Raw genomic sequence first — 461,373 nt, 5'->3', positions numbered from 1 at the left:
ATTTCCTATTAAATAAAGTTAATGTCATGACATATATTAATTTTAACGGTTATATTGATAAAATGAAACTGGCGATATCATAGAAACTGAATTATATTATGAGATAGTATATATGAGACTTATGTTTTCATCTGTTATCTTAAATTTGCTAAAAAAATTATCTGTAATAATGATAAAATAGTTGAAATTCAAAAAATAATATCAGATATTGAACTAGATGAATTTTCATTAATCTTTCTAGTTTACTATAATAAGTTTATAGTCAGTTAAATAACTGCTATAGAATTAACTGATTATGCGGCTAAAAAGAAAATACCTTATCATAAAGTTATTAGAAAGAAAAATGTTGACCTAAAGATAGAATTGTGGAGAGATAAAAATAACCTGCAGAGATTCTGAAGGTTATTTCTATAATGTACACTTTATAATATTATTACAAAAGCGCATTTACAATTTAGAGTAAATATAAAAATTGTAAGACGTGTATGTTTATGTTAAAATATGTTCGTATTAAAATACAACAAGTTAATCCAATAAGGAGAATAAAATTGAAAAAGATAAAAATTATTTTATCAGTAGCAGCTATATTAGTAACATTAAGTGGTTGTGGAAATCAAAAACCACAAAATAATGCTAACCAAACCAATAATGATACAACTACTGAGGCTACTACAGATACTAGTGATAATACTACTAGTAACAGTGATTCAAAAAATACAGATAATAATACTGAAACAAATAATACTGCTAGCTCATCTACTGATAGCAAAGATACAAATATTGCAGTGGAGAAAAACAATAATAGCACGAATAATAATTCTAGTTCACAAAACAATGATAAAGAAACTAGTAATGATGAAAAATCATTTTATGGTAATTGGGAAATCAAAAAAGTAGCAGGATATGCAAAGGTATCTGTTGGTGAAAAAACATCACTAATAGGTTTAAAGATTAGTTTGTCAAATAACTTAGCGACCTTTGGTAATGAATCTTATAATAATCCACAATATAAGATGACAAACAAAACTCAAAATAATATGGCGAGTGAGTATAAGACCAATCTTTCAAAAATAGGTGTTAGTACTGATTCTATTATGCAATTAAATGTATCAGATAAAATAACTTTATTCATCAAGGACAATAATACTTTACTTTATTTTGATGAAGGTGTATTTTATGAGGTTAAAAGAGAATAGTAAAATATAAAGATAAAAGAGGTAATCTGCAAAAATGTAAATTACCTCTTTTATCTTTGTATATATTTTTCAATGATAAATCTACATTTAAAATTCTAGTTAGCCAAGTGATGAGTTAAGGCCAAAATCCCTATCTATTTGAGTTTGTAAACTTTGTTTATATATGTTTTTTCAATGTATAATTCTATTTCTAATTGCTTTTTGTTATAATTAACTAACAATAAGTTGTAAATAAAAATTTATATGTTTTTAAGGAGATACTGTTTATGAAGAAATATGATACAGTTATATTTGATTTGGATGGAACGCTTCTTGACACTCTTGAAGATCTTGCTGATAGTGTGAATTTTGCATTAGTAAAATATAATTTTCCATCTAGAAAAAAGGAAGAAGTTAGAAGTTTTGTAGGAAACGGAGTTGGGCGTTTAATGGAGCTTTCTGTACCTGACGGCTTAAATAATCCTTATTATAAAGAATGTCTTGCAGATTTTCGAAGTCATTATTCAAAAAATATGCAAAATAAAACTAAAGTATATGAAGGAATCATGGGGCTTTTAGAGGTTTTATCAAAGGAAAACTATAAGCTTGCAATTGTTTCTAATAAATTTGATGCAGCAGTAAAAGAGCTTAATAAGATTTATTTTGAACAATATATAAAAGTTGCAATTGGAGAAAGTTCAAATATTGCTAAAAAGCCAGCCCCTGATACAGTAATTAAAGCTTTAAAGGAATTAGATTCTACTACTGATAAGGCAATATATGTAGGGGATTCAGAAGTAGATGTAAAGACAGCTAGAAATTCTGGAGTTAAATGTGTAGGCGTAACCTGGGGATTTAGAGATAGAGATCTTCTAAAGGAAAAAGGTGCTGATTACATTATAGACAAGCCATGTGAGTTGCTAGAGATAATTGGTGATTCTGAGAACTAAGAATCTAATTTTAAGAGTAACTTTTTACGTATAGTTCAATTTCTAAAATAATATTTTGATATTGTTGAAATGGAAACAAAAGAGTAATATAATATTGTTAATGCGTTAAAAAGTGGGAGGATAGGCCATGAACAAACAAGAACAGGTCTTAATGGATTTTAGGAAAGTATTTAATAAGATGGCTTGGCTTAATAAACTTAAGATGGAAGATAGTCTTAAGGGATATAACCCATCAGAAGTACATTACATTGAATGTATTGGAAGAAACGTAGAGTCCAACGTGACAAAACTTGCAGAGTCTCTTTATATGACTAGGGGAGCTATAAGTAAAATGACAAAGAAGCTTATACAAAGAGGCATTATAGAAAGCTATCAGAAGCCAGATAATAAGAAAGAAATCTATTTTAGGCTCACTGAACAAGGTCAAAAAGTTTATGAGATCCATGAAAAGCTGCATAAAGAGTTTCAAGATCGAGATAAAGTCGTATTTGAGCAAGTGACTGATGAACAATTTGATGCTATGCTTGGCTTCATAGAAAAATATAGCAGACATTTGGACGCAGAAATAAATAAACTTGGAATAGATACTAAGTCTGATAAATCTGAATAATTAAAATAAAACTATAAGCAGCCTAATTCCATTTGGAATGGGCTGTATTTTTATTTCTTTCAAATTATAGATAAGCAGATTTATGGGATACTCCAACGAAAGCAGAAACATTGTTATTTCGCAGGGCTATGAAAATATCGCTGAAAGTGCTAAATTTCAGGTTGCATCACTAATGCTTGCTCCCAATTTCATTGTGACAAGCATTAGTGGAACAACCTACAATTAAGAACTTTTAACAGCTTATTTTCAAATGCCTGCTGCATAAAAATGTTTCTGCTTTCTATTTGGTATATATTTCATAGTGTAAATCTAGCTTACAATGAGGCAATAAAAGACAAAAAAGTATTACTGATTTGGGAATATTATACACTTTTATAGGCTAGCAATTCTGAAAAGTTGTTATAAGGCTGTTAGAAGAGCTTCTGGTGCTTTACTCATTTTGATAAAGAATTTGTACAAAAATATGAGGACTTTTTCAGTAGTCTCATTATAATTGATTTATCTATATAAATATAAAAACTATAAATTAGATTTATATGTGAAATGATTATCTGTCATTGTTAAAATTTTGTGTGGGTTTATACCAGAGATTTCATAATTCTTTTGTAATAAAATTGTATGTAACGTAGTCTTACTAACGTAATACCAGTAAAAATATGTAATTTTAGGTAAATTATAATATTTAAAGTGAAATTAACTATAAGTTAACTGGTATTTAAAATAAAAGGAGTAACTTTATATAAGAACAAAATATTTAGAAGGTGGTAAGATTATATGAAAATTAGTAAAAAAGTTAAATTCATTCTTCCAATTGCTGTAGCTACAGTCATGGCTACGTCTGTCAGTATACCTTTTATAAGGAACGTTAATGCTGAAATTACAGGTACATCAGGTATTGAGAATTTTTCATTACCTAAGGTTACAGGACCTTATAATATTAATGCAAATGTTGGTTCTGATCCAAAAGAGCTTGATTTTGCTTGGTTCACACAATCTTCTGGAAAGACACAAATAAAAATTTCACGTACATCTAATATGAATGGTACAGAATTTCCAACTTCTGCAGATATTCAGGATGCGGAACAAACTGTTGTAAAAGCTACACAATCTATTAATCAGAGTGAGACAGCCCTTACAGATATTGATGGAAAGGCTACTCCTGCTAATAATGGGGATGATGTTTATAATGGGAAGAAAACAGCAGGTGCTCCAACTGGTGAATATTCAAATAAAGCGAAAGTAAAAGGGTTAGATCCAGATACACAGTACTCTTATTCTGTAAGTGATGGACAAGGCAATTGGAGTCCAATTTATACAATTACCACACTACCTACAGATAAAGTAACGTTTGCTGCTTTTGGTGATCCACAAATTGGTGCATTTGATAATTCTAAAGGTACTGCTAAATCTAATGCTACAGGTGGTCACAAGAACTTAAATGATGATAAAACAGGCTGGAATAATATGCTGAAACTAGTGACTCAAAATAAGGACTTAAACTTCCTTTTTTCAATGGGAGATCAAATTAACGACTATAATTACTTAGTTCAACCTTCAAATTCATCTGATGGACAATGGTATCAATATAGGGACTTCTTTAATCCTGATTCTACAGTGAATTACATGCAAAACATGCCTTTAGCTGCTTTTTGTGGTAATCATGATCATCAAATGGGTGAATATTATGGCTATCACTACAATCAGCCTAATATAAGTAAGTTAGGTGCTACGCAATATGGAAATGATGGTGACTATTGGTTTACTGCTGGTCCAGTATTATTTTTAGTATTGAATGCAAATAACTATGGTACTGCTGATCATGACCAATTTATAGCAGAGGCTATTAAAGCTAATCCAAATGTAAAGTGGAAGGTTGCTACATGGCACCAATCTGCATACAGCGAAGCTAATCACAATACTAAAAATGAACTTGATGATCCAGTTTTAACAATACGTAATACTTGGACAAAAATGATGGATAAATACAATATAGATGTTGTACTACAAGGGCATGATCACTACTATACTCGTACTGCACAAATGTTAAATGGAAGTGCTGTTGATCCTAATACTGGTGCTCCTGAAACTTTGAAAAATAGTAGCAACGCTTCTGTACCAGGCACTGCAAATCCAAACGCTACTTATGCAAAAAAAGAATATCCAGACAGTGTAACTAATCCTAAGGGAACAGTTTACTTTACTCTTGATTCAGGTACAGGAAGTAAATATTATGACTTCAACAATGGTAATAATGATACAGTTGGCGGAAGTGCTGACCATTCATTTAGTGTTGTTGGATGGCAGGGGTATGTTCCATCGTACTCATATGTAAGTTTCACTGATGATACATTTACAATCAATACTTATGCAGCAAATGATTATACAATTGGTAATCAATCATTAATTGATAGCTACACTATTACAAAGAAATAATAAATAAGCATAACTTAGTAAAAGACAAAAGTTCAGTTAATATTGACTGGACTGTTTGTCATATAAAATTAAACTGCTTTTTATAAGGCAGTATAGAAGTAGGAGAATAGCATGAATATTATGAATATAAAATTAGGTTGGATTTCATCTATTAAAATAGGGGGCAAAATTATTGGATCTATTGCCATTTTGTCTGTTTACATTATACTGGCTATACTTTTTAGCTCACATACGCCTATTTATAATCCATTTAGTTCAGGAGCTGGTGGAGAAGTACATTATGAAAAGGGTAAGGTTATCTCAATTGATGAGCAGGTAATAAATTCATCAGGGTTTTCTGGGCTTTACATTGGAAGACAAATTGTAGATGTACTTATAGAAAGTGGGCAATATAAAGGACAGACTTTTAAGGTTAATAATGCCCTTAATTATGATACTAATTTTATTCTTCATAATGGACAGGATATTGTGGTGTCTGTTAATACATCTACTGATGATAAATCATACGTAAATGTTTATATGTTTGCACCATATCGTGTTGTTCCTTTACTTGTACTTATAGGCCTTTTTATTGGAGCAATCTGCTTAGTAGGTGGATGGCGTGGTTTTCATTCTGTGCTAGGGATCATATTTACTTTGACTACAGTATTATTTATTTTTGTTCCATTACTTTTCATGGGTGTGTCTGATGTCTTGGCAACTATATTACTTGTCATTGTAACTTCTTGCGTAACCCTCTTTTTAGTAGGTGGCTTTGATAGAAAAACTTTGTCTGCCGTATTAGGAACAGTGGTAGGTGTTGTTGTGTCAGTTGTAATTATGCTTATTTTTAGTAGGATTCTAGGTATATCTGGTTATACATCTTCAGACACAGATGCATTGCTTAACATTGCTGGACAAAGCAAGCTGCAGGTGAAAGATCTTTTATTTACAGGTATTATTATTGCTTCACTTGGAGCTGTAATGGATATTGCTATTTCTATTGCTACCTCAATCAATGAACTAAAGAAGCAAAATCAGGATGCTTCCTTTAGTGAATTATTCAGTTCAGGTATGAATATTGGACGAGATATGATGGGGACTATGAGTAATACTCTTATTCTAGCATTCCTAGGTGAATCCATTTTCTCTTTTATTTTAATGTACTCTTACCAAGTACAGTTTAAGCAATTGATTAACTCAAATGGTGTTGCAATTGATATTCTTAATGCTGTTTGTGGTAGCTTAGCAGTTATACTTACAGTTCCAATTGTATCGGCTATTGCAGCAAAACTGCTTCAAGGAAAGCAAAGTTCCGTTAAAGAACAAGAAACTAGTTCTAATACACTTTAGATACCTGAACTTATGCATATAATTCACCGAAATGAATAATATACTTTTGTTCCAATTTCTGGGTGATTCTGATGGGTGATTCTAAGGTTATAAAGTTGCACCCAAAGTGCTAGCCTCAAAGAACAAGCTTTGAACTAGCACATTTGGAACAACTTATAGCCAAAGAATAACATCCATCAAAATTACCAATGAAACATTCCACAAAAGTATATTACTCATTTCTTGTTGTGTTATCTATATAGACAAACAACTTGAAAATTAGACTTATTAGATGAGCATATTTACAAAGTTGCTAAGAATTTAAGTTTGTATCTTCATTAGAAATCATAAATATATTTGTGGAGAAAACATTTGAAAATGAGCTGTTAAAGGTTCTTAGCTGTAGGTTGTTCCATTTTAGCTTGTCAAACTGAAAGTTGGAGCATGCTAAGGTGGATACAACCTGCTGCTTAGAACCTCCAGCGATATTTTCATAGCTTTTCGGAATCAAAATATTTATGATTTCGGTAAGTTATCACATAAATATAATTTTAAATTTGGATATCTATAATGAAACAACAGGCAGCCTAAAACTATTTGTAATAGGCTGCATTTTTATTGTTGATATTTTGTTGACAGGTAAACAAAATGATGTTAAGATGGTTTTGTTGAGAGGTAAACAAAAAAAGTATCTGCTACGAAAGGAGAATTTAAAATAAATTTAGAAAGTACAAAACAAATTATAGATATAAAAGATATGCAAGGAGGAAAAAGTATGAATATAATCGGAATTAGTGCTAGTTCACGAAAAGAAGGGAATACTGCCTGGATAGTAAATAAAATACTCGAAGGTGCGAAAGAACAAGGTGCTGAAACTCAATACTTTGATTTCAATAATCTTGATATCAAACCATGTCAAGGATGTTGGGCCTGCCATAAAGGTGATCAGGGGTGTGTTATCAAAGATGATATGCAAAAACTTAATGATGCAATTGACCGTGCAAATGTCATTGTTTTCGGTTCGCCGATTTATATGATGCAGATGAGTGCTCAAGGAAAGATCATCATTGACAGGATGTTTGCACGATTTTCTCCACGATACTCTCCATATTTCAAGGAAGAAAGCGCAGCTGAAAAAAGACTAGTTCTTACATTTAATCAGGGAAATCCAGATCCAGAACTGTTCAAGTCGTACATTGATTATACTAAGCATATGTTTGAGCTGCTTGAATTTGATGTTACAGAGGTACCGGTTGTTACTGGTTTGAGAAATGGACCAGCAAATGAAAGAGAAGATCTTAACATTATGTTAAAAGATGTAGGAAAAACAATTGTTTCGGAAGGGATCTCGAAGTAATAAGGATACTAGGTATCTTTGCTCATTCCTCCATTTTGGAGGGATGGTCAAAAATACCAAATTTGTTACACGGTAATAATAGTTCTTAATGAAACAAAATAACAACTATTAGCAGTAGGATTCACTCAGTTTATATCAACATCACTCATAAATCTTTACAAAATAACAAATATTGATAGGAGGGTTTAAATGTCCAAATTTAAATCAAATAATGAACAAAACTCAGAACAAATTATAGATAAACACGCTTTAATATTCGGTCTTATATCTGTATTTCTTTGTGGAATAGGCTTTACGATCATAGCACCAGTCGTTCCATTTTTAGTTCAGCCTTATACAAGCAATCCAGGAGAACAAGCTATAGTTGTTACACTCCTTACATCTGTTTATGCAGTTTGCGTGTTTTTGGCAGCTCCAGGTCTTGGTGCTTTGAGCGACAGATATGGACGTCGTCCAGTACTCTTAGTATGTCTATTGGGTTCAGCAATCGGGTACGTAGTTTTTGGTATAGGAGGAGCCTTATGGATACTATTTGCCGGGCGTATAATAGATGGTATAACAGGTGGGACTATAAGTACTATTTTTGCATATTTTGCAGACATAATTCCTAGTAATCAGAGAACTAAATACTTTGGATGGGTGAGCGCTATTGTAGGTATAGGTACTGTAATTGGTCCAACTTTAGGTGGATTACTTGCTAAGTTTGGTTATTCTGTACCTATGTATTTTGCGGCAATAATAACGTTACTAAATGTTGTTTATGGAATCTTTTTTATGCCTGAAAGTCTTCACAATGAAGATAGACTAGAGAAGATCACTTTTGTGAGACTAAATCCATTTACACAGCTTGCCAGCATACTTTCTATGAAAAGTATAAAGATGTTACTTATATCAGGATTCTTACTTTGGATACCAAATGGATCTTTGCAAGCAGTATTTTCACAATTTACAATAGATACTTTTAGCTGGAAGCCTACAGTAATCGGACTCATGTTTTCAATTATGGGCTTTCAAGATATCATTTCACAGAGCCTTATAATGCCAAAGCTTTTGCTAAAACTTAATGATAAACAAATAGCGATTCTCGGCATGGGTTCGGAGATTATGGGATATGCTTTTATTGCTCTATCGGCTTTGTTATCATTTTATCCCCTCTTTATCATTGGAATGTTTATATTCGGTTTTGGTGATTCAATCTTTGGACCTTCATTCAATGGGATGATTTCCAAGTCTGTGGATTCCAGTGAACAAGGAAGGATTCAAGGAGGCAGTCAATCTATTCAGGCTTTAGCAAGAATGATTGGACCTATCATTGGTGGACAAATCTATGTATCACTTGGTCATTCAGCACCTGCTTTTATGGGGGTACTCCTTATAGCATTGGCAATACCAGTTTTATATAAAAGAACTCATGTAAATATATAAAATACATACTTTATTTTTAGGGGAGTATCCATTTTCATTTTGGATTGTAAGGAATATAAAAATGATAAAAAGTCCATGTCGCCTGAGATTTTGGTATAAGGCAAGGAGATGAATTGTACTCATATTATATAGAATCTGACAGCTTACATTAAATATGTAGGCTGTTTTTTGGCTTGCTTAAAAAGTATAAAACTTTTGAATTTTGAAAGACAATGATATAAATGGTTAAGTGGAAGAGGTTTATAAAAATAAAGATTATTAAAGAATTAATGAGGGCTAGAGAATATCTAACCCTTATTAATTTTACATATTTATCATATATACTGATAAATTAATTAGGAAGATTAAGGGAAAAAGAGAAAATATAAGCATGACTGATATAATTGATAAAAATATCATTATTGACGATAGAAACGGATTTTAATTTTATCGGAAAAACTGATAAAATATAAGTATAGTAAGACAGACAAGCAGCTAAGAAAGTCGATTGAATGGGGGAGAATATATGAAATTAACACCAATAAGATTAAGAAGATTAAACTCTGGTCTTGATAGTGAGGAGGTTATAGAAGCATTAAAAATAAGTAAAAGTACATTTTATAAGTTAGAGCAAGGGTGGACAAGACCATCGCCAGCACTGATAAAAAGACTTGCAGATATTTATAAATGCTCAACAGATGACATATTTAGAGATTTAAAGATAACAGGGTAGACAATAAAAGATTCATCAAAATTTATGAGTGCATTAGAAGAGGTGAAAAACAAAAGTTATCGAGATAGATATTTTATGTCAGGGGGAATTCAAATTGTTAATTAAGTGTAACTGGAGAACCTGTAAAAATTATAAAGATGGAGTATGCAAAGCAGATTCTATTGAATTAAAGAGCTTTGATTACGAAGAAGATAACGAAGAGTTAGAAGGTTTAAAATGTGCCACATATGAATATGATTCCTTTTGGATGTGCGATAAGGGAAGAGAAGTAGATGTAAGATGATATATAAAGAATACGAAAGCTATAAGATGGTATAGGAGTTGATAAGATGAGCGAGGGCTGGTTTAAGATTCATAGAGTTTTATTTGAAAAGGCTATTTGGTTAAATTCAACTTTAGAGCAGAAGGTTATATTGATTACGATTCTAAGTATGGCAAATCATGAAAAAAGAGAGTGGGAATGGAAAGGAACAAAGTTTAAAGCAGAAGCAGGTCAATTTGTAACTTCCCTGGAGGGAATAGTTAAGAAAAGTGGTGATGGTATATCACTTCAAAATGTAAGAACTGCCCTTAAGAAATTTGAAAGATATGATTTTTTAACACAAGAGGTAACAAATACTGGAAGACTTATAAAGATAGTAAACTGGGAACTTTACCAAGGAAAGCAAGAGAAAAATAGCAGTCATTCTAGCAGTGAATTAACAAGCATATCACAAACAGCTGACAAAGAGCTAACAACTAACAAGAATAATAAAAACTATAATAATCATAAGAATAATGTATTTATAGAAGAATTTACTAAAAATAAGCTGCTAATTGAAAGTATATTAGAATTTATAAAAATGAGAGAAAGAATTAAAAAAACAATAACGGATAAAGAATTAAAAATGTTATTAAATAAACTAAAAGATTTATCTCAAGACGAAGAAACACAAATTAAGATTTTAGAAAACAGCATAGAGCATTGTTGGCAGGGATTATATCCATTGAAGGAGGAAAAGTATATTTATGGAGGCTCTTCAAAGAATATTAAATCAGGTGAGAGAAAATTCAATATTAAAATCCCAGAACGGAAACCAAAAGCAGGTGAAGGCTGCACAAGAGACAGGCCATTTTAAATGTGAAAAATGCAAAGATACAGGTTATATTATAAAAGCTCAATTTCATGCACAGCCACTGATGACACCATGTTCGTGCTTAGAGATTGAAAATGTCAAAAGGCTATGGAAAAATAGTGGGATAAACCCAGAAAATTTAGAAAAGACCTTTAGCAATTTTGAAGAATGGTCAAGAACTTCTAAAAAAATGAAATTTATTGCAACAGAGTATTATATGAGTTTTGATGAGATAAGATCAAATAGGAAAAATTCAATTTTACTTTGTGGTAATCCAGGAAGTGGAAAGACTCATATTGCCTTAGCTCTTGCAAATAATTTTTTGAAAAATAACATAAAAGTTGTTTACATGCCTTATAGAGATGTGATTACAAGCCTTAAACAAAATATCCTAGACAAAGAATATTATAAAAAGACCTTAAGTAAATATAAAACCTGCGAAATTCTATTAATTGATGATTTATATAAAGGAAAAGTTAATGAAACAGACATAAATATAATGTTTGAATTGATAAATTATAGGTATTTTAATCACTTGCCATTTATTGTTTCAAGTGAGTTCACAGTTGAAAGACTGCTAAATTTTGATGAAGCAATAGGAAGCAGAATATATGAAATGACCAAGGATTTTATAGTTGAAATTCAAGGCACGGAAAATAATTATAGACTGAGGTGAGAATATGTCCAATATACATTGGTGCATATGCTTAAAAAGTAGCAATATGCCAGGAAAAATAATTTTTAAAAAACACGCCGAATTTGGGGATAAGATAAATAAAATCTTAGAGAAGAAAAGTGCTGAATCGATGGGGAGAGAGGTTTTGAAAGATGAATATAGCTATGCAGATGAAAAGAAATGTTTAGAGTGCGAAAATGATTTTGCTTTAATAAAAGAAATTAATGCATTAGATTATGAAAATAATGAAACAAGTAAAAATGATGAAAATATCAAGAATAAAGTTTTAATTAATAAAGTTGAGGGGAGAAATAATATGGATTCAAAAGGAATTATACAAAGATTAAATACATGTATCATAGCATTAAACAGGAGCAATACACAGTTAAAAACTTTGGGGCTTAAAAAGGCTCAGGCAGAGAAAGAATATAAAGTAAAACAAGCTGAAGAAATATTAAAACTTAGGGAAGATAAATATCCAGCTACGTTAATAATGGAATTAGTTAAGGGAAATAAAGAGGTTGCAGAATTAAGGCTTCAAAGAGATGTAGCAGAAAATGCTTATTTTACATGCTTAGATGGAATAGATAATTTAAGAATAGAAATAGAATTGATAAAGAATAAATTAAAATGGCTTAGAGCTGAACTTAATAGTCTATAAAAGAGACTTACATGGTGATTTTATTTATAGATATCCAAATTTAAAACTACATTTATGTGATAACTTACCGAAATCATAAATATTTTGATTCCGAAAAGCTATGAAAATATCGCTGAAGGTTCTAAGCAGCAGGTTGTATCCATTTTAGCATGCTCCAACTTTCAGTTTGACAAGCTAAAATGGAACAACCTGCAGCTAAGAACCTTTAACAGCTCATTTTCAAATGTTTTCTTCATATTATGACCCTTGTGGTTACAAATATATTTATGATTTCTAGTGAAGATATGAACTTAAAGTTTTAGCAAATTTGTAAATACATTCATCTAATAAGTTGAATTCTTAAAAATGATGAAACATTCCATATTATGACCCTTGTGGTTACAAAAGTATATGGCTCATTTCTGGTTGGAGATATTTCATAGTCTAATTATGGTTTATGATTGTGTTATCTATAAATCATAGTGTGAATATAAAACTTGATTAAATTGAGATCTATTTTGTGGAGATGTATAAGGAAACTTTGAAAGATTAGTAAGTAAGAGGGCTAATGAGTAAGGAGGAGTGATATATATGAATATCACTCTGCAAACAAGGAATTGGGAATGATTACAATTAAATCATAACATATAAATGCATCATTGTAATGGTTTTTAATAACCAAAATTGTGGCATCATTCCCCATTTCTCTTGAGCTAAATTAATCTAGCCATATATGTTGAAATAATATAGTGTTCAAAATCAAATTTACATAAATCTCAACCGAAATTGAATACATACTTGTTCTATAAAGCTATGAAAATTTCGCTGAAATGTTTTAAATTGAAGGTCACACTTATTACTGCATGTTCCCACTTTCAATGTGACAAGCAGTAAATGGAATAATTTATAATTAAGAAGCTAAGCAGCTTATTTTAAAATGCCTATTTCATATTATGAACTTTGAGGTTACAAACATGTATCAAATTTTCAATGTGGAGACTTATTATATACAAAATGGATTTTAATTATTTTTAGAAATTTAGAAACTAGGGGTGGTTAATATGAACAGTACAATAGATAAAGTAAGAAGATATAGAGAGATTTTAGCAGACATACAAGATATAGAAATAAGAGTTCAGGAGCTTGAGGAAGAAATCATAGGAATAAGTGGAATAGAGATGGGAGAAAGAACAGGAAAAACTTATAAGATTACTTCAAGTGTGGAGCAGCAAGCAGAAAAGTTAATGGAAAGAAAAGAAGATTTATATAAGGAGCAAGCAAATAAGAAAAGAGAATTAAAAAGGATAGAAAATGCGCTTACTATATTGACAGAAGAAGAAAGCGACATTATAAAAATTGTTCATATAGAACATAGAAAATATTATGTCGTTCAGGAAAAATTAAAGCTATCTTATCAAAGGATAAAACAGCTAGAAAAGCAGGCAGCTACTAAGATGGAAAAGTATATATCATAATGATTTTGGGAAAAGGTATTTCCTCGGAAATATTTGTTGTAAAATTGAAAACTTCAAGGGGAATGTGGCTTGTAAATCGCAACATATATAATAATATTATAATCAATAGTCATATTCATGTATATAAAATACCCCAAATAGAGTCTACAGCATTTTACTGTAGACTCTTTGATTTTTCGAAGATCTTATTTCCTAAACTAACTATTAATGATAAGCTTATTACTTCTTTTCAATTATTGCAGTATATTTTAGTTCTTTTTTCTCATCATTAAATTCAAAATTTAATTTTAAGTTAGGGGGATAAGTGTAGCCAGACAAATATATTTCATATTTATTAGCTTCAATTTCATTCATTGTTGAATTTTTTTCAATTAATTGTTTATAGTATTCATAAGATTTTTCTGGAAGCGACCAAGACGCTGAAATTTTACTTGTTGTTTCAAATAACCCGTTATATTTTCTGTAGGAATATTCAATATTTTCAGCATCATCTGGTACTTTTTCAGGGAAGAAATTCTTATAAATGGCTTCATATTTACGCATATCATTACCAACATGTAAGTAATTCTTAGGTGAATTTGTATACGACTCTAATGGTGGAGTTACAAAAACTAACATAAATCCACTAGCCAAACTTAACATGATAGAAATTAATAGCGCTAAAACATTTAATATAATTTTCCATCCGTATGATTTAATATAATTCGTCTTACTTAAAATAATTTTTCCTAAGATACTGCAAAGTAAAGGAAGCATAAACATAATAAATAAGATACTATATGTTTTAAGCCCTAAACTTCCAAAATATAATCTTGGATATTCTAAATCATAACCTATTTTAATAGAAAGATATCCAACAATTATCCCTAATATATTAAGACCAATAATAACAGTATATATAACTTTAAATATTTTTTTTATGGTCTCAAATCGTATATTCTTTTTAGCGTTCAGTAATAAATCTTTCTCTTGGAGATTAGCATAAGTGTCACTATCATCATAACTTTTGGCCTCAACATTTTCTGTAGACTCTTTGAAAAGTTTGCTACACTGTGCACAATCATGTAAATGCTCTTCTACAAGAAGTTTGCTTTCAGGGCTGCATGTATTATCGATGTATGCAGGTAACAAGTCCATAATTACTTCACATTTCATATTTTCATCTCCTTTAGGCTTTTTTGTAACATTAGTTTTGCACGATGAAATGTAACTCTTGCCCAGGTTTCATTTTTACCATATTTTTTACCTATCTCTTTATAACTTAATTCTAAATATGTTCTACTAAAGAATACGGTTTTGTAAGGATCACACATTTGCATAACTATTTTTAAAATATAACTTAATTCATCTTTTTTAACAAAATCATCTTCTAAAAGATTTTCTGTATTAAACTCCATTTCTTGTATGTTTTCAATATCAACTATTTTAGATGTCTTTTTTAAATAATCAAAATATAAGTTTTTTCCTATTTGACACAGCCAAACAATCAATTTACTTTTTCCTTTAAAACTTTCAATTTTATTAAATGCCTTTACAAAAGTCTCTTGCGTTAAATCTTCTGCTAAATCATAGTCTTTAGTTAATTTTAGTAAGAACTTAAATACATTCTTAACATATAATTCATATATTATTTCAAAATCTGTTTTTTCCATCTGCCTCCCCTTTTACAATATAAATCTTAAAATAATTATTCAAAGATTTAGGTGAATTTTTAGTATTTATATATATGACTATCAAAAATAGATTTTGTTACAAAAAAATCAAAATTATTATTCTTTTAAATATATCATTAGAATTTTACCAGTAAAACAATCTAAAAAATTTTGGAGTAAAATTGTTTTCAATACAGATGAAGGATCTGATATTGTAATTAAGTTTTTTTTAATCTCATATAGAACTATAAAATGTAAACTATTTTTGTTAATCTCAATTTGAGCAATGCATGGTAGCTTAATATATTTAAAAGCTTCCACTGATTCTAAGATCACACCTTTAGACTCAAATCCTAAATTTATTGCAGTATCATATAGCTGAAATAAATTTACTCGCATAGTCCTATCGTATTTCATTATACCCTTCAATTTTTTAACTGAATAGTTCTTATTATAGTACATTAGTATTGTTGCTAATGCAGCTATTCCACAATCTTTTTTATCTTCTTGTTCAACAAAACAATATTTATTCATAATATTTACCATCCTTACGCAGTTAATTGATTTATACACTAAAAAGTTATTTATAAAATGATTATTAATTAAAACTTCAAAAAAAGATTTTGCCATATATAGCAAAATCTTTTTAACTAATAATTTTTTTTATTGTTTAATCTAAATGTTGAAATTTAAAATTCGTCGCCCATAAAAGTCCAAATAGCACTATATGCCATTCTTCTTAGTGTAGTATCTCCACCATTAGCAATATCTACTACTTCAGCATGGTCAACTAGGTAATCTTTTATGCTTTCACCGATTCCAGGAATTTCTTCAAGAGTAGGAGCTGAATAATATGCCACAGCATGAGCAAAGATTTCTTGTGCAACTTGTTTTTGAGTCATACCAGTAACTCTTCCAGTGGAAACTAATCTACGTGCTGTTAGCATACAATTGCTTTTATTTCTGTAATAATCGCTCATATCTAAATGTGCGTCTCCACCGTATATTAATTTCATTTCGTCCTTTGCTAAAAATTGAATACCTTCTAAATTCTTCATCATTTTTCCTCCTAAAATATAATGTTGTACTATTTTTGAAGACTACTTTAACCGGTTGTTTTGTCTTACACTTACTAAAAGAAAATCTAACTTGATTTTGTAAACATAAAATTTAATAAAATTTATATAATTAATAATTGAACTTAATGTGCTTGACTCTTATTATTATTTACTGATAGTTTTTCGCTGAGATAATTTAACAATTAAGGTGAAGAATAATTGCACAGGCACCTTATGAATTTTATTTATATATTAACAACATAATCTGATTTAGTTGTATAGGACAAAATTTGAGAATAATTAAGAAAATACCTGATAGTGTAAAATGTCATATAAATATATTTTTTAAATTAATTTTTCTGAATATATTATTCACTTGGAGCAAAATAAAATTAATAGAAAAATTTTAGAAATCCTAAATAATATCTATAAAAAATTAATATTGAAATCATCTATAATAGTAGATGAACTAAAAACATTTACGGAAATGATATTATCCCTTCATACTGTCAAGTTTATTATTTTAACTGACTATTATAAAGGGAGCATATCAAAAAGTAGGTGTTTTTATTATATAAAAATAACTAATAAAAGAGGTGTAGTAGAAAGGATGGTATATATGAAAGGCATAGACGTAAGTAATCATAATGGAAGCATAAATTTTGGACAGGTGAAAGATTCAGGAATAGAAGCTGTTTACATTAAAGCTACAGAAGGTACAACATTCAAAGATCGATGTTTAGAGGTTAATTATTCCAATGCACATTGCGAAGGATTAAAAACAGGATTTTATCATTTCTTGGTTGGGACTAGCGAGCCAGAAACTCAGGCTAATAGTTTCTATAATGCTATAAAGGATAAAGCAAATGATCTAATTCCAATGTTAGATGTAGAAAGTAATTTTGATGGATTAATGGACTTTGTATTAAGATTTATTGCTAAATTTAAAGAGATATCAAATATGCAAATTGGTATTTATACTTATACTAGTTTTACAGATAACTTGGATGATAGAATTGCTGGTTATCCACTATGGGAGGCGAATTATAATAATAATCCATGGAAATTAAATTCTAATTTCTTTGCTAATAGAGTGGGCCACCAATATTCTGAAACAGGATGTGTAAATGGTATAGATACTGATTGCGATATGAATGAGTTTAATGATGGAATAATTAATAAAACTAATGGATATGTAAGAACTAATTATCTTCCAATTGGATATAGAGGGGATGGAAGTTTTGCTGGAGTTGACATGGAATATGTGCAAGAATATTTTGAAGATATTCGTATCTATGCTAATTCAAATGAAAAGGGAATTTGGGTTGAAACTCAAAATTTGCCTATGAGCAAATGTTTGGAATTAAAAGATACGTTAGGATGTTGGTTTTATGAAATAAAATAGTTTAAAGGGCATGAGAGTAATCTTGTGCCCTCTATTTTTTTGCACTTTTCTGATATGTCCTTAGTAAAAGGATCGTAGAGAGCTATGATATAAGCAGTTTATGTGGTGGTTTGAAATATATGTTATAATAATTATTATATGGAATAGAAATTTGGTTCAGATAGTAATTAATATTACTAATTATAGATTTTTATACTGGAGGGAAGTAGTTGAATGAGAGTAAAATATGGAAAGTGATTTTTTATTCAATGGGTATTATAAGTGTAATTGTTTTGGGGTTATACATATATGCTATGTCTACATTTTCTGAATCATTTTCATAGATATAAAAATGAAATTAATAGGGGTGGGAGTATAATATGAAAAGAGTTTTGCTTTTAATCTTTACTACCATAATTATGTTTCAATTTTTGATTGCATGCTCGACAAATAAAAATGTAGCATTTAAAGAATTTTATTCTAATGTAATTGGGTTTAGTAAAACTGATGAAGAACAAGCTATTCAGCAAGATACGATTCTAATGTTGACTAATGAAGAGTTTCAAAGGTTTAAAGATAAATATTTTACACCAAGAGAAATTCCAATGAAATCACCTGATAAAGAAATGGCAATTTTATACTTACAAATACCTTCCGTAAATAGTTCAGTACAAGGATATAGTGTTGAAAGTATAAATGTAGGTAATAATACTTTAACAGTAAACTTAAAACCATCATCAGTTGCACAAGTTGATGGCATAGAAGGATTTGATGGCACATGGAAGTGGGTTATGTTAGTTGAAGTAGACAAAACTAATTTAAAAGATAATATGAAGATTGTTTTAAATAAATAAATTTAATCTAATACTTTTAAGATTAGATTAAGCCACAAAATAGGAGGTATTATGGAGATAGAGTTTAAAATTTCAAAGGATGAATTAATAGCTTTTAATATGAAGTATATTGTTAACACAAAAACTTACAAACAGCAAATTCGTGCATATGCTGTACTTGCTTTTTTTATACTGCTTGGATTGATGATTTTACTTAGAAGTACTTTATACACTGTAACTATTATTATTATGTACATTATATTCTTCTTTTCTAGAAAAAAAATATTTAACAGATCACTAAGAAGAAGATTTCTAAGAATATATGGAACAAATAAATTAACAGATACATTTGAGACAACGCATTTAAAATTTATAGAAAAAGGAATAAAAACTAATACTAGATTTTCAGAGAAAATTCATAATTGGAACTCCATAAAAGGTTTGTATTTATTAGAACAATATATTTTTATACCTACAATGAATGGTGAAAGTTTAGTAATACCTATATTGTCGTTTTCTTCAATGGACGATAAGAAGTTGTTTTTAGATACTATTATTAAGAATACAAATTTAGAATTAAAATATAGTTATCCTGATTCGGTTTAGTTTTAAATTCTATAAAACCTCCTCAATTTTGAGGAGGTTTTTGATATTTTATAAAGTAAAGTTATGCAATTGCAATGACTGCCGAAATTGCTTCAATTGCTTCTGAAAAAGCAGATATAATTGCAGCACCTAAAGCTGTTTCAGGAAGTGCAAGTAATATAGCAGCAACAACTGCAATGCATATTATGACACCTATAGCTGGATTTTCTTTAACAAAATCAACTACGCTGCTTGTAGCAAGTTTAAGATCTTCAAGCAATTTATCTTTATCTACTCTAAATTCAATTGATAAAGTTTCTGAAAGAGAAAATGTATCATGTTCAGGCACGTTAAATGAATTTTCAAGCTCAATCTTTAAACTAGTACCATTAGTTGATGTTTTAATTGATAGTTCCATATCTTTTGCTTTTGCAAGAATTGTTGACAATTCAATATTATCTTTATTTAAAGATGCTTTAAGATTATCAAGAGGCGTTTGTATATCGGCACCATCAAATTCACCACCTTTAAATTTTATAACTTTTGAGTCATCTCCTAAGGCAGCTTTTACTGCTGCTCCTATAGCGATTTTAACAAATGCATTATTAAATATTTCTATTTCTGCATCAGGGGTTGAGAATTCAACGCCAAATAGTTTGGCAAAACTGTTATCATTAAGTGCTCCTAAGATATCGACTGGAACTACGCTATTAACACCTGGATTCTTTCCAGAAGAAATATTATTATCAATTTCAATATCTGCATTGCCATGTAAAGTAACGGTTGAAATTTGGTCAAATGCCCAATCTTTTGGAAGTGGATATCCAAGATTTCCACTAAAGCCAGTAGACATATCACATACGAAACTACTGCAAGAATAACCGGCATTTTGCACTCTGCTGCATACATTTCTAGGTGCATATATACCTATTTTATAGATGGAATTTGCGTTAGTGAATTTTTCGCTTATTGCTTTAAAATAAGGTAATACATTAGATGTTACATCAGAATCTAGTGCATCAAAATCAACAGCAAAATATATTATTGTATCTTTAGTAAAACCTAATTGGGCTGCAGCAAATATAGCTGAGTCTGCATCGAAGACACCTTGCTCATATGAAAAATAACTTAATTTGTATCCTCCAACTTCAAAGATTGGAATAACTCTTAATCCATTATCAAATATAATTTTTAATTCAGATGAGGTCATTCTAAATTTTCCAGTAAGATATCTGCCAACTACTTCATATTTATTAGATTTAAGAGTAGCCGCAATTGCGTCTGTAATAGTAGTTGAACAATCGCAGGCAGTACCTTTTCTAGTGTTATCTCCAGTACTTACAAGCAGTGATGCAAAGGTTTGGCTTCCAGCAATTCCATCAGCATTTAAGCCGCAAAAACTTTGGAACTTTGTAACTGCATTTTTAACTCCATTTCCATAACCACCATCAAATCCATTAGGATCAAATTCTTTACCGTTACAATATAAAGCAAACTGTAGTAAATATATAAATTTAGTTTTAGTACTTCCTAATGATAAAACAGGACATTTACTTTTAGTTGAAGGTCCAAATACTCCATTTGGTGTAGAAATGCCTTCCTCAATCTGCAGAGCATAAATTAAGGCTTTATTAGTAGAACGGTCATAAATTCCATTGCATGGTACTAAGCCTATATCTATACTAAAAGAAGTATTTGAAATATAATTTTTGTTTAAGTATTGTTGAATAGTACGTATTTTTTGATCACATTTGTCCTTATATTCACCATAAGTAAGCATTTGAAAAGCATCCATAGATAATAAAGCTTTCATTAAAATACTATCAACAACACCATTTGCATTAGATAATCCAGCATCAGTTTGAAGTTGTTTTATAGCAGCTTCTGTATTTGTACCAAATGTACCAGTAAATCCGCCGGGATTATATCCTTTGCAGAATAATGCTCCTTGGAGAATAAATATTTTATGCTGATAAGATATAATAGCGGATTCAGACCAGTCATTTTGTGGCTGAGAGTCAATTGATAAATTTTCAAATGCACTTCTTGTTGCGGGGCCAAAGCTTCCGTTAGGGGTAGATATACCAAGTTCAATCTGCAGAGCAGTTGTTAGTGCTGTTATTGTTGTCCAGCCAGTAGCCCCATCCTCAGGAATTATTTTGTAATTAGAATTATCCTTGTAAATTCCATTTAACCATTGTTGGGTTTTTAATACCATTTGATCCAAGTGAATCACTCCTTTATTTTTGTTTTCATAATATATAAGAGAATAATTTAATAATATGTAAACCTAAAATTAAAGAAATATTTTTATTATGCTAGCAGTACCAAAAATAAAATCTACATGGATATTAGAAATATAGATATAAAATAATCTCAATGGCGTGAAAATAATTTTATGCTCTCCATTTTTTTGTAAAGAATCAAAGATATGCTATAATAAAGTAAACGTTAAAATAAAGATACAATACAAGCTGTTATTAAATTTTATGAGAATATTGTAAACTTAAAGGAGATTGATAATTTATGGTAGAGAACATTACAGAATATTCATTAAATGATGGGCTTAAAGTGCCAAGCATTGGGTTTGGGACATACAGTCTAAATGGTATAGAAGGAGCTAATAGCATCAAAGAGGCAATTGATTTAGGATATAGATTAATTGATTCAGCATTTAATTATGAAAATGAAGGCGCAGTTGGAGAAGCAGTAAGGAAATGCTCTGTTTCAAGAGAAAGGCTTATAATTACTTCTAAATTACCTGGTCGTCATCACTCATATAAAGAAGCTATTAATACAGTTGAAGAGTCATTATTTAGGGCTGGATTAGATTATTATGATTTATATCTTATTCATTGGCCTAATCCAAGAATTAATTTATATGTTGAAGCTTGGCAGGCAATGATTGAATTAAAGAAAAGAGGCTTAATTAGATCAATAGGTGTTTGCAATTTCATGCCAGAACATTTACAGACTTTAATAAAAGAAACTGGTGTAGCTCCTAGTATTAATCAAATTGAGCTTCATCCTTATTTTAATCAAGAAGAGCAACGTGCTTGTAATAAAGAACATGGTATACTTACAGAATCTTGGAGCCCTCTTGGAAGAGGTAATAGTATGTTAAAAGACGAGAAAATTGCTGGAATTGCTGAAGCACATAAAAAATCTATTTCACAAGTAATTTTACGTTGGCATATACAATTAGGGGCAATTCCACTTCCAAAAGCATCATCAAAAGAGCATCAATTAGATAATCTTAATATTTTTGATTTTGAATTATCAGAAGATGAAATGAAAATCATTTCTGGACTTTCTCGTGAAGATGGTCGTACAACTAATCAAGATCCTAGAGTTTACGAGGAATTCTAATAAAATAAGCAGTAGAAATGGGTAACCTGACTACTGCTTATTTTTATGTATATATATCACTTCTCGTGATAAAAGTTAGTAAAGCAGTAGAGAGGGAGGTCCTAACTACTGCTTTTGTCTTTTAGGAAACACAATGTTCTATATCATACATTAGTATGAGATTAAGAATTAATAATGAAAATATATCCACTCCATTAGTATATTATCTGGCAATAAAAATGTGATAAAAATTAGTAAGATAATTGATATTTTCATTATTTCTTTTATAGCAAATCATAAATTAATACATAGTATGGAATTGTAGAGAGATTCTTATGTACCATAACTTAATGATAGTGTAACTATGCTATGAAGAAATAGATATAAAAATAAATTTACACTGTCAAATATAAATGTTTAATTTTATTATTCATTACGGAGGAGAAAAAGATGAGTAACAAAGAGTGCTGTGATTGTGATGATCTTGGAATAATGTATACTATTAATTGCGAAGGAACTCTTAGCGACGATGCCGAGTGCTGTCCAAGAATGGATTACCCTGGAAAAGATGCATTGGAAGATGCGTATAATCAAGGACGTAATAAAGGGTATTGTGATGGTGTGGAAGCTGGACGTGAAGATGGATACTGTAAAGGATACGAGCAGGGAGCAAGGGAAGCATGCGAAAACACAAAGCAAAAAGCTTTAGATTGTGTAAGAAATATTAATTGTCGTTAATTGTTAAAAGAATATTTATTGTTTAGTAAATTTACTAAATAACAAAAATAAGAGATAGCAGAAGATCATGTGAATGATAATAAGGCTATCTCTTTATTTATTGAAAATAGGAAACGTATTTTAATTATTAGCATAATTTTAAAATAATATACATAAATAATAAAAATATTATTAATCTTTTTCGCTTTTGTATTGAATTAATTTTTTATTTATAAGCTTTGCTTCCCTTTCGCCATTTATGCTCATCATAGTATAAACTAAAAATTTTACTATAACTAATGCAAAGATATATGCTAGAAGTAAATTAATATTCATAACCTTACCTGGGCTAAAAAACAACAGCCATAATAAAATCATTAATTCTGAGAGAGTTAAGAAAACATTAAAAGTAATTAGTCGAACTTTTTTATTAATATCGTTTTTATTTATAAAAGCCAATTTGAAAAATACGTACGCCAATGAGAATAACATAATTTGAAAAAGTTGTGAAGTTTCAATTGTTTCCTTTGAATAAATCGCTGAAATCGTTGTAATAAGGATCATTAGGAATCCGCTAGATATAAAGAAATCTTTTAAAGAATTTTTTAAATAACCAATAAATTTCATAGTATAACCTCCTTATTTATAATCCTAATTTTTTCTTAAATACAGGAACATATTGTCTTGAAATGAATATCTTTTCTCCATTTTGTAGTAATGCTTCAAATTTACCATAGAAAATTGGGCTAACAGATTCTATTTTAGAAATATTAATAATTGTTGACTTTGATGCTCTAAAAAAATCACTGTTCTCATATTCAGACTCAATTTCGTAGAGCTTAAGTCTTGATTGGAAAATTTTTTGCCTACAGTAGATGAAGACTTTATTATCTACAGATTCAAAATAAAATACATCTTTAGGATTGATAATATGCATTTGTAAATCTGTAAATCCAATAAGCTTTTTTGAAGATGATTTGAGAGAATAAATTAATTGTAGTAATGATTCGTCAGGCTCGTTACATTTTATTATTATTTCTGGTTCCGATCCAGCAGGGATATTTTCAATAATAATTTTCATTTCCACGTCCCTCCTTGCTTTATATTTATAGTATATGTCAGCGAATTTCACTATTCAATAGATTTGAAGTGAGATGCAAAGCTAGCTTTGTAAGTTGTATTTTTAGATTGATAGGTTGAAAAATATGCTAATCAAAAGAGAAATCAATTTGATGGATTAATCATTATAGAATATATTTCGCAAAAAATAATATATGTTATAATTTACTTAAGATGGGAAGCAATACTATATCATAAAATTTGAGAGATAATAAGATTTAGAGTCATTTGGATTTTAATAATGAAATTAGTACAATCTTAGAATTGTTAAGATTTATTATTCAAATATAATCAAGAGTGTTTCAATAAATGGAGGGGATTTTATTATGAATACTGAAAACTATACTTATGTGGCAAGCTGTGCTTTTACAAGAGAAGAACCAGAACTTAGCGCAAAAATTCAAGACTATTTAAAACAGAGATTTGATATGCCTATTATAAGGTGCTGTGTTCGAAATTATAAGGTCGAGGAATTTACGGCTGATATGCCGGAATGGATGCAACCACGTTGGAGAGCTACTCCACATTATAAGGAGTTTTCTGAGGATAGTACAATGGTATATGTTTGTCATAATTGTGCTGCTATTTTTCAGGAAACTATGAAGGAAGTGAAGAGGATTTCGATTTGGGAACTTATTTTGAATGATGAAGAATTTAAGTTCCCAGATTATTCACATGAAAAAATGACATTACAAGATTGTTGGCGTTCTTATGATAACCGTTCAGAGCAAGATGCTGTCCGTGGGTTATTGAAGAAAATGAATGTAGATATTGTGGAGCAAGATGAGAACTATGAAAAAACACAGTTCTGCGGAGTATCTTTGCATGCACCAGCACCAAAACGAAATTTGAAGTTAGCACCGAAACGATTTGTTGAAAATGCAGATGGAAAATTTATTCCTACAACAAGTGAAGAGCAAGAGAGGTTGATGCGTGAACATTGCCAAAATATTACTACTGATAAAGTGGTCGCTTACTGTCATTATTGTGTCAAGGGACTTAAGATTGGTGGGAAGCAAGCAAAGCATTTAGCTAGCTTGTTATTTGGTAATTAAGAATATTTAAAAAATCCTAAAGTATGGTTGGAGGGTATTATGAATTTAGAAGAACAGAGACAATTAATTTTATCTGGTAAAATGTATAATGATTTAACGACAGAATTAATTGAGGCAAGAGAGAAAACTGTATTTCTTACAAACGAATATAATAATAGTTTTGGTAAACCTCAGCATGAAAGAGAAGAAATATTAAAAAGGTTACTGAAAGGTATTGGAAGAGGAGTCCACTTTGAACCAACATTTCGATGTGAATTTGGTTTTAATATTACAATTGGAGATAATTTTTATGCCAATTTCGATTGCGTAATGTTAGATGGTGGAGGGATAAACATAGGGAATAATGTTTTATTCGGTCCAAGAGTTGGAATTTATACATCTAATCATGCAACATATGCAAAAGAACGAGTAGCAGGAGGTTGTTATGCAAAACCTGTAAACATAGGCAGTAATGTATGGATTGGAGCAGGCGTTAATATAAATCAAGGGGTAACAATTGGAGATAATACAATTATAGGATCTGGTAGCGTTGTTACAAAAAGCATTCCAGCCAATGTAATTGCTGCGGGTGTACCATGTAAAGTAATTAGAGAAATTACAGAAGAGGACAAGACAGGATTTGAAATATGAAAAAACAATTAGATATTTAGGGCATGCAAAAATACTTGCATGCTCTATAGATATCCAACTTTAAAACTAAATTTATGTGGTAATTTACCGAAATCATAAATATTTTGATTCCGAAAAACTATGAAAATATCGCTGAAGGTTCTAAGCGGCAGGTTTTATCCACTTTAGCATGCTCCAACTTTCAGTTTGACAAGCTAAAATGGAACAACCTACGGCCAAGAACTTTTAACAGCTCATTTTCAAATGTTTTCTTCACAAATATATTTATGATTTCTAGTGAAGATATGAACTTAAGTTTTTAGTAACCTTGTAAATATGTTCATCTAATAAGTTCAATTCTTGAATTGGATATCTATAATTTATATCATTACAGTAAAAATTTCATAAGTCGGATGGAGCAAATAGGACTATGAAATTTTTGAAGGAGAGTAGCATAAGTTCGGTTCTCATTGCTGGCCCTATAAACAATGTCACACTTATATTAATGATTTTGTTATATTGGCACTATAATAATTTTAGACAATCTTATTATTTTGGAGAGGATGACTTATTGTGTCTAATAAAAATTCTTTGAACAATAATATTATAAACATAGTCGTTTCAGTTTTATGGCTTGTATTTATATGTATAATGATTAGTTCGATCATCATATGGGAAAAAACAAGTGATTTGATATATATTTTATCAGGTGTTATTGGAGCGCTAGGGATTTTATTCAATATATATCTTTTATCGAAAGAAAAATCCAGAAAAAATGAGTGAGGATTATAAATAAGAAATAGTATAATTCATCATAGATCATGTGATATAAAGAATTAATTTTGAAGCAAAATATTTTAATTGATATTAAGTTTTTAGGAAGAGAATATTCTAATATTCTTTACCATATTTATTCTCGAGAATATATATTCTTTAGAATATTACCAGAGAAGAATATATATTCTTCAGAATATGCTTGAAAAATGCGGGTTTGAAGCTAGTGGTGGTAATGGAGTTGTATGTTCGAAGAATTATAACAACACATATATTTAAAATTAATATTGAATTATTAGAGGTGGAGTATGGAGAGTATTATACATATATGCTTTTCGCAATCAGCGGGAGGAAGTTTAAGACGGGCTGTTAAAAAGAAAAAAATATTTGAAGGGAAAAAAGTTATAGTGTTTCCTGATGATATTTCCATTGGAATAATCCAAAATAGCATAAACTTAAGTGAGAGATTAAAGTGGGTAGATAGTATTAATAAAGAGGATGAAAGAATTCGTTTGGAAGAAATTGATTATCTTAAAAGAGCTTACAAGCAATTTTATAAAGAAATTTCAAACATTAAGGATACAGATGTAATTTATCTATGGTATGGGGAATGCTGTAGTGATATATGTGGAATGATGTATGCTTTAGAATTATTGAAGAATAAAATAGAGAATATTTATTTTATAAATGTTTCGGAGAAGATTTATGAGGGCAACAGTATCATATATACATATAGAGCAGTAGCAGAAATTATTACTGAGAAGCTAAAAGAATTTATAAAAATAAGAAGAAAAATTGAATATAAAGAATATCATGATTTAATTAATCAGTGGGAATCATTAAAGGATAATAATTCAATACTTCGTATTTTTAAGGATGGCAAGGTAGAAGCTGTAAGTGAAGATTATTTTGATATAAATATATTGAAGTATACTGAAAATGAATTTAGAAAATGTGCAAGAATTGTTGGAAGTGTAATGGGATATAGTGAAGAGAAAATTTCTGATGACTATATATTTTGGAGGATAGGAGAACTCACTAAGTCTGGAATGTTAGAATACAAAGGGAAATTTGGGATAATGAGAGAAATGGAAGTTAAAATAACACAAAAGGGAATTGAATATATGAGCACTGATTCAGAAGCAATATCATTTTGGAGAAGTAAAGAGACTGAAAAACAATTTGAAAGAGATAAAATAAATGAAGCTAAAAATCAGGGGAGAATGGAAGAAAGAATAAACATAGCTAAAAAGCTTATGGATATTTTAGATGTAGAAGTCATAGCAGAAAAAACAGGTTTAACAGTAATGCAGGTTAAAAATTTAATAAATTGAAATAAAACTCAAAGAATATATTAATTATCAAGTAAAGAAACAATGTATATTATAATTTATTTATAGAGGTTATAGGGTTCATAAATGAGAGTCGAACTTATGTGGATATAAGCCGAAATTGAATACAACTGGATGATTAGAACCTTCAGCGATAGTTTCATAGCTTTTCGGAATCAAAATATTTATGATTTCGGTAAGTTATCACATAAGTCTAAGTTATATATTGTTTATCTATATATGAACAATGAACATATGAATTGATCATGTGTAAGGAGGAGGTATTTGTTTGGAAAAATTAAGTCATTCATTTAGTGGAGCATTAAGAACTTTTTCATTTTGGATTGTAAATGGAACTGTAGGTTATCCGTTGTTAGATGGGATTGATTATTCGTGTATATTTGAAGAACCAAGTGCTATGGAACAAGCATATGCAATCTTTGCTAACGTAATTGAAATGGATGATGAAGGTAATGTGCTAAATGCAAAATATGCCGAGAAGAGAGCTGCGCAATTTATAAGAAGTTATGTTGACGAAAATTATGTAGTAGATCCACCTTTAGAAGGATGGGAAGTACAACTCTATTGTTGTGACAGCAAATTAAATGATATGTAATGGGCGTTACTTAGATATAAATATAATATTGTAGTGAGTAGACGTAGCTTGCATCTGCTGATCTTGTATATATTTTACTTATAAATTCTGTTTTCTATTTACAAAAGCAGTAGTCAGGAGGTCACCAACTACTGCTTTTTTATATTAAAAAATAAACATGAAAGGTGATAATATTTTCTGTTTATTTCTTTTAAGAAATAATGTGCATTGAGAAAATGTCAATTATATTAATTAATATATTGTAGACCAAGAGAAATGTTACAAAATAGAAAAGATAATAAATTAATATAGGAAGCTTAATTTATTGTGGCAGTATATAGATAACCCAACTAAGACCTGAACTTATGTATATAACTCGCCGAAATGAATTACATCCATCAAAATTACAAATGAAACATTCCACAAAAATATATTACTCATTTCTAGTTGGGATATATTTCATGGTGTAAATCTAACTTATAATTGGATTATCTATATGTAATTAACAAATCTATGTTTGATAAGTTTTTTACGAGGAGGGATTATACATGATATATAATCCCTTAGGTATATATGATACAAAAGATATTCAGCTATTATAAGTATATTAAGCAGGCCTAAAAAAAGAACAAAAGACAGTAAACTATTAATTAATTTACTGTCTTTAGGCAACCTGCCAAGCTATAAAAGATTAGCATTTATAGCATTAGCAAATTTCCAGTATTTATACTATGGATTATTTTGGATTCATGTAATATAATATCTCATAATAACATCAAGGTGGTGATTTTATTTTATGAAAGATGTAACCATAGATACAATCAAAGATACAATAAGAGATCTTCCAGAAGAAGAACAAGAAATAATACTACACTTGACAGAGATATTTGAAGGAGAAGAATATACTATTAATGAATATGTTAAGAAAGAATTGATTGATAGATAATATAGAACTTTTTATAGTAGTATGATAAAATAATATAAATCCATTGCAAAAGAAAAAATTATATATAAGGAATGCAGTCATTGAGTTGGCTGCATTTTATTTTTAAATGGGCCATAAGAAATGGTAATTAATACGTATTATTTTGCATAATTGAACACGATGATTTTTATATTAAAAAATACTATTAAGAAATGCAAATGAAGATAAATTAGGAAGGAATATTTAGAATATCTCTATTATTTAGCCAAAAATAGAGATAGCGAACACCCAGGAATGCTATCTCTATTTTCAGTAAGAATTTAATAATAATATTATTTTCTTAGGTTAAAAAGAATCTGTAGTTAAAATATAGATTCTTTATTAGTGTAATTCGAAAGACTGACAATCAGTACATTCTACACTTTTAGGACTAGATTCATGAGTACCTACTTTAATTTTGTCTAAAGTGCAGTAATCGTCTTCTTTACAATGATATTTGCAATCTGCTACAGAACATCCAATGCTTTCGTTATGTTTCATATTAATCACTCCTTAAGTTTATTTCTATAATATTATTTGATAAAATTTTTATTTTATACTTTATATATAAGATGCATATTCAAGCATTTTCTGAATATTATGGCTTTTGAGGTTATAAAAATATATATATTTCTAGTATAAGTGTATACAGAAGTTTAACAATATAGATATCCAATTTGAGAATTATACTTATAGCTTAAAAAATCTGCTATATCAGAAAGGACAGGCACTCTTTTGTGCAGTGTTACATTAGAGAATATGTTGCAGGCATTTCTTCATCATAAGTTGTTCCATTTTTGCTTGTCACGAGCTTGTCTCGGGAGCATGCTGAAATGGTGCAACTTATGCTGTTAGAAAGCCTCAACTTATTCTCAGTAACCGAAACAACAGAGTACCTGTCCTTTCGGTAAGTTATTGGATAAGTCTAAGTTTTGTTTTGGATATATATACAGTAGAGAATTGAATTGATTTTTTTAACTAAAAATGTTATGGTTATGAATATAAATGTAAATTAGAAAAATTTTATAAATAAAATGTAGGTTTAATTAAAATCAATTTAATTGAATTTTTAAAATGATTTTTAATTAATTAAAAGGGAATTAGGTGAAATTCCTAAACTATCCCGTAGCTGTATTAGAGGAGTTTAAATACATTGGATGCCACTTAAAAATAGGGAAGGCGTATTTAAATGATGATTCTTAAGTCAGAAGACCTGCCTATGTTTTGCACCAAAGGGCACATTAAAGAAAATAGCAAGTCTAAGTGATGTATAATTTTTCGTCAGATGAGGAGATAGATGCATCTAATAGAGGAGTATTATGTGCATGTGACGATAAAGTATGATAGTAAATAAGCTATTATATTGAATTGTTATCTTTTTAATGTGACTAAACTCTACGAGTGATAGAGGGGGCGTTTTAATGAAAATTTATTTACATATTTTATATGAATAAATATGTTTTGTTATTATGTCTTTTTAACACTTCTGTTAGAAGGACTTTTTATTTTGCAGAAAAATATATGAAAATTACAGACAAGCTATAATAAATCACATATTATGCCGTAGTACGCATATATAACTAGCAAACTTTAATTGTTAATTTGTACATAAGCAAATATATATATTGCAAAAATAATTCTTCATCATAATTATAAAAGTATTGCAAGAATTTTAGCTGTAATTGTGAATTGCAACATATATAGATAGAAAATCGAAGGAGATGAGGTATGGAAAAAATAATTATTTTATGCGCTGTGTTTTTGGCGGCTATCTTCTTATTAGTATTTATATGGAAACATCAAAATATGAATGATAATAGGAAGCGAGTTCATAAACATAATCATAAAATTGGACATAAACATGGAGAGGGATATTCAATTGATTTTTATGCATATGCTTCAAAGATTAGACATTGGAATGCTGAATTTAAAGTGTATTTATCAGTTTTGACGCTTGTTCTTTGCATTGTATTTAACAATCCATATGTATCTGCTACCGTGATAATTGCAATGGCTTATCTTACAGTTATTAAAGGGAAAATTCCGGCAGCTGAATACCTGTCAATATTGGCAATTCCAATTACTTTTATTTTACTTAGCACTTTTACCATTGCTATTGATTTTTCAAAGCAGCCAATAGGGCAGTACAATTTATATCTTGGGTTTGGCTATGTTTTTACTTCAACTGTTCAGCTTAAGAAAATGGTGTTTTTAATTTTGAAGATTTTTGCAGCTATAAGTGCTCTGCAGATGATGACCTTATCGACTCCAACTTCTGAGATTATTTATGTACTTAGAAAGGCACATGTGCCAAAACTTATTGTAGAATTAATGAGTCTTATTTATCGCTATATATTTATCTTAATGGATGTATTTACAAAAATGAAAAACTCTGCAAAGTCACGTCAAGGTTATTGTGATTTTAAAACTTCATGCTATACATTTGGGAGCATTGCAAGTAATATGCTTATTATTTCACTTAGGAAAGCAAATGCTTATTATGATGCAATGGAATCACGATGTTATGATGGGGACCTTGTATTTTTAGAGGAAGATAAAAATGTAGAAGTTATGCAGATTGTCTTAGCAGTAGTATTCATAATGTTTTTGGTTTTAATTTGGTATTTTACAAGGTAAGGCACATTCAAAAAATAATAAATCCACTTGCATCCTTGCCTAGCTCAAAGAAAAATATACACCTTAAAAAAAGTAGCTATGCTACACATAAGATCATTTTTTTTAGAAAAGGTAGCTATGCTACACATAAGATCATTTATCTAGAAAGCGTAGATATGTTTTATATAAGAACATTTTGTTAGAAAGATAGGTTATGCTGCATACAAGAAGATTTTTAAATTTGCTATGTATCTTCATGTGCTTAGAAAGGAACGATTATGAGAAAATTAATATTAAAAATTGAAGATCTCCATTATGCTTACGGAAATGGAAAGTCTGCATTAAATGGGGTAAATGTAGATATTTATGAAGGTGAGAAAATAGCTGTCGTTGGTTCTAACGGCTCAGGAAAATCCACATTCTTCTTAAATGTAGATGGGGTACTTACCCCAGAACAAGGAAAAATCATCTATAGAGATACTGTTATAAATAAAAAGAATTTAACGGAACTTAGAAAAAATATAGGAATAGTGTTTCAAGATGCTGATAATCAAATTATTGCATCTACAGTTAGAGCAGAAGTTGGATTTGGACCTATGAATTTAAAACTACCAAAAGATGAAGTATTAAAACGGGTGGATGAAGCACTAGAATATATGAATATCTCTCATTTAAAGGATCGTCCACCTCATTATTTAAGTGGTGGTGAAAAGAAGCGTGTAAGTATTGCTGACATTATTGCAATGAAGTCAGAAATTATAATCTTTGATGAACCAACAGCAGCTCTAGATCCATTAAATGCAATGATGTTAGAAGACGTTTTATTGAAACTTGGGACAGAAGGAAAGACAATGTTAATATCTACACATGATGTGGATTTTACATATAGATGGGCTGAAAGAGTTCTTGTTTTTAATGAGGGGAAAATCATTGCAGATGGGTCACCTATAGAGATTTTTACAAACATGGAAATTTTAAAACAAGCAAATTTGAAACAACCAACCTTGCTTGAGGTTTATGAATCTCTTATAGAAAAAAATATTTTAAAGGATATAAAATCATATCCTAAAAGTATAAAAGAATTTAAAGAAATGCTTTAAAAATAGAAATTTCCACACATATATATAAAGCAGCTATGCTGCAAATAAGATCATTTCACATATATATAAAGCAGCTATTCTGCAATACGGAACTTTCCTGCAAATAAGATTATTTGGCATATAAAAAAAGCAGATATATTACAAATAAGAATTTATATTATTTTATTATTTAGACTTTAATATTAGAAATATTAAAGTTTTATTGAGGGGGAGAAAAATGAATAAGAAAGAAAAGAGAATTGTCGCTCTAGCGGCAGCATTTGCTTTGATTTTTGGAGTAGCTCCAGCAGCAAATGCAATGCACATTATGGAAGGTTATCTTCCGCCACAATTTTGCATTATATGGGGTGTTATTTGCATTCCATTCATAGCCATAGGCTATTTATCAATTAAGAAGACATTGGCTGAAAATCGTAGAGCAATTACCATTTTGGCTATGGCTGGAGCATTTGTTTTTGTACTTTCATCTTTAAAGATACCATCAGTAACAGGAAGCTGTTCACATATGACTGGTACTGGACTTGGTGCAATATTATTTGGGCCAAGCGCTGTTAGTATCTTAGGAATCATTGTACTTGTTTTCCAGGCAATACTGCTTGCTCATGGGGGAATCACTACTCTGGGTGCCAATACATTTTCTATGGCTATTGCAGGGCCATTTGTTTCCTATGGAATATATAGATTATGTAAGGCTTTAAAAGTTAATAAATATGTAGGCATTTTCTTGGCTGCATCAATTGGAGATTTATTCACTTATTGTGTAACAAGTATCCAGCTTGCACTTGCATATCCATCTGAAAACGGCGGATTTATTGTATCGGCAGCTAAATTCCTTGCAGTATTTGCACCAACTCAAGTTCCGCTTGCAGTTATAGAAGGTATTTTGACAGTTGTTATTATAATTGGCCTTGAAACATATGCAAAATCTGAATTAACAGGCCTTGGATTAGTGAAGGGAGGAGAAAATTAATGTCAAAGACTAAGAAAACAGTTATAATTCTGCTAATTATTGCGGCATTAATTGCTGTTATTCCATTATTCACATTAAGAGGAGCTGAATTTGGTGGTTCTGACGATGCTGGAAGTAAAGTAGTTTCTGAAATTACAGGTACTGAGTACAAGCCGTGGTTTAAGCCAGTTATGGAAACTTGGATTGGTGGAGAATTGCCAGGAGAGGTGGAGAGCCTGCTTTTCTGCGTGCAGACAGGTATTGGAGTTGGCGTAATTGCATTCCTAATGGGAAGGTTTGTAGAGAGACACAAAATAGAAAAAGATAAGAAAAAGTAATATTTCTTTTATCCATTAGAAGGCATTCTGAGGAATAGATTTGTGTCCTTTTTCTCCACTATAAGCTAGATCAAACCATTAGAATCATAGAATATAAAAAATACCTAAGTAAGAGCTGATAAATAATACATAGTCAGCTCTTTTATTAATTTATTTGATGCTCAGCTACTATGACATTAGAGATAGAAATTTTTATATGAAAGATTCAGCGTAGTAAATGAGAAATACTCTTTGAAAATCGAATAATGTGATATTTGCAAAATATGCTATAATACTAAAGTATGTTCGGGGGATTAAGATACAAGGATAAGAAGAAATACTTAACTTGTTACTAGTACAAACGGACAAGTTTTTTTATGCAATTATGCACTTATGGGGTTTGTTGGAATGTATGTCGTCAGCATGTGAATAAAAGTGAGTGTTTAGTTGTAATTTGCTTAAGATTAACAAGATTATAGTTAATCTAGAAATAAGTGTCGGGAGGAATTTATGAATATAAAACAGCTTTGGAATAAAGCTATATCAACTTTTAAAACAGAAATAGTTTTTACTATATCATTATTTTTGGCACTAGGTACGTCTATGATTACTCTGCCTAAGTTAGAGTATATAAATTTTGAGGTACTAATATTAATGTTTAATCTTATGATAGTAATAATTGCCTTTGAAAAGTTAAAATTATTAGATAAGATAGCAGTTGAAATATTAATAAAACATAAAAACCTTAGAATGGTTTCATTAATATTAACATCTCTATGTTTTTTTTCTTCAATGTTTATAACAAATGATGTGGCTTTAATAACTTTTGTACCGCTTACTATGATTATTGCTAAAAAAGCGAAGTTTAACCCAATGAAAATAATAATTTTAGAAACTTTAGCTGTGAATATTGGTAGTAGTCTTACACCAATGGGAAATCCACAGAACTTATATTTATTTTCTTTTTTTGATGTTGGAATGTTAGATTTTTTTAGGGCTACAATATTTTTTGTGATAATTGGTGCAATATGGTTATTTGTTCTCAATCGCAGGATATCAAATGTAGATTTGGAATATGATTTAGATAAGATAAAAATTAAAGATAAAAAAAGTGCAATTATTTATTGTAGTTTGTTTATTTTTATATTACTTTCAGTTTTCAATGTAGTTGATTATAGAGTTGCTTTTATAATAACTTTAATTATTAGCTTTGTTATAGAAAAAAAGCTCTTTAAGGAAGTAGACTATTTTTTATTACTTACTTTTGTGTGCTTTTTCATAGCGATAGGAAATTTATCTAATATGACAACTATAGATGAATTAATGAAGAAAGCATTAACAAATAGTACAAGTGTATACTTTTATTCAATATTTTTTAGTCAGTTAATTAGTAATCTTCCTTGTGCAATTTTGCTATCAAAATTCACAAATTCTTGGAAAGAAATATTAGTTGGCGTAAATATTGGAGGTATGGGAACAATTATTGCCTCGCTTGCAAGCTTAATATCGTATAAATTTTATGCTAAAGAATATGATGGGAAAAAATATATGTTTAAATTTACCACATATAATTTTGCCAGCCTTATAATATTCACATTAATATTTTATATATTTTTGGTAATTTGATAAATCATAAATAAGATATTTAAAGAAGTATATAATAGAAAAGTTTTGTATTACTTATAATTTCAGTAACCTTTAATATAGGTATCCAATTTAAAATCATATTTATGTATGGCAGAACCGAAATTAGATACAAATTTGTTCCAGCGGACTAGTGAAATTTTCGCTGGATAGTTCTAAGTGAAAGGTTGAACCCATTTCTGCATGCTCCAAAAACAAGTTTAGGACAAGCAGAAAATGGAACAACCTTCAACTAAGAACTATCACAACTCAATTTCAAATGCCGCTTTCACAAACATGTATCCAATTTCTAGTATAATTCACAAAGATTAAAGTTTAGGTATATCTTTTGTTTTTGATACCTATATTATAAGCAATTAAGATCCGATATAAAAATTACTTAATATATATGTTGCAATTGAATTTCTACATTTTGGTCTTAACTTATGACTTGCCTAATTGGAATTTTCAATGTAAATTTATTATTACAACATATAGAATTGATTTCGAGAATTAAATATAGATATCCAATTTAAGAATTCAACCTATTAGATGAATGTATTTACAAAGTTGCTAAAACTTTAAGTTAATATCTTCACTAGAAATCATAAATGTATTTTCAGAGCTTTTCGTAATCAAAATATTTATGGTTTCGGTAAGTTATCACATAAATATAGTTTTAAAGTTTGATATCTATAATGGGGTATTTTAGAAATATTAAATTTGTTTGATAAGCAAGTATAAATTTATGAAAAAGGGGTTATAAATTATGGTTCTTGAGTTTTTTCAAAATGCATGTATTTTAATAGCGTTTATGAGTATTGCTCAGCATCTTCTTAGAAATAAAAGAATTTTTGAAGATATGTCATTGAAAAGTAAGTTTTTATGGGGACTTTATAGCGGGATATTAGGTGTGATACTGATGATAAACAGTGTACATATTACACCAGATACTTTTATTGATTTTAGGTACATACCAATTTTATTTTCTGCTATTTATAGTGGATTTTTCTCTTCAATTATTTCTTCTATTTTGATAGCTATTTTTAGATCTTTAATTTTGGGAGTGTCTGATATATCACTAATTGGATCAGCAATTGCTTTAGCTATGGGGATCGGATTTGGAATTATTTCTTTATTAAAGATATCAAAAAAACGTAAATATATTTATTCTATGATCTTCTTTGTTATAGCATCAGTTATTTCATCATTTACAGTACCTCAAAATATTACATTTGATTTTAAAACAGTGAGTTTATACTTTTCTGGATATTTAATAGTATCGTATATTTCAATTAAATACGCGGACTACATATTTGAAACAGTTAGAATTTATCAAAAGTTAAGAAATGAGGCAACAAAAGATTATTTGACTGGCTTGAATAATGTAAGGCAATTTGACAACAGTTTCAACAATATTTCTCAGAGGGCTGTACGAAAAGAAGAAGATCTATCTATGTTGTTTATAGATATTGATTTTTTTAAGAAAATAAATGATACTTATGGCCATAATGCAGGGGATACTATTTTAAAGAGTTTAGCCTTAATTCTTCTTGATACATGCAGGACTTATGATGTTGTATCTAGAATGGGAGGGGAAGAGTTTTCTGTAATATTATTAGATTGTTCAGACTCTGAAGCTGTTAAGATTGCGGAAAGACTAAGGGAGAAGATTGAAGAAAATGATTTTTATATTTCAGACAATAATTTTATAAAAATTACAATTTCAATCGGAATAGCATCGTATCCTAATACGACAACTCAAATTGATAATTTGCTTGAAATGGCTGACACAGCATTATATCAAGCAAAAAATACTGGAAGAAACAAAGTGGTTTTATTTAACAATGACGAACATAAAATATAAAAAATACCTAAGGAAGAGCTGATTAAATAATACATAGTCAGCTCTTTTTATTTGATGTTCAGTGACTACAACGCTAACGCTAAAAACTTCTTTATGTAAAATTCATCATATCTCTCTTTATGAACTTCTATGTATTTGAAATTTAATAATAACAATAAATCCTTTAAACATATAATTCTGAATATAATGGCTGACTATGATTTAGCTTGATGTATTAACCTATAGAATAGTCTTTGTAAGTTGGTTAATGAGATATTTATAAGATATTTCATTAACCAATTTTAAACAGTAAAATTGACATACATATATTAAAATGATAAAATGTCTATTAAATTAATAGACAAGGAGAAGAAAATGAAAGAGCTTATTCGTGATGCAACTATTGACGATTTTAAAAGGGGTTACATATGGGATAGCAAAAAAGCAGAATTTATTTGTTTGATATGCGGGAAACATACAGGTAAAAATAGTAATGATATAAGTACTCATACAGCAGAGCATGGGAGCCCTATGGACAGAATACTGATGCTTGATAAGAAATATACTGGACTTACTGAAATTCAGAAAGAGCTTTTGGAAATGGTGTCAAACAAGTATAGTAATAAAGAAATTGGGATTAAGCTTGGATGTGCAGAATCAACAGTAAGAAATATGAGATTTGCACTAAGAGAAAGGGCTAGACAAGCAAGAGCTTTTTTAGCAGCTATAGAGTTAGTTGACGATGGGAATAGTAAAATAGCGAATCCAAAACTTAGAAGTTTTCCGGCTAAAGAGGAAAAAAGAAAAGCATTATTACCAAGGTTTGCTAATTTGTTTGAACCAAATAAAGAGTATACGGAAGCTGAAGTAAAGAGAATTATTAAGCCTATTTATGAGGATGACGCAATAATACGGCGATACTTAGTAGACTATGGATACTTGGGAAGAAATGATGATGGAAGTAAATATTATAAGAAATGTGAGGAAGTTATTATGGATAAAATGAATAAAAAAGAGATAATAAATAATTATAAACAACAAGAAATAGAAATGGGAATAATTCAAATCTATAATACAGTTAATGGATATTCTTTCGTGGATATATGTACAAATTTATATAAGCCCTTTGAATCAATCAAATTTCAGCTAAACTTAGGAAGAGCTAGATCTAAAAAATTAAAGGAAGATTGGGCAGCTTATGGAGAAAGTGCCTTCGAGTTTAAAGTTGTTGAAAAACTCGAATCTAATGAAGGTGCTACAGATAAGGAAAAGGTTGAGGATTTAAAAGAACTTTTAAACTTGTGGATTGAAAACCAAGGAGACAATTTAAAATTATATAAATAAGCTGATTTCTGACGTTATAAATTAAGATAATAGATGATAGAAAATGAAATTGCACTGTATGGGAAAAGTGAATTTGTGATTTTTAGATATTTAATATCACTAAATCATGTATGAGTTTAATAATTACTTGAAATGAAATAAAGAGTAACATGTCATAACGGGGATATGAATGTTACTCTTTGACTTATATTTATAGGGGAAAAAATTTATGAAAAAAAGTTTTTATTATCTTTATAATATTATTATAATAGCCAAATGTGTCAGGATGGTGGCAAATTTAAATTACAATATGTAGATTTAACTAAGTAATTATAAAAAGCTTATTTGAAAATACAATAATGTAATATTAGAAAATATATTATAATTTACAGTATAAGTTTCATATAGGACAAAATAAGAAAAAAATTAGGAGAATAGTATATGAGTGAAAGAATAGGTATGATTTGCAAACTTGCACCACAAGAACTAAAAGGAATTTATACATTTGATAAGATAGATTCCGATGATATAGATGGATTATCAGTTTCTATGTTAGACGCATTTAAAGATACAGTAGACTTCAATGGTGAAACAATAGAAGAGTTAAATAAGGAGATTTGTAGTATTGTTGAAAGTACTTTCGGAACATTTATTCCCGATGCTTCATTTCAAATTAAACAAAATGGAGAAATTGCGGCTGTAGTTCTTATTAGTTTATTTAAAGGGAAACCATTTGTTTCAGAATTATTTACAGTTAAGAAATATTTGAAACAGGGGATGGCAAGTAATCTTTTGAAAAATAGTATAAATGTATTAATGAATTTAGGATACGATGATTTAATTTTATATGTGCACCCTGAAAATGCAGCTGCTGTAAATCTTTATAAAAAAATTGGGTTTATAGAATTATAATTTTATAACCATATTGCATTGGTTTTAAAACATATTGTAATGAGTTTGGTTGAAAGCGGATAGATTGTTTCATTATAAGGTGTTCGTTAAGTATGGTGATAAAAGCCATACCACCAGAAACGTTCCGAATCTTATACGGAACACTTGAAGTAGCTTTAAATCCTCAATACTAATATTTAGCATAAAAATGCCCCCCAATAAAGGGGCGTATACATGTGTAAGTTAATATTTATTAGATATATATCTATACTATGTACAATATATTTTAAAAAATGCAAAATTAAAGTATCATATATTTCTATATTATATGTATCGAAAATTGAGTACTGGTTTAATTATAGATTTTCAATTTAAGAATTCAATTTATTAGATTAATATAGTTACAACGTTGCTAAAATTTTAAGTTCATATCTTCACTAGAAATCATAAATATATTTGTAACCACAAGGGTTATAATATGAAGAAAACATTTGAAAATGAGCTGTTAAAGGTTCTTAAGCAGAGAACCCAAATCTTTGATTTGGTGAGAATCGCTTACTCAGTGAACGAACGTGAGCCGAGTTTCCGCTAATGGTTGTTCCATTTTAGATTGTGAAGTGAGAGTCCAAAATTTTATTTTGGGTTCTCGAACTTCCTCAGCGAATGTAATGAGTCGAGCTTCCCTAGGAAAGTTGGAGCATGCTAAAGTGGCTACAACCTGCTGCTTAGAACCTTCAACGATATTTTCATAGCTTTTTGGAATCAAAATATTTATGATTTCGGTAAGTTATCACATAAATTTAGTTTTAAAGTTGGGTATCTATATATTCGCTCTAATTAGAAAATAAGCATTCAATTAATTCACTTTTTTTACAGATATACCTTATTGCCATTGCTTTAAAGAACTAATCATGAAATTTTTCACGTCTATATTGTATACATTTCTTAAGTTATCTTCTAGAAATACTTCTTTAGGTGTACCTTGGCTGACTATTTCGCCATCGCTTAGTAATATAATTTTTTCACCAAATAAATTAGATAAGTTCAAATCATGTAATACAGCTATTACAATTTTATTATTTTCTTTTGCCCAAAGGCTTAAATATTCTAGGATCTCAATTTGATATTTTAAATCAAGATGATTTGTTGGTTCATCTAATAAAATAATTTCTGGATCTTGGGCAAAGGCTTTTGCTATGAAGACCCGTTGAAGCTGTCCGCCAGATAATTCATTTATAAGTTTATCTTTTGAATCTATAAGGCCAACACTTTTTATAGCCTCCATTATGATTAAATCATCTTCCTTACTTAAAGAGGATAAAGCCCCTTTTAAATAAGCATATCTTGCTAAAGCAACAGTTTCATAAACTGTGTAAGGAAAGTAAACATTGTTACTTTGAGTCATAAGTGCAATGTGTTTTGCAAATTCCTTCACAGGTAAATTTTTTATATTCTTTGAATCAAATGTTAGTGTTCCTTTATATTCAATGAGTCTGCCTATAGCTTTTAAAAGCGTACTTTTTCCACATCCATTTGGACCAACTATGCAAAGAATTTCTCCTCTTTTAGCTTTAAAGTCAATATTCTTTATGATATCTATTTTGTCATATCCACAAGAAAAATTCTTAAGTTCTAACAAAATCATCACCTACTTTGATTTATTATTTTCTTTTATGTGCCTTATTAAAATATATGTATGCAAAAAATGGGGCTCCAATCAGAGCAGTAATAGCGCCAACTGGTAATTCGGATGGTATTATAATTATTCTTGCTACTAGATCAGTGATTACCATAAAGCAGCCTCCTAAAATTATGCATACAGGAATTACATATTTATGCTTTGCTCCAATGATTCTTCTTACTAAGTGAGGAATTATTAAATCCACAAAACCAATAATTCCACTTAAGGCTACAGCAGAACCCGTTAATATAGCAGAGAAAATAAGAAGTCTAGTCTTTATGGTATTAACATCTACTCCAACTGATTTTGCTTGATCTTCACCAAAAGATAATATATCCATTTCAGTGCAGTAGCGCATGACACCAATTATTCCAATTATAAAGAAGGGTATTCCCATTTGTACATATGACCATCCCTTCATAGAAAAAGAACCCATTTCCCAAAGAGCTATGCTTTTTATATCTTCACTATATAAGGCTGTTACAGTTGTAAGTATTGCACTGCAAAATAAAGAAAAAACCATGCCAGATAAAATTATAGTTGAAGTTGACATACTGTTATCAACTTTGTAGGCAAATTTTATGATAATAAATACAGTCAAAAGCCCACATAAAAAGCCTGTTAAAGGAAGAGTAAGCCTGCCGAGCATAGGTATTGAAAAACCAGATATTATAAGAAATCCAACTCCAAGAGAAGCACCAGAAGATACTCCTAAGGTATATGGTGAAGCAAGTGGATTTCTAAGTAATGATTGAACCACAGCACCACTAACTGATAAGGAACTACCTACAAGAAAGGCTAAAAAAACTCTAGGCAATCTTAAATTCCAAATTATCGCCACATCATTAGGGTTAATCTCTTTAAGTAGCGGAATTCCTAAAACTTTATATCCAATTATCGATGCAATATGGATTAAGCTGGTATCAGAACTTCCAATAGAAGTTCCGATACATAAAATTAAAAATGTTAAGGGTATTAATAATATGATAATTTTTTTATACATTTGCATATTCCTCAGGATAAATAGCTTTTGCTATTTGTTTAAGTGCTTTTAGTGTATTTTGTGATGGTCTGGAAGAGGAATTATTATCAATAGCAAAGACTTTATTGTTTTTAACTGCAGTAACCTCTTGGAAGCCTTCGCGAGTCTTGATATTATTGATAGAATTACTTGTAGGTTCATTTGTAAGTATTACATCAGGATTGGCTTTTACTACAGCTTCAGGACTTGGAGATATCCACGAATTTTCATTAGCAAAGATATTTTTGGCGCCTACAATTTCAATCATTTCATTTAAAAATGTATTATTGCCAAAACTATATAAACCTGAAGTTGACCCTATTTCAAAATATACATTTTTCTTATCAGTAATAGTATCTCCAATTTTCTTTATTGAACTGATTTCATCCTTTAAATTAGATGTCGTCTCATCACCTTTTTTCTCAGTGCCAGTGATTTTTGATATAAAGTCAATATCTTTATAAAGGTCTTCTATGCTTGAACTAGTAGGTATGTATACAACAGGAATTCCAGCTTCTTTAACAGCTGCAAAGGGGTCTTCACTCCCAGTTTTATTATGTCCTGAAGCTATTATTATGTCAGGCTTTAAACTCACAAGAGTTTCAGCATCTGGATTCTTAAAGTCAATTTTAGGTAAATCTTTATTGATACCATCCACATCTGACGAATATTTGTCTATAGCTACTAGCTTATCTGAAAGTCCCAGCCCAACTAATATTTCGGTATTTGATGGGGCTGTAGATATTATAGTCTTTACTTTTTCAGGAAGCTTAAAGCTGTTACCTTCTCTATCTGTCATTGTTGCAGTCTTATTACCACAGCCGAAAAGTGTACTCATAGCTAATATAACTATTAAAAAGAGTGATAAAAATTTATTTTTTAGTTTCATGATGCCCTCCTAAAATATAGTGTATTTAAGGGTAACAAAAAAACATACCCATCGAGAGTATGCATAGATTCATAATAAACATGCCTATAAAAATCAGAATAAAACTTAAAAGTCTTATTTTCATAAAATGCATGATTACTTAAGTCACATTCAAAAAATAACAAGTTCATTTACCAGCTTATTTTCAACTATCATTCAGAAATAGATTGACCTAATAGACCTGCGATGAGATTAATTTACTCTCTTGTCTGATGAAAAATATTCATGGTAGCGTTGTACTTGAAATTTATTTTCATGTGCCTAATATCCCACCCTCAGAGGATATTATCGTTGTATAAAAACAAGGTATCCCGACTTAACTTCATCCTAATTTCAAGCCTTCCCAATTTCTCAGTGGCATTTTAAACATAATCAAAAAGTAACATATTGGACTTGTTATTTTGGATTATGTTTTTGATTTCGTCAGTTTCACGGTTACTGGGGTAGTTGAAGAATTTCACTCCATTCCCTTATTACTTAAATGCAGACTACAGTTTGCATTCATATAATTAAAGTATTTGACATAAAAAGATTATACTATTCATAGTAAGTTTTAGCAATAAACCAACTATAATCTATACTTAGGCGTATAACTCACGAAATCATAAATATTTTGATTCCGAAAAGCTATGAAAATATCGCTGAAGGTTCTAAGCGGCAGGTTGTATCCACTTTAGCATGCTCCAACTTTCCTGGGGAAGCTCGACTCATTACATTCACTGAGGAAGTTCGAGAACCCAAAATAAAATTTTGGACTCTCACTTCACAAGCTAAAATGGAACAACCACTAGCGGAAACTCGACTCACGTTCGTTCGCTGAGTAAGCGATTCTCACCAAATCAAAGATTTGGGCTCTCTGCTTAAGAACCTTTAACAGCTCATTTTCAAATGTTTTCTTCACAAATATATTTATGATTTCTAGTAAAGATATGAACTTAAAGTTTTAGTAAATTTGTTAATATGTTCATCTATATAGATAAGCCAATTATAAGTTAGATTTATACTATGAAATATATCCCAACTAGAAATGGGTAATATATTTTTGTGGAATGTTTCATTGGTAATTTTGATGGATGTGATTCTTAATTGAAATTCCAAATCTATGATTTGGTCAATTGAAATTACTCAGTGAACGAAGTGAGTCGAGTTTCCTTTGAACTGTTCCAAATGTGCTAGTTCAGAGCTTGTTCTTTGAGGCTAGCACTTTGGGTGCAACTTTATAGCCTTAGAATCACCCATCAGAATTACCTAGAAACTGGAACAAAAGTATATTATTCATTTCGGTGAGGTATGCGCATAAATCTAAGTTATATATTGTTCATCTATAAAATGATAAATAAAAATATTACTTTATTGGAAAAAATTCTATAAAATGACTCTAAAATGATGTAAAATGTTTGGTAGGTTAATAAATTTATTAAAATGAATTATGAGGGCGATTAAAGTGATTAAAAAAATATCTATGTTAATGACATGCATACTATGTATTCTTATTTTTTCAGGGTGTTCAAAGAATCAGGAGATTATTACTAAAACAGCATTGAAAATGGATACAGTTTTTCAGCTTAAAGCATATGGTCCAAAAGCTAATGAAGCTATAGAAGCATCTCTTTCAAGATTAGATGAGATTGAGCAAATGGCAAGTGTGACTATAGATAACAGTGATATAAGTAAAATTAATCAAGCTGCAGGTAAAGAATATGTACAAGTACATCCGGAGATTATTAAAATGGTTGAAACCGCAGTTAAGTATTCTAAATTGAGTAATGGTGTATTTGACATAACTGTAGGCCCACTTGTAAATCTTTGGGGAATAGGAACTGATAACGAAAGAATACCTACAGATGAAGAGATTAAATCAAAACTACCGCTAGTTGGATATAATGATATCAGTATAAATGAGGAAAATAATAGTATTAAGTTACTAAAAGAAGGTATGGCAATAGATTTAGGTGGAATAGCTAAAGGATTTGCTGCAGATGAAGTGTTGAAAATTTATAAAAACTACGATATTAAAGGCGGGATTATAAGTCTTGGAGGTAGTTCTATATATACAGTTGGTAAAAAGCCAGATGGAACACCATGGAATGTTGGAGTTAAGCATCCTAGAAAAGATAGCGATCAAGATTATGTAGGCATAATTAATTTATCAGAACAAGCACTTTCTACTTCTGGAGATTATGAAAGATATTTTATAAAGGATGGTAAGAGGTATCATCACATATTAAACCCAAGCACAGGTTATCCAACAGATAATGGTGTAATGAGTGTAACTATAGTTGTAGACAGCAGTATTCCTGATAGCAATATGCTTGCTGATATTTTAACCAAAACTGTTTTTATAGCAGGTGTAGATAATGGTTTGAAATTTATAGACAGTTTGCAAGGTGTTTCGTGCATGGCAATAACTTCTGATTATAATATTTACAAATCTTCAAGTTGGAATATAAAATTAGATAAATTAGATCCAGAATTTAAATTTGCCAATTAATTTTTTTTTATTATGCCTCAGTCTAGTATAAATTTTACAATATGTTTACATACTGACAATATAGGAGGCTATAATATGAAAATGAAAACTAATCAAAGAGCCTTAATTTTATTAGTTATTATGTTTATAGGTTTTATAATTACTTTGTTTCCACAAAATACACCTATAATAACTATATTGCAAAGTGGATTTGAAGCTGGAGTGGTAGGTGGATTTTCAGATTGGTTTGCAGTAGTGGCACTTTTTCGGTATCCCTTAGGAATTCCAATTCCACATACTGCACTTCTGCCTAGGAATCGTAAAAGAATAACAGAAGGTTTAGTATCAATAGTTGAAAACAACTTGCTCAATAAATCAAGTATTATAAATAAAGTACATGAATTAGAAGTAGTGAAAAAAATATTAAATATATGCAAAAAAATTATATGTTCTAAGCAAGGAATAGAAGCAGGAATGTATGTTATTAAACGTGTCATAGAGCATATTCCTATAGAAAAAGTTTCTTCATCTTTACTTAAACTAATTCAAAAATATTTGAATACATTAGATTCTAAAAACTTTCTTGAAAAATTAATTGGCATATTCTTAAGAAATAATTATGAAGAGAAAATTTTAGATAATTTACTTATTAAGCTTGAAGAGATAGTAAAGCAAGATAAAGTAAAGAATGAACTTGGAAATATAGTATTCAATTCTATAAATAAACTAAAGATAAGTGGAATAATGCAATATTCATTAAATACAGTATTAAATGTTTTAGGAAAAGATAAAGTAGGAAAAATAGCTCGAGATTTAGTCGTTGTAATATTAAAGGATTTAAAAAAACATGATAATACCAGCAGAATTACACTGCTTGAATTAATGCAGAGCAATATAAGAAGCATAAGTAACAATGAAGAAGTTATGCAAAAAATAGATGAATATAAAATGAGATTAGGTAGTAATGTTGAACTAAATAACTTTACAATAAAAATATTAGATGAATTAAAAAATACAATATTAGGTTATGTTAAAGAAGATTACATAAGGGATAATATACTCCCAATGCTAAATAATTTAATAGACAGTATATCAGAAGATATTGATTTAATAAATAAATTAGAGCAGCAGATACAGGAACGCGTATCAGGTTACATAAATTCAAATCATGAAAATATAGGCAGATTAGTTAGAGATAATATTGAAAGATTAGATACAGAAACTCTTATAAAATTGATTGAAGAGCGTGTAGGCGATGACTTGCAGTGGATAAGGATAAATGGTGCTATTTGTGGTTTTTGCGTTGGTCTGGTATTAGGGATAATTAGAGTTTTGTAAATATTAAAAACACATGATCAGTATTTGTTAATAAATAAAGAGTATCTATAGGTTGAAAATTTCACTGCTAAAAAATAGAGTTTCACAATGTTTTTTTAGTAGATTTTAGAGCAGATATTATTGCTGTAGAAGAAGGTGCTGAACCTATAAAGAGAATTGCAAATAAAGAAAATCTATAAATGCAATTCTGTATTATTATTATTATTATTTACATTTCATGAACAAGATTTCCTTTACAGTCTCCTCAAAAGGTATTGAAACACTTTTAATATTTCCTGTGCTATCATAATTAAAGGTCACATCAACCAAGTAATATTCCATTATTGTCATGGTAAAAATGTCATAGCATTTATGATTAAGTGTATAGTCTATATTATTATAAATTAATTTTAAGCTATTATCTTTTACTTCGATTTTTAAAGAACCATATGCAGGATTTTCATATATGCCAGTATACTCTTCAAGGGAGTGAGATGGAGTTGAGTTATCTTTTTTTGAGTCTATTTTAGGCTTAGTAGCATCTTCCATTGCTTTCATCATCTTTTCAGCTTCATCCTCTAGTTTTTCACAAAAATCACTATGTTCATGGCCTAAAAGCTTGTCGTATATATGGTATGCTATAGGCAGTGCACAGACAGGATTATTTAAATTAGTAAGAATAACTACGCCAATATTCTCGTCTGGAAGAAAGCTTGTATAGGAGCAAAATCCATCTATATTTCCACCATGGTTAACATGTTTTCTTCCTCTATAGGATTCAACAAACCAGCCTAAGGCATAAGATGAAAATTGTAATTCATCAAACTTTAAAGGGATTAGCTCACAAGGGAGTTGAGGTGAATGTAACTCACTTATAGTTTTTTCTGATATAATATGTTTTCCGTTTACTGTACCTTTATTCAAATGAAGGTTAAGCCATTTTAACATATCAGTCAAACTTGAATTCATAGAACCAGCAGGAGCAACAGAATCTAGTTTTCTAAAGTCTATTTGATTAATTTCTTCTCCCTTTTGCGCATAGGGCTTACTGTAATCAGAAGACTCTTTTAAAGCATCTACTGAGAAATTTGTGCTGTTCATACCAAGAGGCTCAAGAATTCTTAATTTCACGAATTCTTCCCAGGTCATTCCTGTAACTAGTTCAACAAGGTAGCCAGCTGTGGCATACATCAAATTATTATACTGCCATGTTTCCCTGAAATCCTTACTAAATTCCAAGTATTTAATTCTATCTACCAGTTCTTTTCTGCTTAAAGAAGGATTTGTATACCATAAAATATCATGTCTAGGTAATCCAGAACGATGACAAAGCATGTCCCTTAATGTAAGATGTTCTTCAGCATATTTATTTTGCATTTCAAAACTAGGCATGTATTTTTTTATAGGAGTATCAAGATCTAGCTTACCTTCATCCACTAATATACCTATTGATAGTGAGGTAAAAGACTTACTTGCAGAACCTATAGCAAATAAAGTGTCTTTTGTTACATTTAAATTTTTGTTGACATCGCGCAGTCCTAACCCATTGCAATATATTATTTTATCATCTTTAATAATACCTACAGCTATTCCAGGAATTTTCCACTTATTCATATACTCAGATAAAAAGTCATTAAGATCTTGAGAGTTATTAGATAGAATATCATTCATAATATTGTACCGCCTTTATTTATTTTTTATTTTCCTTCATTTCTCGCTCTATCAAATTCATTTAATGCTCTCTTTTGTATTTCAAGTGTATCTTCACCCATGTCAAATTCAGCTTCTTCTTCAAAACCGTCTTGTTCTTCGCCATCAAATCTATATAATTTCTTTAATAACGTCCATAAGATTTCCATTTCTTCAATGGAAAAGCCTTTAGAAAGCATCCCAAAGAACTCCATCGATTTTTCGGCACCTATCATCATGGCATTTGTTCCAGCTTCAGTTATTTTCACATTAACTGCACGTTTATCATATTGGCTTGGCATAGTAAGGACATATCCTTTGTTCTCTAAATTAGTAATCAATTGTTTTACACTCTGTTTTGTTGTACCTAATTTTTTAGCAATATTATTTAGAGTTGTTTCATTTTCAGGTAAATGAATAATAGCAACCATCGCCATAAGCTGTCTGCTAGTTAAAGGTTCACAATATTCATCACCCTTAATTTGAATTTTATTAGTGAGAGAAAACAGAGTTGCGTATATTTGTTGTATTAAAAAAAGCGCTTTATAGTTATCCATAAAATATCTCCTCCTTAGTTGGACAATATACTGTCTAAAGTTACAATAGCATATTATTCCAGTGTAGTCAATATACTGTCTATTTGTTTTCAGTCATACTTCATTATAAACAGAAAGGACTTGAATAAGAAAAAAGGAATAGGGGATATTGCTTAATACTAGTACTTGGTACTATAATATTTCTGAATCTTTTTTGTAGAAAGAATTATTTAATGATATTACCTGAAATAATGTTTTGGATAGGCTGTGCAGTTACTATTGTTGGAATCATATTGAGGTTGTATTCAGAAAAGATATTAGAAAATAACTTCAATACACATTATAAAGAGTATAAGAAGAATAATAAAAGGATTATTCCATTTATTTGGTGAAAAATATAGTTTAATGATATAAAAGCAAGAATATATTAATTGGATATTAATTATAGGCGTGTTAATAAATTAATCTTAATCTACTAATACTAGATTAGAAATTTTCTATATTATTTTTTATATCAAGTACAATTTCTTCAATTATATCTTTAATTTGTAGATTTCTAGTTCCAGGAATATAAATGCCATGGTTTTGTAATGGAAGTATATATTTAGTACAATCCATATTAAATATTGCATTGGAAATCATAGTGGTAATTTCTCCGTTTATACCTCCACTACAGATTATTCCGATTGGTCCTATTATACTATCTATTTTAGTTGTCTTGCAAAATGAACTGATCGCCCTTTCACCGCTTATACCAACATTTGCACCAGCTTGTACCATCTTTGAGGTAGCAAATGAGTTGGTACCAAGTGCAATAATATAAACATCATTATCTATTTCTTTACGAATCCTCTTTATGATGTTTTGACCAAGGCCTGCCCCTTGTGCATCTATTACTGCAATTTTCATATTAATGATCATTCCTTTCGCTATGATTAAGAGATATAATTTAATAAAAGTAGTTAATGTATAAATAAATTAGTGCTAAACTATAAATAAGATTTTTATTTATAGTTTATGATATTATTCTATACCTTTGAGTTAACTACAAGTCAAGTGCTTTTTAATAATATTAAGTGATTGGTGGTCACATATTTCATAAAAATACTATATAATTTTAAATTGACTGAAATTAATCTGTGATTTTGTTCTTAACATATATTATTATAGAATAAAGAGAAGAGATTTTATATTATTATTGGAAGCACAAAATAACAAAGTTATTAAAAAATTGCAGATATGAGGTGAATAAATGAAAATTAAAGTTGTAAAACAGCTGCTAGAATTAAACGAAAATTTCAACAATGATATTAAAGAAATTTTAAGAAGTAAAAATGTATATTTAGTAAATGTGATGGGTTCACCAGGGACAGGGAAAACAAGTTTGATTATAGAGTTAATAAAACAATTAAAGGATAAATTTAATATTGCTGTAGTTGAAGGCGATATTGCTGGGCAAGTAGATGCTGAAAAAATTGATTCACTTGGAATTTCTGTCATTCAGCTTAATACAGAAGGAGAGTGCCATATAGAATCAAAAGCAATTTATAATATCTTAGGATACTTTGATTTAGATGAAATTGATTTGATTTTTATTGAGAATATTGGTAATCTTGTCTGTCCTGCTGAGTTTGAACTTGGTGAAGATTTTAAAATTGCTGTTTTAAGTATTCCAGAAGGGGATGATAAGGTTGAAAAATATCCATTACTATTTTCTAAAGCTGATGCAGTTGTATTAAGTAAGTATGATATGATGGAATACTTTGACTTTGATGACAATAAGGTAGAAGAAAATGTTAAAGAATTAAATCCATTGGCAGTCACCTTTAGAATATCATCAAGAACTGGACAAGGATTAAATTCATTTGTTACATATATTGAAGAAAAAATAAAAACAAGAATTCAAAGGTAATTTAATATTTACAATTTTGGAATTGTATAGTATCATAAAATTGTATACTACGAGGGTATACAGTTTTTACACAATATAAATTAATAGATTAATTTGGATTATTAATAACCACGAAGGTTGATTGCTTTATTTGTAATCAGTTTTTGTGGTTTTGTTTTTATTAAAAATTGGGCATATTGAGGAAATAACAAGTCTAATTATCTTCACATGCTTTAAAGGAGGAATTAAAATGCATATTCCAGACAATTATCTAAGCCCAGCTACCTGCGCAGTTATGGGGGCGGCAATGATTCCAGTTTGGACAAGAGCTGTAACAAAAGTAAAAAAAGAGGTAACTAAAAAGAAATTGCCGCTTATGGGAGTGGGGGCATCACTATCATTTTTAACAATGATGTTCAATGTTCCGTTACCAGGTGGAACTACTGGACATGCTGTAGGAGGAACATTAATTGCTATTCTTTTAGGCCCTGAGGCGGCATGTATTTCAGTGACGATAGCACTTTTGATTCAAGCATTACTATTTGGTGATGGAGGTATTTTAGCCTTTGGAGCCAACTGCTTTAATATGGCATTCGTCATACCATTTGTAGGCTATTATATTTATAAGTTTTTAAAAGAGAAATTTAAGACAGAGAAAGGAGAATATATTGGGACATTTATTGCAGCTTATATTGGAATAAATTTGGCCGCTTTATGTGCAGCAATAGAATTCGGAGTACAGCCATTACTTTTTAAAGATGCGGCAGGTATACCGCTATATTGTCCTTATCCTTTATCAATTACTATACCTTCAATGCTTATTCCACATCTTGTAGTTGCAGGAGTATTAGAAGGAATTATAACTGTTGGCGTATTAAGCTTTATAAAAAAAGTTTCACCAGGAATTATTTATGAGGGAGCTACTACAAAATCAAAGCCTGTATATGGATTAATAATAGCACTAATATGCCTCTCACCATTAGGGTTATTAGCTACAGGTACAGCTTGGGGAGAATGGGGAACTGATGAAATAAGTTCTGTAGTAACAGGTGGTAATGCGTTAGGATTTATACCTAAAGGCATGGAAAATGGATTTAGCTTTAATGCATTAATGCCAGATTATTCTGTTGCAGGTCTTCCAGATAATTTTGGATATATTTTATCTGCAGTTGCAGGTGTTGCAATACTATTGTTGGTATTTAGAATAATAGCAAGTATAAAAAAGACAACAAAAGTATAAAGTGAAACTTGATTCAGGTGAGGTGATTTAAATCTGAATCTTAGTTTAACTTATATGTGCTCCATCAATTCAGCAATATGTAGTGAAACAAAAGTGAGAGTCCAAATTTTATATTTGGGTTCTTTTTTAAATGTACATAATATACGTTATAAGAAAGGAAGTTATTAATGCCAGAATGGCTTTTAAAAAAAGACAATTATACACCACTAAAAGACAAGAATTCTTTTATAGATAAGAGCATTCTGTCAATATTTAATGTGCTTGCTATGTTTAGGCAGCAAACTAAAATAAGAAACTCTAAATTTGGAATTAACCCATTAACTAAATTAATATCAACGCTCATACTAATTATTTTTGTTTCCTTAAGTAGAAATTTTCACTTTGTTTTAATTACAACTGTATTTATGCTTGTGCTAATAAATCTTTTAAGTATAAAAGAAATAAAATATGTTGTCAAAGCAAGTATGGCGGCGGCAATTTTTACGGTTATTATTTTGTTACCAGCTATTTTTTTAGGGTATAGTAATAATACTTTAATGATCACATTAAAAGTATTAGTATCAGTTGCTTCTGTCAGTATATTAACTTGCACTACCCAGTGGAATGAATTAATAATTACTTTAAAAATATTTAGAATACCAGATATATTTATTTTGGTACTTGATATTACTATAAAATATATTATAATTTTAGGCGAATTTTCATTAAATATGGTTTATGCTCTTAAATTAAGATCAGTAGGTAAAAACAATGATAAAAGTACTGCACTTTCTGGAGTTGTAGGAACTATGTTTATAAAGTCTAAAGAGATGGCAGAAGAGATGTATGGAGCAATGGAATCTAGAGGATTTACAGGAACATATAAAGTATATACGAAATTTAAATTTAAGCTATTTGATTATACTTGTTTTATTCTTACCATAATTTTTGTGTTAACATATTTTTATTTTGATAGGTTGTGATTTAATGATTGATATAAAAGATGCGAATTATTCATATGATGCTGAAGTTACCGCGCTAAAAAATGTAAACTTACATATTGATGAAGGTGAAGCCATTGCTTTAATAGGTGTAAATGGAAGTGGGAAGTCTACATTAATGAAATTAATAAATGGATTAATAATTGCTGATAGTGGAAGTTATTTATTTGAAGGTGAAGAAATTAATAATAAAAAAATGCAAAATGAAGAGTTCTCAAAGGCTTTTCATAAAAAAATAGGTTTTGTTTTTCAAAATTCAGATGTACAGCTATTTTGTTCAAATGTATATGATGAAATAGCATTTGGGCCAAGACAGATGGGGATGGATGAAGAAGAGGTTAGAAAAAGGGTAGAAGACACTCTAAAATTATTGAAAATTGAAGAATTAAGAGATAGACAGCCATATCATTTGAGCGGTGGAGAAAAGAAAAAGGTTTCTATAGCTACCGTAGTAGTTTTAAATCCAGAAGTTTATATATTTGATGAACCAATGAACGGACTTGATCCTAAAACTAAGAGATTTTTAAAAGAATTCATGATAGCTATAAATAATGCAGGAAAAACTATTTTATGTTCTACCCATGACTTTGAATATGTAAAAGGGGTATTTAAAAGAGCAATTGTTTTTTCAAGTAATCATGCAATTATTAGAGATGGTGATTATGATGAGATAATGAACGATAGTGAGTTTTTATATGATAATAACATTATATAATGTTTAAACTATACTGAAAATAATATGAAGAAATAACAATACAAGTTAAGAAAAGCAATATATTATATGGAATAAAAATTGCAACTAATCTTATCAAATCAGAGGAAGAGTTAGCATTTCTTTAAAGTCATTTTTCAAATTAAGTATGTCATTAAATTAAATAACATTATTGAATATTAGCTCATGAAAGATTCATAAAAGTAAAAACGGTAGTTAGGAATGAGAAATCCAACTACCGTTTATTTTTGTATTTACAATTTATTTTATATTAACTCCTGTTACTTTATCATTTGTAGGTAAGGTAAATGATAAAACATGGTGGATGCATTCAAATACTTAAATTGAAGGAGAATTACATTTGTCTAGTGGCAATAGAAATATAGAATAAGAAAAAATAAATCTTAGCAACACTGTTATATATGTTAAAATAAAGATATGTAAAACATTAGATGCAGATACAATTTCAGGTAGTGGTAATCGTGCCTATGCTAGAGGGACTGTAAGAAGCATACACTGCCTCATCACAAAACGTGTGGAAGATGAGTTATATCTCAAAATTCATAGGTTTAGAAAAAAGCGCATTTACGTGAATGTAAGCTAGTTTAAAATCAAAATTTAGATAAGAATATTAGTAAAGATAAGTGTTTTACTAATATTCATGTGGAGTAATATATGAATAAATATACTAAGATAGAGCTATTTTTAATAATTGGTTTTTTAGTGTCAACTTTTGCATTTAGTTTAACAATAAGCATTGTATATTCCAATTATAATAAAGTTACAGAACAGAACCGATTTAATAAAGATTATAGGTATCTAAAAATAGATACAGTACATGAGACTAAATATGTTGATGGAGCTGAAGTTGTAAATAAAGATGAGGATAAAGAAAATCCAAGATTATCAGAAATAGTAGATGCTGTTCAAGAGGCAGGATATAAGAAGATTATTTTAAAACCATTTGAAGATCAAATACAAGTTGATAATAAGTTTTATATTAATGATATATGGCCTTGCTCTGATGGGGTTGACATAGAAAGTAAAAATTTAATTAAAGGAAGATACTTAACTGAAGAAGAGTTAATGAGCAATGAAAAAGTTGCTATTATAGGTTTTGGTCTAGAAAGATTAGTTGAAGAGAAAAATGGAGAACGTTATATAAAAATATTTAATGAAGATTATAAGGTTATTGGGGTTCTTGGAAACACTGAAGTATTTAAATACAGCAGTATAATTCCGATAAGATCTCTATATTTTATAAGCACTAAGGTTCCTAATGTTATTTTTTATGAGAATAATATAAGTAATATAGATATTAAAGAAATTAACCTAAAAAATACTAACGCTTCTGAAAAAGAGATTTCGAGGATTTCGGTTATAGATTATTTATTCAAAAATGTTTACGAACTTAAAAATAGTTTATACCAAATAATACTTGGTGCAGCAAATTTACTTTTATTTTCATATTTCTTTGCTAAAAATATACGTGAAAAAGTTGCTATTATGAAAGTATTGGGAGCTAAAAACTCTGATGTATTTAAAGAGGTTTTTGCAAAATTTATAAGAATATCTTCTATTGGAATTATTGCTGGACTAGCTTTATCAAAAATTACAATAGATCTTATGATGAAATCTTTCCCATCTCAATATTCAGCCGTTAACATTTCAAATATTATATTAAGTTCAATGCTAATATTTATAATATCCATAATTGTATCTATACTAGTGTTGTTTAATGTAATTAGATTTAAAATAATGAAAGAAATAAGGTAAGTAGTATGAAAAGTAAATTTATCTTTTTTGATATAAAAAGAAACTTTATAGTTAATGTATTAATTATATTGGAAGTAGCCTTATGGATATTTTATGCTGCTTCTTTGGTTTCTTTAATTAACTTTGATAGATCATATAGAAATAGGTACAACAGATCAATTTCTATAGATAATTCTAAGTTCATGACATTTTATAAAATGATACTCAAGGAAAATAAAGATATTGAAGATTATAAAAATGATATAAAGGAAAGCCTTAAGTTAATATCAAAAAATAATTATACTTACGGGTTTATTCAAAGGGATTTGTATACGGATATTCCAATTGATGTTTTAGGATTAAATTCTAAAGACCTAGAGTCTAGTTTTACAGAAAAAGATACAACTGATGAGTTGATACATCCAATTGGATTTAATTATGGAATGATAGAACATTATCAAAATAATATAACTCAGGAGATTTCAAAAGAGGAATGGATTAGAAGTGATGAATATGTGCCTGTGATTGTCGGAAATGATTTGGCTAAAAAAGTTAAGGTTGGTACTAGCTATGTAGTTAATAATATAACTTATAAAATTGTAGGGCAATTTAAGAAGGATGTATTAGCATTTGATTATACAAATAGTGTAGATAGCTCATTTTTATTAAACAAGTCCTTTATTATTCCATTAAGTGAAGAAACCTTCTTTCAAAATTTTGGATATGAACCTATAACAATATTTTTCAATGGTGACAAAGAAAATAATTCGACTAAATTAGAATCAAATATAAGAAAAATTTCTGATGACATAGTTATTTCAGATTTTGGTGACGATTTAGATAAATTTTTGGAAGAAATAAAATCAAAAAAGTATTATGAAATATTTAGAATAATTATAATTACCATTATTGCATCGGCATCAATAATTACTACAATTAATTATAAAATAACCGAAGATGTAGATAGGATTGGAATTCTTTATTCCTTTGGAATTAGTAAAAAAGATATATTTAAAATATTTTCTTCTGAATTTCTTATAAATATATTAATTGGAATTATAGGAGGAAGTTTATTTTATCTAAAGAACTGTGGGAGTGTTTATGCATTTTTTATTAATGAAAACTTATTATTAAATTTATATATTTCCATGGGGATATTATTATTAACAATTATTTTAATTATGCTAATAAGCTTTAATGAAATAAACAAGTTGACTCCGAAAGATATGATGGGAGGATTTACAGAATGAGTATATTAGATTTGAGAAATATATATAAAACCTATGGAAAAGGTGATAACGAAGTTATAGCTGTAGATGGAATAAGCATAAAGGTGGATAAAGGTGACATTATAGCTATTATGGGGCCTTCTGGTTGTGGTAAAAGCACATTGCTTAATATATTAGGATGTATAGATACCCCAAGCCAAGGTGAATATTATATTGACGATTTTCAAGTAGACTTTAAGAAGCTTAATCAGTTATCTAAAATCAGAAATGAAAAGATTTCGTTTATATTTCAAAATTTTGCATTGATAAAAGATCTTAGTGTACTAGAAAATGTAATGCTTCCTCTTAAATTCAGGGGGATTGCGCGAAAAGAAAGAGTAAATAAAGCAATAAAGTATTTAAATGAATTAGATATATTTAATTTAAAAAATAAAAGTATTAGGCAATTATCAGGAGGGCAGCAGCAAAGAGTTGCCATTGCTAGAGCACTTACTCAAGAAAGCGAAATTATACTAGCTGATGAGCCAACAGGTGCATTAGATCAAGAAAATAGCATTAAAATCATGAAAATATTGCAAGAATTAAACCAAAAACATAATAAGACAATATTAGTTGTTACACATGATAATCTTGTTGCAATGTTTTGCAATAAAACTTTAAAAATGAAAGATGGAAAATGGGATAGTATTAAATAAAGGAGTTATAATTTATGAAAAAAGTACTTTCAACTATATTACCGAGTGTATTAATATTTTTATTTATATTCATAGACTCTCATTTTCCATATAGTAAGTGGATTTTAATTGGAATTTATATTTTATTTCCGATAATGTTTATAATTCAGACTATTATTTCTTTCAAATCAATAAAAAATATGTTGGCTGGATTTTTGTTATTATCACTATCAATCATACTACCTATTGATCAATGGTATAAAATTGGCAGTATAATGCCAGCCATAATAGTTTATTTAGTATTGTCTTTAATAACATATTTACTGATAGAAGTTATAGATATTATTAAAAGAAATAAGAAAATTACTAAAAATAAATGAGGGTGTTTTCCTAGAAACAACTAAAAATAATAATTAGTGAGTTGGTACGAAGTTTGTTAAAAATATAGATTCTAGATAAGTTATTAAGAAATTTTGGAGTTTGGAGATGGACTTATTTGTGGGAAGTATTTTATTTGCGGGAAATGTTGGAGGAATGAAATGAAGGATACTTTAAGAAAAAATGTATCATAAGAGACACTATAAAAGTATCTCTTATGATATGATTAGTTCACCATCGCCAGTTATTATAATTTTATATCCAGCTTTGAGAGGAAATAAATTAAATTTTTGCGATTGGGGCCATATGCGAATAGCTTGAACAGGAGTTTCAGTAGAATCTAAAATAAATATGTAAATCCGCTCATTAAAAGAATTATTTTGAACTGTATGTGTAGCATCTAGAGATAAATTTAAATCTTCAACTTTGTAGAAACCACGCTTAAGAATTTTACTTTCAGCCATACAAGGTGAAATTATAATATTAGAAGAAATAAAGAAGAATATTAATGCATAAATAAATTTTTTCATAAACATAATCACCTCTAAATTTTTATAGATAACAAGAAAATGAATTGAGCATTTTATCTAGTTTATAATAATGCTACCTTTACTAGATACAATTATTTCAAATTCAGATTCTAAAGGTATTAAAATATACTTGTCTGACTGAGGATCTAATCGCATATATTGCCTAGTTACTTGATTTGAATCGAAAATGGCAATAAAGGCATAATCACTGGTTGAAGTATTTTGTACAGTATGAATGCCGTGGGATAAATTTAAATCTGGAGCTTTATAAAATCCTTCATGTAAGGTTTTGGGTTCAGCTCCAACAGGGATTGTAAAAATATGAAAGATTAATATTAAAAAAAATAAAAATGCCAGTGGGTACTTTTTCATTAGATCACTCACCTTTCTAAATTTAAATATTATGGAATTATAAACTTAATTTTATTATGTGAAAGTGAGGAGAATATATTCTGAAATATTAAAAATAAAAATTAAACTTGAAGAGAGGATAAGACAAGATTTGCAGTTTACTATTTAAAATGTAAAAAATGAATTTTACCAGAGAAAGAGGCATTTATAGAATCTTGGCAAAATTTGAATCAGCATGAGCGTAGAAATCTTAAGCATGGTTTTTCATGAGGTGTTAACTTAAATAATTGAATCATTAGATAATAAAGATAATGAAAAAGGAAGCTTATCCACTACAAGATAAGCTTCCTTTTTTAGGTTACTTAAAACTTAAGCTACATCAAATTTAGTAACTTGTCTTTGAGTAACTTGAGCACCAGATTTCTTAACTAAATCACCAGAATTAGTTTTGAAAACATTTTTAGCAATTATAGTATCCATAAGTGCATTAATCTCGTCTTTTGTAAGACTTGGTTTAGCACCAGAAACACTTAAAGTACTTTTTTCACCAGTCGCAGTTAAGAAAGTCATAGATAAAGAATATTCCATTTAATTCACCACCTTTCTGTTTAGATTAGAGCTAAGGAAGCTAACTCATATACATGATTTAACTAAGTTCGAGAAACCAAATCATAGATTTGGACTCTCACTTATCTGCTTAAGCATTTGCTAAACTGGAAGATTCATTTATAAAGTAGTCTCTAGTATTAGCTTCCATAACAGCTTTAATTGCATCAGCAACAGCATAGATATTTTCTGGTGCTGCATCTGTTTTGATGCCTGAGAAAGTTTTCTTAGTATAAATTGGATCGCCAGTTTTATCTACTCCTTTTTCAACTTCAATACTAAGAGAAACAGAGTCAATAGTTTTAGTTACAGCCATATATTTTTACCTCCTTCATTTTGTTTTCGTATATGATATACGCATTAATTCCATAAGTTATATAAATATCCTAAAATTTTTTTAAGCAGCAAATAATAAAAAAGTTGAAGTAAAGACACAAAGAAAACTTTATGTAGATCTATAGGCGTTCTAAAAAGTTTAATCCATCAGAGTTTTAGTGGACTGCCAGGAACTATAAAGTAAATAATTTTATAAAAAATTAATGATGTTATTTAGAATTTATATATTAAAGGAAAGTCAATTAGGTAAAAAAGTATTTCTTAGATTCAGAGAAGGCATCACCATTTTACTAGGAGTCCTTACTTTGATTTAACACGAAGAGTTTAATAAATTTAATGAATGTGAAAATCTTTATATAGTAATAAAATAGAAATATGTAAAACAAATAAAAATAAAATGAGAGAAAACATTTTTATTTACGTTATATAAAGTGTAAGAGCTTTTACGAAAATAATGGATTGGAGAAATTTCAATGAGGTGTACCGAAAAAAATTATATCAGTAGGCTGAAAAAGAGGAAAGAAGATGCCATAGAATTTATAGTAGATAAATATCTGGCATTAGTTAAATCCACAGTATATAAAGTACTTTCGCCACTTAACAAGGATGGAATTATTGAGGAGTGTATAAATGATGTATTTCTTTCAGTATGGAATAATTCAGATAAATTTACAGGTGAAGAAGTTGATTTTAAGAAATGGATATTTAAGATAGCAAGATTTAAAGCTATTGATTATTACAGGAAAGAAGTTAAGAATTTGCATGTAAGCATAGAGGACGAGGAAATAAGCACAAATGAATTAGTGGAAGAAGAAATTATTAAGCTAGAAGAAAGAAATGAATTGATAAACTTAATTAACACTCTTGAGCCTATGGATAGGGACATATTTATTATGAAGTTCTTTCTAGGGGAAAAGTCTGAGGATATTGCTAGAAAGTTTGGACTTACCAGAGCTGCGTTAGACAATAGAATTTATAGGGGTAAGAAAAAACTTAGACTAAATTTGGAGGTAGTATAATATGAAAGATATTTATGAAATTCTAAATGATATAGAAATAGATGAAGATGAAATGGAGATAATAGATGCAACTGATATTGAAAAAGCAAAGGTAAAAAAGTATTTAAAGAAGTCTATAAATAAAGATAAGTCATATAGAAATAAGGGAATAGCTATAGCAGTTTTGTGTTGTTTGTTAATTGGAGGTGCAGGAACTTTGGGAGTAGCCTATCCATCTTATGCAGCAGAAATTCCGATAGTTGGAGATATATTTAGGTTTATAGATAATGGTAGAACAGGTGCATATGATAAATATAAGGAATATGCAGATGTGGTAGGGGCGACACAAGAAAGTAATGGTATTAAAGTCACAATAAAAGAAGCAATATTTGATGGAAAAACCTTAACTTATACCTATGAAATAATAAGTGATAAAGATTTAGGAGATAATCCATTTTTTAATATGAATGGACCAAGGCTTACTATAAAAGATTATAATGGTGGATCAGGAGGAAGTTCTGGAGTAAAAAGGTTTGCTGAGAATACTTATGTAGGTGAAGAAACTATTACTATAGATGAAGAAAGAAAGGCCATAAGCTTTGAATTAAATTTTACAAATATAGGAGATATGAGCTCTGAAAATTCTAGAGAAATAAAAGGAAATTGGAAGTTTAAAATTAATTTAAAAGCATTAGATAATGTTAAGCAAATAATAAATAAGACAACTGAAAAAAATGGAGTTCAATTAAATATAGAGAGTATTTCTAAAACGTCAGCAACATTTACGTTAAATTATTCTCAAGAAATTTCAAAGGATTTACAAGAGAAATACTTTATTGTAGATATTCCTATAGAAGAAGTAAAAGATGATTTAGGAAATGTTTATAAAGCAACAAGTGTTTCAACAAATGAAGGTAGTGAAGGAAGATATGCCGGAAAATCCATGTCAAGTTTTGGGGAGTTAAATCCAAATGCAACTAAATTAATAATAACTCCTAAAGTACATTTATCAAATGATGTACATCAAGAATCAGGTGATGGAGAGGGAAAAGCTGTTGATACAAGTCCTACTATAGATGAAAATCATCCTAAAAATAATGAAATTACATTAGATGATATAGTAATTGAACTAAAAAAATAATACACTTTTTCTTATCAGAAATAGTTTGACTAAGATATAAGTAGATTTAAAGGTAGTAAAAATAAATTAATAGTAGAGTATAATAGATACTAAAAAAAGTTCATCATTGTTGTATGGTGAACTTTTTTATTCTTCATAAAATTATAGTACGGTCAAACCTATGGATATTGTGTCATTCGTAAGTGTAGCTTATATATTTTAAATGGTAGAATCAATACTATATTTCTCCAAATTTAATTGGACGCCTTAACTTTCCTAGAGAGATTAGATGAGTACTTTCTTTATAGTTATCCCAAAGGCTTGCTCTTGTAATATTAGGATTATCGTAAGTTTTAAAGAAGTATTCACAAGTATTTGTATTAACAAAGGCAGTATACTTTGTATAATCATAAGTATCTCTATTTGTTATTACTATCCCTTTTGGAATAGAAACACTTTCCATAATATGAAAGCATGTATTTATTGATTCTAAACTGTCACTAGGTGCTTTAATATGTGTTTTTTGATATGCTGTTCTTACAAATCGTTCTGGAGATGTGTAGCCTCCAGGTAACTGCATAGTTCCTCCAGCCTGACCAAATGGCCTTAAATGAATGTTACCCCAGCATGCATCGCTAGTCTGAGTTGGAGATACATTCATGTAATTTCGTAAATTAGTCATGTGCCACTGAAGATCAGGACTATTGGCCATTACTCCAATTGAATTTTTGTATAAAGTTAGACCTCTTTCTGTTTGTTCAATGACGACACATTCTCCACTTTTATCTGTAGCAATCCAATGCAAAGGAGCTACTGTTTGCGTTACTGGATCTTCAAGACCTACAATATCTATTTCCATTAATATTTCTTTAAGATCTTTTACTGATTCACATCTTCCTAAAATATAATGAAGAAAATCTAATGAGGAAACAGCTTCCCTGGTAATGGAATCTTTATGAGTCTTGTATTTAGCATAACCTGCAAAATATAATGCTGCAGCCGCAAATCCTTTTTCATTTACCCCATCAAAGAAACCAAGCATTTCACCTGCTTCTTGTCCAATTCCTATAAAGCTATAGTAATCGCAAATTTTACTCATGTTGAGAGTATTATTCCATACATAATTTTTAGGTACAACATAAAGTTCTGGCTCAATATCATAAGAAAAATCCATTGTTCTGCCAAAAAAATTCTCCATCTTTTTAGATTGTAGTGTTATTGCTGTGCACATTTTAGTTCTTATCCTCCTTATACTTTATTAACTTAGCACTTGAAATTTATCACTAATGTCAACTTATATTTAATCAATCTAAACCATAAACTGGATGCTGCTTAGAATCTTCAACGATATTTTCATAGCTTTTTTGAATCAAAATATTTATGGTTTCGGTAAGTTACCACATAAATCTAGTCTTAAATTTTGATATCTATATAAAAGGTCTATAATTTATAGATATACTTAAACATGGCATAAAGTTCCACTTATTAATGTTAAACTATGAATGGTTTAGATTTAATATCTTATGTTTTGAGGAAGGATAAAAGGTATATAAAATTACAATAAACTTTGTAATGTATTGATTCTAGATAAATACAAATAAAGTAAATACAATATTAAAATATAGATTAAGGTTCAAGAAGAAATATATGATATTTTGAATTTATATGATTTTAAATTACTATTTTGAATAAAAATTATGTTCCTATCGGATACTATCATTATAACTAATGATTATCTAAAAATAGGAGGAACAATATGAATAAAAATTTTAAAAGGATTACAATCTTAACGATGCTGATAGTCAGCATTTTCTCATTTGCAGTGAACAACAATGCAATAGCGCAGGTACCGTCGGATAAGGATAATGGAGTACATCTAATTTTAGACTCAGTTAATTATAATAGTGTTTTACCAAAGCACTTCCGAAAAACTACTGATTTAGCAGTTGTAAAGGACAATAAAGATTTGGATCTTAAGGGGTTAGATAAGCTGAATATTTCTGGCAGTCAACAATTTTCAGGGAATAATATAGATCTTTTAACAAAGGCAATTGATACTTCTCTGCCTATGACAGTAATAGATTTAAGACAGGAATGTCATGGATTCATAAATGGATTTGCAGTTAGCTGGGCAGATGCAAGAAATAATGCTAATGTAGGACTCACAAGAGATCAAGTTATAGCTAAAGAAAAAGAGGATTTAAAAAGTATCAAATTAAATGAACCTATAACTTTTTATAATAACTCTAAACAAACCATGGATGTTAAAACAGTTCAAAGCGAAGAAGAACTTACTAAATCAAAAAATTTAGGATATGAAAGAGTAACAGTTAGAGATGGTGGAATACCTACTGATGATATGGTTGATTATTTTATGGAATTCATAAAAAATAAACCAAAAGATTCTTGGCTTCACTTTCATTGCAAAGAAGGCATAGGAAGAACATCTACTTTCATGATAATGTATGACATGATTAATAATTATAAAGATGTCAATGCTGATGGTATAATTAAAAGACAATTGGCATTAGCAAATTTTGAGGATACTACATTGAAGTCATTTTATAATAATGAAAGAATGGGATTCTTAAATAAATTTTATGATTATTGCAAAGCTAATGGAGACTCATTTGATACTAAATGGAGTGAGTGGAATAGTAAAGCTTCTAGTATAGATGAAACAGATAAATCTAATGCTATCCAGGTATCAAATGTAAATTCTGTTTATATGAAAAATAATATAGTTCCTAAATCTTTATATGCGATTTCTTTAGATTCTATGACACCTGGTGAAAGAACAATGATAACTAGCCTTCAGGGGCTAGTTAATAATCATTGTTCTTTTCAAATATATACACTTAATTCTTCTCAGCCTGATTATAAAATATGGTTGGAAGATTTAAAAAGTAATCATAATGTACCTTATGAAATGATATCAGATCCTTGGGAGCTACTAAAAATATATAAAGACTATATAAAAGGGTACGTACTTTATAATGGTGAAACTAAAGATCCTTCAATAAACAATGCTTGTTCCTTAGCAGGCATTAAAAACGCTATAGTTATTGATGAAAAGCTGGAACCTAAAATAAAAGAACTTGGTATAGAAAGTAAAGGAGATTGCAGAAGTACAGATGAAAATTGGGCCTATGATAATTTGTGGAATAAAGGACTAAATCATTCCATGGTAATGGAGCTTTCTCCTGATAGAATTGATGCATTAAGGGACTATGCCATAATGACTAAATCTTTAATATTTTATGAAGGAAGTGTAGATAAAACAGCTCTTAGAGATAAAATATTTTCTTCTGTGGATGATAACGCTACATGTTTGGGCTGGGGTCCAGATGAGTTTATTAACGTGAGTACAGCTTCAAAATATGGTGTAAGCATGGTTGCAGCAGATTGGTCCTATAATTTAACTACATTGAGTGCTTTCAAAGAACCTCATATTAATAAAAACTCTTCATTAAAAGTTCTTAAAGAAGAAAATGTTCATTATGTTACTTTTATAATGTCAGATGGAGACAATCAGCAGTGGAACCTTGGAACTAATTATGGTTCGTCTAAGTGGTTTGGGTATGAAAATAGAGACAAACTTTCTTTAGGTTGGTCTATGACTCCAGCATTATATTATTTAAGTCCTACTGTATTTGATTTATATAACAAAAGCATAAGCAATGAGGATCCAAGGAATAATTTCATAGTAGCTCCTTCTGGAAATGGATACATATATCCAAGCAAATTTCCTCGTAATAAGTTAGGTTCATATGTTGACTTATTAAATAATTACATGGAAAGAGTAAATGAAAATTGCGTATCAATAATAGATGATTCTGCGTTTCATGATATTGAGCTTTGGAATGAGTTTACTAAAAAATCAAATATCAAAGGTTTATTTTATCTTGACTATCATAGACACGATAATTATAAAGGAGAAATTTTATGGTCTAATAATAAACCTTTAGTGTCTTGCAGAGATCTACTTTGGAATTCACTTGAAGACGAAGAAGAGTTAGTAAAAAGGATAAATGATAGAGTTAGTTTAGGACAAACAAATATCCATAGTCCAGAAGCATACTCCTTTGTCTATGTGCACGTATGGACAAAAGAGACAAGTAACGTGGAGAAAGTTACGAAGATGCTAAAAGAAAACAAAAGCGTAAGAGTAGTTCCCCCTGAAACGTTTATGGAGCTTATAAGTAAGAATATTAAACATTAATATACAGAGCTAAACGTATTATCCTATTTGGTGACTAATATTTTAATTATTCAATGAGGAGTTAAGAAAATAGAAATATTACAATAAAAAATAGAATAAATCAAAAAGAGGAATGCTAAAAAGGCAAGTGCTAGGCAGTAATTTTAATGACATAAAATCAAATATGGAAACTCTAAAGTTATATAGTAGGTTTGAAGTGCATTCCTCAATTTGAGCACTGGCTTAGAGATTTTCAATTAATTAATGTTATAAAAAAATAAATTATTACTAATTTATTTAGTAAAATTAGACATTATCTATTGACAAATAAAATAGAAAGATATAATATTGAATTAAGCTAAACGTTTCACTTAGGGAGGTGGTTATAATAAGTGCGACAATTAAAGATGTAGCTCGAAAAACAGGCTTATCAATAGCAACTATATCTAAATACATAAATGGTGGAAATGTTTTAGATAAAAATAGAGAAATAATTCAAGCTGCCATTGAAGAATTAAATTTTACGGTTAATGAAATGGCAAGAGGATTAAAGACTAATAAAACTAGAACAGTAGGGATCGCTCTACCAGATTTAAATAATCTGTTTTTTACATCAATTGTTTCAAAAATAGAAGATGTTCTTTTGAAAGACGGTTACGGAACTATAATATGTGACTACAAGCAAGATTATGACTTAGAAAAGAAGAAATTAGAATTCTTAGTAAATAAGTCGGTAGACGCAATAGTTTTAGTGCCATCAGGGAAAGAAGTAAACGAGTTACGTGAGATATTAGAAAGTGGAATACCAGTAATACTTATTGATAGACTTTTAAAAGATATAGAATGTGATGTGGTACTTGGGGATAATTTAAATTCATCATATAATGCAGTAGAAACCTTATTTACCAAGGGACATAAAAGAGTTGGTGTAATTGTAGGGCCCCAAGAAATGTATACTGCTGAGCAAAGATTAAAAGGTTATTATAGAGTGCATGAAGATTATTCATTTAAAATTGATTCGAATTTGATAAAATACGGAGATTACAGAATGGATAGTGGATATGCTCTTTTCAAAGAATTATTGAGCATGGATGATCCGCCAACTGCTGTTTATGTAACTAATTATGAAATGACATTAGGTGCAGTAATGGCCATAAATGAAATGGGGATTAATATACCTGATGATTTATCTATAATAGGTTTTGATAATATGGAATTAATAAGGGTATTGAATCCGCCATTGTCAGTAGTAGTTCAACCTATGGAAAAGATAGGTGAAACGACAGCGAAATTATTGCTTAAAAGAATGAGTGGGGATAATAGCAATTTCCCATCAATAAATAGATTGAAATCAGATTTAATTGTTACTAAATCTATTGGAAAAGCTAAGTGAAAATACGTGTGTAAGAAATTACACATGATTTTTAAATAAAAAACAAAACGTTTCGCTATAATACAAAGTTAATAGGCGAAACAATTAGGAGGAGCTAATATGTTAAAAGGAATTTCGAAAATATTATCACCAGAGCTTTTGAAAATTTTAATGGAAATGGGTCATACAGATGAAATTGTGATTTCTGACGGAAATTTTCCGGCTGGAACATATTCTCAAAGGTTAGTTAGATTAGATGGACACAATGTTCCAGAAGTTTTGGAGGCTATATTAAAATTATTCCCTCTTGATACTTATGTTGAAAAACCAGTGGCATTGATGGAAGTTGTAAAAGGTGATCCTATAGTTCCTACAATTTGGGAGGAATATAGAAAAATAGTTAAGAATGGTCATGATGATTTTACAGATTTTGAATATATGGATAAATGGGATTTTTATGAAAGATCTAAAAAAGCATATGCGGTTGTAGTTACCGGCGAATCAGCATTATATGCAAATATTTTGATTAAAAAAGGCGTTGTAACTGAGTAAAGTTAATAGAATTAGAAATATTAATCTATAAAGAGGTGAAACGATGGAAAAGTTGTTATTAGGAATAGATATTGGAACATCAGCTTGTAAAGTTGCAATATTTGATTTAGATGGACATGTAGTATCACAATCTAATAAGGCATACTCAGTGTATTATCCAGAAAAGGATTTTGTAGAACAAGATGCCGAAGAATGGTGGAATGCTGTGTGTGATGCAACAAAGGAATGCATTGAACAAAGTCATATTAATCCAGAACAAATAAAAGGTATTGGAATAGATGGACAAGGTTGGGCTGCACTCCCTGTGGATGTTGAAGGTAAACCTCTTCATAATGCAATGATCTGGATGGATAGAAGATCTACAAAACAATGTGAGGAAGTCATAAAAAAAATAGGAGAAGACAAAATATTTGAAGTTAGTGGTAATTCATTTGATGCCACATACACAACTCCTAAGATTTTATGGCTTAAAGAAAATAAACCTGATGTGTTCATTAAAACTTATAAATTCCTTCAAAGCAATAGTTACATAGCATTCAAATTAACAGGTGCTATGACACAAGATTTATCACAAGGATATGGACTTCATTGCTTTGATATGAAAACGGGAAAATATGATGCTAAACTATGCGAAGAATTAGGAATACCTATGGAAAAGTTACCAGACATAGTTCCTTGTGATCAAGTTGTCGGAACTGTAAACGATATTGCAGCAAAGCAGACTGGGTTAGCAATTGGAACACCGGTAGTAGCTGGTGGATTAGATGCAGCTTGCGGAACTTTAGGTGCTGGAGTTATTGAGTTTGGACAAACGCAGGAACAAGGTGGACAAGCTGGCGGCATGAGTATTTGTTTAGATAAGCCCATTGGCCATAAAAAATTAATATTAGGATTTCATGTGATACCAAATGCATGGCTGCTTCAAGGCGGAACAGTTGGTGGGGGAAGTCTTAAGTGGTTCAGAAATGAATTTGGAGAATACGAAAAGTATATGGAAGAACAAACTGGCGAAAATTCATTTGATGCATTAGTAAATAAAGCAAAGGGTGTAAATATTGGAGCAGATGGAGTGATATATTTACCGTACATGGCAGGTGAGAGATCACCTATATGGGATAAACATGCTAAAGGAGTGTTCTATGGTTTAGGATACGATAAGACAAAGGGGCACATAGTACGATCTATATTAGAAGGAACAGCATATTCATTAGAGCATAATTTACAAACTGCAAAAGAGGTAAATGTTGATGTTGAGGAACTGATTGCTATCGGTGGAGCTGCTAATAGTTTAACTTGGACTCAAATAAAAAGTGATGTAACAGGAAAACGAATTAAAGTTCCAACTTCAGATACAGCGACTACCTTAGGAGCAGCAATATTAGCTGGAGTTGGTACTGGTCTTTATAAGGATTATAGGGAAGCAGTTCAAAGAACTATAAAAATTACTAGAGTACATGAACCCGATATGAAGGCTCATGAAATATATAAGAGATATTATCCTATATATTTAGAAATATATGAAAATTTGAAAGACACATTCAAAAAAGGCGAGGTGTAGAAATGAAAGCATTAGTTATAACTGGTATTTCAAAGGTAGAATTGCAAGATTTAGAAATACCTAAATATAAGGATGACGAAGTATTGATAAAAGTTAAGTACTGTGGAATTTGTGGATCTGATCTTCCAAGAGCTTTAGATGGAGGTGTACATTCATTTCCTATAGTGGTAGGGCACGAATTCTCTGGACAGATAGTTGAAGTAGGAGAGAAAGTAAAGAACGTTAAGGTTGGCGATAGGGTTACAGCAGGAGCATTACTACCATGTGGAAAATGTGAAGCTTGTCAGCAAGGTAGACCTGCAATGTGTAGTGATTATGGATTTATAGGCTCTAGGCAAAATGGAGCTATGGCAGAGTATGTAGCAGTTAAATCTCAAAATGTAGTTAAATTACCAGATGAAGTTGATTATAAAGAAGGAGCTATGATTGAGCCATTAACAGTAGCACTACATGGTATTCAAAGAATTAATATTAAAGCAGGAGCAACAGCTTTAGTCTTCGGTGCAGGAACTATAGGTCTTTTAGCACTTCAGTGTTTGAAGGCAGTAGGTGCAGGCAAAGTTTATATGGTAGATGTTGTTGACAAAAAATTAGAATTGGCAAAAAAATTAGGTGCGGATGATGTAATAAATTCAATGAAGGTGGATTTAAATGAGTATTTATCTGAACATGGTAAGCCAGAAGTAGTAGTTGAAAATTCAGGATCACCTATAGCTCAAGCCCAATGTTTAGAGATAGTAAAAAAATGTGGTTCAGTTGTATATATAGGAACTGCAACTAGAGATTTAACTCTTAAACCAGAGACTTTTGAAAAGATATTAAGAGGAGAATTAAATATAACAGGTTCATGGATGTCTTATAGTGCACCTTATCCAGGATATGAATGGACTACAGCAGTTGAATATATAAAAGAAAAGAAGATAGATTTAAAATCAATGATTACAAATGTATATAAATTAGAAGATGGTTTAGCACCATTTGAAGTAATGAGAGACAGAGAAGCTTGCGCTACAAAAGTATTGTTTGAGATTTAAAAGTTAATTATATAAAAATAAACAAGCTTAATTAATAGCTGATTAATAGCTATTTTAAGATAAATTATATTAAAGGAATTTATAAAAAATAAACTATAAGAAATAAATTAAAGAGGAGAGATAAATATGAATTTTACACCTATAGACCCAAATAAAGTGCCACAAAGAACATTATATACAGGGGCTAAAATGCCTGGAATAGGAATGGGAACTTTCGGTTCAGATCGTTTTTCAGCTGAAGATATTGCAAATGCAGTAAAAGGAGCAGCTAAATTAGGATTTAGGCTTTTTGATGGAGCTAGTGTTTATGGAAATGAAGATTTGATTGGTGAAGTTTATAAGGAAATATTAGCAAGTGGAATCAAAAGAGAAGAATTATTTATAACATCAAAAGTTTGGAATGATCAACATGATAATGTTATAGAATCTTGCAAGCAAACATTAAAAGATCTTCAATTAGATTACTTAGATTGTTATTTTGTACATTGGCCATTCCCTAACTTCCATGCTAAAGGAGTATCAGTAGATTCTCGTGATCCAAATGCAAAACCATATATACATGAAGATTTCATGAAGACATGGAGACAAATGGAACAATTAGTTGAAATGGGACTAGTAAAACATATAGGAACATCTAGTGTAACAATTCCTAAATTAAAATTAATATTAAGAGATGCTAAGATTAAGCCAGCTGTTAATGAAATGGAATTGCACCCATGTTTCCAACAACCAGAATTATATAAATTCTGTAAAGATAATGGTATAGAAGTAATTGGATTCTGCCCAATTGGATCACCAACTCGCCCAGATAGAGATAAAACTGATAGTGATATTGCAGATATTGAAGAACCTACAGTAGTTAAGATTGCAAAAGCACATAAAGTTCATCCAGCAGTAATTTGTGTTAAATGGGGAGTTCAACATGGACATACACCAATTCCATTCTCAATTCACGAAAATGAATACTATAGTAATCTTTTAAGTGCAGTTGAAGATCCTTTAACTGATGAAGAAATGAAAGAGCTTGAAGAAGCAGATAAGAATTGTCGTCTAATTAAAGGACAAGTATTCTTATGGGAAGGTGCTAAAGATTGGGAAGACTTATGGGATCTTGATGGAACAATAACAACTCTTTAAGGATTTATAAGAATATATCAGGCACTCATGTTTTTAAGTAAATAGAATTTACCTATGAATATATACTATAAAGCTTTCATTAAATCTATAGAAGTTATATAAAGTAAAACTAGAATGCCCAACAAAACATAGTTGAAAAAAGTATATAGTAAACAGAGGTGAATACTTTGCGAATTTTAAAAACTATAAAAAGAGTGCCTGGTGGATTAATGATGGTTCCATTAATATTAGCTGCTGTAATAAACACTTTTACACCGGATATAATGAAAATAGGATCGTTTACAACCGCTTTATTTTCAGCACAAGGATCTGCTACGATAATAGGAATATGTTTATTTTGCTTAGGAACAAATTTTAAAATTAGAGATATCAAAGAATGTTTTAAAAGAGGATCCGTATTGTTAGCTGCCAAAGTTTTATCTGGAGCTATTATTGGAATTATATTAAATGCATATTTCGGATTTGATGGTATTCTAGGTATATCAACAATTGCAATTGTTGGAGCTGCTACTAATAGCAATAATAATTTGTATTTAACTCTAGTAAGTGAGTATGGTGATGAAAAAGATTTAGCCGCTCAGAATATACTAAATTTTAATACAGGTGCTTTTTTTACCCTTATAATTTTAGGTATAGGTGGCAAGGCTAATATATCGATAATTAGTTTTATTAGTGTAATGGGACCATTTTTAGTTGGAATGTTAATTGGAAATATAGATGAAGAGATAGGAGCGTTTTTTAAACCAGGAATAACTATGATAATTCCTTTAATGGGCTTTTGTATAGGCGCTTCTATAAACTTACAAAACGTTGTAAAAGCTGGACTAGGTGGACTTTTACTTGGACTAATTGTTCTTATAGGAACAGGAATACCTTTGGTGGTGATTGATAAGGTCATAAATAAAAGACCAGGATATGCAGGGGCTGCGCTATCTAGTGTTGCAGGTAATGCTATAGCAACGCCTTCGGCATTAGCATTACTAGATAATAGATTTCAGATTTATGTTGAATCTGCAACTACTCAAATCGCTGCTGCAGTAATAATTACTATAATATTAACTCCACTATTTACAATGTATGTAAATAAAAACTGGAGGTGAAAATTTCTATAATATTATGTAATTACATATTGTAAATGATACCATAATGTGATATCATTATATAAAATAACGGTTAGATGTTAATTGAATAAAAAAAGCTAAACGTTTAGCGAGAAAAATAATAGGAAGTGGTGAAGTATAAAATGGATGAATTATTAAGAATGGAAAATATAGAAAAATCATTTCCAGGAGTTAAAGCTTTATCAGGAGTTAATTTATTATTAAAAAAAGGAGAACTTAATGCTTTAGTTGGAGAAAATGGAGCAGGAAAGTCAACATTAATGAAAATATTAGCAGGGGTTCATCAAAAAGATGCTGGAAAGGTATTTATAGAGGGCCAAGAAATACAAGAACTAAATCCTGATATATCCTTAAAACTGGGTGTAAGTATAGTGTACCAAGAATTCAATCTATTTAAGGATCTAACTGTCGCGGAAAATTTATTTATTAAACGTGAGAAAATGAATAAAAGTTTTAAATTTATAATTGATGATAAAAGTCAAAGAGAAAGAGCTATAGAATTACTAGATAGTTTAAATCTTAAAATCAATCCAGATGAAAAGGTTTCAAATCTAAGTGTGGCTGAGCAGCAAATGGTTGAAATAGCAAAATCCCTACTAGTAAATTGTAAGATTCTAGTTATGGATGAGCCAACTGCTGCGTTGACAGAAAGCGAAACAGAAAATTTATTTAGAGTAATAGAAGAACTTAAAGAAAAAGGTGTAGGAATTATATATATATCACATAGATTAGAGGAACTTGAAAGAATATGTGATACTGTAACAATATTGAGAGATGGAAATTTTATAAAGACCTGTGCTTACAAAGACATAACGATGAAAGACATGATAGCATCAATGGTTGGACGTGATATGAGTAATAAATTTCCTACAGCTAAATATGAGGTTTCTGATAAAAAAGAAGTAATCTTAGAAATTAAAAAAGTCAAACAAGGAAAGAAGCTTGATATAGAAAATGTAAACTTATACAAAAATGAAATTTTAGGTTTCTATGGTTTAATGGGCTCTGGAAGAACAGAATTAGCGAGAATTTTATTTGGAGCAGATAAAGCCGAGATTGTAGAATTTAAGGTAGAAGGAAAAGATGTAAAGGTAAGATCAACACATGATGCTATGAGTCAAGGAATAGCATACTTAACAGAAGACAGAAAAAAAGATGGACTAGCTTTAGGCCAATCAGTAGAATATAATATCAATTTATCTAATCTAGAGAAAATTAGCAAATTTAAAGTTGTAAACGATAAAAAAGCTAAAGAAAATGCTGAATCTTATATAAAAGGTCTTAGAATAAAAACACCAAGTATGAATCAATTGGCTAAAAATTTAAGTGGAGGTAATCAACAAAAAATAATAATAGGAAAATGGCTAAGTAGAAACCCGAAGATATTAATATTCGATGAGCCAACTAGAGGAATAGACGTTGGTGCAAAATACGAAGTATATGAATTGATGCAAAGGCTTGTAGAAGGCGGAATAGGTGTAATAATGATATCATCAGAACTACCAGAAATTATTGGGGTTAGCGATAGAGTTATTATTTTCAGAGAAGGAAGTGTTGCAGGAGAGTTAGAGAAAAAAGATTATTCAGAAGAAAATATACTTTCTTATGCAATAAGTTAAAGTTTTGGAGGTATGGAGATGGAAAAAGTAGTTGTAAATTCAAAAGAAAAAACTGTAGATTTAAAATATTTAATAAAAAATTCAGGGATTCTTATCGGACTCTTATTAATGGGAATAGTATTCACAATATTAAGTGAAAATTTTTTAACTGTTAATAATTTACTTACAATAGCATTGCAGACATCGGTAATAGGTGTTCTAGCAATAGCAGAAACATATGCGATTATAACTTCGGGAATAGATTTATCTGTTGGATCGGTATTAGCGGTTTCAGGTGTTGTTTCTGGTAAACTTATGGTTTATGGAGTTCCAGTGCCAATTTCTATACTAGCAGGTCTTGCAGTGGGAACTCTATGTGGATTATTAACAGGATTAGCAATAACAAAGCTTGAAATTGCACCATTTATAGCAACTTTAGGAATGATGAGTATTGCAAGAGGTGCAGCGTATATTATCACAGGTGCTCTACCTGTATCAGGATTACCAGAAAGCTTTTATGTAATTGGTGGGGGTAAAGTGCTTGGAATACCAGTAGCAGTACTTATTATGTTTGCTCTTGCATTTATATTCGGATTTATTTTAAGAAAAACTACTTTTGGAAGATATGTATATTGTTTAGGAAGTAACGAAGATGCAGCGCAACTTTCAGGAATTAATGTTGATAGAACTAAAATCGGCGTTTATATGATTTCAGGATTATTAGCAGCTGCCGCAGGAATAATATTAGCATCTAGATTAGTATCAGCTCAAGCTACTGCTGGACTTAGCTATGAAATGGATGGAATATCAGCAGCAATAGTTGGTGGATGTAGTCCTTTAGGTGGTGTAGGTAAAATAAGAGAAACAATAATTGGAGCTTTTGTAATAGGAGTTTTAAGAAATGGTCTAAATCTATTAAGTGTTAGTGCATTCTGGCAACAAGTAGCAATCGGTCTTGTAATTATATTTGCAGTTGCATTAGATACTTATAGAAGAAAGAAAACAGCTAAAATAATGTAAGAGAAGTAAACGATATTATTAAAATTTTATTATATAACTGATGCAATGATGAAACAGAAAATGATACAAGTAAGTATTTACTACAGCATTATTATATCAAGATAAATAAAATTTTATAAATATAAAAATACTGAACACTATATTTAAGTAATTGAACAAATTAAGAAGGATGAAGGGAGAATTATTATGAAATTAAGAACTAAAAAATTAGCTTTAATTCTTGCATTAGCAATGGTTTCAAGTGTTGCTGTAATGGGGTGCGGAAGAGGTACATCATCAAATCAAGCAAGTAATGGTGGTAGTAGTAATGGGGGAAATAAGAAAATAACAGTTGTAGTTAAGACTGTGGAATCACCATATTGGCAAACGGTTAAAAAAGGAGCAGAAGAGGCAGCTAAAAAATATGGAGCTAGCATAGATTTTGTGGGAGCACCAGGTGGAGAATCTGATATTAATGGACAAGTTACTCTTGTTGAAAATGCAGTAAGTCAAAAGCCAGATGGTGTTGTATTAGCAGCTTCAGATTCAAAGGCAGTAGCGCCAGCAGCACAAAAATTAATAGATGCTAAAATTCCATTAGCTTTAATAGATTCAGCTTGTGATGTTAAAGATTATTTATCATATGCAACAACAGATAACGAACAAGCTTCTTATCAAGTTGGTAAAAAACTTGGAGAATTAACTGGCGGAAAAGGAAAAGTTGCAATAGTAAGTTTTAGTCCAGGAGCTGGATCAGCAATAGCAAGAGAAAAAGGATTTAAAAAAGCTATTAGTGAATTCTCAGGTATGGAAATTGTTCAAACAGTCTATTGCGATAGTGATAAGGCTAAAGCATTGACACTTACTCAAGATATAGTTACAGCACATCCAGATATAACAGCAATCTATGGAGCTAATGAACAATCATTAGTTGGTGTTGCAAGAGGAGTTAAAGAAACAAATTCAAAAGCTATTGTAGTTGGATTTGATTCATCAGATGATGTTATTCCTTTATTACAAGATAAGACTATAAAAGCTACAGCTGTTCAAAAACCATATACAATGGGATATGATGCAGTAGAAAATATTATGAAAAGCTTAAATGGAGAAAAAATTGAAAAAAATGTTGATACAGGTTGTGTAATTGTAACACCAGAAAACTTTAATGATGATGAATCACAAAAAGTTTTATATCCATTAAAGTAGTATAAAATCCATAAATAAAATATATTTTAAAGGTCATTGCAGCGAAATTAAGAAAAATATTTTGAAATCTAGTTTAGTGAAATACAAAAAAGATATTTAAAATAGTCTGTGAGTAACTCATGATAATAAAGATATAAACGCAAAGTTTTATCAAACTTCAAGTGCTCACAGACTATAAATTTACTATTCGCATCTAAATCAAATAAATATGAATTTTAAATTTATAAGAATAACCCTGCATGAAAACTGTTTTTTAGGAAATCACTGATAAATTATAATGTTATTACTGATAACAATTTTAACTTATTGTGAGGAGCGTTGATTCAAATGTATAAGATATTTAAATCAAAACTAGAGAATTACCCTATTAAAAGAAAAATAGGGATAGGATTCTCATTGATTATTGCACTAACAATTCTTTGCGTCATCACAACATTGATAAGTTTGAGAAGTGTAGCAAATAAAACTAACACTTTATATAATGGGCCTTATAATGTTACTAACATGATATGGGATATGAGAAATGACTTTATGATAATGGATAAAAATATGTATGAGGCTATGTTAGAAACAGATCCGCAAAAGATAAAAGATAATGTTGCAAATGCCAATTATGAAGCTGAAAAAATTGAAGAAAAAGTAGAGAGTCTCAGAAATTTGTTTTCTGAGCAAAAGAAATTAATAGATTCATTTGAAGTATATATGAGTGCCTCACAAGCATATAGGGATAAGATAAGTGAAGCTCTTCTAGAAAAAAACAATAATCAGGCAATAAGCATGATGAAAGGTACATACAAACAAAATATTGATGGTGCTTTAGATTGCTTAACTAATATTTCAAAGATTTCAGAAGAAACAGCAAGCGAATTTGTTAGTCAAACGAACCAATATAAAAATGTGGTTTTCATAATAGATATATTAATGATAATATTCATACTTGGAACAGCAATTTTAGTAGCTAAAATAATGCAAGAAATTATAATTAAAGGTATATATCATGTTATGAAGATATCCGCGGATATATCTCAAGGAAATCTGAAAGATGATGATACTTTTGTGTCAGAAGATGAACTTGGAATTATGGTTAAAAATTTAAATGAAACTGTGAAGACACTAAAATCATATATAATAGATTTATCTTCGATCTTAGAAAATATATCAGATGGAAAATTAGATATTGATATTGAAATGGAATATAAAGGTGATTTTATACCAATGCGAGATTCATTAGAAAAAATTATTTACAAGTTAAATGATATTTTTAATAATATCAATACTGCTGTCAATTTGGTTGCAAGTACTTCCATGAGCATTGCATTAACGACTCAAACTCTTTCAGAAGGATCTATAGAACAAGCCAATGTTATAGAGAAATTAGCTTTTAGCTTTAATGAAATATTAGATAAAGCAAGAAAAAATGAACAAAATGCAGAGCAAGCAAATAATTTTTCTAGTACGACTAAAGAGATAGTGGCTGAAGGTAGTAAGAGAATGAGTACACTAATGAGGTCAATGGAAGAAGTGAATAAATCATCTAGAGAAATAGCTAATATAATAAATACTATTGAGGATATTTCAAAACAAACAAATCTTCTTGCATTAAATGCCGCCATAGAAGCAGCAAGAGCGGGTGAAGCAGGTAAAGGTTTTGCGGTTGTTGCAAATGAAGTTAAGATATTAGCAGAAAAATCTTCAGAAGCAGTTAAAAATACAACGCAAATAATTGGAAAATCCATAAAGGCGGTAGATGAAGAAACTAGTTTAGCACAAGAAACCGTTGAATCATTACAAAATATAGTCACAAATATTGAACAAACAACTAATTTAGTTAAAGAAATTTCAATATCTTCTGAGAATCAAACCGTAGAAATAAGTGAAATTAATAGTGGGTTAGACAGAATATCTACTGTGGTTCAGATGAATTCAAATACATCTCAAAAAGTTGCAGCAGAAATTCAAGAGTTAGCATCTCAATCACAACTATTAAAAGAGCAATTGGAGAGATTTAGTTTAAAAAATTAGAAATAGAAAGATGCTTTAATAATCATAATTTTATTGCAAGAAAGATAAATCTGGATATAAAAAATACATTTTTAATATTTAGGAAAGATGTTAAATTAGACTTGAAGGCAATAAGTTTTTGATATATAATGAAAAAAACATATAATTTACCATTAAAGCTAAACGTTTCGCTTTTGTAAAGTTAAATAAGAAAAAACGCTTAGAAGTTTGAAGCTCATTATGTAATTCTTAAATGTAAATTAGAAATATTAATATAAAAAATTGTACATATTTAAATTAAGAGGAGGAGTAAAAATGATATTATCAACTAGAGAAATGTTAAAAAAAGCACAAAAGGATGGGTATGCAGTACCTGCTTTTAATATTCATAATTTAGAGACGCTACAAGTTGTAGTAGAAACAGCACACGAAATGAGATCTCCTGTAATTATAGCTGGAACACCTTCAACAATTACAGATTATGCAGGGCCAGATTATATAAAAGCTATGGCAGAAGTTGCAGCAGGGAAATATGACATTCCAATAGCTATTCATTTAGACCATTTTGAAGACGTTAATGAAATCAAAAAAGATATAGATATTGGTTTTAGATCATGTATGATTGATGCTTCAAAACATGAATTTGAAGAGAATATTGCAATTGTAAAAGAGGTAGTAGATTATGCTCATAAATTTGATACAACTGTTGAAGCTGAACTGGGAAAATTAGGTGGAAGAGAAGATGATTTAGTCGTAGATGAGAAAGATACGATGTATACAAATCCTGATGATGCAGCAGAGTTCGTAGAAAGAACTGGAGTAGATTCTTTGGCTGTTGCAATAGGAACAGCACATGGATTATACAAAGGAGAAGCAAAACTTGATTTCGAAAGATTAAAGGAAATTAGAAATAAAGTAAGTATTCCGCTAGTACTTCATGGAGCATCTGATGTACCGGACGAGCTTGTTAAAAAAGCCATTTCACTTGGAATATGCAAAGTAAATGTTGCTACAGACTTAAAGATTCCATTTTCAAGTGCTGTGAAAGAATTTTTTGAGGTACACCCAGAGGAAAGTGATCCAAGAAAATATATGACTCCAGGTAAAGAAGCTATGAAAAAGATAGTGAAGCATAAGATTGAAGTTTGTGGTAGCGCAAATAGATATTAATTTCTGTTTTATAAGAGATAGAAAATTAATACAAGATGGAGGAGAAAAAAGATGATATTAGTTATAAACCTTAATGCCTCTGTAGATAAGAGATATGAAATAGATGATATAAAAAAAGGACAAGTAATGAGGGCAAGGTATGTAGAAAATACACCAGGAGGAAAGGGCTTACATGTAGCTAATGTAGCAACTATCTTAAAAGAAGATTGTATAGCAACAGGTTTACTAGGAGGTAAATCTGGTGAGTTTATAGAAGAAAGTCTTAAGAAATATGGAATAAAACAAGATTTTGTAAAAATAAGTGGAGAAACTAGATCTTGTTTAGCATTTATTACTGATGATAATGTTCAGACAGAAATACTTGAACCAGGACCAGAAGTAAGTGAAATTGAACAACAAAATTTCTTAGATAAATATATAGACTTAATTGAGAAAGCTAGTGTTGTTGTAGCATCTGGAAGTGTTCCTAAAAATGTACCTAAGATTTTCTATAGGAAATTAGTGGAGATGGCTAATTCTCAAGGCAAGAAATTTTTATTAGATACAAGTGGTGATCTTTTACGAGAAGGTATTGAAGGCAAACCATACTTTATTAAACCTAATAAAGATGAAATAGAAGCACTAACAGGAAGAAGTATTAGGTCTGTAGAAGATGCTATAAGAGAAATAAAGGAATTTCAAGCTAAAGGAATATCACTTGTAGCTATATCCTTAGGAAAAGACGGTTCAATAGCTGGATTTGAAGGAAAATATTATAAAGTAAATGTGCCAAAAATTGAAGCAGTAAATCCTGTAGGTTCAGGCGACTCTTATGTTGCAGGAATAGCAGTAGCACTGCAAAGAAAATATGATATCAAAGATACTTTGAAATTTGCTTCAGCTTGTGGAACAGCAAATGCTATGGAAAAAGAAACAGGATTTGTAAGTGAATCTATAGTAAACGAACTTTTTAATAAGGTAACAGTTGAAGAAATTTAGATAAGTCCTACGTATGATATCCCCCTTAAGTTAATATATATATGTGAGAGTTAGGGAGACTTAAGAACCTAACTCTCATAATTTTTATTAAATATATATATATTGCAAAAATAATTCTTCATCATAATTCTAAAAATGTTGTAAGAATTTTAGCTGTAATTGTGAATTGTGAAATGTGCATTGTGAATTGCAATATATATATATATATATCATAAATTTAATATCTATGAAAGGATGATTTATATGATTTACTCGATAGAAAATTCAAAAATAAAAATCACAGCAAGTACCCATGGTGCAGAGCTACATTCGATAACAGGACAAAAAGAAGGTACAGAATATCTTTGGAACGGAGATGTGAAGTATTGGAAATATCACGCACCACATTTGTTTCCTATAGTTGGAAAGGTGGTGGATTCTAAACTTAAAGTTGATGGAATTCAATATGAAATGCCCGCACATGGACTTGCTAGAATATCTGAATTTACCTTATTAATAGAAAGTAATAATTCACTAACTTTTGGATTAAATTACTCAGAGGACACATTAAAGATTTATCCTTATAGGTTTTCTTTATTTGTAACATATACATTAGAAGAAAATTCTATTATAGTCACGTATAAAGTAATAAATTTAGATGATAGGGATATAGTATTCTCAATTGGCGCTCATCCAGCATTTATGTGTCCTATAGAGAAAGGTGAAGAATTAGAGGAGTGTTATCTACAATTTAATAAAAAAGAGACAAGTTCTATTATTGAGATAACTAAGGATACATATCTTTCTCGTAAAAGGACAGAATGCCTTAGAGATACTCATACATTACCACTTTCTAGAGAACTCTTTAAAGATGGAGTATTAGTATTTGATGATCTAAAATCTGATAAGATATCATTGAAATCAAAAAATCATGATAAGTCTTTAAGTATAGAATTTAAAGGCTTTCCACACTTAGGAATTTGGGCACCTGAAACTGGTGCACCATTTCTATGTATAGAACCATGGTTTGGGCATGCTGATTATGAAGATTTCACTGGTGAATTTAGGGATAAAGAGGGTACGATCTCACTATCAACTGATAAGGTATTTGAGTGTAGCTATAAGATATCTATTGAGGAATAGTATAAATTTAAGTCAATTCCTATAGAGATAATATTTAAGGCAATAAACATCGATAAAATGTTTATTGCCTTTCTTCACGTGGCACTATATTGATTATATATAACTCGGTCTGTATCTATGACAGTTACAAATATCATTAATTTATTAATTTTAATTGCTCTCTATAGTCAGATGGGCTCATGCCGGTAATTTGTTTAAAAGTTTTACTAAAGTGGAATTGATCTGGATAACCAACTTTTTCACCAACTGTGCTAATTGGTAAAGAAAAATTCCATAATAATTGTTTTGAAATATTAATACGATACTCTTTAATAAATTTTGAGGGAGTCATATTCATGTATTTAGTGAATATTTTTGTTAAGTAAGAAATTGAAAATCCAAAATGTGATGCAAGTCCAGCTAGATCAATTGTTTCATGGTAATTATTTTTTATATATTCAGTCACAAGCTCCACAATTTCATTAGGCTTTTTGTAAGAAAATTCATCAACTTTAAAATCGTTTTGACTTGCCAGAAGATTTTTTTCTATTTTATCTAAGGTTGTAGTTAATTCGCCAAGATTAATAGGTTTCAATAAATAGTCGGACACCCCATATCTTATGGCAGTTTTAGCATAGGAAAAATCACTATGTCCACTAATTATTACACAATGGATAAAAGGATATTTTTCGAAAATAAACTTGGAGAGCTCAAGGCCATCCATTACTGGCATGCAAATATCAGTGAGTACAATGTTTGGAAGAAAGGATTCTATTAGTTCTAATGCTTCTTTACCATTACTAGCAGTTCCTACGACTTCAAAGCTCTCATTAGCTCTATATATGTTTTTAATTATGTTTTTAGCAATTAATCTCTCATCCTCTACAACAATAGCAGAAAAAGTAATCTTATGTGTCATAATTTAATCCCTCCCATAATAACAGTCGCCCCATTTGGAGTGTTATTGATTAATCTAAAAATTTGTTTTCCATTGTATAAAATTTTAAAGCGAATATAAATATTCATAAGACCCATTCCGTTTAATTCTAAGTTTGGAAGAACTCCATTTGCGTTAATTGAATCTATCTTTTCTTGCAATTGTTTTAAATTATCTTCTGCAAATCCACTTCCGCTATCTTTAATTTGTATTTCCCAGTGAGTATCAGTTACATAACCTGTAATATCAATATGCCAAGGAAGCTCAGTTTTTGTAGTGAATTTTACTGCATTTTCTACAATAAGCTGCAAACAAAGTTTCGGGATTTTAATGTTTTGCATCTCAGCAGGAATGTTTAGGGTATACGTTAAATCGTTATCATAGCGAATCTGCATACACTGAAGATAATCAATGGTATGAGCTATTTCATCGGTTAAACTAACTAATTGTTGACTGTCTGATGAAATATATCTTAATATTCTTGAAATGCTTTGGCACATTATTATTATTTCTTCATTCATTTGTTCATCAGCCATAGCCTGAATGGTTGACAGGGCATTGTATAGAAAATGTGGATTCATCTGTGATTGAAGAGCCAACATTTTTGACTGCATTTCACGATTTTGAAGAATTAATTCATTTGTCATTGCTTTTTTTGCTTTTTGCTGCATTTTTAAAAAGGCTTTGAATAAAGTATTTAATTCAGTAATATGTGTATCTATTTCTTTAAAATTAGTAGATGCATCGTCAGTTATCTGAAAACCTTTAACTTGATTATATATTTTATTTAATGGAGTGGTAATAATTTTTGCAATGAAATAAGATAATGTTGCAGTAGCAAATGTAATTAATAACGATAGCACTATATTTGTTCTGATGTATTCATAAATAGGAGACATAAGCTTTGAGTTATCTATTGTAGCTACAATAGTGAAATCACTATATGAAGAGGTATCAAATAATACATATTCATTTTTATATTTAAATAAATTATTGCTTATATTTTTATCGACATTAGTAGAGATAAGATTATAATAATTAGTTGTAGATGAACTTTGATTTATAGGGTATATTGGTTGTCCATTTTTATAATAAATATAGACATTACTGCCATAAGCATCGTTAAAATCTTTAATAATAGTAAAAATATTTTTAAATGACTTTTTAACTTCAATAATTCCTTGTGGGACATTAAGTGTATTATAGTAAACGCGATATAATGAAAGGAAATACTGACCTTCCTCATAAGGTGAATATTTGCCTAGCCGATCATCTTTATTAAAGTAAATAACCTTATCGCCTTTAGAAGATAAAACATCATCATACCATGCTTTGTTATTCACTGAAATATAGGAAGAAGAATTATCTAAACCAACTCCTAATTCAAGATTATGCAAATCATAAAGATAAATCTGATCTATAGGATGGTTAGGTCCCATCATTGTAACCAATAAATCATATAAAATTTTTGTGTTCTGAATATTATCAATTTTTTGGTGTTCAGATAGATTGGACAAAGATTCAGAATTATAATTTATATATTTAATAAAATGATCCTTGATTAAATTAGAATAGATGATATTTTGAGATAGAGTATCTAAAGAATTAATCTCTACATCTAAATTATTATTAATATTTTTTATATTACTATTAAGAGTTGTAAGAGCATTTGTTTTAATTTTAGTAGATTCATTCATTACAAAATAAAACATAAGAAAATTAAAGATAATTATAAATAATATGGTATATGGGATAAAGAGAGTTTTTAATATGCTACGTTGTTTCAAAAGTTTCATGCGAAATCAATCCTTACAATAAATAATTTAGTCAAAAATATACATGGAATAGGAGAGATATGAACATTCAAAATCAGCTTAGTACAGATATATAATATAACCATAGCAACAAATAGTCAATAATATATAAATTGGGAGGAATTATTATGAAACATTTTAAAAAGTTATTGTCAGTTGTGACTTTAGCCGGATTAACTATGTCATTAGTAAGCTGTGGCAATAGTACTAGCACTACAGAATCAGGTTCAAAAAACAATGACGTTACTATTTCTTTTATGGCAAGTCAGGATTGGATTCAAGATGCTGAATTGAATTTAGCAAAAAAATTTACTGAAAAAACAGGAATCAAAATCGATTATCAAATTGTTCCATCAGATCAATATAATAACTTGTTAATGACAAAATTAAATTCTGGAGAAGCTACTGATATTTTTGCTGTGAATGCTGGAAGGTTTGATTTAGAAACACAAGTTAATGCAGAAAAAAATGCGTTGGATTTAACAAATGCCTCTTGGGCAAAAAATATAGATAAAGAAGTTGCTGATGAGCTAACTGTAAACGGTAAACTATATGGAGAACCTATTCAAGATGTATCATCTGTTTGGGCAATTGGTTATAATAAAAAGATTTTCAAACAGTTAAACTTACAAATTCCTAAGAATTATCAAGAATTTAAAAACATATGTGAGAAAATAAAGGCATCTGGTGTTACTCCTATTTATGAAAGCGTTTCAGATGGATGGCATCATACATTATGGTTCCCAGAAATAGCTTTAGCAGCGGATACAGCAGATTCGGGATTAGTAGATAAATTGAATAATAATACTGCAAAATTGGAAGGAAATAAAACATTTGAAACTATTTTAGGCCAAGTTAATGAAATGGTGAAACTAGGATATTGGGGAGACAATTATATGTCTAACAAATATGCTGATGCTCCAAAAAATATCGCTTCAGGCCAATTTGCAATGACAATCGCTAACCAAGGTTTTGGTACAGAAGTCAATAAGGCGGATTCTAGTTTTAGTGCAGATGATATTGGATATTTTGTGATTCCTTTAGCAGATAATCAAATATTAAATATAAATCCAGTAGGACCATCAAGACTTATATATTCGAAATCTAAACATGCAAAAGAAGCACAAGAATATTTAGATTTTCTTGCATCAGATGAAAGTCTTACTTATCTAACTGAAAACGTTTCTAAATTTAATAAGCTTCCATACAGTAATGCTCCAGTTAAATATACTGATACAGTCAAAGAATTTTATAAATCATATCCTAAGAATGCTGTTGTATTACAATCAGCAGTCAAGTATATAAATCCTCAATGGATGGAAATAGGCAAAGATATGTCTGCAATGTTAGTTGGAGAGATGGGGCCAGAAGAACTTCTAAAGAATATTGATAAAAATAGAGGAGATCAGGCAAAAGCTGCCGGAGATAAGGATTGGAAGTAAAATTCTAAATTATGTAACCAGATATACTTGTCTGGTTACAGTACTATAAAAATAAGGAGAAGTGTAAATGAATAAGAAAAAAATATATCCGAGTTACTTTATATGGGGAGCACTTATAATTTATGGAGTCTTATTTGTAATTCCGGGAATTATTGGCATTGCATATTCCTTTACAGACTGGTCAGCTTACAGTGATAAAATAAATTTTGTTGGATTTGATAATTTCAAAGTAATATTTTCAGGTAATGAGAATTATATGAAGATTTTAGGTAATACCTTGTGGTTTACAATAATTACAACAATATTAAAAAATGCTATAGGATTGTTATTGGCAGTGTTGCTAACAAAATCTATAAAATTCTTGAATTTTCACAGAGGGGTTATGTTTATGCCATCTGTGTTATCTACATTAATTATTGGTATGATTTTTACATCAATTCTTGATCCTAAGATAGGAATTCTAAACGTTTTTCTTAGAGGCATTGGTTTAGATACATTAGCAAAACAGTGGCTTACTTCACCCCAATTTGCTTTTGGATCCGTAGTTGCAGTTGATGTTTGGAGAGGGATTGGATACATTATGACTATCTTTATAGCGGGTATTCTATCTATCTCTAGTGAATATTATGAAGCGGCTAATATTGATGGAGCAACAGGACTACAAAAATTTAGATTTATTACATTTCCGTTAATACTCCCAACATTAGCTACTACTACAGTATTAAATGTAATTTATGGATTGAAAGTATTCGATATGATTTACGTATTAACAAATGGTGGTCCAGGAAAATCTACAACAGAAGTATTGTATACAATAGTATTTAAAAAATTTGGTATGGGTCAGTATGCTATTGGTACCGCATTATCATCTGTTATGTTTGTAATCATGGTATTTATTGGGGTCTTTATGATTAAAATAATGACTAAAAATGAGGTGATGGAATAATGAGAATAAAGAAAACATTACAAAATATATTTTCTAATGGAATTGCATGGGTTATAACGATTATATCTCTTATACCATTAGTGTTAATCCTATTTAATGCTCTTAAAACTAGCAAAGCAGCTTCTGATATGAATCTGAAACTTCCTACATTTCCAATACCAGTTGAAAATTTTTCTACAGTAATAGAAAGAGGAAAGCTTGCAACATCTTTTATTAATAGTTGTGTTTATTCTATAGGAAGTGTAATCTTATGTGCCATTTTAGCAGCAGCAGCTTCCTATGTATTATGTAGAAATAAAACAAAATTAAATCGCATCATTTACATGTTTATTATATTAGGAATTACAATGCCTATAAATTATGTAGCCTTAATGAAGGTAATGTCTGCGTTACACTTAATGAACTCAATGCTTGGAATAGTGCTACTATATACTGCAATGCAGCTTCCATTCTCGGTGTTTCTCCTTCATGGATTTGTGGCAAGAATTCCAGTGGAATTAGATGAAGCGGCTGTAATTGATGGATGTTCTCCAATTAGGATATTTATCTATATTATCTTTCCACTATTAAAACCAGCGTTAGCAACAGTTGTAGTTCTTACTTTTTTAAATACATGGAATGAATTTGTATCTCCATTATACTTTTTAAGTAGTTCTTCAAAATGGCCAATGACCCTTTCAGTATATAATTTCTTTGGAATGTATTTTAAAGATTGGAATTTAGTTTGTTCAGATATTATGCTAACTAGTTTGCCAGTTATTGTAGTTTATTTATTAGGTCAAAAATATATCGTTTCAGGAATGACAGCTGGAGCAGTTAAAGGTTAATGAGGGCGGTGATTAAATGGAGATTTTAGGATATCGTAAGGATAGCAGAATAGTAAATTTGAAATTAGAAGATGGAATAATTCAGTTATCTGCTGTGGGTAAAGAAATTATTCGTTGTACTTATACTAAAGAGAAAAATATAAAGAATTCATCAGTTATTGGGATTAATTATGAAATAGAGAAATTAAATGAATTTGTTGTGGAAGAGACACAAGATAGTATTATTTTAAGAACTGGATCAATTACTTTAACTATTAATAAGAAGACAGGAAAATTTGTATGGAAAAATGGTAAGAATGATGAAATATTGCTGCAAGAAAGAGATAAGGAACTTGTTTCAATCCCAGTTGAAAAATATTCTACAAATGGTGAAAAAGCTATTATTAAAAGAGTACAAACTGTTGATGGAGAAAGAAGCTTCGTTGAAAATTTAAAACCATATATTGATAGAATGGCATATAGAGCAAAATTATCATTTGAGTGGCAAGAAAAAGAAGCAATACATGGACTAGGACAAGGAGAAGAAGGAATCTATAACTATAGAGGGAACTCTCAATACTTATATCAGCACAATATGAGAACTCCGTTTCCATGTTTGGTATCAAATAAAAATTATGGTATTTTATTTGATTGTGGATCATTGATGACTTTTAATGATGATTCAAGAGGAGCATATGTTTATTTAGATGTAGTGGAGCAATTAGATTACTATTTTGTTTTTGGTGAAAAGCTCGATGATATTGTAGGCGGTTTTAGAAAAATAACAGGACGAGCTGCCATGCTGCCAAAATGGGCGTTTGGTTATATTCAGTCGAAAGAAACATATAGAAACCAAGAAGAATTAGTTGAAGTAGTTAAAGAGTATAGAAAAAGAAATGTACCGATAGATTGCATTGTACAAGATTGGCATACTTGGGAAGAAGGTTTATGGGGGAATAAGCGATTAGATAAAAATAGATATCCTGATATAGGTAAAGCAAATAAAGAAATTCATGATTTAAATGTTCATACTATGGTTTCTATTTGGCCAAATATGAATGTAGGTGGAGAGGATTATGAAGAATTTTTACAAGCTGAATATTTATTAGGAGACAATTCTACATATGATGCTTTTAATGAGGATGCAAGAAAAATGTACTGGGAACAAGCAGAAAAAGAGTTATACAAGGGAGGCTTTGATGCTTGGTGGTGTGATTCAACGGAACCATTTAGTGGACCAGATTGGAATGGAGAAAAAATTAGAGAACCTTGGGAACGATTTATGTTAGTGGGAAATGAGCATAAAAAGTTTTTAGACCCAGCTAAAGCTAATTTATTTGCATTAATGCATGAGAAAGGCATTTTTGAAAATCAAAGAAAGGTATCGCCTGATAAAAGAGTTCTTAATCTGGCGAGATCTGGTTATATTGGCTCTCAAAAATATGGTGTTGTTTTGTGGTCAGGTGATACTAATGCAACCTGGGGAACTTTTAGAAAACAAATTACAGAAGGTTTGAATTTATGTTTGAGCGGTTTACCTTATTGGACATTAGATATTGGAGCATTTTTTACAGTAGGAAGTGAATGGAGAAACAGAGGATGCGGTTGCAACAATAACCCGAACACACTTTGGTTTTGGCAGGGAGATTATAATGAGGGTGTAAATGATTCTGCTTATCGTGAATTATACGTAAGATGGTTTCAATATGGTGCATTTTTACCAATGTTCCGCTCTCATGGAACAGATACTCCAAGAGAAATATGGAACTTTGGAGAAAAGGGAGAAATGTTTTACGATTCCATTGAAAAGTTTATAAATTTACGATATAGCTTAATTCCATATTTCTACTCTTTGGCTGGGAAAGTAACGCAGAATCATTATACTATGCTTCGAAGTCTTTTGTTTGATTTTAGTAATGACGAAATAGCAAAAGAAATTAGTGACGAATTTATGTGTGGAGATTCTATATTGGTATGTCCAGTTACAAATCCGATGTATTATAAGCTGAATAGTATGTCAATTAATGAACCTAAAATAAGAAAATGTTATTTGCCCAAAGGAGCTGACTGGTATGATTTTTGGACGAAAGAACGATTAAGTGGGGGGAGCTATGTGGTTGCGGACGCTCCAATAGATAAGATTCCATTATTTATACGAGCAGGTTCTATTATTCCAATGGAAGAAGGGCTACAATATGCGGAGCAAGTGAGTGATAAACCATTTCAAATTCATATTTATCCTGGGGATGATTGTGAATTTGAATTTTATGAAGATAGTGGCGACGGTTATGAGTATGAGAAAGGAATTTATAATAAGATTTTAATGAAATGGGAAGATAAAGAAAGTAAATTTACTATTGGAAAAGCAGATTATGATTTCCCACAATCTATTAAAAATCGTTCTTGTACAATTTTTGTAAATGACAAGAGCATAGAGTTTATTTATCGAGGTGAACCACTAACTTTTGTTATAAAATAATAAAGAATATCATATAGAGAGTCAATTTCATATTTAAACCCTCTTATTTTTTAGATAATACTCCTATAAATTTACTATAAAAAATCTCAAACCTATTTAAAATGTACCCTTTGTCAAGGACAGTTTAATTTGGTTTGGGACTTTTTTTATTCTTAATGAATTTATAATAAAATCAAATTTATAAATAGATTATGGGATAATATTACTTACAAATATATATTTGGAAAGGAAATAAAAAAGGAATTTGATAATTAATGACGAAATCAAGGAGTATAGAGTTAATATGATTTAACACCTAGAGAAGGTTAAAATTTTTTAGAGGGCAGGAGGGAGATAAGTATGAAATTAAATTCAATAAAGTTCAAATTGATTCTATTTATTTTTGGACTAACAATTTTACTGTTTAGTGCTAATATAGCTATAAGTACAATCAGCTTTAATTCTTATTCAGATCATAACAATAAGACGGAAGTAATGAATGCTAATGAAACAATAAGCGAAAAAATTAAGGAATTGAAAAATGAGTCTTTAAGTATTGGAAGTCAATTGGCCTTAAATCCTAGAATAATAAAGGGAATTGAAAATAAAGATAGTCAGGAGATTTTTAATGATTTAAAAGATATATTAAAAGATCTAGATGTAGAATTTGTTACAATAACTGATGAAAAAGGTAATGTAATTATAAGATCTTATGAACCAGATAAAAAGGGCGATAGCATTTTAAATCAGGCAAATGTAAGAAATGCTCTTGCTGGTAAATTAAACTCTCAAGTTGAAAGTGGAACTCAGATTAAACTTGCAGCTAGAGCAGGTGCGCCAGTAAAGAACGAAAATGGAGATATTATTGGAGTTGTGTCTGTAGGATATAGATTAGATTCTAATAATCTAGTAGATTATGTTAAAAGTAAATTCGGGTGCGATGCCACTATTTTTATGGGAGATGTAAGAGTTGCAACAAGTATAATGAAAGATGGCGAAAGAGTTGTTGGAACTAAACTTGATGAAAAAATTGCAAAAGTTGTTTTAAGTAATAATGCATATTCTGGGGAGGCCAATGTTTTAGGAAGTAAATTTGATGCTTACTATTCGCCAATTACTGGAGATAACAATGAGGCAGTTGGAGTTATATTTACAGGTAAAAGTAAGGCTGAAAGTCAGCTATTTATAAAAAAATTTGTTATAAATAATATCATATCTTCTATTATCGTATTAATTTTGGTTGGGATAGCAATATATTTATACATAGATAAAAAGGTATCAAAACCATTAGCAAGTGCAGTTACACACTTTAAACACTTATCAGAAGGTAATTTTACTGAAAAGACATTAGAAAAAGATTTAAAACGAAAAGATGAAATTGGAGATATGTCTAGAGGAATTGAGCATATGAGGCAGGATTTAATAAATTTAATTAAGAAAATAATGAACAATTCACAAGATATGAGTGCAGCGAGTGAAGAGTTATTTGCCACAGTTGAAGAATTTTCAGCAATGTCTCAAAATATTAATTCTGGAATTGGTAATATTAATTTTGGTATTCAAGAAACTAGCTCAGCGGCAGAAGAAATAAACGCTTCAGTAGAAGAAGTTGAGGCAAGTATTAATGTATTAACTAATAAGGCAGTAGAAGGAAGTAATAATGCAAGTGCTGCAAAAACTAGAGTAGAAGATATGCAAAATAGATCTTTGGAATCCATTAAAGAAATAGAAATGGTGTTTAGTGAAAAAGAAGAAAAAATACTTCAAGCAATAAAAGAAGGACAAGTAGTAAAAAATATAAAAGTTATGGCGGATACTATTGCAGAGATATCAGAGCAGACAAATCTATTAGCACTAAATGCAGCGATAGAGGCGGCAAGGGCTGGTGAACATGGAAAAGGATTCTCAGTAGTTGCTGAAGAAGTAAGAAGGCTTGCAGAACAATCTTCAGATGCTGTAGAATCTATAAAAAGTACAATTTTAAAAGTTCAAGATGCATTTAGAAATCTTTCAAACAATAGTGATGAGGTACTAACTTTCATGAAGGAAAGAGTAAATCCTAAGTTTCAAGATATGATTGAAATTGGAAAAGAAAATTATAAGGATGCACAATTTGTAAGTAAAATGTCAAATGAAATAGCTGAAATGACTAAAGAAATTTCAATTACAATGGAACAGGTTACTAAAGCGGTGGAGAGTATGGCTGATACAGCACAAAAATCTTCACAAGAAACTGATGAAATAGTAAACAATATTGATGAAGTTAATAGAGCAACAGATGAGATAGCAAAAACAGCTCAAGAGCAGACACGTCTTGCTCAGGATTTAAATGAAATGATACAGAAGTTTCAGGTTTAGTATACGGCACAATGTAAATATAGATATTCAACTTTAAATCTAGATTTATGTGATAACTTACCGAAATCATAAATATTTTGATTCCGAAAAGCTATGAAAATATCGCTGAAGGTTCTAAGCAATAGGTTGTACCCACTTTAGCATGCTCCAACTTTCCTAGGGAAGCTCGACTCATTACATTCGCTGAGGAAGTTCGAGAACCCAAAATAAAATTTTGGACCCTCACTTCACAAGCTAAAACGGAACAACCTACAGCTAAGAACCTTTAACAGCTCATTTTCAAATGTTTTCTACACAAATATATTTATGATTTCTAGTTAAGATATAAGCTTAAAGTTCTAGCAATTTTGTAAATATGTTCATCTAATAAGTTGAATTATTAAATTAGCTATCTATATACAAATTACAACTTAAAAATTAAAATAATTAAAGAGAGTCAGACTTAAATTGAGGTGATTCTCTTTTTTCCATATTAAAGGAAACTAGTTTCATTCGCTTTATTATCAAACTAGTAGATTTAGGAAATATGCTGGTCTACCAGTTGGATAGTAATTGTTTATTGTGATCAAACATTTGATGATTTTATAGTTATCCATAAGATTTTCCCATGTAATATTAGTGTTATCTAAATAAAAGATAACAATTAAGCGTTTGGTAAATTGACTATTTTAAACCAATATGGATTTGAAACAATATTAAAAGAATGATACTATTGTATTTATAGTTAAATTCATTATACAGGTTTAGTTAAATAAGTAGTAATTTGGTTGGTGATGATATGCAACAAAGGATTTCAATTATAGAAGATGATTTAGAAATTTGTAATCTACTTAAGGAATTTTGATAGTGTAAAGTGAGCTATGAAAAGATAGAAACGAAAGTCGCTAACCAATATTAGTAAAAATTATATAATTTAGTGATTTTATAATTAATTTTAAGTACAACAAAAGACCTCCGTCGCCGAAGGCAAAAAATGTAAACTGTATTAAATTAACGATAGATCAAGAGCATTGATTTTCTTGCATATGAAGTATAGTTTGCTGACCAAGACTAATAAGTATTTGCCATTTAGCAGGCATGTTATCAGCTTGTTTTAATTGATCAATCTCATTTAGAGGCCGCCAATAATTATAAGGATGTGGGCGCAGAAAGTTGTAATATGCAACCCAAAGTGAGACTCCGTAAAGGGCACCGTCTTCACTCCCATAACCACAAGTAACACGGTATGATGATTTGAAAGTACGATTTAAGCGTTCTACTACTTGCTTAACCCAACGATATTCTTTAGAAACTTCATCATAATTTGTAAGTCCTATTACTTGAGTAAGGTCAAAGATCTTATCTTCTTCTAGTTCAAATTGTTGCCTAGCTAGAGGATAAGCACTATAGCCATCAGCAATAAACTTTAACATTTTATTAGGGAATATTTGAAACTTATCAAACGCCATTCGCATCGCAAGTATGCATGGACCAACAGCTCTTGTATCAGATACCTGATAGCCAAGAATAGACTTTTTACAAGCATCCATAACAATCCAAACATAATGCCTTATACCTTTTACTTTTATGTAGGTTTCATCAGCAGAAAGGATATTAGAAGGCTTGTAATCAAAGGTATCTACAAATGGCTTAATTACAGTAGCAGCAGTTAATGCATAGTTAGCAACCATAGTATGTGATATTTTTATACCATGTATCTCCGCTAAAGCGCGAGCGGTTTCTCTAGTTGAAAGTTTAAAATTAACATGATAAGTGAGGCTCAATCCCATAATATGAGGATTAAATTTTTTAAAATTAAAGTTTACGGCCCGCTTAGAAATAGTATGTAAGTTCATCTTGAAGAAATTCACGCAAAATTCTCTATAAATATAGTGTAGTTTGTATTTATATTTCTCAGAAGATTTTATATCACTAGGAAGTCTTTTAAGACCATCTAAGTAGTATGAACACTTAGGGTTTATACATTTATGAATGCGAAAATGCTTACGATCTTTCTTTTGAGAAAGAGTATGCCCACAATAAGGACATACAAGCACTATAGGTTTAGTAACGTGATTAATTTCGTTGAAATTTTGACCACAAACTTTGCATTGGAACTGACCTCGATTACCGTTATTATCGTAGATGTAATGATGAGGTGCACCACACTTTGGGCAGATAGTTTCACTAGGAATAGACTTGCCGTTACGTCGTTGGACGGGTTTTAGTATTTTGTTATATTTGTACTTGTAATAAGCTAAAAGAAATTTATAGTCAGCTTTTTCAAAACGAATAATTTTAGGAAGTTTGTCTACTTTAAATTTTTGATATTCTGGGCTGTTAGAATCGTCGAAAGCCCATTGATTTAAAGGTATATTCTTTGAAATAAACAAAATAAGTTTATAAATAATTTTAATTAAATGTTGATTGTATAAAAGTAAATAAGTTATAATTGATTCCATGACAATGACCTTTCTTTTGATGTTATTTTGGTGTTGCGGAACTCGATTATAACATAAAATTAGGGGGGCATTGTTTTTTTGTACAAAAAAACGTTCGAACCCTTGATATATAAAGAAAGAATTAAGAATAGTAGTGTAAATACTTTACACTAACGGAATTTTTAAAGGAAAGTGGATATGAAATAAAGATATCTAATACTGGAATAGATGGTATGAGAGAATTAAGAACTTTAACGTATGATTTAGTTATTTTAGATTTAATGCTGCCATATAAAAGTGGAGATGAGATTTTACGGGAACTGCGAAGCTTTTCTAATATACCTGTCATAGTATTATCTGCAAAGGACATGGTACATACAAAGGTGGAGTTATTACGTTTAGGTGCTGATGATTATGTGACCAAGCCTTTTGATTTAAATGAAATATTAGCAAGAGTAGAGAGTAATTTAAGGCGCTGTAGTTCAGATTCAAATATAAAAAAATCAATTTTAACTTATAAAGATATTACATTATATGAAGAGGAAAAGAAAGTAATAGTAAACGGAAATACACTTGTATTAACTTCAAAGGAATATGGTATTTTATTTTTATTATTAAGTCATCCACAAAAGGTCTTTTCAAAGGCAAATTTATTTGAAAGTATATGGAATGAAGAATATTTTAGTGAAGATAATACACTAAATGTCCATATAAGCAATATTAGAAATAAGCTTAAAAACGCAAATCCCAATGAAGAATATATAGAAACTATATGGGGAATGGGTTATAAGTTAAAATAATAAATAAAAAGAAATATATAAGCAGGAGTAAAGCCTGCTTTTTTGTTATGGAGAAAATATTTAAGGTTTTCTTTAGAATTGATTTAAGATTTTCTTTAAGTACGATTTTTACAATGTAAATATGGAAAAGCAAAGGAGATGTAATTATGACTTATGTTTTAGAAACTAAAAATTTGAAAAAGAAATACAAAAATACACAAGCATTAGATGGTGTAGATATAAAATTAGAAAAAGGTAATATTTATGGTTTTGTGGGACAAAACGGTGCGGGAAAAACAACTTTAATAAGACTTATTACTGGCTTATCATTTCCTACATCTGGTGAACTTTATTTATTTGGGCAAACTGGAGAAAAGAAATTACAAGAACAAAGAAAGCGATTAGGTTGCATGGTAGAAACTCCTGCATTATATCCTAATATGACAGCATATCAAAATTTAGAGATTCAACGCATTCAAAGAGGAATTCCAGATAAAAAGGTTATTGAAGATACTTTAGAATTAGTTGGATTAAAAGATACAGGAAAAAAGAAAGCAAAGGATTTTTCTTTAGGAATGAAGCAGCGATTAGGAATTGCTCTAGCACTGGTCAATGATCCAGAGTTTTTGATTTTAGATGAACCTGTAAATGGACTTGATCCAGTTGGAATCGTAGAAATAAGAGAACTTATTAAAAGATTAAATAAAGAAAAGGGAATGACTATTTTAATCTCAAGCCACATTTTAGAAGAACTTTATCATACTGCTGATAATTATATTATAATTTCCAATGGAAACATATTAGAAACGTTAACTCAAGAGGAACTTAATGAAAAGTGTAAAAAGCATATTGCAATCAATGTAGATGATGAATCTCTTGCAGCTACTATATTAGAAGAAGAGCTTCATACAAATAACTATCAAATAATGCCAGACAAAACAATTCGTTTATATGATTATTTAGATGATATTAAATCTGTTTCAATAGCATTATCGAGAAATAATTTAATAATAACCGGAATTTCTTTGACGGGAGATAGCCTTGAAGATTACTTTATTAGAAGAATTGGGGGAGGTAAATGTGATTAATCTTTTTAGGACTGAGGTTTATAAATTATTCTTAAGTAAAAGCTTTTGGTTAGTATTTATCATGAGTACACTTTTTGGAATTACTATGACTTCAGATAGTAATACATCTATAACTGGATATGAAAATATAGGGGTAAGCTTTTATTATGCATGTTTATTAATGGTGTTTCCAATATTACTTGGAGCAATTTCTTTTGGGAATGATTTTTTAGATAGGACTATAAATAACGGGGTGTGTGCAGGTCATAGCAGGTTTCAAATATTTATTTGCAAGGTGTCAGCATATTTCATTGGAGTCAATTTAGTTATTTTGTTTAGCCCAATTGTAAATGTGATTCTTAATATTATTTTACATAGATATACTACGGTATATTTTATGAACGAGGGAAATATTTTAGCTAAAACAATAATAACAACATCATTATTGGGGATGGCTATGTCAAGTGTAAGTATATTTATAGCTTTTATGTTTAGAGATATTGGTAAAACAGTAGGAATTTCAGTTGGAATATACTTTATAAATATCTCTTTATTAAATTCAACAAATGATATAAGAACAACTATATTTAGGTATCTACCATTAGCACAGGCACGCCTTATCTTGTATAGGCCTTTAATTCCAAATCAATTTAAAGACGCAGGACTAATTGGTATTTGCATAATATTATTTTTCTTGAGCATATCATATTTTTTATTTAAAAAAGCAGAGTTACGATAAAAGGGAGTGTAATAAATGAAAAAATTATTAAAGATGGAAATTTACGAGGCTACCCATAACAATATTTATTTGCTTATGATAGGAATTGCGATTGTTTATGGAGTATATTCAGGTTATGGAGATTTAGAAATGAATTATTATAATTTAACTTTGGGAGGATATGAAGCATTAATAGCAATGCTCCATGATGCTCCAGGAACCTGCATGTTAATTTCAGCTTTTCCAGCATTGCTAATAGGAAAAAGTTTTTCAAATAGGACTTTAATTACTAAAGTTGCATCTGGAAATAGTAGAGGTATTGTTTTTTTTACAAAAGCTGCCTCAATACTTATTATTACAACTGTAGCAATACTTATCTATTCTTTTTCTGGTGCATTCGCTGTTACTATAAAGTATGGCTTTAATGCACCAAGTGGAGTAAATGTAATTACACTAATGAAAATTTTAATTTGTACAACATTATTATATTTAGCTATTTTTTCTGTAATAATACTTTTGGGAGTAATATTTAGGGATAATTTAAAAACTATTATAGTATCAGTTATTACAATTCTTATGAATGCTATATATTTGTTTGTTGCCAGAAGTATGAATTTGCCATTATATAGGCATCCAATGAATTTGCTTAGAGTGATTTTAAACAATAACTCAACATTTGAATTTATATCATTTTCTTTAGAAGGTATAATTTTATTAGGGTTTATACTAATGTTAAGTTATAATATATTTCGTAAATGTGAACTAAAATAAACTTAATGTGTAGGGATGGATATAATGATAATCATATTAATATTAAGTATTGTAATTATTTTATTAATTTCTTATATATTTCATTTAAAGCTTCAAATAAAAAGTATAGGAAAACAATTAGAAAATATTTCAGAAGGCAAAACAGAAAAGAAGATAGATGTATCATTGCTTGACAAAGATATTGAATATCTTGCAGGTAATATTAATAAAAATATCAATCTTCAAAAGCAACTAAGAATAGAATCTTTGAGAAATGAGCAAAAGCTTAAGGATTCTATCGCAAATATATCTCATGATTTAAGAACCCCTCTTACTTCTATAATTGGTTATCTACAATTACTAGAAAAAAGTAAATTATCAGAAGACCAAAGAGAAAAAATAAATATTATAAAAAGGAAATCTGAGATTCTACATAATCTCATTACTAGTTTTTTTGAAATAACTATTATTGAAAATGATAGAATGCATATAAATTTAGAAAAGATTAATATGAATAATTTTCTTTCTGATGCCATGCTTCAAAATATAATGCCATTTAAAGAAGCTGGAATTGAGCCAATTTTTGATTTACCAAATACAACAATCTTTATTGAGGGAGATAAAATAATTCTACAGCGCATTGTTCAAAACTTAATATCAAATATATTGAAATACGGCTCAAGTTATGTCAAAATATCACTTGCGAAAAAGGAACATGTTGAGCTTTGCTTTGCCAATAAAATTGAAGATCCTAAAAAAATAGATGTAAATTTATTATTTGAAAAGTTTTATACAGCAGATAAATCAAGAAGCTCTGGCAGTACAGGTTTAGGACTTTCAATTGTGAAGCTATTAGCTGAAAGAATAAATGCTAAAGCATTAGCAGAAATTAAAGAAGATATTTTAACATTGAAAATTGTATTTTAATAAAACAATTTTATAGAATTAATATAAAGGAATCAATATAAAAATTTATTTAATAGTATAATTGTTCATTTAAATTAGGCACAATTACACAAAACATTATATTATGTAAGTAAAATTAAGTATCTTATATTCTGTTAAATTTGTATATTATAAAAAATGCTAATGCTATTCGAATAGTATTGGCATTTTTTTAGTCAAGAAAGGAATGATAGAGTATAAATATTGCTTATGTAAGAGTAATTACATTCTCATTATTTTTGATGCTTTAGAGAGGAATATTTATGTATCATTACGCTAAATCAGAAGTATTATGATGAATTAGATTTTGAAAAGGTTGGATATATATAACGGATATGAATCAAAATCTCTTGATCAAAATATAAAATTACACGAGGAAAATGTCGGTTAGCTAATAGATTAGTGTATCTAATACTAAATTTTAAAAACTTAAGATTTCGTAAGGTTTATTTATAATTCTTGTAAAGTCTATCTTCTACAATGAAATTATGACATTTGAAAGGAAGTAGAAGATATGAGAAAAGTATATAAAAAGATATCAGGATTTATAATAATGACGATGATAATAATTTGCGGATTTTGGTATATTGAAGGAAATACAAGTAATTATGGTTCAAATGATAAAGACAAGTTGTTTGAAGTAAACACGGCTAATGGAAGCGAAAAAATACTATTAGTAAATGAGAAGCATGGATTAAGTGGAAATTATGTACCAGAAGGATTAAGCATACCTAACATACCATTTTCAAATGGATCAGATGATGAAGAAAAACACGTAGCAGGAACTGTTGTAAAGCCATTAGAAGAGCTAGTAAATGCGGCTAAAAAAGACGGGATAATATTACTTGGTAATTCGGGTTATAGATCTTATAAGTCACAAGAAGATGTTTATGAAAATCGAGTGATATCTCAAGGGAAAAAGCTTGCAGATGCATATGTAGCTAAACCTGGATTCAGTGAACATCAAACAGGGCTGTGCATTGATATTACTAATAAAAATGGATATTTTGCAAAGGGAACTAAGGAGGCAGATTGGCTTGCAAAAAATTGCTATAGATTTGGTTTTATTATAAGATATCCTTATGGAAAGAAAAGTGTAACAGGAATTGAATATGAACCATGGCATATTAGATATGTAGGTAAGGAAGCTGCTAAGTATATTCATGATAATGGAATTACATTAGAGGAATACTTACAAAAATAATTATAAAAATGGAGGAATAAATGAATAATATTCTTGTAGTAGATGATGAAAAAGAAATAAGAAATTTGCTAGAAATAAATCTTAGAAATGAAGGATACAATGTATTTAAGGCAAGTTGTGGAGAGGAAGCCTTAGATATTTTGGAGAAGGAAGAAATTCATTTGATAGTTTTAGATATAATGATGCCCCACATGGATGGTCTGGAGGTTTGCAGAAGGGTAAGGGAAAAGTATAACATACCAATTCTTATGCTAAGTGCAAAATCAGAAGATATGGATAAGATTCAAGGGATTATGACTGGTGCAGATGACTATGTATGCAAACCTTTTAACCAATTGGAACTTATAGTTAGAGTGAAGGCATTAATGAGAAGATCATATTTTTTGAATTTAAAAATGCAAGTTTCAGAGGATCTAATAAGAATTGAATCAATGGTTATAGATAAGAGTAAGCATAAGGTGACTATAGATGATAAAGAAGTAGATCTAACAGCTAGAGAGTTTGAAATATTATATCTGTTAGCGACAAATAGAGGAAGAGTTTTTAGCGCGGAGGATATTTTTGAAAAGGTATGGAAGGAAAGATATTATCAATCTAATAATACTGTTATGGTACATATGAGTAGATTAAGGGATAAAATAGAACATCATATGGAAGGAAATAAGATAATTCATACTATATGGGGAGTTGGATATAAAATTGAGAAATAAAAGATTCTATAAATATTGGCTGTCACCATTAGGTGAGATTGTAACCACGTTATTATTAACTTATATAAGTTTAATGGTAGTTAGTAGAATATTAATATATTTATATTTAAATACTAAAATTCAACTCATTAATTATATTTTTAAATTTCGAAGACTCATTGACTCTGTAATGTTTGAAGGTGCAACCTATGTGATTACTGGAATTTCATTATTTGTAGGAGTATATTTACTCATTACTTATAGAAAAACTAAAAGTTTGGTAGCTATTATAGATCAAACTGAAATGATGGCGAGTGGTGATTTGGACAGATTAATAGAAGTTGATGGAGAAAATGATATTAGGAATTTAGCAGAAAATATTAATAATATCTCAAGGCAGCTTAAAGAGATAACAATAGTAGAAAGAAAAGCTCAACAAACTAAAAATGACTTGATAACTAATGTTTCTCATGATTTAAGGACTCCATTAACGTCTATAATAGGTTATTTGGAAATAATTGATACTGATAAGTATAAAGATGAAGTAAGACTAAGATATTATGCTAATATAGCATTTGAAAAAGCAAAAGCATTGAATTTACTTATTAATGACTTGTTTGAACTTACTAAAATGCAAAATAACACCATTAATTTAGATAAGGTTGATATTAATTTAGTAGAATTATTAGGTCAGGTAGTTGCGTATTTTGAATATCAATTTAAAAATGCAGAAATGCAATCAAGAATCAACTTTTCTGAGGATAAGCTAATAGTAAATGCAGACGCAGGAAAACTAGTTAGAGCATTTGAAAATTTGCTGTCCAATGCAATTAAGTATGGCAGAGATGGCTTTTATGTTGATGTAATAACAAAAATGGAAGAGAATATGGCAGTAGTTCAAGTTATAAACTATGGTAAATCGATATCAGCAATAGATTTGCCATACATATTTGATAGATTCTATAGGGTAGAAAAATCAAGAAATAGCGATATAGGTGGTTCTGGATTAGGGCTAGCTATCACAAAAAATATTATAGAGTTGCATCAAGGAACGATAAAGGCCTATAGTGATGATAATAGAACTATTTTTGAAGTAAGATTACCAGTTAAATGAAGAAATTGCATTAAAAGCTTATAAAGTTTTATGGGAAGTAAAATAATGCATTTTAAAAATGTATGTAGGGTTGACTCAAAGCGAAATTTTTATTTTAAGAAGTTATATGGTAAGTTACAATTTAAAATATCAATTCTATATGTATTTTTCTAAAAGAATTTGATATAATATAAATAAGAAAAGCTTAGTGCGTCAACACCAAGCTAATCATTAAAACATTTATTTTGTTTTAGGGCTATTGGACCTAAATTACAAATTTATGAAGAGACTAAAGCACTATTCTTGGTCGGATGGGTGCTTTTTCTCTTTGCTATTAATTTCTATGTGAATTCCAAGAAAATTAATCTTAATTATCAATTTAGAAATAAAAAGATTATGTTTTAAAACTAATCTAATAATATAAAGAGCAGCAAAACATTTTATAATCAATTCTAGCATATCCAATACCACCCCCTCAGCTACAGCGAAATAATTCACCAATAGCCCAAGGAGGAAAAAATGTTCAAAACCTCCACAGCCATCCATCTATGGTTGTTAAATTTTACTTGGATATTGTACCATAATTATCCGATTTTATATAGTAGAATATATTGGCAATAGTTGGAGCTATGAAATGTATAACCTAATATTATATATGAACTAGGATCATTGTAAATAAATTCTAAAGTGATATACTATATGCATATATAGAATTTCGTGAGGTAATTTTATGAGAGCAGAGTTAATGAATACTATGCATTTGTTTTTTGTTCTAGTGTTTCTTATAAGTATTATTACTTGCACAATTACATATTTAAGAAAATATAGAAAAAAGTTAAATTATAATGTTGTAAGTAGGATTTATATTAAATACTTGGATTATTCAAGATTTATGATAATAAATGATTATATATCATATGAAAAATATGATATTTGGCGGTATTGTGTACAGTTTTAAATGAAATGGTGTTTTTTATTTATTTTAAATTTTAGGAGGAAGAATATGAACATCATTTCAAATTTACTAAACGTATCACTTAATTATTTTTTTAATATTACAGGAGACTTAGGAATAGCAATTATACTATTAACTATATTGGTTAAGCTAATTCTTATGCCAATATCATTTAAGCAAAAGTTAAGCATGTATAGTCAGCAGGAGTTTTCTAAGGGGCTTGAAGAAATAAAAGAGAAATATAAAAGTAATAAGGAAAAGCTAGAAATTGAGACTCAAAAGTACTTTAAGCAAAATGCAAGGGGAATGATAGGTATTTTATCAAGTTTACTTCAGATACCTATAGTTTTTAATTTGTATAGAGTGATTTTAAATATGCCTATGCAGGTTGGAACTGCGCTTATACCTTGGGTAGTTAGCTTGAAGATGTCAGATAGTTTATTTATAGTGCCTGCAATATATGCAGTTTCAATGCTTAGTCCCAATATATTACCTTATATACCTTTTCTTAGATTAAAAGCTCAAGCTAAACTAAGCAAAACCAACATCATAATAACAACTATAATAAGTGGATTGGTTACTTTTAAAGCTCCTATTGCTTTAGGAATATATTTTATAACCACAAGTTTATTCTCATTTGTTGAAGAAGTAGCTTTTAGGCTATATGCCAAAAGAAGAGGTTTGGTAGTTTAAAAAATTATGTTTGATACTACTAAGTAAAATTTATTTTAAAATTATAGATAAATTAAAAAGGTAGCTGAATCTAAATTAGATTTAGTTACCTTTAATAATTTATAATATGTATTTTTCAATTGAATTCTCATATTCTAATCCTGCACATATTTAAACAGTAGGGGCGCAGGTTATAGACTTAAAGTTAAAGGTAAATAAATACGCAGAAGGAAAGTGGCTTTTGCGTATTTATTAAGGAAATGTGCGAAAATGATCCACACAGTAAATTGATAATGTAAAGTATCTTTTATGATTGGGCTGTCAATTATGATGTATTATTCATTTGATAGAATATATTTTTTGTTTAAGCTTTTCTAATGTAGAAGGTGAAGCAGTATAAATCATCAATTTAAAATCAGGACAGTTTGATACTTGCAAATTCACATGTTCAAATTCCAAATCTCCAATCTCAGGGTGATTCCATAATTTATGACAGTCAGTGACAGTTTTAACTTCATAACGAGGCCACCATTTGCTGAAGAATTCACTTTCTTGCTTAAATTTCTCAATCATTTCATTTAATCTTGCATCCTGAGGATACCTAGCACAATCTGCTCTAAATCTTGCAATCATGATTTTAGCACGTTCTTCCCAATCTGAGTTGATTTCCTTTTTGAATGGATCAAATAAAAATTGATGTAATATATTTGGTTTTGAATCTATGCTGGTAGAATATGAAGGAAATTTAAATAAAAATTCTGCTGCACGATTCCATAATAGTACATCCCAGTATTTATCCATTATATATGCAGGATTAGGCTCCAATGCGAAAACAGTTCTTTCTAATCCTGTACTAATTTCTTTATAAATTTTTGATTCTTCCATTTCATCAGATTTAGATAATAAAAACAGATATCGGCGTTCATCTTCGGACAAGCTTAAGGCATTAGCTAAACTTTCTAATATTTGATAAGAAGGATGTACGTCTTTACCTTGCTCTATAGATGTGTACCAAGAAATTCCTACATTGGCAAGCTGAGCGACTTCTTCACGACGAAGTCCAGGTGTACGGCGGCGTCCATGTGAGGGTAATCCAACCTGCTCTGGCGTAATGCGTTCTCTAATTGCACGCAAAAATTCACCTAACGACTGCTGTAATGTAATTTCTTTCATTTATTTTCCTCCTCTTATCCTACTACTCTCAATCGTAGGATAACCACAATGTGGTTGAATTATTTTAACTCTGATATATTAGCAATATAACATAAAAATAACTGATAAACAAAACTATTTAGATTGGAGTGAATTAATTTATGAAAATATTTGTAACAGGGGCAACAGGTAAGGTTGGAAGTCGATTTGTATCGTATTTACTTAAGAAAGGTCATGAGGTTCGTATTCTTGTAAGAAACTTAGAAGGTGCATCCACTTTAAAAGAACAGGGGGCAGAAGTAGTATTAGGAGATCTTTTAGATAATGAAAATCTAATTGAAGCCGTACGAGGTGTTGATGCTGTTGTACATATAGCAGCTCAATTTCGAGGTGATATTAGTGAAGAAATGGCTAAAGCTATCAATATAGATGCAACTATTACACTCGCTAAAGCAGCATTAGATGCAGGTGTCACAAGATTTGTTTTTACAAGCACAGGCAATGTATATAACAATTCTCTAGTAAATAGACCATGTATGGAAGATGATGTTCTTACAGCAACGGCATTATATCCTAAAACAAAAATGGCTGCAGAAAAAGCTCTACTTGAATTATATCATGAACAAGGACTAGATATTCGTATTATGAGACTAGGATTTGTTTATGGTGATAATGACCCACACATTCAAGAAATTTTACCGTTTCTAAGTAACTGGAACCCTTCAAAAGCGATGTCAGTAGTGCATCACCAAGATGTCAGTCAAGCATTACTGCTTGCTGTTAGTACACCTGGTATTGGGGGGCGTATATATAATGTTGCTGATGATAACCCTATTACTGTAGGTGAATTTTATAAGCTACAAGGTGAACCAGAGCAGGTACCTCCAAATGGTGGTTGGCCAAGTTTTAACCAATGGGATATGATATTAGATACAGCGCGTATTAAAAGCGAACTAAATTTCAATGCTAAATATCCTTCTCTTTATATTGCTAGAGATATGGGAGCATTATAGTTGTAAGTTGAAAAAGTGGTATATTAAAATGTATGTAAACAACGATTATAATATTAGTTCTTTATAAAAAACCATGGCAAAATTATCAATGTCATAATTCTAATTGAACTATTTTTGATTGTAAATTCTTCATATATGAAAATTAAGAAAAAATAGTCGTATCAAAGCCTTTAGTACATGACTTTGCAGAAGTTACTGCTAGCTAAAGACTCATTGATATGACTATTTTTTGTTTAGTGATTTAGAGCTTATCTTAAAACTACATCAATTATACATCTTAATAAGAAAAATTCTAGTTTATAAATAGTTTAACTGTTGTCTTCAAATTTTCTTATTCTATCAGCAACTAATTGAGGAGGTAAATGTAAGTACAATTAATCCTCCTATAAAGGCATAAGTTCCGGGTATTTCACCAGTGAATAAAAATACCCAAAAGGGATTGAGCAGTGGTTCTAATACAGGAATTAGGATTGCTTCAATAGGAGAAATCTGCTTAACAGCTAATGTATAAAATATATAAGAAATTCCTAATTGGAATATTCCTAAGATTAATAATCCCAAAATACTATTTAAGTTTGGAACTGATTGAAAGAAAAAAGGTATAGATATAATAAATGTAATTATATTTCCCAGGAAAGTCATTTCAACAGGAGACCCATCTTTTATAAGTTTTAGAAATATAACAGTTCCAGCCATTGAAATACCGCTGAGTATTGCAATAAAATTTCCTATAATATTGCCAAGTCCTAAATCCCCTATAAAGAATAAAATCATTCCAAGTATGACAAAAATAATTACGGCTAAATCAGATTTTTTAATTTTTTCCTTTAGGAAAACTTTTGAAAATAATAATACCCATATAGGCGCTGTAAACTGTAGAAGTATAGCGTTTGCCGATGTTGTGAGTTTATTAGCAGTAACAAAAAATATGAGAAGGGATGAATACGTGCATGCACCTAGCAGCTTTGTCTTTCCTAAGTGTATTGCTGGCTTTTTTTAGTATAATAACATAACTATTGCTGCTATACCGCTACGCGCTCCAGTAATAGCAATAGGATTCCAATTTACTAATTTAATAAATAGGCCTCCAATACTCCATAAAATTGATGCAATTACAAGATATAATATTGCTTTTTTTTGATACTTTTCCATACTTAACTCCTTTATGTTTGTTGTAATTTTATTAAAACATAGATTAAATAGTGTATATTGAAATTAAATGAGTAATTAATTTACAATTTATTATTCATTAACCATATAATGGAATTATAAGAATTTAGAGTATACAGTACAATCTTTAAAAAAGTATTTTGTACCGGTATAAAAGTGTTAAGATGCTTGAGAAATTAAGATAAATAGAAGGATGCGATTATGAAAAAGAAATATAAAATTATCATACAATATATTGAAGAACTTGCAGAAAGAAATGAGTTAAAGCAAGGGCAAAGGTTACCTCCAATAAGAACTTTGGTTGATAAGTTTGGATGTAATAAATCCACAATAATAAGAGGTTATAAAGAACTTGAAATGAATCATAGAATATACTCTATTCCTAAGAGTGGATATTACCTTGTGGAAAATAATTCTGAAGAGAATGCTGAAAATGACATTATTGATTTTTCTTTAGTAGTGCCTGATTCCAGATTACTTCCGTATAAGGAATTTAATCATTGTATAAATAGAGCGGTTGAGTTATATAAGAATGACTTGTTTATATATGGTGATACTGAAGGATTTAAATCTTTAAGAGCATCATTGGTTAACTTCTTTTCTGAATATCAAATATTCACCTCCATGGACAAAATATGTATTACATCAGGTTCACAACAGGCAATAAGTATTCTTTCAAAAATGTCTTTTCCAAATGGGAAAAAGAATATTTTAGTTGAGCAGCCAACATATAGTTTGATACACAAATTGGTAGAGATGAATGGAGAAAGATTAATAGGAATAAACAGAGATTTTAATGGCATAAATTTGGAAGAACTAGAGAATATATTTAAAAATCAAGATATAAAGTTTTTCTATACAATCCCAAGATTACATAACCCTTTAGGGACAAGTTATTCGGAAAAAGATAAGAGATGTATTGCAGAGTTAGCTGAAAAATATGATGTTTACATTGTTGAAGATGATTATTTAGCTGATTTAGATAAAAACAAAAAATCATTACCAATTTATTATTATGATATATGGGAACGGGTTATATATTTAAAAAGCTTTTCTAAAACATTTATGCCAGGGATAAGGCTAGGAGCAGTAGTACTTCAAGAAAAATTAAAAAGTGAATTTTTGAAACATAAGAGATATTATGATTTGAGTACATCAGCATTAGAACAAGGAGCTTTAGAAATTTATATTAATAGTGGAATGTATAAAAAGCATATTCAAAGAATCCAATTTGCATATATGAAAAAAATGAATTATTTAAAGGACTGCTTAAAAAACATAAATACAGAGGGCGTGGAACTATTTATTCCAGATACAGGATTTTTTATATGGATGCAGTTTACTAAGCATATTGATATGGAAACGCTAAATAAAAGATTAAATGAAAAAATGATTTATATAGCAGAGGGAAAGGCGTTTTTTATAGATAATAGTTCAAGAATAAGCTGTTTTAGATTGTGCATATCTAAACTTACAAAAGACAAGATAAAGTTAGGAATTCAGATATTATTTGAAGAGATACACAAATTGATTTAGTATATTATTAATTTAAGTATCAGAGGAGAACCAAATCCATATAGAGGAGGTTCTCTTAATTTTTGCAGATCATTAATGCATCTTATTTTATTTAAATTGCATCTTAAGCAAAATCTATGGTTTTAATTCATGTTTTCTAATAGAATGAAAATATAAAGAAGCGGAGGTATTGGTTATGAAAATAGTTGTTTTAAATGGGAGTCCGAAGTTTGAGAAAAGTGTTACAATGCAATCAATGAAGTATTTGGAACAAAATTATGAAAAACATGAATTTCAGTATATCCATATTGTTAAGGAAGTAAAAAGTTATGAAAAAGATACTGAAAAATTAAAAGCTTTATGCACAATGGTTCAGGAAGCAGATGCAGTTATATGGGCATTTCCGCTATATCATGCTTTAGTGCATTCTAATTATAAGAGATTTATTGAACTTATATTTGAAAAGAAATTAGAAAGCTATTTTAAGGATAAGTATACTGCTGCATTTTCTACGTCTATTCATTATGCAGATATTCATGCACATAATTATATCAGGGCAATTTCTGAAGATTTAGGCATGAACTATGTGGAATATTTATCTCACGAGATGCAGGATTTAACTAAGGAAAATAGAAGAAAAGAGCTTAAAGTGTTTTTTGAAAATTTACTTGATTTTGCAAATGAAGGTTTAACAACTAGTAAATTGTATAATTCAGTGAGTAAAAGTAACTTTGAATATAGTGCAGGAGCGACAGACAAAGTTATTAATACAAATAAAAAAATAATCATAATTACAGACGCTGCTAAAGAAGATAATAATCTTAATGAGATGATTGACAAATATAAAAGCTTTGTAAAAGGTTCTGTAGAGATCCTTAATCTTAATGAGGTTGATATAAAAGGGGCATGTCTTGGTTGCTGTAAATGTGGAGCTGAAAATAAATGTGTTTATGATGGTAAAGATGGTTATAGGGAGTTTTTAGACCATATCATTAATAATGCAGATATCATAATTTTTGCAGGAAGTATAAAGGATAGATATTTATCTTCACGTTTTAAGCTTATTTATGATAGAAGTTTTCGATATAACCATGTTCCTATATTCAGAGGTAAACACATAGGATATATAATTTCAGGGAAATTAAGTGAAGATCAAAATTTAAGACAGATATTAGAGTTTCATACACAAGGAGGCAATTTAATTGGATTTGTCACTGATGAAGCTGAAGATAACTCTCTTATAGACAATCAAATATATGCTTTTGCTAAAATGAGTATAAATTATTCTGAAAGAAACTATTTTAAGCCTGAAACATTTTTAAATATAGCTGGAAGTAAACTATTCGCAGATGCAATAGAAGGAGGGCTAGGAGCTATTTTCTTAGAAGATTATAAATACTATAAGAAAAATAGGCTAATTAAAAAAGTTCCTTTAAAAGAAAAAGCTCAAGGGAAAGTTATGAGATATCTTATGAAAAGAAAAAAATTCAAGGAGCATGTACAGAAAAATATGGTTGATTTCATGATCACAGGTCATAAAAAGGCACTTGAGAAAGATAGAGGGAAAAATAATGGGTAGTAGTTCAAAAGCGTTTCTCAATGTAACATTAAGTTTTCTGCCACTAATGCTCTTTTGGAGTATTTCGAGTAATTTATGCCTTGTTTTGGGATTTGCTTCTATACTGATGCTTTTTATAAGAGATATAATTAATAAAAATATAGGAATCATGTCGATAGTATTAGTAGCTTATTTTACTATTTCTAATATATTATATTTCTATTTAGGAATTAATTCCATTATGGAATATAAATATTTAACTTCATATACAGTATTAGCTTTAACGGGTTTCATTTCTATTATGATGGGAAGACCTTATACAATGTATGATGCTAGAAGAGGATATGAAAAGGAATTTGGAAAATCTTCTTTATTTATAGAAGTTAATATAGTAATAACAAAAATATGGGCTGTAATTTATTTAATTAATGCTATTATAGAATTATCAGGGCATAATATTATGACTGTTATAATTATGAATGGGCTGGTGATTTTAGGAATTATGCTATCAATTATAATTCCAGGGGTATTGCCTGAAGTTTAAAGTAGGGGATGTGAAGGAAAATAACAAGTAAAAGATGCAATGAGAAGTTCTTATATGCAGCATAACTGCTATTTTTAAGGTGTATATTTTGTGTTAGACAAGGATCTAAAGTTGCAGGCTATTAGTGAGATTTATAGGCGAATTATAGCACAAAATAGACTAGCATACTGATTTGTTATTTTTTTGAACATCCTCGAGAGGATAGAGTTTAAGTTTTTAATATATCCTTGTCAGAAAGGCATTGCTTAAAGTTTAAAGCAAAAGGGGAAATTACATGGAGTTAGATTTAATTTGCAGCGAAAATCTAAAAATAATGCTGGAAGAAATCCTTACAAATCGCAAAATAAAGATTAATGAAAATGCTGATGTATGTTTAATCGAAAAAGGATTTGATTTAAAGAGCGGCAAAATAGGGGTATACTTTGATATAGAAACCATAAATATTTTGATTGGTTATTTAGATTCTATTTCAGGCAGCAAAGAAGAAGCTAAAAATATAATCACAGGAAGATGTGATGAGGATGAGCTTAAAGTATTAAATTATAATGAGATATATTATTTCGAAGCTATGGGAAATGAGGTTTTTTGCATGACCAAGGATAAAAAGTATAAAGTAAAAGAAAAGCTTTATGAACTTGAAGAAAGATTGGAAGCAAAAGGTTTCATAAGAGTAAGTAAATGCTTTGTTGTAAATATAGTGAAAGTAGATAGAATAATTTCATGGTTTAACAGCAAGCTTATATTAAAGCTCATAGATATGGATGAAGAAGTATATGTCACAAGAAAATATCTAAATAACTTTAAGCAATATCTCGGATTGTGAGGTGCGTAAATTATGAAACAGAATTTAAAGGATTTTTTATTTAATCTTATTATATCCATGCTATGTGGTATAGTTGTTGGTATGACTCAGATGATTGTTAAAAATATAAATGTAGGAATTATAGAAGAATTAATTATGTTTTCTATTATTGGAGGAGTTATTGGTACTATTTCTAGATCTGTTTTTATTTATCTGGTTGGAATAAAACAAAAAAGTGCATTACTAGCTTTTGTTTGTGTATTTATAGTAATAGGGGGGATTTCCTGCTTACCATCTATTTACTACTATTTTGTATATAAAAAAATTGCTTCAATTATAGAGCTAATATCTATTTTAATAACTGCAGAGTTTTTGGGGATGAGTTTTTGCTATTATTCATATAAAAGAAATTTAGAATTTAATTCAAAACTTATGAGCAAAAAAAATCAGCTATTAAGAAAAAACTAAATATAAAATTGGGAGAGGTCGCAATATTCTGAGTGAAGTTGCGATCTCTCCAATTTTTTATTTGAAAAGTTGCATTTTATATGTAGATTTGACGTAGTAAATAAAATACATGCTCTTTGGAAGTTGAATAATATGTGATGGATACTACTCAATGGTAAAGTAAACTGATCATTGATCTCGCTTTAAAGGCTAACATAAAAGGTAAAGTATTATTTTTAAAAGTTTGAATTTTTTCAAATGTGGATAATTTAAATTTAAATTCCAAATAATAATTTAAAGATATGTTTATCGTTTTAAAGGAGATTTTTATTTATGAAAAAAATATTTACTTCAATTGTTATTATAAATATTATTGGAATAATAATTGGATTTATGATAGCGCCTAGGGAAACTATAATGGCAAATAGCTCAATAGAAAAAGATAGATTGGAAATGATAAAAGAAAAAGGAATAATAACTATTGCTGCACCATCAAAGGAAATTCCATTCTTTTGGATAAATGCCGAAACAAATAAGATGAGTGGAATTGATGCGGATGTCATAACTGAAATTACACGGCGGCTTGGAATTAATAAGGTTGAAATTAAGGAAGTAACATTTGCAGATTTGTTAAATAAATTTAATGCCGATGATAGCATAGATATAGCAGTTGGTGGAATATTTATAACTCCTGAAAGTGAAAAACTAGTAGCGTTTACTAAGCCATTGTATAAAGAATCAGAAACTGTTATTGTACCAAGATTTTCAAAAATTAATTTTATGAGTGATTTAAAAAATGCAGTAATTGGAGTAGAAAAAGGAACAATATTTGAAGATCTAGCGAAAAAGTGGAAGAAAAATAACTTAATAAAAGATGCATTAAGTTTGGATAGTACAACTGATTTATTTAATGCTATAAGTAGTGGGAAAATTGATGCGGGCTTAGCTGATTCTATTATTATAAACTACTATATAAAGGAAAAAGATCCTTTGCTAAGGCAGTTAAAAGGCTATATTCCTGAGTTACAAGGAGTAATGGGAATAGCAGTTAAAAAAGATGATGTTTTTTTATTAAACGCATTAAATAAAGCAATTAATGATATGAAAGCAGATGGTGCGTTATATTCTATTCTTGTAAAGAATGGATTAGATAAAAATAATATGATTAGTAACTAAGTACATAATTCTAAAATATTATTAAGAAGATATATTCTTAACAATATTTATTCTTCAGAATACTAGAATATATATTCTAATATTCTGAAGAATATGCTTGTATAATGCGGGTTTGAGGATTATTTGCTTGAGAAAGTCCTAGGTTTTTACATAATTTTAAGATGGAAAAACAGATCTTCAGATTAGGAAAGAAAAATCTTTGGGTGATAATAAAATTATAGCGTTTTTTTTATTGGCTAAAATGTAAATCATTAAGATCAAATTCTCATTACTTAGAACATGTAGATGGAAACTTAAAATATATTGATACTTAATTATTGATCATTTTAGTGTAGTTTCTTAACCTCATTTGTATATCTACTTACATATAAAGTATTTTTGTATCGTAGCCAATAATTCGTAAAATACCCTATGGTAACTAAAATGCATAGAAGCATATCAAAACCAATGAGTAGTTGATAGCTCTTACTGATATCAAAGGAAACACCTCCGATTAAGCTACCAATGATCCCGCCTGCTTGATGGAATAGAAGGAGACTTCCAATGAACTTTCCTTTTTCTTTTGTATTCTCGTTAGCAATTAACATTCCTCCTGGTACAGCACCTAGGTAAGTAAATCCGAAGAAGACTGCAAACACAATTGGCGACCATGGCGAATGTACAAACAAAATTATAAACGCTAAGATGCGTATCCCGTATAACAACGACATCGCTGTAAATTTATTGATACGATCCAAAAGATATCCGAAAATAAAGGAACCGATTATTTCCATAATTCCTAAGGTACTCATGGATACGGCAATCAAAGCAGGCTTTACGCTAGACAATTGATAAATAGCCACTAAATTCATTTCTACAGTACCCATATTAAACCCACATGTAAATAATGCAAAACCAATAAATAGAAATAATAACATATGAGGACCTTTGAAAAGCATTTTCACTTTTGGTTGTTTGGATTCTTTTGCTTTCTTCTGTGGATTTTCAGGATTCCGAATAAGAAACTGAATAACTGGCAATGCAACAAAAAGGCTGAGCAGGCAAGAAATAAGAAATGCGTCCTTCCATGTTAACCAAGTGTTCGAGATAAAAATTGGAGTGCAAACGGCGAGACCAATAGATGATGAGCTTGCCAGAAGTGCAGTAGCTTTTGCTCGATGATGCTTAAACCAGTCAAATATTAGAATATATGTGGCAGAGGCTCCTATACCGTAAAAACCTGATATGACTCCATATCCGATAAAAAACAAAGTAGAATTATGCCCCACAAAAACGATACTTGTCCCTAAGATACTAAATATTGTACTTAGTAGCATTAATTTCTTAGGTCCATAGCGGTCCGCAATCCATCCTCCTATTGGGGTGCATAATGCTGCAATTAGTAGGTTGGTTGACCATGCCATAGAAATCAAACTTCTACTTATATTCAAATCTTGAGAAATTTGAACTTGATAAGTAGCCATAATGAAACGCAATAATGCGCCAATAAAGCCGATAATCCACAAAGCAGCCAAGCCGATCCAAGCATACTTACGTTCTTTAAACCATGTGTCGTTCATTTTCTTCACCTCATTTTAATATAATAAAAAGATACTGAACGATATCTTTTTTACTATGTTAACACAACCATTAAGAAAGTGCAAATTTATATTCGTATTTCTGGTGCTTGGAATATTTTTTATTATTTATAATTATATAATTGGCATTTTGGATTAAAAGATCAGGTTCATCCAAGAAATAAACCCCGGCTTGCAATAACTATTTAAATTTTTGGAGATATGCTATAATAATTAAAAAAATAACATGTGCAATGAGGATGAAATTACGAAGAATTACATTCCTTGGAGGATAGATACTATGACTAAAGGAGAAAATACACGCAAGTATATAATTAAGAAATCGGCTGAACTTTTTAACCAGCGAGGTTACGCAGGATCTTCGCTCTCTGATATTACTGAAGTAACTGGAATCAAGAGAGGGGGGATTTATCGTCACTTTGCATGTAAGGATGAGATTGCGCTTGAGGCATATGATTACGCAGTAGGAATTGTTAATGAAAAATTTACCGAAGCTGTGGATAATCAACAGTCAGCGATTGATAAAATTCTAGCTATATTTAGGGTATATGAACAAGTTACGGAACATCCCCCATTTATCGGAGGATGTCCTTTATTGAACACGGCTATTGAAAGTGATGATACTCATCCTGAGTTACGAAAAAAAGCCCAAAAAAGCCTTGAAAGGATGTTGCAATATATTAAGGAAATTCTTTATCAAGGGATACAGAACTGTGAATTAAGGTCAAATCTTGACATCGATGCCCTTGCTACTTTCATTTTTTCAGCCTTAGAAGGTGGTATAATGCTAAGTAAACTTGAGGGTAATGATCGTCATATGCAATTTAATATTGAAAGTTTATCCAAGTATTTAGAACAATTTTCATTACAATCATCTTAGTTCTTTAATTCTAAATTGTAATGTTAGTGAATAAGAATCAGAACCACCGGTTAAGCCGGTGGTTTTTTAGTTCTTGCTTAAGACATGTTATTTTTAACTACAGTAGGTTGTTGAATAAACAGAATTTGTAAAAAATAAATAAGTCATCCCTTTGTGATATAATAATTTCGCGAAAAACCCAAATATATCACATAAGGAATGACTCAAATATGATTATATCATCAAATATTAAAAGTGAAAATGACCATTATAAAATTTTTGAAGCTGTTAAAATTGCATTTGCTAAATTAAATTCGAATATTAAAAGTACTAAAGGGCGACCACGTAAGTATTCAGATGAACAAATAGTTGCATGTATATTATATGGCGTTAAAAGTAGTATTTTCAGTTTAAGAGAGCTTGAATATCGTATAAAGCAAGACTATGTGTTTCAGTCTATAATTCAACTCAATCAAGTACCAGATTATTCTACATTCTCATTAAGAACTAAAATTTTAGAGAAACATATATATTATGGTATTTATGCTATGCTTGTTGAACTTATCAATCCTGAAACTAGACTGTGTGCAATAGATGGAACTGCTTTAAGAAGTTCAAAATACGATAGCGAAGCTAAATCCGGTAAGGGTACCCGCCTTGGATATTATAAAGGTTATAAATTACACTGTATTGCAGCAGTTAGTGATATTATAATTCCTCTAGTTTTTTATTTAACAACAGCTAATGTTTATGATAATCAAGTCTCAGATTTACTATATGAAGCTAAAATTTATAATCCATTTTTAATACTTGCAGATGCAGCATATGATTCATTAGAATGGTTTGAAATTGCTTCTAGCTTAGAATTTAATTTGTTAACTGATATAAATATGCGTAAGGCTAAAAGTATTGAGTCATTTACTGATAAACGATATGAAAATGCTTTGTTTATTCAATCTCCTATTGGATCAAAATTATATAAAAACAGATTGAAAATAGAGCAATTATTCTCTGTATTAAAGGGATTATATAACTTAGAAAACCCAAGGCTTTATGGGCAAGCCCGATACGAACGTCATATAAAATGGGTCTTATTAGCGTACTTAATAGATGAATTTAACAAAAAGCAGCAAGGAATAAAAACTAGAAAATATCCTTGGAATATATAATTTCTAAGAATATTTTCTTAAATAACCATTTGTAAAAATTAGTTATTCAACAACCTATACAGGTATTAGGGGAGGATTAATTAAATTCTCAACATTTAGTCTAGAATGATTATATTTTTTAACAGTGGGAGTTGTGTATTAGGTATTAAAAGTGCTTAATTGAATCTAGGAGTAAGTCTTTAAATTTAAAATTGTTGACATGGAAGAAATAATATTATAATATAATATTACTTCCGAGGAAGAAATGTCGAGGGGGAAATTAATATGGATATCATTAATGAGATTATATTTTCATTAAAGAAAATACAAGAAAATAATGAAATAGATGTTCCTAATATAAAGAATAAACTTACTTTTTCACAAATTCATTGCATTGCAGCTATTGAATATATCGAAGATGCAAATATAACTAAGCTATCACAAGAATTAGGAATGACAACAGGTGCTATAACTAAAATGTGTAAAAAGTTATTAAACGAAGGCTATGTATCGAAGTATCAAAAGGAAGGGAATAATAAAGAAGTATATTATGATTTGACGGAATTAGGATTAAATGTGTGTGAAATTCATAATAGAATTCATGAGAAATCATATAATAAGAAAAAAGATATTATCGCTCAATATAATGATGAGGAGAAAGCTACTATATTAAAATTTTTACATGACATGAATTCAGTGACAAAGGATACGTTTATAGAAATTGCAGAAAAATATATTAAAAGTGATGATTAAATCTAATAAAATGTGAGGAGGACTTTATGAGTAATATTACTGTAGTTAGTTATATTTGGGGTATATTTTGGATTTACTGGATATTAGCAGCGATGAAAACTAGGTCAAATGTAAAGAAAGAATCAAGTGGTCAAAAGAGTATGCCAAGAATATTGCATTTAATGTTTGTAATAATTTCTTATGCTATTACCTTTTTTCAGTTTAAAAATATATTCTTATGGAATAGGATAATACCTAATTATGAATATGTTGAATACATAGGTATCGTAATTTTAGTATTCTCTCTTTTATTTGCAATATGGGCTAGAATAGTATTAGGTAGAAATTGGAGTGGAGCCATTCAGAAAGTAGAGGAGCAAAGATTAGTTCGTAGTGGCCCATATAAATATATAAGAAATCCCATTTATACAGGGATAGTATGTGGCTTTTTTGGAACTTTTCTTACATTTGGAAGTTTAGCTTCTATCATAGGATTTTGTATTATTTTAACTACTTATATTATAAAAATAAATAGGGAACAAAGATTTTTAGTATTAGAATTTGGTAAAGAATATGAGAAATATATAAAAGAATCATGGGCGTTAATTCCATATGTATTCTAAATTTATAATATTTATTACAGCGAGCTTAACTAAGTGAAATTCTTAGGTTTAGTAAAGGTGTCATTATTAGAGACAGCTGTATCCAAGGTAGGTATAAAAATTAGGTTTACAATTACTGTTAATAATTAGACTTTAAAAGATAAGATATTGAGAGATTGTTATTATCTATAGTTCCAAAGTGTTTGTATTATTATATTAGAAAATTTTGAGGAATAGAAAATAAAGTTTAGAGGTGGAATTAGTGTCAATGGTTTATATTTTATTGATTTTTATAGTATTAAAGTTTTTAAGGATACTTAATGGAAAGAATAAAAGAATTAAGTTCCCTAATTTATGGTTGTTACCTATACTACTTATTCTAATGATTGTTGAAGATTATGCAAAAACATTAAGTTTTTCATTGAAAGAGATTATGATAATAATTATTTGTTCAATTATTGGTATAGGAGTGGGAATAATTCGTGGAAGAACATTAAAATATAGTAAGGATGAAGCTAAAGGTGAGGTTTATTATAATGAATCGTACTTAAGCCTTGGAGTCTATGTTTTCCTTATCGTTGTAAAATCGGCTTTTAGATATATTGGCGGAAATATAACTAGCTTTATAGGTATAGGAATTCTCGCATTTGGGTGTGCTTCAATGGTAGGAAGAAGTTTATGGCTATCATATAAGTACTTTAAAATATTAGGGGATGTTCAATAGTTATTTTATGAAATTAGGAGTATCCAGTTCTTGAAATAAACAAATGAGAAATTATGTTTAAGGAAATGTATCAACTAAAGTCAGCTCAGACTAGAAAGTGGGGAACTTTTTATGTAAATGCATTTCTATGATAATATTTTAGACATTGTATGGGAGGATGACTCCAATAATGCATTATTAATATATTCTTAAATTAGAGTTAAGTCAGTAGCGAATCTTTTTTATCCATTTCCCATACTTCGTATATATCTTGGATTTAATCAGAAATCTGTTAAGGTGATTCCAGCAATATGATTTGAAAGCCTATCATGAACAATTTCTGCCATCTTCTCGTCACTCTCTGTCATACCACTTTTGCACCAAATCATCAATACATTAAAAAATCCGCCTGCAATGAATCCAATATTATATTTTTCAAATTCAGGAGAGCAATCCATGGTGCATGTTATAGTTTTTGAGTATATATTAAGAAATTCAATAGATCGTTCAAGTATTAAGTGGGTTAATTTAGACCTTAGTAGGTTTTCAATAAATTTTTGATGTTGTCTAAAATAGTAAAAAAATAAACGTGTCATTTCATAATTACTTATTTCTTTATGATTTAAAAGGGTTGAATACTCTCTAAACATATCGTCTAGATGATCAATAAGGATATCTTCCATTATGCTGTAATTACGATAAAAAGCCATCCGTGATACACCAGCTTTTTGTGATACTTCTGTAATAGATATATTCTTGAAGTCCTTTTTCTCCATTAAAGACATAAGAGCACCTAAAATACTCTCTTTTGTAATCTTATTCTGTTCAGCATTGTATTTATTAGTCATAAACAATATTCCTCCTTTTGTAACAGCTAGCCTATATTCACTTGAATTATTTATGTTATCAAATTATACTATAGTCCATAAGAAGTTACAAGTGAAACATCTGAAAGGAGCGCATTATGAAAATATTTTATTTTACAGGAACTGGCAACAATTTATATGTGGCAAAGAGAATTGGAGGAGAAAGTTATTCTATTCCTAAGTTAATGAAACTAGGACAGTTTGAGTTTGAAGATGAAAAGATTGGTATTGTATTTCCGAGTTATTATGGAGGAGTTCCTGAAATTGTTGAGGAGTTTCTAAATAAAATTAAACTAAAAAGTAAATATATTTTTGCCGTAGTGTCTTTTGGATCTTTTTCAGGAGCAGTCATACCTGAGCTTTTAGAAATTGGAAAAAGAAATCAAATCCAGTTTTCATACATTAATGAAATACTTATGGTTGACAATTACCTTCCGGTGTTTGATATGGCTAAAGAGATAAAAAAAGAGCCAAAGAAAAAGATAGAAGAAAGCCTTGCACAAATAATCAATGATATCAAGGTTAAAAAAGTATATATCAAGAGACATTCGGCAGTTATAAAATGTATTGAAGCAATATTAAAAAATTTTCATTCTAAGACTAAGGCTAACGCTCAATATGATAAGAATTTCTATGTAGAAGATACCTGTAATAGCTGCAAAGTTTGTGAGAAAGTTTGCCCAGTAAATAATATTAATGTAGATACTAAACCTGTTTATAAAGGAAATTGTGAGCAGTGTTTAGCCTGTATTAATCATTGTCCACAGAATGCTATACGACTTAAACAGGAAAAAAGTAGAGCTAGATTTATTAATCAAAATGTTAAATTGAAGGAAATAATAGAGGCAAATAATTGATCCATTTTAATAGGCAAAGGGATGTTTAATTATAAGGGAAAAGTTACCTTGGTTACAGGAGCGTTATCTGGTGTTGGAAAAGCATATGCAGAAGAATTGGCTTCAAAGGGATGCCACGTTATATTAAGAGCAAGATCAAAAGAGAAATTAGATATAAACTCATTTAGTGAAGTGTTTTAGGCAGAAAATTGTAGGCTAGGGTAGGTGCTTTTGCGTTGTGCCAGGTAACTTTTCTTTCCAGCATGTAATGTGCGAAAATATAGGTACGATTAAGTATGTAAATAATTCTTGACCGATCGTTCTCAAAATGCTAATATTAATTCTATAAAGGAGGGAACTTGATGGGACGAAGCAGAGAATTTGATGAAAATGTAGTTCTTCAGAAAGCAATGGAACTATTTTGGAAACAAGGTTACGAAAAGACATCTTTAAATGATTTAGTTGAGCATATGGGAATCCATCGTAGAAGTTTATATGATACCTTCGGTGATAAACACACATTATTCTTAAGAACTGTAGATTTTTATGCAGAATTAATAAAAAATAAAATGCAGGCTGGAATTTCACATGCAAAAACAGCAAAACAAGCTATAAAATTTATCTTTGATTTTACTATAGAAGGATATGAAGATAAACAATGGGGTTGCTTAATTGTAAATTCAGCAACAGAGATGGCTCTTAGGGATAAAGAGATAGAAGAAAAAGTAGAAAAGATATTTATGCAAACAGAACAATTACTTGCTGATCTTGTTCGAAAAGGACAACAGATAGGTGAATTTTCTTGCAAATATGATCCAGAAGTTTTATCAGAAATACTTCAAAATACATTGCTTGGAATTCGTGTGCAGTTAAGAATGTCAGCGAGCAAAGAAAAATTGCATCGTATAGCAGATTTTTTTATGGATTTATTAAATAGCTAATTTCTTTATACTAATTAGAATTGGCGTTCTCAAAACTGTTATGTTCTGCTGAGCACTTTTACATATTAGAAAAGTATAACCACTATTCAAATCAGTAATACAAGAAATTTAGTGAATAAAGAAAATCGAATAATATTGTAGATTTTCTGATTTATTGAATACATAATTTTTTTAGATCAATTAGAATGATTGTTCTCAAAAAGATACTAAGCATGGCTAAAGGAGGTGATAATAGGATATGATACATTTATGGAAATGCACTAGGCATGATTTAAAATGAAAAATTAATGAGGAGAAGCAAGTCTTGGGGAAATTTTTAATGGATCCTAATTAATGAGAAGCAACTAGGTTAAGAAAAAAGTTTTGAAACTAATCCCAATTAAAGAGGGAGAAATAGAAAAACAAATATGTCCACTCAAAAAAACATGATGAGATGTGAAATAAGCAATGACACATGGAAAGTTACAATAATTGTTTTAACATGTATTATAAATCAAATAAAAATTGAGTGTATTCGTATTATTATGCGAGTGCAAAAATTAATAAGGAGTGAATAAAAATGAGTTTAATAACTGTAAGTAAAGAAAAATGTATAAAATGTGGAATGTGCGTGGTGGAATGTCCAACAGGAGTATTAAAACTAGAAGCGGATGGCCCAAAAGAAGTCAATCCTAATGCATGCATAGAATGTGGTCATTGTGTAGCTGTATGTCCAAAAGAGGCTATAGATAATAAGAAATCTCCATTAGCTATGCAAAGTGAGATAGGAGAAATCAAAAAGCTAAATTCAGAAGAAGCAAAGAATTTTATTAGATCACGAAGATCTATTCGTTCATATAAGAATATACCAGTTGAAAGAGAAAAGTTATTGGAACTTGTTGAGGTTGCACATTTGGCACCAACTGCAAGTAATTCACAAGGTATATCATATCTAATAGTAGACGATAAAAAAACAATTCAATTAGCAGTTGAGGAATGCATTAACTGGTTTGAAAATAATGAAACTTTGAGTAAGGTATTAGCAGGAATGATTAGTGGCTACAAGAATACTAAAGTTGACACTATCTTAAGAGATGCACCTAGTATAATTATAACTTTGGCTGATGAAGATTTTCGTAATGGTAGAGAAAATTCAATTCTTTCATTATCGTATCTTGAATTATATGCGCCATCTCTTGGGCTTGGATCATGTTGGGCAGGAGTATTTGAAATTTGTGCTCGTAGTGATAATTCGCCAATGTACAAGATTTTTAACATTCCAGAGAAAAAGAAAATAACAGGAGTTGTAATGGTAGGATATCCTAAACATAGCTTTAAAAGATTCACAGAAAGACAACCGCTATCAGCTTCTTTTTTTGAAAACTAAATTATTAAATAGACCAAATAAGTGAAATTAGTTTTATTTCCTTTGGTTATATTTGTAATTATTCAAAAAGGATAAAAGAGCAATAACAAACTTATTATTGCTCTTTTATATCAAGTTTGTTTGTTGAAATAATCTTTAATGCTCATAACTATAAATTAAATTATACAAGCTGAGAAATAAGTTCTTCTATAATAGAAGGATTGAAAGGTCTGTCAATAAGAGCTGTATCTTTATTTAAAACAACATTTCTTTCACTAAAGCTTTCCTTATCTTCTCTATATAGAATTCCAGTTGGAATCTTATTTCCAAACTCCATAGCTTTTTCTAGTGCAGCAAGTTTATTGCTAGGGTCGTAGTTTTCATCTAAAGAATAAACTCTATTTTTATAGAAGGAGAAAGTGTTAATATGATTAAAAGTTACGCAAGGTTGAAAAATATCCACCATAGCATATCCTTTATAAGAAATTGCTTCCTTCATAATTGAAACAAGCTGATCCATATCTCCACTAAAGGCTCTGGCAACAAAGCCTGCTCCAAGTGTTATAGCTAAAGCTACAGGATTTAATGGGGCATTGATATTTCCAGTAGTTTGAGCCCCAGTTACTAAACCTATTCCAGAAGTAGGAGAGGCTTGACCTTTTGTAAGACCATATATTTGGTTATCATGAACAAAATGAGTTATATTAGTGTTCCTTCTTATATTATGGATAAAATGATTTCCGCCTTCTCCATAGGTATCACCATCACCAGAATCTACTATAACTGTTAGCTTATCATTTGCCATTTTAGCAGCAACTGCAACAGGTATTGCTCTACCGTGTAAACCACAGAAACTATTAGCACTTATATATTGAGGCAACTTAGCGGCTTGCCCAATTCCTGCAACCATTAAAACCTCATAAGGGTCCTTTCCTAATTCAGTTAACGCTCTTTTTAAACTTTCTAATATATTAAAATTACCACAGCCTGGACACCAAGCTGTTTCGTAAGTACGAAATTGTTCACTCATATCTTAAACCTCCTTTATAATTCTATCTACAATTTCATTTGCAGATATTTGTCTACCATCATATTTCAAAATTTTATAATCGCAGTTTATTCCTGTTTGTTCTCTTATAAGATCCGCTAATTGACCAGTAGCATTTTGTTCTATATCAATAATTTTTTTAGCCACTTTAGCCTTTTCGTTAAGTTTCTTTTGGGGCAATGGATACACATCTCCAAATAAAAGGGCTCCAAAACTGCCAACATTTCTTCCATTTAGCAATTTTACTGCTTCCTTTATAACACCATAGGTAGATCCCCAGCTTAGAAGCAAATTATCACAATTTTCATCACCAAAAAATTCTGGTTCTTCTAAATCAAGTTTTAAATTACTAAGTTTTCTCATACGCTTATCCATCATTTCATTTCTTACTTCTGCAGATTCAGTAATCTTACCCATTTCATCATGTTCATCACTATCTGCTGTTACAAAGTTTTTTGTTTTTCCTGGAATAAGTCTTGGAGATACACCATCTTCAGTTATTTTATATCTTAAATATTCTCCATCTTTTATATTTACTTCAGCAGGTTTATAAACTTTAACTTTATCTAAATCGAAAGACTTGACAGAAGCTATACCATCACCTAAGTATTGGTCACTTAAGATTATTACTGGAATTTGGTATTTCTCTGCCATGTTGAAAGCTCTAATAGTCTGATAAAATGCATCTTCAATCGTACGTATGGCGATAACCATTCTTGGAAATTCACCTTGTGATGCAGAAATGACAAACTTAAGATCGCTTTGTTCTGTTCTGGTTGGAAGTCCAGTAGTAGGGCCTGGTCTTTGAACATCAACTACTACTAAAGGTATTTCGGCCATACCAGATAGTCCAAGGGCCTCAACCTTTAAGCAAAATCCTCCTCCAGAAGTTCCGGTCATAGCTCTTGCTCCTGCAAAAGAAGCTCCTATAGCCATATTTATTGCTGCGATTTCATCCTCTGCTTGCTCAACTAGCACATCTGCTTTTTGTGAAATCGATGCGAGATATTCTAGAATTGATGTAGAAGGAGACATAGGATAAGCGGAATAGAATTTTAATCCTGCAGCTATAGCTCCTAAAGCTAAAGAAGTATTACCGTTTAATATCAAATAATCTGAGAAGGTCCCAGGTTGAGAGCTAAATTTAGATTCTACACTATCGTAACCTCTCATAGCAGCTTTTATATTAACTTCTAAAAATCTTTCTTTTACTGATGATTTTAGAGCTTCTTCTATATTTGTATTTTCAATTCCAAAAAGCTTTATAGCTGCACCAACAGCAATGGTACCAGTAACATTGGTATTTCCAAGTTCTTTAGCTATTTTCTTCATAGGAACTTTTATTGCTCTATCATCATCAATATTAAAATCGGAGTCACTCAATATAAAACCATTTTCCTTTAGCTTATCTTTATGAAGTTCAGCAGTATCTTCGTTCAATGCAATAATTCCATCAACTTCATAAGTATGGGAAAGTACTTCTTCAGTTCCGAAACGTATAAGTGAAAAATTATGACCTCCTCTTACTCTAGACATCAAATCTTTTACAGTAAAAACGCTATATCCTGACTTTTTTAACAATTTTTCAAGTATGGAAGCAGTGGTATCAACGCCTTGACCTGCAGCGCCCCCAATAAGAATATTATAATTCATAATAAAAACCTCCTTGTATAATCTAGTTGTAACATTTGATAGAAAACTATTTATCTTTCTAACGAACATTACACCTCTTATTATTTTTAATATTCTAATTTATTACTTTGCCTACGCCCCGATAGGGAATATGCATTTCATATCTTAAATAGTTTTTTATTTAAATTCCTTAAAGGAATCTAACCAAGTTTTATATAGTCTAGTATAATACTCCTGAATAGAAGATAGATGTAAACCTCCTGGGAGGTCTTTTAGAACCTATACCCGTAAAAAAGCGTATCATTTCATCAGGTAGAATTCTATGTTTAGCTGGTTGGGTTTCCCTTCGGGAATTACCCGTGTCACAAACAAGGTTATAAGCTATCTGACAGAGTGGAAGTTCTATTCTATATCTAAAATTTAATTTAAGGAGATATATACAATGTCTAATTTTTTTTATAGTCCTGTAATAGGAATTGATGTTTCAGCTGATTTTTCATATACTGCAATACTCGCACCGAATGGTGATATTTATAAGAAGTCATTTAAAATAAAGCATGATCTCAATGGCTTCAACCACTTAGTTAATGAAATAAAAAAAGTGGAAGAAGAGTTTAACATGAAAACTGCAATTTTCATGGAGTCCACTGGCGTGTACCATTTATCTCTTTTCCACTATCTTAATAAATATTTCGATAACACATTTGTTATCAATCCACTCGTTACTAAGTCTAACAAAAATGGCGACATAAGAAAAGTGAAAAATGATAAAAAAGACGCTTTATCTATTGCAACAATAGGAAAATTTCAAAACATTAAGTTATCACAACAACTTAGCCTTGATATTTTTCTTCTGAAAAATCTTGTAAGAGAGTATTACAAACTTACAGATACTAGCTCTACTTTTAAGAAAAAATTATCCGCTGATTTAAGAGTTATTTTTCCTGGCTATAATACTATATTTTCAGATTCAACATCTAAAAGTTCAATTGAGCTTTTAAGTCAATATCCAACGCCACAATCAATTTTAGAGGCACCTAAGGAAAATATAATTAAGATTTTCCTTGATAGCTCTAAAAAGGGCATTATCTGGTCGGAAAATACATATTCCAAATTATTTAAGGTTGCTAATGAAGCTAAAATAATTGGCTTACCGTTAGACGGTTTAGCCGTCAAAATAGCCAGCTCTATAACATTAATAAAAACTATTCAATCAGAGATTGATACATTGTTACAGAAAATTAACAATTTTATACAGTCTGAAACTTTTCCTGAATCTATTAGAGCTAATATTGAACTAATTGATTCAATTCCTGGCATAGGGCAATTAACTGCTATTACTATAATAGCTGAAATAGGTGATATTGATGGTTTTCTTAAGCCCAAACATCTTGTAGCTTTCTTTGGTATTGATAGCTCAGTTAATCAATCAGGTAATTTTAAAGGCGATGATAATAAAATTTCAAAAAGAGGAACTCGAATCGGTCGAAGAGCATTATATTCTGTTGCACTAGCTTCAATCCGTAACAATCGTAATGGAGTTCCTATAAATAAAGTCCTATTAGATTATTATCAAATAAACCTTAAAGGCAAAAAGCCTAAAATCGCCTTAGTCGCTATAATGCATAAAATTATAAACTACATTTTTGCTGTTCTCCGAAATCAAACTCCGTTTGAGCAAAGAGATCCCAAAATACATAAGCAAATGTTCCTAGAAAATAACTCTTTAAACAAAGTCGCTTAATTTTATTCCAATTTCTGTAACCGTTCGTGTTTTGAAACGGTTTGTTTGCCATACTCTTTTTCCAAAAACTATTTTTTTGAAAATTAACTTGACTATTATTAGCTGGTCTTATTTATTAATTTATCTAAAATAATGTTATTATTTATATTCTTGAATTTATAATTATTATTAATTGATAATTATTATCGTTATATTAATATTAGCACTTATTTCTATTGTTGTAAAGAAAGTATTTTGTTAGTTAATGGATAAATATGTGGTATATTACCAGTGTAATATATTTGAGAATTTACTGAAAATGAGCAACTTTCATGAAATTAATAATGATTAATGGAAACAGGTTATTTGCTTTGAACTGGACTAATTTATGTTGAAGAAGAGTATGAGAAATTTGAAATAGCACATAATCTGGGTAAAAAAGCGTGGGCTTTGGCTACACAACAGAAGCAATGCAGGAATGGTGTCAAGTGCAATAGTTATGCATTTTATGTCAAATAGACTTGATGATGATAAGAATAATAATGGAAAGCTTTTGGTAGGTATAAATATATTTTATATATTATTTATGTTTATATTTGCTATTACAAAAAACTTTAGATTAATGTTAATGGCGTATTTAGCGACAAATACCTTTAGAACTATAAATGAACCTATATTTAGTGTATGGCTTAATGGACATATAGACGATAAGGCTAGAGCCACTGTACTTTCTATAAATGGACAAATAAATGCCTTGGGTCAAATTTTAGGCGGTCCAATTATAGGAATTGTTGCACACGTGGATGCTGGAAAACAACTTATGATCCATTGAACAAAAAAGAGTATCTCCTTCATAAATTAAACACAATTAGAGATTAAATTTAAATGATAACTTAAATTCTTATATAAGATTTAAATATAAGAGTATAGAAGTCTTAAATGATTATTACAAATAAATGAAATTAGTTATTAAGTAAATTGGATTATGTTAAAATATAACGAACTAAATTAGAATAAAAAATATATGTTGCAAAAATAATTCTTCATAATAATTATTAAAGAATTGTAAGGATTTTAGACGCAATTGTGTATTGTGAATTGCAATATATATATTAATAATCTTGTGAAAAATGAATACTTAGAGAGATAAAAGCTTTGAGTATTCATTTTCTACTTTAAGGGGGTAATTATGATTAAACGAGAACGGATCAAAACATTCTTTTTATATGGTGTTTTCATTTGCTACATACTTTTATTAATTAAAATATTGTTTTTATCAAGAATCTCTAATTTGGATCATAGGTCAATCAATCTCATTCCTTTTTATAGTATAAAGGAATATCTATTTAGTAGCTCTGCCTCTATAAAAAAATTCGCTTTTGGTAATGTGGGTGGAAATATAGCTATATTTATTCCTCTTGGTGCATATTTGCTATTATTCAAAAATAATAAAAGAGTAATAACCAATTTATTATTTGTATTTATAGTAAGTTTGTTTGTTGAAATCATTCAGGGGATCTTTGGAATTGGAGCATCAGACATTGATGACATAATTCTAAATTGTTTGGGTGGATTAATTGGCATTTTAGGATATAAGTTTTTCTTGTTTATATTACCAGATGAGAAAAAAGTACATACTGCGATTGCAATACTATCTGCTATTGCATTGCCACGTATATTATTTTATTTATTCATAATGAAAATGAGACTCTAGATATCGTTATTAGATATTCAATAATATGCTCTATAAAAAAGAAACCCAGGAATTAACACAATCTGTAACATATATATGTTGCAAAAATAATTATTCATCATAATTCTGAAAATATTGCAAGAATTTTAGTCGTAATTGTAAATTGTGAAATGTGCATTGTGAATTGCAACATACATGACATTCTTATATTGTTAAGAAGATATATTCTTAACAATATTTATTCTTCAGAATACTAGAATATATATTCTAATATTCTGAAGAATATGCTTGTATAATACGGGTTTGAAGGCGTGGAATTAAAAAAGTTATTAAGATATGATTAATATGGCAAAAAAGGTTATAGGCTAAAAAATAGGACTGTTCTCAAAAAATAATGAGAACAGTCCTATCATATTTATCAATTCAAATAACTATATCAATTTCACACTAAGTCCAAGAAACTCCCAATTAAAAAAGTCAATTATATATTGGAATTTAATAAACTTGTCCACTTATTTTGTTTGTTATTTCTTTCCACCATAGTTTTTATATGTTTTATATACTGCGTTTGCATATTGATCAGCTAGGATTGGTCGACCATATGAGTCGGTGCAACCTGGATACCAGTTTGGACCTCCATTATAATGCAATAAACCATTATATACACCACCAAATTGATCAACCATCTCCTTTATAATCAATCCACCTAATGCTACCTGATCTTGAAGATTTCCATGATTATAAGTTCGTCCATATGTTGATTTAAACTTTGCTGCATATGCATTTCTTGTACTTGGTTCCACTTGCATTAATCCATCACCAGATGAGGGACTGCCAGATAAGCCTGCACCAAAATTACTCTCTTTTTTTATAACTGCACATAATAATAATGCAAAATCTCCATTCTTACTAAATTTCTTATCTACATTATATGCATATTTCCATATGTTACTTGGAACTTCACTAGGCTTTGATACTGATGTTTCCGTTAGATTCGCAAGTTTTGCTGGATTTGTAGTTATTGTTGAATTTGTTGTTGCTGCCTTAGCAAGCATCGGCATTTCAGTTAATGTAAGTCCAATTACTAAAGTGAGAGCAACTAGTTTTTTTAATTTCTCGTGTTTCATAATACATCACTCCTTTAAATTTTAATGAAAATCCATAAGACACATTCACCCCATAGGGGAGAGTGCAACTCACAGGTATTTATTCATGACTCTTTAGAGCCAAAAAATCATGTTAATACACTTACTTGGAATATAAAGATTTAATTTTGAAATTATTTTGATTAATAACCTTAAATTAAAACCTATATTATATAAATTCGAAAAGAGTAATTTTTTTCAGTGGGATAAATTTAGTTATTTTGCAAAAAAAATGTTTTTAGAGTCTAAATTAGTTTCGCATAATGTCTAGAATGGGTAGTTGATGTAATGGGATAAAAAGAATTAATATTAGAAGATGATTTAGGATAATGAATGGTGAACCTCATCATAAGTAAAAGATAGCATGTAAAAAAAGAAATATTATAAATATAAAAATAATTATAAGAAATAAATATTGACACTTGAAGGTCTAATTGTTAAGCTATAAATAGTTAGAATTCTAAGTGAAGTTTAGGAGGGATTTGAATGACTAATTCTAAATACTCTATAGAAACACCATATTCACAATTAATTAGAAGTATTGCGATAAAAATGAAACTCAGTTCTGATGAAAAAGTTAAAAAGTTAGGATTGAATTCTCAACAAGGACGTATGATAGGTTATATTTATGAACATCAAGACAGTGGTATTATTCAAAAAGATTTGGCAAAAGTTTTTCAACGTACAGAAGCAAGTATTACAAGTATGCTGCAAGGATTAGAGAAAAAAGGATATATTGAAAGAAGAATTCCTAAAGAAAATGAGAGACAAAAATATATATATGTACTGCCTAAAGGTGCTGAACTCATAGAAGATTTTAATAAATTGGTAGCTGAGGCAGAGGAAAATATTATTGCAAACTTGACGGAACAAGAGAAGGAAACTTTGTTAGCTTTGTTATTGAAAGTAGATAGAAATCTATAAGTTATTAATATAATAACTTATAACTAAAAACTTAGAATTCTAAGAATACGAATTCTAATAATACTTATTATGGAGGATGAAATTATGAAACAAAAATTTTCAAACGAATATTATTTAGAAAGTGCACCGATTACTAAGGCAATTGCACATTTATCTATTCCTATGATGATCGGTATGTCAGTAGGTACAATATATAACGTTATTAATGCTTTTTTTATTGGACTATTAAACAATACAGATATGTTAACTTCTATCACTTTAGGACTACCAATCTTCACTATACTAATGGCTTTTGGAAATATGTTAGGGGCTGGAGGCGGAACATTTATAACTCGTCTTATTGCTAAACAAGATAAAGAGAAAGCTAAGAAGATAGCTGGATATTCTTTTTATAGCAGTATTATTATAGGAATTTTGCTTGGAATAATTGCTATAATAGCACTTAATCCTATTGTTAAGATTTTGGGGGCAGATACTTCTGCTATTATTAATTATACAAAAAGTTATTCTTTAACTATGTTTATTGGTGGTTTTGCAATTATAATGAACTTCGCATTGGAGCAAGTTGTGAGAGCAGAAGGAGCATCAAAAGAATCAATGTTCGGAATGGTTGTAAGTACAATTTTTGGTCTTATATTTGACCCATTATTTATACTAGTATTTAAATTTAATGTTATTGGAGTAGCAGTATCAATGATTTTAGCTAATATAGCTTCATCAATTTATTATATTTACTACTTGGAAACAAAAAGTGAGAATTTAAAAGGATTTATTAAGAATTTTAATATTTCCCTTAAAGATAAAATAGAGATATATAAAGTTGGAGTTTCTGAATTGTTCCTAGCTGGTTTTCTAATTATTACAACTCTTCTTTTGAATAATTATTCAATTAGATATGGAGAAAGTGTGGTAGCTAGTTTTGGTATTGCCTTGAGACTTGTACAAGTACCAGAATTCCTTGCAATGGGACTCGCATTAGGAATTATCCCTTTAATTGCATATAATTTTTCTAATGAAAACTTTAAGAGATTAAAAGACAGTATAAAGCAATCAGCTTTATGGATTTTAGGATTATCAGGTGGATTTGTTACTTTAGTTTTTATTTTTAGAAATGTAATTATTCGTCTGTTTTCTAATGATTCAGCAGTATTAAGTGTCGGAGTTTATATCATGGCAGCCATGCTTATTTCCGCACTTTTCAATGGATTTACTACATTATTTACAGGAATTTTTCAAGCATCAGGTCAAGGAATACCATCAACAATTATGGGAATTACACAAGGAATTCTTTTTATTCCTGTCATAATAGTATTGAATAATTTCTATGGATTGCATGGTGTTATATGGTCTATGACCATTACAGAAATAATTACCTTTTTAACTGGAGCAATACTATATATTATTTTTAATAATAAAATAAAAAATAATCAAGTAGTAGCAAACTAGGATTAATTAAATAAATGAGTTTTTTTGCCTATCAGTTGCTCTAAATATATATAAGATAAACAGCTCATTAGCATATGAGCTGTTTATTATGCTGTATAAGGAATTTTATGGTATAATATTTAATAATACGCTGAATTATTGAATTAGTTTATAGTGTTAATTTATTGATTAAACGCATATATAAACATGCGTGGAATAAATAAGATAAAACGGTGGAAGGCGAAATATATGAAATCTATTTTTGATTTTTTAATAAGAAAATTTGTTAAAGACCACAAAAATGTAAATTCCCAATCAGTAAGGCAATCTTACGGGACTCTTGGAGGAAATGTCGGGATAATAATAAATTCTTCTATTCTTATTCTAGAAATTGTTATTGGTTTATTTCTAAACAGTATAGCCATTACGGCAGATGCTTTTCATAATCTAACAGATGCATTATCTTCGTTAGTTACAATATTTAGTTTTAAACTTGCAAATCGTCCGGCAGATGATAAACATCCTTTTGGCTATGGAAGAATAGAGTATATAACTGCACTTTTATTTTCTGGTGCCATACTTGTAGTAGGATTTGAATTTCTAAGAAGCTCGTTTTTACGTGTTTTACATCCTGTAACTATACCTTTTGATAAAGTAAGTTTTATTTGCATGCTGTGTGCAATACCATTGCAAATTTTTCTTAATAGATTTACAAATTATATAGGTAATGTTATTGATTCCTCTGCACTCAAAGCATCAGCATTAGAATCATTTACTGATATCTTAGTTCTATCTATGGTTACATTTTCTTTACTTATTACAAAGTTTACAACTTTTCCTATTGATGGATATATAGGATTAATTGTATCTCTCTTTATTCTCCATTCAGGTATAGAACTTGGAAGAGAAATGCTTGGTACTATAATTGGAAAAGCACCAGAAAAGGAATTTGTAGAAGAGCTAAAAAGCAGCGTAATAAGTTATAAATATATATGCGGAGTACATGATCTTGTAATTCATAATTATGGACCAGGTAGATATATGGCTTCTTTGCATGCTGAGGTTCCAAGTAATATATCGATTATGGAACTGCATGATATTATAGATAAGGCCGAGAAGGAAATTGGTAAACGAATGAATGTATATCTTTCAATTCATATGGATCCAATTAATACAGACAGCCCTGAGATTACAGCCTTAAAAGAAGTAGTTTATGAAAAGATTAAAGTAATAAAAGGTATATTATCTATGCATGATTTTAGAGTTGTTGGAAAAAGTGAAGAAAAAACTATATTATTTGATGTGGTATTGGACAAGACTAGTTTTAAAGATAGTGAAAAAAAGGAGCTACAAGCTCAAATACAAGATATCATATATAGTATTAATCCTTCTTATAGGAGTATCATTACTTTCGATAGAGAGTTTTACTAAATGATATATAAAATAAATGCTATAGATAGCCTTAAACATTGATATAAAATGTTTAAGGCTATTTATAATTCTTTGGAGACGATGCTTCTACTCCTCAATGGAGATTATATCGACATACTCTTTATAAAAAACTACCTACTCCATTAAAAAGAGCACATAAATGAGTATTGCTTGAAATATGACTTCTGATGCTGACGTTAAGTGTATCAATTTATTGTTATACATATTAAAAGTATTTTGGCAAATAATAATTTTATTATAATTTATAGGTTGTTGAATAACTAATTTTTACAAATGGTTATTTAAGAAAATATTCTTAGAAATTATATATTCCAAGGATATTTTCTAGTTTTTATTCCTTGCTGCTTTTTGTTAAATTCATCTATTAAGTACGCTAATAAGACCCATTTTATATGACGTTCGTATCGGGCTTGCCCATAAAGCCTTGGGTTTTCTAAGTTATATAATCCCTTTAATACAGAGAATAATTGCTCTATTTTCAATCTGTTTTTATATAATTTTGATCCAATAGGAGATTGAATAAACAAAGCATTTTCATATCGTTTATCAGTAAATGACTCAATACTTTTAGCCTTACGCATATTTATATCAGTTAACAAATTAAATTCTAAGCTAGAAGCAATTTCAAACCATTCTAATGAATCATATGCTGCATCTGCAAGTATTAAAAATGGATTATAAATTTTAGCTTCATATAGTAAATCTGAGACTTGATTATCATAAACATTAGCTGTTGTTAAATAAAAAACTAGAGGAATTATAATATCACTAACTGCTGCAATACAGTGTAATTTATAACCTTTATAATATCCAAGGCGGGTACCCTTACCGGATTTAGCTTCGCTATCGTATTTTGAACTTCTTAAAGCAGTTCCATCTATTGCACACAGTCTAGTTTCAGGATTGATAAGTTCAACAAGCATAGCATAAATACCATAATATATATGTTTCTCTAAAATTTTAGTTCTTAATGAGAATGTAGAATAATCTGGTACTTGATTGAGTTGAATTATAGACTGAAACACATAGTCTTGCTTTATACGATATTCAAGCTCTCTTAAACTGAAAATACTACTTTTAACGCCATATAATATACATGCAACTATTTGTTCATCTGAATACTTACGTGGTCGCCCTTTAGTACTTTTAATATTCGAATTTAATTTAGCAAATGCAATTTTAACAGCTTCAAAAATTTTATAATGGTCATTTTCACTTTTAATATTTGATGATATAATCATATTTGAGTCATTCCTTATGTGATATATTTGGGTTTTTCGCGAAATTATTATATCACAAAGGGATGACTTATTTATTTTTTACAAATTCTGTTTATTCAACAACCTATAATTTAGTTAAAACTTAAGGGAGTAGATAGTTATTATGAATATACAGTATGTGCAGGGAGATTGTTTCTTTAGAAGAATTAATAAACTTAACATTGAATATTTCATCTATTATAATTTTTATGAAGAATTATAATAGATTTACATATGAATCATTTTATAACTTATTATATGTTTATAGGAGAATAGTTTCAAATATAAATATGTACTATTAAAACTGTTTTATAGTACATATGTAAATATTTAGAGGAAGCAAGAGGTTTAAGTGGAACAAGTTTGATTACTATAACAAGTTATTTTTACGTTTTTCATCATAAAATTTTTTCCTTTCTTCGTTAATAATTTGGACTGAGTCAGGAGATGAATACCTTTCTATTTTAAAATGAATAAGGTCTAAATTTTCATTGAGTTCATTTATTTGATTTAAAATTACTTCTTGATGTTCTAAAAGTAATTCTTTTCGTGAATCTATGGTGCTAGTACCTTCCATGCAGAAATCAATATACTTTTTTATATCCTTAAGTTGCATGCCAGTATTCTTTAGACAGCAAATTGTTCTAAACAGACTTACGTCTGATTCAGTAAAAACTCTGTTTCCAGACTTATTTCTCATGACAAATGGTAGAAGTCCTTCTTTGTCATAAAAACGAATTGTATATATAGAAATTCCAAACATTTTTGATATATCTTTTATTGTATAAGTCAATTTTAAAATCCCCTTTAAAATTTATTGAAAAAAGCTTGACCTAGAGATATCTCTAGGTATTAACATGAGTATAAATCATAGGAAATTAAATTTCAAGTAACTTATACCTTCTTGGATTAATATTAAAACTGATGACTAAGGAAATACTGTCTTTGAAATATAAGTAGCGGTATAAATAATGAGATATTAATTTCTAAATGGTTAATAAATATTTAAAGGAGAGGTTTTTATGAACCCAAATAATAAAATTGCATTAGTTACAGGTGGAAGTCGTGGAATTGGCAGAAATTCTGCAATATCATTATCTAAAAAAGGAATAGATGTAATTATCACTTACAATAATCAAAAAGAAAAAGCAGATGAAGTTGTAAAAGAAATTGAAGCAAATGGTGGTAAAGCTGCTGCTATTCAGCTTGATGTAAGTAATATATCTTCCTTTGATTCCTTTGCATATAAGTTATCAGATGTTTTAAAGGATAAATGGAATAGAGAGCAGTTTGATTTTTTAATTAATAATGCTGGGATCTCAAATCACACTCCTATTTTAGAAGTTACAGAAGAGGAATTTGACAAAATAGTTAATATACACTTTAAAGGAGTTTTCTTTTTGACACAAAAACTAATTCCGCTTATTGCTGACAAAGGTGGAATTGTGAACACTTCAACAGGATTAACTCGCTTTACATTCCCAGGTTCTGGACTTTATGCTTCTGCAAAAGGTGCAGTAGAAGTTTTTTCTAGATATTTAGCTGTAGAATTAGGAGCTAGAGGTATAAGAGTGAATACTATAGCGCCTGGAGCTGTTAACACTGAATTTAGTGGAGATACTTATATTAAAAATCCAGGTTTGAAAGATATTGTTGGTTCTCATGCTGCACTAGGAAGAATTGGAGAAGCTTCTGATATTGGAGGTGTTGTCGCTAGTCTATGCACGGATGAAATGGGATGGGTTACAGGTCAACGTATTGAAGCATCTGGCGGTACTTTACTATAATTAAAAGATACTATTCTTGATCAACAAGAGATTATAAGCTTGCGTTGATTAAGAGTGTATATATGGATTCTAGAAATCCATAGTTACTCCGTTGGCATCTGTTTCGCTAAATACCGATGTAAAAGCTACAGATAATAATACTCTGATTGGACTAAAATCTATATTATGAGATTTTAGATAAAAGGAGTAATATGCGTTGACTAATTTGAAAAGTAAAGTGGCGCTGGTAACCTTTCGACACTTGATATTACGGAAGAACAATTTGGCAAATAAACATGCGGAAATATGTTTTAAAACCATATAATATATAATTCTAGTTGCTTAGGCAACTGGTATCACTATAATTTTATAATAGTTAAAAAATTAGTAGCTATCCATGAGTAATCATTGGGCTACTATTTTTTTGTTTGGAGTGATGAAGTCCAATTTGGGCTAATAACTTGATTGATAGTCATTGTTATAGATGGTAAATTCGTGAATTAACAGTAGATTGGATATACTCTAATTTCATTACTACATTTGATAAATAGCATGGGGTTTAATTAAATTTATGGTATTATATAGTATATGAGAAAATATTGGAGGAAATAAAATTGAAAAATATTATTATCATCGCCAAAGTAATAGTAGGGGCTAGACCAAATCCCTTTGGAATGGATGGAGGATTAAATATTTTTAAAAAATCTCTTTCTGAAACTCTGAAAGAAAAGTTAAATCAAAAATTGAAAGAAAAAAATATGGATTATAAAGTTCATGTTGATTCTACATATGATGACCTAAAAAATTTAATTCAGGATGAAGATACATTACTCTTAATATCTCCATATATAAAAGACAAGGTTGATATAGATGGTATAAATAAAAACAATTATTATATATTAAGAGAGACAGAGTTTAATGATGGATATGTAGAAGATATTATCACCTACCTAGAAAATAAAAAACGTTGAATGGTAAATTAGGTAGACTATTAATAATGATAGGCTCAATTTAGGGGAGTTATCCCAAGGATCTAAATATATAGTAGAAGAAAAATACAAAATTTGTAAGAATAAAAAATTGACGTATAGCTTAAGCATAACGTAAGTGATAAAATGAACCTACCAGAAAAGTCATATATTCTGGTGGGTAAAATTTTATATAGAAATATAGATATCCAATTCAATAATCAGACTTATTAGATGAATATATTTACGAATTTTCTAAAACTTTGAGTTCATATCTTCACTAGAAATCATAAATATATTTGTGGAGAAAACATTTGAAAATGAGCTGTTAAAGGTTCTTAGCTGTAGGTTGTTCCATTTTAGCTTGTCAAACTGAAAGTTGGAGCATGCTAAAGTGGATACAACCTGCTGCTTAGAACTTTCAGCGATATTTTCATAGCTTTTCGGAATCAAAATATTTATGATTTCGGTAAGTTACCACATAAATTTAGTTTTAAAGCTGTATATCTATAGTTATTGAATATTAAAATCTTTTCTCACCAATTCAATAAATAAAGACATTGCAGGGCTGATCCACTTATTCTTGTGATGAGCATATATTGCTGTGATTTTAGCATTTAAGTCGCCTGCTTTGAGTTCTTTTAATTTACCATTTTCAAGCTCCTCCTCTATTGTAAAACGAGGTAAAAACGAAATTCCAAGATTACTTGCAACACATTTTTTTATCGCCTCAATGCTGCCAAGTTCGATTGTGTTATCTAGGAATATATTTTTATCAAAAAAATAACTTTCAAGTATTTTTCGATAAATGGATTCAACTTCATTGATGATAAGGCTTGTATTTATTTTTTGGTTAGGGGTACTGAAATCTAATTTTTCTTGTTCAAATTGAGGGGAGCATACTAAAGCTACATCAAAATCAGAAAGCTTCACAGCATTTAAACTTTCATTTTTACTTCCCACATTATACATCAAGCCAAGGTCTATTTCACCACTGGCTAACATATTTTTTATGTCATAGCAATTGAGCGCAACCATAGAAAGTCTTACATTAGGGGCTTTTTCCTTAAACATAGCTAATACATTTTGTAATTTATAAGACATTAAAGATTCTGCAACAGCAATTTTTAATTCGCCTGTGATGTTATCGCCATATTTACCAATGCTTTCAATCTTTTTCACTGTATTAAGTAATTCATCGGCGTATGGTATTAATTCTTTTCCTAAAGGAGTTAATACCATATTACGCCCAATTTTTTCGAATAATTTTATTGAGAGTTCATGCTCTAGTTGCTGAATTTGTGAGGTAACAGTAGATTGAGTATACCCTAATTTCATTGCTGCATTTGAAAAATTACCCTCTTCTATAATACTTTTAAAAGTTTTGAAATGTCTTATATCCATTAATTTCACTCCGATCTTTATGTTAATTCAATGATATATTGAAAAAATCGAATTGTCAATTCGAATATATCAATTTTACAAATATATAATCATCTGATAATATAAAGTCATAGAGCAGCTGCAAATTAAACTATTAAGTTTTATGAACATTATTAAATAATTAATGCGAATAAATTTTTTATATCAAAATTTGTTAAAAAAATAACAAATAAACTTTTCAATATGGGAGGAATAAGAAATGAAAGATGTAGTAATAGTAAGTGCAGTAAGAACTGCAATTGGAGCTTATGGGAAGACTTTAAAGGATGTACCAGCAGTTGAATTAGGTGCAATAGTAATAAAAGAAGCTGTTAAAAGAGCAAATATTAAACCAGAGGAAATTAATGAAGTTATCTTTGGAAATGTGCTTCAAGCAGGCCTTGGACAAAACCCAGCAAGGCAAGCAGCTGTGAAAGCTGGACTACCTGTAGAAATACCTGCATTTACAATTAATAAGGTTTGTGGCTCAGGATTAAGAGCTATAAGTTTAGCAGCACAAATTATAAAAGCTGGTGATGCTGATGCTATCGTAGTAGGTGGTATGGAAAACATGTCTAGTGCACCATTTTTACTTGATAATGCAAGATGGGGACAAAGAATGGGACATGGAGAATTCATTGATGAAATGATAAAAGATGGTTTATGGGATGCATTCAATGATTATCATATGGGAGTAACAGCAGAAAACGTAGCTGAGAAATGGAATGTAACAAGAGAAGAACAAGACGAGTTTTCACTTTTGTCACAACAAAAAGCTGAAAAAGCTATCAAGAGTGGAGAATTCAAAGATGAAATAGTTCCTGTAGTAATTAAAACTAAAAAAGGTGAAATAATATTTGATCAAGATGAATTCCCTAGGTTTGGCAATACTATAGAAGCATTAAAAAAACTTAAACCTATTTTTAAAGAAAATGGTACAGTTACAGCAGGTAATGCATCTGGATTAAATGATGGAGCAGCAGCATTAGTAATTATGAGTGCAGATAAAGCTAAAGCTCTAGGGATAAAGCCACTTGCTAAAATCACTTCTTATGGATCAGCAGGATTAGACCCAGCAATAATGGGATATGGTGCATTTTATGCAACAAAAGCTGCCTTAGATAAAATCAATTTAAAAGCTGAGGATTTAGATTTAATCGAAGCAAATGAAGCCTATGCATCACAAAGTATAGCAATAGCTAGAGATTTAAACTTAGATATGAATAAAGTAAATGTTAATGGGGGAGCCATAGCTCTTGGACATCCTATTGGTGCATCTGGAGCACGTATTTTAGTAACTTTGCTACATGCTATGGAAAAAAGAGATGCAAAAAAAGGACTTGCAACATTGTGCATTGGTGGAGGTCAAGGAACTGCCTTAATAGTTGAAAGAGAATAATTATAATCATTAATTAGGATATGTGAAATAAATAACAAACAAGCATACTATATATGTTGCAATAATAAATTTACATTTATTATTCTAGTAAACACAGAGTTCAATAAAGAGTTAAATATAGAAATTAAATTGCAACATATATAATTTATTATCTTTTTACCTAACTTAAGAAAGGGTGTAGAGAAAATGACTTTATTAGCAGATAAAATAAAAAGTGCAGCATTAAATTTAGGATATGAAAAGTGTGGAATCATTAAAATATCTGATATAGATGGCTATAAAGAAAGACTTGATGAACGGGTTGAACGTGTTCCAGAGTCCAAAGGTTTTTATCAAGGTCAATATCGTTTTACACAATTGCAAGATACTTATCCTTGGGCAAAATCAATTGTAATATGTGTAAGAAGATATGGCAAATATCATATTCCAGAACATTTAAAAGGCATGATTGCAAAATACTATTTGGTTGATGCAAGAAAAGATAAGAATTCTAAAGATTTTCAAGATAGCGTAAAATTTGAAGAATATATGCAAGAGTTAGGGCTTAGAGCAGAAACTGAAAGAGGTTTTGGCCTTGTACCACTACGCTTTGCAGCTATGAAAGCTGGACTTGGAATAGTTCGAAAGAATAATTTCTTTTATACTGAAAATGGCTCATCAGTGTATTTGGATGCATGGCTTATTGATAAGGAATTAGAAGCAGTAGAAATACCAAATGTAAGACCTTGTTCTGATAAATGCAATCTATGTATAAAGGCATGCCCTTCAGCTTCATTATCAAAACCATATACAATGAATCCTATAGCATGTGTATCTTGTATAACTACATTTATGGGAAGAGATATGACTAATGAAAAATATAGAGAAGAAATAGGAAATTGGGTTTATGGATGTGATGCTTGCCAAGATGCATGCCCTATGAATAAAAATCGTTGGCAGGAAACAGAAGAATTTCCTAATCTGCAGGAGTTAAGTGAACAAATATCTCTAGAAAAAATAATCAAAATGGATTATAAATTTTTAGAAGAAGTTATGCAGCCTAAGTTTTGGTATATAGATAAATCAAGTGTTTGGAAATGGAAAGTTAATGCTATTAATGTAATGGTAAATGACTATAAAGAGCAATATAAAGAACATATACTGTATGCTTGTAATGATAGTAATTCAAAGGTACGAGAAATGGCAGAGTGGGCAATTGAAAAATTGAACTTAAAATAATTTTTTAAAACCAAAGAAGTTATTTAATGATGGTCGCTTACACTGTTACTACTCAATAAATGTGCATAAGTTAAGTTTACTTTATAAATTGCAATTTAATAATATATTTAAGTAATGGAGGAGAACCAAGTCCGGATTGTGGATGTGGTTCTCCTTCTTATTATTTTGTTTATGCAAGAAAATTTATGATAAATGTTGTGAATATAAAGATTTATATATTGCAAAACTAATTCTTTATCATAATTCTAAGAATATTACAAGAATTTTAGCCGTAATTGTAAAATGTGCATCGTGAATTGCATTATATATAAATTTTACTAAATTGTAGTTGAGAAAAGGCAATAATGTAGTGAGATTTTTTATATTATGGTTCAGTAAAGTGCAACAAAGTATAACAAAATACAATAAAATACTTGACATAAGTAAAAAGAATTATTATAATTTTACCATAGATCAATTTTGAAAGGGTAGATTTTTTATGGAGAATCAATTTTATACAATAGATAAAGTAGCAGAAATATTAGGCATGCATCATAAAACTATTAGAAAGTTTATAACAGAAGGAAAACTTGCTGCAAGTAAAGTGGGAAAGCAATGGAGAATTTCTGGTCATGATTTAAGTCTTTTTATGGAAAAGAATAATGTTAATATAAATAATAAAAAAGCAAGTGATGAATCAAGTATTGATTTTCTTACTAATGGAGAAGTTAAAGAAACCGAAAAACAAAAAATAAATGTATCTACTGTTGTTGATATAAATGATGTGGATAAAGAACAATACTTTAGAATATCAAATACGCTTATAGCAGTAATGAATTGTAAAGACCCTAAAATGGGGAAATCAACAATTAATATGAAATATGATGAAAAAGAAAACAGGCTAAGGGTTTTATTATGGGGGAATGTAAGCTTCATTGAAGAAATGCTAAAATCTATTTCTATGCTTGTGGAACAAACTAATATATAGAGGAGAGTGAATGTTTTGAATTATAAAGTGGTAAATAAAAATAATGTTAAATATATAGAATTTGCTTCTGAAGTATGGAAACTTTCTTCAGAGCAAGATGTGGTGGATTGTATATCTATTTGTATGGAAAATGACGTTTATACAATTATGTTTCATTCAAATGTATTATCTGAAGATTTTTTCAATCTTAAGACTAGGATTGCGGGTATGGCGTTGCAAAAATTTATAAATTATCACGTGAAAGTCGCAGTTATTATAGAAAATGAAGAAAAACTTAATGATAGATTTAAAGAAATGATCATGGAATCTAACAAAGGAAACAATTTTAGAACTTTTAAGGACACTGCAGAAGCTGAAAGTTGGATTTCGAAATTATGATACTAAGGAGAAAATAGATGGAGATGGGCAAAGTATTTAAAACAAATGAAGGAAAAAATGATGTTATAAAATTTTATGATAAATTCCTTCAAAAATTGGCACTATCATATGAAAAGTTTTATGTAGATACGAAATATGGAAAGACGTTTATTATAGCTAGCGGTGAAAAAAGTAATCCACCTCTTATATTACTGCATGGCAGTGGCATGAATTCTGTAATGTGGTTAAGAGATATAAAGGAGTATTCTAAAACTTACAGAGTGTATGCTATAGATATGTTGGGTGAGCCTGGGAAAAGTGATGAAAACCGTCCTTCATTAAGTGGGTCTTCTTATGCAGAATGGCTTAAGGAGGTTTTTGAAAATTTATCAGTTGAAAGAGCAAATATTATTGGGATTTCATTAGGGGCATGGCTGGCAATAAAGTTTTCAGTAAGTTATCCAGAAATGGCATCTAAACTTGTATTGCTTTGCCCCTCTGGCGTAGGCCCACAAAAGAAATCTTTCATTTTTAAAGCTATTGCTTATGGGATTTTGGGAGAAAAAGGCATAGATAAATTATATTATAAAGTTAATGGAAATCAGCCGATACCAGAAGAAATGTTAAAATATCAAAAGCTTATAGGAAAGAGCTTCAATTATAGAAAAGAGACAATTCCTATATTTTCTGATAATGAATTAAAGCTATTAACCATGCCAACAGTGTTATTTGTGGGAGCAAAGGATATAATGTTACATTCAGATAAGACTGCAAGACGTTTAGGTAATTTACTTCCACATGCGCAAATAAATATTTCACCTAAGGCTGGACATTCAAATGTTAATGATGTAAATAAGATAATAGAATGGTTTAATTTTAGTGATCAATAAATATTTTATTACATTAAAAATGAAGCAGGTGTATTTATATATATAATAATAATGAATATAAGAATACAAGTATTATAAAAAAACTTAAATTAGATTGAAAAAGTAAATATAAGCAAAAAGGCTCAGGGATTTAAACCTAGAGTCTTTTTATTTTAACCCTATAGATAGGCAAACTGCAACTTAGAATTAAATGAAAACAGTAATGATGAATTTTATTAAAAAATAATAAGAAATCTTAGGTTTGCTACGGAATATTTAAAGAAATATGACTTGCGGGAGCAAATTTGACCATGTATAGAGATGTTTTTCCAATAATATAAAGAATGATTTTAAAATAACAAAATATTTCATGAAAACCAATGATGATAATAATACGAATTTTGATGAAAAGATGGTATAATAATATTATTAGGTAAAAAATTGTATAAAATATGAATTTAGGATCGATATTAAAGAGGATTAATCATCTTAAGTTCAAGTATTAATTATATTAAAGGGGGATATTATGAGAAGTATAAAAACAAAATTAACAGTATTCTTTGGGCTGATAATAGGAATTGCATGTATTGGATTAGGCATAGTTTCTGTTATAAGCTCATTAAATGGATTAAAGTCAAATTTAAATAAGACTTTACCTAAAATTGCAGAGCAAACTGCAAGTAATATTCAAGGAAGAATTGAGGGAGAATTAAATTCACTAGAGGCTATTGCTGCAAGACCTGATATAAATAATCCTAATAGCTTATTACAAGATAAATTATCGATTCTTTCAGGTGAAGTTAAAAGGACTGGTTGTAATAGACTAAGTTATATAGATAAAGATGGAAATCTTATAAATACATTAGGATTAACATCTAATGTAAAAGATAGGGAATATTTCAAGAAAGCTATGAGTGGTACAAAGAGCGTATCAGATCCGCTAATAAATAAAACTGATGGAACTCTTCTAGTTATATATGCGGTTCCCATTAAATACAATAATGAGATTGTAGGAGTATTAGCGGAATCACAAGATGGTAATGACTTAAGTGATTTAACAGATCAAGTTAAGTTTGGGCAAACAGGCGCTTCATTTATGATAAATAACAGTGGAGTAGTAATAGCCCATAAAAATAGGGACTTAGTTACTCAAATGTATAATGGAATTGAGGCAGCAGAAAAGGATGCTAATTTACAGGGGTTAGCAAATATTGAAAGGAAAATGATCTCTGGAGAAACAGGATTGGGCGAATATCAATATGAAGGTGTAGATAAGTTTGTAAGCTATGCTCCAGTAAAAGAAACTAATTGGTCTGTAGGGGTAACAATAACAAAAAATGAAATACTATCAGAATTAAGCACTTTGGAAATTTCAGTTGCGATATCATCCATAGTATTCATATTAATTGGACTTGGTATAATATACATAATTTCAAATAGTATATCTAAAGGAATAAAGTCTACATCAAAGCACTTGGAATTACTAGCAGAAGGTAATTTATGTGAAGAAGTTTCTACTAGGTATTTGAATTCAAAAGATGAAATCGGTGTTATGACTAATGCAATGAAATCAATGCAAGAATCTTTAGGAACAATGATTAAAAAAATGAAAGAAAATTCTTCAAATATTAATTCACAATCAGAAAATCTAGCATCGATATCAGAAGAGATAGCAAGCGTATCACATAATGTTGCAGAAGCAATATCTGAAGTTGCGAAAGGGACAAGCAATCAATCTGAAGAGTTAATAAATATAACAGATATTCTTGATGAATTTAGTAATAAGTTATCGAGAATGGTTAAAGAGATACAAGTTGTAGATTCGAATTCTAGAGAAATAAGTTTAATGGCAAATGATAGCAGTAGCGAAATGAAAGGATTAAATCAATCAGTAATAAATGTAAGTAATTCATTTAAAGAGTTTTATAGTAAAGTTATATCGCTTGGAAAAGACATAAACGAAATAAATGAGATTACAAGCCTTATAAATAGTATTGCAGAACAAACAGATTTATTGGCACTAAATGCGGCTATTGAAGCGGCTAGGGCAGGAGAAGCAGGAAGAGGATTTTCAGTAGTTGCTGATGAAATAAGAAAGCTTGCTGAACAATCAAAAGAATCATCTGAAAATATTAGTAAATTAATAAGTTTAATATCTAACAATGCTGATATTATAGTTCAGGAATCGACTACTATGGATGATGAAATGAGAAATCAAGGTAAAATTATAGATAATTCAATAGCATCTTTCAAGAAAATAATACAAGCAGTGGATGAAGTGATTCCTAAAATTGAAACAGTTAAAAGTTCTGCTGATAACATAGAAAATGATAAGAATGCCATTTTGAATAGAATAAATGGATTATCTTCAATTTCAGTAGAAGTCTCGGCATCAGCAGAAGAAATTTCAGCATCATCAGAGGAAGTGAATGCTTCAACAGAAGAAGTAGCATCTTCTGCACAAATGCTTAGTGATATGACTAATGAAATGATAGAAGAAGCAAATAAATTTAAAGTTTAGAATAAAGAATTCTAATAGTATATAATAGAATCTGAATTTGAGAAATCTATCTCTAAAGTTTTAAACACTTTGTTCATAGAATGAATCATTAAGATGTTCTTGAGTCTCTTAAATTAATAGACGCAAGAAATTATATATTTGATAATAATTTAATATTCTTAATAAAATGAAGCCTCACTATAATTTGGATACTATAGTGAGGCTTCATTTGTTTCAGTAATTATTATATGCTTAGATTTAGATTATAGATTTGATATATTTACTTGGATAATTGGATTTCATCTCCAACAGTAAATGCATTAATTAAACTTATGGTTGGGTCATAGTTTATTTGAGTATTTACATCTTTTTTTACATTACTAAATTCTACAATATAACCTAAAGAATCACTTGAGTCTCTGTAGAAAGTAGTGCGTTCGTTACCGTCGTAATAATCATGATCATAATAATCTTTTTTACTATTCTCATCTTTATAATCCATAAACAAACTACTTGCAAGTAATAAACTTTCTTTTTCATTTACTCCTTTTAGATAAACTTTTACGCTATTATCGTCTCTTTGAATATTATAGATTTCGCCTTTACTTCCATCAGAAAAATCAAAAGTCTTGGCATAACTTACATTATTGATAGTTTGCATGTCTTTATCATTATGTTCTTCTTTATATAAGTTTTTTTGATCCTTTGAGTTAATAGTAAAGCTTATAGGTATTAAGCTTATAGATGTTTGATCTTTTATTTTTTCATAAGTTGCTCCTTCTGCTTGATAAGTAGTTACTATTGACCTGTCATTTTCATCACTGCTAGATGAATAGCTGTTAGAATGTCTCAACGAATACATTTTATCTCCAGCTTTTAAGATAAAGGAATGTTCGGTTAATACATCATTATTTCGCATTAAAGAAGTTTCTTCCGGTTCAGTGAAAGAAAGATGAGTGCCCAAAATATCGGATTCTAACTTATTAAATGTAGAATCAAATTGAGGAATTTTAATTGAATAATCCTTTTCCATTGAATTTTTTAATGAGTCTGAAAAATCAACGTTTGCATCTAATCCAACATTAACCTTGTATTTTTGCATTACGACATCAATTCTTAAAGGACCTTTTTCAGGTAATGCAGATTTATTAAATCTATCTTCAATGGTTATAACTAATGTCTTGTCATCTGGATGCCTAAATGACGTACTTCCACCATTAAATTTATTTTCGCCATAGTTTAATAAAACATTTGCTGTTTCTCTGTCATCTTTATCAAAAGGCGTTGGGGTCTGTATTGTGATTGTAGCTTTGAGTTTATTTTTTGTCCCAACAACACTATTTAGAGTTATTTTGACTCCATTTTGCTCAACAGAATTGTTATTTCCAATTAATCCAGAGTTAACTGCATAGGACGATTGGGCTTGTACATTATCAACAGCAAAGGCAGGCATTTGAATAAGTCCGATCATTAAAGCAGCTCCAATCATGGAACTTAATAACTTATTTGTTTTTTTGTTTATCATAAAATCTCCTCACTTTAATAATTTTTTGTATTGATATAATTTTCCATAAATTCAATATAGAGTTCATTAATTTGATGTTTTTATTTCATCACTCATTTTGTACGTACTAATTTCTTTTAGCATATAACTAATATTTAAAGCAGCAGCTTTATCTTTTTCAACATTATCAAATTCTACAATGTAGCCAAGGGAATCTTTTGGATCTTTATAAAAGCTTGCAAACTTATTGTAATTATAAATAGTAGTATACTTTTGTCCCTTAACATGATTGTAGTTTAAAGAAATATTGCTTGCTATAATTAAACTTTCTAACTCAGACTGTCCTTTGCAATATACCTTTACACTATTATCATTTCTTTCAACATTATATATTGTACCTTTCAATCCGCTAGAAGAGCTGAACTCTTTTTCATAACTTAAGTTGTTTGCAGAATCATTGGTAATGTTTTTATTACTACTATCGGATATCATATCAGAGTCATCCATTGATACTTTATAAAGTATTGGAATTATACTTATATCCTTTCCGTTTTTTACAATATCATAAACTGGCAATTTAGATGTATAATGCCCAATAATTGTTCCGTCGTCTCTAATGCTATCGCCTTTAGAGCCTAATTTATAAAAATTATTATCAACTTTTAATAATATTTGTGAATCCCAAAAATCATTATTGTTATCAATATCAGCCTCATTTTGTTTAGGCTCAGTATAACTTATGGTTGTCCCCATGGAATCTGAATCTAATTGTTTCAAAGTATAATTAATTTCAGGTATTGTGCCTGAAATATTTTTAGTAAATACTTTATTAATAGAATTAGTGAAATCTACAGGTATATCCATGCCAATATTAACTTTGTAATTTGAAAGAACTACATCAACTCTTAAGTTTCCACTTTCAGGATATTCACCTTCATAATTAGTTTTTTCTAAGGTTAAAAACATAGTTTTATCATCTGCATATTGTCTAGAAGAGGTAGAGTTAAAGCCGTAATCTTTGTCACCATATGATACTTCAAAAAGCGAATTATTATGTTCAATTGCTTTAGGATCAGTGATTCCTTCAATTTTAAGAGTTACTTTTAAATTATGTTTTGTAGATAGTGCACTATTAACAGTCACCTTAATCCCATTTTCTTCTGAACTTTTATTTATAGTTATAGAATAATCTTTAATTGATGTAGCTGTATTATCTGTATAAGTAGCACTCGCGCTAGTGGTTGTAGCAGTAGCGGGTGCCGTTGTTGCTATAGTATCATCAGCAAAAGCTGACGTATAAGTTATACCGGAAGCTAACATAAATGTCATGATTCCAAATATATGACCAAGGGTTTTGATCAATTTTTTATTTATCATAAATATCTATCTCCTTTACTATAGTTTGTATGTAAAACTTTGTAAGAAATTTTGTCTTCAATGGTATTGTATACCATTTCTTCAAAATTTTCATCTTAAATTTACCATAATTCTCATAGTGAGCAACTAGAAAATAATAGATCAATATGCTACTCTATTTATTATTTATAGATAGATGTTAATTTAGATAAAATTACGGATATCACTGGTATAAATTGAAGGGATAAAAATTTTTTCTAAAAATGAACCAATTAATAACTTAATGTCTCTAATATATAGATGCATCGATAAGAATCGAAGGGAGAGAGCAAAGTGTCTGAAGAAGAACTTGTCATAAAAATCCAGTCTGGTGATATGAACGCATTAGGTGAATTGTTTGAAATATATAAAAATGAATCATTCAAATACTCATATCTTATTACAGGTAGCAAGTATACAAGTGAAGATATTGTACAAGAAGCATTTATAAGCTGTTATAAAAATATAAAAAGTCTTAAAAATCCTGAATTTTTTAAATCATGGTTTTTTAAAATGCTTACGAGAATTGCGTGGAGATATGCGAAAAAAGATAAAAAATCACTGCCAGTTGATAACATTTTTGAAAAATTAGATGAAAAAAATATTGATACTTCTATAGAGCAATATTTAAGAAAAGAGCAAAATAATAATCTTTATGCAGAAATTGAAAAGCTTGATTTAAAACAAAAAACAGTAATAGTTCTATATTATTTTAATGGTCTTACAGTTAGCGAAATTGCAAAAGTAATGGGCTGCTTTGAAGGAACGGTCAAATCCAGGCTTCATAGTGCAAGAAAAAAATTAAAAAGCAGTTTAATTAAATGTAACGATGAATATAATCATAGAAATTTAAAGAGGGTGGGACTTGATGGATAAAAATTTTGATGAAAATATAGATCAAAAAATTAGAGGAGCCTTAATTCATAAAGCAGATGATGCTTCAATATCTGAAAATATGTTTTTCAGAATTAGAAATGAAATATTAAAAGATAAAGATAATAAAGGAGTTTTTACTATGAAACATAAATTATTAAATCCAAAGACATTCATAATTGCAGGAATGGTCATTATTGCAACAACCGTAACATGTGTTGCAGCAACTAATCTTTCTGGAATATTTGGTTCATCATCTCATCTAACTGAAATTAGAACTTTTCCAAGTAAAGATAAAGTAAACGAGACTGTTGGATTTACCCCTAAATATGTTGAATCCTTTAATAATGGATTTAAATTTGATACATTTAATTATGTAAACAATGAAGTCCGTAATGAAAAAGGAGATGCTACTGAAAAATACAAAAGCGCAGATTTTGATTATAAAAAAGATGGTTCTAAAAAGGGCCAAATTTTATCCATGTCAGCTGAAAAAACAGATGACAAATCTTTTTATGGAAACATGCCAAAAAATGCTTCTGAAGTAGAATATAATGGAGTTAAAATCATATATACTAGTAGTCAATACAAATCAGTTCCAGAAGGATATAAACCAACAGACGAAGAAAAAGATTTACAAGATAAAGGGCTTCTTGAAATTGGATATGGAAGTGAAAAAGATGAAATAAAGGTTAGTCAAAATCAATCAGTTATGTGGTATGAAGATGGACTATCTTATTGCATTATTAATATGGATTATACTGAACTAAGCAAGGATGACATGATCAATATGGCAAAGGAAGTTATAGGATAAAAATAAGATCTGAGGAATTACACGACGGGCTTTGCTTAGTGAATGTGTAAAGATAGGCTACATTGTGGATATAAATTCCAAAATGTAGCCTGGTTTATTTCAATATATTATTTTGAAATTTCTTTATTCTTTATATAATCCTCCCACCAAATAGTTAATTCATAAAGTAATGGTAACAGATTTCTTCCTTTATCAGTTAAGGTGTATTCTACTCTTACAGGCATTTCATTATATTGATTTCTAATAATTAATTCATCATTCTCGAGTTCACGTAATGAATTTGCTAGCATTGTATTTGTTATTCCTGATACGTCTCTTTTTAATTGATTAAAGCGACATACGTCTTTTCTTAGTAACTGCCCTAATATATTCAGTTTCCATTTGCCTCCGATTACTTCCAATGCATCTTTTATAGGGCATTTTTCATTAAAATCTGATTCTCTCACTATATTTAAATATTTCTCTAATTCTTGTTTGCTTGCCATATCTAATCCTCCTAGGTAAGAAAAATAATACCTAATCATTAAATTCTGCGTTCTTGTTAATATAAATTTATTTAAGTACAATAATTATACCAAGTACTTTTATTTGAGTAAATATCAAATGAAGGAGAATAAATATGGTAAGTAGATAGTTAATCTAATTTAAGAAATATTTGTATTTAAAAGGAGAGATATTAAATGTCAAAAGTAGTTATTTTTAATGCTAGTCCAAGAAAGAATGGGTATAATTCAAAATTATTAGAACAAGTAGCAAAAGGTGCTGAGTCTAAAGGTGCTGAGATTATAGAATTTAATTTAAACGATGCTGGAATTCGTGGATGTCAAAGCTGCTTCTATTGTCGTACCCATGATGGTTGTGCTATTAATGATTATCTTAAACCAATGTATGAGGCTATTAATGAAGCAGATGCCATTGTATTTGGTTCTCCAATCTACTACTATCAAATTACAGGTCAAGCAAAAGTTTGGTTAGACCGTACATTTCCATTGATCGACCATGATGGAAACACCATTACACCTAGACATCCAGGTAAAAAGGTAGTAACAATATTTACTCAAGCTAATTCAAATCCTGAAGTAGGTGCAGAAGGTATTAAATATGTTACTAATATCTTCAACACATATGGCTGGAAATCAGAGGATAATATTCATGTTTGTGGAGCTGAACTTGTTCCTGATTTAACAGCGTTAGAGGAGTTATCTTTAAGAGCATTTAAGGCTGGGGAAAATCTAGTTGGATAAAATCCTATAAAAATATTATAGATAATATAGGAAATCAATATAAAATTTATAAAAAATAAAGCGTAATGAAGATAGAACATTTAGAGATAATTGTTCTATCTTTTTTTAATATTTAAACATAAATATTAAAAAGTCTTTTTTAATGTATCAAATTGCTTAAAGAATTCCATTATTTCTTGGAGCGGTTTTTGCTGTCCACTTAGAAACCATTTTCGCCAAACAGCATAAACGCCTGCTGACATGAAAGTTGTCCAGTATTCACCACTATCAGGAGCATAAAATTTGTTTATTTCTTCTATAAAAATCTGCTGAATAATTGGTTCATATCCACGGTCAACAGATGAAAGTAAATCATCACTAAAGGTACTGAAAAACTTTAATTGGATATCAAATTTATCAGAGAAGGATGGATTTTGATGAATCGTATAAAATACAGCTGCAATCTTTGGTTGATAATACTCATACAAAATCTGCTCGAGATCGTTAAAATTTCGGTAAAAAGCTATGCGGCTTACACCTGCCCGTTTACAAACTTGTGAAACTGTTAATTCTGATAATTTTTCTGTTGCAAGCAACTGCAGCATAGCTATTGTTATAAAATCCTTTGTATCTTTTTTGATTGCTTGTGAGTGATTTGTTGCTGCCATTACAATACCTCCCTTATTGTCACATATGATCGTTTATGTGTTGATTTCATCTTGATAATAGTATATTCTAATTGCACAGAGGTTACAAGTGAAACTTTAGTGAGGGGGATTTATTATGGAAAAAGAATTAGTTTTAGTAACAGGCGGAAGTGGCTTCATTGCCGTACACATAATATTAAAGCTTTTGAAACGGGGATATCGAGTTCGTACAACACTTCGTACATTGTCACGCCAAGATGAGGTTAAGTCAATGCTTGCAAAAGGCGGAGAAGTTGATTTTGAAAATCTTGAGTTTATACAGACAGATTTGACAAGTGATATAAACTGGATAGAGGCTGTAACTGATGCAAATTATGTTATTCATGTGGCATCACCAACACCAGCCACACGTCCTGATGATGGTGATGAAATGGTGAAAATGGCAGTTGATGGTACACTGCGAGTAATGAAGGCAGCGAAAGCGGCAGGTGTTAAACGTGTAGTCCTAACTTCTGCTTCAGGGGCAGTGCTTTCAGGCCATAAATCTCATCCGGAAATTTTCACAGAGGAAGATTGGACTGACTTGTCAGGCAATATTGATGCATACCAACGTTCAAAAACTATGGCAGAGCTTGCAGCTTGGGAATTTGCAAAGAAAGAGAATATTGAACTCTCAGCTGTTAATCCTGTGGCGGTCATGGGACCTGTACTTGGACAGGATTTTTCTCACTCTAATCAAATTATTCGTGCGATGCTAAAGGGGGATATGCCATTCCTCTTAAATATTGGATTTGATTACGTTGATGTGAGAGATGTTGCAGAATTACATTTGCTTGCGATGACATGTCCAGAAGCAGCTGGAGAGCGATTTATTGCTACTACGGGTGAAAATTTGACATATAAAAAGGAAGCGAAAATTCTGCAGAGATATTTAGGAAGTAAAGCAAAGAAAGTATCGATTAAGGCATTGCCGGATTTTATGATTAAATTTATGGCGATTTTTAAAAAGGATCTACGTATGCCAGCAACGTTTTTAGGACAAAGCACAGCTTGTAGCAACGCAAAAGCTAAAAAGTTACTTGGCTGGCAGCCAAGATCAGCAGAAGAAGCAATCGTGGCAACTGCAAAAAGTATGATTGAACTTGGATTAATTGATAAATAGACATTAAAATTATACTAAGTTTCTCTATATATCAGGCAATCATTAAGTGTCTTCCCTTAAGCAAAAATAGCACTTGACAGCGACACGGTGAATAGTATCGTAAATAAAGACGAAAAAACAGCCCAGAAGCAATATATTACAATGCTTCTGGGCTGCTTTATATTAAGGAATATTGGTGATAAGCAGAAAGGACCGATACTTGAGTTACAAAAAAGAGGCATCAAGCTTTTCAGGCAGGTTTTATTACAAGTATAATATTCATGGTGATAGGAATTATTCCAGCTTTGTTTCTAACCAACAAGGTGATGGAGGACAACAAAATATCAGCAATGACCGACAATGAATCAGAATAAAAAAGATGAGTTCTATTATTTGTTGATGTTATGGAGAACTGCATCATAAGCGAATAATAAAGCAGAGAATGTTTGATATTAAGATTACTTTTTTATTAAATGCAACTTTTGGTTGTCAACTGTGTTATATTTAGGTGGTAGAAATATGATAATATTGTAAGTATACTAATACCAGGAGGGATTAAACTATGAGTTTTCAGGAACAATTGCAAACACTTAGAAAAGCAAAAGGTCTATCGCAAGAAAAATTGGCTGAATTCTTGGGTATATCAAGACAATCAGTTGCAAAATGGGAAGTTGGGCAGTCCTATCCCGATATAGCTAGATTAATTGCATTAAGTGAGTTCTTTAAAGTAAGCATTGATAAATTAGTCAATGATTATGAAGAAAATTGTAGGTTATCAATAGAAGAAAATAAAGTTAATAATATAAATAGAAATATAATTGATTTTCTATGTAGGGCTAAAAAAGCTACGTATGCTGGAAATGGTGGAGAGTGTAAATCTTCAAGACCAAATTCGCATGATTTAGAATATGTAGAAGGAAACTTAAAATATATTGATACCTATTTAGGTGGAGAAAAATTTTCAGGGGAAGAAGGTTTGTGGCAAGATGATATTCCATTTTGGTCAATGAATTATACTGGAAGAGTTTTGGATGAAAGATTTTCAGGTAGTTTTTTAAAGGAAGCTTTGAGTTTAGTAACTGAAGAGAATCCATATAGAGGTCCTATTATTTATCAAAATGGACAGTATAAATATCATTGCATTATAAATGGTGAATTTAAGTGGTTTCAAGGGCATGAGGAAATATATTTTGGTAATGTTAAAGTTTATGAATGTTATTTTCATGGAGGATCAATTAAATAGTTAAAACAAGGAGTAATATTATGATATTAAACAGAAATGATTTATGTTGGTGTAAAAGTGGAGTTAAGTATAAAAATTGTCATTTAGAATTTGATAAGAAATTAAGTGACTTAAAAAGAAAAGGACATATAGTACCAACAAGAGATCTTATAAAAACAAAAGAGCAAATTGAAGGAATAAGAAAGAGTGCAGAGGTTAATAATGGTCTTTTAGATTTGATTAGTGAAAACATCAAAGAAGGCATGACAACAGAGCAGATAGATAAATTAGCATATGATTATACTATATCAAAGGGTGGAATTCCAGCAGACCTTAATTATGATGGATTTCCTAAAAGTATTTGTATATCAATAAATAATGAAGTATGTCATGGAATACCAAGTGACGATGTTGTCCTTAAAAATGGGGATATTGTAAATGTGGATGCTACTACTATATTAAATGGATATTATTCAGATGCATCAAGAATGTTTATGATTGGTGAAGTAAGTGAAGAAGCTAGGAAATTGGTTCAAGTAACTAAAGAATGCGTAAATAAAGGACTGGAAGCAGTTAAACCTTGGGCATTTTTAGGAGATATTGGAGCAGCAATTCAGGAACATGCAGAAAATAATGGCTATTCAGTAGTTAGAGAATTTGGAGGACATGGAGTTGGTTTAGATATTCATGAAGATCCATTTGTTTTCCATTTTGGAAAAAGAGGAACAGATATGGTTTTGGCGCCTGGAATGGTGTTCACAATTGAACCAATGATAAATGCTGGAAGTCATGAAATATTTATAGATGAGGATAATGGATGGACTGCATTGACAGCTGATGGTTCTCTTTCAGCACAATGGGAACACACAGTTCTTGTAACAGAAGATGGGGTAGAAGTTATTTCAAAATAATTATGTAATTTGATTTATTAGTGGGGTTGTCTACAGTTTCAAAGTAGTAACCAATCATGAAGGAAATTTGCTATTTAGATAAGCTAATAGATGAGTTAGCAAAAGAAAAAGCAGCAGATAAACCATTTAAAGTATATACTTTCCCAGTAAATATGAGCGGATTTTCAGGGCTCCCTTGCAGGGTGATTGCTGAAGTATAGTGGTGTGAGAGGATGGAAACAAAATAATTGTTTTCATCCTACTCGATTTATTATAAATTATTGTGCTATAACTTATTTTTAGGTTATAGTAATTAACTTGATTGATTATTTTCAGTAGCTTTCATTTCTTTATTAAGGATTTCAAAAATCTTTTTAATATCCAATACTGCACCTCCCTTATTAGAATACAGTTTACCCGTAAACACAATATTATAAACCAATTCCAAATCTCTTATTTCTCATACATTGAATAATTGTTACTTTAATCTCTCATCAAAACACAATTGAATTTTAATACCAAATGGGTCTTCAACAATACCATATGCTTTACTAAATATATTACTGGCTAATGGTACAATTATTCTAACTCTTTCATCTGCAATTAAGCTATTGTAGAATTGTTGGATTTCCTCCAAATCAGCACTTTGAATACATAGAGAAGTATTATTACCAGCTTGGTACTTTTCATTAGCATCCATTGGATTTTCATTAAGCATAATTTTAGTCTTACCTATTTTTAAAACAGAGTGAGAGATGTGATTTTTATTTTCGTCATTAATTTCTATTGATTTATCCCCCATCTTTACCAGGTCTGAATATGTTATAATCATTAACTGTTCTGCATTAAAGTGTTTCTTGTAAAAATTAATAGCATCTTGTGCTTTTCCATTCATTGAAAGGAAAATAGCAATTTCTAGCGTTGTACTCATAATATTAATCTCCTTTGTATAATAAATTAGATATCAATGACTATATTATTGATATAATTAGAGTATAATACTTAAAGGTGTCAAAATATGAAAACTTTATTCAGGAAAATTTTAAAACGGAGGATATATGAAAAAATCAGAAAGATTAAACCATATGATGATGTATTTGAATGACTTAGATTACTTTAATTTAAGTGATTTAATAAATAAATATAACATTTCAAGAAGTACAGCTTTGCGTGACATTGCCTCATTAGAAGAATTGGGAATGCCTATTTATGCAGAGCAAGGTAGGTACGGAAGATATGTTATATTGAAAAATAGATTATTGTCACCTATTATATTTACCATAGATGAAGTATACGCTTTATATTTTGCAATGCTCACACTGAAAGCCTATGAGTCTACGCCTTTTCATTTAAGTATAGAAAAATTAAATGAAAAATTTGAAAACTGCCTATCAGGAGAACAAATAAAAGAAATTAATAAGATGAAAAAGGTCTTAAAATTTATAAGGAAAACTATCCTTCTATGAAAATAGAATTAGGGACAAAGACAATTATAAAGGGATTTTTTAATGTGGGTGAAGAAGAATTCATATCTGATTATTTCCTTAGATATGGCACGTCTATTAAATCAGTGAAACCACAATCATTAAAATCTATTATTTATGAAAAAATTAAAAAGATTCTAAATCATTATGAAGAAATTTAAGACTTATATATACTAAAATATTAATTTTATTAAAGTCCTAATTTATAAGTTTTCTATTGAGGATATTAAAAAATTATGAGCGATAAATTCAGATTTCTCATTAAGGTAATTTACAATCTGTAGATTTGACGTAGTAAATTATAAAAATGTTCTTTGAAAATTGAGTGATATAGCTTTTACAAGATATGTTATAATCGATTTGTAATGGTAAATTATTGCAATAAAACAAAATTTATATTTCGAATTGATTTGGAGGTGATACATATGGATATTACTATTGAATTTGGGGAAGTAAATGATATTGATAAATTAGAAAATCTTTATAATGATTTAAATGATTATTTGGCAGATGGAGTAAATTATCCGGGATGGATAAAGGGTATATATCCTGTAAGGCAAAATGCAATTGATGGCATTAAAAACGGAAATCTTTATGTAGCAAAGCATAATGGAACAAGCATTGGTTCTATTATTTTAAGCCATGAGCCTGAACCGGCATATTATAATGTTAAATGGGGATTTGAGTATGACTATTCAGATGTTTTTGTTATACATACATTTGCTGTTCATCCAAGATTTATGAAATGTGGTGTAGGTAAAGCACTAATGGACTTTGCTGATAAGCATAGTGTTAAGTCAAAAGTTAAATCAATTAGATTGGATGTTTTTGAAGGTAATATGCCTGCCATTAGGCTTTATGAAAAATGTGGATTTGAATATATTGATACTGTTGATTTGGGCCTTGGAAACTACGGATTGGATTGGTTTAAACTGTATGAAAAATTAATATGAAATAATATGTATAGTCCTATATAGTATTTGTTGAATATTTTCCATATAGTTATGAATCAGTAAAATTAAATAGCAAATTTTAAAATCGTATTATTCAACATTGGATTTACGATTTTTTTTACACAATTCTAAAAAAAGAAGTAATAAAGGTTTTATTACTTTCTAATTATGGGAGGATCATATTATAAGTAGAAAGTGATTTTATTGAATATTTGAAAGTAATTGGTATATAATTAGATTAATGTGAATAAATGCAAATAAACTCGCTATGGATTTTGAGGGGATAATTATGTATTATAATACTAAATTCAAAATTATTAATATAACAATATCAATAATAACTATTTTAACAGCAATATTTTCTATTTTGAAACCTAATCTAAGAATGATTATTATGCCAATTGTGCTTATGTTATTAGGAATACAACAATTAATAATGGGTATTAATTATTTCAAGTTAAATAAGAAAAAAGAATATACCTTATTAATAGGAGTTAGTATATTTTTGTTCTTATGTTCAATAGTTTCAATTAAACTTATAAATTCCTAATATTATTAGGAGGGGTTTTTAGTGAAAATTTCAGAGAAATGCTTTAAATATTATAAATAAAGAAAATTACATAAGTGAGGATGTATTATGACAAAACATAAGATTTATACAATGAGTGTAGCAAGTGTCTACCCCCTTTATGTTATGAAGGCAGAGAAAAAGGGACGTACAAAAACAGAGGTTGATGAAATAATCCTATGGTTGACAGGATATAGCAAAGAAGAGCTAGAAGCTGAGCTGGAAAAACAGGCTGATTTTGAGACTTTCTTTGCAGAAGCTCCTAAAATGAATCCTTTACGAACTTTGATTAAAGGAGTTGTCTGTGGTGTTCGAGTGGAAGACATTGAAGAACCAACTATGAAGGAAATTCGCTATTTGGATAAGCTAATAGATGAGCTAGCAAAAGGAAAAGCGATGGATAAAATTTTAAGAAAATAATTATTAAAAGCGAAGAAACACTGATTTTATATGAGAAATATAAATAATTGGTGTTTTTTGTTGACCTGATTAATTTTGAAACATCATGTAATGTATTTTTAGTTAGTATAAAGGTTAGTGAGGTTATGTGAAATAAGTTATATAAAAATGTTAAGAAGAAGATTTTGCATATAAATTATTTCTTTTGTAGAAATAATGTGCCATCACTTTGAAGTTCTCCATATATTATATCCGCTAAATTAGATATATTTTGAATTTTAAGTTGAGAATATAACCAATCTTCGCTTAAATTTAATTCTTTCAAATTATGTTTAACTATTTTTCCGTCAGAAATTATTTCAGATGGTAAGTATTTTGGTGTAGGAATATTAATGTTCATATCAGATTTAGTAATTTGCTGATCTTGTGGCTTTTTCATTACACTTAAGTTTCCATTGGGCTCTAATATAGCATATTCTACTTCTTTAATAGAGAATATATTTTGTTTCCTAAGTAGCATTAATAAGTCATCTAAATTAACACGATTAGATGTTAAAGAAGCTTTTAAAATTACCCCTCTTTTTATAACTATTGTAGGTTGACCATCAATTATTTGTCTTAATTTACTGAATTTTAAGCCAATGTATTCAACTAAAAGAGTTAATACACACCAAAAAATTAACCCTATAAAATCATCCCAAAAAGGTTCTTCGGTTTCACGAATCATATTAGCTGCTATTGAGCCAATTGTGATTCCAGTAAAGTAATTAAAAAAAGTTAGATGACTCATTTGTTTTTTTCCTAATATTCTGGTTAAAACTAGTAATGTTATAAAAAGTATAAATGTTCTTAGTAAGACGTCAGGTGTGTTTGTTGGGATCATTGGTATTACCTCCTAAAGTTATAGTGAAAATAATATTTATGCAAACAAAATATTGCAGTATAAAAAGTAATAAATATAAATGGATTATTGACTATTAATAACGTTTATATTCAAATAAATAGTCAATTATAATGATTAATGCATAAATTGTCCACATATTAAAAAAATGTATATAGAAAATTGATATTATTAGATGTGTGTAATATTGAGCCATATGTAGATTTTGCATAGCAATTAATAAAAATAGATTTTTGAAAATTGAATAATAGGATATTCAAAAGATATGTTATAATTATCCATAAATAAATTAAAATCATAAGTGGGTTTAATTTTTTATAGACTAGAATACTATATTGCTTGGGCAAGATATTTATTATTGGAGGTACCTATGGAAAAGATTATTACAGATCGATTAGTACTTAGAAGTTTCTCATTGGCTGACGCTAAAGGTTTACTGGGATATTTATCGAATCCTAGAGTTAACTGTTTTCGAGGTGAGAAAATAACAACACATGAGGAGGCTATATCAGAGGCTAAAAAGAAAAGTGAAGATGACTCTCATATTGCTGTTTTATTGAATGATGACGAGAATTTAATTGGAGAATTATTTTATTTTTATGAAGAACCAGACACCTATTCCATAGGATGGAATTTTAATGAACAATATGAGGGAAGAGGATATGCTGGCGAGAGTGCGAAAGCTTTATTTCAATACCTTTTCAACGAAAAAAGAGCTAGAAGATTATATGCATATGTTGAAGATGATAACTATCGATCACAAAAACTGTGTGAAAAATTAGGGATGCGTAAAGAGGGATGTTTTTTAGAATTTATTTCGTTTATAAAAGATGAAAATGGAATTCCTAAATATGAAAATACGTTTCAGTACGCATTACTGAAAAAAGAATGGGAGAAACAACAAATTTAATTCTGTTACAATTAATGTAATTTGAAACATAAAACTAAAAATGATATAATTAAAAATAAAATAAGAAAGCGGTGATAAATTTGGATAAAATATCGCTAGATAAAGAAACGATCCTTAATGCAACAGAAGAAATAATTCGCCGTTTCGGACCAGATAAAGCGAATATAACTGACGTGGCAAAATTATTAAAAGTAAGTCATGCTGCAATTTATAGATATTATAATGGAAAAACAGATCTATGGAACGCTGTTACCGAGCGTTGGCTTACACGTTTGCATGCTCCGTCAAATAACATATTAAAAGAAGATAGTCCTGCAGATGTTAAACTTAGTAATTTACTCGAAAGTTTTGTTGAAGCTAAGCATAACAGTGCTATTAATGATCCGGAAATGTTTGCGAACTACATAAAACTAGCTCAGAGATCAATGGAAGTAATAAAAAATGGTATAGAAGAGGGAATTAATTCTATTGAGAAGGTTATAGTGCAAGGAATTACAGAAGGTATATTCTTTACAGAATCTCCTTATCAAGAGGCGAGATCTGTATATCTTGCAACCAGCGTTTTTATTCATCCAAACACATTTGAAGATCCTGACAGAAAACAAAACATAGAATCTGTTATAAATCTTTTAATAAAAGGACTTAAGAATTCCAATAAGTAAATATTTTATATAAGAAATGGCCGACTATTATCGGCCATTTCTTATATGGTTATCTAAATCACAGTCACATTAAAATGTAAATTAATGCAAATCATACAATTTATTTCTTATTATTTTCCCCAGGTAACCTGCAATGGATTTCTATCTACCAAACGTTTATACGTGTATTTTGGAAAGCCGACCATAAGTCCTGCTGTAACCTTCATATTTTCTGGCAAATTCAAAATATCAAGTAATGGCTTATAACCAGAAGCAGCACAAGCGTCAAAAAATCCAGTAATGCAACTTCCAAGTCCCATTGAAGTCGCATAAAGTTCAGCATATGCTAGAGAAAAAAGCGTACTGTCATGTCCCATTGATGAAGAATTTTTATGAACTATTGGTATTACTAGACAAGGAGCATTACGTAATACAACATCCTCACCAGTCTCACGATAGTGTCTTACATGATTGGTAAATGGTGCTTCTAATGGTGATCCAGCATAAGGTGGGTGTTTCAATGCCTCTTCTAACCAATCAATTGCAACCGATGTGATTTTGCGTAATGTATCAGGATTATAAATTACATGATAGGAAACTCCTTGTGAATTACCACTTGTTGGCGCAAATCTGGCAATATTTAAAAGCTGTTCTATCTTTTCTCTAGGAACTGGTTTATTTTGAAATTCCCTAATAGAACGTCTGCTGCGGAGAAAGCGAGACGCAGTATCTTCGTCAAGAACTGGTGTATTTTCTAGTTCTACTTGATTTGCTAAAGGCGTTTTTACATTGTCAAGTGCTGCACTGTGACAAACAGCCACGCAGTGCCCACAGGAGATACAAAATTGTCCTACTACCTTTGGCCCATTTTCATCCATACCTATAAAGCCAGTTGGACAGACTTTGGAGCAGCTTCCACACTTAGTACATTTAGATTGATCAATCTGTATCAAATTTCTATTATCCTTTTCCATATTATAATTCCTCCCCTTGAGATGATTATAGAATTTAATCGAAAGTTACAAATACTTAAGTATGTAACTTGTAATTGAATTTTATCATATAATAAAGCTAATTACAAGTTTATAAATATGTAACTTATAATTAGTTATGCCAGCTCTACATATAATTTGAATATATAAAACACCATCAGCCCTGTCTTTACTAATAAGGTGATTTTCATAATAGTAGATTTCTTATTTTTTGCGATAATCAAAAATTTAAAAATAATTTTTTAAAGTAGTTTTACTTTGAAAATTGAACAATGTGATGTTTACCAAATGTGTTATAATTGTTTTGCTGAAGTAAATTTATGTAAAACAATGATACAATAAAGCTTCATTGGAGTAGCATATAAATTTTATTTATTGGAGGAATAGAAAAAGATGAAAATAGGTTTTTTTGATTCAGGTATTGGCGGTATCACTGTATTATATGATACGTTAAAAGTGTTACCTAATGAAGATTATATATATTATGCAGATACATCAAATGTTCCATATGGACCAAAACCAAAAGATGAAGTTAAAAAGTATATTTTAAATGCTATAGATTTTATTGTTGAACAAGGAGTTAAGGCAGTAGTTATTGCTTGCAATACTGCTACAAGTGTAGCAATAGAGGCGTTGAGAAGTAAATATAGCATTCCGATTATTGGTATGGAGCCTGCAGTAAAGCCTGCCATTGAAAAAAACAAAGATATGAATAAACGAGTATTGGTAACTGCCACTGCTTTGACGTTAAAGGAAGAAAAATTACATAATCTTATTTATAAATTAGATAACGAACATGTTGTTGACTTACTTCCTCTTCCAGGATTAGTTCAATTCTCAGAAAGACTTGAGTTTGATGAACAAATAGTATTACCGTATCTTAAAGAGGAGTTATTTAAATTTGATTTAAATAATTATGAGGCTATTGTTTTAGGGTGTACCCATTTTTCTTACTATAAGGATATGGTTAGAAAATTAGTGCCTTCAAATGTTAGTATAATCGATGGAAACATTGGCACTGCAAAAAATCTTAAAAGAATTTTGAAAGAAATGAATTTATTAAATGAAGGGCATGGCAACATCACTTTCTATAATTCAGGAATTAGAGTTGAGGATAAAGCAGAATTGGATAGATATAGCAGACTATTTGAAAGAATGGATAATATCAACGAATATAATATTTCTGAAAAGATTTAAGAGCCATTCATCAGAAATGACTACAGGAAATAGTAAAAACTAAAATGGAATCCTAATTGCTGATCATTATGATCATGATATTGAAGGCAGATTAAATTCACATATTCAATTCATAGGAGAGATAGTAGAGGTTAAGATTAGTGAAGAAGTAGTTGATGAAAAAGGGAATAGCGATATTGCAAAACTAAAACCTATTTCATTTGTAGGCAATGACCGTGGTTATTATGGATTAGGTGATAAGCTTGAAAATGCATTTTCTATAGGCAAGGATTTTAAAAAATAATAACATCTAGTAAAATTATTTTTCCAATGAAGTTGCTGAGTAAAAGCAAGCAATAAATAATAAACACATTATTCTAAAATGAATGGTGTGTTTTTTTATGCTCAAAGTTTTTTGGAAATGGGGGGGATAATTTTAAAAGTCCAAGTTAAAACCGCCCCCCATATTATATAGTAAATAACTCATAAAATAAATTCTAAAATTTTATGTTAATGTTTTATTACTTAAATAAAAATAACATCTACAAATGAATTTATTAAATCAGTCGGATCATCTAATCCTTTTTCTGGTTCTAGATGCCCAGTAGAGTTAAGCTCAACAAGACCAAGAATAAATGAAGATACCATTGCGGTTAATTGTTTCGGCGATTTATTAACAGTACATTTTTGTTCATGAGCTTTTTCCAAACATTCATACAAGAGTGCAAATACTTCAATGGCTGAAATGTGCAGGGTAGGATATTGCTCCTTATTCCATTGCTTGCGGAACATTAATGGATAATGCTCTTGATTCTTTATACCAAAATCATAAAATGCATATAAGACTTCATAAACAAGTTTTTTTGGATCATTTATTTCTCCAATTAATTTTGAAATACGGTTTTTTAGCGTATCAAAATTTTCAATTACAATGGCTGCAAGTAAATCATCTTTATTTTTAAAATATACATAAACTGCACTTCTAGATAAATTCGTTTCTTTTCCAAGGTCACGCATACTAACCGAATCAACACCACTTGTATCAATCATTTGCCTTGTGACATCAATCAATTTTTGTTTTGTATCATTACTATTTTTCATATGAACCTCTTTTACCAATATATTTATAAATAATTTTACAACACTATATTGACACCGTCAATGTTAGGGATTATAATAAATTCAAGTTGACAGTGTCAATGATAAAATATGTTAACGTTACTTGCAAAGAAGGAGTGTTATTATGTTAAATGAAATTAATTTAAATAAAAAAACAATTATTATAACTGGGGGGAACTCAGGATTAGGTTATGAATGTGCTAAAAACATTGCTAAAGCTAATATTAATAATCATGTTATACTAGCTTGCCGTAATGCAGCTAAAGCAAATGATGCAGTTAATTCACTAATTAAAGAAACAAACAATAACAACATAACTTCTTTGGAACTTGACCTTGCATCCTTAGAATCAGTAAGAAATTTTGTGAGCAAATTTTCAAAATCAAATTATCCACCACTATATGCTTTAGTTTGCAATGCAGGATTAATTATGGTTGATAAAACTCATTATACTAAAGATGGCTTTGAAAGTACCTTTGGAATAAATCATCTTGGACATTTTCTACTATCCAATATGCTGCTAGAAAAGATGACTGATTCAGGTAGAATAGTCTTTGTTAGTAGTGGAACTCATGATCCATTACAAAAAACAGGGATAGCTGAGCCTGTATATGAAAATGCAAGATTATTAGCTTATCCTAAGGATGATCATGAAAGTAAAAATATGATGACAATTGGTCAACGTCGCTACACAACTTCAAAATTATGCAATATATACTGCGCATATGAGTTATCCGAAAGAATAAAAGAACAAACTAATAAAAATATTACAGTAAATGCTTTTGATCCTGGACAGATGCCAGGTACAGAGTTTTCACGCACTTTTCCTCCTTTAATGAAATTTGTTTGTGATTATATTCTCCCTATTTTTACTTTAGTTCGTCCAAGTGCTAATACTGCTAGCAAATCAGGTAAAGCATTAGCATTACTCATAATTAATCCTGAGCTTAATGAAATTACAGGTAAATATTTTAAAGGCACAAAGGAGATAAAAACTTCGAAGCTTTCCTATAATAAAGAAAATAGAAAAGATTTATGGAGGACAAGCATTGAATTATCAAAACTAAATAAAGATGAAACAATATTAAACTTAGACTAAGAATAATTCATAGATTTCAGCTTATATATGTAAGATGAGGAAAATATCATGGACAAAAAAGGACGTACAAAAAAAGAAGTTGATGAAATCATTCGCTGGTTGACAGGATATAGACAGGAAGAGCTAGAAGCACAAATGTAAAAACAGACAGATTTTGAGACTTTCTTTAGGGAAGCTCCCACAATGAACCCTTTAAGGATCTTGAGTAAAGGGGTTGTCTGCGGTGTCCGAGTGGAAGATATTGAAGAACCAATTATGAAGGAAATTCGCTATTTGGATAAGCTAATAGATGAGTTAGCAAAGGGAAAAGCGATGGATAAGATTTTAAGAAAATAATGATTAAAAACGAAGAAACACTGATTTTATATGTAAAATATAAAATCAGCGTTTTTTTGCCAGATTAATACTCAAATAAGAAATAATTATGTATATATTCAAAGATGTTGAATAACACATATATTTATGTTGACTTATTATTGGTATCTTTATAACGAAGTCCATCGATAACAATGGACATTAATTTATTGAATCGTTCGATATCCAAATCACCTTTACGCTGCTCTATAGCAAACAGAAGACTCATCATAAGGGTAATTAAATCCTTTATATCTATATCTTCACGTACAGCCTTGGTTTGCTGAGCACTGGTGAGGAGAGTAGCAAATGTTGACTGAAAATCCTGTAGCACATCAAAATCTGTCATTCCGGTATTTAAAGCATCTTTTAACGCCTTGTTAGTAAATCCATCTTCTATGATATGTATAAAGAAATTAAAAAAAGCTTCACCTGGATCAATATTATTAATTAGAGACTTAGCTCTTTTTGTAAGCTGCTGTTTATAATTAATATTTACTGCCTCAAATAGTGCTTCTTTGTTTGGAAAATGGCGGTATACTGTACCAATGCCTACACCAGCCTGACGAGCAATTTCACTTATAGGAATTGACGTCCCTTTTTCAGAAAAAATCTTATATGCCGCATCAAGTATCTGCTCTCTATTTTGTTTTGCATCCGCTCGCAAGGATTTTGAATTATTATCATCAGGCTGCGGAATATTCTCTGTCTTGTGTACATAGCACTCTTTATTTGTCATCCAGATAACCACCTTTCTTTTTTATTTTACTTCAAAGTTTGAATATTGACAACGGAATCACCATTCCGTATAATATTTAACATAAGCGGAATGTGAGTTCCGTTTAGTTAATATTAAAAGGCGGTGTGTATTATGAATGAAGAAAATAAAAATATCAGAAGTCCAAGGGAAATATTTGAACTTGCCCAAACTATGTTTCTAAATAAGGACTTGAGCAGTTTTTCTGACTTATTTGCAAGTGATGGTATATTGGAATTGCCGTTTCATATTCAAAAATCAATGAGGTTAATTCAGGGACGTGAGAATATTCGTAATTATCTTGCGATGATGCCAGCTGCACTTTTAAAACCAATAGGATATAAATCCATGACAATACATGAGACAAGCAATCCTGAAATTATTATAGCTGAGTATGATATGTACGGTGAAGTTACGGCTAATAACAAGCCTTTTCAGAGGAGGTATCTTCAAGTTGTTGAGGTTCGTAATGGCGAAATTATAACTTTACGCGACTATTGGAATCCAATTGATACATTCGAAATACTTGATCGTTTGCCTGAGCTTTGTACTATTCTTACACAAAAGTAAAAGTGATTATTATAAGGAGAGATGTAAAATGTCAAAGGTTGTTATTTTCAACGGTAGTCCAAGAAAAAATGGGTATACCACAAAATTGTTAGAACAAGTAGCAAAAGGAGCGAAATCTAAAGGGGCCGAAATAATTGAATTTGATTTAAATGATTCTGGAATTCGTGGTTGTCAAGGATGTTTTTACTGCCGTACACATGATGGTTGCGCGGTTAAGGATTATCTACAGCCAATGTATAAGGCTATTACTGAGGCAGATGCTATTGTATTTGGTTCTCCAATCTATTATTACCAAATTACAGGTCAAGCAAAAATTTGGTTAGATCGTACATTTCCAATGGTTGGAGATAATTTTGCACCGAGACATTCTGGTAAAAAGTTAATAACGATATTCACTCAAGGTAGCCAAAATCCTGAAATGGGTGCGGAAGGCATTAAATTTGTTAATAATATGCTTGCAGCATATGGTTGGAAATTAGAGGATAGTATTCTTTGCTGTGGAACTACTAATTTTCATTCAGAAAAGCTTGGGAGGTATGATTCTAATTTAGAGCAGTTTGAGGAACTATCTTTGAGAGCATTTAAGGATGGAGAAAATCTAGTTAGGTAAATTTCAAACACACAATATCATTATTAATCAATAAAAATAAATAATAGATTTTAAAGTCGCATTATTCAAATGAATTTGCGATTTTTTTATTCTTTAGTCGCTTGCGATTTTGTTCACTCTTTTTCAAATTCAAGTTTTATATTTTGAATAAAAGCAAATAATAAATCAAGACCAAGTATAAATGCTAAGAAAAAAGTTATAGTTGACAATTAGTCTAATTAGACTATAATATGTAGTGATGTTAGTCTAATTAGACTGATGATAAATAGAAATGTATTGTCAATATCCGTTAATATATTAAATAAGTAAGTATTTAACATTTATTGAGAACTGTAAGCATTTCATAATAAAGATTAAACAAAAGAAAGGATGAAAAAAATGATTAAATCGTTTTTAATGATAGGACAGTCAAATATGGCTGGGCGTGGATTTATTCATGAGGTACCCCCAATTTATAATGAAAGAATACAAATGTTGCGTAATGGTAGATGGCAGATGATGACGGAGCCAATTAATTATGACAGGCCTGTTTCAGGAATAAGTCTTGCCGGTTCATTTGCAGATGCATGGAGTCGTCAAAATCAAGAAGATACTATTGGTTTAATTCCTTGTGCTGAAGGTGGAAGCACACTGGATGAGTGGGCTGTAGACGGAGTACTTTTTAGACATGCTGTAACTGAAGCTAAATTTGCTATGGAAAGTAGTGAACTCACAGGAATTCTATGGCATCAAGGAGAAAGTGATAGTGTTAATGGTAACTATAAAGTATATTATAATAAATTACTTTTAATTATTGAGGCTTTTAGAAAAGAGTTGAATGCTCCAGATATTCCAATTATTATTGGTGGATTAGGAGAATTTTTAGGTAAAGAAGGATTTGGGAAAAGTTGCACTGAATATAAATTCATTAATGAAGAGTTACAAAAGTTTGCTTTTGAACAAGATAATTGTTTCTTTGTTACAGGATCAGGTTTAACTTCTAATCCTGATGGTATTCATATTGATGCAATTTCTCAAAGAAAATTTGGTTTACGTTATTTTGAGGCCTTTTCTAATAGACAACATGTATTGAAGCCATTAATTAATGAAAATGAGCTGCTGAATTTAAATAATGCTAGAACACATACTAAAAATGAAAAGATATATATAAAAAGTATGGAGTTTGCATTAGGAAAAATATCATATGAGGAATTTGTATCTCAATTCATGCAAACCAACAATGATTAAATCTTATAATTATGAAATAACAGTTAATATAATTTTGATGAAGAGCATAAAGGAGGTGTTTTTTTGATACCATTACTAATTTTAGGTTTATTAAAACAAAACCCTGGTTCTTATGGATACGAATTATTAGCCTTAATGGAAGAGAGACACTATAAATATATAGCAAATTTCACCAAAGGTTCATTCTACTACAATCTTCAACAATTAGAAGAAAAAAAATATATTAAAAAAGTTAACAAATTAGATAATACTAGAGAGACTAATAATTACATTATAACTGAACTAGGAGATAAGGAATTTGAAAAATTAATGTATAAGTATGGATCTAAGACAGATTATATAAACTTATCGTTTTATGCAGCAATGTTGTTTGCTGATGAATATAAAAGCGAGGATCTAACAAAACTAATAGAAATACAAATTGAACAAACTAAAAAGAAAATTTCCTTATTAGAACAATCTCTTGAGCATGATGAAACTATTCCTACATATTTTAGAAAAATGTTGGAAAATTCACGTTCTCATCATTTAGTAAATGTAAAGTGGTTTGAAGGACTATTAGAAGATATAAGAAATGAAAATTAATATAAAATCATAATTTATTTATTCTTTAGAATACTAGAATATATATTCTGATATTCTAAAGAATATGCTGGAATAATGCGGCTTTTAAAGTTACAGCCTTTATCCCATTCATAATAAAGCTAATCGTTTTTTCAATATTATATTCTTTATCATTCTTACTAAAATAGCAATATTGAGCACAACTATATACTGATGAGGAAATTAGTTTGACTAATATATTTGTGTCTTTAGAATCTAACTCATTTCTAGCTACCATACTATTTAATATTTTTTCGATAAGATTGTCTATTTTATATTTTAATAAATTATCTACAGTAGAAGCTATAGATGTAGAATCAATTTTACGCTTTTGATAAAATGAAATATTGTATTCATAAAGGAAGAAAATAAGTTCCTTTATAATCTCTTCATTTAAATCTGTAGCATTTAAAATTTCTATTGGTAACATTTCTTCAAAACAATCTATAACAAGTTCTTCCAATAAAATATACTTATCTAAATAGTGAGCGTAAAAAGTTGCTCTATTTATAGTTGCCTTTGTTGTAATATCTTTAATTGTTATGTATTTAAAGTCTTTTTCCTCAAGTAATTGAACAAACGACTCTTTAATCAAATTTTTAGTTCTTACTGCTCTTGGATCTTTTTCATTCATAATTTATCATTAATCTCCTTTGACAAAACAACAGATTTAATAAAATGTTGTTTATACAACATAGCTAAAAATCTATTGGTTGTAGCTTTATGAGTAATCAAATATTATATTAACATACACTTATATTTTAAACAACACATGTTTAATAGGAGGAAATATAATGAAAATTTTAATGATAGGTAGAGGCGTAATTTCAACACAATATGGATGGGCTTTAGAAAAAGCAGGTAATGATGTGACATTTTATGTGCGCCAAGGAAGAATCAATCAGTATGGTGATATAGTGAATTTAAAAATATTAGATGGCAGAAAGAACAAAAAAGGTGATTTAGTAAATACCGCTTGGAAAATTAAAATGATAGAAGAATTGTCATCTAACCATGATTTTGATTTGATTATGATAAGCGTAAATCATAATCAATTAAGTACTATAATAAATTGGTTAGAACCACTTGTTAAAAATTCAACTGTTCTAATATTTAATAATATTATTAATGAGCCTTTAAACTCAATTGGATCAATTCCTAAAGAACAAGTTGTTTGGGGATTCCCAGGAGCTGGCGGATCTTTTATAAATAAAAACACGTTAGATGGTGGGTTCATGAAAAACATATTTATGGGCTTCATTGACAATACTACTAATAAAGCTAGATATGATATGGTAACTCGACTATTTAAAAATGCAGGTTTTGGTATTTCTGAACAGAAAGATATGCGTAATTGGCTATGGTTTCATGTAATTACTAACGCAAGCATGATGGCAGCAGCCTCAAAAGTAGGTTCGCTTAATAATCTATTTGATTCTGCAAATGCCCTTAAAGATTTTGCTTTAATATTAAGGGAACTTACACCATTGATGGCAGCTAAGGGCTCTAAGGTTAGTACAATAATAAATATCGCAGTGAATTTACCTGCAGGTATTGTGGCTTTTGTAATGAAATTAGCATTAGCTGAAGGTAAGCTGCCAAGAGAAATAATGAGAAGTGCTAGTGGGAGTGAAAATCTAAAAGCTGAAAGTAATGTAATATTTGTGCGCGATACTCTTGCTGAAGCACGTAGACTTGGGATATCACTTCCTAGGCTTGAATCTTTAGAGTCACCTATTTATAAATAATTTTAGTGCTTTTTAAACAAAAATAACTAGACAGTTTTTTGGTTCATGTAAATTTTAAATTGAGGTATAAAATGTTTGAAGGATATGACGAAACTAAAATACCTGAATACTATAAATCTGGTAATCCTAATCAAGAATTAGATACGGCCGATTTTCCGTATTATATACTTGAATATAAATACGTATTAATAGAAAACACTGGAACTATTAAAGAAAAGAGCCTCTAATTGGTATGATTCATCTATATTACTTATTTATAAATTCAGAAATTGTCTTTGCCATATAGTCATCACTTTGCCTCATCCCACCTTTAGCCCATTCGATTAATACATTATATAATCCACCGGCCATATAATCAATCCAAAATTTATGCTGATCTGGAAGAAGTGAATCTTTGCAGAGAATCCTTTGGGATAGTTCATAAAAAGATTCAATACATTTTTCAAGAAGTATGTTAATTAAATTGGAATTAATTAAATTAGAAATTAACTTCTCATGTTTTCTAAAATAGGAAAAGTATAAGCGTAAATTCTCATAATTGTCTAGTTTTTCTTTCTGCATTACTTCCTTAGAATATTCTTTTAAGAGTTCATCAATGTATGTGGTAATAATATCTTCCTTTATATTATAATTTCTATAAAAAGCCATTCGAGAAACTCCAGCTTTTTTTGCTATTTCTGTAATAGAGATTTCTTTAAAATTCTTTTTTTCCATTAAAATCATAAGTGCAGTGAAAATACTTTCTTTTGTTATTATATTTTGTATATTAGCGGCTTTATTTACCATAACAATATCCTTTCTTTTGTAACGTTTGCTCTATCTTCTATTGAAATATTCTTTTGCCCCAATTATACTATACTCAAATAAGCGTTACAATTGTAACGGTGAAATTTGAGGAGGATATTATGAAAATTTTATATTTCACAGCAACAGGAAATAGTCTATATATAGCAAAAAGCCTTGGAAGCGATTATTATTCAATTCCTAAATTAATAAAAGAAGGTAAATATGATTTTGAAGATGAAAAAATTGGGATTGTATTTCCAATTTATAATAGCGGAGTTCCTAAAATAGTTGAAGAATTTTTAAATAAAGCAAAATTTAAGGGTAAATATATTTTTGGAATAGCAACTTATGGAATGTATGCTGGTGCAGCAACAAGACACCTTTTGGAAATTGGTAATAGAAATAGAATTGAATTTTCTTATATTAATGAGATAGTTATGATTGATAACTACCTTCCAGGATTTGATATAAATAAGGAGCTAGAAAAAGAACCTAAGAAAAAGATAGAAGAGAACTTAGAAAAAATAATTAAAGATATTAATGAAGAAAAGAAATATATTAAAAAGCATTCTTTTATTTCTAGTGGTCTTAGAATACTAAGTGAAAAAATATTTTATGATGATGAATTTGAAAAGAATTTTACTGTAGAAAATACTTGTACTGGCTGCAAAACTTGTGAAAAAGTGTGCCCTGTAAATAATATAAAAGTAGATAAGAAACCCGTATTTATGAACAATTGTCAGAGATGTTTGGCATGTACTAATAATTGTCCACATAATGCAATAAGAGTTAAAAAGGAAAAAAGTAAGACTAGATTTATTAATCAAAATATTACATTGAAGGAAATAATAAATGCAAACAATTAATTTGTATTCTTCCATTATTTCCTTTCTAATATATTATATGTCATGACAATTATTATGACTTATAATTAATTATATATCAAACAATAATAACAATAAAACAGGTGAAAATCAAAATGTCTTAGACAATTAGGGAGGCTTTAATGTGAAAAGAAAGATAATTTTAAATCTGGCAATAAGTCTTGATGGATATATAGCTTCAGAAGATGGTGGATATGATTGGATAGTTGGACATGGAGATAATACATTAAATACTGAAAATAAATTTGATTTTGATAAATTCCTAGAAGGTATAGATATAGTAGTTATGGGTAAAAATTGCTATGACCAAGATATGCATAATGATTATAGAAATAAAAAAGTATATGTAGCAACATCTCAAAAACTTCAAAATCAAGATAATCTTCATTTTATTAGCGGAGATATTGTTAAAATAATACAAGAAGAAAAAGAAAAGGACGGCAAAGATATCTACTTATTTGGTGGTGGAGGTCTTGTAGACAATTTTATCAAAGCCGATATTATTGATGAATTTATAGTGGGAATAATTCCAATTATACTGGGCAAAGGAAGACCTTTGTTTTTAGAAAATAATCCAACAATAAAGCTGCATTTAGATGAAGTTTTCGTAGAGGATGGTATCACCATTTTAAAATATATAAAAAGAAAAATATAAGGTTGTTAATTTAAGATAAAATACTATTAAGAGAGGTTTTACGTATTATATTTACAAAAACAGCTTTTTATTGTAAAATGTATTAAAAGCAATGAAAAGAAGAGTAAATAAAATAATTCATTTTCAGAGAGCTCTAGATGGTGGGATTGAGCAATGGATTTTTATTGAAGAAGGTCTTGGAGCTGCACACTGAGTCTATTTTATCCGATAGCTAGTAATCCGTAATACTCTCTCACATATAGGTGAAAGATAACGGCTACGTGCTCTTGGACAGGGTACCCATTGAGGGTATAAATTAAACTAGAATTCAGATGGGGATAAAAACCCAGCATGAATCAAGTTTTACTTAATAGAGGTAGGATGTGACGGAATACCCCGTTATAGGTATAGAGTATCTCATTTTTGATGTACTTGAAGAGGTGTATACGGCAACGCATACATAAACTGAGGTGGTACCACGAATTTATAACTTTCGTCCTCAAGATTAGAAATCTTGGAGGTGAAGGTTTTTTTTATTTGTATTAAGGCAATATCAGAAGAATAACAAGTAAATCCGCTTTCTTGCCTGATAAAAAACTTAAGGCAAAATTGAAAGTGATATTTTCTTTTATATGCCTAAATTAATCAATAAATAAGTAAAGGTGGTAACAAAAATGTATGAGCAATATGAAAATTTAAATGAATTAGAAAATATAATGACAAATGCAAATGAATTTATAGTGGAGAGAATAAAAAAGTTAAATAAACTTAGTGAGTTAGGAATAAATCCATATCCTTATAATTACGATTTTAACAAAAAAACTTATACAAAAGAGATATGTGATAATTTTGATACTATTGATGAAAGTAAAGTATTTTCTTTAGCAGGAAGAATAATGTTTCTTAGAAGAATGGGAAATGCAACTTTTGCTAACATAGTAGATGAAAGAGGAAATATACAAATATTTTTTAGTAAAAAGTTAATTGGAAATGAAAATTATAATGTTTTAAAATTAATAGATGTCGGCGATATTATTGGGGTAGAGGGAAGTGTATTTAAGACTCAGACGGGAGAAATAACTATTAGAGCAAACAAATTTGAATTGTTATCTAAATCAATAAGAACCCTTCCTGAAAAATATCATGGAATTCAAGATTCAGATTTAAGACAAAGACATAGATCTTTAGATATGATAATGAATTCAGACGTTAAGGAAAGATTCATAAAACGTTCTAAAGCAATTACTGCAATTAGAGAATATTTGAATAATATGAATTTTATTGAATGCGATACTCCTGTACTTGATACTAAATATGGTGGAGGAGAAGCAAAACCATTTAAAACTTTTGTTAATGATTTAGATTGTGAAGTATATATGAATGTCTCTCCAGAATTATATTTGAAAAGACTTATTGTTGGAGGAATAGAAAGGGTTTATACATTTGCAAGATCTTTTAGAAATGAAGGAATTGATAGAACACATTATCCAGAATTTACTCTAATGGAATGTTATATGTCTTATGCAGACTATGAAGATATGATGAGAATTATGGAAGGAATATATGAATATGTGTTTATGTCTGTTAATGGCTCTACTAAAATAAAATATGGTGAAGAAGAAATTGATTTTAAAGCTCCATGGAAGAGAGAAACTATGTGTAATCTTGTAAAACAAGATACAGGTATTGATGTAGAGAATTTAACTAAAGAAGAAATTATAAGTAAAATAAAAGAGAATTCTCTTTTGATTGAAGAGCAAAATGAAGGTTTAAATATAAATGAAGTTTCTAAAGGAGAATTAATAACAAATCTTTTTGAAGCATATAGCGAGAAGAAATTAATACAACCTACTTTTGTTATAGACTTTCCAAAAGAATCATCACCACTTTGTAAAGTTCATAGGGAAAATCCAGATCTAATTGAAAGATTTGAACCATATGCCTATGGAGTAGAGCTTGGAAATGCTTATTCAGAATTAAATGATCCATTAAGGCAGCGTATATTATTACATGACCAAGCTGAAAAATTAAGAGGAGGACTAGAAACAGCAAGTCCAATGGATGAAGAATTTGCTATAGCTATTGACACAGCAATGCCACCAACTGGAGGTTTAGGTATCGGTATTGATAGAATGATAATGTTTCTAACTGGATCAAATACAATAAAAGATGTTATTGCCTTTCCTTTAGTTAAAAGATAAAAATAAAAATACTACAGATATCCAAACTTATGAGCATAGCTCGCCGAAATAAGAATTATGCTGTTGTTCCAGTTTCTAAGGAATTATGATGGATGATTCTAAGATTACAAGTTGCACGCAAGATGCTAGCCTCAAAGGCGAGCGCTCACAGAGAAAGTTCGAAGAACGAAATGTAAAATTTCGATTCTCACTTTTTGAACTAGCATACTTGGAACAACTTTTACTCTAATAATCAGAACCATCAAATTCCTAATGAAACATTTCATATTATGACCCTTTTGGTTACAAAAGCATAATCCTTATTTCTAGTTGGAATATATTTCATAGTGTGGATTTGGCTTATAATTAGTTTGTTTTATAGAAAAACAAGAATAAAAACAAGTATATATTATAATAATGGACTTAAATAATTAACTGGAATACTTAGAGCAATAAGAGCTTTGGGTATTCCTTTTCTTTATTTTTATGAATGTACTAAGCAATAGGGCGCAAGAATTTTCATAAGGCTTTGTAAAATTTAGAGAGATATTTAAAACAAGCTCAAAAACATTTAGTAAATATTCTGATATTCTAATATTCTGAAGAATATGCTGGAATAATGCGGGTTTGAAGGTTGTTTGGTTAAAAAGTTCGATTTTTATGTGGTTTAAGATAGGAAAATACGTCTTAAATATTAGTAGAGAAAAATTTTAATATAGTAATAAAATTATGGAATGCATTTGTTAAATGATTAGGGGTGAAATAAAAATTGAATTAAAAAGAGAAAAGACTTTTGTAAAAAGCAGATGGCTCTGTAATTTTATTATAAAGTTTGGATTGATAGCAATGGTTATTTTTTCAATAAACGTAGGTGGCGCACTGTCTTTGCATTACATTTTATTGGTATAGGGATTATGATAGTGGAAACAGTTTGTGAATTTAATTAGCATTGATATTATGAAAAAAGTAAATTATTGTATCAACGCATTAAGATATTCGTAGTTATTTGGAGATACGGTCCGTAGTTAGTGGGCTCATCTATTTTTATTTTCAAAAATGACTTTGCATGAATTGAGAATACAAAAAAGAAACCGCCATTTCTGGCGGAAGAGTATCTATTGATTCTGGTTTCTACATTTAGCTGGGAGTTTACATTACCATAGGATACTATCAAGGAAACCAGATTAGAGTTTTATTTTACTATATTAAAAGTTCCTTCTTTTCTAGGTGCTGCTTTAGGTTCTTCTTTACTGTTATAACCCAAAACAGCAGTACCAAACACTGCATAATCTTCAGGAACACCTAGTTCTGTAAGTACGCTTTTAACATTAGGATCTTCTCCAGTAATAGCTAATATATGAATCCAGCAAGATCCAATATTAAGTGAATGAGCAGCTAAAAGCATGTTTTGAAGTGCAGCAGCACAATCAGATTCCTTTGTAGGTAAAGTTTTATCATAAGCCGTAATGACTATTGTAGGTGCATTATAAAATGGATTAAAATTAGGATTTTCACCCATTTTTCTATATTGTTCTATAGACGACTTTAACATAGCTTCTTTTATTGCAGAAATTAGCTTTTCAATCTTTTCTTTATTTTGAACTGCTGTGAAATGCCAGCCTTGTTTGCCCATAGCTGTTGGAGCAAATTGGGCAGCCTCTAAAACAGTATTTAAGTCCGCATCAGAAATTTGATCTTCTTTATAAGTTCTTATACTTCTTCTTGTGAAGATATTTTGAATTATTTCATTCATAGTTTTTCTCCTTTCAATTTAAAAGACATTTTAATTTAATCTTTATATTTACTAAATGGTAATAAATATATAAGATTTTTGCTTAATAAAAAAACATCATCACCTTTGACTAATACATAAATTAAATTTATAATTAATCTATCAAAATTTAAATGTAATTTATAAAGTAATATAATGATATCAATATGTATATCATATGTCTAATTAATATTTTTCATTGAATCAATAACTAAAAGTTATAGATTATTATTAATGCTTTATAACTTAAAATATTATAAATTAAGGAGTGCATTTATGAACTGGCAGCAATTAGAATATTTTAAAACTGTAGCGGAAACACAGAATTTCACATCAGCAGCTAATTTGCTTTCCGTAACACAGCCAGCTTTGAGTAAAGCTATTTCAAAATTAGAAGAAGAGCTAAATGTACCATTATTTGAAAAAAATGGCCGCAATATAAAATTAACTCGTTTTGGCAGTATGTTTTTAATACATGCTAACGCTGCAATAAATGAGATTAGTAAAGGAATTCAGGAATTACAGGATATAATTAATCCTATGGCAGGCACAGTTTCCATGTCTTCACTTTACACTATTGGAACACATTTTATTCCTTCGATTATAAGTGAATTTTTGAAGGAAAGTCCAAATACAAAATTTGAATTTGGGATTCAATCAACTTTTAATATTTTAAAAGGCCTTAAGGATGGTAAGTTTGATTTTGGTTTTTATGATGAATTTGAAGATATTAAAAGGTATGAAGAAATAGAGTCAGTTCCTATAAAAAATGAGGAGCTTGTTCTCATAGTCCCTAAAAATCATCATCTTGCTGATAAAACAGAAGTATTTCTAAAAGGCTTAAAAGAAGAATCGTTTGTGTTTTTTTCAGAAGGAATCAAAGGAAAAATGTGTTCTATTTTCGAAAGCATTGGTTTTGTTCCAAAAACATCTATAGAATATAATGAAAGCAGTATGGTGGTAACAGGTTTTGTTAGTGCAGGTCTTGGTATTTCTATAGTTCCTAACACCCCAAATTTAATAACAGAAGAAGTATCAGTATTAAAAATAAAAGAACCCAACTGCTATAGAACTGTGCATATGGGATGGTTGAAGAATGGATATATGACTCCTTCAGCTAAAATATTTAAAGATTTTGTTATCGAAGCCTCCTCAAAAATTAATATTTAATAAGATTTGCATTAAAGTATAGTTACTAGACTTAAGGTAACCATGTCATAAATAAAATACAATTTCTAATTATTCATATAATTGGATGTGCTGTAGTGGCTCCAAATTAGGCTAGTAATGATTAGATTGCAATGTTAAGGTGGAGGAGAATTACTTATGGAAATACACAATCATAATTTGAATATTCATTACTCATCACCAGATTATATATGGGATAAATTAGCTGAATTATATTCTGAAATGCCGGGATGGAGTGGTTTTATTGATGGAATTCCTCATTGGTATGCACAAGATAATGACAAAAGAAGGATTAATGCTTCAGTTGAACCTAGTGGTTTGCAATTTTATGCCGAAATGCAACAAGAAGAATGGGATAAATGGTTTGAATTATTTAAGAAAAAGGCTTCAGCAACATTAGGTTTTGAAATAGGGGAACCAGAAGATGGATTTGAGTTTCATAGCTATAGTTAATCAGTTTTGAAAAAGAGTGCAACGAAGGAAGTATTGGAGATATTAATGATAGTGATTGGACAGTAAATGCAGGTGCTTTTACGATGTTGAGTCCAATAGAAAAAGTATAAAATACGGGATAAATAGTATCAAAGAGATTATAGTACAAGATAAATGAATCTAAAACCCAAATATGATGAGTTAAAATTTTTAGTCCTTGACTTTCTGAGAAGAATTGTTGAGGACTTTATTTATTTGCAGTCTAATACTTTGACTATACTTTATAAAAGAATGGTTAAACTTTAAAGAAGAAAAACATTCCTAGTATAAAATTTATAACAAGTTACATATTTAGTACATTGTAATTTATGGTGGAGTGTGGTATATTGACATCATAAGTTACAGAAATATATTAATGTAACTTGTAATGCTTGATCAGAACTTTAACAGAGTTTGAGCAAGTAATTACGATTAGCCATAACTATATTGGACATAGTTTGGGTGATTGGACATGATTTTTTGTTTAAAATGAAGCAACCATTAAAAGGTTTATATCTAAGATAAATAAAAAATATGATATGACAATGGATAAATTAAGTGAGGAGAATATGAAAGCTCCTTCAAGGAATAGCTAATAATAGTGATTTTTGATAATAACTATACAAAATAATTATATGGATCATATTGATTATAACAAATAAGGAGGTAATTGAAATTGAAAAGTGTTATTTATTATTTTACAGGAACAGGAAACAACTTACAGGTAGCTAAAAAAATAGCTGAGGCATTACCGGATTGCAAGTTGGTATCCATGGGTAAAGGTGAACATGACAGCAATGAAGTGTATGATTATATCGGTTTTGTATATCCTACATATGCCTTGAATTTGCCACGAAGAGTAACACAATTTATAAAGGAAATGTCGCTTGAAAAAAGTAAAAACGCATATTTTTTTGCTGTGACTGGATGCGGCAATATAAGTGGTGTTGCGTTAACTGTCCCTGCCAAAATTTTAGCAAAAAAAGGTGTGACACTTAATTTTGCAGAGAAAATTATTATGGTTGAAAATTATGTCGCGATGTATAAAATGAACGAGAGAAATCCAGAGAAATATCAAATTGCTACTGATAATATACCTGCATTAGTACAAAAGATAGTAGCTAAAACACAGCAGCCAGTGGGTAAGGTGAACGAGCCTCTTAATATATCGACTGCTATTGGTCAAAAATTAATATATGCCAGAAAAGACAAAGGTTTTAATGTTTCCGATGCTTGCACAGGCTGTAGAACATGTGAGGCAGTTTGTCCTGTTTCCAACATAGTAATGAAAAACAAAAAGCCGAGTTTTAAGCACAATTGCGAACAATGTATGGCGTGCGTTCAATGGTGCCCAAAGCAGGCTATTAACTATAAGAATAAGACACAAAGCAGGGGACGTTATACTAATCCTAGTATTAGTTTGAAAGAATTAATAGATGCAATAAATAGAAAAGTAAGAATTAAAACTGAGATATATTTTGAAAAATTAAGATTAAAATATGATTTGATATTTGCTTATAAAAATCTAATAAGAAATATATTGATATTGATTTTTGATATATAATAATTCGCGGTAACTCAATGAGTTACCGCGAATTTTAAAATGCACTAATATTTCTATTCCAAACCAGTATAGTTTGGACTTAGACAGTAAAATCAGTGGAAAAAGCAAGCCTTTTTTGTGATTCAAGTTCTTTAAGACGATCAGATAGTGCTTGATGAATTGAATCATAGGCATCACTACCGATAGTAATTCTTTTTGGAGCATCTTGCTGGTCTACACTGTAAATCATAGCTTTGACCATTTTTGCTGGATCACCAATAGAAACAATGGATTCATCCTCAAGGATGCGCCTTTTTAATATAAATAATAAGAAACTTTATTTAGGAGCATTTGTAGGAAAAAGCAGATGAGGAACTTCTGGATTTATTTATAAGGCTTTGAAAATGGAAAGCCACCACTTAGAGAGATAAGAGATTTGAGAAAAGGCTTTGGAACTGACATATTAGAAAATGGTATATGAATGCAAGATAATTAGTAAAAATAGTGTTTTGTGAAAATTGAATAATATAATACTTGTAATATATGTTATAATTGGGAATATACTTGTTTGAATTGGGTTACGAGAATATTTTTTGAACTACTGGGGGGATCTGTATTCAAATTAATTCTATAGCAATTAATTTTATGTCAATACTTATTAAGTTTATTTGTATCACAGTGGTAGTAGTGATAGTAATAGGAATGATTAAAGGTGTAAAAGAGCTTTGGAAATCTATAAGTAGAAATAAACAAATGGATAAAGAGCTAGGTCATATTTTAAATGAAGTAGATTAAAGAAAAGAATGGGAATATAATTATTAAGATTATAACAATAATTATTAATATGATGTTTTGTTTGATATTTCCATTAAGTTTGCTTGGAGCAATGGTTTCAACTATGGCATTTGATTCACCAGGTTCGACGGAAAGCATATATACATGGATATTTTTCCTATCCACTTTTTCACTTCCAGCAGTCATATTAATATCAGTAATGATATCATTTTTTCTTTTATTCAAATCAAAATTATATAATAAAGCAATTATAGTTAGCTTAGCACCAATAATTTATTTTGCTGCTATGTTTCTTCTTTTTAACACATAAAATTTTTTGGTTAAATTCTTTTTATATTGTGAATTTGTACAAATTGACGCAATATAAGAAATTGTTACGGAGAAAATATATGAAAAAGAAAAATATTCAAAGAGTAAGCGCTTTAATTATATTAGCTCTTATTATATTTTTATTTAGACCTGCATATACACCAAGCATAAATGGAAGTGAAAGTATTAGTAAATTAGTTAGTATAAAAGTTGGTGGGCAAAATCAGACATTTTATATCATATTAGATTACATATTAACGTAATTGAGGTGAAATTTATGTTCAAATGCCCATATTGTAAATTTAAAACAATTACTTTATCGAAAAAAGTTGGTGGTGACTCTCGTTTCTCAACACGTGTCACATGTCCACATTGTTTTCACAAAAGTAAACTACCATGGTGGAGCTTTTTTGTACAAATGGCATTCTTTGTTTCTGGCATATATATTCTCAAAAATAACAAATTCTTTTCAATAAATGCTTTGGAGATTATGAGTTACTCAATAATTACTTCTATCATAATACCTGCATTGTTTCCATTAAAAAAATTAAAATGATTAATTAAGTTTCAGTACCTTAATCATGCTAATAACAAAAAGTTACTTAAAAAGTGTTGCAATTGTAAATTTTAAATTGCCAATCATAAGGGGAATGGGGTAAAAAAATGAGTCGAAAAAGTATAGAAAAATTAATTGTTAAGGGATTGATATTAGTTGGAGTTTTAGCAATGTTTCCAATAGGTGCAGATGCTGAATGGAAAAAAGATAATAACGGATGGTGGTATACAGAAGGAAGCTCATGGTCAAGTGGATGGAAGTTTATTAATAATAACTGGTACTATTTTGATAGCAACGGATATATGAAAACAGGATGGGTAAAAGATAAAAACAATTGGTATTATTTATATGATAATGGAGAAATGGCTAAAAATACTAGTGTTGGTGGTTATGAATTAAATGCTGATGGAGCATGGATTCAAATAAAAGAAAACAGTTTATCAAGCAATATTGTAAATTCAACAGATGTTGACAATAACAACACTACTGAAAATATTGACCAGGCTGTAAGCAAAGCCATAAAAAGTAGAGGGACAAATTATCTAAGGGGAGAAGCGGCTACAGAAGGGCACATAGTTTTAGATGTTGAAGAAAAAGATAATATCGCGAAAGTTTACACTATTTCAAGTTTTGGTTATTTTGGCTTTGAAAATGGAATTTTCACAGAAACCAGTGGAAGTGGAGCTATTCCTACGGTAATGACATTTTCTGAAAATTCAAATGGTGGTTATTCGTTAATCGAATATAAAGAACCTGAAGATGGAGAAGAATGTGAAAATTCTATAAAACAGATGTTTCCAGAGAAGTTATGGGACAAGGTTTTAAAAGGTCAGGAAAGCTATTCGCAGCTTGCAGAATCAAAAGAGAAAGAGGCTAAAGAATACCTAAAACAAATTGGTAGAACTGCTGATGTGAGCTCAAAATATGTTGAAAAGAAACGTCCTAATATTAATGTTACAGCAGAAAATAAACTATTTGTATATTTGGGGAAGAATGATTCATTTCTAAATCACTGTCCTTATTGGATAGGAACAAAAGAGCGTGTTGAAAATGGTGTAAGGCTAATTTATGAAACATCTCAAAGTAAAAGCACTGATGGATATGATGTAATAACTTTTAAAGAGACGAAATCGGATGGAACAGTTGTTGAAGAACGTAGCTATAAAATAGTAGGAGATGAACCAGAGCTTCAGTAGAAATTGTAGAATTCTCTAGCAAATAATAAGCTTGTAAAACTATATAATAATTTTTAAAGCAAAAATTAAAAGTGGATTTTACAGAAATGTTCTATAACTTATTCATTATAGTAAATTAAGGGTCTTAATATAGAGTATTGGGGTGTATTATATGAGTAAAACATTACTCTTTACCAAAGTTATTTATTCAATATTTTTTATATGTACAATAATTACATGTATCATTGTTTATGGCAACATAGATAATAGTATGGCCTCAAAATTTGTAATTGGCTATGCTGTACTTGCTCTATTTATGTTATTGTATGTGCCTATAATCACTTTATTTAATGCAAGAAAACTGAAATGGGATTATCTTAGAAAAGTATTAAATAAATTTGTTATTATGTTTGCAACATTTTTTGTACTTAATTGCACTTTTGATTACATCTTTAAAAGTCCTAATGTAGACATACTTAATGCTGCTTCTCATGCAGTGGGTTTATCTTTTGGGTTAGCTTTTGTAGATGTTACATTTTTAGAAAGAAGAAAAAATACAGTGAAATTTAAATGAACTTGAGTAAATAATATAGATTTTTTTGTTAACAGGACTTAGAATTCGAAGAGATATTTAATAAACGAATTCGATTTTAGCGACAATTGTATAATCACGATTAGCTCATCAATGCTTTTTCTAAAGTCTGTTATTCCATATGCAATATAAATTATATTAACTTTATTAAAAATGAGCTACAATTTAGACTTTAATTATTATTTGGATAAATAAACGGCATTGTTAAAATCTACATTAATTTTAACAATGGCCGTTTGTACTTGTCTATCCGTTAATTTTTTATTATTATGAAATATTCCTCAAATTAGTGCAAAATACAATTCTATAATTTAATTGTTATCTTATGTAATAGTAAAAAGTACTTTGGGTAAGTACAAAATCAATTTTTTGAAGATATATTAATAATATTATATATTTAGATCACTAATTTAGTATATTAATTAGAGTACCCAAATTTTCAATTGAGATAACAACTCTATCTCCTGATTTTAGCCAGTTTTGTTTATCTTTTGGACGCCCTGCAATTACACCGCTCGGTGTTCCAGTAAAAATTAGATCACCAGGCTTTAATGTCATGAATTGAGAGATATAGCTTACTATTGTTGCACAATCAAAAATCATATTTTTAGTATTTCCTAATTGACATACCTTTTCATTTACTTCGCATCGAATTTCTAAATTGTTAGCATCAATTTCATCGGCTGTTACTAAATATGGTCCAATAGGCGCAAAATTATTACAAGTTTTGCCTAACAACCATTGACTTGTACGAAGTTGAAGATCACGTGCGCTTAAATCATTACCGATAGTATACCCAAAAACATAAGAAAGAGCCTCATCTTTCGCAACATTAAACGCTTCTTTACCAATAATAATAACTAATTCAGCCTCATAATCAAATTTTTCAGCATTTTTCGGAAGTTGGATTATTTGTTTATTGGCGGCGAGAGAATTATTAAATTTGCTAAATATGAGAGGGTATATTGGAAGTTCTAATTTACATTCCTTACCATGTTCTTTATAGTTTCCGCCTACACAGAGTATTTTTTCAGGGCTTAGTACGCATGGTGCATATTCAATATTTTCTTCTTCTATAGTCGGAGTTGATATTTCTAATAAATTTGATAATAACTTTAATTTGTTTTCTCCACTTTTAATAAGTTCTTCAATTGTAGTAGGTATATTTGTGTTATTATTTGCTAGTTTTTTTACATCGACAATGCCTCGACTAGTTTTTATTCCTAAAAGAATTTCATTATTAATCTTATAATTTATAAATTTCATTTATCTCATCCCCATTTCAAAATTATATATAATTATAATATAAAAATACAAAATTTGAAATAAAAGTTAAAATAATATAAAATCGATAATAATTAATTTTTAAGTTAATGGTTTTGCAGTTGAATAAAAAAACAGATTATTAGGATGTTTTCAATCTTAAAAAATGGTTCAATTGCCAAGTAGATGGGCATATTTATATAAACTATAGTAAAATATAACTTTTTCTTATTATAAAGTTAGATATGAGCAGCCATAGGAAAAGTATTAAGATTTTTGTATTTTTTTAGTACCGCCATAATACTCATAATCTTCATGTTTTAATAAAGTTTTTATCATATGAGCCCATTCTGTTGGTTCTTTGAATAATAATTCTTCATGATTGAGTCCTACAATTCCAATAATCTGAGAGTTTGGGAAGTGTTGTTGATATCGCTTTACTAGTTTCCTCTCATTTTCTTCAGTTCCATAGATACAATAAATTTGAGTTTTTCTGGGTATGATATCCAAAGCAATTGGCGTGATTAAATCAGTATAAAACTCTGTATAAAGAGTTTCATATGTTATTTTATTATAAATTTTATCGTGTAATTCATTTAAGTATCTATCAATTTTTTTGAATTTCACAAACGGTGCAAAAGGTTTGCTTATTTTACCTGTTTTAGCAAACTTGTAGGCCATTGGTATTATAAGTTTACAAAAAATCATTGCTGGAAATTTTGCCATTTGATCAAAATCTGTACTTCCTGTTATAGCATAATCTATGCAGATATTTTCTCTTTCAAGCAATTTTCCTACAATAGATCCTCCAATAGAGGAGCCATAGATACCATATATTTTACCGTTATATTCCTTTTGAATATAGCCTTCTAGTTTGTGGGTTTCATCACTAATGGAAATCATTTCTGTAGGATCACTTTCGTCATGTCCATCCATAGCCACACAAATAATGTGATATTCATCGGTTAATTCTTTAATCACGTTCCCAAAGCTAAGTTGCCAATGGCTACCTGTTCCATGTATTAAAAACACAGTTGGATTTTTTGTGCTACCAAATTTATAATATTTCATGCTAGATTTCCTCTCATTTTTTTATACTATAATATTGGCTTAACACCAAATATGTTCATATATGTAATTTCGAATTTGATTTCTGTATATAAAAAACTACAATTCATTACTGATGATGAATTGATTAAGTTAAAATTAAATGAAGGTGCAGAAACTTAGAATGTATAAATATGTGTCTTCAATAAATTACTTTGGATTGATGTAAAAAGTATACTTAATAATAATCTAAAATTCTTTTTTATTACTATCAACTATTAAGGATTAAGATAAATTATGTCTTTTTAATAATTCATCTAATTTTAAATAGTCTACTATATTTGGGTATGTAATCCTTAAAGAAGTAATACGATGGCGTGCGTCCATTTTTTTTTTGAAGATCATACTAAGTGTTAAGCAATAATCTAATGATCTTGAAGCCTCTTTAAATTGTTTTAGATAATAATGACATTGAAATTTTGTGAAGTAAAAAGAGTCTAATATTCCTAATCCACTTCCTTTTTCAGTTGAGTATTTGATTGCTTTTTCAATAAAATCAAGAGCGATAGAGTATTCTTTTTTTTTGATATTTAAGTCTGATAAATTATTTAATATAGTGGAATATAATCTGAAAATAAATTTAGAATTTAGGCATTCAATATATGAGTCACTAAAAAAGTGATTAGTAATATTGTTATATAGTGTTAACATGATAGTTTCATATTTCTTAGTTTCTCCTAAAAAATAAAAACTGTAACCTATACAAGAAATTAAATTATATGTAGTATGAGAATAAATTTTTTCTAAAGATATATTGATAAAAATCTCGTCTATATTATTATAATCTAAGCCCTGAATACAATATTTCAGAGACTTTTCATATTTTTTATTAATTAAACAACAAAGAGCCTTGGCGTAATATATTAACTTTAAATTTTCTCCAGTTGAAAATGATGGTAGTTGCTCATATTCTCGATATAATATTTCAACTAATGAATAATCAGCTTTTTCAATCGCATTTCTTAATTTAGAAAATTGCATATAACTATCTAGGCAAATATCATTAATGAGTATTTTATAATATTGAAGTAAATTTATTTTATAAAATTCAGACAATTGTATAACTAGATCCATAGATGGAATACATTCATTTTTTTCTATTCGATGTAACTGTTTAGGAGTATATCCTATAAAAGTTGCTAAATCCTTTTTTGTTAGGTGATTTTTTGTTCTTAAATTTATTAATAAATCACCGAAACTTCTAACTGTAATAATAATCACTCCTCCAAGTAGGACATCAATGTCCGTTGACTATACTATAATTATAGTTGTAAAATAATGTGCATACAAGCTGGTTTATGTAAAAAATAATTATATGTGGAAAGGTAGTGTTATTATGGAAATTATGAAAAGAACTATGTTTGGAATTTTAGCTATTACACTTTTATTTTTAAGTGCAGTGGCATCAAATAAGGCTTCAGTTAGGCAAGTGAATCCATTGGAAATTGTGATGAATGCCTAAGAGCTGTACTGAAAATAAGTTATAAATTGATGAACATTATTTATGATTGTGGGAAAATTGTATTCTTAGAGAAAGGTAAATCTCAGAACCAAAAGATATGATTAATATTATTTTTCGATGAGGCATTCAAATATAAAAAAGCGATAATTTATGCTGGGAAGTTAAAAATATACGTTAATAGTATTTTGTAAAGAAACATTAGGATATAAGTTATTAAAAAGGAGTAATTATAATGATCACATTAAAAAATAAATGGTTAGCTTCTTACTATGTTCCAAAGGCAAAGGCAAGGGCTAGGTTATTTTGCTTACCATATGCTGGATCAGGAGCAACTCTTTATAGAAAATGGCAGTCAATATTTAAAGAGGATATTGATGTTTGCCCAATTCAACTTCCTGGTCGTGAAAATCGATTGTCTGAAAAGCAGTATACAGATGTGAAAAATTTGGCATTTGAAATTTATAAGCAGATATCAGATCTATTTGACAAACCGTATTTTATTTTTGGACATAGTATGGGGGGGGTTATAACATATGAATTAGCCAGAATTATAGAGGAGCATGGAGAGATAATGCCAAAGTGGATTTATATGTCTGCTTCGTCTGTATTTTCAGCAAATCGTGGTTCTAAACCCGTACATACGTTAGATGATAAGGAACTTAGATATTACTTAAAGAAATATATAACGGATATTCCTGAAGCAGACAATGAAATTTATCAAAAGATTTTTTTCCCACTAATAAGAAATGATTATCAGTTGATTGAAAATTACTATCATTGTCATGAAAAACAGTTATCATGCGGAATTCATACATTTGCAAGCATATCAGATAAGGTTTTTAACACTCAATTAATTGAAAAAATGAGTTTCTTTACTAAAGATTTTCAAATTAAATATATTGAAGGAGATCATTTATTTATTACTTCGAAATATGACCAAGTTTGTAACTTAATAGAAGAAGAAATTTTAAAAGCATGTAAAGTGAATGATTATAGACTTAATATTGATAGTATCGATTGACAATAAACATAAAGCAATTTAATGAAAGGAAATGAGCTAATTATGAGAGAAACACTATGGAATTCAATGTCCGCAGAGCAGGAACGTATGTGGTATATGTATAATTTGAATCCAGATACAAGTTATAATTTACAATTTTATATCGCATTAAGGGGAGAAGTAGATTTAGGAATAATTTATAAAACAATTAGAACTATAATTAATTGCCATGATACATTGAGAATGAAAGTTAATTATAAAAATGATAATTTGGGTTGTTCAGTCTTTGAGGATATGGAACCTGATATAAAAATGATAAATTTGTCAGGAACTTACCTAGAGAAAGAAATAGAAGTTACAAGTATTGCACAACAGGACATGAAAAAGGTGTTTGATTTAATAAATGAATTTCCATTAAGAATGTCCATTCTTAGATATGATGAAGAAAATTACAAAGTGATTTTTACTACACATCATATTTATTTCGATGGTTGGTCAGTCGGAGTATTTATTAATGAATTTAAGAAATACTATCTTCAATTTGAAAAGAATGAAAACACAAAAACTGAACGACTTAATTGTCAATTTGGTGATTTTGTATCTTATCAAAATAAGCATGATTACTCAAAGGATAAGGAATATTGGGAAAAATATTTAAATAAATCTGAAAAAGTTTTAAATTTACCATATTCTTATTTTGCAAAGACAGAAGATACTCATGATGGTAATTCAATTTCTATCTATTGTAGTGAAAATTTAAAGGTATTAGATTTATGCCGAGAAAATCAAATTACAAGTTCCTCATTTTTCTTGTCTATTTATTTTGTAACGTTGATGATTTGTTGCAAACAAGATGATATAACAATTGGTATTCCTTATATTAATAGGAATACAACTGAATTTCAAAAGATTATTGGATATTTTGCCAATACAATTCCAATTCAAGAATCTATTAATGATAATTTAACTTTTGTTGATTTAACTAAAAAAATTTGTGAAGATACAATCAATGGTATCATTCATGGAGAAATTCCATTTAATCAAGTAGTTGACTTATTTAGAGATTCTCATGTCACTAATAAAAATCCAATTTATCAAACTATGTTTTCTATGCGTAATGATACATTAACAAGTTCATCTAGTACAAAATTTAGTCAAATTAGTGAAAATGTACAAATTTGCTCTGGTATAATTAATGATTCAGATAAAGTTGAATTTGATTTAATTTGTACAGTAAATGAGAGAGTTGATGATTACAAAATTACTTTCGGTTACAATACCTCATTATTCTCTAATGATAGAATAGTTAAACTTAGCAATATATATAAAACACTTATGAATTCATTTCTATGTAATACTAATGTAAAAATTTTTGATCTAGCAAAGCAACATACAGTTGAATTTCAAGAGGAATATCTAGATGAAGCTATTGGATTACAGAATAAATTATTGGAACAAGAACCAAATATTTTAGATGTAAATATTAAATTACTAAATGGATGTGCTGTTGTTTTTTATGTTGCAGAACAGGACATAAAAAATAATATAATTTCAATATTATCCGATGAAATCTTAGATACAATTATTCCGATTCATCAATATAAACTTGCTAAGGATGATATTTTGCACGAAATGGCTGAAGATGTTGCAAATAGATCATATGATATAAAGAAAATATTGAGTCAAAAAGTTAATGTGAGAAATATGAAGTTTTACGCACGTAATCCAGAAGTTTCTAGCAGAACTTATAGTTCAAGTGAATTAGTATCAAATGTCTTAAAAAAATCAGCACTAGAAGATAAAAAGAAATTTGAGTGTAACGATTTATCTTTATTAGATGGCGGTGATTTACAACATACAGAGTTTAAAATACTATCTGATATTCTATATTCTCTTTCAGAAGAGGAAAAGCAACGTGAGATCTTAACAATTCAATTTGGTGATGTTAGAAAATATTTTACTTATGGTGAATTATTTAATTCTGCGAAAATAGTTGCGGGAAACTTGCAGGCATTGGGAATTAAAGTTGGTGATATCATAATTCTTCAAATTAATAACTTAGAAGATTGTCTGAAATTTTATTGGGGTGCAACATTTATGGGAGCAATTGTTTCTATTGTAGCAGTTCCACAAAATCAAGATTATACTGCAAATAATGCAGCAAGTGTTAAGGTAAAGAATATTTTGCAAATTACAGAACAAACATATGTAATTGCAGGAGAAAATGAAGCAGAGTCTATGCTAAAGAGCGGCATCCATGAACATCCAGAGCGTATTTTTACAACGTCATCACTTTTAAAATCTAATGAGAATATTTTTGAAAAACCCCAGCTTTCAGAAAATGATGTTAGCCTTATGCTTTTTACTTCTGGTAGTACTGGTTTACCTAAAGGGGTTACACTTAGTCATAGGAATATTATCTTAAGGACAGTTGGAGCAGTCCAACGCTTTGGACTTAATGAGTTAGATACTGCACTAAATTGGATGCCATTAGAGCATGTTGGCGGAATTATTATGTTTCATATGTCTGATATGTTTACAAGAAATAAACCAATTTATGTTGAGACAAGTGAAATTTTACGTAAACCTGCAAGTTGGCTGTATTTAATGTCTGAATATAAAGTAACCCAAACATGGGCACCAAATTTTTCGTTTAGTCTTCTTATGAAATATAAGCAAGAGATTCTTGATTCTGATATTGATCTTTCTAATATAAAGTACATTTTTAACGGTGGGGAGGCTATTAACTTCGAGTCTTGTGACAAATGGCTAAATATTATGTCGCATAAAGGACTGAAGTATAGTTCAATGGTTCCGGCATGGGGAATGACTGAAACTACTTCAGGAGTATTATTTTCTCAGAAATTTGGAGAAATTTTATATAAAAATACCGTTGGAACTGGTTCACCAGATCCAGGTGTAAAAGCGAGAATTGTTTCACCCGATTTGGAAATTCTACCATGTGGAACAGAAGGCTTACTTCAAATGGCAGGTGAGACTATTAATCAAGGATATTATAACAATCCAACTGAGAATAAAAAAGCATTTACTAGAGATAATTGGTTTGATACTGGAGACTTGGGAATTATCACACAGGGAGAAGTTGTAATTACAGGACGTGCAAAAGAAATATTAATCATTAATGGTGTAAATATTAGTTGCCAGGAAATTGAGAAAAATCTAGAAAAAATTGATGGACTTACTAGTGGGTCAGTAGCATGCTCAAGTGTAAGAATGGATAATTCGGATACAGATGAATTTATAGTATTCTATGGAGAAGCTGATTTGACTATAAGAGATGAGATGAAAAGTAAAATTAGTGAATGTTTAATTCAAAGTCTTGGATTTAATTGCCAGTACCTGGTTCCTGTGGATGAAAACAGTATACCAAGAAGTGCAATTGGTAAAATTGATAAGAAGCGTTTAGTTAAACAGTTCTTAAATGGAGAATTGAGATCTATAATTGAAAGAAACCAAATTCCAAATTGGTTCTACAAAGAGGAAATAGTAGAGAGTCACTTAACTAATAAAGTAAAGACGTTAAACAATCAGATTATAGTTTCACTTTTAGATGATGCAATTTCTGAAGATGCTACAATAAATGCTTCTAATATGTGTAGCAAAATTATTAATATTTTAGAAACAAAATTAAGTGGAAGAAAAGAAAATAGTCTTATTGTTTTGAATCAAAAGAGCAATATTGGTACAAGCAGTTTGTTAGAAGGATTTTTAGCTGCTGTTCCTTATGAGTATACAAATTTAAAAATTCGATTAATAGAGCTACAAGATGAAGTTTACCCATCTGATGAGTTATTACAAGATGAGTTCGCTTCAATTGAAAAATCAGTTGAAAATTTTTCAATAGTATATTATGAAAAAGATTATAAAAACAGAAAACAATCTGTGATTACTTTAGAAGATATGAGAAATGTTCCAATAATTAAGAGCCCTATTGTAAGTGGAGGCACATATATTCTTTTTGGGGGACTTGGTGGCATTGGTAAGATTTTAACAAAATATTTATTAAAACAATATAACTGTAATGTAATTGCAATAGGAAAAACAGATATTGAAAACTCCCCTGAGCGTAGATTACAAGTAGAACACTTTAAACGTATTGGAAATTTTAGCTTCAAACAAATTAATTTAGAAAATTCAAGTGTAGTTCAAGACGTACTAGAGGAATGTGGAGAATCAATAGATGGAATTTTCTATATGATAGGAGAAACGCCTTCCGAGTTAAGAAGAAAAAATATGAAAGACTTTCAAATTAAAAATTATTCAAAAGATTCTTTGCAAAAAGTGTTCGAGTTCCGTTGTAACATGATTGATGAGATTTATAAATTCGCAAGTAATAAAAAGAATCTAGATGTGATTGTTTTCTCAAGCATAACTTCATTATTTGGTGGTTCTTTGTATTCTGCATATAGTGCAACAAGTCGTTATTTGTGTGAAATTGGTAAGACTTATCCAAGTGTTTCATATCATTCAATTGCATGGAGCAAGTGGAAGGATACTGGTATGAGTGCAGGGGAAAGTGCAAATGAAGGTTTTGCGGCTGAAAATGCTGGATATCACATGATTGAAGAATCTAATGGTATTACAAGCTTAGAAGCAATACTTTCGAGAGATTGTAAGCAAGTTTTAGTAGGTATTAATCCAGACAAAAATTTATTGCATAGCCATAGATATTTTAAAGATGAAAATCCTCTTATGATTTTTGCACAGATATCTGAATCTGATTCTGAAAAGTTAAAAGAATGTAATAAACTTATGGATAAAGTACAACCGGCTCATGTAGAGACTTATTTGACGGATATTTATGATGTTGTGCATGGATATAACGATAAGGAAATTGAATCTAAAGTGGTGTCAGTTTTATCTAAAATTTTAGATATTAGTGATTTATCCATAAAAGACAATTTTTTTGATATTGGTGGAAATTCTTTAAATAGTATTCGCGTAGCAGAAGAATTGAGTAAGGCGTGTGAGTGTGAATTTAGCGTGGTAGATATATATAGTGTATCTACAATTAATGAAATTATTTTGTGTATTCAAAGCAGGTGTAATATAGAGGAGCGTGTTTATGATACATCTATTGAGGAAAAACTGATTACTTTACTTTCTAAAATTCTAGAAGTTAATAGTATCTCTGGAAAGGATAATTTCTTCGATATTGGCGGAAATTCTTTAAATAGCATAAGAGTTAGTGAAGAAATTAGTAGGGAGTTCCAATGTGATTTTTCTGTAGTGGATATTTATAATTGTTCTACAATTCATGAATTAGCACTAAATATAATGCAAAAAGTTCAGACTGTTTCATCCAAATCAAGTTTAAGTAGAGATGTTGATGAAGATATTATTATTGATATTTAATTTAAAGGAGGTTAAAAGATGAAGAATGCTAATAATCTTAGCATCTTGGATGGTGGAATCATAAGTGATTCCCACTATTCCAATATGCTTGAAATGTTTTTTGATTTTTTAGATGAAGAGAAGATGCGGGAACTAGTTTTTATTCATTCTGGAATTACAGAAATTATTACATATGGAGAACTTCAGAAGCAAGCAATTAAAGTAGCCACTAATTTGCAACAAAATCATGTGGCAGCTGGTGAAAATATAGTGTTCATTTCAGAAAATAAAAAGGAATTTCTTGTTTTATTTTGGGGTATTATTTTAGCTGGTTGTGTAGCTGCTCCAGTTAGTGCAATTCAAAAAGGTATGTCTTATTCTGATGATAATATCATAGTATCAAATTTGAAATACAGTTATTCTGTCACAAAATCAAAAATACTCCTTGCTGGTAATAATGATTTTAATAAAATACGCAAAGCTAAAATTTTCAATAGCGAAGAGTTGTTTTCTTACTCTGATTTACTAAAAGATACAGATGTAGAGTATGACAAACCAATTATCAATAAAGAGGATTTAGCATTGATTATGTATACCTCTGGCAGTACTGCAAAGCCCAAAGGAGTAGTAATTAGTCATTCCAATGTAATAGGTTCCTGTATTGCATTAAAAAAAGTTTACAATTGTAATTCAAAAAGCTGTTTTGTAAACTGGATGGAGCTCACACATATAGCAGGATTAACAACTATGCACATTGCTATGTTGTGTAATCATACTAATCAAGTCCATATTGATGCAATTGATGTGACAAGAGATGTTTCATTTTGGATTGAAACTCTATACAAATATAAAGCAACCCATACATTCTCACCTAACTTTGGATATGCGCTAATTGTAGAGAATGAAGAAAAAATTAAATCTTTAAACACAAATCTATCTTCGCTAGAAATGTGCTTAACAGGTGGTGAAGGTGTTAGTTTAGAGATATCTAAAAAATTAATAGAGATTTTGCGATTACAAAAAGCGGATAAAGCTAATGTAGTTCCAGTGTACGGAATGACAGAATCAACAATACCTGTTGTTTTTAATTGCAAACTAGATTATATGCAAGACGAAGTTTTTGCATCTGTTGGAACACCAATAGCTGGGACTAAAGTTCGTATTACAGATGAAAATGGTAATATTTTAGAGAATGGAAAACAAGGATTTATAGAATTAAAGGGTCCAAGTGTAATGAGAGAGTATTATCAAGATATAGAAAATACAAATGTAGTATTTACAAATGATGGTTGGTATCAATCGGGAGATATCGGATATATAAAGGGTGGAGAATTAATTATATGTGGTAGAGAAAAAGATATGGCAATTATTAATGGTGTAAATTATGCTTGTTTGGAAATTGAAAATCTTTTAAAAAGAGTTAAAGGGGTAACAGGATATCTAACATGCATTCCATATCGTGAGTCTTCAATGCAAACAGATCAGATTGTTATTTTTTATAGTACTAATACACCAAATGATATTGATAATCACCAAAGGATTTCAGATTCAATGGCAGAACTTATGCTTAATTATTACGGTGTTTCATTTAGTTATGCTATACCTTTGAAAATATCAGACTTCCCTAAACTATCTTTTGGGAAAATGAATAAACGAAAATTAAAAGAACTATTTTTAAGCGGATTAATAAAACCATTAGAGGCAATTGAAGACAATTCTATTGAAGATTGTAACGAATCAGAAATGTTGGGAGTTTGGAAATCTATTTTACATACTTCTAATTTAAGTATAAATGATAAATTTTATAGTATTGGTGGAAATTCTTTAAATAGTGTTGCATTAGTAGAAGCTATTAATGGCAAATTTGGTTGCAAAATAGGATTAAGTGATTTATTTGCGAATCCAAGTGTTCGAGAAATTTTACAATATATCCAATAAGGGGTAAGGAGCTGTCATAATTATGGAAGAATTTGTTGTGAGCAAAAATGATGAATTAGAATATTCTCTACAAGGAATGTCCAATTTGATGTGGCAATTGGATTTAGCATCAGTAAAAGATGGGGAAAGAAATGGAATTGTTAATGTCGGTATAGGACTAAAATTAAGAGGCGATTTAGATGTATCTAAAATGGAGCGAAGCATTCAGAGATTAATTGATAATACTGATTCTATGAGAGGAATTATTGTAAATAGAGGAGAAGAATATTTTATAAAGATTAGAAAATACTATAAGGATTTTAAGTTAGAAGTACTAGAGGTTGAAGGAAATAGTGATTTAGAACGAGAACAAAATGCAATGCAAGTTATTCAGGGAAGTATGGATAGAGCAATTGATGTATTTAATAATATTCCAATAGATATAAAACTATATAGAATAAATGAGCAATATCATTATATGCTATTTAAAGTTCATCATTGTTTTACGGACGCAGTATCAGTATTACTGTCAGTAGAGACTATGTTAAAACTCTATGATAATGAAAGTTATGAATTTTCTACACTTAGGGAACCCTTTCAAAACTTATTACAAGAAGATTATGAATATATGATGTCTGAAAATGCTAAAAAGTCTATTCAATATTGGCAAGAAGAGTTTGAGGGATATTCTCCAAAACCACCACAAATTGATTATAATCGACAATGTATAAAGTCTGGAGATTTACCTCCAATTCAATTAAATTTGGAGAATATTACAAGTATTGCGACTTTAAATCGCACGAGCGATTTTAATGTTATTATGTTAATTTTGCATTTAGCACTTGCTAAAACAAATAATTCTAATGACATAGGAACGACTTATTTAATTTCAAATAGAATGAATGGATCTAAATATCAAGATACTATAGGAAGTATTGCAAGAATTATTGATACTAGATATATATTTGAAGAAAATGAGAAAATTTCATCAATGCATAAAAAAATAAGAAGTAAGATTTCAAAAGGATTAAATAATTGCAGAGTTGCTGGGGGAAGAACTCCTTACTTAATTACGTATCTTAATATTGTAAATGAAGTTAATCTTCCTAAATTTAATGGATTGCCTGTTGAAACATTTTTGGTTAAATCAAAACGTGAAGATTGCGGAATTTTATGCTTTGCAATTATAAAATCCAATGATTTTATTGAAATTGGATTTGAAACAGATACTAGACTTTTCAGTCTTGAATATTTAAATGATATAAAAAAGAATTGTATCTTAGCAGAACAATTTTTAAACAACCAAGCTGAAAGTACTTTTAAAGAATATATGGGTAAATAAAGGGAGGCAGAGAATGGTTTATAATGATATTGCTATTATTGGAGTAAGTGGTCGATTTACAGAATCAGATAATTTAGGGGAGTTTCACGAATTACTGGTAAAGGAAAAAGATTGTATAATTGATGTCCCACAGAATAGAGTGGATTTAATGAAATTAAATCCAGATAAGAAATATATCCAAGCTGGATATTTAGAACATATTGAATATTTCGATCATGACTTTTTTAATATTTCAAATCGAGAAGCGGATTTAATGAGTCCAGAGCAGCGCTTAAGTTTGGAACTGGTAGCGGAGACTATTTTAGATGCGGGATATTCTATTGAAGGTTTTCGCGGAACTAATTGCAGTGTGATTTGTGCAACTTCTGAAAATGAATACGGAAATTTAGTTAAAAATACTACCGCACCATCTGTTTTAGGAAGCTTAAAATGCATGTTAAGTGGTAAGATAGGATTCTATTTTGATTTAAGAGGCACAAATCTCACTTTGGATGCTGGGTGTTCATCTTCTTTAGTTGCAATACATGAGGCATGCATAAAATTAATGACTGGAGAAAGTGATTATAGCCTTGTAGGTGGAGTAGAGATATTTACAGAAATTTATGAATCTAAAAAGAATATTTATGATATCTTAGGAGTATTTTCTTCACAGTATAAGAGTAAATCATTTGGTGAAGGTGCTGATGGAGCAAGTGCTGGTGAAGGTGGTGGATTTGTTCTATTAAAGCGTCTTGAAGATGCCAAGCGTGATGGAAATAATATTTATGGTGTTATTAAAGGTGGGGCAATAAATGGTGATGGTGGTCGTTGTGGGATGGTTACATTACCAAGTTCTGAAGGACAAAAAGAAGTTATAGAAAAAGCTTGGAATGGGATTGATATTTCTAATCTGACTGAAATTGAGTCTCATGGAATTGGAAATCCAATAGGAGATTGTGTTGAGGCTATAAGCATTATTGAAAACCTTAGAAAGAGGAATGTTATTAATAAAGAAATACTTCTGAGCTGTGTAAAGCCTAATATCGGTCATCTGGCAATTGCAGCAGGAATATCAAGTCTTATTAAAGTGTTAGTTGGATTTAAGTATAATGAATCATATCCAATTGTAAACTTTGAAAAAACTAATCATATGATTGACTTTTCTAAATCAGCGTTAATTCCAGCAACTAAAATTAAGAAGTGGAATTCAAATGATAAAAGAATGGTGGGTATTGAAGCTTTTGGGTTAAGTGGGACAAATGCACATATAATTGTTGAGAATTACCCTCAAATTACCAAACCAAAAGAAGATCATAGAAATTTAATTACAATTTCTGCAAAATCGGAAACTTCATTTAATGCGTATAAGAAAGAATTGTTTAACTATTTATCTGAGCATAATTCCATTTCCTTTAACAGTATTGCATATACTTTGAACCATTGTAGAGATGATTATGATTTTCGTAGAATGGTTATTGCTGAAGATCTGGATGATTTTCTTGAAAAGTTAGACATGATGATGCCTATTTCAGAGCAAAAAAAATATAAAATTGTGTTTGCAATGAAGTTTAGTAATTGTTCTGAGTTAAATTTAGAACAATATAAAAATATAGCGCCAGGGTTAAATTTTAATTCCAATATTTTTAATCAAGATGCTTCATTCAAGTATGGTATGTACAAATACTTGAAATCTTTAGGGGTAAAGCCAGATTTTACGCTTGCTGATTATCAAAGTCGTGCTATTTTAGATTATATTTCAGGTAAAATTGATTTAGCATCTCTTGAAGAATCAATTGAAACTTCAGTTGATAATAACTATGAAAAATTAATTGCACAAATTAAAAAGATATCTGAAAATGATGATGTTATTATATTAGATTTTAATTATAGCAATGCTTTAAAAAATGAAAGTTTTGATAGAAAAGTAAAAGTGTTTAATTTGTTTTCTGTTCGTGATATAGAAAAGTTTATGATTGCTTATTATAACAGTGGAAATTCAGTTAATTGGAATTCTTACTATGGTGATGTAAGAGAAAATATTGTTTCGCTACCGGGGTATTGTTTTGATAAAGTATCTCATTGGACGAAATTAAAACATAATGAAGAAATTTATGAAATGAAGTTAAAAGAAGTGGCTCAAACTCAAGAAGAATTTCAAGAGGTTGAAAGTACACAAGAGAATACAAATACTTTTGATTTTGCTGAAGCAGAGAATTTCTTAGAGGGTTTATGGAAAAAAACTTTGAATTTCTCGGGAAGTATTGATCATGATGAAGATTTTTTTGATCTTGGAGGAAATTCATTACTTTTATTACAAATGTCGGAGGAAATTAATAATTATTTCAATATAAGCTTTGATATTTATGAGATCTATGATTATGAAAGTATTGAAAAGTTAACACAGAGAATTTCTGAATGGGAATGCTAATTTAAGAAATTGGAAAGGAGTGAAAATAAAATGGATACTCTTGTAGAAGCTATTGAACGCAATAGAGAAATAATCCCAGATAAAATTGCTTTACGTTATAAAAAAGATATCCTTACATATAGAGAGTTGCAAAATAAAATAGAACTTGTTTCAGGCTATCTTGAAAGTATTGGAATAGAAAAAGGAGATCGTATTATACTAGAAGCACTATCAAAATTTGATTATGTGATTACCTTTATTGCTGCGCAAAGGGTAGGTGCTATTACTATTCCTATAGAACGTGCTCCAAAGTTTGAAGTTCTTAATCATATTTACAATTTAACTGAAGCCAAGATATATCTCTCATCAAATGGAAAATCTGTAGATAGAATTTCTGCAAAATCGTATAAAACTGTTTTAGAACAAGCCAAATTAAAACAAATTAGAGGTGCTTACAAAAAGCCATCACCTGAGGATATTGGCGAATTAATTTTCACTACAGGTTCTACTGGTAAGCCGAAAGGAACTACACATACACTTAAGGGAATTAATTGTAATATGAAAAATACATGGCATGGTATCGGCATGTTAGATACAGATATAATTTTGCTACCACTGCCATTAAATCATTCTTTTGGTATGCGTGTTCTTAGATCAGCTTTATTGATAGGTGCAACAATTGTATTACAAAATGGGTCAGTATTTATAAAGGAAACAGAAAGTAATATTGAAAGTTATAGTTGCACCGCATTAGCATGTGTATCAACTGCTATGGAAATGATGTTACAACAAATTGATGAAACTAAGGTAGGTGATGTGTTTGGAAGACTGCGTTACATTGAATTTAGCGCTGGAGCAGTTCCAGTTCAATTACGCAAAAAACTTTTGAGATTATTGCCGAATACTGAAATTCATAATACGTGGGGATCATCAGAAAGTGGTGGTTGCTTATTTCTTAATTTAAAAGAATGTCCTGATAAGATTGAATCTATGGGAAAACCTCTTGATAATATTCAGGTTTGTCTGATTGAACAAGATAATAATAAGATTTTAGAGGGAATTGGTGAGAAGGTAATAGGAAAAATGGCCCTGAAGGGGGACATGCAGATGATAGGCTATTGGGGACAAGAAGATTTGTCAAAAGAAATCTTAAAAGATGGATGGCTTATTATGAGTGATTTAGTATGGAAAGATAGTGATGGATACTTTTACATGATTGGTAGAGCAGATGACATTATAAATACTGCTGGAGAAAAAGTTTCACCAAATGAAATTGAAACTGTAGTAAATCAATATTTAAATGTAAAAGAGAGTGCTTGTGTTGGTGTAAAAGATCCAGATGGAGTGCTTGGAGAAATTCCTATTATTTATATTGTTGCAGATAAGAACTTAATTAATCTGAATTCTTTAAAAGAATATCTTGCTCAAAAGTTATCAAGCTATAAAATTCCTAGTCATTTTATATTTTTAGATTCTTTGCCACGAAATGCAATGGGTAAAATCGAGCGAAAAAAACTTCGCAAAATGTGGGAAGATTCTAAGGGGATAGAAAGTTTAAATCCTGTACTACAAAATATTTTCCAACGTAGGAGCATTCGCAATTTTACAAATCAATCTATTCCTAAAGATATATTAGAATTATTGATAGAGGCAGGAAAAGCTGCACCATCTGGAAAGAATTTAAAGACAAGACGTTTCACAGTTATTCAGTCTGAAAATGAAATTCGAAGGTTAAAAGAAATTACTAAGGAAATATTAGTAAGGGAGAAAAAAACACTGAATGGCTTTGAAAATCCAAAAGTTTTGATACTAATATCAAATGATAGAAGAAATCAAGATGGAATTCAAGATTCAGCTTGTTCCGCAGAAAATATTATGCTTTCTGCTACCTCCTTTGGATTGGGGAGTGTATGGTTAAATGGTCTCATGACAATATGTGATATACCTGAAATTAGGATGAAATTAGACGAGTATAAAATTCCAAAGAATCATATTGTATGGGCGGCCATAGCATTAGGATATCCTGAAACTACTGGGATTCCACCAGAAGAAAAAGGAAATGTTGTTTGCTATATAGGAGAAGCTTAAACTTGATTGGTGAATTATACAATAGTATAAAAACAAAAATTTTAATATTAGATAATATTCAAGACATTTCAGAAGAACAATATGCAGATATATATGAGTTATTGTCAGAAGAGAGAAAGGAAAAAGTAAATAAATTACGTTTTATGAAAGACAAAGTTCAGTCTATAAGTGCATATTGTCTTTTGAAATATGGACTAAAAAGGTTTTATGATGTTGTAGAAATGCCTAATTTTTTATATCATAAGCAACACAAACCTTATTTTAAAGACAGTAATATATTTTTTAATTTATCACATTGTTTTAATGCTGTTTGTTGTGCAATTTCATATCAAGAAGTTGGAATTGATATTCAAGATAATAATGATTGTTATGAAAATATTTTGAATTATTCGATGAATTCAAATGAAATTGCTGTAATTGAAAACTCAACAAATCCAAAAGATGTTTTTTACCGTTATTGGACATTAAAAGAAAGTTATTTTAAATACATTGGGACTGGTATCAGTAATGATTTAAATAAGATAGATTTTTCAGCATTTCAACAGGAAAGATTTACTTATAAAGATCTTAAATTTTTAACGATTTCTCGACGAAGTTATTGTTTAGCATTTTGTGGAGTAGAATTGCCAGAAGTGATTGATGTATCCTACCAAGAGATAATTATATAAAATCATCTTTTGGTAGGAAAAATGATAAATAATTTTATAAAAATATTGAAAGGTTATTAGGTTTATATTGAGAATGAATCTTATTTTTATGATAAAGTTTATTTTTTAATATGAGGAATGGAGGATTAGAAAATATGAGTTTAATTGAATTTAAAGATGTTGTACGTACTTATGGGATTGGAGAAAATATACAATATGCAGTAAACAAAGTTAATTTCACAATTGAACAGGGGGAGTTTGTAGTAATTCTTGGACAATCAGGTGCGGGAAAATCCACAATTCTGAATATGTTAGGTGGAATGGATAAGCCAACAAGTGGAATTGTAACTATTGATGAACAAGTTGTATCTTCAATGAATGATAATCAACTTTCTGAATTTAGAGCAACTAGTATTGGGTTTATATTTCAGTTTTATAATTTATTACCCAGCCTTACTGCATATGAGAATGTAGCCTTAACAAAGGATATTGTGGGAAATGCCTTATCTGCGGATGATATGCTAAAAGCAGTAGGTTTATTACAGTATAAGAATAAGTTTCCAACACAACTATCTGGCGGTGAGCAACAACGAGTTTCTATTGCAAGAGCATTAAGTAAAGATCCTAAAATTATATTAGGAGATGAACCTACAGGGGCTTTGGATTCAGAAACAGGAATTACTGTATTAAAATTATTGAAGTCTATGTGTAAGGAACGTCATAAAACTGTCATTATAGTTACACATAATTCAGATTTTGCACAGTGTGCTGATAAAGTAATTCGTATGAAAAATGGTAAAGTGCGAGAAATTCAGATTAATGAGAATCCTATTCCAATTGAGGAGGTGGATTGGTAGATGTTATTCCGAAAAATGCTTCGAGATTTAAATCATAATAAAATGCAGTTTTTTTCAATCTTTATTATGTCTATGTTAGCTATGTATCTATATACTGGATTTGCAAGTGAAGTTTCAGGGATAGAAACCGCAAGAAAAAATTATCATGAATTATGTAACTTAGCAGATGGCTGGTTACAGGGAAATAATTTTTCGGAAAGTGATTTGAAAAATGTTTCGCAAATTAATGGAATTAAGAATGCAGAACGGCGATTTTTGATAGATGGAACTGGTGTAAATGAGACATATCTCAATGTATATTTTCAGGAAGAAAATACAATTAATAAGCCATATGTAATTGAGGGCGAAGAATATAATCCTAATAATAAACAATGCATATGGCTAGCTTACAGATATGCAAAGGAAAATCATTTGAAAGTAGGTGATGATTATTCATTTAAGGCAGATGACAGAGAGTTTACTTTAAAAATAGCAGGTCTTGTTTGGAGTTCTGAATATGAATACTATAAAGAAGATTCTGATATAGAGCCTAATTACGCACACACTGGTTATGCATTTTGTTCAAGTAAATTGTTAGATAATATTTCTTATAATCAGATTGTTTTTACAAGCAATGTTGAAAATGTGTATAGCTTAGATGATAGTATAGATAAAATTTTATCATATACATCATTTGCTGATAGAGATAGCCAGAACGGCATTTCTGCATTAAATGATGAAATAGAACAACATAAAGTGATGTCTGAGGTTTTTCCAGTTGCATTTATGTTAATCTCTTTGTTGAGTATTATTACAACTATGACTCGTTTAATTGATAAGCAGCGTACCGAAATTGGTACAATGAAGGCTTTAGGCGTTAAGAAAAGAAAGATAGTTATTCATTATTTAAGCTATAGTTTTTTTCCATCACTTTTAGGGGTTATGTTCGGCACAATTCTTGGGCCACTTACTATTACACCACTTCTTTTTAATATGAAGTACCAAATTGATTCTTCTAACGAATACTTGCTGCCTAAAGTAATGCCAGAATATCCAATTTCATTTTGGTTTATTGGAATTATTATTGTTATTGTGTGTACATTATCAACTTACTTTAGTTGTAAAAAGATTTTGAAAATTAATCCCTCAGAGACACTTCGGCCAGTACCTCCTAAAACTGCGAAAAAGTGCATATTTGAAAAGCTACCATTTTGGAGTAAGTTTACATTTAGCTTGCAATATAATTTAAGGGATCTAAGTAGAAATAAAGTTCGTACTGTTATGGGGTTAATTGGAACAATCGGGTGTATGTCTTTATTAGTTTGCGGATTTGCTTGTAAAGAAAATTTTTCAACAATTCCAGATTGGTATTTTGGAAAAATTAATAATTATCAAACCCAGATCCGATTTAATGATAAAATTTCGCTAGATGAAGCTAAAAAAATCAAAAATGAAGTAGATGGTGGAATGTGGATGGAAGAAAAAATCGAAATTAAATCTGCAAATAATGACACAAAATATACTTCAAATCTTGATGCTGTTGATGGAACTAACTTTTTTCAAATTACAGATGCAAATCAAAATCTTTTATCTTATAAGGATGGAGATGTAGCAATTAGCCGAAATTTAGCAAAGAAATTAGGTATTTCAGTTGGCGATACAATTAACTGGCATTTATCTGATAGTGATAAATGGGTAAAATCCAAGATTACAATTATTAATTGTATTCCTATGGGGCAAGCAGTTGTAATGACAAGAAATACTATAGAATCTCTAGGGTATAAATTTAAACCATCCGGTGTTATGACAAATAAAATATTGTCTGAATATAATTCAGAACATGTTGCATATGTATATGGGCATGATAAATTAAGAAGTGCAGCAGATTCAGCAATTGAAATGTCTAACATGATAGTTATCATAATGGTAGTGCTAGCTTGTATTTTAGCTATAGTTGTATTATACAATATGGGACTAATTTCCTATACAGAACGTAAAAAAGAATTAGCTACACTAAAAGTAATGGGATTTAAAACAGGTCAATTAAGAAGCTTACTTTTAAGGCAGAATTTGTGGTTATCTGTAGTTGGAGCAATTATTGGTACTCCAATAGGGGTTTGGTTACTACAAATTTTACTTGATTCACAAGGAGATTCTTTTGATATTACCGCAAAATGCTCTATTGGTTCTTTTTTAATTTCATTTGCTATTACTTGTGGTGTTTCGGCAGTTGTAAGCTTATTTTTTTCTGGAAAGGTTAAAGGGCTTGATATGGTAGAGACTTTGAAAGGAATGGAGTAAATTTTAAATAATATAAAAATCTTTTATAAATGAAAGGAAATAATAATATGTTGAAATTAAATAGGGGATTTAATGATAATATTTTAATTACTGGTGTAACTGGTTTTATTGGCAGACACGTATTATATGAACTCATAAATGATTTTCTTCAATTTAACTATTCTGGGGAAATAATTCTTTTAATTAGAGGAAATAGCAGAGCTGATAGTTTTAAGAGACTGAAAGCTATTTTGGAGCATGAATATATTCCAGATTATTTGAGGAAATTTACACTAGACGACATGTTGAGAAATATTAAAATTATTGATGGAGCATTAGGTGATGATGATTTATATGATAAAATCAATAATTCAATAACAAATGAAAAAAAATTATATGTAATTCATTGTGCAGGAAGTGTCAACTTATTCAATAATGAAAATGCAAAGTCAGAGATAATTAATAATAATTTCAATGGAACCCAAAAACTTTTAGATGTATTAAACAACTATACTTTTAAATTTACTTTTATAAGTACAGCTTTTTCTTGTGGTATTGTTGATGGAGAAATTGAAAATGACTATTCATCTTATTATGGAAAAAGTGATTTCAGGAATCATTATGAGCAGTATAAGAATACCATTGAAAAAATAGTGATAGATTATTGTTCTAGTAGGTTAATTGAATATCAAATTTTGCGTCCAAGCGTTGTTGTTGGTAGATTAATTGATACACCACTTTACTATACATCAAAATTTGATGTAATATATGGATGGACCAAGTTTTTTTGGCACATAAGAAATAATGTAGGTGAAGATACTATTAGGATACAAATGGAGAATACTTCAAAAATAAACGTTGTGCCTGTAGATTATGTAGCTAAAGTAATTAAAAATGTTTTTGATAGTGACATACAATTTTTAAACATAGTTTATCCTCGTTCAACTGTCAATCGTTATATGTATGGCCAAATGCTTAAAGCTATTGATTTGGATAAATTTGTTTTTGTCGATGATTTGCCAATTAATTTAAATAAACATGAAAAATTTTATTATCGCTTAACACATAAAGTTTATAGCCCATACTTAAATAATATTAAGAATGAATATGATACTAGTTATCTAAAAGAAATTATGGATGACGACTATATAAAGGAGATTGATTTCATAAATCTTGCTAAATTTGCAATTGAACATGATTTTGACGATAGTAAATTATCTAGAGTATAAAGAGGAGTGTATAGTATTATAAATAGAGAACTCATCTTGTTAGGATAAATAGAAATGAGTTTCTCAGACGCTGACAGTTTCTGTTTGCTTTATATATTTAACTATAATAGTGCAAAAATGCTTGGATAATTTTACAACTGAATAAAATAAAAAACATCTATGATAAATCCTTGTTATAATTGAGTTACCGTTACCACACAACAATGACAGCAAGAAGCCATACATAAATGTTTCAGAACACAATTATATTAGATGAGCTATCAATATACGATTTTTTAAAACAATTAAATTTTGATTTTTACTTAACTAAGCCTCATTTAAGACATTTAAAAAATATGATATCAAAAGGTTATAATGGTAAAATTTACGACATAGCGGAGCTTGCTCCTTCGAAACATCGAACTAGTATTATTAGATTTCTTTCAAGTAGTGATCGGAATGAAAAACTTTTAGAAAGGGCATTAAAAGCATATATCATAGAACTTATTTGTGCTAAATCAAGAGAATCCAGACAGCCAATATACTTTATTATGGATGACACTATTTCTGAAAAGACAAAGCCCTCGTCAAAGGCTAAAAATCCAATTGAAAAGTGTTCGTTTCATAATTCTCATTTAAAAGGTAAAAATGTATATGGTCATCAAATAGAAGGTTCTTTAACATCTTGTGACGGATTAGTGCTGACATACTCAATTGATATCTATCATAAAGAATATATGAGAAAAATAGAATTAACTCAAAAATTAATTACAATGTTTTCTAAACTTGAGAATAAAGGATATGTGTTAGTTGTAAGGATATTTTTAATGCTTATGAAAAAGCTGGCTATAGTTATATTAGTATTTTAAAAACTAATAGAGTTATTTTTCTATATGGCTATGACAGACTAGGAATAAAATTTCATAAGTTTGCTACATTATTAAAGATTGAAGACTTTGATCTCGTAACCGTCAAAGATAAGCAATACTACATTTACAATTATGTTGACAACTTCAATTTGATACTGTAAATTCAACAGATGTTAACAATAACAACACTACTGAAAATATTGACCAAGCTGTAAGCAAAGCCATAAAAAGTAGAGGGACAAATTATCTAAGTGGAGAGGTGGCTACAGAAGGTCACATAGTTTTAGATGTTGAAGAAAAAGATAATATCGTGAAAGTTTACACTATTTCAAGTTTTGGTTATTTTGGCTTTGAAAATGGGATTTTCACAGAAATAAGTGGAAGTGGAGCTATTCCTACGGTAATGACATTTTCTGAAAATTCAAATGGTGGTTATTCATTAATCGAATATAAAGAACCTGAAGATGGAGAAGAATGTGAAAATTCTATAAAACAGATGTTTCCAGAGAAGTTATGGGACAAGGTTTTAAAGGGTCAGGAAAGCTATTCGCAGCTTGCAGAATCAAAAGAGAATGAGGCTAAAGAATACCTGAAACAAATTGGTAGAATTGCTGATGTGAGCTCAAAATATGTTGAAAAGAAACGTCCTAATATTAATGTTACAGCAGAAAATAAACTATTTGTATACTGGGGGAAGAATGATTCATTTCTAAATCACTGTCCTTATTGGATAGGAACAAAAGAGCGTATTGAAAATGGTGTAAGGCTAATTTATGAAACATCTCAAAGTAAAAGCGCTGATGGATATGATGTAATCACTTTTAAAGAAACGAAATCAGATGGAACAGTTGTTGAAGAACGTAGCTATAAAATAGTAGGAGATGAACCAGAGCTTCAATAGAAATTGTAGGATTCTCTAGTAAATAATAAGCTTGTAACACTATATAATAATTTTTAAAGCAGAAATTAAAAGTGGATTTTACAGAAATATTCTATAACTTACTCGTTATAGTAAATTAATGGTCTGGGGGTATTATATGAGTAAAACATTACTCTTTAACAAAGTTATTTATTCAATATTTTTTATATGTACAATAATTACATGTATTATTGTTTATAGCAACATAGATAATGGTATGGCTTCAAAATTTGTGATTGGCTATGCTGTGTTTGCTCTATTTATGTTATTGTATGTGCCTATAATTACTTTATTTAATGCAAGAAAACTGAAATGGGATCATCTTAGAAAAGTATTAATTAAATTTGTCATTATGTTTGCAACATTTTTTGCACTTAATTGCGTTTTCGATTACATCTTTAAAAGTCCTAATGTGGACCTACTTAATGCTGCTTCTCATGCAGTGGGTTTATCTTTTGGTTTAGCTTTTGTAGATGTTACATTTTTAGAAAGAAGAAAAAAATAAGGATATGCACTTTTCTGTTTCGATTGCTACATATACCTATGATTGCATTAAAGATAATTGTCATGAGAAACTGCTAAAATATAATCCCTAATGTATTTATTGCATATATATTGCAAAAATAATTCTTCATCATAATTCTAAAAATATTGAAAGAATTTTAGCCGTAATTTTGAAATGTGCATTGTGAATTGCAACATATATATATGAATTTAATGAGCTATTATCGGACTCATTAATCTTTTGAAAAATGTTTATGGGAAAGTTGTTTGCTTCTCCGCGATGCTTCGGGAGAAACAAACATTTCCTGCAAGAATAAGGTGCTGCCTGTTTTAAACGTGGCTAGAAGTTTCACCGTACCTGGATTGTATAGTGATTTTCTTCTGTTTTACAACAATTAGTTTAGTTTTTGTCCTATTTCCTCAGCTTGGTTAAAAATTTCTTGTTGACTAAGAATATCATCCTTACTGTGCAAGTTTCCTGCGATGATATTACCTGAATTCACCATTTGACTATAGTCGCCAAAAATTTGATTAAGATATTCTGTAACATTTTTAAATGCTTCAGCAGGTGCACCGCTACATGTAACAGTTATATACTTTTTTCCTGGTAAAAGTCTTGTGGTATGATTGGATTCCACAAAAAACGTAAATAGTCTATCTAGGAAATTTTTTGTATAACCGCTCACGTGCACCATATAGACTGGTGTTCCAACTATAATGCAATCAGCATCAGCTATCTTAGGTAAAAGTTCAGTCATCTTGTCGTTAATAGAACAATATTCCACTTTATTTGCTTGACATAAACCACAAGCCCTGCAGCCTTTATTATCAAGTTCTGCTAAATTATAAGTTTCAACTTCATGTCCATTTTTCTTAATGCCCGAACAAATGGCATCAACTATTTTTGAAGTATTTCCGTCCTTTCTTGCACTGCCTACAAAAGCCATAACTTTCATTTTTATTACCTCCTAATATCAATTCAAAATTAAAAGAGTATTCGAACCAGCATGACATGCCAAGATGATAGGCTAGTACCGGTTCAAAGACTAAATTAATTATAAATGTTACATAACAAGAATATTTGCCTTTTTCAATTATCTTTTTGCCTTATTCTCCAGATCTTTATTTTTTCTCAGCCACATTAGAAAACTGAGGGCGTTAAACCAGCAGAATATTCTTAATTAATAGAAAAAAAGCCTGCAAGCTCAAATAGGCAGCAGGCATGATACAGCAGTGATTGGAGTCTCTTTTTTGTAGATTAAAAATCATATCAATTACTATAAACTCAAAGCTATATTTTAGATTAATATGTTTTTTGGGGTTGTCTATATAATTTGTCTATATCTTTTCGAGGGGGAGCTCCATAAAAAGCGCTGTAATCTCGGTTAAATTGAGAATTACTAACATAACCTACCATTCTGCTGGCAGTGGTCGCATCCATGTGTTGGGACAGCATTAAATTCCTCGCTTCATGTAGACGCAGAGCTTTTTGATATTGCATAGGGGACATCGAAGTGACCGCTTTAAAATGATTATAGAAAGAGGATTCACTCATATGTGTCAGTTTGGCTAAGTCTGAAACTTTAACTGCCTGAGAAAAATTTTTACGAAGCCAAGCTATTGCTTCTGACACTTGATGTACTCCTGAGTCTGCAAATCCCATGGCTGCAACATGAACTCCAGCAGAACTGCGAAGTAGGCGAATTAGAATTTCATCCATAATCAGTGGTGCAATGAATTCTACATCTCCTGGTTTCTGCAAGCACTCCAAAAGCCTTATCATTGCATCAATAATGCTTATATCTGCATTCATAACATGTCCAGCACGCCACTGTTTTATTTCAGGCAGACCATGAGAATATACTTTCGGAACAATCTCAGCAATCCTCTCGGGATTAAGATCCAGCCTTATAATAAGGAGAGGCTCAGATTTAGTTGCCTTCATAGTTTGCAGAGAAATTGGCGGAGTGATTGGATTCATTAACATTTGTGATTTATCAAGCTTGTATGTCTCGTGACCTATTGAGATAGACCTTGCTCCTTGGGCAACAATACTTAAAGAAGGTAAATAGAAAGTCTTTGGACAATCTATCTCTGTTCCTGAATAGCGAACGATAGACAGACCAGAGATTGGCAGATCTAAAACACCATCCTGTGGAGCAAAGGTATATAGCAGGTGTGCTAATCGAGTCATTTTTGTTTTGAGTAATCTTTCAATGTCATCCGATTCTGGAATTACATACTCACGATATACATTCATGATTTGAAAACGCTCCTTATTATATAAATTTCATTATCATATTTCTAATTTAGATTATAAATATTTAGTTATCTATTTAAATATAATAGCAGTTTATCATTGAAATTTATATAGAATGTTTGGGACATCTTCGAATGAAAAATATCGAATTAATTAGTAAGATTCATTTATACTGAAAGTATACGTATCAAGCTAAAACGTATACTTTCAGTTTACATTTAGTAAAATATTGATTTGTGCTTAATTTAACGATTGGGAATGAGTTCGCTTACATTTATTTGAGGATTGTGATAGCGACCTCTCTTAACAGTAGCTTTTTTATATTGTATAGATTTTTGCGGGCACCATTGCATACAAGCAAGACATGATTCACATTGATGCTCCCATTTTGGTTTTCTATCGTGCATAACTATATTATTTGCGGGGCAGATCTGAGAACATAAACCGCATCCTATACATTTTTCATCAGTCCAGAAATTTTTTCCCATACCTTTTGGCCTAAAGGTAGCAGTGTATAGTAAGTTGTAAACAGAACTCATAATAGCATTAGACTTATATTTAATATGTTGCTTGCTTTTTATAGCAAGAGCTATTGTACTTATCTGTTTTTCTTCATCGTTGAAAAGTTTATTTTGCTCCTCTTCAGAAACGGTAGGAAACATCAGCTGATCACTGCCAGGCATAAATACACAAAAAGATGAAGCTAAATTAATGTCTTTTTTGTTTAGTATTTTTTTTATTTGATTAAGAGCAGCACCTACCATTCCTCCACAAGTTGCTATAGCAAAAACATAGGTATGTTTACCAATAGGCAAGGTTTCTATAAAATTTTTTACAATCACAGGTAGTCCAAAATTATATACTGGAAATACAAAACCTATTTTATTTGATTGAGTGTCTTTTGATGTTGGAATGCTTTTTTTAGAGATTTGTATTATCTTAGTATCAGTTAATTGTTCGCTTAAATCCTTTGTTACTTTTAAACTATTTCCTGTAGCGGAAAAATAATAAATTGTTGTACTCATAGTTGTATCACTCCTTGATTTTCTTTGGTACGTTTATTATACTTAGATCATATATATAGCACAAGTACGCAGAATATACAGACTAAGTATATTTAAGCGTACTGACTTTTTAAAACCAAAGGAGAACAAAATAAATGATAGACATAACATTTAAGGAGTATCAAGAACAAATAAAAGATGTAAGAATTGATAAAAGTTGTGGGACATATAAAACATTAGAGCTTTTCCAAGGAAAATGGAATATTCGAGTGCTCTTTGAGTTAATGAAATGTGATTCTATTCGTTTTGGTGATTTAAAAAAACAAATAGGAGAAATAACTAATACAATGCTCACATCTACACTTCGAGATCTAGAAAACAAGGGCTTAGTTGATAGAACCCAATTTAACGAAATTCCACCACATGTTGAATACTCACTATCTCAGGCAGGAAAAGATTTATACCTTATTTTTGTTGAAATGATGCGATGGAATAATAAGCATCAGTAAGCACATATTTATAACAACGTTTAATTAGAGATTGTCAAATTGGGTACATATTATTGTAAATGGGAATGCATACAGTTAAAGTATGATCATTCTAACAATTTAGGCAACTTATCGATGTTTTTATGCAATATCTTCATATTTACGAAAGCAAATATAATTCCTATTGTTACCCAGATAGAAATTTCAATAACAGAGTATCCCAAGATATTCTGAGCAAGTTTTAAAATATAGCAACATGGAATAACTGTTAGCCATGCTGTTATTTCACCAGGGACATAATGACGGTAGGATAATGGTAATAATATAATATGAAATAAGATCAGATGAACGATATTTGCTACAAGTAAACCGTACCACAAACCATAAAATTCACTAATGTTGCCAATCATAGTAGCTATAATCCACAAAATCAATTCTTCAAATACACCTATTGCGAATCCAGCTGTATTTTTTGTGCCTCCAAAGGGAGTTATAGCTAGAGATATATATTGTTTTAAATTCTTTTTGCACCAGTGCTTTGCCATAATAATCTCTTCCATATCGTGTACAATAAATAATAAAGGAAAAACCCATACAAACCATTTTAATTCATTCATTTTTCATTCCCCCTTTGTTATTTATTTTACTCATTTACTTTAATGCTTCAAACATCAATATCTAAGTTTTTATGCACTTAAACTACAAAAATTATACAAAGTGTTGTTTATCTATATAAACTTCTTTAAAATAATGGTATGGAGGAACTGCATATGAATGAAAATGATTTGCGTGTTATAAAGACAAAAAGAAACATAGAAGAATCTTTTATTTATCTACTTGGGCAAAAAGACTTTTACAAAATAACAGTACAAGATATATTGGACAAGGCTTTGATTAATCGCTCTACATTTTACAAGCATTATACAGATAAATACAAACTAGCTGAAACTCTTTGCAATGAAATATTTGACTTGCTAAAAACTGGTGTAAAAGATCGATTTGACTGTGATAATGTAGAAGATGCAATTATGGTTATAAAACCTTTATATAATATATTATCTGTTAGACGAGAAGAAATTTTAGCTCTTTTTACAATTCATACAGATACTATTCATCTGTATGATGATATGTCTGATTTTTTAAAGAGAAGTTTTTATGACCAATATAAAACAAAAAATAAAAAGTCGCCTAAAATTTTAGATTATTTATCAGAATTATATGCAGCACTTGTTATGACTGCAATTAAGTGGTGCCTACAAAATGATGGATATGAAGAATTGACTAGTCATGCTCAGCTTGTTTTAAAATTAGGAGAAGTGTTTGATTATCCATGTAAATGAATAGTGCTATATAGAAAAAACAGATAATCTATTAAAGTAGATAAGTTACGAGGAAAAATAGATGATTAGATATAAAATGAACGCTGGCAATAAGCAGTAGAAGCTTTTGTCGGCGTTATAATTTTATTTTGCTATATTATTTTCTATGTAAATTCTAAGAAAAGTAATGTTAAAAAATGTTATAATAGAAATGAAATTACAGCATGTTTATAAGATCTGCTGCTGGTCGTATATCATGAGCAAAGTATAAATATGATGGAACTGAGAGGGAGTTATGAATAAATTAGAGTTTTTAGGAAGAGGGTCAGGTTATCACATTAAAGAAGGAAATACTGCTGCCTATATAAGAAAAAATGAAACATTTTTACTAATAGATTGTGGTGAAACTGTATTTAAAAGGATTTTGGAAAAAGAATTACTTAAAGGAATTAAAGAGATACATGTATTAATCACTCATATGCATTCAGATCATATTGGTTCATTAGGTGGATTTATAGGATTCTGCTATTGGAAATATAAAATAGTTACTAATGTTTATTTTAATGAAAAAGAAAAAATAAGTATGTTTTTAGAACTTCTCGGATTAAAAGAAGGTGAGAGTTTTATTGTAGATAATGCTGATAATAAGAGAATTGACTCATTGGGATTGAAATTTTCAGCATCTATAACTAAGCACGTTAAGACATGGAATACTTATTCCTATAAATTAGAGTTTGATAAAGAAAATGATATTTTTTATAGTGGAGATACATATGAGACAAACTTTGATTTAATTCCTTATCTAGAGTCGGGAAATTTAGTTTATCATGATGCGTGCATTAATGATAATGAAGAGAATGTACACACTTCATTAAGAGTGTTGAGTGAAAATATTCCTATCAAATATAGAAATCAAGTTTATTGTATTCATATTGATGGAGAAAATTTTATTGAGGAAGCGCAGAAACAAGGGTTTAATGTAGTTGATCTAATATAATTTAGGAAGAGTTATATGAATTATAGAATATATTTGTGTGAATATACTAATTTTTCAGGTGAGGCGTGGAGTTCATGGAAATAGCAATTAGAGTGGTCAGCCATAAATGAAACTCGTGATAATTATGTTGAAAGATAAATGTGATTTATGTATTGATTTTAATGAAGTAATGGAGGGATAAATAATGATTCAATCAATTGTACATATTGCTTTAGTAGTGAAAGATTATGATGAAGCAATAGAGTTTTACACAAAAAAACTTCATTTTGAATTAGTGGAAGATACATACCAACCAGAACAACAGAAAAGATGGGTAGTAGTATCTCCGCCAGGTTCAAGTGGAACAACAATACTGCTTGCAAGGGCATCTAAGCTTGAACAAGAGGATTTTATAGGAAACCAAGCAGGGGGAAGAGTTTTTCTTTTCTTAGGAACTGATGATTTTTGGCGTGATTATAATGAAATGAGAGAAATAGGAATAGAATTTGTGAGAGAGCCTAAAGAACAGGATTATGGAATTGTTGCAGTATTTAAAGATCTATATGGTAACTTGTGGGATTTGGTCGAGTTTAATGAAAATCATCAAATGTTCAAAAGAGTTAAATAAATCACAATTTATCTACTTTAAAAATAAGAGAATTATAAAAGAACACAGATAATCTATAAGCAGAACTAGCTAAGTTAAGAGGAAAAAACAGATGATTAGGTATACAATTAACGCTGGGAATAAGCAGTAGCAGCTTTTGCCAGCGTTATAATTTTATTTCTAAGCAAAAACGATTCACAAGCACCACTGTATTCTAATATTCTTTACCATAAATATGGTGAAGAATATATATTCTAAGCCATATTTATTCTGAAGAATACTAGAATATATATTCTTCAGAATATGCTTGAATAATGCGGGGTTGAAGGCTGCAACCTTAAGAAAACATAGATTTTTACGTTATTTAAAATAGGAGAACATGTTCTAATATCAGCAGAGAAAAGTTTTGAGAGTATAAATAAATTTATGGAGCGTGTTTTTAAATGATTGAGGATGAAATAAAAATTGAATTGAAAAAGAGATAAGACTTTTGTAAAAAGCAAATTGCTTTAGATAATTAAAAGATTTGCCTATAATGATAGCAGTGTTTGGGAAAATATTCATATAAGAAGCTTATTAAGTATAAAATATTAGAATACTATATTATATATAAAAAGGAATGACTATTTATGAAAATTTTAATAGCACCTATGGCAGCAATGGCGGAGACAAGTGGCCCTTTTTCAAGAGCAGCAGCTTTATGTAATAAATTAATAGAAAGAAAACATGAAGTTGCGTTTTGCGCGGCAGAAGATATAAATTATAAAAAAATAGAAAATGTAAAAAATTATTATGCGCCAATTCCATCACCATTTGGAATGCCTATGTCTTTGGGAAAAAGAATGTTTAAAATTGGACAATTACTTGGAATTCAACAGAAGAAAAAGGTTAATAGTTATGAACAGGTGCTTCATTTTGTTGGAGCAATTACGTACAAGCATTTTTCAGAAGATGTGTCTTGTATCAGAAAGGCAATACTAGATTTTAAGCCGGATGTGGTATATGCCGAATTTAGAATTGCGGCTATTGTTGCTTCAAAACTTGAAAATATTAAAGTTGTTACAGGATTCAGTTATCCTGCTTCGAAGTATTTTGCCTCTAATCCTGAATATAGCACAGGAGTTAAAAGATTTATTCAAGAAAATAAACTACCTCCAATCGAATCAGCACTTGATATATTTAATTGGGCCGATTTAAAAATAGTTCCAAGCTCTTATGAGTTAGAACCCATTAATGATGAAAATTTAGTTTTTACAGGTCCATTTTTTGTACCTAATTTTAGATCAGAAGATCATAATAAAAATAAAATTATAGCATACATGGGCAATGGGACAATTTTACCAAAGAAAGTTATATACACTTTAACGCAAGCATTTGAGCAAACTAATTTTCAAATATATATTGCAACAGAACAAGTGAAACCATACAAGAAAAATAATATTAATGTAGATAAAAGATTTGATTTTAGTAAACTTATGACAGAAGCCATAGCTTATATGAACCATGGTGGTCAAAATAGTATTATGACGGGTTTAATATATGGCGTACCTCAAATTGTATGCCCTGGAAATGTATTTGAGAGAAAGTATAATGCTGCTTCAATATCTAATTTGAAGGCAGGTGTCTCATTAGAAACAAATATTTTTAATGCAGAAACGATTAAGAAAATAGTCAATGAATTTAGTACAAATAATATATATGCAGATAATTCTAAGAAAGCAGGAGAAAAATTATTAAATCTAGGAGGGACAAGTAAAGCAGTACAGGCTATAGAAAATATAATATAATTAACAATATTTTTAAGTATTAGTATAGCAAAATGAAAGATATAATTATTTGGCTGATTACGTCTGTTATCATATTATTATAAAAAATTATGCAATTTTAATCTGATTTTAATCTTTCTTATATTTTAGATTAATTTTCTCTAAGTACTATATAAACATGATAAGTCAATACAAAGTTTTGGAGGATGATTAATATGGAAAGAAATGAAATGATTAAAATTTTAATGGAAAAGACCAAAGTAAGTTATGAAGAAGCAGAAGCAGTGTTGCAAGAATGTGACTTTGATCTTTTAGATGCTATAATTTATTTAGAAAGACAAGGAAAAGTTGAAAATAATGGAGCCAATACAATTATAGAAGTGGCTGTAGATAATAATGAAGAAAATAAAAAAGAAAATGAGGAAAATCATAAAAAGAAAAGTGGAGGCATTGGAGAAATTATTGGTAGAATGTTTAAGTTTATAGGGAAGGTTATAAGCAAAGGAAATGAAAACTATTTTGAAATGAAAAAGGAAAATAAAAAGCCAATAAGGATATCACTTACGATAGCAGCGTTATTGTTAATAATCGGGTTTTGGCCTGTTTCAGTATTATTATTAGTTGGTTTATTTTTTGGATATAAATATTCAATAGCAGGCCCTGATATTAATACTGATAAGGTTAATGATATTTTGGATAAAGCTTCAGAATCAGCAGATAATATAAAAAGTGATTTTAAAGAAAGCTATAAAGGATAGGATTAATCTAATGACAGCACTAGAGGTTTTGAAATTATTCGAAGCCTCTAATTTTGTGTATATAAAAGCATTAGATTAAATGGTATAATTTATCAGATAGCCATGGATATGGAGGGTTACTATGGAAGATTATAAGCTTGTAGAAAAATTAAAAAACGAAGCTAATATAAGTTATGAAGAAGCCAAAAGTGCGCTAGAAAAGTCGAACTGGGACATTTTAGATGCGTTTGTTTATTTAGAAGACATAGGTAAAGTTCAAAAGCCTTCTGTTAATATCTTTTATACTAATGAATATAAGGAAAATCATAAAAATGGCGTGATAACTAATAATAAGGATTACGGGAATAATTATAGTAATACAAAAGAGGATAATACCTTTGAAGGAATTTTTGTAAAAGTATGCAAAATAATAGACATATGTAATAATATTTTCTTTGAAATAAAGAAAGGTAATAAGGTATTTCTTAGGATTCCAGTTACAGTGATTATACTTTTATTAATATTCTCCTTTGGTACTGTCATTCCTTTATATATAGTAGGACTTTTCTTTGATCTTGAGTTTTCACTATCAGGAAAAAGGAGAGAAGTGAAGAAGATTAATCATGTATTTAAGTTAATATCAGAAAATGTAAAAAAGGTAAAAGGTAAATTAAAGAGGGGATTTAAAAATGGTTAAAATTTTAATTGTTGAGGATGACGAGAAACTTGCAAGATTTGTAGAGTTAGAATTGTTACATGAAGGATATGAAATATTAAAAGCGGATAATGGAAGATTAGGTCTTGAAATAGCTGAAAAGGGTGAAGCAGATTTAATACTTCTTGATATAATGATTCCACAAATAAATGGATTAGAAGTATTACGTAGAATTAGAAAAAATTCAGATTTGCCTGTTATAATGCTTACTGCAAGGGATGCTGTTATGGATAAGGTATCTGGACTTGATGCAGGAGCAGATGATTATATAACAAAACCTTTTGCAATAGAAGAGTTATTAGCAAGAATAAGAACAGCGCTTAAAAGAAGAACTGTTATTGAAAAAAGAGATACAGACATAATAAGCTGCGGATTATTGTCTTTAGATAAGATGAGACATAAGGTAATGTATGATAATACAGAAATAGAATTAACAAACAGAGAGTTTACTTTACTAAAAATTTTATTGGAAAATAAGAACATAGTATTAACTAGAGATATACTAATGGAAAAAGTATGTGGCTATGATTATATTGGAGAAACTAATGTAATAGATGTTTATATAAGATTTTTAAGAACTAAAATAGATGATGTATTTAAAACAAAGATAATAACCACAGTACGTGGAGTAGGATACGTTATAAAAGATGAATAAGGTTAGTAAATCAAAAAATGTTACATCTATTGCAATAAAATTGAATTCTGTTTTTGTAAGAAAGCTATTTTCGAAGTTTCTTTGGATTGATATATTTTTAATACTCTTTCTTATTGGATATTGGTGCATTGATTTGGAAATTAATTTCTATGGAGAATTTTTGTTAAATGCCAAAAGAACATTTATCTTTTTTCCAATAGAAAGTTCCACATATACAGTAGTTTTTGATAACGGTAAAACTATGATTAAAGATGCAAGTAGTTATTTATATATAATTCAAAGAGTGGTTAATTCTATAGCTATTATAGAGGGAATATTTTTATTGAAAGAAATCATCTTTGGAACAATGAAAATTAGAAGGACGCTAAAACCCCTTGATGAAATAGCTCAAACTGCAAGCAGACTTAGTAATATGACCTTTGATGAAGAGAAGTTTCAAAATCTTGAGGAGGCCATCTCTAAAATTAGCCCTGTAATCTCAGATGAAAGAATATATACAGGGGATAGTGAGCTTCATGGATTAGAAGAGGCAATAAATAATCTTTTAGAAAGAATGAGAGATTCTTACAAACAACAAGCAAGGTTTGTTTCTGATGCATCCCATGAACTTAGGACTCCAATTTCAGTAATTCAAGGTTATGCTAATATGCTGGATCGTTGGGGAAAAAATGATGAAAGTGTATTAAATGAGTCTATTGAAGCCATTAAAAGTGAATCTGAAAATATGAAAAATCTAGTAGAACAGCTATTATTTTTAGCTCGAGGGATTAATGGTAAAACACAGATTAACTCTAAAGAGTTTTTACTAAATGATATGATGAATGAAGTTCTTGAAGAGTCGAAGATGATTGATGAAAAACACATATATGAATACTATAGTTCAGAAGAAATAATAGTTCAGGGTGATATTGGTTTACTTAAGCAGGCAGCTAGAATATTAATTGAAAATGCAGCTAAGTATACTGAAGAAAATGAAGTTATAATGCTGAAAACAGGAATAAATGAAAAAGATGAACCTTATTTTTCAATCCAGGATAATGGTATAGGAATGGATGAAAATGACATACCACATATATTTGAGCGATTCTTTAGAGCAGATACAGCAAGAGTTAGAAAGAACGGTGGTACTGGGTTAGGACTATCTATAGCTAAATGGATTGTTGATGGACACAAAGGATATTTTTCTGTATTAAGCAGAAAAGGCATTGGTACTAGGATAACAATATTTTTACCTAGCAGCTCGATAAATTTTTAACTGAAAGTATAAGTGAAGAAGGATACAGAAGAAGATATTTTAAAAATAAATCTATATAATAATATTTAAATTAAAATACTATTAACCATAATATATACGTCGCCAAAATAATTCTTCATCATAATTCTAAAAATATTACAAGAATTCTAGCTATAATTGTGAATTTTGGGATGTGCATTGTGAATTGCAATATATATGAAAACAGAACAATTAAATATTTACAAAATATGTTATAATTGGTTTGTAGTATATCTTTAGGAGGATATTAATGTGAAAGTTTTATTAATCTATTCATCTATACATCATGGTAATACTGAAAAAATAGCAAGGGTAATGGGAGAATCTATAAATGCTGATATAATAGAAACAAGAAATTTAAAGATAAATACATTAAATGAATATGATCTAATAGGTTTTGGTTCTGGAATATATTATGGGAAGTTACATAAAAATATTCTTGAGTTAATTGACAAGTTACCAACTTTGTCTAATAAAAAAGTATTTGTTTTTTCTACGAGTGGACAGGGTAAAACCAAATATAATAATCTTGTTGAACAAAAGCTAAAAGAAAAAGGGTTTAATGTTGTTGGTAGTTTTGCATGCAAGGGTTATGATACTTTTGGACCATTTAAATTAATTGGTGGAATCGCTAAAGGCAGACCAAATGATAAGGATTTTCAAAATGCAAAAGATTTTGCTAAAAAACTTATATCTTTATAATATTTCATCATTATTTACAAGCAAAAATAAATAACAGATTGAAATATCGCATTTAGAAAATGTGGTATTTTTTTTATGCAGCTTTAAAGTGGGACAATGCAAGTAGGATTATTATATTTATTATAAAGGATTAAGAGATTTATAGACAATTATTTATAGGAATGGTAAAATTTAATATATTATTAATATTTATTAAGTTTTAGGGGATATAGGAGAGAAATATGAAAAAATTAAAATTAACAAAAGTAATAGCTATTACATTAGTAGCAGCTTCAGTATTGGCATTAAATCCGATAGGAGCAAATGCAGAATGGAAACAGGATGCAAAAGGCTGGTGGTATACAGAAGGAAACTCATGGGCTGAAGGTTTCAGAGTAATAGATGGGTATTTATATTTTTTTGATTCACAAGGCTATATGGATCATGGTAAGCCAAATGATTTTGGAGATAAAGTTGGATTAAATGATGATGGTCAATTTACAAATGTCACAATAAATGGAGCATGGGCTTTTTGCAAATTATCAGGTGAAATAGTAGCATATCTAGGTTCTGACAGCAATGTAGTAATTCCAGATAAAATTGATAATGTTGCAGTAACAGGCATAGGTAATAAGGCATTTTATAAACACAATAATATTAAAAATATAATTATTCCTAATAGTGTGACAAATATAGAAGACTCTGCATTTTATGGCTGTGCAAATTTGGCAAGCTTAAATATTCCAGCAAGCGTTCAATCTATAGGGGAAAAAGCATTAATAGGTTGTAGTAGCTTAGCAAATATATCTGTAGATGATAATAATATAAGTTATAAAAGTGTTGATGGAGTGTTATATAGTAAAAACGGAACTAATATACTATGTTATCCGGCTGCAAAAGTAGATAAAAATTATACAATTCCCAGTGGTGTAATAATTATAGGAAATAGTGCGTTTAGTAAATGTACAAATCTAACAAGCATAGAAATTCCTGATAGTGTAAAAACTATAGATTACAGAGCATTTGAAGGGTGTACAGGCTTAACAGAGATAAAGATTCCTGATAGTGTAACAAGTATAGTAAATAGTGCATTTATTGGATGTTCAAACTTAACAAGTGCAAACATTCCAAGTGGTTTGACATCTATAGAACCTAGTATTTTTGCAGGTTGCACTAACTTAACAAGCATGACAATTCCTAACAGTGTAACTCAAATAGGAATGAGTGCATTTGGTGGATGTAAAAATACAAACTTTTATGTAAAGAGTGAAGCAATGAAACAACTTTTACGTAGATCTGGTGTAAATCAAAATAAGATTGTAGTAAGCGCTTAGTCATAATCAATAATTAAATAAATAATCTTATAGAGTGGCTTAAAGTTACTCTATTTTTATAAACAAAATTTCTATTTGCCATAAAGAGTATTTATGAGGTAAGGTATAAAATGCTATTTAAAAATTTCGAAGTGTGGTATTTACAAGATATGTTATAATAAGTGAAAGAAAAAATAGTGATTTGTGGAGGAGAAAGACGATGGTTAGGGTTGCTACTATAGATGATATTTTGGAAATAGAAAAGATATATAATGAGATTTTGGATTATGAAGAACAAACAGTGTCTTATACAAATTGGCAAAAGGGGATTTATCCAACAGTTGATTATGCAAGGAGTGCTATTGATAATAATACAATGTTTGTTGGTGAAGACGAAGACGGAATATATGGATGCGTAGTGCTTAATAGTATTCAACCCAAAGAATATGACAATATTTCGTGGGTTACAAAGGCAAAACCAAGCGAAATTATGGTCATTCATACTTTGTGTATTCGACCTTCTGCAAGTGGAAAAGGTAAAGCAAAAATAATGATGGAATTCATTGAAAAATACGCAAAAGAGAAAGGATATAAAGCTATTCGCCTTGATACTTATGAAGGCAATATTCCAGCTGCAACGCTATATCCTAAGATTGGATATGTTTATGTAGGTACAACAAAATTTCATTTTCAAAATGTGATATGGGAAGATTTGAAGTGTTTTGAAAAATCATTATAGGGCTGAATAGAGATTGATTAAGCAAAGGTGGGGATTTCTATTTTTCCAGATTTTATTAAGCATTATGATTTAATACGTTCAATACTTCGGGACGTTTTTTTATACGGATGTTTTTCAAAAGGTGACTTAGAAAGTAAAAATCATGGGAGCTCACGAAAAGTTAGTTATGAGATGCGCCGAATTAAACAATATATAGAGAAGGATTTTATTAAGATAGATAAAGATGGTAAGAATAAACTTTTAAGTTTAAGCTATGATGATATTTCAAATACGAAAAACTTTTTAGTCAATACATATTTGAGCAAGAGTTTTACTAAAGCTGATATTATCCTATATTATTATTTGCTTTTAATTTTAAATTATAAAAATAAACCAATGGCCTTTTCAGATATTGAAAATGAACTGGTAAGTGAAGAATTGATTGATTATGAAAATATAAGTAGTAAAACTATAGAAAGAAAGCTTAATGAATTAGCAAATTCTATGGAAATCGTATCAGTTGAGAAAAATGGACGAGTTAAAGAGTATTACATTTCAGAGGATATACTAAAAGAACTTGATAATGAAGAAATTCTAAAGCTTTATAATATAGTGGATTTATATAAAAATATTATTTTTCCTAATGTAAGTGGACATTATTTTTTTGATACACTAAGGGATTATTTAGAATTTGAACGAAATGTAATACCAAAGGATAAGAATTGTTTCCAATATAAAAACCTGCATTTTCATCCGATAATTGAAGAAGAATTGATTTTGAAAGTTATGAGAGCAATTGAAAATAGGAATGAGATAAGATTTAAAAATGATTGCAAAACCACTCGTGTCAAGATGTATGATAATGAAGTGATTAGGCCTTTTAAGCTTAGATACGATGTTGAATGTGGAAGGTTCTACGTCTTTTCGTTTACTAGCACTGGAAGATGTATTAGTGCTAGGCTTGATAGGAAAGATGATATTGAGGTTTTAAAAACAAGATTTAATTATGAGGAATATGAGGAAAAGTATAAATTAGCTATGGAAAAAAGTTTTTCAAGTGTGCCTCATAACACTGATACTCCATACGAAGAAGTTGAATTTGAAGTTAATATTGATTCTTTAAATGAATATTATATAGTTGAAAAGATAAAAGGGGAGCTTGGGGATTGCACTTTTGAGAAGATAAGTGATACTAAATATTTATTTAAAAAGATAGTAAATGATTCTTGTGAAATGATTCCGTGGATTAGAAAATATGGTGGCTATTTAAAGGTTATTTCACCTAGATATCTTCATAAGAAAATAAAAAAGGATTGGGAGGATATGCTAAATAATTATGGAGTTATTTCATGAATATAAAAATAAATATTTTCATTTAGTGTTTAGAATTTTAAATCTAGCAAAAAATGGACTTTATAAAGATGAAATTATAAGGCTTATTGAAGACGAGGAGTACGATGAAAAAGTAATAGGAAAAGACTTTAAAACTTTTGAAGGAATGATTTTAAATCAATATGGTAAAGAGGATAATTTCAATTTTTTAGAAGAAAGAGAAGGAAAATATTATAGTATTTTAAATAGTGAAGATAGTATACCTCTTAAAGTCAGATTTTCAAAGCTAGAAAAATCCTGGCTTAATGGAATGATTAAGGAACCAGTAGTACAAACTTTACTTGGAAAAGAAACCTCAAAAAAATTAGAAACAGCTTTGACAGATATGAAAGAAAAGGGAAGTAATCAAATAATAGAATTTACAAATAAGGTACAAAATGGCTTTGATATTGATTTAGAAAAATTAAGTAAGGATTTCTATACTATTTTGGAAGGTATAATTAATGAGAAGCCTATATTATATTCTAATGTAGATAAAAACGGCAATGAATATAATAACCAATTAGCAATTCCAATTAGAATTGAGTATTCATTAAAAGATGATAAATTTAGAGCATCCCTATATTCTTTAGATGAGAAACGATCTATATTAGTTAATTTACATACCTTAAAGGAAGTTAAAATAGCCAAAAATGTAGATTCGAATATAAAAAGAAAAGATGTTCTTAAGAAATTAAAGGAAAAGAAATACTCAGAAGTTCCAATTACAATTGAACTTGAAGATATTAGGGGAGCTATGGAAAGGTGTTTTATGAGTTTTTCTTCATTTGAAAGAAATTCTAGAACCATTTCAAAAAATAAATATGAAATAGATATTTATTATTATACCTTTGAAGAAGATGAGGTTATAAGGAAAATAATGTCCTTAGGTCCATATGTTAAAGTAAAGGCGCCTAATAGGGTTAGAGAGATTATTATTGATAAGATTAAAAGAGCATTTATGTATGAAACAACTTAAGGTATGGAAAATATAAATAAGTTATCTTAATTATATATAATCAAGAAATAGAGCTGGAAGTTAAAAAACTTCGGGCTCTTTTGCTTTTCAGTATATATGCTACTTAAGTGTATTTAGATTATTTTTATTGAGACAGGCGTTTAACATTTTATTGGTACTAATGGATTATAATTCAAAAGATGCAAAGTTTTTGTCTGTAAGAAAATTATAGAAATAATATAATAAGTATTGTAGTCGAGAGGGCAAAGCAATAAGGAAGTGAATATCTAAGTTACTTCATTTTAAATATAGGTGTCACTGGTTCGATTCCAGTCTCATAATTCTTAAAAAAGTTGTGAGTAGCTCAGCAGGTAGAGCACTAATAGATTATACTTAAATAACTTTTCTCCTTATTAAATTGTTGTATTGATGAAAAAATATGGCAGTGTATATTTAAGTTACTTCGTTTTAGGGGGGGTAATATTGGTTCGAATCCAATTGCATATTTTAATATGTATAGTAGAAGGGATAACACACCACCAGAATACTTAAATAGCTTTTTTCTCTATATTAAATTAAGGGAAGTGCATGAAGGTGTTACTTCGGAGTAAAGATAATTGCAATAAAAGCAATGAACACTTTTAGGTTTTCTCCCTTATTGTTTTAAATTTTTTCTTCACAAGTAGGACGCAAAGGATATCAATAAATTTAATTAAAATTGATTTAACATGATGATAAGAGTATTAGTATGGTGCAACTCCATAAGTCATCTGAAAAATATAACTTCATTATTGAAAGGAGCAAATTAAAATGTCAAAAATTAATTTTTTTAGAAACACAACAGTAAATAGGGAAGGCCATGTGGCTTTTAAAATGGAACTGAAGGAAAAATTAATAACTGAAGTTTTAACAAGTTTCTTTAATGAAGGAAAGTTTTATGGAGATAATTCTTTAGAAATAGTTAACGATTTAAGAAATGTTATTAAGATAGATCCGAAATTTGTAGCAAATTTGGCCATATATGCTAGAAAAGAAATTCATTTAAGAAGTATATCTCATGTTATGGCTGCAGAGCTTGCTCATGATGTGCAGGGAAAGAAGTATGTTAGAAGAGTTTTAAGTGAAATCGTTGAAAGAGTAGATGATATGGCGGAAATTTTAAGTTATTACTTAAATGTATATGGTAAACCAATTCCAAATTCACTGAAGAAAGGTTTAGGTGATTCTTTCATAAGATTTGATGAGTATTCTCTTGCAAAATACAATAGAGCAAAGGAGATTAAACTTAAGGACATAGTAAATTTAGTTCATCCAAGACCAAGTACAGGTAAGCAAAGCGATATGTTTAAGAGATTACTTGAGGATAACCTAGAAACACCATTTACATGGGAAACAATGCTTTCAAGTGAGGGCAATAACAAGAATACTTGGGAAAAATTAATTGATAGCAATAAGCTTGGTTATATGGCTATACTTCGTAATTTGAGAAACATCATTAAAGCTGAACCAGATAATATAGAAAAGGTATATGAAATTTTAGAAAATGAGAATAGAGTTAAAAATAGCAAGCAGCTACCTTTTAGATATTATTCAGCATTTAATGTACTATCAAATGAAGGCCTTGGAACATCAAAAATTTATGATGTATTGGAAAATGCAATTAGATTGTCTACAAAAAATATAGGTAGATTAAGCGGTAAGACTTTTATATCTACTGATGTATCAGGTTCTATGAGAAGTACGCTAAGTAGAAAAAGTGATACTACTTGTGCTGAAATAGGTACTGTTCTTATGGCGATTGCAAATAGCATTTGTGATGAAGCTATAACAAGTACTTTTGATACAAGATTTAAAATAACTCCTTTTGCAGCTACAAATGGAATTATAGCTAATGCAAATTCTATAAGTGTTACAGGCGGAGGGACAAATCTTTCATTGCCAATATATCATTTGTTAGATAATAAAATTTATGTTGATAGAATAATAATTCTATCAGACAACGAAATAAATTATGGATATGCTAGAGTATGCCAAGATTTGATAAATCAATATAGAAAGCAAGTAAATCCTAATGTCTGGGTACATGCAATTGACCTTTTAGGTTATGGCACACAGCAATTTAAAGGAGACAAAGTAAATATAATTGCGGGCTGGAATGAAAAAATACTAGAATTCATACCAAATGTAGAAAACGGTCTTAGCAATATAAAGGACAAGATTGAAGAGTATTATTTTAAGGAAAAATTAGAATCAATTATATAGACAAAAATAGTAAGGGGAAGTGTATATTTAAGTTACTTCGATTTTAACGATAGATGTCACCGGTTCGAACCCGGTCTTATAATTTGGAAAGATTATAAGTAGCTCAGGTGGTAGAGCACTAAATACTTAAATAGTTTTTCTCCCCTTAATTTTAGAGGAGTAATATTTATGATAGAAGTTAAAGGAAAATATAATACTGCAAAAGTATTTACAGATAATATAGAAACAGAAGCAATTGAACAATTAAAAGAATTATGTAATCAGCCTTTTGTAGAGGGCTGTAAGGTTAGAATAATGCCTGATACACATAAAGGGGCAAGCTGTGTTATTGGATTTACAGCTGATTTAGGTGATAAAGTCATTCCTAATATTGTAGGAGTTGATATTGGATGCGGGATGTTAACTGTAAATTTAGGAATAGTAGATGTTGATTTAGAAAAGCTAGATGAGATTATCCATAAATATATTCCATCAGGAATGAATGTCCATGAAGGAAGAGTAGTTAGATTCCCAGAATTGCAGAATTTAAAATGTTATAGAAGCTTGAAAAATACTAAAAGAATTGAAAGAAGTATCGGCACTTTAGGTGGAGGAAATCACTTTATTGAAATAAATGAAAGTGCTAATGGCATAAAGTATCTTGTGATTCACTCGGGAAGTAGAAATTTAGGAACACAAGTGGCTAGCATTTATCAAAATCTTGCAATAGATTTATGCAGTGGTAAAGGTGATTACTTTGTTAAAAGAGAAAAAATAATTAGTGAATATAAAGCTGATGGGCGTAGAAAAGAAATCCAGAAAGCTTTAAAAGATTTAGAAGCACTATATAATGACTTAATGCCAAGCTACCCAAAAGAGTTGTGCTTTTTAAGTGGAGATTATAGGAAGGATTATCTACATGATATGAATATCTGCCAAGAATATGCTGTCTTAAATAGAAACACAATGGCAGATATAATTTTGAAAAAGATGTTTGGAAAAGGCTTTGATGAATTTGAAGCATTTTCTACTACTCATAATTATATAAATTTCAAAGACAATATAATTAGAAAAGGAAGTATTTCAGCCTATGAAGGAGAAAAAGTATTAATTCCCCTTAATATGAGAGATGGAAGCATAATTGCAATAGGGAAAGGTAATCCAGATTGGAATTACTCAGCACCACATGGGGCAGGCCGTATTATGAGCAGGACTAAAGCTAAGGAAAAAGTCAATTTGGAAGAATTTAAGGCTTCAATGGAAGGGATTTTTACAACTTCAGTTACAGAAGCGACAATTGATGAAGCTCCAATGGTGTATAAGCCTAAGGAAGAAATACTTGAAAATATTTCTGAGACTGTTGATATTATTGAAATAATCAAACCAATTTATAATTTTAAAGCTCAGGGTTAGGAAAGCGAAAATTAATATATTGAGTAGGTGATGTGATTGTTAGATAAATTTGTTTCAGGTTTTCCTGAATATTTAGAGAAATATGTAAAGAATGTATTAAATATAATCGAATCAAAAGAACCCTATTATAATTGTTTTCCTATACTACAAAATTGCTTTGCAGATATCAGTTTAGACGGAGAAAAGCTTCAAATTCCATATCGTTTTTATAATAAAGAATTATTAGATGATGTTGTAAAAGAATTAACAGAAACTGAGCAAATTATTTTGCATTGTATTTATTCCAGAAATGATAATGGATTTATAAGACAAAAGCATATTGAATCAATTTTTTCATTCAACGAAATTCCTAAGTGGGTTATTCCATATATTGTAAAGCTTTGTGATGAATATGTGATGGAGATAATTGAATGCATCAATGATAATATTACAAAAATTTCTAAAGAGCAAATAGCTGAATTTGTTAATGAAAATGAAAGTTTTATTGCTTTGGGTTATGCACGTATGGGAAGTTACTGGGGTTGCTATTATAAAGGAATTAAATTTAAAAAGTATGTGGGATACAAATTTTATAGAAATGTATTGGGATATAATAAGGCTTTTTTATATCCAAAATGAGGAAGGGGCGAAACTAGATTTATGGAGAAAATAATACAAGCTCAATTAAGAGATATAGAAGAAAAAAATAATGTAAAAATACTATATGCAATAGAGTCAGGAAGTCGAGGCTGGGGATTTGAATCTAAGGATAGTGATTTTGATGTGAGATTTATCTATGTACATCCAGTTGAATGGTATTTAAGTGTATTTGAAGGTCCTGATATTATTGAAATACCTGTAGATGAGGTGCTAGATGTTAATGGATGGGATCTTCGAAAAGCTTTAAAACTAATGTACAGGTCAAATGCATCTTTATTAGAATGGCTATCATCGCCAATTACCTACAGGCAAAATCAAGAGCTTGTAAAAGAATTAAGACAGGTGGCAGAAAAGTACTTTTCACCAATATCAGTCACATACCATTATATAAATATTGCAAAGAAAAGCTTTGAGGGATTGGAAGGCCTAAATAATGTTAACATCAAAAAGCTTTTTTATGTTATTAGGCCAATTTTATCATGTATGTGGATAGAGAATTTCAATACAATTCCACCTATGAATTTACAAGCAATGATGAAAGAAGTTAAAATGGATGACAAAGTCAAGACGATAATAGAAGAACTTGTTACTATTAAAGCTGATAGGATAGAGTCAGACACGATAAAACAACCTACAGAATTAATGGAATTCTTAAGAGACAAGCTAGAATATTATTATAGTTATGCAAAAAATATTAAAACTGAAAAAGAAAGAGATTCTAGTATCCTAAATGAATTTTTCCATAAGACTATTAAAGAATATAGTGGTGATATAGAATGAATAAAGTAACAAAGGAAATTTTAAATAAAGAGGAATATAAATTTATACATTCAAATGAAAACTTAGGAGAAAACATAATATACTTAACACTTTCAGGGTCAATTGGATATGGTACTAATATAGATAATAGTGATGTAGATTTACGAGGAATTACAATTGAAAGAAAAGAAAATATATATGGATTTCAAAGTTTTGAACAATTTGAAGATACAGCAACTGATACTGTTATATATGGACTTAGGAAATTTGTTTCATTAGCATTAAAGGGAAATCCTAATATTCTTGAATTATTAGGTACTAAGGATGAGCATATTATATATATGAATAAATATGGGGAGGCATTACGTAAAAATAGAGAGTTGTTCTTATCAAAAAGAGTGATACACACTTTTGGTAATTATGCTACTGCACAATTAAGAAGACTGCAAAATGCCTTGGCAAGGGATGAGTATCCGAAGGAAGAAAAAGAGAAGCATATACTTAATACAATAAATAATCAAATGAATCATTTTTCATCTAATTATACAGAGTTTCCAAAGGGTAGCATAAAATTATACATTGATAAATCTGATAAAAATGAAATAGAAACAGAGATATTAATGGACATTCATATAGATAAGTATTCTTTAAGAGATTTTAAAAGTATATACTCAGAAATGAGTAATATTGTTCACGATTATGATAAGCTTAATCATAGGAATAGAAAAAAAGATGATGGGAAGCTCTTAAAACATGCTATGCATTTAATAAGGCTCCTAATCATGGGAACAGAAATATTAAAAACTCATGAAATCAACACTTATCGAGAGAATGAGCATGATTTATTAATGGATATCAGAAAAGGTAAGTATAGTTATGATGAATTGTTTAAGCTAGTCGAGTTGTATGATTTTAATTTTAAAGAAGCATCAGTTAATACTACATTGCCTAAAGAACCTGATGAGAGGCAAGTTGAAGAATTATTGATATCTTTGTATGAGAGATATTATAATGGTACAAGAAAAATTATTAAGTAGATTAGTTTAGGAGGTAAAATTCTATGGAAAAATACACAAGAAAAGAATTGGTAGATGCACTAAAAGTTGTGTCTTCAACTATTAATAATTGTGAAAAAGCGCAGCTAAAATTTGCAGAATGCACCTCACAACATACTCTTCTTAAAAATAGGCTAAAAGCTCTATATATTTCAAAATCATTAATAATAGATGAAGATATTGTGGATAAATATACAAAAGAAGAATTAATGGAAGCACTACCACCAGTAGCTTCTATTATCAGCAAATGTGAAAAAGCTAAACTAAAATTTGAGGAAGGTACATCTCATCACACTCGCCTTAAGAATATCATAAATGCAATGTATATTTCAAAATCGTTAATAACAGATGAAATTAATAAAAGAGAGAGCAAGATTTGATATTATTTTCATATGGTGGAGCCATCTGTAAAGCTTACATAACAAATAAAAATGTTTTTTAAATTAACTAATGTGCTACCTTAAATTGTGTTATAATAGGAATATATTTACAAGGGTGAATGTTAAATAGAACTTATAAAAGCACAAAGTTAGGGGAGAAATAAATACATGAAATATATAAACAATTGCAAAACAGTAGACAAACTGAAAAATATAATTTTAATAGCAATTATTTTCAGTAGTTTTTTTATTATTTCATCTAATGTACAAGCAGCTACTATTACAAATAATCAAACATCAAATTCTAAAATCGGATGGATAATTGATGGAAAGAAGATTAAATCAGGTAGCTTATCAACAGACTATAATACTGAACAAGTGCTAAATGATATGAATAAGTTTCAGTTGAATACCTTAAATATACCTGTAATGATAGATGTAGATAATATTTCTTCAAGTAGTATGATAGTTGATAAAATAAGTGAAGAAAAGGCAATTAATTTAATTAAACAATTGAAGAATACAAATACCAATATAAATGTAATATTAGAGCCATATCCTTGGATAGAGCAGGGCACAAAGGCTGAAACTGAATGGAAACCGAATAACATGAATGCTTTCTTTTTAAATTGGAAGACTAATGTATTAAAGACATTGATAACTGATATTGCAGTACCATATAATGTAACAGTCCTAAACATAGGAAGTAATCTAGTTAACATGGAATCAGAAGAAAACAATTGGTGTGATATTATAGATTACGTTAGAACATATTATAAAGGATTGGTAACATACAGAACAAATAAATGGGATACTGCTTCATGGGCTCCTGACAGTATTACTGCATATAATAACAAGTTAAATAATAAGTTATTTTCAAAAGTAGATTTTATTTCTATAGCAGCTTATTTCGAACTTACAAATAACCCTACAAATACAGTTGGAAATCTTACAAGCGCAATAGAAAATTCTCAGATAGATTTTGGTGGACAAGTTAGACATCAAAATATAAAACAAGAAATAAAAAATTTCTATGATAAATGGAATAAGCCTATTTTCTTTGGAGAACTTGGTTTTCCTAAATTTGATTACGCATCATATGAGCCATGGAACTGGAATCCATATAAGAATAATGGCATTAATAACGTTGAGCAAGCCAATTGTTTTGAAGCCTATAGAAGAGAGTTTCAAGACGAACCTTGGTTTTTAGGATTTTCTATATTTGCAGTTGGTGAACAAAGCAATGACAAACGTTATTATCCAAGTCAAGAAAGTACAGAAGTCATAAAAAAATGGTATAGCAATGGAAAATAAATTATTCCGTGCAGTTATAAAAATAAATAGTAAATTGAAGTATCGCGTATCATATGATAAGTGATACTTTTTGCTATATATTCAATTAAAAGTTACGTTGAACAAGAGGTATAGATAATGGCAAATTAAACAGAAATTATAATATTTAGAAGTCTAATAATGTTATACTGTTAAAAAATGCTATAATAGAAATATAATTGCAATAGATTTATAGAATCTGCTTTTATGGCATGTAATGAAAAAGGATCATTTTTTGATTACTGTAATGTTAGTTATAGCTAAATGTTATTTGAAGATTTAATAGTGCGGCGTCTATAGTGAGAAGCTAATATATTATGAATGGGGGAATTTACATGAAAATATTAGTTTATGGAGCTGGTGTTTTAGGAAGTTATTTGGCTCATGTATTGATACGCGGAGGCAATGATGTTACATTGCTTGCTAGAAACGAACGGTTTAAAGAATTGAAGAACAATGGACTTGTTATTCGCCATTATATACAGTGTAAAACTACCACTGACAAAGTAAAAGTGATAGATTTTATTCCTTCAAATGAAGTGTATGAAATAATATTTGTGGTAATGCAATATACGCATTTAAATTCAATATTACCGTGTCTTTCAAATAATCAAAGTTCTAATATTATATTTGTTGGTAATAATGCAGATGCCCATGCAATTAATAATTATATGCAAAAAAATAGCTGTAATGAAAAACATATTGCTTTTGGGTTCCAAAGTACTGGCGGAAGACGTGAAAATGGAAAAGTTATTTGCGTGCGTATAATTGGACAAATGGAGTTAGGTGGATTAGATGGTAACTTATCATGGAAAAACATTATAGATAGAGCTTTTAAAAACACGAAATATAAATTAACTTATTTTGATGATATGGATTCGTGGCTTAAAAGTCATATTGCTCTAATTATGCCTCTTTGTTATGCTTCATATGCATGTGATGGAGATTTACATAAAGTTGCTAAAAGCAAAAAACTTTTAAATCAAATTATTAAAGCAATTGATGAAGGATATAAAGTATTAGAATCACTTGGTTATTCCATTTTACCTAGAAATGAAGAAAATTTTGTTAGAAAGAAATCATATATGTTCTATCTATTATTGAAAATTACTATGATAACACCTATGGGAAGACTAGCAATAAGTGATCATGCTATGTCAGCAGTTAATGAGATGTTCATGTTGAGTGATGCATTCAATATATTAAAGCAAAAATCAAATATTTCAACACCAAATTGGGATGAACTCCAAAGTCATTTAGAAAAAAATCGTAACAAAGAAACATTCATCGATTAATGATAGATATGGGGAGATCTGAGAATGAAGAAAAAAATACTTTTAATAACACCTGAGAATGAGGAAATAAATAGATTTAGAAAAAATCAATTTAATAATTTTATTCAGATAACTATGCCATACTTAGCAGCTTTCATAGATGAAAATAAATATGAAATAACTCTAGTTGATGAATATAATCAAAGAGTTCCTTTTGAAGAAAAATTTCATCTGGTTGCAATAACGGTAAACACATCTAATGCTGCCCATTGTTATGATATATCGAAGAAGTTTAGAGATAAGAATATTAAAGTTGTAATGGGAGGTCCTCATGCAACATTATTACCTGAAGAGGTGAAAAAACAGTGTGATTATATAATGGTGGGAGAAGGCGAAATTATATGGCCAGAATTTTTAGAAGATTTCTATGAGGATAAAGCAAAACCAGAATATATTTGCGAAGAAGTACCTAATCTAAAAAATATGCCAATAGCAAGAAGAGATCTAATTCATAAAAGATACTTTACAAAAGGGGCAGTTATTTCTTCGAGGGGATGTCCTTATAATTGTAGTTATTGCAATTTAAAGCAAATTTATTGTGAGCCGTTTAGGACAAGACCTATTAAAGAAGTTATTTCTGAAATAAAGACCATGAAAAGTAAGTTTTTTGTATTTTGGGATGATAATTTCTTTGGGGATATAAATTTTGTGAAAGAATTACTGATAGGGTTGAAAAAATTTAATAAAAAGTGGGCAGCACAAGTAACATTAGAGAGATGTAAAGATGATGAATTATTAAAATTAGCTAGAGAGGCTGGCTGTGTATACTTTTTTGTAGGAATAGAATCTTTTTCACAGGATAGTTTAGGAAGTGTAAATAAAGGGATAAATGATGTAGATAAATATAAAAGTATCATAGATAAGATCCATAATAATGGAATTTGTGTACAAGCAGGAATAATATTTGGATTCGATACAGATAAAAAGGATGTATTCAAGAAAACTCTGGATGCCTGCAATGAGCTAGGAATAGATGGAGCAACTGTAAGTATATTAACTCCTCTGCCTAAAACACCAGTATATTCAAAGTTAAAAGAAGAAAAGAGATTAATAACAGAGGATTGGAGCTATTACAATGGAAAAACAAGAGTAGCTTTTATCCCTAAAAATATGAGTGCAGAAGAATTATTTGAAGGTTATATGTGGTTTAGGAGAGAGTTGTATTCTTTAAAATCTATTTATAAGAGAATAAGAAAGTCTAAAACAAATATACTATATAACTTAATTGTAAATTTAGGATATAAGATAAGTCTTAATGGTACAAAAAATAATTTTGAGTATAGTAAATAATTATCTAAAAGATAAATTGTAATTTGTAGGGTAGTTTAAACTACTAAATTATTTAGAAATAAAGAGGTGCAATTATGAAAATGCATGATAAATGCTTGCCGTGTATGGTCAACCAAGTTATTAAAGTAGCAAATATTACAGGGGTTAACAATAAGGAAGAGTTATTGAAGGAAGTTTTTACATATCTCAGTAAAATGGATTTTGAGGCAACTACACCAGAAATTATTGGAGAAATTTTTGGCATGATAAAAAAACATACTAATAATCCCGATCCATATAAAGAAACTAGAAATTACTATAATACATTATTTTTGAAACTGTTACCTGAATTTGAGAGGAAGATTGAGCAAGCTGAAAATTCGTTTGAATTAGCAGTAAGGTATGCAATTGTTGGTAATATCATAGATTTCAATCCTATTCACAATACATTATTAGAGGATATATTTGATTATTTTGAAAGAATGGAGCAGTTGGAACTTGCAATAGATGATTCTAAAGAGCTAGCGGAAGATATTTTAAATTCAAAAACATTATTATACTTAGGTGATAATTGTGGAGAAATATGTATGGACAAGATTCTTTTAAGAAAAATAAAAGAACTAAATCATAATATTAAAATATTCTTTGGGGTACGAGGTAAACCTGTTGTAAATGACTCTATAGCTGAAGACGCATATGCTGTAGGAATTGATGAATACGCAGAGGTTATTGATAATGGGGATGGCTCTCTTGGGACTGTTTTAAATAGGACAAGTTATGGGTTTAAAGAAGTCTATAAAAAGGCTGATGTAGTAATTGCTAAAGGGCAAGCTAACTATGAATGCTTGAGTGAAGAAAAGAAAAATATCTATTTTCTTTTAATGACTAAATGTGATGTGATTGCAAATGATATTGGTGTTTCGGAAAAGAGAATGATTTGTATGAAAAACAAATTTTAATTACAGGAGGTGTGTCATGAGTGGTCTAATAGTACAAATAATCCCAGTGATTATATTTAGAATTTTAGTATTAATCTTATGTGTGCTAGGAATATATGCTCTTGCCTTATTAATTAAGGCTCTAAAGATCTATATTAAAAAGAATTCTTAGTTCCATACATAAATAAGACAAGCATTAATCAAGAAAGATTTAAAGATATCAAACTGAGAGTTTATCAGCTTTGAGATAAAGGATAAAATAAATTTATATACTAATGATGGAGAACAATGAGGAAAAGTCGCTAATGCAATTGATGGGGAATTAGTTAGTGATGTTTTATTATATAAAAGCAGAGATGTAAGGAGAAAGATATTATGGAAAATAAAAATGGAAATCTATTAATGGCTCCGCTATGGCTAATGTATCCTGAAATTCCAAATGGAAGCATTGGATGGAGAATGGGATATGGTGAAGGATATGCTATAGATTTTTACTTATGGTTTAATAAATTAGAAGAGGATGAGAAGAAAAAGTATAAAGAAATGTTTCCAGAGCCTAAAAGATGGGAAAGAGAAGATAATATTTATGAATACAATAATTATTGGACATACACTTGGCAAAAAGATGGCAAGCCTGAATATGATTTAAATAACCTTATTTCAGATTATAAAGATGGAAAGAACTTGGAATATATTTATTTCTGGGGGCATCATCCTAAAAAAGATGGCGGGATTACAAAGTCTTGCTTTAGCCAGTGGTGGAAGAGCAGGTTCAATATTGGACATACTGAATATTTATTTATGGAACAATATATGATGGCAGAAAAAGCTAGATTTTTTGGAGATAAAGAAATAGAAGAAAAAATTATGAATAGTTATGATCCTAAGGAAATAAAGAGCTTTGGACGTAAAGTAAGAGGTTTTGATGAAGAAATTTGGAATAGAGCTAAATATTCAATTATCATAAATGGAAATTATAATAAGTTCATGCAAAATGAAAGATTAAAAACATTTCTTCTTTCCACAGGGGATAAAATATTAGTAGAGGCAAGTCCATATGATACTGTATGGGGAATACAGATGTCTGAGGAGGATGTTAATATCAAAAATCCAGAATTATGGCGCGGGGAAAATTTACTCGGATTTGCGTTAATGGAAGTTAGAAATGAAATAAAAAGAGTATGTAAAAATAGCAATATGATTGATTGGGTTTCGTTGAATAATAGATATAGTTAATGTAGTACAGATAGATGGTATATTTATTTTATAAAGCAAATTCTAACCAAAGTTTTTATTGACAAAATATAGGTTAGGGAATATACTGATAAAAAAGTAATCATATAAAATTAGTATGAATTAAAAAATAAATATAAGTATAATATATGCTTAATAAAAATAAATAAGAAATGATTGACTAGAAAGCTAGAGATCGTAGAAATTTAGGGTGGTTAAGTCTTTTTTAGACTTTTCCTGCTTAGGGATTTTTGCGGTCTTTTTTGTTTTATTTTAGGCAATAGGCACTATCAAAAAAATTATTTGGCTGTGGGGATGTGTTTATGGATTTACAAAATTTTATTAAAAAGTTCCAGATACCTGAAGTAGCTTATCCGTTCATCAACAAGATATTTACTAAAAAAGAAATTGAATTTGTAGATAAGATGGACAAGGATACATTTACTAAGAAGGACATAGAGAAAGTTATAGATGAAAATTCAGAGGCGTTTATAAAAAATAGCTATAGAAGAGGTATTATTTCACTTGTAGATGAAGAGACATCTACATATAAAATAGCAAATTTTTATAGTAGATTAGATATTTTTTCAATATCTGAGCAAGAGGTTTATAGAAGCATTCCAAAGGCAGATCAACTTTCTATGGATGCCTGGTATTTTAAAGCTTATTATGATGGGTTAGACCCTGATTTTAGTGTAAGGCCTACAGAGGATGAAATTTTACCACTTAACAAGGTGTTAGAATTCATTGACACTCAGGATAGACCTGTTTATCTAAATTACTGCGATTGTAGAAGCCTTAGAGGAGAATGTGGAAAACCAACTAAAACCTGTATTACGTATAGAAATGGAATTAATACATTTGCACATAGAGGTTTATCAGAAGAAATAGATAAAGAAAGAGCAAAAGAAATAGTAAAAAATGCTGATAAGAAAGGTCTTATGCATACAGTTAATTCAAATGGTATATGTAATTGCTGTGGAGACTGCTGTTATTTATTTAGAAGCCAGGCAAAAAGAAATAGCAGTGGATTTTGGCCAAAAACAAATCAAATCATTAAATTTAATTCACATAACTGCATTAAGTGTGGTGCTTGTATAAAAAGATGCCATTTTGATGTATTTACTAAGGTTGATGGAATCATAAAAACAGATATTTCAAAATGCGTAGGTTGTGGAATTTGTTCAAATTCGTGTCCTACAAAGGCACTTAAGTTACAGGAAAGAAAATAACATGCTTGAAGATACACCGTATATTTTGCGTTAGTAAAGAAAGTGATTTTGTTTATATAAGGAGCGATTAAATAAATATTGAGAGTATTGAGTTTGGTTCAAAAAGTTTAGGCATACGGTTTGATATATTTTGAATGTGATTAAATTAAAAGAGAGGGATTAAAATGAGTTACGAAGCATATAAAAATAATCAGTTAGGTTTTACTACAAGACAATTACATGCAGGTTATAATCCAGCAGAACATTATAGATCAAAAGCAGTTCCAATTTACCAAACAGCAGCTTTTGAACTTGGGGATTTTGAGAGATGTATTAGATTATTTGATTATTCTGAAGAAGGTCATTCTTACGTAAGATTTTCAAATCCAACTAATACGGTACTTGAAAGAAGATTAGCATCACTTGAGGGAGGAATAGAAGCAATTGCATTAGGTTCAGGAATGGCAGCAATATCTAATACTTTTTTGAATATCGCAAAATCAGGGGATGAAATAGTAGCTGTTAATACTTTATATGGAGGAAGTAGAACCTTATTAAATAACATTTTACCTGATTATGGAATTGTTGGAAGGTTTGTAGATGATGAAAATGATATAGAATCATACAGAAAAGTAATTACAGAAAAGACAAAGGCAATTTATATTGAAAGCCTTGGCAATCCTGGTATGAATATAATCGATATTGAAGCTGTGGCTAATCTAGCTCATGAACATGGAATACCATTAATTGTTGATAATACTTTTGCAACACCGTATTTATTACGACCATTTGAATATGGAGCGGATATTGTTTGCTATTCTGCAACCAAATATCTTGCAGGTCATGGGACAACAATTGTAGGAGCTGTAGTTGAAAAAGGTGGTTTTAATTGGTTGAATGGGAAATTCCCTCAGTTTGAAAAATTTTATGATGAATACAAAGATACGATAGGAAAAGATAATTTAGATAAAACAATGTTTACTAAGAGACTTAGAATCAGATACTTAACTGATTTAGGTGCACACTTAAGCCCAACTAGTGCGTTTTATTTATTGCAAGGAATTGAAACTTTATCTTTAAGAATGAGAGAACATGCAGCTAATGCGCAAAAGGTGGCTGAATTCCTTGAAGGTCATCCGAAAGTTCTTTCAGTGGCATACCCAGGACTTAAAAGTAATAAGTATCATGAGTTAGCTAAAAAATATTTTCCTAAGGGTCCAGGCGCAATAATGTCTATAAGATTAAAAGGTGGAATAGAGGCAGCAAGAAAAGTCCTTGAAGAAGTTAAAGTATTTGATTACATGGTAAATGTGGGAGATGCAAAATCACTTATTGTACATTCAGCAACATCAACTCATTTTGGACAATCTAAAGAAGAAAGAGAAAAAGCAGGAGTATATGATGATACTTTAAGATTATCAATAGGAATTGAAGAGACAGAGGATTTAATAGCAGATCTTAAGCATGCGCTTGATTCAATAGATGAATAGAGAATATTAAATAATCAATATTTTTCTCTATGCAAACTTACGTTCTGAGAACATAAGTTTGCATAGAAATATGTTATATGATATAATTACTGGAAGAAAAGAGGAAAGTTTCTAATAATTAATGATAGAATAAGCAATCAAAGATAGATGAACAGTTACAAATTTTATTCAATAATTACAATAATAATTTTGAATATGTCGTATATACTTACAAAGATAGGAATTATATATTATTATCTATTAAGCCTAAGCACAATTCAATGTATCTTTGACTTAGGAGTCGTATATTATTTTTTTAGGAACGTTAATACTTTTAATCTTTTTATCAAAGATTTTATAAGAACTTAAAAATTTTAGGAATTATACTTTTTCAACAAGGGAAGTGGGAATATGTGGCAAAATATTATAGATTATTTTCAAAAGGACATGAATAATTATTTGCAGGCAATAGGGCAACACTTAGAAATAAGTTTACTATCCTTATTTGTAGCAGCGATTGTTGGGATTCCATTTGGAATATTATCTACTAAAAATAAAGTTTGGTATAGATGGGTAACAACCTGGTTTAATACTCTTAGAATTATTCCGAGCTTAGCTGTTCTTATAATATTTATTCCTATTGTAGGAACAGGTGTTAAACCAGCACTTATTGCATTAGCGTTACTTGGAATACCACCAATATTATTAAATACAGCACTTGCCTTTAACACAATTCCTGAATTCATGATAGAAACTTCAATGGCAATGGGAATGTCAAAAGCGCAGAGTTTTTGGAAGGTAAAGGTGCCATTAGCTGCACCTCTTATACTAACAGGAATTAAAACTGCAATGGTTGAGATTATTGCTAGTGCTACCCTTGCTGCTTATATTGGTGGAGGGGGAGTTGGGAACATTATTTTCACTGGATTAGGACTTAATAGAGCAGATTTACTTCTAATAGGTGGTGTTACTGTAGCAATTCTTTCAATGCTTGCAAATGTAATTATGTTAGGTTTGGAAAAATATCTGCTTAGATATAAGTATATTAATTCGAATATATAGTTTTAAGTCGCCTAATCATTATAGATTAGTGAAAGTATTAAAGAATCATATATGAGCTTTAGATAAGCTCATTAAAAGACAAGTAATAAAGATTAATTTAGATTGGGGAGTGATAATTATGAATAAAAATATTAAAAGAATCATAGGAACGTTATTAATTACAGTTACACTTGGGGGGCTTGTTGCTTGCGGTAATAGCAAAGGTTCAAGTGGAGATAAAAATACAATCCGCATAGGGTCAAAGGACTTTACAGAAAACTCAATAGTAGGTGAAGTTTATGCATTAGCTCTTGAAGATAAAGGTTATAAAGTAGAAAGAGTACCTAATATAGCAAGCTCAGTTATTCATACATCACTTGTAAATGATGAAATTGATTTATACCCAGAATATACTGGCACTGGATTATTGGCGATTTTAAAGAAGGATTTAATTACAGATCCAAAGCAAGTTTATGACACAGTTAAATCTGAATATGAAAAGCAATTTAATTTAGAATGGCTTGACTATTCGCCTGCAAATGATGGACAAGGCTTAGTAATTCGTACAGATGTAGCAAATAAACTTGGAATCAAAACTATTTCTGATTTACAAAAACATGCAGGTGAAATTAGATTTGCATCACAAGGTGAATTTGATAAGAGAGAAGATGGTATTCCAGGATTAGAGAAGGTCTATGGAAAGTTTGACTTTAAATCTACAAAGGTATATGACAATGGTTTAAAGTATGAAGTGTTAGCGAATAATGAAGCAGATCTTGCACCAGCATCTACAACAGAAGGTCAATTAGTAAAACCTGAATTTACTTTATTAGAAGATGATAAGCACGTATGGCCTCCATATAATTTAGCACCAGTAATTAAAAAATCAGTATTAGATGCTCATCCAGATATTGCTGATATTTTAAATAAAGTTAGTGCAAGCTTAGATACTAAAAAGATAACAAAATTAAACGCAGAAGTTGATGTAGATAAAAAAGAATACGAAGAAGTAGCTAAGGAGTATTACGATTCTATTAAATAATAGATAGAAGGAGATATTCAAGATGAGTATAGCAATAGAGTTTAAGAATGTTTATAAACAATTTAAAGGATCAGCATATAGCGCAGTTGATAATGTAAGTCTAAAAATTGAACATGGAGAATTCATTACAATTTTAGGATCTTCAGGGTGTGGAAAGACAACACTTCTTAAGATGATTAATCGCTTGTATGATCCACATAAAGGAAGTATTGAATTTTTTGGTGAGGATATTAGTAGTAAAGATCCAGTAGAGTTTAGAAGAAAAATAGGTTATGTAATTCAACAAGTTGGTTTGTTTCCACATATGACCATAGCAGGTAATATAGCGACAGTTCCAAAGATACTTAAGTGGCCTAAGGAAAAAATAGAAGCTAGAGTAGATGAATTACTTGAACTTGTTGGTCTTGAGCCAAAGGAATTTAGAAATAGATATCCAGCTCAGTTATCAGGAGGCCAACAGCAACGTGTAGGACTTGCTAGGGCTTTAGCAGTTAACCCAGATGTGATGCTGCTTGATGAACCTTTTGGCGCTATTGATGCAATAAATAGGATAAATCTTCAAGATGAGTTATTAAAGATTTATAATACTTCAAAGAAAACATATCTGTTTGTAACTCATGATATTAATGAAGCATTTAAACTTGGAAGCAAAGTGTTAATAATGGATAAAGGAAAGATACAGCAATTTGATACACCAAGAAATATTGCTAAAAATCCAGCAAATGATTTTGTAAAATCACTAATTAAGGCACATGAAGGTAAATAACAAGTCCAAAGCTGGCATGGATATTTTTCATTAGGCGAGGAGGTAGATTGGCTTCATAGTGGGACTATTAAGACAATCTGCCGACGAAGGATGGTGGAAAATATGCTGGCAGATGAACTTGTTATTTTCTTGATTGTGCCCAATTCCACGAATGGGAAGGAAGTATTTTTGGAGGATTAGAAATTTATGATTGACTATTTATTAAAATATCCTGATAAATTATTAAAAGCCTTTGTAGGACATATAGAAATTGTATTAATTACTTTAGTGATTTCTATAATATTAGCAGCATTATTAACGATATTAGCAGCTTATTCAAAAATAGCATCTAAATTGTTGGTTAATATATTTGCTATGATATATTCAATTCCTAGTTTAGCATTATTTGCGATTTTAGTGCCAATAACAGGGCTTGGTAAAGTTACTGCAATTATAGTTTTAGTACTTTATAATCAGTACATATTACTAAGAAACACAATAGATGGGCTTAATAATGTGGATGCTTCCATTGTAGAAGCAGCGACTGGAATGGGAATGAGCAAAAGCCAAATATTATTTCAAATCAAGTTACCTTTAGTTACTAAGCCAATTTTTGCAGGAATCCATCTTGCAGTAGTATCTACAATAGGTATTGCTACAATTGCAGCCTCTATTAATGCTGGTGGGATTGGAAGCGTCTTATTAGATGGACTTAGAACAGTAAATACAGCGAAGATACTATGGGGAACCTTAATGTCAGCAGGCTTAGCTATAGTAGTAAATGCAATACTTAATCTGATTGAGAAAAAGATTACTTAAAAGTTTAATTATTAGATATGCTATTGTAGGAATAAGTATTGATTCATAAAAGTTTTTGTTGACAAGGAAAAGATTAGACTATATACTTTATACAAGTTAACATATAGAGATAGTAGGAAAATTTTATTGTAATTCAAATAGGATTAAAAATGAATAATAGTGATTGACTAGAAAACTAGAGATCGCAGAAGTTTTGGAGAAAACATGGCATTTATTAAAGTGTCGTTGTTAAAGAAACTTTTGTGGTCTTTTTGTTATTAGCTAAATTAAATAACTAATTATAAATAAATTAATGGGGGAATTAAAAATGAAGAAAAATTGCTTAACATGTACAGACTGCGGAGTTACAAATTGCGCGTCGAAGGATAAGGAGTATCCAGATTTTTGTCTTACTACATCATTATTAGAAGATGAGCTTAACGATATAGTTGAATTATATATCAATAATCCAGAGGACAAAAAAATAGCCCAAGCAGCGGCAGAAGTTGAAGGCGAATTTTATTGTACCATTCCAAGAGTTCAAGAAATTATAGAATTTGCAAAAAAAATTGAAGCAAAAAGGATTGGGATTGCAACATGTGTAGGTTTAATTAATGAAAGTAGGATATTTGCAAAAATATTAAAGAAAAATGGATTTGAAGTTTATGGAGTTGCATGCAAGGTTGGCGCTGTAGAAAAGAAGAAAATTAACATAAAGGATGAATACATAAGGAAGGTTGGGGAGTCTATGTGCAATCCAATTATGCAGGCTAACCTTCTAGATAAAGCACAAACTGATCTAAATGTAGTAGTGGGCTTATGTGTTGGACATGATAGTTTATTTTATAAATATACCAATACAGTTACAACAACATTAATTACAAAAGACAGGGTACTCGGTCACAATCCAGCAGCTGCACTATACACTTCAAATAGTTACTATAAAAATTTACTGAAATAATAAAGTGGATAGATAGAATTCACAGAACAAGCATTAATAAAATATAAAATTTAATTAAGATTAAAATGGAGGGCTATTAATATGAAAAAATTTACAAGAATTATGGGGTTAATAACGATATTAATTATATCAACAACATTACTGTCTTGCAAAAAACAAGTAAGTAATGAAAGTAATCAAAGTAGTGAAAAAGTTAAAAAAATTGTGGTTGCAGTATCAGGTTCACCAAAGCCTTATAATTATGTAAATGAAAGCGGGGAATTGGACGGATATGAAATAGCTATTTTAAAAGAGATAGATAGAAGATTACCAGATGTTGAACTAGAATTTCAAAAAACAGACTTTGCAGGATTGTTTGCAGGGTTAGATTCTAATCGCTATCAAGTTGTTGCGAATAATATGACTAAAAAACCTGAACGTGAAGAGAAATATCTATTTGGGGATACTTCATATGTTAAAAATCATACTATTATTGCTGTAAGAGAAAATGAAACAAATATAAAAACAATTGATGATTTACAAGGAAAAAATGTTCCAGGAAGTTCTTCCGGAAATGCAACAACGTTGTATTTAGAAAAGTATAATCAAGATCATAAAGACAAGCCAATAAATATAATTTATACTGAAGGTGATTATTCAGCAACATTACAAGATTTACAAAATGGACGGTTTGATGCGTATGTTGTAGCTGAGACTTACGTGGATACAGCTTCAAAAGCACTAAATTTAAATTTTAAAAGATTACCAATAGCAAATGAAGAGGAAGTACAGCAATCAAAGGCATATTTTATGTTTAGAAAAGATCAAGAAGAACTTAAAAAGGAATTTGATGGCGTTTTAAATGACTTAATAGCTGAAGGAAAATTGAGTGAGTTAAGTATTAAATATTTTGGCAAAGATTATTCAAAGTAGGGAGGAATAGCCTATGCAAGATATATTTAAACCGTCATTTATACTTAAGTCTTTTCCAGAAATACTAAAATATTTACCAGCTACATTAGAAATAGCGTTAGTTTCGATTATAATTGGTCTGCTATTGGGATTCATTATAGCAATTATAAGAATTAAACAGGTACCTATACTTAATAAAGTATTAATATTATATGTATCATTTATGCGTGGAACACCGCTTTTGGTTCAATTATATTTATCATATTATGGTATTCCACTTGTAGTAGAATATATAAATTATAGATTTGGTACAAAGTACAATATTAATAACATTCCAGCAATGGTATTTGTATTTCTAGCATTTGCTTTAAATGAAAGTGCATATACATCAGAAACTATTAGGGGCGCAATACTTTCAGTTGACAAAAAAGAAATTGAAGCTGGACAATCTATAGGGATGACTTCAGTAACAATAATGAGAAGAATAATTTTGCCACAGGCTCTATTAGTTGCTATACCTAATCTAGGAAATACATTAATTAGCTTAGTTAAATCAACATCACTTGCATTTACAGTTTCTGTAATGGATGTAATGGCATCTGCTAAAGTTATAGCCGGAAGAAATATGAGGTTTTTTGAGGTATACATAGCTATTGCCATAATATATTGGGTAATTTGCTTGATTATAGAGATAGTATTTAGAAAAGTAGAAAAGAAGCTAAATATACAAGAAAGGGAGATAGCAGATGATAGAGGTTAAAAATTTACACAAGAGTTTTGGTGAAAATCATGTTTTAAAAGGTATAGATTTAGCTGTTAAAACTGGAGAAGTGATCACTATAATTGGTTCGAGTGGTTCTGGAAAATCAACATTTTTAAGAACTTTAAACTTTCTAGATAGTGCATCTTCCGGAGAAATAGATTTAGATGATATTCATATAGATGTTTCGAAGGCAAAGAAGAGTGATATCTTAAATATTAGAAGAAACACTGCAATGGTGTTTCAAGGATATAATCTATTTAAAAATCGCACAGCATTAGAGAATGTTATGGAAGCCTTAGTTATTGTACAAAAAAGGGATAAGAAAAAAGCAAAAACTGAATCGATAGAGTTGTTAGCTAAGGTGGGATTGAAAGATAGGATAAATTATTATCCACACCAATTATCAGGTGGGCAACAACAAAGAGTAGGTATAGCTCGAGCTTTAGCGATAAATCCAAAAGTTATTTTATTTGATGAGCCAACATCAGCATTGGATCCGGAAATGGTATCTGAGGTATTAAGTGTAATAAAGTCTATTGCACATAGTGGAATTACACTTATTATAGTTACACATGAAATGAATTTTGCACGTGAAGTTTCAGATAGAATAGTATTTTTCGACAATGGAACGATATTAGAAACAGGAACTCCAAAAGAATTTTTCTTAAATCCCAAGGAAGAACGCACAAAGCAATTTTTAAGAAGGTTTAATCAAGCATTTATCTATGAAATATAAGACCAGCTAATAATAGTCAAGTTAATTTTCAAAAAAATAGTTTTTGGAAAAAGAGTATGGCAAACAAACCGTTTCAAAACACGAACGGTTACAGAAATTGGAATAAAATTAAGCGACTTTGTTTAAAGAGTTATTTTCTAGGAACATTTGCTTATGTATTTTGGGATCTCTTTGCTCAAACGGAGTTTGATTTCGGAGAACAGCAAAAATGTAGTTTATAATTTTATGCATTATAGCGACTAAGGCGATTTTAGGCTTTTTGCCTTTAAGGTTTATTTGATAATAATCTAATAGGACTTTATTTATAGGAACTCCATTACGATTGTTACTGATTGAAGCTAGTGCAACAGAATATAATGCTCTTCGACCGATTCGAGTTCCTCTTTTTGAAATTTTATTATTATCGCCTTTAAAATTACCTGATTGATTAACTGAGCTATCAATACCAAAGAAAGCTACAAGATGTTTGGGCTTAAGAAAACCATCAATATCACCTATTTCAGCTATTATAGTAATAGCAGTTAATTGCCCTATGCCAGGAATTGAATCAATTAGTTCAATATTAGCTCTAATAGATTCAGGAAAAGTTTCAGACTGTATAAAATTGTTAATTTTCTGTAGCAATGTATCAATCTCTGATTGAATAGTTTTTATTAATGTTATAGAGCTGGCTATTTTGACGGCTAAACCGTCTAACGGTAAGCCAATTATTTTAGCTTCATTAGCAACCTTAAATAATTTGGAATATGTATTTTCCGACCAGATAATGCCCTTTTTAGAGCTATTAAGGAAAATCTTAATTATATTTTCCTTAGGTGCCTCTAAAATTGATTGTGGCGTTGGATATTGACTTAAAAGCTCAATTGAACTTTTAGATGTTGAATCTGAAAATATAGTATTATAGCCAGGAAAAATAACTCTTAAATCAGCGGATAATTTTTTCTTAAAAGTAGAGCTAGTATCTGTAAGTTTGTAATACTCTCTTACAAGATTTTTCAGAAGAAAAATATCAAGGCTAAGTTGTTGTGATAACTTAATGTTTTGAAATTTTCCTATTGTTGCAATAGATAAAGCATCTTTTTTATCATTTTTCACTTTTCTTATGTCACCATTTTTGTTAGACTTAGTAACGAGTGGATTGATAACAAATGTGTTATCGAAATATTTATTAAGATAGTGGAAAAGAGATAAATGGTACACGCCAGTGGACTCCATGAAAATTGCAGTTTTCATGTTAAACTCTTCTTCCACTTTTTTTATTTCATTAACTAAGTGGTTGAAGCCATTGAGATCATGCTTTATTTTAAATGACTTCTTATAAATATCACCATTCGGTGCGAGTATTGCAGTATATGAAAAATCAGCTGAAACATCAATTCCTATTACAGGACTATAAAAAAAATTAGACATTGTATATATCTCCTTAAATTAAATTTTAGATATAGAATAGAACTTCCACTCTGTCAGATAGCTTATAACCTTGTTTGTGACACGGGTAATTCCCGAAGGGAAACCCAACCAGCTAAACATAGAATTCTACCTGATGAAATGATACGCTTTTTTACGGGTATAGGTTCTAAAAGACCTCCCAGGAGGTTTACATCTATCTTCTATTCAGGAGTATTATACTAGACTATATAAAACTTGGTTAGATTCCTTTAAGGAATTTAAATAAAAAACTATTTAAGATATGAAATGCATATTCCCTATCGGGGCGTAGGCAAAGTAATAAATTAGAATATTAAAAATAATAAGAGGTGTAATGTTCGTTAGAAAGATAAATAGTTTTCTATCAAATGTTACAACTAGATTATACAAGGAGGATTATAATATGTCTGGATTTGATGAAGTTATAAATAGAAAAAACACATCCTGTTCTAAATGGGACGGACAAGGAGGCGATTATATTCCTTTATGGGTAGCTGACATGGATTTTAAGTCACCTAAGTCAATCATTAATGCAATAATTAAGAGAACAGATCATGGAGTTTTTGGATATACTCATGATGAGAGTGCATTAAAGGAAATAATTTATAATTTCTATAAGAAGGAATATAATTATAAAATAAAGAAGGAATGGATTGTATTTATTCCTAGTGTAATGCCCGGAGCCACTATGGCGTGTAGAATAGCTAATGGTGATATGATGTTTAATACGCCTATGTACCCACATATAAGGAGATTACCCGGGGAAGTTAAGTGTAATTCAATAGAAGTACCATTGAAAAAATTTAACGGAAAATATACCTTTGATTTTGAAGCAATGCAACAGAAAATTGATGATAATATTAAGGTTTTTGTATTATGTAATCCCCATAATCCAGTAGGTAGAGTATATAGTAGAGAAGAATTAGAGGAATTAGTTAAGTTTTGTGACGAAAATAATTTATTATTAGTTTCAGATGAAATACATAGCGAATTAATTTTTGAAGGAAAGCATATTCCAGTGTTTACTTTAAATGAAAAAGCTAAAAATATAAGCATTACTCTAACAAGTCCTGCAAAAACTTATAATATTCCAGCATTGCCTTTAGGGTTTGCTATAATTCCTAACGAAGAAATTCAAAGAAAATTTAAAAAAGAGATTTATGGCGTTTTTGGACATCCAGCAGTATTATCGGTAGAAGCTTTTAAGTCTGCATATACTGAATGTGATCAATGGAAAAAGGAATTATTACAATATTTAAAAGAAAATAGAGATTATGTAGAAGAAAGAGTATCCAAAATAAAGGGCCTAAAGATTAATCATAATGAAGGAACTTATCTTGCTTGGATAGATGCGAGTGAAGCAGGCATCGAATATCCATACAAATTTTTCTTAGATAAAGCAAAAATAAAATTTTCTGATGGAGCTGATTTCGGAAAAAAAGAATTTGTTAGAATAAACTTTGGTTGTCCAAGAGCCAATCTAAAAGAGGCATTTGATAGAATAGAAGAGATATTATAATGAGATGGAATTTGATATAGCTACGGTAAAAACAGTGGTTCAAACGTAATTCCATATATCTGAAATGAGAATTTTATAGCAAAAGAGTTAGAGCTTATGAAAAATAGATAATATCAATAGAAAGATCTGTTAAAATTATTTTATAATTTTGATAGATTTTTCTTTTTTTATACGAATTAATATATGTAAGTACAAACTTACTAAATGCAAGCTTGCGTTATGGGAAGAGGTAAAAAATGAAGGTGAATGAAGATAATTATATTAAAGAATTAAGAAATAGGAATGAAAAAGCTTTAGATTATGTTATTGATAATTATGGTTGGATTATAAAATCTATTGTGGGAAAGCATCTATATGGGATCAATAGTGTTCAAGAAGAATGTATAAATGATATTCTTTTAGGGATTTGGAACAACATAAATAGCTTTGATGAAAGTAAAAGCGAATTTAAAAATTGGGTGGCTGGTATATGTAAGTTTAAATGCATTGATTACAAACGAAAATATTTAAAAGACTTACAACATGAAAATATAGATGATTTAAATATCAGTGATGAGGGTATTAAAGTGAAGAATTTAGAAAATGAATTAAGTAATGAAGTAGAATCGCTGCTTGGATGTTTAAAGGGGAAGGATAGAAATTTGCTTTATAAGCTATATGTTGATGAGATGGACATTAATGAAATAAGCAATGAATATGGGATGAAAAAAGAAGTTATATATAATAGATTATCTAGGGCAAAAAAGAAAATAAAAGATATTTTTAATATTGATAATAGAAGAGGTGTTAAGCATGAAGAATAAAATATATAGTCTGCTTAATGAAGCAAACATCGATTTAGATGAATACAAAAAAGAAGATTTTAATGATATTGAAAAGGAATCACTTAAAAAGAATATTAGGAAATCTATAAAAAAGAGTAGAAAACAAAATGTTGGAAGAAAAGTAATAGCTGCAGCTGCAATAATAGCAGTACTCACAGGTATGTCTTTTGGAAATACGGGAGCTTACGCCATATCAAAAATAAATTTATTCAGCGAAAGTATTTCAAGTTTCCTAGGAATAGAGAGAAATTTAGAAGATTATAATACAGTAATCAACAAATCTGTTATAGACAATGGAGTAACAGTTAAATTAAATGAGGTAGTGTTAGATGAAAATGAACTACTTATATCTACTGATATAAGTTCAGATAGGTTTTTAAAAGAGTATGAAAGTTGGGGAAGCGAAATGACTCTTTATATAAATAATAAAAAAGTTAAATTTACTGGTGAAGGTGGTGGGAGAAAACGTATAGACGATTACACTACACAGCAAGTTGCAAGATATGATTTAGCTTCAATAAAAGACATGGATTTAAGTGGAGATTTAAATGTAAAGATTGTATATTCCAAAATGATGGTAAATTATAATGATGATATAAATGGAACTTGGAAGTTTGAATTTAAAACTAATGGGGATAGGCTGAAAATAGATACTAAAACTGTAAATCTTGATTATGAATTTAATATTGAGAATGGAAATAAATATATATTAGAAAAATATACAGGCAATGCTTTAGGTCATAAAATATATGGAAAAATAATTAATAATTCAACCGAGAGAGGAACATACGCTATTTTATTAAAAGGGCATGATGATTTAGGAAATAAGGTAATATTTGATTTGATAAAAGGAACAAAAGATGGTTTTTTGCTAAAATACGAAAATGTATTAGTTGGAAATATGAGTGAAAAGGCAAGTAAATTAATTCTGACACCTTATGCAGTAAAAATGCCAGAAGAAGGTGGTGAGGAACCTAAATTTGATGAATATAAAAAAGTTGGAGATGAATTTACAATAAATATTAAATAAAAAAAATAATGGGTGAGAACCAAATCTAGATAGAGGAGGTTCTCATTTTTAAGTAATATCTATTTAGAAAATAATCTAAATAGATATTGACTTTGAAGATAAGAATTGATATATTCTATTTAGAAATATTTCTAAATAGAATATAAAAGGGAGATGATAATTTGGGGTTTCCAGAAACTTTTAAAGCATTGTCAGATCCAGTTCGGCGAGAAATTTTAGTAATGCTGAAAAGTGGTAAAAAATCAGCTGGGGAGATTTCAAAGGAATTTGATATGACAGGTGCAACAATTTCATATCATATATCTCAATTAAAAAAAGCAGGTTTGGTTTTAGAGACAAAATACAAAAATTTTATATATTACGAAATCAATGTATCGGTATTTGAAGAAGTAATGCTTTGGTTTTCGCAATTTAGGGGGAATGAAGATGAAAAAAGATAATATTTTATGGATTACAACTATTATTTGTTTTTTGCCATTGATTCTTTCATTTGGAGTATATGATAAATTACCTGAAGTAGTGCCGATTCATTTTAATTATGCAGGTGTTCCAAATAATTATGTGCCAAAAGCAGTTGGAGCGTTTGGAATGCCGGTTTTAATGGCGATAATTAATATTTTCATACACTTTAAGCTTAATAATGATCCAAAGAAAATGAATTCACCATCTGCATTGAAGTATTTAGGAAAGTGGTCTGCTCCAATTATTTCAGTCGTATTAGTACCAGTAACCTTATTTATTGCACTTGGATATAAAATTCCTATTCAAATTATTACATCAGTAGTCGTAGGAGTTATTATCGTAGCGGTCGGAAACTACTTACCAAAATGCAAGCAAAATTATACTGTTGGTATTAGATTACCATGGACATTAAATAGTGAAATGAATTGGAATAAAACTCATCATATGGCAGGATATCTTTGGATATTTGGCGGTATTTGCATGATAATCTTAGGTTGTATGCAGATGAAAAGTGCTTTATTAACTTTAATTATTTTATTAGCTATTGTAGTAATTCCATGTGGCTATTCATATTGGATATATAAAAAGGGGGTATAATAAACATATGTATGCTTTCTTTTACTATATTAAAGAAAGCATACACTATATGGATATTCAATTTAAATATTTAACTTATTAAATGAACATATTTCCATATTTACTATATATAAATGGTTATCTTAGCTAGAAATCATAAATATATTTGTGGAGAAAACATTTGAAAATGAGCTACTAAGATTCTTAGTTGTAGATTGTTCCACTTTAGCTTGTCACACTGAAAGTGGGAGCACGCTAAAGTGGTGAAATCTGCTGCTTAGAATCTTCAGCGAAATTTTCATAGCTTTTCGGAACAAAATATTTATGATTTCGGCAAGTTACCACATAAATATAGTTTTAAAGTTGGATATCTATAGTATGTATTCAATCTTATAGCAGCTTAACAGTTAAATTATTCAACTGTTCTTTAATATCATCAGTGATGTTTGAGTCGGTAACTATAGCATCAAATTCATCTATAGTTGCAAATTTATAGAGACTATCTGTATTAAATTTTTCTGTTTCAACAAGCAAAAATGCTTCTTTACTTGTTGAAACTATAAGTTCTTTAAGATTACCATCTTCTAACATAGAAGTACCTACGCTGTTAGTAATTAAATTTACACCGGAACTTCCTAAAAAACCTTTATTAAAAGTATATTTAGAGATGCTCTTAATGGCTTCTGAGCCTAAGACTCCGCCACTTCTATTGTCATATACACCACCTATGCATATTAATACAACGGTTTCATTGTTATTGAAAAGCGGTGGAATTATAGACATATTAGTTATTAAAGTTATTTTTTTTGTGCTATTAGCTATTAGTTTTGCTAATAAAAAATTTATGCTTGAGGACTCTAAAAAAATAATATCTCCATCATCTATAAGTTCAAAAGCCTTTTTGGATATTAACTCTTTGCTATTTAAGTTAACTGTCATTCTGGTAGTTATAGAGCTTAATTTAGAAATTTTTCTATTTAATATAGCTCCACCATAGGTCCTTTGAAGGTCTCCATTTTTCTCTAACCTTTGCAAATCCTTTCTTATCATACCTTCTGAAACATTAAATTGTTCACTTAGTTCCTTAACTTTTACTCTACCATGTTTATTAAGTATATTTAAAATCTGTTCTAGTCTTTCTTCAGTAAACATTTAGGCACCTCACCAATTATTATCATTTAGTATTGTTGTTGATTAATATTATAACATTATTCTTTTAATTTATAAAATATATTGAATAGATATTTAAAAAGGTATATAATGATACCAAAAGATAACAAATGATATATAATGATAAAAAGTAAACTTAGTTAATGAAATATTTTAAAAAAGATATAATTTAGCGTTATAGGGTAATGCCTAGCGTCATATTTTATATATTTAGGCATCTTCAAAGAATAGCTGCAATGTTAGCAATTTTTGAAGGTGCCTAATTTAATTGGTATTAAAGAAAGAGTTTATAGGGAAAAAAGCATACATAATAGAATTTTTGGCTATTCTAAAATTGTAAGTCCCCACTTCTTCAACTCTATAAATGCAGTTTCTAAACTCTTACCTTTTTCAGTTAATTCATATTCAACTTTTGGAGGAATTTCTGGATAAACTATTCTTTTAACTAACCCAAATTTCTCTAGTTCACGTAGTCTAAGGGAGAGCGTTTTGGGGCTTATCCCATCTAAAGAGCGCAACAAATCTCCAAATCTAATTTTTCCATCTATCAATAAATCTCTTATTATTAGAAATGTCCATTTACTACCTATAATATTTATTGCTGCCTCAATAGGACATTTTTCATTAGGATTTCCTCGTTCAAGTTTGATTTCTGACATAAATAAAACTCCTTTCAGCCGTTGATTTCTCACTATACTTACTTTTTTGAAATTATATGAAAAAAATATCACTACTTTTCAAAGTATAGTATAGATAATATAATGAAAATAAGCAAGAGATTTAAATAAAAAGGAGATTATAATTATGAATACTTTTAAAAATTATACTTTAAAAAATACGAACTTAAAGAATAGAATTGTTATGCCACCAATGTGCATGTACTCTTCGGATGAGACTGGTATGGCAAATGATTTTCATTACACTCATTATGTTAGCAGAGCCATTGGTGCAGTAGGTCTTATAATACTTGAATCTACAGGAGTTGTTGAAAATGGAAGGACAACAGACAATGATTTAGGGATTTGGGATGACACGCATATAGATGGACTGAAAAAAATTGTTAATGGTGTTAAAAAATATGGTTCTAAAATTGCAATACAATTAAATCATGGTGGAAGAAAATATACAGGAACAGCTAGTCAGGCTGTAGCTCCAAGTGCAGTTAAATTTGATGAAAGAAGCACATTGCCTAAGGAATTAACTAGAGATGATATTAAAGAAATTGTATTAAATTTTAAAGAAGCAGCGAAAAGAGCAGATAAAGCGGGATTTGATGCTATAGAAATACATGGAGCACATGGTTATCTAATACATCAATTTCTATCACCATTATCAAATTTAAGAAAAGATGAATATGGTGGTGATATAAAGAACAGAATCAGATTTCTAAAAGAAATATTGGAAGCTGTGACAGAAGTATGGCCAAAAGAGAAAGCAATTTTGCTTAGAGTATCAGCCTATGATTATAAAGAGGGTGGAATAACGCTAAATGATATGATTGAAATTATAAATGAAATTAAAGAATATATTGATATAGTGCATGTAAGTACTGGAGGATTAATTCCAGTAGAAATAAATGCATATCCAGGATATCAAGTAAATTATTCAAGCATAATCAAAGAAAAGTGTAACATTCCTACAATAGCTGTTGGATTAATTACAGATATTAATATGGCTGAGGAAATAATATCGAATGGCAGGGCAGATTTAGTTACAGTTGGCAGAGAGCTTTTAAGAAACCCATACTTTGTGTTAAATGAAGCAAAATCTAGAAACATAGATTTTGATTATCCAGAACAATATAAGGGTGCTTTCAAATAATACTCTGAAGATGGAGAATCTACGTTATACTAGTCAATGTATTTTAAGCACATAAAGTTATATACCTAGCAAAGTTTGTGCGCTTATTATGAATATAAAAATCAAGGTTGGAAGCTTAAATTTTAAGCCCAACCTTGTTTTATATAGTATTTTTTTAGATTATACAAAGCTTTTGATTGTTCTATTTTTATGAAATAAAATTATCTTTTTAGTAAGATTATTTTTGAGAAATACATTTTCTAGGGCAAGCTAATTGGCAAGCTCCACAGTCAACACAAGCAGATTCATTGATTCTTCTTTTCTTATCTTTATCTTCTGTAATGCATCCAACAATGCATACTCGCTCGCAATTTGCACAACCCACACAGTCAGATTTACTGATTATTCTAGGCATAATTTTCTCCTTACATTTAGAAAACTATAATGTTTGCTTACAAGATGTAGCTGTAATTTCTAATGTTCTTGTTAAGAATGGACACTTTTCTTTCATTAGATTAAAATTATCTCCATCTTTTAAGAATTTAGCAGTTCCTTCAATTAAAAATCCGGTTCCCATATAATTGTATCCCATCACTTCTTTACTACCAAGAGTTAATTTAACGTTAGGATTAGCATTAACATTTTCTTCTGTTTTAATCATGGCAGCTGCAGGGATTAAGATTTTATTTCCTTCTGCAATGATTAAGTAACTGTTCCATGTATTAGCGACATGAGCTTCGTTATTTGAACAAGTTACAATAGAAACTACTCCCTCATGATTTAATACCTCATAAAATTTTTCTGTAAACATTCTATATTCCTTCTTTCTTTCTAAAATAAAGATATGTATTATCGTCGATAACTATTATCTATAATTATAATATTATTATTTCTTTTGTTTGTCAATATAAATATTTGGCAGGGAACATATGCTTGATACCATATGATTATCTTGAATGGGGATAAATAATAGGATATTATTAATAAAAGACTATAAACCAAAGGAGTATAAAAAATGAAATTTTCAGTAGGAGTAGAATATGCAATACATTGCTTATTATATATGGTAAAACTAGAGGAAGGTAAATCAGTAGGAATAAGAGACTTGGCAACCTTTCAAGGTATTTCAGAAACTTACTTATCTAAAGTATATGCAAAATTAAGCAAAGCAGGAATTATAAAATCTATACCTGGTGTGAAAGGTGGTTATGCGTTAGCTCGTAGTGCGGAAGAAATAACATTTTGGGATATTGTTGAAGCAGTAGAAGGAAGCGAATCATTCTTTCAATGTGCAGAAATTAGGCAAAATAATATATTACTAGATAAAGATAATTTGCCAGATACACATACAAAATGTCCATGTTTAATAAAAGTTGTAATGTCAGAAGCAGAAGATGAGATGAGAAAATACTTAAGAAAAAAATCGTTGGCTTGGTTATACAATGAAGTATATAATAAAAAGCTTCCAAAAGAGTTTGAAAAAGCAACAATTGAATGGTTTAATAATAGCAAAAAGTGATTTAAGTAGTAAAAATTAAGAATATAATGGATTTAATACTACTCTCATTTAAAGGTTATATGGTGAAGCAAAAAACTATAACCATACTTTTAAATTTAACTGATCTATAATACTATATATGTTGTAATTGGATTTCTACATTTTGGTTTTCACTTAGGCCTTACCTAACTGAAATTTTAAATGTAAATTTATTATTGCAACATATATATTCATATTTTCTATAAAGTTAATAATGAAGATATGTTAGTAATTAATTTCTAACTTTAATAAACCTTCCTACATTAACTTTTTTCAAGATAATTAGGAAGGTATAAATTTCTTATTTTAGTATTAAATGTACTAACTATTATTTTTAAATGTAGGTAGTTGTGTTACTATTTATAAGCTATAACATACGGATGCTTGTGTATCTAAGACACTGCCGATAAATTTAGCAACTTCTAAGTGATTTGGATGAATAAGATATTTATCTAAATCTTCTAATGATGCAAATTTTGTAATCAAAATTATATCATAATTACTTTCACCAGGACGAATATTTATTTCTGCCTGTATGTCTATCAGAACTTCTATTTTTCCTCTCATGCTTAGAAGAACTTCTTGAGTTTTTTTAATATTATCAGCATCTCTATTCTTTAATTTTAATAATAAATTGTTTATAACCATATTATTTTACCTCCTAAAATATTTAATGTAGTTTGTGCGATTTCATGACCATTGATTTAGAAAACAATTTTATTCATGATATATAAGCTATTACGAGTAGCAAGGACTACAAAGTTATTGATACTAATCTAGTGATTACTAAATAATACAATATGTCTATGTTGAATTATTTAGTATAGCGCCTTTATAGACTATATAGTCCTTATTATTCCGCCATCAATAATATGCTCACTACCAGTGATATAAGATGCTCTGTCTGATACAAGAAATGCAACAAGTTCAGCGATTTCTTCAGGTTTTGCTGGACGACCAAGTGGTATGCCGCCAAGGTTATCCATTAATTCTTGACGAGCGCTATTATAGTCAATTCCGGAATTTTGTGCCATTCTTTCAATAAGACGCTCAGCAGCTTTTGTTTCTGTAAAACCTGGAGCAACTGTATTTATTCGTATTCCATCTCCACCAAACTGCGTAGCTAGATTTTTGCTGTAATTTGTTAGGGCCGCTTTAGCAGCAGAGTATGACATAGTCATTATCCCAGGAAGTCTCCTTTGAATAGATGATATGTGAATTATTACACCTTTCTGTTGTTTAATCATAGAGGGCAGAAAACCACGATCCAAGCGTACAGCTGAAAAAAGATTTTGGTTAAAGGCTTGCAACCAATCGTCATCACTTAAACTTAATGCTCCAGAAGTGGAGGATGAAGAACCACCTACATTATTTATTAAAATATCTAATCCACCGAGTCTTTCAAGAGTCTCTTTAATGATTCTCTCAGTACCCTCTGGTGTGCTAACATTTGCTTGAATGAACCCTATAGAATCTGGCAAATCATTAGGCATAGTTCGTGCAGTTGTTATTATTTTTGCACCCGCATTAAGCAAACGATCAACAATTGATCTACCAATACCTTTAGTTCCACCTGTTACAAGTACGCGTTTACCATCAAGTTCTTTGTTAATATCAAATGATAAAGTATTTTGCATAATTAAAAATACCTCCCTTTAAATAAGTTTATCTACTTAATCAGTATAATTAAGTAAACTTGACAACATCACGTCAAGTTTTGGAATGGTATTTATTTACTTAAGCAAAATCATTATAAGGAGATAGGTAATATCATATAATTTAATACTTTCATCTTTTGGAAATTAGGTAAATAGGAATTCTAGTCTGATAACATTATGTAATATTATGTGATTTTATTTTCTCAGTTATACAGTGGATTATATTCATTTTGATTCAGCGATTATAACTTGACATGATGTGGTCAGGTTATGCTTGTTATAGTTAGAAAGATCGATTATATGAAATAATTATTAGAGAATAGGATTATAAAGGAGAGATATTATGAATATGAAATTACAAGAACCTATTGAAACTTATTTTAATACATCCAATAAATCAGATCCAAAGAAATTTATATCAATTTTCACTGAAGATGCAATTGTAATTGATGAAGGTCAAGAATATATTGGGTTAGATAAAATACGAGAATGGAGTATAAAGCACCACTTTGCAGCTAAGCTTGAATTAAAGGTTATAGATATTAGTGAAAAAAATCTTATAACAATTGTTAAAGCTAAAATAGATGGTGATTTTGATAAAACTGGACTTCCAGATCCTCTATTATTAGATTTCCATTTTACTATATTAAAAGGAATGGTGTCTAGGTTAGAAATATTGTTTACCCAAAATATATAAATCAAGTAAAACAATATGATGAAGGAGAGAATTGTATGAATAATTTTATTAAAGTTAATTCTGAAAAATGCACTAAATGTGGTCTGTGTGTGAAAATATGTAGAGGAACATTGGTGATGAGTGATTTAGGACCCAAAGTAGACAGGGATCTTTGTATTGAATGTGGTCATTGCGTGGCTGTTTGTCCCAATGGTGCTTTAGACAGCACAAAAACTCCATTAGATAATCAAGTGCAAATTCAAAAAGAAAAGTTAATGGATTCAGATATTGCGGCCACTTTTCTTAGATCAAGAAGATCTATTCGAGCATTTCAGAAAAGGGATGTATCTCGAGATATAATTAGTGAACTTCTTAATATAGCTAGATTTGCACCAACAGCTTGCAATTCTCAAGGACTTTCGTATCATGTTATTGATAATCATAAGATTCTACATGAAATTACTTCGATTATAGCTGACTGGACGGAGGAATCTATAGAAAATGGTGTGTTAAAGAATTCGCCGTGGGTACAGAATACTGTTTCGACAATAGCACAGTATCGTAATGATAACAAAGATACAATATTAAGAGATGCTCCATGTTTAGTGATTGCAACAGTTCCAAGAGAACAAAAAGAACTTGGTCGCGACAATACACACTTTTCATTAACATATGTGCAATTATATGCACAAACATTAGGATTAGGAACCTGTTGGTCAGGACTATTTGAATATTGTTCTATGGCAGAATATGAACCACTTTTAAGATTGTTGAATATTTCTAAAGATAGGGTAGTAACAGGTGCACTATTAGTAGGTTATCCACTTTATAAATTTAAAAGACTGGTAGATAGAAATCCTTTAGAAATCACATGGCAGTAAAGAGTAGCGATTTCTAGGAGTGAAATGTTTTAATTTATAAAAATAAACTATTCCCCTAAACTTTATTATACCATATGAAATTTTTAGTAGGAGTATAATATGCAATACATTGCTTATTATATATGATAAAACTAGAGGAAGATAAATCAGTGGGAATAAGATATTTGGCAACATTTTAAGGTATCTCAGAAACGTATTTATAAAAGGTATATACAAAATTAAGCGAGTCAAGAATTATAAAATCATACCTGGTGTAAAAGGTGTTTATGCGTTAGCTCGCAGTGCAGAAGAAATAACATTTTGGGATATTGTTGAAGCAGTAGAAGGAAGCGAATCATTCCTTCAATGTGCATAAATTACGCAAAATAATATATTAGTAGATAAAGATAATTTGCCATATACACATACAAAATGTACATGTTTAATAAAAGTTATAATGTCAGAAGCAGAAGATGAAATGAGAAAATATTTAAGAAAAAAATCATTGGCATGGTTATACGATGAAGTATATAATAAAAAGCTTCCTAAAGAGGTTGAAAAAGCAACGATTAAATGGTTCAATAATAGCAAAAAGTAATTTAAGTAGTAAAAATTAAGAGTATTAACAGAGTTAGTATGATTTGCATCTATCATGAAACCCACTAAAATCTAGAATTTAGATTTTAGTGGGTTATTTTAATTCGACGTGAATTCACAAAGATAAAATATTTCCTAAAGGTTACCACATGATGAATTCATACAAATAAAGCCTTAAGAAAATAGTGAAAAATATAAATTCTAATGATATTAAAGAATATGCATATCTGAGTAATAAAAAAGTTTTGTTATATTAAGAAAAAATATGGCAAAAAATCCGAATAAAAAGAAAATAACTTTCAGATAATGTTTACATTGGTAAAAAAATATGCTATCTTACAATTAGAGATGCCATTTTAAAATAATAATGAACGGGGGAAAAGAAATGATTCATATAAAAAAAGATTTAACTAATATGCTGCTAATGTTAATACTATTTGTTCTGGTATTTATTTTGAGTAAGTTATTCCTGTATTTGGAATCAATCTTATGTATTATTGGAGTTTTAGGAGCAATCTTTTTAATTATATTACAATGTTGCAAATTTAAAGAAAATAAATCTATAGGTAGAAATGTTGCAATTGAAAAAATTAAAACTGGTAATTTGAAATATGATGAAAATAAGGATTTAAGTTCAGATGAAAGATTTATTATCGATGAATTTATTAAACTTGTAAAGGTTTTTAAAAGTTATGTTGCTGAAATATCAGCCTTGGGTGATTCAGTAATAGATACTGCAGATGAGACCGAAGAGTTATCAAAAACTTTAATGAGCCTTAACGACTTAGTAGCTGAAGGATCTCAGCAACAAGCAGGTGAAACAGAAAGTTGTATGAATTTAGTAGAAGGATTATCACTTAAATTTGAAGATGTTAACAGTGCAATGAAAGTTATAGAGAATAGGATTCAGCTATTAGAAAACGCAAGTTTGCATGGCAGTACAAATGTAAATGATACTTTAACTAAAAGTTCTGAAACTAGAGATGCTTTTACCAATGTTTCTAATAGTATAGGAATGCTAAAATTAAAATCTAATAATATTAATCAAATAGTTTCAGTAATTACAGAAATAGCAGATCAGACTAATTTATTAGCGTTAAATGCATCTATTGAAGCAGCAAGGGCTGGCAAAGAGGGGAAAGGTTTTACAGTTGTTGCAACTGAAGTTAGAAAGTTAGCAGATAGAAGCTTTAAATCAGCTTATGAGATAAAAAATATTGTAAGTGAAATAAATATGGAAATTGATTCAACTGAAACAATAATTAATTCCACAGAAGATAAGTTGAATTTGCAGCTTGAATCTGTGAAGGATGTTAATAGTGCTTTTAATAATATAGATCATTGTATTATCGAATGTACTAATCAGTATTCTGCAGTAAAAGATAGTATGGATAAGTTAGAGCAGTTAAAAAATTCAATAATTGATGATATTACTAATATCGCAGCTATTTCAGAGGAAACTGCAGCCTCAACAGGAGAAGCTGTTGAGGTAAGCATGCATCAAAAGAATTCGATGATTATTTTATCGGATATTGCTAAAAAGTTAAAAAGTAGGATAGATAGTGTAGAAAGTCAAATAGCTCACTACAATGTTGAATGTGATAAGAATAGAGAAAAAAGGATTGGCTTTGTGACAATATTACCGGAAAGTGATCCATATATGATAAATATGATTAAGATAGCTAAAGAAACCGCTAAAAAATATGGATATAAGCTTGTGGTTAGGTATCCACAAAACTATTTGAAAAGTAAACCAGAAGAACAGGTATCTATAATCAATGAATTGACAGAAAAAGATGGTGGTATTGATTATCTGATAATACATCCATGGGAAGCGAAGCTTATTAGTCCGATAGTTAATGCGTTAAGTAAAAGAGGAATAAAAACTATTTGTGTAGATGGTGACTTACCTGGAAGTAATAGATTAGCCTACATTGGGACAGATAATTATAAAGCAGGTGTTAGTGTAGCGCAAGCAATAATAAAGGTAGCTAAGGGAAAGGGAAATGTAATACTTAGTACCATTAGAAAAAGTGAAATAGCTGACATAAGAATAAAAGCAATTGAAGAGTACTTGCATGCTCATTCAGATATTAGAATAGTTGATGTTGAAATAAATCATTGTGATATAAATGAAAGATTTAGTTATCTAAAAGATGCTTTAAATAAGTATTCTGATGTTAAAGTTATAGCTGGATTGGATCTACACTTTATAAAGGTTGCTGAGCTTTTAAAGAAATCATCTAATTCAATGGATAAAAAACTTATAGGATTTGATAATACGGATTACAATATAAAAGCCGTTAAAGCAGGAATAGTGGACGTTTTAATTTCTCAAAGGCAAAATTTATTTGGACAAGTAGCTCTAAAATCTATATTTAATTATGAAAGTGGATCAAAAGTTAAAGAAGTAGAATTGCTAGATACCTACCAAATAACCAAGGTTAGTGAGGGTTCTTAAATAGTGAAAAAATCATTAAATTTTGCATAGCGATGCATTTGTGAAAAAAATAAACATAATAAATGAAAAAAATGAAAAAAATATTCAAAAACTGTTTACGATTGTGAAAAAATGTGGTAAAGTAATATTAAGGTTAGTGAGATATTTTAAATTAAATACCTCAATGCTTAAATATAATCAAGAGGAGGAGTTTTATGAAAAATTATGATGTTGTTATAGCTGGAGGCGGTTTTTCTGGTTCAATAGCTGCTATAGCAGCTTCACGAGAAGGTGCTAAAACATTGGTAATTGAAAGCAACGGTTTCCTTGGTGGAACGCTAACAGGTGCAGGCGTTGGCCCGATGATGACATTCCATGCTGGTGATAAGCAAGTTATTCGTGGAATCACAGATGAATTAATAGAAAGATTAAAAGAGTCAGGTAAATCTCCAGGTCATATTTTAGACTCTAGCATGTATACGTATTCCGTAACGCCATTTGATGCTGAAGCAATGAAATACGAAATTGAAACAATGTTATTAGAAAGTGGTGGAGAAGTTTTATATCATACTATGCTTGCTGGTGCTCAAATGAGTAATGGGAGTATAGAAAGTATAAAGATATGTAATAAGGCTGGGGTAAGTGATATTAAAGCTAAAATATTCATTGATGCGACAGGGGACGGTGATCTTGGAGCATTTGCAGGTATTCCTTTTACTAAAGGAAGAGAAAAGGATGGAGCAGCTCAGCCAATGACTTTGAATATGAAAATTAGAGATGTGAATATGGAAAAATTAAAGGAATTTATAAAAAAAGATCCTGAGAATTTTGCCAGAATTCATAAAGATGTTACTACTATAGACAAGGTGCCAAGATTATCAGTAATAGGATTTGTTAAGGAATTTAACGAAGCAAAAGAAAAAGGTGAGATATCAATAAAAAGGGAAGATGTACTTTTCTTTGAAACTAATAATCCAGGAGAGATTATAGTTAACACTACAAGGATATTAGGGTGTGATAGTACTGATCCATGGAGCCTAAGCAAAGCTGAAATAGAGGGAAGAAAACAGTGCAAGGAATTGGAAGCCTTCTTTAAGAAGTACCTTACTGGATTCGAAAATGCTACTTTCATACAAAGTGGTCCATCTATAGGTGTAAGAGGTTCAAGACAAATTAAAGGTTTGTATACTTTAACTGCTGAAGACCTACTTAATAAAGAAAAGTTTGAAGATACAATAGCTCATTCAGGATATCCTATTGATATACATAGTCCTGATGGAGAGGGCACCGCGAGTAAAATGCTTGAATGGGGAGATTACTACAACATTCCACTTAGAATTTTAGTTCCGGAAAATATAGATAATCTTATTGTTGTTGGAAGATGTGTTTCTGCAACTTTTGAAGCACAAGCAGCAATAAGAGTAACGCCTACAGTAGGTGCTATAGGACAAGCTGGAGGTACTGCAGCAGCAATAGCAGCAAAGAAGATGATTTCAGTACAAAATGTTGATGCTAAGGAAGTACAAGAAAGATTAGTTGAAAATGGTTCATATTTAGATGTTTAAAATTATTATAAAAAGTTAACTACTAATTAAAAAATAAATTTTTATATTTGGAGGTTTTAGAATGAGTATACAAGCAATCGGTATTTTAGTTATATTCTTAGTTTCAGTTATTTTAATGATGACAAGAAAGTTACCGACGATTTTGGTATTGCCACTAATGGCAGTCATATTTGCATTAATTGCAGGAATTCCAATAATGTCAAATGATCCTAAAGAATTTACAATTACAGCCAATGTATTAGAGGCTGGTTCAATGAGAATGTCTTCAGCTATTGCTGGCTTAATATTTGGTGCATGGTTTGGGCAAATATTAAATAAGGTTGGTATAACAAAAACTATTATAAGAAAAGCTGCAGAACTTGCAGGTGATAAACCAGTTATTATTGCACTTACTTTTTTAATCGCAGCATCAATAATATTCTCAGCAGCAAGTGGTTTAGGAATGGTAATTCTTGTGGGAACAATCATTATACCAATAATGCTGACAGCAGGATTAAGTCCACTTGTAAGTGCATTAGTGCTTTTGTTTGCTAATGCAATAGGAGTAACTTTCTATGTTGGTGGTTGGGCAATATACAAAGATGTATTAAAATTAACTACAGAACAAATAGCAAACTATTCTTTAATACCTGCAGTACCACTTATAATTGTAGCCGTAGTTACTATTCTTTATTATAACAGCAAAGGTGCAAAATTAAAAAAGGCTTGGTCAATGCCATTAAATAATGAAGGGCAATTGGGAAATAATATGAATGTTAGATCAATAGCACTTATTAGCCCAATTATTCCAGTAATATTTGCCTTTACATTAAAATTATCAATAGTTCCTTCAGTTGTTTTAGGTATTGTAATAACATTGATACTTGCAACACCAAAGAGGCCAGTACATGTTTTATCAAGTGCCTTAATTGAAGGTATTCAAGACACAGCAGGAGCTTTAGCTTTATTAATTGGTATAGGAATGGTATTAAATGCCGTTATGGCAGAACCAGTTGCAGCGATACTTAAGCCAATGATTGAAACTATAATTCCTCATAGTCCATTAACATATATACTTGTATTTACATTATTATCACCATTAGCTATATATAGAGGACCTTTTAATATATATGGATTAGGAAGTGGAATAGCAGCGTTACTTGTAGCAGCAGGAATGAATCCAGTAGCTGCAATGGTTGCATTACGTGTAAACAGTAATCTTCAAGCAGTTTGTGATCCAACGAACTCTCATAATGTATGGGTTTCTGATTATACAAAGACTGATGTAAACGAAATCTTAAAGAAAACTATTATTTGGCTGGTTGTAGCAGTAGGAGTTTCTATGGTTGTTGCAAGTTTTGTAGTAACATTGTAATAATATATATTGAATGGAATACTTAAGGTGGTTCCATTCAATATATTAACAAGGGGAAGAGAATATGGAAGAATTATTTGATGTCTTAGGAAAATTAAATGATAGAACATTAGCTTATGCTGAATTAAAAAATGATTTACTATTTCAAAAGATACCTAAAGATAAAATAAAGTATTATGTTGACGATTCATTATTTTTAGGAAAAATTGAAGCAAAAAAATATTTAGGGAAAGATCTGAAAAAACTATGCGAAGATAATGGTGTTAAAATTGAAATAGTAAAAAAATCAGGAACATTTTATGGAGTAAAATTTAGGGCAGAAATAAGTTTTTCGAAGAAAGAAAATATTATAAAAATATATGAAAACTCTTTAATTGATCTTATGAATACATGCAATAAGGTGGATTTTTTTAAAGAAAAGTTAAGTTACGAGGATGTATTTAATATGCATCTAGCTCATGAATTTTATCATTTTCTTGAATATAAAGAAAAAAAACCAACAAATGAACTTTTAGAGCAAGTAACATTAATGAATTTTGTTTTTTTTAAAAGGAAATCTTCAATTATAAAGTGTTCTGAAATCGCTGCGCATAGTTTTAGTAAGGAAATATTAGGAGCAAAATTTCTTCCTAATATATATGATTATTTATATTTAATAGAATTGGGTAAAATATCTTTAGATGATTTTAAGAAAATAGTAATTTGTTTAGAGCAAGAATTGAATAACATGTTATAACTACTAATAAAGCTTAAACCCCTATAATACAGTACTTTGTAAAATTCGTATTATTTGAACAGACTATTACAATTTGATATAATATATGATAGTATTGTTTTAGGAATGATTAAATTCCGTGTATTATTCAAGTTAAAATATACGGATAATCAGGGAGGGCTTTTTAATGAGAAATACTGTTCCGGCAGTTATTGCAAAGATAATTTCAAGACAAAAAAATTTAACTTTTAGTGAAAATGAAATAGCAAATTTTGTTATAAACAATGCAGAATTTGTTATCAATAATACAATTACTAATATAGCAATTGAAACAAAAGTATCTGAAACTAGTATAAATAGATTTTGTAAAAAAATAGGATTCAAAGGATTTAATGATTTTAAAATAGCTTTAGCTCAAGATAATTTTTATCGAAATCTTAAGGCAAATGATAAGAGTAGAGATAGCCATAGTCTTATTGACTCTATAGCTTCAGATTATAATGAATTAATACTTAACACATGTTCTTTAATAAATGAAATGGATTTAATTAAAGTAGTTGAAATGATTAAATCTGCTAAGAAAGTTAACATATTTAGTGTATTTGGTTCATGGCAGTCAGCTATTGAACTTAAACAAAGACTAAATATGATGGGAATAAAAGCTGAATCTTATAATGATGTGTATAGTATGAAGCTCTGTAGTGCTAATTCTTCTCAGGATGATTTAATTATAGGTATAACACGTAATATATCAGTAAGAGATATTCAAGAACCTTTGATTAGTGGGAGACAAAATAATGCTAAGATTGTGACAATTACAAGTTATGATTCTCCAAAACTTAGTGAACTTACGGATATTAAGATAATTACTTCAGATAAGTTAGCTATTGAAAATAACACGGTTATTTCAGATAATATGACTTTTCTGTTTACTATTGATGTTATAGTAGGAATGCTTATTAAATCTAATAAGAAGTATTTGCAAAAGAAATTAGATAGCGATGCATTATTTGAAAGTGAACAAGATTACAGTAATTACTATTATAATCTTTAAGATGCAAGGCTGAAGTTAAGACTGGTATAGGATTTAAGTTCAACTCCAGTCTTTTTTTTTAACTGTTTATAAGTCTTATCTATATTAAGTCTATTGATCTTACCTATATTATTTAATGAAAATCATTATAATAAATTTCGGAAAACAAATCATAAATATTGTATATTTTAAATGAAAGGATAATTTTGAATTTTTGCATCCAAAATATCCGGAAAAAATGAAAAAAATTTTCAAAAACTATTTACAATGATTCGTGTAAATGATATCCTTTAAATAAGGATATTTAATTAATTTGTGATAAAACCAGGAGGTTAAGGAGGAGATTGTATGGCTAAGAAGGTTAGAATTGGTATCGATGTAGGTGGAACTTTTACCGATGCAGTAGTAATAGATAATGATACATATGAAATTATTGCAAAACAAAAAATAAGTACAACACATAGTGAAGCAGAGGGAGTTGCAGGTGGTATAGTCAAAATAATAAATAAAGTATTGACTGACAATAATATATCCCCTGATGATGTAGTGTTCATTGCTCATGGAACAACACAAGCAACTAATGCTTTGCTTGAAGGGGATGTAGCACAAGTTGGTATAATAGGTATGGGAACAGGTATGGATGCTGGAAGTGCAAAAAATGAGACAAATACAGCAGATATAGAATTGGCTCCTAAAAAATATTTAAAAACATATCATACTTTCATAGATTCTAAGAATTTAAATAGCAAAATTGTAGAGAAATCAATTAATGAACTTCAAAGTCAAGGTGCAGAAGTTATAGTTGCATCAGAAGCGTATAGTGTTGACAATCCTAAAAATGAGCAGGATGTAATAGAGACAGCTAATAATAAGTCACTATATGCAACAGGAGGACATGAAATATCACAGTTATATGGTTTGAAAACGAGAACACGAACAGCAGTAGTAAATGCGAGCTTAATCCCTAAGATGATGGAAACAGCAAATATGACCGAAAAGGCAGTGAAGAATGCACAAATAAAATCTCAATTAATGATAATGAGATGTGATGGTGGAGTAATGAGCGTTGATGAAGTGAGAAAACGTCCTATACTTACAATGCTATCTGGTCTTGCAGCGGGAGTTGCTGGGGCTCTTATGTATGAAAAAATTTCAGATGGAATATTCTTTGAAGTTGGAGGTACAAGTGTAGATATTTCTGTTATTAAAGATGGAAAGGTAATGATAAAAAATGCACAGGTTGGTGGACATAAAACTTATTTAAGATCACTTGATGTTCGTACTTTAGCAGTAGCAGGCGGTAGTATGATAAAAATAGAAAATAATAAAATTAGTGATGTAGGACCAAGAAGTGCACATATAGCTGGAGTGGATTATGAATGTTTTGCAGATCCTGAGAATATCCAAGAACCTAAAATCAAATTCATAAGTCCAAGGGAAAGCGATCCAAAGAACTATGCAATTATTGAGTGCTCAAATGGAAAGGAATTTTCTTATACACTTGCAGGTGCTTCAAATCTTTTAGGTTATGTACCAGAGGGGGATTATGCTAGAGGTAATGCGGAAAGTAATAAAAAAGCATGGCAGGTTTTAGGAGATTACTTAAATATTTCTGCTGAGGAAGCAGCTAAGCAAGTTATGGATATAGCGGTAAATAAAGTAATGAAAGTCGTTAACGAAATGGTTGAAGAATATGAATTAGATAGAAAATTCATTACACTTGTAGGTGGTGGCGGAAGTGGAGCTGTACTTGTTCACGCACTTGCTGATAAAGGTGGATTTAAATCAAAGGTAGCAGAAAATGCACCTTACATATCCACAATTGGTGTTGCGCTTGCTATGGTTCGTGAGCAGATAGAAAGATCGGTAGTTGCTCCGTCAGAAGATGATATTAAGAAAATTAGAGAAGATATAATTGAAAAAATAGTACAGTCTGGAGCAAATGAAGCTACTGTTGATGTAACTATCGAAATAGATTCGCAAAAAAATATACTTAGAGCAATTGCAACAGGATCAACTGAACTTAGATCAAAAGACCTTGCTCAAAGTGTTGCTTCAGAAGATGATATGAAGGAAGTAGTATCAGGTGCACTTAGTGTTGAAAAATCAACAGTTGAATTAGTATCTAATACAGGAAGATGGTATTTATTTAAGGCTGTTATTCAAAAGAAAGCTTTTTTTGGACTGTTCAAAAAAACATTAAACAATATTTGTATGGTTGATAGAGAAGGCGTCGTTCGTTTAAAGAGAGAAAACGCATATAACTTAACGTTTAGAAAAGATGCGACTTTATCAGATTTTGTAGCTTTTCTTGATCAACACACAATATATTCTGATGCTAATGCTACTATACCAAAGGTATTCCTATTCTATAAAGAGAAGATGCTTGATTTAACAGGCATGCAAACAAAGGAACAACTTCTGTCTATAATAGATGTAGAAACTAAGTTTATGGAAAATGATGAAAAAATGATTACTGTTGTATATAAGTAATTATAATAACACAGAAATATTTTATGGTAGGAGGTATGGGAGTGAAAATAGAAAAGATAACGTGGTCTGGAGAAGAAGCAGTATATTTCACTGCTGGAGATTATGAAGCAGTCATGATACCTAAAATCGGAGCTAATATTATTGAATTAAAGCATAAAGTACTAGGTTGCAATATCATAAGAACTCCAGAAACATTAAAGGAATTTAAGAGTAAGCCAATAATATTTGGAATTCCAATTTTATTTCCACCAGGAAGAATTGAAGATGGAAAATATTCAGTTAATGATATGGCATATGAACTTCCAATAAACGACACTATAAGAAATAATCATTACCATGGAATAATAAATAAATTGCCTTTTACAGTAACTAGCACTAAGGTTAATAAGATTGAAGAGTATGTCGAAATTGAAGTATCCTTTTGGAGTAATTCATTTAATGAAGATGTATTTAGGTATTTTCCACATGAGTTTCAATGCCAAATGACCTATAAATTATCTAAAAAAGGATTAGAACAAAAAATAACCTTTATAAATTGTAGTGAAAAACTAATGCCTTTAGGAGTTGGATTCCATACAGCTTTTAATGTTCCATTTCAAGCTGACAGCAAAAAAGAAAATTATGCATTAACTTTATCAGTAGGAGATAAGTGGTTAGTTAATTCAAGATATTTACCCACTGGGAATAAGGTTAATTTATGTGATTATGAGAAGAAATACAGGGATGGTGGAGTAATTCCGCTTGAACATCCGGTGAACGATACATACACAGTACAGCCTTTAAGTTTTCAAGGTACACCTTTTAATGGTGCTATTATTGAGGATAAAGAAAAAAATATAAAGTTATATTATGAGTTTGGTAAAGACTATAAATTTTGTACAGTATGGAATAATGAAGCTTCATCAGATTTTATTTGTATCGAGCCACAAACATGGATGAATAATGCACCAAATTTAAAATTGTCTTCAGAAGAGACAGGCTTTAGAGTATTACTATCTGGTGAGAAGTGGAGCGAAACTACTAAAATATTTATAGAGTAATGGATAAACTTTCTCTTAAATTATTCAATAGTTGAACCATATTATTTTGGCGTTCACTTTCATTATTAGAGGGTGAACGTTATTTTTATTAAGGTGGAATTAATAAACAGTGGTGTGAGTGGAAATACTAGTACTCAGAGACTTGAGAGAATAGAAAAAGATATTCTTACTCATGGAAAAAAGGAATAAATCTAAAGTAAATATATTCAAGCAGTAAGAGAAATAGATAAAGCGAAAAAATAGATATTAGAGCTATATATGAAAGATATAGATAGATATAAATTCTTGAGGTCATTGCAAAAGCACATTTGTGCTGATGGAGTTCATCAACATATATTTGGAGCATCAATATATGTATAACTTATTGGAGATCACCTAGATGAAAAGTATATTTGATGATAAATGTGAATGTTAAATAAGAGAAAATGTATGAGTATCTGATAAGTAAATAAGACCAGCTAATAATAGTCAAGTTAATTTTCAAAAAAATAGTTTTTGGAAAAAGAGTATGGCAAACAAACCGTTTCAAAACACGAACGGTTACAGAAATTGGAATAAAATTAAGCGACTTTGTTTAAAGAGTTATTTTCTAGGAACATTTGCTTATGTATTTTGGGATCTCTTTGCTCAAACGGAGTTTGATTTCGGAGAACAGCAAAAATGTAGTTTATAATTTTATGCATTATAGCGACTAAGGCGATTTTAGGCTTTTTGCCTTTAAGGTTTATTTGATAATAATCTAATAGGACTTTATTTATAGGAACTCCATTACGATTGTTACGGATTGAAGCTAGTGCAACAGAATATAATGCTCTTCGACCGATTCGAGTTCCTCTTTTTGAAATTTTATTATCATCGCCTTTAAAATTACCTGATTGATTAACTGAGCTATCAATACCAAAGAAAGCTACAAGATGTTTGGGCTTAAGAAAACCATCAATATCACCTATTTCAGCTATTATAGTAATAGCAGTTAATTGCCCTATGCCAGGAATTGAATCAATTAGTTCAATATTAGCTCTAATAGATTCAGGAAAAGTTTCAGACTGTATAAAATTGTTAATTTTCTGTAACAATGTATCAATCTCTGATTGAATAGTTTTTATTAATGTTATAGAGCTGGCTATTTTGACGGCTAAACCGTCTAACGGTAAGCCAATTATTTTAGCTTCATTAGCAACCTTAAATAATTTGGAATATGTATTTTCCGACCAGATAATGCCCTTTTTAGAGCTATCAAGGAAAATCTTAATTATATTTTCCTTAGGTGCCTCTAAAATTGATTGTGGCGTTGGATATTGACTTAAAAGCTCAATTGAACTTTTAGATGTTGAATCTGAAAATATAGTATTATAGCCAGGAAAAATAACTCTTAAATCAGCGGATAATTTTTTCTTAAAAGTAGAGCTAGTATCTGTAAGTTTGTAATACTCTCTTACAAGATTTTTCAGAAGAAAAATATCAAGGCTAAGTTGTTGTGATAACTTAATGTTTTGAAATTTTCCTATTGTTGCAATAGATAAAGCGTCTTTTTTATCATTTTTCACTTTTCTTATGTCGCCATTTTTGTTAGACTTAGTAACGAGTGGATTGATAACAAATGTGTTATCGAAATATTTATTAAGATAGTGGAAAAGAGATAAATGGTACACGCCAGTGGACTCCATGAAAATTGCAGTTTTCATGTTAAACTCTTCTTCCACTTTTTTTATTTCATTAACTAAGTGGTTGAAGCCATTGAGATCATGCTTTATTTTAAATGACTTCTTATAAATATCACCATTCGGTGCGAGTATTGCAGTATATGAAAAATCAGCTGAAACATCAATTCCTATTACAGGACTATAAAAAAAATTAGACATTGTATATATCTCCTTAAATTAAATTTTAGATATAGAATAGAACTTCCACTCTGTCAGATAGCTTATAACCTTGTTTGTGACACGGGTAATTCCCGAAGGGAAACCCAACCAGCTAAACATAGAATTCTACCTGATGAAATGATACGCTTTTTTACGGGTATAGGTTCTAAAAGACCTCCCAGGAGGTTTACATCTATCTTCTATTCAGGAGTATTATACTAGACTATATAAAACTTGGTTAGATTCCTTTAAGGAATTTAAATAAAAAACTATTTAAGATATGAAATGCATATTCCCTATCGGGGCGTAGGCAAAGTAATAAATTAGAATATTAAAAATAATAAGAGGTGTAATGTTCGTTAGAAAGATAAATAGTTTTCTATCAAATGTTACAACTAGATTATACAAGGAGGATTTAAAAATGAAATATTTTATAGGAATTGATATAGGAGGCACCAACTTAAGAGCTGCCATTTTAGATAATGAATATAATTTAATTGATAAATTTAAAATAGATAATATTGTAGAAAAGGGAGCAAAATGCAATATAGATAATTTAATAAATATGATAAAAGAAAAATGGAATAAATATAAAGTTGAAGCTATTGGTGTAGCATGCCCAGGCCCTTTGGATATAAGAAATGGAGTGATAATCAATCCTCCTAATTTAAGAGGATGGGAAGGCTTTAAGATAAAGAAATACTTTGAAGAACATTTTGAATTACCTGTAATTGTAAATAATGATGCAAATTTAGCGGGATATTGCGAAGCCAAGATAGGTGCAGCTAAAAATGCTGAAAGTGTATATTACATTACTCTATCAACAGGAGTAGGTGGTGGATTTATTTATAAAAATCAAATAGTCAATGGCTTTAACAATATAGCTGGAGAAGTATGCAACATGATAATAAACGAAGATGAATATAGACATGCAGGTTTAAATTCAGGAGGATTAGAAGGACAATGCAGTGGTGTAAGTATTTCTAGAATAGGCAGTGAGAAATGTGGACAAGAATTTTCTACAAAAGATATTTTTGATAAAGCGAGTGGAGGAGACGTAGACTGTTTAGACGTTTTAAATGAATGGACTATAAATTTATCTAAAGCAATTGCTAATATAATAACTACAGTAGATCCAGAAGTTATAGTACTTGGCGGATCAGTTATTTTAAACAATTCTAATTACTTAGAAAAATTAATTAATGAAGTTAAGCTAAGAGTATTTAACAATATTAATGTAAATATTAAATTGGCTAAAATAGGTGATGATGCAGGATTGCTTGGAGCGGGTATTCTAGCATCTTGCTTAAACTGATAGATATAATAAATGTAGATAGTGGATTTCAAAGGTTGCGTTTTACCTCGACAATTAACCCCCTCGACAGAAGTGTTGAGGGGGTTATCATTTTCTGAATTAATTTTGATTAGATAACACTTGATGACAGTTTTTTAATATTCAAATTTTCACTTCTTATAAGTTAGAAGATTCAGCGACATTCTTATAGTTTTCGGAATAAAAATATTTATAGATTCGGTAATACATTACATAAGATGTACTAATGATATGCTTGTAACGATAAAAGAAAAGAAAAATTATAGGAACCACAAAGAAACTAAAGAATAAAGTAGTTAGAGTATGTAACTTATTCAGCTGTGGTGTTAAAGAATTTAACATAATATATTCTCTTAATTCTTATAAAAATCAACTATTCCCCTCAACTTTATTATACCATATGAAATTTTTAAATAACAGGCTTATAATATGTGCTTATTCTGTGTATCATAGGAACAGAATCACTTCGTAGAAATTGCTTCACTCGTATCTAGAAAAGGAATTAAAAGTCTAAATGGTTTTTAACGAGCAGTATAAGAGTGCGAGCAAGTGAATTAAACTACTCAGGGTTCCGACTTAAAAGAGGAAGGGGAATGTGTATGAATTCATATGTACTTAGCTTTCAGGAGATTGATAAAACAAAGATTTCCATGGTTGGAGGTAAAGGCGCTAATCTAGGAGAATTATCTAGAATTACTGAAATTTTAGTACCAGAAGGTTTTTGTGTTACGACAGAAGCATATAAAAAAATAACTGAAAATAATGAAGAACTTAAAGGTTTATTAGATGAATTATCGCATTTTGGAGTAGAAGACATAGAAAAAATAAGAGAAATTAGCAGTGAAATTCGCAAGGTAATCGAAGGAATAACTATACCTGAGGTTATTAGCGAAGAGATTGCAAGATTCATATTAAGACTTGGTGAAAAAGATTCATATGCTGTACGTTCTAGTGCAACTGCAGAGGATTTACCGACAGCTTCTTTTGCTGGTCAGCAGGATACGTATTTAAATATTATTGGAAAGGAATCAATCTTAAAGCATATTAGAAAGTGTTTGGCATCGCTGTTTACAGAGAGAGCAGTAATTTATCGTATTCAAAACGGATTTAACCACAATAAAGTTTACCTTTCTGTGGTCGTTCAGAAAATGGTAGTCTCTAAGGCGGCAGGAATTTTGTTCACTGCTGATCCTGTTACTTGTAATAGAAAAGTGGTATCTATTGATGCAAGCTTTGGACTAGGAGAGGCTTTGGTTTCTGGATTAGTGAATGCTGATAATTATAGAGTACGCAACGATAAGATAGTAGATAAGAAAATATCTACTAAGAAGCTAGGTATCTATTCTTTAAAAGATGGTGGTACCGAAAAGTTGGCGATTGAGCCTGAGATGCAAAATAGTCAAGTGCTCACAGATGAACAGATTTTGAGACTTACGCATATGGGTAGAAAGATTGAAGAGCATTTTGGATGTCCACAAGACATAGAATGGTGTTTGGATCACGATACCTTTTATATTGTTCAGAGCCGACCAATCACTACTTTATATCCAATTCCTGAAACGAATGATGAAAAAAAACATGTCTATTTATCTGTGGGGCATCAACAAATGATGACCGATCCTTTGAAGCCACTCGGAATGTCTTTAAAGGAGTTAATATCTTTTGGTCGATGGTTTAAGGCTGGTGGAAGGTTGTTTGTTGATGTAGCACCAATGCTCGCTTCACCAGATGGCAGAAAAAACTTATTAAATAATATGAAACAACTCGAACCTCTCACAGAAGATGCAATTATGACCATAATAGAGCGAGATTTCATAAAATGCTTACCAAATGATAAAGAGGAACAGAGCGACATTAAAAGTAAATCAGCTGCAGGTTCAGAGCCACAAAAGGAATTGGATCCGACAATCGTTTCTGAGCTGATTAAGAAGAGTCAATCATCCATAGAGGAGTTAAAACAAAAAATCCAAACTAAATCAGGAGTAGATTTAATTGATTTTATTCTAGAAGATATAAATGAGTTAAAGAGGATTTTATTTGACCCACAAAGTACAGCTGTATTTATGTCTGCTATAAATGCTTCGCTTTGGACTAATGAAAAGATGAACGAGTGGTTAGGTGAAAAAAATGCAGCCGATATCATTTCTCAATCAGTACCAAACAACATTACTTCGGAAATGGGTCTAGAGTTAATGGATGTGGCAGATGTGATACGTCCTTATCCAGAAATAGTTGATTTTTTACAACATGTAAAAGATGATAACTTTTTGGAGGAAGTGATTAAGTTTTATGGTGGAAAGGAAACCAGAGATGCAATCTTGTCTTATCTTAGGAAATTTGGGATGCGCTGCAGCGGAGAAATAGATATTACTAGAACTAGATTTAGCGAAAAACCAATTACACTTGTCCCTATGATTTTAAGCAATATCAAAAACTTTGAGCCGAGTGCTGGCAAAATGAAATTTGAGCAAGGGCGACAGGAAGCTTTGAATAAAGAACAAGAGTTATTAAGTCGGTTACGAGAGTTACCTGATGGTGAACAAAAGGCAAAAGAAACAAAACGAAATATCGACTTGATCAGGAATTTTATAGGTTATCGTGAATACCCAAAATACGGTATGATTAGCCGCTATTTTGTTTATAAGCAGGCCCTAATGAAAGAAGCGAAACGACTCGTACAAGATGGTGTTATTCATGAAAAAGAAGATATTTATTACCTTACTCTTGAGGAACTTCGCGAAGTAGTACACACAAATAAACTTGATTATGATATTATAATCAAGCGAAAAGACGAGCACAAATTAAATGAAAAACTAACACCACCACGTGTTATGACCTCTGATGGTGAAATCATTACAGGTAAATATAAACGAGAAAATCTTCCAGCTGGTGCGATTGCAGGTCTAGCTGTTTCGTCTGGAGTAATCGAGGGAAGAGCACGTGTCATCTTAAACATGGAAGATGCTGTGCTAGAAGCAGGAGATATATTAGTCACCTCCTTTACAGACCCTAGCTGGACACCATTATTTGTATCAATAAAAGGTCTAGTGACTGAAATTGGTGGACTCATGACTCATGGAGCCGTTATCGCGCGTGAATATGGATTACCAGCAGTTGTAGGTGTAGAGAATGCTACTAAACTGATAAAAGATGGGCAGAGAATCCGAGTGAATGGAACTGAAGGATATATAGAAATTTTATAGTGATGTAGATAGTGTCAAATGAAATTACCAGACAGAAGGGTGGAAACTTGATAAAAATAATTACTGAGGACCAACCAATATTCATTTGACTATAATATTGATTCCAAAGAGGTCAGAAATTAAAAATAAAAGAACTGAAAGGAGTGAGTACTCTATGACAGGACCAGACAAGGAAAAGCTATATCCAAATACAAATATAAAGACGGTTTGTTATATAAGTAATCTACCTAAAAAATCTAATGTTGAGATTGGAGAATATACTTATTATAGTGATAATAAAAAATCTCCTGAGAAATTTTATGATAATATAGAGCATCATTATGAATTCCTGGGAGATAAACTTATAATAGGCAAGTTTTGCGCAATTGCAGAGGGGATTAAGTTTATCATGAATGGAGCAAACCACAGAATGGATGGAGTTACAACTTATCCCTTCAATATCTTTGGAGGTGGTTGGGAAAAGGTCACTCCAACAGTAGAACAGTTGCCTTTTAAGGGAGATACAGTAATTGGAAATGATGTGTGGATGGGTCAAAATGTAACTATTATGCCAGGGGTCAAGGTTGGTGATGGTGCGATTATTTCTACAAATTCAACTGTAGTGAAAGATGTTGAGCCGTATACTATTTATGGCGGTAATCCAGCCAAGTTTATTAAAAAGCGTTTTAGTGATGAAAAAATTGAATTTTTACTGAAGCTTCAATGGTGGAATTGGGACGAAGAGAAGATATTTAATAATATTGAAAAGTTAACATCAGAAGTTGGTTTAGATCAATTAATGAAAGAATATATATAAATCATAAGCTATGTATAGCTTGGACAATAATATAGGCTAACAAAATTTCATATATTCGAAAATGAATTTGCTGGAGGCTATATATCATTAGAAGACTACAAGTCAAAAATGTCAAATATAAATAATGATAATAAGGTTTTTTTAAGCTAAAAAGTATGGTAGAAAGTTAAATGAGGAAGTTTATTTTCCTCATTTAATACATAATATTAAAGGATTTCCTATTGGCAAGTAAGTTCAAAAATTTCTAATAGTCTAATTTAGTGCGTAGTTCATTTTTATATAATCAATCCATTCGTTATGAAGCTCATCTTCGGTTATTCAGAAAACATCTACAAAACTATTAGGTTCTTTTATCAAATTGCACAGCTTGTCATAGCCAAATAATTTGATTATTGATTCTACTATAGTATATGAGTATTGATATCCATCATATTTGAAAAAAGTTTCAAAATCATCGCCTGTATCTAAATCTTTAAATGTAGGAACAATATCATTTGCTAGTCCATTTTTAACAGTTTTTATTATCCAGTTTTCATTATTGTCTTTTGCTTCATAACATGCAATTCCTTCATCCAACCATCTTGGTGTATTCTCATTTATTTTATTTACTATGATTATGAACAAATTCGTGAACAGCTGCAGCGGATTATAAAATGCTGAGTTTTTTCTAAATAGGAATGATTTTATTTATTCATAAAACTATACTAGCATCAAGGATATAAATACGCAGATTATTTTTTACCATAAATATGGTGAAGAATAAATATTCTAAACAATATTTATGGTAAAGAATATTAGAATATATATTCTTCAGAATATGCTTGAATAATGCGGGTTCGAAGGCCACGAATTTAAAAATCCCTGGATTTTCACATAATTTAAGATAGGAAAATAGATTGTCATATTGGGAGAGAAAAATTTTGAGTTGATAATAAAATAAATAACTTCAACAGGCTACTAGAAATAAAAGACCTAGAAGTTAAAAACTTTACTATAATTAATGACAAAATAATATATTCGTCTCGATTTACTTTCCCGATGTTGATAAAACAATTATGCCTTGCTATTATGGATTAAAAGATTAAACCATTAACATATGCGAATGAATGAAGTTTGTATGGGGAAAAGCACTAATGATTACAATTTAATTAAAGGAGATATATAATGAACGAACAAGATAAATTAAGGCAACTAGAAAATGAGTTCAAAGAATGTAGAGCAGTGCTAGCTGCTATTGGGGATGAGACAAGGCAATTAATTATTTTAAGCTTAATGAAAGGAACATATCCTGGAATAAGGGTTGGAGAAATAACTAAAGGGACACATTTGTCACGTCCATCTGTTTCGCATCATTTAAAAATATTAAAAGAAGCAAAAATTGTAACTTTAGTCAAGCAAGGAACGATGAATTTCTATCATATAAATCCAGCCAAAAGCGATTTGATTCTGATGAAGAGGTTATTTTCTCATGTTGAAGAATTTATGTGTGATTGCTGGAAGGACAACTAGAATAATGGCAGAATCTAAAGGCGATATTTAGTTGATTTGGTTTAAATTAATTTGTTCTGGAGGGTATAAGAGATGAATCTAATAAATAAAGAAATAAAAGCAGTAAATGGAATTAAAATACCTCAGGTTGGTTTTGGGGTATATAAACTAAATAAAGGGGAAGATTTTGAAACTGCTGTGGGTGAAGCTATTAAAATTGGATATCGTCATTTTGATACTGCTAAAATTTATGGCAATGAAAAAGATTTAGGATTAGCAATCGAAAAAAGTCAGATACCAAGGGAAGAATTTTTTATTACTTCGAAGGTTTGGAATACGGATCATGGCTATGAAGCTACTAAGAAAGCTTTTGAACAAACTTGTAAAAAGCTGAACGTAGAGTACCTTGATATGTACCTAATTCATTTTGCTTCATCTTATTATTTAGAAACGTGGCATGCTATGGAAGAGTTATATTTACAAGGTAAGATCAAAGTAATTGGAGTTGCAAATTTTCAGATACAACACCTTGAAGAATTAATGAAACACTCAAGGATTACACCGATGATTAATCAGATTGAGACTCATCCGGAGTTTCCACAAAATGAGCTACATCAATATGTTACTAAACATAAGATTTTGCATGAAGCTTGGGCACCCTTAGGTCAAGGGAATAAAGCTTTGCTGGAAAATACAGTATTGAAAAAAATTGCAAGTAATCATGAAAAAACAGTGGCTCAAGTAATTTTACGTTGGCATATACAAAGGGGAATTATTATTATCCCCAAATCGTCAAATCCCAAAAGAATCAAAGAGAACATTCAGTTATTTGAATTTGAATTATCAAGTGAAGAAATGGAAAAAATTAATCAACTGAATACAGGCAGAAGGTATTCTCATAGTCCTACAGGGTATATGATTAATCCACTTTATAATAAACTGATGAAAATTTTCATTAAATAAATTTTTAATCTATCTAAAATTAGCGATTGATATTCTAATGTTAAGATATAATTTAGAAAGTTCTACGTTATATCTGTTACAGTGAACCATATATAGGGAGAATCAAAATACATAGGACATTATTAAATATTAAAACATAAACCAATGATATTAAAAGTGTCATTAGTTTATGTTATAATTTTTTTAGTTAGAGATGTGTATTAAATGAGGAACCTATAGTCAATTGCAAGAATGTGTATGGCCAAGTCAATTTGCTTGATAGGGTTAGGTTATATAATATATTTTAAAGCATATCGTATTTTTTATAAAAAATACAACTGAAAAAGGAGTATAAATTATGATAAAACCAATAGTAAAAGATATATTGTTTTTAGGACAAAAATCAGAAGAGGCAACTAAAAATGACATGTTAGTAATTGATGATTTAATAGATACATTAAGAGCAAACTTAGAACATTGTGTTGGATTGGCTGCTAATATGATTGGAGTAAAAAAGCGTATATTAGTATTTAGTGTAGGCAATCTTATTGTACCTATGATAAATCCAGTTATATTAAAAAAGGAAAAGCCTTATGAAACAGAAGAAAGTTGCTTATCTTTAATTGGATTTAGAAAAACAAAGAGATATGAAACGATAGAGGTTATGTATCTTGATAGAAACTTTAATAAGAAGAAACAAGTGTTTAATGGATTTACAGCACAAATAATTCAACATGAAATGGATCATTTTGAAGGTATAATAATCTAATTATTAAGTTAAAAACGTAGCTTGAGCATACTAAAAATAAATGCTTAAATGCAAAGAGAAAGCACAATATTCAATTTATATATGCTTTTAATAACTGCATTCACACTAGAGTATATGTATGATAGAATTGAGTACAAAAATGAAATCTTTTAGAAAAATTAGATGGATTTGGGGTGTTAATAATGAATATAAAGATAGTTCCTGGCCTTAATAACTCTGGGCCAGAACATTGGCAGACTATTTGGGAGAAAAAATATGGATTTAAAAGAATAGCCCAAGAGGAATGGGATTATCCTGTATATAAAGAATGGGAAAAAAGTTTAATAGAAAATCTTTCAAGAGAAAATAGCTGTGATGTAGTATTGGTTGCACACAGCCTTGGATGCTTGCTTACTGTAAAAGCCATGCCTAAGATACGAAAGTACTTGAAAGCAGTCTTCTTAGTGGCTCCGCCAGATCCAAACAAGGAACAATTTCCGAATTTTTTAGATTCCTTTGAACATTTGCCAGAGGATAACCTTGAGTTACCTGGAATGCTAATTTATAGTGAGAATGATCAATATTCCTCATCTCTGTTTTGTATAGAAAAAGGCAAACAGTGGGGCCTTGAAACAGTATCTGTGGGCAAAAAGGGTCATATAAACAGTGAATCCAATATAGATGATTGGAATGAAGGATTTAATTTATTTCAGAAACTATTGGAAAGAATCCGATAAGGTTAATCACTTTTAATTGTTAATTGTACAGTGTTAATTTGAAGGGAGTTACGATTTTATGCATGATGTGGTGGCAAAAGGTATATTATCTAGTAGTAATGGAATGAACATTTATAGAGGATGTACTCATGGATGTATATATTGTGACGCCAGAAGTCATTGTTATGGAATGGATCATATTTTTGAAGACATTGAGGTTAAGGCTAATGTGCTGCAGCTATTAGAGGATGCACTTAAGAAAAAAAGAAAAAAGTGCATGATTGGAACCGGTGCAATGAGTGATCCATATATTCATCTAGAAGAAAATCTTCAAAATACAAGAAAATGTTTAGAGATAATTGATAAGTATGGATTTGGACTCGCAATACAAACTAAATCAAATAGAATATTAAGAGACTTAGACTTGCTAAGAAGTATAAATAAAAAAGCAAAGTGTGTTGTGCAGATGACATTAACAACTTATGATGAAGAATTATGCAAGATTATTGAACCTAATGTTTCTACAACAAAAGAACGATTCGAAGTTTTAAAAATAATGAGGGATAACAAAATTCCTACAGTAGTCTGGTTAAGTCCTATTTTACCTTATATAAATGATACAGAGAAAAATATAAGAGGAATTTTAGATTATTGTATAGAAGCTAAAGTTAAAGGAATTATAGTATTTGGTATTGGATTAACATTAAGAAATGGAAATAGGGAATATTATTATAAGAATTTAGATAAGCATTTTAAAGGTTTAAAAGAAAAATATATAAGAGAATATGGGAATAGTTATGAAGTGTTAAGTAAGAATCATGAAAAATTAATGAAAATTATTAAAGACACCTGTCAGCAGAATAATATTATTTTTGGAGTGAAAGAAGTTTTTAATTATATGAAAGCTTTTGAAGAGGAGAATAATGAAGTTCAAATAGGTTTTGATATATAGCAAATAATTTATATGATAAAAAGGTGTTATCTACTTTGTATATAACATTCATATACAAAGTAGAATAAAGAGCTCTTATTTTTATTTTTCCCAAACTATAACTGATTGAGCTTGCTTTTGGGCTCTTCACCATTCTCTACACGCTTTATATTATTCACGAAGAAATCATATCTTTTTTTATGGAATTTAAGGCCATCAGGCAAGCCGGCTGTATGAGGAGTAAGTATCACATTTCTTAGATTTCGGAGTTCACTTTCAATTGGAAGAGGTTCAGATTCAAACACATCAAGGCATGCACCTGAAATGTCCCTGTTTTTTAATGCATCTATCAAGTCTCTTTCATTGACAATACCACCGCGGGCTGTATTGATAAAAAGTGCAGTATTCTTCATTTTATTGAATACCTCTTTGTTGATCAGCTGTTTGGTTTGCTGATTCAAGGATACATGTACACTTACTATGTCCGATGCGCCTACAAGAGTATCGAAATCCGTCATTTTTACAAAACCGTCAGACTGCACAACGGGATTTCTAGCATAAACCAGAACATTCATATCAAAGATCCTGCAAAACTCAGCTACTTTTTTACCGACGGCGCCAAAGCCTATAATCCCGATGGTTTTGCCTTTTAATTCACTCCCTGTATACTGCAATTCATTTTCATCTATCCTATTCTTCATGAAAGAATCAAGAAACGGTATGTTTTTATAATAAGACAATATCAGCGCCATTACGTGCTCTGCAACTGCTTGTGCATTCACTCCTGCAGCATTGGCCGCCCAAATGCCGTACTGCGTGCAGGCATCTATATCTACATTATCAAATCCTGCACCCGTCTGTACTAACTTTAATTTTTTTGCTATAGAAAGCAAACTGCAATCTACTTTAATATGTTCAGGTATGAGTACCTGACAATCTTCAATATGATGCAACATTTCTTTTCCGGGATGGACAATTACAATGTCCCAGTCTTCTGGAAAATGCCTTACAATATTTGATTTTGAGGTCTCAGTAAAATATCCGACTATAAGAATTTTCATTTTTAAGCCACCTTTCATGATCTATATCTATTTCGAAGAAAATCCGTTTGATGTTTACAATTATAATCTTTGCAAAATGTCTACACTGCTATCTAGATAACAATTGCAAAATATTTGAAGTTATATCTTTACTGAATTGATATTTTTCTTTTGACATAGCGGGATTAATTGCTGCTAAAGGTATTTCCCTTTCATAAAGGGAGCCGTGAGTTCGTACGTCTTTCGTATTTAAATAAATACCTTCAATTTCAGCGAATGCATAATCTTCAGAGGCAAAAATGACGTAGTCTCCTATATTATTTATTGGCAAATGATAAAGTTCAGCAGCTTCTTTCTTGTTTAAAATTTTGTCAACTGATATTTGAGTAGACACAAATTGAAGATACTTTTCTATTTCATCTGCATTTTTCAGATATACATAAAGTGTTCCGCCTTCCTGATACGCATGATTTTCAATATATCTATCTTTCATTGGAGGTACGCATACAACATGAAAACCTGCTTGTTCAGATAAATTTTGAAAATTTACAAGAGTAGTTTTTTTATTCATTCCATGATCAGCAGTAATATAAATCTGGCGAGTTGGTTCTAATTCGTGTATCTTTTTGATACAGTTATCAATATCGTTTATTTGCTTTTTAGCCTGTTCAGAGTTTGGTCCGTAATGATGCATAATATAGTCGTTAGTAGTGCAGTACACTATTTCAGGAGATTCTTTTTGTATGCATGTATAGGCTGCATCCAAAATCCATTTGCTACTTTCTACGCTTTGTATGTTTGGCGGCATAGAAATGCCTAGCTGCTCTAAAAGGTTAAGGTTAGGCTTTTCAGCACTAATTCCTAAATCAGCACCTTCTCCATATACTTCAAGAATCTTTCCTTTTACTGTCAATAAAGCAGTTTTACCACCAATACTTTTAATGTGTTGTAATATTGTAGTAGCTTTCATAAATCCTTTCTCTTGTATAAATCCAGACTTTCCTGTTATGTGATCATAAAAGAAATTTCCTACCATTTGTGTCTCATTTGGCCAAAGTCCTGACAGAATAGAGGCATGATTAACGTTGGTTACCGTAGGAATTGCACCATAGATATTTTTTATAAATCCTTTTTGCTCACATAAACCATAAATATTTGGTGCATTTTCCAAAGTAAAATACTCTGGAGAGCACCCATCAATGACAACAATCAATATTTTTTGCATAATTTACATCCCCTTTAATCAAGACACTTATTTGTTTTTAGATTATCACCTCTATAATGCTTTGTAAAATATGAATAATATTATATAATGATTAGTAAATACTTAACTATATGGAATGAGGGATTTCAATTGACAATTCGTGATTTAGAAATATTTGTAGAAGTTTGTACTCAAATGAGTATGAGTAAAGCCGCTCAAAAATTATATATATCGCCATCATCCGTTAGTCAGTCAATATCAGCGCTGGAGAATGAATATAATACAAAGTTATTTGAGCGATTATCTAAAAAACTATATTTGACTTCTAATGGAAAGGAATTGCTTTTCCATGCAAAACAATTATTATATGATTTAGGGCAAATGAACCTAAAAATGAGAAATCTGTCCTATCAAGGACTAGTACGCATTGGGGTTTGTACCACAATTGGTCATAAACTGATTTACCCAATATTAGAGAAATTCCAGAACCTTTATCCTTCTGTAAATATTCAAGTTGAAATTGGAAATAGCTCCTACATAGAACAAAAGATATTATCATATGATTTGGATGTAGCCATTATTCAAATGGAATCTCCTTGCAGTGAGTTAACATATATTGATTTTTTAGATGATAAACTAATGCTTGTCTGTCATCCAGAAAATCCCCTTGCTGAACAAACAATTAAAATTAAGCAATTAAGTTTAGAACCAATAATAGCCCGTGAACCTGGAAGCAGAACTCAAAAAATGCTTCAAGATATTTTTGATGAATCGCATATTATTCCTAATGTTACATGGATTTGCAAGAGTATTGATTCAATAAAAGAAGCTGTAATTCATAATAAAGGAATAGCACTTTTATCTCAATACTTAATGCAAGACGAATTAAAAAACAGAAAAATCGCAAAAATAAATTTAGAAGAATATAACTTTACAAGGAAGTTCTATGTTTCATATCATAAAAACAAGCATTTAACGGAATATATAGATAACTTTATAATGCTGTGTAGTACAATAAAGGATGAGAATCCCCTAAAGGTACGATAGCACTTTGGATATATTATGTATATGTTGAATTGTGCATTTATATAGAAAATTATTTTTGATAAGAAAAAAGCCCTAATTTATAATTTTACTAAAATTGGACAATAGGCACCAACATGGATAGTTTAAATTAACAATGAAACCAAATAAGTTAAAAATTAATATGCTCCCTTTATGGATACAGTTTTTATTTTAACTGTCTGCTATAAGGGGAGCATATCAATTTAGTAGGGGATTTAACTGATAAAATACATGTGAAGTTTTAATTTAGATGTGTTAATCATATATCTAAGCTAATGCTTTTAAGTTTGAATAAGATTTATATGCTTGTAAAATACCTCCAATAAATAATCCAACGGAAAAGCCAGATAATAATGAATACAAAATATTAAAGAAAAGTGTACTGTATAGCAATGGATTAACAACCATGGCAACATTTAATAGATATTTAGCAAAAAAATTAGTCATCATAATAGTTATTGGTAAATATGATCCAGTTTTATATAGAGAGCCATCCTTTATATATATATTTCTATATCGAGAATATAAATAATATGATATTAAAGTACCAAAACACATACAAATAGTATAGAAAATCATAGAAATGCCTATATAGCTAAAGTTTGTTAGTAGCTTTTCTAAGCCCCAAATAATAAAAATAGATGGCATAATGAACATTTTAGGAAGTGATAACTCACCATCTCTACTAGCTTTAATTCCACGCTTTAAAAGATAAATAAATATAACCCAAACATAAAAAGGAGTTTGGCTAAATACCTCTGAAATAATATTAATAATCATCATAATAATATAACCTTCTTTCTTAATTCATATCATGTTGTAAGAGTACAATACAAATTAAATAAGAACAATACGTATTTACATAAGCGGTATATTTATATAACTAAGCGGTATTAAAACTAATATAAAAGTAAGCAGAAACCTACTGTTGGTTTTTATTTTGTCTATTTCTATCTAAAATCTCATTCATTTTTTTTACGTCTATTTTCTCATATTGATAATTAATGAGTCGTACACATATGTAAATTAATATAACTTCAATAAATGTTGAGAGCATTAATAATAAGGACATATTCCAGTTAAAAAGATAATTTGACGCAGCAATCATTAAACAAATTACAATTATATATAATAATGGGTTAAATATTGAGTCCTTAGAAATAATATATTTATTGATAACGATCTTTATTAATGAAAATGATAATGATAAAGCTAATAATTCACAAATCTTTTCATTATCTAAAGATTGTTTTGTAATAAGCTGAAATATTGTTATTACTGTAAAAACTACTGAGGTTAATTTTAATATTTCTTTTAAAGATTTAAAGGTCATTTGCCATCCCTCATTCCCAATTTGTTTTTTAAATTTGCAACATATCTTCTTGAAATTATTACTTTTTCATTATTAGTTAAAAGGGCCTCTAGATTTCCGCTTAACTTTGGATAAAAAGAGTGTATCTTATCAATATTGAGAAGCAAAGATTTAGAAATTCTAATAAAATTCATGCCAGCTAATTGTTCCTCAAGAACATACAATTTCTCAGAAATTTCATAGGTCTGAGTTTTGGTATAGATGAATACTTTTCTATCTATTGATTCTATATAAAAAATTTCATCCACGTTCACTTTGTAATATTTTTCTTCTTTTCTTCCAAGTAAGTGCTTAATAACTTCATTCGATGATGTCAGTAATTCTATGGCTTCAGTAATTTTTTCTTGAACATTGTGTACGTTAAAAATAACTTCTTCCTCTAATTCAGAAGAGATAATGTTTATACTAACCTTCATTTTTACACTCCTACAAATTAAATACTGTTAATATATAAAATCATATAGCACAGTTTCATAAATAATCATTATTTTTATTTAAACATTCTTCTAAACAAAATATGATAATCATTTTCCATAAAGTACATACTTATTTATATATAAAATATCATATAGACTAAAATAAGTAAATTGCAGAAATTACTTCCTTAAGAATGGAAATTTAATATTTTATATAGTAAGTTTTTTTATATTACGTTTTAAATGTAAACTTATTATGGAAATATATATTTTATAAAAGCCTATGTTAGATTTAGTATAAATCCGACATAGGTTAAATTTAATAATGAAATAGAAGTTAATTTTAGGAAAAAGAAAACACAAAAAGGTTGATTAAAATTTATTATATTCCTTGACGATAAATAGATGGATTCTTATTCATTTTCTTTTTAAAGCAGGAACTAAAATAATATTGATTTACATAACCAACCTTTTCGCTAATTTCTTTTAAAGATAGATTTGTATTTTCTAGGAGTTTGCAAGCATTTTCTATTCGTACATTTGTTATAATAGTACTTATGTTTTCTCCAATTTGTTTTTTGAATAATGCACTTAAATATGCTGGACTAACATTTACATATAAAGCAATTTCATTTAAGGATAAATCTTTTTTGCTGTAATTATCTTTAATATATGTAATTACGTTATTACAAAGATATTCATGCTGATTTTTTATTGATTCATCAAGTCTATTACAAATAATCTTGAAAATATCAAAAAGCCAATTAATTATTTCGGAACTATTACAAATTGTACTTAAGTTACTGTATGTATTTACTATAATATTTTCAATATCATTAGTATTTATAGACATGTTATATAATAGTTTGAGCACATTACTTAAAATTGAATATATACTGTTAAATATTAAATACTTATTGTTACAATTTATTAGAATTTCTTCATAAAAATCTTGTATCCAGTTTTTTATGGAGTTTAAATCTTTTTTGTAAATAAGCTGAATTAGCTTATCTTCTTTGGCATAAATATAAACACTATTATTTGCATTATTTTTTCTAACAATATCATGAATATCAAATATGTTTTTTTGAGGAAAGAAAAAATTATATTCAAGTGCTTTACATGAATTATCATAAGAAATTTTCATGTTCCAAAAAGTATCAATAACGCTTCCTATACCTATATTTAATTCAAATATATCATTATAGTGTTCCATGAATGAATTAAGTATATCGTGAACTTTATTAAGCAAGTAATTTCCATTCGGGTAATTTCCACCAATAATTGTGATTATATCGTCCCGTTCGATTAAAAAATGATATAATTGAAACTTAGAAAAAGCAGATTTAATATGATCACCTAAGTCTATTAATGAAATATGATATTTTTCAATCCCTAAATCATTTTTCAATGTTTTAGAGTTTGTTATTCTAAAATTTAATGTCACAAAATATTTTGAATTTAAATCTATATTTAAGTAATCCGGATATTTAGAAAGATTGTATTTTGCCTCATCACTGTTTAAATGGATTAATTCTGAAAAAAACTTACTTATCATTAATGGGCGACTTTCATTTAAGATTTTACGATTCCTTTTTTCTTTCTCTAATTGGACGAATGCATTATTAATAATTGTGCTGAGATAATTATAATCAATAGGTTTTTCTATGTAATCATAGACTCCAACTCTGATAGCTTCTCTTGCGTATTCAAATTTATCAAATGCGCTTATAAGTATAATCTTTATATTAGGATTAAATTTTAATATTTGCTTTGACATCTCTAATCCAGATATTATAGGCATTTCTATATCTGATATTATTAAATCAATATTAGCAGATTTAACGACATCAATAATAGATTGCGAATTATAAAACATATATGCTACTTCTGAATTTAAAGATTTCCAGTTTATATTTTTATAAATACCTTCAACAGATAAATGATTATCATCTACTATAATTACTTTTCTCAAAAATACGTCTCCTTACATATATATTTTAAATAATTTGATTTAATATCATTTGAATTTTGGTGCCACTGTTTAGAACGCTAGTAATTTTTATATATTCTTTAGATATCTTTGAGGAAGCTAACCTAGCATTTACATTACTTAACCCTAGATATTTATTATCGACACCATTATTTTTTAGGATAGATTGTATGTCAATAAGTTTGTCAGGATTAATACCAATGCCATTGTCTTTAATGGTAATTAAAATATAATTTTCATAATAAACAATAGATATATCTATACTAATTTTATTTTTACCTTGTCCAATTCCATGCTTAATGCAATTTTCAATAAGTGGCTGAAGTGTAAGTTTTGGAATTAGAAAGTTTTCGATACCTTCATCCAAATAAAAATTCCAAGCTATATTTCCAGCTTTGCATATGCTCTCCATTGATAAATATAATTTAGAAATTTCTAGTTCTTCTTTAATTGTTATTAAGTTTTCAGAGGTTCGAAGTACGTATCGATAGAACTTTGATAAGTCTATAATAATTTGATTTGCAATATCAAATTTGCCTATGGAGTTACATATGTGAATAGAATCCAGTATATTATATAAAAAATGAGGATTGATTTGTGTTTGTAGTAAATCATAATTCAATTTTTCTTTTTTTATTGATAAATCTAAGATGGTATTGAAATTATCATTTATTGTATTTATCATATCTTGAAAAATTAATGCTATATAATCAATATCGTCACAATGTACGGAGTTAGGATCTATCAATTCATTAAGATTGTCAATTTGTATGCTATTATTATTAAGCTTAGCAGATTTTATTATTGTGGATAGTTTATTAAGCCTTTTTGTCAGTTCTTTTCCAAGAGAGATAGCAATAAATATGAATACAGGAGTTAGCAGTAAAATAGAAAAGAAAATTAACTTAATAAGCGGAAAAGTGTTATATAATATATATTTTTGAGGAATATCAGTAACAATATACCACTTATTCACTAGTTTTGAAGATAGAATTTCTGAATCCTTATATGAAGATAAACCATTGTGAAGATCATTTTGTTTAATAATTGAAAGTTTTTCATTATCTAAAGTACTGCCTACTTTACTTTTATCAGAGTGAGCTACAACAACTCCATCATCATCAATAATATAATTAGATATTGAATTATCTACAGTAGAGTTTTTAAGTATGTCTGAAAATTCATCTGATTTAATACTTACAAAATATGCGTACAATAAAGAATCATTTTTATTGTATTTAACGCTCCTATAGCAAAATATAGAATCCACTCCTAAGTTAGTATTAGAAATCATATATGGGAAGACTTGTTTTGGCCTAAAAACCCATTTTGGGGAGATACCTAAATTTATCAATTCGTTTTCAGAAACCCCATATTTCTCAATTGTCTTTAGACTGTTAAAGCTTAGCTTATTATTGCTTATAATTAAACTTGGATCTACAAAAGCATTTATATAAAATATATTAAAATTATTTTTTAATACATCTATATTATTAGAAGTATTGTTAAAAGTATTTAAATAATTTGATAGAGGAAAGACTGGAGTATTATTTAAAGAATACAAATAAAATTGAATGGAATCAGCAACATGTTCAATTTGCATCATACGATTATTAATATCAACTTTTAACTGATTATTTATAAGGAGATTACTATTAATTATCTTATCTCGTGCTATTTTTACAGATGTATGATAAGAAATTAAGCCAATAGCTAGAAGAGGAATAGTAGTACAGAGTATAAAACACACTATTATTTTATTTTGAAAATTAGAAAGATATTTTTTTATAAATTTATTTACAGACTTTAATTTATAAACAATCATCATCAAGTATCCCTCTCCTTTGGTTGTGTAATATTTTACCATTAATGTTATTATAGATAATAACTATGTACATTACAATATTTATGAATTGTAAAAATCAAAAACAAAAAAAATTATAAATTATAAGAAAAATAATATATTTAAATTTACTATTGGATTTAATAAAATGAATATGAAATTTAACTGAAAACGTTATATATTTAAGGGGGAAAGTTTATGAAATTAACTAAAATCATGTGTTTATTGACTTCGATAGTTATGGCAGTAACATTTTTTACAGGGTGTGGAAGCACAAAACCATCAAGTACTGAAACTTCAGCAAATAAAACTGAAAAAATAACATTAATGACAGTTGATACAACTTTTAATGAAGATTTTCAAAAGTATATTGAAAAAGCAGAAAAGGCTACAGGAATAAAAATAGATACTATTGCTTGCCCAACTAATACAGACGATAGACAAGCCAAAATTACGACTATACTTTCATCAAAAGATTCAAGTGTAGATGTTATAACAATCAATGATGAAATGATCAGTGCATTTAAAAATACGGGATTCTTAGAGCCTCTACAAAATACTGTTATGAAAAATGATGTAGTATCACAATTTCCTAAAGGTTATATAAAAGATTTAATACAAGTAGGAGACAATATATATTCTGTACCTATGTATATGGAGATATTAGGTTTTTGGGTTGATCAGTCAAAAGTAAAAGCACTTGGTTTAGATGCAATAAAAACCAAAGAAGATTTTGAAAAGTATGTAAAGGCCTATAGTAAAGATGGAAAGTATGGATATGGTGGTGCATGGGAAAAAACTTATGTATTTAATGAAATCGGAACTTTTGTAAATTTGTTCGGTGGAGACTATTATGATTGGACAAACCCTAAAACAAAAGAAGCCGTTAAATTTATGCATGATATGGCTAAAAATGGCGAAACTCCTATAGCTCAATTGGCTGATCAATATGATCCAATGATGCAAAAATTCTTTGATGATGACTATGCATCAATATTTATGTATACAGGTGCTATGAAGAATTTTGTTAATTCTGGTAGATATGGTGAAAACGGAATAACTTTAGCGCCAATGCCTACTTTTGAAAAAAATAGTGCTTATATAGCTTGCTGGAATTATGTATTAAATTCAGCATCAGAAAATAAGGAAGCTGCAATTAAATTCTTGAATTATGCAGCAAGCCCACAAGGAGAAAAGGACTATTATGAGATGACTTCAAGGTTGCCTGCAAGGTCTGATGTAATAAATGATTCAAACTTTAAAATAGAAGGGCTTAGTGCAATTAAGGGGTATTTACAAAATACTGAGCTTCACGGACGCCCAATGGCACCTCAAGCTATGGAATTTATAAGTTCTATGGGATCATTATTCCAAAGATATGTCTCTGATGAAATATCTCTAGATGAGTTCTGCCAAAAGGCACAAGTAGAAGTAAATAAATATGCTAAAAAATAATTAAGTCTAAATATTAAAAAATTCATGCCTAAATTAAATAGTAGTAGCATTAAGAGTTGTTAGTTTATTTAGGTATGAGTTAATTATAGAAATACGTTATAATCTTATTTTTTAACAAAGGAGTTTATAGTAATAGAAAATTCAAATTATTATAGCAATTATCAAAGATTGGAGGAGAATATGAGTAATAAACGTAATAAGATATGGATAGCCTGGATGTTAGTAGCACCTGTATTAATACTAAGAGGTTTCACAACAATATATCCAATATTCACTACCTTTAAGAATAGTTTTTTTGATATGAGCTTACTAAGAGGTGGAGAAGCGAAATTTATTGGTACTCAGAACTTCATACAAATGTTTACTGATGAAAAACTAGCTACATCAATAGAATTCACTGTTATATTTACAGTAGTTTCTATGATATTACACGTTGTATTAGGTGTAGGACTAGCATTAATGTTAAATATAAAATTTAGAGGTAGAAAGTTTTTAAGAACAATTGTCTTAATACCATGGGCAATGCCAATGGTTGTTGCAGGCCTTGCTGCAAGATGGGCTTTTAATGATACTTATGGTCTTATAAATGATTTAGTAAGGCGAATATTACCTAGTTTTCACTACGATTGGTTAATTAATGAATTATCTGCAAGGATAGCGGTAATTTCAGTTGATTTATGGAAGGATGTCCCTTTCTTTGCGATACTAGTATTAGCAGCATTGCAGTTTATACCATCAGATCTTTATGAAGCAGCTAAAATAGACGGAGCAGGAATAATTAAATCATTTTTTTCAATTACATTGCCAGGAATAAAAAACACAGTATTAACACTATGTATCTTTTTTACAATGTGGAGGCTCACTAGTTTTGATGTTGTGTATTCAATGACATCAGGAGGACCGGGAGACTCAACAACATTACTATCTTATAGAATAATGACAGAAGCATTTACAAATTTAAATTTAGGATATGCATCATCACTAGCAGTAGTTTTATTTGCGGCAATGGTAGTTTTAACATTAATTGATGTTAAATATATAAAGAAAATAAATAAATAGGGGTGATAATTATGAATTTTAAAATTAATAAGACTGTACCTTTTGTTGTAAAATGGGGGTTAACTGTTATTATATCTGCTGCTATATTAATACCTCTATATTGGATTTTTATATCATCCATTAAACCGTCAAATGAATTATTCACAGCACCTATAAAATATATTCCAACTAATATTACCTTTGAAAATTATAAAAGGTTATTTTTTGAGTTAAAGCTAGGAGAAAAAGCTTTAAATACATTATTTATAACTACAGCTGCATTAATAATATCTACTATTATTTGCTTAGTAGGAGCTTATTCATTTTCAAAATATAAGAGTAGAGGTTTAAAAATAGCTTATGGAGCTATAGTATCTTCAGCTTTAATACCAGGAATAGTAACTGCAAGACCATTATACGATTTTATGAACAAATTCAATTTGGTGGATACTTTTTTAGGGTTAATAATATTATATACAAGTGCATTAATACCATTCACAATTCTAATATTGAATAATTTCTTAAATGAAATACCGACATCAATATACGAAGCAGCAGAAGTAGATGGATGCAGAGCTATACAAAAAATGTTTTATGTGACACTACCTTTAATGAAGCCAGCTATAGCAACCATAAGCATAATTAATTTTATTACATGTTTAAATGACTTATTTACACCATTGTTTTTTGCAAGAAAAATAGAAGTATTAAGTGTTGGAATAACTACAATACCTAAAGAAACAACTTATAGCATGCCTTGGGATCTAATTAGCACAATGGGATGGATAATACTTATACCAATAATATTATTTGTATTATTATTTGAAAAGCAAATTATGGATGGTATAATGGCTGGCGGTGTAAAAGAATAATTGATTAGAGAGGAGAGTTTATTATATGAGTAATTATTTATTTGCAAATGGACTTACTAGTTTATCAGTGCTAAAAAATGCACGTTCTCGTGCTATCAATGCAGAAAATCCAAATGGAGAAAAAGGTAAAGGAGGAATGGCTGCAAGTTATTTAGGACCTTCAAGAAAAGGAAGCCCTTGTTTAAGAGATATAGAGCCAGGAAAAACGGTGACATTAGCTGAAGTAGATGGACCAGGGATTATAACTCATATATGGATTACGGTTGATAATAAAACAACTGATGCAGATTGTAATGTTTTAAGAGATTTAGTTTTAAGAATGTATTGGGATGAAGAAGAAGCGCCTTCAGTGGAAAGTCCTCTTGGAGATTTCTTTTGCTGTGGCTTTTCAAGAGAGTGTATTGTAAATTCAATGCCAATAGTAGTAGTTCCATCTAGAGGAATGAATAGTTATTTTCAAATGCCATTTCATAAAAAAGCTAAAATTACACTAGAGAATCAACATGATAATACTATACCAGCATTTTTCTATCAAATAGATTACTGCTTGTATGATGAATTACCAGAAGATATTGCTTATTTTCATGCTCAATGGAGACGTGAGCGTATAACAGAATTACAGAAAGACTATGCAATTATTGACAATATAAAAGGAAAAGGGCATTATGTAGGAACATATATAGCATTGACAACATTAGAAAGATATTGGTGGGGAGAAGGAGAAGTTAAATTTTATATAGATGGCGATAAAGAATATCCTACAATTTGTGGAACAGGAATGGAGGATTATTTCGGAGGTTCTTGGAGCTTTGCATCACAGGTTGATGGCAAGACAGTAGAAAGTACTTATTGTACGCCGTTTCTTGGATATCCATATTATTCAGCAAATGATGATTTAATACACAATCCATATCATAATAATGATTGTCCACCGATGCGAGGATTCTATCGTTGGCATATACCAGATCCAATTCATTTTCAAGATGATTTAAAAGTTACAGTGCAACAAATAGGAGTATGTTACAAAGGATTATTTGAACGACAAGATGATCTTGCATCAGTTGCATATTGGTATCAATCAGAGCCACACAATAAATTTGAAAAATTAATGGATAAAAAACAACGTTTGCCAAGATAAATAAAAAAATTAGAAAAAATCAGATTGATGTTAGAATTTTAAATATATAAAGAGGGGGGAATTATTATGAAATATGGTGCGATTGAAGCAGGTGGAACAAAATTTGTTTGTGCAGTAAGCAATGAAAATCTTGAAATTATAGAAAGAGTCAGCATACCAACGACAACACCTGATGAAACAATGAAATCTGTATTTGAGTTTTTTGACAAATATAATTTAGAAGCTATAGGTATAGGGTCATTTGGGCCTATTGATGTGAATAGAAAATCAAAAACTTACGGATATATAACAACCACACCAAAATTAGCTTGGGCGAACTATAATTTTGTTGGAATTATAAAAGATAGATATAATATTCCAATTGGCTGGACGACAGATGTAAATGCAGCGGCACTCGGAGAGTTAAAAAAGGGTGCAGCATTTGGGTTACAGAGTTGTGTTTATTTAACTGTAGGAACTGGAATCGGAGGAGGTGCAGTGATAAATGGTCAGCTCTTAGAAGGATATGGTCATCCGGAAATGGGGCATATTTTAGTTCGCATGCATAATAATGATAAATATGAAGGTGCATGTCCTTATCATTCAAATTGCTTAGAAGGAATTGCATCAGGCCCTGCTATAGAAGAGCGATGGGGGAAAAAAGCATATGAATTAGAAGAGAATAAAGAAGTATGGAAAATAGAAGCTTTTTATCTTGCACAAGCAGTAATGACATATACGTTAATATTAAGTCCAGAACGTATTGTTCTGGGTGGTGGAGTAATGAAGCAACGTCAATTATTTCCACTTATAAGAAAAGAAGTAGAACAATTAATGAAAAAGTATGTTGCAATGCCGAACTTGGACGAATATATTGTACCTCCAGCTCTTGGAGATAATTCCGCAATTATGGGATGTTTGCTTTTAGCTCAAAAGACAAATGAGAATGTATAGATTAGATTTTTTAGAGTTTTTTGAAATAAGAGTATTAATCTTCTATAGAAAGTGTTCTTTAAAACTTCAGTAACTTAACTTGAAAGAAAATAATCTGCTGAATTAAAGTCAGCAGATTATTTTTTTTAGGGGGTTAAGGTTCTATTGATTGTGGGAATCTGAAAACATTGTCATGGTCATAAATCTTTTTTATTATTCTAAGGGTTCCATAATTTTCACCATAGTATTCATAGCCATAATATTTAAGCCCAGCATAAGGGAAGTTTACATAAGAGCCATTAGTTATGGTTTCCACATATTTAAAAACTTGTGATACCCAGTTTTTAAATATATTGCCATCTTCATATTCTTCCCAATCTGCTGTTATTCCTATAATATAGCTGGCATCTCTATAGTAATAAGCTGAATAATCACTGGAGAAATCTTTTATCTTACCGCCTAAAGTATAAAGTCTTATAAAACAATCATCTCCAGGGCTACAATCTATATACTTAATTAAGTTTCTGATATTTGTTTTACTTAGATGACAATAAACAAATCTTCCAGTAGCTTTAAATCTATCAGGAGGCCCATAAAAAGAACCAATGGCTTTAACAGCATCTATAAAAGGTACATATTCTATTAAAGAGTTATCTAGTAAACCTGGGAGCAGCAAAAACTCTTTTAAAATCTTTTCAGCTTCAGACTTAGGTCCATAGAAGAATCCATTTAAATATATGCCTTTTTTACTTAAACCAGCAAAACAGCTAATCCTTTTATCAGCAGTTCTTAGCCAACATTGCCATAGGTTAATAAATTTTCCCCTGGAAATATTATTCCATCTAAGCTGTATAAGAGTAATATAATTTACCTTATGAAGTCTAAAAGTATAGCTAGTTACAACTCCAAAGTTTCCACCACCTGCTCCTCGACAGGCCCAGAATAAATCACGGTGTATATGATTATTGGCAGTTATTAGATCACCTTTGGCATTAACCAATTGCAGCTCTATAAGGTTGTCCGATACTAAGCCAAAGTTTCTACAGGATAAACCTATTCCTCCACCTAATACCAAGCCAGAAATTCCAACTGTAGGACATGTTCCGCCATTAAAGGCATACCCTTTTTCGGCAGTTATTGAGTATATATTTCCAAGTCTTGCCCCAGCTTGAATTTTTACAGTATCATTTTTAGTATTAACTTCAATCTTGTCCATAGGAGTCGTATCTATTACTATTACGCCATTATCTGTTGAATAGCCTTCATAATTATGCTTCCCTGTACGAATGCGAAGTCCTACATGATGTTTTCTGCACCATTTAATAGCGTTGGATACATCTGTTGGTGTATAACAATAAACGATAGCTAATGGAAATTTATTAATAGATAGATTATACTCAAGTCTCAAAGTTGGATACTCTTTATCTGAGGGAGTTATTACCCTTCCTGTTAATCCATTTAATCTCATTTTCTTTCTCCTTTGTTAAAATACATTTTTCTTTATTTTATGTTGCGAGTATCATAGAAGTGATATGGAGAAACTCAAAAAATACCAGTTATCATCATTATTTTGTATAAGAAGAAAGTTAATGACAATTCTATGAATATAAGAATTTGTATATGATAATGAATAAGCTTAAGATTCTAAATAAAATATAAAATTGATAATAGGTTGAGTTGAAAAGATAATATATTTTGAAATTGAATTTGTACATTTTTTTTATTGAGCATTTGGTTTACCAAAATTTTAGATGTAAGTTTATTACTGCAATATATATGTGCATAAATGATACAGAAATATTTAAGAATTAACTATATTGTTTTTGAACATGATATTATTTTCTATAATTGAAATTTTACTAGGAGGACTTAAAATGAGTAAAATAAATGTATTAGATATATCTTTCGATTTTTCAGGACAAAGTGATGCTATACATCCAGTTATATTGGAAGATGAGAATGAAATGATATTAATTGACTGTGGATATCCAAATTTTTTGAGTTTAGTAGAAGAGGCTGCGTTAGCTAAAAAGATTAATATAAAAAATTTATCTAAAATAATTATTACGCATCATGATTATGACCATATGGGCGCTTTAGCAGAATTTAAAAGAAAATATCCTAAAGTAAAAGTATTAGCGTCAGAAGAAGATGCTCCATATATTGATGGAAGTAAAAAATCATTAAGATTACAACAAGCTGAAAATATATATGATTCATTATCAGAAAATGAGAAAGTAGAAGCAGATCATTTTCATAAAATGCTTCAATCTATAGAAAGTTGTAACGTTGATATAAAGTTAAAAGATAGGGATTATTTCGATTGTTGTGGAGGAATTGGAATCCTAGCTACACCTGGGCACATGCCTGGACATATATCCATTTATCATAAAGAAAGTAAATCATTAATAACAGGAGATGCCTTAGTTGTAGAAAACGGAGAACTTGTTATTGCAGTACCTCAATATACCCTAGATATGAAAGAAGCCCAAAATTCTGTTAAAAAGTTTTTGGATTATGATATTGAAAGAATTATATGCTATCATGGTGGAATATTTGAGAATGAAATCAGTGATGCTCTTAAAAGAGCTTTTTAAGTTAGGCAATTTTTATTATTTTTTCAATCCAAACATAAATCTTACTTTTAAAATGCGCACTTGTAAGTGAATTAAAGTAAAACTATAATTAATTATATTACGGATAGGTATTAATTCCCATGGATTAAAGAAATGGTTTTAGCCTATAAATTAAAGTATATCTGGAGGTAACATGGCAAGAAAATATAATTTATATCAAGTTGATTCATTTACAAAGGAGAAATTTACAGGAAATCCAGCAGGGGTAATATCAAATGCAGATGGATTAACTGATTATGAAATGCAGAAAATTGCTAGAGAGCTTAACAATTCTGAGACAGCATTTATTTTCACTTCAAATAGTAGTGAGTATGATGTTCAAGTACGCTTTTTTACACCTATAAGCGAGGTTCCTATTTGTGGACATGCCACTATTGCAGCTCATTATGTACGTGCTATCGAAAATGAACTGGAAACTTCAAGGATTTATCATAAGACAGGAGCAGGAATTTTACCTGTTGATATAATAAAAGAAAATGATGATTACAAAATTATTATGACGCAGGGAAAAATTGAATTTGGCAAAATTATTGATGGTATAAATAAAGAAGAACTTTTAAAAGCACTTAAAATTAAAGAAAGTGATTTACTTGATGATTATAAAATTCAAATAGTGTCAACAGGTCATTCTAAAGTTATGATAGGTATTAAAAGTATTGAAACCTTAAATACATTGCAGCCAGATTATAGTGCACTTTCTAAGTTAAGCGAGATCATTAAATGTAATGGATATTATATTTTTACTACTGATTCAAAAGAAAGTGATATTTTAATACATGGAAGAATGTTTGCACCTTCAATAGGTATCAATGAAGATCCTGTTACCGGTAATGCAAATGGTCCATTAGGTGCATATCTTGTTCATTACAATCTTGTTAAGCATAATAATTCTTTATTTAGATTTAAAGCTAAGCAAGGAGAGGCTATAAATAGGCCTGGTATAATCGAAGTTGAAGTAAAGATAGAAGACAATGAACCAATAGAGGCCAAAGTTTCAGGAAACGCCGTTATAATATTTAAATCAGAATTATTATTAAATGATTAAAACTAATACAAGACACATGCAATAGTAGGTAAGTAGAATTAATCCTAACCAAAGGAATGAGGCTTTAAATGAGTAAATATGTATACGATGATTTATGGATAGATATTTTGAAAAATAATGAGATTTTCCTTAGTGAAAAAAACATAACTTTATTAAAGAAGATTTTTAAGCCAAAGCTATTAAAAAAAGATATGTTCTTTTTACAGGAAGGCGAGAAGTCTACTGAAATAGGAGTTGTTGTTAAGGGAGTTTTTCGTTCTTATTATATTGATAAAGCAGGAAAAGATACAACAAAATATTTTTACAAAGAGGGTGAGGTATTATTCTCATATGTAGCACATCTATCGCAAAAGGAATCTATGTATTATATACAAGCATTAGAAGATAGCGAAATTATTGTAGCTCAAATTTCTGATTTTGAAAAAATAGTTGAGGAAAACTATGAGCTACTTTTGTTTTACAAAAAGATGATTGATAGTGTTCTTATTATGAAAGAAGAGAATGCAATTAGTTTTAAAGTATTAGATAGCATTGAACGTTATAAGCAGTTCCTTAATGCATATCCAGGATTAGAAAAGCGTATTAAACAATATCATATTGCTTCTTATTTAGGAATGACCCCTGTGTCACTTAGTAGATTAAGAAAAGATTTAAATATTAACAAATGATAATGCAGCTAACCTCCATGTGATTTATGATGTAGATAAATTTTATTAATGGGGGTTAATTTATATGAAAAATGAGACAGTTGTTTTAATTACAGGATGCTCAACGGGGATAGGACGAGAACTTTGCAAGATATTATCTGAGAGAGGATATATAGTTGTTGCAACAGCTAGAAATGTAGAAACTTTAAAAGATTTACCTGTATCATTAAAGCTATCGCTAGATGTTACCAAAAAAGAATCTATTTCAGTTGCGATGGAGGAAGTGATAGCACGATTTAAGAAAATTGATATCCTTGTAAATAATGCAGGATACTCAACTAGAGGTGCTTTAGAAGAAATCGATGTAAGAAGTGCAAAAAGCATGTTTGATGTGAATGTATTTGGGATAATTAATATGATTCAGGTAGTTGTTCCGGAAATGCGTAAGAAACAATTTGGCAAAATTATAAATATCGGTTCAATTTCGGGGAAATTTGTTCAACCTATTAATGGTGCATATTGTGCATCTAAATATGCAGTTGAGGCAATAAGTGATGCATTGCGTTTAGAACTGCACAACAATAATATTCAAGCAGCTGTAATAGAACCTGGACCAATAAAAACAAACTTTTTTAAAACTATGGCGAATAATTCAAATAATCTTATGACTAATCAAGATTCTTATTATTCAACTTTTTATGAAGCAGATGCTAAATATCGAAATGATCAAAATTTAACTGATCCTAAAGAAGCAGCGAAAACTATTGTTAATATAATTTCGAAAAGGAGAATTAAACCTCGTTATAAGGTTGCTGTTCCGCTGTCATATAATATAGCGACACACTTTCCTGACTTTGTAAGAGAATACTTTATGAAAAACCGCTAGATTGATGAATAATTATATTATCTCTTGATTATGTAATATTTTGTGTTTGTGTTAAAAGTTGTATGGTGGTACAAATTAACATAAAGTTTAACTCAATAGATTTGGTGGGGATATATGTATAACAATGGCTAAATATCAAGAATTAAGGGAAGGGTATAAATGAACAGTGACATTTTTAAAACAAGTAAAACTCTATAGAGTAAAAATTACTGAGCCTTGCGACAACAAAAATATATTACAGAAAACATTGAATTTAAATTATACTCTCAATAATTCAGAGATAGATTATAGAGAGTTCAACAATATTATTCCAGCAGGAATTACTGGTTGGATAATACAATGGATGGGGAAAAAATATTTTGTGCCTGATGATAATCAAGAGAGTTTAAAAGATTTTCTAGATAAAGTTCAGACTGCAGATATATTAATACCTTATAAGAGAATTGAAGGGCATTGTTGTAAAATTGATTAGTATTAATTTTAAGGTGTTGAATAACTAATTTTTACAAATATTTATTTAAAAAATATTAAAATATATTATATGAATGAGGCGAAAAGATATGGAATTAATAAATGGAAATTCAAATCCTATAGACAAAACAAGAGAAAGTATAAAAAAATTGATTGAAGATTATAAAATTGAACTTGAAGTTTTGAGTAGAATGATAAATGTGGATTATAACTGGCTAAAAGATTACATGGATGGAAAAAGAAATTTGCATGAGTTTTATGCTAATGCAATGGATTCTATTAAAAACAATAAAGAATTTGTGTGGAATCCAAAGTTTCCCGAGCCTTCATCATTATCAAATAAGATTTATATTCTATCTGAAGGGATACGTAGTATAAATGAAGATGACAGAGTCAAAGGAATAATAGATGTATTGATAATTGACGTTGGAATTAGATACGATACTTTAGCTATGTATGCAGGTATCAGCTTAGAAGATGTTAAGAATTTTATGAATGATACTAATTCTATTACATATGAAAATAAATATAAGTTAGCGGTAGCAAGCTTGTTTTTACATTTTTTTATTAATGGCAAGAAATCAGCAAATTAGTTGTGTAAAGTGATACAAACCATTCCTATATTTGATTTTACAATGTTTCTTGGTGAGATTATAGCAACATATGCAGAGGAAGATTGTTTGGAAAATGGAAGACCAAATGCCCTAAAAGTTAAACCAACAATATTAATGGATACAGGTTATTTTGATTTAAATAATAGAGTTGGATCAATATTTAAATCATGTTAAGGTAATAGGTAATCAATATTTATGTGGAATTTTAAAGTAACATGAAATAAAAAATAGCCAATATGAAAGTAATCAAAGTATAGCATTTTTTATGAAAATATTACATTACCATCAGTAAAGATTATAATTGAAGAAGTGTATGTAAGTGGAGGTAAAACCTGGTGGGTAACTCGAGCATTTAATCTTAATAGAGCTTCCATAGTTTGGTCTGAATCAATAACCATAACTATAGCTTTACTAGTAGATTCCCCAAGTTTTATAGTAAGAGATGAATTAGCCGGTAAGCCTGAATCGCTCCAAGTGTAAATGCCTTGTTTAAATGTTTTAGGGGCGGCAGATACACCTTTAATATTAAAGCAAGTAGATATGAAGAAAAAAATTAAGAATATAGGAATAAATTTTTTCATTAGTTTAACCACCTTTAATGTTAAATTTTATATAATATATCATTTGTATTATGCGTATTTAGGGTTGAAATATTCAACATATAGATTAAACAAAAAATACCACTTGTCGAGGTATTTATGTATGTGATAATTAAAGGGCCTTTTTTAAAAGAATTATTGATTTAAAATAAATAACGCTAAAAAATAAAATAATATATTTCTAAAATAAACGCAAAAAAACAAGGAATATAGAAAGAATTATCGAATATATACCTATCATAGATTGAATTTACTGGAGGGTGTATATATGGAAAATAGACTTGAGGCATTTTTAGAGGTTATTCCTGAATTAAAGGAAATATTACAAGACGATATAGCAGTTGCTGTAGCAGATACTAAGAAATTTATATATTATCGTGATGGTGATTCCATTAACTTACCTATCAAAGTTGGACAAGAATTAAATCCTGAGGAACCATTATATAAAAGTATAAAAGGAGGTAAGGTACTAAGTGTGATAGTGCCAAAAGAATTATTTGGAGTATCATTTAAGGGGATTTCTTACCCTATTAAGGATTCAAGTGGAAATATTATTGGTGGAGTTGCAATAGGGAAAAGCTTAAATAAACAGTTTAAAGTAGAAGAAGTAGCAGAGAACATTTTTAGTTCGCTGCAACAGACAAGCGCAAGTATTGAGGAAGTGGCTACTGATTCTCAAAGACTTTCATCTTCAATGAATAGTATTGTAAATGCAACACAAAAAACAGAAGAAAAAATAAAAGAAACGGATACGATATTAAATCTTATTACTAGTGTTTCTTCTCAATCTAATCTTCTAGCTTTAAATGCGGCTATTGAGGCTGCAAGGGCAGGTGAGGCAGGAAGAGGGTTTTCAGTCGTTGCAGGTGAGATGAGAAAACTTTCACAGATGAGTAGTGAGTCGTCAAAAAAAGTATCACAATTGCTTCTTGAAATGAGAAATTCTATTGATGAAGTTATTAAGGAGATTAGCAATACAAACATGATAGCGGAATCACAAGCAGCAGCTACTGAAGAGATAACGGCTACTTTAGAAGAGATTACCTCAAACTCTAAGGAACTGGTGGATATGTCAAAGGTAGTATGGTAAAGACGATTATGGTATTTACTTCAGATACATATAATTTTAGTAATTATCTTATTAGATTATTTAACAACCCTCATAAAATTTATTAGGAAAATTTAATAAGCTCATGGTATAAAATAAGCAGAAAATCGCATTGTTCAATAAAACATGAATATGCGATTTTTTTGCGCAATTTGAAAAAGCATGTAGTTATAAATTACTTAAGTATATTATTCATGGTTGAAGAAAACTTTTGATTATTAATTATACAGATGTTTTTTTATGTTTATGAACTTCTTCTCCCCATTCGCCAAGATGTTGTAAAGCAACTATGAGCTTTTGACTAAGTTCTGATAATTCATATTCTACTCTTGGTGGAATCTCATTGTATTGGTGACGAATAACAAGAGAGTCTTCTTCAAGTTCTTTTAAGTTTTTTGAGAGCATAAGACTGGATATGCCATCAATTTTTCGCTGTAGTTCATTAAAGCGAACAATTCCATTTTGAGATATAACCCAAATGATTAATAATTTCCATTTTCCATTTATAATTTTTAAAGCATATTCAATAGAACAGTTTTCCATGAAAGCAACCTCCATTACTTATATAAATATTAGTAGCTAAATATTTTTTGCGTACTTGTTGATTTATATGTTACTTAATATAATAAAGTCAGTCAATAGATAATTGATTGACTTTAGAGAATTTTATATCTAAAAGGAGAGATAAGATATGTCAAAAGTAGTTATTTTCAAAGGTAGTCCAAGAAAGAATGGATATACTGCAAGATTATTAGAACAAGTAGCAAAGGGAGCAAAATCCAAAGGTGCTGAGGTTATTGAATTTGATTTAAATGATTCTGGAATTCGTGGATGTCAAGGATGTATGTATTGCCGTACTCATGATGGTTGTGCAGTTAATGATTATTTGCAGCCAATGTATGCTGCTATTAAGGAAGCCGATGCCATCGTATTTGGTTCTCCAATATATTATTATACAATTACAGGGCAATCAAAAGTTTGGTTTGATCGTACATTTCCAATGATTGGAAATGATTATAAGGCAAAATATCCAGGTAAAAAGTTAATAACAATATTTACTCAAGGGAATCCTGATCCTAAGATAGGGGCGGAAGGCGTTAAATTTGCTAATAATATGTTAGAAGAATTAGGCTGGAAGTTAGAGGATAGCATTCATTACTGTGGAACTAGTCATAATCCTGATTTAGCAATGTTTGATGAGTTATCTTTAAGAGCATTTAAGGATGGAGAAAATTTAGCTTAATAAATTTATAATGCAATACCACTTGGACAGTATAACGAATAATACTGAATTTGAAAATTTGGAACTTAAAGACACATATAGTGTAATGTTAACTTGACATTAAATTTAAAGTGGAATATACTTTTATGTAAGGTAAACATGACAGGAGTGGTTCTTAATGAAAAATAAACTAAAAGAATTTCGTGAAGCTGTTGGATTAACGCAAGAACAATTGGGAGCTCTTGTAGGAGTATCAAGACAAGCAATAAACTCTATTGAAACAGAAAAATATGAGCCATCTATATGGCTAGCTTATGATATTTCTCAAATATTTCATTGTGCAATAGAGGAAGTGTTTCTTTTTGAACAAAGTGAAAGAAAATCAAGAGCACAATTAAGTAGAGGTGTAGTTTAAATGGCATTAAGGAAAATTAGATTATTTGGTGATGAAGTTTTAAGAAAGAAAAGTATAGAAGTTGAAGTGGTAGACGAAAAGATCAGGCAAATTCTAGATGATATGGCGGAAACCATGTATAATACAGAAAATGGAGGGGGCTTAGCGGCGCCGCAGATAGGAATACTTAAAAGGTTAGTTGTAATAGACATGGGACAAGGCCTAATAAAATTAGTCAATCCAAAGATTATTAAACAAGAAGGAAGTCAAGAAGTTATAGAAGGATGTTTAAGTAATCCACACGTATTTGGAAGATTATTAAGACCAGAAAAAGTGACAGTTCAAGCATTAGATGAAAATGGTAAAGAAATAATACTAACGGGTACAGGAGATTTAGCAAAATGTTTTTGTCATGAAATTGACCATTTAGAAGGTATTCTTTTTACGGATTTTGTTACTGAATATTTAAAATAGTATATTAAACTTTTTGTTGCTGTATTATTTTATATATAGTGCATTGTTAAATAAAAATGTTAATTAATAATTTAATACAATATTCATATAATCAAAAAATCATTAGGCAATGTCTAGTGATTTTTTGATGTCTAAATATAAGGAAAATCATTGATTTAGTAATATAAAGCAAAAGTGATGAAATTCAACTAAAGAATTAATAATATTATTGTATTTATATATTTTACAAAAATAATTTTTATCATAATTATAAAAATATTGCAATAATTTTGGATGTAATTCTAAATTATGGAATATGAAATGTTAATTATAATATAAATTAATATATTTTGCATTTACAGGAAAATATATAAAAAATGGTTGTATTTTACTTTTGGTAGTAGTAGTATCTAATTATAGTTCGTATATGGAACTATACTGAAATAGAACTATTATTATGGGAGTGATTTATGTGGAAGGTAATAATAAAAACATATTTAAGGAAAATTCGAAAATAAATTTTAATAGGACAGCTGAAGCTTACGATGAAAGCAGTGATGGAAAGTTTGTAGCCCCAATGTATGAGGAGATTGTTAGTAGGGTAATAAGCGCAAAGCCTAAAAAAATATTAGATGTTGGATGTGGGACAGGTAATGTATTAATAAAACTTAGCGCCAACTATAAGTTCGGTTTATATGGAGTAGATATCTCAGAAAATATGATTAAAATAGCTAAGAAAAATCTTGGGGACAAAGCTGAATTGAAAGTTGGTGATTCAGAGTATATTCCTTGGGAGGATAATTCTTTTGATGTAATTGTATGTAATGCATCCTTTCATCATTATCCAAGCCCAGAAAAAGTATTATTAGAGATGAAAAGAGTATTAAAGAATAGTGGTTTATTAATTATAGGGGATCCAACGGCACCAGTAATTTGTAGACAATTTATAAATTTATATTGCAAAATATCTAATAATGGTGATTATAAAATATATTCTGAGAAAGAAATTAAGGCACTTTTAGTAAAATGCGGATTTGAGGCATTTGATTTTAAAAAGATTAATTATAAGAGTTTTGCAATTAGCGCTAAGATAAGAAAATAATCATTAATAGATTGGAGTGACAATATGGATAAAGATTGTAAAAAGCAAATAGATGAATTTAATATATTATGGCATCGTATGTTATTTGAATCAAGCTATAAAGATATTGAAGCTAAATATACTAGAATAAAAGGACTTAGTGATAATGAAATATCCATAATTAGAATTATTTCCGAGAAAGAAGAAGTTATTATTAGAGATATTTTAGAAATATTGAATATTCCTAAAAGTACATTGACTAATATGATCGATAGATTAGAAAAGCGTAATCTTATAAGGAGATCTATTAGTAAAAGAGATAGAAGATCTTATAAATTAGATCTTACGGAAGAAGGGAAAAAAGCACAAGAGGAGCATATAAAATTTGAAGAAGAAATTTATGGAAAAGTAATGATTTCTTTAGATACTTATGAAGAAAGAGAAAATTTATTAAATATTATGAGAAAGATTGTTTATAATATTTCTAGTAGATAATGAAGTTAATTTTCGAGGTCAAATGGTTATTTACTTTTTGTGAATCCATTTACCATGTCACAATTATAGCCTAAAAACAATATTATAAAAAAGAGTATGATTTAAAGAATATTTTCTTATTTGAGATAAAGTTCACATCTGTAAGTGGTGTTTAGATTATATGCGGTAGTATTATACAGCCTAATAATTTATAATAACCACTTTTATGTTGAACCATTCACCAGAGCGTTCATAAGTTACTAACCAACAAAATTGAATAACAAATTGTAGAAACGTAATATTCTTTTAATTCACTAATATTGAGTTTGCTAGTGAGTTGTTGTATTATATACTAACTATAATGCAATATATATTTGACATTATGGTTTGTATATATTACAACAATAATATAAGGACAATAATATAAGGAGGAATGCAGGTGAAAAATCTTAAAATGAAATCAGCAAGAGCCTCGATGGACTTATCTCAAGAACAGTTAGCAGATATAGTAGGCGTAACAAGGCAAACAATAGGAATGATAGAAGCTGGAAAATTTAATCCATCATTGCAATTATGTATCGCCATTTGCAAGGCACTTGGAAAAACATTAAATGATATTTTTTGGGAGGATGATGATAATGAATAAAAAAATTGATGAACGCCAACAGCAGGAATTCTATAAATGTGAGCATATGGCGTTTCGCATTATGTTTAGTGTATCAGTAATAGTGATTGTAATACAAATGTTATTTATGAAAGCTGCTTTTCAGCAAGTACTTGGTGAAACAGTAATACTTGCATGTGGGGGCATTTCGATGATTTGGAGTTGCTTAAAAAGTGGTCTATGGAGCTACAATAACAATGAACCTTCTGTAAAAAGTAATTTAATTTATAGTATTATATGCTCAGTTGTAGCTACGTTATTGTTTGCAATTATAATTTATACAAGGGAAGGAATCAAAGTGATGACCCCTACTATAATTGGTGGATTCTTTGGTGGAATTTTCATTCTTGGATTTATTGTTTTAACATTACTAGGACAGGTATCAAAGATACAAAAAAGAAAATAGAAAATAAATATAAGGATATTTAAGTGATACTATAGATACCCAATGTAGAAGTTAGATTACGAATTAGCGCAGCTTAATTTCAAATATGGATGAAGATTGTAAGCTGTAGATTTCACCATTTTAGCATGATCAAACTTTCAGTATGACAAGCTAAAGTGGAACAATCTATAACTAAGAATCTTAGCAACTCATTTTTAAATGTTTTATCCACAAATATATTTATGATTTCTAGCTAAGTTAACCATTTATATAGGGTAAGTATGGAAATATGTCCACATAATAAGTCTAATTAATAATTTGGACATCTATAGTATTAGACAAGAATGAAGGTAAGATATATGGATATTGAAAAACTTATTAAGGAGCTTGGGAAATCCATTGGAAAGATTATTTGTAATAAAAAAGAAGAAAATAATGAGAAAATTGATATAGAGCAAATGAGTTCTATAGATATATTTAAAATAATTCTTAACAAAGTTGTTCACGAAGGAAATTATAATAAAGCGGAAGATTTAATATTTGATGAATTAGAAAAAAATAATTCACAAGAAGTTTATGAAATTGCAATTAACTTTTATAATTCGCTCATTAAAAAGAGTGATGAATTCTTGAGGAAAAGTAATTTCCCAAGAGAAGAAGTTTATCAGGGATTAAAAGATATAGAAAAATTTAAAGTTAAATAAGTAGGTGTTTTAGGAGGAATTTTTATGGTAGAAAGGGAAGAGCTTCTTGCTTATGTAAAGGAAAAATTTAATACCAATCCAGACTACTCTTGGCTTAAATATCCAGAGTATGCTGTACTTAGACATGAAGTGAATGGCAAATGGTATGGGGTAATTATGAATATACCAAGAATTAAATTAGGTCTGAGTGGAAAAGGAAATGCTGAGATATTAAACTTAAAGTGTGACCCTGCTTTAAATAGTTTGTTAAAAAGTAAAGATGGAATTTTTCCTGAATATCATATGAATAAAAAGCACTGGATTACAATTGCATTGGACAGCCTATTTTCAAAGGAGGAAATATATAATTTAATTAGTTTAAGTTATGATTTGACAAAATAGAAATTAGTTATCAGAAGTAATGCAATAATTTTAAAATCGCATTATTCAAGAAAATTGAATTTGCGATTTTTTTTGTACAGTAAATTATAGATTTATTGAACGCTCAATATGTAATTTCATAAGGCTTTATTGAATTGAAATAATATTTTTTCAAAACACAACAGGATAGCATTTACAAAATATGTTACAATTAACTGGAAGATAAATGGAGATTTAGAGGTGTGAAAATGAAAGTTTTAATAATCGGTCTTGGTGTGATTGGGACAACTTATGGATATGTTCTTCAAAAAGAGGGACACAAGGTAGAGCATTTAATAAGAGACAGCAAAAAAGCATTTGTACCTGAAAATATAAATGTCAAGTTATTAGATGGAAGATTTAACAATAAAGGCGAAGAAAAAAATGATAATTATAAGATCCATATCGCAAATAAAAACAGTTCTTATGATTTTATATTAGTAAGTGTTCCAGCTGGAAAAATTGAAGGAGTAATAAGAACATTAAAAGAGAATGACATTAATGGTACTTTGATAATTTTCAACGGGATATGGGAAGATAAAAGTTATATTGAAAATTTATTCAAAGGATGGGAGTACATACTTGGTTATCCAGTAGCAGGTGGAAATATAAGTGATCATGAACTAAATTGCTGTATATTTGATCATATTATGCTTGAAAGCAAAGAAAAAACAAATATTAAAAATTATGATAAGTTACTAAAATTATTATCTGATTGTCATATTAAAGCTGAAATACCTTTTGATATGCTCGAATGGATTTGGATTCATATGGCGATAAATGCAGCAGTTATAACAAACGCTGGAGAATATGGTGATATAAAAAATACGACTGAGGCAGCAGAATATGGTGATATAAAAAATACGACTGAGGCAGCAGAAAAGTTGATGGATTCCTCTAAAATTTTATCAGAAACAATAGTAACTATAAGGGAAACTGTAAAAATAATTGCATCTAGAAATGTAAATCTAAAAAATTATAATAATGAATTATTTGCTTATAAAATGCCTTCAAAATTAGCAGGAATAGTTATGAAAAGAATGTTTAAAAATAATCAGCTGACTCGTAGAATTATGACACTTCATAATAATATAAATGATTTATTATATGTATGCAAGAATGTATATGACTGCGGTAAAAATAATCAAATGGATGCGCCGCTGTTTTCAAGAAAATACAATTTACTAGAAAAGAAGATAAATTGTTAAATTTTGCGCCCAAGCAATTCAATATAGAGAAGTGTATCAAAATTATTAAATTTCTTGTCTTATATGGCTTAATGCTTTCTCTTTTAAAGTCCCTACAATTTTATAAAGAATGAATTAAGTCATTTGAAAATTAATTCTCCAGCGTAACGAAAATCTACTATAACTTTGATTTATAGCTGATTCTAAGCAGAAAAATTTTTATTTTAAGTAATTTTATATAATAATTAACAGATGTATAAAATTGCTATAAATAAAAAGATTCAAGAAGCTAATAATAAAGTGAAATAAGCTTTAGATTTATGAGGCAAGTTACAAAGGAGGAAAACAAATTGAGAATTAAATCAAAACATATCTTATTTTTTGGGGTAAGTATATTTTTTATTCTAACTATATTTATAGACAATATAAATATTAATTCTGATTTATGTGATTTAGTATTCAATGAAAATGTTAATTTAAATGAAAAAATAAGTGAGCATAAGAAAAAAACAATTTATTTAACTTTTGATGATGGACCTAGTAGCAAAGTAACAAATGATGTTTTAGACGTATTAAAGGAAAATAAAGTAAATGCAACTTTTTTTCTAATCGGAAATCAAATTGAAGGAAAAGAAGATGTGGTAAAAAGAATTTATGATGAAGGAAACGGAATAGGACTTCATACATATACCCACAAAATAAGGAAAATTTATAGCAGTGAAGACGCATTTATAAAAGAAATGATTAAATGTCGAGATGAGATAAATAAGGCTATTGGAATTTCACCGAATATAATTAGATTTCCATGTGGAAGTCATAAACGATTGAACAAAAATTATTTAAAAAAACTGCATAATGAAGGATTTAAAATATATGATTGGGACTTAGATAATACTGATGGATTAAATTCAAAACTCTCACCAGATACTTTATATAGAAAAGCAATCAAAGGAAGTGAAAATCGCGAAAACATAATATTACTTTTGCATTGTACAGATATGCATAAGAATACATGCAAGGCTCTTCCTCAAATAATAAAATATTATAAATCTAAGGGATATGAATTTAAAGTTATTACGGAAGATACTCCAGAATTATATTTTCATATGAGAGGAAAATTATTTAAATAAAAATATATTTGCCTAAAAAATATAACATTAAAAAATAAAGGCAGCATGTTATTCATGAAGATTAAGCATGAGAAATCTAGAAAATAGTAAATACTAAATAAGAAAAATTATATAAATTAAGCCTAGAATGTAAATTCTAAGAACACCTATAGAAATATAGGTGTTTTTGTTGTAAACTTGTAATATATAGGAGAAAATTAGAAGGTTTTGTTTAATTACCTTAAAATGATTTATTAAAACAATAAAAAACGGGGAGGGGTTCTTTGAAGATTATAGTCAGACATGTACCTAATTTAATTACAATAGCAAGAATAATACTATCAGTATTATTTGTTCAAAATATAATTGAGCAATTTATATATGCGAAGGAAAGAAATGTGAATTTGAGCATTTTATTTTTATCAATATGTATTTCAGATTTATTAGATGGCAAAATTGCAAGAAAAACTAATTCAACTTCGCTAATAGGAGCAAAACTAGATGTATTTGCAGATTTGTTTTATATTATGATTTCATATATAGCGTTAATAAACATAAAAATTTTGCCTATATGGTATTTTGGATTCGTATGTTTGAAATTCATTGAATTTATAATAACATCAAAGTATATCAAAAATATTAAAAAGTCGGACAAGTCCTTTATTTTCGATAGTGCTGGTAGATTAGTTTCGGCTACATTTCTAGTAATTCCAGGGATTGTATGTATATATAGATATATTGGGGCTAATAATGCAATAATCACAATAGATTATATTATATATATAACATTTATAATTGGAGTTTATTCTTCTTATTCAAGAGTAAAACTTTGCTTTATCGAAAATAAACTTATATAAATATGGAGAGTCATGAAAGGATGATAAGTATGAGGAGTATGTCGGGAAAGTTAGTTATACTTATGAGTATGATAATAACATGGGTATTATGGTTATTTGTTGAACCTATAAGAGAAATATCTGCAATGAGTGGATATTCTCAATTAATAGCTGCATTTGCATTGGTAGCATTTGCATTTATTAATTTCATTTCAACTAGGCATAAAATTTTAGATGGCTTATTTGATGGACTAGATAAATCATATATTTACCATAAGTATTTAAGTATTTGTGCGTTGGCTTTGGCTGTTATTCATAATATAACAATAAGTATGGGGAAAAAAATTGAAAGGGCCAATGGAATAAAAATTCCTAAAGATCCTTATGCCATGTATGGGACTTTTAGTATGTATATATTTATAGTACTTATATTAATCGCCCTTGTGGCTAAAAATTTAAATTATGAAAAGTGGAAAACAATTCATAAATTTATGATTATTCCTTATGCATTTGGAATTTATCACTATTATGGAAGTGCAACTTATGCTGTCTTTTCATTGGAACCTTTTTGTATATGGCTAAATCTAATAAATATTATAGGTATAACATCTGCAATTTATAGCGTGTTCCTTTATGAAAAAATTTCGTTTAAGTATAAATATAAGGTGAAAAAATTAGATATAGTAGCTAATGGAACCTTTGAGATTACAGGGGATTCCATTGGAAAAGAAATAAAATTCAAACCAGGACAATTCGCTTTTTTGAAGATTTTAGATAATGAAAATGGATTTGTTTCACATCCATTTACAATAAGTGAAGCACCTAAGAATGGAGAATTGCAATTCACTATTAAAGCATTAGGGGATCATACAAAGGAGTTGTTAAATACACTTAAGGTTGGAGATGAATTTGTTGTCTCAGGACCTCATGGTAAATTTAATTATAAAACTGGTATCAAGAATCAAATATGGATTGCAGGAGGAATTGGAATAACACCTTTTAGGAGCTTTGCTCAATCAGGTGTAGGGGAAGAATTCTCGGTAGATCTTTTTTATGCATACAATAATGAAGCTGAAGGAGCATATAAAGAAGAATTGCAACTATTAAACAGTAATAATTTAAGAGTGCATTTATTTAATTCAAAAGAAAAGGGATTTTTATCAGTAAACGAAATATCCAAAGTTGTGAATACAAAAGATAGTGTTGATGTTTACTTTTGTGGGCCAGCTCCAATGAGAGAAAATTTAAAAAAGCAATTTAAAGATAGTAATTTTAATATCATAAATTTTAATTATGAGCATTTTCAATTTAAATAGATATAAATTTTTTTGAATTTAATATTTATTGATATAACTTGTAGTTGAGTCATTTCTTAAATGATGTAATTGGTTTCTAGAAAAACTATTATATCATAAAGAAATGGCTTATTTATTTTTCGTAAACTTTGTTTGTACAATAACTTATTAAAGATAAAAAATTTGTCGCGCTTGTTAAATTAGCTGGTGCTATTTTTAGATAGAAAAAAATTCTAATGAGTTTATTGCTTTATTAATTAAGGCGTTTTTTAAAATTTATAATTAAAAATAAACAACGAGTGATAAATTAGGATAATTATTGAAAAAATAGGATCAAATTATGAAAAGAAAAAAGGTATATATCAATATTTGTAGAATAAATTATGGTAAGTAATAAAAGTTGCTAGTACATATACGATTAACATAGGGGGGGATTTTTATGGGAAAAAAGATTCTTTTTGTGGATGATGAAATTCAAATACTAAAAGCGTTTAAAAGACTTTTTATGGATACGGACTATGAGATAAGCGTGGCTGAGAGCGGTTTAGAAGCTTTGGATATTCTTGGAAATCAAGAAGTAGATTTAATTGTTAGTGATATGAGAATGCCAAATATGAATGGGTATGAACTACTAAGTATAGTCAAAAATAGATTTCCAGACATAATTCGCATAATTTTAAGCGGTTTTGCAGAGGAAAGAATCATACTAGATTCATTGCAAAAAAACATAGCAAAAGTTTATATTTTAAAACCTTGGGAAAATAATATTTTTATTGAGACTATAGATAACATATTTAAAGTAGAAAATATGCTAAAGGACAACATTAATGTTTTAAAATTGGTAAAGAGTGCTGATGAATTACCTACAATTAAAGAGTCTTATCAAAAAATTATTGATGAAATAGAATGTAATGCCGAAATATATGAAATAGTTGAAGCAATAGAATCCGATAATTCTATTGCAATAAAAATACTTCATGTTATAAATTCATCTCATTACGGAGTGAAGACAGGTTCAATTAAAAGAGCTGTCGCATACCTTGGGCTAGATAATATTAAAAATATAGTCATTTCATCCGCATTTATAGATAGTCTAGGATTTGATTCTAAGGGGAAAGAAAAATTGAAAATGTTGTGGAAGCAATCCTTTATTGCCAATAGGATTGTGAGTTTTATTTATAATGAATTTCTCAATAAGAAAATTCCAGAAACCGAAATGAATGCTGGATTATTGAGTAACATTGGGATGGCATTTATGATGTATCATTTTCAAGATAAATATAGCGAAATAATTGATGAAGTTAAGAATCACCATACTGCTATAGTAGAATTTGAAAAAAAATGTTTTGGGACAAACCATCAAGAAATAGGAGGGTATCTTTTAAGATGGTGGGATATACCATTTCCTATTGTTGAATCAGCAATATATCATCATGAACCTTTTCATGAAAATGTTATTAATAAGCAAATTGTATATGTAGTCCACATTGCAGGAAAATATGCTTGGGACATATTAAAAGAAACTAGCCTAATGGATTTGGACGAAAAAGTATTTTTGGAACTTGGGATAGATAAAGATATATTCGAAAAGAGGCTTGGGGAAGTGGCGGAATTAAATGGACTATTTGATGAGTAGTTTCATTTCAAAATAATTTATTTAGAGATATTATAGGGGGATTTGAGGATGGTTGTAGAGCAATTTGCATTTTATAAACTGAATGAGGTTGATAGCATTATTACGTTAGGTAAATTAGTGAAGGCCCAAGTAATATTTTTATTTGGTTCTAAAGAATTTATCTGCAATAAAGAAGTGTTTAATAAGATAAAAATAACATATCCTAATGCGGATATAATAGGCTGTACAACAGCTGGTGAAATATTTAATGACCAAGTAAATGATAATATTTTAACTGTAACAGCTGTTTATTTTGAGAGTACTGAAATAAAATTTTTGGTTACAGAATTAACTGACTTTAATAAATGTTATGAGAAAGGAATTGAAATAGCAAAAGCGATTCCAGTGGAAAATCTATCTCATGTATTTTTAATAGGTGAAGGTATAAACATAAATGGTAGTAAGTTAGTAGAAGGAGTTGTCGATGGATTACCAGAGAAAGTGAAGGTAACAGGAGGATTAGCTGGAGATTATGAAGGATATAAAGAAACTTTTGTAGTTGCGAATGATTATGGAAAAAAGAATTTAATAGCAACAATCGCATTTTATGGAGAAAAGATTAAGATTGGATTTGGATCGGTAGGTGGATTTGATACATTTGGAATAGAAAGAACAGTCACAAAATCAAAGGATAATATATTATACGAATTAGATGGAAAACCGGCATTAGATTTATATAAAGAATATTTGGGGGAATATGCAAGTAGACTACCAGTTAGTGGATTGTTATTTCCTTTAAATATAAGATCACGTGATAATAAATATAGCTATGTTAGAACGGTAGCAGGTATAGATGAAAAAACAAATAGTCTTAGGTTCGCAGGAGAAATACCAGAAGGTTACTATGGAAAGCTTATGAGAGCAAATTTTAATAATCTAATAAATGGGTCAATTAAAGCAGCAGAAAATTCAATTACAAGTATTAATTGTGAAGATATTAAGTTGGCAATTTTGGTAAGCTGCAGAGGAAGACGTGTTGTTTTAAATCAAATTATAGATGAAGAACTTGAGGGAGTAAGAAGTATTTTAGGTAATGATGTTATATTTACTGGCTTTTATTCTAATGGAGAAATAGCGCCTTCAAATAAAAATAATGTGACTGAATTTCATAACCAAACAATGACAATTACACTCATAGGGGAGAAGTGAAAATATGAGAGATTATCATAAATTATTAAAAAGACAATTATCAAAGTATATTGGAGAAGAGAAAATTCCAGAAGAGTACAAAGCTTTTTTGGAGGCTGTAAATTCTGCTTATATTGAATTCGATAAGGATAGAATTCTGCTGGAAAGAAGCATCGAAATAAGTTCTAGGGAGTATAATGAGAACTTAGAAAAAATAGAAAAACTACAAGCGCAAATTGTTCATCAAGAAAAAATGGCTGGAATAGGTCAGCTTTCTGCCGGAATAGCTCATGAAATAAATAATCCTTTAGGATTTGTTAAAAGTAATATGTATATGCTAGAAAAGTATAAAGATAAGTTGAAAAATCTTTTGGAGTTATATAAGAATATTGAGGGAAATATAAAAATAACACATAAAGATTTATATGATTCAAATTTCTTTGAGATTGTTGAATACCGAAATAGAAATAAAATTGATTTTCTATTTGAAGATATGGATGATATAATATCAGAATCTGAAGATGGAATAGCTAGAATAGAGAATATTGTAAAAAGCCTTCTTGGATTTGCAAGAAAGGCATCTTCTTTAGAATATACCCAATATGATATAAATGACAATATAAAATCAACTATAACTATTGCTTATAACGAAATTAAATATTATGCAGTCATTGAAGAAAATTTTGAAGTGGTTCCAACAATAAAAGCAATTAATGGTGAAATAAATCAAGTATTACTAAATATATTAGTAAATGCTGCTCATGCAATAAAGTCAAAAGGAATTCAAGGTATAATAAAAATTCATACTTATTGTGAAAATAATTATGTAAAATGTGAAATAAGCGATAATGGAGTAGGAATTGCTGAAGAAAATATAAATAGTATTTTTAATCCATTTTTTACAACAAAACCAGTAGGTATGGGAACAGGATTAGGTTTAAGTATTTCACATGATATAATAGTAAATAAACATTCTGGAACTATAGATGTAAGTAGCAGGTTAGGAGAAGGCACTAAATTTACTATCTCATTACCTATAGGCGCTAAGGAAGATGATGATAATGTAAATGGAAAAATATCTTAATTTACATAAAAAATCTATACCATGATTCGAGAAAATAAACATTTTATAATTTACGGAGGTAAAAATGAGCAAAATATTAGTAGTATTTTATTCTTTTTCAAATACAACAAGAATGTTAGCAGAAGAAATAGCAAAACAAACGGGAGGAGATATTAGAGAGTTGGTTCCTGAAAAGTCCTATGCTTTCAATTATAATACAGCAGCAAAGGAAGTAAGGAATGAAATTGAAAATGGATATTGTCCAAAATTATTATCTGGAGAAGAATCAGTCAAGTCTTATGATTACATTTTTTTAGGTACTCCCAATTGGTTTAAATCATTTGCTCCACCAATACTAAGTTTTTTAAGAAACGTGGATTTGCAGGGAAAGACTATTATTCCTTTTTGCACTCATGGTGGGGGAGGTTTTGGGCAAATTCAAATCAATATTGCAAAAGAATGCCAGAAATCAACAATCCTTCCTGGTTTTGAAGCTATGAGTAATTTTAGTGAACAGCAGGTCAAAAACTGGATTGAGCAAATTGGTTTATAGGATAGAGAGAATTTGTAATTATTTAAATATCTGTATGAGATAGAGTTTTGATACCATGGAAGCACAGCAGTTTATGAATTATATAAAAGATGCTCTGAAAAATGGTGTAAAGGCTAATGATAAAAGCGTACAGGAAACATTAAAAAGTCATATTAAATTTTTAAATGATCATGGTCATAGGGTGGATGCAAAATCATTTGTAGCTCAAACAAAGTTCTTTTTAGATGATGATTTTCATAGGAGCATACTTGAAAATCAATTAACTGGACTTTCTTACTACCTTTATACAGCAGCAGAAATGCATGCTTCTTTAAATCAGTAAATACTTATAGGAGGTATATTTAAATCAGCACCAATATTTTATAGTGAGTGAATTTTTTTAGAGTAGCGTTTTATAAAACCACTGTATTCTAATATGGTTTACCATAAATATTGTTAAGAATATTTATTCTTAACAATATTTATTCTGAAGAATATTACCATATATATTCTTCAGAATATGCTAAAATAATGCTGGGTTGAAGGCCATACCTTCATAGTGTTTTTATTTCAATTGTATAATTAGCCATAAATCTAATGGTATAAAAAATAATTCGCCCTATAAGCCATACTGTTAAAAATTAATTACTGAGAATTTAAAAGGTAGTCATTTGTTACACTAATAAAACTTTTAAGTAAAGGATTGATTTTTAAATTCTTGTTGACTACAAATTTAATTTCTAATTCAGAAAAGTCATCTTTTAAATCATAAATGAAAAAATTATGATTTTTAGGCAAAATACTTTTTGGTAAAAGTGATATGCCAAGACCTTCATCTATGCCCCGAAGGATAGATTCTAGTGAATCAAATTCAATAATAGCAGCAGCCTTATAGTTGTTATAACTCAACCATTTTTGTAAGAGCTTACGATAAGGGCAATCAGCATCTGAATTTACTATTATAGGAGTTTGTAAATCATTAATAGAATCAATGCTTATAGAAGATACTAATGCAAGTTTTTCTTTAAAGGTAATAACTTTTTTTATTTTTGAGGATGTAATTTCATCAGATATAAAAGCCCCATCTAGTTCATTCTTTAAAATCATATCTAGAAGATTTTTCTGAGTTTCTGTTTTTAAGGTTAAAGATACTTCAGGATTCTTCTCATGGAATAAATAAAATAATTTAGGTAAAACAGATGCAGAAATAGTCTGAGTAGCACCTATTTTAATAGTAGAAGAAATTTTAGGAGTAAGAAACTCATCATTAACTTCATCAATTAATTCAAGAATTTTATCTGCATACTTAAGCAATTTTTCTCCATTAGGTGTAATTACAATTCCTTTATTGTTTCTTATAAATAAAGTAGTGTTTAATTTATTCTCCAGTAATTTAATTCGCGCAGTTATATTTGATTGGGCATAACCAAGTCTTAAAGCAGCTTTTGATATAGATTTTTCATAAGCAACTATCTGAAATATTCTTAGATCATTAATTTCCATAGTATAGAAACCTTTCGTTAAAATTAATTTACATTTGCCATCACTATTAGTGATATTAAAGATTATTTATAAGTATTATACAATTTTTATAATGGGAGTTAAACTGTAAGTGTGAAAGGAAAGGCACGAGTTGAGCAATAATTTCATTTATGAATCAAAAATAAAGTTGGAACTAAAATTAAAAGGGAGGATAAAAAGAAATGATAGCAACTCAATATAAGATTATATTACCTAGCGATTATGATATGAGCATAATAAAGGATAGAGTAAAAAACAACGGATATAAAACAGATGGATTTGAAGATTTAAAGTTTAAATTATATCTAACAACAGAAAAAGGAAAAAATCAGAATTTGCAAAATAGCTATTGTCCTTTATATGTTTGGAAAGATAGTAATGGGTTAAATAAATTTTTGTTTAATGGTTTTTATGACAATATAATAACTTCTTTTGGATGGCAGAAAGTAAATGTAGGAATACCACTAATTGATACAACAACATATAAAATTAAAGATAGTAAATATGTATTTGAGATAGAAAGAGAAATAAAACCTCAGAGAAGTCTTAATAATTTTAAAGATGGAATAGAAAAAAATATTCCAAGGATTAAAGAAAGTGAATTTATAGTTATTTACACTCCTGATAAATGGAAATATCATGTGTTTTTTTTCATAGATGATTTAAGCAAGATAAAATCAGTAGAAGGAACAACTTATGATATACTTCACATATCACAAGAAAAAATATAGATGCAAATTCGTTTAGAACAATCTGGTGAAAATCTTCTTTTTTCAATAATGTGTATGGGTATATGAAAATCATGTTTTAACATAAATCTTTACTTTTGATCTAGGCTAGTATAAATTTTTTCGATTTTTAAAGTCATTTATATCAATGGTTACGAGGATACTAGATTGTAAAAGCATGATTAAGAATGAGCATGACGTAGCCATTTTATTTTGAATAAATTCATTGTTTTAGAACAAGTGTTCTGATAAAATATGTTTATAGTTCACTTTATAATTAAGAAAGTTAATAAACTCTAAGATTAGAAAATAAAGGACTGATTTTTATGAAAAAAGATGAAGAAAATCTAGAATACTTTGCTAAGAATAATAAGAAAATGGATGATAGAGACATCCTACCATCAATAGAATTTCTCGAAAATATAGCCTGGGAGTACAACAGTGATGGCACCGAGAGAAATTTTGCTGAAAAGCTGGAAGCATGCAGACATGAGAAATACAGATCTGCTGATGCATCAGCCCTTACAGGAGAAAGTGTGGGTATTGATTCTGAAAAATTAGATAGAGTTCCAGAAGGCAGGTTCAATACAGAGGTTGATGGCGCACATTTTGAATGCTTTTATCAGGCAAGTGAATATGATTATCTTTACGTTGTGCTCGATACCATGCGCGATGATAAGACAATTGCAAAAGGTCCACTTCCATGTTTTCATAAGTGGTCATGGTCTACGTTTCTGAAAGGACATTTATTAAGTATTGAAGATCCGATGTACTTTGAATCTGACATCTCTGTTGGGTGGTTTTATGGGACGAAAGAACGAGATTACCGCGATGCTACGGCAAAGCTTGTTATGAGAGTAGCAAAATGCCTAGGCATCCCTAATGAGCATATCATTTTTTATTCAGTTTCATCAGGGGGAACATCTGGTTTGTTCACTGCTGAAAAAATCTCTGGCAGCGTTGCAATAGCATCGAATCCACAACTTGATCTTACGCGTTTTCTTCCAAGTGCACTTGCTAATTTTAAAGAATGTACTGGCATTGATCTTGCCTATGAAAAGGAATATGGAGATGCAGAGCGTGTGGATTTTACTCATGTTTTATCTAGAAATAGCCTTTCTAAATACTTAGTTATTATAAATTGTCGCTCAAAGATAGACTTTAATGATCAGCTCATTCCATTCTGCAATGAACTTGGTGTAACTCCTCGTTATGGTCTGCAAAAGGTAGGAAACTTAATTATATGGGTAATAGATGCCCCAGGTCCGCATCCGCATCTATATTATGAAAGTAAGACCATGTATTTTGCCATTGATTTCCTTGCAAAAACATTAGCAGAAGGTGGCGATATAGATAGGCTTAAATCACTATATATAATGTTCAGCGAGTTCTGGCATGAGAAGGCAGGGCTGATTGCGGGAGATCCTGAATGTTTAGATGATGCTGATCCAGTAGGAAAGTCGTTTGCTGAACAATTGAAAAGATAATAGTTGTTAAATTAAATAAGCTACAGGTCTAAATATCCCAAATTCATTATTAATGATGAATTTGGGATATTTTTTGTTTAATAAATACTATAGATAACCCAACTAAGACCTGAACTTATGCATATGACTCGCCGAAATAAGGATTATGCTATTGTTCCAGTTTCTAAGGAAATTATGATGGATGATTCTAAGATCACAAGTTGCGTCCAATATGCTAGACTCAAAGGCAAGCTTTGAACTAGCATACTTGGAACAACTTTTAATCTAAGAATCAAAACCATCAAATTCCTAATGAAACATTTCACAAAAGCATAATTCTTATTTCTAGTTACAATACATTTCATAGTATAAATATAACTTATAATTAGGTTATCTATATATAGTTCCGCAATGAAATTTGCACTTATGCGTATACCTAACCGAAATGAATACGTATTTGTTCCATATGACTATGAAAATTTTACTGAAAAGTTCTATATAAAAAGAATGAAGTTTTTATATAAAGTAGAAATATTTCTTTGAAAATTAAATATTAAATACTTACAAAATATACTATAATTAATAAAGGATGGCAAATGATTGCGCAATGTATTGTTGGAGGAAACAAGATGGAGTATATGGGAAATAGAGAATACTGGGATAATAAATTTGCTAATAGAAGTGGTAATCCACTAAATCCAGAAAAATCGGTAACTGAAAATATTACATATTTCAAAAAAGGATCTGTTCTTGATATAGCATGTGGAGATGGTAGAAATACTTTGTTTTTACTTGAAAATGGATTCGAAGTAACAGGTGTTGATTTTAGTAGTAAAGCTCTTGATAGGCTTAAGACATTTGCTAAAAGAAATAATTATTTAGTTAATACAAAGCAAGTTGACTTAAGTATATCTAATTCTTTAAAGGATATTGGAATATTTGATAATATTTTAATCAATCATTACAGGTTAAGTAAAGAGCAGCTTGGAGACTTAGAAAATCATATAACTGATAATGGTATTTTATTTGTTTGTGGTTTTGGGCATAAGCATAAGGTTGATTCTAAAATTAGAAAAGAGGATCTTATTCAACCAGCAGATTTTGAAAATTTAAAGAAATCCTTTGAGTTAATTGAAAATATAGAAAATGAAGATGATAGAGGATTTCTTGTCACTTATATTTTCTGTAAAAAATCAGTGTAAGAAACAATATATAAATAGAATTAAATCATTATCTAACAAATTTAATACAGTAAATTAAGCAGATGTTTTCTGGAAAGTTGAATGATATATGTTTATATAATATTTTATATTTTGAATTTAAAAGAAAAATGTAAAAATAATATAGTTAATTTGTTTTAATTATCAGTAACTTGATAGCAATAATATTAAGATTATCCTTTGTAGAAAAGAGGTAACTATGACTGTTAAGAATTTTATAAGAAAAGATCCTGAAAAAGTATATATTATTACAGTTCTTTTAATTACATGGATTATTACAATTATGTTGTTTATTAATCCTACTATAGGTAAAAATGATTTTGCTTTAATCATGTTCATTCCTGCAATATTAGCTATTATCTTTAATAAGATTACAAATGATCATCAAGCAAATTTATTTAAAGACACAACTTTAAAATCAGTATTGTTTGGAATTTTCTACCCTATTGTTTTTATAGGTGTCTGCTCATTTATAGTTCAACTTACTGGTGTCGGAAATATCAGTATAAACAAGGAATTCACATTCAAAAGTATTATAATTCTAATACTGTCTGTAGTTATTGGTTTATTCTTAGCTTTGGGAGAAGAATATGGATGGAGGGGATATCTACTCCCTAGATTAACAAAAGATTATGGTAAAACGAAAGCAACTATAATTGTAGGTGTAGTATGGGGATTGTATCACATTCCTGCTGTTTTTCTTTTGGCAAAGGCAACTGGAATAGGTAATCCATTATTCCTATGTGTTATCCAAGCATTTGCTGCCTTTACATATAGTTTTCCTTCATCTTATTGTTACTATTCTTCAAGGAGTTTATTACCAGTACTATTTCTGCACTCGGTGTGGAATGTGGTTAATCCTTTGATGCTCGGTGATATTTATACAAACACATCTGGGGTGATAAGTGGAGATATAATAAAAATAAATGGAGAAGGTGTACTTGGATGTATTTTAGGTGCAATGATGATTTTATATTTTGTAAAGCAATTTAGAAAAGAATATAAAGAGAAATATTAGTGGCATTTCAGCAAATGAAGCAGATGCAAAAGCTATAGATACAATTCAAAAAACAGGTAATTGGGGATATATTGGAAAATACATACCACATATGTCTGCTGATGGGATTAAACAGGTTGTATATATAACTCTAAACATTCAAACCCTTCTGAGCATAAGAATGCATCAGATTATATAAAGAACTAAATTTAATTGGGGGAAATAACCCGAAAGGGGGAAATGTAATTAAGAGGAAATATTTAATTATAGCAAGTATAATAGCTGTTCTAACTGGTATAGCATATATATTATTTCCAGAGAAATATCTTTTTGTAAAAAGTACAAATTTGAAAGATGATAGTTTGGCTGAAGTTTGCTTAATGGAACAAGTTGATATACAGGCTTTAGAAGAGAAATTTGGAAAATTGACAAATGATAATATTAATAAAAATGGATTAAGAGGTTTAGAATTTGATAATTATCCGTATTATGCATATTTCCAAATAGATAAAGATAATGAAGTTGCTTGGATATCAGTTGGATATCCTAATAAGTCAGATGATACAAAATTTGTAACAAGTAGAGGCATAGGCTCAGAGTCTAAATTTTCAGATGTATTAAAGGCTTATGGTGATAATTATGCAAAAAAAACTTATTCAGATTTTATGGGTAGCGGTGATGGATATGATGTCACATATATTGATAAGGAGCAAAAGACTTCAATTGAATTTGAGTTTAATGAAAGTGATCCTTATTCAAATAAAAAGGAAGAATTTCTTCACTATATTACTCTAAAAAAACTTATAAATTAATGGGATAAGAAATACGTTTCAATGGAAAAAGGAACAATGAGGTGATATATGAGTGCTATATGATAATATGTATATAAAGGAAATACGTCTCAAGAAAGAAATTCATAAAGATGATAGCTATATTAAAGAGTTACCTGTAGTTAATAACTTAACCAGCTTAGACATATCAAGAAATGTAACATTTTTTGTTGGTGAAAATGGTAGCGGGAAATCAACATTATTGGAAGCTATTGCTGTTAATAGTGGATTTAATGCAGAAGGAGGAACTAAAAACTTTTGTTTTTCATCAAGAGAAACACATTCAGATTTATATAAATATATTACTGTAGTTAAAGGTGTGCAGAGGCCTCGCGATGGTTTCTTTCTAAGGGCGGAAAGTTTTTATAATGTAGCTACAGAAATAGAGAAACTTGATTTAGAAAGCTCTGGGGGAGTTCCTGTTATAAAGAGTTATGGAGGTACATCATTACATAAGATGTCACATGGTGAAAGCTTCATTACACTAATGACAAATCGTTTTAGTGGAAATGGATTATATATCTTGGATGAACCAGAAGCTGCATTATCACCTCTAAAACAAATGGCTATCTTACTATTATTAATGAACTAGTAAAGAAAAGATCACAATTTATTATTGCAACTCATTCACCAATATTAATGGCATACCCAGGTGCAGATATATTTGTTATTGATGATGATGGAATTACGAAAACTCCTTATAAAAAGACTGATAACTATATGATAACAAGAAAGTTTTTAGAAAATCCTGAAAAGATGATGGGTTATTTATTTGAATAGATTACATAGTAAAACTAAATAGCGTGTTAGTAATATAAATTAGGGGGATGGGAAAGATGGATAAACAATATTTTATAAAAACCGCAGAAGACTTTGTTGAGAATTCACAAGATAACTATATAACAAAGGAAATAGCTATTTCAGAAAATGTTGTAGGAATGAAAATTTTTGATGCTCCAATTCTGGCATTTGGTTCTGTTGATGATGAGTACTTTACATTATTGAAACAACCATCAGCAATTGGAAAACACTTCATGCTTCCAAAAGAGTGGTTACCACAATCAAAAACTGTGATGTCATTTTTCTTACCATTTAGCGAAGCGGTTAAAAAAGGAAATAGAAGGAACATGTCATGGCCTTCTGAAGAATGGCTTCATGGACGTATTGAAGGTCAGAGTTTATTAAATAAGTTGTGTATGCATTTAAAGTCTGAATTGATTAATGCAGGATATAACAGTGTCGTACCTACTTTAGATGAAAGATTCTGGTCAAATGCTAATCATCCAAATCATGAAGAAAAATTTACAAGCAACTGGTCTGAAAGACATGCTGCTTTTGTATGCGGACTTGGAACATTCGGACTTTCTAAAGGACTTATAACAAAGAAAGGTATATCAGGAAGACTTGGTAGCATAATTACAGAATTATATTTATCACCTGATAAGAGAGAATACGAAAATATATATGAATATTGTTCAATGTGCGGTAAATGTGTAAAAAATTGTCCAGCTAATGCAATATCCATAGAAAATGGGAAAAATCATATCATATGCTCTGAATTTTTGGACAAAACAATGGAAAAACATAAGCCTAGATATGGCTGTGGAAAGTGTCAGATAGATGTACCTTGTGAATCTAGAATACCTAAACAGCATAATGTAAAATGAATATTATATTTATATTAATTTTTGGCATGAGCAACGTTACAATTAATAGTTTTACTATATATTATCTTTAATATGACTCGAAAAACATCAAGTGAACTTCAGAATTTTGATTTCAGTCAGTAATTAGAACACTATAATATAAAATCAAGTATATTGTTTAGTGTTGAGTAACACTAATAAATTTTACAAGGCAAGTATAGTTTATAAAATTAGAGGAAATAAGATTGTGGAATGTATAAATGTTAATGGAAAAAAGTATAGATTAATTATTGGAGCTGGTGATGATGGTGCATATAGAGCGAGTTTTAATGCTTTAACAGAGAAAACATTTGGATTTAATAGACGTATCAACGGTTGATGCGTCTTTTTTTACGCAATAAATTATATAAATAGAACAGTTCGAATACTTATTGCTTATTTCTGTTTATATTATAAGAGCATATATATTGTAGTTCGAGATGCACAACTGTTCTACATAACGAATCAATAAAAAAGTAAATAAACAATTTTAAAATCATATTATTCAAGAATTTGAATTTGCGTTTTTGATGGGAAATTTGTAAATGGAGAGTAATCTAGAGGGTCTATATATAATGCAAAGAAAACTTGGAAAAAATATTGACAATAAAACTTGGCATGATATAATAAAAGTACCAAGTATACTTGTCGAAAAACTGAAAGGTGGAATATATATGAATAGAGATGAAATTTTAGCAAGAAGCAAAAAAGAAAACTTATTAAATGATGAACGTGAGCGATATATTCAAAAATCAGCAAATCAGAATTCTTATTTTGCAGTGATTATTATATTTGCTATTTTCTCAATAATTCTTTTTATACAAAAACTTATAACAGGCGGAGCTTTTGCAGATTACAGAGTGTTTTCGTTAGCTTTGTTGATCGCAATGATTGGGCAAAGCGGGACAGTTTATTATTATAATAGAGATAAGAAAGTGTATTTAATATGTACTATTTTAGAAATTATTGGGGCAATTGCTGGTATGGCTTCAATTGTTGGAAGTGGCATGGGGTGGTTTTAATTGTCAGCATTTAAAAAGGAACAGATGGAAGAACTAGTATTGCATAATAATTTAAAGAAAGTCAGAACAGAGCAAAAATTATCTCAATCTCAATTGGCAGAAATGGTTGGTGTATCAAGAAATACAATCAGCTCTATTGAGACAGGGCAATTTAATCCTACTGCAAAATTAGCGCTTGTTCTTTGCATCGCGTTAGATAAAAAATTTGAAGAATTATTTTATTTTGATTGATAAAGTTTAATTTAGAAGATTTGATTATAGATGTTATTATATATGAAAATTAAATAGTAAAATAGGATATCGCACTATTCATAAATAAGAATGAATTTGCGATATTTTTTTACAGTATTGACCCTAACACCACGTCATAGTGTAATATAAAAATAGAGATTAAATATATTACCAAAATTTTTTGCCGGCAGATTACTAAATAATATTTAAGGCTCTAAAATTAAATTCAGAGGTGTAGCAATGAGAACAGTAAAACAAGTTTCGGATTTGACAGGAATAAGTGTGCGTGCACTGCATTATTATGATGAAATAGGCTTATTGGTGCCTAGTGAAATAGCAGAAACAGGTTACAGGCTTTATGATGATGAAGCTCTTAAAACTTTACAGCAGATTTTGTTTTTTAAAGAGCTTGATATACCTTTGAAGGAAATTAAAGATATAATGTCAAGTCCATACTTTGATAAAATGCAGGCACTAGAAAATCAAAGAAAGTTGCTTATTTTAAAGCGAAAAAGATTGAATGGTTTAATAGACCTTATAAATAAAACATTAAAAGGAGAAGGAACTATGGATTTTAGAGAATTTGATATGAGTGAATATTATAATGTGTTGGAAGAATTTAAAACAGAGCATGAAGATAAAGTGATTAAAACATATGGAAGCATAGATAAATATAATGAATTTATTGAAAAATGTAAAGCGAAAGAAGATGAGATTGCTAAAATAGCTATAAAGAAATATGGAAGTATTGAAAAGTATGCTAAAGCTGTAAAGAAAAATCTTACTAGTGAATCTCTAACTTTAGCAGAACACATCGATAAGTTTAAAAAAGATTGTCTAGAAGATAAGCATCCTAAATTAAAAGAATTATTTAAAAAGCTTACAGCTAATTTAAGTAAAGATCCTTCTTCAAAGGAGCTTCAAGAAATTGCTGAAGAAATAATAAATACAGCTAAAAAAGATTATGAAGCCTTTAAAATGGATAATGGAGATGTTTATTGGTATTATATGGCGAATCTATATTCAGTATATCCTGAATGGATAGAAGCAGTTGATAAGAAATATGGGAAGGGAGCATCAAAATTTATAGGAGAAGCTCTAAAAAAATGTCCTAGTACTAAGCTTCCAAAGATAGAAGAGCTATACAATAATCTTACATTCGATTTAACTAAAGATCCTTCTTTAAAAGAAGTTCAAGAAATTGTTCATGAAATAGCAGATGAGACCCAAAAGCAAAATCAAGCTTTAAAAGTAGATGGGGGAGAAAATTATTGGGCTTATACTGCGGAACTTTATTTATCAAATACTATGTATATAAAAGTCATTGATAAGAAATATGGAAAAGGAGCATCTGAATTTATTGGGGAAGCTTTGAAATTTTACTCTGAAAACAGTAAATAGTAATTTTAATAAAAAATTATATAAAAAATCCGCAGAAAATATCAAGTATGTCGCCTTATCTTACCTTATAATTCTTTTGAAAGATGAGGTGTTTCTTATGAAAAAGACAAAGACATACTTAAAGAATTTTGTAGGAACAAGTTATGAGGTTGGAACACAGATTGGGAATTGGATTTTATCTGAACCTAATTTATTGAAAAAGATAATTTTACCACCTAATGCCTATCCACAAAGTAAATTAAAAGAAATATTAACTTTGCTTGATCGATATTGTAGTGGTGTAAATCAGGAAATCGAAGGATTCGTAGATACAGTTGGAATTTCCAAAGAACAAGCAATTTTTTATGCAATGACATATTTAGAACGTGGATGTAGTTTAATGTCTGCAGTACCAAACAAGATTGAAAATGGACACACTTTGATGGCACGTAACTACGATTTTAATGATGAGATGGAAGAGATGTGTTTTGCGTACACAGCTGTTAGAGGGAAATATCGTTACATTGGTTCTACACTTAATTTATTCGGACGATGTGATGGAATGAATGAATATGGATTGGCAGCTTGTAAAGCTAGTAATGGATTACCTGTTGGGAATTTTGAAGGGGGACAGAAAGCTGGTGTAACTGGTTTTTCTTTTTGGATTGTTATTCGAAGTATTTTGGAAAACTGCAAAAATGTTGAGGAAGCTATTGCATGGGTAATGGCTGCACCTATTGGATATAATATAAATCTAATGCTTGCTGATAATAGTAATAAAATTGCATTGTTACAGTGTATAGATGGTAATAAATCATATCGTATTTTGGATAATGAATCTAAGCAGAAATTTCTTATTTCTACAAATCATACAGTTTTACCGGAAATAAAGCCATATGAAAAGATATTGATTGAAAACTCGGTGATTCGTTACAAAGCAATAGAAAAAATGTTTTGTGAAAAAGAAAAATTATCAGAGAAAGATTTAAAAGATATCTTATCTACATCTTATCCAAAAGGATTGTGTTGTCACTATTATCCTGAATTCTTTGGAACTTTACGCTCTATGGTATTTAATACAACCGAGAAAAAAATAGAAATGACATTTGGTTCGCCTCAAGCAAATGAATGGAAAACTTTTATGGTAGAAAAGCTACAAGAGCAAGAAATTATTGTGAATCTTCCCTGTGAAAAAGCGGGAAAAGATTTTTATAGTATTATGCCTTAAATAAGGAGGAAACTGTATTGAAAGACAAGCAAATTATTGGTAGAGCAATTATATTTATTGAAACGAACTTGTATGAGCCATTGACTGTAGAATCAGTTGCGAGTGCAGTTTCCTATTCTTATTATCATTTCCATCGTTATTTTCAAGTAGTGATGGGTGAAACTATTGGCAGCTATATTAGAAGCCGAAGATTGACTCAAGCGGCATATAATATTGTACATAGCGACAAAAGGATTTTAGATATAGCAATTTCACTGTATTTTGAGTCTGCTGAAAGTTTTACAAGAGCCTTTAAGAAGAGATATGGAATTACACCGATGGAATATAGAAAAAATGGTATTGATGTGTTGATTGGAAATCATAATCCAATGCAAATTGATAAAATCACTGAATCCAATTATGTAAATCTTCAACCAGAAATAGTAACATTTCAACCTAAATGTGTTGTTGGATTTAGATGTTACATGAGTATTGAGAAAAATAACAGTATTGAAATGTGGAAAAAGTTGAACGCTCAATTAGAGAAGCAAAAGTATATTTCAATAAATAATAATAGATATAGTATTTATGAAACAAGTGGTACATGCCTGCAAAATACATTTAATAAAAATAGTGAAACCACTTTATTTATAGGAATTGAAACATCGAGTGACAATAATATTCCAGAAGGAATGGAATTAAAAGAAATTAGTGGCGGAAAGTATGCTAAATTTATACACAAAGGTGCAGTAAAAAACTTGATTTCTACATATTATTATATTTGGGGTGTCTGGTTTCCTAATAGTAGTTTTCAACTTGATGACAGAGATGATTTAGAATGCTATACAGAGAAATTTTTAGGAGCTGAAGATAAAGAATCACAGATTGAAATTTATTTCCCGATACAATAGCAGATATACAACCAAAATTCACTAAATCTCAATTTATAAGGCGGCCATAAATCTTATCTTTTCTAATTAACTAGAATAAACTTTGAAAATTAAATAATGTGATTTTTATATTTCATAGAATAACTATTTAACAATAGTTAATAAACTATGAATTTTATAAGTTGTGCCATAAGTTGCTGCATGCTATGCTATAATTTACCATAATGGTATTAAATTGCTATTGATATAGTAAATATGATTATGGGAGGGCGAAGTAATGAACTGTTATAAAGAAGAATGTATTTTAGGTGAATGGGAATCTAATGATGGGAAAGGGAACCTTAATATTGAAAAGATAGGTGAAACATATAAATGCACGTGGAGGAGAGATAAAGAAAATTCTAGTTATGAGTACTCTGGAATTGGAATATTGATCGATGACAAGCTACTTGTATCAAGATATTTAAAGCAAGTTCCAATTGCTGGAGTTGGTGTGTATAAACAGATAGGAGATTTACGGTCAAATTCAGCTCTTTGGGCTTCAACACAGAACTTTGATACATTAGGTTCTGGGGTTGCATTGAGGAATGAAACAAGCGAAAGTTTTGAAGGAAATTATAAGGTTAGGTACTTTATAAAAGAATATGAATCTCATGTTTTTGATCTAAAAATTATAAGAAAGGATCAAAGTGATGATTTATATGACTTAAGTTGGTCCGTAAATAATCAAGTTCAATTACATGGAATTGGTACAACTCATGATAGACAGATGCTTTTGGCATATGGTGAAATAAATTTTGAATATGAAGTAGTTATTTTAAATATCGATAATCAAGGTAAATTAAGTGGAAAATGTGCTTCTGTAAGAAATAGTAGTGTTAATGAAGAAATATATATTAGATAATATGCCAAAATATTATTATTTAGGAGGTTAAATTTACATATTTCTTTATGCACAATATGTAGAATTGACATAGTAAAAAGTGGGTACCAATCTTTAATTCAGTATTATACATAATATGAAATATGTTATAACTTATTTGTGAAAAAACATGAATATTTATGTAGCCTTGTCATTAAATTCAGGAAGGAACATTTAGAATGAAAAAAATTACTAATATTATGTTAACTTGCATGATATGTATGCAGATGATTGGTTGTAATAATCAGAATTCAAATCTAAATGATAAATTAATTGATAATAAAAAGAGTTTAATAAATTCGTTTGCTAGTGACAATTTCACAATAAAATCTGTTGACTACAGTGAAGCCTTTAATGGTATTGAAGGGTGTGCGATATTTTTAAATAATAATAAAAAAGAATATCAGGTTTATAATGAAGAAGCATGTAAAAAAGAGGTATCACCTTGTTCAACATTTAAGATAATTTCAACATTAATCGGCCTTAAGAAAGGTATACTAACGTCTACTGAAACAAAAATGAATTATAATGGAACTAAATATCCTATAGATGATTGGAATAGAGATTTGAACCTAAAAGAGGCTTTTCAAGCATCCTGTATTTGGTATTTTAGATCTGTTATAGATAAAGTTGGCCAAGATAGCATGCAAGAAGAAATTAATAAAATTCATTATGGAAACTGTGATATAAGTGAATGGAGAGGTAGAAGTATTAATTCCTTTCCAGAATTAAATGGTTTTTGGTTAGAGTCTTCCTTGAAAATTTCACCTAAAGAACAAGTAAAGATTTTATCAAATATTTTTGATGGCAAAACTGATTTTTCTAACGAAAATATTGAAATACTTAAAGAAATAATGTTAGTAGATAAAATTAATAATGTTTTTGTATATGGTAAAACGGGTACAGGAGGCGAAGATAATGCCTGGTTTGTTGGAATGATTGAAAAGGGAGATGAAAAGTATTCATTTGCAGTTCATTTAAATAAAGGTAAGGGAAATGAAATTTCAGGACAAAAGGCAAAAGAAATTGCATTTAAGATTATAAACCAATATTACAAATAAGTATAAGTTTTATAAGATGAAAATGAATAGCAGATTTAGTATAAAAGTAATCAAGAGCAAAAGCGTAGTATGTAATTTTATTATACAATTTTAAAATTTTACGTAGTAAATTACAGTGATATTTTTTGAAAATTAAGTAATACTACCTTTACAAAATATATTACAATCAGTGAAGAATTAGGGATTTGAGCAGGATTTTTAGCCAAGAGTGAATTTTCACTTATAATATATATGAATAAAGAAAGGTGTGAATACTATAAATAACTTTTTTAAGCCAATGCTAACTTGTATAAGTAAATTAAGTCTATTTATAGGAAACTTATTAATGAGTATAATCGTCTTTTTCTATATGTCTTTTTTGCATGACTTAAGTCAATTATCGGCAGGGGTTTCACTATGGCATAGTACTGTTTTAGAGATGAGTACACTAGCGATTATTAGTTTTATTGGAACTATATTAGGTTTTATCACAAAACGCAATCACATGAAAAAGATTTGTACGTGTACAATTTTGGGATATTTATTATCAATTCTATCTACAAATGCCTATTACCATAAAAGAATCTACTTTAACTTTCCAATGCAAATGCCGGTAGGATTTATTTGTATAATTCCATTTATTATTTCTTTTCATTATATTTTAGATAGAAAGACATTTTAAAATAATAAAAACTTTTTAAGGTTATTTATTACAGGAATGCTTGGCTTTGAACTAATAATGTTAAAATAATAGTATGGAATATTAAAAGCATAATTCTAGTTCAAAATAATTAATTCACTGACAATGGTGAGCGAGTAAGACAAGCTAACCGCACAATTAATAATAGTAATTCATTGGAGAGTGATAATACATGAAAAGTAATAAGATGTTTCGAATAATATATTCTCTAACTATATTCGTGTTATTTTTTTTAACTTTCTATATAGGATTTGAAATTATCAAATTGAAACACAATATAACTAGTTATATTATATTAGTAATTATAAGTGGCTGTTTGTTACAGCTATGTGTAAAAATATTTAGTAGAAGAAATAAATAATACATTTTTTGAATTTTGGACAAACAAAAAATACATTTACAGTATATGCTATAATAGAAATATAGAGGGGAAATAACTTGGTTGCAATTTATATGGTAAGGGGAATGATCTTTATGAATAGCTTATTTTTAGGATTTGTAGCTTGCTTTGTAGCATATCTTATAACGGACTTTTTTTGTCAAAAATTAGGTATAGAGAGATTAATAAATAGTAAAAGACATATGAGAATTAGCTTATTTCTAATTGCTGCAGTATTTAATATTATTGGCACATTAATTATTGAGAACTTTTCTTCAAGAGAATATCACTTTTTGCTTAAATCTTTTTTGGCTGGAGCAACTTTCTACTTTATTGTTTTTATATTGCCATTTAATAATAAAAAGATTAAGTAATAATATATTTACGATAACTATGAGGATAAAATCCAATATAGTGAAATAATTAAAGCTTAGTTTTATACAATAAATAAGCATAGAATTATTTTAGAAGTGAGATGTTCCTTTTAATGTAAACAGATTAAAATTAAAGATCTGTCCACATTAAAGGGAGTATTTTTGTGCCTAAAATACTAATAAATATTAGAAGAGTATATATCATATTTAAAATAAATAATGACAAAAAATGATATAATTTGAAAATCTAATAATAAAATTATTACAAATTATGCTATAATTGATTCATAATAGAAATTGAGTTTAAATTTACAGGAGAATGCAAGAGGAGAGCTTTTTTATGAATATAGTAAGTCTAGGCGTTACGATATAAAATGAAAACAATTACTTATAAAACTTTTTCATATACTTATTATGAATTCTATTGACTAACGGAACTACAGTATTTGTTGTATTTAATGACAATAAATTATAATGATCTGTATTAAAATCAAAGAACGGTCAATAAAATTGTATATATAAGTTAGATTCAAATTAACTGATTAATTAGTACAAGCTGTTGATTTTAGCATATATGAAGATAATAAATATATAATTTATAACAATTTACAGTAATTTTTAAAGTTAATAATTAATATAATCAAGAGTAATAATTTTGAAATTGAAAAGTATTATGGTGAAAAGATATCTGAATTTAAGTGAATTGAATACTCAATAGACTTTTTAAAATTAAGGAAAATTATAGTTAATTTATAGTATATAAACTAACTATATCAAAAATAAATTATAATAAAGAGAGGAAAAGAGATGAAAGTAAAGAAGATTATTTTATCAAGTTTAATATTATTATTACTAATGACAATTGGGGTGTATGCAGCAGGTAAGCATATAGTAGATGATGCCAAAGTTCTAAAACAAGATACTATTAATACTGTTGAAGAAAACTTAGCCAAAATAGAAAAGAATACAGATGTAATAGTTAAATTTGATGTAGTCAAAACATTGAATGGAAAAAGTATTGATGATTACTCGAAAGAATATGCAAAGAGCAATATAAGTGGAGAGCAATACATTTTATTTGTAACATCAATAGGTGATAAGAAAAATAAAATTTTAGTTGGCGATAAGGCAAATGACATTTTGTCTCAATCAGATATATCCAATATTGTTGCATTACCAAATTCAGACTTTAAAGCTAACAATTTTGATAGTGGAATTATGAAAGTTGGAAAGGCACTCGATGAAAAAGTTACAACTAAGGCAGTTAATACTGGCAAAGCTGAAGTGGTAAAGGATGGTTATTCAAAAACTGTATCCCATAAAACAAATTATTTTGGGGTATTTGTTATTATAATAGTTATTATATTAATTGCAATAATATTATTTAAAGTCATAAAAAATAAAATGAATAAAGATTATGAAGAAAGAAAAAGGAAATTCGCTGAGGAAAATAATTTAGAATCATATTTAGATTCTGATGATAACTCATTTCATTCAGGCAATATAAGTAAAAGTGAAACAAAACAAAATTATTCAAGTCATGGAAATGACTCGGATTATAGAAACAATAATGAGTCTTCTTCTAATTTTAATAACAATAATTCAGCTTTTAATAATAACTCAACAAGGACATCAGATAATGCATCAAATAATTATGATACATATCCTTCAGGCAGCCATGTAAATAATACTACTATAATAAATAACAACAATAGTAATAATGATTTTCTAGAAGGTATGATCGTAGGTGAAATGGTATCTGAATCTTCACGTAACCATCATGAACATTATGATGAGCATTATCATGAAGAACATGGATATAGAGATGATAACGAACATTATAGGGAAACTTCATCATATAATTCTAATAGCTTGGATAACAACAGTTCTAAGGAGTCTAACTCATCATCAGATTCAAGTAGCGATTCAGTATATTTATCTGGTAATTGGGATTCAGATAATAGTACAAGCGGTTGGGACTCAGATAGTGATTCAAGTTCGGATTCAGATGGTTCATCATCTAGTTGGGGATCAGATGACGACTCAAGTTCAAGATCAGAAGAATCATCATCTAGTTGGGATTCAGATAGCGACTCAAGTTCAAGTTCAGATGACTCATCATCTAGCTCAGATTCTGGATCTAGTGATTGGTAAAATAAGATGGACAAAACCAATTTATTTAAAGTTATAACAGTGGAAGCATCTATAACAGCAAAGCCTTTTTTTGAAAAACGTGGCTATCATATAGTGAGGCAGCAAGAAGTTGAAAGAAAGGGGCAATTATTAACTAATTTTGTAATGAAAAAATTATTGTAAGTATTTATACTTACCTTATTGTTCAAAGAGAATTTGCGGTATATTTTATAGCTAAAATAACGCGTAATTTTAGAAAATTGAGCGTTAAAGTAAATTAAAAAGGCACTGCAGAAGTGCCTTTTAAGAAAAAGTCAAAAGAATATTATTATATATTATAAATTTATAATCATATTTAAGAGGGGCTATAGGAATTTCAGTGGAGTTAGCGGGTATTCGAATAAGTTGTTGTATTTTTCTATCAGAATCGACAACTATTAATAGCCCTTCAACATAAGGCTCATGATTCTGGACTTTATAGCTAACATTTTCTCTTAAATTCAGATCTTTCATGGCATAAAAGCCCTGGGAATACGTTTTTAACTGAGCGGTAATTGTTATTGTATTAAAGGTAAATAATAGGAGTAAAAAGATAGAAAGAGTATATATGAATTTTTTCATTTGATAAGCCTTCTTTCATAATTTTAAGGTATATACTATATAACTAAAATTATTATGTGAGGATGTAATAAAAATATTCATTAAAAGTTATGCTCTAAAAGTGAGAAGCCAAGTTTTATATTTGGGTTCTTAAGTTTAGAGCATTTTATATTGCGATGGAGGAATTTTACACATAAGCTTTTGAGTTTATTAAGTAGTCTATTTATAGTAGAGAGGGAATGTCGCAGATGCAAGCTATTTGATAAAAAATGTGCATGGTGTATTTACTACGCACTTTCCACATACTTCACTACCTATACTGTTTGGCTCATCACCAGATTCATCGGTGTAAGAACTTCCAAACTCTGTATATAATTCTGCATTTTTCATTAGCACCATATAGCATTTGTGTCTATCATATCCATCTAAAGTTAATGCACCTGATGGACAATGTTTTACACATACACCACAGCTTCCATTCTTTTTATACAAGCAAAGCTCTTCTTTTAAAGGAGAATCTGCTTTTACATCTAGATTTGTTACAATGGTGTTATACCTTCCACAGCATCCAACCTTAGTTATAAGCATATTATTGATACCAAAGGTTCCAAGACCAGCTGCTTTTGCAAAATGTCTATGGGACCAATTGCTTTTTAATATCTTCTGGTCAAATGTAGAAGCCTCAGGCGAAATATCTGCATGATATCCAAGTTTTCGCAGTTCTGATATCATATATTCATTAAGCTTAACAAACATTGCATTAGTTTCTTCATAAGCTAATGCCCATTCGGGAGAGGAAACATCACCAGGAGTTCCATTGGTTTTAGCCAATTCTTTAGTGAATGGGACAAAGTATGCTATGACAATTGATGCATCGGAAAGTACATCGGTTGGTAATTTATGAGTTGGTGTAATAAGCCCCTTAAAATTTAAAATGTAAGGATCATTAGCATCAGCAAAACCTACTAAAGGATCACCCCATCTTGTTGAAATATTATCTTGCCTTTCATATTCTTTAATAAAGCTTTTTATCAATTTAGTGATTTTTTCTTTCATAACTAAAGCAAATCCTCTCTTTATATAAGCTAATTCTTTTAACATTTATAATTTTAGATAAGTACGACTATTATTTTTGATATCTATATTATATCGCTTCTGTTAGGTAAATCTTTGCTAAAATACAGTTGTTTTTTAGTCTATTTTTTGATGTTTCTTCTAAACTCAGCAGGTGATATTTTTTCTGAGTTTTTAAATACCTTGGTAAATGATGAATTGTGTTCATAGCCAACCATTTGAGAAATTTGCAAAACTGTTAAGTTTGTATTTAAAAGGAGTTCTTTTGCTCTTTTTACTCTTAAATTTTGTATGTATTCAGTAGGAGAAACGCTCATATTATTTTTAAACCATTCACTATAATAACTGACGTTGTAATGCTCTATATCTGCTAGCTTTTTTAAATCAATATCTTCGGTAAAATTATCATTAATATATTTAATGGAATTAGGTGAATTTCCAGTAGTAATAAAATTATAAAAGTAGAGGAATAAGTTATTTATAGAGCTAGATGTTTTGTGAACATCAGCTTCATTTAACAATAAATATCTTATTGCTTTCCATTTTTCATCAAACAAAATATCCTGTCCACCACACATTTTTTCCATGTCATATTTGTTGAGCATTTTATCAGGTATATCTAATACTAGGAATTCATTAGTATTATCAGCATTAAAAGTATGTTTGCAATCTGGAGGAAGAAAGAATAATGAATCATCTTTTAAATCTAATTTCTTATAATCAGTTTCTATAGAAAGGGCACCTTTAAGTGGCAAGATAAGTTGTCCATATTCATGAGCATGAGTATCACTTTTAAAACTATATATTCTACGCTCACATTTTATATTATTCAAGAGTATTACTCCTTTCTTTTATTATAATTTACGATTTATATATTAAATTTATTATATCATAAATATGGAGGTGCTATTTTAGATACCATAACAAAATAAGCTATCATGATGATAGCCATATAGTTATTATTTACATTATTTTGTCATGAAAAATATAGGTTTCGATTAAGTTTATACATTTTAGCTTTAATTGAGAGCTTGGCTTTATAGATTTTTAATGTAGATTTATTATATTGAACATATACACTAATATTTTTTTGATTTTTAATCATATGTTATTAAATTTCTTTTTTCTGTATTGAGAAGGAGTACACCCTAGTGTTTTATGAAATATTTCCGTAAAATAGCTTGAACCTGTAAATCCACATTGAAGTGCTATTTCAGTAACTGAAAGGGAAGAAATCTTTAGGAGTTCAATGCTCTTTTCTAGACGATATTCTGTTAAATAGGAAACAGGAGTCTTATTCAAAATAAGCTTGAAAATATCACAACAGCTACTACGACATACATTTCCAGCAGCGGCAATCTCATTTAAAGTGATTCTTTTTTGATAATTTTTCTGTATATATCCCGTCATATTATGCATAGCTTCAAGTTTTTTGTCATCAGCTGTTTCTTGAATGGAAATGCTATCTTTTATATTGTTATAAAGGCTGAAACATATTGTATTAAAAAGGCTCATGACATGTAATTCAAATCCATCCTTTTCTTCATTACATAACTCATAAACGTTTTTCAAAAGTTCAATCAAGTTTCTTTGCCAAGTGATTTCGGGATTCAATATAAAAAATGGGTTGGAGGTATCTTCACATACCGGCAGTATATAAGTTTCCTTGATTCTTGTAATGCTAGAAATAATGGATGGTGGAAACAAAATACATATAAAATTACAATCAGAGCCATCAGTAGAATATCCATAATGCATTTGTTCAGAATTTATAAAAATTGCCTGCCCTTCTTGCAATTCATAGCTTTTTCCATTTACGGAATACGACATTTTACCCTTTAAAAGCAATGTGAATTCCCAATCGGTATGCCAATGATTAGCAGCAGCCATAGCTGGATAATCTGAAAGCAAGGACTTTTTCGCACGAACAGGAAAATCTGCGAAGTTATAAGATACAACTTCTGAGTTATCATTTAATAGTGTCATCTTTAGCATAGTTTCCCCTCCAAACGGTATGAATATCAATTAATATACTATTGTTATAAAAATATAGCTTATTCTTATATTTTTAGCAGTTATTATGGAATATTATTATAATATAAACAATGAAAGAAAGCAATTGAAGAAGAAAGTAATTTTCATGGAAAAACTAAACCTAGTATATCTATAGGGGGAACTGATTGTGAGAGGAATGAAGAGAATATTATATCAGAATTAAAATCTTTTCTGTAGTCATATTAATTTAAAAAGGTGGGAAAAGAGAAATGAAAGCCAAAAGACTAAACTTAGATAAAGCAAATATAGTATTTATTGGGCTTGTTATAATAGATATATGTGCATCCTACCTTGTTGGCAGCACAGGAATTTATGCGGCTACAGCTTTTCGTGAATATGGCAGGATAGATTTGTTTAATGCTATGTTTGTAATAGAACCACTAGCAAGAAGCATATCATTACTTATTTCTGGCAGAGCAGGAGAATATTTTGGACGTAAACAATTGTATATATGGAGTGTAGGTGCGTTCGCTTTAAGTGTTGGAATTAGTGCAGCAGCATCAAGTGGAACTGTATTTCTTATTGCTAGAGGAGCTTCAGGTTTCTTTTGGGGACTATTTTTTGCAAATGTATTTACTATGATAAACGACATAGTATGTGAAGAAGAGTATCCAGTTAGGATTGGAATTATGCAGACAGTTTATTCTTTGACGCTCATTTTGGGTCCAGTACTTTGTGGAATATTTACAGAGAGATGGAGTTGGAGAATATCCCTTGCTATACTATTTCCTTTATTTATAATCGGAATGATATTTGTGGGATTTTTTATGCCAAGAAGTAAAACAAAAAATAGAATCATTATAAAAAGCAGCATAAAGGAATATGATAAAGGAGAAAATCTTCATATAAATAGAAGCAATAAAGAAGAATTATTTATTGTAAAATTACTAAAACAAAAGGGATATTTAACAATTATTTTAATTACTTTTATAGCTACATGCATTTCATGTAGTGGTAATTATATACCACTTTATGCACAGACAGTTTTAGGAGCAAACACTACCATTAGTGCTGTTGTTCTTGCTCCTTGCAATATCTTTGTTATGATATTATCGAGTGCCTCTGGCATATATATTTCAAAGAAAGGTTGTACAAAGACGATTTTTATATTGATGTCGGGCGCTATTTTGATAGGAACACTTATTTATGTAGTAACATTGTTTATATCAAGTTACTTTGTGATTATATTATCTACTGCAATAATTGGTATTGGAGTTGGAATACATCAAGTTGTTCCATTTGCTTTTGCACAGAGGCATTTAGATGATAAACTAATTGCAGAAGGAATATCATTTATTAGCTTTGTACAAGGCATTGCAGGAGTTATTGCAGGAATGATATATTCAGCAACAATGAGAAATGGAATAGCATTTTCATTGGCATTTACAATTGTTTATAGTGTTTCTTTAATATTAATTGCTATATTTAAATACAAAGTACCTCAAGGTGAAAAATAAGTATTTTATACTAATGAAGTTTTGCAGATGTTAGATATTAATAAAATAATTATATAGATAAAGAAAAGGGGAATAGAAAGATGAATCAAAAGGAAAGAATGCTAGCAGGATTACCATATAAAGCTTGGTTAGATGGACTTAGTGAAGAAAGAATGGAAAATAAGCTAAAAATACATGAATATAATTTACTTAGTCCAGATGAAATGAATAGAATGGAGGACCTTATTAAAGATATTTTAGGTAAGACTGGTGATAAAGTTTGTATAGAGCAGCCATTTCACTGTGATTATGGTAAAAATATTGAAGTAGGCAATAACTTTTTTGCTAATTATAACTGCACGATATTAGATGTAGGAAAGGTAATAATAGGTGAGAATGTTTTGTTTGCACCTAATGTATCAATTTATACTGCTGGGCATCCAATTCATCCAGAGTCAAGAAATTCAGGTTATGAGTATGGAATTGACGTTATAATTGGTGATAATGTGTGGGTAGGGGGAAGTGTTGTAATAAATCCAGGTGTTAAAATTGGAAATAATGTTGTAATTGGTTCTGGAAGTGTAGTTACTAAAGACATTCCAGATAATGTGATAGCGGTAGGAAATCCATGTAGGGTTGTGCGTGAGATTACTGAAGAAGATCGTAAATATTATTATAAAAACAATGAGTTTGATGTTGATGATTACAACGTTTAATTAAATTTAATATATTAGCGTAGAAATTTAGAGTTAATACTAAAGGTAAAGGAAGTGTAAATATGAAAATTGAACATGTGGCTATATGGACTAAGGATATAGAAAAATTAAGAGACTTTTATGTTACTTATTTTGAAGGAGTTGCTGGAGATAAATATATTAATCATAAAAAACAATTTGAATCATATTTTATTAAATTTGATTCAGGAGCAAGACTTGAAGTTATGCAGATGCCAACAATTCCTTCAAATTTAAATGATACTATTAATCAATATATTGGGTTAATTCATATTGCCATTTCTGTAGGCAGTGTTAAAAAAGTTAATAATCTTACTGAGTCATTAAGGAATGCAGGTTATGAGGTAGTAAGTGAACCTCGTTATACTGGAGATGGATATTATGAAAGTTGTATTTTGGATCCAGATGGGAATAGAATAGAAATAACTGAGTAAGACTAATAACTTTAGGAGATATAATAATATAAAGAATATTTTACAGATGTAGTTTTCAATAAAAATATGTGTTTATTTTTTAGTGAAAATTGATATAATATAAGTAAGATTCTAAATCTATGATTTATTCAGTAAAACTTGCATATAGTGTAAGGAAATAGTATAAAAATGAAAATAGTGAAAAACATACTGCAATATGCTTTTCACTATAGTATATAATTCTAGTTGCTTAGGCAACTGGCATCACTAAGATTTTTATTTAAAAAATAGTAGCCTTCCAATTGAACCTGGGGCTACTATTTTTTTGAGATTTTTTCTATAAGAACCACTATCAATGTTAACAGCGATATTAAGAATAATCCACCTTGAAATAGTAATGTTAAAATGTCATTACTGATAAGTATCACCTCCCTTCAAAAAAGAGGTAAGTGATACCAGTAGCCCACAAAACTATTGAATTATACATGGAAATTATATCATAATATTTAAAAGGTTTCCATATAGATGGCGGTAAGAATATATAAAAATCTATTATTGTAAATGTTAATTTCTGAAATCATTGTAAATAAAAAGCTGAACAACATCATACAAGAACTATTTTAATTTCTATGATATTCTTAGAAAACAGACATAAGGAAAGGAGGAAAATAGATGTTAAACGAAGTTAGGAATGTTTGTTTTGATACAGAGCTAAGCATAGAGGCTTATAACTTTAAAGGTATCATGCAGAAGTTTCCAAATCACTTTCACGACTACTATGTCATTGGATTTATTGAGAATGGGAAAAGATATTTGTCTTGCAAAAATAAGCAGTACATTATAGAAACAGGGGATTTAATAGTGTTCAATCCTGGTGATATTCATACATGCGAACAAATTGATGACAGGACGCTTGATTATAGGTGCATTAATATTAAAAAAGATGTTATGAAAAAAATCACATTTGAAATAACAGGAAAAGAATATCTGCCTAATTTTATGGAATTTGTTTTATTCCGTAATGAACTTACATCTTCTTTAAAAGAGTTACATCTTATGATAATGGAGGAGGAGAAGGATTTAAAAAAAGAGGAATTGTTTCTATTCATAATTGAGCAATTGATAAGGGAATATTCAAATCCAGTTTCTGAAATGACTATACAGGAAGCTAGTGCAGAAATTAAGACAGTGTGCGATTATCTAGAAAATAATTATATGGAAAATATAACATTAAATCAATTAAGCAATTTAACTGGATTAAGTAAATATTATTTGTTACACTCTTTTACTAAACAAAAGGGAATATCACCATATAATTATCTTCAAACAATTCGTATTGGCAAGGCGAAAAAAATGCTGGAACAAGGAGTTGCTCCAATAGACGTAGCATTCAAAACAGGATTCACAGACCAAAGTCATTTTACAAACTTTTTTAAAAAGTTAATTGGATTAACGCCAAAGCAATATATGAATATTTTTATTAATAGATGTAGGAGTAAAGAAAATGAGTAGTAATAAAATTAAAGCAGGACATTTATCAGCAGTTATGACAATATTAATTTGGGGGACAACCTTCATTTCAACTAAAGTATTATTAAAAGATTTTACACCAATTGAAATTTTAATCTTTAGATTTGTAATTGGATATCTTACATTGCTTTGCATATGCCCATATCATATTAAAAAGGTTGAATTTAAACAAGAACTTTATTTTGCAGCAGCTGGATTAGCAGGAGTAACCTTGTATTTCCTTTGTGAAAATATCGCATTGAGCTATACCCTTGCAACTAATGTAGGTGTAATTATTTCAATTGCTCCATTTTTTACAGCTGTTTTTGCCAATCTGTTTTTAGATAATGAAAAGTTAACATCATACTTTTTTATTGGACTTACAATAGCAATAATAGGGATACTTCTTATAGAGTTTAACGGAAAATTTGTTTTAAAATTAAATCCATTTGGTGATATATTAGCAATACTTGCTGCTATTTTATGGGCGGTTTATTCTGTTGTCATGAAGAAAATTAGTCAATTTCAATATAATACCATTATCTGTACTCGCAAAGTATTTTTCTATGGATTAATTTTTATGATACCTGCCATATTTATTTGTGATTTTAAGCTTCAATTATATAGATTTACTAATGTATCAAATCTAATGAACATCTTATATCTAGGTTTTGGAGCATCTGCATTATGCTTTGTAACTTGGAATTGGTCAGTTAAGATTTTGGGAGTAGTGAAAACAAGCATATATATTTATATGGTACCTGTAATAACGGCTGCTTCATCTGCTGTTATTTTACATGAGAACATAACCTTTATTTCAATTATAGGAATTATTTTAACATTATTAGGGCTCTTTATTTCTGATGGAAAACAGATTATAAGATTTAGGAGAAAAGTAGAAACTGAGACAACAGCATAATCCTTATTTCGGAGAGCTATATGCATAAGTTTGGAACTTAGTTGTGACATCTATGCAGATAAACATATTTATAAAGTTGCTAAGACTTTAAGTTCGTATCTTCACTAGAAATCATAAATATATTTGTGGAGAAAACATTTGAAAATGAGCTATTAAAGGTTCTTAGCTGTAGGTTGTTCCATTTTAGCTTGTGAAGTGAGAGTACAAAATTTTATTTTGGGTTCTCGAACTTCCTCAGCGAATGTAATGAGTCGAGCTCCCCTAGGAAAGTTGGAGCATGCTAAAATGGATACAACCTGCTGCTTATAAGCTTCAGCGATATTTTCATAGCTTTTCGGAACAAAATATTTATGATTTCGGTAAGTTACCACATAAATTTAGTTTTAGAGTTGGATATCTACATGAAATTATATTTACATGCTTGTATAATAGTGGTACAATTTAATTCCTCAATATATAGTAATATATTGGAATTTTAAAGAAAGGTTTGGTAATGAAATATGATAGATGCAAAAGTATTGATAGAAAAAGCATTTGAGGCACAAAAGTTTTGTTATACTCCATACTCTAATTTTAATGTAGGTGCGGCTTTACTTTGTGATGATGGAACAATATATCAGGGCTGCAATATAGAAAATGCAGCATTTACACCAACAAACTGTGCAGAAAGAACAGCTTTCTTTAAAGCAATTTCTGAAGGGAAAAAAGAATTTACTGCAATAGCAGTAGTAGGAAATAAAAAAGGGGTGAAACCTGGCGAAGGAGATTTTTGTGCACCTTGTGCAGTATGTAGGCAAGTTATGGCAGAGTTCTGTGATCTAAAGACTTTTAAAATAATTATTGCTAAAAGCACAGAAGAATATTTAGAACATACATTAGAAGAACTTCTACCTTTAGCATTCACTGGTAAAAATTTGAAATAGATTATTAATAGTATAGATAAGTTATAAATAATATAGTTCATTCTTTATTTTTAATGAAATATGTATTAGAACTGCAAAATAATTATTTATATATAAAGCTGTACCCAACAGAGAATATAAGTTTTCTGTTGGGTTTATTTTATTGCTTAATATTTGATTTTTAACCGATTCTTTGATTATTATATAAGATATATTTTCTCCAATCGCAGCTAAGCTTAACAATTCAAAATTAAAAATAGAATTTAATAATTTAGCATTAAAATACGTTTGAAATACAGATTACAAGAAATAAGACAAGTTATAAAATAGTAGAGCCAATTAGTGGAGCTACTATTTTATAATTTATGTAACATGGAATATTTAATAAATGGTTCGATATAACTATTATGCATTAAGCTTTAAAGAGTATATTAAACTCGTAGTGTTTGTAATTATTTTTATTATTATGTAAAAAGTGGTATAATACGAGGATGGTCATGCTTATTATGATAAACGGGGGAATAGTATGAATATACCAATAATAAGAATAAAAAATTTAGTGAAAAAATATGATGATAGATTGATTTTTGATGATGTAAGTTTAGATATAATGAAAGGCGAAAGTATTGCTTTAACAGGGCATAATGGTATGGGAAAAAGCACATTAATAAAGATTTTGTGCGGTCTTACAAGAATAACTTCTGGAGAGGTTATTAGAGATAAAAATCTTAAATTTAATTATATTCCGGAAAATTTTTCACAGCTTAACATAAAAGCAGGTGAATATATTAAGTTAATAGGAGAGATAGAAGGAATATCAAAAGATGATTTTGTGAAGAAAACTAATTACTTATATAAGGAGTTTAACTTAGAAAATATGATAAACACTTCTATGAAAAACTTATCTAAAGGAACTCTGCAGAAGATTTCGGTAGTTCAGGCACTTTTGTCAAAACCAGATATTTTGTTATTAGATGAGCCATTATCTGGACAAGACAGTGATTCACAAAAAACGTTTATTAGAATGGTAAGAGAGCTTATAAAAGACGGCGTTACAGTAATAATGTCATGTCACGAAGTATTTTTAATAGATCAATTATCTAGTAGAATATTACAGGTTAAAGATTCTAAAATATTCGAAATTAAAAGGGCAGATATTAGCTCTGAGAAATATGCTTCAATGACTTTTTACAGAAAAGAAGCAGATAAATCCTTTGTAACTCCAAATATTAATGGGATCTACGAGTATCATGAAAATGAAGATTATATAGAATTCAAAACAAAAATAAGCGAAAGCAATAGGGTTTTAACAGAAATGATTAATAGTGGTTACACTTTAAAGTATTTTGAAAGGTAAAGGGAACGTAACTTATGTTAATATCAGTATTAAAATATAATTTTAAAATGTACATGAAGTCTCACAAATATATAATGCCTTTTTTTATTTTTATAATATATATGGTAATGGCTTATTCCATAAGATTACTTGATATTGTAGGCAGCATGGTATCTTCAGCAGCCTTTCTCTTTGCCTTAATGACATGGATTGGTTTTACTTATTGCAGCAATATAGAATTAATTGCGGAAGAAGTTTTAATATTAAAATTAAAGAGCCATACACGCTATTGGGTATCTAAAATTATTTTTATGGGTGTAGTAGGAGTATTTTTTTCTATATTATCTGTTGGACTTCCTATTATTTATAATTTAATTTGTAATGTTTTTAAATATCCTGTTACATTCAGCGATATAGTTGTTTCATTTATTATCCACATGTTTTTATCAATAATAGGAGCATTAATTGGTATGTTATTACAACCAAGAATAATATCAAATAGAAAAATGGCAATACTAGGTGCAATCTTTATTGTATTAATGAGCATAATTAAAGGACCAGTAATTAATGAGGTTCCATATTCAAAATATGTGATGTGGATTTTTCCTCCTATAAATGAAGTTTCAACAGCATATTTAGATCTTATGCATTTTAATATAGCTAATTTAATTATGCCATTAATTATTATGATAATTTATATTTTTATAGAGAGTTTTATATTAATAAAGAGAATGAAAAAAGTATTATTTTAAGATGAGGTGAAAAATATGCTAATAAATACAGAGAGATTAATTATTCGTGATTTTCAACATAAAGATAAAGAAAATTTAATGAAAATCATATGGCAAAAAGATGTAATAAGGTTTATGAAAGACTGGTCTGAAAATAGCACTGTTAAAGGAAGGCTTTCAGGCTATATTGATTGGCTTAAGACACAAAAGGATTCAAAGGATATTTATGAAAATAAAAGATATGCTGTGACATTAAAGGAAACAGATGAGTTAATTGGCATGGTTGGAATGGGATTAGAAGATACACTAAATGAAGTTGAAATGGCATATTTTATAGATGAAGATCATGCTGGAAATGGATATGCAACAGAAGCACTAAGAGCATTGTATGAATGGTGCATAAGCGTATCAGACATTCCATATATGATTCTTACTATCGATTGTGAAAATATCGAGTCATGTAAAGTGGCAGAAAAAGCGCAATTTAAATTGTTTGAGAAAAGAACTCCAATTGGTCACAAACAACCTAATATGGAGAGCGATAGTTACTTCTACTATCGCAAATATCGTTAAAGTTTTGATGATTCTTATTGTAATTAATTATTTTAACTTTGTATAGAAAGATAATTAGAAGGGGTATGAAACAAATATGCAATTCTATAATATTATTGAAAATTTAAAATTAATATATAGAGAAGTTGTATTATTATTGAATAAATATGATTGCTACATAAGGAGCTGTGTTTATATGTAAAAATATCATTAAAGGAGTAAAATTAAAATGGCAGGAAAAGTAGAGGAATACTTAGATAGTCTAGGAATTAAAAATGTTAATAGAGAGAAAGATTATAAACTGAATTTAAGAAAAGAAACTCAAAATTTCATAATTTGTTATACTCAATTTGATAAGAAATGCATAGATAAAGTGTATAATGTCCTTGAAGATAACTATAATAGGATTACTAATAACTTAAATAAGCAGCTTAACGAAAAATTAACTATAGAAATACACCCAGACCATAATGAACTTCATATGGCATTAGGATTTCCAAATGCGCCTGACTGGGTGAGAGGCGGAATTGGGGTGGGTAAAATTGTAATAGCATCACCTTTAAATCCACCACCAGGTTCTGATTTTTATAACGTATTAAATACAGCGGTTCACGAATTTGTACACATGATAGTAAATAAGATAAATGATAATACACCTAGATGGCTAAATGAAGGAATAGCGTGTTATGAAGCAAAAGACAATAATGAAAACTGGATAATAAAAACTGTCAAAAATGGATTAGAAAATAATATTATTCCTACATTTAAAGAACTAGATACAGGAGCGGATTTTGAAACCTTTTTTGCACGTAATGGATATCAATACTCATATACCATAGTAGAATCAATAATTAAACTATTTGGATATGAAAAGTTACGCAATTTAATAAAGCAACCCAATAGTATTGTAGAGATTTTTGGAATGACAGAAGAGGAGCTTCAAGATAAATGGATTGATTATATAAAAGTCAATTACCTGCAAAGTTAGTATAAATAAGAATTTATTTTTAGGAGATACAATGAAAATAAGAGAAGAATATACGTGTCCTTTAGAACTAGTACACGATATGATTAAAGGAAAATGGAAATCTATTATATTATGGCGATTGCGATTAGCCCCTACATCATTGGCTAAATTAGAAAGAGATATTGATGGAATTAATCAAAAAATGCTATTAGAGCAATTAAAAGAATTAATTGATTATGGGTTTGTGGAAAAGAAATCATTTGATGGTTATCCTCTTCGTGTGGAATACTCTTTAACAATAGATATGGGAATGAAGATTATAGATGCCCTAAAAATCATGCAATCTATTGGAATTGATTACTTAAAGGAACATGGTATGGAAAAGACATTGATTGAAAAAAAGGTTATTCCAGAGTAATACCCACAAAAAAGTTAGTAATTTACGTTATAAAAGCTCTTTGCTATAATTTGCCTATAAATAATAGCTTTGGGGGTAATATATGATAGCAACAAGTGCAGGTATTATAAATGGGATTATTCAAGATCAATATGGTAGTCGTGGAGAACATTTTAATGAGAATGGAGTCCCAACTTTTTCTCTTCCATTAAAAATTGCAAATGCTCCAGTAAATACTGCTTCATTTGCAATAGTATTAGAAGATAAAGATGCCTATCCAGTAACAGGAGGTTTTGCTTGGATACATTGGCTTGCAGCCAATATTACAAGGAGTGAATTGAAAGATAATGAGAGCCAGACAGCAGGGGATTTTATACAAGGCACAAATAGCTGGACTAGCTTGCAGGGTAATCAGCAATCAAAAGAACTTTCTTGTTATTATGGTGGTATGACACCACCAGATAAAGCACATGTTTATGAGTTTCATGTTTTTGCTTTAGATAAACTGCTAAATCTAAAAAAAGGATTTTTATTAAATGAATTATATCATGAAATGGATGGACATATTTTGGAGCGATATACTCTAAAGGGAATTTATAAGAATTAGTAAGTATAGAAATATAAGTGATATTGCTTTGCTGAAGTGAATATGCAATTTAGACAAAATATTGGAGGATAAATTAGAAATGACAATATTAGAGAGTGATAGATTGATTTTAAGACCTTGGAAAAATTCTGATTTAGATGATTTACATGAATTTATGTCAAATGAAAAAGTTGCAAATTTAGCAGGCTTTAGTGTGAAGAACAACAAAGAAGAGAGCCTAAAGATTTTGAAGCAATTTATCATAGATTCTTCCGATTCATTATGGGCAGTTGAATTAAAAAATATTAATAAAGTAATTGGATGGATTGAATTACATAAATATTCAGAAGGAATATATATAAATTCAAAAGAAATAGGATGTGTTTTATCACAAAAATATTGGGGGCAAGGTTTAATGCCAGAAGCGCTTAGACAAGTTCTTAGTTATGGATTTAATGAAGAAGAGCTTGATTCTATTGTGTGTTCTCATTTTGTAAACAATAATCAGTCTAAGAGAGCAATTGAAAAGTCTGGATTTAAGTATGCTAAAGCGAATGATAATAAAGTTTATTACTGCTTGAACAAAAGCGATTTTTAATTATACTTTATATTTCCAGAGTCATTAAGTATTAAAAATATATAATATATTGCCACAATATGATAAAATATTAGAGAATTTTGTTACTTGAGGTGATTTGATGGTAAAATGGAAGGCGGATTATGAAGTTGGGGTAAAACTCATTGATGAGCAGCATGAAAAATTATTTGAGATTGCGGATCGTGCTTATAAATTATTAACAAATGATTTTATACTTGATAAGTATGATAGAATTACTGAAATACTTGGGGAATTAAAAGAGTATACTATATTTCATTTTAAATCTGAAGAGGAATATATGTTGAGTGTAGGATATAAAAAATTCTTATCACATAAAGTAATACATGAAGATTTTATAAAATCTATTGATAATATTGATTTACACGAAATAGATTTAAATCAAGATGAGTCAGTAAAGAAGATATTAGAATTTGTTGTAGATTGGATAGATAAGCATATTTTAAATGAAGATAAGTTTATAGTAGAGAATTAATAAGAATATTTTAGCTGTTAAGCTAGTGTTCAGAAAACTATATTATAATAAATCTTGTAAAAAAGTTTTCATTAGTATACCTTAGTTAATTTTGCAGCCACTAGTTGGCTGTATTTTTTATTCTTCAGAAATTTATGATAAAGTAAAATATATAGAAAATTTATAGAAAAGCATATTCAAGTAGGTTCTATGTAGAAAAAGAATAAAAAAGAAAATATATTCGCCTGCCAAATTTTTCTCACATGCGTTCGAAAAGGCAGATGCGTAAAAAATCTACACCTATGAAAAGAGTGCGAAGCACAATACGGAACTTAACTAAAATCGCATGCGATTTTTTGTCGTAATTTTTGTTACGAAAAAGTAAAAGTAATTATATAAATTTACGAATATAGCCATATAGATAATTTGAAATAAAATTTATGGGGTGGTTTATATGGAAATAAAATTAAATGAGATTGAAATGTTAACAATATTACAAGCATTAGAAGTTCTACATGATCAAGCTACAGAATATAAAGACCTTATATATGAGGATAATAAAGATTTTCTAGTGGATATAAATAAAACTAGAATGGTACATAATAAGTTATTAGTTCAAGCTAAAAATGAAGGGATAATTAAGAAAAAAGTCAGCTTGATTTAAAAGAAGAGATGAAGGCAGGTTAAACAGAGGTGTTTAATCTGCCTTTCATTATATTAATTAAAATAAAAGTACTTTAGGATAAATAATTTCTATTTATAGTGAGATATATCTCCGTATAATAGTATTTTTGGCACTCCATTTTCTACGTGTATTTTTGAAAGGCTAGCTGATTCTATATCTGGATTTTCACAAATATCACAAATATTTTGACTCATGAAATGTGACATAATAACTTTTAAGGTAATTCTATGTGTAACAATAACAATACTTTTGCCTTGATTTAAATTAATAATTTCTTCAATTGAGGGTATGACCCTAGCTTTCAATTCTTCATAAGATTCTCCTTCATCAGTTGGAACATATACAGAAGGGTTATTCCAAAAATTTTCCCAAGTTTCGGGATATTTATTAATAATATCTGTTTGATTCATGCCCTCCCATTTTCCCATATGGATTTCTTTCAATTCTTTCCTTGCGTTTATAGGAATGTTTCGATTATGTTGGATGATTTTAGCCGTATCATAAGCGCGTTTACTTTCACTAGAGTATATTAAATCAACTTTTTCATTAATAAGTCTATCACGCAATTTTTTAGCTTGAGATATGCCAAATTCAGTTAAAGGGGAATCTTTATGGCCTTGCATTCGTTTTTCTAGATTCCATTTTGTTTGTCCATGTCTAATTAAATATAAAATAGTCTGTCCCATAGTTCACTCCTAAATATTTTATTATAAAAAATGCCGGCGATAATTTATAAAAAGAGTATATCAAAACAAAATCTATATGTATAATATATGTTATTATTATATTCATAAATAAAATATATGAATGGAGAAAATATGAATTTACATGGATTAAGATTGTTTTATATAGTAGCTAAAGTAGGAAGTGTAACAGTTGCAGCAGAGCAATTAAAAATCAGTCAACCAGCAATTACAGCACAAATTAAAAAGTTTGAAAGAGAAAATGATATTACATTATTCTTACCACAGGGCAGAGGCATTTGTTTAAGTGAAATAGGTGAACAATTGGTAAAAGAAGCAGATGCAGTTTTTAAAATAGAAAATAGAATGGAATCATTAATAGATAATTATAAAAAAGGCAAAAATGGTACATTAAAAATAGCAGGAAATTATCTTTCAACAAATTTTCTAATACCAATGTGGGCGGCTAAATTGAAGAAAGAGAATAAAGATATAAATGTTGAGATTAATACATTAAATACTGAAGAAGCCATTGACCATCTTATCTCATATAAAGTAGATGTTGCAGTTTTAGGGAGTGGAGCAATGAAATATATAGATAGAATTGATACCATTAAAATAATGGATGATGATTTATGGTTTGTAGCTTCACCAAATCATAAATATGCAAACAAAAAGGTTAGTATAAATGATATTATGTTAGAACCATTTATAATGCGGGAAAAAGGAAGTTATGCTAGAGTACTTTTGGAATCACTTTGCCACATTAGCAGCATTAAAGTTCCTGACATAGCTCTTGAATTTAATGGGCTACATGAAACTCTTATGGCATCTACGTCTGGATATGGTGTGAGTTTTTGTTCATCAATTGCTGCTAAAGAATTTATTGATATGGGAAAGTTAACTAGAATTTATGTAGATAATGTTGATCTAAAAAATGAAATTGTTATTTGTACACGTAAGAATGAAAAGATATCTAATTTAACTGAGAAGTTTATTTCTGCCATTAATAATTAAATGCTTAATAAAAATTAAACTATATTTAAAGTTGAGATTATATATATGTTGCAATTCACGATGCACATTTCACAATTAAGGCTAAAATTCTTGCAATATTTTTAGAATCATTATGAAGGATTATTTTGTCAATATATATTATAAATTTAATGTATTATTGCTGTGGTATAAGTATCCTAATATTAATTAATATAAGTAAACTTCCCACTAAATGCCTAGTATAAATATTTTTACTGAAATATAAAATAAGATGTATTTAATTATGAGATTTAAATCTACAAATAAATATATTAAATTTATATGTTATTCAGATAAAGAATTATACGGAGGATAAAAATGAAAAGATTCAATGTTATATTACATAATATAATTATTACATTTATGATAACAATTATTATGTTATCTTGTACTAGAGAAATAGCTAATGCGAGCCAAATTTTCAGTAAAGACAGACCAATCAATGTTGCAGTATTATTATATAGCTTTGATGATATTTATATATCATTAATACGTCAAAACTTAGAAGAAATTCAAAAGGAGAATGAAGGAAAAATAAAATTTACTTTTTATGATGGCAAAAATGATCAATCAGTACAAAATTCAAGAATAGATGAATTAATTAAAAAAAGAGGTGTTGATCTATTCTTGGTAAATTTAGTTACAACACATAGCACACAAGAAGTTGTTGAGAAGGTTAAAAGAGTAAATATTCCGATAATTTTATTTAGCAGAGAGCCTGCTGCTATTGACTCCATAAAATCCTATAATAAGTGCTGTTATGTTGGAACTAGGGTAGAAGAAGCTGGATTATTGCAAGGAGGAATTATTTCTAATCTATGGAATGAGAAAAAATCATTTATAGATAAAAATAAAGATAATGTACTGCAATATATTATGTTAATGGGGCAGGAAAATAATTTAGATTCAGTTAAAGAAACCGAGTATTCTATTCTAAAAGTTAATAATTCTAAAATAAAAACTCAAGAACTTGCAGTAAGAGCCTGTAATTGGAATGAAGATGAGGCTAAAGAAGTTATTAAAGCATTATTTTTACAATATGGGAATAGGATTGAAGCAATATTTGCGAATAATGATCCTATGGCTATAGGCGCTATTAAAGCATTACAAGAATATGGTTATAATAAAGGAGAAAACACGCCAACAATACCGGTAGTTGGAATTGAGGCAATACCAGAAGCCAGAGAATTAATTGATACTGGCATGATGACTGGTTCCGTATTTCAAGACCCATCAGAGGTTGCTAAAGTTCTTTACAATGTTGGAATGAACTATGTTTATAACAGAAATCCATTATATGGTACAAATTACGAATTTGATGAAACAGGAATCTCAGTCCGTCTTCCTTATCAGGAATATTTGGGTAAGTAATAATGATACGTATTATGCAAAACATGTATGAGTTTAAGGTAAATCAGTTATAATAATCGTGGATAAATTAAACATATTAAAAATTATTAAAGGTAGATTGGGTAGGAATACTTAATCTATTTTTTGTTTTTAATAATTGGAGAAAAGCAGTAGATAAAAAACTACTGCTATATATTATATTTAAACTAACTGCAGAAAGTAGTGAAGGTACCATGATCAGATTGCAAATTAAATATGAGAAATATTCTCTATATTATATACTATATAAAATTATGAGAAAATAGTTACTTTAGATAGAAATAAAAATAAAAAGATTTAATTTAATATTGAATAAGATAATTATTATATTATTAGAAATATTTGAATAAGCAATGATAATGTCGTTATAATAATTATTTCGTGGTGATTAAATAGTAGCATGTTTATTAGCTATGTTATAATTGATTTAATATGGAATATGATTATGCAGCAAATTCATGAGTAAATCATAGTATTTCAAAAAGGGTTATAATGGGAGAAGAATTTTGTAATGTATAATCGTGCTTTGTGTTCTATTCATGCTTGTAATAAAAGAGAACTTGATAAGAGACCTAAAAATTGTCCGAGTCTTGATAAAAAAATAGAAGAAATTAATGAAGTCTACAAAGAAAAAGATAATCTTTATATAACTGTAATTTAATATAATTGCTTAGATAGAGGTGGATAATGAAAACAGTAGTAATCTATAAATCTAAAACAGGCTTTACAAAAAAATATGCGAAGTGGATTGCAGAAGAGCTATCAGCAGATGAAAAAGGAATGCTTGCTATTTATGATAAACCAATAGATTTTACAGATAAGAAGAATATAGGGAAAATAATAGCTTATGTTAATTCGTGAGAGTAAATAAATATAAGTAACTGTAGATTTATGATTCAAGTAAAAGTATTAAATTTAGGAGATTAGTATGGATGTAATAAGAGCAATAGAAGAGCGTAGAAGTATACGAAAGTTTAAAGATAATGGAGTACCAAAAGAAATAATAGAAAAGATCTTAGAATTAGCAACTAAAGCACCGTCAGGAAAGAATCGTCAACCATGGAAGTTTGTTGTTGCACAGGATAGCACAAAAGATGAGATGGTAAGAATTATGGAGAATTCACTACATCAGAATAAAAAAGAGAATAAATCTACTGGCAGCTTGAAATTAAGTATGAATTCAATTAATGAAGCATCGGCAGTAATATTAGTATTTAACACTTTTTCTAATTTTGAAGAAGATTATAACCATCATAGATTACTTACTGATACTCAATCAATTGGGGCTGCAATACAAACACTACTTTTAGCAGCACAGGATTTTAAATTAGGAACTCTTTGGATTTGCGACATATTTTATTGTGACAGAGAAATATGCTCATGGTTAAATTGCAAAGATGAACTTGTAGCAGCAGTAGCAATTGGATATCCAGATCAATCACCATATCCAAGGCCACGAAAGCCATTAGAAGAGGTTGTAAGATGGATATAAATTTTGTGGGGCTAAGTAATAAGTGATTCTACGGTTATCTAAAAAATAATAAGTTAATATTTACAAATATGTTACAATTAGCTTATAAGGTTTCTATTGAATTATAATTAGTTTCTATAATGTTTTCATTTACCTTTTTAGGGGAGAAGAGTATTGGTGAAAATATATTGGCGGCTATCGGAATAAGGTTTCCAGTTATGGTTATTTCAATGATTCTATTTATTATTTCAGCTTTTATAGGTCATAAATACATAGAAAATTATGGAGCAAAGGTTGGAAGAAACATATTGGAGGTAGAAAATGATTAAATACGAAATTCCTGAGAATTTAAAAGCACGTGAAAATATAATAAAAAGAACTTTTAGGTATAGTAACGAGATAACTTTCAAATGTGAAGAAACAAAACCATGGGATAGTAAACTAGGAGGATGTCCTTATCTTAAAAATATTGAAGAGTACCCATTAGATGAAGATGGAGAACCTATGATATTTTTAGCACAGCTAAATCTATCAGAAATTAAAAATTTGAATGATCTACCAGAGAAAGGACTATTGCAGTTTTTTATTGTAAATGATGATATGTTTGGCTTAGAAAGCCCTATTGTCGTAAGGTATATAGAAAAATATGAAGAAGATGAAACGCAATTAATAAAGGAAAATCCTTATGAAAATAGTGAAGAATATAAAGAAGGCCTTCCTTTTTTAAATAATGGAAAAATGCATTTTGAAATAAGAGAGATGCCTATGTCTTCTTCGTTAGAGCTGTTTGAAACGACTTATAAGAATGAACTTTCAGAAGAAGAGTATGAGAAGCTGAGTGACGATTGCTATAGCTGTGACAGCAGAGTTGGAGGTTATCCATATTTTGTACAAAATGATTACCTAGGTTTTAGTGATGAGGATTTTCTTTTATTGCAGTTGGATATAGATGATGAGTGTGGAATTATGTTTGGAGATTCTGGAAATTGTGTTTTTTCTATTCCTAAGAATGCTTTGAAGGACAAGGATTTTTCGAAAGTAGTATATGATTGGCAATGCTGCTAGGTTATGAAAGATATATAAATAATGTTTTTACAAACTAGCTAATGATATAAGCAGCAGCAACAATATCTATAATATTCCATATAAATTTCACAGAGAATGTATATTATTTAGTTGTATTTTAAAATTTAAACAGAAATGTATTTTTCCACAGCAGGGAAGGGTATTCACTCTAAAAAATAGTGATGGTTATGAATTTAATAATGTACTATGTCCTGATGGAACAGATAATTTTCTTTCGTTAGAAGGAGACAAGACTACGAATATTCAGCTTGCCAATACAGATACTTCTAACGCAAAACAAGCCGCTATCTTAGGCAATGGAGTTAATGGGGATGCTGTCAAAATTGAATAGCATTATTCATTGACTTACAACAAATTTTTATATATAATTTATTTAAAAAATAAATTAGAGCTTATACTTTCATCACCGGATGATTGTATTATAAGGCATACAAAAGCCAGCCGTAGGTACGGTGTGTTTTCACACTATAAGGTTAGCTTTTGGATGCCTTTTGTTTTGAAGGGGAGGTCATAAAATGATAATTAAAGAGTATAACTATTTACCAGAAGAGGCTAAAAAAATAAGAGTAGAAGTGTTTGTAAAAGAGCAGGGCTTTGTTGAAGAGTTTGATGAAATTGATGGAATTGCTAAGCACATTGTTATGTATGACGGCGAACAGCCAATTTCAACCTGTAGAATCTATTTTAATAGTAAGAAAGAGTCATTTATCATAGGAAGAGTTGCTGTTGTAAAGGAATGGCGAGGGAAAAATATTGGGGCAAAAATCCTTAATGCTGCAGAAGATAGCATTGCTCGGGAAGGTGGAAAAAACGTAATGTTATCAGGACAGGCACGAGTTGCAGAATTTTATGAAAAACAAGGGTATGAAAAGCAGGGAGAACCTTATTTAGAGGAAGATTGTCTACATATATTGATGAGAAAGAATTTAGGTTAATATATGTACATGAAATAATCGCAATAAAAGGTGAAATAAACGAAAAGTAAGACGATTATACGATTCATACTAGAAGGTTATTGGGGAATGTAATCTTGCAATAATATACTATATGCTATTTAAGTTCAGATGTATAATTCATGAGAATACTTTGAAAGGGGCTTGATTCATGAATATTACATCTTTTCTTATTTACTGTATTATTGTTACAGTTACGCCTGGACCTACGAATATTGTAATATTGTCTACGGTAAATAATTGGGGGACAAAGAAGGCAATGGAGTATACATATGGAGCAACTATTGCGTTTGGTTTATTACTTATTATTTCAGCTATTTTAAATACTGCACTTATGGCGGTTTTGCCAAAAATTCTATGCATCATGCAGATAATCGGAAGTCTTTATATTCTCTATCTTGCTTATCAAATATGCAAGATGGATACATCAAAATCAACTGCAAAAGAAACGGCAACTTTTTTATCAGGGTTTCTTATGCAGTTTGTGAATCCAAAGGTCGTATTATTTACAATGACAGTAATTCCGAGTTTTGTTATGCCATACTATACTAAACTATCTACTTTAATGGTATTTGTTGCATATATAACAATTATTGGATTTGGTGCATTTATTACATGGGTACTTTTTGGTACAATCTTTAAGACATTTTTGCAGAAACATCAAAAAATTGTTAATATAATTATGGCATTATTTTTAGTTTATTCTGCAATAATAGTATCTGGTGTAGGTGAGCTGATTAAGGGGTGATTTATATGGATAAATTTATATATAAAAAATCAGCAGGTATTACCGCACTATCAGCAAGTTTTGCTGACTTTAAATATAAGAAGCACTGTCATAAAGAATATGCAATAGGTGTAACTTTGAGAGGCATTCAGCAGTATAACTTAGATGGTAGCTTGCAGTTATCTTATCAAAATGGTGTTATGCTTTTTAATCCTGAGCAGCCACATGACGGAATGGCACATGATGAGACAGGTCTTGATTATATTATGTTATATATTGAGCCAAAATTATTTTTAGAGAGTATTGAAAAAAAGGATATAGTCTGTTTTTCTTCTCCTATTATTTATAATTACAGACTTGAGCAGCAAATATTAAATCTTTCTAATGCAATATTAAGTGGAAAAGATGATGCATTGTGTAGTGAATTTTTTTTATCTTTTGCAGATAGTTTTGCACAAACGGATCTTTGTATAAGTTACAAGAAAGAAAATGATTTAATTAAAAAAGCAAAGAATATGATTTATTATAACTTAGAGAATGTATTAAGGCTTGATGATATTTGTAGAGAGTTTAATATGTCAAAATTTCAGTTTATTAGATTATTTAAAGCTAATACTGGAATTTCGCCATATCAATATTTTCTTAACTGCAAAGTAGAAATGGCAAAAAAGTTAATAGAGAAAAATAGAGATGTTTATTCAGCGATAGCAGAATGTGATTTTGTTGATTTAACACATTTAAATAAGTATTTTAAAAGCATATATGGAATAACAGCATTTGAATATTTATCGTATTTATAAATTAAGGTGATTTTTTAGAATGATTTTTGCTAAACATGAAAAATGCCCCAATAAAGGGGCATTTTTATGTATGTGATAATTAATATTTTATCGTGCCCTAATATATCTTAAATAATACATAATATAAACATCACATATTTAGAATTAAATAGATCAAAAATGGAGTTTTGATTTGATTATGAAGACATTCTAGTTTGTGGATATTTCATAAAATTATTCATAGAAAAATAATAAAAGCCCCTAAAATAAGGGGCTAAAAAGTGAATGGATTAAAACAAAAAAGTAACTATGAATGAAGGGTAACCAAGAGAACAAAAAATAACACTCAAGAGGTTTCCTTTAATTATATGAAGGATAAGTTTAAATAATTCTAGATAGTAATAAATAATTCTTTAAATAAAAAAGACCCCAATAATGGAGTCAAAATGGATTTCGTAAATAATAACATAATGAGAAGCAATCATAGTATATGCGAGTTAAAAATAATTATTCATATGGGGGGAACATTAGGCCATATATTTAATAGAATCTACTTTTTACATATTGGTTTTTCCCACCATCCAAATGCGACTACTACCTTATCAATTGCTAAATTTGATGATTTTATAATTAGAGTATAGTTTCCACCTGGAGCTTCTATAAACTTTCCATCTTCCTCACCTACTAATGTTGTATTAGGAGGTACTATTCTTTCATATACATTAACTCCATCTTTAGGAACAATTCTAGTAGATTCAATAAATCTAATATCTACCTTGTTTTTGGGCATTGGCTTTAACGCAGTGTTGGTTGGAGAGGTCTTACGGGATACACAAGCTTTTTCAGGAAAACTAGTATTTAACCATATTTGGGCAGTTAAATAGTCATTAGATAAATTTGAAATAGTAAATACATTTGCATATAAATTGACATCTGAATTACGTGGATTTACCAAACCAGCCCAGGCATTTGAACCATTACCCACCCATAAAGTTTCTGTCTGGCCTACAAAGTATCTTCCTCTCATTGATTTATATAAAGAAATAGGAATGCTAACTACTTCTTGTAATTTAGCACTTTTATTATCTAGTATATAATTACTATTATTTTCTAACATAAATTACATCTCCTACGGATTAATTTTTATAAATATTACTATAGAGTTTCTTTATATATATAATATTCCGTAAATGCATAAAATGCTCATGTTATTAATAAAAGTAAGCTATAGCGCCGTAGATATAGTATATATTTTATAATTACTTTACCTGCGGCAATATTTAGTTCTATATTCAGAGGGAGAACAATTCCTGTACTTTTTAAATACTTTTCCAAAGTAACTTATGCCATTAAAACCTACATCGAGAGAAATATTAGAAATGGAATCCTTATTTTTTAGAAGTAGCTCTGCTGCTTTTGAAACTCTATATTCCATTAAGTATTCAAAAGGAGTTACTTTCAAAATTCTTTTAAAGCTTCGACAGCACTCACTTTTGCTGATATTTGCAGTTCTTGCGATACTATCTAGATCAATATTATCTGCATAATTCTTTTGAATATATTGCATTGCCATTTTCACACGTTCATCATCATTTGATGCTGAAGGTACAGTTCTTTTAATATCTTCCTTTATTTCTTTAATTAAGTTTAACCAAACAATACTTAAATAATTTTTCATTTCCAACTCATATCCATATGATTTTTCATGAGATAATATAAAAACTTGTTCCAGATGCGATAAGATTCTTTTTTGCCAAGGAACGTCAGGTTTTAAAGAGATAAATTTCAAATTATTACTCTCAATAATTGGAGATAGGTACTTTTTTTCAATAAGGGATTCTTCACTTCCTCCAATTAAAGTTGAATCAAAATCAATGGAAAACATCATACAATCGATATTTTCATATGGTTTAATTTGATGAAGTACATTTGAATTTATCATAATTCCTTCACCTGGAGATAATATTATTTCTTCATCTTCAATAAAAACTACTACTTTATCATAAAGTGAATATGAAAATTGTACTTCCTTATGCCAATGCCATCTTATATATCCATCTTCAAACAGATTAAATTTGTCAGTATAAATTGCTAGTGGAAAATCATGAGAACCATGTTTTACTGTTTCTTGCAAATTATCATTTACTTCTATTCTTGTTGCTTGCATATTTATCATCTCGCTAATATAGTTTTAATTTCTGACAATATATTAATTGTTTAATGCCATAAATAATAATAAAATTATTACATATTTGTTATATTAAATCAATATAATTGCAATTAGCTAAAATATATATTGCAAATGATTATATATGTCCAATTCATAATTCAAATTTCACAATTACGGCTAAAATTATTGTAATATTTTTAGAATTATGATGAAGAATTATTTTTGCAATATATATAAGTTAATTAAGAATAAATACAAAAAGGAGGAAGTATAGTGAACTTTCAGCCAAGGATAAAAGGAATAATCCTGGTAATCATAGGAGCCATGTTATGGGGAATATCAGGTACTGCTGCTCAATACTTATTTCAGAAAAAGGGATTTAGTCCAGAGTGGCTTGTTGTAATACGTTTATTATCATCGGGAATAATTTTATTATTATATACTTTTATGAAAGGTGAGCAAAATATATGGAAAGTATGGAAAAGTAAGAATGATGCTTTGAGTCTTATATTTTTTAGTATATTAGGCATGCTAGGTGTACAATATACATATTTTGCAGCCATTAAATATGGGAATGCAGCGACAGCAACAATACTTCAATATTCATCACCAGTAATAATTACTTGTTATTTAGCCATTTGTAATAAAAAAATTCCAAAGCTTAAAGAAATTATTGCTATTGGACTAGCAATGCTAGGGACATTTTTTATAATTACAAAGGGGAATATTCATAGTATATCTATTTCAAGGTTGGCATTGTTTTGGGGAATTGCATCAGCATTTGCAGCAGCCTTTTATACTTTACAACCTCGCTTACTTCTTAGAAAATGGGGATCCATACTAGTAGTTGGGTGGGGGATGTTAATAGGAGGAATAGCCTTCAGCTTTATTGAGCAGCCATGGAATTGCACTGGAATTTGGTCTACTAATTCAATATTAGCTATTATATTTGTAGTATTATTTGGAACTTTAATTGCTTTTACTTGCTTCTTAGAAAGTTTAAATTATATAAAGCCGACAGAGTCAAGTATATTATCATCAGCTGAACCTTTATCGGCTGCTATATTATCTGTATTATGGTTACATGAGGAGCTTGGAATAGCACAATGGATTGGAACGGCATGTATTATAACTACAATTATAATTTTGTCTCGTATAAAGCAATAGAAAGTTGTTTTAATATAGAATGAAAATTAGTTAAATATATCAGCATATTAATACAAAATGCTTAAGTAGATTAATAGATAGCTGGATGACAATGAGTCAGCAGGTATTGATAAATTCATAAATATACTCATTAAGAGAATTCTAATTTACCCGCAGTAACTATTATAATTATATCCCCATAATTTAGAGGCTTTAGAGTATATTTACGAGAATTAGGTTCAAAACGAATTAATTCCTGTATTAATTGAGTACTATCAACTATAAGAAGTATAGCTCTACCAGAAGAATTATTTTCAACATTATAATCAACGCCTGCTGATAGGCATGAGTCTTTTAAGGTATACAGCCCTTGAGTTAAAGTTTTACTAGCAGCAAAAGCATTTACTGTATTTGTGCTAAGTAATAAGAATAAAAAAATAGAAAATGTAACAATAAATTTTTTCATTATACTCACCACCTTTCATAATTTATAGTATTTGAAAGCGGTGAAAATATATTCAAAATATATTATAGCAAGTTAAGAAAAATAAATTATTACAAAATTCTAATAACTGATTTAGAAAATTATAGCTTGTCATACAAATGACATATTCATCCTGTATTATAAATTTATAAGATAGTTAATCATTATTTACCCCTTATTAAATAAATGATAACAAGTATTTAGAATGATCTATTACACCCTAGTAGATTATTCTTTTTTTTCGCATTCATTTACTATGTAATTATAGTAGTGAGCTATAGCCATGTCCACTATAGTACTTACATAGGTATTTAAGTCAGGATGCCTGCTCTTTAATTCATTAACTTTTCTAACAGTAGAAGATCTAAGCATATAAGTTCGTTTAGTATCTAGGAATTCACCATCAATAGGTGGAGCCATGCCATTTGCTAATGAAACTTTTCTATTATCTGCAAGAATATTAGAATTAGATGCTTTAACATTTTGGGTAGATGCTGCTTCATCATCAAATGAAAAAGATGAAATGCACTTGCCAGAAATGACTGGTTCAGGTGTAAAACCAATTATTTCTTCATTCTCATCTGGAGCAAAATCATTTTTTGGTAGTTCATTTTGTTTTCTTTTACTCATAAGTGTTCTCCTTTACTAAATATCATAATAAATTTTTTGTACATTCTTTCTATAAATGATAAAAGAAATGCATGCTTCTAAATATAAAAGATCAAATGAAAGAATTCTGTTAATCAAATGAAAAATTTGAGCTCTAACTTTTTGCAGGATAACTTTTTTGAAGAGATCTTTTGAAATTTCATTTATCTCACTTAGGATATATGCAGAAATAGAGAATATTCTAATATTCTTCACAATATTTATTCTGAAGAATAAATATTCTAAAGAATATTACCATATACGAATATATATTCTTCAGAATATGCTTGAAAAATGCGGCTTAAGAAGAGGTTAGTATTTAAATTAACAACTTCTAGTGGAGTATAATATATGGTTGGATTTTTTAGAAGGTAATAAAAAATATTTAAGGCAATAACAAACTAATATGAAAATAAATTTGGGAGGGGAGTAAATTAAAAAAGTATTAGTTGAACCATTTAGAATTTAGTTAGATAGTGATACTGTAATTAGATACAGTTTATCAGGATAATATTCTATAACTATAAATATATATAGCACATATGTTAACATTTTTATTTTATGGTTTGATTTAATAAGACATGTAATAAAAAATAAGAGGCTAATAAATAATTGAGAGTGAATTCTAATTTAATATTAAAACTTGGTTAAATAAAATAATTAAGTTTTAATATTAGATTATTTATTAAGCAGTTTGATTACTAAAATTTCAAATATAAACTTATTATTGAAAAGCATTATACTCAACGAGATAGAAATTTAAATATATTTATAAATTTATATTAATTTAGCGAAGAAAAAAGTCAAGGCGTGTGATACTACTAAGTGATAGGTTTACAAATACGGTGAATTTGCGGAAAAAAATACAATATTCAGCACTTTATTTGAAAAAAATAAATTTTTATGTTGACAACCTATAATCATGTAACATATAATAAACAAGCAGATTAGTTGCGGGTATCGTATATCGGTAATACTCCAGCCTTCCAAGCTGGAAAGGTGGGTTCGATTCCCACTACCCGCTCCAAAAAAAATTAAAGAGTTTGCAACATAATAAATAATATGCGTTTTTAGCTCAGCTGGATAGAGCAACGCCCTTCTAAGGCGTGGGCCAGGGGTTCGAATCCCTTAAAACGCACCATATAATGGTGAACGTAGTTCAGTTGGTAGAGCGCCAGTTTGTGGCACTGGTTGTCGTGGGTTCGAGTCCCATCGTTCACCCCATGTAAAAATATTAGTAGGCTGCAAGGCAATTGATTTAGCTTAATTATTTGTAAAAGCATTCTATTATAATTATTATTCTGGTTCACTAGCTCAGTCGGTAGAGCACATGACTTTTAATCATGGTGTCCCGGGTTCGATTCCCGGGTGAGCCACCAAATTGTTTAACCTAAGGTAGAAAAGGTATAGTTAAATATACTTTGATGCTTTAGGTTTTTTATTATTTAGTAAAAATTATATCAAGTCAAATTTACAGATGACTTTGTAGGCAGAGGAAATATATAGCCCAAGAATTAGCTTTTTTGTATTATTTAAGTTTATGCTATCTCTTGTAAAGGTTAAGAAAAATGATAACTTAGAATTAAAATGAGAAAATTTGAAATTCATGACAGCATATATAATAAAAATAACAGCTCTAAGGTAAATGTTAACCTTAGAGCTGTTAGATTTTAATAATATACTGGAATATTATTAAATATTTTTCTCAAAATAGTTTTCTTTTTTAAAATGGCTGTAGAGTAGCACATATCTTTAAAATAAGCATATTCCTTAACAGTATGATTTTTGTAGAATACAAAATTTATAAGTTCAATTTCTTCTTCACTTAGATTTTTAAGAGCTAAATTTAAATCTTCATAATCACAGATTTCACATAATGAAGCTTCGATAGATATTTCTTGTGAAGGAATATCTTCTTCAAAGTTATCATGAAAACTTAAAGCATCATTACTATCAGTAGAACTTCTAAAATTCATTTTCCTAATTAAATCATTTACATTATTCTTTATTGCGTTAGTAGCATAAGCAACGAACCTATGCTTTTCCAAATTGTACATGGAAACAGATTTAAAAAGTGATTTATAACATTCCTGCTGAATATCATAAATGCTATATCCATCAACAAAAGTTTTCTTTGAAATATTATAGATTAAAGGCTTAAACTCATCAGTTAATTTTTCTTTTGCTGCTTCATCATTATTTTTACATCTTCTCACCAGATTTTCAATATAATTAAAATTCATATGAACCTCCTTCCTCACTTAATGGCTACAAAATAAATTGATTAATTTACATATGTTGTGTTCATTGTTAAGTTAATTTCTACATGTAGATATACGGCCGAGAATGTACATTTTACATAAAAATAGAAAATAAATTATATTAATTTATTGTAGATTAGGTTGAAGTAAGATTTTTATTAGAAATAACAGTCTTTTATGTGTGATTTATTCATCTAAATACAATAATGCATTTATGGAAAGTTTTGTAATACGATTAATTACGTGGATGACTAAGAAATGTTAGTAAGATAAGTTTTCTTATCTTTTGCAAGAATAAATAGTAGTGAGAATTGGTTGATTAATAGATAAGAATGGGAACAATAAGAGATTTAATGTGCTTAGAAGTATTTACATATATGATGTAGAAAAAATGTGTTTGGATACAATATGAAATTTAGTATAAAAAGAACTGTGGTAAAAAATAAATACAAAAATTATTTGGAAATAGGATTTTTGAATAAATTAAATTTGAAAAGTGTAAGAAAATAGTGGGAAATATTCATAAGAAATCTAGGCAAAAGGATAAAAAATGCGGCATAATAATAGTAATAGGCTATTTACTATATAGATATAGCCTATTACTATATTTTTTAGAAAAATGTAAAAACAGTATTATTAAAATGGACATTATGTCTGTAATGGGAAGCTTTTGCTAAGTTTTTTTGAGCATTTAAAAGCAATCTAGTTTTTTACCGAAAAAGTAAGGCGTAAGCAAATTGTATACACTAATATAAAATATATTGATTTAGCAAAGGACAATGATTTTATATGGAGTGGTTTGAGCAGGTATGCTCTTAGTTGCAGGCCCATAGACAACAATTAGGTTTCTACTCCCTGGATATCTATTAAAGACCTGATCGTTTGTTAGAATTATCTCAGTAGATTCGGCTATGTTGAGCTTTAAATTTCCATCGCTACTTATAAGTAGATAGTCAAAATAATCTACAGTAACATTTTGATTTTCTGTGTTTTTTGCCATAACAATTGCAGGATATTGCGGAGGATAAATAAGAAGAGCAGGTGCGTTTGCGTCAAAGAATCCAGTGACCTCGTCTCCAGCCACTACCATTTCATGATCCACAAAATAAGTTCCTGGAGATATCACAAAATTTACTGGTCCTCTTTCGATGCTTTCGAGTGACATTAATTTATAGCAACCTGCTGATTCATCATCTTGGGTTGGATAAAAATCTTCAATCATTGTAATGGTACCACTAATGGCCGTAAAACTTTGTATTGTATTTCTCCAATTTGCATTGAAAGAGAGGTGAGCTACTTGATTCATGTAGTAAGGACAACAAGGAAATTGTTTATTATACATGTATTGTATTCTCCTTTATTTTGATGTAGTTATAAGTCTCATTATAATAGTATATTAGCTACGTTGAGAAGTGTTACTTAGTGTCAAGTAGATATATATACGAAGAGTAAACTTAGTCTGTTAATTTTAAAAGATATTTATCAAAAGCTTTTTAATCTAAGTATTACTTTTGCAAAGATACTAAAATAGTCATTTAATTGATCACAATAACATTGGTAAAAAAACGAGCTGGCTTCTTTTTTATTACTACTGAAACCCACATATGAATAGGAAATGTTTTTGGTATTTTAAAATATATATTATGTATGGAGTATATCATCAAATAAGCTTTGAAAGTAGTAAACCTATGTAGAGGTATATAAGCTAATAAATTATAGAAAATGAGGTGTTAATCGATGATAAGTAATGAAGATATGAGAATTAGTAAATTTATAAGCCTTATACTCAGGCATAAACCAGAAGAAATTGGATTAACTTTAGATGAATACGGATATATTGATACTTCTGATTTAATTAAGGGATTAAATAAAAAAGGATATAAGGTAACAATTTCAGATATTGAAAGAATTGTTGTAGAAGATGGTAAACAAAGATATTCATTTAATAATGATAAAACTAGAATTAAAGCGAACCAAGGTCATTCAATAAAAGTTAATCTTAAATTGCAAGCTGTTAAGCCACCTAAAGTATTATATCATGGAACTGCAAGCAGGTTTATAGATAGCATATGCAAAGAAGGTATTAAAAAACAGAATAGACAATACGTTCACTTATCAGCTGATATAGAAACAGCCACAACAAAAGTAGGTAAAAGACATGGAGAATTAGTTATATTTAAAATTAATAGTGAGCAGATGAATAAAGATGGATATAAATTCTTCCTATCTGAAAACAAAGTGTGGTTAACTGATTATGTTCCAGTAAAATATTTTGATATTTTTAGAACTAATTAGAGCCCAGAATATAAAGGTGAATCGGTATATTTTGAAAATTATAATATCTAGAAGGGGAGTTTTTTGGAGATTAATAAAATTTTTTAGGCCAATTTTAATATTAGAAAGTTTAATTTATATCTAACTTCATTGAATATAATAACTTAATATAATTTGCAATTTAAGGTATTCTGAAGTTTTTTTGAATCCATATAATTCTATAAATAACCAAGAGTAGTCGCCAAAAATAAAAAATAATAACTAAAGCCAAAGAAAATTTAAATTTAATTGATTTTTATGTTTACAAAATGGAAGAAAAACTTCTTTAAGTATATGTAAGGCAAATGAGTTAGCTAACCTCAAAGGCTTAATTAAAATTATTTTTATATTTTAGGAGGAAAAAATTATGGGTTATTTAGGAATTAACATGTCAGGATCAAGTATACCAGTATATTCTACAAATATTGAGGATAACACAAGAATAGGAAGTTTGGGATACAAAGAACGATTTGCAGTTACAAGCAGTGGACCAATTGCAATAGTTATAAAGTTTGTAAATTCTTCAGGGAGCTGGGTTGATGGTAGATTAGATCCAGATGCTGATATTAGTGATTGGTGTGAATATTTATTTAGATCAAGCGCAATACCAGCTGGATATTTCCGCACTGATAGTACAGTAAGAATGTATGATTCATCAGGAAGTTTTCAAGCATCATATCCGGCAGGAACAGTAGTAGTACCATATACTGAAAGCAGATCACAAAATGGTACAAGTCACCCATATTATCTTAGAATCAGAGCATTATATGATAGAAATGGAAATCAAATTTCTGATGATACTTATGGTATGTTCATAGATTGCAGGATAAGATATAATTCTGGCAATACTCCTGTTTATGGAAATTGGAATTAACAAGATATTTTATTAATTTAGAATAGAGGACTGTAGTAGATTTGTTATTATGCAAATCTTACTACAGTCCTTCTTTATTGTTCTGTTATTTCTTTCATATAATCTATTCCAACGATAGTATTATTCTTGGAATTTGGGGTGAAACCAGAATTATGAGATTCGTCATAATCATATGCAAGACCTAATACAAAATTACCTTGATTAGAGGAGTAAACTATATGAGTTTTTCCAGTGGAATTATCATATTTATTTCTTATTTCTTTTATATCATTAGGCAACACGCTTTTAGCAAGCCTTATTGCATCTTCATAAGTTACTTTTGTTGGATTTACTTCACATGCATAGGTATAGTCAGATAATATATCTTTGTATTTTTTATTATCTACATTAGGTATTCCAGCTTCACTGCCAACAAAGCTATTTTCAGTTTCATAGTAAGTAAGAGAAGAATCAGTTTTATCATAATTCAGTTTAGATTTATCCACTTCTTTATATCTTTTATCTCTTTCAGTATTATCTCTTTCTTCGTTTTCTTCAAAAATTGACTGATCTTTTGGAGAGTTCCCGCGAGTTTCATAATTATCATTTTTATTTGTATCTTTATTTAATTCTTCAGTTTTATTTTCAACTGTAGTTTGGTTTTTATCAGAATTTTCATTTTTACCTATTGAGTTGCAGCCAATAGCTGTAAAAGATACTATAATTAATGTTGCAAGTGTTATGTAATTAAGTCTTTTCAATATATGTCCTCCTTATATAGCTTTAAAAAATAGTAATAAGAGATTCAAATATTAATGGTCAAGCATTTAACATGATATTAAAGTTTTATCATGTTAAGCTTTAAAGTAAAAATTTGTATAACAAAATGTTAACATATAATAATAATTGAAACAAGAATAGAAGGAGAGAGTTACGAAAATAGACAAGGATATATACATTGCTATTAAGCCTAAAAACCTCATTAAATAAAAATTATAAGAAAATTATAGGTAAACTAGAGAAAGTATGTAAGAAATTAAAAAAAAGAAGGCTTATAATAGTAAGTGGGAACAGAAGATAAGTTCCCTCTCATAAACATTAAATCTTCTATATAAAAAGTATCTAGCTTGTAATTTTAGGCTGGGTACTTTTTTGTAATGGAAGTAATTTGTGAAAAGGTGGTGAGTGCTTGGAAATGAAATTTTAAAAAGCAATCAGAAAACAAAATAGGGATTACAGGAGGAGGTTCATGATTAATGAATTAATTAATTCAATTAATGAAATGTTAGTTGAAAAATTCCCAAATACAAAAATATATACATCAAAGTTAGAGAAGGAAATTGTAAGACCTTCTTTTTTTATTCGCTACGTTACCAGCAGGCAAGCAGACTTAAATAGAAATAGTTATATGAATACCATAACTATGAAGATTATTTACTTTGGTCCGCTAGATGAGCTTATGAATGTTGATTTAATAGCTCAAAATGAAGTTTGGGATACAATGAGGGAAATCTTTAGTGATGGATATATAAAGGTACTAGGGAGAACTGCAAAGATAAGAAAGTTGAGAGGTAGAGCAAAAATGTCAGAAATACACTTGAAACTCAAGATAGATCTTGCACAAGACAGAAACTTTAATGCCCCTCAAAGCCCTAAAGCAGGCACATTTAATTTTAAAATTTAAGGAGGAATAAAAATGGGAGAACCATCAGTAGACATTATTTTTAAGGAAGCAGGAATAACTGCAGCAAAGAGAGGAACAAGAGGCATAGTTGTACTTATATTAAAGGATACAATGCCAGCAAATTATAGTAATCCAATAAAAATGGATACTATAGATGAAATTCCGGAAGCTTTATCAGATTTTAATAAGGAACAAATAAAGCTTGCCATGATAGGATATCAAAATCCACCAAAACAAGTGATTGCTTATATAGAAGCACCAGATGCAGCTAATTATTCAGAAGCTCAAAATTACTTAGAAACTATTAAATGGGATTATGTAGTAGTTCCAAGCATTGGTCAGACTACAGATGGAAAGGCTGATACAGAGGCAAATATTACTTCAAGAGCAACAGATTTTGCTACATGGATTAAACAATTAAGAAGTGCTAAGGATATTAGAGTTAAAGCAGTACTTCCACATTGTCCAGCTGATAGTGAAGGAGTAATTAACTTTGCTACAGACGACATAAAAACAGCAGCCAGAACTTATACTGATGCAGAATACTGTTCAAGAATTGCAGGGATGCTAGCAGGAACTTCGCTAAATATTAGTGCTACTTATGCACCACTTGCAGAAGTAGTAGATGTTCCGCATCTAAAGAAAGAAGAAAGAGATGCGGCAATTGATTCAGGAAAATTAATTTTAATTAACGATGGAAAGAAAGTTAAAATTGATAGAGCTGTAAATAGCTTTGTAACTACTATTGAAAATAAAGGCGAGGATTTTAAAAAGATTAAGATAGTAGATATTATGGATTTAATACATGATGATATTAAATCAACAGCTGAAGATAATTATATTGGAAAATATCCAAATGATTATGATCATAAGTGCTTGCTCATTGCAGCTATTAATGGCTATTTTGAAGGTTTAGAACTTGATGGATTGCTTGATAGCAGTATTGAAGGGCAAAATAGAGCAGAAATTGATTTAGATGCACAAAAAGCGTACTTAAAGAGCCAAGGTATAGATATTTCAACTATGAAAGATCAAGAAATAAAAGAAAGTAACACAGGTTCACAAGTTTTTGTTAAAGGACAAGTTGTTATTTTAGATGCAATAGAAGATATTAAATTTCAAATATATATTTAGGAGGTAATTATTATGCCACAAGCAAAGGATATTATAAATGGGACTTGGGGAGAAGTCTGGATTAACGGAGAATATGTTTCAGAGGTGTCAGCTCTTCAAGCAAAGGTCACTTTAACAAAGGTAGATGTTAATTTTACAAGGGATTTATGGAAGAGAAGTAAAGTTACAGGTATAGAAGGAAAGGGAACATTGAAATTGCATCATATATCATCAAGAATGGCAATTTTAATGAAAGATAACATAAAACAAGGAAAGCAAACTGTATGTACTATAATTTCTAAATTAGCTGATCCGGATTCAGTAGGGGCTGAAAGAGTAGTACTTAAAGATGTTACTTTTGATGAATTAACATTGGCAGACTGGGAAGTTAAAAAGAATGTTGAAGATACAATTGCATTTACATTCTCAGGCTATGATTTCTTAGACTTAATAGAACCACAATAAAACTATAGTTAAGCAATAGTCTGCCGAAATCGGAAATATTTTTGTTACGCAGGACTATGAAAATTTCGCTGGAAGGTTCTAAATGACAGGTTGTACTCACTTTAGCATGCTCCAATAATTCGAATGGACAAGCTAAAGCGCAACAACCTGTCACAAAGAACCTTCATCAGCTTATTTTCAAATGCCTGCTACACAAAAATATTTTCGATTTCTAATGTAGATATTTGCTTAAGGTATGTAAAAATAAAGTAATGACAAGGAAATAAAAAATTACTGAATTATAGATATGCAATTTAATAACTAGACTCATAGTTAGAGGAACTAAGAAAAACGTTAATTGAATTTTAGAAAATTGCTACAGAGAAACTGGAATACAATATGTTACTTACTTTGCTTAGCTATTGAATAAGCTTAGATTACACATTGTTTATCTATAGTTTTATTAAATTTGAAATGGAGATGAAAGTTATGAATTTAGTTGAACAATTATTAAAAATAGATGCTGGTAAAATTGAGGTGCCTTCTAAGGAGGTAAAACTTAAGCTTGCTAAACTTGGAAATATGGAGATTACATTTAAATGCAATGCTATTTCTATGGAGAGATACAATGAAATTCAAGAAAGAGTACTTCAAGTAGATAAGAAAGGAAATATTCAAGGATTTGCAACAGCACAGGCAAAAATAGAAACTGTTCTTGCAGGAGTGCCAGAGCTTAGATCAGAAGAGCTTATGAAACATTTCAAAGCGCCAACACCAAAGGAACTTATGAATAAGATATTCTTACCTGGTGAAGTTGATATTTTAGCAGATACTGTAACTGAAATTTCAGGAGTAGAATCTACTAACAAAAAAGAAGATATAAAAAACTCATAAGCACTGATGAAACTGTTAATCTTCTATATTACTGCTGGAAACTTCATGGTAAGTGGCCAGCAGAAACAATTAATAGGGGATTTGGAGAAAAGATTATCATCAGTGCTTTTATTGAACAAGAAGTTGAAGATAAAAATAAGCAAATAGAATCCCTACAAGGGGGTGAGGTTTAATGGCGAATACAGTTAATATGAACCAAATAAATATGACTCAGATTAATACAGTAGTAAATCTTACGCAAAACGTTATTATCGGAGTTCAAAAGGCTCAAGAATCTATTGAGAGTTTAGGCGCAAAAGCTGTAGAAACTTCACAGAAGGTGAATGAAACAGTTAAATCAGCTGGATTCGGTAATAAAATAGCTAGTGGTTTAAATTCAGCTAGGCAGGCTATTGGAGAAGTTGGAAATTCAATGGCTGGTTTTCTAAAGGATTGTGTCGATGGAGCCGCAAAATCAGAAAAAATTAATAAAGATTTAGCACAAACAATTAAATCTACTGGTGGAGCAGCAGGATTCACAGCTGAAGAAGTAAGTAAAATGGCCTCGCAATTGAGTAATGCATCTACATTTGGTGCTGGAGCGATTAAAACAGGTCAGAGCATGCTACTCACATTTACTAACATAGGGAAGGATGTATTTCCAGCAGCCTCGCAAGCAATGGTAGATATGGCACAAAAAATGGGAACTGATCCTGTTGAAGCTAGCAAAGCATTAGGAAAAGCACTTAATGATCCAACTAGAGGACTTGCAGATTTAAACGGAATTGGCATTACATTCACAGATCAACAAAAAAAACAAGTAGAAGCAATGCAAAAAACTGGGGATACGGCTGGGGCTCAGAAACTAATTTTAAACGAATTAAATAAAGAATTTGGTGGGCAGGCAGCAGCGGCAGCAGATACTTATGCTGGTAAGTTGCAACAATTATCTAATACTATAAGTGGAATTAAAAGCAGTATAGGTGATGCTTTATTGCCTTATGCCAAAAAAGTAGCAGAAGTATTTTTGAGTGTTGCCCAATCAATAAAAAATATACCACAACCAATAATGGACATAATTGCAAAGGCTTTAGGTCTTACAGCTGTCTTTGGCACATTAATTGGTGGCTTTGGCATGTTTAAAAATATGATAGGGACATTTTTTCAACCTCTTTCAGGAGTAATGGGTTTGTTTACTAAATTTCCACTTCCAATTATGATTGTTATCGGCGTAATCGCATTATTGGCAACAGCATTTGCTACTAATTTTGGTGGGATAAGAGATTCTGTTGTATCTGTTTTTAACAAAATATCAAGTGCTGTAAAATCAGCAATTGATGTATTTAAGAAAACAGGAAGTGCATCAGAAGGAATAGGAGTATTTTTTTCTAGTTTATTCGGGCCTAAAGTAGGTTCAATTGTAACAAGTACGATTAAAGTTATAATTGCAACAGTTAAATCAGTAATAGACTTTATTAAGGCACATATGCCACAAATACAAAGCATAATTCAAAATGTATTTAAAGGAATCCAATCAGTTTGGAACTCTATATTAAAGCCAGTACTAACATTTGCTATTCAAATTTTCAGTAAATTAATAAGCTTTGTAATTTCTAACTGGCCACTTATAAAACAAACTATTACAACTGTTATGACAGCCATTAAAACTGTTATAAGCACTGCTTTAAATATGATAATGGCCTTTTGGAATGTTCATGGGCAGACTATAAAAACAGTAGTGTCTTCAGCATTTAACATAATTAAAACAGTAATCATGACTGTACTTAACGTAATAACAGGAGTGATTAAAACTGTAATGCAAGTTATAAATGGAGATTGGTCAGGCGCATGGAATACTATAAAAAGTACTGTAGGAACAGTATTTAATGGTGCCATAGATATTATAAGAAATATATTAAATGCAATAGGTTCAATATTTAAAGATGTGGCTAAAACTGCTATTAGTTGGGGTAAAGATATGATAATGGGAATTGTAGATGGTATAAGAGGAGCAGTAGGTTACATTGAAGATGCTATTTCAGGTGTAGCAGATAGGATAAGAGCATTTCTTCATTTCTCAGTACCAGATAAAGGACCCCTTACAGATTATGAAACATGGATGCCAGACTTTCTAAAAGGCATGGGTCGTGGTATTAAAGTTAATACTCATTTAGTAACTGAACCAATTAAAGATCTTGCAGTAGGAATAAAAACTGGTGTAAATAAAAACTTATCATCAGGAAACAAAACTGGCAGCCAAGGATTTAAAGGCGCTTCTGGATCAACTAAAGATGATAGCACACAAAATGGATTTGCAATAACAATAGCAAAGCTTGCAGATTCTATAATAATCAGAGAAGAAAGCGATATAGATAAAATTGCAACAGCTCTAGCCAATAAATTGAGTCAAACAGCTCTTGGAATGAGTTAGGAGGTATTTTTAAATGATAGAATTTTGGTTTAATCAAGACGATACATGGTTACAACTTCCTGTACCACCTTCTAGTTATTCACTTAAATTAGCTAACAACAATTCAGTAGTTAGTGTAGAATCAATTGGAGAAATAAATATATTAGGAGATTCAAAGCTTTCGGAAATATCTTTTGAGAGCTTTTTTCCTGCTCATAAATATAAATTTTGTGCATATTCAGATATTCCTAAACCATTTGAGTGCGTTGCACAAATAGAAGCTTGGAGAAAAAGTAAAAAGCCAATAAGAGTGATACTTACAAACACAGATATCAATGATCTATTCTCTATAGAAACTTTTGAGTATGGAGAAAATGATGGAACTGGAGATATAAACTTTACTCTAGCATTAAAGCAGTATAAGGCATTGAAGTTAAATGAAAAAATTGTAGGTCAGTGGGGGGCAGGCTTTAGTTTAACTGATGTAAATAATATATTGGGTGGTAATATATGATTAAAATATACAGCTTATATGAAGGCTGGCTTTTAACAGATATAACTCCAGTTTGTAAAAGTATTGAATTATCAGCATCAATAGATCAGCCTGCAAGAAAATGTTCATTTAGTATGTTATATTCCTTATCAGATATAAATGAGCCTAGAGTTCAAATATGTCCAGGAACATTAATAAAGATTGTAGATGAAACTTATGGAGAAATTTTTAGAGGTGAAGTTGTAGATAGGACTTTAGGAAGTTCAAATCAGGAGGAAACTTTTACTTGCTATGATTATATGAGGTTTATCATGAGTTCATCAACAAGCATGAATATTAAGAATATGTCTCCAGAAAGCGTTGTATATAAAGCTTGTGAAGAATTAAACATCAAAGTTGGTGATGTAGTGGCAACTGGCGTTCCAATAGATAGGCTATGTCCAGATAAGAGTTATTATAGCATAATAATGCAGTGCTATAGTGAAGTTAGCAAGCAAAATGGAAAACAATATGTTCCTATTATGAAAGCTGATACGTTTAATGTAATTGAGAAGGGGCAAATAATATCAGATTATTTGCTTCAATCTGCTAATGCGGATTTGTACAATAACAATATAATAGATATGAGTTACAAAGATTCTTTAGAAAATATGATAAACAGAGTGAAAATTTTTGACGTTAACAATAACTACGTAGATCAAGTGGAAAATTCAGAGCTTGTAAAAAGATATGGTGTTTTCCAGACATCGTACACAGTGGAAGATGATAACAACACATATGAAGTAGCACAAAATAAGTTATATGGCTTCAGTGAAGAAATAGAAATTGAAGCTATTGGTAATTATAGCTGCTTAACGGGGTATGCTGTTAAGGCAAAAATATGGTATTTAGACATATTGAAAGATGCAACTCTTTATGTTAATGCTGATACTCACACCTGGGAATGTGGAACAGGAAAATATACAATGAAGCTTACAGTAAGCTTAAGCAACAAAATGGATTTACAGGAGGTTGATAGCTAATGGATCCATATGTAAAAATGTTAAATTTAATGAAAAGAAAAGGTGCAGAAAGTAATCCTCTTTCCATATGCATTGCTAAGGTTAATTCTCCACCTCCTGAAATAATAATTCAAACAAATGATTTGCAGCTATATAAGGATGATCTTTATATAGCTGATTATTTATTATCGGGATATTCAAGACAAGCGTCAGTAACAAATACTGATGGGACTGCAGTAAGTTTTCTAGATACAATTAAAATTGGTGATGAGCTAGCAGTATTGCCTACTAAGGATAATCAAACATGGATAATACTTTGTAAGGTGGTGAAGTGTAGTGGCTAGTATATTACCCGAAACAAATTTAAACATGGCAAATAAACTTGCGGCATTTTCACAAGAAGAGAAAGCTGCAAATATTCCTAAAGAATATGCTTGGGATTTTGAGAAAAATGATTTCAAACTTAAGGATGGAAAATTTCAAATTGTAGAAGGAATAGAAGCATTGAAAATATGGATATGGAAAGCTCTTAAAACCAGCAAAGGAAAGTATCCAATTTACAGCGATGCATATGGCAATGAATTTGAAAAAATAATTGGTAAAGGGTTCAGTAAAAGTTTAATTGATAGTGAGGCTAAAAGGTTAACTTTAGAATGCTTAAAGGAAAATCAGCACATATTAGGCGTAAAAAACTTTGAGGTGGATAAAAACAATGATATTCTAACCATAACTTTTACAGCAATAACTGATTGTGGGGAGGTGACAATTAATGTATGAAAATAATACTGAAGAAAATTTAAGATCACAAATGTTAGATAGTATTGATTCTGGAATATCTAAAAGTGAAGGATATTTTGTATATGATGCTATTGCTCCATCTGCTAAAACTATAGCAGATTATTATAAAGCTCTAGATACAATTTTGAAATTAGTATTTGGAGAGGAAGCTCCAGAAGTTCCTCAAGAGGAATATGATAAATTTATAGATAAAGATGCAGCAAGACATGGCTTAGAGAGGAAGCAAGGCTTATATTCAGTGGGGCAAGTGACTTTTTTAGGGTTAGAAAATTCTATAATATATGAAAACAGCATAGTTCAAACTGTCGAAGGCTTAAAATATAAGGTGACATCTCAAGGAAAAATTAAAGATGGAAAATGCACACTAGGAATTAAAGCAATAGAAATAGGCTCCAAATATAATGTTCCAGCTAATGCTATAGTTGAAATACCTATTAAAATAAATGGGATAACTAATGTGAAAAATGAAAGTGCAACTACTAGTGGAACTGATACTGAAACTAGTGAAAATTTATTGGAAAGAATCATATCTAAAGAGAGAGAAGAAAGCAGCAGTGGGAATATATATGATTATGAAAAATGGGCACTTCAAATATCTGGTGTTGAGTATGTGAAAGTAAAACCTCTTTGGGATAAAAGCAATGGAATGAATGGAAATGGAACTGTAAAGGTAATAGTTGCAGGAAATAATGGAATTCAGCTAGATGATACTATAGTACAAAAAGTTAAACAATATATAGATCCAGCAGATGGTGAAGGAAGTGGAAAGGCACCAATAGGGGCAACAGTAACTGTAGTATCAGTAAATCCATTAAAAATTGATGTTAATATACTTGGTCTTACTGCATTAGATGGATTTGATATAAAGGATGTTAAAGACAATATAAAAGAGTCTCTTGATAATTATTTTAAAACAATTCCAGTAGGCGGAGTTGTAAAAATAAATACTGTTGAGGCAAAGGTAGTAATGACAGCTGGAGTTAATGATATATCTTCAGTGAAAATAAACAATGATACTAAAAATATAATTACAGCTGATGAAGATAAGGCATCTTTGCGAGGGATAACTTATGAATAATATAGCTGATTTAGAAGCATTTAAAAATATTAAGAGTGCAAGTACTTCAAGTGAAAACAGTGGAAACCAATCAGTAGATAATTTAAAGAGCTATGTTATTGATGAAATAAAAAATAGTTATATTTTCCAGGAAATATTTAATGCTTACGGAAGTAGATTTGATAAATTAGGCTTGGATATTTCAGATTTATTCCTGCAAATTTTGCCCCAAACTGCAACTGAATGGGGCTTGAAACTATGGGAAAAAAGAGTTGGTATAACTACAAATAATGCTAAATCAATTGAAGAAAGAAGAGCAAGGGTATTAGCAAAGCTTAACTCTAAAGGCACAACAACAGTTGAAGTAATAAAGCAGATTTGTAAGAGCTTTGTTTCAGAAGCTGAAATAATTCAGAATAATCCAGAATACTATTTCCAAGTAAAGTTAATAAGTGATACAGGCTTTCCTTATGCTTTAGATAGCTTGTACGACTCAATAGGAATAGCTAAGCCAGCACATTTAGGCGTTAAATATAAACTAATATCCGTAAATCAATCACAAATGTACTATGGCTTAGGATCAATTATGGGAGAGACTATGACAGTTTATCCATGGAGAGCTAAAAATATTGAATTCAGCGAAAAAATGGAAAGTGGTATCAGCCAATGTACAGGTTCAGAAAGCATAACAATATATCCTAGTAAGGAGATGAATTAATTTGGCAGAAAAATTTTATACAATGTTAACAAAATTAGGAAGAAAAAAATTATCAGCTTCAGCAGTTTCGGGCAGTAAAGTGAATTTTAAAACCCTAAAAGTTGGAGATGGAAACGGCTCATATTATGAACCTTCAGAAGATCAAACCTCAATTGTAAAAGAAGTTTGGTCAGGAAATATAAGTGCAATTTCAGTCGATGAATCAAATGAAAACTGGATAGTTGTAGAAACAGTAATACCAGCAGCTGATGGAGGGTTTTTCATCAGAGAAGCTGGTATTTTTGATGATGCTGGAGATATGATCGCCATCACCAAATTATCAGAAACCTACAAACCAGCAATTTCAGAAGGAAGCACAAAAGATTTATTCATAAAAATTGTATTAGAAGTCAGCAATGCAAGCAGCATAGATTTTAAGATAGATCCAAATGTAGTAGTTGCAACTAAAGGAGATATACAAATATTACAGTCAAAATTTCAAGAAGTCAGTGCTAAGTTATCAGGGAAAATGCAATTGTATATTAATGAGACACTGCCAGCTATACCTGACAGAACAAGTGATACTTTGTATTTTAAAATAACAGATAAAATAACCAATGGCTTTGCAGACAATGTGAAGGTAAGTCCCAATATGGGTATTAAAATAGTTCAATAAGAAAGGATGATTATATAATGGCAAATTTAGATAAAGTAAGGATTCAATTATTAGATGAAAGTACAGGTGCAGTATTAAAGGAAGTAAATGTATTAACAAGCGCAGATGCAGTTACATTTGCTGATGGACAAACATTTCAACAAAAGTTAGATGGAGGATTATTGAAAGGCCCTCAAGGAGTTCAAGGTATACAAGGTGTGCAAGGACCAGCTGGAGAGCCCTTTACAATCGCAAAAGTGTATAGTTCAGTTTCAGCTATGAATACAGGATTTGCCACAGATGGATTAAAAATAGGGAGCTTTGTGTTAATAGACACTGGAAATGTTAATGATGCTGATAATGCAAAATTATATGTTAAGGGTTCAACAGCATACACATATATAACAGACCTTAGTGGGGCAACAGGCATGCAGGGACCACAAGGAATTCAAGGTATACAAGGCCCACAAGGAGCAGCTGGAATTAGAGGATCTCAATGGTATAGTGGGACTGCAATAACAGGAATTAGCACATCAGCAACAGTTTTTACTGGAAGTGGTATAACTTCAGCTTTAGTAAATGATCAATATTTCAATACAAGTACAGGAAATGTATATGTATGTACAGCTTCAGGAGATGCAAGCACAGCAAAATGGGTATATTCAATATCTTTAAAAGGAGCAACAGGCGCAACAGGTGCTGCTGGACCAACTGGTGCAACTGGGCCACAAGGGCCAGCAGGAGCAGACGGAGCAAGTATTAAAGTTGGTAATGATTATGCAAGTGGAACACAAGTTAAATTATTTCTAAAGACTATTTAAGGGGGAAAACAAATGGCAACAAAAAATATAGAAATACAAGACAGTACAGGAAATATATATTACCCACATACTGATGCGTTAATTGTAAAATTTGGGAATTCAAATGTCGATTCAACATTGTCAGATATGGTGTATCAAACAGCAGGCGGATCTGCTACGGCAATAACACTTACTATTAAAGGATCGTTAGTAAATGGATATCCAATAACTTTTATAGCAAGTATCAATAATGGTGGAGCTGCAACAACTATAAATGGTAAAAAATTATATAAACCAGGAACGACAACATCACCAAACTTGATATCAGGAAAGGCATATACGGTTTGGTATAATTCAACCAGTGAGTGTTTTTTTATCAAAGCTAGTGCAGAAGGTACTGCACTAGCATCTGATGTACGTAAAAATAAAACTTTTAGTAATGATACTGATAATTGTATAGTTGGAGGACTTGATTTATCTTTATTAATTTCTGGAAATATAAGAGCAGGTATTACTATAGATGGTGTTACCGGAAAGTCAAGTGTCGTAGATACAGCAGATGCAACAGTAGCTGCTAATAATATGTTAGCAGGAGAAACGGCTTATAAAAACGGAGCAAAAGTAACGGGTACAATGGTGGATAGATCAGGTGATACAGCATGCGTATCTAGTAGTATTAGTGGAACAACTTTAAAACTAAAAGCTAGTGAAGGTTATAGAGACGGTGCAAATGATAATGTAACAATTACAGATGCCAATTTTATAGCTGCAAATATTGTTAGCGGGAAGGAATTATTTGGATTGGCTGGTATTGCAACTCCAACTAGTTTAGGTGGTTTGAATTTAATAGCAAGCGGGACTGTTAGTGGTGGAATAAAATATGCCAGGAATAGTATACCGTTAGGAGTAATTCCTGCAACAAATGTTAAGTATATAACAGGCGATATAGTGTATAATTGGGCTAACGGTGCAACAGGGAAAACACAATTTTATTTTACAGTTAATTCATATGATTCACTGGTAGCTGGTCAATATTACAGTTCTAATGGTGGGTATCGTAGTGCTGCATCAAGATTAACGGATATAATTGTCGCTGAAACAGGTGATTCAGTTGTAAATAGCTATGTAATTATGTATTATTTTTATGGTTAATTTGGAGGTGTAATATGATACAAACTAAACTAAATAGTAGAGTATACTATAATAAATCTACTGGAGATATATTGTGCTTTACAGATGAACAATTTAATATTGCAGGTATAAAGATACCTACAATACAAGACGATAAGCAAAAGTATTCGGTATTGAAGAGTATATCAGATGATATGTTAGGAAAAATAGAATTAGAATATGGACAATTATTCAACATATTAGTAAAGAGCAAATCATGTGTGGTTGATATAAAGCAAGAAAAACATAGACTTGAGGTAGTATATTATACCGAGGATGAATTAAAAGCTAAAGAAGTGACAATTACTGGAGAACAGATTGACAAAAATGATATAATTCAAAATATTATTTTGTATGCACAAATCCAAGATGAAGTAACATTATTAACATTAGAAAATTCTATATTAGAAATAGAAAAAAATAAGATATTAGAAGGGCGGATGTAAAATGACCACAATGCAAACATTATTAGGAAACATATTGAGAAATAGGATTAATGCAGAATTAAAAAAGGAAACTAAAGATTTTACTACAATTCAAGAAACTATAGATATATTTTTAGCTGGAGATAAGATTACTACAGAGCAATATGCAGAATTTACAAATTTAATAGCTCCAACTAATGCAGAAAGTACTGCATCATAGGAAAAAATAATGTACTAAATTAAATGAAAATATAGGTAAAAGATTATTATTAAGCTAAATAATCTTTTTTTATTTCCTATGATATATTGATGACATTAGCCAGTTTTAATATTCAATAGGGTAGGAAGCCAACACTTATTTTTAATAGAAAGGAAGTAATACATGAATGAAGAATTGATTAAGGATAAAATTGAAACGTATGAAAGAAGACTCAATAATCATGGAGAGAGATTAGATAAGCTTGAGCAAGATTCAAGAGAACTTAAGATAGAATTAAAGAATTTATGTGAAAACATTAAGTCATTAACCAATATGATGAAGTGGTTTATAACTGCAATAGGAGGAGCTTTAATAAGCTTCTTCTTTTTTGTAATTGAAACCAAGATCTTAAGATAAAGGAGACTTTACACAATGAAAGAAATATCAATTAATCAAATTTTACCTATAGTAGATACTTCAGTAGTGGCAATTTTAGCAGTGATAATTAAGCAGGTTGGAAATTCAATAATAGATTTCTTTATTCAGAAGAAAAGTGAAATAAGCCAAAAAATAAAGATAAATGAGCATCAGGAAGAAATAAATACTGCTAGGGAAGTATGGAATATAGTAGAAGAGAAATTTAGAATTACAGAAAATGCAACTGAGCTTTTAACATCAAAGGCAGATGAATTTGAGAAGGTACTTATGCAGCGAATTCCAGGATTATCTAAAGAAAATTTAGAATTTTTAAGACAAACTATAGCTGGAGAAGTTAATAAAGGCAGAGATATGTTAACAAAAGATTCGAAAGCACAATAAATCTTACAATAGAATATAGTTACAATTAGTAATACAAATTATTTAATAAATATGGCTTTAATAAGAATCATTTATTACTAATTATTTTCAGACCAGACTTAATGTTTATAGATATTATGTAAGCATTAAGTCTGGTCTTTTTTTTGTTTGCGTTAAATGAGATTTGGAAATTATATATTCGTGGATTTTAACCTTTTACTACACTCAATAACTAATAAATACTATTTGATTCTATAACTTGGAATATTTGACAAAGGGCAAAAGTAAGATAAAATTATATATGAGTTCCAAAAATTTGTTAATCAAAGTTAAACCTTTAAAGCAGAAGTATAAAGTGGAATAACTTCAATGATTAGAAAGTTTATTAAATGGAACTTATATATTATAAGAACTTAGGGGGAATAATAATGGTAAAATTAAAAAAATTAATAGCAGGATCACTAATAGCGGTATCAGTATTAGCGCTAACTCCAATAGGTGCAAGTGCAGAATGGAAGAATAATAGTACTGGATGGTGGTATACAGAAGGTGACTCATATTCTACAGGTTGGAAAAAGATAGAAGGAAAATGGTATTATTTTTATGCTAGCGGTTATATGGCTAAAAACACAGTTATTGATGGATATATTTTAAGCAATAATGGAGATTGGACAGGCTTAGAAACTAAATCTGATAAGATTTCAGTTTCATATCCTTCAAATTGGACTAAAACGACTTTAAAAGGAGATGATATTTACTATCTAGACAATCAAGGAACTAATGTGAATTTGGTTATAGATGGCATGGAGGGATATTCGGAAGAGGTTTATTTTAATTCAGCAGAAACTTATATAAAAAATCGCTCAGATATAAATAATTTACAAATTAAAGAGCGTAAATTTAATAATAATAATGCGTTAACTCTAAACTATTTTCATAATATTAATGGAATGGATGTGCAAGTAGAACAAGTAATGATTTGTAATAGTAACAAAGCATATTTATTTACACTTATGCAACGTGGAAAAATATCAGATGAAAATATGACATCTTTTGAAAGTATGTTAAATACAATAAAATTTGCATATTAATTCTTTAAATTAGGGGATAATCTTTAGTAAGGAGAGATATGCTTTTAATTATCTTACCTTACTAAAGATAATACATGTAATAGAAAATAGAAGATTAGTTTAAAATAAGTGCGGAAATAATTCTAAAGGTTTAAAAATATGCCATAGTGATAAATTTATATTTATGATTTAAATAGATTACATTTTTAATTAATACTGAGATATGTGAAATAAGTTCCAACATAGTAATATTGTATTTAGGTAAAATTACACAACATAATAAACAATATATTTTAAAGATTAAATTATATGAGAAGGGTATATATTCTTATAGAAAAGGAGAAAAAATGAGTACTACAAATGAGCAGAAAGTGTATGAAATATTAGATTTATTAGGTATTAAGTATACTAAATATGAGCATAATCCAATATATACAGTTGAAGAAGCTAAAAATTTAGATATCGATATTCCAGGAGGTCATTGTAAAAATCTTTTTATTAGGAACAGAAAAGGAGACACCCATTACTTAGTTGTTTTAGATGAAAATAAGAGAGTTGATTTAAAGGCTTTAGATAAGCAAATTGGAAGTACTAGGTTATCGTTTGCATCAGAAGAACGTTTATATAAATATTTAAATCTAACACCAGGATCAGTTACTCCTTTTGGATTAATAAACGATTCTAATAGAGAAGTTATAGTATTAATAGATAAAGATTTAGCTAATCAGGATATTGTAAATTTTCATCCTAATGTAAATACAGCGACAATAGGAATTTCTTATAAAGATTTTGAAAAATTTATTTTGTGGCGTAAAAATGGATTTAAATATATAGATATATAGCTTAAATGGAGGAAAGTTTTATGGAGATATTAGGTAGCCTAGGACTAAGTGTAGTATTTCTTATTTTGGGTGTAATATTAAAATTGTGGCCGCCGAAGGAGATAACTAGTTTTTATGGATATAGAACTCCTTTTTCTAAGAAAAATAATGATGTATGGAAAGAAGCAAATACCTATGGTGGAACAATGATGATATTAGGTGCAGTTATAGCTATAATTTTCTCGATTATAATAACTTCTTTATATGGGAACGATCCAGGCAGATCAAATATAATATGTGTTATGGGATCTTTAATAATTGTTTTAATATCAATATTTTATACAGAGGTTCATTTAAGAAAAGTATTTGATAAAGATGGTAAACGTAAATAAGAGTAATAATTCTACTTTTTACGTAGTTTTGTAGAAAAATATGTCATATTATGCTAAAATATCCCTATGCGAATATTATAACTAATGATAATTGTTATTAGCAATGGGGGTGTCATAGATGAAAGAAGAAAAGCTTAATGAATACAAGAAAAGTCCAATTTTTTTAGTTATAGAAAATGGTTTAATTGTTGATGTTAGTGCACAGTTTATAGAATTAACAGAGTATAGATATGAGGAATTATTGAATAGTAGCATAATTAATGTGTTTGAAAAATTAAGGGTTGGTCCAAACGTTAATACTAGCGATATTGATGAGAAGATCAACTATTTTTTGTTCACGAAATCTTTAGGAGTTAAATTTGTTAATATAAAAGTAATATGTGAGAAAGAAAAAGAGATATATATCTTTTGTGAAAAAATGAATTCTAATATTGAAATTAAACATTCATTTTTAAATGAATTAATTTTAGATAATTATTATGGAGTAGGAGTATATAGTCTTCCGGATATGACGCTTCTTAAAACTAATGAGAAGTATGTAAGTTTTATGGATGCGCCTTTTAATAAAATAGAAAATTGTATAGGAAGACATATATCTGAGTTTGTGACGGGTTTTAAGGGAAGTGCATATGAAAGGCTTTGGAATAACTTGATTAGAACTAAATGCGCATGTAATATAGATGAATATCAATATGATGGTTTTAGTAGAGGAATTACTTATTGGAGAATATCATTAATACCTATTTTTGAAGATGGTGAAATAAAATATTGCGTTGCAATGCTTACAGAAACAACTGAACAGGTGGTACATAGAAAAAAAATTGAGGAACAGGCAGAAATAATTAAGCAGCAGAATTATACGTTAAAACGACAGGCAGACATGTTGAACTTATCAAGAGAAGCTATTTTTGCTTGGAAATTAAATGGAAGTATTACTTATTGGAATAAAGGTGCAGAGCTTATGTATGGCTATACCAGCGATGAGGCTGTTGGCTGCATAAGTCATGATTTATTAAAAACTGTTCGTTCGGTAGACATAAAAACTATTAAGGAGAGTATACTGGAAGATGGTGTATGGAGCGGTGAAATAGAGCATACTAAAAAAGATGGAAAAAAACTTATCATTGAAACAAGTCATCAAATTTTTGTTGATGAATATGGGCAGCTAGTAGTACTTGAAACTAATCGTGATATAACTGAAAGGAAGAAGTTAGAAGAGGAAATTAAACATCAAAAAGCTGAATTAGATGATATTATACAAAGTATAGACGATGCGCTGGTTATTTATGATAGTAATAAAAATTGCTATTTAACTAATAAATCTGCTGAAGAATATTTTAAGGGTACTAATCTTAGGAGGATAAGTAATCCCAATCATTTTAAGTTTTATGATTTAAATGGAGATGAGATTCATAAAGAAGAAATGACTATTTCAAAAGTATTTAAGGGAGAAGTAGTTATAAATGACATAATGACTCTAAAAAATGCTACTACAACAAAACATATTAGTTTAAATGGAAGACCTATTTATGATAGCAATGGAAATATAAAATTTGCAGTTCTTTGCTGTCACGATATTACACATGATATTGAAGCACAGATGCTTATAGAACAACAAAATAAAAAACTTGAAGCAATTATTAGCAGTGCATCAGATGGAATGTTTTTGTTTAATCCAGATAACAGTGTAACTTTATTAAATAAAGAATCAGAAAAATTTATATACGATATTAATGGATATAAAAGCATTGGTGATACGTGCAAAGATACTAAATACTATGATAAAGATGGAAATCTGCTTGAAGTAAATGATCTACCAGGTATTAAGTTAAAGAATAGTGAGAGTATTAAAAACTTCATTATTACAGCTAAAGGACCAGATAAAACTATTCATTATAGTGTAAGCGCTTGCCCAATATATGATGATAGGAAAAATTTAATTACAAAATTGATTTCTGCTCATGATATTACGGAGCGGTTTAATAATGAAAGAAAAATATTGGAGCAAAAAGAGCAGTTACAGGCCATTCTTGATAATATGCAAGATTCAGTTTATGTTTTTAATAAAGATGGCGAAATTTTCTTGAAAAATAAGATGGCACAAAAAAGAATGAGCTATTATTGGGATTATAATCATCCAAAGGATACAAACAAAAAGTTTTTAGATTTAGATGGATCTGAGATTATAGCAGAAGATATACCACATTGTAAGATTATACGTGGAGAATACGTTAAAGAATACTTTATGAAGATAAAAATAGGGGAGTGTGAACAATATGTTTCCGTGAGTGGAACTCCTGTTTTTGATAAAGAAGGAAACTTTGCTTATGGAATTATTAATAGTAGAGATATAACAGATTTCATAGAAAATCAGAAAGCTTTAGAAAAAATTCAAATTAAGCTTTTGGAAGCTGAACGAGAAAAAAATGAGACTCTTGAAAAAGCATTAGAAATGAAAGATGAGTTTTTATCACTTATATCCCATGAGTTTAGAACACCTCTTAATGTTATAAATTCTGCTATTCAAGCGATAGATTATTTTTGCAGTGAAGAATTATCGGACAGGCTCAAAAAGTACTTAAGGATGATAAGATTAAATTCATTTAGGCAGCTAAGACTAGTAAATAATATATTGGATATTACCAGAGCTAATGCAGGAAGAATAAAAGTTAATAAAAGCAACATAGATATAATATTTATGACTAAGGCTATTGTTGATTCGGTATATACGTATGCTAGTCAAAAGAGCATTGATATAATATTTTCATCATCAGTTAAACAAAAGATAGTTGGGATAGATGATGAAAAGTATGAAAGAATACTGCTCAATCTCTTATCAAATGCCATTAAATTTACTCCAGAAGGAAAATCAATTAGTGTAAAAATACTCTCAAGAAGACATGGCATCTGTATTGAAGTTAAAGATAAAGGTATAGGAATACCTCAAGAGAAAGCTGATATAATTTTTGAAAGGTTTGGTCAGGTTGATAGTTCTTTATCAAGACAAGCAGAAGGAACTGGAATAGGTTTATCTTTGGTTAAGAAATTTGTTGAAGCAATTGGAGGAACTATATCTCTTAAAAGTAAGGTCGGAAGAGGAAGTGCTTTCTCAATATTTCTTCCTAGTGAAAGCATAGTTCAAGAGAAGGGTGAAAGCGAAGTGGTAGAGTTTTCTGGAAATCGTCTAATACAAACTACACATGTAGAGTTTTCGGATATTTATTCATAGAAAATTACCGTAGATTTTTATTAAACTATCTCATTGCTAAATGCAATTTATAAAAATACATTGCTAGTATTTATTACATATTCCATTTGAATTTTTATAGATTCTATGCTATAATTTTGAAAGATTTAATAGAATATTTTTTTATCGGTTGGACAAGTTTGCACTTGATTCCAAGAAATTTGTTTCCAGGGTGGGAAACTCTTATTTGAGTTTCCCACTTTTTTTATTACTATATCTAGATAAAGTGCTAAATTAAAAATGCCAAGAGATTAACTTTAAATCATTTGTAATTTTGTTAATTATGGTGAAAATCTAATAGGAATTAAGCAGTAATCAAATTCATTTTATGAAGAAAGGGCAGTGTTGAAATTGTTTTATGTATTAATATTATTATTGGTAGTGACATTTGTATTACCAATAGTATCAAAGAAAGTTGAAAATAATCTTGAAATATTTCTATTTATAGTAGGAGTATTGGCATGTGTCACATCAGGAGCTATAAATAAAGAATTATTTTTAGGAATTATTCAAAATAAATTTATGTATACAATAGCTGTTGCAGTACTAATTGGTGGATTTATATTTAAAGCCCTATCAACTCATATAGAAGGAGCACTTACATATATTCTTAAATATGTACCATTAAAACTTTTCATATTTTTGTTAATAGTTATTATTGGGTTTTTATCAAGCATAATAACTGCCATTATTGCAGCTCTGCTTTTAGTAGAAATAGTTAGCATATTGCCGATAAGTAGAAAAAATAAAATCAATATTGATGTGGTTGCATGTTTTTCAATTGGAATCGGAGCTGTATTAACACCTATAGGAGAGCCATTGTCTACAATGATTGTTTCAAAACTTAATGTGAGCTTTTGGTATCTATTAGATAAGTATGGAGTCTATATAATACCTGCTATATTTATTCTTGGAATTATTGGTACATTTTACGGTATTCAAGAAAAAATAGAATCAAATAATACAGAAGAAATTATTATAGAAGAAACTAACAAGGAAATATTCATAAGAGCACTTAAAATTATTTTATTTATTATAGCTTTGGAATTACTTGGAGAAGGCTTTAAGATATTAATTGATAATTATGTGATAAATCTTCATACTGGCTATTTATATTGGTTCAATATGTCATCAGCTGTCCTTGATAACGCAACACTAGCAGCTGCTGAAGTAAGTGTGAAAATGTCTGAGGCACAAGTTAAAGCAGTGTTAATGGGGTTACTCATTAGTGGGGGAATGATGATTCCAGGGAATATTCCTAATATCATTTCTGCCGGTAAATTAAAAATTAACAGCAAGGAATGGATGAAGCTTGGGATTCCACTTGGAATGACTATCATGATAATTTATTATATTATTCTATTTAAAATATAGAATTTTTTGAAAAATGTAAAAATATTTAAAATCTATCAATAACGCTGATAATAAGAATCTAAAGCTAAAAAATGGTATTAATTTGCCATAATTTGAAAAAATGAGACTGTAAATAATTTCCGAAATATATTATAGTAGAATTATAATATATTAAGGGGGAACGTTGATAATGAGAGCAACAGGAATGGTAAGAAAAGTCGATGAACTCGGAAGAGTCGTAATTCCAAAGGAAACAAGGAAATTACTTTCAATTAATGAAAAGGACTCTTTAGAAATTTTTGAAGAAGAAAAGAAAATAATATTAAAAAAATATGCTCCTGGATGTATTTTTTGCGGCAATATAAAAAGTGTTACTAAATTTAAAGAAGTTGCTATCTGCGAAGAATGTATAAAAGAATTAAAGAAATTAAATACATAAGAAAATTCAATTCTCTTTTATGAAGTTTTAAGAAAATTACTAATGATGTAATTCTATTTAATCAAGGCTTAGATTTTTAGTATCAAAAAAATCTAAGCCTTGATTTTAATACCATCTATTGATTATAAATTATTCTTAAAAGGAAAAAGTTATATTAACGAAACTCATAAATCCTCAAGATTTTATTATAGAAGTAAGTTTATTAGTAATTTTATTTATTAAGAGGTTCCTATTTAAATGATAAAAGTGATAAAATTAGAGTATAATAACCATATTTTTTAATGAGTAATAATATGAATCATGGGTATTATATAATTGTGGTATTTTAGTGAATCTAAGTTAAAATATTTATATAAAAGGAAAGGAAGTGAGTATTTAGGCTAAGGAATTTATAGATTCTTATAGTGATATGCCTAAAGAAATGATATGAGTTTATTTTTTAATAAAAAATCAATAGTAATAATTGTTATGACCTTGTTTGTAACTATAATGGCAGGATGCTCGAATTCAAGTAAGCCTTCAGGTGATGCAGCAAATAATGGCAAAAACAGCAGTGAAACTAGTGAAAGCAGTGAAGACAAAAATTCAAAGTCAGATGCTCCTTCAGAAAATAGTAATGTTGAGACGTCAAATACTGAAAACAATGCACAGAAAGCCGTTCTTGATAATATTAAGAAATTATCTGAAGAGGGGAAGATTATTAACTGCGATTTCCCAGTAAAAACTTCAACTCTACAGGATATAGAAAAAAAGTGGGGAAAAGCAGATAAATCAGATTGGGTAGGAGAAGCAAAAGGAAATTATGCTACTTATTCAAGTAAGAATGTTGTCTTTGGTACTAATAAAGGTGATCAAGTTTTTGAAGTTAGATCATTTGACAGTCAGCTAAAACAAATTTCACTTTCAGATGTTAAAGACTTTTTTGGTCAGCCAGATCATGATGTTACATCAAATGGGGAAAGGATTATAGGCTATAAATCTGGAAGCGAGTTTAAGATTTTATTTGTTTTTAAGGACTCTGGAAATGATCCTAAATTGGACCATTACTCAGTATTATATCCTAGTGGAACTAAAAATAATATGTCTGGTGATAAGGGCAGAGAATGGTAGATTAGTAATAAGGATATGCTTTTGAATATTTATTTTGAGGCATATCCTTATTATGTAATAAAAAATATAGTAATTAGTAGATATCACTCCTAAAAACTCTGAGACAAATATCATAATATTTTTGCCTGCCACTAAGGCCATTTAATCCACCATTAACAGCTCTTGTTATAGTTTCAACAGAAGATCTGCTATCGCAAAGAGAATTCATATTATTAGTATACCACCAGAAACCTGCACTCATCCAAGGATAATTAGCTGCTACGTAGCTAACTCCATCCATAATATTTTTGTCGCGCATATAATTTGAAAAACTTTGGTAGTTACTTCGACCGGTTATCTGTATATAACCAGCACCCTTAAATTTTGGACCATCTCCAGGATATATGTTTCCTAAATCCTCACGACCTTCGTATTTATAACCAGGATCAACTTCTTTAGTGTAAAATCCACATTCAGATTCATAACTGCATTGGCTTATAAAATGCCTTAACCTTGGAAAGGTTATTATAGCAAATGTTTTTAAACAGCTATTTAGCTCATTGATTTGATTAATGGATACATTTTTCCAACCCACGTCATTAAGCTGATTTATTGAAACAATTTTTTCAGATGTTGAAGACGACGGTGTACTTGGTGTTTGACTAACCAAAGCTGCTAATGTACTAGAGCCAACCATTCCATCAGGTGCAAGACCGTTTTCTCTTTGGAATTTTACTACTGTATTATAGGTATTAATGCCAGCAATACCATCAACAGTTAAGACATAGCCTTTGCTATTAAGTTGCTGCTGAATTAATTGAATATCTGTTTTTAAAATAGTCCAAGTAGTATCATCAACTACACCATTAGCAGTTAATCCCTTTGAATTCTGGTATTTTATCACTGCATTATATGTTGTAGTTGAAAATTCCTCATTAACTATATCAAAATAGTAACATTTGATTTTTAAGGCATATTGCAGATAAGTAACGTAAGAACCAGTAGAGCCTTTTTCCAGTAACATAATCATATCTCCTTTAAAATTGTTAAACTAATCAAAATTTAAAAATGCATGACTTTATTTTCATATTATGCTTTATATAAACTCAAAAACTAAGTTTTCGCTAAAGATTTCACTTTAGTTAATTAGATAATGTTACTAATAAATATATTATGGATTTAAGGTAGTTATACAAAAAAATTAAGTGTTAACTTATACTAAATGTTGAATATTTTTTAGGAGAAATCCCAACTGCATTTTTAAAGGTTTTTAGAAAATTAGTATAATCATTAAAACCACATTTTTCACAAACCTCATTGACATTTGTGCCATTAGCTAACAATGACTTAGCTATGGTTATTCTTCGTGCTGAAATATATTTATTTATAGTAGTTCCAGTAGCTGATTTAAATATTCTACATATATAAGATGGACTTAAATAAAAATGATTTGCTAAATAGTCAATGGTAATAGGTTCAGTAATATTTTCATTTATATATGTTATAATTTCTTGGACTTGTTGATTGTATTTATAAGAGTGATCATCAATATGTAAGTTATTATTTGCAGTATAAATTCCATTTAATAAAGTAATTAGTTCTAAAAAAGATGCATATTCAATTATGTCAGAGCCATATCCATTAGTAGCTATTATCTTATTGATAAAATAAAGAAAATGTTGTTGCTGTTCTTTATTTAAAGAGATCTTATGATTGAAATTCTCACTACGATTTGTGAAACAATAACTTAAATCTGTTTTATCACTTGATATAGATTTAAGAAATTCTGGATGAATCGATATAACAATTCGTTCATGAGCCCTATCAACCTTGGAAACGTGATGACTTTCATATTGGTTAATTACAAATAGATCTCCAGGGCTAATGTCGTATAGCTTATTATGAATAAGTATTTGTTTTCCGCCGGATATAGAGTAATATATTTCATAACAGTCATGTATATGTATGTCCATCGTTTTTTCTTCTTTATATAGGCGTGCAATAGAGAAATAGCGTTGTTCTAAGCAGTTCTTTATGGAAGCCTTACAAGAATTTTCTTCTTTCATAAATAAAACTTCTCCTTTCATTTTTAGTGTAAGTTTACTTTAAAAACATCAGTACCTAATATATAATGCATTCATTATAAATCTATGGTTCAAGATTTGCAATATTTTCGAAAGGATATAACAAGAAATTGATTATATGTAGTGATATACTGTAAATATAAAATGTAACACATAGAGGAGGATTTTCATTATGGGAATTATGGATGGATTTTCATTAAAGGGAAAAATTGCATTAGTAACAGGTGCTTCTTATGGTATAGGGTTTAGTATCGCAAAATCTTATGCTGAAGCAGGAGCTACTATTGTATTTAACGATATTAATCAAGAATTAGTAGATAAAGGACTAGCAGCTTACACAGAATCAGGAATAAAAGCTCATGGCTATGTTTGTGATGTAACAGATGAAGCTAAAGTAAATGAATTAGTTGAAAAAATTGAAAAAGAAGTTGGAGTAATTGATATTCTTGTAAATAATGCAGGTATAATCAGACGTATTCCAATGCTTGAAATGAAAGCAGAAGACTTCCGTAAGGTTATTGATGTAGATTTAAATGCACCATTTATTGTGTCTAAAGCAGTAATACCAGGAATGATAAAAAAAGGTCACGGAAAGATAATAAACATTTGTTCAATGATGAGTGAGTTAGGTAGAGAGACAGTTTCAGCATATGCAGCAGCAAAAGGTGGATTAAAGATGTTAACAAAGAACATTGCTTCTGAATATGGAGAATATAATATCCAATGTAATGGTATAGGGCCTGGATATATAGCTACACCACAAACAGCACCACTTAGAGAAGTTCAACCAGATGGTTCGAAACACCCATTTGATCAATTTATAATTGCAAAGACACCAGCAGCGCGTTGGGGAACAGCAGAAGATTTAGCAGGACCAGCTGTATTCTTAGCATCTGATGCATCAGACTTTGTTAATGGTCATATTTTATATGTAGATGGTGGTATCTTAGCTTATATAGGAAAACAACCTCAATAGGAAAGGAACGATAGTATGAAAATAGCATTAATAAATGAGAACAGTCAAGCAGCAAAAAATTCAATTATATATGAGTCGCTAAAAAAAGTTGTAGAGCCAAAAGGTCATGAAGTATTTAACTATGGAATGTATGGAGTAGAAGGGGAAGCACAATTAACATATGTTCAAAATGGTATTTTAGCTGCAATATTATTAAACTCAGGAGCAGCAGATTATATAATTACAGGATGTGGAACAGGGGAAGGTGCAATGCTTGCATGTAATGCATTCCCAGGTGTTTTATGCGGTCATATAGTAGATCCATCTGATGCGTACATGTTTGCACAAATAAATGATGGAAATGCAATTTCTCTTCCGTTTGCCAAAGGATTTGGATGGGGAGCTGAATTAAATTTAGAATACATCTTTGAAAAATTATTTGAAGGTGAAAGTGGTCAAGGATATCCAAAGGATAGAGTAGTACCAGAACAAAGAAATAAAAAAATACTAGATGAAGTTAAAAAGGTAACACATACAGATATGTTAACAATCTTAAAGAATATAGATCGAGATTTATTAAAAGGTGCTGTAAGTGGAACTAATTTTAAAGAATATTTCTTTGATAACTGTAAATGTGATGAAATAGCAGAGTATATTAAAGGGATATTATAATAAGTATCTGTAGGTATTAGAGAGAAATTAAAATGATTCGTAAAGGCATAAAAATGAAAATATTTAAAGATTTTTATGATGAATATATGAAACGTCACGATGAAATCTGGCCTGAGATGGTAGATATGTTGCGCGAATATGGTGCGAAAAATTATTCTATTTTCTTAGATCCTGAGTCAAGAAGCTTATTTGCTTATTTGGAAATAGAAGATGAAGAGTTGTGGAATAAAAGTTCAGAAACAGAGATATGTCAAAAATGGTGGAAATATATAAAGGATATCATGGAAATTAATGAGGACAATAGTCCTGTTTCAGTTGAATTGAAAGAAGTATTTCATTTAGACTAGGTATAAGTCTATAGAAAAAGAAAATTATTAGGTATTAAAAATTTTCTTTATAAATTTTAATAACTCTCCAATTATAAAGTTGTTATACTGTATAATTGGAGAGCTATTTTGTTTAATTAATATAAAATAATCACTAGGTTTTCACAATGAGAATCGAACATATATGAATATCAGCCAAAATTAGATACATATTTGTTCTATATTGCTGTGAAAATTTTACAAATATATATCCAATTCATCTGACTAGTATATTTCAAACTTTTAACGAGAAATCCTATATGATCAAATTATTCTAAGAAATCTTCCCTTGTTGGTGTGAATACATCTAGTACTTCAGAACCTTCTTCTAAAACAATACAACCATGTGGAACATTTGAAGGAAATAATAAAGAATCTCCAGCGGCTACTATAGTTTCTTCACCATCTATAATGAATTTTAGCTTCCCTTTCAAAACGTAAGTAAATTGATCATGAGGATGAGTGTGAGGAATAACTGATGTAGTTGTTTTATCGAAAATAACTCTTGCTCCTAATAGAGAATCTCCATTAGCTAGAATTTTTCTTGTTGTATTATCGTCTGGATGTTGTATAATTGCATTTTCATTTTTAATAATCATAAAAGCCTCTCCTTTATAAATCGATTTACTAAAATAATATCATAGTTCTTATATATTTTCAAATTATATTTATAAAAAATTTTATTTATGAAGTAGATAAGTACTTAATAATAGAGAATATGCATTGCAATTGACTTCATGCATTCTAGTGATTATCTAGTATTTATGCTAATAGTGTTGCTAATATAGATTCATTATTAAAATATATATAGAAGATAAAAATATTTTATAAGATTATTGCAATCGCTATCATTATATGATAATATTTAATAAACCGGTTTAGTAAAAATATTATATATTAGTTTTGAAGAGAGGATATGAATGGAAAATGGAGAAAGTTTTTTTATTAGTATGAACGGTATGCAAAGTTAAAAACTAATAAATATGGATAAGTTAATGAATTGTATGTAAACGAATTAATTTATTGTGGATTTCATTTTAAGAAAGAGTACTTATTAAAATTTTATGGGTCAATGTTACGAAAACTTAGAAATGCTTGCTATAAGTCTTGAAAATTGATTATTTATAAAATAAAGGAGATATATATTATGATGACAACGTTTATAGGAATTGTAAGGGAACCATCAGTGGTTATTGCGTTAGTGACTTTATTAGGATTATTATTTCAAAGAAAATCTATACCAGAGATAATTACAGGGACTATTAAATCTTTTATGGGATTTATTTTAATTAAGCTTGGCGGTTCAATAATTGGAGATTCATTAGCTATATTTGGAAAAATATTCACACATGCTTTTAATATTACAGGCATAATTCCAAGTAATGAAGCTGTACTATCGATCACTTTAGATACATTAGGTGTACAAGCATCTTTGATATTATTGTTTGCAATGCTTCTAAACATTATAATAGCTCGTTTCACAAAATTTAAGTTTATATATTTATCTCTGCATCTAATGTTATTCATGTCATGTGCTATTACAGCTGTTATGAATGGATTAGGTTATTCACAAATAATAACGATTATAATTGGAAGTATAATTGTAGGAATATATATGTCAATAGCTCCATTTGCGTTACGTAAAGCTAGTGCTGAAATCGTTGGCACAGATGAATATGTAGTAGGACATTCAGGAATGATTGCATATTTTATTTCATCTTTAGTTGGAAAGCTAGTAGGAAATAAGGAAAAGTCTACTGAATCAATAAATATGCCGAAATCAATATCATTTTTGAGAGATTCTATTGTAGCAACAACTTTAACAATGTTAGCACTGTTTTTAATTGCTGGAATCAAAGGTGGAACAGGATTTGTGTATGAATTATCAGGAGGTCTTAATTTCTTTGTATATTGCCTAAAGCAATCAGCTATGTTAGCGGGAGGATTGTTTGTTGCAAAACAAGGTGTAAACTTATTTACTGAAGAGATTGTACCTGCCTTTAAAGGATTTGCTGATGTATTTGCTCCAGGAGCGACCCCAGCAGTTGATGTGTTAGTTTTATTTGATAAAGCACCTAATGCAGTACTTATAGGATTCCTAGTAAGTTTGGCTACAGGAGTTGTATGTATATTAATATTTCCGATAATTGGATTACCTGTTATTGTTCCAGGGCTAATGGCTTGTTTTATTACTGGAGGTGCTGCTGCTATATATGGAAATGCAACTGGAGGTCTTCGTGGTGCAATAATAGGTAGCATTCTAGATGGATTATTCCTCTGTGTAATGCCAGCAGTTACATTGTTTATTTTTACAAGCATGAATGCAGGAAATGTAACATTTGCAGATTCAGATTTTACAGTTACTTCACTAATTCTTTGGTTTATAGCCAGATTTATATAGATAAATCCATAGAATATAACAAACTAATTAAATAAAAGTATGAATAATAGTAATATGTATAAATTCAGTAAGTTATAAAATAAATCTGAGCTATATATTGTTTATCTATAAAATTTAAAACTGAAAGTTAGATTTTATCTAGCTTTCAGTTTTATTTTATGTTAAATTTAAATTGTTTATATATGTAGTGCAATTGAGTTCCTACATTATTAGGTTTATTTTAGCATTTAATTTATTAAAATTCTAAATGTAAATTTATTATTACAAAATACATATGAGAATAGATTAAAAAATAATTATTTATGTTTCGTAATAAGATAAAGTTTAAGTAAGGTGGAAAATAGATGAAAGTAACAATTAAAGAGGTAGCTGAAAGAGCTAATGTATCAAAAAGTACAGTTTCTCAATTTTTAAATGAAAGATTTGAGTATATGAGCGATGATACTAAGAAAAAGATTGAAATGGCAATTGAAGAGTTAGACTATCAACCTAATCAATTGGCAAGAAGTTTAAAACAAAAACGTACAAATGTAATAGGGATTGTTGCTTCAACCATTAGATCTAGATTTACAATTGAAATTGTTAGGGCAGTTGAGGATGTTTGTCAAAAGAAAGGTATTCAGGTTTTGATTTGTAATACAGATGATAATCCAGAGAAAGAAAAATATTGTGTTGATTCTATGATATCTAGGCAAGTAGATGGATTAATTGTTTTTCCAACACGTCATAATATTGAATTATATCAAAACATTGTTTCGAGAAATTATCCTCTTGTTTTAATTGATAGACTAATAAAAGAAATTAATGCGAGTACTGTTGTTTTAGATAACTTATTAGCTAGCAAAAAAGCTGTAGATTTACTAGTAGAAAATGGTCATAAAAAGATTGGGATTTTATCTTTTCCTGTACAGAATAATTCTATAAGTAATCGTGTTGATAGGATTAAAGGATATCGCAATGCACTTAGAAGTCATGGAATATCGGTAAATAAAAATTTTATAAAATCTGGACCTCTAGATAAAATTTCAGGTATGATTCAAAGTTTGCTGAATGGAAAAGATAAACCAACAGCAGTAATTGCATCAAATGATATGATTCTTGAAAAATTATTGGTTTATGTAAAAGAAAATGGCATTTCTATTCCAGATGAATTGTCAGTCATTGGAATAGATGATGTATCATTTGCATCTTTTTATCAGCCATCGATTACGACTATTGCTCAGCCAGCTTATGATATGGGAAAAGAATGCGCGAAATTATTATTTGATCAAATTGAATATAACAATGGTAATTTAACATCTAACAACATATGTAATATTAAATTTGAACCTATTTTACTTGAAAGGGAATCGGTTTCTGACTTGTTAGGTGAGTTAAAATAAAGAATAAGCACTAAAGAATTAAAACTGTAAACAAATGTTTATGCTATAAAATACTTAAGTTGAAATTTTAAGGTGTTATCATAATTAAAAAAGTTGAATTAAAAATATATTGTTAAGATAAGTTATGACTTTAATCTATGGCAAAACCATATTCTTCAGATGAAAAATATATATAGAAATACTTTGTATTTCGTAAATTTAAATCAAAAACTCTAGCAGTACTACTAGAGTTTTTTGAAATAAAAGGGAGTATAAATAAAAGTATAATAGGAATAGCTATGTCTTATTTATTATAATGATCTAATAGTCATTTTGTTCCATAATTTTGAAATTATTAGATGTAAAATTTAATAGGAAATAATGAAAGTAGTGTGTTACAAAAAATTTAGGTGTATATTTATTAGTGTTAGTATACTTATAAAATTAGAGTATCTATGAGTTTAGCAATATATAATAATTGGGAATTTAAATGTGAAAATTTAGGCTAAAAATTTGATTATATATTGAAACATCAAGTATTAAATTAAAATTAAGATTTGGCACAAATGGTTGAATATTACTATTTATTAATACATAATTATCATATAAACTAATTGTTTCGACTTTTCAGGAGGAAATTTTACATGAATAAATATTTGATTAATAGCAAGCTTTTAAAACAATTAGATATTACTATGTTTGTGACAGCTATTTTTATTACAATCTTTGGAATCATAAACATTTATAGTGTAACTCATATAAAGTTTGGATTCTATTATGCTGAACTGCAAATGTTGTGGCTAATTGTTGGACTAGCAATTGTATATTTTATTTTAGTATTTGATTATAATACTATAGGTGGTTATGCAAAACTAATTTATTGGGCAGGAGTAGGACTTTTATTATTTAATGATATAACAAGCAAAGCAGTAAAAGGTGCATCATCATGGATAAGGATTGGAAATAGAGCTATAGAACCTGGTGAGTTTGTAAAGTTTGGATTAATACTAATCCTTGCAAAAAAGTTAGATGATCTAGATGGCGATATTAACAATCCAAAAAACTTTCTTATCTTATCTTTTTATGCCTTAATTCCAATGTTTCTAATTGTAATTCAACCTAATTTAGGAATGACTCTTATTTGTTTCTTTATTACGTTAGGAATATACTTCATTTCTGGATTAAACTTAAAGGTTCTTGTCGCAGGCTTTTTCTCAGTTGTCCCACTAAGTCTTATTATATGGTTTAGTGATATATTAAAACCATATCAAAGACAGAGAATATTGGTATTCTTGGATCCAGAATCATATCAGCAGAATGCTGGTTTTCAATTAATGCAGTCTATAACAGGTATTGGAGCTGGTGGGTTAATTGGCTCTGGATTTTTAAAAGGAGTTCGTGCATCCGGTGGCTTCATTCCTGAGGTCCATACTGATTTTATATTTTCTGCAGTTGGAGAGGAATGGGGATTTTTTGGGGCACTTTTTCTCATAGCGTTATATAGTATTTTAATATATAAAATGATTAAGCATGCAAAAGAATCAAAAGATATTATTGGACGTCTCATTTGTGTTGGAACTGCATCTGGTTTCTTATTTTCAATTTTTCAGAACATTGGTATGACTATTGGAATTATGCCAATTGCAGGAATTACTCTTCCATTTATGAGCTATGGAGGAAGCTCTATACTTGTAAATTTTATGTCATTAGGAATTGTATTAAATGTAGGAATGAGAAAAAGTAGACTTAACTTTTGTAGTTAAAATATATAGTCAATATATTTCATTTAATGAGTAATTATATATAAATTCTGTATAATTTATTAGTTATAAGACTATCTAACTTACATTCTCTGATAGTTTAGACAACACCTCAATGTAATAAAAGTTTAGAATAGATATTATATATTTCGAATAAATAAAGTTAAGTGTACAAAGGAAGATAAGTAATATTTATGGTAATTAATAAAATGGAACAATGTATGTTATTTAAAGCATACATTGTTCCATTTTACTTATAAAGATCTATAAATAATAAAAAGTATAATATATATTTTATTTCATAAGAATTTGTGCAGATTTATATAATTATGAAATAAGAGGCGATACAAATAAAATTATTGATAGAATTATAATAAATATAACTGTAGCCCAAGAAACAATATTTTGAGTCTTATTATTAACGTATTCACCCATTATACGCTTATCATTAATTAAAATTATCATAAATGTTAATATTATAGGAGATAGCAAACCAGCAATTTGCTGTGATACAAGTATAATTTGAATAAGCGATATTCCAGGAAGAAGTATAAATAATGCTCCAAGAACAATTATACCAGTATATATTCCAAAGAAAGCTGGAGCGTCCTTGTAATCATTATCCACACCACTTTCCCAGCCAAAAGCTTCACATATCGCATAGGACGTAGAAAGTGGGATGACAGCAGTAGCAAGAACTGAAGCACCAAAAAGTCCAGCACCAAAAAGTATAAATGCAGCTTCACCAGCAAGTGGTTTTAAAGAAATTGCAGCCTCTTCTGCACTAGTTATTGTTATTCCAGCTTTATAAAGTGTTACGGCTGTACATACAATTATGAAAAATGCTACTGCATTCCCCCAGAAAGCGCCTAAATAAACATCAAGTTTTTCGTATTTATACTCAGATATACTGATTTTTTTATCTACTATTGATGATTGGAGGTAAAACTGCATATAAGGTGTAATTGTTGTACCAATCATTCCTATAAAGGTAAGAAGAAAACCTGTATTTAATTCAATGGTAGGCGTCATCATTGATTTCATTACGTGTCCCCAATCAGGTTTAGTTAAAAAAGCTGATATAATATAAGTAAAAAATACAAGAGTAAACAATAGGAAGATATTTTCTACTTTTTTATATGAACCTTTAGTAACAAGTAACCAGATTACTACAGAAACAATAGGGATAGATATATATTTGCTTACATCAAATAATTCTAAGCTTGCTGCAATTCCTGCAAAATCACCAAAAACAACACCCATATTGGCAACTAGTAAAATGGTCATTGCAAAGAAAGTAAGCTTAACTCCGAATTTTTCTCTAATTAAATCAGACAAACCTTTACCAGTTACCACCGCCATTCTTGCATTCATCTCCTGTATAACTGCAAGACTGAAAGTGATTAAAAGTAATCCCCATAGCATTTTATATCCATAAGACGCACCAACAGATGCATAAGTTGTAATCCCACCAGCATCATTTCCTGCATTAACAGTAATTAATCCTGGGCCAATAATAGTCATAATGAAAAGTAGCTTTTTAAATCTACCGGATAATACTTTCTTCATAGTGCAACCCTCCTTAAGCGTGAATGTTCATGGATACTGTCATTTAATGATACTACACCAACTAAATTATTATCTTCATCAATAACAGGAATTGAAACAAGATTATACTTATGCATTAAGCTTATAGCATCTTCTATTTCATCCGTATCCCTTAAACTTTCAGGTCTAGTTGTCATTATATTATAAAGTTTTGTATCTGGTTTTGAAGTAATAAGTGAGAATAAAGAAGTAACCCCAATAAGATTATCTTTATCATTTGTTATATATATATAATAACTTTCATCTTCATCAGGCGCATTTTCTTGAATCCACTTAAATACATCACTTACAGTTACATCAGGTAAGAAGGTTAGAAAATCTTTTGACATAATACTTCCTACAGTTTCTTTTTCGTATTCCATAAGCTCTCTAATTTCATCCTGACTTTCTTCGTCCATGTGTGTTAATAGTTTTTCAACTCTATCTTCATCCATCTCTTCTAAAATATCAGCTATTTCATCAGAAGGCATAATCTCAAGTATATCAGAAGCTTTTTCATCAGACATAGATTTTAATAAATTTACTTGAACATCAGTTTCGATTTCCTCGAGAACTTCAGCAGCTTTTTGATTGTTTAAGCTGTGAAACAATATATCTCTGCTTTTGGTATCAAGATCTTCGATTATATCTGCTAAATCTGCTGCGTGTAGAGTTTCAATTTTGCTTGCTGGCATTTGAAGTTGTAGATTGTTAACCCCAGTAGACAAAGTCTGCACATCATCCCATATAATTAACTTGTTTCTTAATCTATACTTTAAAGCTTCTGTTAATATTATAAAAGGATATTCTACACCAAGACGCCTGAGTAATCCTCTAGTTCCTATATCAACGGCAACAAGCTGCCATTTGGAATTTATATTTCCAAGTCGTACATCATTTACACGTTCTACTTTTTTGCCGTTTATGTCTACTATTTGTTTATCTAAGAAATCTCTTACTAAAAAAATATCATCTTCACCAGGAAACTTTATTGTAAGGCTCTCGCTATTAATTTTAATATGATACTTTTCTTTTTCATCTTTGAATATATCTAGCGCATCAGCAGATAGATAAAAAGATTTTTTCCAATTTGTAATTTGTATATATACTACAGTTGGTTTTTCTTGACTAAAATCAAGAATAAGGTCATTTAGTTTACCAATTATTTGGCCAGAAATATTATGAATTTCTTTATGAATAATTTTACTTACAAAGAAATTTGTTATTTTTTCCATGTTTTTCACCCTTTCAATTCAGGGCATAAAGAGAGTATCCAATTAATGCCCTAAAAATATTATTGCTTGAATTTAAATAAAAATGTATATTACAACTTTCCGTATCATGGTCATCCACTGGATACACCTCCTTTAAAAAATAATAAAAGCCCTTCACCGTAAGTGAAGGGCACAATAATCAAACACAACATTATACAAATATACGGAATGCAGTAGCGCAAAGTACATTTGTTGTATTAACACCTTCACTCGTTGAGTTTTAGCACTATAGAGCATAGAAAACCATATGGTTTTCGGCTACATTAAGTAGAACCTTAATCCGGTAATACCTGTTGACCCATTGGCGTCTTTCGACGTTTCCGGGCAGCAGCATGTATCTATATAGGAGCCTCACCTAACAAAGTTTTTATTTAGCTTTTGTTTTCCGCCTTAATTTTACTACGACATGGTATAAGCCGTCAATAGTAGAAAAAAATTTTTTATATACATAGTAAGTGGATTTTTATGCAGTTATATTTTTAATATGGAAGTTATAAAACACTAAAGTAAGAATTGATTATAATTGCAAAAAATTAGAATAAAATGTAATATTAATATGATATAATAATATTATTAATTGAATGGATAGGGGACGATAAAATGGTAAAAAGGTTAATAATATCATCATTACTGGCCATATCAGTGATAGGGATTATTCCAGTATCAGCTTCTGCGACTTGGAAGCAAGATAAATATAAACATTCTTATTGGGTAGAGAATGGTGTAAAAGCTAAAGGATGGAAAGAAATCAATGGAGACTGGTATTATTTTAAGGAAGATGGTTCAATAACAAACCAATGGATGGAGTATAATGGAAATTGGTATTATTTTTGGACAAATGGAGTTATGGCATCAAATTCTTGGTTGAAGAATAACGGAATGTGGTATTACTTTGATGGAAGTGGAAAATTAGTGCAAGATTCAATTATTATTGGAGATAAAAAATATGATTTTACTACTTTAACATTTATATTCTCAAAATACTTAACTACTGGTCAAAATATAAATATTGTTGGTGCAGACAATAAAAATATTTCAGATAGTCAAAACACAGCAAATAATCAAGTAAATCAATCATCTGAAAACAATGCAACAAGTAAGAATTAAGGAAAATAACAATATTTAATATAATATTTTAGATCTGGAAGACTAACAGATTGAAGTTGAATTATTCTGTTAGTCTTCTTTATTTTAAAGAAAATTATAGAATTTCGTATAATGAAAGTTTGGTGTCATTTTGCTTTAGATTTATTTATAAAGAATGAATTATAATATTTAGGATTAGGTCGTAGTGACCTAATCCTAAATATTACATGTGCATAAAGATTAAGCATGTCCTAAAAATATACTAGTAAATTCTAAGAATTAAGGAGTAAATGATTAAGCTCTTCAAAGGTAGAAATTTCATACTTAGGTGATATATTTGAATTATTCTCAAGTTTATTTGGATTGTACCAACAGGTATCTATACCGAAATTGATTCCACCCTGTATATCGGAAGTTAAACTATCTCCAACCATAAGTACTGTGTTTTTATTAGTGTGGCGTATGTTTTTTAAAGCATGTCCAAATATTTCTGGATTAGGTTTTGAGATGGAGATTTCCTCAGATATCACTACATCTTCAAAATATTTTGATATAGTTGACTTTCTAATTCTATTTTCTTGTACAGCTGTGAGACCATTAGTAATTATTGAGAGTTTATAGTTTTTAATCAAATGCTCTACAAGCTCTAGGCTGCCATCAAATAAAAAGGAGCAGTTAGACAAGTTTTTCATATATGATTTGGCAAATTCAATCTCATCAAAAGAAATTTTAAGTTTATCCGCAAGTCTTTTAAATCTTTCTACCTTGAGTTTTTCCTGAGTAATTAAGCCTTGTTCAAACTCTTTCCATATAGCAGTATTTATATCGTGATATATTTTTAAGTGGTAATTTTCATCGTAATTGATATTAAATTCGAGTATAGTGTTTTTGAAAGCCTCTCTTTCAGATTTTTTGAAATCAAATAAGGTATCGTCTGCATCAAATAGTATAACTTCATAGTTCATAATATGTCCTCCGTATAGTTGTATATAAATTTGTAAAAATCAAAATTTAATTTTATTTACAATGTCCTGTTAATAAAATAATATATTTATAGGAATTTGAAAATGACATAAGTCATGTTAGGAGAGTCTATGAAAAAAATTTTAGATAATAAACTTTTAAATTATTATATTAAAAAGCATAACATACAAAGCATATTTGATGACACGATACTAAAACATTTTCAGCTTCATTTCTATGAAAAAGAAGAATATATAATGAAGTCAGAAGAAAAACTTGAATATTATTATCTAATTGTAGATGGGAAAATTAAAGTGTTTTATCCTTTTGAAAATGGTAAATCAATGCTATTAAAATTTTATAGAGATTTTAATACTGTAGGAGATTTAGAACTTTTAAAAAACATTCCTATACTTTGCAATATTAATGCAGTAGAAGATACTTATTTAATAGGAATTCCATCAGATATATTAAGAGAAAACTATTTCGATAATACAAAGTTTTTACATCATTTAGTAGATTCTTTAAGTGAAAAACTTTATGTAACTATTAATAATAGCTCATATAATTTTGTGTATCCACTTATTAATAGGTTATCTAGTTATTTGATGGAACATATAATAGATGAAAGTTACATAATTTTAAATTCATCTTATTTAGAGATTGCTGAATTTTTAGGAACGACTTACAGGCATTTAAATAGAACGTTTAAAGAATTGGAATCACAGGGAATCATAAAGTGTGAAAATAAGAAGATAAATATACTAGATATGAAAAAATTAAATGAGCTTTCAAAAAACATTTATGTAAAATCTCTTTAATATAAATAATGGATGACTTTTAAGACGTGTAAGGGTATAACTTAAGAAGATAAAGTATGAAGTTAGTTAGATTAATTATGCAAACAGAAAATACTTAGAGAAATACGAACTCTAAGTATTTTTTAGTGCCAAAATATATCATAAAATCTTAAGGGATAAAATAAGCTTATTTAAATATTTTAAACATTGTGAAAATTTAAGGGCTTAGGTCTATTATGAAGTAAGCATGATTTAGCTATCTTGAGTGAGTATATGAAATAAGGCTAAATTTATTTTACAACTATTTTGCAATTTCTTTGGAAGTTATGTTATATAATGGAGATGAAAGTTAAATTGAAGAATTTACTTTAAAATATCACGTTAGTTATTAGGGGGAAATACATAATTGAAGATAAATATTTTAATTGTAGAAGATGATGAAGCTATATCTAATTTAATACGGATAAGCCTAGGAATAGCTGGTTATGAATGCAAGCAGGTATTTGATGGAATGGAGGCTTTTAACTTAATTAAAAAAGAGTCTTTTGATCTTGTACTTATGGATATTATGCTGCCAGGTATAGACGGATTCGAATTAATGAAAAGGATAAAAAGTTTAAATGTACCAGTAATATTTCTGACTGCTAAAAATGGGCTTGCTGATAAAATAACTGGCTTAAAATCTGGTGCAGAAGATTATATTGTTAAACCATTTGAAACAGTTGAATTATTAGCAAGAATTGAAATAGTACTAAGAAGATATTCAAAAAATAATAACTGTATAGAATTTAAAAGACTAAAAATATATGAAGACGAAAGAATTATAAAAAATGGAGATGAGACAATTGATCTTACTTTAAAGGAATTTGAGCTCATACTTTTGCTTGTGAAAAATAAAAATATGGCATTATCTAGGGAGTATTTATTAGAAAAAATTTGGGGATATGAGTATATGGGGGAGACCAGAACAATAGATACTCATATACAAAAAATAAGAAAAAAGCTTGATATTGGGGATAACATAAAAACTGTATATAAAATTGGATATAGGTTAGAGGAGTGAAATACATGAAGTTGTGGCTTAAAATATATCTTTTTTCGTTACTATTACTTGTATTCACTTTGAACATAGCTGGATTTATATTGATACAAAAACTTCATAATGATCTGCTACAAAAAGAGGCTGATAAATGCCTTGCAGAACAAAAATTTGCTTCTTCACAATTAAGTGTTAATTCTATGTATATGCAAAAAATCTATTCAAGTAATACCTACGATATAAATATATTAATTGGGACTTTAATGGATGAATATAATAAGGCTACTAATAGTGGAGCAGAACAGCATGGAGACGTAGAAATTTTGGATTCTAGGAATAATATATTATTTTCAGACATGAAATTTCCATTTTCAAACGAAAAGGATGAACTAGAAGACCTTTTGCCAGGAAAAACTAATTATATTATTAGGACAGTAGATGGTAAACAGTATTTGTACGCTAGCAGCTTAGTTAATGTATATGACTATCCAATAAAAGTACACTATGCGAAAGATATTTCAAATATATATTCTGAAAAAATAAATCAATATGCTCTCTTTATGAAATTAGATATTTTAATCTGTTCTATTTTTGCTATATTTATGTTTTTTATAAGCAAATTAATAACAAAACCAATAAATACATTAATAGCTTCGACCCAGAAAATATCTCTTGGCCAGTATTCAGAAAGGGTGAAAATTAAATCAAGAGATGAGTTTAGCGTGCTTTCCAATAATTTTAATCTTATGGCACAGACAATAGAAGATAAAATAAACGAACTTGAAACATCTAATATTGAGAAGGAAACCTTTATAAATAATCTGACTCATGAACTTAAGACACCTTTAACTTCAATAATTGGATATGCAAATTTAATTAGAACATCAAAATATAATGAAGAGGTATTTGTTGAAGCTTCGGATTACATATATAAAGAAGGAAAAAGGCTTGAAAAGATGGCTTTTAAAATGATGGATTTAATTTATACAAAGACTCAAGAAATCGAGTTAATGCCTGAAAAAATATCTACTATAATAAACGAGGTTAGAAGATTGTTATCTAGTAAACTTAAAGATAAAAATATAGACCTAATTATTGAAGGAGAGGATTGTGTACTAGATATAGAAAAGGATCTAATTACTATGGCATTATCTAATCTAGTTGAAAATGCTATAAAAGCATCTAAAAATAATTCGAAAATATATATAAAAATATACACTTTTCAGAGTAAAACTCACCTATCTGTTGTAGATTCAGGTTTAGGAATAGCCAAAGAACATTTAGATAAACTTTGGCAGCCATTTTATGTAGTTGATAAAGCTAGAAGTAGAAAAAATAATGGAGCAGGAATTGGTCTTTCTATATGTAAAAAGATAGCAGAGGTCCATAATGCAGATATTAAAATAAATAGTAATTTAGGTATAGGAACGGAAGTTATTTTAATTTTTAATAGTCATATTGCTGAAGTAAATGATAAGCATGTGAATTAAAAGGTACGAACGTAGCTTATATGCATATCTTAAAAATAGTTTTAGATAGTTTGAATAAAAATAATCGTAAATAGAAATAGAGAGTTCTGGATTTTTGATTGAGTTTATTAGTGAAGTATATGTAAGTTTACAACTATTTTACAACTATAATAAACTTTTGGGACATTCAAATTTTATACTTAAAGAGTGGGGTAAGTACTTACGCACAATTAAAAAAATATATTATGGAGGGATTATTGTGCATTCTAAAAAAATAGTAGCAGTATTGTTAATAGTAGGAGTAGTAGCATCTACTTTTGCTATATTTAATCAAATTAATATGAAAGGAGCTTTTGCAGATACTATAAAACAAAATGTTGTCTACACTAAAGAGGATACTTCATCATTTTCTCAAGATGATGGGACTGGAAAAATAACTGGCGATGAGAAGGAAGCTTATAGGCAGAAATCCTTAGGTATATTAAAAGAATATTTTAACATATCATCTGTTGAAGAAAATGAAGATTTTAAGTTTGGTGCATGTATATTAAATGAAAAAACTTTGGATGCAATAAAGCCACTAGAAAAAAAAGATATACAAGATTCATATGATAAGAAAGAAATATCTAAGGAAGAATATGATAAGGAAATGGCTTATGCTGAAGAAAATGATAATGGACTTAAGGATAGGGTAGCAAAATTAAAGCACGGAATGGTTCAAACTGGATGGGTTGGAATTAATGAAGATAAATGCTATATGTTTGATTTTAATGAAAACACAAAGGAAATAGATAATGTATTGATTAGTGAAGGATATCTTGATGAATCCAAACCTAAGTTAACAATTTCTCAAGAACAATTAAAAAATACAGCTGAAGATTTTATTAAGCAGCATAAGCTAGGGAATATAGAAAAACCTAAATGTATACTTGTAGCAGGAGAAAATGGACATCGTCTTTTTTATCAAGATGAAAATGATTCTTCTAAAAAAGTGGAGATATTTATTAGTCCATATACAGGTAAGGTAGATGGTTTTTCGATAAAAGCATATGCAGATTTAGAATACAATATAGAAATTAATGAAACTAGGCTTGGCAGTAAATAGGAAAACCGTAAGCTACTAGTCCTAATTCGGAGAAAACATTTGCTAACGCATACCATGAATCAATCAGCAGATAATTAGTTTGGGTAGCTGGAGTAAATTCCCACGTGATATGCTAAGGCTTCCATGTCTAGTACAAGTAAGTTTTATTATAGATTGAGGAGATATTTTGCTACCCTAGGTGACTGGTATTCCAGAAATTAAATTTATTATAGTTTTTGTGTGAATTAAAAGAATACCATTACTTAGAGATAAGCTGAGGCATAATAAAACTTTCAGTCTTTATCTTAAAGTTATTAAACTCTAAAAGAGAAATAGCCTATGCCAATTTTATTTGATAATTTATTATAGTATCAAATAAAATTTGTACAGGCTATTTTACATTTTATATGAGATTTGCAAAGATAATTTTAAATTTTCATAAATTATTTTGATTTTGTATTATATCTTAAATCTTTGAATCATTTCATTAAGTTTTTGTGAAAGTTCAGCTTGGCTTTGAGCAGATTTTGTAACATCTGAAAGAGCAAAGGTAACTTCAGTAATGCTATTTAATATTTCTTCTGTATTTGAGGCAGATTCTTGAGCTACTGAAGATACATTTTGTATTGCACCACTTATCTGCATTATAACTTCATCCATTTGTTTTGAAGAAGAGGCAGATTTATCTATAATATTACTTATAAATTCAGAATCCTTTTCATATTGAATTCCTGTATTCATGAGGAGTTCATAATTAGGTTTAACATTGTCAGCCATAAATTCTAGAACATCTTGTCCGCTTTTTGATAAACTTTCTACAGAAGCTTCAACTTGTGATACCATGGTTTGAATATTATAAACTGCATTGGAAGATTGTTCAGCAAGTTTTCTAACTTCGTCAGCAACTACTGCAAAGCCTTTTCCGTGTTCACCAGCTCTAGCGGCTTCAATAGCAGCATTTAGAGCTAATAAATTTGTCTGCTCTGCTATACTTCCAATAGAATTTGCCATTATTCTAACTTCTGATACAATTTTAGAATTTTCAATTGATTCTAAAATGTTTAAACGATTTTTATCATAAATTAAATTACTTTCTTCAATACTTTTTGAAGATTTATTTCTAATATTATAAGCACGTTCTTTTATTTCATTTACTGATACTAATGAATTTTCTGCATCTTTTGCGATGGAATTTATGGCGCTACTTATTTCTTCTGTTGATGCAGTTACTTCTTCTGTGGTAGCGCTTAAATCTTGAACACCTTTAGATATATGTTCTGTGGATTCATTAACAATTTCCATTTTAGAAGCAATTTCTTCAGTAGTAGCAGAAAGTTCTTCGCTTGTGGCGCTTATATCGCTTGAACTGTTCATTATTTCAACAATTAAATTCTGTATATTTTCTTTTGCATTGTTTAATGCCATTGAAAGACCACCTATTTCATCTTTAGAGTCAACAGTTATAGTTTTAGTTAAATCACCACTACCAAGAGCTTCAGCGAAGATTAAAACTCTTTTTACTTGTTTTGAAATCATAAATGAAATTGATAAACCTAAAATAACAGCTAGTAGTAAACTAATAAGTATTATTGAGATTGTTATGTATAAAGATCTTTTAAAAGTTGAGTTATTTTCAGAATAAGAAGCATCGGCTTGGTTAACATTATTTTTTATTAATTCATCCATGCTCAAATATATATTTTTTCTGGTTTCGGTAACTTTAGAATAATTTTCATCAGCTTCACTAAAATTATTCTCATCTACGTATTTTATTATTGAGTTAGATAAATCAACATATTTATTAAAGTTTTCTTTAAGGTTTGAGAATGCAGGTTTCTCAGATTCAGAGATTAAAGTGCTTTCATATATTTTTATAAGGTCATTATTCTCGTCAATTAAGTCTTTAATGTCTTTTTTTACTGTATCTCTTTCGCTGACATTTCTTTGATAAGCAAGTTTTAGCAAATCTGAACGTATATCAGAAATATTTTGCTTTAAAGTAGTTAAGTTATTTATTGAGGCCAAGTTATAATCATGCATGGAAGTTGCATTGTTATTAATTATATTCATATTATATAATCCAATAAAACCAACAATACATACTAAAATTGAAATAAAAGTAAAAGTGGAAATAAGTTTATGCGATATTCTTAAATTTTTAAACCAAATCATTAAATCAACCCCTCTTTATTTTTTATGCGAAAGTTTTTTATTTTCTCACCTCCATTAAAAGTTCAATATAAATAGTTTATATTTGAGAAAAGTTGTAATTAAAAGTCTACATACTTCTTGATTTTAATTCATAGAAATTTAGTTTAAACTACCAGCTATTGCAAACCAAATAACACGATGTAAAATGAATTATATTATGTAGAATCTATATATTTATAATAATCGAAATTAAAATTAAAAAATTAAGAGAAAATAAAGAAAAATGCAGAAAAAACTAAAAATATAACCAAATATGGTTATAAGATATCTTGAAATTTAAGGTGAGTTAAATAATTTTTTATAATAATATTAATATGGTTGAATTATTATGAGTGATGGCAGCCATGAAATCAATAATAAATATTTAGAAAGGCTATAGCTATAATACTAACAAGTAGTAACATATTTAAAGACATAAAAAAGTATAATAGTAGATGAGACAGAGGAAGGGCATTGAAATAAATTATGCAATAAAATAATTAGTAAAAAGACAAGATTGATGCATTTAAAGAATAAAGAAGAATCAGCTATAAAGGAGAAGGTTCTTCTTTATTTTAATTATAGAAAAGTGATAGAATTAAACACATTTATTATCTAATTCAGGGTAGTGTTTAACCGACCAAGACTCAATTTCCTTAATAATACTAGTAAGCTCTTTTCCTTTATCAGTAAGAGAGTATTCAACTTTGGGTGGAATTTCTGCATAAACCTTTTTACATACAAGTTCATCATTTTCTAATTCTTTAAGTTTTTCATTTAACACTTTTTGACTTATTCCTTCAGTCATTCGTTGAAGTTCTAGGAATCTTTTTGGTTCATTATATAAATGACATAATAAAACTGCCTTCCATTTTCCTCTTATAAAATCCATTGCAAAATCCAATAAGCACACATAACTTCTTCCGTTATAATTTACCATTTAGTTACCCGCTTTCATTTTTAAATATTTATAAATGTTACTAGATATTAGTATAAACAACCTGTCTGATAATATCAAATCAATTAAGCAAAATGTAAAATATATGTTAGTAATAATTTAGAAGATTGTATAAGATAATGGTTATTTTACCATGACTATTAGATAAGTTATATATTGCGAATTAGAATAAGGATATTATTGTTTTATGAAAAATTTATTATGGCCTTACATGTAGGCTATTCAATAATTCTTACCAAAAAGTAAGTTGTCTAACTAAAAAGTGCGTACTTGTTACTTACATTACTGAGTTATATAATCACATCATGATTTTAATATTATGGAGGTATGTATTATGAAAGTAGTTGCTTTTAATGGAAGTCCTAAAAAGAATGGAAATACTTATGAGGCAATAAAAGCTGTAGCAGAAGAATTAAAGAAAGAGAATATAGATGTAGAAATAGTTCATGTTGGAAATAAGGTTATACGTGGATGTATGGCTTGTGGCGGATGTGCCAGAAATATGAACGAAAAGTGTGTTATGCAGAATGATGAAGTTAACGATTGGATTCAAAAGATGAAAGAAGCTGATGGAATCATTCTAGGCTCTCCAGTGCATTATTCTGCCATAGCAGGAACTATGAAATCATTTTTAGATCGTGCGTTTTATGTTACATCTGTAAATAATGGCATGCTTAGACACAAAGTAGGTGCAAGTGTTGTCGCAGTTAGAAGGTCTGGTGGAGTTCCAACATTTACTCAGTTAAATAATTATCTTAATTATTCTGAGATGTTAATGCCAACATCAAACTATTGGAACGTAGTTCACGGTACAGCACCAGGAGAAGCAGTTCAGGATGAAGAAGGAATGCAGATAATGAGAGTTTTAGGAAAGAACATGGCATGGCTATTAAAACTTGCTGATTCTGGGAAAGCTAATGTAGAAGAAAGTAAAGGTGAAGAGAAAATATTTACTAACTTTATTAGATAGTGTTTAAAATGATAATGACTAAATTAATTAAATTAGTATTTCAAAAATTAAATTCAATAAAATGGTATTAAAAAAAATATATTTATTTATAAGAATAGGATGAATTAAGTAACATCCTATTTTTATTTTTTATGCATGTAATATTATTCGTTTAAACCTGTCCATAATTTATTTAGAAGAATATCATTGTAATCTTGATTATATTCCCAAAACATTGCGCCACCGAGGCCTTTTGATTTTATATATTTAACTTTATAGTCAATTGATTCTTCATCCTCATAAGTAATAAATGAATCATAATTTTTTAAATAAGCGGCTTTTGCTTCATAATCCCAGTATCTAGTCCAACCATTTTTATTTATATAATTTTCAAGTAGATTTCCATATGAAAGATATTCATGACCATAATACCCATAAAAAGGAATGCCTAAATTAATTTTCATAGCTGGAACACCTGCCTGCAAAAATATATTTACTGACTCATCACAGCTAAAACCCGATCCATAGGTAGAGGAAGTTGGATAAAGATTTGCATTATGAGTATTATAACCAAAGTCATAAGTCATTAAATTTATATAATCGCAGATATTTACTATTTCATTAATTTCTACATTATTAATGTAAAATTTATCTGCTCCAGCTGCAATACTGAGTATTTTATTCGTTCCAATTTTATTACGTATAGATTTAAGTAAAAGCGTGAAATTTTCTTTATCTTTAAGAGTACATTTAATTAGGTTACAAGAGCCGCTAACAGGATATTCCCAATCAAGGTCTATTCCATCTATACCATAGTTATTTACGATATCCAGGCAGCTATTTGCAAAACTATTCCGTGATGACTCTGAATATGCTGCATCTGAAAAACCTTCAGCTCCCCACCCACCTATTGAAAGGATGACCATTAATTTTGGATTTTGAGATTTTAATAATACTAAATTCATTAAATTTTGATAATCAGGAATAAAAATTGAATTGTTTATAATACTTCCAAAAGCGTAATTAATATGAGTTAATTTGTTAGGATTTACATTAGTGGTGGCACCGTGTATATATCCTACTATTCTATATTTAGCTGTATTAGATGAATAATAAGATGAAGTTATTCTTTTTATTTCTATCAGTCCTTTCTAAATTCTTATAAAATATTTATATTTAATTTAAGTACATATATATTGCAATTATTTAGAACTAATTGACTACTTGGCTCGCTAGAGTTTCAAGATAGATTTATTATTGGAATATGTGTGTAGATAAATCAATTATGGCCTGGATTCACACTATGAAATATATCCTAAATAACAATGTTTTTAATTTAGATTTGTTAGATGAGCATATTAAAAAAGTTGATAAAACTTTAAGTTAGCACATAAATATAGTTTTAAAGGTGAATATCTATATTTTTTAAGGTTTAATTTGTATTTAATAAAAGTATATGTGGAAGGCTTATAAATGGGAATATAAAGCTGAAAACCATGTTCCAGAATAGTTACTTTATCACTTGTATTTACTTGGAATCTTTAGTAAAATACTTAAAAATAAGATTTAAGAGAGAAGGTGTTACATGAGCAACAAACCATTATTCAAAAATTATATTAGTAAGCTTGAAGTAATATTAGATAATATGTTTAATGCAATAATTGCAGTTGATAGTAACGATAAAATACTTTTTATTAATGAAGCAGCTAGTATTCTTTTTGATATAGATAGTAAAGGTGGTTTAGGCAAGAATATTAAAGAAATAATGCCAGATCCAGATATAGAATACTTTCTGTCAACTAAAAAAGAGGAAATTAAAAGGCCAATAGTAGTTAATGAATTGAATTTGATTTTGAGTATCATACCTTTTGGAGAAAATACTAATACACAAGGATCAATGCTAATTTTTAGTAATGTAACAAATTATAGTCAGTTAATTCATAAGCTTGAGGAAGAGAGGGATAGCAAAGAAATACTAAATACTGTAATTGAAACTGCTTATGATGGAATGATTATCATTGATAAGCAGGGGATAGTTACTATGATCAGTAATGCCTATACAGAATTTTTAGGGATTAAGAGGGAGGATGCTATCGGCAGGCATGTAAATGAAGTGATAGAAAATACTAGAATGCCAATAGTATTAGAAACTGGAAAAGAAGAAGTAGCACAACTTCATAAGATAAAAGGAAGCTATATGATAGCGTCAAGAATACCAATAGTAAAAAATGGAGAAATTATTGGGGTAGTTGGTAAGGTCTTATTTAGAAATGTAAAAGAATTAAATAGCCTTTATAAACGAATAAGCGTTATAGAAAAGGAATTAGCTACTTATAAATCAAGGTTTAGAGAATTCAATAAAGCAAATTATTCCCTTGAAAATATTATAGGTGAGAGTGAACCTATTGTTATGGCTAAAGCCATAGTTGAAAAAGCAGCTCATACAAATTCAAATGTTCTAATTTTAGGGGAAAGCGGGACAGGTAAAGAAATCTTTGCACATGCAATACATTCGGAAAGTAATAGACATGAAGGGCCATTTGTTAAAGTTAATTGTGCAGCAATTCCAAGTGATTTACTTGAATCAGAATTATTTGGCTACGAATCAGGAGCTTTTACAGGTGCCAAAAAAGAAGGTAAGATAGGAAAATTCGAGATTGCAAATGAAGGTACTATATTTCTAGATGAGATTGGAGATATGCCTCTCCATATGCAGGTAAAGCTATTAAGAGTTATTCAAGAAAGAGAAGTTGAAAAGGTTGGTGGCGTAGCTAGTAAAAAGATTAATATTAGAATAATTGCTGCAACAAATAGAAATCTTGAAAGATTAGTTGAAGAAGGTAAGTTTCGTGAAGATTTATATTATAGACTTAATGTCGTAACAATTGAAATTCCACCTTTAAGAGAAAGAGGAAATGACATAATACTTATTTCTAATCATTTAATAAAAAAGCTTTCAGTTGATTTAGATAAGAAGGTTAGAGGAATCTCTAAGGAGGCTGAACAATATCTTAAAACCTATGAATGGAAGGGTAATGTAAGGGAATTAGAAAATATATTAGAGCGGGCTATAAACATTATGGAGAATAGTGAGATCATTGAAGTGAAAGATTTACCGAAAGAGATCACAGGCAAAAAGGTTTCAATGGTTCCTAAGAAGCTTCAAGATATTCTTGCTGAAAGTGAAAAAAATGCTATTATTCTTGCCCTTAGGGCTGCGGATGGCAATAAAACTAAGGCAGCAAAAATTCTTGATATAGGGCGTACTAGTTTATATGAGAAAATAGAAAAATATAAAATACAAACATAGTTGTTCGTTTTTACGAACAACTACTTTTTTTATGCAAAATAATTGTACGGAAAATCATACACTATGTAAATGTTTACTTAGAAAACTGTACGAAATAACGAACAAAAACTTTCTGTTATTAAGAATTTTTTATGAAATTACTTATAGAAAAGCGCAGTTTTACGTTGAATACATACTCGAAATCTTGGCACGGATATTGCTTATATAAATAAGTGTAAAAGGAATTATAAATAAAATATTACACTCTTGCTTTATGGAGTATATAAAAGTGTGAAAAGGAGGAGTAAAGATGAACAAGATAATGTCGGTAGAACAAGCAATCGCCTTAATCAAAAGTGGAGACACAGTTGCATTTGGTGGATTTATAGGTGCTGGGCATGCAGAAGGGGTTTCTAAGAAACTTAAGGAAATATACTTAGAACAAGGTGCCCCTAATAATTTAACTCTTGTTTATGCAGCGGGACAAGGAGATGGTAAAGAAAAAGGTTTGAATCATTTAGGACAAGAAGGTCTTCTTTCAAAGGTAATAGGTGGTCATTGGGGATTAGCTCCTAAGATCCAAAAGCTCGCAATTGAAAACAAAATAAAGGCTTACAATCTTCCACAAGGAGTAATATCTAGCCTTTATAGAGATATTGCGGCAGGTAAACCAGGTACAATTACTCATGTTGGTTTAAAGACTTTCGTAGATCCAAGAGTTGAGGGAGGAAAATTAAATGAATGTACAACAGAGGACATCGTAAAGGTTATCGAAATTGATAATAAGGAATATCTCTACTACAAAGCATTTCCTATAGATGTATCTATATTAAGAGCAACATATGCAGATGAAGATGGAAATGCAACTCTTCAAAAGGAAGCAGCAACATTAGATGGTTTAGCTATGGCACAGGCAGCAAAAAATTCTGGTGGAAAAGTAATTCTTCAGGTTGAGAAAATAGTCTCTAAGGGAACTTTAGATCCAAAGCTTGTAAAAATCCCTGGAATACTTGTAGATGCTATAGTTGTAGCTAACAGTGAAGACCATATGCAGACATTTGCCGAAGCATTTAATCCAGCCTATAGTGGAGAAATAAGAATGCCAGTAGATTCTATCGAATGTCTTTCAATGGATGAGAGAAAAATAATAGCAAGGCGTTGTGCAATGGAACTTATACCAAATGCAGTAACTAATCTTGGTATAGGTATGCCGGAGGGAATTTCAATGGTTGCCAATGAAGAAGGAATAGGAGATACAATGAGATTAACTATTGAATCTGGCCCAATTGGTGGAATTCCAGCAGGAGGTTTAAGTTTTGGTGCAGCTATAAATCCAGATAGCATTATAGATCAATCATCTCAATTTGATTTTTATGATGGCGGAGGGTTAGATGTAGCATTTTTGGGACTAGCTCAATGCGATGAAAAAGGCAATATAAATGTAAGTAAATTTGGTCCTAAGATAGCTGGATGTGGAGGATTTATAAATATAACTCAAAATTCAAAAAAGGTTATATTCTGTGGCACATTTACAGCAGGAGGACTTAAAATTAATGTTACTGATGGCAAGCTAGTAATCAAAAATGAGGGAAGGTCAAAGAAGTTCATTAAAAATGTTGAACAAATTACATTCAGTGGAGATTATGCTAGAGATGTAAATCAACCGGTATTATATATAACTGAAAGAGCAGTTTTCAGATTGACAAAAGATGGAGTAACATTAGAAGAAATAGCTCCAGGGGTAGATTTACAAAAGGATATTATTGATCAAATGGACTTTAAGCCAATAATATCAAATAATTTAAAAACAATGGATGAAAGAATTTTTAAAGATAAGCCTATGAAGTTGAAGTAACAACTAATATAAGTGAATAGGATACGGATAAAATATTTGAAAAGAAAAATAATAAAATAACGGAGGTTTTGTATATGGCAGTTATAGGAATCTTATTAAGCTTAGCACTTTTAATGTTTATGGCCTATAAGGGGTTTTCAGTTATTGTTTTCGCACCTATATTTGCGATTATGGCAGCTATATTTTCAGGAATGGCGATTATGCCAACTTATACGGAAATATTCTTACCTAACTTGGGTAACTATGTAAAAGTTTACTTTCCATTCTTCTTGCTAGGTGCAGTATTTGGTAAGGTTATGGAGCAATCTGGTGCAGCAAAATCAATAGCAAAATTTATAGTAGATAAATTAGGGAAAAAACGAGCTATGCTATCTGTAATACTAGCAGCAGCTATACTAACTTATGGTGGAGTAAGTCTTTTCGTTGTAGCATTTGCTGTTTATCCATTTGCAGCTTCTATATTTAAAGAAGCAGATATACCAAAGAGACTTGTTCCTGCAACTATTGCTGTTGGTGCTTTCACATTCACAATGGATGCGCTTCCAGGAACACCTCAAATTCAAAATTCTATACCAATGAAATTTTTTAACACAGATTTATATGCAGCTCCTATATTTGGAACCCTAGGTGCAATTATGGTCTTAGTTTGTGGTGTATCCTACTTAGAATGGTGCAAACGCAAAGCTCAGGCAAAAGGAGAAGGATATGGAACAAACCATAAGCAAGAGCCTGTAATTGTTGAAGACAGCAGCTTGCCGAATCCATTTATATCAGCATTACCATTAGCATCGGTACTTATAGTGACTCTAGTTCTTCAAAAAGTTGTATTTCCTAAATGGGATATCGTTTCTTGGGTAACTAAAGCTCCATACAACATACCAGAAGCTGGTGTTGTAGGTTCAATGAATAACTGGGCTCTTATGATTGCACTTGTAATTGGTATTACTCTTGCAGTGTCAATTAACCCAAAACGTATGAAAGGAAACTTTGCTGCAGCAATTAATGCTGGTGCAATTGGATCACTTTTAGCAGTTATGAACACAGCATCAGAAGTAGGATTCGGTAATGTTATCAAAACTTTACCAGGATTTCAATCTATAGCTCATGCTTTAACTAATATTAACCCAGATGGAAGCCCATTACTTTCAGAGGCAGTTACAGTAAATGTTCTTTCAGGAGTTACAGGTTCTGCTTCAGGAGGAATGAGTATAGCACTTGATACTTTTGGAAAACAATATTTAACTTGGGCAAATAGTGTTGGAATAGATCCACAATTACTTCACCGTGTTGCTGCTATGGCTTCAGGTGGAATGGATACATTACCTCATAATGGTGCAGTTATAACTTTACTTGGAATTGCAGGGTTAACTCATAAACAATCATATAAAGATATATTTGTAATCACTTGCATAAAGACAGGAACTGTATTTGCATTAATAGCATTACAAAGCTTATTACATTTTGTTTAATTAGAATTGAAAATACTTACAAATAATATTCTGAAAATTATATAGCAAAGAAGGGGGAGTACTAGTGAAAGGATTAACTATAAAGGAATTAAAGATTGGAGATAAGGCATCTTTTCAAAAGACTATTACAGAAACTGATGTATATTTATATGCCGGAATAACAGGAGATTTAAATCCGGCACATATAAATCAAGTTGAATCAGAAAAAACAATGTTTCAAGGTAGAATTGCTCATGGAATGTTAACTGCTGGCTTAGTATCTGCAGTATTAGGAATGCAATTGCCAGGTCCAGGTTCAATTTATCTTGGACAAGAACTAAAATTTACGGCTCCAGTAAAAATAGGAGATACAATTAAGGCTGAAGTAGAAGTGATAGAAAGAATTGAAGATAAAAATAGAATAAAATTGAGTACTATATGTACAAATCAAGATGGTGTTCAAGTGCTTAAAGGCATAGCAACAATAATGCCTCCTAAATAAAGACAAGCTCAAAAAACAATGTGAATTTCATTAATTTGAAGTTCACATTGTTTTTATACATTAACTAAAAATATAAAAAATAATGAATGGATCTGCTTTGTATTATATGAAAGTATATTATTTTCTTAGAAGGATTTATGTATTAATGTTGAAGTGGAAGTTTTCTAAGTAAAACATTAAGTCTGTAGTCATTTGATTAAGATATGTAAGTAATAATCAAATGATTACAGACTTATATTCATTTAAATAAAAAGTTTTTTATTAAGAATTTTTTTCAGCCCACAAACCATGTAAGTTACAATATTCTCTAGCAAAAAGGACAGGTTCATCTACCTTAAAGAAAGCCTCAGGCTTTTCACCAGGTTTTAAGAATTTTTTATATACGTTACTTTCAGTATGAATTTCAATCCATTCTATATAGTGATTATCAAGCATAGGATGTTCTACAGAGCCTACCTTTACTAAAACTCCACCTTCAACTTTCTCAATTACAGGAACGTGCTTTTCTGTTGCTCCATCAGTAGTGTTTTCAGCTTTAAGCTTCATTGGCTGATTACAACATACTAGTGTACCTCCAGCATTATGAACAACCTCCACAATATTACCGCAAATTTCACATTTATAAACTTGTTTCAATTCAGTCATTTTATTACCTCCTAAATTTAATTATAATTATTTAACTATTTCTTCATAATTTTTTTTTGCAAGACCTCGGATATAAAGTTTTACTTTCTGCTAAATAACCAAGTTTAATTGTCATTACAACAGTCTTGTACTCTTTAAATTTATTTCTAAAATGTCTTTTTAATGACTAAGAATCTTAAAATTATTATTTATGTATATTTTAAGATTAAAATAATCTATGTGTTTAAAATTTAGCTGACATAATTAGAAAAAAATGAGAGTGTCATCTTTAAGACTATTATATACATAATAATTGCATTAGTCAATAATAATTATTAGTTAATAAAATAAATTTATAAAAATTATATGCTTTTATTATCTGATTTTTTATTGAAACATTGGGCCAGTATATTCTTCGTATGGTATACGAACAGCAGCTCCAGATTCATCTAATTTGTATGGTGTTCCTTCAATAGGATTTATTCCATGAACTAAGTTAGAACCTATTGTATAAATAGTGTTAGCCATAACACTAGTATCTTGGACAGGAGAGCCTAACATAAAGCCTTTTGAAATTAATTCTTTAGCTTCAGGAACGCCATCTACTCCAACAATAGGAATTACTTTGGATTTATTTCCAGTGTTATAGCCATATTTTTGTAATGCTTTAGTTGCACCAATTGCCATAGAATCATCATTTGAAATTATTGCTTCCACCTTACTTCCAAGTCTTAGGAATAATGCATCAACAGTATTTTGCGCTGTTTCTCTATCCCAATTTAAAACAGGTGACGCAAGTTCCTCTGTTTTAATTCCAGCCTGCTGTATAGTTGAAATAGAATATGCAGATCTATCTATAGATGTTTTATTAAGTCTTTCACCAATAAGCATAATGTATTGTAATACATTATCTTTATTTTTATCAATTAAATCTTTATGATTATTCCAAGCATCAGTAATAATTTTACCTTGTAAAGTACCAGCTTGTTTTGAATCAGTACCTACATATAGGGCTTTTTTATATGATTTTATAGCATCCATTGTAAGTGGTTCTCTATTAAAAACTATTACTGGAATTTCATATTTTGATATTTTATTAATTAAGTCTCCTATATCGTTAACATTAACCATATCTAGCAATATTAAATCAATTCCTTCATTAAGTTTGGTATCAAGTTCGGCATTTTGTGTTGATTGATTGAATTTCGCATCATAAAATGTAAAGATGACTTCGTTCGGATGTTGATTTTGTATATCTTCAAAATTTTTACGGAGAAATATAAGGTAATCATCATTAAGATCTGCCGAAAACAGGCCAACTCTAATAGTAGTTCTTTGTTTAGAATCTTCTGCAATAGCTGTATTATTGAGAAAGATGCTTCTAAGTACCGTACTAAATATTATGGTAATTGCAGTTATAGCTAATATCTTTTTTAATATTTTCATTTAAATCCTCCAATCCTGTGTACTTATAAATGTATTATACGTTTTAAGAAAAAGTTTATACTTAATCTAAGTATATCTATAAGTTAAAAATAATTTTCAGGATAAATAAAAAAGCCCCAATAATGGGGCTGAAAGTGGATAGTTTAAATCATGAAAACATCTATATTATATGAAATCTTCGTAAAAATATTCATGTAATATGGATATTATTTGAATGTAATATATATTGCGATAATACATTTACAGTGTTTGTTTAATATTGTTGATATCCCTGTTTTTTAATTTCAATAGTAGATTATTTATAATCATATTTGCATCCAAGAATATTTAATGTAGTCTGCGCATATTCTATGCCGTTAACTATAAGAACAATTTTATGAATGCCAGGATGGTGCTTACGAACAGTAAGATCGGTAAAGCTATGTATACGCGTACATTGTAAATGTGCATTAGGTAACAATGTTTTGTCAGATAAAAAGAATAATTTACGTGATGATTTACCATTTGATTTTATAAAATCAATGCCATATTCCAAGCGGATATGTACTGGAGAACTCCAGTCTATATCCAGTGAATAATTTAACTCACAACTGTCTCCAATTTTAAGTTGGTTAGGTTGAACAGAGATTGAGGCATTTCTAAATATGGGATTTTCAGCTGAAGAGCTAGTGTAACCAAAGAGTGACATTGCCTTGGGATTAGCTCTTTTAATAAGGGTACGGCAGCCGCGTTTTAAAATCCAATCAGTATCTTGATTATGACATATCCAATTCTCCGCTATCGCTAAAACAGCGTCAGGATTATCTTTTGAAATGTCATTAAGGTTGTTAGCAACACTCTTACGAACATAAAGAGAGTCGTCTTCTTTCAAATTTTCTAACACTTTAAAAACAGGTAATGGATCGGCTTTAAACATCGAAAGAGCTATCCCCCAAGGAAGACGTGGTCGACAGCCTTCACTTGAAAGACGTCTTACATGTTCATTAGGAGATAATGACCACTTCATCATATATTCCATTACACCTCGAGGGTCATTCAATAAAAATGGTCGAATCGCAAACTCTGAAGATGACTGTTGAGTGAAACGTTCTAAGGCATCCATAGAGAGCTCAAAGTACTTCTCTTGCTTCCCATAGGTAGCAACAAAATCTGGAAAGAATAGATATGGAAAACCTACGCAACTCTTATTAATGGAGAATAAGATATTTAGGGCATTTTCAAAATCATTAGGAAGGTAGTCACCTAATATTTCAGCTATTCTATGAATACGAGCCTTTAAAGGCAATTCATCCCACGGATAAGCTAAAACTGAAGCGACAAAATCGCTCTTATTAAATTCTGCATAAACATTGTGTATCTTATTTGAAAAATCATTTAAAAATTCTAACGTATAAATATTTTTTAGTGGTTCACTCATAAGTATTTCATAATCTCCTTGTAACTACTATATCAAAAAACTTGATATTTTATTATAATCTGAATTTAAAATATACTAAAATATTTTAATAACGTAATCCTTATACAGTTAAATTTTATTTATTATTATTGTAATAAACTAAACTTGACTACATTATGTCAAGTTTTAGAAGTATATTTATTTATCATGTTACCTAAGCGGTTGATAATTTCGTTTCGGACATCTATAGGCTCTATAATTTCTAACATTGTCCCGAAGGAAAGAAGATAATTATAAATCCATTCACCCTCAGGCATCGAAATGTCTATGGAGTAAGAGCCATCTTTATCGATAGTTATATTTTCTTCATCAAAATCATCGTATACTCTATAGGCACCTTCTGAAGATATTTTTAGTTTAAGATGAATTAGTTCACTGAATTTTTCTGATGGTGAATCATCCATAAGATCTTGTAAATATTGATGTATACAACTTTCATCTGTAATATTAATATCATTCATTCGAGTTATCTTAAAGGTTCTAAACGCTGTTCTTTCAAGACAATATCCTTGTAGATACCAGGCTTTATCTTTAAATAACAATTTAAAAGGTTCAACATACCTATTACTTTTCATACCATCAGCACTAAAATATGAGAAATTGATTACTTTTTGCTTTAGTATTGATTCTTTTATTAGATTGAAGATCTCTTTTTGTTTTCTTTCACTACCCCAATTAGAAAAATCAACTTCAATCCAATTAATATCACTTTTCTGAAAAAGATTGCTCAATTTTGATAATACGTCATTAATATCATCATATCCTACAGCGGAAAGACTCTGTAGAGCAAGTAGAATTTTATCCTGTTCAACTTCAGAAAATAGTGATTTATCAAAAATGAATTTATCTACTAATGAAATACCGCCTCCTTTACCTTGACTTGAATATATAGGAATTCCAGCCTGGCATAGAGCATCAATATCTCTATAAATTGTTCTGACAGATACTTCAAAATGCTCTGATAGCTCTCTTGCTGTTATTGATTTTTTTTTGAGTAGAATATATATAATTTGAAACAATCTGCTAATTTGCATAACATCACCTCACATATAAATATATAATATATAACTTGACAACATAATGTCATATTATATCATTAATATAGAAAGATTAACTGAAAAAACTTTAAAAGGGGTAATTTAAATGATAGGAATAATTGTAGGAACTCATGGAGATTTATCTAAAGAGTTAGTTAAATCGGCAGAAATGATTTATGGAGAACAAAAGAATATTGGATGTGTTACGTTTAAGCCAGGAGAGGGAATTGAAAATTTATTAGATAAATACAATAAACTTATACAAGAATTAAATTGTACAGAAGGAATTTTAGTTATGGTTGATCTCTTTGGTGGAAGTCCATTTAATGCTGCTAGTATGATTGCATTAGAAAAGGAAGATATGGAGGTCATAACTGGAGTTAATATGCCAATGTTATTAGAAGTTTTTGCAAGTAGAGATATTTCATCAAGTCTTTCAGAGCTATTAGAGATTGCAAAAAATGGGGGCAAAAACGCCATAAAACAATTAGAGAAACAAACAGGTAGAAATTTAGATGATGACATATTATGAGCAAATAGGAGAACTAAACCTGAATGGGAGGAAGTTCTCCTATTTGCATTTAGGAAAATGTTAATAATAAATTTTATGAGAGTATAAACATTTATATGACTTATAAGAAATTATTTATAGAATAAAGTTTATAAAAATAGAAATTTATTATTTTTTGAATCAAAGAATATTCATGTGGAACTCGCAATACGTCATATGCTTTTTTCAAATGGCAGTATAATCTTATTATTTGATAAATTTTATGCAGCTGATAAATCAATAAATTCTTTATAATTTTTAAAAAAGTTGAAGTGTTTTTTATTTATTAATCGTTATATTTAATGTAAGGATTAATTAAGGTGGTGATAGATATTGAAAAAGAACAATTCTCAAATTGCATAAAACAATATGAACGGTTAATTATCACTATTTGTTTATCCTTCACAAAAAATTATTTTGATGCTGAAGATTTGGCTCAGCAAACATTTTTATCAGCATATCAAAATTGGGAAGGCTTTGATGGTGATAACCTTAAGGCTTGGCTTACTAAAATTGCTGCAAATAAATGTAAGGATTATCTTAAGAGTAAGGCAAGAAAAACAGTTAGCTTGTCAGAAGATGAATATCAAGATCTTGAGTATAGAGGAGATTCACCAGAGGAAACAGTAGTTAAAAAGAATGCTACAGAGAGAATACAAATTTTATGCAACAAGCTAAAAGAGCCATATAGAACTGTAGCTATAAATTATTTTTGCAAAGATGTCAAACTATCACATTTAGCAAAGGAAACCGGGCAGAATATTAAAACTTTGGAAACGCAACTTTACAGGTCAAAAAAAATGTTAAAGGATTTATGGAAGGAGGAGTTCATGTGAATAATGGATTATTTGATAAAGAAGGTCATTTAACTGAAGAAACATTAACCATGCTAAAGTTTGACATTTTAGGCGACGAAGAAATGATAGATATATTAGAACATATTAGTGATTGTCAAATGTGTGCTGGTGAATTTGCTGATAGTTTTAAAGAAGATGAACTTGCAGAAGCTCCTTTAGGTTTTCAAGAAAAAGTACAAATTAAAATAAAAAGTAAGAGGCAAAGCAAGATTCAGTTCCGTTTTTATTGTGTTAAAGTTGCAGTTGCAGCTAGTGTGGCATTAGTATTGGTTTTTTCAAATGGATTAAATTCTTTGGTTAATACAGCGACAAATCATGTTAGACCATTGGATTCTAGGATTGTAGATTCGGTTAATGTAAATCTTAATAACTTTTCTGAAAAAATAATTAAACTGGAGGTTTTTAATAATGATCAAGAGAAAAAGTAGATTTTTGACTTTTGTTTTTTCAATGTTGCCAGGTGCAGGACATATGTATATGGGATTTATGAAAATAGGAGTATCGTTTATGTCTGTATTCTTCTTTTTAATATTTCTTTCTTCTTGGCTTAACATAGGACCGCTATTATATATAGCGCCACTTATTTGGTTTTATTCTTTCTTTGATTGTACTAATAGAATGAATTTAAATGACGACGAACTTTTACTTTTAGAGGATAAGTACTTGTTTTCTATTGATAAGCTAGCAAAATTAGACAAAGATATATTTGAGAAACGTAGACTTACAGTAGGAGTTGTATGCTTATTTTTAGGTGTATATTTAGTTATAGAAAATATAATGAGTATTTTAGAACCATATATTCCATACGAACTACGCCGTTTTATTATTTATGATTTAATGAGGGACATTCCTAAAGTAATCATAGGAGTAGCAATAGTTACACTTGGTATAAAACTTATCAAGGGGAAAAAAATGGAGAGTGAGATAGATGATTAAGGGGCGTAAGGTAGGCACATTAACCTCAGGACTTGCTTTAGTTATATTTGGGATAATGTTTTTACTAAGATTGTTTATAACTAATCTCAATGTTCTTTTAATTTTATCAATGTGGCCACTTATATTAGTAAGTGTTGGAATAGAGATTATCGCAGCTTATATAATAAATAATCAAGAAAAAATGCAATATGATTTTAGTGCAATAATATTAGTTATTATTTTAGTATTCTTTGCTATGGGAATGGGAGGAGCTGAATTTATAGTTACTCATTCTCCACAGTTTGGAGCAACAATTTAGTTGAAATTTATGGAATAAATATTTCGAATTATAAATTAAAGTTATATTTATTATGATTTAATGGTTAATAGATAAAAAGTGAATAATAAATTTATTATGTAAAAATAATTTAAATGAGTGCATATCATTTTAGCTAGAATGAAGAATTGACTATAGATAGTAATGCATCTATAGTCAATATCTATGGTAAAAAATAAGCCCAAGACATATCGAACTGTCTTGGGCTTATTTACTGTAATTGAAATTAAGCATCATAATTATCAACAGAATGCTGAAAAATAAATATTATATTGAGAAATAAAACTTCTATATTATAATATGATAAGAATTATTTTACTGAAAATATTAATGCCATTTCAATGATTGTTTCGAAATATTCATACTACAAATTCTGGTTTGTTTTTTCCAAGTTCACTTTCTTTCATTTTATTAAAAGGTACTGCTGCTAATCCTAAAATTGCAATAATTGCTGTAAGTAGGAAGCACTTATTATAAACCTTATTACTTTCATCATTTTTTATGACAGTCATGTCATCTAAGACCTTATGGATCTCTTTTGTTTGAGTATTAAAGTTCTCTTCTATAGATGGCTTCATTTTATCAGGAGCAGAAGCTAACACAGTATCCTCTTTGTCTTTAATTAATTTATCAACCATATCTTTCGAAAAGGAAGTATTTTTGCTGGTGTCTGCAGTCTTTATTTTATCAACTATCGTAGATTTCACTTGATCTTCAAGAACTGTATTGTTATTAACAAGTTCGATTATTCTGCTTTTTGAATTATCTATAGCTTGAGTAGTGTAATAGCTGCTTAATGTTGAAACTAAGGCTATAGCTAAACATGCAGTTAGTTGCCTAAAGCTGTTCAGTATTCCTGAAGCAATACCATTCTTATCTTTTGAAACCTCATCAAATGCACTTTTATATAATGGAGAGGTTGAAGCAACACCAAGTCCTACTACAATGAATGCACTATAAATTATCTTCATATTGTTTGAACTATTCATAAATACAAACATAAGATCACCTAAAGATACAAAAATTATTGCTAATAATGAAATAACTCTAGCACCATATTTCTTAGATATAATTGCAAAGATTGGAGAGGTAAGAAATGAGACACCGCTTACTATACCTAAAATAAGTCCAGATTTTAAGACAGAATAACCTAATTGGTTTTCTAGATAGAAATTCATTAAATAAGATATAGGCATATAAGCAAAGAATATTATTCCGACTATTATGATTGAAGAAGTAAAGCTTCTTATTTTAAATAATTTAAATTCTATCATTGGATTTTTTGATCTTAATTCATATATTAGGAAAGCAATAATTGAAATTGCTGAGGTTATTATTAAAGTAACAATTTTTGTACTGCCCCAGCCATATGAGCTTCCTTTAACAAGGAAAAAGGTTAGTGCTCCGATTCCGTAAGCTAATAATATAGAGCCAATAAAATCTATTCGCTTTTCAATTGTTCTATCATAACATTCTGTAAGACATTGAGCTCCAAAGATTAAAGAGATGATTATAAAAGGAACATTTACATAGAATATTGCTTTAAAACCAAAGGCTTCATTTAATATTCCTCCAACAACAGGACCAGAAGCTGCAGCTATAGAAATTGTCATACCAATTACAATGGCAAGTTTTGACATAGCATCTTTACCAAATAATTCGATACCTAAAGGAATGGCTAATGGAGCGAGAATTGCAGCACCTATCCCTTGCATTATTCTAAAAATTATAATCATGGAAAGGGAAGTGGAAAGACCACAAAGTATTGATGAAATACCAAATACTATAAGACCAATTATAAATAGTTTCTTTCTTCCAAAAATATCTGCGATTTTAGAGAAGTTTATTAAAAGAGCTGAGAATGGAATCAAGTAAGCGGTACTTACCCATGATATTCCTGTTATATCTGTGTTGAAGTAATCAGCCATAGAAGGCAAAGATACATTAACTATGGTTGAATCTAATACTGTTAAGAAGCAAGCTATTGCCAGTGAAATAAATGCTAATACTTTTTGTTTTTTATTCATGATGACCTCCAAAATCTTTATTATATGAATATGAAATTAAATTCATGTTTATATAATATACTGGAAAAAATTAAAAGTCAATACATGAAATGAATTTCATATTTTATTGACTTTTATTTTTTTATATTTTATTATTTAAATAGGTGATAAAGATGGAAAGAAAGACAAGAATACCAACACAAAAAAGAGCTTTAGAAAAATATGATAGAATTTTAGAAGCAGCTTATAAACTATTTAATGAAAAAGGTTATTATAATACTACGACAGCAGATATATCTAATGAAGCCAATGTAGCGACAGGTTCTGTATATGCCTATTTTGAAGATAAGAAGGAAATTTATCTTAAGGTAATTGAAAGAATTAACAAAAGTTTTGATTATCCAAGTCATGATTATTGGTTAGAAAATGCTGATAAGGAATTTGATAATGCTGAAGTAGTAAAACCACTATTTAAAGTATTTATAAAGATGATGTTAGAATATCATGACTTTTCTAAAACTTTTCATGATGAAATGGAAGCATTAACACTCTTAGATAAAGATGTAGCTGCTTTGAGGAAAGAATATGATGAGCAGAGAAAAGATAAAATTAAAGAAATTTTCAAAGCTTTATCTATACCTTTTAACAGCGAAGAGGAAGAAAGATTATTCTACCATTATTCATTTTTTATAACAGATGATGTATGCCATAAGATTAAATTTGATGATGAAATTAAAGACATAGATTTGTGCATTGAGAAATGTGTTAATATGCTATATTGCTTATTTAAAGATTGTACAAATTATATAAAGGTAACATAGGATATTAATTTACTGGCACGAGTGGCTTTATGGTCAACGTTATCTTTTAACATAAAGATAACGATATGATTAGTATAGTGAAAAATTTTCTTCATAGAAGTACATACTATTTATATATAGATTAAATTTATAGTATTAATATTATTTGTATATATTAAAAAAGCCCCGATAAAGGGGCAAAGAATGAATGCCTAGGTTTAAGAATAAACCCATTTTTAGTATACGTAAAGTTGAAATTTTTATACGAAATTATTGTTGAACTTTTATTAATATTTATGAAAATGCGGAATTTCTATTTTATGAGCAATTATTAGAGTATATATTGTAAAAGCAATAACAAATATAGTAAATTAGCATAGTATATAATTAGAAGTTTAATCAAAAGATTATAAATTTGATAATTTACGGAGGAAAAGAAATGGGATACAGATGTCATAGAAGAAGATATAGAAATTCTAATACTCTTGGAGCTGTAAGTAATAATAATTGTAACGGAACTCTTGGAGAAAATGTACGATGTAATTGTAATGGAACTCTTGGGGAAAATGTTCAATGCCGTTGTAGAAGAAATTATCCTTCAGCTGGTGCATTAGAAGATGCTTATAACCAAGGATATAAGGATGGATATTGTGCAGGAGTAGAAGCAGGGCGTGAAGAAGGATATTGTCAAGGATACCAAGAAGGTGCACAAGAAGGGTGCCAAGATGCAAAAGAAGCTGCTGTAAGGTGCATAAATAGTATTAGATGTAATTAGAGTAATAGATTTTTTATAATAAAAATTAAGAAATAGAGAGAGCAAGGTAGTTGTACAGTGCTGTCTCTATTTGATATTGCTATTGTTTTTATGTAATTTTTATCATAGTTAATGAAAAGCCAAAGTGGGGACATAAGTGTGAATTTTACCTTGCTTGTATTCAGTAGTGTCCGCAAAAGGTTATATAATATAAAAAATCAACATTAAAAGAGGTCGATATCGTCATCAAGAAATAAAAACCAATGAGTTATTCGAAAAGTAACTAGGATGATACTTAAATTTAAGATTTTCATATATTAATACCGTGAAAAAAGTAAGTTATAAAATGCTTAGAGCAAAATAGAGGCTTTAAGCATTTTTATTTGTAAAAATATACAAATAATGATTACGAAAAAGTGAATTTAGGTAGTTAAAAGCAAATAGTGTATCATAAAACGTATATTTTTAGGAATAAAAAGAATATTTTAAGAAAATATAAGAAAACTTATGATAATTTTGCTTTTTGTGCATAATTTTGTATGTTTAAAGGAAAAAGTATTTATTTAATTTTCATAAGTATTGTTGAGGGCGTACTTATTTATTTAGTGTAAATATATATCACAATTATTTTACTATAAATGTGAAAAAATACATGAACTTATTGCGTTGAACATTGAACAGTGATAGTATTACATTGTTCAATAATTGAACTTGCTGAACAGCGTAATTTATCAGGATTTATATTAATATATAAACATATTGTAAGTTACCATATATTCCTTAGAAAAATAAATCTTACTTTTTTGATATGTTTTATAGTATTTTTTATTGACAATACTTGGACGGTCTAGTAAGATATATTTAAAATTAAATCATAGTAATTGTATAGGAAAAGTAAAGAAGGGGGATGTGTATGAAAAATAAGAATTTAAAAAATAGATGTAAAAAGAAATGGGGGAGGGAAATTAACCTATATGAATAATCAAGACACAGCTGCGAGAATAGTGAAAAGAAAAAGAGGTGAAATTTTTTATATTGGTATTTCTTTTACATCTGTAATCATTTTCTTTATTGTATGGGAAATTGCCACAAGTAAAGGCTTGATTAATCAAGTATTTCTTCCATCGCCTCAAAAAGTATGGCAGGCATTTGTTGAATTAGCAAAACAAGGCTATAAGGGAGAAAGTCTAGTATCTCATATTGCTATAAGCATGGAGAGACTTTTTATTGCTATCTTTTTTGCAATAATAATTGGTGTTCCTTTAGGACTTATTGCAGGTAGCTCAAGGACTGTAAGGGCAATTTTAGATCCATTTATTGAATTTTATCGTCCACTTCCGCCACTAGCGTATTATACATTAATTGTACTTTGGTTTGGAATTGGAGATGAATCAAAAATTATCTTATTGTTTTTAAATGCATTCGCACCTTTATTAATTGGGGTTATATTTAGTGTTCAAAAAGTACCGATAGATAGAATTAATGGCGCTAAATCATTAGGTGCCAGCGGAGTGAATCTTTTTATCAGTGTTATTTTTAGATCATGCCTGCCAGATATATTGACTAGTCTTAGAACAGCTATTGGTGTTGCTTATGCAACTTTGGTTGCAGCAGAAATGGTTGCAGCTGTATCAGGAATAGGCTGGATGGTATTGGATGCAAGTAAATATCTTAGAAACGATATTGTCTATGCTGGAGTTATAATTATGGGAATTATAGCAATTATATTAGATTCTTTTGTGAGATTTTTGATCAGGAAGGCTTCACCATGGCTAGAAAAATAAAAAAATAGAAAGTTCTTTATATTGAGTAATAGTAGATTATTAATAAAATCAATCAATGTACAAGCAAGTACATAAAGATATTTAAAGGAGTGTTATTTATGAAAATTAAAAAATATACAGTACTTCTGTCAGCTATTTTATCAGTTGGTATTTTAATAACAGGCTGCTCAGGAGCAAAAACAGCTAGTACAACAGGGAATACTCAAGCTTCAGATTCAGCGCTGCCAAAAGAAATACGTTTAGGATATTTTCAGTCCCCAAATGGAGAACTTCTTGCAAAAGGTGAAAAGTTACTTGAAAAAAAATTCCCGGGAATTTCAATTAAGTATGTTCAATTTGATGTTGGGCGTGATGTAAATGCTGCAATGGCTAGTGGATCTATAGATATTGCAACCATTGGTACACCTCCAGGAACAACTGGAATTGTTAATGACCTTCCTTATAAAATTTATTATTTACATGATATAATCGGTTCAAGTGAGGCACTTGTTGCAAAAAATACATCTGGAATCAATTCAATAGCAGATGTAAAGGGTAAAAAGATTGCAACTCCATTTGGTTCAACTTCACACTATAGCTTACTTGCTGCATTGAAACAAAATAATATTTCAGAAAATGATGTTACTATTTTAGATATGAGTGCACAAGACATTATAGCGGCATGGAGCAGAGGGGAAATTGATGGAGCTTACATTTGGCAGCCAGCACAATCAAAGCTAGTTTCAGATGGTGGAAAAGTAATACTTTCATCTGAAGATGTTGCTAAAGGCGGAGCTGTTACTGGTGAATTTGGTATTGTAAGCAATGACTTTGCAGCTAAATACCCAGATGTAGTTAAGGCGTATATTGATATATTAGATGAAGCTACTAAGTCATATAAAACTCAATCAGATGATGTAGTAAAAACATTATCAGCAGAACTTGGACTAAGCACTGAGGATACAAAGCAAGCTATGAATCAAATTTCTGTTTTAGATAAGTCTGAGCAAGCAGAATATATAGGAACAGCAGACAAGCAAGGTACACTACCACAAATTTTAAAGGATACAAGTGATTTCTTGTTAACTCAAAAAGCAGTTACTACTTCACCAGATATTGAAACTTTCAAGAAGGCAGTAAGAAACGATTTATATAATTAATAGAGGAGATATAATATGGAATCGTTAGTAGAAATAAATAGACCAGAAGAAAGAAAAGCAAATTGTTCCGTTGAATTAAAACATGTTAATTTAATATATAAAAATGGAAAAGAGTATTCAAATGTGTTAAATAACATTGAGCTTAAATTATTTGATGATGATTTTGTCTGTGTTCTTGGACCATCTGGATGTGGGAAAACTTCATTATTAAATGCTATCGCTGGATATAATACAGATATCTCAGGGCAAGTACTTATAAATGGAGCACCGCACACTAAGCCAAATTCAGATGTAGGAGTTGTTTTTCAGCAGCCTAACATATTTCCTTGGTTAAGTGTTGAAAAGAATATTGAATTTGGACTTAAGATGAAGAAGATTCCTAAAAAAGAGCGAGCAGAAATCGTAAATCATTATGTTGACTTAGTTGGTTTAGAAAAAGCTAGAAAACTGCTTCCTCATCAATTGTCTGGAGGTATGAAGCAGCGTGCAGCAATTGCAAGAACATTAGCGGCAGACTCAAAAGTAGTTCTGCTTGATGAACCTTTTAGTGCATTAGATGCATTAACGAGAGAAGCTATGCAAAAACATCTAAAGAAGATATGGAAAGAAACTAATAAATGCTTTTTCTTTATTACTCATGATGTGGAAGAAGCGATTCTTTTATCAACCAGGATTATTGTAATGAATGCTAATCCGGGAAGAATTGTGAGTGATTTTAAAAATCCACTTCAACAATATGATGATAATAGCTTTAAAAAAATCAGAGTTTCAGAAGAATTTGGAGAGCTTAGAGATTCGTTAATAGAATTGATTCAGGGAAATGATTTAGAAAATGAAGTTTAACAAATTATACGCTAAATGAAAGAAAGCGCACGATCTATTCACAAAAATAAGTATCGATATTAAGAGTAATAGAAATTTTTGATTTATTATCCTCTTGATGGAGGTACATTAACGACAGAATTGTTGAAGGGAGATAAATATTATGAAAAGAGCAGCACTTACTCAAAAATTATTGGTTTTGGGTGTAGATGGCATGGATCCAAGAGTGAGTCAAAAATTTTTAAAAGAAGGAAAAATGCCAAATTTAAAAAAGCTGATTGAACGTGGTTCAGCTAGAAATGATTTAAGACAAATTGGTGCAATCCCAACAATTACACCGCCTTGTTGGACAACACTTGCTACAGGTGCTTATCCAGGAACACATGGAATTACTTGTTACTGGAGACAATCTCCTGAAAGTCTTGATGCAGTTGTTTATAATATGGATTCGCGTAACTGCACTGCTGAACAGATTTGGAATATTACATCAGAAGCTGATTTAAAAACATTAGTTTGGCATTGGCCAGGCAGTTCTTGGCCGCCAACTTCTCACAGTGAAAATTTGAGTGTTGTAGATGGAACTCAGCCAGGATCTGTTAATATGGGAGTTGCACAACTTGATTGGGAAAAAGTTATTGTTGCTTCGCCTGAAATCGAAGAGGTTCGTTATGCACCAAGAGTCGAAAAACCAGCAGGTGTTGGTTGCATAATTACAGATTTAGAAGGCACTTTAGACGATGAAGTTGATGATGAAATGATGGAACTTTGGTGGGGAGATACAGCCCGTCAAGGCGGTGAAATTCGTACCTATGTTATGGATGATAATGATACAGAAATTGTTATTGGAAGTAAAGTGGCTTATGATATTGTAAATTCTCCACTTAAACAGGCAAAGGGGTGGAAAAGTGCGCCGGAAGGAGCAAAAGAATTCACTATAATAACTTCAAGCGGTGTAACTAGACGTCCAGCCTTAATTCTTAAAAATGAAGCTGGTGAATATGATAAAGTAGCAATTTATAAAAATAAGAAAGCAGATGAACCAATCGTCATTTTAGAGAAAGATAAGATGGTAACAGGTATAATAGACGATGTTACAAAGAAAGAAGTGACAAAGCCTGCATGTCGTTCAATGAAGATTTTAGAACTTGATCCACAAGGCAATAAAGTTAGAGTCTGGATTAGTAATGCTCTTGACATCTCCAATGATCAATTATGGCATCAAAAATCTTTATACAAAGATATTACTGAGAATGTTGGACATGTTCCGCCTGTTAGTTTAATCGGTGGAGAAGATGATGAACTAGTAAGGGAAATCTTTGAACCATCCTGGGCAATTTACGATAAGTGGCAGGCGGATTGTCTTAATTATTGCATTAAGGAGAAAAAATATGATGTAGTATTCTCTCATCTTCATAATATTGATTGTGCAGGACATCAATTATGGCATCTTGCTAAGACGCTTGAGCCATGGGATTACACTGATGAAAAAGTATATCAGGAATTTATTGAAAAATTCTATATACAAACAGACGATTATATTGGTGAATTCCTGCATCTATTAGATGAAGGATGGACTGTATTACTTGTAAGTGATCATGGGCTTATGGTTGGAGAAAATGTACCTCCAATTTTAGGTGAATATGGCGGATTAAATACAAAAGTCATGGAAGAGCTTGGTTATACAGTTTTGAAAAAAGATAAAGATGGTAATTCAACAAGAGAAGTAGATTGGGATAAAACAAGAGCTGTTCAGATTCGTAGTAATTATATTTATATTAATCTAAAAGGCCGTGATAAATATGGTATTGTAGATCCTAAAGATAAATATGATTTAGAAGAACAAATAATCTCTGACTTGTATAATTACAGAGATGATAAAACTGGTAAAAGAGTTGTGGGCATATGCCTTAGAAATAAAGATGCTGTTTTAATTGGTACTCATGGACCAGAATGTGGAGATATATTCTTTTCTATTGAAGAAAAATATAATAGACTTCATGGAGACAGCCTTTCAACTTCCGAAGGATATTTTGATACATCAGTATCACCAATCTTTGTAGCAGCAGGTTCTGGGATAAAGAATGGATTTACAACTGAACGTATTATAAGGCAAGTGGATGTTGCGCCTTCAGTTTCTGTATTACTAGGTTTACGTTACCCAGCACAGTGTGAAGGAGCCCCAATTTATCAAATATTCTCAGAAGATATTTAGGAATATCCGAAAAAATAACAAGTTCATCTGTTTTAATAAAAAATTAGTGCTATCGGAAAGTAAGAATTCTGATAGCTGCTTTTTAAAATAGGCAGAAAATTTATAAGGAAAACTAAATAATAAGCGCATAGAAGTTTTGCTTATTATTATAATGAATTTATTTAATAAATTGATTATAAGGTGTCCGGCATTATAGTCTCTTAAAATTACGGTTTTAAAATAATTATAGAGGAGTGAATAGAATGGCTTTACAACATTTAGATTCAAATGAGTTTGATGAAATTATATATGACAACGCTGAATCCAGCCTAGTGATTTTTTCTAGAGAAAGCTGTAGTGTATGTCAAGGTGTAGTACCAATTTTAGAAGATTTAAAATCAAAATATGATGGTAAGTATAATTTTTATTATGTTGACGTTGAAGAACAAAAAAATTTATTTCAGAGATTTTCTTTAAAAGGTGTTCCTCAAATCCTGTTTTTTAAGGATGGTGAGTACCAAGGAAAATTAGCTGGTAACGTAGAAGATGATGCAGTTGAGGAAAAAATTGCTGAAGTTTTTGAGGAGTGATTAAAAGTATGGGCGATATGACTAATTCCTACGATTTAATTATCATAGGTGGTGGGCCTGCAGGGCTTTCAGCTGCAATTTATGGGGGAAGAGCTAAACTTAAAACTCTGGTAATTAATAAAGGAGTAGTTGGAGGTCTCGTAAATACAACAAGGGAAGTAGTTAACTATCCTGGTTATGAACAAATCAGCGGGCCAGAGCTTATGAAAAACTTTAAGAAGCACGCAGAGAACTTTGGAGTTGAATTTTTAAGAGATGAAGTTGTAGGTGCTGATTTGTCATTAAGAGAAAAACTCATTACCACTAAGAAAGGAAAGCAATTCTTAGCTAAGGCTGTAATCATAGCTTGTGGTAGCGAGCCTAGACTACTAAACATTCCTGGGGAAACGAGATTCCAAGGCAATGGAGTGGCATACTGCGCAACTTGTGATGCTGAGTTTTTTGAAGGAGAACATGTTGTTGTAATTGGAAGCGGTGATCAGGCTATTGAGGAAGGGATGTACATCACAAAGTTTGCAAGTAAAGTGACTGTCATAGTGCTTCATGATGAAGGTATTCTCGATTGTAACAAAGTAAGCAGTGAAAAAGCCTTTAATAATGAAAAGATGGAGTTTATCTGGAATTCAACCATAGAGGAAGTCCTTGGGAATGAAAATGTAGAAGGTGTAAAAATTAAGAACTTAAAGACTGGAAATATAGAAGAGGTAAACTGCCAAGGAGTATTTTTCTTTGTAGGTATGGTGCCATCAACTAATTTTCTAAAAAATAGCGGTCTTGAAGTTGATTCAAGAGGGTATATATCTGCAAATGAACTTATGGAAACTAGCTTTGAAGGAGTTTATGCAATAGGAGATAATAGAGTTAAATATTTAAGACAGATTGTTTCTGCTGCTGGTGATGGAGCAACTGCGGCTGTGGCAGCTGAGCGTTACATTGAAGAATTAAATGACTTTAATGAAAGTATTCTAAAAAGTGAAAAAAGAGTATTGTTATTATTTTTAGATGCTTTAGTTAATGAAAACTTAAGATTTAGAACACTGCTAGAAGAGGTAAATAGGGAATTAGTTGATTGCTATAGGATTAAAGAAGTAAATATAGCCACAAAGAAAAATCTTATAGGAAAATATAATGTTAGAAATGTGCCTGAAATAATTGTGTTAGATCATGGTAATGAAATTAAAAGATTAAAGTATACAATGGATAAAGAACAATTAAAAAGTCAATTATCCTAACTTGTCATCTTTATGGTAATAGTCAGTAAAATTTATTTCACCAACAAATAAGAATATAAATGTATCGTATAAATACTAAGAAGTAACAGGACTTGAGTTCAGTATTAATGAAAGAGAATATAATAAAAGATTTATATAAGGAAATAAGTTAATTAATGCATATGCAACTCCCAGTATTAATATAATATTTTATAAAATTTAAATATTAGTGAATCAAATTGCTATAACACTTAATATTATATGTAAATAAGGAATATTTGAATTAATTGAAATTTTACTTTAAATATTTCTTGTGATATGATTATATTAAAAAAATTTTATGTTGGAGGAAATATTTTTATGGATTTAGACCCGGAACAGACGAGTATCACGTCACAATTAATTTTAATAGTCATATTGACTTTGATCAATGCATTTTTCGCGTCAGCAGAAATGTCTATAGTATCATTAAATAAAAATAAAATAAAGCTTCTTGAGGAAGAAGGAAATAAGAAGGCCAAGCTTTTATTGAAACTTATGGAAGAGCCTACTAATTTTTTATCTACTGTACAGGTAGGAATAACGCTTGCAGGATTTTTTAGTAGTGCTTCAGCAGCAACAGGACTATCAAAGGATGTAGCGCTTTATTTAAAGGGACTTAATGTTCCTTATAGTGGACAAGTTGCATTGGCATTAGTAACAATTGTATTATCTTATATCACCCTGGTATTTGGAGAACTTTTTCCAAAAAGAATAGCGCTTAAAAAATCAGAAGCTATTGCAATGTTCTGTATAAAACCATTAGTTATTATAGCTAAAATTGCAGTTCCATTTGTAAGGTTGCTTTCAGCATCAACTAATATATTAGTTAAACTGATTGGGCTCGATAAAGAGGATTTAGGTGAAAAAGTATCAAAAGAGGAAATCAAATCTTATGTAGAAGCTGGACTAGAACATGGAGTCATAAATAAGACTGAAACAGAAATGATAAATAGCATATTTGAATTTGATGATAAATTAGCATGTGAAGTAATGACACCGAGAACAGAAGTATATATGATTAATATAGAAGATCCATTAATGGAATATTTAGATGAATTGATTGATGAAAGATATTCAAGAGTTCCTGTTTACGAAGATGATACTGATAATATAATTGGTATTCTTTATATGAAGGATTTCTTCAGTGAAGCAAGAAAATATGGATTTGAAAATGTGGATATAAGAAGCATATTGCATCCACCTTATTTTGTTCCAGAAAATAGAAATATTGATAGGTTATTTAAGGAGCTTCAAAGTACTAAAAAGCATATTGCTGTATTAGTAGATGAGTATGGGGGATTTTCAGGTATAGTTTCTATTGAGGATTTAATAGAAGAAGTCATGGGAAATATAGATGATGAATATGATGAGGATGAGCCATCAATAGAAGAAATAGATAATGACACTTTTATGATATCAGGTATGCTTTCAATTAATGATTTTAATAATTACTTCGATACAGATATTAAAAGTGAGAATTATGATACTATGAGTGGTTTTATTATTGAAATTCTTGAACGTATTCCTAGTAATACAGATGAACAAGAGATAGAATATGAAAACTTGATTTTTAAAATAGAAGAAGTAAAGGAAAAAAGAATTAGTAAGATAAAGCTTTATATTCAGAAAGATGATGAAATTTTAGCTGTATTATAAGGCTGTAATATAAAATAAAAGTGGCTGTTTTAGAATAAAAGATAGAACAATATAAGTACTGTTTTTTTATTAAAGACTATTTATGTTGTTCTAAAAATTTATTTTATAACAGTCTTTTTATTTGCAGTTTTATAACTGATATTTAATGCAAATTGTGTGATATATCCTTAATTATGAAATATTAATATAGAAGTTAAGTGCAAGATAGATAATTATGTTGAAATTATGAATTACTCGAATGAAAACTTTTACAAAAAGTATATAAATTATACAAAAGATTAATGTATATTTATAAATTAATGCGATTACTGTAAATTAAAATATAAATATAGCATAATGTTAAATCTCCCTGCATAAATATCAAAGGTATTTCAATTTAAGGAGGAATTTTTATGAATACTAGGGCAGAACTGAAGAGATATGCCAAAGATCAACTAAAAGGGAGGTGGGGACTGGCTATTGGAGGAATTTTTGTTGCTGGATTTCTAATTCCAATTATTTTTAATTTAATTTTAAGAGTTGTTAGAGAAAGTTTTGGTTTGAGTTTAATAGTATTTTTAGTAACAATATTTGTTAGCGCAGCAATAGGAGTTGGCATATGCAAATTTTCTCTAAACTATGCTGAAAGAGATAGTAACCCTAAATTTACAGATATATTTTCAGGATTTTCAATAATTCATAAAGCTGTAGGCCTATATATTTTATTGACTATAATTGTTACCATAGGATTATTTTTAGTGATAGTTCCAGGCATTATATTTATATATATGTTTTCACAATCATTTTTTATTTTAGCTGATGATAATAATAAGTCAATAATTGAATGTTTAAAAGAGAGCTCAGCTATTATGAAAGGGCATAAATTTGAGTACTTCGTCCTTACTTTAAGTTTTTTAGGGTGGATAATACTTGGAATGATTCCACTATGTATCGGTCTATTATGGGTGGTTCCTTATATGAACGTCACAGTGGCTACCTATTACTTAAAACTTAGAGATAGTTATAATAATAATGATAAAATAGCATAAAGAACAATAATTTATTATTCAGAAAAAAATATATATATTGCAAAAATAATTCTTTATCATAATTCTAAAAATATTGTAAGAATTTTAGCTGTAATTGTGAATTGTGCATTGTGAATTGCGACATATATATTTATAAAATATTATATATGTTAAATTGAAGACTAAAGAAATTATACCTTCAGTAATGCCGTACGGAAGCGTTACTGAGGGATTTTTTATTTTTAAATACAAGTAAGTTTCTTAAATTTCAGTTCCTTATAAATTCCTTATAATTAAGGCTTATTATTTAATTATAAGAGGAGGAGTGAAGATGAACGAATTTATTTTAGAAACAAAAAACTTATGTAAAAACTTTAAAAAGCAAGAAGCAGTTAAAGATATTTCAGTATTAGTTAAAAAGAATTCAATATATGGGTTGCTTGGTCCAAATGGAGCAGGAAAGTCAACACTATTAAAGATGGTTACGGGAATGCTTAGAGCAAATTCAGGAGAAATCTTATTTGATGGACATAAATGGAGTAGAAAGGATTTACGCGAAATTGGGTCATTAATAGAATCAGCGCCTTTATATGAGAATTTGACGGCAAAAGAGAATTTAAAGGTTCGTACTACAGTACTTGGATTGCCAGATTCAAGAATTGAAGAAGTTCTTCATGTAGTAGAGCTTGAAGGTACAGGTAAAAAGAGAGCAGGACAATTTTCTATGGGGATGAAGCAGAGATTGGGGATTGCTATTGCACTACTTAATAATCCTAAGCTTTTAATTTTAGATGAGCCAACTAATGGACTTGATCCATTTGGAATACAAGAATTAAGAGAGTTAATACGATCTTTTCCAAAGAAAGGCATTACAGTAATATTATCAAGTCATATGTTAAGTGAAGTAGAACAGATCGCTGATCATATTGGAATTATATCTGGAGGTATTTTAGGATATCAAGGAGAATTAAAAAAAGGTGAAGATTTAGAAAAATTATTCATAGATATTGCAAAAAAATATAGGAGGGAGAAATAATGATGCTTAAATATTTTATTTCAGAAAATATGAAGATAAATCATACGTTTGTAAAGAAATTAGTATGGATAGCACCAATTATGGTAATTCTTCTTTCGGGATTTTTAGCATCAAATTATTTTCAGGTTGATATTTATAATTGGTGGTATACATTAATACTTCCTGGAGCTATATCACTAGGCAGTTGCCTTTTATCAAAAACTGATGGCTCTATGAAAAATAAAGCGGTTATATCACTTCCAGTAGATTTAGATAAAATATGGATTGCTAAAATATTGGTGGGAGTAAAGAATATAGCTATTTCTTGTATAGTTATTTTTATAGCTGGAGAGTTAAGTGTGTTCTTTATTAAAATGGATAGCATATCACATATTTCGATGTTAAGTGGTTTAGTCGGAACTTTAGTGATCATTATAACTTCAATGTGGCAGGTTCCGTTATATTTTTTTCTGGGAAATAAAATAGGATTATTTCCAACTATTGTATTAAGCCTAGCTGTTAATATGTTTTCTATAGTTATGGCAGTAAAGGATTTTTGGTGGATAAATCCTTTTTCGTATACATCTAGACTAATGTGTCCAATTTTGAAATTACTACCAAATGGCTTAATAGCTAAACCAGAAAGTCAAACTTTTACACCAGAATTACTTAAGAGTTGGGGGATACCTCTTGGTATCGGAATTTCAATAGTCTTATTTATATTGATAACTTATTTAACAGCTAAATGGTATGATAGACAGGAGGCAAAGTAATATAATGAAAATTCTTCGCTTATTGAAGGCAGACTTTATAAAAATGAAGCACACACACTTTTATTGGATTCATATTTGTTTACCAATTATAGGAGCAATAATATTTTTGGAATATTATTCATTTTCAACTTGGAATTCTGTAAACAAAATAAATGGATATTTAGAAGTAGTATCATTAACATTTCCTGTGGTAATCGGAATTGTATGTTCCATGGTTATAGAACAGGAGGTTATGGCTGGAAAATTTAAAGAAATGCTATCTATAGAATATGGAAAAGGAATGTGTCTTTTGAGTAAAACATTAATTCTACTTCTTACAGGTTTATTTTCGCTTAGTTTAGCGGTTGGCATTTTTTTTGCTGGATTTCAATTTATTTTAAGGCAAAATACTCTACCAGTAAATTTTTACTTAAATATAATTTTTATTATATTTGGAGCTCAAATCTTCTTTTATTTATTTCACCTATGGTTGAGTATTAAAATAGGAAGTGGAGCATCGATAGGAATGGGCATACTTGAAAGCTTATTAGCGGCTTTGCTGATTACAGGACTTGGAGATGGAATATGGCAATGGATACCTTGTGGATGGTCAGTTAAGTTTTGTGATAATTTCTTTATAAAAGCCTCTAATTCTGCAGATAATTTTAATAAACTGGCTGATATTAATACTGTATTTAGTAATAGCGCCATTGGATTTAGAGATTGTGTTTTATTTACAATTGTCTTTGGGATTTATCTTGGAGTTTGGTTTAACTTTTTTGAAGGTAGAGGAGAGAAGTAATAATAATTTATAGAATAATAAAGATTAGCTGTTAATGTTGGATATAATAGATGTAGGAGGGATGGAAATGGCATATATTCTAGCGATAGATGATGAGCAAGGCATATTAAAGGTTATAAAAGGTGCCTTAGAAAGAGAAGGACATAATGTAACTATAGTTTCTAATCCTACGGATATATCAAAGGATCAGTATGTAAAATACGATTTAATTTTACTTGACGTAATGATGCCAGAAATAGATGGATTTTCTTTATGCAAAGATATACGAAGTTTGGTTGATTGTCCAATTATATTTTTGACAGCAAAAACCATGGAACAAGATATTGTAATGGGATTAAGTATTGGTGGAGATGATTATATATCAAAGCCTTTTAGTATAGGTGAGCTTCGAGCAAGGGTAGCTGCACACTTAAGACGTGAACATAGGGAAAAACAAAATGCTTTTTCTATTTCTGATATAAAATTTAATATAACTGCAAAAGAGGCATATTATAATGAAGAACTAGTGCCGTTTACAAAAAGTGAGTATAATATATGCGAGTACCTTGCTCTAAATCATGGGCAGGTATTTTCCAAGGAGAGAATATATGAAAGTGTATTTGGTTTTGATGGAAATAGCGATACTACAGCGATTGTAGAACATATTAAAAATATAAGAAATAAGTTTAAAAAGGTAGGAATAAACCCTATAGAAACTGTTTGGGGGATAGGATATAAATGGAAAGAGTGAAGAAGCAAAAAAGCATTTCTAAGATTTTTGCAATATATATATTGTTTTTCTGTATAGCTACAATTCTTTTAGCTGTATTTGATTTTATTCTATTTCAAATTGGTTTAGATAGTGGATTTATTTTACCAGCAAACTACTATGAGCAGAAAATTGAAAGACAGAGAGAAGAAATAGCAAAAGCTGAGGATGTTAATGTAAAAGACTTTATACCTGCGGAATGTAATTATATAGTTTATGATTCTATTGGAAATGTATTTTATAGCAATGTATCAGAAGCTAAAGCAACAGATATTTGGAATCTTGTACAAAGTGATAAGAGAAGTAAAGGAAAATATTATTATAAATTTATTTCTAGGGAGAATGGAATCTGTGTAGTTGAATACACCATAGGGGCAAGTTTTGTTAGCCCTGTTTTGAAAAAGTATGTTCAAAATGCTGAGCTTAGTTTAATTTTATTATATTTTATTTTGTTTAGCATTGAAATTATAATTCTATCTAGGTGTTTTAGAAGAAGAATATCGAAAGAACTACATGTTTTAAAAGAGACTACAGAAAATATACAGATGGAAAACTTAGAATTTGAGGTGAAGTATTCAAATATATTAGAAATCAATGAAGTCATTTCTGCGCTCGGTAAAATGAAGACAGAGTTGAATGATTCTCTAAGTAAACAATGGAAGATGGAAGAAGCACGTAAAGAGCAAATAGCAGCATTGGCTCATGATATAAAGACACCATTAACAATTATTAAGGGAAACTCTGAGCTTTTAAGTGAACTTAATTTAAAAGCAGATCAAGCCGAATTTAACGATAGTATAATAAACGAGGTTAAAAATATAGAAGATTATATTAAATCATTAATAGAAATTATGAAAACTGAGAAAGAATCAATATTAGAAAAAAAGAAAATAAAGTTAGAAGAATTTATACAGGATATAATTGAACAAGGAATTTCCATAGGTATAAATAAAAAAGTAGAGTTTAGAAATGAAATTAAACATATTCCAGAAGTTATTATAGGAGATGAACTGGCTTTAAAGCGAGCTTTAAGCAATGTTATTTCGAACGCGGTTGAATATTGCTCCGAAAATGGGAAAATAGCATTTGGGGTTGATTCAGATAATGATAATATAAGATTCACCATTGAAGATTCAGGAAGAGGATTTACAGAAGAGGAATTACAGTTAGCTACAGAGCAGTTTTTCCAAGGCGACAAGAGTAGAAATTCCAAAAATCATTATGGCATGGGTTTATATATTGCAAAAAAATTTATGGAAAAACACAACGGGAATATTTCACTTGGAAAATCAGAAAAACTTGGAGGGGCTAAAGTTGTTATAGAATTACCCATTTTATTTAATTAATCAAAGTAGTTAGCTAAATAATAGGAAATTATTTGTTATTCAAACAACTATTAAACCTAAGTAAAATTAATAGTTCTAATTATAAACCTAATAAGAACCAAGAGTATAGATCTCTGTGAACATGGAGATTTTTACTCTTGGTTTTGTGATTTTATAAAACAATAAATAGAGGATTATTTTATAAAAGAGACATTATTGTAAAATCCAAATATGTAAAAGTTATACATTGACTTTGAGTATACTCTAGAATATATATTAGAATTAAAACAGTTTTGTAGAAAGAAGGCGAATTATATGAAATATATTAACTATATAAGAAGCGTAACTTAAGTTAAGAGCATTTTTACATGTTACTAAAGATAAAGCAATCAATACATATAATATATTGGTTATAAGGAATATTTATGTTTAACATTGTTATACAAATTTTAAAATCAAACAGGAAGTGAATTAAAATGAAAAACATTAAGACAAAAGTTATTCTATTGGTCGTAGCAGTTTGTTTTTTTAGTTTATTATGTTCTTCGACGATAAGTTATTATCTGTTTTATAAAACCACTGTGGTTGAATCAAAGGATAAACTAGGGGCACTATCTGAAAAATATGCAGAAACTATAGACAAATGGATGGCTAATCAAGGAAACTTTGTTAATGAAACAGCTGAAAACATCGAATTTAACAATAATTATGATAGTACAAACCTTTTGAAATATATGAAAGTTAAAGCAGAGTCAAATACCGATATTATGGATATATATTTTGGTTTTCAAGATAAAAGTTTTGTTGATGAAGATGGATGGATACCGGATAATGACTTTAATTGTACAGAGAGAGATTGGTATAAAGATGCTTTAAAAAGTGACTCAGTAATTTATTCTGATCCATACATAGATTCTGAAACTAAGAAGTTAGTCGTTACAGTTGCAAAATCAGTTAAAAAAGATGGAGCAGTCATAGGCGTTTTAGGTACTGACATAAATATGGAAAGTATCTCTAAAGAGGTTCAGAAGGCACAACCTATAAATAACAGTTATGGATTTTTATTAGATGAAAAAGATGAATTTGTGATTCATCCCAATAAAGATTTTCAGCCGAGTGCAGATAAGCTAAAGAATATTAGAGATGTATTAAGTGGAAGTTTAAGTAGCATGGTTGGGAAAGGTAGTTCTGAAGCTAATATTGTAAAGCTAAAAGATTATGATGGAATAAATAAATATTTTGCAACAGCACCTATTACTTCTTCAAAATGGATAATGGGGATTGCAGTTCCAAATGCTGAATTTTTAAAACCGCTAACCGGTTTAATTATCAGTTTTATTGCCATGTTTGTATTTTTAATGGTTGTTTTTTCTATGGTTGCTTTATATTTTGCAAGTAAAATATCAAGACCGATTTCATTGGTAACTAATTTAATAAATAAAACTACTAGCCTAGATTTAGAAATGAAGAAAGAAGATGAATTCGAGAAATTACTTCAAAGTAAAGATGAAATTGGAATTATTGCTAGAGCTGTAACATCGCTAAGAAAAGAGTTAAGGGAAACTATTGAAGTTCTTAAAGAAAAATCGAAAGAGTTACTTGATCATTCAGAAGGAATTGCAGTTTCAACTAATGAAACGCTTCAGGGAATTCAAGGTATTTCTGCAACGGTGGATCAGCTTTCAGTTGGCGCATTAGACCAAGCAAGGAATACAGAACTTACTTCTGAAAAATTATTGCATCTTGGAGAGAAAATAGATGTCTCATCAAATAATGCAGATTTAGTAACAAAGTTTTCAAAAAAATCGCAGCATATTAGCGAAGAAGGTATTAGTGCTTCAAGGGATCTTATGGATAATATCAATGCTAATAATGAAGCTTTGGAAAAAGTAATTAGAAATATAGACTTATTATCTAATAAATCAGGATCTGCAGGCAAAATAATAAATACAATTCAAGCGATTTCAGAACAAACTAATCTTCTCGCATTAAATGCAGCAATTGAGGCGGCAAAAGCAGGGGAAGCAGGTAAGGGATTTGCGGTTGTAGCAGATGAGATACGAAAACTTTCAGAACAGACTTCAAATTCCACTAAGGAAATAGAATGCATTGTAAATGAAATTATAAGAGAGATAAATGCAGCTAAGAAAAGCATGGATGAAGAAAAAAACATAATGACAGAAGTAAGCAAAACTACTAAAGAAGCTATTAATACATTCCAACTTATAAATAGTACATTTGATGATACTATAGAAAATATAGAAGAGTTAACTTCTAATATAAAGTCTATAGATGAAAATAAAGATTCAGCAATAAGCAGCATTCAAGAAATTTCAGCTGTAGCAGAGCAGTCAGCAGCTTCAATTGAAGAAGTTTCAGCAACTGTTTCAGAGCAATCTAATTCTATGGAAAAGATATCACATTCTGTAATAGAGCTTAAGAATATTGCAGATAAATTAGAACAAATAGTTGGAAAGTTTAATGTATAGAGGAAATAATTAGATGCGATAATATAAAAACTAGCAGCACAGCAAAATTTACATTTTGATATGCTGCTAGTTTTTGTAAAATAATAATTTAACATAGAACTCACTATTTGGAACATAGATATGTAGTTAACATTTTGAATTAAGATTTAAAAGTTTCTTAGTTATTTTTCTGATATTGATAAAATAAAGTCATCTATCATTAATTTAAAGCTGTCTTCTAAATTGACTGGATTTTGAAAATATCCGTGAGAGCTTAAGGAAACGAATCCATGTAATAGACTTCTTAAAGCCCTGCTTTTATGAATTATAAATATTTTATCACTGCTATAAAAGTCTAAAATTTTACGTATTATTGCATTACTTTCACTAGCTAAGCGCTTAACTTCATCACTTTCAGTACTTGGGATATTCACGTAAAGCTTATAGCCACTCTTGTTTTCAAATGCAAAATCTCGATATACATAAGCAAATTCTCTGATTGCAGTCTCTCCACTTTTCCCGATTAGTCGTTCCATTAAAGTTGAATTTAAGTTATTTAAAAAGTATATGGTCATTTTTATTTTAAGCTCTTCAATGTTGGCAAAATGATTATATAAAGACGGATATTTTATATCCAGTTTTTCTGCAATCTTTTGGAAAGTAATTTGATTAAGTCCAATTTCATCAGCTAGTAAAAAAGAAGCTTCAATAATTTTTTCCTTAGTTAAATTTCGTTTCTGAACCATTTTATCACCTCTTATAATTCTGATTAATAAAGATAGTTTAACATGATAGGTTATTTTTATCAAATTGGAAATAATTATTAAACTATAAGATGTAGTTTACAAATTATATTTTATAGTTTATTCTTATATTTAGAAGACAATATACAAGTTATTGTATTGGAATAACAAAACTAATTAGTAAGAAGGAATAAATTTATTATGGAAATGTGGAAAAGAAATTTAAAAGTTTGTTGGTTCGGAATGTTCGTGACAGGAATAGGCATGAGTCAGATAGCACCAGTATTACCACTATATATACAGCATTTAGGAATTCAGGATTCGGCTTCGATAGAGAGGCTTTCTGGAATTGCTTTTGGTAGTACGTTTATTATCTCAGCTATTTTTTCACCCATTTGGGGACATGCTGCTGACAAATTTGGGCGAAAACCAATGTTGCTTAGAGCAAGTCTTGGTATGGCTATAGTTATAAGCTGCATGGGATTTGCACCTAATGTATATGTATTAATAGCTCTTAGGTTATTACAAGGAGCTATCACAGGATATAGCACAGCCTGTACTACCTTAATTGCAACTCAAACAGATAAAGAACATGCAGGATATGCTCTAGGAACTATTTCAACAGCAAATATTGCAGGTTCCTTACTTGGACCTACAATTGGAGGATTTGTAGGAGAGACTTTTGGTTTGCAAAATGTATTTTTTATAACAGGCGGGCTTATGCTCATTGCATTTATTACTACAGTATTATTTGTAAGGGAATCTTTTAGTCGTGAAGATAATAAAGTTTTAAGTTTCAAAGAAGTTTGGAATACAGTTCCAGAAAAAGGATTAACCATTACTTTATTTATAACTTTTTTTATATTATCTGTAGCAATGTATTCGGTAGAGCCAATAGTAACAGTTTATGTTACTCAACTATCTAAGGAAGCGAGTCATATTGCATTAATAGCGGGAATAACTTTTTCTGCATCAGGTTTTGCTAATATAATTGCAGCTCCAAGGCTTGGAAGGCTCTCTGATAAAATAGGAGCACATAAAGTTATGCTAATATGTCTCGTAATAGCTGGAATAATATTCATACCTCAAGCATTTGTAACGAACACTTGGGAACTTATGGGACTTAGATTTTTACTAGGACTCACAGTTGGTGGTCTTAACCCTTCTGTTAATATATTGGTTAAGAAAATTACACCATCCGCTCTTACAGGTAGAGTATTTGGTTTTAGTATGGCAGCAGGATATCTAGGTGTATTTGCAGGATCAGTTCTAGGAGGACAAATCGCAGGATATTTAGGAATAAAATGCGTATTTTTTGTAACGAGTGCATTGTTATTAATTAATGCAGTGCTAGTATATTTTAAAGTGTATAATAAACTTAATATAAATAATAATCATAGAATGGAGAAGTATGAAAAGGGGATAAGAAATGGAAAACTTCAAGTCAGTGGAAAATAAATTTATTAATATAGAAAAAACTGCATTAGTTCTTATAGATTTGTAAAATGGAATCGTAAATAGAGAACTTTCACTTCCTAGGATTGGAAGTATTAGAACAAGCGAAGAAGTAATTTCAGCATTAAAATAATTAAAAACAAAAAGTAGCGAAAAAGATACAATGCATATAATACATAAGCATTGTATCTTTTTTACTGTAATTAAATTTACAGTTTAGAAAACATTTTATTTATTATTCTTATCGAATATAACTTTTCCAGGACACACTTCAGATTGACCAAACCACATGCACTTTGCACAATTTAAACATTTTCCAGTATCTTTTCCATCCATAGCATGGTTTGCCCAATTAGGATTTATAAGAATCCCTTTACCAATATCAACGATATCTACATTTGTTTCATCTAATATTTCTTCTGCAATTTCGGCTGAGTTAATTCCATTAACTGCAAATACT

At 29.5% G+C, this 461,373-nt stretch carries 445 protein-coding genes, 4 tRNA genes, 10 pseudogenes, 3 riboswitches and 2 other annotated features (1 of these 464 running past the window's edge); of the genes and pseudogenes, 355 read left to right on the top strand and 104 right to left on the bottom strand.

Annotated elements, in window-relative coordinates:
• Positions 1-548 precede the first annotated feature (548 nt).
• The 13 genes from F3K33_RS19130 (at position 549) to F3K33_RS19065 (ending at position 13,879) form a co-directional block, all read left to right on the top strand.
• Complete coding sequence (locus F3K33_RS19130; RefSeq protein ID WP_039773768.1) at positions 549-1,196, top strand: LptM family lipoprotein; 648 nt, start codon at positions 549-551, stop codon at positions 1,194-1,196.
• Between the two features lie 266 nt (positions 1,197-1,462).
• Positions 1,463-2,125 (top strand): HAD family hydrolase, encoded by a 663-nt coding sequence (locus F3K33_RS19125; RefSeq protein ID WP_039773769.1) that lies wholly within the window; start codon positions 1,463-1,465, stop codon positions 2,123-2,125.
• Between the two features lie 127 nt (positions 2,126-2,252).
• The gene (locus F3K33_RS19120; protein WP_039773770.1) at positions 2,253-2,735 is read left to right on the top strand and encodes a MarR family transcriptional regulator; all 483 of its coding nucleotides are present in this window, start codon (positions 2,253-2,255) and stop codon (positions 2,733-2,735) included.
• 774 nt (positions 2,736-3,509) lie between these two features.
• The gene (locus F3K33_RS19115; protein WP_023975185.1) at positions 3,510-5,168 is read left to right on the top strand and encodes a purple acid phosphatase family protein; all 1,659 of its coding nucleotides are present in this window, start codon (positions 3,510-3,512) and stop codon (positions 5,166-5,168) included.
• A gap of 111 nt (positions 5,169-5,279) precedes the next feature.
• The gene (locus F3K33_RS19110) at positions 5,280-6,500 is read left to right on the top strand and encodes a YibE/F family protein (protein WP_238892873.1); all 1,221 of its coding nucleotides are present in this window, start codon (positions 5,280-5,282) and stop codon (positions 6,498-6,500) included.
• A gap of 754 nt (positions 6,501-7,254) precedes the next feature.
• Positions 7,255-7,836 carry a flavodoxin family protein gene (locus F3K33_RS19100; protein ID WP_039773771.1) on the top strand — a complete coding sequence of 194 codons (582 nt, stop codon included), beginning with the start codon at positions 7,255-7,257 and terminating at the stop codon, positions 7,834-7,836.
• A gap of 189 nt (positions 7,837-8,025) precedes the next feature.
• Complete coding sequence (locus F3K33_RS19095; RefSeq protein ID WP_039773772.1) at positions 8,026-9,261, top strand: MFS transporter; 1,236 nt, start codon at positions 8,026-8,028, stop codon at positions 9,259-9,261.
• 505 nt (positions 9,262-9,766) lie between these two features.
• A complete protein-coding gene (locus tag F3K33_RS19090; RefSeq protein ID WP_012059900.1) occupies positions 9,767-9,973 on the top strand; it encodes a helix-turn-helix domain-containing protein in 207 nt (68 codons plus the stop codon).
• A gap of 94 nt (positions 9,974-10,067) precedes the next feature.
• Positions 10,068-10,256, top strand: a complete 189-nt coding sequence (locus tag F3K33_RS19085; protein ID WP_012059899.1) for a DUF1540 domain-containing protein — start codon at positions 10,068-10,070, stop codon at positions 10,254-10,256.
• 46 nt (positions 10,257-10,302) lie between these two features.
• Positions 10,303-11,091, top strand: coding sequence for a phage replication initiator YdaU family protein (locus F3K33_RS19080; RefSeq protein WP_023975181.1), 789 nt, complete (start codon positions 10,303-10,305; stop codon positions 11,089-11,091).
• Complete coding sequence (locus F3K33_RS19075) at positions 11,060-11,764, top strand: ATP-binding protein (protein ID WP_023975180.1); 705 nt, start codon at positions 11,060-11,062, stop codon at positions 11,762-11,764. Before F3K33_RS19080 ends, F3K33_RS19075 begins: the two co-directional genes overlap by 32 nt.
• 4 nt (positions 11,765-11,768) lie before the next feature.
• A complete protein-coding gene (locus F3K33_RS19070; RefSeq protein WP_023975179.1) occupies positions 11,769-12,425 on the top strand; it encodes a hypothetical protein in 657 nt (218 codons plus the stop codon).
• Between the two features lie 1,040 nt (positions 12,426-13,465).
• Positions 13,466-13,879, top strand: coding sequence for a hypothetical protein (locus F3K33_RS19065; protein ID WP_023975178.1), 414 nt, complete (start codon positions 13,466-13,468; stop codon positions 13,877-13,879).
• A 219-nt stretch (positions 13,880-14,098) separates the two neighbouring features.
• On the opposite strand, the gene F3K33_RS19060 is transcribed toward F3K33_RS19065, so the two are convergent.
• The 4 genes from F3K33_RS19060 to F3K33_RS19045 form a co-directional block, all read right to left on the bottom strand.
• Positions 14,099-15,034: a zf-HC2 domain-containing protein gene (locus F3K33_RS19060; protein ID WP_039773773.1), complete on the bottom strand. Its 936-nt coding sequence runs from the start codon at positions 15,032-15,034 to the stop codon at positions 14,099-14,101.
• A complete protein-coding gene (locus F3K33_RS19055) occupies positions 15,031-15,531 on the bottom strand; it encodes an RNA polymerase sigma factor (RefSeq protein ID WP_039773774.1) in 501 nt (166 codons plus the stop codon). Before F3K33_RS19055 ends, F3K33_RS19060 begins: the two co-directional genes overlap by 4 nt.
• A gap of 117 nt (positions 15,532-15,648) precedes the next feature.
• Entirely contained in the window at positions 15,649-16,065 is a 417-nt protein-coding gene (locus F3K33_RS19050; RefSeq protein WP_023975175.1) for a cysteine peptidase family C39 domain-containing protein, read from the bottom strand.
• Between the two features lie 155 nt (positions 16,066-16,220).
• Complete coding sequence (locus F3K33_RS19045) at positions 16,221-16,589, bottom strand: hypothetical protein (RefSeq protein WP_023975174.1); 369 nt, start codon at positions 16,587-16,589, stop codon at positions 16,221-16,223.
• Positions 16,590-17,208: 619 nt separating this feature from the next.
• Between F3K33_RS19045 and F3K33_RS19040 the strand changes: the two genes are divergently transcribed.
• The 3 genes from F3K33_RS19040 (at position 17,209) to F3K33_RS19030 (ending at position 19,412) form a co-directional block, all read left to right on the top strand.
• Complete coding sequence (locus F3K33_RS19040) at positions 17,209-17,994, top strand: GH25 family lysozyme (protein ID WP_023975173.1); 786 nt, start codon at positions 17,209-17,211, stop codon at positions 17,992-17,994.
• A gap of 359 nt (positions 17,995-18,353) precedes the next feature.
• Positions 18,354-18,827, top strand: coding sequence for a hypothetical protein (locus tag F3K33_RS19035; RefSeq protein ID WP_039773775.1), 474 nt, complete (start codon positions 18,354-18,356; stop codon positions 18,825-18,827).
• Positions 18,828-18,878: 51 nt separating this feature from the next.
• A complete protein-coding gene (locus tag F3K33_RS19030) occupies positions 18,879-19,412 on the top strand; it encodes a YcxB family protein (protein WP_039773776.1) in 534 nt (177 codons plus the stop codon).
• Positions 19,413-19,473: 61 nt separating this feature from the next.
• Here F3K33_RS19030 and F3K33_RS19025 read toward each other — a convergent pair whose 3' ends face one another.
• Positions 19,474-21,609: a glycoside hydrolase domain-containing protein gene (locus tag F3K33_RS19025; RefSeq protein ID WP_243141321.1), complete on the bottom strand. Its 2,136-nt coding sequence runs from the start codon at positions 21,607-21,609 to the stop codon at positions 19,474-19,476.
• A gap of 308 nt (positions 21,610-21,917) precedes the next feature.
• On the opposite strand from F3K33_RS19025, the gene F3K33_RS19020 reads away from it, so the two are divergent.
• Entirely contained in the window at positions 21,918-22,760 is an 843-nt protein-coding gene (locus F3K33_RS19020) for an aldo/keto reductase (RefSeq protein ID WP_023974600.1), read from the top strand.
• Positions 22,761-23,189: 429 nt separating this feature from the next.
• Complete coding sequence (locus F3K33_RS19015) at positions 23,190-23,477, top strand: hypothetical protein (RefSeq protein ID WP_012059888.1); 288 nt, start codon at positions 23,190-23,192, stop codon at positions 23,475-23,477.
• Positions 23,478-23,648: 171 nt separating this feature from the next.
• On the opposite strand, the gene F3K33_RS19010 is transcribed toward F3K33_RS19015, so the two are convergent.
• Together F3K33_RS19010 and F3K33_RS19005 are read right to left on the bottom strand one after the other, a co-directional pair.
• Positions 23,649-24,083: a DUF3021 family protein gene (locus tag F3K33_RS19010; RefSeq protein ID WP_023974599.1), complete on the bottom strand. Its 435-nt coding sequence runs from the start codon at positions 24,081-24,083 to the stop codon at positions 23,649-23,651.
• A gap of 16 nt (positions 24,084-24,099) precedes the next feature.
• Complete coding sequence (locus tag F3K33_RS19005) at positions 24,100-24,537, bottom strand: LytTR family DNA-binding domain-containing protein (RefSeq protein ID WP_023974598.1); 438 nt, start codon at positions 24,535-24,537, stop codon at positions 24,100-24,102.
• Between the two features lie 364 nt (positions 24,538-24,901).
• Between F3K33_RS19005 and F3K33_RS19000 the strand changes: the two genes are divergently transcribed.
• The 6 genes from F3K33_RS19000 (at position 24,902) to F3K33_RS26490 (ending at position 29,885) form a co-directional block, all read left to right on the top strand.
• Positions 24,902-25,630 carry a hypothetical protein gene (locus F3K33_RS19000; protein WP_023974597.1) on the top strand — a complete coding sequence of 243 codons (729 nt, stop codon included), beginning with the start codon at positions 24,902-24,904 and terminating at the stop codon, positions 25,628-25,630.
• Between the two features lie 39 nt (positions 25,631-25,669).
• Positions 25,670-26,260, top strand: coding sequence for a sugar O-acetyltransferase (locus F3K33_RS18995; RefSeq protein ID WP_017210179.1), 591 nt, complete (start codon positions 25,670-25,672; stop codon positions 26,258-26,260).
• A gap of 552 nt (positions 26,261-26,812) precedes the next feature.
• Positions 26,813-27,022, top strand: coding sequence for a hypothetical protein (locus F3K33_RS18990; protein ID WP_023974596.1), 210 nt, complete (start codon positions 26,813-26,815; stop codon positions 27,020-27,022).
• A gap of 299 nt (positions 27,023-27,321) precedes the next feature.
• Positions 27,322-28,347: a DUF1835 domain-containing protein gene (locus F3K33_RS18985; protein ID WP_039773778.1), complete on the top strand. Its 1,026-nt coding sequence runs from the start codon at positions 27,322-27,324 to the stop codon at positions 28,345-28,347.
• A gap of 286 nt (positions 28,348-28,633) precedes the next feature.
• On the top strand, positions 28,634-28,960 hold the full coding sequence (locus F3K33_RS18980) for a DUF7677 family protein (protein ID WP_023974594.1): 327 nt from the start codon (positions 28,634-28,636) through the stop codon (positions 28,958-28,960).
• Positions 28,961-29,735: 775 nt separating this feature from the next.
• Positions 29,736-29,885, top strand: a complete 150-nt coding sequence (locus F3K33_RS26490; protein ID WP_012059879.1) for a hypothetical protein — start codon at positions 29,736-29,738, stop codon at positions 29,883-29,885.
• 360 nt (positions 29,886-30,245) lie between these two features.
• Here F3K33_RS26490 and F3K33_RS18975 read toward each other — a convergent pair whose 3' ends face one another.
• Positions 30,246-30,404: a DUF1540 domain-containing protein gene (locus F3K33_RS18975; RefSeq protein ID WP_023974593.1), complete on the bottom strand. Its 159-nt coding sequence runs from the start codon at positions 30,402-30,404 to the stop codon at positions 30,246-30,248.
• Between the two features lie 562 nt (positions 30,405-30,966).
• A riboswitch (cobalamin riboswitch) is annotated at positions 30,967-31,136 on the top strand.
• A gap of 495 nt (positions 31,137-31,631) precedes the next feature.
• Between F3K33_RS18975 and cbiQ the strand changes: the two genes are divergently transcribed.
• From cbiQ to F3K33_RS18935, 8 genes are all read left to right on the top strand, one after another.
• Positions 31,632-32,540 carry a cobalt ECF transporter T component CbiQ gene (cbiQ, locus tag F3K33_RS18970; RefSeq protein ID WP_171780502.1) on the top strand — a complete coding sequence of 303 codons (909 nt, stop codon included), beginning with the start codon at positions 31,632-31,634 and terminating at the stop codon, positions 32,538-32,540.
• Between the two features lie 257 nt (positions 32,541-32,797).
• Positions 32,798-33,619, top strand: a complete 822-nt coding sequence (locus F3K33_RS18965; RefSeq protein WP_039773779.1) for an energy-coupling factor ABC transporter ATP-binding protein — start codon at positions 32,798-32,800, stop codon at positions 33,617-33,619.
• 217 nt (positions 33,620-33,836) lie between these two features.
• Positions 33,837-34,589 (top strand): energy-coupling factor ABC transporter permease, encoded by a 753-nt coding sequence (locus F3K33_RS18960; protein ID WP_023974590.1) that lies wholly within the window; start codon positions 33,837-33,839, stop codon positions 34,587-34,589.
• Positions 34,589-34,906, top strand: a complete 318-nt coding sequence (locus F3K33_RS18955; RefSeq protein WP_012059874.1) for a cobalt ECF transporter S component CbiN — start codon at positions 34,589-34,591, stop codon at positions 34,904-34,906. Before F3K33_RS18960 ends, F3K33_RS18955 begins: the two co-directional genes overlap by 1 nt.
• A 489-nt stretch (positions 34,907-35,395) precedes the next feature.
• Positions 35,396-36,511 carry an SLC13 family permease gene (locus tag F3K33_RS18950; RefSeq protein ID WP_039773780.1) on the top strand — a complete coding sequence of 372 codons (1,116 nt, stop codon included), beginning with the start codon at positions 35,396-35,398 and terminating at the stop codon, positions 36,509-36,511.
• Positions 36,512-37,277: 766 nt separating this feature from the next.
• Positions 37,278-38,375, top strand: a complete 1,098-nt coding sequence (locus F3K33_RS18945) for a GGDEF domain-containing protein (RefSeq protein ID WP_023974588.1) — start codon at positions 37,278-37,280, stop codon at positions 38,373-38,375.
• A gap of 354 nt (positions 38,376-38,729) precedes the next feature.
• On the top strand, positions 38,730-39,698 hold the full coding sequence (locus F3K33_RS18940) for a DUF2087 domain-containing protein (protein WP_084670607.1): 969 nt from the start codon (positions 38,730-38,732) through the stop codon (positions 39,696-39,698).
• Positions 39,699-40,118: 420 nt separating this feature from the next.
• On the top strand, positions 40,119-40,589 hold the full coding sequence (locus F3K33_RS18935) for a GNAT family N-acetyltransferase (RefSeq protein WP_039773781.1): 471 nt from the start codon (positions 40,119-40,121) through the stop codon (positions 40,587-40,589).
• A gap of 862 nt (positions 40,590-41,451) precedes the next feature.
• Here the strand turns inward: F3K33_RS18935 and F3K33_RS18925 are convergent.
• From F3K33_RS18925 to F3K33_RS18915, 3 genes are read right to left on the bottom strand one after another with little or no spacing between them, the layout of a single operon-like run.
• Positions 41,452-42,207, bottom strand: a complete 756-nt coding sequence (locus F3K33_RS18925) for an ABC transporter ATP-binding protein (protein WP_039773782.1) — start codon at positions 42,205-42,207, stop codon at positions 41,452-41,454.
• 22 nt (positions 42,208-42,229) lie between these two features.
• Positions 42,230-43,252, bottom strand: a complete 1,023-nt coding sequence (locus F3K33_RS18920) for a FecCD family ABC transporter permease (protein ID WP_084670608.1) — start codon at positions 43,250-43,252, stop codon at positions 42,230-42,232.
• Positions 43,245-44,159 carry an ABC transporter substrate-binding protein gene (locus F3K33_RS18915; protein ID WP_039773784.1) on the bottom strand — a complete coding sequence of 305 codons (915 nt, stop codon included), beginning with the start codon at positions 44,157-44,159 and terminating at the stop codon, positions 43,245-43,247. The genes F3K33_RS18920 and F3K33_RS18915 overlap by 8 nt, the downstream gene beginning before the upstream one ends.
• A 325-nt stretch (positions 44,160-44,484) precedes the next feature.
• Positions 44,485-44,713, bottom strand: a riboswitch (cobalamin riboswitch).
• Between the two features lie 929 nt (positions 44,714-45,642).
• Here F3K33_RS18915 and F3K33_RS18910 point away from each other — a divergent pair.
• Positions 45,643-46,689, top strand: a complete 1,047-nt coding sequence (locus F3K33_RS18910) for an FAD:protein FMN transferase (protein ID WP_039773785.1) — start codon at positions 45,643-45,645, stop codon at positions 46,687-46,689.
• 75 nt (positions 46,690-46,764) lie between these two features.
• On the top strand, positions 46,765-48,006 hold the full coding sequence (locus F3K33_RS18905) for a DUF445 domain-containing protein (RefSeq protein WP_243141318.1): 1,242 nt from the start codon (positions 46,765-46,767) through the stop codon (positions 48,004-48,006).
• A gap of 204 nt (positions 48,007-48,210) precedes the next feature.
• On the opposite strand, the gene F3K33_RS18900 is transcribed toward F3K33_RS18905, so the two are convergent.
• The 3 genes from F3K33_RS18900 to F3K33_RS18890 all read right to left on the bottom strand — a co-directional run bounded on the left by F3K33_RS18900 (position 48,211) and on the right by F3K33_RS18890 (position 51,119).
• On the bottom strand, positions 48,211-49,656 hold the full coding sequence (locus tag F3K33_RS18900) for a serine hydrolase (protein WP_039773787.1): 1,446 nt from the start codon (positions 49,654-49,656) through the stop codon (positions 48,211-48,213).
• Between the two features lie 26 nt (positions 49,657-49,682).
• Complete coding sequence (locus tag F3K33_RS18895; RefSeq protein WP_039773788.1) at positions 49,683-50,231, bottom strand: MarR family winged helix-turn-helix transcriptional regulator; 549 nt, start codon at positions 50,229-50,231, stop codon at positions 49,683-49,685.
• 465 nt (positions 50,232-50,696) lie between these two features.
• Positions 50,697-51,119: a DUF3842 family protein gene (locus F3K33_RS18890; protein ID WP_039773789.1), complete on the bottom strand. Its 423-nt coding sequence runs from the start codon at positions 51,117-51,119 to the stop codon at positions 50,697-50,699.
• Between the two features lie 343 nt (positions 51,120-51,462).
• Here F3K33_RS18890 and hypB point away from each other — a divergent pair, with 343 nt between their 5' ends.
• From hypB to F3K33_RS18850, 8 genes are all read left to right on the top strand, one after another.
• Positions 51,463-52,122, top strand: a complete 660-nt coding sequence (gene hypB / locus F3K33_RS18885) for a hydrogenase nickel incorporation protein HypB (protein WP_039773790.1) — start codon at positions 51,463-51,465, stop codon at positions 52,120-52,122.
• 229 nt (positions 52,123-52,351) lie between these two features.
• The gene (gene cbiM / locus F3K33_RS18880) at positions 52,352-53,341 is read left to right on the top strand and encodes a cobalt transporter CbiM (RefSeq protein ID WP_039773791.1); all 990 of its coding nucleotides are present in this window, start codon (positions 52,352-52,354) and stop codon (positions 53,339-53,341) included.
• A gap of 167 nt (positions 53,342-53,508) precedes the next feature.
• Entirely contained in the window at positions 53,509-54,303 is a 795-nt protein-coding gene (locus tag F3K33_RS18875) for an energy-coupling factor transporter transmembrane component T family protein (protein WP_039773792.1), read from the top strand.
• Between the two features lie 4 nt (positions 54,304-54,307).
• Positions 54,308-55,036, top strand: a complete 729-nt coding sequence (locus tag F3K33_RS18870; protein ID WP_039773793.1) for an energy-coupling factor ABC transporter ATP-binding protein — start codon at positions 54,308-54,310, stop codon at positions 55,034-55,036.
• Positions 55,037-55,708: 672 nt separating this feature from the next.
• Complete coding sequence (locus tag F3K33_RS18865) at positions 55,709-56,809, top strand: ABC transporter permease (RefSeq protein WP_039773794.1); 1,101 nt, start codon at positions 55,709-55,711, stop codon at positions 56,807-56,809.
• A gap of 5 nt (positions 56,810-56,814) precedes the next feature.
• Entirely contained in the window at positions 56,815-58,038 is a 1,224-nt protein-coding gene (locus tag F3K33_RS18860; protein ID WP_039773795.1) for an FtsX-like permease family protein, read from the top strand.
• Positions 58,035-58,712 carry an ABC transporter ATP-binding protein gene (locus tag F3K33_RS18855; protein ID WP_039773796.1) on the top strand — a complete coding sequence of 226 codons (678 nt, stop codon included), beginning with the start codon at positions 58,035-58,037 and terminating at the stop codon, positions 58,710-58,712. The genes F3K33_RS18860 and F3K33_RS18855 overlap by 4 nt, the downstream gene beginning before the upstream one ends.
• 14 nt (positions 58,713-58,726) lie before the next feature.
• Positions 58,727-59,071: a hypothetical protein gene (locus F3K33_RS18850; RefSeq protein ID WP_023974572.1), complete on the top strand. Its 345-nt coding sequence runs from the start codon at positions 58,727-58,729 to the stop codon at positions 59,069-59,071.
• Positions 59,072-59,284: 213 nt separating this feature from the next.
• On the opposite strand, the gene F3K33_RS18845 is transcribed toward F3K33_RS18850, so the two are convergent.
• The 4 genes from F3K33_RS18845 to F3K33_RS18830 all read right to left on the bottom strand — a co-directional run bounded on the left by F3K33_RS18845 (position 59,285) and on the right by F3K33_RS18830 (position 60,872).
• Positions 59,285-59,599 carry a hypothetical protein gene (locus F3K33_RS18845; RefSeq protein ID WP_039773797.1) on the bottom strand — a complete coding sequence of 105 codons (315 nt, stop codon included), beginning with the start codon at positions 59,597-59,599 and terminating at the stop codon, positions 59,285-59,287.
• A gap of 57 nt (positions 59,600-59,656) precedes the next feature.
• Positions 59,657-59,971, bottom strand: coding sequence for a hypothetical protein (locus tag F3K33_RS18840; protein ID WP_039773798.1), 315 nt, complete (start codon positions 59,969-59,971; stop codon positions 59,657-59,659).
• A gap of 348 nt (positions 59,972-60,319) precedes the next feature.
• Positions 60,320-60,538 (bottom strand): DUF2922 domain-containing protein, encoded by a 219-nt coding sequence (locus tag F3K33_RS18835; RefSeq protein WP_039773799.1) that lies wholly within the window; start codon positions 60,536-60,538, stop codon positions 60,320-60,322.
• 109 nt (positions 60,539-60,647) lie between these two features.
• On the bottom strand, positions 60,648-60,872 hold the full coding sequence (locus F3K33_RS18830; RefSeq protein ID WP_039773800.1) for a DUF1659 domain-containing protein: 225 nt from the start codon (positions 60,870-60,872) through the stop codon (positions 60,648-60,650).
• Positions 60,873-61,365: 493 nt separating this feature from the next.
• On the opposite strand from F3K33_RS18830, the gene F3K33_RS18825 reads away from it, so the two are divergent.
• Both F3K33_RS18825 and F3K33_RS18820 read left to right on the top strand, forming a co-directional pair.
• Positions 61,366-61,911, top strand: coding sequence for a sigma-70 family RNA polymerase sigma factor (locus F3K33_RS18825; protein WP_023974567.1), 546 nt, complete (start codon positions 61,366-61,368; stop codon positions 61,909-61,911).
• Position 61,912: 1 nt separating this feature from the next.
• A complete protein-coding gene (locus tag F3K33_RS18820) occupies positions 61,913-63,031 on the top strand; it encodes a DUF4179 domain-containing protein (protein WP_012059840.1) in 1,119 nt (372 codons plus the stop codon).
• A 217-nt stretch (positions 63,032-63,248) separates the two neighbouring features.
• Here the strand turns inward: F3K33_RS18820 and F3K33_RS18815 are convergent, their stop codons facing one another.
• Positions 63,249-64,241 (bottom strand): bile salt hydrolase, encoded by a 993-nt coding sequence (locus tag F3K33_RS18815; protein WP_023974566.1) that lies wholly within the window; start codon positions 64,239-64,241, stop codon positions 63,249-63,251.
• Between the two features lie 525 nt (positions 64,242-64,766).
• Between F3K33_RS18815 and F3K33_RS18810 the strand changes: the two genes are divergently transcribed.
• From F3K33_RS18810 to F3K33_RS18745, 14 genes are all read left to right on the top strand, one after another.
• Positions 64,767-67,232, top strand: coding sequence for a GxGYxYP domain-containing protein (locus F3K33_RS18810; RefSeq protein ID WP_039773801.1), 2,466 nt, complete (start codon positions 64,767-64,769; stop codon positions 67,230-67,232).
• A 358-nt stretch (positions 67,233-67,590) separates the two neighbouring features.
• Positions 67,591-68,604 carry a LacI family DNA-binding transcriptional regulator gene (locus F3K33_RS18805; RefSeq protein ID WP_017210275.1) on the top strand — a complete coding sequence of 338 codons (1,014 nt, stop codon included), beginning with the start codon at positions 67,591-67,593 and terminating at the stop codon, positions 68,602-68,604.
• Between the two features lie 99 nt (positions 68,605-68,703).
• Positions 68,704-69,135, top strand: a complete 432-nt coding sequence (fucU, locus tag F3K33_RS18800) for an L-fucose mutarotase (protein ID WP_017210276.1) — start codon at positions 68,704-68,706, stop codon at positions 69,133-69,135.
• Positions 69,136-69,178: 43 nt separating this feature from the next.
• Positions 69,179-70,693 (top strand): xylulokinase, encoded by a 1,515-nt coding sequence (locus F3K33_RS18795; protein WP_039773802.1) that lies wholly within the window; start codon positions 69,179-69,181, stop codon positions 70,691-70,693.
• Between the two features lie 2 nt (positions 70,694-70,695).
• On the top strand, positions 70,696-71,727 hold the full coding sequence (locus tag F3K33_RS18790) for a galactitol-1-phosphate 5-dehydrogenase (protein ID WP_039773803.1): 1,032 nt from the start codon (positions 70,696-70,698) through the stop codon (positions 71,725-71,727).
• 126 nt (positions 71,728-71,853) lie between these two features.
• Positions 71,854-72,864 carry an aldo/keto reductase family protein gene (locus F3K33_RS18785; protein WP_039773804.1) on the top strand — a complete coding sequence of 337 codons (1,011 nt, stop codon included), beginning with the start codon at positions 71,854-71,856 and terminating at the stop codon, positions 72,862-72,864.
• 167 nt (positions 72,865-73,031) lie between these two features.
• Entirely contained in the window at positions 73,032-73,964 is a 933-nt protein-coding gene (locus F3K33_RS18780) for a 2-keto-3-deoxygluconate permease (RefSeq protein WP_039773805.1), read from the top strand.
• A 143-nt stretch (positions 73,965-74,107) separates the two neighbouring features.
• A complete protein-coding gene (locus F3K33_RS18775; RefSeq protein ID WP_039773806.1) occupies positions 74,108-75,604 on the top strand; it encodes a sugar ABC transporter ATP-binding protein in 1,497 nt (498 codons plus the stop codon).
• A gap of 18 nt (positions 75,605-75,622) precedes the next feature.
• Positions 75,623-76,603, top strand: a complete 981-nt coding sequence (locus tag F3K33_RS18770; protein ID WP_017210282.1) for an ABC transporter permease — start codon at positions 75,623-75,625, stop codon at positions 76,601-76,603.
• A 186-nt stretch (positions 76,604-76,789) separates the two neighbouring features.
• Entirely contained in the window at positions 76,790-77,788 is a 999-nt protein-coding gene (locus F3K33_RS18765; RefSeq protein ID WP_017210283.1) for an ABC transporter substrate-binding protein, read from the top strand.
• Between the two features lie 327 nt (positions 77,789-78,115).
• Entirely contained in the window at positions 78,116-79,810 is a 1,695-nt protein-coding gene (locus F3K33_RS18760) for a methyl-accepting chemotaxis protein (protein ID WP_023974558.1), read from the top strand.
• 294 nt (positions 79,811-80,104) lie between these two features.
• Positions 80,105-80,959: a tagatose bisphosphate family class II aldolase gene (locus tag F3K33_RS18755; protein WP_017210285.1), complete on the top strand. Its 855-nt coding sequence runs from the start codon at positions 80,105-80,107 to the stop codon at positions 80,957-80,959.
• A 51-nt stretch (positions 80,960-81,010) separates the two neighbouring features.
• A complete protein-coding gene (locus tag F3K33_RS18750) occupies positions 81,011-81,937 on the top strand; it encodes a 1-phosphofructokinase family hexose kinase (RefSeq protein WP_039773807.1) in 927 nt (308 codons plus the stop codon).
• A 243-nt stretch (positions 81,938-82,180) separates the two neighbouring features.
• The gene (locus F3K33_RS18745) at positions 82,181-83,059 is read left to right on the top strand and encodes an aldose 1-epimerase family protein (RefSeq protein WP_039773808.1); all 879 of its coding nucleotides are present in this window, start codon (positions 82,181-82,183) and stop codon (positions 83,057-83,059) included.
• Positions 83,060-83,195: 136 nt separating this feature from the next.
• Here the strand turns inward: F3K33_RS18745 and F3K33_RS18740 are convergent, their stop codons facing one another.
• Positions 83,196-83,957: a response regulator transcription factor gene (locus F3K33_RS18740; protein WP_039773809.1), complete on the bottom strand. Its 762-nt coding sequence runs from the start codon at positions 83,955-83,957 to the stop codon at positions 83,196-83,198.
• Positions 83,954-85,771, bottom strand: a complete 1,818-nt coding sequence (locus tag F3K33_RS18735) for a sensor histidine kinase (RefSeq protein WP_039773810.1) — start codon at positions 85,769-85,771, stop codon at positions 83,954-83,956. The genes F3K33_RS18740 and F3K33_RS18735 overlap by 4 nt, the downstream gene beginning before the upstream one ends.
• 146 nt (positions 85,772-85,917) lie before the next feature.
• Between F3K33_RS18735 and F3K33_RS18730 the strand changes: the two genes are divergently transcribed.
• The 5 genes from F3K33_RS18730 (at position 85,918) to F3K33_RS18710 (ending at position 93,799) form a co-directional block, all read left to right on the top strand.
• Positions 85,918-87,231 (top strand): ABC transporter substrate-binding protein, encoded by a 1,314-nt coding sequence (locus F3K33_RS18730; protein ID WP_017210290.1) that lies wholly within the window; start codon positions 85,918-85,920, stop codon positions 87,229-87,231.
• A gap of 67 nt (positions 87,232-87,298) precedes the next feature.
• On the top strand, positions 87,299-88,177 hold the full coding sequence (locus F3K33_RS18725; protein WP_017210291.1) for a carbohydrate ABC transporter permease: 879 nt from the start codon (positions 87,299-87,301) through the stop codon (positions 88,175-88,177).
• On the top strand, positions 88,177-89,004 hold the full coding sequence (locus tag F3K33_RS18720; RefSeq protein WP_077843150.1) for a carbohydrate ABC transporter permease: 828 nt from the start codon (positions 88,177-88,179) through the stop codon (positions 89,002-89,004). Before F3K33_RS18725 ends, F3K33_RS18720 begins: the two co-directional genes overlap by 1 nt.
• 16 nt (positions 89,005-89,020) lie before the next feature.
• Positions 89,021-91,462 carry a glycoside hydrolase family 31 protein gene (locus F3K33_RS18715; protein WP_039773812.1) on the top strand — a complete coding sequence of 814 codons (2,442 nt, stop codon included), beginning with the start codon at positions 89,021-89,023 and terminating at the stop codon, positions 91,460-91,462.
• 339 nt (positions 91,463-91,801) lie between these two features.
• Positions 91,802-93,799, top strand: coding sequence for a methyl-accepting chemotaxis protein (locus tag F3K33_RS18710; protein ID WP_039773813.1), 1,998 nt, complete (start codon positions 91,802-91,804; stop codon positions 93,797-93,799).
• 1,001 nt (positions 93,800-94,800) lie between these two features.
• On the opposite strand, the gene F3K33_RS18705 is transcribed toward F3K33_RS18710, so the two are convergent.
• Positions 94,801-96,240 carry a DDE-type integrase/transposase/recombinase gene (locus F3K33_RS18705; RefSeq protein ID WP_039773814.1) on the bottom strand — a complete coding sequence of 480 codons (1,440 nt, stop codon included), beginning with the start codon at positions 96,238-96,240 and terminating at the stop codon, positions 94,801-94,803.
• Positions 96,241-96,389: 149 nt separating this feature from the next.
• Here F3K33_RS18705 and F3K33_RS18700 point away from each other — a divergent pair.
• From F3K33_RS18700 to F3K33_RS18655, 9 genes and pseudogenes are all read left to right on the top strand, one after another.
• Positions 96,390-97,019 (top strand): annotated as a pseudogene (locus tag F3K33_RS18700) (response regulator transcription factor); the annotation flags it as partial.
• Between the two features lie 146 nt (positions 97,020-97,165).
• Positions 97,166-98,086 (top strand): ABC transporter ATP-binding protein, encoded by a 921-nt coding sequence (locus F3K33_RS18695; protein ID WP_039773816.1) that lies wholly within the window; start codon positions 97,166-97,168, stop codon positions 98,084-98,086.
• Complete coding sequence (locus tag F3K33_RS18690; RefSeq protein WP_039773817.1) at positions 98,079-98,804, top strand: ABC transporter permease; 726 nt, start codon at positions 98,079-98,081, stop codon at positions 98,802-98,804. Before F3K33_RS18695 ends, F3K33_RS18690 begins: the two co-directional genes overlap by 8 nt.
• Positions 98,805-98,819: 15 nt before the next feature.
• Positions 98,820-99,554, top strand: coding sequence for an ABC transporter permease (locus F3K33_RS18685; RefSeq protein WP_039773818.1), 735 nt, complete (start codon positions 98,820-98,822; stop codon positions 99,552-99,554).
• Positions 99,555-99,578: 24 nt separating this feature from the next.
• Positions 99,579-100,460, top strand: a complete 882-nt coding sequence (locus tag F3K33_RS18680; protein WP_051144952.1) for a sensor histidine kinase — start codon at positions 99,579-99,581, stop codon at positions 100,458-100,460.
• Positions 100,461-100,992: 532 nt separating this feature from the next.
• Positions 100,993-101,682 carry a M15 family metallopeptidase gene (locus tag F3K33_RS18675; protein ID WP_039773819.1) on the top strand — a complete coding sequence of 230 codons (690 nt, stop codon included), beginning with the start codon at positions 100,993-100,995 and terminating at the stop codon, positions 101,680-101,682.
• A 20-nt stretch (positions 101,683-101,702) separates the two neighbouring features.
• Positions 101,703-102,392: a response regulator transcription factor gene (locus F3K33_RS18670; RefSeq protein WP_023974520.1), complete on the top strand. Its 690-nt coding sequence runs from the start codon at positions 101,703-101,705 to the stop codon at positions 102,390-102,392.
• Positions 102,382-103,485 carry a sensor histidine kinase gene (locus F3K33_RS18665; RefSeq protein ID WP_039773820.1) on the top strand — a complete coding sequence of 368 codons (1,104 nt, stop codon included), beginning with the start codon at positions 102,382-102,384 and terminating at the stop codon, positions 103,483-103,485. Before F3K33_RS18670 ends, F3K33_RS18665 begins: the two co-directional genes overlap by 11 nt.
• A gap of 982 nt (positions 103,486-104,467) precedes the next feature.
• On the top strand, positions 104,468-105,112 hold the full coding sequence (locus tag F3K33_RS18655) for a YidC/Oxa1 family membrane protein insertase (protein ID WP_012059827.1): 645 nt from the start codon (positions 104,468-104,470) through the stop codon (positions 105,110-105,112).
• A gap of 318 nt (positions 105,113-105,430) precedes the next feature.
• Here F3K33_RS18655 and F3K33_RS18650 read toward each other — a convergent pair whose 3' ends face one another.
• Complete coding sequence (locus F3K33_RS18650) at positions 105,431-106,264, bottom strand: helix-turn-helix transcriptional regulator (protein ID WP_039773822.1); 834 nt, start codon at positions 106,262-106,264, stop codon at positions 105,431-105,433.
• A 140-nt stretch (positions 106,265-106,404) separates the two neighbouring features.
• Here F3K33_RS18650 and F3K33_RS18645 point away from each other — a divergent pair, with 140 nt between their 5' ends.
• Complete coding sequence (locus F3K33_RS18645) at positions 106,405-107,256, top strand: NAD-dependent epimerase/dehydratase family protein (RefSeq protein ID WP_023974517.1); 852 nt, start codon at positions 106,405-106,407, stop codon at positions 107,254-107,256.
• 339 nt (positions 107,257-107,595) lie between these two features.
• On the opposite strand, the gene F3K33_RS26865 is transcribed toward F3K33_RS18645, so the two are convergent.
• The 3 genes and pseudogenes from F3K33_RS26865 to F3K33_RS26855 form a co-directional block, all read right to left on the bottom strand.
• Positions 107,596-108,030: an EamA family transporter gene (locus F3K33_RS26865; RefSeq protein WP_243141316.1), complete on the bottom strand. Its 435-nt coding sequence runs from the start codon at positions 108,028-108,030 to the stop codon at positions 107,596-107,598.
• 45 nt (positions 108,031-108,075) lie between these two features.
• Positions 108,076-108,141 (bottom strand): annotated as a pseudogene (locus F3K33_RS26860) (hypothetical protein); the annotation flags it as partial.
• 111 nt (positions 108,142-108,252) lie between these two features.
• Positions 108,253-108,408, bottom strand: coding sequence for an EamA family transporter (locus F3K33_RS26855; protein ID WP_243141315.1), 156 nt, complete (start codon positions 108,406-108,408; stop codon positions 108,253-108,255).
• A 219-nt stretch (positions 108,409-108,627) separates the two neighbouring features.
• Here F3K33_RS26855 and F3K33_RS18635 point away from each other — a divergent pair, with 219 nt between their 5' ends.
• From F3K33_RS18635 to F3K33_RS18610, 6 genes are all read left to right on the top strand, one after another.
• Positions 108,628-109,962, top strand: a complete 1,335-nt coding sequence (locus F3K33_RS18635) for an aminotransferase-like domain-containing protein (RefSeq protein ID WP_023974516.1) — start codon at positions 108,628-108,630, stop codon at positions 109,960-109,962.
• 175 nt (positions 109,963-110,137) lie between these two features.
• A complete protein-coding gene (locus tag F3K33_RS18630) occupies positions 110,138-111,520 on the top strand; it encodes an NAD(P)H-dependent oxidoreductase (protein WP_039773823.1) in 1,383 nt (460 codons plus the stop codon).
• On the top strand, positions 111,513-112,043 hold the full coding sequence (locus tag F3K33_RS18625) for a hypothetical protein (protein ID WP_012059822.1): 531 nt from the start codon (positions 111,513-111,515) through the stop codon (positions 112,041-112,043). The genes F3K33_RS18630 and F3K33_RS18625 overlap by 8 nt, the downstream gene beginning before the upstream one ends.
• A 274-nt stretch (positions 112,044-112,317) precedes the next feature.
• Positions 112,318-112,866 carry a LytTR family DNA-binding domain-containing protein gene (locus tag F3K33_RS18620; protein ID WP_039773824.1) on the top strand — a complete coding sequence of 183 codons (549 nt, stop codon included), beginning with the start codon at positions 112,318-112,320 and terminating at the stop codon, positions 112,864-112,866.
• A gap of 12 nt (positions 112,867-112,878) precedes the next feature.
• Complete coding sequence (locus F3K33_RS18615; RefSeq protein WP_012059820.1) at positions 112,879-113,313, top strand: hypothetical protein; 435 nt, start codon at positions 112,879-112,881, stop codon at positions 113,311-113,313.
• A gap of 312 nt (positions 113,314-113,625) precedes the next feature.
• Positions 113,626-114,468 (top strand): ABC transporter substrate-binding protein, encoded by an 843-nt coding sequence (locus F3K33_RS18610; RefSeq protein WP_039773825.1) that lies wholly within the window; start codon positions 113,626-113,628, stop codon positions 114,466-114,468.
• A 326-nt stretch (positions 114,469-114,794) separates the two neighbouring features.
• Here the strand turns inward: F3K33_RS18610 and F3K33_RS18605 are convergent, their stop codons facing one another.
• The gene (locus F3K33_RS18605; RefSeq protein WP_023974200.1) at positions 114,795-116,027 is read right to left on the bottom strand and encodes an MFS transporter; all 1,233 of its coding nucleotides are present in this window, start codon (positions 116,025-116,027) and stop codon (positions 114,795-114,797) included.
• A 298-nt stretch (positions 116,028-116,325) separates the two neighbouring features.
• Here F3K33_RS18605 and F3K33_RS18600 point away from each other — a divergent pair, with 298 nt between their 5' ends.
• The 5 genes from F3K33_RS18600 (at position 116,326) to F3K33_RS18580 (ending at position 120,110) form a co-directional block, all read left to right on the top strand.
• A complete protein-coding gene (locus tag F3K33_RS18600; RefSeq protein WP_012059817.1) occupies positions 116,326-116,925 on the top strand; it encodes a TetR/AcrR family transcriptional regulator in 600 nt (199 codons plus the stop codon).
• Between the two features lie 209 nt (positions 116,926-117,134).
• The gene (locus tag F3K33_RS18595) at positions 117,135-118,073 is read left to right on the top strand and encodes a transposase (RefSeq protein ID WP_054249135.1); all 939 of its coding nucleotides are present in this window, start codon (positions 117,135-117,137) and stop codon (positions 118,071-118,073) included.
• A gap of 264 nt (positions 118,074-118,337) precedes the next feature.
• Complete coding sequence (locus F3K33_RS18590) at positions 118,338-118,805, top strand: MarR family transcriptional regulator (protein WP_012059816.1); 468 nt, start codon at positions 118,338-118,340, stop codon at positions 118,803-118,805.
• Positions 118,806-118,831: 26 nt separating this feature from the next.
• A complete protein-coding gene (locus F3K33_RS18585) occupies positions 118,832-119,407 on the top strand; it encodes a methyltransferase family protein (RefSeq protein WP_023974198.1) in 576 nt (191 codons plus the stop codon).
• Positions 119,408-119,654: 247 nt separating this feature from the next.
• Positions 119,655-120,110 carry a hypothetical protein gene (locus F3K33_RS18580; RefSeq protein WP_012059814.1) on the top strand — a complete coding sequence of 152 codons (456 nt, stop codon included), beginning with the start codon at positions 119,655-119,657 and terminating at the stop codon, positions 120,108-120,110.
• A 260-nt stretch (positions 120,111-120,370) separates the two neighbouring features.
• Here F3K33_RS18580 and F3K33_RS18575 read toward each other — a convergent pair whose 3' ends face one another.
• Entirely contained in the window at positions 120,371-120,937 is a 567-nt protein-coding gene (locus F3K33_RS18575) for a TetR/AcrR family transcriptional regulator (RefSeq protein ID WP_012059813.1), read from the bottom strand.
• A 116-nt stretch (positions 120,938-121,053) separates the two neighbouring features.
• On the opposite strand from F3K33_RS18575, the gene F3K33_RS18570 reads away from it, so the two are divergent.
• The 4 genes from F3K33_RS18570 to F3K33_RS18555 all read left to right on the top strand — a co-directional run bounded on the left by F3K33_RS18570 (position 121,054) and on the right by F3K33_RS18555 (position 124,098).
• Positions 121,054-121,812, top strand: coding sequence for an EFR1 family ferrodoxin (locus tag F3K33_RS18570; RefSeq protein ID WP_039773898.1), 759 nt, complete (start codon positions 121,054-121,056; stop codon positions 121,810-121,812).
• A 21-nt stretch (positions 121,813-121,833) separates the two neighbouring features.
• Positions 121,834-121,992 carry an SDR family NAD(P)-dependent oxidoreductase gene (locus F3K33_RS18565; protein WP_084670611.1) on the top strand — a complete coding sequence of 53 codons (159 nt, stop codon included), beginning with the start codon at positions 121,834-121,836 and terminating at the stop codon, positions 121,990-121,992.
• A gap of 161 nt (positions 121,993-122,153) precedes the next feature.
• On the top strand, positions 122,154-122,732 hold the full coding sequence (locus F3K33_RS18560; RefSeq protein WP_039773897.1) for a TetR/AcrR family transcriptional regulator: 579 nt from the start codon (positions 122,154-122,156) through the stop codon (positions 122,730-122,732).
• 559 nt (positions 122,733-123,291) lie between these two features.
• The gene (locus F3K33_RS18555; RefSeq protein WP_039773896.1) at positions 123,292-124,098 is read left to right on the top strand and encodes a nitroreductase family protein; all 807 of its coding nucleotides are present in this window, start codon (positions 123,292-123,294) and stop codon (positions 124,096-124,098) included.
• A gap of 160 nt (positions 124,099-124,258) precedes the next feature.
• On the opposite strand, the gene F3K33_RS18550 is transcribed toward F3K33_RS18555, so the two are convergent.
• Positions 124,259-125,107, bottom strand: coding sequence for a 2-oxoacid:ferredoxin oxidoreductase subunit beta (locus F3K33_RS18550; RefSeq protein ID WP_039773895.1), 849 nt, complete (start codon positions 125,105-125,107; stop codon positions 124,259-124,261).
• Between the two features lie 3 nt (positions 125,108-125,110).
• The gene (locus F3K33_RS18545; RefSeq protein ID WP_039773894.1) at positions 125,111-126,778 is read right to left on the bottom strand and encodes a 2-oxoacid:acceptor oxidoreductase subunit alpha; all 1,668 of its coding nucleotides are present in this window, start codon (positions 126,776-126,778) and stop codon (positions 125,111-125,113) included.
• Positions 126,779-127,199: 421 nt separating this feature from the next.
• On the opposite strand from F3K33_RS18545, the gene F3K33_RS18540 reads away from it, so the two are divergent.
• The 3 genes and pseudogenes from F3K33_RS18540 (at position 127,200) to F3K33_RS18530 (ending at position 130,194) form a co-directional block, all read left to right on the top strand.
• Entirely contained in the window at positions 127,200-128,501 is a 1,302-nt protein-coding gene (locus F3K33_RS18540; protein WP_154862458.1) for an IS110 family RNA-guided transposase, read from the top strand.
• Between the two features lie 454 nt (positions 128,502-128,955).
• Positions 128,956-129,276 (top strand): annotated as a pseudogene (locus F3K33_RS18535) (MFS transporter); the annotation flags it as partial.
• Between the two features lie 393 nt (positions 129,277-129,669).
• On the top strand, positions 129,670-130,194 hold the full coding sequence (locus F3K33_RS18530) for a VanZ family protein (RefSeq protein WP_039773660.1): 525 nt from the start codon (positions 129,670-129,672) through the stop codon (positions 130,192-130,194).
• A gap of 503 nt (positions 130,195-130,697) precedes the next feature.
• Here F3K33_RS18530 and F3K33_RS18525 read toward each other — a convergent pair.
• Entirely contained in the window at positions 130,698-131,300 is a 603-nt protein-coding gene (locus tag F3K33_RS18525) for a transglycosylase SLT domain-containing protein (RefSeq protein ID WP_017210342.1), read from the bottom strand.
• Between the two features lie 504 nt (positions 131,301-131,804).
• Here F3K33_RS18525 and F3K33_RS18520 point away from each other — a divergent pair.
• From F3K33_RS18520 to F3K33_RS18510, 3 genes are all read left to right on the top strand, one after another.
• Entirely contained in the window at positions 131,805-132,242 is a 438-nt protein-coding gene (locus F3K33_RS18520) for a MarR family winged helix-turn-helix transcriptional regulator (RefSeq protein ID WP_023974173.1), read from the top strand.
• Between the two features lie 84 nt (positions 132,243-132,326).
• On the top strand, positions 132,327-133,688 hold the full coding sequence (locus tag F3K33_RS18515) for an MATE family efflux transporter (RefSeq protein WP_039773662.1): 1,362 nt from the start codon (positions 132,327-132,329) through the stop codon (positions 133,686-133,688).
• Between the two features lie 228 nt (positions 133,689-133,916).
• The gene (locus tag F3K33_RS18510; RefSeq protein ID WP_039773663.1) at positions 133,917-135,098 is read left to right on the top strand and encodes a cation diffusion facilitator family transporter; all 1,182 of its coding nucleotides are present in this window, start codon (positions 133,917-133,919) and stop codon (positions 135,096-135,098) included.
• A gap of 323 nt (positions 135,099-135,421) precedes the next feature.
• On the opposite strand, the gene F3K33_RS18505 is transcribed toward F3K33_RS18510, so the two are convergent.
• Both F3K33_RS18505 and F3K33_RS18500 read right to left on the bottom strand, forming a co-directional pair.
• The gene (locus tag F3K33_RS18505) at positions 135,422-136,360 is read right to left on the bottom strand and encodes a transposase (RefSeq protein WP_054249135.1); all 939 of its coding nucleotides are present in this window, start codon (positions 136,358-136,360) and stop codon (positions 135,422-135,424) included.
• Between the two features lie 388 nt (positions 136,361-136,748).
• The gene (locus F3K33_RS18500) at positions 136,749-137,171 is read right to left on the bottom strand and encodes a MerR family transcriptional regulator (protein WP_012059804.1); all 423 of its coding nucleotides are present in this window, start codon (positions 137,169-137,171) and stop codon (positions 136,749-136,751) included.
• A 229-nt stretch (positions 137,172-137,400) separates the two neighbouring features.
• Here F3K33_RS18500 and F3K33_RS18495 point away from each other — a divergent pair, with 229 nt between their 5' ends.
• Together F3K33_RS18495 and F3K33_RS18490 are read left to right on the top strand one after the other, a co-directional pair.
• Positions 137,401-138,165, top strand: coding sequence for an SDR family NAD(P)-dependent oxidoreductase (locus F3K33_RS18495; RefSeq protein WP_039770045.1), 765 nt, complete (start codon positions 137,401-137,403; stop codon positions 138,163-138,165).
• Between the two features lie 593 nt (positions 138,166-138,758).
• Positions 138,759-139,115 carry a hypothetical protein gene (locus F3K33_RS18490; protein ID WP_039770043.1) on the top strand — a complete coding sequence of 119 codons (357 nt, stop codon included), beginning with the start codon at positions 138,759-138,761 and terminating at the stop codon, positions 139,113-139,115.
• Positions 139,116-139,625: 510 nt separating this feature from the next.
• On the opposite strand, the gene F3K33_RS18485 is transcribed toward F3K33_RS18490, so the two are convergent.
• Positions 139,626-140,516 (bottom strand): LysR family transcriptional regulator, encoded by an 891-nt coding sequence (locus tag F3K33_RS18485; RefSeq protein WP_039771609.1) that lies wholly within the window; start codon positions 140,514-140,516, stop codon positions 139,626-139,628.
• A gap of 238 nt (positions 140,517-140,754) precedes the next feature.
• Between F3K33_RS18485 and F3K33_RS18480 the strand changes: the two genes are divergently transcribed.
• The 6 genes from F3K33_RS18480 to F3K33_RS18455 all read left to right on the top strand — a co-directional run bounded on the left by F3K33_RS18480 (position 140,755) and on the right by F3K33_RS18455 (position 147,865).
• Entirely contained in the window at positions 140,755-141,933 is a 1,179-nt protein-coding gene (locus F3K33_RS18480; protein WP_017210352.1) for an acetyl-CoA C-acetyltransferase, read from the top strand.
• A 186-nt stretch (positions 141,934-142,119) separates the two neighbouring features.
• Complete coding sequence (locus tag F3K33_RS18475) at positions 142,120-143,151, top strand: epoxyqueuosine reductase (protein WP_012059799.1); 1,032 nt, start codon at positions 142,120-142,122, stop codon at positions 143,149-143,151.
• A gap of 478 nt (positions 143,152-143,629) precedes the next feature.
• Positions 143,630-144,118, top strand: a complete 489-nt coding sequence (locus F3K33_RS18470) for a helix-turn-helix domain-containing protein (protein WP_039771611.1) — start codon at positions 143,630-143,632, stop codon at positions 144,116-144,118.
• A gap of 15 nt (positions 144,119-144,133) precedes the next feature.
• Positions 144,134-144,496: a DUF4180 domain-containing protein gene (locus tag F3K33_RS18465; protein WP_012059797.1), complete on the top strand. Its 363-nt coding sequence runs from the start codon at positions 144,134-144,136 to the stop codon at positions 144,494-144,496.
• A gap of 17 nt (positions 144,497-144,513) precedes the next feature.
• A complete protein-coding gene (locus F3K33_RS18460) occupies positions 144,514-145,365 on the top strand; it encodes an alpha/beta fold hydrolase (protein ID WP_012059796.1) in 852 nt (283 codons plus the stop codon).
• Between the two features lie 505 nt (positions 145,366-145,870).
• Complete coding sequence (locus F3K33_RS18455) at positions 145,871-147,865, top strand: methyl-accepting chemotaxis protein (protein WP_039771614.1); 1,995 nt, start codon at positions 145,871-145,873, stop codon at positions 147,863-147,865.
• 259 nt (positions 147,866-148,124) lie between these two features.
• Here the strand turns inward: F3K33_RS18455 and F3K33_RS18450 are convergent, their stop codons facing one another.
• The gene (locus F3K33_RS18450) at positions 148,125-149,369 is read right to left on the bottom strand and encodes a DUF4179 domain-containing protein (protein WP_039771615.1); all 1,245 of its coding nucleotides are present in this window, start codon (positions 149,367-149,369) and stop codon (positions 148,125-148,127) included.
• A 66-nt stretch (positions 149,370-149,435) separates the two neighbouring features.
• Positions 149,436-150,725, bottom strand: coding sequence for a DUF4179 domain-containing protein (locus tag F3K33_RS18445; RefSeq protein ID WP_039771617.1), 1,290 nt, complete (start codon positions 150,723-150,725; stop codon positions 149,436-149,438).
• A gap of 312 nt (positions 150,726-151,037) precedes the next feature.
• On the opposite strand from F3K33_RS18445, the gene F3K33_RS18440 reads away from it, so the two are divergent.
• Together F3K33_RS18440 and F3K33_RS18435 are read left to right on the top strand one after the other, a co-directional pair.
• Positions 151,038-151,619: an RNA polymerase sigma factor gene (locus tag F3K33_RS18440; RefSeq protein WP_012059792.1), complete on the top strand. Its 582-nt coding sequence runs from the start codon at positions 151,038-151,040 to the stop codon at positions 151,617-151,619.
• Positions 151,612-152,430, top strand: coding sequence for a hypothetical protein (locus F3K33_RS18435; RefSeq protein WP_039771619.1), 819 nt, complete (start codon positions 151,612-151,614; stop codon positions 152,428-152,430). Before F3K33_RS18440 ends, F3K33_RS18435 begins: the two co-directional genes overlap by 8 nt.
• 107 nt (positions 152,431-152,537) lie before the next feature.
• On the opposite strand, the gene F3K33_RS18430 is transcribed toward F3K33_RS18435, so the two are convergent.
• A complete protein-coding gene (locus F3K33_RS18430; RefSeq protein WP_023974155.1) occupies positions 152,538-152,915 on the bottom strand; it encodes a winged helix-turn-helix transcriptional regulator in 378 nt (125 codons plus the stop codon).
• Between the two features lie 195 nt (positions 152,916-153,110).
• On the opposite strand from F3K33_RS18430, the gene F3K33_RS18425 reads away from it, so the two are divergent.
• Complete coding sequence (locus F3K33_RS18425) at positions 153,111-153,674, top strand: flavodoxin family protein (RefSeq protein ID WP_039771622.1); 564 nt, start codon at positions 153,111-153,113, stop codon at positions 153,672-153,674.
• A gap of 125 nt (positions 153,675-153,799) precedes the next feature.
• Here F3K33_RS18425 and F3K33_RS18420 read toward each other — a convergent pair whose 3' ends face one another.
• Positions 153,800-154,321 (bottom strand): TetR/AcrR family transcriptional regulator, encoded by a 522-nt coding sequence (locus tag F3K33_RS18420; protein WP_039771624.1) that lies wholly within the window; start codon positions 154,319-154,321, stop codon positions 153,800-153,802.
• Positions 154,322-154,436: 115 nt separating this feature from the next.
• On the opposite strand from F3K33_RS18420, the gene F3K33_RS18415 reads away from it, so the two are divergent.
• The 4 genes from F3K33_RS18415 (at position 154,437) to F3K33_RS26850 (ending at position 157,774) form a co-directional block, all read left to right on the top strand.
• Positions 154,437-155,462 carry an SDR family oxidoreductase gene (locus F3K33_RS18415; protein ID WP_039771625.1) on the top strand — a complete coding sequence of 342 codons (1,026 nt, stop codon included), beginning with the start codon at positions 154,437-154,439 and terminating at the stop codon, positions 155,460-155,462.
• 541 nt (positions 155,463-156,003) lie between these two features.
• Entirely contained in the window at positions 156,004-156,684 is a 681-nt protein-coding gene (locus tag F3K33_RS18410) for a DUF5680 domain-containing protein (protein WP_039771627.1), read from the top strand.
• Positions 156,685-156,704: 20 nt separating this feature from the next.
• Positions 156,705-157,574, top strand: a complete 870-nt coding sequence (locus tag F3K33_RS18405; protein WP_039771630.1) for a methionyl aminopeptidase — start codon at positions 156,705-156,707, stop codon at positions 157,572-157,574.
• Between the two features lie 56 nt (positions 157,575-157,630).
• The gene (locus F3K33_RS26850; RefSeq protein ID WP_173712339.1) at positions 157,631-157,774 is read left to right on the top strand and encodes a hypothetical protein; all 144 of its coding nucleotides are present in this window, start codon (positions 157,631-157,633) and stop codon (positions 157,772-157,774) included.
• Positions 157,775-157,866: 92 nt separating this feature from the next.
• Here F3K33_RS26850 and F3K33_RS27000 read toward each other — a convergent pair whose 3' ends face one another.
• Both F3K33_RS27000 and F3K33_RS18395 read right to left on the bottom strand, forming a co-directional pair.
• On the bottom strand, positions 157,867-157,995 hold the full coding sequence (locus F3K33_RS27000) for a hypothetical protein (protein ID WP_023974149.1): 129 nt from the start codon (positions 157,993-157,995) through the stop codon (positions 157,867-157,869).
• Between the two features lie 36 nt (positions 157,996-158,031).
• Positions 158,032-158,484, bottom strand: a complete 453-nt coding sequence (locus F3K33_RS18395) for a VOC family protein (protein WP_039771632.1) — start codon at positions 158,482-158,484, stop codon at positions 158,032-158,034.
• Between the two features lie 127 nt (positions 158,485-158,611).
• On the opposite strand from F3K33_RS18395, the gene F3K33_RS18390 reads away from it, so the two are divergent.
• The 5 genes from F3K33_RS18390 (at position 158,612) to F3K33_RS18375 (ending at position 160,978) form a co-directional block, all read left to right on the top strand.
• Positions 158,612-159,019, top strand: coding sequence for a helix-turn-helix transcriptional regulator (locus tag F3K33_RS18390; RefSeq protein ID WP_338032041.1), 408 nt, complete (start codon positions 158,612-158,614; stop codon positions 159,017-159,019).
• A complete protein-coding gene (locus F3K33_RS27060) occupies positions 159,016-159,198 on the top strand; it encodes a hypothetical protein (protein ID WP_338032040.1) in 183 nt (60 codons plus the stop codon). Before F3K33_RS18390 ends, F3K33_RS27060 begins: the two co-directional genes overlap by 4 nt.
• Positions 159,199-159,462: 264 nt before the next feature.
• Positions 159,463-159,990: a GNAT family N-acetyltransferase gene (locus F3K33_RS18385; RefSeq protein ID WP_039771634.1), complete on the top strand. Its 528-nt coding sequence runs from the start codon at positions 159,463-159,465 to the stop codon at positions 159,988-159,990.
• Between the two features lie 289 nt (positions 159,991-160,279).
• Positions 160,280-160,540: a hypothetical protein gene (locus F3K33_RS18380; RefSeq protein ID WP_017210375.1), complete on the top strand. Its 261-nt coding sequence runs from the start codon at positions 160,280-160,282 to the stop codon at positions 160,538-160,540.
• Between the two features lie 87 nt (positions 160,541-160,627).
• Entirely contained in the window at positions 160,628-160,978 is a 351-nt protein-coding gene (locus F3K33_RS18375) for a DUF2200 domain-containing protein (protein ID WP_023974146.1), read from the top strand.
• Between the two features lie 175 nt (positions 160,979-161,153).
• Here the strand turns inward: F3K33_RS18375 and F3K33_RS18370 are convergent, their stop codons facing one another.
• Entirely contained in the window at positions 161,154-161,840 is a 687-nt protein-coding gene (locus tag F3K33_RS18370) for a YetF domain-containing protein (protein ID WP_023974145.1), read from the bottom strand.
• Positions 161,841-162,228: 388 nt separating this feature from the next.
• On the opposite strand from F3K33_RS18370, the gene F3K33_RS18365 reads away from it, so the two are divergent.
• Positions 162,229-162,768, top strand: coding sequence for a GNAT family N-acetyltransferase (locus tag F3K33_RS18365; protein WP_023974144.1), 540 nt, complete (start codon positions 162,229-162,231; stop codon positions 162,766-162,768).
• A 71-nt stretch (positions 162,769-162,839) separates the two neighbouring features.
• Positions 162,840-163,430, top strand: coding sequence for a TetR/AcrR family transcriptional regulator (locus tag F3K33_RS18360; protein ID WP_242960303.1), 591 nt, complete (start codon positions 162,840-162,842; stop codon positions 163,428-163,430).
• A 110-nt stretch (positions 163,431-163,540) separates the two neighbouring features.
• On the opposite strand, the gene F3K33_RS18355 is transcribed toward F3K33_RS18360, so the two are convergent.
• On the bottom strand, positions 163,541-164,383 hold the full coding sequence (locus F3K33_RS18355) for a nitroreductase family protein (RefSeq protein WP_039771639.1): 843 nt from the start codon (positions 164,381-164,383) through the stop codon (positions 163,541-163,543).
• A 411-nt stretch (positions 164,384-164,794) separates the two neighbouring features.
• On the opposite strand from F3K33_RS18355, the gene murI reads away from it, so the two are divergent.
• Positions 164,795-165,598 (top strand): glutamate racemase, encoded by an 804-nt coding sequence (murI, locus tag F3K33_RS18350; RefSeq protein ID WP_039771641.1) that lies wholly within the window; start codon positions 164,795-164,797, stop codon positions 165,596-165,598.
• Between the two features lie 504 nt (positions 165,599-166,102).
• Here the strand turns inward: murI and F3K33_RS18340 are convergent.
• Positions 166,103-166,678: a TetR/AcrR family transcriptional regulator gene (locus F3K33_RS18340; protein WP_039771643.1), complete on the bottom strand. Its 576-nt coding sequence runs from the start codon at positions 166,676-166,678 to the stop codon at positions 166,103-166,105.
• 142 nt (positions 166,679-166,820) lie between these two features.
• Between F3K33_RS18340 and F3K33_RS18335 the strand changes: the two genes are divergently transcribed.
• Complete coding sequence (locus F3K33_RS18335; protein ID WP_039771645.1) at positions 166,821-167,795, top strand: SDR family NAD(P)-dependent oxidoreductase; 975 nt, start codon at positions 166,821-166,823, stop codon at positions 167,793-167,795.
• A 51-nt stretch (positions 167,796-167,846) separates the two neighbouring features.
• Positions 167,847-168,131 (top strand): annotated as a pseudogene (locus tag F3K33_RS18330) (DUF2200 domain-containing protein); the annotation flags it as partial.
• Positions 168,132-168,255: 124 nt separating this feature from the next.
• Here the strand turns inward: F3K33_RS18330 and F3K33_RS27055 are convergent.
• The gene (locus F3K33_RS27055; RefSeq protein WP_051144830.1) at positions 168,256-168,888 is read right to left on the bottom strand and encodes a TetR/AcrR family transcriptional regulator; all 633 of its coding nucleotides are present in this window, start codon (positions 168,886-168,888) and stop codon (positions 168,256-168,258) included.
• Positions 168,889-169,020: 132 nt separating this feature from the next.
• Here F3K33_RS27055 and F3K33_RS18320 point away from each other — a divergent pair, with 132 nt between their 5' ends.
• The 4 genes from F3K33_RS18320 to F3K33_RS18305 all read left to right on the top strand — a co-directional run bounded on the left by F3K33_RS18320 (position 169,021) and on the right by F3K33_RS18305 (position 171,898).
• On the top strand, positions 169,021-169,476 hold the full coding sequence (locus F3K33_RS18320; RefSeq protein WP_039771647.1) for a nuclear transport factor 2 family protein: 456 nt from the start codon (positions 169,021-169,023) through the stop codon (positions 169,474-169,476).
• A gap of 28 nt (positions 169,477-169,504) precedes the next feature.
• Entirely contained in the window at positions 169,505-170,086 is a 582-nt protein-coding gene (locus F3K33_RS18315; RefSeq protein ID WP_039771649.1) for a flavodoxin family protein, read from the top strand.
• 378 nt (positions 170,087-170,464) lie between these two features.
• Positions 170,465-171,313, top strand: a complete 849-nt coding sequence (locus F3K33_RS18310; protein WP_039771651.1) for a sialate O-acetylesterase — start codon at positions 170,465-170,467, stop codon at positions 171,311-171,313.
• Positions 171,314-171,376: 63 nt separating this feature from the next.
• Positions 171,377-171,898: a PadR family transcriptional regulator gene (locus F3K33_RS18305; RefSeq protein ID WP_023974134.1), complete on the top strand. Its 522-nt coding sequence runs from the start codon at positions 171,377-171,379 to the stop codon at positions 171,896-171,898.
• A gap of 55 nt (positions 171,899-171,953) precedes the next feature.
• On the opposite strand, the gene F3K33_RS18300 is transcribed toward F3K33_RS18305, so the two are convergent.
• Entirely contained in the window at positions 171,954-172,550 is a 597-nt protein-coding gene (locus F3K33_RS18300) for a TetR/AcrR family transcriptional regulator (protein WP_039771653.1), read from the bottom strand.
• A 160-nt stretch (positions 172,551-172,710) separates the two neighbouring features.
• Between F3K33_RS18300 and F3K33_RS18295 the strand changes: the two genes are divergently transcribed.
• Entirely contained in the window at positions 172,711-173,664 is a 954-nt protein-coding gene (locus F3K33_RS18295; protein ID WP_039771654.1) for a ketopantoate reductase family protein, read from the top strand.
• A 71-nt stretch (positions 173,665-173,735) separates the two neighbouring features.
• A complete protein-coding gene (locus tag F3K33_RS26485; protein WP_017210387.1) occupies positions 173,736-173,891 on the top strand; it encodes a hypothetical protein in 156 nt (51 codons plus the stop codon).
• A 19-nt stretch (positions 173,892-173,910) separates the two neighbouring features.
• On the opposite strand, the gene F3K33_RS18290 is transcribed toward F3K33_RS26485, so the two are convergent.
• Positions 173,911-174,450: a TetR/AcrR family transcriptional regulator gene (locus F3K33_RS18290; RefSeq protein WP_017210388.1), complete on the bottom strand. Its 540-nt coding sequence runs from the start codon at positions 174,448-174,450 to the stop codon at positions 173,911-173,913.
• Positions 174,451-174,569: 119 nt separating this feature from the next.
• Here F3K33_RS18290 and F3K33_RS18285 point away from each other — a divergent pair, with 119 nt between their 5' ends.
• The 3 genes from F3K33_RS18285 to lysS all read left to right on the top strand — a co-directional run bounded on the left by F3K33_RS18285 (position 174,570) and on the right by lysS (position 178,169).
• The gene (locus F3K33_RS18285) at positions 174,570-175,316 is read left to right on the top strand and encodes an EFR1 family ferrodoxin (RefSeq protein ID WP_017210389.1); all 747 of its coding nucleotides are present in this window, start codon (positions 174,570-174,572) and stop codon (positions 175,314-175,316) included.
• Positions 175,317-175,458: 142 nt separating this feature from the next.
• Complete coding sequence (locus F3K33_RS18280; protein ID WP_023974131.1) at positions 175,459-175,989, top strand: dihydrofolate reductase family protein; 531 nt, start codon at positions 175,459-175,461, stop codon at positions 175,987-175,989.
• 82 nt (positions 175,990-176,071) lie between these two features.
• Positions 176,072-176,472, top strand: a binding site (T-box leader).
• A gap of 170 nt (positions 176,473-176,642) precedes the next feature.
• Positions 176,643-178,169, top strand: coding sequence for a lysine--tRNA ligase (gene lysS / locus F3K33_RS18275; RefSeq protein ID WP_039771657.1), 1,527 nt, complete (start codon positions 176,643-176,645; stop codon positions 178,167-178,169).
• A 1,171-nt stretch (positions 178,170-179,340) separates the two neighbouring features.
• Here lysS and F3K33_RS18270 read toward each other — a convergent pair.
• Positions 179,341-179,901: a nitroreductase family protein gene (locus tag F3K33_RS18270; protein WP_023974128.1), complete on the bottom strand. Its 561-nt coding sequence runs from the start codon at positions 179,899-179,901 to the stop codon at positions 179,341-179,343.
• A gap of 294 nt (positions 179,902-180,195) precedes the next feature.
• On the opposite strand from F3K33_RS18270, the gene F3K33_RS18265 reads away from it, so the two are divergent.
• The 3 genes from F3K33_RS18265 (at position 180,196) to F3K33_RS18255 (ending at position 183,142) form a co-directional block, all read left to right on the top strand.
• Positions 180,196-181,089, top strand: coding sequence for a LysR family transcriptional regulator (locus tag F3K33_RS18265; protein WP_039771659.1), 894 nt, complete (start codon positions 180,196-180,198; stop codon positions 181,087-181,089).
• A gap of 156 nt (positions 181,090-181,245) precedes the next feature.
• Positions 181,246-181,560, top strand: a complete 315-nt coding sequence (locus tag F3K33_RS18260; RefSeq protein ID WP_017210393.1) for a hypothetical protein — start codon at positions 181,246-181,248, stop codon at positions 181,558-181,560.
• Positions 181,561-182,254: 694 nt separating this feature from the next.
• Positions 182,255-183,142, top strand: coding sequence for an EFR1 family ferrodoxin (locus F3K33_RS18255; protein ID WP_243141336.1), 888 nt, complete (start codon positions 182,255-182,257; stop codon positions 183,140-183,142).
• A gap of 79 nt (positions 183,143-183,221) precedes the next feature.
• Here the strand turns inward: F3K33_RS18255 and F3K33_RS26480 are convergent, their stop codons facing one another.
• Positions 183,222-183,383, bottom strand: coding sequence for a hypothetical protein (locus F3K33_RS26480; RefSeq protein ID WP_167514425.1), 162 nt, complete (start codon positions 183,381-183,383; stop codon positions 183,222-183,224).
• 383 nt (positions 183,384-183,766) lie between these two features.
• On the opposite strand from F3K33_RS26480, the gene F3K33_RS26845 reads away from it, so the two are divergent.
• From F3K33_RS26845 to F3K33_RS18235, 5 genes are all read left to right on the top strand, one after another.
• On the top strand, positions 183,767-183,916 hold the full coding sequence (locus tag F3K33_RS26845; RefSeq protein ID WP_243141335.1) for a hypothetical protein: 150 nt from the start codon (positions 183,767-183,769) through the stop codon (positions 183,914-183,916).
• Between the two features lie 61 nt (positions 183,917-183,977).
• Positions 183,978-184,226 carry a hypothetical protein gene (locus F3K33_RS26840; protein ID WP_241394326.1) on the top strand — a complete coding sequence of 83 codons (249 nt, stop codon included), beginning with the start codon at positions 183,978-183,980 and terminating at the stop codon, positions 184,224-184,226.
• 79 nt (positions 184,227-184,305) lie between these two features.
• On the top strand, positions 184,306-184,488 hold the full coding sequence (locus F3K33_RS18245) for a hypothetical protein (RefSeq protein WP_039771661.1): 183 nt from the start codon (positions 184,306-184,308) through the stop codon (positions 184,486-184,488).
• 400 nt (positions 184,489-184,888) lie between these two features.
• Positions 184,889-185,977, top strand: a complete 1,089-nt coding sequence (locus F3K33_RS18240) for a cell wall-binding protein (protein WP_039771665.1) — start codon at positions 184,889-184,891, stop codon at positions 185,975-185,977.
• 151 nt (positions 185,978-186,128) lie between these two features.
• A complete protein-coding gene (locus F3K33_RS18235; RefSeq protein ID WP_039771667.1) occupies positions 186,129-186,530 on the top strand; it encodes a hypothetical protein in 402 nt (133 codons plus the stop codon).
• Between the two features lie 423 nt (positions 186,531-186,953).
• Here the strand turns inward: F3K33_RS18235 and F3K33_RS18230 are convergent, their stop codons facing one another.
• From F3K33_RS18230 to F3K33_RS18220, 3 genes are all read right to left on the bottom strand, one after another.
• The gene (locus tag F3K33_RS18230) at positions 186,954-187,814 is read right to left on the bottom strand and encodes a fumarylacetoacetate hydrolase family protein (protein WP_039771668.1); all 861 of its coding nucleotides are present in this window, start codon (positions 187,812-187,814) and stop codon (positions 186,954-186,956) included.
• Between the two features lie 264 nt (positions 187,815-188,078).
• On the bottom strand, positions 188,079-188,882 hold the full coding sequence (locus F3K33_RS18225; RefSeq protein WP_039771670.1) for an alpha/beta fold hydrolase: 804 nt from the start codon (positions 188,880-188,882) through the stop codon (positions 188,079-188,081).
• 261 nt (positions 188,883-189,143) lie between these two features.
• Positions 189,144-190,139 (bottom strand): helix-turn-helix domain-containing protein, encoded by a 996-nt coding sequence (locus tag F3K33_RS18220; protein ID WP_039771672.1) that lies wholly within the window; start codon positions 190,137-190,139, stop codon positions 189,144-189,146.
• A 115-nt stretch (positions 190,140-190,254) separates the two neighbouring features.
• On the opposite strand from F3K33_RS18220, the gene F3K33_RS26990 reads away from it, so the two are divergent.
• The 14 genes and pseudogenes from F3K33_RS26990 (at position 190,255) to F3K33_RS18155 (ending at position 211,732) form a co-directional block, all read left to right on the top strand.
• Positions 190,255-190,380, top strand: coding sequence for a hypothetical protein (locus F3K33_RS26990; RefSeq protein WP_274596473.1), 126 nt, complete (start codon positions 190,255-190,257; stop codon positions 190,378-190,380).
• Positions 190,381-190,612: 232 nt separating this feature from the next.
• The gene (locus F3K33_RS18215; RefSeq protein ID WP_039771674.1) at positions 190,613-191,401 is read left to right on the top strand and encodes a thioesterase II family protein; all 789 of its coding nucleotides are present in this window, start codon (positions 190,613-190,615) and stop codon (positions 191,399-191,401) included.
• 42 nt (positions 191,402-191,443) lie between these two features.
• Positions 191,444-196,756, top strand: a complete 5,313-nt coding sequence (locus tag F3K33_RS18210) for a condensation domain-containing protein (protein WP_039771675.1) — start codon at positions 191,444-191,446, stop codon at positions 196,754-196,756.
• Between the two features lie 18 nt (positions 196,757-196,774).
• Positions 196,775-198,673, top strand: a complete 1,899-nt coding sequence (locus F3K33_RS18205) for a non-ribosomal peptide synthetase (protein WP_039771677.1) — start codon at positions 196,775-196,777, stop codon at positions 198,671-198,673.
• A 22-nt stretch (positions 198,674-198,695) separates the two neighbouring features.
• Complete coding sequence (locus F3K33_RS18200; protein ID WP_039771679.1) at positions 198,696-199,994, top strand: condensation domain-containing protein; 1,299 nt, start codon at positions 198,696-198,698, stop codon at positions 199,992-199,994.
• Positions 199,995-200,007: 13 nt separating this feature from the next.
• Positions 200,008-202,401 (top strand): beta-ketoacyl synthase N-terminal-like domain-containing protein, encoded by a 2,394-nt coding sequence (locus F3K33_RS18195; protein WP_039771680.1) that lies wholly within the window; start codon positions 200,008-200,010, stop codon positions 202,399-202,401.
• 30 nt (positions 202,402-202,431) lie between these two features.
• Positions 202,432-204,468, top strand: a complete 2,037-nt coding sequence (locus F3K33_RS18190; protein WP_039771682.1) for an AMP-binding protein — start codon at positions 202,432-202,434, stop codon at positions 204,466-204,468.
• 2 nt (positions 204,469-204,470) lie between these two features.
• Positions 204,471-205,136, top strand: a complete 666-nt coding sequence (locus tag F3K33_RS18185) for a 4'-phosphopantetheinyl transferase family protein (RefSeq protein ID WP_039771684.1) — start codon at positions 204,471-204,473, stop codon at positions 205,134-205,136.
• A 134-nt stretch (positions 205,137-205,270) separates the two neighbouring features.
• On the top strand, positions 205,271-205,972 hold the full coding sequence (locus tag F3K33_RS18180) for an ABC transporter ATP-binding protein (RefSeq protein ID WP_039771686.1): 702 nt from the start codon (positions 205,271-205,273) through the stop codon (positions 205,970-205,972).
• Positions 205,973-208,252, top strand: a complete 2,280-nt coding sequence (locus F3K33_RS18175; RefSeq protein ID WP_039771688.1) for an ABC transporter permease — start codon at positions 205,973-205,975, stop codon at positions 208,250-208,252.
• 47 nt (positions 208,253-208,299) lie between these two features.
• A complete protein-coding gene (locus F3K33_RS18170; protein WP_167514424.1) occupies positions 208,300-209,460 on the top strand; it encodes an SDR family oxidoreductase in 1,161 nt (386 codons plus the stop codon).
• 227 nt (positions 209,461-209,687) lie between these two features.
• Positions 209,688-210,451: pseudogene (locus F3K33_RS18165) on the top strand (IS701 family transposase); the annotation flags it as partial.
• A gap of 116 nt (positions 210,452-210,567) precedes the next feature.
• Positions 210,568-211,209, top strand: coding sequence for a transcriptional regulator (locus F3K33_RS18160; RefSeq protein ID WP_243141333.1), 642 nt, complete (start codon positions 210,568-210,570; stop codon positions 211,207-211,209).
• A 136-nt stretch (positions 211,210-211,345) separates the two neighbouring features.
• Positions 211,346-211,732, top strand: coding sequence for a hypothetical protein (locus F3K33_RS18155; protein WP_039771692.1), 387 nt, complete (start codon positions 211,346-211,348; stop codon positions 211,730-211,732).
• Positions 211,733-212,126: 394 nt separating this feature from the next.
• Here F3K33_RS18155 and F3K33_RS18150 read toward each other — a convergent pair whose 3' ends face one another.
• The 3 genes from F3K33_RS18150 to F3K33_RS18140 form a co-directional block, all read right to left on the bottom strand.
• Complete coding sequence (locus F3K33_RS18150) at positions 212,127-212,687, bottom strand: flavodoxin family protein (RefSeq protein ID WP_039771694.1); 561 nt, start codon at positions 212,685-212,687, stop codon at positions 212,127-212,129.
• A 347-nt stretch (positions 212,688-213,034) separates the two neighbouring features.
• Positions 213,035-213,991, bottom strand: a complete 957-nt coding sequence (locus F3K33_RS18145) for an AraC family transcriptional regulator (RefSeq protein WP_039771696.1) — start codon at positions 213,989-213,991, stop codon at positions 213,035-213,037.
• Positions 213,992-214,236: 245 nt separating this feature from the next.
• Positions 214,237-215,016: an EFR1 family ferrodoxin gene (locus F3K33_RS18140; protein WP_039771698.1), complete on the bottom strand. Its 780-nt coding sequence runs from the start codon at positions 215,014-215,016 to the stop codon at positions 214,237-214,239.
• Between the two features lie 134 nt (positions 215,017-215,150).
• On the opposite strand from F3K33_RS18140, the gene F3K33_RS18135 reads away from it, so the two are divergent.
• Positions 215,151-215,504, top strand: coding sequence for a winged helix-turn-helix transcriptional regulator (locus F3K33_RS18135; protein WP_039771700.1), 354 nt, complete (start codon positions 215,151-215,153; stop codon positions 215,502-215,504).
• An 86-nt stretch (positions 215,505-215,590) separates the two neighbouring features.
• Here F3K33_RS18135 and F3K33_RS18130 read toward each other — a convergent pair whose 3' ends face one another.
• Positions 215,591-216,100 carry an HXXEE domain-containing protein gene (locus tag F3K33_RS18130; protein ID WP_023974114.1) on the bottom strand — a complete coding sequence of 170 codons (510 nt, stop codon included), beginning with the start codon at positions 216,098-216,100 and terminating at the stop codon, positions 215,591-215,593.
• A gap of 153 nt (positions 216,101-216,253) precedes the next feature.
• Here F3K33_RS18130 and F3K33_RS18125 point away from each other — a divergent pair, with 153 nt between their 5' ends.
• The 34 genes from F3K33_RS18125 (at position 216,254) to F3K33_RS17960 (ending at position 250,822) form a co-directional block, all read left to right on the top strand.
• Complete coding sequence (locus tag F3K33_RS18125) at positions 216,254-216,823, top strand: TetR/AcrR family transcriptional regulator (RefSeq protein WP_039771703.1); 570 nt, start codon at positions 216,254-216,256, stop codon at positions 216,821-216,823.
• Between the two features lie 274 nt (positions 216,824-217,097).
• Entirely contained in the window at positions 217,098-217,799 is a 702-nt protein-coding gene (locus F3K33_RS18120) for an MBL fold metallo-hydrolase (protein WP_039771705.1), read from the top strand.
• A 184-nt stretch (positions 217,800-217,983) separates the two neighbouring features.
• On the top strand, positions 217,984-218,406 hold the full coding sequence (locus tag F3K33_RS18115) for a VOC family protein (RefSeq protein ID WP_039771707.1): 423 nt from the start codon (positions 217,984-217,986) through the stop codon (positions 218,404-218,406).
• 608 nt (positions 218,407-219,014) lie between these two features.
• Positions 219,015-220,172, top strand: coding sequence for a nucleotide disphospho-sugar-binding domain-containing protein (locus F3K33_RS18110; RefSeq protein ID WP_039771708.1), 1,158 nt, complete (start codon positions 219,015-219,017; stop codon positions 220,170-220,172).
• A 194-nt stretch (positions 220,173-220,366) separates the two neighbouring features.
• Positions 220,367-220,909: a UBA domain-containing protein gene (locus F3K33_RS18105; RefSeq protein WP_039771710.1), complete on the top strand. Its 543-nt coding sequence runs from the start codon at positions 220,367-220,369 to the stop codon at positions 220,907-220,909.
• 121 nt (positions 220,910-221,030) lie between these two features.
• Positions 221,031-221,585: a UBA domain-containing protein gene (locus F3K33_RS18100; RefSeq protein WP_023974104.1), complete on the top strand. Its 555-nt coding sequence runs from the start codon at positions 221,031-221,033 to the stop codon at positions 221,583-221,585.
• Positions 221,578-222,258 (top strand): response regulator transcription factor, encoded by a 681-nt coding sequence (locus F3K33_RS18095; protein ID WP_039771712.1) that lies wholly within the window; start codon positions 221,578-221,580, stop codon positions 222,256-222,258. The genes F3K33_RS18100 and F3K33_RS18095 overlap by 8 nt, the downstream gene beginning before the upstream one ends.
• Entirely contained in the window at positions 222,251-223,513 is a 1,263-nt protein-coding gene (locus F3K33_RS18090; protein WP_023974102.1) for a sensor histidine kinase, read from the top strand. The genes F3K33_RS18095 and F3K33_RS18090 overlap by 8 nt, the downstream gene beginning before the upstream one ends.
• 270 nt (positions 223,514-223,783) lie before the next feature.
• Complete coding sequence (locus F3K33_RS18085; protein WP_023974101.1) at positions 223,784-224,233, top strand: flavodoxin family protein; 450 nt, start codon at positions 223,784-223,786, stop codon at positions 224,231-224,233.
• A gap of 221 nt (positions 224,234-224,454) precedes the next feature.
• A complete protein-coding gene (locus F3K33_RS18080) occupies positions 224,455-225,546 on the top strand; it encodes a leucine-rich repeat domain-containing protein (protein WP_039771716.1) in 1,092 nt (363 codons plus the stop codon).
• A 199-nt stretch (positions 225,547-225,745) separates the two neighbouring features.
• Positions 225,746-226,264 carry a GNAT family N-acetyltransferase gene (locus F3K33_RS18075; RefSeq protein WP_039771718.1) on the top strand — a complete coding sequence of 173 codons (519 nt, stop codon included), beginning with the start codon at positions 225,746-225,748 and terminating at the stop codon, positions 226,262-226,264.
• 27 nt (positions 226,265-226,291) lie between these two features.
• Positions 226,292-227,596 carry a helix-turn-helix transcriptional regulator gene (locus F3K33_RS18070; RefSeq protein ID WP_039771719.1) on the top strand — a complete coding sequence of 435 codons (1,305 nt, stop codon included), beginning with the start codon at positions 226,292-226,294 and terminating at the stop codon, positions 227,594-227,596.
• Complete coding sequence (locus tag F3K33_RS18065; RefSeq protein WP_039771720.1) at positions 227,580-228,593, top strand: WYL domain-containing protein; 1,014 nt, start codon at positions 227,580-227,582, stop codon at positions 228,591-228,593. Before F3K33_RS18070 ends, F3K33_RS18065 begins: the two co-directional genes overlap by 17 nt.
• Before the next feature lie 789 nt (positions 228,594-229,382).
• Positions 229,383-230,834, top strand: a complete 1,452-nt coding sequence (locus tag F3K33_RS18060) for a TROVE domain-containing protein (protein ID WP_039771722.1) — start codon at positions 229,383-229,385, stop codon at positions 230,832-230,834.
• Positions 230,835-231,002: 168 nt separating this feature from the next.
• Entirely contained in the window at positions 231,003-232,226 is a 1,224-nt protein-coding gene (locus F3K33_RS18055) for an RtcB family protein (RefSeq protein ID WP_039771724.1), read from the top strand.
• A gap of 36 nt (positions 232,227-232,262) precedes the next feature.
• Positions 232,263-232,844: a hypothetical protein gene (locus F3K33_RS18050; protein WP_051144834.1), complete on the top strand. Its 582-nt coding sequence runs from the start codon at positions 232,263-232,265 to the stop codon at positions 232,842-232,844.
• 21 nt (positions 232,845-232,865) lie between these two features.
• Positions 232,866-233,645, top strand: a complete 780-nt coding sequence (locus F3K33_RS18045) for a nucleotidyltransferase domain-containing protein (protein ID WP_039771725.1) — start codon at positions 232,866-232,868, stop codon at positions 233,643-233,645.
• On the top strand, positions 233,642-234,661 hold the full coding sequence (locus tag F3K33_RS18040; protein ID WP_039771727.1) for a nucleotidyltransferase domain-containing protein: 1,020 nt from the start codon (positions 233,642-233,644) through the stop codon (positions 234,659-234,661). The genes F3K33_RS18045 and F3K33_RS18040 overlap by 4 nt, the downstream gene beginning before the upstream one ends.
• 23 nt (positions 234,662-234,684) lie before the next feature.
• On the top strand, positions 234,685-235,059 hold the full coding sequence (locus F3K33_RS18035; protein ID WP_023974091.1) for a hypothetical protein: 375 nt from the start codon (positions 234,685-234,687) through the stop codon (positions 235,057-235,059).
• A 168-nt stretch (positions 235,060-235,227) separates the two neighbouring features.
• Complete coding sequence (locus F3K33_RS18030) at positions 235,228-236,373, top strand: glycoside hydrolase family 113 (RefSeq protein ID WP_039771729.1); 1,146 nt, start codon at positions 235,228-235,230, stop codon at positions 236,371-236,373.
• Positions 236,374-236,726: 353 nt separating this feature from the next.
• A complete protein-coding gene (locus F3K33_RS18025; RefSeq protein WP_039771732.1) occupies positions 236,727-237,686 on the top strand; it encodes a ketopantoate reductase family protein in 960 nt (319 codons plus the stop codon).
• A 24-nt stretch (positions 237,687-237,710) separates the two neighbouring features.
• Positions 237,711-239,015 (top strand): B12-binding domain-containing radical SAM protein, encoded by a 1,305-nt coding sequence (locus tag F3K33_RS18020; RefSeq protein ID WP_039771735.1) that lies wholly within the window; start codon positions 237,711-237,713, stop codon positions 239,013-239,015.
• A 74-nt stretch (positions 239,016-239,089) separates the two neighbouring features.
• Positions 239,090-239,953, top strand: coding sequence for a damage-control phosphatase ARMT1 family protein (locus tag F3K33_RS18015; protein WP_039771737.1), 864 nt, complete (start codon positions 239,090-239,092; stop codon positions 239,951-239,953).
• A gap of 354 nt (positions 239,954-240,307) precedes the next feature.
• Complete coding sequence (locus F3K33_RS18010; protein ID WP_023974085.1) at positions 240,308-241,168, top strand: riboflavin biosynthesis intermediates N-glycosidase; 861 nt, start codon at positions 240,308-240,310, stop codon at positions 241,166-241,168.
• Between the two features lie 320 nt (positions 241,169-241,488).
• Complete coding sequence (locus F3K33_RS18005; RefSeq protein WP_039771738.1) at positions 241,489-242,397, top strand: 4Fe-4S binding protein; 909 nt, start codon at positions 241,489-241,491, stop codon at positions 242,395-242,397.
• A gap of 164 nt (positions 242,398-242,561) precedes the next feature.
• Positions 242,562-243,866, top strand: a complete 1,305-nt coding sequence (locus F3K33_RS18000; RefSeq protein WP_039771739.1) for an O-acetylhomoserine aminocarboxypropyltransferase/cysteine synthase family protein — start codon at positions 242,562-242,564, stop codon at positions 243,864-243,866.
• A 390-nt stretch (positions 243,867-244,256) separates the two neighbouring features.
• The gene (locus tag F3K33_RS17995; protein WP_039771740.1) at positions 244,257-244,907 is read left to right on the top strand and encodes an ABC transporter permease; all 651 of its coding nucleotides are present in this window, start codon (positions 244,257-244,259) and stop codon (positions 244,905-244,907) included.
• A 118-nt stretch (positions 244,908-245,025) separates the two neighbouring features.
• Positions 245,026-245,928: a glycine betaine ABC transporter substrate-binding protein gene (locus F3K33_RS17990; RefSeq protein WP_012059713.1), complete on the top strand. Its 903-nt coding sequence runs from the start codon at positions 245,026-245,028 to the stop codon at positions 245,926-245,928.
• 22 nt (positions 245,929-245,950) lie between these two features.
• Positions 245,951-246,694, top strand: a complete 744-nt coding sequence (locus F3K33_RS17985) for an ABC transporter ATP-binding protein (protein ID WP_039771742.1) — start codon at positions 245,951-245,953, stop codon at positions 246,692-246,694.
• Between the two features lie 186 nt (positions 246,695-246,880).
• Complete coding sequence (locus F3K33_RS17980) at positions 246,881-247,492, top strand: ABC transporter permease (RefSeq protein WP_012059711.1); 612 nt, start codon at positions 246,881-246,883, stop codon at positions 247,490-247,492.
• A gap of 307 nt (positions 247,493-247,799) precedes the next feature.
• A complete protein-coding gene (locus tag F3K33_RS17975; RefSeq protein ID WP_051144836.1) occupies positions 247,800-248,432 on the top strand; it encodes a DUF1847 domain-containing protein in 633 nt (210 codons plus the stop codon).
• Positions 248,433-248,513: 81 nt separating this feature from the next.
• Entirely contained in the window at positions 248,514-249,344 is an 831-nt protein-coding gene (locus tag F3K33_RS17970; protein ID WP_039771746.1) for a transporter substrate-binding domain-containing protein, read from the top strand.
• A 13-nt stretch (positions 249,345-249,357) separates the two neighbouring features.
• Positions 249,358-250,083, top strand: a complete 726-nt coding sequence (locus tag F3K33_RS17965) for an amino acid ABC transporter permease (RefSeq protein WP_039771748.1) — start codon at positions 249,358-249,360, stop codon at positions 250,081-250,083.
• Positions 250,070-250,822 (top strand): amino acid ABC transporter ATP-binding protein, encoded by a 753-nt coding sequence (locus F3K33_RS17960; protein WP_039771750.1) that lies wholly within the window; start codon positions 250,070-250,072, stop codon positions 250,820-250,822. The genes F3K33_RS17965 and F3K33_RS17960 overlap by 14 nt, the downstream gene beginning before the upstream one ends.
• A gap of 108 nt (positions 250,823-250,930) precedes the next feature.
• On the opposite strand, the gene F3K33_RS17955 is transcribed toward F3K33_RS17960, so the two are convergent.
• Positions 250,931-252,232 carry an IS110 family RNA-guided transposase gene (locus F3K33_RS17955; RefSeq protein ID WP_154862466.1) on the bottom strand — a complete coding sequence of 434 codons (1,302 nt, stop codon included), beginning with the start codon at positions 252,230-252,232 and terminating at the stop codon, positions 250,931-250,933.
• 421 nt (positions 252,233-252,653) lie between these two features.
• On the opposite strand from F3K33_RS17955, the gene F3K33_RS17950 reads away from it, so the two are divergent.
• The 5 genes from F3K33_RS17950 to F3K33_RS17930 all read left to right on the top strand — a co-directional run bounded on the left by F3K33_RS17950 (position 252,654) and on the right by F3K33_RS17930 (position 256,682).
• Entirely contained in the window at positions 252,654-253,769 is a 1,116-nt protein-coding gene (locus F3K33_RS17950) for a MalY/PatB family protein (protein ID WP_039773128.1), read from the top strand.
• Positions 253,770-254,005: 236 nt separating this feature from the next.
• Positions 254,006-254,572, top strand: coding sequence for a sigma-70 family RNA polymerase sigma factor (locus tag F3K33_RS17945; protein ID WP_039773130.1), 567 nt, complete (start codon positions 254,006-254,008; stop codon positions 254,570-254,572).
• A complete protein-coding gene (locus tag F3K33_RS17940) occupies positions 254,562-255,623 on the top strand; it encodes a DUF4179 domain-containing protein (protein ID WP_039773132.1) in 1,062 nt (353 codons plus the stop codon). Before F3K33_RS17945 ends, F3K33_RS17940 begins: the two co-directional genes overlap by 11 nt.
• Positions 255,624-255,784: 161 nt before the next feature.
• Positions 255,785-256,063 (top strand): autorepressor SdpR family transcription factor, encoded by a 279-nt coding sequence (locus F3K33_RS17935; RefSeq protein ID WP_026887388.1) that lies wholly within the window; start codon positions 255,785-255,787, stop codon positions 256,061-256,063.
• Positions 256,050-256,682: an SdpI family protein gene (locus tag F3K33_RS17930; RefSeq protein WP_039773136.1), complete on the top strand. Its 633-nt coding sequence runs from the start codon at positions 256,050-256,052 to the stop codon at positions 256,680-256,682. Before F3K33_RS17935 ends, F3K33_RS17930 begins: the two co-directional genes overlap by 14 nt.
• 369 nt (positions 256,683-257,051) lie before the next feature.
• Here F3K33_RS17930 and F3K33_RS17925 read toward each other — a convergent pair whose 3' ends face one another.
• Together F3K33_RS17925 and F3K33_RS17920 are read right to left on the bottom strand one after the other, a co-directional pair.
• Entirely contained in the window at positions 257,052-257,813 is a 762-nt protein-coding gene (locus F3K33_RS17925; protein ID WP_012059706.1) for a DeoR/GlpR family DNA-binding transcription regulator, read from the bottom strand.
• A gap of 341 nt (positions 257,814-258,154) precedes the next feature.
• Positions 258,155-258,490, bottom strand: coding sequence for a winged helix-turn-helix transcriptional regulator (locus tag F3K33_RS17920; RefSeq protein WP_023974071.1), 336 nt, complete (start codon positions 258,488-258,490; stop codon positions 258,155-258,157).
• Positions 258,491-258,635: 145 nt separating this feature from the next.
• Between F3K33_RS17920 and namA the strand changes: the two genes are divergently transcribed.
• On the top strand, positions 258,636-259,652 hold the full coding sequence (gene namA, locus F3K33_RS17915; protein WP_039773138.1) for an NADPH dehydrogenase NamA: 1,017 nt from the start codon (positions 258,636-258,638) through the stop codon (positions 259,650-259,652).
• 217 nt (positions 259,653-259,869) lie between these two features.
• Here the strand turns inward: namA and F3K33_RS17910 are convergent, their stop codons facing one another.
• Positions 259,870-260,046 (bottom strand): 4Fe-4S binding protein, encoded by a 177-nt coding sequence (locus F3K33_RS17910; protein WP_039773139.1) that lies wholly within the window; start codon positions 260,044-260,046, stop codon positions 259,870-259,872.
• 24 nt (positions 260,047-260,070) lie between these two features.
• Positions 260,071-260,442 carry a pyridoxamine 5'-phosphate oxidase family protein gene (locus F3K33_RS17905; protein ID WP_039773140.1) on the bottom strand — a complete coding sequence of 124 codons (372 nt, stop codon included), beginning with the start codon at positions 260,440-260,442 and terminating at the stop codon, positions 260,071-260,073.
• Between the two features lie 204 nt (positions 260,443-260,646).
• On the opposite strand from F3K33_RS17905, the gene F3K33_RS17900 reads away from it, so the two are divergent.
• On the top strand, positions 260,647-261,150 hold the full coding sequence (locus F3K33_RS17900) for an Rrf2 family transcriptional regulator (protein ID WP_017210454.1): 504 nt from the start codon (positions 260,647-260,649) through the stop codon (positions 261,148-261,150).
• A gap of 378 nt (positions 261,151-261,528) precedes the next feature.
• Here the strand turns inward: F3K33_RS17900 and F3K33_RS17895 are convergent, their stop codons facing one another.
• Together F3K33_RS17895 and F3K33_RS17890 are read right to left on the bottom strand one after the other, a co-directional pair.
• The gene (locus tag F3K33_RS17895; RefSeq protein WP_012059700.1) at positions 261,529-261,816 is read right to left on the bottom strand and encodes a Dabb family protein; all 288 of its coding nucleotides are present in this window, start codon (positions 261,814-261,816) and stop codon (positions 261,529-261,531) included.
• Positions 261,817-262,007: 191 nt separating this feature from the next.
• Complete coding sequence (locus F3K33_RS17890; RefSeq protein WP_012059699.1) at positions 262,008-262,805, bottom strand: SDR family oxidoreductase; 798 nt, start codon at positions 262,803-262,805, stop codon at positions 262,008-262,010.
• A 364-nt stretch (positions 262,806-263,169) separates the two neighbouring features.
• Between F3K33_RS17890 and F3K33_RS17885 the strand changes: the two genes are divergently transcribed.
• From F3K33_RS17885 to F3K33_RS17840, 10 genes and pseudogenes are all read left to right on the top strand, one after another.
• Entirely contained in the window at positions 263,170-263,523 is a 354-nt protein-coding gene (locus F3K33_RS17885) for a nuclear transport factor 2 family protein (RefSeq protein WP_039773146.1), read from the top strand.
• Positions 263,524-263,558: 35 nt separating this feature from the next.
• Positions 263,559-264,383, top strand: coding sequence for a nitroreductase family protein (locus tag F3K33_RS17880; RefSeq protein ID WP_039773148.1), 825 nt, complete (start codon positions 263,559-263,561; stop codon positions 264,381-264,383).
• A gap of 122 nt (positions 264,384-264,505) precedes the next feature.
• A pseudogene (locus tag F3K33_RS17875) lies at positions 264,506-264,960 on the top strand (Rrf2 family transcriptional regulator).
• A 384-nt stretch (positions 264,961-265,344) separates the two neighbouring features.
• Entirely contained in the window at positions 265,345-267,420 is a 2,076-nt protein-coding gene (locus F3K33_RS17870) for a substrate-binding domain-containing protein (protein WP_039773150.1), read from the top strand.
• 194 nt (positions 267,421-267,614) lie between these two features.
• A complete protein-coding gene (locus F3K33_RS17865) occupies positions 267,615-268,964 on the top strand; it encodes an FAD-dependent oxidoreductase (RefSeq protein WP_012059696.1) in 1,350 nt (449 codons plus the stop codon).
• A gap of 61 nt (positions 268,965-269,025) precedes the next feature.
• Positions 269,026-270,318, top strand: a complete 1,293-nt coding sequence (locus F3K33_RS17860) for a Na+/H+ antiporter NhaC family protein (protein ID WP_039773155.1) — start codon at positions 269,026-269,028, stop codon at positions 270,316-270,318.
• A 64-nt stretch (positions 270,319-270,382) separates the two neighbouring features.
• Positions 270,383-271,054 carry a hypothetical protein gene (locus F3K33_RS17855; RefSeq protein ID WP_051144886.1) on the top strand — a complete coding sequence of 224 codons (672 nt, stop codon included), beginning with the start codon at positions 270,383-270,385 and terminating at the stop codon, positions 271,052-271,054.
• Between the two features lie 166 nt (positions 271,055-271,220).
• Positions 271,221-272,087 (top strand): MurR/RpiR family transcriptional regulator, encoded by an 867-nt coding sequence (locus tag F3K33_RS17850; RefSeq protein ID WP_039773157.1) that lies wholly within the window; start codon positions 271,221-271,223, stop codon positions 272,085-272,087.
• A gap of 327 nt (positions 272,088-272,414) precedes the next feature.
• Entirely contained in the window at positions 272,415-274,559 is a 2,145-nt protein-coding gene (locus F3K33_RS17845) for a hydantoinase/oxoprolinase family protein (protein WP_039773159.1), read from the top strand.
• Positions 274,560-274,600: 41 nt separating this feature from the next.
• On the top strand, positions 274,601-275,599 hold the full coding sequence (locus F3K33_RS17840) for an aldose 1-epimerase (RefSeq protein WP_038457764.1): 999 nt from the start codon (positions 274,601-274,603) through the stop codon (positions 275,597-275,599).
• A gap of 560 nt (positions 275,600-276,159) precedes the next feature.
• Here F3K33_RS17840 and F3K33_RS17835 read toward each other — a convergent pair.
• Positions 276,160-277,461 carry an IS110 family RNA-guided transposase gene (locus F3K33_RS17835; protein ID WP_154862458.1) on the bottom strand — a complete coding sequence of 434 codons (1,302 nt, stop codon included), beginning with the start codon at positions 277,459-277,461 and terminating at the stop codon, positions 276,160-276,162.
• A 421-nt stretch (positions 277,462-277,882) separates the two neighbouring features.
• Here F3K33_RS17835 and F3K33_RS17830 point away from each other — a divergent pair, with 421 nt between their 5' ends.
• The 3 genes from F3K33_RS17830 to F3K33_RS17820 all read left to right on the top strand — a co-directional run bounded on the left by F3K33_RS17830 (position 277,883) and on the right by F3K33_RS17820 (position 282,793).
• Positions 277,883-278,776: an ROK family protein gene (locus tag F3K33_RS17830; protein ID WP_039769051.1), complete on the top strand. Its 894-nt coding sequence runs from the start codon at positions 277,883-277,885 to the stop codon at positions 278,774-278,776.
• 617 nt (positions 278,777-279,393) lie between these two features.
• Entirely contained in the window at positions 279,394-281,997 is a 2,604-nt protein-coding gene (ppsA, locus tag F3K33_RS17825) for a phosphoenolpyruvate synthase (RefSeq protein WP_039769052.1), read from the top strand.
• 154 nt (positions 281,998-282,151) lie between these two features.
• Positions 282,152-282,793 (top strand): Vat family streptogramin A O-acetyltransferase, encoded by a 642-nt coding sequence (locus F3K33_RS17820; RefSeq protein WP_039769054.1) that lies wholly within the window; start codon positions 282,152-282,154, stop codon positions 282,791-282,793.
• 318 nt (positions 282,794-283,111) lie between these two features.
• Here the strand turns inward: F3K33_RS17820 and F3K33_RS17815 are convergent, their stop codons facing one another.
• A complete protein-coding gene (locus F3K33_RS17815; RefSeq protein ID WP_241414816.1) occupies positions 283,112-283,417 on the bottom strand; it encodes a gluzincin family metallopeptidase in 306 nt (101 codons plus the stop codon).
• Between the two features lie 540 nt (positions 283,418-283,957).
• Between F3K33_RS17815 and F3K33_RS17810 the strand changes: the two genes are divergently transcribed.
• From F3K33_RS17810 to F3K33_RS17790, 5 genes are all read left to right on the top strand, one after another.
• The gene (locus tag F3K33_RS17810) at positions 283,958-284,302 is read left to right on the top strand and encodes an ArsR/SmtB family transcription factor (protein ID WP_023974058.1); all 345 of its coding nucleotides are present in this window, start codon (positions 283,958-283,960) and stop codon (positions 284,300-284,302) included.
• Between the two features lie 72 nt (positions 284,303-284,374).
• Positions 284,375-285,244 (top strand): aldo/keto reductase, encoded by an 870-nt coding sequence (locus F3K33_RS17805; RefSeq protein ID WP_039769058.1) that lies wholly within the window; start codon positions 284,375-284,377, stop codon positions 285,242-285,244.
• Positions 285,245-285,581: 337 nt separating this feature from the next.
• The gene (locus F3K33_RS17800; protein WP_039769060.1) at positions 285,582-285,992 is read left to right on the top strand and encodes a peptide deformylase; all 411 of its coding nucleotides are present in this window, start codon (positions 285,582-285,584) and stop codon (positions 285,990-285,992) included.
• Positions 285,993-286,174: 182 nt separating this feature from the next.
• The gene (locus tag F3K33_RS17795; RefSeq protein WP_039769062.1) at positions 286,175-286,708 is read left to right on the top strand and encodes an RBBP9/YdeN family alpha/beta hydrolase; all 534 of its coding nucleotides are present in this window, start codon (positions 286,175-286,177) and stop codon (positions 286,706-286,708) included.
• A 58-nt stretch (positions 286,709-286,766) separates the two neighbouring features.
• Positions 286,767-287,639 carry an SPL family radical SAM protein gene (locus F3K33_RS17790; RefSeq protein WP_012059682.1) on the top strand — a complete coding sequence of 291 codons (873 nt, stop codon included), beginning with the start codon at positions 286,767-286,769 and terminating at the stop codon, positions 287,637-287,639.
• Positions 287,640-287,734: 95 nt separating this feature from the next.
• On the opposite strand, the gene F3K33_RS17785 is transcribed toward F3K33_RS17790, so the two are convergent.
• Positions 287,735-288,679, bottom strand: coding sequence for an NAD(P)-dependent oxidoreductase (locus F3K33_RS17785; protein ID WP_039769066.1), 945 nt, complete (start codon positions 288,677-288,679; stop codon positions 287,735-287,737).
• 88 nt (positions 288,680-288,767) lie between these two features.
• Positions 288,768-289,883 carry an alkaline phosphatase family protein gene (locus F3K33_RS17780; protein WP_039769068.1) on the bottom strand — a complete coding sequence of 372 codons (1,116 nt, stop codon included), beginning with the start codon at positions 289,881-289,883 and terminating at the stop codon, positions 288,768-288,770.
• A gap of 129 nt (positions 289,884-290,012) precedes the next feature.
• On the opposite strand from F3K33_RS17780, the gene F3K33_RS17775 reads away from it, so the two are divergent.
• Positions 290,013-290,909: a LysR substrate-binding domain-containing protein gene (locus tag F3K33_RS17775; protein ID WP_243141306.1), complete on the top strand. Its 897-nt coding sequence runs from the start codon at positions 290,013-290,015 to the stop codon at positions 290,907-290,909.
• A 285-nt stretch (positions 290,910-291,194) separates the two neighbouring features.
• Here F3K33_RS17775 and F3K33_RS17770 read toward each other — a convergent pair whose 3' ends face one another.
• The 5 genes from F3K33_RS17770 to F3K33_RS17750 all read right to left on the bottom strand — a co-directional run bounded on the left by F3K33_RS17770 (position 291,195) and on the right by F3K33_RS17750 (position 296,536).
• Positions 291,195-291,710 carry a hypothetical protein gene (locus F3K33_RS17770; protein WP_039769071.1) on the bottom strand — a complete coding sequence of 172 codons (516 nt, stop codon included), beginning with the start codon at positions 291,708-291,710 and terminating at the stop codon, positions 291,195-291,197.
• Between the two features lie 139 nt (positions 291,711-291,849).
• On the bottom strand, positions 291,850-292,260 hold the full coding sequence (locus F3K33_RS17765) for a DUF3021 family protein (protein ID WP_039769073.1): 411 nt from the start codon (positions 292,258-292,260) through the stop codon (positions 291,850-291,852).
• Entirely contained in the window at positions 292,257-292,715 is a 459-nt protein-coding gene (locus F3K33_RS17760; protein ID WP_039769076.1) for a LytTR family DNA-binding domain-containing protein, read from the bottom strand. The genes F3K33_RS17765 and F3K33_RS17760 overlap by 4 nt, the downstream gene beginning before the upstream one ends.
• Positions 292,716-293,097: 382 nt before the next feature.
• A complete protein-coding gene (locus tag F3K33_RS17755) occupies positions 293,098-294,690 on the bottom strand; it encodes a response regulator (RefSeq protein WP_039769078.1) in 1,593 nt (530 codons plus the stop codon).
• 25 nt (positions 294,691-294,715) lie between these two features.
• Entirely contained in the window at positions 294,716-296,536 is a 1,821-nt protein-coding gene (locus tag F3K33_RS17750) for a sensor histidine kinase (protein ID WP_039769080.1), read from the bottom strand.
• Positions 296,537-296,749: 213 nt separating this feature from the next.
• Between F3K33_RS17750 and F3K33_RS17745 the strand changes: the two genes are divergently transcribed.
• The 5 genes from F3K33_RS17745 to F3K33_RS17725 all read left to right on the top strand — a co-directional run bounded on the left by F3K33_RS17745 (position 296,750) and on the right by F3K33_RS17725 (position 301,987).
• The gene (locus F3K33_RS17745; RefSeq protein WP_039769082.1) at positions 296,750-298,006 is read left to right on the top strand and encodes an ABC transporter substrate-binding protein; all 1,257 of its coding nucleotides are present in this window, start codon (positions 296,750-296,752) and stop codon (positions 298,004-298,006) included.
• 180 nt (positions 298,007-298,186) lie between these two features.
• A complete protein-coding gene (locus F3K33_RS17740) occupies positions 298,187-299,065 on the top strand; it encodes a carbohydrate ABC transporter permease (protein WP_023974509.1) in 879 nt (292 codons plus the stop codon).
• Positions 299,066-299,076: 11 nt separating this feature from the next.
• Positions 299,077-299,916, top strand: coding sequence for a carbohydrate ABC transporter permease (locus F3K33_RS17735; RefSeq protein ID WP_039769085.1), 840 nt, complete (start codon positions 299,077-299,079; stop codon positions 299,914-299,916).
• A 25-nt stretch (positions 299,917-299,941) separates the two neighbouring features.
• Complete coding sequence (locus tag F3K33_RS17730; RefSeq protein WP_039769087.1) at positions 299,942-301,054, top strand: glycoside hydrolase family 172 protein; 1,113 nt, start codon at positions 299,942-299,944, stop codon at positions 301,052-301,054.
• A 66-nt stretch (positions 301,055-301,120) separates the two neighbouring features.
• Positions 301,121-301,987, top strand: a complete 867-nt coding sequence (locus tag F3K33_RS17725) for an ROK family protein (protein ID WP_039769089.1) — start codon at positions 301,121-301,123, stop codon at positions 301,985-301,987.
• A 133-nt stretch (positions 301,988-302,120) separates the two neighbouring features.
• Here the strand turns inward: F3K33_RS17725 and F3K33_RS17720 are convergent, their stop codons facing one another.
• The gene (locus F3K33_RS17720) at positions 302,121-303,434 is read right to left on the bottom strand and encodes an FAD-binding oxidoreductase (protein WP_039769090.1); all 1,314 of its coding nucleotides are present in this window, start codon (positions 303,432-303,434) and stop codon (positions 302,121-302,123) included.
• A gap of 406 nt (positions 303,435-303,840) precedes the next feature.
• Between F3K33_RS17720 and F3K33_RS17715 the strand changes: the two genes are divergently transcribed.
• From F3K33_RS17715 to F3K33_RS17685, 7 genes and pseudogenes are all read left to right on the top strand, one after another.
• On the top strand, positions 303,841-304,563 hold the full coding sequence (locus F3K33_RS17715) for an MBL fold metallo-hydrolase (protein ID WP_039769091.1): 723 nt from the start codon (positions 303,841-303,843) through the stop codon (positions 304,561-304,563).
• A 172-nt stretch (positions 304,564-304,735) separates the two neighbouring features.
• Entirely contained in the window at positions 304,736-305,647 is a 912-nt protein-coding gene (locus F3K33_RS17710) for a PhzF family isomerase (RefSeq protein ID WP_039769093.1), read from the top strand.
• Between the two features lie 68 nt (positions 305,648-305,715).
• Entirely contained in the window at positions 305,716-306,315 is a 600-nt protein-coding gene (locus F3K33_RS17705; RefSeq protein WP_039769095.1) for a Crp/Fnr family transcriptional regulator, read from the top strand.
• A 64-nt stretch (positions 306,316-306,379) separates the two neighbouring features.
• The gene (locus F3K33_RS17700) at positions 306,380-307,180 is read left to right on the top strand and encodes an SDR family oxidoreductase (protein WP_039769097.1); all 801 of its coding nucleotides are present in this window, start codon (positions 306,380-306,382) and stop codon (positions 307,178-307,180) included.
• A 166-nt stretch (positions 307,181-307,346) separates the two neighbouring features.
• Positions 307,347-307,652: a hypothetical protein gene (locus F3K33_RS17695; protein ID WP_039769099.1), complete on the top strand. Its 306-nt coding sequence runs from the start codon at positions 307,347-307,349 to the stop codon at positions 307,650-307,652.
• Between the two features lie 88 nt (positions 307,653-307,740).
• Complete coding sequence (locus tag F3K33_RS17690; RefSeq protein ID WP_039769101.1) at positions 307,741-308,244, top strand: HTH domain-containing protein; 504 nt, start codon at positions 307,741-307,743, stop codon at positions 308,242-308,244.
• Positions 308,245-308,439: pseudogene (locus tag F3K33_RS17685) on the top strand (flavin reductase family protein); the annotation flags it as partial.
• 89 nt (positions 308,440-308,528) lie between these two features.
• On the opposite strand, the gene F3K33_RS17680 reads toward F3K33_RS17685, so the two are convergent.
• Positions 308,529-308,846, bottom strand: coding sequence for a hypothetical protein (locus F3K33_RS17680; RefSeq protein ID WP_039769103.1), 318 nt, complete (start codon positions 308,844-308,846; stop codon positions 308,529-308,531).
• A 286-nt stretch (positions 308,847-309,132) separates the two neighbouring features.
• Here F3K33_RS17680 and F3K33_RS17675 point away from each other — a divergent pair, with 286 nt between their 5' ends.
• Positions 309,133-309,954, top strand: a complete 822-nt coding sequence (locus F3K33_RS17675) for a methyl-accepting chemotaxis protein (RefSeq protein WP_012059660.1) — start codon at positions 309,133-309,135, stop codon at positions 309,952-309,954.
• 240 nt (positions 309,955-310,194) lie between these two features.
• On the opposite strand, the gene F3K33_RS17670 is transcribed toward F3K33_RS17675, so the two are convergent.
• The gene (locus F3K33_RS17670; RefSeq protein ID WP_039769105.1) at positions 310,195-310,515 is read right to left on the bottom strand and encodes a winged helix-turn-helix transcriptional regulator; all 321 of its coding nucleotides are present in this window, start codon (positions 310,513-310,515) and stop codon (positions 310,195-310,197) included.
• 148 nt (positions 310,516-310,663) lie between these two features.
• On the opposite strand from F3K33_RS17670, the gene F3K33_RS17665 reads away from it, so the two are divergent.
• The 18 genes from F3K33_RS17665 (at position 310,664) to F3K33_RS17580 (ending at position 324,916) form a co-directional block, all read left to right on the top strand.
• Positions 310,664-311,215, top strand: a complete 552-nt coding sequence (locus tag F3K33_RS17665; protein ID WP_039769107.1) for a flavodoxin family protein — start codon at positions 310,664-310,666, stop codon at positions 311,213-311,215.
• A 157-nt stretch (positions 311,216-311,372) separates the two neighbouring features.
• On the top strand, positions 311,373-311,609 hold the full coding sequence (locus F3K33_RS17660) for a helix-turn-helix transcriptional regulator (protein WP_012059657.1): 237 nt from the start codon (positions 311,373-311,375) through the stop codon (positions 311,607-311,609).
• Positions 311,610-312,062 carry a peptide deformylase gene (gene def, locus F3K33_RS17655; protein ID WP_039769109.1) on the top strand — a complete coding sequence of 151 codons (453 nt, stop codon included), beginning with the start codon at positions 311,610-311,612 and terminating at the stop codon, positions 312,060-312,062.
• A 451-nt stretch (positions 312,063-312,513) separates the two neighbouring features.
• Complete coding sequence (locus F3K33_RS17650) at positions 312,514-313,143, top strand: class I SAM-dependent methyltransferase (RefSeq protein ID WP_154861665.1); 630 nt, start codon at positions 312,514-312,516, stop codon at positions 313,141-313,143.
• 24 nt (positions 313,144-313,167) lie between these two features.
• Positions 313,168-313,617, top strand: coding sequence for a MarR family winged helix-turn-helix transcriptional regulator (locus F3K33_RS17645; RefSeq protein ID WP_039769113.1), 450 nt, complete (start codon positions 313,168-313,170; stop codon positions 313,615-313,617).
• Between the two features lie 418 nt (positions 313,618-314,035).
• Positions 314,036-314,242, top strand: coding sequence for a helix-turn-helix transcriptional regulator (locus tag F3K33_RS17640; protein ID WP_012059653.1), 207 nt, complete (start codon positions 314,036-314,038; stop codon positions 314,240-314,242).
• Entirely contained in the window at positions 314,235-314,666 is a 432-nt protein-coding gene (locus tag F3K33_RS17635) for a DUF6773 family protein (protein ID WP_243141307.1), read from the top strand. The genes F3K33_RS17640 and F3K33_RS17635 overlap by 8 nt, the downstream gene beginning before the upstream one ends.
• Positions 314,667-315,004: 338 nt before the next feature.
• Positions 315,005-315,349, top strand: a complete 345-nt coding sequence (locus tag F3K33_RS17630; protein WP_039769115.1) for a DUF6483 family protein — start codon at positions 315,005-315,007, stop codon at positions 315,347-315,349.
• A gap of 24 nt (positions 315,350-315,373) precedes the next feature.
• Positions 315,374-315,730: an MmcQ/YjbR family DNA-binding protein gene (locus tag F3K33_RS17625; RefSeq protein WP_039769117.1), complete on the top strand. Its 357-nt coding sequence runs from the start codon at positions 315,374-315,376 to the stop codon at positions 315,728-315,730.
• A 227-nt stretch (positions 315,731-315,957) separates the two neighbouring features.
• Positions 315,958-316,956 carry a ketopantoate reductase family protein gene (locus tag F3K33_RS17620; RefSeq protein WP_039769119.1) on the top strand — a complete coding sequence of 333 codons (999 nt, stop codon included), beginning with the start codon at positions 315,958-315,960 and terminating at the stop codon, positions 316,954-316,956.
• 329 nt (positions 316,957-317,285) lie between these two features.
• Positions 317,286-318,065: a polysaccharide deacetylase family protein gene (locus F3K33_RS17615; RefSeq protein WP_039769121.1), complete on the top strand. Its 780-nt coding sequence runs from the start codon at positions 317,286-317,288 to the stop codon at positions 318,063-318,065.
• 263 nt (positions 318,066-318,328) lie between these two features.
• Positions 318,329-318,901: a CDP-alcohol phosphatidyltransferase family protein gene (locus F3K33_RS17610; protein ID WP_023974486.1), complete on the top strand. Its 573-nt coding sequence runs from the start codon at positions 318,329-318,331 to the stop codon at positions 318,899-318,901.
• A gap of 29 nt (positions 318,902-318,930) precedes the next feature.
• A complete protein-coding gene (locus tag F3K33_RS17605; RefSeq protein ID WP_039769387.1) occupies positions 318,931-320,196 on the top strand; it encodes a ferredoxin reductase family protein in 1,266 nt (421 codons plus the stop codon).
• Between the two features lie 418 nt (positions 320,197-320,614).
• Positions 320,615-321,811 carry an HDOD domain-containing protein gene (locus F3K33_RS17600; RefSeq protein ID WP_039769124.1) on the top strand — a complete coding sequence of 399 codons (1,197 nt, stop codon included), beginning with the start codon at positions 320,615-320,617 and terminating at the stop codon, positions 321,809-321,811.
• 48 nt (positions 321,812-321,859) lie between these two features.
• Positions 321,860-322,999: an FIST signal transduction protein gene (locus F3K33_RS17595; protein WP_023974483.1), complete on the top strand. Its 1,140-nt coding sequence runs from the start codon at positions 321,860-321,862 to the stop codon at positions 322,997-322,999.
• 4 nt (positions 323,000-323,003) lie between these two features.
• On the top strand, positions 323,004-324,062 hold the full coding sequence (locus F3K33_RS17590) for an ATP-binding protein (RefSeq protein ID WP_023974482.1): 1,059 nt from the start codon (positions 323,004-323,006) through the stop codon (positions 324,060-324,062).
• 64 nt (positions 324,063-324,126) lie between these two features.
• On the top strand, positions 324,127-324,594 hold the full coding sequence (locus tag F3K33_RS17585; protein ID WP_039769127.1) for a flavodoxin: 468 nt from the start codon (positions 324,127-324,129) through the stop codon (positions 324,592-324,594).
• Between the two features lie 73 nt (positions 324,595-324,667).
• Positions 324,668-324,916 carry a TipAS antibiotic-recognition domain-containing protein gene (locus F3K33_RS17580; RefSeq protein ID WP_243141308.1) on the top strand — a complete coding sequence of 83 codons (249 nt, stop codon included), beginning with the start codon at positions 324,668-324,670 and terminating at the stop codon, positions 324,914-324,916.
• 302 nt (positions 324,917-325,218) lie between these two features.
• Here the strand turns inward: F3K33_RS17580 and F3K33_RS17575 are convergent, their stop codons facing one another.
• On the bottom strand, positions 325,219-326,076 hold the full coding sequence (locus tag F3K33_RS17575) for a LysR family transcriptional regulator (RefSeq protein ID WP_039769131.1): 858 nt from the start codon (positions 326,074-326,076) through the stop codon (positions 325,219-325,221).
• 200 nt (positions 326,077-326,276) lie between these two features.
• Between F3K33_RS17575 and F3K33_RS17570 the strand changes: the two genes are divergently transcribed.
• The 18 genes and pseudogenes from F3K33_RS17570 to F3K33_RS17485 form a co-directional block, all read left to right on the top strand.
• Complete coding sequence (locus tag F3K33_RS17570) at positions 326,277-326,825, top strand: DUF4865 family protein (RefSeq protein ID WP_039769133.1); 549 nt, start codon at positions 326,277-326,279, stop codon at positions 326,823-326,825.
• A 323-nt stretch (positions 326,826-327,148) separates the two neighbouring features.
• The gene (locus tag F3K33_RS17565) at positions 327,149-328,309 is read left to right on the top strand and encodes a hypothetical protein (RefSeq protein ID WP_039769135.1); all 1,161 of its coding nucleotides are present in this window, start codon (positions 327,149-327,151) and stop codon (positions 328,307-328,309) included.
• Between the two features lie 608 nt (positions 328,310-328,917).
• Positions 328,918-329,490 carry a class I SAM-dependent methyltransferase gene (locus F3K33_RS17560; RefSeq protein ID WP_039769137.1) on the top strand — a complete coding sequence of 191 codons (573 nt, stop codon included), beginning with the start codon at positions 328,918-328,920 and terminating at the stop codon, positions 329,488-329,490.
• Positions 329,491-329,707: 217 nt separating this feature from the next.
• Positions 329,708-330,526 carry a type II CAAX endopeptidase family protein gene (locus tag F3K33_RS17555; protein ID WP_039769139.1) on the top strand — a complete coding sequence of 273 codons (819 nt, stop codon included), beginning with the start codon at positions 329,708-329,710 and terminating at the stop codon, positions 330,524-330,526.
• Between the two features lie 359 nt (positions 330,527-330,885).
• Positions 330,886-331,317, top strand: coding sequence for a hypothetical protein (locus F3K33_RS17550; RefSeq protein WP_012059636.1), 432 nt, complete (start codon positions 330,886-330,888; stop codon positions 331,315-331,317).
• A gap of 52 nt (positions 331,318-331,369) precedes the next feature.
• Positions 331,370-332,115: pseudogene (locus F3K33_RS17545) on the top strand (AAA family ATPase).
• Positions 332,116-332,171: 56 nt separating this feature from the next.
• Positions 332,172-333,002, top strand: coding sequence for a 4Fe-4S binding protein (locus F3K33_RS17540; protein WP_023974473.1), 831 nt, complete (start codon positions 332,172-332,174; stop codon positions 333,000-333,002).
• A gap of 226 nt (positions 333,003-333,228) precedes the next feature.
• Positions 333,229-333,360 carry a hypothetical protein gene (locus F3K33_RS26985; protein WP_023974472.1) on the top strand — a complete coding sequence of 44 codons (132 nt, stop codon included), beginning with the start codon at positions 333,229-333,231 and terminating at the stop codon, positions 333,358-333,360.
• Between the two features lie 235 nt (positions 333,361-333,595).
• Entirely contained in the window at positions 333,596-334,042 is a 447-nt protein-coding gene (locus F3K33_RS17535; RefSeq protein WP_167514423.1) for a DUF6442 family protein, read from the top strand.
• 24 nt (positions 334,043-334,066) lie between these two features.
• Complete coding sequence (locus F3K33_RS17530; protein ID WP_023974470.1) at positions 334,067-334,273, top strand: type II toxin-antitoxin system RelB family anti-toxin; 207 nt, start codon at positions 334,067-334,069, stop codon at positions 334,271-334,273.
• 240 nt (positions 334,274-334,513) lie between these two features.
• A complete protein-coding gene (locus tag F3K33_RS17525) occupies positions 334,514-335,674 on the top strand; it encodes a MerR family transcriptional regulator (RefSeq protein WP_039769145.1) in 1,161 nt (386 codons plus the stop codon).
• Positions 335,675-335,771: 97 nt separating this feature from the next.
• Positions 335,772-336,881 (top strand): choloylglycine hydrolase family protein, encoded by a 1,110-nt coding sequence (locus tag F3K33_RS17520; RefSeq protein WP_039769147.1) that lies wholly within the window; start codon positions 335,772-335,774, stop codon positions 336,879-336,881.
• A gap of 17 nt (positions 336,882-336,898) precedes the next feature.
• The gene (locus F3K33_RS17515; RefSeq protein ID WP_017210904.1) at positions 336,899-337,771 is read left to right on the top strand and encodes an AraC family transcriptional regulator; all 873 of its coding nucleotides are present in this window, start codon (positions 336,899-336,901) and stop codon (positions 337,769-337,771) included.
• Positions 337,772-338,027: 256 nt separating this feature from the next.
• Positions 338,028-338,654, top strand: coding sequence for a hypothetical protein (locus tag F3K33_RS17510; protein ID WP_039769150.1), 627 nt, complete (start codon positions 338,028-338,030; stop codon positions 338,652-338,654).
• Between the two features lie 197 nt (positions 338,655-338,851).
• Positions 338,852-339,733, top strand: a complete 882-nt coding sequence (locus F3K33_RS17505; RefSeq protein ID WP_039769153.1) for a serine hydrolase — start codon at positions 338,852-338,854, stop codon at positions 339,731-339,733.
• A 1,153-nt stretch (positions 339,734-340,886) separates the two neighbouring features.
• The gene (locus F3K33_RS17495) at positions 340,887-341,165 is read left to right on the top strand and encodes a hypothetical protein (RefSeq protein ID WP_154861667.1); all 279 of its coding nucleotides are present in this window, start codon (positions 340,887-340,889) and stop codon (positions 341,163-341,165) included.
• Between the two features lie 807 nt (positions 341,166-341,972).
• Entirely contained in the window at positions 341,973-343,319 is a 1,347-nt protein-coding gene (locus F3K33_RS17490) for a TPM domain-containing protein (protein WP_039769155.1), read from the top strand.
• Positions 343,320-343,361: 42 nt separating this feature from the next.
• A pseudogene (locus F3K33_RS17485) lies at positions 343,362-343,481 on the top strand (GNAT family N-acetyltransferase); the annotation flags it as partial.
• A gap of 120 nt (positions 343,482-343,601) precedes the next feature.
• Here F3K33_RS17485 and F3K33_RS17480 read toward each other — a convergent pair.
• From F3K33_RS17480 to F3K33_RS17465, 4 genes are all read right to left on the bottom strand, one after another.
• Positions 343,602-343,919: a hypothetical protein gene (locus F3K33_RS17480; protein ID WP_039769158.1), complete on the bottom strand. Its 318-nt coding sequence runs from the start codon at positions 343,917-343,919 to the stop codon at positions 343,602-343,604.
• A 234-nt stretch (positions 343,920-344,153) separates the two neighbouring features.
• Positions 344,154-344,954 carry an epoxyqueuosine reductase gene (locus F3K33_RS17475; RefSeq protein ID WP_039769160.1) on the bottom strand — a complete coding sequence of 267 codons (801 nt, stop codon included), beginning with the start codon at positions 344,952-344,954 and terminating at the stop codon, positions 344,154-344,156.
• A gap of 140 nt (positions 344,955-345,094) precedes the next feature.
• Positions 345,095-345,805 carry an AraC family transcriptional regulator gene (locus F3K33_RS17470; protein WP_039769161.1) on the bottom strand — a complete coding sequence of 237 codons (711 nt, stop codon included), beginning with the start codon at positions 345,803-345,805 and terminating at the stop codon, positions 345,095-345,097.
• A 268-nt stretch (positions 345,806-346,073) separates the two neighbouring features.
• The gene (locus tag F3K33_RS17465; protein WP_039769163.1) at positions 346,074-346,967 is read right to left on the bottom strand and encodes an AraC family transcriptional regulator; all 894 of its coding nucleotides are present in this window, start codon (positions 346,965-346,967) and stop codon (positions 346,074-346,076) included.
• Positions 346,968-347,236: 269 nt separating this feature from the next.
• Between F3K33_RS17465 and F3K33_RS17455 the strand changes: the two genes are divergently transcribed.
• From F3K33_RS17455 to F3K33_RS17445, 3 genes are all read left to right on the top strand, one after another.
• Positions 347,237-348,484 (top strand): MFS transporter, encoded by a 1,248-nt coding sequence (locus F3K33_RS17455; protein ID WP_039769165.1) that lies wholly within the window; start codon positions 347,237-347,239, stop codon positions 348,482-348,484.
• Between the two features lie 80 nt (positions 348,485-348,564).
• Positions 348,565-349,179: a sugar O-acetyltransferase gene (locus F3K33_RS17450; protein ID WP_039769167.1), complete on the top strand. Its 615-nt coding sequence runs from the start codon at positions 348,565-348,567 to the stop codon at positions 349,177-349,179.
• A gap of 62 nt (positions 349,180-349,241) precedes the next feature.
• Positions 349,242-349,631, top strand: a complete 390-nt coding sequence (locus F3K33_RS17445) for a VOC family protein (RefSeq protein WP_039769169.1) — start codon at positions 349,242-349,244, stop codon at positions 349,629-349,631.
• 296 nt (positions 349,632-349,927) lie between these two features.
• On the opposite strand, the gene F3K33_RS26835 is transcribed toward F3K33_RS17445, so the two are convergent.
• Complete coding sequence (locus tag F3K33_RS26835) at positions 349,928-350,038, bottom strand: putative holin-like toxin (protein ID WP_236892005.1); 111 nt, start codon at positions 350,036-350,038, stop codon at positions 349,928-349,930.
• 244 nt (positions 350,039-350,282) lie between these two features.
• Here F3K33_RS26835 and F3K33_RS17435 point away from each other — a divergent pair, with 244 nt between their 5' ends.
• The 12 genes from F3K33_RS17435 to F3K33_RS17380 all read left to right on the top strand — a co-directional run bounded on the left by F3K33_RS17435 (position 350,283) and on the right by F3K33_RS17380 (position 359,243).
• Entirely contained in the window at positions 350,283-351,122 is an 840-nt protein-coding gene (locus F3K33_RS17435) for an AraC family ligand binding domain-containing protein (protein WP_039769171.1), read from the top strand.
• Positions 351,115-352,038: a DMT family transporter gene (locus tag F3K33_RS17430; protein WP_039769174.1), complete on the top strand. Its 924-nt coding sequence runs from the start codon at positions 351,115-351,117 to the stop codon at positions 352,036-352,038. Before F3K33_RS17435 ends, F3K33_RS17430 begins: the two co-directional genes overlap by 8 nt.
• 500 nt (positions 352,039-352,538) lie before the next feature.
• Positions 352,539-352,961, top strand: coding sequence for a cytidine deaminase (locus F3K33_RS17425; RefSeq protein WP_031275733.1), 423 nt, complete (start codon positions 352,539-352,541; stop codon positions 352,959-352,961).
• Between the two features lie 505 nt (positions 352,962-353,466).
• Positions 353,467-354,297 (top strand): ATP-binding cassette domain-containing protein, encoded by an 831-nt coding sequence (locus F3K33_RS17420; protein WP_039769177.1) that lies wholly within the window; start codon positions 353,467-353,469, stop codon positions 354,295-354,297.
• Positions 354,298-354,311: 14 nt separating this feature from the next.
• Complete coding sequence (locus tag F3K33_RS17415; RefSeq protein WP_039769179.1) at positions 354,312-355,028, top strand: hypothetical protein; 717 nt, start codon at positions 354,312-354,314, stop codon at positions 355,026-355,028.
• A gap of 15 nt (positions 355,029-355,043) precedes the next feature.
• Positions 355,044-355,580, top strand: coding sequence for a GNAT family N-acetyltransferase (locus tag F3K33_RS17410; RefSeq protein ID WP_039769180.1), 537 nt, complete (start codon positions 355,044-355,046; stop codon positions 355,578-355,580).
• 208 nt (positions 355,581-355,788) lie between these two features.
• A complete protein-coding gene (locus tag F3K33_RS17405; protein ID WP_039769181.1) occupies positions 355,789-356,547 on the top strand; it encodes a peptidase MA family metallohydrolase in 759 nt (252 codons plus the stop codon).
• Positions 356,548-356,578: 31 nt separating this feature from the next.
• The gene (locus F3K33_RS17400) at positions 356,579-356,944 is read left to right on the top strand and encodes a winged helix-turn-helix transcriptional regulator (RefSeq protein ID WP_023974446.1); all 366 of its coding nucleotides are present in this window, start codon (positions 356,579-356,581) and stop codon (positions 356,942-356,944) included.
• A gap of 82 nt (positions 356,945-357,026) precedes the next feature.
• The gene (locus tag F3K33_RS17395) at positions 357,027-357,530 is read left to right on the top strand and encodes a YbhB/YbcL family Raf kinase inhibitor-like protein (RefSeq protein ID WP_039769184.1); all 504 of its coding nucleotides are present in this window, start codon (positions 357,027-357,029) and stop codon (positions 357,528-357,530) included.
• 79 nt (positions 357,531-357,609) lie between these two features.
• A complete protein-coding gene (locus F3K33_RS17390) occupies positions 357,610-358,107 on the top strand; it encodes a GNAT family N-acetyltransferase (RefSeq protein WP_039769186.1) in 498 nt (165 codons plus the stop codon).
• Between the two features lie 100 nt (positions 358,108-358,207).
• Positions 358,208-358,600: a bacteriohemerythrin gene (locus F3K33_RS17385; protein ID WP_039769188.1), complete on the top strand. Its 393-nt coding sequence runs from the start codon at positions 358,208-358,210 to the stop codon at positions 358,598-358,600.
• Between the two features lie 433 nt (positions 358,601-359,033).
• Entirely contained in the window at positions 359,034-359,243 is a 210-nt protein-coding gene (locus F3K33_RS17380) for a hypothetical protein (RefSeq protein WP_017210934.1), read from the top strand.
• A gap of 89 nt (positions 359,244-359,332) precedes the next feature.
• On the opposite strand, the gene F3K33_RS17375 is transcribed toward F3K33_RS17380, so the two are convergent.
• Positions 359,333-359,950 carry a histidine phosphatase family protein gene (locus F3K33_RS17375; RefSeq protein ID WP_039769190.1) on the bottom strand — a complete coding sequence of 206 codons (618 nt, stop codon included), beginning with the start codon at positions 359,948-359,950 and terminating at the stop codon, positions 359,333-359,335.
• Positions 359,951-360,082: 132 nt separating this feature from the next.
• On the opposite strand from F3K33_RS17375, the gene F3K33_RS17370 reads away from it, so the two are divergent.
• The 10 genes and pseudogenes from F3K33_RS17370 (at position 360,083) to F3K33_RS17330 (ending at position 367,408) form a co-directional block, all read left to right on the top strand.
• A complete protein-coding gene (locus F3K33_RS17370; protein WP_039769192.1) occupies positions 360,083-360,964 on the top strand; it encodes a LysR family transcriptional regulator in 882 nt (293 codons plus the stop codon).
• Between the two features lie 336 nt (positions 360,965-361,300).
• Positions 361,301-362,353 carry a galactose ABC transporter substrate-binding protein gene (locus F3K33_RS17365; RefSeq protein ID WP_039769194.1) on the top strand — a complete coding sequence of 351 codons (1,053 nt, stop codon included), beginning with the start codon at positions 361,301-361,303 and terminating at the stop codon, positions 362,351-362,353.
• A gap of 529 nt (positions 362,354-362,882) precedes the next feature.
• The gene (locus tag F3K33_RS17360; protein ID WP_023974440.1) at positions 362,883-363,032 is read left to right on the top strand and encodes a hypothetical protein; all 150 of its coding nucleotides are present in this window, start codon (positions 362,883-362,885) and stop codon (positions 363,030-363,032) included.
• A 26-nt stretch (positions 363,033-363,058) separates the two neighbouring features.
• Positions 363,059-363,169: pseudogene (locus tag F3K33_RS27160) on the top strand (flavodoxin domain-containing protein); the annotation flags it as partial.
• Between the two features lie 130 nt (positions 363,170-363,299).
• Positions 363,300-363,863: a nitroreductase family protein gene (locus F3K33_RS17355; protein ID WP_023974438.1), complete on the top strand. Its 564-nt coding sequence runs from the start codon at positions 363,300-363,302 to the stop codon at positions 363,861-363,863.
• A gap of 119 nt (positions 363,864-363,982) precedes the next feature.
• Complete coding sequence (locus F3K33_RS17350) at positions 363,983-364,171, top strand: hypothetical protein (RefSeq protein WP_242986122.1); 189 nt, start codon at positions 363,983-363,985, stop codon at positions 364,169-364,171.
• A complete protein-coding gene (locus F3K33_RS17345) occupies positions 364,164-364,907 on the top strand; it encodes a YwqG family protein (protein WP_023974437.1) in 744 nt (247 codons plus the stop codon). Before F3K33_RS17350 ends, F3K33_RS17345 begins: the two co-directional genes overlap by 8 nt.
• Before the next feature lie 536 nt (positions 364,908-365,443).
• Positions 365,444-365,863: a GNAT family N-acetyltransferase gene (locus F3K33_RS17340; protein ID WP_039769196.1), complete on the top strand. Its 420-nt coding sequence runs from the start codon at positions 365,444-365,446 to the stop codon at positions 365,861-365,863.
• A gap of 169 nt (positions 365,864-366,032) precedes the next feature.
• On the top strand, positions 366,033-366,629 hold the full coding sequence (locus F3K33_RS17335) for a LysE family translocator (RefSeq protein ID WP_017210944.1): 597 nt from the start codon (positions 366,033-366,035) through the stop codon (positions 366,627-366,629).
• 5 nt (positions 366,630-366,634) lie between these two features.
• Positions 366,635-367,408: an AraC family transcriptional regulator gene (locus F3K33_RS17330; RefSeq protein WP_039769198.1), complete on the top strand. Its 774-nt coding sequence runs from the start codon at positions 366,635-366,637 to the stop codon at positions 367,406-367,408.
• 529 nt (positions 367,409-367,937) lie between these two features.
• Here the strand turns inward: F3K33_RS17330 and F3K33_RS17325 are convergent.
• Positions 367,938-368,504 (bottom strand): DUF6143 family protein, encoded by a 567-nt coding sequence (locus F3K33_RS17325; RefSeq protein WP_039769200.1) that lies wholly within the window; start codon positions 368,502-368,504, stop codon positions 367,938-367,940.
• A 147-nt stretch (positions 368,505-368,651) separates the two neighbouring features.
• Positions 368,652-369,554 (bottom strand): AraC family transcriptional regulator, encoded by a 903-nt coding sequence (locus tag F3K33_RS17320; RefSeq protein WP_039769204.1) that lies wholly within the window; start codon positions 369,552-369,554, stop codon positions 368,652-368,654.
• 276 nt (positions 369,555-369,830) lie between these two features.
• Here F3K33_RS17320 and F3K33_RS17315 point away from each other — a divergent pair, with 276 nt between their 5' ends.
• Positions 369,831-370,724 carry a DMT family transporter gene (locus F3K33_RS17315; protein WP_039769207.1) on the top strand — a complete coding sequence of 298 codons (894 nt, stop codon included), beginning with the start codon at positions 369,831-369,833 and terminating at the stop codon, positions 370,722-370,724.
• Positions 370,725-370,854: 130 nt separating this feature from the next.
• Here the strand turns inward: F3K33_RS17315 and F3K33_RS17310 are convergent, their stop codons facing one another.
• Positions 370,855-371,169: a hypothetical protein gene (locus F3K33_RS17310; protein WP_039769209.1), complete on the bottom strand. Its 315-nt coding sequence runs from the start codon at positions 371,167-371,169 to the stop codon at positions 370,855-370,857.
• A 246-nt stretch (positions 371,170-371,415) separates the two neighbouring features.
• Positions 371,416-371,817, bottom strand: coding sequence for a hypothetical protein (locus tag F3K33_RS17305; RefSeq protein ID WP_039769211.1), 402 nt, complete (start codon positions 371,815-371,817; stop codon positions 371,416-371,418).
• Between the two features lie 971 nt (positions 371,818-372,788).
• Here F3K33_RS17305 and F3K33_RS17300 point away from each other — a divergent pair.
• The 4 genes from F3K33_RS17300 (at position 372,789) to F3K33_RS17285 (ending at position 373,214) form a co-directional block, all read left to right on the top strand.
• Positions 372,789-372,862 (top strand) — tRNA-Gly (locus F3K33_RS17300).
• A 37-nt stretch (positions 372,863-372,899) separates the two neighbouring features.
• Positions 372,900-372,976 (top strand) — tRNA-Arg (locus F3K33_RS17295).
• Positions 372,977-372,983: 7 nt separating this feature from the next.
• A tRNA-His gene (locus tag F3K33_RS17290) sits at positions 372,984-373,059 on the top strand.
• Positions 373,060-373,138: 79 nt separating this feature from the next.
• Positions 373,139-373,214, top strand: a tRNA-Lys gene (locus F3K33_RS17285).
• Positions 373,215-373,505: 291 nt separating this feature from the next.
• Here the strand turns inward: F3K33_RS17285 and F3K33_RS17280 are convergent.
• Positions 373,506-374,078, bottom strand: a complete 573-nt coding sequence (locus F3K33_RS17280) for a sigma-70 family RNA polymerase sigma factor (RefSeq protein WP_039769213.1) — start codon at positions 374,076-374,078, stop codon at positions 373,506-373,508.
• 784 nt (positions 374,079-374,862) lie between these two features.
• Positions 374,863-375,438, bottom strand: a complete 576-nt coding sequence (locus F3K33_RS17275; protein ID WP_039769216.1) for a hypothetical protein — start codon at positions 375,436-375,438, stop codon at positions 374,863-374,865.
• 395 nt (positions 375,439-375,833) lie between these two features.
• Here F3K33_RS17275 and F3K33_RS17270 point away from each other — a divergent pair, with 395 nt between their 5' ends.
• Both F3K33_RS17270 and F3K33_RS17265 read left to right on the top strand, forming a co-directional pair.
• Positions 375,834-376,391 (top strand): RNA 2'-phosphotransferase, encoded by a 558-nt coding sequence (locus tag F3K33_RS17270; protein ID WP_039769218.1) that lies wholly within the window; start codon positions 375,834-375,836, stop codon positions 376,389-376,391.
• Positions 376,392-376,776: 385 nt separating this feature from the next.
• Complete coding sequence (locus tag F3K33_RS17265; RefSeq protein ID WP_039769221.1) at positions 376,777-377,283, top strand: hypothetical protein; 507 nt, start codon at positions 376,777-376,779, stop codon at positions 377,281-377,283.
• Between the two features lie 74 nt (positions 377,284-377,357).
• Here the strand turns inward: F3K33_RS17265 and F3K33_RS17260 are convergent, their stop codons facing one another.
• A complete protein-coding gene (locus tag F3K33_RS17260) occupies positions 377,358-378,023 on the bottom strand; it encodes a hypothetical protein (protein WP_039769223.1) in 666 nt (221 codons plus the stop codon).
• 488 nt (positions 378,024-378,511) lie between these two features.
• Between F3K33_RS17260 and F3K33_RS17255 the strand changes: the two genes are divergently transcribed.
• The 25 genes from F3K33_RS17255 to F3K33_RS17135 all read left to right on the top strand — a co-directional run bounded on the left by F3K33_RS17255 (position 378,512) and on the right by F3K33_RS17135 (position 400,311).
• Positions 378,512-378,946 (top strand): phage tail terminator family protein, encoded by a 435-nt coding sequence (locus F3K33_RS17255; protein ID WP_017210957.1) that lies wholly within the window; start codon positions 378,512-378,514, stop codon positions 378,944-378,946.
• 12 nt (positions 378,947-378,958) lie between these two features.
• Positions 378,959-380,080: a phage tail sheath subtilisin-like domain-containing protein gene (locus tag F3K33_RS17250; RefSeq protein WP_039769225.1), complete on the top strand. Its 1,122-nt coding sequence runs from the start codon at positions 378,959-378,961 to the stop codon at positions 380,078-380,080.
• A 12-nt stretch (positions 380,081-380,092) separates the two neighbouring features.
• Entirely contained in the window at positions 380,093-380,524 is a 432-nt protein-coding gene (locus F3K33_RS17245) for a phage tail tube protein (RefSeq protein WP_012059574.1), read from the top strand.
• A 468-nt stretch (positions 380,525-380,992) separates the two neighbouring features.
• On the top strand, positions 380,993-381,397 hold the full coding sequence (locus F3K33_RS17240; RefSeq protein WP_039769227.1) for a phage tail assembly chaperone: 405 nt from the start codon (positions 380,993-380,995) through the stop codon (positions 381,395-381,397).
• Between the two features lie 172 nt (positions 381,398-381,569).
• Positions 381,570-383,807, top strand: a complete 2,238-nt coding sequence (locus F3K33_RS17235) for a phage tail length tape measure family protein (protein ID WP_243141309.1) — start codon at positions 381,570-381,572, stop codon at positions 383,805-383,807.
• A gap of 13 nt (positions 383,808-383,820) precedes the next feature.
• Complete coding sequence (locus F3K33_RS17230; protein ID WP_039769229.1) at positions 383,821-384,300, top strand: hypothetical protein; 480 nt, start codon at positions 383,821-383,823, stop codon at positions 384,298-384,300.
• Positions 384,297-385,301 carry an XkdQ/YqbQ family protein gene (locus F3K33_RS17225; protein ID WP_039769231.1) on the top strand — a complete coding sequence of 335 codons (1,005 nt, stop codon included), beginning with the start codon at positions 384,297-384,299 and terminating at the stop codon, positions 385,299-385,301. The genes F3K33_RS17230 and F3K33_RS17225 overlap by 4 nt, the downstream gene beginning before the upstream one ends.
• On the top strand, positions 385,301-385,624 hold the full coding sequence (locus F3K33_RS17220; RefSeq protein WP_012059569.1) for a DUF2577 domain-containing protein: 324 nt from the start codon (positions 385,301-385,303) through the stop codon (positions 385,622-385,624). The genes F3K33_RS17225 and F3K33_RS17220 overlap by 1 nt, the downstream gene beginning before the upstream one ends.
• Positions 385,617-386,057 carry a DUF2634 domain-containing protein gene (locus tag F3K33_RS17215; RefSeq protein WP_039769234.1) on the top strand — a complete coding sequence of 147 codons (441 nt, stop codon included), beginning with the start codon at positions 385,617-385,619 and terminating at the stop codon, positions 386,055-386,057. Before F3K33_RS17220 ends, F3K33_RS17215 begins: the two co-directional genes overlap by 8 nt.
• Entirely contained in the window at positions 386,050-387,156 is a 1,107-nt protein-coding gene (locus tag F3K33_RS17210; protein WP_039769237.1) for a baseplate J/gp47 family protein, read from the top strand. Before F3K33_RS17215 ends, F3K33_RS17210 begins: the two co-directional genes overlap by 8 nt.
• On the top strand, positions 387,149-387,853 hold the full coding sequence (locus F3K33_RS17205) for a putative phage tail protein (protein ID WP_039769239.1): 705 nt from the start codon (positions 387,149-387,151) through the stop codon (positions 387,851-387,853). Before F3K33_RS17210 ends, F3K33_RS17205 begins: the two co-directional genes overlap by 8 nt.
• Before the next feature lies 1 nt (position 387,854).
• The gene (locus F3K33_RS17200) at positions 387,855-388,508 is read left to right on the top strand and encodes a phage tail protein (protein ID WP_039769242.1); all 654 of its coding nucleotides are present in this window, start codon (positions 387,855-387,857) and stop codon (positions 388,506-388,508) included.
• Between the two features lie 17 nt (positions 388,509-388,525).
• The gene (locus F3K33_RS17195; RefSeq protein ID WP_039769245.1) at positions 388,526-389,308 is read left to right on the top strand and encodes a hypothetical protein; all 783 of its coding nucleotides are present in this window, start codon (positions 388,526-388,528) and stop codon (positions 389,306-389,308) included.
• A 12-nt stretch (positions 389,309-389,320) separates the two neighbouring features.
• The gene (locus F3K33_RS26830) at positions 389,321-390,439 is read left to right on the top strand and encodes a hypothetical protein (RefSeq protein ID WP_051144771.1); all 1,119 of its coding nucleotides are present in this window, start codon (positions 389,321-389,323) and stop codon (positions 390,437-390,439) included.
• A gap of 14 nt (positions 390,440-390,453) precedes the next feature.
• Entirely contained in the window at positions 390,454-390,903 is a 450-nt protein-coding gene (locus F3K33_RS17185) for a hypothetical protein (RefSeq protein WP_039769249.1), read from the top strand.
• A gap of 1 nt (position 390,904) precedes the next feature.
• Positions 390,905-391,102: a hypothetical protein gene (locus F3K33_RS17180; protein WP_039769252.1), complete on the top strand. Its 198-nt coding sequence runs from the start codon at positions 390,905-390,907 to the stop codon at positions 391,100-391,102.
• A 162-nt stretch (positions 391,103-391,264) separates the two neighbouring features.
• Entirely contained in the window at positions 391,265-391,498 is a 234-nt protein-coding gene (locus tag F3K33_RS17175; RefSeq protein ID WP_039769254.1) for a hemolysin XhlA family protein, read from the top strand.
• Between the two features lie 15 nt (positions 391,499-391,513).
• On the top strand, positions 391,514-391,900 hold the full coding sequence (locus tag F3K33_RS17170; protein ID WP_039769257.1) for a hypothetical protein: 387 nt from the start codon (positions 391,514-391,516) through the stop codon (positions 391,898-391,900).
• Between the two features lie 407 nt (positions 391,901-392,307).
• Complete coding sequence (locus F3K33_RS17165) at positions 392,308-392,970, top strand: PsbP-related protein (RefSeq protein WP_039769259.1); 663 nt, start codon at positions 392,308-392,310, stop codon at positions 392,968-392,970.
• A gap of 326 nt (positions 392,971-393,296) precedes the next feature.
• The gene (locus F3K33_RS17160; protein WP_039769261.1) at positions 393,297-393,791 is read left to right on the top strand and encodes a prolyl-tRNA synthetase associated domain-containing protein; all 495 of its coding nucleotides are present in this window, start codon (positions 393,297-393,299) and stop codon (positions 393,789-393,791) included.
• 20 nt (positions 393,792-393,811) lie between these two features.
• Positions 393,812-394,162, top strand: a complete 351-nt coding sequence (locus F3K33_RS17155) for an SdpI family protein (RefSeq protein ID WP_039769263.1) — start codon at positions 393,812-393,814, stop codon at positions 394,160-394,162.
• Between the two features lie 118 nt (positions 394,163-394,280).
• Positions 394,281-397,391: a PAS domain S-box protein gene (locus tag F3K33_RS17150; RefSeq protein WP_039769266.1), complete on the top strand. Its 3,111-nt coding sequence runs from the start codon at positions 394,281-394,283 to the stop codon at positions 397,389-397,391.
• A gap of 146 nt (positions 397,392-397,537) precedes the next feature.
• Positions 397,538-397,591, top strand: a sequence feature (sodium ion sensor (DUF1646 type); this cis-regulatory element may regulate processes involved in with the transportation of sodium ions).
• A gap of 160 nt (positions 397,592-397,751) precedes the next feature.
• Positions 397,752-398,783: a DUF1646 family protein gene (locus F3K33_RS17145; RefSeq protein ID WP_039769268.1), complete on the top strand. Its 1,032-nt coding sequence runs from the start codon at positions 397,752-397,754 to the stop codon at positions 398,781-398,783.
• Positions 398,784-398,952: 169 nt separating this feature from the next.
• On the top strand, positions 398,953-399,201 hold the full coding sequence (locus tag F3K33_RS17140) for an AbrB/MazE/SpoVT family DNA-binding domain-containing protein (RefSeq protein ID WP_012059552.1): 249 nt from the start codon (positions 398,953-398,955) through the stop codon (positions 399,199-399,201).
• Positions 399,202-399,627: 426 nt separating this feature from the next.
• Entirely contained in the window at positions 399,628-400,311 is a 684-nt protein-coding gene (locus tag F3K33_RS17135) for a YjgB family protein (RefSeq protein WP_039769271.1), read from the top strand.
• A gap of 73 nt (positions 400,312-400,384) precedes the next feature.
• Here F3K33_RS17135 and F3K33_RS17130 read toward each other — a convergent pair whose 3' ends face one another.
• Complete coding sequence (locus tag F3K33_RS17130) at positions 400,385-401,314, bottom strand: peptidoglycan-binding protein (RefSeq protein ID WP_031275721.1); 930 nt, start codon at positions 401,312-401,314, stop codon at positions 400,385-400,387.
• Positions 401,315-401,498: 184 nt separating this feature from the next.
• Positions 401,499-402,356 carry an AraC family transcriptional regulator gene (locus tag F3K33_RS17125; RefSeq protein WP_039769273.1) on the bottom strand — a complete coding sequence of 286 codons (858 nt, stop codon included), beginning with the start codon at positions 402,354-402,356 and terminating at the stop codon, positions 401,499-401,501.
• Positions 402,357-402,546: 190 nt separating this feature from the next.
• Between F3K33_RS17125 and F3K33_RS17120 the strand changes: the two genes are divergently transcribed.
• Genes F3K33_RS17120 through rhaM form a run of 3 tightly spaced genes read left to right on the top strand, consistent with a single transcriptional unit; the run spans position 402,547 to position 404,348 of the window.
• On the top strand, positions 402,547-403,350 hold the full coding sequence (locus tag F3K33_RS17120) for a gluconate 5-dehydrogenase (RefSeq protein ID WP_023974393.1): 804 nt from the start codon (positions 402,547-402,549) through the stop codon (positions 403,348-403,350).
• Between the two features lie 15 nt (positions 403,351-403,365).
• Complete coding sequence (locus F3K33_RS17115) at positions 403,366-404,001, top strand: RpiB/LacA/LacB family sugar-phosphate isomerase (protein WP_023974392.1); 636 nt, start codon at positions 403,366-403,368, stop codon at positions 403,999-404,001.
• Positions 404,002-404,033: 32 nt separating this feature from the next.
• Positions 404,034-404,348 carry an L-rhamnose mutarotase gene (gene rhaM / locus F3K33_RS17110; RefSeq protein WP_023974391.1) on the top strand — a complete coding sequence of 105 codons (315 nt, stop codon included), beginning with the start codon at positions 404,034-404,036 and terminating at the stop codon, positions 404,346-404,348.
• Positions 404,349-404,635: 287 nt separating this feature from the next.
• Here rhaM and F3K33_RS17105 read toward each other — a convergent pair whose 3' ends face one another.
• Entirely contained in the window at positions 404,636-404,965 is a 330-nt protein-coding gene (locus F3K33_RS17105; RefSeq protein WP_023974390.1) for a cupin domain-containing protein, read from the bottom strand.
• A gap of 548 nt (positions 404,966-405,513) precedes the next feature.
• On the opposite strand from F3K33_RS17105, the gene F3K33_RS17100 reads away from it, so the two are divergent.
• From F3K33_RS17100 to rodA, 3 genes are all read left to right on the top strand, one after another.
• A complete protein-coding gene (locus F3K33_RS17100) occupies positions 405,514-406,767 on the top strand; it encodes a PTS ascorbate transporter subunit IIC (protein WP_202864746.1) in 1,254 nt (417 codons plus the stop codon).
• A gap of 344 nt (positions 406,768-407,111) precedes the next feature.
• The gene (locus F3K33_RS17095) at positions 407,112-408,149 is read left to right on the top strand and encodes a LacI family DNA-binding transcriptional regulator (RefSeq protein ID WP_023974388.1); all 1,038 of its coding nucleotides are present in this window, start codon (positions 407,112-407,114) and stop codon (positions 408,147-408,149) included.
• Positions 408,150-408,772: 623 nt separating this feature from the next.
• Entirely contained in the window at positions 408,773-409,891 is a 1,119-nt protein-coding gene (gene rodA / locus F3K33_RS17090) for a rod shape-determining protein RodA (protein ID WP_039769276.1), read from the top strand.
• 324 nt (positions 409,892-410,215) lie between these two features.
• Here the strand turns inward: rodA and F3K33_RS17085 are convergent, their stop codons facing one another.
• A complete protein-coding gene (locus F3K33_RS17085; protein WP_012059541.1) occupies positions 410,216-411,457 on the bottom strand; it encodes an Nramp family divalent metal transporter in 1,242 nt (413 codons plus the stop codon).
• Positions 411,454-412,710, bottom strand: a complete 1,257-nt coding sequence (locus F3K33_RS17080; protein WP_039769278.1) for a magnesium transporter — start codon at positions 412,708-412,710, stop codon at positions 411,454-411,456. Before F3K33_RS17080 ends, F3K33_RS17085 begins: the two co-directional genes overlap by 4 nt.
• Before the next feature lie 237 nt (positions 412,711-412,947).
• Positions 412,948-413,119, bottom strand: a riboswitch (M-box (ykoK) riboswitch).
• A 230-nt stretch (positions 413,120-413,349) separates the two neighbouring features.
• Here F3K33_RS17080 and F3K33_RS17075 point away from each other — a divergent pair.
• The gene (locus F3K33_RS17075) at positions 413,350-413,856 is read left to right on the top strand and encodes a tail fiber assembly protein (protein ID WP_039769280.1); all 507 of its coding nucleotides are present in this window, start codon (positions 413,350-413,352) and stop codon (positions 413,854-413,856) included.
• A gap of 251 nt (positions 413,857-414,107) precedes the next feature.
• On the opposite strand, the gene F3K33_RS17070 is transcribed toward F3K33_RS17075, so the two are convergent.
• Positions 414,108-414,800 (bottom strand): YjjG family noncanonical pyrimidine nucleotidase, encoded by a 693-nt coding sequence (locus tag F3K33_RS17070; protein WP_039769282.1) that lies wholly within the window; start codon positions 414,798-414,800, stop codon positions 414,108-414,110.
• 129 nt (positions 414,801-414,929) lie between these two features.
• Between F3K33_RS17070 and F3K33_RS17065 the strand changes: the two genes are divergently transcribed.
• The 4 genes from F3K33_RS17065 to F3K33_RS17050 all read left to right on the top strand — a co-directional run bounded on the left by F3K33_RS17065 (position 414,930) and on the right by F3K33_RS17050 (position 419,211).
• Positions 414,930-415,619, top strand: a complete 690-nt coding sequence (locus F3K33_RS17065; protein ID WP_017210991.1) for a Crp/Fnr family transcriptional regulator — start codon at positions 414,930-414,932, stop codon at positions 415,617-415,619.
• A 385-nt stretch (positions 415,620-416,004) separates the two neighbouring features.
• Positions 416,005-416,661 (top strand): response regulator transcription factor, encoded by a 657-nt coding sequence (locus F3K33_RS17060; protein WP_039769284.1) that lies wholly within the window; start codon positions 416,005-416,007, stop codon positions 416,659-416,661.
• 5 nt (positions 416,662-416,666) lie between these two features.
• Entirely contained in the window at positions 416,667-418,127 is a 1,461-nt protein-coding gene (locus F3K33_RS17055; RefSeq protein ID WP_039769286.1) for a sensor histidine kinase, read from the top strand.
• 238 nt (positions 418,128-418,365) lie between these two features.
• Positions 418,366-419,211, top strand: coding sequence for a hypothetical protein (locus F3K33_RS17050; RefSeq protein WP_039769288.1), 846 nt, complete (start codon positions 418,366-418,368; stop codon positions 419,209-419,211).
• A gap of 438 nt (positions 419,212-419,649) precedes the next feature.
• Here the strand turns inward: F3K33_RS17050 and F3K33_RS17045 are convergent, their stop codons facing one another.
• A complete protein-coding gene (locus F3K33_RS17045; protein ID WP_039769290.1) occupies positions 419,650-421,362 on the bottom strand; it encodes a methyl-accepting chemotaxis protein in 1,713 nt (570 codons plus the stop codon).
• Positions 421,363-421,978: 616 nt separating this feature from the next.
• Complete coding sequence (locus F3K33_RS17040) at positions 421,979-422,320, bottom strand: winged helix-turn-helix transcriptional regulator (protein WP_012059532.1); 342 nt, start codon at positions 422,318-422,320, stop codon at positions 421,979-421,981.
• Between the two features lie 352 nt (positions 422,321-422,672).
• Here F3K33_RS17040 and F3K33_RS17035 point away from each other — a divergent pair, with 352 nt between their 5' ends.
• Positions 422,673-423,308 carry a flavodoxin family protein gene (locus F3K33_RS17035; RefSeq protein WP_017210998.1) on the top strand — a complete coding sequence of 212 codons (636 nt, stop codon included), beginning with the start codon at positions 422,673-422,675 and terminating at the stop codon, positions 423,306-423,308.
• 143 nt (positions 423,309-423,451) lie between these two features.
• On the opposite strand, the gene F3K33_RS17030 is transcribed toward F3K33_RS17035, so the two are convergent.
• Entirely contained in the window at positions 423,452-424,360 is a 909-nt protein-coding gene (locus F3K33_RS17030) for a glycoside hydrolase family 18 protein (protein WP_084670505.1), read from the bottom strand.
• A 512-nt stretch (positions 424,361-424,872) separates the two neighbouring features.
• On the opposite strand from F3K33_RS17030, the gene F3K33_RS17025 reads away from it, so the two are divergent.
• The 4 genes from F3K33_RS17025 (at position 424,873) to F3K33_RS17010 (ending at position 430,381) form a co-directional block, all read left to right on the top strand.
• Positions 424,873-426,597, top strand: coding sequence for a sigma-54-dependent Fis family transcriptional regulator (locus tag F3K33_RS17025; protein ID WP_039769295.1), 1,725 nt, complete (start codon positions 424,873-424,875; stop codon positions 426,595-426,597).
• Between the two features lie 289 nt (positions 426,598-426,886).
• Positions 426,887-428,431, top strand: coding sequence for an acyl CoA:acetate/3-ketoacid CoA transferase (locus F3K33_RS17020; protein WP_039769297.1), 1,545 nt, complete (start codon positions 426,887-426,889; stop codon positions 428,429-428,431).
• A gap of 74 nt (positions 428,432-428,505) precedes the next feature.
• On the top strand, positions 428,506-429,900 hold the full coding sequence (locus F3K33_RS17015) for a GntP family permease (protein ID WP_012059527.1): 1,395 nt from the start codon (positions 428,506-428,508) through the stop codon (positions 429,898-429,900).
• Positions 429,901-429,964: 64 nt separating this feature from the next.
• The gene (locus F3K33_RS17010) at positions 429,965-430,381 is read left to right on the top strand and encodes a MaoC family dehydratase (protein WP_012059526.1); all 417 of its coding nucleotides are present in this window, start codon (positions 429,965-429,967) and stop codon (positions 430,379-430,381) included.
• Positions 430,382-430,642: 261 nt separating this feature from the next.
• On the opposite strand, the gene F3K33_RS17005 is transcribed toward F3K33_RS17010, so the two are convergent.
• The 4 genes from F3K33_RS17005 to F3K33_RS16990 all read right to left on the bottom strand — a co-directional run bounded on the left by F3K33_RS17005 (position 430,643) and on the right by F3K33_RS16990 (position 434,941).
• Entirely contained in the window at positions 430,643-431,026 is a 384-nt protein-coding gene (locus F3K33_RS17005) for a desulfoferrodoxin (protein ID WP_012059525.1), read from the bottom strand.
• Positions 431,027-431,392: 366 nt separating this feature from the next.
• Positions 431,393-432,451 (bottom strand): galactose ABC transporter substrate-binding protein, encoded by a 1,059-nt coding sequence (locus F3K33_RS17000; protein ID WP_039769299.1) that lies wholly within the window; start codon positions 432,449-432,451, stop codon positions 431,393-431,395.
• A gap of 295 nt (positions 432,452-432,746) precedes the next feature.
• Complete coding sequence (locus F3K33_RS16995) at positions 432,747-433,868, bottom strand: DNA alkylation repair protein (protein WP_039769301.1); 1,122 nt, start codon at positions 433,866-433,868, stop codon at positions 432,747-432,749.
• 158 nt (positions 433,869-434,026) lie between these two features.
• Positions 434,027-434,941 (bottom strand): helix-turn-helix transcriptional regulator, encoded by a 915-nt coding sequence (locus tag F3K33_RS16990; RefSeq protein WP_039769305.1) that lies wholly within the window; start codon positions 434,939-434,941, stop codon positions 434,027-434,029.
• A 109-nt stretch (positions 434,942-435,050) separates the two neighbouring features.
• Here F3K33_RS16990 and F3K33_RS16985 point away from each other — a divergent pair, with 109 nt between their 5' ends.
• From F3K33_RS16985 to F3K33_RS16965, 5 genes are all read left to right on the top strand, one after another.
• The gene (locus F3K33_RS16985) at positions 435,051-435,476 is read left to right on the top strand and encodes a PTS sugar transporter subunit IIA (protein ID WP_012059521.1); all 426 of its coding nucleotides are present in this window, start codon (positions 435,051-435,053) and stop codon (positions 435,474-435,476) included.
• A 341-nt stretch (positions 435,477-435,817) separates the two neighbouring features.
• Positions 435,818-436,330 carry an RNA polymerase sigma factor gene (locus F3K33_RS16980; protein ID WP_154861671.1) on the top strand — a complete coding sequence of 171 codons (513 nt, stop codon included), beginning with the start codon at positions 435,818-435,820 and terminating at the stop codon, positions 436,328-436,330.
• The gene (locus tag F3K33_RS16975; RefSeq protein WP_023976046.1) at positions 436,327-436,779 is read left to right on the top strand and encodes a hypothetical protein; all 453 of its coding nucleotides are present in this window, start codon (positions 436,327-436,329) and stop codon (positions 436,777-436,779) included. The genes F3K33_RS16980 and F3K33_RS16975 overlap by 4 nt, the downstream gene beginning before the upstream one ends.
• Positions 436,760-437,287, top strand: a complete 528-nt coding sequence (locus F3K33_RS16970) for a hypothetical protein (protein WP_017211008.1) — start codon at positions 436,760-436,762, stop codon at positions 437,285-437,287. The genes F3K33_RS16975 and F3K33_RS16970 overlap by 20 nt, the downstream gene beginning before the upstream one ends.
• The gene (locus F3K33_RS16965) at positions 437,280-437,585 is read left to right on the top strand and encodes a hypothetical protein (protein ID WP_039769311.1); all 306 of its coding nucleotides are present in this window, start codon (positions 437,280-437,282) and stop codon (positions 437,583-437,585) included. The genes F3K33_RS16970 and F3K33_RS16965 overlap by 8 nt, the downstream gene beginning before the upstream one ends.
• A 377-nt stretch (positions 437,586-437,962) precedes the next feature.
• Here the strand turns inward: F3K33_RS16965 and F3K33_RS16960 are convergent, their stop codons facing one another.
• Entirely contained in the window at positions 437,963-439,630 is a 1,668-nt protein-coding gene (locus F3K33_RS16960; protein WP_039769314.1) for an MFS transporter, read from the bottom strand.
• A gap of 152 nt (positions 439,631-439,782) precedes the next feature.
• Between F3K33_RS16960 and F3K33_RS16955 the strand changes: the two genes are divergently transcribed.
• From F3K33_RS16955 to F3K33_RS16880, 16 genes are all read left to right on the top strand, one after another.
• On the top strand, positions 439,783-440,430 hold the full coding sequence (locus tag F3K33_RS16955; RefSeq protein ID WP_039769317.1) for a TetR/AcrR family transcriptional regulator: 648 nt from the start codon (positions 439,783-439,785) through the stop codon (positions 440,428-440,430).
• 418 nt (positions 440,431-440,848) lie between these two features.
• On the top strand, positions 440,849-441,184 hold the full coding sequence (locus F3K33_RS16950) for a hypothetical protein (protein ID WP_039769319.1): 336 nt from the start codon (positions 440,849-440,851) through the stop codon (positions 441,182-441,184).
• A 953-nt stretch (positions 441,185-442,137) separates the two neighbouring features.
• Positions 442,138-442,947: an ABC transporter permease subunit gene (locus F3K33_RS16945; protein WP_039769321.1), complete on the top strand. Its 810-nt coding sequence runs from the start codon at positions 442,138-442,140 to the stop codon at positions 442,945-442,947.
• A 98-nt stretch (positions 442,948-443,045) separates the two neighbouring features.
• Entirely contained in the window at positions 443,046-444,086 is a 1,041-nt protein-coding gene (locus F3K33_RS16940) for a taurine ABC transporter substrate-binding protein (protein WP_039769323.1), read from the top strand.
• A gap of 15 nt (positions 444,087-444,101) precedes the next feature.
• On the top strand, positions 444,102-444,929 hold the full coding sequence (locus tag F3K33_RS16935; protein WP_039769325.1) for an ABC transporter ATP-binding protein: 828 nt from the start codon (positions 444,102-444,104) through the stop codon (positions 444,927-444,929).
• A gap of 142 nt (positions 444,930-445,071) precedes the next feature.
• Entirely contained in the window at positions 445,072-447,120 is a 2,049-nt protein-coding gene (locus F3K33_RS16930) for an alkaline phosphatase family protein (RefSeq protein ID WP_039769327.1), read from the top strand.
• A gap of 242 nt (positions 447,121-447,362) precedes the next feature.
• Positions 447,363-447,689, top strand: coding sequence for a thioredoxin family protein (locus F3K33_RS16925; protein ID WP_039769328.1), 327 nt, complete (start codon positions 447,363-447,365; stop codon positions 447,687-447,689).
• Between the two features lie 8 nt (positions 447,690-447,697).
• On the top strand, positions 447,698-448,921 hold the full coding sequence (trxB, locus tag F3K33_RS16920) for a thioredoxin-disulfide reductase (protein ID WP_039769330.1): 1,224 nt from the start codon (positions 447,698-447,700) through the stop codon (positions 448,919-448,921).
• A 339-nt stretch (positions 448,922-449,260) separates the two neighbouring features.
• Entirely contained in the window at positions 449,261-450,598 is a 1,338-nt protein-coding gene (locus F3K33_RS16915; protein WP_017211020.1) for a hemolysin family protein, read from the top strand.
• Positions 450,599-450,990: 392 nt separating this feature from the next.
• The gene (locus tag F3K33_RS16910) at positions 450,991-451,626 is read left to right on the top strand and encodes a DUF975 family protein (RefSeq protein ID WP_039769332.1); all 636 of its coding nucleotides are present in this window, start codon (positions 450,991-450,993) and stop codon (positions 451,624-451,626) included.
• Positions 451,627-451,936: 310 nt separating this feature from the next.
• Positions 451,937-452,641: a lantibiotic protection ABC transporter ATP-binding protein gene (locus tag F3K33_RS16905; RefSeq protein ID WP_039769334.1), complete on the top strand. Its 705-nt coding sequence runs from the start codon at positions 451,937-451,939 to the stop codon at positions 452,639-452,641.
• A 2-nt stretch (positions 452,642-452,643) separates the two neighbouring features.
• Positions 452,644-453,393 (top strand): lantibiotic immunity ABC transporter MutE/EpiE family permease subunit, encoded by a 750-nt coding sequence (locus F3K33_RS16900; RefSeq protein ID WP_039769395.1) that lies wholly within the window; start codon positions 452,644-452,646, stop codon positions 453,391-453,393.
• A 4-nt stretch (positions 453,394-453,397) separates the two neighbouring features.
• The gene (locus F3K33_RS16895; RefSeq protein ID WP_039769337.1) at positions 453,398-454,174 is read left to right on the top strand and encodes a lantibiotic immunity ABC transporter MutG family permease subunit; all 777 of its coding nucleotides are present in this window, start codon (positions 453,398-453,400) and stop codon (positions 454,172-454,174) included.
• Between the two features lie 67 nt (positions 454,175-454,241).
• Positions 454,242-454,904, top strand: coding sequence for a response regulator transcription factor (locus F3K33_RS16890; RefSeq protein ID WP_039769339.1), 663 nt, complete (start codon positions 454,242-454,244; stop codon positions 454,902-454,904).
• Positions 454,892-456,268: a HAMP domain-containing sensor histidine kinase gene (locus F3K33_RS16885; protein ID WP_039769340.1), complete on the top strand. Its 1,377-nt coding sequence runs from the start codon at positions 454,892-454,894 to the stop codon at positions 456,266-456,268. Before F3K33_RS16890 ends, F3K33_RS16885 begins: the two co-directional genes overlap by 13 nt.
• A 455-nt stretch (positions 456,269-456,723) precedes the next feature.
• Positions 456,724-458,736 carry a methyl-accepting chemotaxis protein gene (locus F3K33_RS16880; protein ID WP_039769342.1) on the top strand — a complete coding sequence of 671 codons (2,013 nt, stop codon included), beginning with the start codon at positions 456,724-456,726 and terminating at the stop codon, positions 458,734-458,736.
• A 161-nt stretch (positions 458,737-458,897) separates the two neighbouring features.
• Here F3K33_RS16880 and F3K33_RS16875 read toward each other — a convergent pair whose 3' ends face one another.
• Positions 458,898-459,461, bottom strand: coding sequence for a TetR/AcrR family transcriptional regulator (locus F3K33_RS16875; RefSeq protein ID WP_012059496.1), 564 nt, complete (start codon positions 459,459-459,461; stop codon positions 458,898-458,900).
• Between the two features lie 198 nt (positions 459,462-459,659).
• Between F3K33_RS16875 and F3K33_RS16870 the strand changes: the two genes are divergently transcribed.
• Positions 459,660-460,916, top strand: coding sequence for a multidrug efflux MFS transporter (locus F3K33_RS16870; protein WP_039769345.1), 1,257 nt, complete (start codon positions 459,660-459,662; stop codon positions 460,914-460,916).
• A gap of 225 nt (positions 460,917-461,141) precedes the next feature.
• Here F3K33_RS16870 and F3K33_RS16860 read toward each other — a convergent pair whose 3' ends face one another.
• A protein-coding gene (locus F3K33_RS16860) for an NADH:flavin oxidoreductase (protein WP_337250450.1) crosses the window boundary here: on the bottom strand, positions 461,142-461,373 show its 3' end. It continues 833 nt past the right edge of the window; 232 of the gene's 1,065 nt are visible here — the last part of the coding sequence; the start codon falls outside the window, past its right edge — the gene reads right to left on this strand; it ends in the stop codon at positions 461,142-461,144.

Origin of the sequence: Clostridium beijerinckii (assembly GCF_008705175.1) — a bacterium.
GTDB lineage: Bacteria > Bacillota > Clostridia > Clostridiales > Clostridiaceae > Clostridium > Clostridium beijerinckii.
This window is presented reverse-complemented; position numbering and strand designations above follow the sequence as displayed.

Coding starts and splice junctions, on each gene's coding strand:
- F3K33_RS19125 (WP_039773769.1), top strand. CDS start 1,463: ATGAAGAAATATGATACAGTTATATTTGATTTGGATGGAACGCTTCTT.
- F3K33_RS19120 (WP_039773770.1), top strand. CDS start 2,253: ATGAACAAACAAGAACAGGTCTTAATGGATTTTAGGAAAGTATTTAAT.
- F3K33_RS19115 (WP_023975185.1), top strand. CDS start 3,510: ATGAAAATTAGTAAAAAAGTTAAATTCATTCTTCCAATTGCTGTAGCT.
- F3K33_RS19110 (WP_238892873.1), top strand. CDS start 5,280: ATGAATATTATGAATATAAAATTAGGTTGGATTTCATCTATTAAAATA.
- F3K33_RS19100 (WP_039773771.1), top strand. CDS start 7,255: ATGAATATAATCGGAATTAGTGCTAGTTCACGAAAAGAAGGGAATACT.
- F3K33_RS19095 (WP_039773772.1), top strand. CDS start 8,026: ATGTCCAAATTTAAATCAAATAATGAACAAAACTCAGAACAAATTATA.
- F3K33_RS19090 (WP_012059900.1), top strand. CDS start 9,767: ATGAAATTAACACCAATAAGATTAAGAAGATTAAACTCTGGTCTTGAT.
- F3K33_RS19080 (WP_023975181.1), top strand. CDS start 10,303: ATGAGCGAGGGCTGGTTTAAGATTCATAGAGTTTTATTTGAAAAGGCT.
- F3K33_RS19070 (WP_023975179.1), top strand. CDS start 11,769: ATGTCCAATATACATTGGTGCATATGCTTAAAAAGTAGCAATATGCCA.
- F3K33_RS19065 (WP_023975178.1), top strand. CDS start 13,466: ATGAACAGTACAATAGATAAAGTAAGAAGATATAGAGAGATTTTAGCA.
- F3K33_RS19060 (WP_039773773.1), bottom strand. CDS start 15,034: ATGAAATGTGAAGTAATTATGGACTTGTTACCTGCATACATCGATAAT.
- F3K33_RS19055 (WP_039773774.1), bottom strand. CDS start 15,531: ATGGAAAAAACAGATTTTGAAATAATATATGAATTATATGTTAAGAAT.
- F3K33_RS19050 (WP_023975175.1), bottom strand. CDS start 16,065: ATGAATAAATATTGTTTTGTTGAACAAGAAGATAAAAAAGATTGTGGA.
- F3K33_RS19045 (WP_023975174.1), bottom strand. CDS start 16,589: ATGAAGAATTTAGAAGGTATTCAATTTTTAGCAAAGGACGAAATGAAA.
- F3K33_RS19040 (WP_023975173.1), top strand. CDS start 17,209: ATGAAAGGCATAGACGTAAGTAATCATAATGGAAGCATAAATTTTGGA.
- F3K33_RS19035 (WP_039773775.1), top strand. CDS start 18,354: ATGAAAAGAGTTTTGCTTTTAATCTTTACTACCATAATTATGTTTCAA.
- F3K33_RS19030 (WP_039773776.1), top strand. CDS start 18,879: ATGGAGATAGAGTTTAAAATTTCAAAGGATGAATTAATAGCTTTTAAT.
- F3K33_RS19025 (WP_243141321.1), bottom strand. CDS start 21,609: ATGGTATTAAAAACCCAACAATGGTTAAATGGAATTTACAAGGATAAT.
- F3K33_RS19020 (WP_023974600.1), top strand. CDS start 21,918: ATGGTAGAGAACATTACAGAATATTCATTAAATGATGGGCTTAAAGTG.
- F3K33_RS19015 (WP_012059888.1), top strand. CDS start 23,190: ATGAGTAACAAAGAGTGCTGTGATTGTGATGATCTTGGAATAATGTAT.
- F3K33_RS19010 (WP_023974599.1), bottom strand. CDS start 24,083: ATGAAATTTATTGGTTATTTAAAAAATTCTTTAAAAGATTTCTTTATA.
- F3K33_RS19005 (WP_023974598.1), bottom strand. CDS start 24,537: ATGAAAATTATTATTGAAAATATCCCTGCTGGATCGGAACCAGAAATA.
- F3K33_RS19000 (WP_023974597.1), top strand. CDS start 24,902: ATGAATACTGAAAACTATACTTATGTGGCAAGCTGTGCTTTTACAAGA.
- F3K33_RS18995 (WP_017210179.1), top strand. CDS start 25,670: ATGAATTTAGAAGAACAGAGACAATTAATTTTATCTGGTAAAATGTAT.
- F3K33_RS18985 (WP_039773778.1), top strand. CDS start 27,322: ATGGAGAGTATTATACATATATGCTTTTCGCAATCAGCGGGAGGAAGT.
- F3K33_RS26490 (WP_012059879.1), top strand. CDS start 29,736: ATGAAAGATGTAACCATAGATACAATCAAAGATACAATAAGAGATCTT.
- F3K33_RS18975 (WP_023974593.1), bottom strand. CDS start 30,404: ATGAAACATAACGAAAGCATTGGATGTTCTGTAGCAGATTGCAAATAT.
- cbiQ (WP_171780502.1), top strand. CDS start 31,632: ATGGAAAAAATAATTATTTTATGCGCTGTGTTTTTGGCGGCTATCTTC.
- F3K33_RS18965 (WP_039773779.1), top strand. CDS start 32,798: ATGAGAAAATTAATATTAAAAATTGAAGATCTCCATTATGCTTACGGA.
- F3K33_RS18960 (WP_023974590.1), top strand. CDS start 33,837: ATGAATAAGAAAGAAAAGAGAATTGTCGCTCTAGCGGCAGCATTTGCT.
- F3K33_RS18955 (WP_012059874.1), top strand. CDS start 34,589: ATGTCAAAGACTAAGAAAACAGTTATAATTCTGCTAATTATTGCGGCA.
- F3K33_RS18950 (WP_039773780.1), top strand. CDS start 35,396: ATGAATATAAAACAGCTTTGGAATAAAGCTATATCAACTTTTAAAACA.
- F3K33_RS18945 (WP_023974588.1), top strand. CDS start 37,278: ATGGTTCTTGAGTTTTTTCAAAATGCATGTATTTTAATAGCGTTTATG.
- F3K33_RS18940 (WP_084670607.1), top strand. CDS start 38,730: ATGAAAGAGCTTATTCGTGATGCAACTATTGACGATTTTAAAAGGGGT.
- F3K33_RS18935 (WP_039773781.1), top strand. CDS start 40,119: ATGAGTGAAAGAATAGGTATGATTTGCAAACTTGCACCACAAGAACTA.
- F3K33_RS18920 (WP_084670608.1), bottom strand. CDS start 43,252: ATGTATAAAAAAATTATCATATTATTAATACCCTTAACATTTTTAATT.
- F3K33_RS18915 (WP_039773784.1), bottom strand. CDS start 44,159: ATGAAACTAAAAAATAAATTTTTATCACTCTTTTTAATAGTTATATTA.
- F3K33_RS18905 (WP_243141318.1), top strand. CDS start 46,765: ATGAAAATGAAAACTAATCAAAGAGCCTTAATTTTATTAGTTATTATG.
- F3K33_RS18900 (WP_039773787.1), bottom strand. CDS start 49,656: ATGAATGATATTCTATCTAATAACTCTCAAGATCTTAATGACTTTTTA.
- F3K33_RS18895 (WP_039773788.1), bottom strand. CDS start 50,231: ATGGATAACTATAAAGCGCTTTTTTTAATACAACAAATATACGCAACT.
- F3K33_RS18890 (WP_039773789.1), bottom strand. CDS start 51,119: ATGAAAATTGCAGTAATAGATGCACAAGGGGCAGGCCTTGGTCAAAAC.
- hypB (WP_039773790.1), top strand. CDS start 51,463: ATGAAAATTAAAGTTGTAAAACAGCTGCTAGAATTAAACGAAAATTTC.
- cbiM (WP_039773791.1), top strand. CDS start 52,352: ATGCATATTCCAGACAATTATCTAAGCCCAGCTACCTGCGCAGTTATG.
- F3K33_RS18875 (WP_039773792.1), top strand. CDS start 53,509: ATGCCAGAATGGCTTTTAAAAAAAGACAATTATACACCACTAAAAGAC.
- F3K33_RS18870 (WP_039773793.1), top strand. CDS start 54,308: ATGATTGATATAAAAGATGCGAATTATTCATATGATGCTGAAGTTACC.
- F3K33_RS18865 (WP_039773794.1), top strand. CDS start 55,709: ATGAATAAATATACTAAGATAGAGCTATTTTTAATAATTGGTTTTTTA.
- F3K33_RS18860 (WP_039773795.1), top strand. CDS start 56,815: ATGAAAAGTAAATTTATCTTTTTTGATATAAAAAGAAACTTTATAGTT.
- F3K33_RS18855 (WP_039773796.1), top strand. CDS start 58,035: ATGAGTATATTAGATTTGAGAAATATATATAAAACCTATGGAAAAGGT.
- F3K33_RS18850 (WP_023974572.1), top strand. CDS start 58,727: ATGAAAAAAGTACTTTCAACTATATTACCGAGTGTATTAATATTTTTA.
- F3K33_RS18845 (WP_039773797.1), bottom strand. CDS start 59,599: ATGAAAAAATTTATTTATGCATTAATATTCTTCTTTATTTCTTCTAAT.
- F3K33_RS18840 (WP_039773798.1), bottom strand. CDS start 59,971: ATGAAAAAGTACCCACTGGCATTTTTATTTTTTTTAATATTAATCTTT.
- F3K33_RS18835 (WP_039773799.1), bottom strand. CDS start 60,538: ATGGAATATTCTTTATCTATGACTTTCTTAACTGCGACTGGTGAAAAA.
- F3K33_RS18830 (WP_039773800.1), bottom strand. CDS start 60,872: ATGGCTGTAACTAAAACTATTGACTCTGTTTCTCTTAGTATTGAAGTT.
- F3K33_RS18825 (WP_023974567.1), top strand. CDS start 61,366: ATGAGGTGTACCGAAAAAAATTATATCAGTAGGCTGAAAAAGAGGAAA.
- F3K33_RS18820 (WP_012059840.1), top strand. CDS start 61,913: ATGAAAGATATTTATGAAATTCTAAATGATATAGAAATAGATGAAGAT.
- F3K33_RS18815 (WP_023974566.1), bottom strand. CDS start 64,241: ATGTGCACAGCAATAACACTACAATCTAAAAAGATGGAGAATTTTTTT.
- F3K33_RS18810 (WP_039773801.1), top strand. CDS start 64,767: ATGAATAAAAATTTTAAAAGGATTACAATCTTAACGATGCTGATAGTC.
- fucU (WP_017210276.1), top strand. CDS start 68,704: ATGTTAAAAGGAATTTCGAAAATATTATCACCAGAGCTTTTGAAAATT.
- F3K33_RS18795 (WP_039773802.1), top strand. CDS start 69,179: ATGGAAAAGTTGTTATTAGGAATAGATATTGGAACATCAGCTTGTAAA.
- F3K33_RS18790 (WP_039773803.1), top strand. CDS start 70,696: ATGAAAGCATTAGTTATAACTGGTATTTCAAAGGTAGAATTGCAAGAT.
- F3K33_RS18785 (WP_039773804.1), top strand. CDS start 71,854: ATGAATTTTACACCTATAGACCCAAATAAAGTGCCACAAAGAACATTA.
- F3K33_RS18775 (WP_039773806.1), top strand. CDS start 74,108: ATGGATGAATTATTAAGAATGGAAAATATAGAAAAATCATTTCCAGGA.
- F3K33_RS18770 (WP_017210282.1), top strand. CDS start 75,623: ATGGAAAAAGTAGTTGTAAATTCAAAAGAAAAAACTGTAGATTTAAAA.
- F3K33_RS18765 (WP_017210283.1), top strand. CDS start 76,790: ATGAAATTAAGAACTAAAAAATTAGCTTTAATTCTTGCATTAGCAATG.
- F3K33_RS18760 (WP_023974558.1), top strand. CDS start 78,116: ATGTATAAGATATTTAAATCAAAACTAGAGAATTACCCTATTAAAAGA.
- F3K33_RS18755 (WP_017210285.1), top strand. CDS start 80,105: ATGATATTATCAACTAGAGAAATGTTAAAAAAAGCACAAAAGGATGGG.
- F3K33_RS18750 (WP_039773807.1), top strand. CDS start 81,011: ATGATATTAGTTATAAACCTTAATGCCTCTGTAGATAAGAGATATGAA.
- F3K33_RS18745 (WP_039773808.1), top strand. CDS start 82,181: ATGATTTACTCGATAGAAAATTCAAAAATAAAAATCACAGCAAGTACC.
- F3K33_RS18740 (WP_039773809.1), bottom strand. CDS start 83,957: ATGACACATAAGATTACTTTTTCTGCTATTGTTGTAGAGGATGAGAGA.
- F3K33_RS18735 (WP_039773810.1), bottom strand. CDS start 85,771: ATGAAACTTTTGAAACAACGTAGCATATTAAAAACTCTCTTTATCCCA.
- F3K33_RS18730 (WP_017210290.1), top strand. CDS start 85,918: ATGAAACATTTTAAAAAGTTATTGTCAGTTGTGACTTTAGCCGGATTA.
- F3K33_RS18725 (WP_017210291.1), top strand. CDS start 87,299: ATGAATAAGAAAAAAATATATCCGAGTTACTTTATATGGGGAGCACTT.
- F3K33_RS18720 (WP_077843150.1), top strand. CDS start 88,177: ATGAGAATAAAGAAAACATTACAAAATATATTTTCTAATGGAATTGCA.
- F3K33_RS18715 (WP_039773812.1), top strand. CDS start 89,021: ATGGAGATTTTAGGATATCGTAAGGATAGCAGAATAGTAAATTTGAAA.
- F3K33_RS18710 (WP_039773813.1), top strand. CDS start 91,802: ATGAAATTAAATTCAATAAAGTTCAAATTGATTCTATTTATTTTTGGA.
- F3K33_RS18705 (WP_039773814.1), bottom strand. CDS start 96,240: ATGGAATCAATTATAACTTATTTACTTTTATACAATCAACATTTAATT.
- F3K33_RS18695 (WP_039773816.1), top strand. CDS start 97,166: ATGACTTATGTTTTAGAAACTAAAAATTTGAAAAAGAAATACAAAAAT.
- F3K33_RS18685 (WP_039773818.1), top strand. CDS start 98,820: ATGAAAAAATTATTAAAGATGGAAATTTACGAGGCTACCCATAACAAT.
- F3K33_RS18680 (WP_051144952.1), top strand. CDS start 99,579: ATGATAATCATATTAATATTAAGTATTGTAATTATTTTATTAATTTCT.
- F3K33_RS18675 (WP_039773819.1), top strand. CDS start 100,993: ATGAGAAAAGTATATAAAAAGATATCAGGATTTATAATAATGACGATG.
- F3K33_RS18670 (WP_023974520.1), top strand. CDS start 101,703: ATGAATAATATTCTTGTAGTAGATGATGAAAAAGAAATAAGAAATTTG.
- F3K33_RS18655 (WP_012059827.1), top strand. CDS start 104,468: ATGAACATCATTTCAAATTTACTAAACGTATCACTTAATTATTTTTTT.
- F3K33_RS18650 (WP_039773822.1), bottom strand. CDS start 106,264: ATGAAAGAAATTACATTACAGCAGTCGTTAGGTGAATTTTTGCGTGCA.
- F3K33_RS18645 (WP_023974517.1), top strand. CDS start 106,405: ATGAAAATATTTGTAACAGGGGCAACAGGTAAGGTTGGAAGTCGATTT.
- F3K33_RS26865 (WP_243141316.1), bottom strand. CDS start 108,030: ATGATTTTATTCTTTATAGGGGATTTAGGACTTGGCAATATTATAGGA.
- F3K33_RS26855 (WP_243141315.1), bottom strand. CDS start 108,408: ATGGAAAAGTATCAAAAAAAAGCAATATTATATCTTGTAATTGCATCA.
- F3K33_RS18635 (WP_023974516.1), top strand. CDS start 108,628: ATGAAAAAGAAATATAAAATTATCATACAATATATTGAAGAACTTGCA.
- F3K33_RS18630 (WP_039773823.1), top strand. CDS start 110,138: ATGAAAATAGTTGTTTTAAATGGGAGTCCGAAGTTTGAGAAAAGTGTT.
- F3K33_RS18625 (WP_012059822.1), top strand. CDS start 111,513: ATGGGTAGTAGTTCAAAAGCGTTTCTCAATGTAACATTAAGTTTTCTG.
- F3K33_RS18620 (WP_039773824.1), top strand. CDS start 112,318: ATGGAGTTAGATTTAATTTGCAGCGAAAATCTAAAAATAATGCTGGAA.
- F3K33_RS18615 (WP_012059820.1), top strand. CDS start 112,879: ATGAAACAGAATTTAAAGGATTTTTTATTTAATCTTATTATATCCATG.
- F3K33_RS18610 (WP_039773825.1), top strand. CDS start 113,626: ATGAAAAAAATATTTACTTCAATTGTTATTATAAATATTATTGGAATA.
- F3K33_RS18605 (WP_023974200.1), bottom strand. CDS start 116,027: ATGAACGACACATGGTTTAAAGAACGTAAGTATGCTTGGATCGGCTTG.
- F3K33_RS18600 (WP_012059817.1), top strand. CDS start 116,326: ATGACTAAAGGAGAAAATACACGCAAGTATATAATTAAGAAATCGGCT.
- F3K33_RS18595 (WP_054249135.1), top strand. CDS start 117,135: ATGATTATATCATCAAATATTAAAAGTGAAAATGACCATTATAAAATT.
- F3K33_RS18590 (WP_012059816.1), top strand. CDS start 118,338: ATGGATATCATTAATGAGATTATATTTTCATTAAAGAAAATACAAGAA.
- F3K33_RS18585 (WP_023974198.1), top strand. CDS start 118,832: ATGAGTAATATTACTGTAGTTAGTTATATTTGGGGTATATTTTGGATT.
- F3K33_RS18580 (WP_012059814.1), top strand. CDS start 119,655: ATGGTTTATATTTTATTGATTTTTATAGTATTAAAGTTTTTAAGGATA.
- F3K33_RS18575 (WP_012059813.1), bottom strand. CDS start 120,937: ATGACTAATAAATACAATGCTGAACAGAATAAGATTACAAAAGAGAGT.
- F3K33_RS18570 (WP_039773898.1), top strand. CDS start 121,054: ATGAAAATATTTTATTTTACAGGAACTGGCAACAATTTATATGTGGCA.
- F3K33_RS18565 (WP_084670611.1), top strand. CDS start 121,834: ATGTTTAATTATAAGGGAAAAGTTACCTTGGTTACAGGAGCGTTATCT.
- F3K33_RS18560 (WP_039773897.1), top strand. CDS start 122,154: ATGGGACGAAGCAGAGAATTTGATGAAAATGTAGTTCTTCAGAAAGCA.
- F3K33_RS18555 (WP_039773896.1), top strand. CDS start 123,292: ATGAGTTTAATAACTGTAAGTAAAGAAAAATGTATAAAATGTGGAATG.
- F3K33_RS18550 (WP_039773895.1), bottom strand. CDS start 125,107: ATGAGTGAACAATTTCGTACTTACGAAACAGCTTGGTGTCCAGGCTGT.
- F3K33_RS18545 (WP_039773894.1), bottom strand. CDS start 126,778: ATGAATTATAATATTCTTATTGGGGGCGCTGCAGGTCAAGGCGTTGAT.
- F3K33_RS18540 (WP_154862458.1), top strand. CDS start 127,200: ATGTCTAATTTTTTTTATAGTCCTGTAATAGGAATTGATGTTTCAGCT.
- F3K33_RS18530 (WP_039773660.1), top strand. CDS start 129,670: ATGATTAAACGAGAACGGATCAAAACATTCTTTTTATATGGTGTTTTC.
- F3K33_RS18525 (WP_017210342.1), bottom strand. CDS start 131,300: ATGAAACACGAGAAATTAAAAAAACTAGTTGCTCTCACTTTAGTAATT.
- F3K33_RS18520 (WP_023974173.1), top strand. CDS start 131,805: ATGACTAATTCTAAATACTCTATAGAAACACCATATTCACAATTAATT.
- F3K33_RS18515 (WP_039773662.1), top strand. CDS start 132,327: ATGAAACAAAAATTTTCAAACGAATATTATTTAGAAAGTGCACCGATT.
- F3K33_RS18510 (WP_039773663.1), top strand. CDS start 133,917: ATGAAATCTATTTTTGATTTTTTAATAAGAAAATTTGTTAAAGACCAC.
- F3K33_RS18505 (WP_054249135.1), bottom strand. CDS start 136,360: ATGATTATATCATCAAATATTAAAAGTGAAAATGACCATTATAAAATT.
- F3K33_RS18495 (WP_039770045.1), top strand. CDS start 137,401: ATGAACCCAAATAATAAAATTGCATTAGTTACAGGTGGAAGTCGTGGA.
- F3K33_RS18485 (WP_039771609.1), bottom strand. CDS start 140,516: ATGGATATAAGACATTTCAAAACTTTTAAAAGTATTATAGAAGAGGGT.
- F3K33_RS18480 (WP_017210352.1), top strand. CDS start 140,755: ATGAAAGATGTAGTAATAGTAAGTGCAGTAAGAACTGCAATTGGAGCT.
- F3K33_RS18475 (WP_012059799.1), top strand. CDS start 142,120: ATGACTTTATTAGCAGATAAAATAAAAAGTGCAGCATTAAATTTAGGA.
- F3K33_RS18470 (WP_039771611.1), top strand. CDS start 143,630: ATGGAGAATCAATTTTATACAATAGATAAAGTAGCAGAAATATTAGGC.
- F3K33_RS18460 (WP_012059796.1), top strand. CDS start 144,514: ATGGAGATGGGCAAAGTATTTAAAACAAATGAAGGAAAAAATGATGTT.
- F3K33_RS18455 (WP_039771614.1), top strand. CDS start 145,871: ATGAGAAGTATAAAAACAAAATTAACAGTATTCTTTGGGCTGATAATA.
- F3K33_RS18450 (WP_039771615.1), bottom strand. CDS start 149,369: ATGATAAACAAAAAAACAAATAAGTTATTAAGTTCCATGATTGGAGCT.
- F3K33_RS18445 (WP_039771617.1), bottom strand. CDS start 150,725: ATGATAAATAAAAAATTGATCAAAACCCTTGGTCATATATTTGGAATC.
- F3K33_RS18435 (WP_039771619.1), top strand. CDS start 151,612: ATGGATAAAAATTTTGATGAAAATATAGATCAAAAAATTAGAGGAGCC.
- F3K33_RS18430 (WP_023974155.1), bottom strand. CDS start 152,915: ATGGCAAGCAAACAAGAATTAGAGAAATATTTAAATATAGTGAGAGAA.
- F3K33_RS18425 (WP_039771622.1), top strand. CDS start 153,111: ATGTCAAAAGTAGTTATTTTTAATGCTAGTCCAAGAAAGAATGGGTAT.
- F3K33_RS18420 (WP_039771624.1), bottom strand. CDS start 154,321: ATGGCAGCAACAAATCACTCACAAGCAATCAAAAAAGATACAAAGGAT.
- F3K33_RS18415 (WP_039771625.1), top strand. CDS start 154,437: ATGGAAAAAGAATTAGTTTTAGTAACAGGCGGAAGTGGCTTCATTGCC.
- F3K33_RS18410 (WP_039771627.1), top strand. CDS start 156,004: ATGAGTTTTCAGGAACAATTGCAAACACTTAGAAAAGCAAAAGGTCTA.
- F3K33_RS18405 (WP_039771630.1), top strand. CDS start 156,705: ATGATATTAAACAGAAATGATTTATGTTGGTGTAAAAGTGGAGTTAAG.
- F3K33_RS26850 (WP_173712339.1), top strand. CDS start 157,631: ATGAAGGAAATTTGCTATTTAGATAAGCTAATAGATGAGTTAGCAAAA.
- F3K33_RS18395 (WP_039771632.1), bottom strand. CDS start 158,484: ATGAGTACAACGCTAGAAATTGCTATTTTCCTTTCAATGAATGGAAAA.
- F3K33_RS18390 (WP_338032041.1), top strand. CDS start 158,612: ATGAAAAAATCAGAAAGATTAAACCATATGATGATGTATTTGAATGAC.
- F3K33_RS27060 (WP_338032040.1), top strand. CDS start 159,016: ATGAAAATAGAATTAGGGACAAAGACAATTATAAAGGGATTTTTTAAT.
- F3K33_RS18385 (WP_039771634.1), top strand. CDS start 159,463: ATGGATATTACTATTGAATTTGGGGAAGTAAATGATATTGATAAATTA.
- F3K33_RS18380 (WP_017210375.1), top strand. CDS start 160,280: ATGTATTATAATACTAAATTCAAAATTATTAATATAACAATATCAATA.
- F3K33_RS18375 (WP_023974146.1), top strand. CDS start 160,628: ATGACAAAACATAAGATTTATACAATGAGTGTAGCAAGTGTCTACCCC.
- F3K33_RS18370 (WP_023974145.1), bottom strand. CDS start 161,840: ATGATCCCAACAAACACACCTGACGTCTTACTAAGAACATTTATACTT.
- F3K33_RS18365 (WP_023974144.1), top strand. CDS start 162,229: ATGGAAAAGATTATTACAGATCGATTAGTACTTAGAAGTTTCTCATTG.
- F3K33_RS18355 (WP_039771639.1), bottom strand. CDS start 164,383: ATGGAAAAGGATAATAGAAATTTGATACAGATTGATCAATCTAAATGT.
- murI (WP_039771641.1), top strand. CDS start 164,795: ATGAAAATAGGTTTTTTTGATTCAGGTATTGGCGGTATCACTGTATTA.
- F3K33_RS18340 (WP_039771643.1), bottom strand. CDS start 166,678: ATGAAAAATAGTAATGATACAAAACAAAAATTGATTGATGTCACAAGG.
- F3K33_RS18335 (WP_039771645.1), top strand. CDS start 166,821: ATGTTAAATGAAATTAATTTAAATAAAAAAACAATTATTATAACTGGG.
- F3K33_RS27055 (WP_051144830.1), bottom strand. CDS start 168,888: ATGACAAATAAAGAGTGCTATGTACACAAGACAGAGAATATTCCGCAG.
- F3K33_RS18320 (WP_039771647.1), top strand. CDS start 169,021: ATGAATGAAGAAAATAAAAATATCAGAAGTCCAAGGGAAATATTTGAA.
- F3K33_RS18315 (WP_039771649.1), top strand. CDS start 169,505: ATGTCAAAGGTTGTTATTTTCAACGGTAGTCCAAGAAAAAATGGGTAT.
- F3K33_RS18310 (WP_039771651.1), top strand. CDS start 170,465: ATGATTAAATCGTTTTTAATGATAGGACAGTCAAATATGGCTGGGCGT.
- F3K33_RS18300 (WP_039771653.1), bottom strand. CDS start 172,550: ATGAATGAAAAAGATCCAAGAGCAGTAAGAACTAAAAATTTGATTAAA.
- F3K33_RS18295 (WP_039771654.1), top strand. CDS start 172,711: ATGAAAATTTTAATGATAGGTAGAGGCGTAATTTCAACACAATATGGA.
- F3K33_RS26485 (WP_017210387.1), top strand. CDS start 173,736: ATGTTTGAAGGATATGACGAAACTAAAATACCTGAATACTATAAATCT.
- F3K33_RS18290 (WP_017210388.1), bottom strand. CDS start 174,450: ATGGTAAATAAAGCCGCTAATATACAAAATATAATAACAAAAGAAAGT.
- F3K33_RS18285 (WP_017210389.1), top strand. CDS start 174,570: ATGAAAATTTTATATTTCACAGCAACAGGAAATAGTCTATATATAGCA.
- lysS (WP_039771657.1), top strand. CDS start 176,643: ATGTATGAGCAATATGAAAATTTAAATGAATTAGAAAATATAATGACA.
- F3K33_RS18270 (WP_023974128.1), bottom strand. CDS start 179,901: ATGAATGAAATAATTCAAAATATCTTCACAAGAAGAAGTATAAGAACT.
- F3K33_RS18265 (WP_039771659.1), top strand. CDS start 180,196: ATGAACTGGCAGCAATTAGAATATTTTAAAACTGTAGCGGAAACACAG.
- F3K33_RS18260 (WP_017210393.1), top strand. CDS start 181,246: ATGGAAATACACAATCATAATTTGAATATTCATTACTCATCACCAGAT.
- F3K33_RS26480 (WP_167514425.1), bottom strand. CDS start 183,383: ATGGTCAAAGCTATGATTTACAGTGTAGACCAGCAAGATGCTCCAAAA.
- F3K33_RS26845 (WP_243141335.1), top strand. CDS start 183,767: ATGTCAATACTTATTAAGTTTATTTGTATCACAGTGGTAGTAGTGATA.
- F3K33_RS18245 (WP_039771661.1), top strand. CDS start 184,306: ATGAAAAAGAAAAATATTCAAAGAGTAAGCGCTTTAATTATATTAGCT.
- F3K33_RS18240 (WP_039771665.1), top strand. CDS start 184,889: ATGAGTCGAAAAAGTATAGAAAAATTAATTGTTAAGGGATTGATATTA.
- F3K33_RS18235 (WP_039771667.1), top strand. CDS start 186,129: ATGAGTAAAACATTACTCTTTACCAAAGTTATTTATTCAATATTTTTT.
- F3K33_RS18230 (WP_039771668.1), bottom strand. CDS start 187,814: ATGAAATTTATAAATTATAAGATTAATAATGAAATTCTTTTAGGAATA.
- F3K33_RS18225 (WP_039771670.1), bottom strand. CDS start 188,882: ATGAAATATTATAAATTTGGTAGCACAAAAAATCCAACTGTGTTTTTA.
- F3K33_RS26990 (WP_274596473.1), top strand. CDS start 190,255: ATGGAAATTATGAAAAGAACTATGTTTGGAATTTTAGCTATTACACTT.
- F3K33_RS18215 (WP_039771674.1), top strand. CDS start 190,613: ATGATCACATTAAAAAATAAATGGTTAGCTTCTTACTATGTTCCAAAG.
- F3K33_RS18210 (WP_039771675.1), top strand. CDS start 191,444: ATGAGAGAAACACTATGGAATTCAATGTCCGCAGAGCAGGAACGTATG.
- F3K33_RS18205 (WP_039771677.1), top strand. CDS start 196,775: ATGAAGAATGCTAATAATCTTAGCATCTTGGATGGTGGAATCATAAGT.
- F3K33_RS18200 (WP_039771679.1), top strand. CDS start 198,696: ATGGAAGAATTTGTTGTGAGCAAAAATGATGAATTAGAATATTCTCTA.
- F3K33_RS18195 (WP_039771680.1), top strand. CDS start 200,008: ATGGTTTATAATGATATTGCTATTATTGGAGTAAGTGGTCGATTTACA.
- F3K33_RS18190 (WP_039771682.1), top strand. CDS start 202,432: ATGGATACTCTTGTAGAAGCTATTGAACGCAATAGAGAAATAATCCCA.
- F3K33_RS18180 (WP_039771686.1), top strand. CDS start 205,271: ATGAGTTTAATTGAATTTAAAGATGTTGTACGTACTTATGGGATTGGA.
- F3K33_RS18175 (WP_039771688.1), top strand. CDS start 205,973: ATGTTATTCCGAAAAATGCTTCGAGATTTAAATCATAATAAAATGCAG.
- F3K33_RS18170 (WP_167514424.1), top strand. CDS start 208,300: ATGTTGAAATTAAATAGGGGATTTAATGATAATATTTTAATTACTGGT.
- F3K33_RS18155 (WP_039771692.1), top strand. CDS start 211,346: ATGAGTAAAACATTACTCTTTAACAAAGTTATTTATTCAATATTTTTT.
- F3K33_RS18150 (WP_039771694.1), bottom strand. CDS start 212,687: ATGAAAGTTATGGCTTTTGTAGGCAGTGCAAGAAAGGACGGAAATACT.
- F3K33_RS18145 (WP_039771696.1), bottom strand. CDS start 213,991: ATGAATGTATATCGTGAGTATGTAATTCCAGAATCGGATGACATTGAA.
- F3K33_RS18140 (WP_039771698.1), bottom strand. CDS start 215,016: ATGAGTACAACAATTTATTATTTTTCCGCTACAGGAAATAGTTTAAAA.
- F3K33_RS18135 (WP_039771700.1), top strand. CDS start 215,151: ATGATAGACATAACATTTAAGGAGTATCAAGAACAAATAAAAGATGTA.
- F3K33_RS18130 (WP_023974114.1), bottom strand. CDS start 216,100: ATGAATGAATTAAAATGGTTTGTATGGGTTTTTCCTTTATTATTTATT.
- F3K33_RS18125 (WP_039771703.1), top strand. CDS start 216,254: ATGAATGAAAATGATTTGCGTGTTATAAAGACAAAAAGAAACATAGAA.
- F3K33_RS18120 (WP_039771705.1), top strand. CDS start 217,098: ATGAATAAATTAGAGTTTTTAGGAAGAGGGTCAGGTTATCACATTAAA.
- F3K33_RS18115 (WP_039771707.1), top strand. CDS start 217,984: ATGATTCAATCAATTGTACATATTGCTTTAGTAGTGAAAGATTATGAT.
- F3K33_RS18110 (WP_039771708.1), top strand. CDS start 219,015: ATGAAAATTTTAATAGCACCTATGGCAGCAATGGCGGAGACAAGTGGC.
- F3K33_RS18105 (WP_039771710.1), top strand. CDS start 220,367: ATGGAAAGAAATGAAATGATTAAAATTTTAATGGAAAAGACCAAAGTA.
- F3K33_RS18100 (WP_023974104.1), top strand. CDS start 221,031: ATGGAAGATTATAAGCTTGTAGAAAAATTAAAAAACGAAGCTAATATA.
- F3K33_RS18095 (WP_039771712.1), top strand. CDS start 221,578: ATGGTTAAAATTTTAATTGTTGAGGATGACGAGAAACTTGCAAGATTT.
- F3K33_RS18090 (WP_023974102.1), top strand. CDS start 222,251: ATGAATAAGGTTAGTAAATCAAAAAATGTTACATCTATTGCAATAAAA.
- F3K33_RS18080 (WP_039771716.1), top strand. CDS start 224,455: ATGAAAAAATTAAAATTAACAAAAGTAATAGCTATTACATTAGTAGCA.
- F3K33_RS18075 (WP_039771718.1), top strand. CDS start 225,746: ATGGTTAGGGTTGCTACTATAGATGATATTTTGGAAATAGAAAAGATA.
- F3K33_RS18065 (WP_039771720.1), top strand. CDS start 227,580: ATGGAGTTATTTCATGAATATAAAAATAAATATTTTCATTTAGTGTTT.
- F3K33_RS18060 (WP_039771722.1), top strand. CDS start 229,383: ATGTCAAAAATTAATTTTTTTAGAAACACAACAGTAAATAGGGAAGGC.
- F3K33_RS18055 (WP_039771724.1), top strand. CDS start 231,003: ATGATAGAAGTTAAAGGAAAATATAATACTGCAAAAGTATTTACAGAT.
- F3K33_RS18045 (WP_039771725.1), top strand. CDS start 232,866: ATGGAGAAAATAATACAAGCTCAATTAAGAGATATAGAAGAAAAAAAT.
- F3K33_RS18040 (WP_039771727.1), top strand. CDS start 233,642: ATGAATAAAGTAACAAAGGAAATTTTAAATAAAGAGGAATATAAATTT.
- F3K33_RS18035 (WP_023974091.1), top strand. CDS start 234,685: ATGGAAAAATACACAAGAAAAGAATTGGTAGATGCACTAAAAGTTGTG.
- F3K33_RS18030 (WP_039771729.1), top strand. CDS start 235,228: ATGAAATATATAAACAATTGCAAAACAGTAGACAAACTGAAAAATATA.
- F3K33_RS18025 (WP_039771732.1), top strand. CDS start 236,727: ATGAAAATATTAGTTTATGGAGCTGGTGTTTTAGGAAGTTATTTGGCT.
- F3K33_RS18020 (WP_039771735.1), top strand. CDS start 237,711: ATGAAGAAAAAAATACTTTTAATAACACCTGAGAATGAGGAAATAAAT.
- F3K33_RS18015 (WP_039771737.1), top strand. CDS start 239,090: ATGAAAATGCATGATAAATGCTTGCCGTGTATGGTCAACCAAGTTATT.
- F3K33_RS18010 (WP_023974085.1), top strand. CDS start 240,308: ATGGAAAATAAAAATGGAAATCTATTAATGGCTCCGCTATGGCTAATG.
- F3K33_RS18005 (WP_039771738.1), top strand. CDS start 241,489: ATGGATTTACAAAATTTTATTAAAAAGTTCCAGATACCTGAAGTAGCT.
- F3K33_RS18000 (WP_039771739.1), top strand. CDS start 242,562: ATGAGTTACGAAGCATATAAAAATAATCAGTTAGGTTTTACTACAAGA.
- F3K33_RS17995 (WP_039771740.1), top strand. CDS start 244,257: ATGTGGCAAAATATTATAGATTATTTTCAAAAGGACATGAATAATTAT.
- F3K33_RS17990 (WP_012059713.1), top strand. CDS start 245,026: ATGAATAAAAATATTAAAAGAATCATAGGAACGTTATTAATTACAGTT.
- F3K33_RS17985 (WP_039771742.1), top strand. CDS start 245,951: ATGAGTATAGCAATAGAGTTTAAGAATGTTTATAAACAATTTAAAGGA.
- F3K33_RS17980 (WP_012059711.1), top strand. CDS start 246,881: ATGATTGACTATTTATTAAAATATCCTGATAAATTATTAAAAGCCTTT.
- F3K33_RS17975 (WP_051144836.1), top strand. CDS start 247,800: ATGAAGAAAAATTGCTTAACATGTACAGACTGCGGAGTTACAAATTGC.
- F3K33_RS17970 (WP_039771746.1), top strand. CDS start 248,514: ATGAAAAAATTTACAAGAATTATGGGGTTAATAACGATATTAATTATA.
- F3K33_RS17965 (WP_039771748.1), top strand. CDS start 249,358: ATGCAAGATATATTTAAACCGTCATTTATACTTAAGTCTTTTCCAGAA.
- F3K33_RS17960 (WP_039771750.1), top strand. CDS start 250,070: ATGATAGAGGTTAAAAATTTACACAAGAGTTTTGGTGAAAATCATGTT.
- F3K33_RS17955 (WP_154862466.1), bottom strand. CDS start 252,232: ATGTCTAATTTTTTTTATAGTCCTGTAATAGGAATTGATGTTTCAGCT.
- F3K33_RS17950 (WP_039773128.1), top strand. CDS start 252,654: ATGTCTGGATTTGATGAAGTTATAAATAGAAAAAACACATCCTGTTCT.
- F3K33_RS17945 (WP_039773130.1), top strand. CDS start 254,006: ATGAAGGTGAATGAAGATAATTATATTAAAGAATTAAGAAATAGGAAT.
- F3K33_RS17940 (WP_039773132.1), top strand. CDS start 254,562: ATGAAGAATAAAATATATAGTCTGCTTAATGAAGCAAACATCGATTTA.
- F3K33_RS17930 (WP_039773136.1), top strand. CDS start 256,050: ATGAAAAAAGATAATATTTTATGGATTACAACTATTATTTGTTTTTTG.
- F3K33_RS17925 (WP_012059706.1), bottom strand. CDS start 257,813: ATGTTTACTGAAGAAAGACTAGAACAGATTTTAAATATACTTAATAAA.
- F3K33_RS17920 (WP_023974071.1), bottom strand. CDS start 258,490: ATGTCAGAAATCAAACTTGAACGAGGAAATCCTAATGAAAAATGTCCT.
- namA (WP_039773138.1), top strand. CDS start 258,636: ATGAATACTTTTAAAAATTATACTTTAAAAAATACGAACTTAAAGAAT.
- F3K33_RS17910 (WP_039773139.1), bottom strand. CDS start 260,046: ATGCCTAGAATAATCAGTAAATCTGACTGTGTGGGTTGTGCAAATTGC.
- F3K33_RS17905 (WP_039773140.1), bottom strand. CDS start 260,442: ATGTTTACAGAAAAATTTTATGAGGTATTAAATCATGAGGGAGTAGTT.
- F3K33_RS17900 (WP_017210454.1), top strand. CDS start 260,647: ATGAAATTTTCAGTAGGAGTAGAATATGCAATACATTGCTTATTATAT.
- F3K33_RS17895 (WP_012059700.1), bottom strand. CDS start 261,816: ATGGTTATAAACAATTTATTATTAAAATTAAAGAATAGAGATGCTGAT.
- F3K33_RS17890 (WP_012059699.1), bottom strand. CDS start 262,805: ATGCAAAATACTTTATCATTTGATATTAACAAAGAACTTGATGGTAAA.
- F3K33_RS17885 (WP_039773146.1), top strand. CDS start 263,170: ATGAATATGAAATTACAAGAACCTATTGAAACTTATTTTAATACATCC.
- F3K33_RS17880 (WP_039773148.1), top strand. CDS start 263,559: ATGAATAATTTTATTAAAGTTAATTCTGAAAAATGCACTAAATGTGGT.
- F3K33_RS17870 (WP_039773150.1), top strand. CDS start 265,345: ATGATTCATATAAAAAAAGATTTAACTAATATGCTGCTAATGTTAATA.
- F3K33_RS17865 (WP_012059696.1), top strand. CDS start 267,615: ATGAAAAATTATGATGTTGTTATAGCTGGAGGCGGTTTTTCTGGTTCA.
- F3K33_RS17860 (WP_039773155.1), top strand. CDS start 269,026: ATGAGTATACAAGCAATCGGTATTTTAGTTATATTCTTAGTTTCAGTT.
- F3K33_RS17855 (WP_051144886.1), top strand. CDS start 270,383: ATGGAAGAATTATTTGATGTCTTAGGAAAATTAAATGATAGAACATTA.
- F3K33_RS17850 (WP_039773157.1), top strand. CDS start 271,221: ATGAGAAATACTGTTCCGGCAGTTATTGCAAAGATAATTTCAAGACAA.
- F3K33_RS17845 (WP_039773159.1), top strand. CDS start 272,415: ATGGCTAAGAAGGTTAGAATTGGTATCGATGTAGGTGGAACTTTTACC.
- F3K33_RS17835 (WP_154862458.1), bottom strand. CDS start 277,461: ATGTCTAATTTTTTTTATAGTCCTGTAATAGGAATTGATGTTTCAGCT.
- F3K33_RS17830 (WP_039769051.1), top strand. CDS start 277,883: ATGAAATATTTTATAGGAATTGATATAGGAGGCACCAACTTAAGAGCT.
- ppsA (WP_039769052.1), top strand. CDS start 279,394: ATGAATTCATATGTACTTAGCTTTCAGGAGATTGATAAAACAAAGATT.
- F3K33_RS17820 (WP_039769054.1), top strand. CDS start 282,152: ATGACAGGACCAGACAAGGAAAAGCTATATCCAAATACAAATATAAAG.
- F3K33_RS17810 (WP_023974058.1), top strand. CDS start 283,958: ATGAACGAACAAGATAAATTAAGGCAACTAGAAAATGAGTTCAAAGAA.
- F3K33_RS17805 (WP_039769058.1), top strand. CDS start 284,375: ATGAATCTAATAAATAAAGAAATAAAAGCAGTAAATGGAATTAAAATA.
- F3K33_RS17800 (WP_039769060.1), top strand. CDS start 285,582: ATGATAAAACCAATAGTAAAAGATATATTGTTTTTAGGACAAAAATCA.
- F3K33_RS17795 (WP_039769062.1), top strand. CDS start 286,175: ATGAATATAAAGATAGTTCCTGGCCTTAATAACTCTGGGCCAGAACAT.
- F3K33_RS17790 (WP_012059682.1), top strand. CDS start 286,767: ATGCATGATGTGGTGGCAAAAGGTATATTATCTAGTAGTAATGGAATG.
- F3K33_RS17785 (WP_039769066.1), bottom strand. CDS start 288,679: ATGAAAATTCTTATAGTCGGATATTTTACTGAGACCTCAAAATCAAAT.
- F3K33_RS17780 (WP_039769068.1), bottom strand. CDS start 289,883: ATGCAAAAAATATTGATTGTTGTCATTGATGGGTGCTCTCCAGAGTAT.
- F3K33_RS17770 (WP_039769071.1), bottom strand. CDS start 291,710: ATGATGATTATTAATATTATTTCAGAGGTATTTAGCCAAACTCCTTTT.
- F3K33_RS17765 (WP_039769073.1), bottom strand. CDS start 292,260: ATGACCTTTAAATCTTTAAAAGAAATATTAAAATTAACCTCAGTAGTT.
- F3K33_RS17760 (WP_039769076.1), bottom strand. CDS start 292,715: ATGAAGGTTAGTATAAACATTATCTCTTCTGAATTAGAGGAAGAAGTT.
- F3K33_RS17750 (WP_039769080.1), bottom strand. CDS start 296,536: ATGATGATTGTTTATAAATTAAAGTCTGTAAATAAATTTATAAAAAAA.
- F3K33_RS17745 (WP_039769082.1), top strand. CDS start 296,750: ATGAAATTAACTAAAATCATGTGTTTATTGACTTCGATAGTTATGGCA.
- F3K33_RS17740 (WP_023974509.1), top strand. CDS start 298,187: ATGAGTAATAAACGTAATAAGATATGGATAGCCTGGATGTTAGTAGCA.
- F3K33_RS17735 (WP_039769085.1), top strand. CDS start 299,077: ATGAATTTTAAAATTAATAAGACTGTACCTTTTGTTGTAAAATGGGGG.
- F3K33_RS17730 (WP_039769087.1), top strand. CDS start 299,942: ATGAGTAATTATTTATTTGCAAATGGACTTACTAGTTTATCAGTGCTA.
- F3K33_RS17725 (WP_039769089.1), top strand. CDS start 301,121: ATGAAATATGGTGCGATTGAAGCAGGTGGAACAAAATTTGTTTGTGCA.
- F3K33_RS17720 (WP_039769090.1), bottom strand. CDS start 303,434: ATGAGATTAAATGGATTAACAGGAAGGGTAATAACTCCCTCAGATAAA.
- F3K33_RS17715 (WP_039769091.1), top strand. CDS start 303,841: ATGAGTAAAATAAATGTATTAGATATATCTTTCGATTTTTCAGGACAA.
- F3K33_RS17710 (WP_039769093.1), top strand. CDS start 304,736: ATGGCAAGAAAATATAATTTATATCAAGTTGATTCATTTACAAAGGAG.
- F3K33_RS17705 (WP_039769095.1), top strand. CDS start 305,716: ATGAGTAAATATGTATACGATGATTTATGGATAGATATTTTGAAAAAT.
- F3K33_RS17700 (WP_039769097.1), top strand. CDS start 306,380: ATGAAAAATGAGACAGTTGTTTTAATTACAGGATGCTCAACGGGGATA.
- F3K33_RS17690 (WP_039769101.1), top strand. CDS start 307,741: ATGGAATTAATAAATGGAAATTCAAATCCTATAGACAAAACAAGAGAA.
- F3K33_RS17680 (WP_039769103.1), bottom strand. CDS start 308,846: ATGAAAAAATTTATTCCTATATTCTTAATTTTTTTCTTCATATCTACT.
- F3K33_RS17675 (WP_012059660.1), top strand. CDS start 309,133: ATGGAAAATAGACTTGAGGCATTTTTAGAGGTTATTCCTGAATTAAAG.
- F3K33_RS17670 (WP_039769105.1), bottom strand. CDS start 310,515: ATGGAAAACTGTTCTATTGAATATGCTTTAAAAATTATAAATGGAAAA.
- F3K33_RS17665 (WP_039769107.1), top strand. CDS start 310,664: ATGTCAAAAGTAGTTATTTTCAAAGGTAGTCCAAGAAAGAATGGATAT.
- F3K33_RS17660 (WP_012059657.1), top strand. CDS start 311,373: ATGAAAAATAAACTAAAAGAATTTCGTGAAGCTGTTGGATTAACGCAA.
- def (WP_039769109.1), top strand. CDS start 311,610: ATGGCATTAAGGAAAATTAGATTATTTGGTGATGAAGTTTTAAGAAAG.
- F3K33_RS17645 (WP_039769113.1), top strand. CDS start 313,168: ATGGATAAAGATTGTAAAAAGCAAATAGATGAATTTAATATATTATGG.
- F3K33_RS17635 (WP_243141307.1), top strand. CDS start 314,235: ATGAATAAAAAAATTGATGAACGCCAACAGCAGGAATTCTATAAATGT.
- F3K33_RS17630 (WP_039769115.1), top strand. CDS start 315,005: ATGGATATTGAAAAACTTATTAAGGAGCTTGGGAAATCCATTGGAAAG.
- F3K33_RS17625 (WP_039769117.1), top strand. CDS start 315,374: ATGGTAGAAAGGGAAGAGCTTCTTGCTTATGTAAAGGAAAAATTTAAT.
- F3K33_RS17620 (WP_039769119.1), top strand. CDS start 315,958: ATGAAAGTTTTAATAATCGGTCTTGGTGTGATTGGGACAACTTATGGA.
- F3K33_RS17605 (WP_039769387.1), top strand. CDS start 318,931: ATGAGGAGTATGTCGGGAAAGTTAGTTATACTTATGAGTATGATAATA.
- F3K33_RS17600 (WP_039769124.1), top strand. CDS start 320,615: ATGGGAAAAAAGATTCTTTTTGTGGATGATGAAATTCAAATACTAAAA.
- F3K33_RS17595 (WP_023974483.1), top strand. CDS start 321,860: ATGGTTGTAGAGCAATTTGCATTTTATAAACTGAATGAGGTTGATAGC.
- F3K33_RS17590 (WP_023974482.1), top strand. CDS start 323,004: ATGAGAGATTATCATAAATTATTAAAAAGACAATTATCAAAGTATATT.
- F3K33_RS17585 (WP_039769127.1), top strand. CDS start 324,127: ATGAGCAAAATATTAGTAGTATTTTATTCTTTTTCAAATACAACAAGA.
- F3K33_RS17580 (WP_243141308.1), top strand. CDS start 324,668: ATGAATTATATAAAAGATGCTCTGAAAAATGGTGTAAAGGCTAATGAT.
- F3K33_RS17575 (WP_039769131.1), bottom strand. CDS start 326,076: ATGGAAATTAATGATCTAAGAATATTTCAGATAGTTGCTTATGAAAAA.
- F3K33_RS17570 (WP_039769133.1), top strand. CDS start 326,277: ATGATAGCAACTCAATATAAGATTATATTACCTAGCGATTATGATATG.
- F3K33_RS17565 (WP_039769135.1), top strand. CDS start 327,149: ATGAAAAAAGATGAAGAAAATCTAGAATACTTTGCTAAGAATAATAAG.
- F3K33_RS17560 (WP_039769137.1), top strand. CDS start 328,918: ATGGAGTATATGGGAAATAGAGAATACTGGGATAATAAATTTGCTAAT.
- F3K33_RS17555 (WP_039769139.1), top strand. CDS start 329,708: ATGACTGTTAAGAATTTTATAAGAAAAGATCCTGAAAAAGTATATATT.
- F3K33_RS17550 (WP_012059636.1), top strand. CDS start 330,886: ATGGAACAAGTTGATATACAGGCTTTAGAAGAGAAATTTGGAAAATTG.
- F3K33_RS17540 (WP_023974473.1), top strand. CDS start 332,172: ATGGATAAACAATATTTTATAAAAACCGCAGAAGACTTTGTTGAGAAT.
- F3K33_RS17535 (WP_167514423.1), top strand. CDS start 333,596: ATGCAAAGAAAACTTGGAAAAAATATTGACAATAAAACTTGGCATGAT.
- F3K33_RS17530 (WP_023974470.1), top strand. CDS start 334,067: ATGGAAGAACTAGTATTGCATAATAATTTAAAGAAAGTCAGAACAGAG.
- F3K33_RS17525 (WP_039769145.1), top strand. CDS start 334,514: ATGAGAACAGTAAAACAAGTTTCGGATTTGACAGGAATAAGTGTGCGT.
- F3K33_RS17520 (WP_039769147.1), top strand. CDS start 335,772: ATGAAAAAGACAAAGACATACTTAAAGAATTTTGTAGGAACAAGTTAT.
- F3K33_RS17510 (WP_039769150.1), top strand. CDS start 338,028: ATGAACTGTTATAAAGAAGAATGTATTTTAGGTGAATGGGAATCTAAT.
- F3K33_RS17505 (WP_039769153.1), top strand. CDS start 338,852: ATGAAAAAAATTACTAATATTATGTTAACTTGCATGATATGTATGCAG.
- F3K33_RS17495 (WP_154861667.1), top strand. CDS start 340,887: ATGAATAGCTTATTTTTAGGATTTGTAGCTTGCTTTGTAGCATATCTT.
- F3K33_RS17490 (WP_039769155.1), top strand. CDS start 341,973: ATGAAAGTAAAGAAGATTATTTTATCAAGTTTAATATTATTATTACTA.
- F3K33_RS17480 (WP_039769158.1), bottom strand. CDS start 343,919: ATGAAAAAATTCATATATACTCTTTCTATCTTTTTACTCCTATTATTT.
- F3K33_RS17475 (WP_039769160.1), bottom strand. CDS start 344,954: ATGAAAGAAAAAATCACTAAATTGATAAAAAGCTTTATTAAAGAATAT.
- F3K33_RS17465 (WP_039769163.1), bottom strand. CDS start 346,967: ATGCTAAAGATGACACTATTAAATGATAACTCAGAAGTTGTATCTTAT.
- F3K33_RS17455 (WP_039769165.1), top strand. CDS start 347,237: ATGAAAGCCAAAAGACTAAACTTAGATAAAGCAAATATAGTATTTATT.
- F3K33_RS17450 (WP_039769167.1), top strand. CDS start 348,565: ATGAATCAAAAGGAAAGAATGCTAGCAGGATTACCATATAAAGCTTGG.
- F3K33_RS17445 (WP_039769169.1), top strand. CDS start 349,242: ATGAAAATTGAACATGTGGCTATATGGACTAAGGATATAGAAAAATTA.
- F3K33_RS17435 (WP_039769171.1), top strand. CDS start 350,283: ATGTTAAACGAAGTTAGGAATGTTTGTTTTGATACAGAGCTAAGCATA.
- F3K33_RS17430 (WP_039769174.1), top strand. CDS start 351,115: ATGAGTAGTAATAAAATTAAAGCAGGACATTTATCAGCAGTTATGACA.
- F3K33_RS17425 (WP_031275733.1), top strand. CDS start 352,539: ATGATAGATGCAAAAGTATTGATAGAAAAAGCATTTGAGGCACAAAAG.
- F3K33_RS17420 (WP_039769177.1), top strand. CDS start 353,467: ATGAATATACCAATAATAAGAATAAAAAATTTAGTGAAAAAATATGAT.
- F3K33_RS17415 (WP_039769179.1), top strand. CDS start 354,312: ATGTTAATATCAGTATTAAAATATAATTTTAAAATGTACATGAAGTCT.
- F3K33_RS17410 (WP_039769180.1), top strand. CDS start 355,044: ATGCTAATAAATACAGAGAGATTAATTATTCGTGATTTTCAACATAAA.
- F3K33_RS17405 (WP_039769181.1), top strand. CDS start 355,789: ATGGCAGGAAAAGTAGAGGAATACTTAGATAGTCTAGGAATTAAAAAT.
- F3K33_RS17400 (WP_023974446.1), top strand. CDS start 356,579: ATGAAAATAAGAGAAGAATATACGTGTCCTTTAGAACTAGTACACGAT.
- F3K33_RS17395 (WP_039769184.1), top strand. CDS start 357,027: ATGATAGCAACAAGTGCAGGTATTATAAATGGGATTATTCAAGATCAA.
- F3K33_RS17390 (WP_039769186.1), top strand. CDS start 357,610: ATGACAATATTAGAGAGTGATAGATTGATTTTAAGACCTTGGAAAAAT.
- F3K33_RS17385 (WP_039769188.1), top strand. CDS start 358,208: ATGGTAAAATGGAAGGCGGATTATGAAGTTGGGGTAAAACTCATTGAT.
- F3K33_RS17380 (WP_017210934.1), top strand. CDS start 359,034: ATGGAAATAAAATTAAATGAGATTGAAATGTTAACAATATTACAAGCA.
- F3K33_RS17375 (WP_039769190.1), bottom strand. CDS start 359,950: ATGGGACAGACTATTTTATATTTAATTAGACATGGACAAACAAAATGG.
- F3K33_RS17370 (WP_039769192.1), top strand. CDS start 360,083: ATGAATTTACATGGATTAAGATTGTTTTATATAGTAGCTAAAGTAGGA.
- F3K33_RS17365 (WP_039769194.1), top strand. CDS start 361,301: ATGAAAAGATTCAATGTTATATTACATAATATAATTATTACATTTATG.
- F3K33_RS17360 (WP_023974440.1), top strand. CDS start 362,883: ATGTATAATCGTGCTTTGTGTTCTATTCATGCTTGTAATAAAAGAGAA.
- F3K33_RS17355 (WP_023974438.1), top strand. CDS start 363,300: ATGGATGTAATAAGAGCAATAGAAGAGCGTAGAAGTATACGAAAGTTT.
- F3K33_RS17350 (WP_242986122.1), top strand. CDS start 363,983: ATGTTTTCATTTACCTTTTTAGGGGAGAAGAGTATTGGTGAAAATATA.
- F3K33_RS17345 (WP_023974437.1), top strand. CDS start 364,164: ATGATTAAATACGAAATTCCTGAGAATTTAAAAGCACGTGAAAATATA.
- F3K33_RS17340 (WP_039769196.1), top strand. CDS start 365,444: ATGATAATTAAAGAGTATAACTATTTACCAGAAGAGGCTAAAAAAATA.
- F3K33_RS17335 (WP_017210944.1), top strand. CDS start 366,033: ATGAATATTACATCTTTTCTTATTTACTGTATTATTGTTACAGTTACG.
- F3K33_RS17330 (WP_039769198.1), top strand. CDS start 366,635: ATGGATAAATTTATATATAAAAAATCAGCAGGTATTACCGCACTATCA.
- F3K33_RS17325 (WP_039769200.1), bottom strand. CDS start 368,504: ATGTTAGAAAATAATAGTAATTATATACTAGATAATAAAAGTGCTAAA.
- F3K33_RS17320 (WP_039769204.1), bottom strand. CDS start 369,554: ATGCAAGCAACAAGAATAGAAGTAAATGATAATTTGCAAGAAACAGTA.
- F3K33_RS17310 (WP_039769209.1), bottom strand. CDS start 371,169: ATGAAAAAATTTATTGTTACATTTTCTATTTTTTTATTCTTATTACTT.
- F3K33_RS17305 (WP_039769211.1), bottom strand. CDS start 371,817: ATGAGTAAAAGAAAACAAAATGAACTACCAAAAAATGATTTTGCTCCA.
- F3K33_RS17280 (WP_039769213.1), bottom strand. CDS start 374,078: ATGAATTTTAATTATATTGAAAATCTGGTGAGAAGATGTAAAAATAAT.
- F3K33_RS17275 (WP_039769216.1), bottom strand. CDS start 375,438: ATGTATAATAAACAATTTCCTTGTTGTCCTTACTACATGAATCAAGTA.
- F3K33_RS17270 (WP_039769218.1), top strand. CDS start 375,834: ATGATAAGTAATGAAGATATGAGAATTAGTAAATTTATAAGCCTTATA.
- F3K33_RS17265 (WP_039769221.1), top strand. CDS start 376,777: ATGGGTTATTTAGGAATTAACATGTCAGGATCAAGTATACCAGTATAT.
- F3K33_RS17255 (WP_017210957.1), top strand. CDS start 378,512: ATGATTAATGAATTAATTAATTCAATTAATGAAATGTTAGTTGAAAAA.
- F3K33_RS17250 (WP_039769225.1), top strand. CDS start 378,959: ATGGGAGAACCATCAGTAGACATTATTTTTAAGGAAGCAGGAATAACT.
- F3K33_RS17245 (WP_012059574.1), top strand. CDS start 380,093: ATGCCACAAGCAAAGGATATTATAAATGGGACTTGGGGAGAAGTCTGG.
- F3K33_RS17240 (WP_039769227.1), top strand. CDS start 380,993: ATGAATTTAGTTGAACAATTATTAAAAATAGATGCTGGTAAAATTGAG.
- F3K33_RS17235 (WP_243141309.1), top strand. CDS start 381,570: ATGGCGAATACAGTTAATATGAACCAAATAAATATGACTCAGATTAAT.
- F3K33_RS17230 (WP_039769229.1), top strand. CDS start 383,821: ATGATAGAATTTTGGTTTAATCAAGACGATACATGGTTACAACTTCCT.
- F3K33_RS17225 (WP_039769231.1), top strand. CDS start 384,297: ATGATTAAAATATACAGCTTATATGAAGGCTGGCTTTTAACAGATATA.
- F3K33_RS17220 (WP_012059569.1), top strand. CDS start 385,301: ATGGATCCATATGTAAAAATGTTAAATTTAATGAAAAGAAAAGGTGCA.
- F3K33_RS17210 (WP_039769237.1), top strand. CDS start 386,050: ATGTATGAAAATAATACTGAAGAAAATTTAAGATCACAAATGTTAGAT.
- F3K33_RS17205 (WP_039769239.1), top strand. CDS start 387,149: ATGAATAATATAGCTGATTTAGAAGCATTTAAAAATATTAAGAGTGCA.
- F3K33_RS17195 (WP_039769245.1), top strand. CDS start 388,526: ATGGCAAATTTAGATAAAGTAAGGATTCAATTATTAGATGAAAGTACA.
- F3K33_RS26830 (WP_051144771.1), top strand. CDS start 389,321: ATGGCAACAAAAAATATAGAAATACAAGACAGTACAGGAAATATATAT.
- F3K33_RS17185 (WP_039769249.1), top strand. CDS start 390,454: ATGATACAAACTAAACTAAATAGTAGAGTATACTATAATAAATCTACT.
- F3K33_RS17180 (WP_039769252.1), top strand. CDS start 390,905: ATGACCACAATGCAAACATTATTAGGAAACATATTGAGAAATAGGATT.
- F3K33_RS17175 (WP_039769254.1), top strand. CDS start 391,265: ATGAATGAAGAATTGATTAAGGATAAAATTGAAACGTATGAAAGAAGA.
- F3K33_RS17170 (WP_039769257.1), top strand. CDS start 391,514: ATGAAAGAAATATCAATTAATCAAATTTTACCTATAGTAGATACTTCA.
- F3K33_RS17165 (WP_039769259.1), top strand. CDS start 392,308: ATGGTAAAATTAAAAAAATTAATAGCAGGATCACTAATAGCGGTATCA.
- F3K33_RS17160 (WP_039769261.1), top strand. CDS start 393,297: ATGAGTACTACAAATGAGCAGAAAGTGTATGAAATATTAGATTTATTA.
- F3K33_RS17155 (WP_039769263.1), top strand. CDS start 393,812: ATGGAGATATTAGGTAGCCTAGGACTAAGTGTAGTATTTCTTATTTTG.
- F3K33_RS17150 (WP_039769266.1), top strand. CDS start 394,281: ATGAAAGAAGAAAAGCTTAATGAATACAAGAAAAGTCCAATTTTTTTA.
- F3K33_RS17140 (WP_012059552.1), top strand. CDS start 398,953: ATGAGAGCAACAGGAATGGTAAGAAAAGTCGATGAACTCGGAAGAGTC.
- F3K33_RS17135 (WP_039769271.1), top strand. CDS start 399,628: ATGAGTTTATTTTTTAATAAAAAATCAATAGTAATAATTGTTATGACC.
- F3K33_RS17130 (WP_031275721.1), bottom strand. CDS start 401,314: ATGTTACTGGAAAAAGGCTCTACTGGTTCTTACGTTACTTATCTGCAA.
- F3K33_RS17125 (WP_039769273.1), bottom strand. CDS start 402,356: ATGAAAGAAGAAAATTCTTGTAAGGCTTCCATAAAGAACTGCTTAGAA.
- F3K33_RS17120 (WP_023974393.1), top strand. CDS start 402,547: ATGGGAATTATGGATGGATTTTCATTAAAGGGAAAAATTGCATTAGTA.
- F3K33_RS17115 (WP_023974392.1), top strand. CDS start 403,366: ATGAAAATAGCATTAATAAATGAGAACAGTCAAGCAGCAAAAAATTCA.
- rhaM (WP_023974391.1), top strand. CDS start 404,034: ATGATTCGTAAAGGCATAAAAATGAAAATATTTAAAGATTTTTATGAT.
- F3K33_RS17105 (WP_023974390.1), bottom strand. CDS start 404,965: ATGATTATTAAAAATGAAAATGCAATTATACAACATCCAGACGATAAT.
- F3K33_RS17100 (WP_202864746.1), top strand. CDS start 405,514: ATGATGACAACGTTTATAGGAATTGTAAGGGAACCATCAGTGGTTATT.
- F3K33_RS17095 (WP_023974388.1), top strand. CDS start 407,112: ATGAAAGTAACAATTAAAGAGGTAGCTGAAAGAGCTAATGTATCAAAA.
- rodA (WP_039769276.1), top strand. CDS start 408,773: ATGAATAAATATTTGATTAATAGCAAGCTTTTAAAACAATTAGATATT.
- F3K33_RS17085 (WP_012059541.1), bottom strand. CDS start 411,457: ATGAAGAAAGTATTATCCGGTAGATTTAAAAAGCTACTTTTCATTATG.
- F3K33_RS17080 (WP_039769278.1), bottom strand. CDS start 412,710: ATGGAAAAAATAACAAATTTCTTTGTAAGTAAAATTATTCATAAAGAA.
- F3K33_RS17075 (WP_039769280.1), top strand. CDS start 413,350: ATGGTAAAAAGGTTAATAATATCATCATTACTGGCCATATCAGTGATA.
- F3K33_RS17070 (WP_039769282.1), bottom strand. CDS start 414,800: ATGAACTATGAAGTTATACTATTTGATGCAGACGATACCTTATTTGAT.
- F3K33_RS17065 (WP_017210991.1), top strand. CDS start 414,930: ATGAAAAAAATTTTAGATAATAAACTTTTAAATTATTATATTAAAAAG.
- F3K33_RS17055 (WP_039769286.1), top strand. CDS start 416,667: ATGAAGTTGTGGCTTAAAATATATCTTTTTTCGTTACTATTACTTGTA.
- F3K33_RS17045 (WP_039769290.1), bottom strand. CDS start 421,362: ATGATTTGGTTTAAAAATTTAAGAATATCGCATAAACTTATTTCCACT.
- F3K33_RS17040 (WP_012059532.1), bottom strand. CDS start 422,320: ATGGTAAATTATAACGGAAGAAGTTATGTGTGCTTATTGGATTTTGCA.
- F3K33_RS17035 (WP_017210998.1), top strand. CDS start 422,673: ATGAAAGTAGTTGCTTTTAATGGAAGTCCTAAAAAGAATGGAAATACT.
- F3K33_RS17025 (WP_039769295.1), top strand. CDS start 424,873: ATGAGCAACAAACCATTATTCAAAAATTATATTAGTAAGCTTGAAGTA.
- F3K33_RS17020 (WP_039769297.1), top strand. CDS start 426,887: ATGAACAAGATAATGTCGGTAGAACAAGCAATCGCCTTAATCAAAAGT.
- F3K33_RS17015 (WP_012059527.1), top strand. CDS start 428,506: ATGGCAGTTATAGGAATCTTATTAAGCTTAGCACTTTTAATGTTTATG.
- F3K33_RS17005 (WP_012059525.1), bottom strand. CDS start 431,026: ATGACTGAATTGAAACAAGTTTATAAATGTGAAATTTGCGGTAATATT.
- F3K33_RS17000 (WP_039769299.1), bottom strand. CDS start 432,451: ATGAAAATATTAAAAAAGATATTAGCTATAACTGCAATTACCATAATA.
- F3K33_RS16995 (WP_039769301.1), bottom strand. CDS start 433,868: ATGAGTGAACCACTAAAAAATATTTATACGTTAGAATTTTTAAATGAT.
- F3K33_RS16990 (WP_039769305.1), bottom strand. CDS start 434,941: ATGCAAATTAGCAGATTGTTTCAAATTATATATATTCTACTCAAAAAA.
- F3K33_RS16985 (WP_012059521.1), top strand. CDS start 435,051: ATGATAGGAATAATTGTAGGAACTCATGGAGATTTATCTAAAGAGTTA.
- F3K33_RS16970 (WP_017211008.1), top strand. CDS start 436,760: ATGATCAAGAGAAAAAGTAGATTTTTGACTTTTGTTTTTTCAATGTTG.
- F3K33_RS16965 (WP_039769311.1), top strand. CDS start 437,280: ATGATTAAGGGGCGTAAGGTAGGCACATTAACCTCAGGACTTGCTTTA.
- F3K33_RS16960 (WP_039769314.1), bottom strand. CDS start 439,630: ATGAATAAAAAACAAAAAGTATTAGCATTTATTTCACTGGCAATAGCT.
- F3K33_RS16955 (WP_039769317.1), top strand. CDS start 439,783: ATGGAAAGAAAGACAAGAATACCAACACAAAAAAGAGCTTTAGAAAAA.
- F3K33_RS16950 (WP_039769319.1), top strand. CDS start 440,849: ATGGGATACAGATGTCATAGAAGAAGATATAGAAATTCTAATACTCTT.
- F3K33_RS16945 (WP_039769321.1), top strand. CDS start 442,138: ATGAATAATCAAGACACAGCTGCGAGAATAGTGAAAAGAAAAAGAGGT.
- F3K33_RS16940 (WP_039769323.1), top strand. CDS start 443,046: ATGAAAATTAAAAAATATACAGTACTTCTGTCAGCTATTTTATCAGTT.
- F3K33_RS16935 (WP_039769325.1), top strand. CDS start 444,102: ATGGAATCGTTAGTAGAAATAAATAGACCAGAAGAAAGAAAAGCAAAT.
- F3K33_RS16930 (WP_039769327.1), top strand. CDS start 445,072: ATGAAAAGAGCAGCACTTACTCAAAAATTATTGGTTTTGGGTGTAGAT.
- F3K33_RS16925 (WP_039769328.1), top strand. CDS start 447,363: ATGGCTTTACAACATTTAGATTCAAATGAGTTTGATGAAATTATATAT.
- trxB (WP_039769330.1), top strand. CDS start 447,698: ATGGGCGATATGACTAATTCCTACGATTTAATTATCATAGGTGGTGGG.
- F3K33_RS16915 (WP_017211020.1), top strand. CDS start 449,261: ATGGATTTAGACCCGGAACAGACGAGTATCACGTCACAATTAATTTTA.
- F3K33_RS16910 (WP_039769332.1), top strand. CDS start 450,991: ATGAATACTAGGGCAGAACTGAAGAGATATGCCAAAGATCAACTAAAA.
- F3K33_RS16905 (WP_039769334.1), top strand. CDS start 451,937: ATGAACGAATTTATTTTAGAAACAAAAAACTTATGTAAAAACTTTAAA.
- F3K33_RS16900 (WP_039769395.1), top strand. CDS start 452,644: ATGCTTAAATATTTTATTTCAGAAAATATGAAGATAAATCATACGTTT.
- F3K33_RS16895 (WP_039769337.1), top strand. CDS start 453,398: ATGAAAATTCTTCGCTTATTGAAGGCAGACTTTATAAAAATGAAGCAC.
- F3K33_RS16890 (WP_039769339.1), top strand. CDS start 454,242: ATGGCATATATTCTAGCGATAGATGATGAGCAAGGCATATTAAAGGTT.
- F3K33_RS16885 (WP_039769340.1), top strand. CDS start 454,892: ATGGAAAGAGTGAAGAAGCAAAAAAGCATTTCTAAGATTTTTGCAATA.
- F3K33_RS16880 (WP_039769342.1), top strand. CDS start 456,724: ATGAAAAACATTAAGACAAAAGTTATTCTATTGGTCGTAGCAGTTTGT.
- F3K33_RS16875 (WP_012059496.1), bottom strand. CDS start 459,461: ATGGTTCAGAAACGAAATTTAACTAAGGAAAAAATTATTGAAGCTTCT.
- F3K33_RS16870 (WP_039769345.1), top strand. CDS start 459,660: ATGGAAATGTGGAAAAGAAATTTAAAAGTTTGTTGGTTCGGAATGTTC.